The sequence below is a fragment of the Pseudomonas fluorescens NCIMB 11764 genome, from assembly GCF_000293885.2.
In the GTDB taxonomy this organism is placed as follows: Bacteria; Pseudomonadota; Gammaproteobacteria; order Pseudomonadales; family Pseudomonadaceae; genus Aquipseudomonas; species Aquipseudomonas fluorescens_B.
On sequence record NZ_CP010945.1, the window covers coordinates 2,860,789 to 3,322,161 of the forward strand.

The following is a 461,373-nucleotide window of genomic DNA, read 5'->3' on the forward strand; positions in this document are numbered from 1 at the left end:
GTCCTGGCAATCAGATAACGCAACTGCACAGAGACATGTCACATGAAGCAACCGCTCCTCGATTTCGATCTCAAACGCGTTTCTCGCCAGCACTACATAACTGGCAAGGCCGCAATCAATTTCCCTCACCCAGGGTGTATCACCGGTGGGTGGCACTTCCTGTCGTACTTTGACCGAGAGGCAGGGGTCGCCAAAGTATCGCTTGCAGGGATTCACTACCCAGATACCGACGCCTTTTTTGGTGACACGGGCATCACTGATGTTACCGAGCAGTTGAGGAAGCGCGGCTGGCCCGTAGAGGATAAAAGGCTCTTTATGGCTGATCACTATAGAGCCGCAACTGACATGATCGTTAAATGGGCGTTGAGCGATTCAACACATTGCAATGTAGAAGTCGCGGAATGGTTTCCTTCCCCTGAGGCAAGGAATCGGTTGCTTAAGGTGCTTGATCTTGGCAAGCCCCAGCTTTCTGAACTGCACAGGCTGCAAAAAGTGGACGCTTGGCTAAGCTCGCAATAGGTGATGACGTCCGGGTGGTCAGGAAGACAGCCGTGTAATACATGCTGAATGAGAGCAATGGATATGCGCAAGAAGTCCCCGTCATGGTTTGTCCCGCTCCTGATTCTTTTTGCCGTCCTGTGGGCAATGGGGAAGAAAGACACGCCTCCAGCCCCGGTACAGCCACACGCTCTTAGCTCGCCGAATACGCAAGCGTCGATTTCCCCGGCCTCACCGCCAACCCCGGCTCCTGCTTCCGCAACTGAGCACTTTGTGAGTGCTGATAATCTCAATGTCAGGGATCAACCAGGTGGAAAGGTCATCTCCAAACTGAGGCGCGGGGAAAAGGTTCAGGTCTTCGAGACGAGGAATGAATGGGCGCGTATCAGCATTGATGGTCAATCTTCGAAATGGCTTTCGTCCAAGAGTCTATGCAGTGGGCCTGGCTGCTACGTTGTTCCGAAGCCCAGACCGTCGGCCCAGCTTCCACTACCCGCTCGCCAACAGACTCCAGCTTACGGTTCCTCGTGCCCCTGTTCCTCTGGAAACGTGTGTATAGGGCCTAGGGGTGGTCGATACTGCATTACCTCTGGCGGTAACAAACGGTACGGCGTTTGAGCGATTATCTGATGGCGTCTTGCGGGGGATTACACTCTCGTAGGCGCTTTAGCCGGTAAACGAGCCGATCTCTTGACGAGGTTTCGTTGCAGATGGATATGTATTGGCTATGAATCCGTAACCACCTGACTCAACAACCATGTGGTTCAACTTCATTTTTGATTTTCCAGCTCAGGGCTAAACATGCACACCATACGGAAAGTGGTAATTCAGAATTTCAAAAAATTCAAAACGCTCACGCTCGATTTTGAGTCTGGGAAGAATGTGCTGATTGGCAACAATGAGGCAGGAAAAAGCAGCATTTTGCTCGCGCTAGACCTCGCGCTCGGCGGGAGTCGCAACCGCATTGAAGCTCTGGGTGCAGAAACACTGCTCAACAAGGATTCGGTGAACACCTTCCTCGCAGGGGAGAAGACCCTAGAAAAACTACCTGAGCTGATAGTCGACGTTTTCCTAGAGGAAGGTGACGACGAAGGCCTGTATGGAACCAACAACTCCCACCAGCGCCAGACTGACGGCGTGCGCATGATCCTTGCGGTGATGGCCGAGTATGGCGAAGCGGTGCAAGCCATCTTGGCTGATGATCAACCGAACTTCCCGTTCGAATATTACGCGGTGCGGTTTGAAACGTTCGCCTGCAGGCCTTATGCAGCTTTCAACCGACCCATCAAACACATGATGCTAGACGGTTCACGTATTGATGGCGACCACGCATCTCGTGAATACACCCGAGCTGTGTACGCTTTCAACGCCCCCGTTGAAGACCGCTATAAGCTTGAAAACCTGTATCGCCAAGGCAAGCAGGCTTTTACAGGACAACATCTCGCAGCCCTCAACGCTGACCTACCCGCGTATCAGTTTGACGTACGGAGTAGCGTCCGGTCGAACCTGGAAACTGACCTAATCATCACGGAAGACAATATTCCGCTTGAGAACCACGGCAAAGGAAGGCAGTGCTTCATCAAGACTGAATTTGCGCTGAGCAAGCACAAGCAAGGCGGCTTGGATGTAATGCTCTTGGAGGAGCCTGAGAACCACCTCAGCCATTCCTCCATGAAAGCACTTGTCGCCAAGCTAGCGGAGAACGAGAGCACCCAGCTTTTCATTGCAACCCACAGCAGCCATATCTGCTCAAGGCTTGATCTTCGGCATGCCCTTTTGATCGGCCCGAATGCAGCTGCTGGCTCACTTAAAGCCCTATCACCTGACACCGCAGAATTCTTCATGAAGGCCCCGGATAACAACGTCCTGGAGTTCGCGCTCTCGAAGAAGGTGATATTGGTTGAAGGTGATGCTGAATTCATCCTGGTGGAAGAGTTCTATAAGCAATGTACAAATGGGCGCCTACCGCATGTCGATGACGTCCACATAATCTCTATTGGGGGCACCAGCTTCAAAAGGTACATGGAACTCGCTAACCTGCTCGGAATTCGAGTCGCAGCCATACGAGACAATGACAAGGATTATCAGAAAAACTGCGTAGAAAACTACGTCGACTTCGCTTCGGATAATGCCAAAGTCTTTGCCGACAAAGACAATGCCCGTTCAACCTTCGAAATAGGGTTGCACAACGACAACGAGGAAACCTGCAAGACCGTCTTCGGCCCAGGACGAAAAACCCTCTCCCCCTTGGAATACATGCTGGCAAACAAGGCAGAAGCCGCGTTTGAGCTGCTCAAGGGAAAGCCAGGCGAGCTCACCGTTCCTGCCTACATCGCGGAGGCAATCCAATGGATAAACGAGTGATGTTCGCTGTGGCAGGTTCAGGGAAGACCACCTTGCTAGTGAAGCGTCTGAGCCTAGAAAAGCGCGCACTGATAATCACCTACACGGAGAACAACTATCGCCATTTGCGCGATAGCATCATCAAACGGTTTGGCCATGTGCCGAAAAACATCAACCTGCTGAGTTATTTCACGTTCCTTTATAGCTTCTGCTATCGCCCTCTGCTGCAAGTGCATATGCAGACGCGGGGAATCAGCTTTCGAGCTCCGCACGCCCGTACGCTAAAGCTCAAACGGGACAATATGGCGTATTACGCTACTACAAGCGGCAGCGTTTACCACAATCGCCTCGCAAAGCTCCTAGAGACCGTTAATGCAATTCCTGACGTGATGGCGCGAATGGAGCGCTTTTACGATGAGTTTTATGTCGACGAAGTTCAAGACCTAGCAGGTCATGATTTCAACCTGCTAATGGCATTAGCGAAAGCCAAGGTTGAAATGCTATTTGTAGGTGACTTCTATCAGCATACGTTCGACACCAGTCGTGATGGAAACGTGAACAGCTCGCTACACGCTGACATTGGGAAATACGAAAAGCTTTTTCAAAAGGCGGGTGTGACTGTCGACAAGGAGACACTGAGTCGAAGCTGGAGGTGTGGCGTCACCGTATGTGATTTCATACGTGCACATCTGCAGATTGATATGCAGTCACAGCACACGTATGAAACCGAAATCATTCCTCTGGCCAATCAAGTCGATGCTAACGCCGTGCACGCCGATGGCAACGTGGTGAAGCTGTTCTACCAGGAACATTATAAATACGGGTGTCTGTCTAACAACTGGGGTGCCAGTAAAGGTCTGGATCACTACAACGATGTATGCGTTGTGCTGGGTACTACTCACTGGAAGGTCTACGAAAAATCCTCGCTTGCCGATCTCCCTCCACAGACAAAAAACAAACTCTATGTTGCCTTCTCACGGACACGCGGGAGGTTGTATCTGGCGCCCGAAAAACTTTTCAAACGATTTAAAACAGATTAGGTCGGAGCCATAGGCGGTGATCTCTGGCCTAAGATCTTGCCCGGCAAGCATGATCAGCATGAAGGGTAACTGCCTGGCATCACACCTAGCGTGATCAGTCGCCAGGCTTTCCCTGCTCCATCTCCCCAATCCAGCTATATGTGCCGTTTAGCCAAACGAAGACGCTGTTGAGCACCTCGCGCAAGTGCCGGATGTTGATGTGCGTAACGTCTGGGAGATGGTCTTTACCACTATTGGTCGTCGCATACCGAAACGCCATCGAGTCTGGGTCAACGTTGTCCAACTGGCGAATGAACTCGTGAACAGCAGTAGCATTGGCGTCAGAGCGCTCTAGACCGATGCCCTTGAGCAGATGACGCAACTCCGACCACAGAGGCATCAACGGATGCTTGTCGTAGTTCTTGGGCTCTTTGCCTGTCAGAGCGCGAGCACTCTTTAGCATCAGCTTGAACTGCAGCTCCAAGGAGTGGCGGTATAGAAAAAGCAAAGGGTAAATGCCGCTATCCAATGGCACCTGACGATTCGCCATCGCCTCCACAAGTCCGTCAGCGGCATCTTTGTATGCAAAAGCATAGAGATCGACACGAAAGTGAGACCAGTTCAGCATCGCGTTGTACTGCCAATCTTCACCCTGGATAAACAGCTGCTGGCCGGAGAAGTCTGCCGGCCACTGGATGGCCTCAAGCTCCGGGTCGAGCATCGGTGGCGATTCCTCATCCATATCGTCTTCTCACGTTGGCCAGTCCATGGTTCAGAACTTTACGAGTCTGGGTGGACTACCGGCAACCTGTAAGTGGTTTTCTAGCGTGGACTACTGTGCGAGAAAGCGTGATCCAAGGCTGAGGTCACATTGTCCTTTTTGCTGGATACTGACATCGAAAAATGGCTCTGATCCATGCTGGGCAGGGTTTGGTGCCTAATTGAGTCTCAACCGCCAACGTACCACAGCCGGTTAACTGTGCTCTTGGGCAGTTCTAATTGCCGGCAAACCTCCGCTTGAGAAAGGCCTGCCGCCTTGAGATCGCGCACCGCTTTGAGTCTTTCTGCGGCAGCGATCCTCTGGGGCGTAGTGAGCTTTTGGGGTTCGGCAGGTAGCTGCTCATCAAGAACACCGAGCTGCATGAGTTCTTTCATTGTGTCATTCAGAACTGAGCGCGCGGTCTTGCCCTCATCGGCTGCGGCCACCAGTGTGAGAAAGGAGAGTGGCATTAGGCCTAGCGCTTTAGCTAAATCGGCACTGAGATCGACGGTAGCCGATGTCGTCGATGCTTCCAAGCGGCTTATGTGTGCTTGATCAGTCTGTTGCTGGAGGTCTGCTTGCGACAACCCATGTCGAACCCTCAGCCACTGTAGCGTTGCCGCATATGCCTTCCGCAAAGACATCCAGCGCACCTCTCCACAAAAGGAGACGGTATGCCCCGTTTGATGAGTTCCACACAAATGTATATAGTCATTGCGATGGGACGAAAGATGCGCAACCTTTGCGATCTGTGCGTGCGCAGAGCCCTATTTCCTTTGTCGCCAATAGGATCATCAATTTATGACTAATTCTTCTGAGCACGAGCTGCTGCGGGAGGGGGAAATCTCCTCTGCTGGCACGTCGCTGTCTCATGCAGAAGTGGAAGTATTGGTCGCGGGGCGCTTCGGTCGTAAGCCTTTTTGCACCGTCGAGGACTGGGTCATCTTCCACGTCGACGAATCCCCAGAGTCGCTCGCGAAAGTACGAGCTACTGGTCTGGAGCCGATGTTCATGTATGCCCACTGCGTCATCCATGACGGTCATGGCCGGTTTCCGCCAGGGGGCTGGGTGCGCTCGACCCTGTGTAAATCGTTCGACGGTGTTTGCCTGTTCGAGACGCGAAACACGGTGTACGTGCTCGTGGGAAAAGGGCGCGAGATGACTGCCTCGCTGAAGACAATATTTGGCTTATGTTAATCGCAGGCGCACTTCGCGGGCCTGCTCAACACGAGATACACGATGTTCAGGATTAGCATGCAAGACCAGGCCGGCCCGGTGGGTATGTTCGGGGACGGTCTCGCTCACTTCCACGCCATGTCGCGATCCTTGGTTACTCATTGGTATCACGTCAGTCTCAAGCGCCGGCATGAGGGACGGTTCGTAGCTTATGAAGAGATGCTGAACGATGAGCCTCGCTTGGTGGAGCTGCTGGTCTCCCAAGACGAGAGCATGGTCATTCAAGATGTCCAGGTCGTTACCCCGGCATGGATGAACAAAGGGTCAGGCTGGAAGATGGAAAAGCTGAAATCGCTTTCCATGGGGTTCAACCAAGCAGAAGTGCCGATCTGTGTTCTGCACGTCGAGAGTGGTGATGTGTACGTCAATACCCATCAGCGCGACCTCGATGTCGATGCCTTGGTTGGGGTCAGGGAGCTATATCGGCGCAGCGCTGCAACCACCGGCGTAGCCTCAGCGTCGGAGGCTCTGTAGCTATGGACGACATCAATACCGTCGCAGTCGATTTACACGAAAAGCGCTACTCGGACTTCGACCTTCTTCGCATCGCCAAAGCAGTGAATCAAGACTACGACGGGCTGGTCACGGCCTACCTGGTGAATGTCCATATTCATGCGTGCAGTGCTGTTGGTGTGGTGTTCGGTCACATTTGCCCTGGGCCGTACCAACGATTTGCAGATGGTCGGCTGATTCGGACATCCGACATTCAGTCCGTAACGAAGGAAGGCAGTTTTTGGGTGATCAATACGGTCAACTCGAAGTACGTCATTGCGACGTTCAGGCGGGACGTCGGACGGCGTAGCTTGCGTGAGTTCATGCGCATAGCGGGAGACAGGTATCTGCCAACGCCGGATCGCCTCCAGTAGCTCTGAGGTCGTTGTTTTGGGCTTGCCCCGCCTCGGGGATGGCTGTCGTTTACCAATCCCGCTGTTGCGGGACTTGGCCCCTTCGGGCTTCCATCCTCAAGTCTCCAGCCCTGCTTGGGCCTAGGCGCTCCGCTTGCCATTTCGGACGCCAGCACATGGTGCCTGCTCGATTCCCTAACCGTTGGCCATTGAATCCGGTCTCCGAGGTTTTGACCGCTTCCTCGGGAGCAGATAGTTATCGGACACTTTCAGCGATATCGTATGCTCGGTTCCCTATGCTTAGCCAAGGACGTGTGGCATGCCGAAGATCAAACCACTGGATATGAAGCTAATCGACCTTCTTTTCGAGATGGAAGGGGGTTACGTGTTGGACTTCTCAGACCGCACCATGTCCCAGTTCTTCCTCGGAGAGCTGGAGATCGATATTGATGATCCGCTGTTCGCTGCGGATGGCACATCCAAAGCTAGGCGCCTGCGGAGCTTCCTCACGCTTGCCGATACACCGACTTGCGTGCGAGCGCTCAAAGCACTCTGGCAATATCGTCAGGCTGCGCTGGCCAACCAACGCAAAGATGAACCTGTGGTTAACGCCGAGGGGCGCTTCCTGACTTTGATTCAAGGCTTGGAGTCCGGCTCATCTGCCGACGTCATCAATGGCGATCCGTTCGCAGCTGTGCGTCAGGTAAATGTTGATCAGGCGGCTCAGTTGAAGAGGGCCCTGTTGGACATTCATAAGCTCGCTCCTCAAGCACGAGGCTACGCATTCGAGACGTTCCTCCAGCAGCTGTTTGAGGCATCCAACCTCCAACCTCGCGCACCATTTCGGAATACGGGGGAACAGATAGATGGAAGCTTCCAATGCCGAGGTGACATCTACCTTGTTGAGGCGAAGTGGGTAGTGAACCCTGTTGGTGCAGGGGAGCTGCACATCTTTCAAGGCAAGATCAGCCAGAAGGCAGCTTGGACACGAGGTGTTTTTATCAGTTACTACGGATTCACTGACGTTGGGCTGGAGGCATTCGGGCGCGGCAAGAGCTTGATATGCATTTCGGGAAAAGATATCAACGATGCTTTAGACAAGCACATACCATTTGCGGATGTAATCGACCGCAAAGTGCGGGCGGCTGCTGAGACAGGTTCAGTATTCGTACCTTTGGATAAATTGTTCTAAGCCCATGCGGCAACGCTAAATTTCATCAGAGGCTCCAATGTACCTAACCATCATGAAGCCCGAAGTGCTTCAGGACGTTGCATCGCTCGGTCGTGGTCTTTGGATTGTAGAAGGCCCTGATGGCCCAGCGCTCGTGGTCAAAGCGGGCAAAGAATTTATCCTCGCCGCACGTGAGAAGCGCGAGCTGAAGTTCTATCTTGCACCATACAAGTCTGATGAGGCGCAAGGCCTGACGCTGTTGACGGCCTGCTTTGATGATCCGATTAGTCCGCTGACTATTAAAACACCTCTGATGGGTAGCGATCCTTTTACAGAGGGCCTGAAAAGTCTTCCTGACCGTTTTAGCGTCTGTTTTTTTGATGAACACAATCGCGAACTTCTCAGCAGTACAGCGCACGCTAGCCTTGAAGGGCTCCGAAAGTATGCAAAGGGTGTCAATCCCTTGGGGAAGGAGCACTGGCATCTCATGATGGAGCAGGCAGATCACTGGTTCAGCTTTACGACTAGGGAAGACGACAGCCGAGCAGTAACGTTGACGCTCTTGGAGGATCTATTTCCAAGCGACTTCCTGATCACCGACCTCACTCGCCAAGGCTTCCAGGGTTCCAGAGGTTTCTCAAATACTCACCTTGAGCGACCGGAGCCAGGACACCTACAGGAGCTGGATATCATCTATCTGCTCCAGCGTGCTTACTCGGCGGAGCAAATCATCCATGGGCCAGTGAAAGTCTCCGATGGGGAAGAGCTGACCGATGCTGTTGTTTTGGGGACGGAGGTCACGCTTTTACTACAGGCCAAGGACAGCCCAAACACAGCTGAAATGATGGGGACAAAGCTTGAACGAAAGCGTAAGAAGGCCCTGAGTCAGTTGAAAGGAGGCCTATCGCAGCTACGTGGCGCAGTTTCAACTATCGAGCGTGAGGGAAATCCCGCGCTGCGGCTTGTTGATGGTACTTCCCTCAAAATCGATCTTGCAGCACGCCCCCTTGTAGGAGTCGTGGTGGTAAAAGAGCTGTTTAGCGACACCTATGAAGAGTACGGGGCCATGATCTTGGATTTCATGGATGATGTAGGTGTTCGTGTGTTGGCATTTGATTACAACGAGTTCGAGGTTATGACCAGGCACTGTCCCTCAGAGGAGGCACTCCTTTCGGCATTCTGGCAAATTTCCGAGTGCGCGGTTGAACAGAGGATCTATCCCAGACTTCGCTTCACTGAGCTTCCCCCACGCTGATTCACCACCATTTCCACTCAATGAAGGGTACCCCCGACAATCCCCTAGACTGAACTAGAGGTTTAAACGTCACTTCACCGTCGTATAGGTTAGCGATCCGCAACAGTACCCTGGCATCACTGAGCAAACATGCCGGCAATAATCCTGGCGTCGAGCAAGGCGTGGTGAGGCAGCTCTTCACCCTCGCTAGTCGGAGAAAGCGTCGTCGCATCGGTAGGAAAATTGCGAACGATTCTGGGCCATCGTCCGTCCTCATATACCAGGTCGCAAAAAAGCTCCCAATCGTACTGAGGGGCATCAGTGACGATCTCGACCTCCTTTTTGAACGACGTCAGAAACCTGAGCAGCGATATCCTGGCTTCAACAATAGGCAATGCGTAGCTCCCACCCCACAGCTGCGGAAGCACGATTTCCTTTACGAAATCACTGCAGTCTTCTTCTTTCCAAGCATCGAGCAATTCCACGTAGAATTCGCGCCCATCGTCAGCCACCAGTGCGAGTGATATCAGCTTCGCAGCCGCTGAGAGCTTGGTAAACTCACAATCAAGAAAGACCCTCACCTTGTTAGAACTCCGTAATGACTAGGGCTCGCTTGGATATGGCGCAGGAAGGTCAGCTATGGGAAATGGCTCTCGAGCATCTTGGCTCAGACGGACTCCTCCAAGCGGTCATAGAAATGTGGAGCCGCGCCGCCCCTCCACCCAGACCATTGGTCGAACACCTGTCCACCAATGAGGTGAGTCAGGACGTCTTGAGCATACTGAAAATTGCCCAGCAGCGGGTAGGTGCCATCGTGCCAGGTCGAACGCCTGATGCAGGCACAGTCACGCTTTACGCTCGTCACGCTAGCAACTTAGTTGATGGGCTCATTACACTGCTGCCAAAGGTGAAGCTTTCGCAAGCCTTACGAGGCTCTTGTCTTGAAATCGAACTGGGGATTTGACGTCCGCACAGGCTCCACGAATACCAGTCAGCAACAATCCTATTAAAACTTGCCCAGCGAAATGCGTCCTTTTGAGATGTTCTATGAGCTCTGATTTAACTGAAGAAGAAATGCGTCATGCCCTTTTCGGCACACCTCAGCCAGAGGAGCAAGTTTCTACGCCGCTAGTGCCGGAGCCCGTGGAAGAAGTTGTGCTCGCCAAACCGCTGGTCGCTCCAGCAGCGAAGAAGAAAGTGGCAAAAGCATTTACGCCTAGGCTGAGGGTCACGTTACGTGTTGGAAACGAGTTTGAAGGAAAAATGGTCGAGTTGTTTCACGAGGCCGACACGTTGAGCTCGTTGCTTGCTGAGCAGGAGGCTGTAAAGGCTGCTAGGAAAAAGTACAAGTACGTGGAAGTGGTATCGGTTAAATCCATGTAAACGCGCCAAATGACCTAGTCGTGCAAAGGGTCGGCCCGTACTTGGATCATTGATTAAACATCTTGCCTAGCCAAAAGGGCCTTCAGATCGCTTGCATGCAGCTGCTCTTGATGCCTCTTGATGCCATTGGCGCTGATGCTATAGGATCAGAACAGGAGATGGCATTCCTCCTTTAACCGCCTTAGTGCTGATGATGCCTACGTGAACCCTGGACAGGGTGCGTAGGTGTGTCCCCCTGTCCTCCAATTCAGGACAGGCTATGATCTTACCCTTCGAGTTTCCCTTTTCCTTCAGCGCGAGCCGCTTGCCAATTAGTCCACTCAGATCTGATGAGGAGGACTCTCCGTGCTGAAGTCATTAATGGTCATCGCCGTTGGCGCTTCACTTGGAGCCTGGTTGCGCTGGATATTGGGCATGAAACTGAATGCTCTGTTTCCTACGATTCCTCCAGGTACTGTGGTCGCGAACATGGTTGGGGGCTACATCATCGGCCTGGCCATCGCCTTCTTGGCCGCTTCCCCTACCCTCAGTCCAGAGTGGCGTCTCCTGATCATCACGGGTTTCTGTGGTGGGCTTACTACCTTCTCTACATTTTCAGCCGAAACGGTTGCCTTGATTCAGGAGGGCAGACTGGTCTGGGCGCTTGGCTCAATTTCGTTGCACGTTGCAGGCTCGTTAGCGATGACCGCTGCCGGGCTTCTGTCCTACCAAATGATTGGTACTCGCTGAGGAGATAGAAATGAAAGGCTATATGGTCGTTTTCTTCACCCAACAAAACCGTCGTTATCAGGGAAAGATGCTAGGTGAATGGATCGTCGACGTGGCTAAAGAAATGGGGTTGCGGGGCGCCACGCTCTGCACCGGAATCGAAGGGTTTGGGCACACAGGAAAACTGCATTCATCGCACTTTTTTGAGCTGGCGGATCAACCCACGGAAATTCGCTTGGCAATCACGGAAGATGAGGCCGAACGATTGTTCAAACGACTGGACTCTGAGGAAATATCGGTATTTTTCACGAAGACGCCAATCGAGATGGGCACTCTTGGACAAACGCCTTCCAGTTCAGCCCCTTCGACAACTTCGGAGCTATGAACATGAGCTACACGGACATTCCGGCTGGTAACGCGATCCCCGATGACTTCTTCACCGTTATCGAGATTCCTGCAAACCACTCGCCGATTAAGTACGAGGTGGACAAGCCAAGTGGGCAGACCTTTGTCGACCGCTTCCTCAGCACGCCGATGTTCTACCCGGCCAACTACGGGTTTATTCCGAACACGCTGAGCGACGATGGTGATCCGCTGGACGTCCTGGTGGTTTGCCCTTATCCCGTCTCACCTGGCGTTGTCATCCGCAGTCGCCCGGTTGGCGTGATGTACATGACTGACGAAGCCGGAGCGGATGCCAAGGTGATCGCAGTGCCTCACGAGAAACTTAGTTCAATGTACACCGACGTGAAAGAGTGCTCAGACCTCCCTGCCTTACTCCTCGCACAGATCCAGCACTTCTTCGAAAACTACAAAGCATTGGAGCCGGGTAAGTGGGTGAAGATGGTGCGTTGGGGGAGCGCGGATGAGGCGCGGGAAGAGATTCGCAAGTCGGTAGCGGCGTATATCCCCAAATAGGCTTACTCCAGATTCAAATGCCACTGTCGTAGGATCGCGCTGAGGTGCGTGCATTTATGCTGGGCCTCAGTTGCTTCAATCATCAAATATCCGAGGAGCCACACGCCTGTAAAGAAGGATCGATGCTCGCTCGCCTAGTGAGGCTATGTGCTTGGAGCGCGCCCCTGCGGTTCATGAGCGAGCCCGTGCCGGGGAACACACTGAAGGCTGATTAAGGCCCGGTGTAAATCGTTACAGGCTATGTGCCCTGCCGCGCTGGTAAACCTCGGATGTTAAAATAATCGCTTTGGATCAAAGCGCAAGGACACTGATGACTCATAGTAGAGTTCCCGCAGAAACCCCTAGAGCAGCCGCGATTCTGGCTCGCTTCCTATCGTCGGAATCCGCTGGCGGTCTTGTACTGATGGGCGCAGCACTCGCGGCCCTAATCGTGGCGAACTCGCCTCTCTCGCAAGGTTATTTTGCCGCCTTGCACAGTGTCTGGTTGGGCATGTCTGTGGAGCATTGGGTCAATGATGGCCTCATGGCCATCTTCTTCCTGATGGTCGGCCTAGAGATCAAAAGAGAGGTTCTGGCAGGTGGGCTTTCCACTTGGGGCCAGCGCGCCCTGCCGGGGTTTGGTGCTTTAGGTGGCATGGTTGTGCCTGCGCTGATCTACATCGCAATCAACTGGGGTAATTCTGAGACTTTGAAGGGGTGGGCTATCCCAGCCGCTACCGACATCGCATTCGCCTTGGGTGTCTTGTCGTTGCTGGGGAAGCGAGTCCCTACGTCGCTGAAGGTCTTCCTCGCCGCCTTGGCGATCATTGACGACCTGGGTGCTGTAGTCATCATTGCCTTTTTCTACACCTCTGGTCTTTCCATGCCGATGTTGCTGGCATCGCTCGCAACCCTGGCCATTCTGATCGCAATGAATCGATTGGGCGTCAGACGATTGTTCCCGTATCTGCTGGTAGGTGGTGTGCTGTGGTTCTTCGTGCTGCAATCGGGAGTGCACGCCACCCTTGCGGGTGTCGCTGTAGCGCTGTGCGTTCCAATGGGTAAGCCTGAAGAGGAAGCCCGGTCTCCACTGCTGTTCCTAGAAGAAAAGCTGCATATGTGGGTAGCGTTCGCTGTGGTGCCGATTTTTGGCTTCGCCAATGCGGGTGTTTCATTGGCCGGTATCTCGATGGAAAACCTAGTCGATCCGGTTCCGCTGGGTGTTGCGCTCGGCTTGTTGGTGGGCAAGCAGATTGGCATTTTCCTATTGGCTGCTCTGGCCATTCGTATGGGCTTGGCCAAACTGCCGGAAGGTAGCAATTGGGCACAGCTTTACGGCGTTGCGCTCTTGTGTGGCATCGGCTTCACCATGAGCCTGTTCATCGGAAACCTGGCGTTTGCTGGATCAGCTCACCTGATCGATGAGGTAAAAGTCGGCGTGTTGATTGGTTCGACCCTGGCTGCAATCGGTGGAGTCCTGATTTTGCGACGCAGCGCTGCGCCCGCCATTGTCGCCGCCACGGTTTCTAAATAAGCGTAAGCGAGCCGGCCACGGAGTTTCTCCCTGACAGAAATCCTGTGGCCGGAACATCGTCTCGCGAAGCGAGGTCATCGTGTTTTACGCCACAAGTTGCTGAGATATCCCCTCAAAGGCTGATTGGCGGCATCAACTCGGACGCGACTTTTTTCAGCATGAACGTTTCGCGCTGAATTGACTGCCCCATCGATAACTCCTGACGCTGCATCACGGCTTCGTTGTGCGATATGGCCTCATGCAGGCTGACCCAGACAGGCCGCATTCCATTAGCGATTTCGTGGCTTTCCATTCTGACGGGCTCTAGCTGGGGCGCTACTTCGCATAGATAAAAATGCGACGTCATGTGCATCAGGTCATATTGTGGCTTCCAGTAGGGCCGGTACTCCTCGATATAACCGTAGTGCTGGAGCACCTGTATTTCACGGGCACCAGTCTCTTCCTCAAGCTCACGCTTCAGGCCTGCGACAATGTCTTCGTCACCATCAAGGCCGCCTCCAGGAAAGCTGAAATCGTTATAGCGCTCCGTGAACAGCAACAGGATCTGTTCATCCCGCATCACGATGCCGCGTGCTGCGTGTCGACGGAATACTCTGCCCTGTTTGGATTTCAGCTCGGGGTGAACAATTTCAGTTATGAGTTGCATGTGGTCTCGTTACGGCAAGATCAGTTAGTCATCGTCCAGGGTGGCCACGGTATTTCCGCAGCTCTGGAAATACTGTGGCCAGTGGAACTGGCTCAGCGAAGCAGCAATACGGGTAAAGTGGATGTTCGCAGCATCGTCGTGGTCGTGCTGCCCACCAGAAACTGCCTGATGCGTGAGTGCCCGTACGCCCCCATGACCAAGAGGTCAATGCTGTGCTCTGTCTGATACGCATGCAGCACCGACTCTACTTCGCCTGGGCGGATCTCGGCATGCACCAGCGAGCCAGAAGAGGCAAGTGTGGTTCGTGCTTTCTCCAGCTCATTCTGGTTTTCTTTAGAGTCCGTACCAACCATGACGATATGAATTGGCAGGCCTTCGCACAGCGGGCTCGAAGTAAGCATCTGTACGGTCTTGTGGCCTGTAGCGCTGCCGTCAAATGCCACCATGATCGTTTCAGGTTTCCTGAAATGGCTGGTTGTAATCAGGATGGGGCGGTGGATAGTTCGGACTACCGCTTCAATCTGGCTGCCAAGACTTTGGGCAGTGCGAGTGCTGTCCTCACCGACTCTTCCAATCACCAGTAATCGAATATCGTCTTGGAGATCGCTCACGCTCTCGACGAGATGGCCATGGCGCTGCTTCATATCAGGTGGCATGGCGCCAGAGTGGACTGTTCGCTCGCGAGCTTTTTCAAGCATGTGCTGCCCATGCTCCAAGGCCAGTTTTGCACGCTGCGCATCCAGCGTGGCCAACTCTTCCAGTAGATGTTCTCTGCTACCGAGACCGATATTTCCGCTCAGGTCTGCTGATGCAGGGTATTTCTCCTCATCCAATACATGCAGCAAGGTAAGGGGCGCGCTAAGTTTTTGCGACGCCCATGCTGAGTAGTCGCAGACCGCCAGCGAGGATTGTGAGTTATCAATGCAGGCCATTACGTGGGTCATTGTCGTTCTCCTTAGTGGCTCATGAGCTTGTCGATGGCGCCGGGTTTGTCATGCACGCCGAAGCGATCAACGATTGTTGCGCTGGCTTCATTGAGACCGAGCACTTCAATCTCTGCGCCCTCGCGGCGGAATTTAATAACCACCTTATCCAGCGCTGCGACAGCAGTGATATCCCAGAAATGCGCCTGTGTGAGATCGATGGTGACTTTGTTGAGAGCTTCCTTGAAGTCAAAGACTTCAGTGAACTTGTCCGCAGAGCTAAAGAACACCTGGCCCACGACGTGGTAAGTCCGATGAGATTCCGTCTCTTCCAGAGTGCTCTTGATATCCAGGTAGTGCCCAACCTTATTGGCAAAGAACAGCGAAGCCAGCAACACACCTACCAGTACGCCATAGGCTAGGTTGTGAGTGGCCACGACGACCACGACGGTCGCCACCATCACGAGGTTGGTCGACAGCGGATGCTCTTTCAGATTACGCAAGGAATCCCAGCTAAAGGTGCCGATGGACACCATGATCATCACAGCCACGAGTGCCGCCATAGGGATTTTGGAGAGCCATTCGCCAAGAAATACCACCATCAACAGCAGGAAAACGCCGGCACACAATGTCGAGAGACGGGTGCGGCCACCAGATTTCACGTTGATGATCGACTGGCCGATCATGGCGCAACCTGCCATGCCGCCAAGCATGCCGGCAGCGATGTTGGCCACACCCTGGCCTTTGCACTCGCGGTTTTTGTTGCTGGTGGTATCGGTAAGGTCGTCGACGATGGTCGCGGTCATCATTGACTCGAGTAGACCCACTACGGCCAAGGCAGCCGAGTACGGGAAAATGATGCGCAGGGTTTCAAAGTTCAGCGGCACTTCGGGCCAAAGGAAAATCGGCAACGTATCCGGCAGTTGGCCCATGTCACCGACGGTGCGGATATCCAAACCGAGGTAAATGGCGACGGCAGTCAGCGTCAGGATGCACACCAACGGTGACGGAATCAGCTTGCCGATCTTCGGTACGTATGGGAACAGGTAGATGATCCCGAGGCCCGCTGCCGTCATGGCGTAGACGTGCCAGGTGACATTCGTAAGTTCCGGCAACTGCGCCATGAAAATCAGGATCGCCAATGCGTTTACGAAACCGGTGACTACCGACCGTGAAACGAACCGCATCAACGAGCCAAGCTTCAGGTAGCCGGCAAGGATTTGAAGTACGCCACATAGAAGGGTCGCGGCCAGCAAATACTGAAGTCCGTGTTCTTTAACCAACGTAACCATGAGCAGTGCCATGGCGCCGGTAGCCGCCGAGATCATTCCGGGGCGCCCACCGACAAAGGCGATGACAGCACAAATACAGAATGAGGCGTAGAGACCGACTTTGGGGTCTACACCGGCGATGATGGAAAAGGCAATTGCTTCAGGGATAAGCGCGAGTGCGACCACTAACCCCGCGAGCACGTCGCCACGGACATTGGAAAACCACGTTTGTCTAAGTTTTTGCAGCATAGAAAATATCCAAGGCAAAGCATCGCGCACGCCAAGGGAACGGCGAGCGAATCGATACAAATTCAAATTTTGAGGATTTTTTGCTGTGTGCTTAAGGTGAAAAACCAGGCGTACAGCAGTGCGCGCCCGCGAGCGAAGCTAGCGGAAGAAAGGTGTTGCGAGGGGGCGTAGCGCTAAGGCGGCGTAGGCTGCCAGTAGATCGTTTGGAGTACAGTCATGCGAGTGTTCCTGTAGCTCAAGGGTATGCAGAGCTGGCACTATACCTCAAATCCCTTTTCAATTGCGACCGGATGTCAAGCTCTAAGTGGATTTCATAGCGTACATGATGCTGACGGTTTACTGCGGGCAGTAGATCCCTACCAGCCCACTCTTGATCAACATCTGTGGTGCTAAACATGCTTTCGGTAGCACCGCCAGAACGCCATATTGAATATGGTGATCGGAAAAGTAGTGTCTACGTTTTGAATTAAGGCGACTTCAATGGTCTCGAAGATTCGTACGGCGGCGGTAGCAGATGCTGAAGCCATCCAGCGCATTTACGCCCCCATCGTTTCAACAACGGCGATCTCGTTTGAAGAGATTCCGCCAAGCGTTGAGGAAATCGCTCAGCGAATAGCGACGACACTTCAGACATATCCCTACCTGGTGGCCGAAGAAGGTGGGGAGATCAAGGGCTACGCCTATGCCAGCCAGCACCGCGCACGTCCGGCATACCGATGGGCCGTTGACGTAACGGTGTACATAGCCGAATCGGCTCGCCGTCAGGGTATTGGCCGTGAACTCTATGAGAACTTGCTTCCGATCCTTGAAAAACAGTGCTTTCGCGCAGCTTATGCCGGAATCGCACAGCCCAATGAAGGCAGTGTGGGGCTGCACGAGTCGCTGGGATTCGTCCATATCGGCACATATCCGGAGGTTGGCTTCAAGCTTGGGAAATGGCACGACGTCGGCTACTGGCGGCTCGGACTGTGCCAGGAAACCCCTCCGTTAGAGCCTGTTCTTTTCCAGGAGCTTGAAGTCTCATCACAGTAGGCGCAATCGATTTGCGTTGCGAGCCATCAGGCTCCGCCTTTGAGATAGCTTTGGACTTTGTTGACTACACCCCAAGCGGTGCGGGTTACTCCGATCAACGTAGCGGAGGCAAGCCCCGTCCAACCGCCGTAGCCCTCCATCCACAGATGGGGTGAATCAACACTCCGGTTTTCATTCACAGCGACTTTGCTGCCATCGCCGATGATACTCAGGTTGCTCGGGTGGTCGACCGCCGGAGGAAATCCAGTACACCAGATGACGACATCGATCTTCGTCTAGGTTCCCGATGGCCACACAACACCCATTGAAATGAAATGCGTGAATGGCCGTATCGCGTTCAGCACACGGTGTTCGCGAGCTTCCTTTACGGTGCACGATACAATGCCGGGCAGCTCCCCACTGTGGCCTGAGGAGCCTCTAGCCCCTCTAAGCGCTGAGCCACTCTTCAACCTTGTCACGGGTCGGGATGCCCCCTGAGTGAACAACCTTTCCATCAATCACAACACTCGGTGTGGACATGACCCCGTAGCCGACGATCTGTTGCATGTCTTCGATTTTTTCCAGCTTTACGGGGATGCCTTTCGCACTCGCCACTTGTTCGATGATGGCGACTGTCGATTTGCATTTTGCGCAACCGGTGCCCAGAACCTTGATGTCTTTCATAAAACCTCGGTAGGTGGATTACAAAGCGAAGTTGAAGACGTAACCAACGATGAGAATGCCGACGGCGACGACCCCAATGAAGGTAGCTATCAGGCGAACTTTAAGCACCTTGCGCAAAATCACCATCTCCGGAAGAGATAGAGCGATGACACTCATCATGAAGGCCAGCACAGTGCCCAGTGCCGCGCCTTTTGCGAGTAGTGCCTGCACAATGGGGATGATGCCCGCCGCATTGGTATACATGGGGATGCCGATAAGAACCGCGAGCGGAACCGACCACCAGGCTTCCTTGCCCATGAAACTGGCCATGAAATCCTCTGGCACATACCCGTGAATGCCCGCGCCAATGGCAATACCGGCGAGGATGTAAGGCCAGACTTTTCCGACGATTTCACGCACGCTGCCAAACCCGGCACTTATCCGCTCATACAGGGGCATGCGTGTGTCCCCGGCAGTTGCCTGGATCCTGGGCATGTCACGAACCCAATCTTCCAGATAGGCCTCCATTTTCAGGCGGCCAATGACCCAGCCAGCCACAATCGCAATAAACAACCCTAGGCTGAGATACAGCAACGCAACTTTCCAGCCGAATAAGCCAAGCAGCAGTGTCAGCGCGACCTCATTCACCATGGGCGCAGAAATGAGGAAGGAGAACGTCACCCCTAGGGGCACGCCAGCTTGAACAAAACCTATAAAAAGAGGAACCGCTGAGCACGAGCAAAATGGGGTAAACACACCGAGCGAAGCCGCCATGACATTGGCCGTGCCCTCGCTTCGCCCTGCCAATATTGCGCGGGTGCGTTCAGGCGTGAAATGGGAGTTGAGCATGCCCATCAGGAACACGATGCCCGTCAACAGCATCAACACTTTGGGCGTGTCGTAGAAAAAAAACTGTAAGGCGCCTCCAAGGTGGCTATTCCGATCAACTGGAAGCGCTGCGACCAAAGCCTCTGAAACAGGAATAAGGGCTTCGTACAATCCGAACCAGGCAAGCGCTGCTGCCGCTAAAAACAGGCGGGGATTTCGCGCAGGCCAGCGCACGATCATGTCGTTCATGTCCTCTACTCCTGAGGCTTAGGCGCGCTAGGCCATGGATGGATCGCCAAGACAGGTCGCGATCTCATTGACGGTGCTGCGTGCGGTGCGTGTGACACCAATCAGCGTCGCGGAAGCCGAGCCTGTCCATTCGCCATAGCCCACCAGCCATAGTCTTGGCTCGTGGATCGAATGAGTGCCTTCGACCTCGACACGGCCTTCGATGTTGATCACTCCCAGCGGCTCCAAGTGCTGAAGTGCGGGCCTGAATCCGGTACACCAGATGACAACATCCACGGCAGTTTCAGATCCGTCGGCCCAAATAACGCCTTCACGAGTGAAACTTTCAAATGGGCGTACAGATTTTAAAGCTTCGCGTTCACGTGCTTCTACAACGGGCGGTACCATGACAATGTCGCCCAACCCGCCGATGGGCTGGTCAATGACGCGCCCCTCCTGTTGAGCTTTCAAGCGCTGAGTAGCCCGTTCGAACAGCACCCGTCCATCCACTTCATCAGGCAAAAACACAGGTTCAGCAGGCGTTACCCAAGTAGTCTCAGCGACTTTGGAGACTTCCGCCAAAATCTGCGCTCCTGAATTACCACCCCCCAACACCAGAACCTTCTTGCCAGCAAATGCATGCGCTTCAACATAGTGCGCGGAGTGAAGCTGACGACCGGCGAATAGCTCGGCATTAGGATAGTGAGGGATATACGGATTGCTCCAAGTACCGGTAGCGCTGATTACAATCTTGGCATCCCAATACTTGGCGTCAGAGCGTACTCGTAAGCCTGACTCTATACGCTCTACAGAAATAGCCCGAACCGGGCGTTCAACCGGGAATTGGTAGCGCTGCTCATATTGACTGAGATAGTCGATCACATGATTTCGTGTTGGGTAGCCTTCCTGCGCTGGAGGCATCATCCAGCCAGGTATCGAACTCCAGGTGGAGGGGGAGAATAAACGCAGCGAGTTCCAGCCATGCCGCCAGGCACCACCGGGCCCTTCCTCGGCGTCGAGGATGACAAACGACAGTTGAGTTCGGCGCAGAAAATACGCCACTGCCAAAGCTGACTGCCCCCCGCCAATGATGACTACGTCTAGTTTGTCGCGGGCCGAATGAGTCATGGGGGGAAACCTTAAGTCGATGCTGAACTGTCGCCAGTATAGAGACCCAAGAACGAATCCAGTCTGATCTCGATCATCTGTTGAACATGCTAAAGCTGCCGTTGGTCAGCCGGCAATTAGGCCTCATGCAAACAGTGAGCGCGGATTGGCCACCGCCAATGACCACTACATCAAATTTCGAGTTTTGATTCACCAGCATCCCTCCAGGCCCATCCGCTTCACATCGGCTTAAACCCTGCGGCCATTCTCATCAATGACGACTTGTCCGTCTTCTTTGACGAAGCTGCCGCGCTGCTCTTGCGGCAGAAGGTCGAGGACTGCCTCTGAAGGACGACACAAGCGTGTACCCAAAGGCGTCACGACGATGGGGCGATTGATCAGGATAGGGTGAGCCATCATGGCATCGATGAGCTGTTCGTTCGTCAGCGATGCATCGCCCAATCCCAGCTCTTCGTACGGAGTGCCTTTGATACGCAAAAGAGTGCGCACCTCAATACCCATATCCTTGATCACCCTGACAAGCGTGGTGCGGTCAGGTGGGGTCTGTAGGTACTCGATAACAGTCGGCTCTTCTCCGCTGTTGCGGATCAGCTCCAAGGTGTTGCGAGAGGTGCCACATTGCGGGTTGTGATAGATCGTGATCTGGCTCATACAGTTTCCTCGCACTGACGTTAGATGGAGCGCTGGTTGACGCGCTTGGAAAGCTCTTCGGCGGACTCTTTGCGCTCGGAGTACCGATCAACCAAATAATCCTGGCGATCCCGCAACAGCAGCGTGAACTTCATCAGCTCTTCCATCACGTCCACCAGTCGGTCGTAGTACGAGGACGGTTTCATACGGCCTGCCTCGTCGAACTCGGTGAACGCCTTGGCCACCGAAGATTGATTTGGAATGGTGAACATGCGCATCCACCGCCCCAATACCCGTAGTTGGTTGACCACGTTGAAAGATTGCGAGCCGCCACAGACCTGCATTACTGCAAGGGTCTTTCCTTGCGTAGGTCGAACAGCACCAATCGCAAGCGGAACCCAGTCGATCTGGGCCTTGAAAACTGCGCTCATGGAGCCGTGCCGTTCAGGCGAACACCACACCTGTCCTTCAGACCATTGCATGAGTTCGCGCAATTCCGCGACTTTGGGATGCGTATCCGGAGCATCGTCCGGCAGCGGCAAACCCGAGGGGTCGAAGATTTTGGTTTCGGCGCCAAACTCCTCCAGCAAGCGGGCTGCTTCCTGAGTCACCAACCGGCTGAAAGAGCGCTCTCGCGTCGATCCATACAGAAGCAAGATTCGAGGTTTATGGAGTGACGGTGTACGCGGCTCCAGTTGCTCCAACGACGGAATGTCGATCAGGTCGGCGTGTACGTTCGGCAATGTGTCTTGCATGTAAACTCCTACGGCGGCGCCAGGTTGGGCACCGCCTCGGTTGATCTTTAAAGCGAACCGATGCGATTCAGTTCAGCTTTCAACTGTTCAGCGCTGATGGTCTTCAGTGGCAGCGCAAGAAATGCGCTCACGCGCTCGTGAATTTTGGCGAGTGTGGTTTCGAACGCTGCAGTGATCTCGGCTTCCGACCCGCTAGCGTCAGACGGGTCGGCCAGACCCCAATGCGCCTTCAAAGCTGGCCCAAAGAAGATTGGGCATGCCTCACCCGCTGCCCGGTCACAGACAGTGATCACGATGTCTGGAGGCGAGCCTTCAAAAGCATCCGAAGCCTTGCTGCTCAAGCCCGCAGTGGAGATACCCGCCGCCTCCAGCGTTTGCAATGCCCGTTGATTCACTCGGCCACTGGGAAAGCTTCCTGAGCTGACGGCTTCTACACCCTCGGGCGCCAAGTGGTTGAAAAGCGCCTCGGACAGAATGCTGCGGCAGCTGTTGTGGGTGCACATGAACAAGACTTTCATCAGACGATTCCTTGATTCAGAAACTGAGGCGCAGTGCCAGGGCGGACAAGGTGGCGACGAGGATGGGCACGGTCAGCACGATCCCGGTCTTGAAGTAATAACCCCAACTGATCGTTATGTTTTTCCGGGCCAGCACGTGCAGCCACAACAGAGTTGCCAAGCTCCCAATTGGGGTGATCTTCGGGCCCAGGTCGCAGCCGATGATGTTGGCGTAAATCATCGCTTGCTGGACTACACCATCGACTTCGGCGGCATGAATGGATAAGGCGCCTACCAGAACGGTGGGCATGTTGTTCATGATCGAAGACAGCAACGCTGTTAGCAGCCCTGTACCCAGGGACGCGCCCCAAACACCATAACCGGCGAACACGTTCAGGATCTGCGCGATGTGGTCGGTCAGGCCGGCGTTCTTCAGGCCATAAACAACTAGGTACATACCCAAAGAAAAAATCACCACCTGCCATGGCGCCTCTTTGAGTACCTTGCTTGTGTTGATGGCGTGACCACGAGCCGCGATGACATAGAGAATGAATGCACAGACCGCTGCAATGGCGCTGATTGGCACCCCCAATGGCTCAATGACGAAGAAGCCGACCAGCAGTAGTGCCAGCACCCACCAACCGGCTACAAAAGTGGCCCGGTCGTGGATTGCCTCGTCCGGATTATCCAGTTGGTTGAGGTCATAGGTCTTTGGTAAATCTTTGCGGAAAAACCACAGCAGCATGGCTAACGTCGCCGCCACGCTGACGATGTTTACCGGCACCATGATCGAAGCATATTCGTTGAAGCCGATATCGAAGTAGTCGGCAGAAACGATGTTGACCAGGTTGGAAACCACCAGCGGTAAGCTCGCCGTATCGGCGATAAAACCGGCTGCCATAACGAATGCCAACGTAGCAGCAGGAGAAAAACGCAACGCCAGCAACATCGCGATCACAATGGGTGTGAGGATCAATGCTGCTCCGTCATTGGCGAACAGAGCCGACACCGCTGCGCCCAGCAGGACGATAAATGCGAACAGCTTGCGGGTGCTCCCGCCCCCCCATCGGGCCACATGCAGCGCAGCCCATTTGAAAAAGCCTGCCTCATCAAGCAACAGACTAATAATAATGACCGCGATGAACGTTCCGGTAGCGTTCCAGACTATGCGCCAAACCTCTGGTATGTCGGCAAGGGTAACGACACCTGCCAGCAACGCCACGATGGCACCGAACATCGCACTCCAGCCCACCCCAAGCCCCTTGGGCTGCCAGATGACAAGGACGATGGTGGCGATAAAGATCAATACGGCAATCAGCATTTCATTAATCCGGTTGGGCGTGAATCAGCTACACACGGCTTGGTTGATCGGACGGTCGTTCATGCCGCAGAGGCGCTTAGCCTCGGTTTCCAGCCATTGCTGATTGGCGTCTACCACTTCCTTCAAAACTGCAGTCACCCACGTGGGCAAATCAGGATTCAGTCGGTAGTACACCCATTGGCCTTGGCGACGATCCAACAACAAACCGGCAGAGCGCAGCAGCGCCAAATGACGAGAAATCTTCGGCTGACTTAGGTCGAGTGCTGCCGTTAGCTCGCAAACACACAGCTCACCTTCACTCACGACAAGCAGCGAAATTTTTGCTCGGGTGTCATCCGCCAGGCACTTGAATAAGGTGGTGGGGTTCATGGGTTCTGTCACAGATCCTCCAGGTGTTTGGTCTTGACCAAAACGAAGAGCTTGATGCGCTCGTGGATGTCGTGGAGCGTGTGGCGAAATACGCCAGGATCATCGCTGGTTACTGGGTCAGGAAAATCCCAGGCAATGACTTCACCTGCATTGGGCATTGGTAGGCACTCGCTTGCGGATTTATCACAAAGAGTGATTACGTAATCGAATCGATCAGCTTGAAACTCGCTGAGGGACTTGCTGCGCAGGCCCGTTGCATCGACTCCAACTGCCTCCAATGCCTGAGTCGTGCGCGGATCAACCTCAGACGGTTCAGATCCTGCGCTGAAGGCCTCGAAGCGCGGGTCGGTGTGCCGCAGCAAAGCCTCTGCAAGCAGGGAGCGGGCTGAGTTGGCAACGCACACGAAAACCACTTTGATAGCAGGGCTCATGGTGGAACTCGATGCATATGGAAAATCGAATATACGATTTAGCGAATATTCGGTAAAGCGAATATGATGTCTGCTGTTTGGCATGTGCCCTAACGTTCCATGCGTGTCGGCATAACGGAGATGAGAGGATGGAGGGGAAGATGATGATCCAGGCAAAGGAAATAGCCGGAGGACAGTGGCAGCGCTTTCGCGATGCGCTGAAATCTGCTGACCTTCCAGCAGACGATATTGATCTTCCAGGCCGAACCTTTTTTGAGTTCACACTGGACAGTGAGACGGTCGCATGGGGAGGATTCGAAACGCATGGTACGGACGGGTTGTTGCGTTCTCTGGTCGTAGTGTCGACATTCAGATCGAAGGGGGTCGGTGTCGCGGTGCTTCGGGTCATTGAAGCGAAAGCCGCCGAGCAGGGAATCGCTCGATTTCATTTGCTGACAACAACTGCATCAGGCTTTTTTGAACAGCAGGGCTATGCAGTAAATCAACGAGATTCTGCGCCGCCTCTGATTTCTCAGACGGAGCAGTTCAGGGGGCTTTGCCCTGGCTCGGCTTGCTACATGTGCAAGGCATTATCTGCGAATGCACGAAAGTAGCTGATCACCTTTGTGATGGCTTTTAGCCTCGATGCCAGCTAGATTTAGAGCTTTCTACGATCAAGGATGGATATGAAAAAGCTCATCGCAGTAATGGGGATCTGTGTCGCACTTGGCGGTTGCGCTACGTCCCACTACACCGCAGGACGAGACTTTCCGTCGGCCAGTGTAGCGAGCATCACCAAAGGCAAAACGACGACTACTGAGTTGAAGTCCCTGTTTGGTGAGCCCTACGCCAAGAGTGCTGTCAGCGAGACTGACGAAAAGTGGATCTACACCTACACCAATGGCTCAGCTCATGCCCAGAGCTACGTGGTCACCATGAAGGTGACGACTACGGGCACTCAGAAGACTCTCGACGTCTTGATCCGAAATGACGTGGTCATCAACTACACGTTCAGCGAAGGCCCCGCTCCAGGCAGTACCACTGCGACGAACTAAGTTCGCCACCTTGCCATTGCGACCCACCGCGCTCAGTACGTTGTTGATGGAGCAAGCTCTTGGACAGAACATATGCTTTCGTGGATGAGTCCGGGAATTCCGATCTTGATACGTCAAAGGGAGGAAGCTCGGGATTCTTCATCGTGTGCTCCATTCTGGTGGCAGAGAAAGATCTGGAAGCGGCTTATGCCCAAGCTGAAGCACTCCGCACGCAGCATTTTCAAACAGGCGAGATCAAATCTAGCAATCTGAAGCCCAAAGATTCAGATCGCCGTGCCCGAATCCTCAACGAGCTAGCTGAGCTGCCATTCAAGCTCTATTTCACCGTCGTTGATAAGTCTCGAATTCACAAAGACGGCGGCCTCCGTATCAAGACCTCGTTCATAAAATACGTGAACGGGTTGCTCTATGAACGTTTGTTCCGTGCATACCCTGACCTCCAGATGATCGTTGACGAGCATGGTGGCCAGGAATTTCAGGAGAGCCTCAAAAGCTACGTTGCAGAACGATTCGTGGACGACCTATTTGGCGATAAGGATGCGTTCCAGACGATGGCCAGTAAGGACAACGTTTTGGTTCAGGTTGCAGATTTCTTCGCTGGATCAGTCGCTCAGATCTACGAAGAAAAAGCATCGGAAGAAGCAGTTCTCGCCTACAAAAAGATCCTACGCAGCCTGACTCTTGGAATGCTTGAGTGGCCATCCAAGTACCAGTCTCTTCTGCCACCGCCGACGGATGAATCTGGGTATGCTGACTACCAGGTACACCAAGAGGCTCTCCGCCAAGCTGACCGTTTTAGTGAGCGGGCTGGTGAACACCCTGATGAGGATGAGCGCCTGCAGCTAAGCATCTTGAGGTTCTTGAGATTCCAAAGTGAATTCGTCACCAAAGACTACATGCCAACCGCAGAAATAGTCGCCCACCTAAAAGATAGCGGTTTCGGAGATATCAACGACCAGAGAATCCGCTCCAGCGGCATCGCCAAGCTTCGCGATTCGAACGTGATCATCACAAGCGCTGCCAAGGGCTACAAGATTCCTCAGACACGGGCTGATATCAACGAGTTTCTCGAAAGGGCGGCGGGCATTGTTATTCCTCTACTGGAACGGGTCAAAAAGGCTCGAGAGGTGTATCGGCTGAGTAGTCGAGGAGAATATGACATCGTGACGGCAGCCAACCTGGCTGAGCTTGCCAAGCTGCTCACTGCGCTCGAGGCGTTTGCAGATGACTGAACTCAGTCATGGCAACGAACCTCAGCAGGCTGCATTGATCCAGGACGAAATCCTAGAGACCTTGAAAGAAGCCAAGGTGCTTGCGCGTAGATTCTATCGCTTGACCGGCAAGCCGCTGGGCGTGACAGGCGAGGTCGCAGAGTACGAAGCTGCTACTAGACTCGGCCTGTTACTACATCCTGAAAGGCAGGCAGGTTACGACGCTACAGAGACGCTGGAAGATGGCGTCGCGAGAATCCAGATAAAGGGGCGATGTATCCTGAACCCGCAAAAGATTACGGGGCGTATGGGTGCAATTGATCTACGACAGCCCTTCGATACTGTGCTACTGGTGCTGCTTGATTCTGAGTTCAACGCATTTGCGATGTACGAAGCGACTCGTGCCAAGGTAGAGGTAGCACTGACCTTGCCTGGGTCGAAAGCCAGAAATGAACGGGGAGCGCTGGCGATTAGGCAATTCATGTCGATAGCTGCGTTGCGCTGGGCTCGTCATGAGGCCAGCGAATCAGAGAATCTACTTCCCTCCTAGAGTCGAGCGCTAGTAGTACGTTGCTCTGAGATACATATTTAATGTCCCCAATAAGGCACATTAACCATCATTTTTGGGCTTAATGGCCCTATTTGGGTACATTACGGTAAGCGGCGGATGCAGCCCACAACGACGATAGCTCTATTGCAGTTGCGGCCAAATGATCGTCTGATAATTGCAGCAAGCCTCCGTGTGTACCAATCGAGAGCAGGACGTCGCATTGCTTAGTGGATGCGAGACCTGAGCGTCATTCGTGCTCAGGTCGCACCTCACCGAACCAAACGACACCAGACCGAAGCATTACTGCAAGGTATGGGATTAGATAGCCCGCATCCAATCTAGGGTGCTTCGGAAAACTGGATACTCTTGATCAATTATCTCCGGTTGCCAGCTCCGGATATTGTCTTCCTGAGCGATTATGGCTGCCTCTCCCTTCTCATCAATTCTCAATGCGTCCTCAATGCAGCCCATTGGCCAGACCCAGGTTGCAAAAACTTTCATTGCCTCATGAGCAGTATTAGCGAGCGCTTGGCCGTCTGCAGTTCTGGCAAAAGCAGCCCAACAGTCAGCTGCTGAGCTACCTCTGGAATTCTGTGGCAGTCCGTTTCCACCGATGAGGAACCCTTGAGTTTGGCCGACCACTTGAAGCACAGATCTGACGTTATCCATCTCCTCGCATTCCTTCGGTAGCCATGGCCCCCTAGCGTGAGTGAATGCGAAATCTAAGTCAGCGATCACACCGCATTTGATACCCATTGCTGTCAGGACAGAAAAACCTTTGGGAATCGAAGTACAGCTACCGAGAGCAACAAAGCAGATCCGTTCGAGCTCAGGCCTGACCCCGTAGAGCTTTTCGTAGATGAGCGGGAGTAGCCTCTGATCGGTTTTGCCCTCGCAGAGAATTACCTTTTCAGCGAAATATATCTCAGCGATGTTTCCGAGCTCAAAAAGGGTTCGAGATTGGGCTTGTGCCTCTGCCATAGCTTGCGCAACTGCCGCGCCCATCGGAATGCGAACCTCGGAGCTATTCTCCCGAGATCTGCGCACTATCACCGTCTCAGGCGCATTATCCCTGCTCACCATCAAGGGCGAATGGGTCGTGAACACGACTTGGTAGCCAGATTTCGAAAGCACATGTAGTGCTTCCCTAAGGCCTCTGACGCCTTGAGGGTGGAGGAAAATCTCAGGTTCATCGATCAGTAGGAGGCGACGTGCAAGGTCTTGATCGCGTGTTTTACGGATATCGGCCAAAAGCCGGATTAGGGCCATCTGGATTGCACGCTGCGCACCACTACCTAAGGTGTCGAAACGTCTGGTTTGACCGGATATCTCGTCGGTCACGTTCAGATCACCGCTCTTGAAAAACTCCTTAACGTCGATTGACGGTACGTCCAGGTTCAATAGCAAACCAGGGAAGAAGCTTGAGAGGGCATTAGTGGCGCTGGTATCGAACTCAGTCAGTAGAGGGGATCGGTTCTCACCGTCGGCTCCCAATATATTCCTGACCGCTGTGAGTGCATCCTGTACCTCTTGATGAGCAGTGAGGATGGGGGCCATGATTTCATCCAGCAGCCCACGAATTGTGCTCCCAGCTTTGCCTTTGCCCAAGTCTTCCTGGACATCGTCCATGGCGCGGATGTGCAGCGCTTCGGGTAACAATGCCGAAATGGCTTGAGGCAGGCCCGTGGGATAGGAGCGCCATGAAGTAGGGAGACCTTGCTCATCAAGACCAGCATTTTCCCAGACTTCCGTGGTCGGTTTAGTCGAGCCTGATGCGGAAATCCTTATCCAAAGGTCACCGTTGATGCAGTAGGGGGTAATCGCGGCTTGATGTTTTGCTTCAGGGATTTGTGCAATCAGCTCTTCTGTAATCCCTGACACGCAGGCGCTGATGATGATTGGCTGACTGGGGTCATTAGAGTCTGTTTTCGCAAATGCCTTTGGTGCTAAAACCAATCTGATCGCGTCGAGGATGGTGGATTTCCCCGCGTTGTTCTGACCGACCAGTGGGGTGAAATCACCCAGAGGCAAAAACACTTGCTTACACGAGCGGAAGTTCTTGATGTGTATTTTGCTCAAGGAGTGCATGGCCGGAATTCCCTATCTACGGTGGGCATGGAGCCTCAGCGTAGCTGGAAAGTGGCGATGCGCACTGTCCTCCACGAGCACCGTGGTTCTTGTCGACATGCGCAGCTTGTTTTGTAGTGGCTGGATAAGGCAGAGAGCGTTGTGAATGGCCAGCGTTTGCGCCGGCCATGACCTGGTCAACCTCAGAATTCGTGCTCAATATCGTCGAAGAAGTTCGGGCCAAGCTCGTACTCCAGAGAACCGAATCGCGCTAGGAGGTCTGCTCTCACTTTACCCTCGGCTACGGGTTCAAAATTGATCCGGTAACTGTATACGAGGCCCTCATCCGATTCGTTGGCCGTGACCTCTGAGTCGGCCAGAAGCTCTGCGTCGTCGAGAGAAATCTCCAGCTCATTCGCCAGGGCCTGGGCCATGGTTTTGCGGTTGCCGCGTTCAGCCTCTTCGACTTGGGCCCAGTGCTCCCATTCAGATCTACGGTCGCGATCAGCATCAGACTCACTGCTGGAGATGACCACGCCTTCGTCAGCAAGTAGCCATATACCATCACGGCGTAGCAATTCGACCGAGGCTTTGAGATAGAACGCTGCACCGTGATACATCCTCTCCTGATCTTGCTGCCCCTGGTAGGTCAGGGAAACTTCCAAAGTAAGCTTCCCGGTTGCGTCGCTGTAGTCAGAGGTTTCCACTTCAAGAGCTTCAATAGTGAATCCACTCGCATTGGTATCCGCAATCGCACCGGAGAGCTGATCCTCCAACTCTAGATCCAGGTCGGCGTAGACATCATCCTCATGGATCGCTTGGGAAAAGTCTTTGATCCCAAAAACGGCCAACATCAGACGCGGATCCTTGGGGTTCCGTTGGGCGACGACAGAAAACTCATGGTAATCAGCGAAGCCCGCTTTTTGGACATGGGTTTCTTGAGCAACAGAAAGCTTCAGGCCCTGATCACGAGCAAGCTGTTTAGCTTGGGATTTGAAGATGTTTAGCGGGGAAAAATCAGACATGGCAAAGGTTCCTAAATCAACGACGCTTAGGTGTCCGATTGCCTGTTCACCGGGCAGCGTCTGGTTAGGGACATGCCGATGTAAAACTGAAGGGTGTCACAGATGGGCTATTGCTTCGCGAAACAGGCGCCAGGCGACCATCACCGCCTATTGGGATCATAGGTCAACGAGCCCAACTCGACAACTCGAAAGATGCTAAATTTCCTAGGTGGCGTTAATACGAGCGACACTTAAATTTTGACGCTTTATATAGTCAAAAATACGACTTAGACGAAAAACAACTCTTGCAAAAAATAACAGTTGTCGCCGGTTTGTTTATTCTGATAAATACTGCATCTGTTGGGTGCTACCACCCAAGTGCTCTTTAAATATGACTGAAATTTGGGCTTGCGGTTTTTGACCGGGAAACTGGTCGCCTTGGTGTTCGCCTTGGCTTTCTTCTCCGCGCAGGTTGGTGCTGCCCATCGCTCCTCAGTGCTTAGCGCCTAGGGCAATCCCAAAGGTGATCCAAGGGTTTGTCTCTGATCGTTTGATGCGTTGAGGCGAAATGTGATGCGGCGGTAATGCGGCGGACGGCTTATCAAGGGACTTGATAAGCAGAACTGTGGTTTGTAGTGGCATCTTCAGCGTTCCTTTCGGCCCGGAATGCTTGGCGGCGGGGCAATTTCGCCTGTCGTTGGGAACATCAGTCATGGTTAATTTAAAGAACCTAGCGCGCCGCAAGGCGCGTCAGTCTATGCACAACAGTGAAGATGCTCGTGTCATCGAGACAGCTCCATCTCAAGAACCTAAAGCGGGTCGGATTGCGTGGGTAAAGGCGAAGGCAGTAACCCTGCTCAAGTGGATCGCACGTATTCGTCTATGCATCTGGTTATGGGAAAAGGCTGTTGAGGGCTGGGATTTTGTCGAGACAGTGGTGATTCCATTTATTGAGAACCTCCCATGACACAACAAACCACATCATTCGAATTCAGAGGGGCCGGTTCTTCGGGGCCGGCCCATCAACGGAAGCTTGGACATGGATGCTCCGTTCTATCCTCATAGCCCTATCCACAGCATCAGCGCCTTAGCACGTGCTCTCGGAGAGCCAGTCGAGAGGCTAATCGCACTTACTCATCGTAGCTCTCGCCTTTATCGATATGTCCCGCAAACAAAAAAAGACGGCATAACACCCAGACATACCTATGATGCTCATGAGCCTCTGAAGACGATCCAGCGCAAGATCGTGGATCGGATCCTCAGCAAGGTTGCGTTCCCTGGATACCTGCACGGCGGTATCAGAGATCCCAAGCTACCCCGCAGCATTTACTCGAACGCTCGGGTTCATACCGGCGCCAAGACAGTCATTCTTCAGGACATCGCTGATTTCTTCCCCTCAATTACAAACGAGCACATTCATCGCTTGTTCGTGGGTCTCTTCCGCTTCTCCGCAGATGTAGCCACTCTGCTTGCGGATCTAGTTACTCGTGAGGGCCAGGTTCCACAAGGGGCGAGTACAAGTAGCTACTTGGCCAACCTAGTGTTTTGGGATATCGAGCCGGCGCTCGTCACTCGCTTTAAAGCTCAGGGACTGGCGTATTCGCGCTTCGCAGATGACATTACTGTATCTAGCAAAACTCGTATTGATCAAGCTACCACCACCCAAGTTATTGCCTCTGTCACATGGATGCTCGGACAAAAAGGCTGCCTGCAGAAGCGAAGCAAGCTGCATGTTCGTAAGCGTGGGCAAGCATTGATTACTGGAGAGAAAGCCGAGGCCGTCACTGTGACCGGATTGGTGGTTAACGGGCCGATACCGGCGCTTCCCAAAAAAGCCCGGCTGGCTATCCGTTCTGCCGTAAAACAGCTGGAGGATCGCGTCAGAGGTAATTCAGGTCATCTATCCGCTGAGGATGATAAGGAAGTGCGTCGAGTGATGGGGCGCATAGGCAGGTTGATCGCTTGTGGGCATCCAGAGGGGCAGCGTCTAAAGGCTCGTATTCGAGTGTTGCTGACTCGGCCACCGCTCCTGGAGCGATATGCAGGCACCGAGTCTCAGCGACAGATGGTTAGGGAAGTCTCCGCAGATCTGAGCTTAATTCCGGCCAGCAAATTGCAAATTGAGCTGCCGGTGGATCTGCCGTGGGAAGCGGGCTAGCAAAAGCCGCGCAGCCAGGATGAGAGTGAAGGATTGGAAGTGGCTGCTGTACGCCTAGTCACTGGTCTGCTGCCGCCTGCTGCACACTATCTCTGAGTCCTCAAGCGCTTGAAGGGCAGGCATCTTCCAACAATTGCAAGGATAGCGCTGTGGCGGCTCGATTCGATTTCCCCAGGTAGCGCTTGAGGGCTTGCTTGATTTTGACGGTGGTAAAGCCGGGACGGATCTTGGCTTTGAGTGCTCCGGGGGAGTAACTTCAAGTACCTTGCCCCATTATTCTTTCTCTTTAGAATCAGTCAGAGGCCTAACATGGGGCCTTATCGGTACGACTTTGCCTTTTCGTAGTTCTTGGTTGGCGTCATCCCAAGCAATTATTAACATGAGTTCCCGTGCTAACGCTGCCTCATATTTAGATTTGTAATCATCAGCAACTGCTTTTGCCTTGCTGGCTTTGATTTTGGCATGCTGAACTTGTGAGGCGCCCGGTTTTACCAGCTTTTTTTGTTGCTCGGCTCGGGTTAAAATCTCTTCGATTAGTGGCTTATATACGTCTCGGCTCTTCTTAATGCTTCCTGGGCTTTTGCCAGCCTCAATAGCTACAGCGTTCAAGGTGATTTTAGTATCCTTGTCTACAATGTCGGGTGAGCCGTCGATAATGCGATTGAGGGCGTCGTAATAAGGCTTAAGGGTGGTCGTAAAGTTTTCTGTAGTAGACATGCTCGCTCCATACTTAACAAAAAAATTATTTTGATTTGGCTATAAGCCTGTCGCGAAGCTCAGTAAAATCTTTAAAATTTTGCATTTCAGCTTTGTACTCCATGCTGTCGGAGTCAAGCTCTGAAATATCAAACTTCATGATTTCTAATGTGGCATCTAGGACAGATTGTTTCCCGATTAGGTGGCGGCATCCAGGGCACGTGAAAAAATTACCATGAGCACGCTTATCACAGGGCACGGGCGAGGCGCAACCACCTAGTGGGATCTCGGTGTAGGCCGCTAGGCCTTTAGCTGCTAGTTGCACCGTCTCAGCTACGGCGCGATCTACCCAAACGGAACTTGAGCGCTGGCCTGAGATATCCATACCTTTGAGGCCTAGCAGTTTTTCTGAGGTTCTTAGTGCTTCACGAATATACATGGCACCGTCAGCTTCGGATTTTGCCCTCCTGAGCTCGGCTGCGAGCTCAGGATTGATAAGGTTGAAGTGGTAATTCTGAGCGGAGCATCCCCTAGTATAGTAGAGGCTCATCACCTTGGTCAGATGTCCCAATAACCTCTTTAACGAAGGTAAAGTGATGAGTCCTGTTTGCGCGCAAAATACTGCCATGGTGCGACGAAATTGATGAGAAGATATTATCCAAGGAGCTCCTATCTTGTATTTCGGATCGCTACGCCAGTTTCTCAGGGGGTCGACTGCTTCAAGTTCTTGAATGTCAGCCTCTGTAATGAGTATAGGGTCTAACCCAGCCTCCACTCCCATTCTTTTTACCAAGTAGTCCTTCGACGGTTTGGTATTTGCAACAGGGTGTACTGCTGCCGAAATTAAAAGGTGGTTATTGGGGGTTTTGAAATGCGGTGAGAGAAATCGGTTGATTTTGGTAAGAGTGTCGACCGGTTTTAGGATTGCATCTGTGGTAATCCATTTTGTCGGCTTCGATGTGCTATAGAGTTTTGTCGTGATGCCGGCGACGTAGAGTGCATCATTATTCCATCCCTTAACGCGTTCTAAGCAATCGGTGGTTAATCCTTTAACTTCGTGGTCGCGCATCAAGGTGTATAGGTGGATCAGGCTCTTGGCGCAGTGCGATACTTTAGTAATAAAGCCAAGAACGTTAATGATCGCCTTCCATTGATATTTTTCGCACAAGGTATCAAGATTGTATTCTTGAACAGCTTTCTTGAAATTGGTTGGATTATCTATATGCAGCGCTAAGTGTTCCGCCGTCGCTAGTTTTGAGGCTCTCGTATTTGGATTGGTGTGGATTTTATTGGATTTCCCATAGTACGGGTTTTCCGCTGCGCGATCTAACAAGGCGAATAAATTTTGGTGATGTTCTAAGAAATCATCTATGTGAGCGTGATATTGGCGATATTTGAATAGAAGGATCCTGCTGGGGATGATAGGGAATTGTTTGCCCTCAGTTCTAATGGCTTTTGCTGCTTTTTGCATGTATGGAAATATTGTTCCATTCAATGGGAATCCGCGTTCAAGGCTGTCAATGCTGTTCAAAGTTCGGACAAGCGCAACCAGCGCTTTATTCATGCTAGGAGTCAGTTCCTCTTGAAAATTTTTGAAAAGGTCAAACTCTTCGAAAATGCTTTCCAGCTTAAGATTGTGTAATACGCAATGGTCATTGATTTTAGCGAGCAGTTGATGCGTTGAGTGCATGGTGCTCAATCGTAGTGGTCGACCACTTTTCAGATTTTTTGAAAACATCTTGATAATGAAAAGCTTTTTGCAAGTCTCAACGTTATGGTTTTTGTGATCGCAAACGTTATAGAATGGCAGGAAGTTAAAATAGATATTGTCGCCCACATGGAAAGCAAAGGCGGGAAGAATCCACTCGTCGGATGATAGTCGTGACAGGATTTCACCGTTTTGCGTGCGGGAAACCACCGTGTTCGAATCGAGTCTAGCAAAGGACATTCCATAGAATACATCTGTGCCCAGAAAGCTGAGATCGGTAGGGAAAACAGAAAAACTATTAGAGTGGGCTCGACCCGAATTTTGAGTGTTGTCTGTCATTTGATCACCTTGAGTCGAAGTAAACGCCCGTAGAGGGACTCCCAGTAGGGAGACAGTTTGTATTCTAGCTCAACTTCATCCTGCACGCGTTCTATCAAAGGCTTCATGTCTGGCCTTAATTCTAAGAGCTCTGCCAGGATAGAGTCGATTTTTTCAATGGCTTTGCCATGTACCGCATTAAATTGCTTTATGTCCTCGCATGAAGACAATCTTTCTCTGGTTACGTATCGCATGCTGAGCAATTTGCGTACAGAGTCTTCATCAGCGTGCAATCGAAACTCATCGCAGAAAACACACCCAACAAAGTTTCGACAATCAGGCTGATAGTTCTCCGGCGTTTCCTCTACCTCAGAAGGAGGCTCCCCGGAACATCCTCCCCCTGGGGTAGGGAGTTTAAGTTCGCGCTCCAGAATGGTGATGACATAGCTTAATGTGGTGGATATCTCGTCTATTGCTTGCTTCTCTTCCGCTTGTGCATAATGTTTCAAAATGGTGTCACTGCTGTTCTGCATTACTGCAGAAACGGTGCTGATAGTATAGTTTTGGGATAGAAGGTAGACGGACTTGTACTTTCTCAAGCCTTGGAAGTTTAGCCCCTGATGTAAAGGGTCAAGGAAGCTGCGTACCTGAGAGTTAAAGCTGTGAATGGTGTTAGCTTTGATAGGGCGATTCGCCGTGTTGTTTTTCTTGTAATTTATAAATAAGTAGGTGGAAGTCTTCTTGCGACATAGAAAACCACGTAGCTTAAGAAATTTCGTAAATTGCTTATGAAATGTCTTTTTGATCTCAAACTGCTGCTCCATGTCGCCAGCCCGATACTTGATTACAACGAAGCCTGCATGCTCGCTAGGGGATGTTTCATAGCTTTCAGACCATAGAAGCCTTCTCAGCTGAGATTCGTTCATACCTGCGTTCGCAACAAACATGGAGATAAATGCATCTTGCGCCAGCCCAGCTAGCCACAGACGCTTGTGGTGATAAGCATCAGCATTTGCGTGTCGAAGAAGTTCTAGCGCCTGCTCCCGCTGGGGGATCAGCTGATGACGCGACTGGTTTGCTTTGACCATACACTGTTCGAGAGAGTTGACTTTCCCAGATCTGTAATCCCAAATGACGCTTTGGCCCACCTTCCAAGTTGATTCAATAATTGCCGGCGTCGTGATTGCATACTCGGCAGGTAACAGAAGTGCTTCGGTCTCCATGTATGGAATTCGATGGGGAAAAGGTTTTCCTTGAAGGACGAAATCGGAAAGACCGTCAAATAAGTATTGGCAGACCACTAAGTGTTCCGCCATGGCTTGCTCTGATGGTGTTTTCGTAGGATTTGAGGAGGAAACGGTAGCAGAGATGATTGGCAGGTCGTTTCGAAAATTGATGGTGGCTTCTGGATAAAAAAGCGAAGCGGTTTTCAATACTTGTGATTGGAGTCGATTCGCCGTGTATTCAGAGATTCCGTTTTCACGGCTCATTTCAATTGTCAAATGATAAGTGTAGCCATCAAGTGCACGCTTGTAAAAACTCGCACCCTCAAGAAAATCATTGTGTCCATTGCCATCAGTCCAATCACAAAACGCCACCAGTTCCACAGCATTTGTATAAAGAGTATAGGGACTGCCGCCAAGATAATATGCTGCGGCATACTCGAGACACCAATGTTGGATGTAAGGTTTGCGATGAGGCGCAATAGAATCAGCCTGGAGTGGCTTGGGTATTTTTCGGCTATCAAAATTTCGCTCGGTATAACAGAGCGCGCCGAGATCAATTCTACGATCATCGGTACATCGGAGTATGAGCCCTTCGATAGGTCGGGTCGTAACAACGGTGCGGAATTGGTCAAACGTGTGCTCGTGAAGTTTAATCTCGTAGGGGTGACGCTCTTGATTTATCATGCTTAGATATCTCCCTTCGGACGATAGCTTCCAGGTGTGCCTCAACCTCGGACTGAGCTTGAGCAAGGATCGGATGATCCTGTCTATACTTGATGTATCCTATTGTTACGTTCACGTCTTCATGATTCAGCCTGTTTTTTAGTTTGTCCAAGAGTTCTAATTGATTCATTTCGCCCTTGTCCCTCTTTTGCATATAGTCTTCGAGTAGGTTCATGCCGAAGGTGGCTCGTAGGTCGTGAAACTGGTATTTGAATGAAGTGTTGTTTTTCATGAGTTGCTCCTGAATTACCTTCGCGAATTGACGGATTGCCGATCCCTTTTCAGCGCTGAAGTCAAACAGCGATTGATCGATTTCAGCAACGTAGTATGGTTTGCCCGTCCTTGTGAGGAATACGTATTGGTCATCTTTGTTGGTTATTGGTGATTTTGCTGCTCGCTCTGTATGTCGTTGAGAGTGTATATAGGTGTTTAGCATGTGGTGAACCCATGCGGGCATTTCGACAACCTGGTTTTTACCACCTTTGGCTTCGGTCATTTGTCCGTCTCCTATAGTTATAGGGTGTAATGAGTATTTGAAAGGATCGTTGTCCGCTCCTATGCCACTAATTATGCAGTTGTGTCGAAGCGTCAGGATTGACTGAATTCTCATTCCGGTTGTAAGTCCCACGATGTGGGTGAGTAGCATTTCTGTATTCCCGAGTTGGATTAAGGCGTCGAGAAGGGACTGTTGGTTTTCGCGAGTAATAGGAAAGAGCTTTCCCCCATCACGAATGAAGCGGCCAGTCGATATGGATTCTTTGTTTTTGAAAGGCAAGTCAGTCGCCATCACTTCTTTCACCTGGATGACTCCATATACGTCTGTGTAACGACGGCGCTTAATTGTCGAAATCCACATTTCGGCTTCGGGCTTAAAGTTCCGGCACATTACTTTCCATGTGTAGAAACCAATCATGTTACCGATTTTGCGATTCGCTGTTTTCCGCTTAATTTGGCCCCGAGCGATCTCAAGTTTCAGCTCAGATTTGTAGTAATACGTTGGCCGTTCTGACTGGGGGCCCCGAAAGATGTCATAAGTTCTTTCACCGTCTGTCAGTTTGTTCATCATGTCTGAGAGGTCGCCGGCGGCATTCGAAGCGGTGGAATCTTTGATTCCCTTTACAGACCAGCACCAGAATAAGTAGAGGCAGCCTTCAAGCCAAAGACTCCCATCTGGTTGGACAATTACGTAGAGTCGTGGAGCGGACTGCGGCTGGAGGTGCATAGGCCTTATCGAATAGCCCTTGCGGTCGCCTGTGGTATTAGCTGGAAGCGCAAGCCATTCAGTTGAATCCTGGTCACTACAGGGCTCCCAAAGACGGACATTCTTCAGGATAACCTTGTGATAGTTGCCTTGGGAAACTCCGGCTGATTCAGTCATGGACAAGGCTCGATGAGGATGTCCGTCCATTTAAGGTCAGCTCACGGGATCCGTCAAATCGCAGGAGCTCACGCGTGGTTCTGCACCTTGACCGTGTGCAGCGTGATGTCCACCACATCGCCATCGGCGCCGACTTGCGGCATCTCGATCCAGTCGCCGACCCGCAGCATGTCGTTGCTGGTCAGCTGCACGCTGGCGACGAACGACAACAGGGTGTCCTTGTAGACCAACAGAATGACCGCCGACATGGCGCCCAGGCCCGACAGTAGCAACAGCGGCGAGCGGTCGATCAGCGTGGCGACGATGATGATCGCCCCGAACACGTACAAGACCATCTTCGCCAGTTGCACGTAGCCCTTGATCGAGCGGGTTCGGGCATGCTCCGTGCGCGCATAGATGTCCAGCAACGCGTTGAGCAGGGCGCTGATGGCCAGCACCAGGAACAGAATGGTGAAGGCCAGCGCCACGTTGCCGAGGAAGATCAGGCTGGTTTTGCTCAGTTCCGGCACCAGGTGCAGGCCGAATTGGATCACCAGCGACGGCGTCATCTGCGCCAGGCGATGAAACACCTTGTTCTGCCGAAAGTCATTGACCCAGTGCAACGCCGGTTGACGGCCCAGCATTTTGGTCGCATGAAGAATGAGATAGCGCGCCACTCGTCCGAGGGCCAGTGCCACCAGCAGCAACAAAAGCAGCCCGAGGCTGGAATGCAGGAGAGGATGCTGGTCGAGAGCACCCCAAAGGTCTTGGACGTTGAGCCAGAGCTGTTTGATATCCATGGGTAAAACCGTTCTTCTATAGGACGCGTCGGGGCGATTAGAGCATTTAAGACGCTTTGGATGACGTTTGAGGACAAAAGAGGCAACAAAAAAGCCACTGTTTACGGTCGTTTGCATAAAGAAACTCGGCCTCGGCGCTCGAAACCGTTACCCTATGCAGCTGTTTTTTTGTATTTCTTCGAGGTAGCACCCGTGTTTTCCCAATTCGCCCTGCACGAACGCCTGCTCAAAGCCGTGGCCGAGCTTAAATTTGTCGAGCCAACGCCTGTGCAAGCAGCGGCTATTCCGCTGGCGCTCCAAGGGCGTGACCTGCGGGTGACAGCGCAAACCGGCAGCGGCAAGACCGCCGCCTTCGTCTTGCCGATCCTCAACCGTCTGATCGGCCCGGCGAAAATCCGCGTCAGCATCAAGACCCTGATCCTGCTGCCCACCCGCGAGCTGGCCCAGCAGACCATCAAGGAAGTCGAGCGTTTCGCTCAGTTCACGTTCATCAAGTCCGGTCTGATCACCGGCGGTGAAGACTTCAAGGTTCAGGCCGCCATGCTGCGCAAGGTGCCGGATATCCTGATCGGTACGCCGGGCCGGATGATCGAGCAACTGAACGCCGGCAACCTCGACTTGAAAGAAGTCGAAGTGCTGGTGCTCGACGAAGCCGACCGCATGCTCGACATGGGGTTTGCCGAAGACGTGCAGCGTCTGGTGGAAGAGTGCACCAATCGCCAGCAGACCATGCTGTTCTCCGCCACCACGGGCGGTTCGGGCCTGCGCGAGATGGTCGCCAAGGTCCTGAACAACCCGGAACACCTGCAGCTGAACAACGTCAGCGATCTGAACGCGACCACCCGTCAGCAGATCATCACCGCTGACCACAACCAGCACAAAGAGCAGATCGTGAACTGGCTGCTGGCCAACGAGACCTATCAGAAGGCCATCGTGTTCACCAACACCCGTGCCATGGCCGACCGCATCTACGGCCGCCTGGTGGCCCAGGAATATAAAGCGTTCGTCCTGCACGGCGACAAGGACCAGAAAGACCGCAAGCAGGCGATCGATCGCCTGAAACAGGGCGGTGTGAAAATCCTGGTTGCCACCGACGTTGCCGCCCGTGGCCTCGACGTTGACGGCCTCGACCTGGTGATCAACTTCGACATGCCGCGCAGTGGCGACGAATACGTTCACCGTATCGGTCGCACCGGTCGTGCCGGCAACGATGGCCTGGCCATCTCGCTGATCTGCCATGGCGACTGGAACCTGATGTCGAGCATCGAGCGCTACCTCAAGCAGAGCTTCGAGCGCCGCACCATCAAGGAAGTCAAAGGCACCTACGGCGGGCCGAAAAAGGTCAAGGCCTCGGGCAAAGCCGTTGGCGTGAAGAAGAAAAAGGTCGACGCCAAGGGCGAGAAGAAGAAAACCGGCGCCAAGGCACCGACCAAGCGCAAAATTGCCAACCGCCCGAAGACCGACGCCCTGTCGCTGGTCAGCAAGGACGGCATGGCCCCGCTGAAGCGCCGCAAGCCGGAAGCGCCGGCTGCTGAATAAGGCGCGGTAGCGATCCAGTAAAAACCCGGACATTGTCCGGGTTTTTTTTCGTCCAAAGATCGCAGGCTTCGCCAGCTCCTGCATGAAGCGTGTGCGACCTGGTATTCCGAGTGCACCTGAATCCTCGGAGCTGTCGCGCGAAGCGAGGCTACGATCTTCTCTTCAACCCTCGGCTTTTTTCTCCGCCGATCCCAACTCCTTCAAACGCTGATCGATCAACTGACACTTGTCCGGTAGATCGGCGCTGGCCGTATCCAGATCCATCTTCTGCAACTCATCGTTGATCTCTTTGGCTTTCTTCGGATTCTGCTCCGTGAGCCTGGCGACTTCCTTGGCCAGCTGTTCACGTTTGGCGGTGGCTTCCTCCGGCGTGCAGGCCCAGGCGGGGAGGGCGCAAGCGAGGGTGGCGGCGAGGGTGAGTTTCAGCAGGGTTTTCATGGGGGTGGGCCTCGGTTCCGGTTAAGGCGGGTTATCCGGTTGAGGGTTGAGGTCAGGGGAAAGTTCAGCACGCTGGCATCTTTTGTTCACGCAGCTGGCTGATAGCGAATCCGTCAATTGACCGAAAAAGGACGCCAATCTAGTAGACTGGTATCATTGTGCTATCACTCGCAAATCAGGGATTGACCATGCTGTTCAGGGCCGTCACGGCAAGCCTTCTACTGGCATTGACCGGTTGCACCAACGTCAACGTCGAGCCAGTTGCTCCTCAATACAAAATCTCTCAGCTCTGCATCGAAGAGAACCCGAAAGTGGTGGTGGGCGATTTCGTCGATGGCCTGCAAACGCTTTTGCGCAAGCACAACATCGAAAGTCGCTTGTACGCCGCCCCCATTCCGAGCAGTTGCGAATACCGTCTGACCTACACCGCCATCCGTTCCTGGGACTTTTCCCCGTACTTGTCCGATGCCAGTGTCCGGCTCTTCAAGGGCGATCAACAAATCGGCTTTGGTCAATACCATCTGACCGGTGAGGGCGGCTTCGATCCGTCGAAAGTCGCGCCGGTCGAGGAAAAAATGGGGCCGGTGATCAACCAGTTACTGGGGCAAAACAAATGAGCGCAGCCATGAAAAGTATCCCGGTTCTATTGCTCATGCTGTTGTTGACCGGATGCGGTCATACCAGCTCCAGCCAGCCGTATTTCGAGCCGCCGGCGCCACCGCAGGGCAAAGCGCTGGTTTACATGATGCGGACCCAGGTCATTCAAGGCAGTTTTTATGACAGCGTGTTCAGCATCAATGACAGCGCCGTGGTGGGGCTCAATGACAAAAACTATTCCTGGGTTCTGGTGAGCCCGGGCTTGCATAAGGTCTCAGCCGGACCGCGCCCGCATCCCCGAAACGTGTACTTGAACCTGCAGGTCGAGCCGGGCAAGGAATACTTCGTTGAATACACGCAAGAGTACGCGGCCGAGATGGTCCGGGTGCGGGACGCCAAGGAAGGGAAAGCCATGGTGAAGGGGTATTCGTATATTCCGGCGAAGTAGTCGCACGCGGTAAATGAGTGATCCATCGCCAATCAAAACGTTTGATTGGCATGCCTGAGTTAGCGCTTTTCAGCACGTGTCTGCACATACGCAAAAGGGCGACCAACAGGTTGCCCTTTTTATTTGCTCACAGCATTTGCTTGCAAACAATGCGCTCTATCCCCCATGGCAGCAGCTCGAAGAAGCCTTGTCTTCATAGCGATCGTGATGCCTTACCCATTCCATGATTTCTTCTTCATTGCGCCCCTTGGGCGTGAGGTCGAGGTAATTGTAGGCTCCCACCAACATGTCCAATCCTCGGGCATAGGTGGAGTAGGTGTGGAAAATATCGCCAGCTTCGTTGCGATAAAACACGCTCAGGCCGGGGAGTTCTTCCTCGGCACCGTCGGATTTTTCGTAGTTGTAGGTTGCCTTGCCGGCAGCGACATCTTCTGCTCGGGCCGAGACGCCAAAGTCGTAGTTGAAATCGCTGCCTGCTGACGACACCCAATCGAACTTCCAGCCCATGCGCCGTTTGAATGCCTGGAATTCGGCGAATGGCGCGTGGGAAACGGCCACTACGGCCACGTCGTGATGGGCGAGGTGCTGGTTTGCGCCGTCGATGTGGTCGGACAGGAAGGAGCAACCGGGACAACCTTCGTCCCAGCCGTCGGCGAACATGAAGTGGTAAATGACCAACTGGCTGCGACCGCCGAACAGATTGGCCATTTTCAGTTCGCCGTTGGGGCCCTGGAAGCGATAGTCCTGGTCAATTTTCACCCAGGGCAGGGCGCGACGTTCGGCGCTGAGTTTGTCCCGTTCTTTGGTGAAGGCTTTTTCGTGGGCCAAGTGTTGTTTGCGGGCCACGAGCCATTCTTCTCGCGACACGATTTGATGGTTCTGAACGTTCATCGGGTTTTCTCCTGCGCAATGCTGGGAGGTGACTGACACAAGCTTGTCGTTTGACCTGTGCCGATTTCGACATACCGCCGGTCAGCGCCGTTCAAAACCTACGCTGAACGGCTGCGCGTGCTGCCGGTCACAACCTATGAAGGCCATCACATTCACGGGCTTTGGAGGTTGGACAGGATGACGACTTATAACTGGGATTTGATTGAACGCTTGCTGCACGAAGTGCAAAACGCGGCCCCCAGCTTCACGCCGCGGCCCTATGCAGAAGAGTACGCGGCAGAAAAAGGTGCGGAGGGCGAGCAGACTGAAAACCTGGATCACCTGAAAGCGGTGGCCGGTGAATATGAAAAGTTGCTGCTGGAGCGGGGTTATATCGAACCTCGGCCTGAAGAGCAGGGTGGGACCGGTTCGAACTACATGCTGACGCCACGGGGTTCGAGTTTATTGAGCCTGATCGACAGCAGCATTCCTGGCAATGATCATCCACGGCAGGTCCTGGATGAGCAGGAAGATGCGCTCGATGCAGTGACGTTTGATGAGGTGGCGTCCAAGGCGCAGATCGCCTGATTGCGTGGTGAAAGCAAAAGATCGCAGCCTTCGGCAGCTCCTGCCTGTATACACAGAACTCTGTAGGAGCTGCCGAAGGCTGCGATCTTTTGATTCTTAGCTCTGTTTCGCGGCCTTGAGGCACTTCAAATCATTGAAGTCCTTGCGAACCCCTTCGATTTTCTTCAACAACCGCTCACGCTGGGTCGGCTTGCTCTCGGCCATCAAATCCGCGAACAGGCTTAGCGCCTGTGCTTCTGTGTTGGCGTAAGCCTTGCGGTAATCGGCCGTCCATAAACTCTCGCGATTCACCAGAAGTGTCTCGATTCGCTGTGGGAATTCCGGGCTCTGACGTTGTGCCACTGCGGCACTGAACTGCTTCTGCCAATGGGCGCGGTTGGCGATCCATTGCGTGTTCTGGTCACCCAAGGCATTCGACCAGGCGACGACACGTTGTCGCTGGGTTGGACTGAGCGGGCCGAGCCAGTCTTTCAAGCGTTTTTCCATGCGCTCGCCGCGCTCCTTGATCTGCTGATCGAGGGACGGTTTCAGGTAATCCTGCTGGCGTTTGCGCTGGTCCTTGGCAAAGGCGTCGTTCATCTCCGCGACTTGCTTGTCATCCAGCCCCTGCAACAACTCGATGGCCGACGGGGTGATTTCCCGTGCGGTCTGGGCGATGGCTTGTTTGGCTTCCTGGGTGCGGGTTTGCAGTGCGGTGTCGGTCACCTGATTGGTCTCAACCATCACCTGCAAACGGTCGAGCCAGTCGAGGTAACCCGGCAGTTGCGTGGTGCAGTGCCAGCTCAGGTGCTCTTTCAGGCGCTCGTTGAACCAGCCTTTTTGCTCGCCGTTCATGTCCAGGTAATCGCTGAGGGTCCACGGAATGATCACGTCGAGGTTGCGATAGGCCAGGCCCACGCGGCTGCAGGCGCCGAGGGCGAGACTGAGGGTGAGTGCGACGGCAATACACTTTAACCAGCGCGACATGGGCGAGTCCTTGCGAAAGCGTAGGTTCTCATGTGAACGCAGGATGAGCCCGCCAGTTCAGCCGATCAATAGAACGCGTGTTCGGCTTTGAGGGTGACGAGTCCGTCGCACTGACTGTTGTGCCCGGAGTAGGCGGAGCAATCGCTGCCGCTGAGGCTTGAGTCGCTGTAGATCAGGTCCAGGTCGATGCCCATGAACGGCCGGGACAGCGTCAACGACCAGTCGGTGAAACTGCCTACATACCCGCCGTCCACCGACACCGGAGTATTGAGCTGGTGGGTGGTGTATTTCATGCTGATCCCGACGCCGAATGGCTGATTGCCGCCCAGGTCGGCGAACACGGTGCTGTTCTGTTTGTCCGGGTCGTTGCTGAAGGCTGCGCCGAAACGGCTGCCCAGCAGGGTCAGGCCGCCGAAGAGTTCCTGGGTGTCGAGGGTGTCCACCTTCGGATAGCTGTAGCGGATCATGCCGACTTCGTATCCGAGGGTTTGGTCGAAGGGTTGTTTAAAACCCATGTAGGAATCGACTTCGAGGTTGTTCCCCTGGCTCAATCCCATGCTCGGTGACCATTGGCCGAAGTAGAAGCCGCTGTCATGGCTCAGGTCGAGGCCGCCGTGAAAGGAGCCGATGGTCGAGGGTTTGACCAGCCCCTGGGCCATGCTGCGACTGGGGGTGGTGCCCAGCTTGAGATCGAAGTCCCCCAGTTCACGCTGGAAGATTTGCGCGTTGGCGACCGAAGATGACAGCAGGCCGCTGAGCAAAAACAGAAAGGGTTTGAGCATGCGTCACTCCATGACAGCGAGGAGCAGAAACGAAAAACTGCTGAAACGCTTAATCCAGACGTGTGCAAGCATACCGGCGAATGCTCGGCATCGATGGCCGTTCGTCGATTTTTGAAATATTGATGTATGTATCGGGGGTGTTGCGAGAGGGTTCCAGTCCAAGCGCTTCGAAGCTCAAAGCGCTTACGGACCAGGTGACGCGAGGATCTGTAACGGTGTTACTTTTTGCCGAGCGTGATCTGCTTGGACGGGCCGAACGTCTGGCCGCTGACGCCTTTGGCAATTTGCTGGATCTCGCCACCGGACTTGAGGAACGCAGCAATCTGGTTGTTGATCGATTCGCTGGTTTCAACGGCTGGAGCTGGCTTTGCTTTGCTGTTGGATGCTTTTACACGCATGGCGGCCATTAACCTGTAGAAAATTAACTTGGCCACGCATCGTACAGGAAATACTTGACAATTGCTTGGTAAATATCCCCCTGAAATACACATCACAAAAGCAGCATACGTCGCAAGTTATTATTCGAAATACCCCCGTAACCTGCTGTTTTGAATAAGAACATCAGTGCGTATAAATGGATTTTTGCCTGGCTGGAAGGGGCGAAAATCCGCTGATCGGCCTGACGAATGGCCGGACGCGACCGACAAATCCCTGGAAAATTAAGACCTTCACAGGATTTTTCTCGAGCCTCTTGGCCGGGCGTCGAACGCCGCGTGCAAAAACGGGTAGAATGCCGCCCACGCAATGAGGGTATTGGACATGGCTTTAGTCGGGCGTTACAACAGTTTGCAAGTGGTTAAACACACTAACTTCGGTTTATATCTGGACGGTGGCGCGGATGGCGAAATCCTTCTGCCTAATCGTTATATTCCCAAAGATATTCCCAGCGAAGATGAAGACTGGCTCAACGTTTTTATTTATCTGGACAGCGATGACAAACTTATCGCAACTACCGAAAAGCCGAAAGTTCAAGTCGGTGAATTCGCCAGTTTGAAAGTCGTTGAAGTCAACAGCATCGGTGTTTTCCTGGATTGGGGTTTGCCGAAGGATCTGTTGCTGCCGTATTCCGAAGAAAAGCGTCAGATGACTGCTGGCGAGTACGTCGTGGTGCACGTCTACCTCGACAAGCACACCCGTCGCATCACTGCGACCGCGCGTCTGGACCGTTATCTGGACAAGACCCCGGCCCATTACACACCCGGCCAGGAAGTTGATCTGCTGGTTGCCGAAGCCACCGACATGGGCTTCAAGGCAATCATCAACAACAAGCATTGGGGCCTGATCCACAAGAACGAAATCTTCAAGTTCATGCGCGCCGGCAAGGAAGAGAAGGGCTTCATCAAAGAAGTCCGGGCCGACGGCAAGATCAGCCTGAGCCTGCAACCGGTGGGTGAAGAAGCGGCCACTAGCCTCAACTCGAAGATCCTCGCCAAGTTGCGTGAAAACAACGGCACGCTGCCGGTGAGCGACAAGAGTGACCCGACAGTGATCACCAGCATGTTTGGCGTCAGCAAGGGCAACTTCAAAAAAGCCATTGGTGCGCTGTACAAGAATGGCCAGATCGTTATTCACGCCGATCGCATTGAACTGAGCTGATCCCACGCCGGCCTTTGCTTTAACTGTCGAGTCATTGCCATGGATTGTGTTGACGAGGTGATCCAGTGAGCGCCACTCGGCGTAGCGCCGATGCGTTTGCCCTGCAAGTGATGATGGGGTTGTGCCTGATCTGGGGCGTGCAGCAGGTGATGATCAAGTGGGCGGCGCCTGACATCGCGCCGGTCATGCAGGCTGCGGGGCGGTCGGGTATTTCTGCGTTGCTTGTAGGATTGCTGATCTGTTGGAAGGGCGGCTGGGATCAGGTAGGCAAGACGTGGCGCGGTGGACTGCTGGCCGGCGCGCTGTTTGGACTGGAGTTCTTCTTCATTTCCGAAGGCCTGCAATTGACCACGGCCGCGCACATGTCGGTGTTCCTTTACACGGCGCCGATCTTCACCGCGCTGGGCGTGCACTGGCTGTTGCCGAGCGAACGCTTGAGGCCCGTCCAGTGGTTGGGCATTTTTCTTGCCTTTATCGGGATTGCCATCGCGTTTGCCGGTGGCGTGTCGTGGGACAATCTCGATCGCCGCATGTTGATGGGCGATGCGCTTGGCGTATTGGCCGGCGCCGCTTGGGGCGCAACCACCGTCGTGGTGCGCGCTTCGCGCTTGTCGGAAGCACCGGTGACGCTCACGTTGTTCTACCAACTGATTGTCGGTTTCGTCGGTTTGCTGCTGATCGCGATGCTCAGTGGCCAGGTCACCCACGTCAGCCTGACCACCGTGGCGGTGGCCAGTGTGCTGTTCCAGGGACTGGTGGTGTCGTTCTTCAGCTACCTGACCTGGTTCTGGTTGCTGCGTCGCTATCTGGCGGCGAACCTGGCGGTGTTTTCGTTCATGACGCCGTTGTTCGGCGTCACGTTCGGCGTGGTATTGCTGGGCGAAGCGCTGAGCCTCAACTTCGTCATCGGTGCCGTGCTGGTGCTGCTCGGCATCACGTTTGTCAGCGCTGAACAGTGGGTGCGCCGTCGTTTGCGCAAAGCCCTCGGCCAGCGCTGACCGGACGGAGCAACAGACCACCAGCGATAAGCAGACCGCTGCCCGCCACGATCAGCGCCGGCTGCAAACCGCCGCTGAAATGGCTGCTCAATGCGGCCAGCAACGGTCCGGCAAGTTGACCCACGGCGAAACACGCGGTCAGCAGTCCTGCGTTGCGCTGGGTGGCGTGGGGCGCCAGTTCCCGCGAGCGTTGCATCACCAGTTGCATGCAGGCCAGGAACGGCGTGCCACACAGCAATACACCCAGCGCCAGGCCTGACCCGCTGCCCAACAGACACGCGAACACACCAGCGGCTTGCAGCCACAACGTAGCCATCAGCCAATGACGGGTGGCGTTCGGGTTGTGCCGACGAAGACTCACCAGCACCACACCGATGGCCGACGCCAGACCAAAGCAGGGCCAGAACAGATCGGCTTGCCACTGGCCATGGAACTGCGCGTTGGCCATCTGCGAGAGGAAAGTGGCCGGAATGATGTAGCCCAGACCGTACAAGCAGTAGATCCCCCCCAAACGGCCGATCCCCTGGTCGCCCGAACCGGCAGCGCTGGCGGCGACTGCCACGGAGGCGGACGGTTGCGGCAGGAAAGGCAAAATCCCCAACAGCATCACCAGTGCGACGCCGGCGTATACCAGCCACAAGGTTGCAGAGGTCTGACCCAACAGATTCGAGCCCAACGCCAACAATCCTGTGAGAAAGATCCCCAGACCCGGTCCGGCAAATACCACTGCGCCAAGCCGAGGTCGACCGGCTGCCGCGGCCAGTGGCTGGCTCAATGCGGTGATCATCACCAGCACCCAGGCGCTGGCCACGCCCGTGCCGAAACGCAGCAGCAGATGCGACCAGAAGCCATTGGCCCAGAACGAGGCGAGGGTGAGTAATACGCACAACCACAACCCGCCCAGCAACCGCTGCCGGACTTGCTCGGGACGTCGGCAGAACATTGCGTCCACGGCGCCGACGAAGTACCCAAGGTAGTTGGCTGCGGCAATCAGACCAGCGGCCGTGAGGTCGACCTGACCTTCGCTGAGCAGGTGTGGCAATTGCGGGGTGAGGGCGAATCGCCCGATGCCCATGGCCATCATGAGCGCGATAAAACTGGCGAGTAAGCGAATCAGCGGGGACATAGTCTGAGTTCCGGCAGGGGATCAATGACCGTCAGGCTAGGACTGATTGACTTTCTTTAAAAATGAATAATAGTGAGTAACTTGTTCTGATTTGGAGAATGTCGTGGAATTCAGCCAACTGCGGATCTTCCAGGCGGTGGCGGAAGAGGGCTCGATTACCCGTGCTGCCGAACGACTGCATAGGGTGCCGTCGAATCTGTCGACCCGCCTTAAACAGCTTGAGGAGCAGCTCGGCGTAGAACTTTTCTTGCGCGAGCGTCAGCGTTTGCAGTTGTCTCCTGCGGGAAAAGTGTTGCTGGACTACACCGCGAAGCTGTTCAACCTGCGCAACGAAGCGCAAGCGGCGGTGCAGGGCGGGCAACCGGCGGGCGATTTCGTGCTGGGTACGATGTACAGCACCGCGGCCATTTACCTTCCACAACTGTTGGCCCGGTATCACCGCACTTACCCGGCGGTGAACCTGCAAGTCCAGTCCGGGCCCAGCGGAGAGCTGCTGGAGGGCTTGCTCACCGGTCGTCTCGATGCGGCGCTGGTGGATGGCCCGCTGGAGTTGGCCGGGCTCGATGGCGTGCCCTTTCGCGAAGAGCGCCTGGTGCTGATCAGCGAAGCCGATCATCCGCCGGTACGCAGCGCGCTGGATGTGCAGGGGCGCTCGGTGTTTACCTTTCGCCAGGGCTGTTCTTACCGGACGCGTCTGGAAGCCTGGTTCGCCCATGATCACGCGGCCATGGGGCGGGCGATGGAAATCGAGTCCTACCCCGGAATGCTCGCCTGCGTGATTGCCGGTTCGGGGGTGGCGCTGATGTCGGAGTCGATGCTGGCCAGCCTGCCGGGTCGTGAAAGTGTGGCGGTGCACCCGTTGGCCGAGCCCTTCGCCACGGCGACGACCTGGCTGATGTGGCGCAAAGGCATGGTCGGGGCCAATCTTAATGCGTGGATCGAGCAGCAACAGGCGGTCTATCCGACGGAGGTAACGCCGGCCCGAGCAATTGCCTGAACGAATGGTCAGGTATTTGGATCAATTCAGTAACAGATCATTGTGGATTTTGCCGAGCATTAGGTAGGACTTAGGACTATTATCAGTGCGAAGGGGCTACAGAATTTCAGCCGCTCGGCACTACCCTGAAGGGGGCACCATGAAAGAGAAAATCCAAAACTGGCTGCATGACCTGGGTGTCGCACTCGGTTTAATCGAACCGCCTCTGCAACCTGTGCCTATTCGCACCGACGACGAACAGCGTCGCCGCCAGCCGCGCCGCCGGTAACGAAGGGCCGAAGGGCTGTTGTGGCGAGGGGATTTATCCCCGTTGGGCTGCGGAGCAGCCCTAAGACCGTTCAACCGGGTTATATCTGGCGGACCATCTCAGGCGGATTACGACTGCTTCGCAGCCGAACGGGGATAAATCCCCTCGCCACAATCTTGTTTGCCAATTGGGGCGCGTTTGCGAACCCGACTCAATCCCGCGCGATCTCCATCAAAAACCGACTCAAATCGTTCGCCGTCCTGGCGGTCGTGAGCATCCGGTCTTCCTCCGCCGTAAACGCCGTCAACCCAAACTCATCTTCCAGATGGAAGATAAGGTCTTCGATGTCCGCTTTATCCAACCCTAATTCCATCAGGCTGGCGTGATCGTCGACGTCATCCTGGCGCTCCAGCAGGCGGCTGATGAAACAATGCACAGCGGCACGTACGTCGGCTCTATTCATGAGGGTTCTTCGAGGGCGTTGGAATTGTTGTTCCTGCGCTTGAGTACAGCAGGCTTCAGGCGTGTGAGCGCTGCCACTCGTCAATCATGTTGCGCAAATGCTCCCCGGAAAAACTCCCGAAATGTCCGCCATGCACGGTGCGGATCGGCAACTCGCTCAAGCGTTGCAGGCTGCGCGCGTAGTCATCGAGGTCGGAGTGGTAGGCGTCCTCGATCAGCGGCCCGTCGTAGATAATGTCGCCACTGAACAGTGTCTCGGTTGCCGCCTCATACAGGCTGATGCCACCCGGTGAATGCCCGGGTGTGTGCAGCACCTGCAACACGCGATTGCCCAGATCCAGTACATCCCCATCCTCAATCATCCCCGTGGCCGGTGCGGCTTTCACCCGGTATTCGGCGTAGCACAGCGGGCAATCGGGATGAGCCTCGAACATGTCGTCGCCGACGAAGGCCCGGCTCAAATCGTTTTCGCCGTCAGGTGCCTCAAGGATATCGGCCTCGGCGGGATGCACCAGGCGTTCGGCAAATTCGTGATGGCCGGCGATGTGGTCGAAATGGCAATGACTGGCCACGGCCACCAGCGGCCGTTCGGTAATCCACGGCAATTGCTCGCGCAGGCTCACCAGCCCGGAGCCGCTGTCCAGCAGCAGGTCCTTGTCGCGGCCCTGAATGTGCCAGAGGTTGCAGCGGTAGAAAGGACGGATGTAAGGCTCGTGGATCAGGCGGATGCTGTCGCTGAGCTGTTTGACCTCGAACCACTGATCGCGAGAAACAATCTTCATCAAAGGTTTTCTCCAGGCGAAAAAAACGGGTGTGGCAACCGACGCCACACCCGTCGAAGAAAGCATCAAGTCGTTATGTTCAGCTTAGGCGGCGCTGGCCGCCACTGCCGGGCGACGGGACAGCAAGCTGACCAGCACGAAGCTCACCAGACTCACGCCGAGGCTGTAGTAGATCGGGGTGTTGGCGTCCATGCCATCCTTGATCATGAACAACAGCGCGGTGGCGAAGCCCATGCCCATGCTGGCGATCGCGCCAGCGGTGGTTGCGCGTTTCCAGAAGATTGCACCCATCAGCGGAATCAGCATGCCGCCCACCAACAGGTTGTAGGCCAGGGTCAATGCGCTGATTACATCGTTGACTACCAAAGCGATGCCGAGTACCGCAATGCCGGTCAGCAGGGTAAACAGGCGGTTAACGTTCATGTTGGATTGTTTGCCACCACGCAGTTTCGGCAGCAGGTCTTCGGTCAGGGTGGTGGATGCGGCAAGCAGGCCGGCGCTGGCGGTGGACATCATGGCAGCCAGGGCTGCAGCGATCACCAAGCCACGGATGCCGTCCGGCAGCGAGACTTTGACGATAGCGGCAAAAGCGTTGTTGACGTTGTCCAGATCCGGGATCAGTACGTGAGCGGCCATGCCGATCAGTGCACAGACCAGACCGTAGATGATGCAGTAGATGCCCGCGGAGGTACCGGCATACTTCGCAACTTTTTCGCTTCGTGCGGTGAACACCCGTTGCCAGATGTCCTGGCCGATCAGGATGCCGAAGAAGTAAATCATGAAGTAGGTGATGATGGTGTCCCAGCCGATGCTGGTGAAGCTGAAGCTGGCCGCCGGCAATTGTGCAACCAGTTGATCCCAGCCACCCACTCGGTACAAGCAGATGGGCAGCAACAGGAACATCAGGCCGACGGTCTGGATACCGAACTGGACGATGTCGGTCAGTGTCAGCGACCACATGCCGCCGATGGTCGAGTAGATCACCACCACACCACCGCCGAGAATCACCGACAACCAGAACGGAAGGCCGAACAACACTTGCAGTACGGTGCCGATTGCCAGGATCGAGGTCACACCGATCATCAGCGCATAGGCCAGCATGATGCTCGCGCTTGCGGTACGAGCCATCGGGTTATAGCGCTTTTCCAGCACTTGGGTAACGGTGAATACCTTCAGCTTCAGCAGCGGCTTGGCGAGGAACAGATTCAGCGCCACGATCCCGCAGCCCAGTGCGGCGCAGAGCCAGAAACCGGAGATGCCATGAACATAACCCAGACGCACGGTGCCCACGGTGGATGCGCCGCCCAGAACGGTGGCAGCCATGGTGCCCATGTACAGGGTCGGGCCGAGGTTGCGACCGGCGACCAAGTAGTCTTCGTTGGTCTTGGCCTTGCGCATGCCGAAGTAGCCGAGTACCAGCATCGCGGCGGCGTATATGAGAACGACGAATAAATCCAATGCCATGATGGCGTGTCTCCGATTGTCTTTTTTATGGTGAGGCGAAAATCAATGTGGCAATCAGGCCGCTTTTTGTGGCGAGGGAGCTTGCTCCCTCGCCACAGAGGTTCCGTTGATCACCGTTTGTGTCGAATCAGGCGGCTTGTCGCATCGCCGGTTTACCGAGCGAATCCGTGCCCTTGCTGCGTGGATCATTCGGCCCGAACACCGCAGCCGGTTCCGGGAACAGGCTCAGCAGCGCCAGGTACACCACCGAGGCCAGGCCAAGGGTCACCGGCAGGCTGATGTCGATGCCACCCGCCAGGTTGCCGAGTACACCCACGAACTGCCCTGGCAGGTTCACAAAGCACAGACCGACCAAGGCACTCGGGATCCAGGCACCCAGCCCACGCCAGTTCCAGCCATGGGTGAACCAGTAACGACCGCCTTTCTCGCCGCGGGTGAACACTTGCAGGTCATCCGGGCAATAGAAGCCGCGACGCACCAGCAGACCGATGATCAGGATCACCATCCATGGGGTGGTGCAGGTGATGATCAGCACGGCGAAGGTCGACACGCTCTGCACCAGGTTCGCCGCAAAGCGTCCGATGAAGATGAAGGCAATCGACATCACACCGATCAACAGGGTGGCCTTGACTCGCGACAGCACCCGCGGGAACACGCTGGACATGTCCAGCCCGGTGCCATACAGCGAGGTGGTGCCCGTGGACATGCCGCCGATCACCGCGATCAGGCACACCGGCAGGAAGAACCAGCTCGGTGAGACGGCCAGCAGGCCACCGACGTAGTTGTTCGCCGCGATGTAGTCCGGCGCCTTGATCGCGACGATGGTCGCGGTGGCGAGGCCGAACAGGAAGGGGATGAACGTTGCGATCTGCGAGATCACCACGGCAGCCATGATCCGGCGCTTGGAGGTGTCACGCGGGATGTAGCGCGACCAGTCACCGAGGAACGCGCCGAAGGAAATCGGGTTGCTCATCGCCACCAGCGCGGCGCCGATAAAGGCGGCCCAGAAGCCCGGTTGACCCATGCTCACGGTGCCGGCGTAATTCGCATCGAAAGGACCGGCGAACGCGAAGAGCCCCAACAGGAACAACAGGCTGGCGCTCCATACCGCGATCTTGTTGACCCACAACAGGAAGCGGAAACCGTAGATGCACACCGTCAGCACCAGGATCGCGAACAGACCGTAGGCCAGGCCCAGGGTCAGGTCGGTTTCCGGCAGGCCGATCAGGCGTTTGGCACCACCGATCAGCGCATCACCCGAACTCCACACCGAGAGCGAGAAGAAGGCGATGGCGGTCAGCAGCGACAGAAACGACCCGACGATCCGCCCGTGCACGCCGAAGTGTGCACCGGAAGACACGGCATTGTTGGTGCCGTTGATCGGGCCGAACAGGCCCATGGGCGCGAGGATCAGCGAACCCAGCAACACGCCCAGCACAATCGCGCAGACGCCCGCCTGAAAGGACAGGCCGAACAGCACCGGGAAACTGCCGAGCACGGCGGTGGCAAAGGTGTTGGAACCGCCGAAGATCATCCGGAACAAGTCCGTCGGGCCTGCGGTGCGTTCAGTGTCCGGGATCTGTTCGACCCCGTAGGTTTCAATATGCGTAAGGCTTTGGTCGTTGTTGTTGTTATTCATGATCTGCTCCGATCATAAAGGCGCGCTCATCGTGTGTGAGCGTCACCTGTTTGGCTAAGGGATTGGCAACCCTTCCGGCATCGCGGACAAATGTTCGTGGCAGGCCAGCCATAGGCCTTGTTGTTCTTGGCCAGACGCTTGTTTCTTGAAAACAATCGTCTCGCGCTCCTGGCTGAAGTGTTGCTCCCCTTGCATGCGCAGCTCGGTGGCCACGTCATGGATGAAAATCGCCACGTCACCCTGCAGGCTGACGAAGGCGTTGCTCGAGGTGCACGACAGCACCTCGAAGCCATCCTCCGAACGCCAGGTGTCCCACAACGCCTGATAGGCATCGCGCGACAGCAGCGGCTGCTCGAGGGTGTAGAAGACGAAGCTGGCATCGGCGCTGAACGCGCCGAAGTAGGCTTCGCGATCGTTACGGGCAAAGGCGGACACCAGATCGGCGGCGGCCTTCAAAACCTGATCACGTTCGTTCATGACCGATCCTCAGCGGTGGACCACGCCAGGCAGTACGCAGAGCATTTCGTACAGCAGGTTGGCGGCCAGCAGCGAGGTGTTGCCGGTGGTGTCATAAGCGGGCGAGACTTCTACCAGATCGCAACCGACCAGGTCGAGGCCTTGGCAGCCGCGAACGATCTCGATCGCCTGAATGGTCGTCAGACCACCGATTTCCGGGGTGCCGGTCCCCGGTGCCCAGGCCGGGTCGATGCCATCGATGTCGAAACTCAGGTACACCGGCCCGCCGCCGACTTTCTCGCGCACTTCGGCCATCAATGGTGCCAGGGATTTGTGCCAGCACTCTTCGGCCTGAACCACACGGAAACCCTGGTTACGGCTCCAGTTGAAGTCGTCAGCGGTGTAGCCCTGCGCACGCAGACCGATTTGCACGACGCGGTCCGGGTCCAGAAGACCTTCTTCGACGGCGCGACGGAAGGTGGTGCCATGGGCGATCTTCTCGCCAAACATGTGATCGTTCACATCGGCGTGGGCGTCGATGTGCACCAGGCCGACCTTGCCATGCTTCTTGTGGATGGCACGCAGGATCGGCAGGGTGATCGTGTGGTCGCCGCCCAGGGTCAGGGGGATTACATCGTGTTCGAGGATTTTGTGGTAGGACTCTTCGATGATCCGTACGGCATCCAGCAGGTTGAAGGTGTTGATGGCCACGTCGCCGATGTCGGCAACCGACAGTGAATCGAACGGCGCTGCGCCGGTCGCCATGTTGTACGGGCGGATCATCACGGATTCGGCGCGGATGTCACGCGGTCCGAAACGGGTGCCGGGACGCAGGGAAGTACCGATGTCCAGCGGCACGCCTACGAAGGCAGCGTCCAGACCGGCAGCGGTCGGTACATGGGGGAGTCGGAGCATGGTGGCGATGCCGCCGAAGCGCGGCATTTCGTTGCCGCCCAGTGGTTGGTGAAGAATCTTGTCCACGGGTAAGGCCTCATCGTCGTTGTTTTATTTATGTCGGTTGCGCAGAACCGGGGAGGTTCGGGCACCGCTAGGGACCGATTCTGCGAAATGCAGTGGCCGGGAAGAATCGCTACGGGCAAATACTTAGTTCAGATTTTTCTAAACTAATGGTTGGCACGACGATAGACTTGCGGCCATGTGCCGCACACCTGTGGCGAGGGGATTTATCCCCGTTGGGTGGCGAAGCCGCCCCAAACCCTGCAAACCGGAGCTTCAGATATACCGCAAACACTGGGTTTACGACTGCTGCGCAGCCGAACGGGGATAAATCCCCTCGCCACAGGATTGACATTCGATTGGTGTTTGGAGTGCCCCCCATGGCCAACGCTTTACCCGACCTGAAACTGTTACGCATCTTCGTCAGCGTGGTCCGTCATCAGGGGTTCGCCAACGCGCAGCAAGAGCTCAACCTCTCGACCTCGGCGATCAGCACCTACATGAGCCAGCTCGAAGCGGCCCTTGGCCTGGTGCTGTGCCATCGCGGTCGGGGCGGTTTCAGCCTGACCAGCAAAGGCGAATTGTTCCACCAGGAAACCCTGCGCCTGCTCGGCGAACTCGAAGGTTTCGAGCAATACGCGGCGGCGCTGAAGGGTGAACTGCGCGGCACGCTGAACCTCGGCGTCATCGACTCCACCGTCAGCGACAAGGCCTTGCCTTTCGCCGAGGCCATCGGCGCCTACAGTCAGGAACACCCGGCGGTGCATTTGCACCTTTCGGTGATGAGCCCGTACGAACTGCAACTCGGTGTGCAGGACAACCGTCTCGACCTCGCCATCGGCGCGTTTTCCACGCGCATGAGCGGGCTGGTCTACATGCCGCTGTACCGCGAACAACACTGGTTGTACTGCAGCAGCCGCCATCCGCTGTTCACCGAGCGACGCATCCCCGAGCAAGTCATCACCCAGCAACGCATGGTGGGGCGCGGTTACTGGAGCCAGGCCGAACTGGCGCGCCATGGCTTCAAGCACAGCGCCGCGACCGTGGAAAGCATGGAGGCGCAACTGATCCTGGTGCTGTCCGGCGCCTACATCGGTTATCTGCCGGAGCATTACGCCCAGGCCTGGGCAGACAAGGGGGACTTGCGCGTGTTGCTGCCGGCGACCTTCGGCTACCAGGCGCCGTTCTCGATGATCGTGCGCCGGGGGCGCAGTCGCGAACCGTTGATCCAGACCTTCCGCGATTTGCTCAAAGCACAGCTCAATCAGGTTTGAAACCATGTCCAGAATCCAGTGTGCCCGCTGCCTGCGTCCGCAAACCCATTGCCTGTGCCCCCTGATCCCGAGCCTCGACAGCCGCACTCGGGTGTTGTTGCTGCAACATCCGAGCGAAGTGAACCATGCGCTGAACACCGCGCGGTTGGCGGCATTGGGGTTGAAGAATGCCGAGTTGATGGTGGGTGAGGTGTTCGACGATTTGCCGGCACTGTTGAATCAGCCGGGCTATCAGGCGCGGCTGTTGTTTCCTGGCGAGGAGGCTCAACCGCTGCAGGCGTACGCGGTAAACGATCAGCCGCTGTTGCTGGTCGTACCGGACGGCACTTGGCGCAAGGCGCGTAAAATGCTGCACCTCAATCCGCTGTTGGCGGCGTTGCCCCGAGTGACCCTGGTGGAGGGCGGCGTGTCGCGGTATCGCTTGCGCAAGGCGCCGGGACCAGGGGCGCTGTCGACGGTGGAGGCGATTGTTCAGGCGTTGCAGGTGCTGGAAGCGCCTGTCAGTTTCGAGCCGTTGTTGAAACCGTTCGAGGCGCTGATCGAGGGACAGATTGCGGCGATGGGGGAGGAAATCTTCCAGCGTAATCATGGCGACAGATAAGTCGTGTCTGTACCGGCCCCATCGCTAGCAGGCTAGTTCCCACACTGGATCTGTGGCGTTCACAAGTTCCCTGTGGGAGCTGGCCTGCCAGCGATAGCCATTGCACAGCCAATGAAGATTCCCGCCGGACCTATCGCTCCCGCATCGCCTCGGTCCGGGCTTTAAGCACCGGTTTCAGCAGGTAATCCAGCACACTTTTCTCACCGGTGATGATGTCCACAGTGGCCACCATCCCCGGAATGATCAGCAGCGGTTTCACATCCCCACCCAAGTGATTTTTATCGGTGCGCACCTGAATCAGATAAAAGCTGTTGCCCTTGTCATCCGTAATCGTGTCCGCACCAATCAACTCCAGCTTCGCGCTCAACCCGCCGTAAATCGTGTAGTCGTACGCACTGAACTTGACCATCGCTTTCTGCCCCGGATGCAGGAACGCCACGTCCTGCGGGCGCACCTTGGCCTCGATCAGCAGGTTTTCCTCGATGGGCACGATTTCCACCATGTCGCTGCCCGGCTGGACCACGCCGCCGATGGTGTTGACCTTCAGCACCTTGATAATCCCGTGCACCGGCGACACCACCGTCGTGCGGCTCACTCGGTCATCAATGGCAATGCTCGACGCGGTGATTTTCGACAGATCGGTACGTTTCTCATTGAGCTCTTTCGCCGCGTCCGAACGGAAGGATTGTTCCGATTCGTCGATCTTGCTTTTGATCTCGTTGATCGCCGATTCCGCACGGGGAATCGCCAGCGTCGTGGCATTCAGTGAGCCGCGAATCTCCACCGCGCTGCGTTTGAGCCGCAGGATTTCCACGGGCGAAACCGCCCCGGTACCCACCAGCGGCGCGGACATGTTCATCTCTTGTTGCAGCAGCGCCAGGCTGGAACTGAATTGACTCTGTTTCGAGCGAAACTCCGCCAGTTCCTGGGTTTTCTGCCGCAGTTGTTCGGTCAGCGTGCGCTGTTCGCTGGCCAGGCGACGTTGCCGTTGTTCGTACAGCGAGCGCTCGTCCTCGGCCACTTGCGGGGCCTTGGCGATCACCTCCGGCGACAACTTGAACGGCCGCCCCTCGGCCTCGGCGGACAGGCGTTCGACCTGCGCGGTCAACGCGTAACGATCGGCCTCGCTTTCACCCTTGTTCGACAGAAACCGTGTGTCATCCAGGCGCAGCAGCGTGTCGCCCTTGTTCACCATTTGTCCTTCGCGCACAAAGATCTCGGTGACGATGCCGCCTTCCAGGTTCTGGATCACCTGCACCTTGCTCGACGGAATGGCCTTGCCTTCACCCATGGTGACTTCCTGCAACACCGCGAACCTGGCCCAGACCACGGCGCTGATGATCAGCGCGGCGGCGAGCCATACGGTGATCCGCGACCAGCGCGGGGAATCCTGCAACGAGGCGCCGGCGGTTTCCGGCATGAACTCGCTTTCGGCACTTTTGCTGAAGCTGTCGAAGTAGCCGCGTGAACCCTGTGAAGATGCCATAAGCGGACTCCTAGACGGCCGCAGAGCCGACACGGCCCTTGCGCAGTGCATCGATGACCGCTTCTTTCGGACCGTCGGCGACGATCCGCCCGTTGTCCAGTACCACCAGCCGGTCCACCAGGCTGAGCATCGAGGTGCGGTGGGTCACCAGCAGCAAGGTTTTGCCCTGGACCCAACCGTGAAGTTTTTGCCGAAGGACATCTTCGCTGCTGTTGTCCATGGCGCTGGTAGGTTCGTCGAGCAGCATGATTGGCGGGTCGAGCAACAAGGCGCGTGCCAGCAACACCGCCTGACGCTGACCGCCGGAGAGCAATTGCCCGCGTTCGCCGACAGGCCGGTCAAAGCCTTGTGGATGTTGCCGCGCGAGTTCGGTCACGCCGGTCAGTTCGGCCACTTCCAGCATCCGCGAGTCGCTGATGTAACGCGCGCCGAGGGTCAGGTTGTCGCGCAGGCTGCCGGCCAGCAGCGGCAGGTCGTGGGCCACGTAACCAATCTGTTGGCGAAGGTCGGCGACGTCCAGTTGCCGCAGGTCCAGGCCATCGAGCAGCAACTGGCCTTCCTCCGGTTCGTAGAAACCCATGATCAGACGCCCCAAGGTGCTTTTGCCCGAGCCGCTGCGCCCGATGATGCCGACCCGTTCACCGGGTTTCAGGCTGAAACTGATGTTGGCCAGCGCTGGGGCGTTCTGGCCGTTGTAGTGAAAGGTCACGCCGCTGACGTCGAGTGCGCCTTGCAGTTGCGTGCGTTCCAGCGGCCGCTGTTTCGCGTCGCGTTCTTGCGGAAGCGACATCAGCGCATCGGTGCTTTTCATGGTCAGTTGCGCTTGCTGATAGCGGGTGATCAGCCCGGCGATCTGCCCCAGCGGTGCGAGCACGCGACTGCCCAGCATGTAGGTCGCCACCAGTGCGCCGACGCTGAGGTTGCCGGCGATGATGCTGTAGACCCCGGCGACGATGGTCGCCATGCCGGAGAACTGCTGGATGAACAGCGTGCCGTTGGTGGCCAGCGCCGAGAGGTTGCGCGCATGACTGTCGAGGCGGGTGAGGGCGCCGTGGGTGCTTTCCCATTTGTGCTGGCGCTCGCTTTCGGCGCTGCAGGCCTTGAGGGTTTCCAGGCCGCCGAGGGTTTCGATCAGCAGGGCCTGGCGTTCGGCGCCGAGTGCCAGGCTTTTTTGCACGGTGTCGCGCAGGCGCACCTGAATCACCATGGCGAACAGAATGGTGATCGGGAATGCCAGCAACGGAATGACCACCAGCCAGCCACCGAGCAGGCCGATCACCACCAGCATCAGTACGGCGAAAGGCAGGTCGATCAGGCTGGTCAGCGTGACGGCGGTGAGGAATTCGCGCAGGCCCTGGAAGTCATGGATGCTTTGGGCAAAACCGCCGATGGTCGCCGGGCGCGCTTTCATCGACATGCCAGTGATGCGTTCGAACAGCGTTGCGGACAGGATCACGTCGGTTTTCTTCCCGGCGGTGTCCAGCAAGTGTGCGCGAACCACCCGCAGCGCCAGCTCGAAACCGGTGCCGATCAGCAAACCGATGGACAGCACCCACAAGGTTGAAGTCGCCTGGTTCGGTACCACCCGGTCGTACGTCTGCATCACGAACAGCGGCACCATCAGCCCCAGCAGGTTGATCAGGAAACTCGCGAGGATTGCATCGCTGTACAGCCATTTCGACAGCTTCAAGGTGTCGCGGAACCACGCCTCCACCCGTGGCACCAGCGGCGAACGCAAGTCTTCGAGTTCATGCCGTGGCCGGGCGAACAAGGCCTGGCCGCTGTAGTTTTCGGCCAGTTCTTCACGGCTGACCCACTGCTCGCCACCGTCGGCTTCGCTCGGCAGAATCAGCAAGCGGCCGTCATCGCCGAAGCGACGCAGGATGGCGGTGCGGCCGTTGTTGAGGATCAGCATCACAGGCAGGTTGAGCGCGGAAATGTCTTCCAGGTCACGGCGCAACAGCCGCGCCTGCAAACTGGCCCGGGCCGCTGCGCGCGGCAGCAGGTCCAGGCTCAAGCGTTGGTGTGCCATTGGCAGCCCGGCACTCAGGCTGGCACGACTGACCGTCGCGCCATGAAGTTTGCAGAGGATCAGCAGACCGTCCAGAAGCGGGTCATCGAAGCTCAGCCGCGGATCGACACCGGTGTTGCCGGGTTCCATGCTGGTCACATTGATCGCTCCATTGCACTACCGCAATTCAGGCAGACGGGCTTCGTTCTTCACTTCGGTCCGGGCGATCGCATCGGCGGGCAGCACCACCCGTTGTTTGCTCAGCAACTGGCCCATGTTCGCCAGCACGCGGTACATCGAGTACTCCTCGGTGTAGCGCACTTCGGTGTAGCGGCGATTGGCGTTGTACAGCTCGTTTTCGCTGTCGAGCACGTCCAGCAGGGTCCGTTGGCCGAGGCCGAACTGGTCCTGGTAGGCCGCACGAACGCGGGTGGTGGTTTCCGCGTATTCGCGGGCGGTCGGGGTTTGTTTCCGGGCGTTGAGCATGGCGTTCCACGCCAGGTGGATGTTCTCGTTGAGCTGGCGCAGGGCGTTGTTGCGGATGTCCATGGCCTGATTGATCTTGTGTGCGTCGGAAGCCAGCCTTGCCTTGTCGCTGCCGCCACGGAACAGGTTGTAGTTCATCACGACGCCGACGCGCCATTCGTTGTCGTGGCCTTCTTCGCCGGCGATGTTGTTGTTTGCCCCCACCGCGGCTTCAGCGTCGAAGCGTGGGTAGAACGGCGACTTGGCGACTTCGTACTGGCTCTCGGCCGATTGCACATCCGCCTGGGCCGATTTCAGGTACGGGTTGTTGTCGACCATGCTCTGTTGGGCATCCTGGATCGTGGCCGGCAATTCGCCCTTGATCGACGGCAGTGTTTCCAGTTCATCGGGCATGCGCCCTGTCACGGCATAGAAATTCGCTTCGGCATCGGCCAGATCGACTTCGGCAGTATCGAGGTTGTTCTCCGCGAGTGCCCGGCGAGCCACGGATTGATCGGAGTCGGCGTTGCTGCCGATACCGCGCTGGGTGCGCAGGCCGATCTGGTCGTTGACCCGCAGGTGCGCCTGCAGGTTGTTCTTGGCCAGGGTCACCAGTTCGCGGCGCTTGAGCACTTCGAGATAGACCTCGATGGTGCGCAGGGCCAGGTCCTGCGCGGTGCCCTGAGCGTAATAGGCCCGGGAGTTGACCACGCCTTTGGTGCGCTCGACTTCGTTGGATGTGTTGAAACCATCGAAGAGCATCTGCCGCAAGCGCAGTTCCGATTGGGTGTAGTTCAGAATCTCGGTGTGGTGATTGCCGAAGGCGCGGGTGTTGGTGTTGTCGCTGTACCCGCGCCCGTAGCCGGCATTCAGGTCAACAGAGGGATAAAAACCGCCCTTGGCGACTTTCACGTCCTCATCCGCCGACAGGCGGCTGTCTACACGTGAGGCGAGTTCCGGGTGGGTGGCGATGGTGCTCTGGATCGCCTCGGTCAACGACATGGCTTGAGCCTGAGAAGTGCAGGCCATGGCCAATAGAATCGCACTGCAAACGGGGGTCAATCGGCGCATGGATACATCTCCCTGAAGTCCCAATGGTGCTTATCAGTCGCCAAATATTTGACGGCATTTATGGGTGAAACCGTTTCATACTTGTAACATCAGAGCTAAGAACATTCTCAAAAGAACCTTAGAAGTTTTTCTCATAACTGTTATGTCAAAAAAAACTTATGCGCTCTGAAAAATCCAGCACATTGTTCAATCCGAAAGCCCTTGATTTACGAGCCTTAGGGAGCTTCTTGAGGGCTGGGAAAAGTTCAATCCACTTATCGATGTGGGGCGAAGAAGTGCTGGAGGGGAGGGATGCGCTACGGTTTTTTGGGTGACGGTTTTTTGTCACTCGTTGGTTCAAAACCGTTACGCATTGCCCGTAGGTAAGGTTGTTTCGCAACAGCATTCCGATGTAATTGATTGCATTGGGTTTTATGCCGAATCGAGACACTTCGCCCATGGGCGACACGCTTGGCGAGAAGTCGCCAGGGCAGCGGCTTGTTCAGGCAAGCCGCCGCCCGGTAGACGTTCCGCCGGCCACCCGCTCACGCCATGAGCACGTTCTTCGCAATCAACAGGATGCCGACAGCGGTTGGCAGCGGAGGAAATGCACATGGCAACGCTCATCGGTATCGTCACTAAGGTCATTGGTCAGGTGTTCGCGCAAGCGAGCGACGGCACCCGACGTGCCTTGATCGAGGGGGACAGGCTGTACGCCGGCGATCAACTGGTCACCGGTGCCGAAGGCGCGGTGGCGGTGCATCTGCAAAATGGCCAGGAACTGACCCTCGGGCGTGGCAGCAGCCTGCAAATGAATTCGCAGCTGCTCGCGCATCAGGTGCCCCATGTGGAAACAGCCGAAGCGGCGACGCCGACGCAGGCGCAACTGTCCGACGTCGAACGAGTGCAAAAAGCCATCGCGGCGGGTGATGACCCGACCCAGACAGCGGAAGCCACGGCCGCGGGGCCGGGTGAACAGGGCGCACCTGGTGGTGCCGCGGGCGGTGGTCACAGTTTTGTATTGCTGGAAGAAGTGGCCGGGCGGGTCGATCCGACTGTCGGTTTCCCTACCGCCGGCTTCAACGGTATTCCTGAATTTCCCTTGGAACGTCTGGCCGGTGATCCGGATAACGGCGGTAACGCGGCTGCAGCGCCGATTGGTGCCGATGCCCCGGATGTTCCGAATGATCCTGAAACGCCAGACCATCCCGTCACCCTCAACGGCCTCGACGTGGCGGGCGGCGAACTGACCGTCTACGAAAAAAACCTCACCTACGGCACCGATCCCGATAACCCCGCCCTGACCCAGACCGGCACCTTCACCGTCAATGCGCCGGATGGCCTGCAAACCCTGACCGTCGGCGGTATCGCCATCGTCACCGCAGGCGTCGCAGCGGGCTTCCCGCAATCGGCCGAGACCAACACCGGTGCGCTGTTCACCGTCACCGGTTACAACCCGGCCACTGGCGTGGTGAGCTACAGCTACACCCTGAATTACGACAGCGATCACCCGAACGCTGGCGGTGCCAACAGCATTTCCGAGAACTTTGACGTTGTTGCCACCGATACGGACGGCAGCACCGCGACCGGCCAGATCAACGTCAACATCGTCGATGACACGCCGGACGCCAACCCAGACGCGACGTCGGTGACCGAAGGCGGCGTCGTCAGCGGCAACGTGTTGTGGAACGATGTCGCCGGCGCCGATGGCCCCTTGCTTGGCGGTGGCGTGGTCGGCGTGCGCGCCGGCTCGGACACTTCGACGCCGGTGAATGGCGGGCTCAACACCCAGATCAACGGTACTTACGGCTACCTGACCCTGGACGCCCAGGGCAACGCCGAGTACCACAGCTACCCGAACTCCGTGAACGGCCCGGGCGCGACCGACGTGTTCACTTACACCCTGCGTGATAACGACGGTGATGAAAGCACCACGACCCTCACCATCGACGTCAACAACAGCTGTATCAACAACCCGGTCACCCTCAACGGCCTCGACGTGGCGGGCGGCGAACTGACCGTCTACGAGAAAAACCTCACCTACGGCACTGACCCGGATGCCCCGACCCTGACCCAGACCGGCACCTTCACCGTCAATGCGCCGGATGGCCTGCAAACCTTGACCGTGGGCGGTATCGCCATCGTCACCGCAGGTGTCGCCGCGGGCTTTCCGCAATCGGCCGAGACCAACACCGGTGCGCTGTTCACCGTCACCGGTTACAACCCGGCCACTGGCGTGGTGAGCTACAGCTACACCCTGAATTACGACAGCGATCACCCGAACGCTGGCGGTGCCAACAGCATCTCCGAGCACTTTGACGTTGTTGCCACCGATACGGACGGCAGCACCGCGACCGGCCAGATCAACGTCAACATCGTCGATGACACGCCGGACGCCAACCCAGACGCGACGTCGGTGACCGAAGGCGGCGTCGTCAGCGGCAACGTGTTGTGGAACGACGTCGCCGGCGCCGATGGCCCCCTGCTCGGCGGTGGCGTGGTCGGCGTGCGCGCCGGCTCGGACACTTCGACGCCGGTGAACGGCGGGCTCAACACCCAGATCAACGGCACTTACGGCTACCTGACCCTGGACGCCCAGGGCAACGCCGAGTACCACAGCTACCCGAACTCCGTGAACGGCCCGGGCGCGACCGACGTGTTCACTTACACCCTGCGTGATAACGACGGTGATGAAAGCACCACGACCCTCACCATCGACGTCAACAACAGCTGTATCAACAACCCGGTCACCCTCAACGGTCTCGACGTGGCGGGCGGCGAACTGACCGTCTACGAAAAAAACCTCACCTACGGCACCGATCCCGATAACCCCGCCCTGACTCAAACCGGCACCTTCACCGTCAATGCGCCGGATGGCCTGCAAACCCTGACCGTCGGCGGTATCGCCATCGTCACCGCAGGCGTCGCCGCGGGCTTCCCGCAATCGGCCGAGACCAACACCGGTGCGCTGTTCACCATCACCGGTTACAACCCGGCCACTGGCGTGGTGAGCTACAGCTACACCCTCAATTACGACAGCGATCACCCGAACGCTGGCGGTGCCAACAGCATCTCCGAGCACTTTGACGTTGTTGCCACCGATACGGACGGCAGCACCGCGACCGGCCAGATCAACGTCAACATCGTCGATGACACGCCGGACGCCAACCCAGACGCGACCTCGGTAACCGAAGGCGGCGTCGTCAGCGGCAACGTGCTGTGGAACGACGTCGCCGGCGCCGATGGCCCCTTGCTCGGCGGTGGCGTGGTCGGCGTGCGCGCCGGCTCGGACACTTCGACCCCGGTGAACGGCGGGCTCAACACCCAGATCAACGGTACTTACGGCTACCTGACCCTGGACGCCCAAGGCAACGCCGAGTACCACAGCTACCCGAACTCCGTGAACGGCCCGGGCGCGACCGACGTGTTCACTTACACCCTGCGCGACAACGACGGTGACGAAAGCACCACGACCCTCACCATCGACGTCAACAACAGCTGTATCAACAACCCGGTCACCCTCAACGGCCTCGACGTGGCGGGCGGCGAACTGACCGTCTACGAAAAAAACCTCACCTACGGCACTGACCCGGATGCCCCGGCCCTGACCCAGACCGGCACCTTCACCGTCAACGCCCCGGACGGCCTGCAAACCCTGACCGTGGGCGGTATCGCCATCGTCACCGCTGGCGTCGCCGCGGGCTTCCCGCAATCGGCCGAGACCAACACCGGTGCGCTGTTCACCGTCACCGGTTACAACCCGGCCACCGGCGTGGTGACTTACAGCTACACCCTGAACTACGACAGTGACCACCCGAATGCTGGCGGTGCCAACAGCATTTCCGAGCATTTCGACGTGGTGGCCAAGGATGTCAACGGCAGCACCGCGACCGGGCAACTCGACGTCAACATCGTCGATGACACGCCGAACGCCAACCCTGACGCCACTTCAGTGACCGAAGGCGGCGTCGTCAGCGGCAACGTGCTGTGGAACGATGTCGCCGGCGCCGATGGCCCCTTGCTCGGCGGTGGCGTGGTCGGCGTGCGCGCCGGCTCGGACACTTCGACGCCGGTGAACGGCGGGCTCAACACCCAGATCAACGGCACTTACGGCTACCTGACCCTGGACGCCCAGGGCAACGCCGAGTACCACAGCTATCCGAACTCCGTGAACGGCCCGGGCGCGACCGACGTGTTCACTTACACCCTGCGTGATAACGACGGCGACGAAAGCACCACGACCCTCACCATCGACGTCAACAACAGTTGCATCAAAGCGTCCAGCGATAATGACGTAACCGTCATCACCAACGTGCTGTCGGGCAGCGTCGCGGTGCCGGGCGAAGCGTTGCTGGCCAACGAGACCGATTCGAAGGGCGATTCACTCACCGCATCACCGACGACGTTCAACACCGGCTGGATCGCCAAAGGTGCGGACTTCACCGGCAGCCACCAGAACTACAGCTTCACCGGCGGCAATGCGCAGTCCGTCAGCATCGCCCGCAGTGCCTTCGTCGCCAACACCGCCGCCATGACCGCGGTGCTGGTGGTCAGCGGCGCGTTGGGCGAAGTCAAACACAACACCCTCAACGACGAGGACCGCATCACCGTCACCCTCAAACAGGGTGAAACCCTTAACCTCGACCACAATCTGGCGGCCGGTCACGTCGCCATGGAGTACTCGGTCAACGGTGGTGCGTTCATTGCCATCGGCGATGGCCAGACCATCACCGCCGCAACGGACGGCACCTACCAGATCCACATCACCAACATCGACAACGACGGGCCGGGCCACAGCGGCAAGGGCGCGGAAAACTACCAGCTGACTCTGACTGTCGACTACTCCGGCGCCCACAACACCACCCCGGACTACCACGGCACCTACACCGTCAACGACCACCACGGCGGCAGCGACAGCGCCGGCGTGACCATCACCTACCAGGACGGTCACACGCTCGCCGGTACGGCGGGCGATGACGTGCTGGTGGCGGGCACCGGCGACAACGTGATCAACGCCGGCGACGGCAATGATGTGCTCACCGCCGGTGCTGGCAACAACGAACTGCACGGCGACGCCGGCAATGACTTGCTCTACAGCGGCGCGGGCAACGACCTGCTCGACGGCGGCACCGGCCTCGACACCGCGAGCTACCTCCACGCCACCGCCGGGGTCAAGGTCGACCTGAGCCTGCTCGGCGCGCAAAACACACTGGGCGCGGGCACCGACACCCTGACCGCGATTGAAAACCTCACCGGTTCCAACTTCGACGACACACTCACCGGCGACAACCACAACAACATCATCACCGGCGGCCTCGGCAACGATGTGCTCAACGGGGGCGGCGGCGACGACTTGCTCATCGGCGGGCTCGGCAACAACACCCTCACCGGTGGTGCCGGCGCGGACACCTTCCAGTGGCTCAAAGATAACAGCGGTCACGACGTGGTCACCGACTTCACCCCGGGCACCGACAAACTCGACCTGTCGCAACTGCTGCAAGGCGAGAACGGCACCGCAGCGTCACTGGATGACTACCTGCATTTCAAAGTCACCGGCAGCGGCGATTCACTGGTCACCAGCATCGACGTCAGCGGCATGGCCGGCGCCGCGCCGAACCAGACCATCGACCTGGCTGGTGTGGACCTGGCCAGCCATTACGGCGTGTCGCCGGGGGCGGGCGGGGTGATTGCCGGCGGGGCAGATACGGCGACCATCATCAACGGCATGTTGAATGATCACTCGTTGAAGGTGGATACCGTGTGACCTGAAACCTTAAACAACAAAACCCGCCATCCCTGCGTAAGGGATGGCGGGTTTTTTGTTGGGCGCAGTTTATGAAAGTGTCCGACCAGTGGTAGCAAAACCTGTGATTTCTGACAGTAGTCAGTCTTGCGTGGCTGCCTTTAAATCAAGACATCGAGATGGGTGAAGCATTCATGGCAATGCGATAACTGAACGTCAGGGCGATAAAGCTCAACATCAAGGAGTATTGAAATGTCCAAAAAAGAAAGCTTTCCTGTTAACGCCAGAAAAAGAAGAGCGCAGTATCTGGCCTATCGACAGACTTTACGTGTTATTGATATGGAGGCCCCCACACCTGGCACGGCCAACCCTTTTTTGGATGCTTTGGAAGTAGATGGGCCAAAGTTTCTTCCTTATAGTTTTTTTAATAAGCCGTTGGTGTTTATGCACCCGGTATTTGATGGGCAAGATAGCGGCAATCCACCGAATTTTATTAGTTCGATGCTGACGGTTGATGGTTCCCCGGATACAACATCCAAATTTGAAGAAACCACACCTCTTGATCCCCTTCCTCCTCGTCCCATGACCCTCAGCCTGGCGACTAAAGACACACCCGGTTTGCGTAAAATCAGTTTGGTCTTTGAGTTTCAGGGTAACCCTGCGAACGTAGAGGCATTCGAATACATGGTCGATACCGCTGCGCCCTTGCTCGACAAGTCAGTAGAACCACCGCAAACCGCGATAGATTACGGTTTGGATCCGGATGACTTTGCTGGAGACAAGACTGTTAAATTGAAGTATGCGCCTTGGTCGAATCAACGACTTGGGGATAAGATTGTTTGCTATATCGGTCGCGATAAAAACACTAAGCAGGAAATTGATTCTAAAACAATAACTGCGACTAACTTGAATCAACCGCTGGAATTCGATTTGACGGCTGCGCACGTCGCTAATTTCGATGGAAGGTATATTGTTTTTTGTGAGGCGATGAGTTACCCGGGCGTTCCGTCCTCGCCCTCTGCAGAAACAGTATTGTATGTGTTCAGAGATCTTAAGCCTGTTGTAGCGGAACCCCTGAACGTTCCCCAAATACCAGACCCGACGCTCGATGCGATTGGTGTTCAGGAGTTGATAGACGGATTGGGTGCAGGCCTCAAACTTCCGATTCCAAACTTTAATAGTTCATTAGATAAAATTATATATACCATCGATGGCGTAGATCAACCGGAGAAGCCTATACCCGCAAGTGAGTTCTTGCATGATCTTGATAATCACGCTCTTATTGAAAAAGGGCATTTCAGAAACGATCTGAAACTGGGCTACAGAATTAAACGGGGCATCTTTTTCTATCCGGCAACACCTATCGTCACCAATTATTTGCTGGATACCCGAAAACCATGTGCACCATTCGACCCTGATAATCCGAGGCCACCGGACACGTCCATGCTTCTCCCATGGATTAAGGGGCCGGTCTCCGATGATAATAATAAACTGACAGCAGCAGATAAACAAAATGGTGGGGTCGTCAAAGGGTTTTTACCTCATCATCGTCTTTTCAAGGTTGGAGATTCAGCTCAGTTTTACATCGGTGGTGTCGAGGTTCCGTCGCCGGGCGGACTCTATAAGATCGATGGAAATGAAGACCCGACAAAACCCATCGAGTTTTCAATGGACTGGGCCTTTCTTGCAACGGTGGGGGAAAGTCAAACCACGCAACTTCAGGTTGAAGTAACACATGACTTGAATAATAACGAAGCGATTTCAGCAGTGGATTATGCGGATGTCAGTACTCAGCCAATCGTCTTGGCTGCCGCCGGATTCAGACACATGCATGCCAACCCGGCAATAGGTTTGAACTGTAGTTCTTTGAGAAAACTGCCCAATGGTGAAGTAGTGTTGGTTATTCGGATTCCGGCGGATACACGGCTGGCTGATAACGAAGTTACAGTGAAGTACGAAGGGTACTCTGGAAGCACGCCTGTAGATCCTATTCCCGGGTCTGAGTGGGAGGATACTCCATATGCTCCTAGTCCAGAAGAAGCGGCTGCCGGGTATGATAGGTATATGCCTTATGATTATATGCTGCAGACACTCAATGGTTATGGTCGAGTGAGCTATGAGGTCACTATCAATAAGGAATATGTTGCGAAAGATGGCGATGTTGTTCGGGTCAGTGCATTTAACGGCTCGGATACATGCGATGTGACAACGCCTGATCCTGTATAGGTCGAGTGCCAACAGGCCGAAGAATGTGTTCTGAGTCCAACTGTATATCCGGTGTCGAGGCGCCGGATATACAGAGTTGTTGATTTTAGTTTTTTCCGTCGGTTTTTTCTCACGCTTTCAGAGATTAATCCTACATTTATTTGTAGGAAGTCTCTGTATCGTCCGCAGCCCTCAACGTTCTCCGCCTCTTTGCAGGAGACAAGAAGACGAAAGGACAGGTCCATGAGCTTCGACAACCCAATTTCACATAAACCTGCAAGCGCAGTTACGTTCAAAGTGCTGGCACTGTTGCCGGCTTTTTTTTTGATCAACACATCGGCGATGGCGGCAATCATTGTTGGCGCCGGCGAGAACAGGACCATCGATCCGACTGACCCCGTCAGCGACTATTTGGTGCAAGATGGCGGCGTACTCAATGCAGGGGCAGTAACGACCCAAAGCTTGACCATCCAGACCGGATCGACCTTGAATATCGACGGTGCTACCGTCAATGGCAATCCCGGCTTCTATGGGATTCAGGTGTCTGATAGCCAGGCCACCATTAATCGGGCCACCGTGACGGCGGACACCCGTGCTTTATGGGTTGCTCGACCACCGTCATCGACGCAGGGCTCGACGGTCGAGGCTACCGATAGCCGGTTCCTGGGCGGTGAGACCGGCGCACTCGTCACCGGTCTGAGTACATTGACGCTAACCAACAGCGAACTGCGCGGCACCAATGCCGGCAGCGTCGGCCTGGACAGTCGAGGCGGTGATGTACGCGCATTGGCAGGAACGCTTATCAGCGGTGACAGCGCAGGCGTACGGATGACCAATGACGCCAATGGCCAGGGCACCAATACTTTGTTGCTGGACAACTCCACCGTAGAAGGCCGCAGCGGGCCGGCGATCCTGGTGGAAGGCGGCGTTCAAGGCGCGACGATTCAAGTGCAGAACAACAGTGTTCTGCGGGCGGCTGATGGCACTCTGTTGAAAGTACAAGGCGCTTCCACTGCGGCAATGAATGTCGTCGGCAGTGCGTTGGAAGGCAACGTGCAAGTGTTGCAGAACAGCACAGTGGACCTCTCGTTCAACGGCGCCTCGATGGTGGGGGACATCCTGCGTGAAAACGGCTCCACCGCCAATGTCACCCTGAACAATGGCTCATCGTTCACCGGGCGCTTGAACAACAGCAACCTGACGCTCAACCAGTCGAGCCTGACCATGGTCGACAATGACAGCATCGACAACTTGTCGATGAACGACGGTATCGTCAATTTCGGTGCACCTGGCGCGCAGCGTGCGAATCGTCAACTTGAGGTCGGGACGCTTGCCGGCAACGGCATCATTGCCATGCAGGGCAACTTCCAGACCGGTGAAAGCGACTTGCTGAAAGCCGATACGGCGACCGGCAGCTACGAATTGGCCGTCAATGCTTCGGGCAAGGACGCGACGTCTCCTCAACAATTGACGCTGGTGCAAATTGCCAACAACACCGCAGCTTTCTCGTTGCTGGGAGGTCGGGTCGATGTCGGGACATTTGAATACGATCTGGAAGAAAGAACCAACGCCACCGGCGGCACCGAGTATTACCTGAACCCTACCACCCGGCTCACGTCCGGTGCGCAATCGGTGGCAGCCTTGTTTCAAACAGCGCTTACCATTTCGTACGGCGAGTTGAAGTCGCTGGAATACCGCATGAGCGAGTTGCAGGCGGACGACAAGCGCCATGGCCTGTGGGTACGGTCATATGGCAACAAATGGAACGTTGACGATGGTTCGTCGGGTGTGGGTTATCGTCAACAGCAGCAGGGTTTCACCCTGGGTGCCGACACCCGGTTGGGTGACAGTCCCTGGAAGGTCGGTATGCTGGCGGGTTACAGCAAATCCGATGTGGACCTCAATGGTGGCACCTCGGCCGAGGTCAACAGCTACTACTTCGGCCCCTATTTTGGCTGGCTGAATCGCGACACCGGCTACTACGTTGATGGCGCCCTGAAGTTCAACCATTTCCGTAATGAGTCCAAGGTCCGCATGAGCGATGGCAAACGTGCCGAGGGCGATTACAGCAACTCGGCAGTGAGTGCGATCGTAGAAGGTGGCCGCAATATTGATCTCGGGGATGGCTGGTTCGCCCAACCTTCTGCCCAGGTATCCGCGGCCGTCATCCAGGGCAAGAACTATCGTCTGGACAACGACATGGAGGCCGAAGGTGACCGCACACATTCGTTGCGCAGCAAGCTGGGCGTCATGGCCGGTCGAAGCATCGACCTGGGTAATACTCAGATGCGTCCATACGGGCGGGTAGCGGTGGTTCATGAATTTGCATCGAACGACAACAACGTGCGGGTCAACGGAAACACGATCAATACCAACCTTGCGGGCACCGGTTTTGAAGCCGGTGTCGGGTTGACAGCTTCGTGGTCCGAGAATTTGCGTTTTGATGTCGGTGTCGATTACGCCAAGGGTAAAAATATCGAACAGCCAGTGGCCGTCACCTTTGGTGTGAACTATCAGTTTTAAAGGTGAGGGACGAAAAAACCGCTATAAGCGGTTTTTTTTCGTTCTGCCTGCTGCGTTTTTTAGCTTTTGGAAGGGGCTCGTGCAACGACAGTCCATTTATTGGATTCAGCCATTTCATCTTCCGTCAGGGCACTGATTTCATAGGTGCTCCCGACTGTCAGATCATTTTGGAAAAAGGCCCATCTGCCCTCACCGTTGGTGGTCTCTGATTTTTGTTGGGTAACGCCGTTGAGCTTGATCTTGACCGCGCTGTTCGGCGTGAAGTCGCCCCTGGCAATAAACCAGTTCTCGTTTATGTTTCCGCCATCAGAAATTACGTTTCCGTCGACATCATATATACGGGTGTTTGTCGGTGCTGCGGTGGCCGCTTCCACGGTAACCGTGTACGGCCCAGCCGTGCCTCCACCGGTGTATTTTGCGGTGACGGTGAAGGCGTAGGTGTCGTTGGTCAGCAGGCCTGTAGGGTGTTTGTAGCGACCGGTTGTTGCATCCACGGTCGCTTCACCCAACGTTACGCCGTCTTTGAAGACTTCAACCTTCGCCCCCTTTTCACCTTCGCCTTCCACAAACAGCTCGGTATCGCTTGTCGTGGAATTATCCGGAATCACGGTCCCGGCCGCGTTGGTGATCTTGTCGAGGGTTACCGGCTCGATACCTTCCTCTATCACGGTGAACTTGAAAGGGGTCGACACGTTGTTGTTGGAACCCTTGATCGTGATGCTGTAGGAACCGGGTTTCAGGTCTTTCAGTTCGACCGTGTATTGTCCGCAGGCATTGGCTAATCCCGTTTCAAGTGGAGTATCGCCGTTAAACGCTTGAGCATTTTGATTCGGGATCGAATTGCCGTTGATGATGACTTCTGTAGCGCTGATGATGTCATCTTCGGCAATCGGGTTCCCGTCGCTGAGTACTTCGTTGATGATCGGCGTCGCGGTAGCCGCCGTAAATCTTTTGGGCAGTGACGAAGGGTTGGGACTCCATTGGCCTACGGCGCGTACGCTGTAGCAATCGAAGTTCTTCAAGTCGAGCAGCGGGCTTTCAAAATTGCCAAGATCGTCGGTGTCTGCTTCGCCCAGTTTTTCCAGCAGGTTCATGATCGAAACTTTGTTTCTCGGTTCAGCGTTGATGCCGGAAACTTTGATGGCCGTTTCGTAAGTAGTCCTGTTAACGACGGAAACGCCATTACGATCGACGATCGTGCGGACTTCTAATAAGAGATTTTCTTCAACCAGCTCGTTGGACGTCTGCGATGGATTGTTCGAGGGAAAATCGGTCATGATCATGACTCCGGTTGGTCAAGGGGACGGAGTGATTTAAGGCCTCGAGCAGTTGAGTTGGCTACTGTCAGAAATAACAGGTTTGATGGGGTTTCCGATGAGCGGAGGGGGCGATGATGGAAGTTGAAAGAGGACTTATCCGCTATTAATAGCGAAGAGAGTTTCAGGATTTACGCAACGTCTTCTGCCGAACGATGTAGATCGTCACCAGCACCGCACTGGTCAGCATAAAACCGCGCGCCCACGGCAGGGGCACCAGGTAACACGACAACAGAATGCTCACCCACATAAGGCCAATCGCGTAGACCTTGCCCTTGAGCGGAATGCCGTTGCCGTCGAGGTAGTCGCGAATCCACGGGCCCAGCCGCGGATGCTCCACCAGCCAGCTATAAAAGCGCGGTGAACTGCGAGCGAAGCACGCGGCCGCCAGTAGCAGGAAAGGCGTGGTGGGCAACACCGGCAGGAAAATCCCGATCACCCCCAGCGCTACGCTCAGCCAGCCGATGGCCAGCAGCCCGTAACGCAACATCAGGGAGCGGTGGCCTATGGGGTTGTCCATAGGCAGAACCTTAGTGGTGACGTGGCTTGAGGATCGCCGGTTTTTCGTCTGGCGCGTTGCACAGCAGGTACAGCGCGGTCAGGGCTTCCGGGATCTGCACGATCATGTCGTCCATCAGGTTGGCGTCTTTGGCGATGTCTTCGAACTCAGGCTGTTCGTCGAACAGGCCGGAACCGACCATGATCGGCAGCAGCATTTCGCTGACTTCGTCTTCGGCGGTTTCGAACCAGGCGGCTTCGCGCAGGAACACGCCTTCCATGAAGCCGATGCACCAGCCGCGCAGGTCGGAGTCATCCGGCTCGTCGCCAAGGTCGAGGTCGCATGGCAGCTCGAACTCTTCATCGGATGCCAGTTGGCGAGCGATGTGGGCCTTGAGGGCCAGCAGGGTGGATTCGATCGCTTCACGCTCGGTGTCGTCGGCGTAATGCGGCTCTTCGGCGAAGAGGGCATCGATCCATTCGCGGTCGGGAACGCTTTCGGAACAGATCGACAAGGCGGTGAGGTAGCCGTGGGCGGCCACGTAGTCCAGCGCCTCGTCATGCAGTTCATCAGCGTCGAGGAAGACTTGCAGGCGGGTTAGTTGCTCAGCGAAGGACATTAAAGGGCTACCTTGGGAATTAAACAGATGCGGGAATTCTAGGCCTTCTTGAGCACTCAGGCCAGCCGCGCGGGATATTTGCAACGCTGGGACCTCACAAACACCGCAATCCCTGTGGGAGCGAGCCTGCTCGCGATGAGGTCGGTACATCCAATACATTTATCGCCTGACATGCCGCCATCGCGAGCAGGCTCGCTCCCACAGGGATTGCGGTGTTTGTCCTTATGTGTCTTCTCAGCGGCGCCCTTTGCAAGCGAGGCCTCGGGTATACTCCCGCGTTTTGTGATGCCCTGCTGGCGTCGCGGCTGAAATGTGAAGCGTCATGCAATGTGCACTTACGATTTGTCAGTGCAGTCTTGCGGATCCTGACCCAGCCTTGCAGGGATGTTTCGGTGATTTTTGGAGTTTTTATGCTCGAACAGGCTCAACGCGTCCTCAAGGACATCTTCGGCTACGACAGTTTCCGTGGCCGTCAGGGTGCGATCATTGAGCGCGTGGCCAGTGGCGGCGACGCCCTGGTACTGATGCCTACCGGTGGCGGCAAATCCCTGTGCTTCCAGGTGCCGGCGCTGTTGCGCGAAGGCCTGGCGGTGGTGGTGTCGCCGCTGATCGCGCTGATGGACGACCAGGTGGCGACCCTCGAGGAACTGGGCGTCGCCGCCGCTGCGTTGAACTCCACGCTGAGCGCCGAGCAACAACGCGACCTCGCCGCGCGGATCAAACGCGGTGAAGTGAAAATGCTTTATCTGGCGCCTGAGCGTCTGGTCCAGCCGCGCATGCTGGCCTTCCTGCAAAGCCTTGAAATCGCCTTGTTCGCCATCGACGAAGCGCATTGCGTGTCGCAATGGGGTCACGACTTCCGCCGCGAATACCTGCAACTGGGTCAGTTGGCGGAGTTGTTCCCCAACGTCCCGCGCATCGCCCTCACCGCGACTGCCGACAAGCGCACCCGGGAAGAGATCGTCGATCGCCTGCATCTGCAGAATGCCGAACGCTTCCTCTCCAGTTTCGACCGTCCGAACATTTTCTATCGCATCGTGCCCAAGGAACAGCCGCGCAAGCAGTTGTTGGCGTTCCTCGCCGAACGACGCAGCGATGCCGGCATCGTCTATTGCCTGTCGCGCAAAAAAGTCGACGAAGTGGCGGTGTTCCTCAGCGAGCAAGGCTTCCCGGCCCTGCCGTATCACGCCGGTCTGGCCAACGAAACCCGTGCCCACCACCAGAAGCGCTTCCTCAACGAGGAAGGCCTGATCATGGTCGCCACCGTGGCATTCGGCATGGGCATCGACAAGCCCAACGTGCGTTTCGTCGCGCACCTCGATCTGCCGAAATCCCTTGAGGCGTACTACCAGGAAACCGGGCGCGGCGGCCGTGACGGTCTGCCGGCGGATGCGTGGATGGCCTACGGCCTGCAAGACGTGGTGATGCTCAAGCAGATGCTGCAGAACTCCGAAGGTGACGAGCGTCACAAGCGTCTGGAGCAGCACAAGCTCGACGCGATGCTCTCCCTCTGCGAAGAAACCCGCTGCCGGCGTCAAACCTTGCTGGCCTACTTCGACGAAGACATGCCCGAGCCGTGTGGCCACTGCGACAACTGCGTCGACGGCGTACAGACCTGGGACGCCACCGAGCCGGCCCGTCAGGCGCTCTCGGCGATTTACCGCACCGGTCAGCGTTATGGCGTCGGCCATCTGGTGGATGTGTTGTTGGGCAAGGACAACGAAAAAGTCCGCAGCTTTGGCCATCAGCATCTGTCGGTATACGGTGTCGGCAAGGCGATGGGCGAGAGTGAGTGGCGTTCCCTGTTCCGGCAGCTGGTGGCCCGTGGTCTGGCCGATATCGATCTCGAAGGCTACGGCGGCCTGCGCCTCAGTGACACCTGCCGGCCTCTGCTCAAAGGCGAAGTGACGCTGGAATTGCGCCGCGACCTCAAGCCGCAAACCACGGCGAAAAGCAGCAAGAGCCAGGCGAGCCAACTGGTCCGTGGCGAAGAGCGCGAACAGTGGGAAGCCTTGCGTGCCTTGCGTCGCAAGCTCGCCGAAGAGCACGGTGTGCCGCCTTATGTCATCTTCCCCGATTCGACGTTGCTGGAAATGCTCCGCAGCCAACCGACTTCGCTGTCGGAAATGGCCACGGTCAGCGGCGTCGGTGCACGCAAACTCGAACGGTATGGCGAGGCCTTCCTCGAAGTGCTCGGTGGCCAGGTCGAGGCACCGAAAGTGGTGGCCGACGTGCGCCACGAACTGATCACCCTCGCTCGGGCCGGCATGACGCCGCTGCAAATTGCCGGTCAATTGCAGTGCTCGGAAAAGAATGTCTACACCATGCTCGCCGAAGCCATTGGCAAGCAGCAGTTGTCGCTGGAACAGGCGCTGGACCTGCCCGAAGACTTGATGGGCGAAGTCCAGGATGCGTTTCTCGACGGCGAGGGCGAGTTGCCGCCGGTGGCGGAGATTGCCGCGCTGTTCGCCGGTCGCGTGCCGGAAGGTGTTTTGTACTGTGTTCGAGCCGCGCTGCAATCGGAATTCGAGATCTGAATTTCAAATCCCGGACAGGGTTGTATTGATGTAACGATTCAGTACATAGCAAGCCTTGCCTCTGGGCAAGGGTCATGCTTAGCTGACTAATAATTAGTTTTTCTCTTATTTCAGTCTAACCATGAGTGTTTTATGCCGTTAACCGATCAACACCGCTTTGGCATGCAACTGGCCCAGATGTCGCGCGGCTGGCGTGCCGAACTGGACCGCCGTCTGGCCGGTCTGGGTTTGTCCCAGGCGCGCTGGCTGGTGTTGCTGCATCTGGCGCGTTTCGAAGAGGCACCGACCCAGCGCGAACTGGCGCAAAGCGTCGGCGTCGAAGGGCCGACCCTGGCGCGATTGCTCGACAGTCTGGAGAGTCAGGGCCTTGTCCAGCGTCAGGCCGTGGTGGAAGACCGCCGGGCGAAAAAAATCCTCCTCTGTGCCCCGGCCCGTCCCCTGATCGAACAAATTGAAACCATTGCCACTCAACTGCGTCACGAGCTGTTTGAAGGCGTCGACGAGGCGGATTTGAAGGTCTGCATGCGCGTTCACGGGCACATCCTGGCCAACCTGGAAAAATCTTGAGGCAGAACCGGGTGTAAGGTTTTTGAGATACCCCGTTCGGCAGACTATAAAGAACTACTAGGCAATATCGTGTTCGTACCGGATGTGCGAACACGCACCGGTTGGTTCTGGTTATCTAAGGGATGCTCATGCTCGAGAGTTGGCACGTTGTAATGCGCTGGTGCGCCAGGCTGGTTCTGGCGGGTGGGGCCGTGACTTACTCTGCATTCGCCCCTGCTTTGGGCCTGGGAGAAATCACCGTGCATTCGGCGCTGAATCAACCGCTGCGTGCCGACATCGATCTGGTGGATGCTGCCGGTCTGGAGGAGGGCGATCTGTCCGTCAGTCTGGCGACCGCGGACGAATTCAGTCGCGCCGGTGTCGAGCGGGTGTTCTTTCTCAATGACCTGAAGTTCACGCCCATCCTGCGGGGCAACCGCAGTCTGATCCGGGTGAGCTCCAATAAAGTCGTCAACGAACCTTTCCTGAATTTCCTCGTGCAGCTCAATCAGCCCAATGGGCGTGTGCTGCGCGAGTACACGGTGCTGATCGATCCGCCGGGCACGCCGGGGATCGTGCCGGTGACTGACGAACCGGTCGCCAACTCCCCGAACTCTCCATACCCGAGCGTCAAACCGGCCGTTGCACCGCCCGCCGCGGCCAAAAAAACGGCCCCTAAAGTTGAACAGCCCGCCGCGCCCGTCATTGATCCCGTCGCCGAGCAATTGGCCGCCAGCGTGCTACAAAACCAGCAACTGCAAAAAAACGTCGATGAACTGAATGCAAGACTTCAGGTCCAGGACGAACAGATCACCGGTCAGAAAAAACAGATAACCGAGCTGCAAACGCAATTGGCGGAGGCCCAGGCGCCCCCGGTTACGCCTGAGGTTATCGCGCCAGCCCCGGTCGCGTTGCAAGCGCCCGAGACCTCCAACTGGCCAATGATCATCGGATTGTTGGCGTTGGTGTCATTGCTGTTGCTGGGCTGGTTCGTTCGTCGCCAACGACAGCAGGTTCCCGTCCAGGCCGAGGATCCTCCCGTTTTGCCGTCGCGACACGAGCCGGTACTCGATCAATCCGTGGAGCCGTCAGCGAAGCCCGCCCCACTGACATCTGCGCACGAACATCATGATGAAACGCCGTCAGGGGATGTACTGGAAGGCGTCGGCATCTACCTGGCCTATGGTCGTTTTTCCGAAGCGGCTGGCTTGTTGCGCGATGCTTTGGCGAAGGAACCACAGCGCACGGATCTGGCCGTGCAGTTGCTGGAAGTCCTCGGCAAGCAAGGTGACGGGCCCGCCTATGACGTCCAGGAAAACAGCCTGCGAGAGGCCGGGTTCGATGCTCAGCAACTTCAGGACATTCGTGCCCGCTACCCGAAACTGGCCAATGCGGTGCCAGTGGCTGCAGCGACAGCCATCACAACACCGGTGAAATCCGAAGAATCGCCAGGCGACGAGTTCCAGCTGAATCTGGATGACCTGTCGATGGATTCCAACTGGGACCTGGTCAGTCCGTTTGAAAACACTAAACCCGCGTACAAACGACCCGAGGTTGCCGAACCTGCGTTCACCTCGAACCTGCACGTGATGCCCGATGTGTTCGAGATGCCTGAAGAGCCGACATTGGACGAGCCTGAGTTGGAGTGGGTCGCGGAACCTGACTCACAGTCTCTGGACGACGATTTTCTCAACGAGTTCAAGGATGCCGACCCGTCATTCGAGCTTGAAGCGCTGAGCCTGGAACCCGCCGTGCCGGACAACGCAGGCAAACTGGAACAGGCTCAGAACTGTATCGATGACGGCGATCTGAACAGTGCCATCGAGCTGCTGAACGAATTGCTCAAGGACGGCGATGAGCCGCTTAAACAAACCGCTCGGACATTGTTGGCCGGTATTCGCTGAACCACTATCATGGCGACGCCCTCTGGTTCAGGAGTTCCCTCGTCATGACCGCGCACAAACCGGAAATCGTCATCACCTACTGCACGCAATGCCAATGGCTGTTGCGTGCCGCGTGGCTGGCGCAAGAGCTGCTCAGTACCTTTGGCGATGACTTGGGCAAGGTGTCGCTGGTGCCTGGCACCGGTGGTGTGTTTCACGTTTTCTGTAACGACGTGCAGATCTGGGAGCGCAAGGCGGACGGCGGTTTTCCGGAGGCCAAGGTGCTGAAGCAACGGGTCCGCGATCAGATCGATCCGGACCGCGACCTCGGGCACAACGACCGCACTCAGTGAGACGCGGCTTCGGCAGTGACCGTTTTCTTGCTTGAACCGCCGGAGAGCCTGCTGGTCACCACAATCGCAACGATGATCAAGGCGCCGCCGATCAGCATGCGCAGCGTCGGGTTTTCATTGAACAGCAGCCACGCCATGGTGATGCCGTACACCGGCTCCAGCGCAAACACCACGGCGGCGGTGCGCGCCTTGATCACCGCGAGGCTGGCGACGAACAGGCTGTGAGCGACGCCGGTGCAGAAAACCCCGAGCAGGCCGATCCACAGCCAGTCAATGGCACGGACTTCGCTCAACTGAGGCGCCGCCACTGGCAGCAAACACAACGCGACCACCACGTTCTGGCACAGCGCCGCCTGTACCGGCGGAATTCTTGCGGAGCTGGCCCGGTTGGTCAGGGACAGTAGCGCGAACAGTAAACCGGAGCCCATCGCCCACAACAGGCCGGTGGTGGCGCCGCTGGCAAGATCGAAATCAGGCGTGACCAGCACCAGCCCGACACTCACCAGCACCACCAGCAGGATTTCATTGGCGCGAATCCGCTCGCGGAAAACAAGCCCTTCCAGGATCACGGTAAATGCCGGAAAACTGGCGAAACCCAAGGTCGCGATCGCCACACCTGCGACCTTCACCGCGATAAAAAAACTCACCCAGTGCCCGGCCAGCAGCAAACCGCTGAGCAGCAGGCGGCGCCAGTCCACGGCTTGCAGTTTCTGCCAGCGCGTCTGGCTGGCGAACCGCGCGAAAACGGCCAGGGCGAGCACGGCAAAGGCAGCGCGACCGAAGACGATGACGGCGGGGGAGGCGGCGGCGAGTTTGCCGAACACACCGGTCAGGCCAAACATCAGAGCGCCGATATGCAAAGCGCCGAGGGCGGTACGGGGAGTCATTGCGATCCTTGACAGTGAACCAAACGGAGTACATTGAACCGCGTGAGAACAGTTATGTCTGTCGTCAGGCTCGCATTATTTGTCGCCAGCCTCGCGCCGCAATTTGCCGGGGGAAGCCCCAAACTCTCGCAACACTGCCGCTGAAAACGCACTTTGCGAGCTGTAGCCAACCCGGCTGGCAATCTCGCCGATGGGCAATGCCGAATCCCGCAACAGACTCACGGCCATGTGCAAACGACGACTGCGAATGTAGTCCATCGGCGTCTGCCCGCATTCAGCGACAAACCGCGCATGCAGCCTAGCGCTGGACAACCCGGCGATGCGCGCCAGATCAGCGACTTGCAGCGGGTAGGCCGCGTACTGATCGATGTGCGCGTTCAACGCGGCGTAGGGCAGGCGCCGCCCGCCCGTCACGTGTGGCCTGGCATGGTTGAGGCTGGCCAGCAACAGCACCGCGCCTTGTTGCGCGATCAGCGGGTCGCTGACCTGACTGCCCGCCAGCCAGTTCACCAATTGATTTTGCCCGGCATCCAGGGGCAGGCGCCCGGCGTTGTCGAGCAAACGGCGGCTGGCATCGGCGTGCTCGCCAAGCGACTGAGCCACCCATTGATCACTGGGCACGTCCAGCACCAGGCAGCGGCTGCCATTGGCGCTGCCACAGGCATGATGGAAACCGGACGGAACCACCACGAAACTCTGCTGAACCACCTGGCTGCCATGCCCGTCGACCTCGAAATCCAGCGCGCCCGAGAGCCCGAACACCAGTTGCGCGTGGTCGTGACTGTGGACGATCAGGTCGTGAGTGTATTGGCGCAGCGTGAGGATCGGTCTCATCGCAGGTCTCCCGGGTAAGGCCGTCAGTCTACACCGAGGCCGTCCATGCGCGCTGTCACAGGACTGACTTGTCATTGTCATGGGCAATTAACCGGGCCGGCGCAAGCTTGCAAAAACAATCGCAGAGGGTTGCCCATGACCAGCGCCGAGCTCGCCAAACCCAGTCGTAAGCAACGTGTGCGGACCTTATGGATTTCCGATGTGCACCTGGGCACCCGGGATTGCCAGGCCGAGCACTTGTCGCAGTTTCTCAAGGGCTACCACGCGGACAAGATCTACCTGGTCGGCGACATTATCGATGGCTGGAAACTGCGCAGTGGCATGTACTGGCCGCAAGCGCACACCAACGTGATCCGTCGCCTGTTGACCATGAGCAAGCGCGGCACCGAGGTGATCTACGTCACCGGCAACCACGACGAATTCCTGCGCCGTTACTCGAAGCTGATTCTGGGCAACATTCAATTGGTGGATGAAGCGGTGCACGTGACTGCCGATGGCCGTCATTTGCTGGTGATCCATGGTGACCAGTTTGACGTGATCACCCGTTATCACCGCTGGCTGGCCTTTCTCGGCGACTCGGCCTACGAATTCACCCTGACCCTCAACCGTTGGCTCAACCACTGGCGTGCGCGTTATGGCTACGGTTACTGGTCGCTGTCGGCGTACCTCAAGCACAAGGTGAAAACCGCCGTCAGCTTCATCAGCGACTTCGAAGAAGCCATCGCCCACGAATGCGTCAAACGCGAATTGCACGGGGTGGTGTGCGGGCACATTCACCATGCCGAAATCCGCAAGGTCGGCGAAGTGGACTACCTCAATTGCGGGGACTGGGTGGAATCGTGCACGGCGCTGATCGAGCATTGGGATGGTTCGATCGAGTTGTTCCGGTTGGCGGATGCCCAGGCGCGGGAGGCAGAATTGAAGACTAGCAAGGCCGCGGAGCCCGCGTAAAAAATCAAAACATCGCAGCCTTCGGCAGCTCCAACATGGAAATGTGGCCCTCTGTAGGAGCTGCCGAAGGCTGCGATCTTTGATCTTAGGCCGGCATATGCTCTTCCATCGCCGCCTTGTAAATTGAATGTTTGGGCTGGGCAAACAACCGCTCCATCATCGGCTCGAAGAAACTCAGCGGCAGCGTGTCGTAATCCGGATCAAACGCCGCCGCATCGTACTTCGCGCAGAATTCGATGGTCGCCTGATACTGCGGATGTCCGCTGAACTGCTCGCGCAGATGTCGATCCATGCCCAAGTGATGGAAGAAGTAGTAGCCCTGGAAGATCCCGTGTTTCTCCACCATCCACAGATTCTCGGCGCTGACGAAGGGCTTGAGGATCGCCGCTGCGATGTCTGGATGGTTGTAGGAGCCCAAGGTGTCGCCGATGTCGTGAAGCAGGGCGCACACCACGTACTCTTCGTCGCGGCCATCGCGCCAGGCACGGCTGGCGGTTTGCAGCGAATGGGTCAGACGATCCACCGGGAAGCCGCCAAAATCACCCTCAAGCAGTTTCAGGTGCGCCACAATCCGTGTCGGCAATTGTCTCGCATAGGCACTGAAGTCGGCGGCGATGATCGCCCAGTCCTCCTGCGTACCGTCCTGCATGTGGGTGAAACGGGCATTGGCATTCATCGGCTATCCTCTTGTTCTTGTCGAAAGGGATTTTTCCAGTGTAGGACCTGTGACCATCAGCACACTGACTGCGCAGGACGCATTGCTGGCCAATCGGGCCTAGAACGGCACGCGGCCCAGAATCATGTCGCGGTACATGACGAAGTCGCCAAGCAGGCTGTAAAGCGGATGTTGAAAAGTCGCAGGACGGTTCTTTTCAAAGAAGAAATGCCCGACCCAGGCGAAGCTGTAGCCGGCCAGCGGAACGGCCAGCAACAACAGCCAGGCGCCTTTGCCGATGGTCAGGGCCAGAATGAAAATAACCAGTGTCGTGCCGATGAAGTGCAATCGTCGGCAGGTACTGTTGCTGTGTTCACTCAGGTAATACGGGTAAAACTCGGCGAAGCTATTGAAACGTTTGAAGTTTTCCACGACTGCGATCTCTGTGGTTATTGTTCTGATTGCAAGTTGTTCTGCGGGTAGCTTATTTGAGTCTAGAGTGATCATTGGCATCAGCCAGTGACAATGGGCGCCACTTTAGTATCCTTCGGAAATTGGCCGTAGCATGCGGCTCACCATGTAAGTAAACGCCATGAGCGAAAGAACGACTTCTGCAAGCTGGGCGATGGGGATTGTCAAAGCACTGGAAATGGACGGCCTGGATTGCCGGGTTCTGTTCAAACAGCTGGGGCTCGACTACGCGTCACTGGACGATCCGGATGCACGCTTCCCGCAAGATTCCATGACACGACTGTGGCAGCGCGCCGTCGAGCTGTCCGGCAACCCGGCGATCGGCCTGAACATGGGCAAGGTGGTACGACCGGCCTCCTTCCATGTGGCCGGTTATGCCTTGATGTCCAGTCAGACCCTGGCCGAAGGCTTTCAACGGCTGGTGCGTTATCAGCGGATCATCGCCGAAAGTGCCGACCTGAGTTTCCGTCTGCTGGACGAGGGTTATGCGCTGATTCTGACGGTCCACGGCGACCACCTGCCACCGACCCGACAAAGTGCCGAAGCCTCGCTGGCCTGCGCGCTCGCATTGTGCGGCTGGCTGACCGGGCGCACCCTGCAACCGCGCAAGGTGCTGGTGCAGGGCGAACAGCCCGCCGATCTTGAACCTTATAAACAAGCCTTCCATGCGCCGTTGGTGTTCAACGCGCCCTATGACGCGCTGATCTTCGAACGCGCCGACATGGAAGCACCGTTGCCGACCGCCAACGAGGCCATGGCGCTGCTGCATGACCGCTTTGCCGGCGAATACCTGGCGCGGTTTTCCGAAAGCCGCGTGACCCACAAGGCGCGGCAGGTGTTGTGCCGCTTGCTGCCCCAGGGCGAACCCAAGCGCGATACCGTGGCGCAAACGCTGCACCTGTCACAACGGACGTTACAGCGGCGCTTGCAGGAAGAGGGCACGAGTTTTCAGACGTTGCTCGATGACACCCGGCGCGAACTGGCCGAGCAATACCTCGCGCAGCCCACCATGACCCTGCTGGAAATTGCCTACCTGTTGGGGTTCGCCGATCCGAGCAACTTCTTCCGCGCCTTCCGACGCTGGTTCGACGCCACGCCCGGCGAGTACCGGGTGCGGCTGATGGAAGCGCCGAATCGGGTCAGTGACGCCAGAACGCCGGAATACACAGAACGAACACCGTGATGATCTCGAGTCGGCCGAGCAGCATGCCGAACGAGAGAATCCATTTGGCGGCATCCGGCAGCGTGGCGAAGTTGCCCGCCGGGCCGATGGTCTCGCCGAGACCCGGCCCGACGCCCGACACGGTACTGGCCGCGCCGGTCAGGGCGGTCATCCAGTCGACGCCGAGCAGCGACAGCAGCAAGGCGATCACGCAGATGGTGATGGCGAAGAAGAACGAGAACGTCAGGATCGAACGCACGATCTCTTCGTCGAGCCGGTGGCCGTTGTACTTCTGCTTGATCACCGCGCGGGGGTGAATCAGCTGGTTAAGGTTGGCCTTGAGCAGTATGTAGGCAACCTGGAAGCGGAAGATCTTGATCCCGCCCGCAGTCGATCCCGAGCAACCGCCGACAAACCCCAGATAGAAGAACAGCATCAGCGAGAAATTGCCCCAGAGGCTGTAGTCCCCTAATGCAAATCCTGTCGTCGTCACCACCGATGTAACGTTCAGCGCCACATGCCGCAGCGCGTCCAGCCAATGCAGCTGGGTGGTCCACCAGTACCAGGTGCCGAGCACCAGCCACGTCACCAGTAACATGCCGAGCAAGCCTTGAACCTGCTGATCCTTGATGAGGGCCCGGCGGTTACCGCGCAAGGTGGCCACGTACAGCGTGAACGGCAGACTGCCGAGAATCATGATGACGACCGCCACCCAGTGCACCGCCGGTTGCGTCCACTTGGCCAGGGACTGGTCGGAGGTGGAGAAACCGCCGGTGGAAATTGCCGACATCGCGTGGTTGATCGCGTCGAACGGGCTCATTCCCGCCCACCAGAACGCCAGGCTGCCGAAAATGGTGATGCCGACGTAGGCCGCTACGATCAACCGCGCCACCATGTGCGAACGGGGCATGACTTTTTCGGAGCGGTCCGACGACTCGGTCTGAAACAGGCGCATGCCACCAATGCGCAGCAATGGCAGAATCGCGACCGCCATGCCGATGAAGCCGATGCCACCGATCCAGTGCAGCAATGAGCGCCACATCAGGATGCCGGGGGACATGTCATCCAGATGATTGAGCACCGTTGACCCGGTGGCGGTAATGCCGGACATGCTTTCGAAGAACGAGTCGGTGTAGCTGATGTGCTGGGTCAACAGGAACGGCAGTGCGGCGAAGATGCACACCACCAGCCAGCTGCTGACGGTCAGCAGGTACATGTCTCGCGGACGCAGGTGCACGTGCTCGGGACGACCGGGAATGACCAGCGCGAGGCCGGCGACAAAGGTGATCATGCTGGCCCAGAGGAACGACGGCAGGTCGCCGGTGCGCTCGAAAATCACCAGGGTGGCCATGGGCACGACCATGGCGATCGCCAGCGTGATCAGGAAGAGGCCGATGATGAAACCAATGAGACGTAAGGTCGGCAACGCCATGAAGTCCGCTCGGGCTGAAAGTAGGAAGGGCGCCATTCTACCCGTGGGGCAGGGCATGTAAACCGGCATCCCCGAGGCACTTGCAGCTAGAATAGCCAGACATTTTTTTCAGGAGGTGGCCGATGCAGGCTCTCGACGCTTTGCTCAACCGTGTTTCCGTTCCACGACTGGTCGACCCGGCCCCCAGCGCCGAGCAGCGCGAAGTGCTGTTTGGTGCCGCGATGCGTGCACCTGACCACGGCCATTTGCAGCCTTGGCGCTTCCTGACAGTCGAAGGCGCAGCGCGTGAGCAGATGGGCGAGTTGCTGGCCGAAGCTGCAAAACTGCAGGACGGCGATGTGTCCGAAGCTGCGCTGGACAAGGCGCGCAACGGCCCGCTGCGCGCACCGCTGGTGATCGTGGTGATCGCGCGGGTGCAGGATCACGTCAAATACCCGAAGTCCGAGCAACTGCTGGCGGCTGGCTGCGCAGCGCACGGGATTTTGCTGGCGGCGTATGCGCAAGGGATTGGCGCGGTGTGGCGCACCGGTGATCTGGCGTATTCGGCGCATGTGGCCCAAGGGTTGGGATTGGCGGAAGGGGAAGAGGTGATTGCGTTTCTTTACCTGGGCACGCCGCAGAAAGAACCGCGCGTTGCGGAAAAAGCAGACCTCACCGAGTTCGTCAGCGCCTGGCCCGGCAAGGCCTGACACCACCGATCAAATGTGGGAGTGGGCTTACTCCCACAGGGGATCAGGGTTGGACGATGATTCCCGGCACCAACGGCAATTCCAGGCTGGCGATGAATCCGCCATCCGGATGATTGGCCAGCACCAGACTTCCGCCATGCCGCTCCGCCGCTCGGCGCGCAATGGCCAACCCCAGACCGTGCCCTGCCGCCGTCTGCCCCGGAGCTCGATAAAACGGCTCACCCAACTGGCTCAAATGCTCGGCATCCACGCCGGGCCCGTGGTCGCGCACACTCACTACAATCCGCTCACCTTGCCGCACCGCCTGCATCTCGATCGGTCGCCCCACCGGGTTGAAGCGCTGAGCGTTGCGTAGCAGGTTGTCCACGGCGCGCTCGATCATCGTCGGCCAGCCTTTGAGGTTCAATTGCGGTTCGGCGTCGAGGCGAACGGTCTGTTCCGGCGAACCCAATTGCGCATCCTTTTGCAGCGTATTGAGCAGCGCATTCAGATCGACATCTTCAGCACTGGCGTTATCGGCATCGACCCGCGCCAGCACCAGAATCTCACTGATCAGCGCTTCGAGCCGGTCGCACTCGCGGGTCAGGCGCGGCGAGAGTTTTTCGCGCTCCTCGGGGCTGGCCCGTTCCGCCAGTGCCAGTGCAATGCGCAGCCGGGCGAGGGGCGAACGCAATTCGTGGGACACATCACGCAGCAGTTGCCGCTGACTGCTGATCAGGCTTTGCAGGCGTGCGCCCATGCGGTTGAAGTCGTTGGCCAGCACGCCGAACTCGTCGCGACGGTTGGCCAGTTTCACCAGGCTGTTTTGCTGGTACGTGGTTTGCCCCAGATCATGCACCGCGCCCCGCAGGCGGCTAAGCGGGCGGGTGATGGACAGGGTCACGAACAGGCTGAACAGGGTCAGCACCACCAGCGCGATACCCAGCGCACTCAGTGGCCAGAGCAGGCTTTCGCGGTGCCATGCGTCCAGCTCGGGGTGCGGAATGCGGTAGATCAGCAGGTAGGTATCGCCGGTTTTGGCGCTGGTGTATTCATCGGTCAGACGGCGCCAGGGCAGGCGCCGGTCATCGTTGTTCTGTCGCGCTTCGAAGGCCGCCGCGCGACGAGGGAAGGTGCCGCGAACGACTGGATCACCGCTCTCGTTAAGCACCTGAACGTCGATGTGATACTGGCGTTTGCGCTGTTCCAGAATGTCTTGGGCGGCTTCTTCGCCTTGTGCTTCGTAGGTTTGCGTCCACTGCTCGGCCAGAGTGTTCAGGCCCGGGTGGCGGCTGAGAATCCACGCATCCTGGTTGAGCATGTGCCCGAGCAGAATGGAAAGCCCTGCCACCAGAGCGATAGCCAGCCAGAAGCTGGCCAGGATACGCCAGAACAATGAACGCACAGAAAGTCCTCGAACAAACACAATCCCATGTGGGAGAGAGCCACAGAGGCTCGCTTCTACATTGAATTGAGGGGGCAGACCCAACGGGGTTCAGCCGTTGGGTCCAGGGTTAGCGCATTATTGCGCTTTTTGCGGTTGTTGCGCTTTCCACGCCTTGAACTCGGCCCATTCGGCGCGGCGCTCGGCCTGTTTTTTCTGGATCTCGTCGAATTGCTTCTGTTGATCCGGTTTCAGCAGGGCGCGCACATCGGCCTCGGCTTTCTTGTGGTTGGCGGCCATCTCGTCCTTCATGGCTTTCTGGTCGGCTGGCGAGAGTTTTTCCAGGTACTTGTCGACCACTTGCTTACGCTCGTGCATCTGCTCGCCCATGATCTTGCGGATCTGCTCGCGCTGTTCGCGGCTCAGGTCCAGTTGGCTGTACGGGCCTTTGCCGTGCATGCCGTGCATCTGGCCGCCGTGGCGCGAGCCGTCCATCGGACCACCCATCGGGCCGGCACCTTCAGGCATGGCCATGGCAACGGTCGGCAGGGCGGCGGCGAACATCAGAGCGATAAGAGTCTTGCGCATGGTGAATCTCCTTGTCTCGTTCCCGGTACGTTCCGGATGAGTTCAGATTACGGAGATCAAGGTCAGCGGCGGTCAGCGGAGCGTAAAGCTTGGGTAAAGACGATTTCTCGCCGACCTGACAAATTTAGCTGGCAGTGGCCTGTGGCGAGGGAGCTTGCTCCCGCTGGACTGCGCAGCAGGCCTTCTTTTGAGGCCGCTTCGCAGCCCAGCGGGAGCAAGCTCCCTCGCCACAGGTTGCTGTTGTCCGGTTTACAGACTGTAGTAATAACCACGGCTGCGCAGGGCGACGATACGCGGGCGGCCGTCGGGGTGGGGGCCGATCTTTTTGCGCAGGTTGCTGACGTGCATGTCCAGGCTGCGGTCGTACAGGGTCAGTTTGCGGCCGAGGGCGATTTGCGCCAGTTCCTGTTTGTCCAGCGGCTCGCCGGGTTGCTTGAGCAAGGCTTCGAGCAGACGGCTTTCGGACACCGTGAGGGTGAATTCCTGTTCATCGATGCTGACCACGCCGCGCACCGGGCTGAAACACAGATCGCCCAGTTCGAGCTGGCTGGACACCGCCGTCGGATGACTGCGGCGCAATACTGCGCGCAGGCGGGCGGTCAGCTCTCGCGGGTCGCACGGCTTGGCCAGGTAATCGTCGGCGCCCAGTTCCAGGCCGAGGATGCGATCCAGCGGCTCGCCGCGGGCCGATAGCATCAGCACCGGCAAATCCGGGTGATCGCTGCGCAATTGCTTGAGCAATTCCAGACCGCTGCCGTCCGGCAGCATGACGTCCAGCACCACGGCGGCCGGGGAGGTTTCGGCCAGCGCGCGACGGGCGCTCTGGCCGTCGTGGCACGCACGGACCTGGAAGCCTTCCTGGCTCAGCCAACTGACCAGCAGCTCGCACAGCTCCTGATCATCATCAATTAATAACAGCTCGCTCATGACTCACTCAATTTAGCCATTGTCGACGTTTTCGACTTGCACCACTGGCGAAGATACCGCAGAGCAGGGCCAATAGCGCTACTCCCGCGCCGATCACGAACCATTGCTGCTGGTCTGTGAGAAAACGCGGCAGCGGACTGCTGGCCTGGGCCTCCTTGAGTTGCAGCTTCAGACGCTGGTTCTCCTGGCGCAACCGGCTCAGTTGAGCGCTTTCGCGTTCGGCATCGGCATTTTGCAGTTGTTTGCTCAGTTCTTCTCGTTGCTGTTCGCTCACCTTCAAGCGCTGCTGCAACTCGGTGATCTGGCTGCCGGCGCTCAAGGACAGCGGCGTTGCGCTTTCTTCACCGTGGGCAGGTGCCACGATCGACAACGTGACCAACATCAGACACAACGGACCTTTGCGCATCGGAGCTCCTGATTCCAATCGATTATTGGGCAGGTTGTCGGCAGGCAAACGAGAATAATGAGCGATTGAGAGCGCGATGAACCGACAAGGTTCATCGCGCGGGAGGAATTTACGGCAGGACTTGCTTGAACGGCTTGACCGAAACGTTGGCGTAGACGCCTGCGGCGATGTACGGATCGGCGTCGGCCCAGGCCTGGGCGGCGCTCAGGGAATCGAATTCGGCGACAATCAGGCTGCCGGTGAAACCCGCAGCGCCCGGATCATTGCTGTCGACCGCCGGATGCGGGCCGGCCAATACGATACGACCTTCGCCCTTGAGCACTTGCAGGCGCTCAAGGTGTGCAGGCCGTGCGGCCAGGCGGGCTTCCAGGGAGTTGGCGACGTCTGTGGCAATGATTGCGTAAAGCATGTCAGTCCTCGGTTTTTGGCGTGGTGGTATCGGCGTCGTGCAGGTGGCGGGACAGGTAAATACCCTGGGCGACCAGGAACAGCAACGTCATGCCCAGGCTGCCGAAGACCTTGAAGTCGACCCAGTAGTCCTGGAACGTGAACGCGACGAACAGGTTGGCGGCACCGCAAAACAGGAAGAACGCGATCCAGGCGATGTTCAGGCGCGTCCAGACCAGGTCCGGCAGGGTCAGCGCGTGGCCCATGATGCGTTTGATCAGCAACTGGTCACCGATGAAGTGGCTGCCGATGAACGCCAGCGCAAACAGCCAGTTGACCACCGGCGCTTTCCATTTCAGGAAGGTTTCGCTGTGGAACGCCAGGGTCAGGCTGCCGAAGACCAGGCAGGCGATGAGGGTCAGCCACTGGCTCTTTTCCAGCTTGCGCTGCTTGATGAAGAGTGTGCCGTAGACGACCAGGGAGCTGATGATCAGCATCGCGGTGGCGCTGTAGATGCCTCCGACAGTCAGTTGATGACCGCCAATGTCAACGACCCGTGGGTCGATCTTGAAAACAATGAAAAACAGCAGGAGCGGGATGAAATCGATGAATTGTTTCACAGTGGCAGCCAGAAGCAGGATGTGGCGGCATAATAACAAACATATGGGCGCGCGATAGCGTCAGCTGATTTGAGGTAACACATCCCCGTGAATGTCGATTTGCACTGCCATAGCACCGCCTCCGATGGCGCTCTCGCGCCTGCTGTCCTGGTGGCGCGTGCGTACGAAAAAGGCGTGCGAGTCCTGGCCTTGACCGATCACGACACCCTCGAAGGCCTCGACGAGGCCCGCAACGCGGCGACGGCGCTGGGGATGCAACTGGTCAACGGCGTCGAATTATCCTGCACCTGGGGTGGCGCGACCATTCATGTGTTGGGTTACGGATTTGATGTGAATGCACCGCCGTTGGTCGAAGCCATCGCCAAATTGCACGATGGCCGTTGGCTACGGTCCGAAGAAATAAGCCGCAAGCTGGCATTGAAGGGTATGCCGGGTGCGCTGGAAGGCGCCCGGGCGATCCAGCAGGAACTGGGCGACAGCGGTAACGCGCCGGCCCGTCCGCACTTCGCCGACTGGATGGTGCGCGAAGGTTTCGTCAAGGATCGCGCCGAAGCGTTCCGCAAATGGCTGGGCGCCGGCAAGCTGGGGGACGTCAAGCAACACTGGCCGACCCTGGAAGAGACGGTCGAAACCCTGCGTGCGGCCAAAGCCTGGGTGAGCCTGGCGCACCCGTGGCACTACGATTTCACTCGCAGCAAGCGCCGCCGCCTGATTGCCGACTATATTCAAGCAGGCGGCCATGCGATCGAAGTGGTCAATGGCCATCAGCCCGCGGAGCAGGTGGGCAGTCTGGCGATTCTTGCTCGTGAGTTCGGTCTGCTGGTCAGCGCCGGCAGTGATTTTCATGGCCCTGGAGGCTGGTCCGAGATCGGTGAATACCGCCCGCTCCCGGAGGATCTGCCACCACTGTGGTGTCGATTCAAACATGACCCAATTATTGCCGCCGTCTGAACAGGTAGAGAATGTGAGTCAATTTTTCCAGATTCATCCGGAAAACCCGCAAGCGCGCCTGATCAAACAGGCTGTCGAGATCATCCGCAACGGCGGGGTGGTGATTTATCCCACTGACTCGTCCTACGCCATTGGTTGCCAGATCGGCGACAAGAATGCCGTGGAGCGCGTTCGCCGGTTGCGTCAACTGGATGAGAAGCACAACTTCGCACTGATTTGCAGCGACCTGTCGCAACTGGGGCTGTTTGCCAAGATCGACACCGGCACCTTCCGCCTGCTCAAGGCACATTTGCCAGGGCCCTATACCTTCATTCTCAATGCCACCCGCGAAGTCCCGCGGCTGTTGTTGCACCCGAAAAAACGCACCATCGGCCTGCGCGTGCCCAGCCACCCGATTGCCCTGGCGCTGCTGGAAGAACTCGGCGAGCCGCTGATGAGCGTGACGCTGATCATGCCCGGCGACACCGACCCGCTGACCGATCCGTATGAAATGCGCCAGTTGCTCGAGCATCAGGTCGACCTGATCATCGACGGCGGTTTCGGCGGCATCAAGGCGTCCACCGTGATCAACCTCGCCGACGGCGAGCCGGAAGTGATCCGCGTGGGTTGCGGCGATCCGACGCCGTTCATGGCCGAGGCGTAGATGTCTGCAGTAGAACCCGTTGTCGACAGTCAGGCCGGTGCCCAGCAAGAGCTGCCCTTCGCCATGGTCTATGGCCAGGCGGTCATGGAAATGCCGCTGGACCTGTACATTCCACCGGATGCACTCGAGGTCTTTCTCGAAGCCTTCGAAGGCCCCCTCGACCTGCTGCTGTACCTGATCCGCAAACAGAACATCAACATCCTCGACATTCCGGTGGCGGAAATCACCCGCCAGTACATGGGTTATGTGGAGTTGATGCAGTCGGTGCGCCTGGAACTGGCCGCCGAGTACCTGGTCATGGCCGCGATGCTGGCCGAGATCAAGTCGCGGATGCTGTTGCCGCGAGCCGAAACCATCGAAGACGAAGAAGACGACCCGCGCGCCGAATTGATCCGTCGTTTGCAGGAGTACGAACGTTTCAAGGCCGCCGCCGAAGGTATCGATGGCTTGAGCCGCGTTGGTCGTGACGTGGTGGTGCCCAAGCTGGATGCCCCGGAAGCCCGGGCGCGCAAGCTGTTGCCGGACGTGAGCCTGGAAGAATTGCTGATGTCCATGGCCGAGGTCCTGCGCCGTGGCGACATGTTTGAAAGTCACCAGGTCAGCCGCGAGGCGCTGTCCACTCGCGAGCGCATGAGCGACGTGCTGGAACGGCTCAAGGGCGGCGGTTTCGTGCCGTTTGTCGAGCTGTTCACGGCCGAAGAAGGGCGCCTGGGTGTCGTGGTGACCTTTATGGCGATCCTCGAACTGGTCAAGGAATCTTTGGTCGAGCTGGTGCAGAATGAGCCGTTCGCGGCGATCCACGTGCGAGCCCGAGCCGAATAACGAGTTGAATCATGAACCTGACTGAACCCCGCGAGCTGGCGCCACTGCTTGAAGCCTTTCTGTTGGCCTCGGGAAAACCGCAATCGCTTGAACGCCTGTTCGAACTCTTCGAAGAGGGCGAGCGCCCCGAGCCGCCAGTCTTCAAGAAAGCCCTGACGATTCTCGCCAAGTCCTGCGACGGTCGTGCCTTCGAGCTGAAGGAAGTCGCCTCCGGTTATCGCCTGCAGATCCGCGAAAAGTTCTCGCCGTGGGTAGGACGTTTGTGGGAAGAGCGCCCGCAACGTTATTCCCGTGCCATGCTCGAAACCATGGCACTGATCGCCTATCGCCAGCCGATCACCCGGGGCGAGATCGAAGACGTGCGCGGTGTGGCGGTCAACAGTCACATCGTCAAGACGTTGCTGGAGCGGGAGTGGATTCGCATCGTCGGTTACCGGGATGTGCCGGGAAAACCTGCGATGTTCGCCACCACCAAGGCTTTTCTCGATCACTTCAACCTGAAGAATCTTGACGATTTGCCGCCACTCGCCGAACTGCGCGAGCTGGAGCCAGACCCGGTGCTCGATTTCGACGACGCGCCGGTGCCGGCCGGGTTGCAGGAACTGGCGGATGCCAGCGCTGAGCCGGAGGAGCCCAAGGAAGAAACCAGTTTCCATACGCTGTTGCTGGAACTGGACACCATGGAGGAGGGGTTGAAGACCGACTTCGATGACATTCTGCGTGATAGCGCGGTGACCGGGACCGAAGAGGTTCTGGAGTTGCCGGCACCGGAGATTGAAGCTGAACTTCCGGTTGAGCCAGAAGCCACAGTTGAAGAAGAGCTTGAGGATGACGTGCTTGGCGTCGCCGAGGCGCGCGAGAAACTCCTGGCGGCTGTCGCTGCCCTTGAACAGGCGAAACCCGAGCCCGAGTTGAGCGACGAAGAAGCCGAAGCCAAGGCTCTCGCCGAAGCCATCGAAGCCGAACGCCGCGAGTTCGAAGACTGATCCAAATCCCACAGGGATTGGTGTCGAATGGAGTGATTGATGAGCTCAACCAAAGACCCCTGCATCAGCGTCTGCAAATTCACCGACGATATCTGCCTCGGCTGTGGCCGCAGCAAGCGCGAGATCAAGGCCTGGAAGAAGCTCGACAAGACCGACAAGCGCACAGTCCTCGCTGAAGCTTCGTTGCGCTTGATCAAACTCGGCGCCACCGGTCGGCGGAAATCCAGGTAACTGGCCATTCATCAGCTAGTCTCTGATGCGCAAACGCTCCCATGAGCGTATGATTCGCGACCCTTCGGCGATCCCTTCGCCCGAGTACAAGCTTTCAACTCTTCAGGACCCTCACTTCAGAGCCGCCTGAACAGACCACACCGGGAGGTGCCCAGATGAGTATCAACGACCAGAAAGACGACCAGGAAATCGGCCCAGCAGGCGAAAAACTGCAAAAAGTCCTCGCCCGTATCGGCGTCGGCTCGCGCCGTGACGTAGAAGCCTGGATCAGCCACGGCCGCATCAAGGTCAACGGCAAAGACGCCACCCTTGGCCTGCGCGTCGACCTGCATGACGCCATCACCATCGATGGCAAGGTGATCAAGCGCGAAGAAGCCGCCGAGTCGGTACGCCGCGTGATCATGTACAACAAACCCGACGGTGAAATCTGCACCCGTGACGACCCTGAAGGCCGTCCGACCGTGTTCGACAAGATGCCGCGTCCGAAAGAAGGCCGCTGGATCAACATCGGTCGCCTGGACATCAACACTACCGGTCTGCTGATGTTCACCACCGACGGTGAGCTGGCTAACCGCCTGATGCACCCGTCCTACGAAATGGACCGTGAATATGCGGTACGTGTACGTGGCGAAGTCGATGACGAGATGATCGAGCGCCTGAAGGCAGGCGTGGTCCTCGAAGACGGCCCGGCCAAGTTCACCGACATCAAGCAGGCGCCCGGTGGCGAAGGTTTCAACCATTGGTATCACTGCGTGGTAATGGAAGGGCGTAACCGTGAGGTTCGTCGCCTGTGGGAATCCCAGGGCCTGGTGGTCAGCCGCCTGAAACGCGTGCGTTTCGGTCCGGTGTTCCTCAACTCGGACCTGCCGATGGGCCGCTGGCGCGAAATGAGCCAGTACGAAGTCGACATTCTGAGTGCTGAAGTGGGCCTGACCCCAGTGGCCATGCCGCAGATGAACGCCAAGAGCAAAGACAAGCTCGAACGTATGCAGCGTAAATCGTCCCGTCCGGTCGGCAAGACCGAGCGCGTGCGTACACTGCGTCCAGCGACCGGCGCTCCGGCAGCGGGTCCGCGTCCTGCACGTGAGCCGCAGATCGAAGGCGAGCGTCCGTCGCGCAAGCCGGTTGCTCCGCGTGCCGATGGCGAGCGCGGTCCACGCACGCCACGTCCGGCCAACGGTCGCACCGAGCGTGGCGAAGGCCGCGGTGCGCCAAGCGGTGGTCGCAGTGATCGCGGTGCTCCAGCCGGTCGCGGTACGCCAGTGGCCGATCGTCCGTCCGACACCAAGCGCCCGGCCAAACCGGCGCCGAAGAAACGCCCGGGCATCGTCCTGGTCGACAAGGATGCACCATCGGGCAAACGCCGCGGTGCGCCAGCCGGTTCCGGCCAGCGTCCAGGCTTTGGTCGTCGCAAGCCTGAGTAAGCGGTAAGCGATACATGAAAAACGCCAACCTCAGGGTTGGCGTTTTTTTTGGTCTGGCAATAACCGGTCTTCAAAGTGCAGGTAACCTGTGGCGAGGGAGCTTGCTCCCGCTGAGTCGCTCAGCGGCTCCAGGCTCCCTCGCCACAGGGGGGGTTAGAACACAAACCGTCCATCAAACAGCGGCTCATCATCCAGCGCCAACACGCCATTGGAGAAGATCAGATCCAAATGATGGCTACCCTTCGCTCCACCCCCCAACCCCAGATGCAACCCGCAATGGCGTTCCTCAAATCCGGCATTGCGCGCATACAACGCCTTGATCCCTTCATTGGTGCCGATCCCCAGCTCCTCGATCCGCCGATTCGACGGATTGGCGTCCAGGTACTTGTTGAAATCGTGTTCCAGTCCCGGCACTTCAGTCGCAATTCTGCCGATGGTCGAGTTCTCGATCCATAACTCCAGCGGTGACGCCAATACTCCATATTTGCGCGCAAACGGAATAGTACTGAGAAATGTACCCATGAACTTAACCCGGCCATTAATGGCTTCGCTGTGGGTGGCAATTTCACCGGGTGCCAGATCAAAGTTGCCGACACCATTGATGTCAGTCCACTTCTTGATACTGCTCAATGGTGTTTCAAACCAGGAGCCGTGGTCATCCTTGAAACTTAATGTTGTTGCGTGGGACATGCGCTGGATCAAATGGCTGTTCAGTCCGGCAATGCGCTGCGGGGTGACACTGAACGTGTCGTAGAAGTAATCACCGTAATCCTTGAACAGCAGCGACTTCCTCCAGTTCTCGGCCATCACGCCTTGCAGGGCGCGGACAAAATCCGGGCCGTCGGGGCGTGGATTCGGCAGGGTGGAGGAGTCGTAGAAAAAAATGTACAGATCGCTGTCGATAATGGCCTGGGCCAGTAAATCCGCGGGTTCGAGATCCAGTCGCAGCGAGCTGAAGCGAAATGGCTGGCTGTCGGATGCCTGTTCGGCAATGGCGCCGGTCAGTGCTGCGTAATCAGCGGTGTGGCCCAGCAAGACCTTCGCCGGATTGAGGCCGGCAAGGGCCGGGTGATGTTCGAGGTAGTAAAGGAAATGCGAAATGGCGCGTGGCTTATCCATGTAGTCCTCCCTGACAAACCGAGCGAAAGTGGCAGGCACAACCGGCCGGACCGTGCCTGCCGGGATGACTTACAGAGGCCACATCGCCGTGCCGAACGGAACTACCGCGTCGGCTTGCATCATTTCAACGGCGGCTTCATGGGTCGGTGCTTCAAACCAATCGTCCAGTTGCAGTTCAGTTTCCAGGTCTTTTTCCATTGCTTGCATGGTGAATCTCCTAGATGACTTTTGAGTAAGAACAACTTGCCAGTCGAGGCGGCTCGGCAAGTCGCTGAAAACCTAGTTCACTGGTTTTTGAAACGCAAAAAAATAATTAAATAAGATTTAATTGAACTTTTTGTTCTGTTTTTTAAATAGAAATTTTTTAATAGAAAACAAAAAACTAAGCAGGCTTTTTCCTTAGGAAGCTTCCTATCGTCAATTTGCAGTCGTCCTACAGTTATGTCTGATTTGGCAAAGTTTCGTTACGGCATGTAAAGGAATGCTGACGAAATTGCGCGCTGAATCCCATGGATTCGCGTCTTCGGGATAGGTGTAAGGAAAACCTGCCGCCAGCACGCCGATTGATCCCCGCAAAAGGCTCTGGCGCGCTTGTTTCAGCGGCGCTGGAAGGGTGAGATGCGCGCCATGCCTGTCGTGCAGGTGCATAACAAGAAGGAGGCGCAATGTACGCCGTGACTGATCTCCATCTCTTCCCGTGGGACGGTTTTTCCATCGTTCACGCCCATGACCCGCAAAGGTCTGACTCATTTTTTGCAGCCGCCCGAGACCCTCGAGGCGGACACAGGCAATCCCGGCAACCGACACGCTGATCCAGCGGGTCTGGCAGCAGGGGGTTGGCGGTGTACAATGCGCCGCGTTTTACCTGTGACCTCCTGCGCAGCTGCGCAAACCTCAAGGCTATCCGCCTTGTTCACTCCGCCACGTCACGAGCGTGTCGGGTTCGATTTCGTCACAGATAAAAACAAACAGGTGACGCATGACCGTTGTAAATACGCTGAACTCCTGGTGCCTGCGCTGGGGTTTGATCGGCGCTGCTTAAAGTTGCAACCGAGCAGCAACGTCTACTGAACATCATCAAACCTTGCGTGAGACCCTTTTCATGAGTGGACAAAACTCGCATTCAGGCGAGCTGAAACGCGGCCTGAAGAATCGTCATATTCAACTGATCGCCCTCGGTGGCGCGATTGGTACCGGCCTGTTCCTCGGCTCGGCCGGTGTACTCAAATCCGCTGGCCCGTCGATGATCCTCGGCTACGCCATCTGCGGCTTCATTGCCTTCATGATCATGCGCCAGCTCGGCGAAATGATCGTCGAAGAGCCGGTGGCCGGTTCCTTCAGCCATTTTGCGCACAAATACTGGGGTGGTTTCGCCGGTTTCCTGTCGGGCTGGAACTGCTGGATTCTGTACATTCTGGTGGGCATGTCAGAGCTGACTGCGGTCGGCAAGTACATTCACTACTGGGCACCGGAGATCCCGACCTGGGTTTCGGCTGCCGGATTCTTCGTCCTGATCAACCTGATCAACCTGGCCAACGTCAAAGTCTTTGGTGAGGCGGAGTTCTGGTTCGCGATCATCAAGGTGGTGGCGATCGTCGGCATGATTGCCCTGGGCAGCTACTTGCTGGTCAGCGGTCACGGCGGTCCGGAAGCCTCGGTGACCAACCTGTGGTCCCACGGCGGTTTCTTCCCGAACGGCGTCAGCGGTCTGGTGATGGCCATGGCGATCATCATGTTCAGCTTCGGCGGCCTGGAAATGCTCGGTTTCACCGCAGCGGAAGCCGACAAGCCGAAAACCGTGATTCCGAAAGCGATTAACCAGGTGATCTACCGGATCCTGATTTTCTACATCGGTGCGCTGGTCATTCTGCTGTCGCTGACGCCTTGGGACAGTCTGCTGGCGACCCTGAACGCGTCCGGTGATTCCTATAGCGGCAGCCCGTTCGTGCAAGTGTTCTCGATGCTCGGCAGCAACACCGCGGCGCACATCCTCAACTTTGTGGTCCTGACTGCGGCGCTGTCGGTGTACAACAGCGGCACCTATTGCAACAGCCGCATGTTGCTGGGCATGGCCGAGCAAGGCGATGCGCCGAAAGCCCTGGCGAAAATCGACAAGCGCGGCGTGCCGGTGCGTTCGATCCTTGCCTCGGCTGCCGTGACGCTGATTGCAGTGCTGCTGAACTACCTGATCCCGCAAAATGCGCTGGAGCTGTTGATGTCGCTGGTGGTGGCCACGTTGGTCATCAACTGGGCGATGATCAGCTATTCGCACTTCAAGTTCCGCCAGCACATGAACAGGACCAGGCAAACGCCGCTGTTCAAGGCCCTGTGGTACCCGTACGGGAACTACATCTGCCTGGCGTTCGTGGTGTTCATCCTCGGCGTGATGCTGTTGATCCCGGGCATTCAGATCTCGGTGTATGCGATTCCGGTGTGGGTTGCGTTCATGTGGGTTTGCTACGGCATCAAGAACAAGCGCAGTGCCCAGCATGCGTTGCAGGCTGCAGTGAAATAGCGCAGCGCGCAGAAACGACAAACCCGGCCATGTGCCGGGTTTGTCTTTTTCGGCCTACACAAAGCCCTGTGGGAGCGCGTTCTTGCCATTCATTCGCGGTATCCTGAAAGACCTCAACCCGGACGCTTTTCCATGCTGGTGATTTCCAACAACGTGCATCTGCCGGATGCCGAGATCGAATTGACAGCCATTCGCGCCCAGGGCGCCGGTGGGCAGAACGTCAACAAGGTCTCCAGCGCTGTGCACTTGCGCTTCGACATCCCGGCCTCGTCCTTGCCCGAGTTCTACAAGGAACGGCTGCTGGCGCTGCGGGACAGTCGCATCACCAGCGAAGGGGTGTTGATCATCAAGGCTCAGCAATACCGGACGCAGGAAGCCAATCGCGCCGATGCGCTGGAGCGGCTGATCGAGTTGATCCTCAGCGCCACCAAGGTCGAAAAGAAACGTCGTCCGACCAAACCGACCCTGGGCTCGAAAAAGCGTCGGCTCGAATCCAAGACCAAGCGCGGCAGTATCAAGGCCGGGCGCGGCAAGGTCGATTTCTAGCGCGCTGCTCTTTCTTCGCGGTGCTTTTCATTAAGGAGCTTGGGGGCTTGCCGGTACAAGTAAACACTCAGGGCCAAACCGCTCAGGGCGGCGAGTGCGGCGAAAAGGAAGATCGAGGCAAAGCCGAAACCTGCCGCAATCGCACCCGCCAACGGCCCGGTAATCCCCAGTGACAAATCGATGAACAGCGAATACGCCCCGACCGCCGCACCACGGCTCGACGCTGGCACCAGATTGACCGCTTCCACCCCGAGTGCGGGGAACACCAGCGAAAAACCAAAGCCACTCAGCGCCGCACCCGCCAGTGCCCAATGCGCATCCGGCGCCAGCCACAGGAGCAACAGCCCCAGGGTTTCCACCGACAGGCAGGCAATCGCCACGCGAAACCCGCCGAGACGGTTGATCAGGTTGCCGAACAGCAGTCGCGCGCCGATGAAACTGGCGCCGAACAGGCTCAGGCACAGCACCGCGTTGTCCCAGTGTTGCGTGGCGTAATACAGGGTGATGAACGTTGCGATGGTGCCGAAACCGATGGAACCCAGCGCCAGACCGCAACCATGCGGCAGCACGCGCCCCAGCACATGCATGAACGGCAGGCGCTCACCAACCACAATGGGGGCTGCGGTCTTCGGCCAGGCCAGCGCCAGGCCCAGGACGGCCAGCAACATGATGCTGACGCCCATGCTCCACAAACCCAACTGGCTCACCAACAACACCCCCAGCGGTGCACCGACGGCCAACGCGCCATAACTGGCGATGCCGTTCCAGGAGATGACTTTAGCCGTGTGCGCTGCACCGACCCGGCCGATGCCCCAGCCAATCGAACCGGAACCCACCAGGCTTTCCGCGCTGCCAAGCACCAGACGACCGATCAGCAGGCTGATCAGACTCAACACCGGCAGGCTTTGGGTCCAGGCTGAAACCAGCATGAACACACCACTCAAACCGCAACCGGCCAGGCCATACATCACCGCCAGTTTACTGCCCTTGTTATCGATGATTTTCCCGGCGTAAGGACGGCTGAGCAGAGTGGCCAGATATTGCACGCTGATCACCAGCCCCGCGACCACCGCGCCGAAGCCGAGTTCGCTGTGGACGTAGCCCGGCAACACAGCCAGGGGAATGCCGATATTGAGGTAGCCGATAAAGGTAAAGAGGACGATGGAAACAACTTGCAGCGTGACCGCCAGGGGGCGCTGTTTTTCAGACATGGGTAAAGGTCCACGGGGAAAGCAGGATAGATAGGCTGCTTATGATAGCGGCGCGAGCGGCCGCGAGGCGTGGAAAAGTAAAACTATTTGCCGGATGGGGTGTTTCAGGGCTTGGCGGGAGCGACCAGTTGCGTGGTGACCAAGGCGGCCAGGGCATTTTCTTCGCTGCCGAATCGGGCGAGCAACGCCGCTTGTTTCTCGGGGGAAAGGCGATTCCAGATCTCGATCATCTTCTCGGCGGTGCCGATCAGGACGCTGGCCTGGGTCTCACTGAAGTCATCGGTCATGGTTGTGCAACTCAAGGGTTCAGGCGGTGTGGAAAGCGCATGTTAGCGCTTTCCACACGGTCTGGCATTGCGAGTGTTTCAGTCTTCGCTGTCGGCCTGGCGGCGTTCAGTGGCTTCTTTCGGCTCGGGCTGTTGGGCACCGGCTTGCTGCGGGGTTGTCTGCTCAGTTTCGTGCAGGCTTGGGAAGGGGAGATTAGGGATCTCGTGCATGTTTCGCGCTCCTCGCAAAGTCTGTTGATAGATCTGGTAGATCCGCGCTTTTAAAAAGCCTGGGCAGGATACAGCAGCAGAAATGACAAATAGACTTTTATATCCATTTGTTGCGACGGGTGGGATTGTCTAGACAGGTGTGGACCAGATTCGCGAAACCAATGTGGCGAGGGCGCTTGCCCCCGCTCGAACGCGCAGCGGTCGCAAGGAATGCAAACGCGGTTCATCGGTAAAAACTCATTGCCTGCATGGGGCCGCTTCGCAGCCCAGCGGGAGCAAGCTCCCTCGCCACAGGGGAGCCGGCCATTGTTTCACATTACTTGCAGACGTCGGCGATAGCCTCAGCCAGCAGATCCAGACGCGTCGCATCAATCCCCGCCACGTTCGCCCGGCCGGTACCGACCATGTAAACGCTGTGATGATCGCGCAGCTGTTTAACCTGATCCGGCGACAGGCCGGTGTAGGAAAACATCCCGCGTTGCACACCAATATGCGCAAAACGCTCACGCAAACCATGCGGCTTCAGCGCTTCAACCAGACCGCTGCGCAGTTGCGCGATACGCAAGCGCATGGCTTCCACTTCATCGGCCCACAGGCTTTTCAGCTCCGGATCGCCAAGAATCATCGCCACTACGGCAGCGCCATGATCCGGCGGCGTCGACCACAGGTTGCGGGCGATGTTGGCCAGTTGGCTGCGAATATCCACCAGTTTTTCAGCGGTTTTCGCGCAAACTATCAGCGCCCCCGTGCGATCCCGGTACAGCCCGAAGTTCTTCGAGCAGGAACTGGTGATCAGTACTTCCGGCAACTCGGCAGCAAACAAACGGGTCGACCACGCATCCTGTTCCAGTCCATCGCCGAAGCCCTGGTAGGCGAAGTCGATCAGCGGCACCAGATCACGATCGCGCAGCACGTCCAGCACCCGGCGCCAGTCGTCATGGGACAGATCGAACCCGGTCGGGTTGTGGCAGCAGGCGTGCAACAAAACCACATCGCCTTTCGGCGCTTCATTGAGCACCGCCAGCATCGCTTCAACATCGAGGCGGTTATCGCTGCCGACATAAGGGTAATGATTAACCTTGACCCCGGCCGTGGCGAAAATGGTTTCGTGAATCGGCCAGGTCGGGTTGCTCAGCCACACGCCGCGCCCCGGCAGGCACTGGGCGATGAAATCCGCGCTCAAGCGCAACGCGCCGGTGCCCCCCGGCGTCTGGGTAACGCCGGCCCGTTGTTCGGCGATCAGTGCAGAGTCAGCGCCGAGCACCAACTCATTGATGACATTGCCGAATGCCGGTTCGCCGTGACCGCCGATGTAAGTCTTGGTGGTCTGGCGATCCACCAGGCGCTGCTCGGCGAGCTTCACGGCCTGGGGAATCGGCGTCAGGCCGAAGGCGTCCTTGTAGACGCCCACGCCAAGGTCGAATTTGCGCGGGTTCGGGTCCTGCGCATAGGCCTCCATCAGGCCGAGAATCGGGTCGCCGGGTACTCGACCTATGGCGTCGAAATGCATTATTTGCGGCCCTCGGCGTCCTTGGCCACTTCGTCAGTGCGCGCGGCCATGATGAAATCGTTGCGGTGCAGGCCCTTGATGGAGTGGCTCCACCAGGTCACGGTGACTTTGCCCCACTCGGTCAGCAGGCCCGGGTGGTGACCTTCGGCCTCGGAGATTTCCCCGACCGCGTTGGTGAACGCCAGGGCGTGCTTGAAGTTCTTGAACAGGAAAACCTTTTCCAGCTGCATGATGCTGTCGCGAACTTCGATGTTCCAGTCAGGGATCTGCTTGATCAATACCGGCAGTTCTTCGTCGCTGACCTGGGGGGCGTCGGCGCGGCAGGCTTCGCAATGGGCTTGGTTCAATGTGGACATGGTGTGTTCCTGAAATCGAATGATTGGAAATCGGCCGTCAGTGTCACCACGCTAAACCAAAGCGTGGGTTCCTGACAGGCTCACTTGATTCTAAAAGCTACGGATCACGCGGCTTTTGGTTTGGGCGGAAATTTCGGGGCGTGCAAGCCCAGCTGCATGCCTTGCTTGACCATGCCCATGATGTCTTCGTGGGCAAGATCGAATAGGCGCTTGAGGTTCGGCAGGACAAAGTACAGCGGTTGCAGGATGTCGATGCGATACGGCGTACGCATGCATTCCAGTGGATCGAACGGCTGATGCTCAGGTTCGTCCGACAGGCAGTAAACGGTTTCTTTCGGCGAGGAGAGAATGCCGCCGCCATAGATGCGTTGGCCTTGCGGGGTATCGACCAGGCCGAACTCGATGGTCATCCAGTACAGACGCGCCAGGTAAACGCGTTCTTCCTTGGACGCCTGCAGGCCGAGTTTGCCGTAGGTGTGGGTGAATTCGGCGAACCAGGGGTTGGTCAGCAGCGGACAATGACCAAAAATCTCGTGGAAAATGTCCGGCTCTTGCAGGTAATCCAGCTCCTCACGGGTACGAATAAACGTCGCCACCGGGAACTGCTTGTTCGCCAGCAATTCGAAAAAGGTCTGGAACGGAATCAGTGCGGGAACCCGGGCAACTTGCCAGCCGGTGGTTTCGCCAAGGACCTTGTTGATCTCACCGAGTTGCGGAATGCGGTCGTGGGGCAGACCGAGTTTTTCGATACCGTCCAGGTATTCCTGGCACGCACGCCCTTCGATCACTTTCAGTTGGCGAGTGATCAGCGTGTTCCACACCGCGTGTTCTTCGGCGGGGTAGTCGATAAAACCTTGCGCATCGGGCTCGCGAGCCACGTATTGCGTCTGCTTCATGCTGCTCTCCTGCTAGGGGATTTCGTTCTTGTTATGTCCTGCCATGGACCTAGAAATACCCCAGGAATTTCGATGTGGCAGCCCATGAACGCCATAGCGCGTAGGAAAATTCGTCGAATTTCGTAAAGTTTTCGTTACGGAAAGGCCGGTATGGCGCAGCGCTTGAGATTTTCGGGTTTGAAAAGGCTCACAGGTGTCACATAATCTTGACGACTAAGTTGGCCCCTGCGCAGAAAAATTCCCGCAATGGGCCTCGATCACTCACGTTTCGGGCCTTTATATGCGTATCAAAGTCCACTGCCAGAACCGCATCGGCATCCTGCGCGACATTCTCAACCTGCTGGTCGAGTACGGGATCAACGTCGCTCGCGGCGAGGTCGGTGGCGAACATGGCAACGCGATCTACTTGCATTGCCCGAACCTGATCAACATTCAGTTCCAGGCGCTTCGTCCGAAATTCGAGTCGATTGCCGGTGTCTTTGGCGTCAAGCGCGTAGGACTGATGCCCAGCGAGCGTCGGCATATGGAACTCAATGCGTTGCTCGGCGCCCTGGAGTTTCCGGTGCTATCGATCGACATGGGCGGTTCGATCGTCGCAGCCAACCGTGCAGCGGCGCAGTTGCTCGGGGTGAGGGTGGATGAGGTGCCGGGGATTCCGTTATCGCGGTACGCCGAGGATTTCGATTTGCCGGAGCTGGTGCGCGCCAACAAATCGCGGATCAATGGGCTGCGGGTCAAGGTCAAGGGCGATGTATTTCTGGCCGACATCGCGCCGCTGCAATCGGAACATGACGACAGCGAAGCCATGGCCGGCGCGGTGTTGACGCTGCATCGTGCCGACCGGGTAGGGGAGCGCATCTACAACGTGCGCAAACAGGAACTGCGCGGGTTCGACAGTATTTTCCAGAGTTCAAAAGTGATGGCCGCCGTGGTTCGCGAAGCACGACGCATGGCGCCACTGGACGCGCCGCTATTGATAGAAGGCGAAACCGGCACCGGTAAAGAATTGCTGGCGCGGGCCTGTCACCTGGCCAGTCCACGGGGACAGTCGCCGTTGATGGCGCTCAACTGCGCCGGTCTGCCGGAGTCGATGGCCGAGACCGAGTTGTTCGGCTACGGTCCCGGTGCATTCGAAGGGGCGCGGGCCGAAGGCAAGCTGGGGTTGCTGGAGCTGACGGCGGGGGGAACGCTGTTTCTCGATGGCGTGGGGGAAATGAGCCCGCGCTTGCAGGTGAAATTGCTGCGCTTCCTGCAGGACGGTTGCTTCCGCCGCGTAGGCAGTGATGAAGAGGTTTATCTGGATGTGCGAGTGATCTGCGCGACTCAGGTCGATCTGTCGGAGTTGTGCGCGCGAGGCGAGTTTCGCCAGGATTTGTATCACCGCTTGAACGTACTGTCGCTGCACATCCCGCCGCTGCGCGAATGCCTGGATGGTTTGACGCCGCTGGTGGAGCATTTCCTTGATCAAGCCAGTCGGCAAATCGGTTGCCCGCTGCCGAAACTGGCGCCGGCGGCCATGGACCGGCTCAGTCATTATCATTGGCCGGGCAATGTCCGGCAGTTGGAAAACGTGTTGTTCCAGGCGGTTTCGTTGTGCGAAGGCGGGACGGTCAAGGCTGAACATATTCGACTGCCAGACTATGGCGTGCGTCAGCCGCTTGGCGATTTTTCACTCGAAGGCGGACTGGATGCAATTGTCGGGCGCTTCGAAAAAGCGGTGCTGGAGCGTTTGTATTCCGAGCATCCGAGCAGTCGCCAGCTGGGCAAGCGGTTGGGGGTTTCGCATACCACCATTGCCAACAAGTTGCGTGAGTATGAGGTGGGTAAAGAGCCTGGCGCCTGAGCAGAGACCGTCAGCTCTTTGTGGCGAGGGAGCTTGCTCCCGCTGGGCTGCGCAGCAGCCCCAAAAGAACGGCCGAGGTCTGACAGGCAGATAGTGCCGAGGGTTTTGCGGCCGCCGCGCGCCCGAGCCGGAGCAAGCTCCCTCGCCACAGGGGTGAGTGCATCAGAAAGGCCGACCCTTGCCACTTACCGGCATAACACCGCCGGTTTTTCGTCTTCGACACAATCCCCCATTCCCCTCTGACCCCCTCAAGTCCTTTGTTTGCCGGGCCCCGCGCCGCCAGAAAAAAGTTGGTCTGCAAATTGCTTATGGCTCAGCAGTACAGCGGTGGGCGGCAAACGTCCGGCATGCAGAGGAAAGAGTGTGGACAAGTACCTTTATGTGGCAATGACCGGCGCCAGCCAGAATGCACTGGCGCAGAAGGCTCATGCGAACAACCTGGCGAACATCTCCACCAACGGTTTCCAGAAAGACCTGGAGCAGGCGCGTTCGATGCCGGTGTTCGGTGACAGCTTTCCGGCGCGAGCATTTGCCATGTCCGAACGTCCGGCCACCGACTTCTCTGCGGGCGCCCTGGTGGAAACCGGTCGCGACCTCGACGTCGCGGTGCAGGGCAATGGCTGGATCGCCGTGCAGAACCCGGACGGCGGCGAAAGCTACGTGCGCACCGGCAGCCTGAACGTTGACGCCCTCGGCGTATTGCGCGCCGGCAACGGCATGCCGGTGTTGGGCAACGGCGGACCGATTTCCGTGCCGCCCGAGCAGCAGATCGAAGTCGGCGAGGACGGCACCGTCAGCATTCGCGCGATGGGTGAAGGCCCTCGCGTGATGGCCGAAGTCGACCGCATCAAGCTGGTCAATCCGGATTTCAAGAACATGACCAAGGGCCTGGACGGTTCGATCCACACCAAGGACGGCCAGCCGGCGCAAGCCGATGCCAACGTCAAACTGGTGTCCGGGTTCCTGGAGTCGAGCAACGTCAATGCCGTGGAAGAGATGACGTCTGTTCTGGCCCTGGCCAAGCAATTCGAATTGCACATCAAGATGATGAACACCGCCAAAGACGACGACCAGGCCATGGCTCGGGTCTTGCAGATCAGCTAATTATCAGAACGTCGCGCCGTAAAACAGGCGCACGAGGAGAATCGAATGCTTCCGGCTCTATGGGTTGCCAAAACAGGTCTGTCTGCCCAGGACACCAACCTGACCACCATTTCCAACAACCTGGCCAACGTGTCGACCACGGGCTTCAAACGTGACCGTGCCGAGTTCCAGGACTTGCTGTACCAGATCAAACGCCAGCCAGGCGCCCAGTCGACCCAGGACAGCGAACTGCCGTCGGGCCTGCAATTGGGTACCGGTGTGCGCATCGTCGGCACCCAGAAAAACTTCAACGCCGGTAGCCTGCAAACCACCGAGCAGCCGTTGGACATGGCCATCGACGGTCGCGGTTTCTTCCAGATCCTGCAGCCGGACGGCACCACTTCCTACACCCGTGACGGCACCTTCCACCTCGATTCCAACGGCCAGATCGTCAATGCCAGCGGTTTCGCCCTGGAGCCGGCCATTGTCATTCCGAACGACGCACAGACCTTCACGGTCGGTCGCGACGGCACCGTGTCCATCACCATTGCCGGTAACCCGGCGTCCCAGGTGATCGGCAACCTGCAGACCGCCGATTTCATCAACCCGGCCGGCCTGCAAGCGGTGGGTAACAACCTGTTCCTGGAAACCGCCGCCAGTGGCGCGCCGCAAGTCGGTACGCCAGGCCTGGCAGGTTTCGGCACCACGCTGCAGAACACCCTGGAAACGTCCAACGTCAGCACGGTTGAAGAGATGGTCAACATGATCACCACTCAGCGCGCCTACGAGATGAACTCCAAGGTGATCTCCACCGCCGACCAGATGCTCTCGTTCGTAACGCAGAATCTGTAATCAAGTCTATGAGGCGACCCTGAGGTCGCCTGCAACACCGTGAGGTAGGGTCATGAATCGCTTTGTATCTGTTCTGGCACTGAGTGGAGTCGCCGCGCTGGCGGGTTGCGTCGGTCCGACGCCCAAGCCCAATGACCCTTACTACGCCCCGGTGTTGCCGCGTACGCCGTTGCCGGCTGCCGCGAATAACGGCTCGATCTACCAGGCCGGTTTTGAACAGAACCTGTACAGCGACCGCAAGGCGTTCCGGGTCGGTGACATCATCACCATCACCCTGAACGAGAAGACCCAGGCCAGTAAGAACGCCAACTCGCAAATCGGCAAGAACAGCAAGGCCAGCATCGGTCTGTCCTCGCTGTTCGGCGCGATACCGAACACGAATAACCCGCTCAGCGACGGTGATCTGACGCTGGACGCCGGCTACAGCGGCGACCGCGCGACCAAGGGCGACAGCAAGGCCGGGCAGGGCAACAGCCTGACCGGTTCGATCACCGTGACGGTCGCCGACGTCTTGCCCAACGGCATCATTGCCGTGCGCGGCGAGAAGTGGATGACCCTCAATACGGGTGATGAGCTGGTACGGATTGCCGGCCTGGTCCGGGCCGACGACATTGCCACCGACAACACGGTTTCGTCGACCCGCATTGCCGATGCACGCATCACCTACTCGGGCACCGGTTCGTTTGCCGATGCGAGTCAGCCAGGCTGGTTCGACCGTTTCTTCCTCAGCCCGCTGTTCCCTTTCTAGGTGGCTACGTTGAATTTCAGAAGTCTCATCGTTGCGGCCCTGATGTTGTCGGCAGCCTTCAACGCTCAAGCCGAGCGGCTGAAGGACATCGCCAGTATTTCCGGCGTACGTTCCAACCAATTGATCGGCTACGGCCTGGTGGTCGGGCTTAACGGCACCGGTGACCAGACGACGCAAACCCCGTTCACCCTGCAGACCTTCAACAACATGCTCTCGCAGTTCGGCATCAAGGTGCCGCCGGGTTCGGGCAACGTGCAGCTGAAAAACGTCGCGGCGGTATCGATCAGTGCCGACTTGCCGGCCTTCGCCAAACCCGGTCAGCAGGTAGACATCACTGTTGCTTCCATTGGTAACTCCAAGAGCCTGCGGGGCGGCACCTTGCTGTTGACGCCGCTCAAGGGTATCGATGGCAACGTGTACGCGATCGCCCAGGGCAACCTGGTGGTCGGCGGTTTTGATGCTGAAGGTCGCGACGGGTCGAAGATCACCGTCAACGTTCCGTCGGCCGGTCGCATCCCCGGTGGTGCATCGGTGGAGCGTTCAGTGCCGAGCGGTTTCAACCAGGGCAACAGCCTGACCCTGAACCTCAACCGTTCCGACTTCACCACCGCCAAGCGCATCGTCGACAAGATCAACGACATGCTCGGCCCTGGCGTCGCACAGGCCATCGATGGCGGTTCGATTCGCGTCACGGCGCCACTGGATCCGAGTCAGCGGGTCGACTACCTGTCGATCCTCGAAAACCTCGAAGTCGATCCAGGCCAGGCGGTGGCGAAAGTCATCATCAACTCGCGTACTGGCACCATCGTGATCGGTCAGAACGTCAAGGTGTCCCCGGCCGCCGTCACCCACGGCAGCCTCACCGTGACCATTACCGAAGACCCGATCGTCAGCCAGCCCGGTCCTTTGTCCAATGGGCAAACGGCGGTCGTGCCGCGCTCGCGGGTCAATGCACAACAGGAAGCCAAGCCAATGTTCAAGTTCGGCCCGGGCACCACCCTCGACGAGATCGTACGTGCGGTGAACCAGGTCGGCGCGGCACCGGGTGACTTGATGGCCATCCTCGAAGCTCTGAAACAGGCCGGCGCATTGCAAGCCGACCTGATCGTGATCTGAGGACGGCGACCATGGATATGCGCAAGGGTGGTCTGGGTGTCAGCAGCAACGATTCGGGTTCCTATTCGGACCTGAACAGGCTGAACCAGCTCAAGGTCGGTGACAAGAACAGTGACGGGAACATGCGCAAGGTGGCGCAGGAATTCGAGTCGCTGTTCCTCGGTGAAATGCTCAAGTCCATGCGCAAGGCTACCGACAGCCTGGGTGAGGACAATCCGCTCAACACCCCGGCCGCCAAGCAATACCAGGAAATGTATGACCAGCAGTTGGCCGTTTCCATGTCTCGCGAGGGTGGTGGTATCGGCCTGGCGGACGTGCTGATGCGCCAGATGTCGAAGAACAAACCGATGGCGCCGGGCGAAGCAGCTGCCGCATCGGCGGCCAAGCAGGCGGCCGCGAAAGCCGCCGCAGAAACGCCGATTGCCGCCGGCACGGTTGCCACCAACGGACCGTTGTCGCGCCTCAATGGCGAGCGTCCGTTGTGGGCGTCGCGCTCGGTCCATGCACCGCAGGCAGCAGGCGACGGCACGCACCGCAATGACATGGCGCTGATCAATCAGCGACGTCTGGCGTTGCCGCCGAAACTGGCTGACCGTCTGCTGGCAGGCCTGGTGCCTTCGGCCACGACTACGGCCACGACTGTCAACAAGGCGCCATTGCCGGAGCGCACCACGCTTACCGGTTCAGGGCCGTTGTACAACGGTGATTGGCTGGCGAATGCCCAGGCCGCATCGAACGGCGGGCTGCAGATTCATGGTCGTGCCATGGCGCAAATCCCCCTGGCGCCAGCGAAGAAAGCCTTCAGCTCCGCCGACGAATTCGTCAACACCATGCTGCCGATGGCCAAGGAAGCCGCCGAGCGCATCGGGGTCGATCCGCGTTACCTCGTGGCCCAGGCGGCGCTGGAAACCGGTTGGGGCAAGTCGGTCATGCGCGCACAGGATGGCAGCAGCAGCCACAACCTGTTCGGCATCAAGGCCAGCAGCAACTGGCAGGGCAATTCGGCGCGCGCGATCACCAGCGAATTCAGAAATGGCGCGATGGTCAAGGAGACGGCCGAGTTCCGTTCCTACGACTCTTACAAGGACAGCTTCCATGACCTTGTGACTTTGCTGCAGACCAACAATCGCTATCAAGATGTCGTGAAGTCGGCCGATAACCCAGAACAGTTTGTACGCGAGTTGCAAAAGGCCGGTTATGCAACCGACCCGGACTACGCGAGCAAGATTTCGCAGATAGCCAAGCAGATGACGAGTTACCAGAACTACGCTGCGGCGGGCGTTTCCACCACGCCTTTATAGGCACAAGGATTAAGGTCGAACCATGAGTTTGCTCAATATCGGGATGTCGGGTCTGGCCGCTGGCCAATCCTCGTTGATGACCACCGGCAACAACATTGCCAACGTCGACACCGCCGGGTACTCGCGCCAGCAAACAGTGCAGGGCACCAAAGCCTCTCAGCATTTCGGTAACGTCTACATCGGCACCGGCACGACGCTGGCCGATGTGCGCCGCGTATACAACAGCTACCTCGATGCGCAGTTGCAGACCACCACTTCGCTCAACAGCGATTCGGCCGCCTACCTGAATCAGGTCACGCCGCTGGACAAGTTGCTCTCCGACACCAGCACCGGCCTGAACGGCGCACTGACCAAGTTTTTCGCCTCGGTGCAGAACGTCAACGCCAAGCCGGGTGACGATGCGTCCCGCCAGTTGCTGCTCAGCGATGCCCAGGCCTTGAGCAACCGTTTCAACTCGGTCTCCACACAGCTCAACGAACAGAATGCCAACATCAACGGCAACCTGACGAGCATGGCGGATCAGGTCAACAAGCTGGCCGCCACCGTGGCCCAGTTGAACCAGAAGATCTCCGAGATTTCCAGCTCCGGCGGCATGCCGAACGACCTGCTGGATGCGCGTAACGAAACCGTGCGACAACTGTCGACCTTCACCGGTGCGCAAGTGGTGGAGCGTGAAGGCAGCCTCGACATTTACCTGGGCAGCGGTCAGCCGCTGGTCATAGGCAACACGTCCAGCAAACTCGAGACGGTGCCAAGCAAGGAAGACCCGGGCCGTCTGGCGCTGCAGCTCAATCGCGGCTCGAGCACCATCGACATCACGTCGATCATGACCGGCGGTGAAATCGGCGGTCTGCTGCGTTATCGCAGCACGGTGCTGGACCCGGCCATGAACGAACTGGGGCGTGTAGCGCTGGTCGTCGCCGATCAGATGAACAGCCTTCAGGCTCAGGGCATCGACAAGAACGGTGCCTTCGGTTCGAACCTGTTTACCAACATCAATTCGGCCAAGCTGGTCTCTGAACGCAGCATCGCCGCCACCAGCAACGTGGGCGCCGGCAACTTCGATGTGAGCATCAAGGACACTGGCAAGCTGACCATTAACGATTACAAGGTCACGTTCACCACCGCGACCGACTACACCGTTCAACGCCTGCCGGACAACACGCCCATGGGCACCTTCAGCACGGCACCGCCGGCAACGGCACCGGTCATCGACGGGTTTGAGTTGAAGTTCAACGCGGCGTCTGCCACGGCAGGCGACACCTTCAAGATCACTCCGACCCGCGATGCGGCGGCGAACATCAAGACCGAGATGACCGACTCCAAGCGTCTGGCCATCGCGGCACCCCTGGGCGCGGCTATTGCAGCGAGCGGCAGTGGTAGCGGCACCCTGTCGATTCCGGCCAGCGGTCAACCGACCCTGACCACCAAGTTCGACATCTACGACGCGGCGACCACAACCGCGATGCAGAACGGCCTGAAAAACTCCACGCCGACCAAGGTCGTGTTTGGTGCGGTGTCCGCCGATGGCACCAGCCAGGCCTACCAGTTCCTGGATGCCAAGGGTGGGGTGATCAGTGCCGGCACCATCAAGCCCGGTGAGACCAACACCCTGAACCTGAGCATTCCGCTCACGGATGCCACGGGTACGCCGATCCCGCCTGCGCCGGCCACTCAGTACACCGCGGCTTTCAACATGACCATCGCCGGTGCCCCAAGCAATGGCGCGGCGATCAACGTCTCGCTCAGCCAACCGGGCAGTCTGGACAACCGTAACGGCACCGCACTGGCCAATTTGCAGACCGCGCAGACCGTGGACACCGGCTCGGCCAGCAAAGGTATTTCCCTGAACGATGCCTACGGCAAACTGGTCGAGGGCGTGGGTTCCAAGGCGGCACAGGGCAAGCTCGACAGCGCGGCGACCGGCGCCATCCTGGCCAATGCCAAGGGCGCGCGCGACTCGCTCTCGGGTGTCGATCTCGATGAGGAAACCGGCAACCTGGTCAAGTATCAGCAGTACTACACCGCGTCCTCGCAGATCATCAAGGCTGCGCAGGAAATCTTCAGCACACTGATCAACAGTCTTTAAGGAGTCGTAGCCCATGCGCATTTCTACCGCCCAGTTTTACGAGTCCTCTGCTGCGAACTATCAGAAGAACTTCGCCAACGTGGTCAAGAGCAGCGAAGAGGCGAGCAGCCTGGTTCGCGTCAACACGGCCGCCGATGATCCGGTCGGCGCGTCGCGTCTGCTGCAATTGGGTCAGCAGGCTTCGATGCTTGATCAGTACGCCGCCAACACCAACACCCTCAAGGCCACTCTTGGCACGACCGAAGCGGTAATGACCAGCATCAACAACGTGCTGACCCGCGCCAAGGAACTGGCCGTCAGTGCCGGCAACGCCGGTTACACCGATGCCGATCGTCAGTCCACCGCAGCAGAGTTGGGGCAGATTGAAGAGCAGTTGCTGAGTCTGATGAACACCAAGGACGAGAACGGCAAATACATCTTCGCTGGCTCCAAGGGTGATGTCGCACCTTTCTCGCGCAACAACGACGGGACTTACAGCTACAACGGCGACCAGGTGACCCTGGACCTGGCAATCGGCGACACAATGTCGATGGCCACCAACAGCACCGGTTGGGACACGTTCCAGAAGGCGCTCAATACCAGCCGCACCGAGACCACCGTGACGGCGGTCGGCGTGAACGGCAACAAAGCGGCGCTGAGCAACGGTCAGGTGTCGTCGGACTTCTCTTACAGCAACATATTCCGTAGCGGCGAGCCGTATGTGGTGGAGATTGTCGCCCCCGGCAACCAGTTGAAAATCACCGACTCGGGCGGCATCGACAGGACCTCGGAAGCCAGCCAGGGCGGCGCGTTCGACCCCGCCAGCAAGGCTGGGCAGGCCGTGAACTTTCGCGGCGTGGAGCTGACCCTGAACATCAATCTGGCTGCCGGCGATGTCGCGGCTACTGATTTGCCAGGCCACACCTTCACACTGGCGGCCAAACCCGACACGTTTACCCCGTCCCGCAGTCCAGGCAACTTGACGGGGGCGCAGGTGACGGCCAGCAGTATCACCAACGCAGCCAGTTATCACGCCAGTTTTCCGGAAGGTTCGGCGATCGTGAAGTTCACCAGCGCCACTGCGTTTGATTTGTACGCCGCGCCATTGACGGCTGACAGCAAGCCAGTGTCCAGCGGTACCATGGTGGGTAACGTCGCAACCGCATCGGGTGTGAGCTTCACCATGACCGCTGCACCGAATGCGCCGGGTGCGGGCGATCAATTCAGCGTGGCGGTTAATACACACGAAACCCAGAATATTCTGGACACCGTGAACCAGCTGAAAACGGCATTGAATACCCCAACTAACGGCAACGCGTTGGCGGTCCAGAAGCTTCAGGCGTCATTGGCGTCGGGTCTGGGTAACCTGGCCAGCGGCACCGACCAGTTGTCCAGCGCGCTGAGTTCGGTTGGTGGTCGCGGTTCGGCCCTGGCTACCCAAAGCGACACCAACCAAAGTCTTACCCTGGCCAACGCCCAGACTCAATCATCGATTCGCGATTCCGATCCCGCCGAAGTGATGACCCGTCTGACCTTGCAACAAACCATGTTGCAAGCCTCGCAACTTGCATTCAGCAAGATTGCTCAGCTGGGCTTGTTCAACAAGGTCTGAGTCTGTGTCTGCCGAGCTGCCAGCCGTCTATTGTTAAGCAGTTCCGGGGCCTCTGCCTGAATGGGTGGAGGCCCACCGCTCGAGAGTTTCCCGTCGTGAATAAACGTCCCCTCGTCAGTATCGTCATCCCTGCCTTTAACCCGCGCTTTTTCAGTCAGGCGCTGGAGAGTGCGCTCGCCCAGACTTACGAACGGATCGAGATCGTCATCTGCGATGACTCCTCCAGCGACGAGATCCGCGACATCGTCGACAGCTTCACCGAGCCGGCGCACCCGATTCGTTATCTGCGCAATCCTCAGCGTCTGGGGCTGCAGAAAAACCTGCTGCGTTGCGTGCAGGAGGCTCTGGGCGAGTTCATCAAAGTGCTGTGTGACGACGACCGTCTATTTGCACCGAGTGTTGCCTTGCAGGCTCAGGTTCTGATCGACCATGCTGATGTCAATGTAGTGTTTGCCCTGCGGATGCTCAGCGATGCCGGAAATTTCCTTCTGCCGTCGCGGGTCGATAACTGCCGCTTCTCGCCGAATGATGCGTTGTTCAAGGGCGACGATATGTTGGCGATCTTCGAAAGTACGCCGATAAATTTTCTAGGTAACTTCAGTTCGACCCTGATGCGTCGCGCCGATGTGTTGGCGTTGTTGCCGGCGCTGATCCAGGAAGGTACCGGTTTCGTCGCGATGCTCGATTTCGCCCTATTCGTGTGTCTGATGCGTCGCGGCAATCTGGTGTCGCTCGGCACTGTGCTGAGCACCGAACGGCGCTATCCGGAGCGCCTGAGCAAAACCCCGGAGATGCTCAAGGCCGCTGCGGTGGAGTGGAGCTGGCTGGCGCAAATGCTCGCGGTACGCAGTGGCGAATCGGCACCGGCGTCGGGCTGGGTCCGTTACATCGATCTGGCCAATGTCACGGACCAACCCCACGCCTGGCAAGAGCTGTGCGTGACGCGAATTCTCGGTAACCGCAACACGGTGGTCAGTGGCCGAGTGGGCGGAGAGAGTGAGAGTTACGAAGATTTTTATCGCGAATGGCTGGCGATCCGGCGGTTCTCGCAGGTCGAGCAACGCCTGATGCCACAGCGCATCGATAGTTGGTCGTCGCGTCCGCGAATCGTGCCGATCATTCTCGACAGAGACGCTGACGCGGCGGCGTTGGACATTACGTTGCAGAGCCTGCGAGCCCAGCTCTATGCGCCGCAGGCGATGGTGGTGCTGTCTGATGCTGATTGTGAGGCAGATGAGCGTATTCTTCAGTTGCCGCTACAGGCAGACTGGGCGCAACAGCTCAATGCCTTGGTGCCACAACTGGAGGGGGCTCACTGGTTTTACTTGCTGCGGGCAGGTGACACCTTGCGCGAGTCGGCGTTGTTGATTCTGGCTGAGCGTATCGCCGGATCGCCGGGCATTCTGTGTGCCTACAGCGATGAAGGTGCATTGACTGATGGCGAGTCGATCGACCCGGTGTTCAAGCCGGATTTCAACCTTGACCTGATGCGCGCCTATCCCTATGTCGGCCGAGCCTTGGCGTTTGAGCGCCAGCGTTTTGTTGCCTCGGGTGGATTTGATCCGGTGCACGGCGAGTTAGCTCCCCATGACCTGATGTGGCGTTTGGTGGAAGAGGTCGGGCCACAGGCCATCGAGCATATCGCCGAGATTCAGGTAGAGTCGAGCCTTGCCTTTTCCGATTGGCTGTCGCTGCCCGAGGTGATCGAGCGCAACGCCGGTATGGTCGGGGCTCATCTGGATCGTATCGGCGCGCCATACCGGATACGTCACGAAGCGCTGCCACTGATCAATCGCATCGACTATCTGCACGCCGCGCGGCCGTTGGTATCGATCATTATCCAGGCCGGTAGCTCGCTGTACGCATTGCAGCGTTGTACCGAAGGCCTGATTGAGCGAACTGCTTACGCTCAGTACGAAATCCTGATTGTCGACTGCGGTAATCATGAGCCGGCGATGATCGAGTGGCTGGCGGTGATGGCGCAGCTTGGTGCCGCCATGTTGCGGATACTGCGTTACGCTGGCAACGCCAACGAAGCGGCCATTCGTAATTTCGCAGCGAGTCAGGCCCGGGGCGATTATCTGGTGCTGCTCGATGCGCAAGCCATCATTTGCGATAGCGACTGGCTGGACGAATTGCTCAACCATGCTCAGCGTCCCGAAGTGGGCGTGGTGGGAGCCCGTCTGCTAAGTCCCGAGGGCGCCATCGTCAGTGCGGGGTTGATCCTGGGACTGGCCGGGCCTGTCGGTTCGCCATTTGCTGGGGAGGCCTTGAATGGCCGTGGCTACATGCAGCGTTTACAGGTTACCCAGAACTGGAGTGCGGTGAGCGGCCAGTGCCTGATGGTGCGCAAGCAAGTCTTTGAGGAGCTCGGGCAGCTGGACGAGGCAACGTTCAGCCTCAGCTTGAGCGATGTCGATTTGTGTTTGCGGGCGAGCAAACACGGCTACCTGGTGGTCTGGACGCCGTATGCCAGTGTGGTCTTGGCGCCTGAGGCAAGTGCGTCACTGGTGTCTTCGCCGATTGCCCTGCGTGAGCGTGAGGAAGAGGCGTTCTACCAAAGATGGTTGCCGCAGATTGCCAAGGATCCGGCTTACAGTCCCGCGCTGAGTCTTGGGTTTTCCAGTTTCAGCCTGGAGTCGTCGTTGCGCGACAACTGGAACCCTTTTTGCACCCGCGCGTTGCCGCTGATTCTCGGATTGCCGGTCAACAGCACTGCGGTCGGGCATTATCGAGTCACTGGGCCATTGAAGGAGCTCGAGGCGGCGGGACGAGTGATTTCCCGCTTCGCCTATGAATCACCATCGACGGTGGAGATCGAGCGGTTATCCCCGGACTCCATCATCTTGCAATGTCGCTACAGTGAAGGTGCTGTGAGTGACATTTTGCGCATGAAGAAGTACTCCAGTGCACTTCGGATTTTCGAACTGGACGACTACGTTGTCAGCGCGCCGAAGAAAAACACCCACGCCCGCAACAAGCCAGTCAACACTGAACAGATGCTACGCGAAGCCATCGCACTGTGTGATCGTGTGGTGGTGACTACCCAGCCGCTGGCCGATGCGTTGTCGAGCATGCACAGCGACATTCGCGTAGTACCGAACATGCTGTCCCCGGACCCGTGGGCGTCACTGACCAGCCGCCGCCGAACCTCCGGCAAGCCGCGCGTTGGCTGGGGTGGCGGCACCAGCCACAGCGGTGATCTGGAGATCATTGCCGACGTAGTGCGAGAGCTGGCGAACGAAGTCGAGTGGGTGTTCTTCGGCATGTGCCCTGAAGGGTTGCTGCCGTATGTCCATGAATTTCACTCTGCCATCAGCTTGCAGAACTACCCGTTCAAACTGGCGAGCCTGAACCTCGACCTGGCACTGGCGCCTCTGGAGTTCCACATCTTCAACGACTGCAAAAGTAATCTGCGGTTGCTGGAGTACGGTGCTTGCGGTTATCCGGTGATCTGCACCGACACCGAGGCCTATCGCGGCCACTTGCCGTGCACCAAGGTCTACAGCAACAACACGGACGAGTGGCTACAAGCAATTCGCATGCACTTGGCCGATCCGGATGCGAGTTACCGCATGGGCGATGAACTGCGTGAAGCGGTACACCGTGATTTCATGCTGCGTGGTGACAATCTTCAACATTGGCTGTGGGGCTGGTTGCCTGACTGATTCCGTCGCTGACAATCAACCTTCAAAAAAACGTCCGAACGCAACCCGTGTTCGGACTTTTTTTTGTCCTGCGTAATTGGCTCACTTCCTGCAAGTCACCCGTATATCGCCATAAAACCTTCACCCCAAGGCGTGAATGGCCAATGGCTGCAGGCAAATGATGTGCATCTGACGGTTCGCCTACCCCAGCGGGGCGGGCCGCGCGAAGAGCAAGAGGATAGCGATGAAGGCAGTAATTCTGGCAGGTGGTCTCGGCACGCGCATCAGTGAGGAATCGCACCTCAAACCCAAGCCGATGATTGAAATCGGCGGCAAGCCAATTCTCTGGCACATCATGAAGCAGTACTCCGCTCACGGGATCCATGATTTCGTGATTTGCCTGGGCTACAAGGGCTACGCGATCAAGGACTTCTTCGCCAACTACTTCCTGCATACCTCCGACGTCACCTTCGACATGTGCAACAACCGCATGGACGTTCACCAGAACTACAGCGAGCCATGGCGTGTCACGCTCATCGACACCGGTGAAGACACCATGACCGGCGGCCGTTTGCGCCGTGCCGGCCGCTACCTGGAAAACGAAGAGGCGTTCTGTTTCACCTATGGCGATGGCGTTTCCGATCTGAATATCGGAGCGCTGGTGGATTTCCACCTGACCCACGGCAAGCTCGCCACTGTGACGGCGGTGCAGCCACCCGGCCGGTATGGCGCGCTGAATCGCGACGGTGACAGCGTCCTTGGTTTCACCGAGAAGCCACGTGGCGATGGCGGCTGGATCAATGGCGGCTTCTTTGTCCTGTCGCCGAAGGTGTTGCCGTTGATCGAGGGCGACGAGACTTCGTGGGAATCCGGTCCGCTGGATGGCTTGGCCGAGCGCGGTGAACTCATGGCGTACCAGCACGACGGTTTCTGGCAGCCGATGGACACCTTGCGGGACAAGAATCATCTCGAAGCCTTGTGGCAGAGCGGGGAGGCCCCATGGAAGCAATGGGACTGAGTCCGGAATTCTGGCGCGGCAAGCGGGTTCTGCTGACGGGCCACACCGGTTTCAAAGGCAGTTGGTTGACCCTTTGGCTGCAAAGCCTGGGTGCTGAGGTCAGCGGATTTTCCCTGGACCCGTCGACCGAGCCGAGCCTGTTCGAGCTGGCGCGTGTTCACGAGGGCATCAATGATCAGCGCGGCGACCTGCGTGACCTGGGCGCGTTGCTGGAATTGATTGCTGAAACCCAACCGGAAATCGTCCTGCACCTGGCGGCTCAACCGTTGGTGCGCGAAGGCTATCGCGATCCGCTGGGGACATATTCCAGCAACGTCATGGGCACCCTCAATCTGCTTGAAGCCATCCGTCAGGTCGGTGGCGTGCGCGCCTGCGTGCTGGTCACCACCGATAAGGTTTACGCCAACCAGGAATGGTTATGGCCGTACCGCGAAAACGAAGCCCTCGGTGGCCACGATCCTTACAGCAGCAGCAAGGCTTGCTGCGAACTGTTGGCGCAGTCCTACGCCGCGTCGTTCTTCCCGGCACAACGTTATGCCGAACACGGCCTGGCACTGGCCACGGCACGGGCCGGCAATGTGCTGGGCGGTGGAGACTTTGCGCCGGAACGTTTGATACCCGATGTGCTCAAGGCCTGGTCGGCAGATGAACCGGTGACCCTGCGTTACCCGCAGGCGGTCCGCCCGTGGCAACACGCGTTGGAGCCGCTGGCCGGTTACCTGCAACTGGCTGCCAGTCTTTACGACAAAGGCCCCGAATTCGCCGGTGCGTGGAACTTCGGCCCGAGCGAAGCGGACATGTGCAGCGTCGGCGAAGTGGTCGAACTGCTCGCCAACCGTTGGCCTCAAGCGCGCGGATTGCGCATCGAACCGAGTGACTTGCATGAGGCTGGCCTGTTGCGCCTGGACAGCAGCCGCGCCCGTCAACTGTTAGCCTGGCAACCGCGCTGGTCGTTGCAACAGTGCCTGACTCAGACCCTCGATTGGCATCTGGCCTGGCAAAACGGCGACGACATGCGTGCCGTCACGTTGGGCCAGTTGAACCTGTACCGAGGCGCGCTGTGAGCGAATTCCTGTTGAAAGCGCTGCCGCTGAATGGCTTGTTCAGCGTGCAGCACAAGCGCTTCGAAGACGATCGCGGGCACTTCGCGCGACTGTTCTGCGAGGGCAGCCTGAGTGCCTTCGGCCAGAAGTTTCATATCCGCCAGATCAATCACTCCTGCACCCGTGAGCGGGGCAGTGTGCGTGGCTTGCATTATCAGAACGCCAACGCACCGGAAGCCAAGCTGATCACCTGCCTGCGTGGTGAAGTCTGGGATGTGGCGGTGGACCTGCGTCCCGACTCCGAGACGTTCCTGCACTGGCACGCCGAACACCTTCGGGCCGGCGACGGTCGCAGCCTGCTGATTCCGGCCGGGTTCGCCCATGGCTTCCAGACCCTGACCGACGACGCCGAATTGCTCTACTTGCACAGCGCGGATTACACGCCTGCGCACGAAGGGGGGTTGCGTGTGAACGATCCACGGCTGGCGATTGCCTGGCCGTTGCCTGTCAATAATCTGTCGGCCAGGGACGCCAGCCATCCCTTGCTCGATGAACGCTTCGCTGGAGTGCGTCTATGAACTGCCGTGGTTGCGGTACTCCGTTGGCCTTGCCGCTGATCGACCTCGGCACCTCGCCGCCGTCGAATGCCTACGTCCGTGCCGACCAGCTGGAACAAGCCGAACAATGGGTGCCGCTGAAAGTTGCAGTGTGTCAGCAGTGCTGGCTGGTGCAGACCGAGGATTACACCAGTGCCGACAGCCTGTTCGACGCCGAGTACGCCTATTTCAGTTCTTTTTCCAGCACCTGGCTGGCCCATGCCGAGCGCTACGTTGCCGACATGGTCGAGCGTTTCGACCTGACCGCCGACAGCCGTGTGGTGGAGATCGCCGCCAACGACGGTTACCTCTTGCAGTATGTCGCGGGGCGCGGCATTCCTTGTCTGGGTGTCGAGCCGACGCGCAGCACCGCACAGGCCGCCCGGGAAAAAGGCCTGCAGATTCGCGAGTTGTTCTTCGGCCGTGAAACCGCTTCGCAGCTGAAGAGCGAAGGCTGGGCAGCGGACCTGATGGCGGCCAACAATGTGCTGGCCCATGTGCCGGACATCAACGATTTTCTCGGCGGCTTTGCGACCCTGCTCAAGCCGACCGGCGTGGCGACGTTCGAGTTTCCGCAATTGCTGACGCTGATGGCCGGGCAGCAATTCGACACCCTGTATCACGAACATTATTCCTACCTGTCCCTGACCGCCGTGCAGACGTTGTGCGAGCGCAATGGCCTGGAAGTGTTCGACGTCAGTCAGCTGTCGACCCATGGCGGTTCGTTGCGGGTATTCGTGCAGCGTGCCGACGGGATCCGCCGCGAAGTGCAGCCAGCAGTCGCGCAACAATTGCAGACCGAACTCGCTGCCGGCGTGAAAACCCCGGAGTACTACGCCACCCTCGCGCCCGCCGCCGAGGACATCAAGCACCAACTGCTGCGCTTCCTGTTGCAGGCCAAAGCCGAGGGCAAGCGTGTGGTCGGTTACGGCGCCGCCGCCAAGGGCAACACGTTACTCAACTATGCCGGGGTCAAACCCGATCTGTTGGCCTGGGTCGCGGACGCCAATCCGCACAAGCAGGGCAAGTTCTTGCCTGGCAGCCGGATTCCGGTGGTGTCGCCCGAGCGTATCGCCCTCGAACGACCCGACTACATCCTGGTTCTGCCCTGGAACCTGTTGCCTGAAATCACCCAGCAATTCGCCTCGGTCAAAGCGTGGGGCGCACAGTTTGTCGTTGCCGTTCCGGAGTTGAGTATTCAATGAGCAGAATTCATTACACCAAACCGAGCATCGGCGAACTGGAAGCCCGGTATGCCCTCGATGCCGTGCAGAACGGTTGGGGCGCGCGTTGCTACGAATACCTGACGCGTTTCGAGCACGGGTTTGCCGAGCACCTCGGGGCGACCTATGCCATCGCGACCTCCAGTTGCACCGGCGCGCTGCACATGGGCATGGCGGCGCTGGGCATCGGTGCGGGTGACGAAGTGATCCTGGGCAACACCAACTGGATCGCTTCGGCGGCACCGATTACCTATCTGGGCGCTACGCCGGTATTTGTCGATGTGCTGGCGGACAGCTGGTGCCTGGACCCGGAGCTCGTCAGGCAAGCCATCACCCCGAAGACCAAAGCCATTCTCGCGGTCCATCTCTACGGCAATCTGTGCGACATGGATGCCTTGCTGGCGATCGGTCGTGAACACGGGATCCCGGTCATCGAAGATGCCGCCGAAGCCATTGGCTCGCAGTGGCGCGGCAAGGCGGCCGGCTCGATGGGGGCGTTCGGTGCGTTTTCCTTTCACGGCACCAAAACCATGACCACCGGGGAGGGCGGGATATTCGTCACCTCGGACAAAGCCTTGTACGAGCGTGTCCTGACCTTGTCCAACCACGGTCGCGTCGCAGGCAGCACCAAACAATTCTGGCCCGAGCTCATTGGCTTCAAATACAAGATGAGCAACCTGCAGGCCGCCGTAGGCTGCGCCCAGGTCGAGCGGATCGAGGAACTGATCGAACGCAAGCGGACGATTTTCGCCAATTACGCCCGCGCGCTGGCATCGCTGCCAGGTGTTTCGCTGAACCCCGAACCTGCGCACGCCCGTAACGGTTACTGGATGCCGACCGTGGTGTTCGATGCCGAGACCGGGATTCATCGCGACGAAATGATCGCTGCGTTCCAGGCCGCCGATATCGACGCCCGGGTGTTCTTCTGGCCGCTGTCGTCGTTGCCCATGTTCAGCGAGCACGAGGTCGATACGCCGGTGGCGTTTGCCTTGCCGGAGCGCGCGTTCAACCTGCCGAGCTATCACGACATGACCGACACCGATCAGGCTCGGGTGGTGGATGTTGTGCGCGGCTTGCTCGCCCAAAGGCAATCGCTGTGAAGATGTACTTGCTGGGCGCGGCCAACCCGGAAGCGGTGCGCATGCTGCACGCGGTAAAACGCAGCATGCCGAACGTCGACTTCGCGTTTCTGGACAATGATCCGAACAAACACGGCACACCGTTTTTTGGTGTGCCGGTCATTGGCGGTTCGGCGCTGGTCAGTGAACTCAAAGGGCCGGACGCACGTTTCGTCAACCTGATCACCGGCAGCACGCGACTGCGCTACGAGACCACCCGCGAGCTGGTCGAGGCCGGTGCCACCCTGGGTCAGTTCATCCACCCCGGCATCGACCTGACCATGATCCGCATGGGGCAGGGCAGTTACCTGCAGGAAGGCGTGATCATGCAAGCCGAAGTGACGCTGGGTGACAACACCAGCATCAGCGCCGGCAGTGTGGTGGGGCATGAAGGGCAAATCGGCCACTCGGTGTTCATGGCGCCAGGCGTGTGCATCGCCGGTTGCGTGGAAATCGGCGACGGCACGTTTATCGGCACCAACGCCACCATTCTTCCGCGCTTGCGCATCGGCCGCTGGGTCACCATCGGTGCCGGTGCTGTCGTGACCAAGGATATTCCGGATTTTTCAGTCGTGGCGGGCAACCCCGCCAGGATTATCAAGACCAACGCGGTGCCTTACCCCGACGGCAGGGTCTTCAAGTAACCCGTTTTCCCATTTTTCTGGAGCGTTTCAATGAATCCCCATGAGCAGTTTCGCGAAGAAGTAAAAGGCAACATCGAAGGCCTGCAACAGGACAAGGCGCTGCAAGCCGAGTCGCTGGGCTGGGTCGGCACCACGGCCAAACACAAGTACACCTACAACTTCAGCTGGATGGGCCGGCCGATCATTCAGTTTCCTCAGGACATGGTCGCCATGCAGGAAATCATCTGGAACCTGCGTCCTGACGTGATCGTTGAAACCGGTATCGCCCACGGCGGTTCCCTGGTTTTTTATGCGTCGATCCTGGAACTGATGGGCCATGGTGAAGTGCTGGGTGTCGACATCGACATTCGCCAGCACAACCGCGAAGCGATCGAAGCTCACCCGATGAGCAAGCGCATCCAGATGATTCAGGGCTCAAGCATCGACACCGCCATCGTCGACCAGGTGCGCGAGCGGATCCAGGGCAAGAAAGTGCTGGTGGTCCTGGACTCCAATCACACCCACGAACACGTTCTCGAAGAGCTGCGTCTGTATGCACCGATGGTTTCGGTGGGCAGCTATTGCGTGGTCATGGACACCGTGGTCGAAGACATGCCGGAAGATGCGTTCCCGGATCGTCCATGGGGCAAGGGTGACAACCCGAAAACCGCAGTCTGGGCCTACCTCGAAGAAAACCGCGACTTCGAGATCGACCAGGCGATTCACAGCAAGCTGCTGATCACCGTCGCACCGGATGGCTACCTGCGCCGAGTGCGTTAAGCGACACCTTTATTCAAGCGTTCATCAGGCAATAGTTTTATGGTGGGGAAGGATATGCAAGGCATTTACGGTTCTGAAAACACGTTGCCCTTGAGTGAACTGTTTACTCTGGTGCTACTTACACACAATCGTCCGGCGTTTTTGCGCAGGGCATTGCAGTTCTACAGCACGCTGCCTTGCAGAATTCTGGTACTTGATTCGTCTGCCGTTGCCTTGGACGGCGCGGCGACGATTGCGGAAACCATCGACTATCGGCATTTGCCGCAGTTCGGCTATTGGGGTATCCAGTCGAAGCTGGTATTTGGTGTCGAAGAAATCACCACGCCGTACATGGTGTTTGCGGCCGACGATGACTTCCTGATTCATGACGCGTTGATTGCATCGGTCGAGTTTTTGGATGCTAATCCCGATTATGGCATGTGCCATGGTTACGGGATGATGTACGTGGCCCGTGCCACCGAAGTGAATTACTACCGCCGCGACCAAAGAGTGCAAGAGGATTACAACTCGCCGCAGCCTGAAGTTCGGGTCATGGACTTCATGGGCCAGTTCCTGCCACCTTTCTATGCGGTGACCCGCACTGACCTGCTGCAACAGTGGTACAGGCAGCTGCCTCCCGACACCAGTTTCGAGTGGCAGGAAATAGGCCACGCGTTCTACCTGCTGGCGTGTGCCAAGGCGCGGATTCTGCCAATTCCGTTCGCTGTACGTGAGGCGAACTATGGCGGTTCGGCCCATAACTCCAACGTGTTGACCGTACTGACGTACAAAGATGCGAAAACCGTCGCCGACCGTGAGCAGTTTGCGCAATTCCTGGCTTCGATCCCGACGCAGTTCAGCGACAGGGATCCGGCGCAGATCAAACAGATTGCCCTGGACAGTTTTACCGCCATGGCCGACTGCCTGATAGAAGGTCGCTCGCTCAAAGGCACCATGATCGTCCGTTCGGTTTGGGTCGAGGCCGGGCGCGAGCCGATTCGTTCGTTCGGCCCCGAGCAGTTTGTCGAAATGCCGTTCTACAATAAAACGATGTTCGACCTGCTGACCGAATTCGAGTTTCTGTTGCACTCCATGCCGGCCGGCCGTCTGCAATTGCAGGAACTCGAAGGCATCCTGCTCAAGCAACACGAGCTGATGCGAATTCAGCCTAACGACAACGACCGCACCATTCGTGCTCGCCTGTGGGAGGCATTGAGTCTTAATCGGTTCAACCGGTCGGTGGTCAAGCGCTTGATCGAGTCACTCGAAGACACCGAGGAACAGGACGAGAGGCTCAAGCTTCAAGCATGGGCCAAGCGTCTGGACTCGGTCCCGGGACAGGATGACCGCACGTTGCTGCAAAGCATGCCGTCCGGTCGTTTGCTTGACTGGCTCGATGCTCGCAATCCTGATGCCGCGCAGCTTTCAGATATCACCGAGTATCTGGGCAAGCACAACGGCGGCCCTCGGTTCGCCATTTTGCTGCTGGACCTGGACGCCGACATGTTCAAGTTGCAGGCCACGCTCGACAGCCTGGTCAACGGGCATTGCAAGGCGTTCAACGTGGTGGTGTTCACCACTGGCGAGCTGCTGGCCACTACCAGCGTCCGCAACACCGTGCATTTCGTCAAAGTCAGCGCAACCCATTACGTTGACCGGATCAATCAGATCGTCGCGCAATCTACGGCCGACTGGCTACTGCTGGCTGAGGCCGGAGATCAGTTCACCCCCAGCGGGTTGTTGCGTGCCAGCCTCGAGCTAATGGGCGTCGAAGGCGTGCGCGCGGTGGCCATGGACGAAATTCAGCGTCAGGCCGACGGCACGTTGGTGGATGTATTCCGTCCTGGAGTCAATCTTGATCTGCTGCAAACCGTGCCGTCGCTGATGGCGCGGCATTGGTTGATCCAGCGTGATGTATTGGCCCAGGCCAAAGGTTTCTCGACCGAGTACACCCAAGCCCTGGAGTTTGACCTGTTGCTGCGTCTGATCGAAGATGGTGGTCTCGGTGGGCTGGCGCACCTGGCCGAACCCTTGCTGATCTGCAACGCGCTGGCCACTGAAGAAAATGTTCAAGAACGTCAGGTTTTGACTCGTCACCTGGCCAAGCGTGGGTATCGTGGTCAAGTCAGTTCGATGCTGCCGCAGACCTGGCAGATCGACTATCAGCACGCTGAACGACCGATGGTATCGATCGTCCTCCAGAGCCAGGACAATCTGGAACACTTGCAACGTGCATTGGTCAGCGTACTGCAACGCACCCGCTACCAACGCCACGAAGTGCTGATTGTCGACAACCACAGCCAATCGCCCGGACTGGCCGAATGGCTGAGCAGTCTGGAAGGCAAAGGCGAGCGGATTCGGGTACTGCGCATCGGTCAGCGCCTGAGCGGTTCAGCGTTGTATAACGTTGCCAGCGCCGAGGCCAAGGGTGAGTATCTGGTTCTCCTGTCGGCTGAAGCCCAGGTGTTCAATGCCAATTGGCTCGACGCCATGCTCAACCAGGCCCAGCGTCCGGAAGTCGGCATCGTTGGCGCCAAACTGATGGACATTCATGGTGTCACCACCCAGGCCGGGTTCGTGCTCGGTTTGAATGGCGATATCGGCTCGGTCTTTGTCGGTGAACGCAAGGACGCCAAGGGCTACCTCAATGGCCATCAAGTGGAGCAGAACTATTCGGCGGTTTCCGGTGCTTGTCTGATGATTCGCAAGGCGCTATATGAGGCGGTTGGCGGGCTGGATGAAGAGCATTTCGACGAAGCTTTTGGCGATATCGATTTGTGCCTGAAAGTCGCCGATGCCGGTTTTCTCACCGTCTGGACGCCACAAGCGCAGCTTTTGCACCCGGGCCTATTGCCTGAGGCGCCACAGGCCCGTGCGGCCCTGCGTGACAAATGGCAGGCCCGTTTCGAACAGGATTCGGCCTACAACCAGAACCTGGCCTTGACCGGCAAGGGCTTTACCCTCGGTAACGCTTGCGGTGTGAACTGGGCACAGTTGCTTGCATAAGCCAGGCTGACACGGGGAAGAGCTCCAGGCATGTTCAGCGGTAAATCGATTTTCATCCGTCGGGTGCTTGGGCAATACCAGCCCAGGCGTGTGTTGATGTTTTCCCGCGATGAGCTCAAGCAGTACGAAATGCACAGGCGTTCAACGCGCCGTACATGCGTTACTTCATCGGTGATGCGCGCGACGCCGACCGTTTGCGTCAGGCCATGCGCGGTATCGATTACGTGGTGCATGCATCGGCCCTGAAACAAGTGCCGGCGTTGGCGGTACCAGTTGGGACGGGCATGGGGCTGCCGACGAGCTGCTTGCGATCTCGAATAATCAGTAGGTCAACGGCGAACTGATGGCGACCTCGGGTGCTTCACGTGTTTCTGGGCAAGGATCGCCCATGACCAGTTTCAAGATGGGCAATCGCTCGCTCGGCGCCGATGCGCCGCCGTTCATGATTGCCGAGATGAGCGGTAACCATAATCAGTCGCTGGAAGTGGCACTACCGATCGCAAGTCCTTGGTGTACCGCCGTTCGCTGCATGTCACCCAGGACATGGCCACCGGAGAGCCTTTCACCGTCGCCAATCTGCGGGCCATCCGTTCAGGTATGGGGCTTGCTCCCAAACGCGCTGAATCCCCTCTGGGTCGCCGCGCCGCCAGGGCATCCAGGCGCGGAACGTCGCTGGATTGGTCATTGGTCGAATAACCTCTTGTGAGGCTGATTCGGCAAAATAGCGTGACCTGCGAGTCATAACGCGCATCTTCACTGTATTGTATTAATCGGGAAGGTGGCGCCTGGTGTCTGTTTGGCCCAGTGATAGCCCTTTATTCTTCCTGTTGTCGCCACCTCGGGGCGACGTTTTTCTCTGTTTGTCGGCGCCCCTCGAATCATTACGAGCGGTGGTATTGGGCTGTTTATTATTGGGAAGCCGTAATGATTGGCATAAAAAGCATTGCGAGCTACGTTCCTGTAGCCGGCGTGGACAATTACGCACAAGGTGCAAAATTCGAAAAGGATGAAGAATTCATCCTGGGCAAAATCGGTTCGGCCTTCTTGCCACGCAAAGACGCCGGGCAGGAAACTTCGGACCTGTGTGTCGAAGCAGTCAACGCGCTGTTCGCCAACAATCCCGACTTGAAGCGTGAATCCATCGACGTATTGATCGTCGTCACTCAGAACGGTGACGAAGAAGGCCTGCCACACACTGCGGCCATCGTTCAGGACAAACTGGGCCTGCCGACCACTGTGGCCGCGTTCGATATTTCCCTGGGCTGCTCCGGCTACGTCTATGGCATCTATGCAATCAAGGGCTTCATGGAGGCGACAGGCCTGAAGAATGGCCTGCTGATCACCGCCGATCCTTACTCGAAGATCGTCGACCCGGAAGACCGCAACACCACCATGCTCTTTGGCGATGCAGCCACCGCGACCTGGATGGGCGAAGACGCACCTTGGCAGTTGGGCAAGGCTAAGTTCGGCACCGACGGTTCCGGCGCGCCGCACCTGAAGGTTTCCGACGGCGTGTTTTTCATGAACGGCCGTCAGGTCTTCAACTTCGCGTTGCTCAAGGTTCCGGCGCATTTGCATGAGCTGCTCACAGACTCGGGCCTGACGGCTGACGATATCGATGCCTTCTGCATTCACCAGGGCAGTGCGGCGATTGTCGATGCCGTGGCACGACGTTTCGAAGGTGAGCCCGAGAAGTTCATCAAGGACATGGTCGAGACCGGCAACACCGTGTCGTCGAGCATTCCGTTGCTGCTGGAAAAACACGTCTTGGATTCCGCCTGGAAGCGCGTTGCGCTGAGTGGTTTCGGGGTAGGGTTGTCTTGGGGGTCGGCGATTATCTATCGCCCTTGAATCTCGGCTCTTTAGTCAAAGAAAGCCAGGCAAAAAAATAGCGTTCAAGGTTACTCCTTGAACGCTATTTTTTTGCCCGAATGAAAATCCATGAGCAAGTTCTGCGAGCGCTATGCCGAAGTCATACAGCGGCGCTGGCCGAGTTGTTCGGTTCCTGTGGCGGGCAGGAAGTATTCGTCATTGCCACGGGCCCTAGTCTTGAGTTGCTCTTCGATCGCTTGCGGGCGATTCGCGAGCAGGCGGCGCGACCGGTGTTCATTTGTGTCGCTACCGCCTATCGGCCGCTATTCAATCATGGCATTCGCCCCGACGTAGTGGCCAGCATCGACCAGCGCCTCTCGGTCCGGCATCTGCCGCCTGAAGGCACATACGCGATAACGCTGGCGTACATGCCTATGGTCGATCCGCTGATGTTCGGGGCCTGCAGGGGCGGAGTTATACCGGCTATTCCGCCAGCCCGATTTATCAACAGCTGCTTCAGCAATGGCTCAGGGGCGAACTTTATGTGGGCGGTAGCGTGATTCACCCAACGGTGGACCTTGCGGTGAAGATGGGCGCAGCGCAGATCATCCTGTTCGTGGCCGACTTTGCCTTTCCTCGCCACTCCGTCGCCGGCATTTCCATGACGTCATTTTTTTCGCCGCTTGAGTGTGGCCAAGCCCTTTGTTTACGGGGGGTGGCAACGTGATGGCAAATATTTTTGAAAATCCCCTAAAGCAAGTTGTATTCCCGACGATAACTATTACGAAGGTTCTCTAGGCCATACCCGGCGGTTGCCAGGGCCGGAAGCCGCAGTACCCAACCAACGAGGAATTCGTCATGGCTTTAACAGTAAACACTAACGTTACATCGTTGAACGTACAGAAAAACCTGAACAAGGCTTCTGATGCTCTGTCGACTTCGATGACTCGCCTGTCTTCCGGCTTGAAAATCAACAGTGCTAAAGACGACGCCGCCGGCCTGCAAATCGCTACCCGTATGACCTCGCAGATCCGTGGTCAGACCATGGCGATCAAAAACGCCAACGACGGTATCTCGATCGCTCAGACCGCTGAAGGCGCGATGCAAGAATCGACCAACATTCTGCAGCGTATGCGTGAACTGGCCGTTCAAGCACGAAACGATTCCAACGGTACCGACGACCGTGCAGCTCTGAACAAAGAGTTCGCAACCATGTCGGACGAACTGACGCGTATTGCCAAGTCGACCAACCTGAACGGCAAAAACCTGATCGACGGCACCGCTGGCACCATGACCTTCCAGGTTGGTTCCAACACTGGTGCAACCAACCAGATCACCATCACTCTGGCCAGCGGCTTCGACGCTGCTACCCTGAGCGTAGGTTCTGGCACCGTCGCGATCACCGGTACCGACAGCACCACTGCAGAAGCCAGCACCAAGGCTGCAATCGACGCAATCGACGCGGCACTGAAAACTATCAACACCAGCCGTGCTGACCTTGGTGCTGCGCAAAACCGTCTGACCAGCACCATCTCCAACCTGCAGAACATCAACGAAAACGCCAGTGCTGCACTGGGTCGCGTACAAGATACCGACTTCGCTGCTGAAACTGCACAGCTGACCAAGCAACAAACTCTGCAACAAGCTTCTACCGCAGTTCTGGCTCAGGCCAACCAACTGCCATCCGCTGTACTGAAACTGCTTCAGTAATAGCTGGTTGAGTTTTGGCGGGGGAGTGCGCATGTCGCGCTCTCTCGCTTTTTTACTTTAAGAGGTGATGGACATGGATATGAGCGTCAAGCTGAACTTGTCTTATCCTGCGGCCAAGCAGACGACTGTTGCCGATAAGCCGGCGCAGAAACCTCTAGCGGAAACTGCGCCAGTGGTTGCCGTCAAGGAAGAAAGTAAAGGCACCCAAACCGAGCAGGAAAAACTGAAGATGGCCGTTCAGGAAATCGAAAAGTTTGTTCAGTCGGTCAAGCGCAACCTGGAGTTCTCGATTGATGAGCCTTCAGGCAAAGTTGTGGTAAAAGTGATTGCCAGTGACTCCGGTGAGGTGATCCGTCAGATCCCCAACGAAGAAGTTCTGAAACTGGCCAATAGTTTGAATGATGCAAGCAGTCTGTTGTTCAGCGCTAAAGTCTGACTGCTGGCACGAATTTTGTTGTTTTGTTCTTTTGGGCGTTGTAGTGGTCAAAAGGCCGGCGACACACTGAAGGGAGTTTCACATGGCAAGTCCAATTCTACCAGGCACGGGTTTAGGCTCCGGCATTAATACCGGTGATATCGTCAAAGCCTTGGTGAACGCTGACAAAGCGGCCAAGCAAGGTCAGATCGACCGTGGGACTGCGACCAACACCGCAAGCATCTCCGGTATAGGGTCCTTGAAGTCCTTGATGGCTGCGTTTACCAAATCCATGACTGATTTGGGTAGCAAAACCAGCCCGCAGTTTCCGGGTTTTGCCGCGACTTCCTCCGATGTGAAAATCGTCACGGCCACCGCCAGTAACTCGGCCGTGGGTGGCAACTACTCCATCAATGTCACGAATCTCGCCACCTCTTCCAAAGTGACCAGTAAGGCTTTTGTCGGTGGTACGACCAGCGCTATCACAGATGGCACGATGACCATTAAGCAGGGCGCTGCGACATTCAATCTTGATATAAAACCCGGCGCTACACTGCAATCGGTTCGAGATTCGATCAACGCCGATGCCTCGCTCAAGGGCGCCGGTATCAGCGCCAACATCGTGACTGACTCTTTCGGGGCGCGTCTGGTGTTGGGTTCGAGCACGACAGGAGCCAACTCGGATATTTCCGTCACTGGCATCCCTGAGCTGGCCATCGATGGCGCGAACGTCGTAGGTACTACTGCTTCTCCAATGACTGCCGCTTCTGCTGGTTCTATCGGAGCCTTGGCTGTTGATGCAAATTTCACCGTCGATGGTATGGCGCTGACCAGCAAGAGCAATACCGTGGATAAGGCGGTCTCCGGGTTGACGTTCAACCTGTTGGCAGCGGGGTCTTCGACTGTGACGGTGGCTACCAATACCGATGGTTTGAAGGCGTCCATCCAGAAGTTCGTTGATGCCTACAACGCCATTGCCAACAGTGTCACGGCGCTCACCAAGCCTTCGCTTGATGCTAATGGTAAACCGACCGTTTCGGCGGCACTGACAGGTGACGCGCTGCCGCGTTCGATCCTGTCGGCCATTCGCGGTCCGCTGTCTGAAACGGGTGCGGGTGACAAGCTCACCGTACTGGCGCAGCTGGGGATTACCACTAACCAAAAGACCGGTGCCCTCGATTTTGATAGCACTAAATTCTCTGCTGCGATGAACGACAAAAAGCTGGGCGGTGAAGTCCAGGAGTTGTTCACAGGCAGTAACGGTCTGCTGGAGCGAATGAGCAAGGCTGTGGAGCCTTTTACAGAGACCGGCGGGATTCTGGATCAGCGCACCACCAGTCTGAACAAGACCAAGACCAAGTTGGCAAGCGACCAGGATGCCCTTGACCGTCGAATCGAGACCCTGACCGCGGTATTGACCAAAAAGTACAACGACATGGATACCCTCGTCGGCAAGCTGAAAGCGACAGCCAGCAATATCACTTCGATGTTCGAAGCCATGACCGCGCAGCAGAAGAACTCGTAACATTCGCAGTGCCAAAAGCCCGGCAGCGTATTCACGCTCCGGGCTTTTTGTTTTTGAATCTAAAGTTTTTTGACGCGTCGTCGATACACTGGTTATACGAACCACAGATTTTTTGATGAGGTACAACATGAATCCAATGTTAGCCCTTCGCCAATACCAGAAGATTGGCGCCCAGGCGCAGACTTCCGAAGCCAGCCCGCATCGTCTGGTGCAGATGCTGATGGAAGGCGGCCTGGATCGTATCGCCCAGGCCAAAGGCGCGATGGAGCGTAAGGACATTCCGAACAAAGGGGTTCTTATCGGTAAGGCCATCGGTATCATCGGCGGTCTGCGTGAAGGTCTTGACCTGGAAAACCAGGCCGAATCTGTAGGTGAACTGGATAACCTCTACACCTACATGATGAAGCGTCTGACCGAAGCCAACATCAAGACCGATCCAAAGATTCTCGACGAAGTCGCCGATCTGCTTCGCACCGTCAAGGACGGCTGGGACGCTATCGCCGCGCCGGGTCCGCAGTTTTAAGGAGATCACCATGAGTCTTGTTTTGCAGCGAATCGAAGAAACCCGTGAAGGCCTGGTCGGTGCCCTGGCCGAGCGAAACTGGGAAGCCATTGGTGAATTGGACCTGGCTTGCCGTTCCTGCATGGAAGACGTCTTGAGTGAAGCTTCGGTGGACGAGGCCGCGTTGCGCGACAACCTTGAAGAGTTGCTGGGGGTCTATAAACAGCTTCTTGAGGCGGCGACGGGAGAGAGGCAGGCAATAGTCGATGAGATGTCGCAGATCCATCAAGCACAGAACGCAGCAAAGGTTTACCATCTGTTTGGTTAATTAATCCTAAGTTAATCCATGCCGTGTGCGCCATAAATTTGACTGTGCACGGTTTTTTGACTTAACTAGTGGCTGGTTGCAGATTTCAGGCGTCTACAGGCATAACGTGTCTGCAAGCGTCTAGCTTGCCCCCTCATTTCGGGCATTGAGTTGACTAGGGAAGTTGCTATTGCATGTGGCGTGAAACCAAAATTCTGCTGATTGATGACGATAGCGTCCGCCGCCGCGATTTGGCGGTGATTTTAAATTTTCTTGGCGAAGAAAATTTACCCTGCGGTAGCCATGACTGGCAGCAGGCTGTCGGCTCTTTGTCATCAAGTCGTGAAGTGATCTGTGTCCTCATCGGGACGGTCAATGCTCCTGGCGCACTTCCGGGCTTGTTAAAGACACTCTCTACCTGGGATGAGTTCCTTCCGGTTTTGTTAATGGGCGATAATTCTTCCGTTGACCTGCCCGAAGACCAGCGTCGGCGAGTGCTTTCGACCCTCGAAATGCCGCCCAGCTACAGCAAACTGCTCGACTCGCTGCACCGCGCCCAGGTCTATCGCGAGATGTATGACCAGGCTCGTGAGCGCGGGCGCCACCGTGAACCCAATCTTTTCCGCAGTCTTGTCGGCACCAGTCGGGCGATTCAACACGTCCGCCAGATGATGCAGCAAGTCGCCGACACCGACGCCAGCGTGTTGATCCTCGGCGAGTCCGGGACTGGCAAGGAAGTGGTCGCGCGCAACCTGCACTACCACTCCAAGCGTCGTGATGCGCCGTTTGTGCCGGTCAATTGCGGGGCGATCCCGGCCGAGTTGCTGGAAAGCGAACTGTTCGGTCACGAGAAGGGTGCCTTCACCGGGGCAATCACCAGCCGCGCCGGTCGTTTTGAGCTGGCCAACGGTGGCACGCTGTTCCTCGATGAAATCGGCGACATGCCGCTGCCGATGCAGGTCAAGTTGCTGCGCGTATTGCAGGAGCGCACTTTCGAGCGCGTGGGTAGCAACAAGACCCAGAGCGTCGATGTGCGCATCATTGCGGCGACCCACAAGAATCTCGAAAGCATGATCGAGATCGGCACCTTCCGCGAAGATCTCTACTATCGCCTGAACGTGTTCCCGATCGAGATGGCGCCGCTGCGTGAGCGCGTCGAAGACATTCCGTTGCTGATGAACGAACTGATCTCGCGCATGGAGCACGAGAAGCGTGGCTCGATCCGTTTCAACTCCGCCGCGATTATGTCGCTGTGCCGGCACGGCTGGCCGGGCAACGTCCGCGAGCTGGCGAACCTGGTGGAGCGCATGGCGATCATGCACCCGTACGGGGTCATCGGCGTCGTCGAGCTGCCGAAAAAATTCCGCTACGTCGATGATGAAGACGAGCAACTTGTCGACAGCCTGCGCAGCGATCTGGAAGAGCGGGTGGCCATCAACGGTCATACGCCGGACTTTACCGCCAATGCCATGCTGCCGCCGGAAGGCCTGGACCTGAAAGACTATCTCGGTGGTCTGGAGCAAGGCCTGATCCAGCAGGCGCTGGATGATGCCAATGGCATCGTGGCGCGCGCCGCCGAGCGACTGCGGATTCGCCGCACCACGCTGGTGGAAAAGATGCGCAAGTACGGCATGAGTCGTCGCGACGGTGATGAACAGGCGGATGATTGACGCCTGTTTTTCAAGTCGTTCATTTGTAGGCAGTTTTTTTTAGGCACGGGTATTGCTACATCCCTCGCAACGTTCCGTTTAACTGACGGTCAGCCACGCGAGAGAGCACGATGCCCCACGCCGCCCAGATGTCTCCTGTCCCTGACGCTTCGGGGCACCCGTCGTCCGTAGAGCAGGCAAGCCGGCTTGGCCTTGAGCAGGCGTTCGCGCTGTTCAATCAGATGTCGAGCCAGTTGACCGACTCCTACAGCATGCTCGAGGCACGGGTCACCGAGCTCAAGGGCGAGTTGGCGGTGGTCAGCGCTCAGCGCATGCAGGAGCTGGCAGAAAAAGAACGCCTGGCCAACCGCCTGCAAAACCTCCTCGATCTATTGCCTGGCGGCGTCATCGTCATTGACGCCCAAGGCATCGTGCGCGAAGCCAACCCTGCTGCCTGTGAATTGCTGGGGCTGCCCCTCGAAGGCGAGCTGTGGCGTCATGTCATTGCCCGTTGCTTTGCGCCGCGTGAAGACGATGGTCATGAAATCTCGCTCAAGGACGGTCGGCGCCTGTCGATCGCCACTCGCTCGCTGGATGCCGAGCCCGGCCAATTGGTGCTGCTCAACGACCTGACCGAAACCCGTCACCTGCAAGATCAACTGGCCCGCCACGAACGCCTGTCGTCACTCGGCCGCATGGTCGCGTCGCTGGCTCATCAAATCCGCACGCCCTTGTCCGCCGCGTTGCTCTACGCCAGTCATTTGACCGAGCAAGAGCTGCCGGTGGCCACGCAGCAACGTTTCGCCGGCCGCCTGAAAGAGCGCCTGCATGAGCTGGAGCATCAAGTGCGCGACATGTTGGTGTTCGCGCGCGGCGAACTGCCGCTGACTGACCGTGTCACGCCGAAGATGCTCATGCAGTCCTTGCAATCGGCCGCATTGACCCACGTGCAGGACCTGCCGATTCGCTGGCAGTGCGATAGCCATGCGGGAGAATTGCTGTGCAATCGCGACACCCTGGTCGGAGCGATCCTGAACCTGATCGAGAACGCCATCCAGGCCAGTGCCGGCGACGTCCGTTTGAAAGTTCATCTCTACAGTCGTGACAACACCCTGCGAGTCTCGGTCAGCGACAGCGGCAGCGGTATCGATGCGAAAGTGCTGGCGCGTCTCGGCGAGCCGTTCTTTACCACCAAAACCACCGGAACGGGCCTCGGTCTGACCGTGGTCAAGGCCGTGGCGCGTGCTCACCAGGGAGAATTGCAGCTGCGCTCGCGGCTGGGACGCGGCACTTGCGCGCAGGTGATTCTGCCGCTTTTTTTTGATGAAAAGCGTAGCGCTCAGGGAGCGGAGTGAAGGACATGGCAATCAAGGTTTTACTGGTCGAGGATGACCGCGCGTTACGCGAGGCGCTGGCGGATACGCTGTTGCTCGCGGGGCACGACTACAAGGCTGTCGGTTCGGCGGAGGAGGCGCTCGAGGCAGTCGGCGCCGAGACGTTCAATCTGGTGCTCAGCGACGTCAACATGCCGGGCATGGATGGTCATCAGTTGCTCGGTTTGCTGCGGGCTCGTCAGCCGCAATTGCCCGTCTTGCTGATGACGGCTCATGGCGCCGTGGAGCGCGCGGTCGATGCAATGCGTCAGGGCGCGGTGGATTATCTGGTCAAGCCGTTCGAGCCCAAGGCGCTGCTGGATCTGGTGGCGCGTCATGCGCTGGGCAGCCTCGGCGCTCCCGACAGCGAAGGGCCCGTTGCGTATGAGCCGGCCAGTGCGCAATTACTCGAATTGGCGGCGCGAGTGGCGCGCAGCGATTCCACCGTATTGATCTCCGGCGAGTCCGGGACCGGTAAGGAAGTGCTGGCGCGCTACATCCATCAGCACTCGCATCGCGCCAGTCAGCCATTCATTGCGATCAACTGCGCGGCGATTCCCGACAACATGCTTGAAGCGACGCTGTTCGGTCACGAGAAGGGCTCGTTCACCGGCGCCATCGCGGCGCAGGCCGGCAAGTTCGAGCAGGCCGACGGCGGCACCATCCTGTTGGATGAAATTTCCGAAATGCCTCTCGGCCTTCAGGCCAAGTTGCTGCGTGTGCTGCAGGAGCGCGAAGTCGAGCGAGTGGGGGCACGCAAGCCCATTGCACTGGACATTCGTGTTGTCGCGACCACCAACCGTGACCTGGCGGGTGAAGTGGCGGCAGGGCGTTTTCGTGAAGACCTCTACTATCGCCTGTCGGTATTTCCCCTGGCCTGGCGTCCATTGCGCGAGCGCACCGCCGATATCCTGCCGCTGGCCGAGCGCCTGCTGGCCAAACACGTCAATAAAATGAAGCATGCCGCGGCGAGACTGTCGCCCGAGGCTCAGGCGTGCCTGATCGGCTATCCATGGCCGGGCAACGTACGAGAGCTGGACAATGCGATTCAGCGTGCCTTGATTCTGCAGCAGGGCGGTTTGATCCAGCCTCAGGATTTCTGTCTCGCTGGGCCGGTTGCCTGTGCGCCGTTACCGACATTGGCGTCGGTGCCGGTGCGGTCGATGGAGGTCGAGGCCGAATCGGCTGGGGCGCTGGGGGACGATCTGCGTCGTCGCGAATTCCAGATGATCATCGACACCCTGCGCTCTGAGCGTGGGCGCCGCAAAGAAGCGGCCGAGCGTCTGGGAATCAGTCCGCGGACGCTGCGCTACAAGCTGGCGCAAATGCGCGATGCCGGAATGGATGTGGAAGCTTATTTGTTCGCCACCTGATTCGCAGGCAAGGCAAAGCCTGGAAGGCTTTTGTTCAGGGCGGCCACGGAGCTGGCACCCTTGTTGCTAACACCTCACTACCCGCCGAGTGAGTGTCAAAAAATTGCGGGTCGCCAATGAGAGTAGACCATGAGCCAAGGTATTGAATTTAATCGATTGATGCTGGATATGCGTTCCATGCAAATGGATGCCATGTCTGCGCCTAAATCGACTGCCGCCGTCCCTGAACTGAGTGGCAGCAGCTTTTCCGACATGCTCGGTCAGGCCGTCAACAAAGTGAACGATACACAGCAGGCGTCCAGCCAGTTGGCCAATGCCTTCGAAATCGGCAAAAGCGGCGTGGACCTTACCGATGTGATGATTTCCTCGCAGAAGGCCAGCGTGTCTTTCCAGGCGTTGACCCAAGTGCGTAACAAGCTGGTTCAGGCTTACCAAGACATCATGCAGATGCCGGTTTAAGGACGAGATTGAGTCATGGCAGAAGCAGTCGCCGATAATGTTCCGGCCAAGGCCACTCCGATAGACGGCAAACCACCGCTGTTCGGCTTGTCCTTCCTGGAAAACCTCTCCGAGATGACCATGTTGCGTCAGGTGGGCCTGTTGGTCGGCCTGGCTGCGAGCGTGGCGATTGGCTTCGCCGTGGTGTTGTGGTCCCAGCAGCCGGACTACCGGCCTCTGTACGGCAGCCTTGCCGGTATGGACGCCAAGCAAGTCATGGATACTCTGGCGTCCGCTGACATTCCCTACACCGTAGAACCGAATTCCGGTGCCTTGCTGGTCAAGGCCGATGACTTGTCCCGTGCGCGACTCAAGCTCGCGGGCGCTGGTGTCACTCCCAGCGACGGCAACATCGGTTTCGAGATCCTCGACAAGGACCAGGGCCTCGGTACCAGCCAGTTCATGGAAGCGACCCGTTATCGTCGCGGCCTCGAGGGCGAACTGGCCCGGACCATTTCCAGCCTGAACAACGTCAAGGGTGCCCGCGTGCACCTGGCGATTCCGAAGAGTTCGGTGTTCGTTCGCGACGAGCGCAAACCAAGTGCTTCGGTTCTGGTTGAGCTGTATTCCGGCCGCTCACTGGAGCCGGGTCAGGTGCTGGCGATCATCAACCTGGTCGCGACCAGCGTGCCTGAACTCAGCAAGTCGCAGATCACCGTCGTCGATCAGAAGGGCAACCTGCTTTCGGATCAGGCGGAGAATTCCGAACTGACCATGGCCGGCAAGCAATTCGATTACAGCCGTCGCATGGAAAGCATGCTCACCCAGCGCGTGCACAACATCCTGCAACCGGTGCTGGGCAACGACCGCTATAAAGCCGAAGTCTCCGCCGACGTGGACTTCAGCGCCGTCGAGTCGACCTCCGAGCAGTTCAATCCGGACCAGCCGGCGCTGCGCAGCGAGCAGTCGGTCAACGAGCAACGTACCGCCAGCAATGGCCCGCAAGGTGTACCGGGGGCGCTGAGCAACCAGCCGCCATCACCTGCTTCGGCGCCGCAAACCACCGGTGGCGCCACCGCGCAGGCCGGCATGGTGCAGCCAGGCCAGCCACTGCTGGACGCCAATGGTCAGCAGATCATGGACCCGGCCACCGGCCAGCCGATGCTGGCGCCGTACCCGGCGGACAAGCGTCAACAATCCACCAAGAACTTTGAACTCGACCGTTCCATCAGCCACACCAAGCAACAACAAGGGCGTTTGAACCGCCTGTCGGTGTCGGTGGTGGTGGACGATCAGGTCAAGATCAACGCAGCCAACGGTGAAACCACCCGCGCACCGTGGAGCGCCGATGAGCTCGCACGCTTCACCCGTCTGGTGCAGGACGCCGTCGGCTTCGACGCCAGTCGTGGCGACAGCGTCAGTGTGATCAATATGCCGTTCTCCGCCGAGCGCGGTGAAGTGATTGCCGATATTCCGTTCTACTCCCAGCCATGGTTTTGGGACATCGTCAAACAAGTGCTGGGTGTATTGTTCATCCTGATACTGGTGTTCGGTGTGCTGCGTCCGGTGCTCAACAACATCACCAATGGCGGCAAAGGCAAGCAACTGGGCCTGGGCAGCGACGTAGAGCTCGGTGGCATGGGCGGCCTGGACGGCGAACTGGCCAACGACCGCGTCAGCCTCGGTGGCCCGACCAGCATCCTGCTGCCGAGCCCGAGCGAAGGCTATGATGCACAGTTGAACGCAATCAAGAGTCTGGTGGCAGAAGACCCGGGTCGTGTGGCCCAGGTCGTGAAAGAGTGGATTAACGCAGATGAGTGATAACCGAGCCGCTGTCGCCAAACTGTCCCGGGTTGATAAAGCCGCGATTCTGCTGCTGTCCCTGGGGTCTACCGATGCCGCGCAAGTGCTGCGTCACATGGGGCCCAAAGAGGTCCAGCGTGTGGGTGTGGCCATGGCGCAGATGGGGAACGTGCACCGCGAGCAAGTCGAACAGGTGATGAGCGAGTTCGTCGACATCGTCGGCGACCAGACCAGCCTGGGCGTCGGCTCCGACGACTACGTGCGTAAAATGCTGACCCAGGCCCTGGGCGAAGACAAGGCCAACGGCCTGATCGACCGGATCCTGCTGGGCGGCAACACCAGTGGGCTCGACAGCCTGAAGTGGATGGAGCCGCGCGCCGTCGCCGACGTGATCCGTTACGAGCACCCACAGATCCAGGCGATCGTCGTGGCGTATCTCGACCCGGACCAGGCCGGCGAAGTGCTGGGCAACTTCGACCACAAGGTACGACTGGACATCATTCTGCGGGTTTCCTCGCTGAACACCGTGCAGCCAGCGGCCCTGAAAGAACTCAACCAGATTCTCGAGAAGCAGTTCTCCGGCAACTCGAATGCCTCGCGCACCACCCTGGGTGGCATCAAGCGTGCGGCCGACATCATGAACTTCCTCGACAGCTCGATCGAAGGCCAGTTGATGGACTCGATCCGCGAAGTCGACGAAGACCTGTCCGGTCAGATCGAAGACCTCATGTTCGTGTTCAACAACCTGTCCGATGTCGATGACCGCGGAATTCAGGCGTTGCTGCGTGAAGTGTCCTCCGATGTGCTGGTTCTTGCCCTCAAGGGCTCGGACGAAGGCGTCAAGGAAAAGATCTTCAAGAACATGTCCAAACGGGCGGCCGAACTGTTGCGCGACGACCTCGAGGCCAAAGGCCCGGTGCGCGTCAGCGACGTGGAAACTGCGCAGAAAGAAATCCTCACCATTGCTCGCCGTATGGCCGAAGCCGGAGAAATCGTTCTCGGCGGGAAGGGCGGCGAAGAGATGATCTAAGGTCACTATGTCGTCCAAACATGATGAGTCCCAGACCGACCTGATCCGTGCCAAGGACGTCGGTGGTTTCGATGTCTGGTCGCTGCCCAGTTTCGACCCGCATGTCCCGGAGCCCGAGCCTGAACCTGAGCCCGAGCCGCCGGAAATGGAAGAAGTGCCGCTGGAAGAAGTCCAGCCACTGACCCTCGAAGAACTCGAAAGCATCCGTCAGGAGGCCTACAACGAAGGCTTCGCGACGGGCGAGAAAGAAGGATTTCACAGCACCACGCTCAAGGTTCGTCAGGAAGCCGAGGCCGTGCTGGCGCCGAAAGTCGCAGCACTTGAACAACTGATGGCCAACCTGTTCGAGCCTATCGCCGAGCAGGACACGCAAATCGAAAAATCCTTGGTCGACCTCGTGCAGCACATCACCAAACAGGTGATTCAGCGCGAACTGGCCATCGATTCGACGCAGATCGAACACGTCATGCGCGACGCCCTCAAGCTGTTGCCGCTGGGCGTGGGCAATGTGCGGCTGTACATCAATCCGCAGGATTTCGAACAGGTCAAAGCCCTGCGCGAGCGCCATGAAGAAACCTGGCGCATCGTCGAGGACGAAGCGTTGTTGCCTGGCGGTTGCCGGGTCGAGACTGAGCACAGTCGCATCGACGCCACGGTCGAAACCCGGATCGCCAGGGTCATGGACAAGCTGTTCGATCAGTTGCACGAACAGGCCTTGCACCCGGCCGCGCCGGATCTGAGCCTGGAGCTGCCGATCGACGACAAGCCTGCCGTCGAAGTCGAACCGGAAGAACCCGATGCGCCTTGACCGCACCAGCTTCGCCAAGCGCCTGGGCGGTTACACTGAGGCCACGGAGCTGGCCGGCGCGCCGATCCTTGAAGGCCGTTTGCTGCGCATGGTCGGCTTGACCCTCGAAGCCGAAGGTTTGCGCGCGGCCATGGGCAGTCGCTGCATGGTGATCAACGACGACAGTTACCATCCGGTGCAGGTCGAAGCTGAAGTCATGGGGTTCTCCGGCAGCAAAGTCTTCCTGATGCCGGTCGGCAGCGTTGCCGGCATCGCGCCCGGCGCCCGTGTGGTGCCTATGGCTGACACCGGTCGCTTGCCAATGGGCATGAGCATGCTCGGGCGGGTGCTGGATGGCGCCGGTCGTGCGCTGGACGGCAAGGGCGGGATGAAGGCTGAAGACTGGGTGCCGATGGACGGCCCGACCATCAACCCGCTCAAGCGTCACCCGATCAGCGAGCCGCTGGACGTAGGCATTCGCTCAATCAATGGTTTGTTGACGGTCGGGCGTGGGCAGCGGCTCGGGCTGTTCGCCGGTACCGGCGTCGGCAAAAGTGTGCTGCTGGGCATGATGACCCGCTTCACCGAGGCCGACATTATCGTCGTCGGGCTGATCGGTGAGCGGGGTCGCGAAGTTAAAGAATTCATCGAGCACATCCTCGGTGAAGAAGGCCTCAAGCGTTCGGTGGTCGTGGCGTCTCCGGCGGATGATGCGCCCCTGATGCGCCTGCGCGCCGCGATGTATTGCACGCGGATTGCCGAATATTTCCGTGACAAGGGCAAGAACGTCCTGTTGCTCATGGACTCCCTGACCCGTTTCGCCCAGGCCCAGCGGGAAATCGCCCTGGCCATCGGCGAACCGCCCGCAACCAAGGGTTACCCGCCATCGGTGTTCGCCAAATTGCCGAAACTGGTGGAGCGGGCCGGTAACGCGGAGAAGGGTGGCGGTTCGATCACGGCGTTCTACACCGTGCTGTCTGAAGGTGATGACCAGCAGGATCCGATCGCCGACGCGGCGCGGGGTGTACTCGACGGGCACATCGTCCTGTCCCGGCGTCTGGCCGAGGAGGGGCATTACCCGGCCATCGATATCGAAGCGTCCATCAGCCGGGTCATGCCGTCGGTGGTGTCGCCGGAACACATGGCCCGCGCCCAGTATTTCAAACAATTATGGTCGCGCTATCAACAGAGTCGCGACCTGATCAGCGTGGGCGCCTACGTCGCCGGCGGAGACCGGGAAACCGACCTGGCGATTTCCCTGCAGCCGCAGCTGGTCAAATACCTGCGTCAAGGACTTAACGACAACATCAGCCTGGGCGAAAGCGAATCCTACCTCGGTTCGATCTTCGCGCCCGCGGCTGGCGGCTAATCGATCATGGCCCAGAGTCGGGCAGGGCGGCTGGCGCCGGTGGTCGAAATGGCCGAGAAGGCCGAGAAAACCGCCGTACAGCGTTTGGGCCATTTTCAGGGGCAGGTTCGCCTGGCTGAAAGCAAGCTCGCCGACCTTGAGGCCTTTCGTCTCGACTACCAGGAACAGTGGATCATTCGCGGCAGCAGCGGCGTTTCGGGCCAATGGTTGCTGGGCTATCAGGGCTTTCTTGCGCAACTGGGCGTCGCCATCGATCAGCAGCGGCAAAGCCTGGCGTGGCATCAGAATAATTTGAACAAGGCGCGGGACACCTGGCAGCAGGCGTTTGCCCGGGTCGAAGGCTTGCGCAAGCTGGTTCAGCGCTACGCGGATGAGGCGCGGCAGCTGGAAGACAAGCGCGAGCAGAAACTGCTGGATGAGTTGTCCCAGCGGTTACCGCGGCAGGATCCGTATTGAATCAGTGAGACCGCGTTAGCGTTCTTCGCGCGGCTTGCCCGCGAAGGGGGCCTTCAATATTCCACAACTTTCCAGCCTTGCCCCTATCCCCGCCAAGTGCTAAACCTTGTACACGTACGTTCGCCAATGACAAGGAAGCCGTTCAATGTCAGTCGTTACAGAAGTATCTCCGGATGGACAAAAGCTGACGATATCGGTCAAGGGACGATTCGATTTCGCCAAGCATCAGGAATTTCGTGAATCTTACGAAAACCTTCAGCCAAAACCCGAGTCCTTTGAAGTGAACCTGAAGGACGCCACCTACCTCGACAGTTCAGCGCTTGGCATGTTGTTGCTGCTGCGTGATCACGCCGGTGGCGAGCACGCCGAGATCAGGCTGACCCACGCCAACGCCGATGTGCGCAAGATTCTCGCCATCTCCAACTTCGAACAGATCTTCGACGTGGCGTGAAGGCCATGCAGCCGTTGTTCGAACCGCTGACGATCCTGATCGCTGAAGACAGCGCGGCTGACCGCATGCTGCTGTCGAGCATTGTCCGCCGCCAGGGCCATGAAGTGCTGACGGCCGCCAATGGCGCCGAAGCGGTCGAAGCGTTTCGCCAACAACGCCCGCAACTGGTGTTGATGGACGCCATGATGCCGGTGATGGACGGTTTTGAGGCTGCGCGGCAGATCAAGGCGCTTGCCGGGGAAACCCTGGTGCCGATCATCTTCCTGACCTCGCTGACCGAAAGCGAGGCGCTGGCCCGCTGTCTTGAGGCCGGCGGCGACGACTTTCTGGCAAAGCCCTACAACCAAGTGATCCTCGCCGCCAAAATCAAGGCGATGGACCGTTTGCGGCGGTTGCAGGCCACTGTGCTGAAGCAGCGTGATCAGATTGCCAGGCATCACGACTATCTGCTCAACGAGCAGCGTGTGGCCAAGGCCGTCTTTGATAAGGTCGCCCATTCCGGCTGCCTGAATGCCCCCAATATCCGTTACCTGCAATCGCCCTATGCGCTGTTCAACGGCGACCTGTTGCTGGCGGCATTCACCCCGGCCGGCGACATGCATGTGCTGCTCGGCGATTTCACCGGCCATGGCTTGCCAGCCGCCGTCGGGGCCATGCCGCTGGCTGAAGTCTTCTACGGCATGACCGCCAAGGGCTACGGCCTGTCGGAAACGTTGCGCGAGATGAACGCCAAGCTCAAGCGCATCCTGCCGGTGGACATGTTCTGTTGCGCAACATTGCTGTGCCTGAGTTTCCAGCGGCGTTCGGTGGAAGTCTGGAACGGTGGGATGCCGGACGGTTATCTGCACAGCATCGCCAGCGGTGAGCGCACGCCGCTGAAGGCCCGGCATTTGCCGCTTGGCGTGCTGAGTCCGCAGACCTTCGATGACCGCACCGAAGTGTTTCCGATGGCTGTCGGCGATCGGGTCTTCCTGTTGTCCGATGGCGTCATCGACACCTGCGACGCCAATGAGCAGCTGTTTGGCGTCGAGCGATTGCAACAGGTGTTTGCGGCCAACCGTCAGCCCGACCGGCTTTTCGAAGAGATCGAGCAGGCGTTGCGGGATTTTCGCGGTGAGGCCCGCGACGATGTCAGCATGGTCGAAGTCAGCCTGCTCGAAGCCGCGCAGCTGATTCCACCCGCCCTGGTCTATTCCGACAGTGGTCAGTCCTGCCCGCTGGACTGGTCGGTGAGTTTCGAGTTCCGTGCCGCGACCCTGAAGCGCTTCAATCCGCTGCCGTATCTTTTGCAATTGCTGTTGGAGGTCCATGGTTTGCGCGCGCAGAGCGGGGCGCTCTACAGTGTGCTGGCGGAGCTGTATTCCAATGCGCTGGAGCACGGCGTGCTGGGTCTGGATTCGAGCCTCAAGCGCGACGCTTCGGGTTTTACCCTCTATTATCAGCAGCGCAATGCACGTCTGGATGAGCTGCAGGACGGCTATGTGCGGGTGCATTTGCAGGTCGCACCAAAGGATGACGGCGGTTGCCTGGCGATTCGGGTCGAAGACAGTGGCAAGGGTTTTGATGTCGAGCGAGTGATGGCGCGCCCCGTTGATGGCATCCGTCTGTCGGGACGTGGTATCAGTCTTATCCGCCAGTTGGGCCGCAACGCCAGCTGGTCCGACGAAGGTCGAAGTGCCCGCGTGGAATTTTTCTGGGAGGCTCTGGCATAATCCGCGCATTCTTGATCAAGGAGTGAGCAAGTGGCTGACACACATCTGGACCGCGACGTACTGAGTGCGTTGCAAGCTGTCATGGAGGAGGAGTATCCGACGTTGCTGGATACTTTTCTCGCCGATTCCGAAGAACGGTTGAGTCTGTTGCACGAGGCTGGGGCGGATGCCAAGTCGCTGGAAGAGGCCGCACACAGTTTCAAGGGCAGTTGCAGCAACATGGGTGCCCTGCGCCTCGCCGAGCTCTGCAATGAGCTCGAGCAGCGAAGCAAGAAGAGGTCTTTGGAAGGCATCGAGAAACTGGTCGGAGAAATCGACGGCGAGTTCGCTATTATCCGTCCCCTCTACGAAGCAGAGCGCCAGCGCTCTCTCACTGACAATGCGACCGTCCGGCGCTTTTAGCGCCGCTTGAGCAAAACTGGCTCAACCCTTGCACGTATCACCGCAACTGTACCTACGATCCCAGTGCAGCGGAGACCGTTCATGCCCGTTACCCCCAATATTCTTCTCCAGGCCGCCGCGCAGGCCAAGACTCAAGCCGCCTCCGCCAATACACCGGCGCTGTCCGCTGAGCCCGGGGACAAGGCGTCCAGCTTCGCTCAGGTTTACGCCACTCAGGCCCAGAACAAACCCTCTGCGGCCTCTGATGGATCGGCGAAGCCGGTGCGCGATAAAACCCCGGACAGCCCCGTAAAAACGGACGTCGGCAACGACAAGTCTGCCGCTCCGGAACCGACGGTTGCCGATAGCGGCAAATCCTTGCCCGCCGATAAACCGGCGCCGAGCGACGACAAGGCCGCCAACGAGGATGTCGCCGATACGCCAGTGGTCGACGCTGCACCGGCCGATCCAGCGCTTGATCCTTCATTGCTGCCAGCGTTGCAACCCGTTGTGGCGGCGCCAGTTGCGGAGTCGGCACCTGTTGTCGCCACTGAGCAACCCAAAGTGGAAATACCTGTCACGCCAACGGTGACGACGGTGCAGACGCCTGTGGCAGCGGCGGATAGCGATTTCGATCCCGAGGCCGACCCTCTCGATGCTCTCCCCGCTGTGCGCATGGCCATGGAGCAGGGCGGTCATATTTCGGCTGCCAGCCAGGCACAGCCCAAGGCAGCGCCGACGCCGGCCCAGACCCAGGCCGATGGCGAGCCTACCTCGGCGCAGAACTTTGCCGCCGGTATGGCTGGCATGCTCGATGTGCAGGCTGACAAGGACAGTACCAGCCAGGGGGGCGAAAAAGCTTTCAGTGGGTTGATCGATGATGGCCTCAAGGATTTGAAGTCTGCCACCAGCGATACCCGCGTCGATGATTTCGCCAATCGTCTGGCTGCACTGACCCAGGCTGCCACGCCGAAAACCGCCAATGCCATACCGGTGAATCAGCCGATTGCCATGCATCAGAGCGGCTGGACCGAAGAAGTGGTGAACCGGGTCATGTACCTGTCCAGTGCCAACCTCAAGGCGGCCGATATCCAGTTGCAGCCTGCCGAACTGGGTCGCCTCGATATTCGGGTGAACATGGTGCCGGACCAGCAGACCCAGGTGACCTTCATGAGTGCGCACCCAAGCGTTCGCGAAGCGCTGGATGGCCAGATGCATCGCTTGCGAGACATGTTCGCGCAACAGGGCATGGGTCAGGTAGACGTCAACGTCTCCGACCAGTCTCGTGGCTCTCAGCAAGGTCAGGACCAGGCGCAACAAAGCCAGAGCGGACGCACCAACGCCAGCGGCGGTCGTCTCGACGGCATGGATGAAGAGCTCGCGCCGACCGTTGCCGAAGTGGCGGCCAGTGCGACCAGCGTCATCGGCTCCAGCGCGGTCGACTACTACGCCTGATAAAGCGCGGTGCCTCTCAAAAGATCGCAGCCTTCGGCAGCTCCTGCAGGGTATATACCTTCAAAATGTTGGAGCTGCCGAAGGCTGCGATCTTTTGATTTTGGCTGCTGGCTGCCGCAGTCCACATACCCTCCGACACTTCTGGCATAACACTTGCTCTTGCCTTGCCGTGCGACTGTGAAAACCCGAATAGTGACGGATTATTGGCATGGCGAAGAGCGAAGCAGCAGTAAAAGACCCCGCAACCAAAGGCAAATTCAAGCTGATCATTGTGATCGTGGTGGCCCTGCTGCTGGCGATCGGCTTGTCCGTGGGGGCGACCTGGTTCTTCATGCACAGCGCCCAGAGCAAGCCTGCCGCCGCGGCTGAAGTCGCCCCGGTCGGCAAGCAGCCAGCGGTTTTCGAACCCATGGCGCCGGCCTTCGTTGCCAACTACAACCAGAACGGCCGTCAGCGTTACATGCAGGTGAGCATCACCATGCAGGGGCGCAACCAGGCCGATCTGGAAGCGCTGAAAGTCCACATGCCGGTGATCCGCAATAACCTGGTCATGCTGTTCTCCGGACAGGATTTCGCGACGCTGGCGTCGCCGGTCGGTCAGGAAATGTTGCGTCAGAAGGCGACCGCCAGCGTCCAGGAAGTGGCGCAGAAAGAGCTCGGCAAAGTGGTCATCGAACAGTTGCTTTTCACTAATTTCGTACTGCAGTAGGAACACGACATGGCCGTGCAGGACCTGCTGTCCCAGGATGAAATCGATGCGCTGTTGCATGGCGTCGATGACGGTCTGGTACAGACCGATACCGCTGCCGAGCCCGGCAGCGTCAAAAGCTACGACCTGACCAGTCAGGACCGCATCGTCCGTGGACGCATGCCGACCCTGGAAATGATCAACGAGCGTTTCGCCCGCTACACCCGCATCAGCATGTTCAACATGCTGCGCCGCTCGGCGGACGTTGCCGTCGGTGGTGTGCAGGTGATGAAGTTCGGCGAATACGTGCACTCGCTGTACGTGCCGACCAGCCTCAACCTGGTCAAGATCAAACCACTGCGCGGCACCGCACTGTTCATCCTTGACGCCAAGCTGGTGTTCAAGCTGGTGGACAACTTCTTCGGCGGTGACGGACGTCACGCGAAGATCGAGGGACGTGAGTTCACCCCCACCGAACTGCGGGTGGTGCGCATGGTGCTGGAGCAGGCCTTCGTCGATTTGAAGGAAGCCTGGCAGGCGATCATGGAAGTGAACTTCGAGTACATCAACTCGGAAGTGAACCCGGCCATGGCCAACATCGTCGGCCCAAGCGAAGCCATTGTGGTGTCGACCTTCCACATCGAGCTCGATGGCGGGGGCGGTGACCTGCACGTGACCATGCCGTACTCGATGATCGAGCCGGTGCGCGAAATGCTCGACGCCGGCTTCCAGTCGGACCTCGACGATCAGGACGAGCGCTGGGTCAATGCCCTGCGCCAGGACGTGCTGGACGTTGACGTGCCGATCGGGGCCACGGTTGCCCGTCGCCAGTTGCGCCTGCGCGACATTCTGCACATGCAGCCGGGGGACATCATCCCGGTCGAGATGCCGGAAGAAATGATCATGCGCGCCAATGGCGTGCCTGCGTTCAAGGTCAAGATGGGCTCGCACAAAGGCAACCTCGCGTTGCAAGTGATCGAGCCGATCGAGCGCCGTTAAGCGGCGCTGCTCCCATTCGCTATTAACTGACGGCACCCCGTTCAAGGGGTGCCCGCCGAGGACACATGATGGCTAACGACATGAATACCCAGGACGACCAGGCGCTGGCCGATGAATGGGCTGCGGCCCTGGAAGAAACCGGCGACGCCGGGCAGGACGATATCGATGCCTTGCTGGCCGCCGACGCCGCCAGTTCGCCGTCCAACCGTCTGCCGATGGAAGAGTTCGGCAGCGTGCCGAAAAACAACGATCCGGTCACGCTGGATGGTCCGAACCTGGATGTGATCCTCGACATCCCGGTGTCGATTTCCATGGAAGTGGGCAGCACCGACATCAACATCCGCAACCTGCTGCAGCTCAACCAGGGTTCGGTGATCGAGCTTGATCGCCTGGCCGGTGAGCCGCTGGATGTGCTGGTCAACGGCACGCTCATCGCTCACGGTGAAGTGGTGGTGGTCAACGAGAAGTTCGGCATCCGCCTGACCGACGTGATCAGCCCAAGCGAACGAATCAAGAAGCTGCGCTGAGTGAAAAAGGTTCTGGGGGTAGTGCTGGCCTTGCCGTTCAGTGTCCTGGCGGCCGAGCCCGTGGCGACTGTTGCCGCGGCACCTGCTGTCAGCAGTGGTGTGGCGGGACAATTGACGCAGCTGGTGCTTGGTTTGCTGCTGGTGCTGGGGTTGATCTTCTTCCTCGCCTGGCTGTTGCGCCGGGTCCAGCAGGCCGGGCCGGCCGGCAAGGGGCAGGTGATCGAACTGATCGGCTCCCGCGCCCTGGGCCCGCGTGACCGTTTGATGCTGGTGCAGGTTGGCAACGAGCAGATTCTGCTCGGCTTGAGCCCCGGCACCATCACTGCCTTGCATGTGCTCAAGGAGCCGGTGCAGGTGCCGGTTACCGAGAAAGCGACCCCGGAGTTTGCCCAGCGCCTGATGGAGCTGTTGGGCAAGGATCAGAAGGATAAGAAGTAATGGGTGCGCTACGCATCATCTTGACGCTGGCCCTGATGCTGGCCGCGCCGCTGGCCTTCGCCGCCGATCCGTTGTCGATCCCGGCGATCACCCTGGGCACCAATGCCCAGGGCGCCCAGGAATACTCGGTCAGCCTGCAGATCCTGCTGATCATGACCGCGCTGAGTTTCATTCCGGCGTTCGTCATGCTGATGACCAGTTTCACCCGGATCATCATCGTCTTCTCGATCCTGCGTCAGGCTCTGGGTCTGCAGCAGACGCCGTCGAACCAGATTCTCACCGGCATGGCGTTGTTCCTGACGCTGTTCATCATGGCGCCGGTGTTCGACCGGGTTAACCAGGATGCCTTGCAGCCCTATCTGGCGGAAAAACTCACCGCGCAAGATGCCGTGGCCAAGGCCCAGGTGCCGATCAAGGACTTCATGCTGGCCCAGACGCGCAGTAGCGATCTTGAGCTGTTCATGCGTCTGTCCAAGCGCACCGACATCGCTACGCCGGATCAGGCGCCACTGACCATCCTGGTGCCGGCCTTCGTCACTTCCGAATTGAAAACCGCGTTCCAGATCGGGTTCATGATCTTCATTCCCTTCCTGATCATCGACCTGGTCGTGGCCAGTGTGCTGATGGCGATGGGTATGATGATGCTCTCGCCACTGATCATTTCCCTGCCGTTCAAGATCATGCTGTTCGTGCTGGTGGATGGTTGGGCATTGATCATCGGTACGTTGGCCAGCAGCTTCGGCGGTGTCTCTCCATGACGCCGGAAGTTGCGGTAGACATCTTTCGTGAAGCGCTCTGGCTGACCACCATGATGGTTGCCGTGCTGGTGATTCCGAGTTTGCTGGTGGGTCTGTTGGTGGCCATGTTCCAGGCTGCCACTCAGATCAACGAACAGACCCTGAGCTTCCTGCCGCGCCTGCTGGTGATGCTGGTCACGCTGATCGTCGCCGGCCCGTGGCTGGTGCAGACCTTCATGGAATACATTCTGCAGTTGTACGGCAATATTCCTCGGGTCATCGGCTAAGCCATGTCACTGCTGCAGCTGACCGACACCCAGATCAGTACCTGGGTCGCTTCGTTCATATTGCCGTTGTTTCGCATCGGCGCCGTCCTGATGACCATGCCGATTTTTGGCACGACCCTGGTGCCGACCCGTGTGCGATTGTATTTCGCGCTGGCAATCACAGTGGTTGTCGTGCCAGGCCTGCCACCGATGCCGCAGGTTCATGCGCTGGATCTGAGCGCACTGCTGCTGATCGCCGAACAGATCATAATCGGCGCATTGATGGGGCTCTCGCTCCAGCTGTTTTTTCAGGCGTTTGTCGTCGCCGGGCAGATCATTTCGATTCAGATGGGCATGGGGTTCGCCTCGATGGTCGACCCCACCAACGGTGTGTCGGCGGCAGTCATCGGGCAGTTCCTGACGATGCTCGTGACCCTGCTGTTTCTCGGCATGAATGGGCATCTGGTGGTGTTCGAAGTGCTGACGGAGAGTTTCACCACGATGCCCGTCGGCAGCGCCATGCTGATCAATCACTTCTGGGAACTGGCCAACAAGCTGGGTTGGGTGCTGGGGGCAGCGATGCTGCTGGTCATGCCGGCGATCACGGCGTTGTTGGTGGTTAACATTGCCTTCGGCGTGATGACTCGGGCGGCGCCGCAGTTGAACATTTTCTCCATCGGTTTTCCCCTGACCCTGGTGCTGGGTCTGGTGATTTTCTGGGTCGGTCTCGGCGACATTCTCAATCAGTATCAGCCCTTGGCCACCGAGGCCCTGCAGCTGTTACGTGACATGGCACAGGCGCGCTAGCCATGGCCGAGAGCGAGAGCGGTCAGGACAAAACAGAAGACCCCACGGAGAAGCGCAAAAAGGACTCCCGGGACAAGGGTGAGATCGCCCGCTCCAAAGAGCTCAATACCCTGGCAACCATGATGGCCGGTGCCGGGGGATTGTTGATCTATGGCGGCGGTCTGGCTCTGGATCTGCTGGAAATCATGCGCCTGAACTTTTCCCTGCCGCGGGAGGTGTTGCTGGATCCCGGGCAGATGGGGGAGTACCTGCTGCATTCAGGAAAGATTGCCCTTCTGGCGGTCCAGCCGATATTGCTGTTGCTGCTGCTGGCGGCTTTTCTGGGGCCGATTTCCCTGGGTGGCTGGCTGTTTGCCGGCAAGAGCCTTGCACCCAAATTCAGCCGGATGAACCCGGCGGCGGGGCTCAAGCGGATGTTCTCCAGTACGGCCGTGATCGAGCTGCTCAAGGCGCTGGCTAAATTTCTGCTGATCCTGTTTGTGGCTTTGTCCGTCCTGCGCTCGGACATCGATGACTTGCTGCGTATTGCCCATGAGCCGCTGGAACAGGCAATCATTCATAGCGTTCAGCTGGTGGGTTGGAGTACGTTGTGGATGGCGTGTGGGCTGATTCTGATCGCGGCGGTGGATGTTCCGGTGCAGCTTTACCAGAGCCACAAGAAACTGCTGATGACCAAGCAGGAAGTGCGCGATGAGCACAAGGATCAGGAGGGGAAGCCGGAGGTCAAGCAGCGGATTCGCCAGTTGCAGCGCGAGATGTCCCAGCGGCGGATGATGGCCGCGATTCCCGAGGCCGACGTGGTCATTACCAACCCGACGCACTACGCCGTGGCCCTCAAGTACGATGCGGAAAAAGGTGCTGCACCGGTACTGCTGGCCAAGGGTAGTGACTTCCTGGCGTTGAAAATCCGCGAGATCGCCGTGGCCAATGAGGTGTTGCTGCTGGAATCGCCGGCCCTGGCGCGTTCGATCTACTACTCCACGGAGCTGGAGCAGGAAATTCCAGGTGGGTTGTATCTGGCGGTCGCCCAGGTATTGGCCTACGTCTATCAGATCCGCCAGCACCGCGCTGGCAAGGGCAAGCGTCCTGAACCGCTCAAGGATGACTTGCCGATTCCGCCGGATCTGCGGCGCGATTCCTGATTACCTGCACTGACAGTGATGGCCCCATCGCGGGCAAGCCACGCTCCCACAGGTTCTGTGTTCAACCCCGGTCTCTGTGGGAGTCGGGCTTGCCCGCGATGAGGCCGGTCCAGGCATCACCCATTCCGGTCAATAAACCCCTCTGTTCCAACCCTCGGCAAAAGTTGGAAGGCTTCTTGCAGTAGCCGCTCTGCGCCTGCTTCGGGCGTCAAAAGTTTGCTTTAAAGGAACGGGGAAAACCGGTGGATCGCTCTCAGTTTATCAACAATGCCCGCACAAACGTCGCCGACCTGAGTCGGGGCAATCTGGGCGTGCCGTTGTTGCTGCTGGTCATGCTGGCCATGATGATGCTGCCGGTGCCGCCGTTCCTGCTGGACGTGTTCTTCACGTTCAACATTGCGCTGTCGATTGTCGTGTTGCTGGTCTGTGTCTACGCTCTGCGGCCGCTGGATTTCGCGGTGTTCCCGACCATTCTGCTGGTGGCAACGCTGTTGCGGCTGGCGCTGAACGTGGCCTCCACGCGGGTGGTGATGCTCCACGGTCAGGACGGTCATGCCGCCGCGGGCAAGGTGATCCAGGCGTTCGGTGAGGTGGTGATCGGCGGTAACTACGTGGTTGGTATCGTGGTCTTCGCGATTTTGATGATCATCAACTTCGTCGTGGTGACCAAGGGTGCCGGGCGGATTTCCGAGGTGAGCGCGCGTTTCACCCTCGATGCGATGCCCGGCAAACAAATGGCGATCGACGCCGATTTGAACGCCGGTCTGATCGATCAAAACCAGGCCAAACTGCGTCGGATGGAAGTGGCCCAGGAAGCCGAGTTCTACGGTTCCATGGACGGTGCCAGCAAGTTCGTGCGCGGTGATGCCATTGCCGGTTTGCTGATTCTGTTCATCAACCTGATCGGCGGTATGGCCGTCGGTATTTTCCAGCACGGCATGACCTTCGGTGATGCTGGCAAGGTTTACGCGCTGTTGACCATCGGTGACGGTTTGGTGGCGCAATTGCCATCACTGTTGTTATCGACAGCCGCCGCGATCATGGTGACCCGTGCTTCCGGTTCGGAAGACATGGGCAAGCAGATCAATCGCCAGATGTTCGCCTCGCCCAAGGCGCTGGCCGTGGCGGCGGGTTTGATGGCGGTCATGGGCCTGGTGCCCGGCATGCCGCACTTCTCTTTTCTGAGCATGGCGGCCCTCGCGGCCGGCGGCGCGTACCTGTTCTGGAAGAAGCAGAACACCGTCAAGGTTCAGGCCTTGCAAGAGGTCAAGCGTCAGCAGGAGCTGCTGCCATCGCCGGCCCGCGCTCAGGAAACCAAAGAGCTTGGCTGGGACGATGTGACGCCGATCGACATGATTGGCCTGGAAGTCGGCTATCGCCTGATCCCGCTGGTGGACCGCAATCAGGGGGGGCAGTTGCTGGCGCGTATCAAAGGCGTGCGCAAGAAGCTGTCCCAGGACCTGGGTTTCCTGATGCCGACTGTGCATATCCGTGACAACCTCGACCTCGCGCCAAGTGCCTATCGACTGACCCTGATGGGGGTGATCCTGGCCGAAGCGGAGATCTATCCGGATCGGGAACTGGCGATCAACCCGGGCCAGGTCTACGGTTCGCTCAACGGCATCACCGCCAAAGATCCGGCTTTCGGGCTGGAGGCGGTCTGGATCGAAGTCAGTCAGCGTGCGCAGGCACAATCCCTCGGTTACACCGTGGTAGATGCCAGTACGGTAGTGGCAACCCACTTGAACCAGATTTTGTACAAGCACTCCAGTGAGCTGATCGGCCACGAAGAAGTGCAACAACTCATGCAATTGCTGGCCAAAAGCTCGCCTAAACTGGCCGAGGAGCTGGTGCCGGGCGTGGTGTCGTTGTCGCAGCTGCTCAAGGTGCTCCAGGCGTTGCTGGCCGAACAGGTGCCCGTACGGGACATTCGCAGCATCGCCGAGGCGATCGCGAACAATGCGGCCAAGAGTCAAGATACTGCCGCGCTGGTGGCTGCCGTACGCGTCGGCGTATCCCGTGCAATCGTCCAAAGCATTGTGGGGACTGAGTCGGAGCTGCCAGTTATCACTCTTGAGCCAAGGTTGGAACAAATATTGCTCAATAGTCTTCAGAAGGCAGGACAAGGCTCGGAAGAGGGCGTTCTGCTGGAGCCAAGCATGGCTGAAAAACTGCAACGCTCGTTGATCGAAGCGGCGCAGCGTCAGGAAATGCAAGGTCAGCCGGTGATTCTGCTGGTGGCCGGTCCGGTTCGCGCGATGCTGTCGCGATTTGGCCGGTTGGCAGTCCCGGGTTTGCATGTGTTGGCTTACCAGGAAATCCCTGACAACAAGCAAGTGACCATCGTTGCGACAGTAGGGCCCAACGGCTGAGGTAGTGGTTTATGCAAGTTAAGCGTTTTTTCGCCGCCGATATGCGTCAGGCCATGAAACTGGTTCGTGATGAGCTGGGCGCTGATGCCGCCATCATTGGCAACCGCCGGATCGCCGGTGGTGTCGAGTTGACGGCTGCCCTTGATTACAAACTGTCGGCGCTGGCTCCGCGTGTTCCGAACATGGAACTCGAGGACGAGCTGCGCAAGACCCAGTCGCGGATCGTGACCGCCCAGGCCGAACTGAGCCTGCGTAGCGAGGGCGAGAGCGACAAGTCCACCAATCGCCAGTTGTTCGCCGGCCTGCCACTCACCGCCGCCGAACCGCTGATCGAACCGACCTACACTGAACCCCGCCGTGCAGCCCCGGCCCCTGCGCCAGCCTCCGGCGGTGTCGATCCGCGGGCTTTCGATTCGATGCGTTTCGAACTCAACAGCCTGCGCGAACTGATGGAAGTACAACTTGGCTCCCTGGCCTGGAATCAGCTGCAAGGCAGCCGTCCGGCCCAGGCCAACCTGTGGCGTCGCCTGCAGCGCATCGGTTTGTCCGGTCCGTTGTCCCGCGATCTGCTGGAACTGATCACCGGCATTGACGAACCTCGTCAGGCCTGGCGCATGTTGCTGGCGCACCTGGCACGGATGATTGCCACGCCGGAAGTCGAGCCACTGGAAGAGGGCGGCGTGATTGCCATGGTTGGCCCTGCCGGCATGGGCAAGACCACCACGCTGGCCAAGCTCGCGGCCCGTTACGTGCTCAAGTACGGCGCGCAGAACATCGCGCTGGTGAGCATGGACAGCTACCGTATCGGCGCTCAGGAACAACTGAAGACTTTGGGTCGGATCCTCAACGTGTCGGTCACCCACATCGACCCGGGCCAGTCCCTGGTGCAGGCGCTGGACCCGTTGCTGCGCAAACGTGTAGTGCTGATCGATACCGCGGGTCTTCAGGCCAGCGATCCGGCACTGCGCATGCAGCTCGAAAGCCTGGCCGGTCGTGGCATCAAATCAAAAAATTATCTGGTTCTGGCAACCACCAGCCAGAAACAGGTTCTAACCGCCGCTTATCACAGTTACAAGCGCTGCGGGCTGGCTGGCTGCATCCTGACTAAACTGGATGAAACAGCAAGCCTGGGTGAGGTGTTGAGCCTGGCAATCAGTCATGAGTTGCCGGTGGCTTACCTGACCGATGGACCGCGGATTCCGGATGATTTGCATCTGCCGCGTCGTCATCAGCTGGTGAGCCGCGCCGTCAGCGTGCAAATGCAGGAAGAACCCAGCGAAGAAGCCATGGCTGACATGTTCGCTGATATTTACCACAGTCCGACCAAGCAGGTTGGCTGAGGTATTAATGAACAGTTTTTGTACCTACATCGATGGTCTGCCATGCATTGTTCCGTTTGTGAACGCGCAGCCAGTAATGTGGCCTCCGTCTATGCAAGACAAGGTAAAGAAATAACATGGGCAGCATGCATCCCGTACAGGTGATCGCGGTGACCGGCGGCAAAGGTGGCGTCGGGAAGACTAACGTGTCAGTGAACTTGTCCCTGGCTCTAGCTGAGCTCGGCCGGCGCGTCATGCTGCTGGACGCCGATCTGGGGCTGGCGAACGTTGACGTCCTGCTGGGACTGACACCCAAACGTACCCTGGCCGACGTAATCGAAGGCCGCTGTGAGCTGCGCGACGTGTTGTTGCAGGGGCCCGGCGGTATCCGCATCGTCCCGGCGGCGTCCGGCACGCAGAGCATGGTGCATCTGAGCCCGGCGCAACATGCCGGCCTGATCCAGGCGTTCAGCGATATCGGCGACAACCTCGACGTCCTGGTGATAGACACCGCTGCAGGTATTGGTGACTCGGTAGTCAGTTTCGTTCGCGCCGCGCAGGAAGTCTTGCTGGTGGTCTGCGACGAGCCGACCTCGATCACCGACGCCTACGCGCTGATCAAGCTGCTGAACCGCGACTACGGCATGAACCGCTTCCGCGTCCTGGCCAACATGGCCCAGAGCCCGCAGGAAGGTCGCAACCTGTTCGCCAAGTTGACCAAGGTCACGGATCGCTTCCTTGACGTCGCCTTACAATACGTCGGTGCGGTGCCGTACGACGAAAGCGTGCGCAAGGCCGTTCAGAAGCAGCGCGCGGTTTATGAAGCTTTCCCGCGTTCCAAGTGCTCCCTGGCCTTCAAGGCCATCGCACAAAAGGTCGATACCTGGCCGCTGCCTGCCAACCCGCGCGGACACCTGGAGTTTTTCGTCGAGCGCCTCGTGCAACAAACGGCAGGACCCGTGCTATGACAGCCAGCGGTTACAACCTTTACAAGAAATCGGCACGTGACGCGCAGTACGAGCTGATCGAGCGTTACGCGCCACTGGTCAAACGCATTGCCTATCACTTGCTGGCGCGATTGCCGGCCAGTGTCCAGGTCGAAGACCTGATCCAGGCCGGCATGATTGGCCTGCTTGAAGTGTCGACCAAATACGACGCCAGCAAAGGCGCGAGTTTCGAGACGTACGCGGGCATTCGAATCCGCGGCGCGATGCTCGATGAAGTCCGCAAGGGGGACTGGGCGCCACGCTCGGTCCACCGCAATACCCGCATGGTCAGCGACGCAATTCGCTCGATTGAAGCTAAAACCGGCCGTGACGCTAAAGATCACGAAGTTGCGGCCGAACTCCAATTGAGTCTCGACGATTACTACGGGATTTTGAACGACACCCTGGGCAGCCGGTTATTCAGTTTCGACGATCTTTTGCAGGACGGCGAACACGAAGGGCTGCACGAGGATGGCGCGAGTGCTCATCTCGAGCCGTCACGCGATCTGGAAGATGAACGCTTCCAGGCGGCGCTGGCGGACGCGATTGCCAATTTGCCGGAGCGTGAGCGACTGGTGTTGGCGCTGTACTACGACGAAGAGTTGAATCTCAAGGAAATCGGTGAGGTCCTGGGGGTCAGCGAATCTCGGGTCAGCCAGTTACACAGCCAGTGCGCGGCCCGTTTGCGGGGGCGTTTGGGGGAGTGGCGAGCGCGCTGAAGGCAGTGTGGGGACACTGCGAACGTGGCTGGTGTGGTGTTGAACTGCGCCGGTCTCGATCTGTTGTGCTCCAGACAGTCATTGAGTGCTTTGCCGGATTGATTGAAATGGCGTGTCCAGGTGCTGGGCGCGTTTAAGACTGCTTGGAGGTCGAATTGGACAAGAACATGAAAATCCTCATCGTTGATGACTTCTCAACGATGCGGCGGATCATAAAAAACCTGTTGCGTGACCTTGGGTTCACCAACACGGTGGAGGCCGACGATGGCACTACTGCCATTCCGGTTCTCAACAGCGGGAGCATCGACTTTCTGGTAACGGACTGGAACATGCCTGGCATGACCGGCATCGATCTGCTGCGCCACGTACGCGCCGATGAAAAGCTCAAGCACCTGCCGGTGCTGATGGTGACCGCTGAAGCCAAGCGCGAGCAGATCATCGAAGCGGCCCAGGCCGGTGTTAACGGCTATGTGGTCAAACCCTTCACGGCCCAGGCGTTAAAAGAAAAAATCGAGAAGATTTTCGAACGCATCGGTTGAGAAACTGCGCCACGGGGGAGCTATGGACCACAACGAATCTTCACAGGGCGATTTTGAATCGACCCTGAAAAAACACGCGGTCGAATTGGTCGAAAGCCTTGAAAAAGGCAGGTTCGGCGACGCTGTGCAACTGATCCATGAGCTCAATCAGACCCGTGACCGCGGCCTGTATCAGGAAGTGGGCAAGCTCACCCGCGAGCTGCACAGCGCGATCGTCAATTTCCAGATTGACCCGCACATGCCGCAAGCCGAGGAAGTGTCGCAGATCACGGATGCCACTGAGCGCTTGGGCTACGTGGTGAAGCTGACCGAGGCTGCAGCCAACCGCACCATGGATCTGGTCGAAAACTCCACACCGCTGGTCAACAGCCTGAGCGATGAAGCTCAGGCGCTGAGCACGGATTGGGGGCGGTTCATGCGTCGCGAAGTCGGGGCCGAGGAGTTCCGCGAACTGGCTCGGCGTGTCGACGGTTTCCTGACACGCAGCAGCGCGGACAATCGCGCAGTGTCGAGCAACCTCAACGACATTCTGCTCGCTCAGGATTACCAGGACCTCACAGGTCAAGTGATCAAGCGCGTGACCCAATTGGTCACCGAAGTTGAAAGCAACCTGCTCAAGCTCGTGCTTATGGCCAGTCAGGTGGACCGCTTTGCGGGCATCGAACATGACCGTGAAGCGATGCTTGCTGAAAAAGATCCGCAAAAACATCTCTCTCAGGGTGAAGGTCCGCAGATTCATGCCGATAAAAGAGAAGACGTTGTGTCCGGTCAGGACGATGTGGACGATTTGCTATCCAGCCTGGGATTTTAGAAATTTAGAATTTTAGGTTTTTTAGGTTTTTAGACCTGTTAGGAGCACCCCCTTAATGAGCTTCGGCGCCGATGAAGAGATCCTTCAGGATTTCCTGGTTGAGGCCGGCGAGATTCTAGAGCAACTGTCCGAACAGCTGGTCGAGCTTGAAAGCCGACCGGATGATGCGGACTTGCTCAATGCAATTTTTCGCGGTTTTCACACTGTAAAAGGGGGCGCCGGCTTCCTCCAGCTCAACGAGCTGGTGGAGTGCTGTCACATCGCCGAGAACGTGTTCGACATCCTGCGCAAGGGTGAACGTCGCGTCGACTCGGAATTGATGGACGTGGTACTCGAAGCGCTGGACGCGGTGAACAGCATGTTCAGCGAAGTCCGCGAACGCAGCCCGATCACGGCCGCCACGCCTGAATTGCTCGCGGCCCTGGCCCGTCTGGCCGAGCCGCAAACCGCCGATGAAGCCGCACCTGTGGCTCAAGTGGTGGAAGAACCGGCTGCCGAAGCCGAATCAGGCGACATCACCGATAACGAATTCGAACAATTGCTGGACTCGCTGAACGCCGTCAAGGCTCAGGCCGAGGCGCCGGTGGCGGCTGCGCAGCCTGCCGCGGACGCAGCAGCCAGCGACGAAATCACCGATGCAGAATTCGAGTCGTTGCTCGATCAATTGCACGGCAAGGGCCAGTTCGCCGTCGACGCGGTGGCGGCACCTGCAGCCCCCGCCGCACCGGCTGCCCCGAAAGCGGCAGGCGACAGTTCCGACATCACCGACGACGAGTTCGAAGCACTGCTCGATCAACTGCACGGCAAGGGCAGCTTTGCCGTCGACGCGCTGGAGTCGGCCATTGCTTCGGCCCCGGCCGCCGCGGTGCCTACCGCTAAAGCGGCCGGCAGCGATCTGATCTCGGACCACGAGTTCGAATCGCTGCTCGACGAATTGCACGGTAAAGGCAAGTTCACCGAAGTCGGTACCGGTTCTGCCGCTTCTTCGGTAGCCGCGCCTGTCGCCAAAGCCCCGGCACCTGTCGCCAAGGCGCCCGAGCCAAAAGCCGAAGCGTCGAAGCCTGCTGCCGCTGCTGCACCGGCCCCAGCCCGTGCGCCGTCCGCGCCGCCGGCGGAAAAACCGGCCAGCGAAGCCGAGACCACCGTACGGGTCGACACCGCGCGCCTCGACGAAATCATGAACATGGTGGGCGAGTTGGTACTGGTGCGTAACCGCCTGGTTCGCCTGGGTGCCAACAGCGCCGATGAAGCCATGTCCAAAGCCGTGTCGAACCTCGACGTGGTCACGGCTGACTTGCAAACCGCGGTCATGAAGACCCGGATGCAACCGATCAAGAAAGTCTTCGGGCGCTTCCCGCGTCTGGTTCGCGACCTGGCTCGCCAGCTCAAGAAAGAGATCAACCTGGAGCTGGTCGGCGAAGAAACCGACCTCGACAAGAACCTTGTCGAGGCACTGGCCGACCCGCTGGTCCACTTGGTGCGCAACTCGGTCGACCACGGTATCGAAGAGCCGGCTGACCGCGAAGCGATGGGCAAGCCGCGTAGCGGCAAAGTGATCCTGTCCGCTGAACAGGAAGGCGACCACATCCTGCTGTCCATCTCCGATGACGGCAAGGGCATGGACGCCGACGTGTTGCGCGGCATCGCGGTGAAGAAAGGCTTGATGGACAAGGATGCGGCGGACCGCCTGAGCGAGTCCGACTGCTTCAACCTGATCTTCGCGCCGGGTTTCTCGACCAAGACCGAGATCTCCGACGTGTCGGGCCGTGGCGTGGGCATGGACGTGGTGAAAACCAAGATCGCCCAGCTCAACGGCACCATCAACATCTACTCGACCAAGGGCAAAGGCTCGAAGATCGTCATCAAGGTGCCGTTGACCCTGGCGATCATGCCAACGCTGATGGTCATGCTCGGCAACCAGGCGTTTGCGTTCCCGCTGGTGAACGTCAACGAGATCTTCCACCTCGACCTGTCGCGCACCAACGTGGTGGACGGCCAGGAAGTGGTGATCGTGCGGGACAAGGCGTTGCCACTGTTCTACCTCAAGCGCTGGCTGGTCAGCTCCGCCGCTCACGAAGAGCAGCGCGAAGGCCATGTGGTGATCCTTTCGGTGGGCACCCAGCGGATCGGCTTCGTCGTCGATCAACTGGTCGGCCAGGAAGAAGTGGTCATCAAGCCATTGGGCAAAATGCTCCAGGGAACTCCGGGCATGTCCGGCGCCACCATCACCGGTGACGGCCGCATTGCGCTGATTCTCGATGTTCCGAGCATGCTCAAGCGTTACGCCGCACGGCGTATTTGATTCTGGGGGAGCGGGGCGACTGAGCCTCGCCCCCGCCTAACGGAGTGTTTATGGTAGTCAAGGTCCTGGTGGTGGACGATTCGGGGTTTTTCCGCCGCCGCGTCTCGGAAATTCTTTCAGCGGATTCGAATATCCAGGTTGTCGGCACGGCAACCAACGGAAAAGAGGCGATCGATCAGGCGCTGGCCCTCAAGCCGGACGTGATCACCATGGACTACGAGATGCCGATGATGGATGGCATCACGGCAGTGCGGCACATCATGCAGCGCTGCCCGACACCGGTATTGATGTTCTCCTCGCTGACGCATGAAGGCGCCCGGGTCACCCTGGATGCGCTGGACGCCGGCGCGGTGGATTTCCTGCCGAAGAATTTCGAAGACATCTCGCGCAATCCCGAGAAGGTCAAGCAACTGCTGTGCGAGAAGATTCTCAGCATTTCGCGCAGTAACCGTCGTGTCAGCGCTTACAGCGCGCCGGCACCAGCCCCGGTCGCCGCGCCAGCCCCGACCCCAGCGCCCTCCAGCGTCGGCAGTTATGGCAGCAACGCGCCGGCACGCCCGGCACCGATCCCGGCCCGTGCACCTGCGCACGCACCGTCGTCGCCCGCGCCGAAACGCAAAGCCTACAAGCTGGTTGCCATCGGCACGTCCACCGGCGGCCCGGTTGCCCTGCAGCGTGTATTGACGCAATTGCCGGCCAACTTCCCGGCCCCGATCGTGTTGATCCAGCATATGCCGGCGGCGTTCACCAAGGCCTTCGCCGAACGCCTGGACAAGCTCTGCCGCATCAGCGTCAAGGAAGCCGAGGATGGCGACATCCTGCGTCCGGGCCTGGCGCTGCTGGCACCGGGTGGCAAGCAAATGATGATCGATGGCCGTGGCGCGGTGAAAATCCTGCCGGGCGACGAACGTCTGAACTACAAGCCGTGCGTGGACATCACCTTTGGGTCTGCCGCCAAGTCCTACGGTGACAAAGTTCTGGCGGTCGTACTGACCGGCATGGGCGCCGACGGTCGTGAAGGTGCGCGTCTGCTCAAGCAGGGCGGCAGCTCGATCTGGGCTCAGGATGAAGCCAGCTGCGTGATCTACGGCATGCCGATGGCCATCGTCAAAGCCGAACTCGCCGATGCGGTGTACGGCCTCGATGACATAGGCAAGCACCTGGTCGAGGCGTGTATCTGATGGATGTACTCAGCCTTATCGGGATCATCATGGCGTTCGTCGCCATCATCGGTGGCAACTACCTTGAAGGCGGTCACCTCGGCGCGCTGGCTAACGGCCCGGCGGCGTTGATCGTGCTCGGCGGGACCGTCGGCGCGGCGCTGCTGCAATCGCCGATGAGCGCCTTCAAGCGCGCCATGCAGATTCTCGGTTGGATCCTGTTCCCACCGCGCGTGGACCTCGCCGGCGGCGTCGATCGCGTGGTGAACTGGAGCCTGACCGCCCGCAAGGAAGGTCTGCTCGGTCTGGAAGGGGTGGCCGACGCCGAACCCGACGCTTACTCGCGCAAAGGCCTGCAACTGCTGGTGGACGGCGCCGAGCCGGAAGCGATTCGCAGCATTCTGGAAGTGGATTTCTACACCCAGGAAAGCCGTGATATCGAAGCCGCCAAAGTCTTCGAAAGCATGGGCGGCTACGCGCCGACCATCGGCATCATCGGTGCGGTGATGGGCCTGATTCACGTGATGGGCAACCTGGCCGATCCGTCGCAGCTGGGCAGCGGCATTGCCGTGGCGTTCGTCGCCACGATCTACGGCGTGGCCAGTGCCAACCTGGTGCTGCTGCCGATTGCCGCCAAACTCAAATCCGTTGCATTGCGCCAATCGCGTTATCGCGAAATGTTGCTGGAAGGCATTCTGTCGATCGCCGAAGGTGAAAACCCTCGCTCTATCGAGTTGAAGCTTCAAGGCTTCATGGATTGATGGGGGTAATGGACTATGGCTCGTCGCCGGCAACCTGAAGAACATGTAAACCATGAGCGCTGGCTGGTTTCCTACGCCGACTTCATTACGTTGCTGTTCGCCTTTTTCGTGGTGATGTACTCGATCTCTTCGATCAACGAAGGCAAGTACAAGATCATTTCGGAAGCGTTGATCGGCGTGTTCACCGATTCGGATCGCGCGCTCAAGCCGATCCCCATCGGTGAAGAAAGACCGAAAACCGTGACCCCGGCCAAGCCGTTGGTCAAGGACAGCGAGCAAGTCGACGCCGGCATTGCCGGGGCCAGTGATCCGCTGAAAAGCATTGCCGATGACATCAGCGCCGCGTTCGGCGACTTGATCAGCTCCAATCAGATGACCGTGCGCGGTAACGAGCTGTGGGTCGAGATCGAACTCAATTCCAGCCTGTTGTTCGGCAGCGGCGACGCCATGCCCAGCGACATGGCGTTCAACATCATCGATAAAGTCGCCGCGATCCTGAAACCGTTCGACAACCCGATTCACGTCGAAGGGTTCACCGACGATCAACCGATCCGCACCGCGCAGTACCCGACCAACTGGGAACTTTCCTCGGCGCGTTCGGCGAGCATCGTGCGCATGCTGGCGATGCAGGGTGTGAATCCGGGTCGGCTGGCGTCGGTGGGTTATGGCGAATTCCAGCCGGTGGCCAACAACGCCACGGCGGAAGGCAGGGCGCGCAACCGTCGCGTGGTGCTGGTCGTGTCACGAAATCTCGATGTACGCCGCAGCCTCACCGGCACCGGAACCGCCCATGCGCAACCGGATGCCGCGTTGAAGCGCGCTGGCACACAAACTGCACCTGCACCGGTCAAGTCGCCGGGACGAGAGAACGCCGTCAATTCTCCGTCACCCGCATTAATACGTTGAGCTATTTCCCGGTCTAGTCGACCGGGAGGAACAATCCGAATGAGAGTCTGGGCCGTTGCCAATCAAAAGGGTGGTGTTGGTAAAACCACTTCCTCTATCGCTTTAGCCGGGTTGCTGGCCGAGGCGGGCAAGCGCGTGGTCGTGGTCGATCTCGACCCCCACGGCTCGATGACCAGCTACTTCGGTTACGACCCCGACAGCCTGGAGCACAGCAGCTACGACCTGTTCCTGCACAAGGGCAGCGTGCCGCAAGGCTTGCCCGGTCAGTTGCTGTTGCCCACCAGTCACGCGAGTATTTCCCTGTTGCCGTCGAGCACTGCGCTGGCGACGCTTGAGCGTCAGTCGCCGGGCCAGAGTGGTTTGGGCCTGGTGATTGCCAAGAGCCTGGCGCAACTGTGGCAGGACTTCGATTACGCCGTGATCGACAGTCCGCCGTTGCTCGGCGTGCTGATGGTCAATGCCTTGGCGGCCAGTCAGCAATTGGTGATTCCGGTGCAGACCGAGCACCTGGCCGTCAAAGGCCTGGAGCGCATGGTCAACACCCTGGCGATGATCAACCGCTCACGTAAACAGCCGCTGGCATTCAGCATCGTTCCGACCCTGTTTGATCGGCGCACGCAAGCCTCGCTCGGGACCTTGCGGGTATTGCGCGACAAATATCCCGAAGAAATCTGGCAAGGCTACATTCCGGTGGACACGCGTTTGCGTGACGCCAGCCGCGCCGGTGTGACGCCTTCGCAATTCGACGGCAAGAGCCGCGGCGTTTTGGCCTATCGCGCACTGCTCAAGCACATGCTGACGCAGCAATCCGTTGCGCAGGTGGCGTGAGATGAATCGCCCGGTAAAAATCACGTCCCGTCCGCAACTTGCGCTCCAGTCCTATCTGGACAGCTTGCTGATGGACGCGACCGAGGAGTTGTCGCCGGAAATCGAAGCGATTCCCGAGGTGGTCGAGGTTGAAGCGGCGCTGGACGAGTTCCAGGCTGCGGTGCTTGAAGAGCAGGCTCGTGATGCGCAAAAACCGGCTGAGAAACCGACAGCCGTTGCCGCTCCGGTCGCAGCACCTGTGGTGAAAGCCCCGGTGGCACTGATCGAGGCGCCGGCGCCGGTTCTGGCCCCTGTCTCGACCATCGCGCCGCTGCTGCAAGCCCTGGTGCCACCGATCGTCGAAGTCCATCTGCCACCGAGCAACACGCCGCCACCGGTGGAAACCGACGGTCGTCCTGCCTGGGCCGCCGAGCCGTTCGAATGCCTGTTGTTCGATGTCGCCGGGTTGACCCTGGCGGTGCCGCTGGTGTGCCTGGGCTCGATTTACTCCCTGGCTGGTCAGGAGCTGACGCCGCTGTTCGGTCAGCCTGAATGGTTCCTCGGGATCCTGCCGAGCCAGGCGGGCAACCTGAAAGTGCTCGATACCGCCCGTTGGGTCATGCCCGACCGCTATCGCGATGACTTCCGTCAGGGCCTGCAATACGTTATTTCGGTTCAGGGCTACGAGTGGGGGCTGGCGGTGCATCAGGTCAGCCGCTCGTTGCGCCTGGACCCGAACGAAATCAAGTGGCGCAGTCACCGTGGTCAACGGCCATGGCTGGCGGGCACGGTGATTGAACACATGTGTGCGTTGCTTGACGTATCCGAACTGGCCGAGCTGATCGCCAGCGGTGGGGCAAAGCACATGAGCGGCAGCAAGCCGAACCACAAACCGACATAACAACACGCGGGGCAAGTGACTTGCCATCGCACCGAACACACACCGCTAGGGCGGTTTTTCGAGGGGTCAGGGTATGAATGATAAGGCGTCGTCTGCAAAAGGTTCCGAAGATCCGATCCTGCAATGGGTAACCTTCAAGCTGGACAATGAAACCTACGGCATCAACGTGATGCGCGTTCAGGAAGTCCTGCGTTACACCGAAATCGCCCCGGTCCCGGGTGCCCCGAGCTATGTGCTGGGCATCATCAACCTGCGCGGTAATGTGGTCACCGTGATCGACACCCGTCAGCGCTTCGGCCTGATGAATGCCGAGATCAGCGACAACACCCGGATCGTCATCATCGAAGCCGACAAGCAAGTGGTCGGCATCATGGTCGACAGCGTGGCCGAAGTGGTTTACTTGCGTCAGTCGGAAATCGAAACCGCGCCGAATGTGGGTAACGAAGAGTCCGCCAAGTTCATTCAAGGCGTGTGCAACAAGAACAACGAATTGCTGATCCTGGTCGAGCTGGACAAGATGATGAGCGAAGAAGAATGGTCGGAACTGGAGAGTATCTGATTGATTCTCGAGGTTGCGGTCATTGTCCTGTTCCTTTTCTGGGCAGGCACGCTGGCGATGTTTCTGGCGTACATTCGGGGCCAGCGGCAGATCGCTGCGCAACAGGCCCAGGGCGATGCGCTGCGTGATCAGCGCATCAAGGACCTGGCCAAGCGCGTTGACGACTATCAGAGCGGCAATGTGCGCATGGGTGAAGACCTGCACGAGCTGCGCGCCGTCGTCGGGCCGTTGCCGGACAAGCTGGCCCAGCTTGAGCAGCGCGACCCGTCGAGCCTGTCGTTCGCCCAGGCAGCACGCCTGGTCGGAATGGGCGCGAGCGTCGATGAACTGACTCAGTCCTGCGGGTTGACCCAGGCTGAGGCGGAGTTGATGAGCAAGTTGCACAAGAACTGACAGATCAAAAGATCGCAGCCTCGTCGAGTGCAACGAGGCTGCGATCTTTTGCATTCAACACACATCAATAATCATCCCCGCGCTCGGTGATGTCTTTCTCGACCATCAACGCACTCGGATCATGCCCCTGCGGGAACTTGCCCTTCAGATTCCATGCAAACGCAATGATCTCGGCAATCGTCCGATACAACTCCTCCGGAATACTGTCCCCCAGCTCCATCCTGGCCAGCAATTTCACCAGCTCGGCGTTCTCGTAAATCGGCACTTCATAATCGCGTGCAATCCTCAGGATTTCTTCCGCCAGCTCTTCGTCGCCCTTGGCCGTGAGGGTCGGTGCGTGGGTGCCGTCGTATTTGAGGGCGATGGCCTGGCGTGGCGTATCGGAATTTCTCATGCGGTTTCGTCGACCCAGCGTTGTTCGAGACGGGTTTGCGGCCCTTGGGGTGGTGTGCCGTGGTGGCAATCGAGATCGCCGACGTTCAGGCCGGCCGCCAGCAAGCGTTCGCGCAGGCTGGCCAGATTGCTCTCGATCAGGCTGGCGGTGTAGGGCCGCTCGGCCCACAGCTGGCTGGACAGGCTGCCGCCAATCAGCTGTGCCTGAATCTGCAGAGGGCCCAGCGGCTCCATGTCGAAGGCCAGGTCCACGCGCCACAACTGCTGCTTGGGCTCGCGTTCGTCACGGCGCTCATTGGGTTGATCTTTTTCGGGGGCTTCCTCGCGCTGGAACTTGAGCTGCAGCGGGACGATGTCCTGCATATTGCGCATCGGAATTTCCAGCTGCCAGGTGCTCATCAGCCGACCGTCGTTCGTCACGCCGGTCTGCTCCAGGCTAGACAGTTGATGGCTTTGCAGGCGTGAGACTGCCGCGGCGGCCAACCGCAGCAAGTGCTCCAGATCATCTTCGCCTTCCAGGCTTTGCAGGAAACGCTCGGGCAAGGGGAAACCGGTCGGCTGCGGTTTGGCGCTGACCTGACCGAGCATGCCGAGGGCGCTGCGCACGAAGCTCGGCATCGTCTGGGCCAGGGTATTGGCAGCAATGATCGCGTTGAGGTTGGTATTGGCCGGCAGCCCCTGGCTCAGTTGCGCGATCAGCTTGAGCAGGTCGCCTTTCATGTCTGGCGCCAGTGTCGGATTTTGCCCGGTGAGCAGTTTCGCCTCGAGAAACAGGCCGCTACTGGCCAGTGCCAGGGCCAGGCCTTTGGGCGTGCTCAGTTGCTGAACGTCCGGCAGACCGGCGAGCAGCTTGTCCACGGCGGCTCGCAGATCGCTGGAGGTCTGATTCGTGGCGGGCAGGTTTTGCAAGAGTTTGAGTAATCCGTCCAGCGAGCCCTGGCGGCTTTGCTGGCTGACCAGTTGCTGGGTGACTGCCAATTGTTCCTGCCGATTGCTCAGCGGGACGAATTTCAGGGTCTGGGTGTCTTGCACCAGCGCGCTCAACAACGTGCCGATGCGCAACGGCGTCGGGCTGTCGATGCTCAGGGTATTGCCGCTCAGTGACGTGTTGAGCAGGCTCACCAGCGAACGAAACACCGTCGGCTGCCCCGGCACTTGCGGCATTACCTGGGAAGTCAGCACTTTGCCTTGCAGCAAGGTGCCCACCGGCAGTTGTGCCGTGTCGAGGCGGGTGAGGGTGGCAACGCTGGAGGCGATGGCCTGTTGCACGGTGATGGCAAGGTTGCTCGCCGATGGCTGGGTGATCGCCAGGTTCGTGCCCTGAGGCAGCGGCTGACTGCTGGTGGCCTGAACCGTGGTCTGACGGCCGCTTTCGAGGGTGACCTTGAGCAACAGTTGAAAGGTCTGATCCGCCTGCTTGAGCGACAGCACTTCGGCCTTGGCGGATTGCCCGGCGGTGATCAGGCCCTCCATCGGCGTCAGCAGCTTCAGCAAATCGCCACTCACCACCTGCGGACGTGACGTCGCGGGCGTGGTCGGTGGTAGCGGGAGGATGTTCATTTCGCCTGTCATACGCGGTCACAACCTGAGGAAATTGCCCTCTTTAGAGTAGGGCATGGCATGTATAATGCCGCCCGTCTTTCGGAGAGTGGCGAAAACATTGCAATTGTTTGACGCAGCTCTCTAGAACAGGCCGCCAATGCATCTATGCTGCATCTCTTTAGCGGCCGCTCCGCCGCCGACTTGAACCGCAAAAGGCCCGTGATCTCTTGACCAGTCCTGTCCTGCAAACCGTTGCCCTCGCCTGTGAGCGAGACCTTCGGCTGCTCTTCGAAAATCTCGAATTGAGACTGGCCAGTGGCGAAATGTTGCAAATCAGCGGCCCCAACGGCAGTGGCAAAACCAGCCTTTTACGTCTGCTGTCTGGCCTGATGCAACCGACCACCGGTCAAGTACTGCTCAACGGCCAACCGTTGAACGAACAACGCAGTGAACTGGCGCGCAACCTGCTGTGGATCGGTCACGCCGCCGGCATCAAGGATTTGCTGACCCCGGAAGAAAACCTCAGCTGGCTCTGCGCCCTGCATCGACCGGCCTCCCATGAAGCCATCTGGGCCGCGCTTGCCGCAGTCGGACTGCGCGGTTTCGAAGATGTTCCCTGTCACACCCTGTCCGCCGGCCAGCAACGCCGTGTGGCGTTGGCGCGTCTGTACCTGGACAGTCCGCTGCTGTGGATCCTCGACGAGCCGTTCACCGCGCTCGACAAGCAAGGCGTTGCGCAACTCGAAGAGCACCTGGCCGCGCACTGTGAGCGTGGCGGTATGGTCGTGCTGACCACTCACCACACGCTGACCCGGATGCCGGTCGGCTATCGCGACATTGATCTGGGGAACTGGGCCGTATGAGTGTTTTCGGCCTGTTGGTCGCCCGTGAGGCTCGCTTGTTGTTCCGCCGTCCGGCGGAGTTGGCCAATCCGCTCGTATTCTTCGCCATCGTGGTTGCTCTGTTCCCGTTGGCGGTCGGTCCCGAGTCTCAATTGTTGCAAACCTTGTCTCCGGGACTGGTCTGGGTCGCGGCCCTTTTATCGGTTTTGCTCTCGCTGGACGGGCTTTTCCGCAGTGATTTCGAAGACGGTTCCCTTGAACAGTGGGTCCTTTCGCCGCACCCCCTGCCTCTTCTGGTTTTGGCCAAGGTACTGGCACACTGGGCATTCTCTGGTCTGGCACTGGTTTTGCTCGCTCCACTGCTGGCGTTGATGCTCGGTTTGCCAACCGCCTGTCTGCCGGTGTTGCTGCTTTCCCTGTTGCTCGGTACACCGGTGCTCAGCCTGCTCGGTGCGGTGGGCGCCGCCCTGACGGTGGGGTTGAAGCGTGGCGGCCTGTTGCTGGCGCTGCTGATTCTGCCGTTGTACATCCCGGTGTTGATTCTTGGCAGTGGCGCCTTGCAGGCGGCCTTGCAGGGAATGCCGGCGACCGGTTATCTCCTGTGGCTTGGTAGCCTGACCGCCTTGGCGATAACCCTTACACCTTTTGCAATAGCTGCTGGCCTGAAGATCAGCGTCGGCGAATAATAATGAGGTCTGATCATTTTTTGATCGCTTTCTTGTAAGAAAGGCAGACCCTTCGCTACTCGTGATGGCGAGTAGCACCCGTGATGGAAACAGTAATGAACTGGACCTGGTTTCATAAGCTCGGCTCACCCAAATGGTTTTACGGCATCAGCGGCAAACTGTTGCCATGGCTGAGCGTCGCGGCGTTGCTGCTGATCGGCGTCGGTGTCGTTTGGGGGCTGGCCTTCGCGCCGCCTGACTACCAGCAAGGCAACAGCTTTCGCATCATCTATATCCACGTTCCGGCCGCCATGCTGGCGCAGTCCATCTACGTGATGCTGGCGGTCTGCGGGATCGTCGGGCTGGTGTGGAAGATGAAACTGGCTGACGTCGCCCTGCAATGCGCGGCCCCCATCGGCGCGTGGATGACCGCCGTGGCGTTGGTCACCGGCGCGATCTGGGGCAAGCCGACCTGGGGCTCGTGGTGGGTCTGGGATGCGCGACTTACGTCCATGCTTATTCTGCTGTTCCTGTACTTCGGTCTCATTGCGCTGGGCAACGCCATCAGCAATCGTGACAGCGCGGCCAAGGCCTGCGCGGTGCTGGCGATTGTCGGCGTGATCAACATCCCGATCATCAAGTACTCGGTGGAATGGTGGAACACCCTGCACCAGGGCGCGACCTTCACCCTCACCGAAAAACCGGCAATGCCGGCCGAGATGTGGCTGCCACTGCTGCTGACGGCGCTGGGTTTCTACTGTTTCTTCGGCGCGGTACTGCTGCTGCGCATGCGCCTTGAAGTGCTCAAGCGCGAAGCCCGCGCCAGTTGGGTCAAGGCAGAAGTACAGAACAGTCTGGAGGCCGCTCGATGAGTTTTGCTTCATTCGGCGACTTTCTCGCCATGGGCCATCATGGCCTGTATGTCTGGTCAGCCTATGGCATCTGCCTGGTGGTGCTGGCCCTCAACGTGGCGGCGCCGGTTCTGGCCCGCAAGCGGTATCTGCAACAAGAGGCGCGTCGACTGCGCCGGGAGAACGGCAAGTGAATCCGCTGCGCAAAAAGCGTCTTATCATCATTCTCGCGATCCTGGTCGGTGTCGGCGCTGCTGTCGGCCTGGCCCTGAGCGCCCTGCAGCAGAACATCAACCTGTTTTACACACCGACGCAAATCGCCAATGGCGAAGCGCCGCAAGACACGCGCATTCGTGCCGGCGGGATGGTCGAAAAAGGTTCGCTGCAACGTTCCGGCGATTCGCTGGACGTGAAGTTCATCGTGACTGACTTCAACAAGTCCGTAACCATCAGCTACCGCGGCATCCTCCCGGACCTGTTCCGCGAAGGGCAGGGCATCGTCGCCCTGGGCAAGCTCAACGCCGACGGCGTGGTGGTGGCTGACGAAGTGCTGGCCAAGCACGACGAGAAATACATGCCGCCGGAAGTGACCAAGGCCCTGAAAGACAGCGGCCAGTCGGCACCCATTCCAGCAAAAGAGGGCTAATTGATGACATCCGGAATCTTTATCCCTGAATTGGGCCACCTGGCGATGATTCTGGCGCTGTGTTTCGCGCTGGTTCAAGCCGTGGTGCCGTTGCTGGGAGCCTGGCGCGGCGACCGCTTGTGGATGAGCCTGGCTCAGCCGGCCGCCTGGGGCCAGTTTGCCTTTCTGTTGTTCGCCTTCGGTTGCCTGACCTACGCATTCATGGCTGACGACTTCTCCGTTGCCTACGTCGCCAGCAACTCCAACAGCGCATTGCCGTGGTACTACAAGTTCAGCGCCGTGTGGGGCGCGCACGAAGGTTCGTTGCTGCTGTGGGCGTTGATTCTCGGTGGCTGGACCTTCGCGGTGTCGGTATTCTCCCGGCAGTTGCCGCAAGTGATGCTGGCCCGCGTGCTGGCGGTGATGGGCATGATCAGCACCGGTTTCCTGCTGTTCCTGATCCTCACCTCCAACCCGTTCGCCCGCATCCTCCCGCAAATTCCAGCGGACGGTCGCGACCTCAATCCGTTGCTGCAAGACATCGGCCTGATCGTCCACCCGCCGATGCTCTACATGGGTTATGTCGGGTTCTCCGTAGCGTTTGCGTTCGCCATCGCCGCGCTGCTGGGCGGCCGTCTTGATGCGGCGTGGGCGCGCTGGTCGCGTCCATGGACCATCGTCGCCTGGGCCTTCCTCGGCATCGGCATCACCCTCGGTTCGTGGTGGGCTTATTACGAACTCGGCTGGGGCGGCTGGTGGTTCTGGGACCCGGTGGAAAACGCCTCGTTCATGCCATGGCTGGTGGGTACCGCGTTGATTCACTCGTTGGCGGTCACGGAAAAGCGTGGCGTGTTCAAGAGCTGGACCGTGCTGTTGGCCATCGCCGCCTTCTCGCTGAGCTTGCTGGGAACCTTCCTCGTGCGTTCCGGCGTGTTGACCTCGGTTCACGCCTTTGCCTCCGACCCGGAGCGCGGCGTGTTCATCCTGATCTTCCTGCTGTTTGTGGTCGGCGGTTCGCTGACGCTGTTTGCCCTGCGCGCGCCGGTGGTGAAAAGCCATGTCGGCTTCAACCTCTGGTCCCGGGAAACCCTGTTGCTGGGCAACAACCTGGTGCTGGTGGTGGCGGCTTCGATGATCCTGCTCGGCACCTTGTATCCGCTGATCCTCGATGCCATGACCGGCGCCAAGCTGTCGGTCGGCCCGCCGTACTTCAACGCACTGTTCATTCCGTTGATGGCGTTGCTGATGGTGGTGATGGCGGTCGGCATGTTGGTGCGCTGGAAAGACACCCCGGTCAAATGGCTGATGAGCATGCTGACCCCGGTGCTGCTCGGCAGTGCCGCACTGGCGGTGGTGGCTGGCGTCGCTTACGGCGATTTCAACTGGGCGGTGATCGCGACCTTCATGCTCGCGGCCTGGGTGTTGCTGGCCGGCGTGCGCGACATCTTCGACAAGACGCGGCACAAAGGCTTGATCAAAGGCCTGCCGACCCTGACCCGCAGCTACTGGGGCATGCAAATTGCGCATTTGGGCATCGCCGTGTGCGCACTCGGTGTCGTGCTGTCGAGCCAGAACAGTGCTGAACGCGACCTGCGCCTGGCGCCGGGCGAATCCATGGACCTGGGCGGTTACCAGTTCGTGTTCGAAGGTGCCAAACACTTCGAAGGCCCGAACTTCACCTCCGACAAAGGCACCGTGCGGGTGATCCGCGACGGCAAGGAAATCAGCGTGCTGCACCCGGAAAAACGCCTGTACACCGTGCAGAACTCGGTGATGACCGAAGCCGGGATCGACGCCGGTTTCACCCGTGACCTCTACGTCGCACTCGGCGAACCGCTGGGCGATGGCGCCTGGGCCGTGCGCGTGCACGTCAAACCGTTCGTGCGCTGGATCTGGTTCGGCGGTTTGCTCACCGGGCTCGGCGGGTTGTTGGCGGCGATGGACCGGCGTTATCGGGTCAAGGTAAAAAGCCGCGTGCGCGAAGCACTGGGCATGTCGGGAGCGACTGCATGAGACGTTGGTTGATGCTGTTGCCACTGGTGATTTTTCTGGTGGTGGCTGTGTTCCTTTATCGCGGTCTGTACCTGGACCCGGCCGAGCTGCCTTCGGCAATGATCGGCAAGCCGTTCCCTGAGTTTTCCCTGCCAGCGGTGCAGGGCGACAAGACCCTGACCAAGGCTGACATCGTGGGCAAACCGGCGCTGGTCAACGTCTGGGGCACCTGGTGCATTTCCTGCCGGGTCGAGCACCCGGTGTTGAACAAACTGGCCGAGAAGGGCGTGGTGATCTACGGCATCAACTACAAGGACGTCAACGCGGACGCCTTGAAGTGGCTGAAGGAATTCCACAACCCGTATCAACTGGACATCCGCGACGACGAGGGCACGCTGGGCCTGAACCTTGGCGTGTATGGCGCTCCGGAAACCTTCTTCATCGATGCCAAGGGCATCATCCGCGACAAGTTCGTCGGTGTGATCGAAGAACAGGTCTGGCGCGAAAAACTGGCGGCCAAGTATCAGGCGCTGGTCGACGAGGCCAAACCATGAAGCGCTGGATAGCTGCTGTTGTGCTGGGGCTGAGCATGGCTGGCGTGGCACACGCGGCCATCGACACCTATGAGTTTGCCAAAGAAGGCGACCGCGAGCGTTTTCGCGAGCTGACCAAAGAGCTGCGTTGCCCCAAGTGCCAGAATCAGGACATTGCCGATTCCAATGCACCGATCGCCGCTGACCTGCGCAAAGAGATTTTCCGCATGTTGGGCGAAGGCAAAGACAATCAGCAGATCATCGACTTCATGGTCGATCGCTACGGTGATTTCGTCCGCTACAAACCCGCTCTGAACGCCAAGACTGCCTTGCTCTGGTTCGGCCCGGCCGGCCTGTTGCTGGGTGGTTTTGTGATCATCGCCGTGATCGTCCGCCGTCGTCGCGTGCAACGCGCCGACAGCCCGGACGCGCTTTCTGCCGAGGAGCGCGAGCGCCTCGACCACTTGTTGGATAAAACCAAGAATGATTGATTTCTGGCTCGCTGCAGGTCTGCTGCTTCTGGTTGCCCTGAGTTTTCTGTTGATCCCCGTTCTGCGCGGCCGTCGCGCTCAGCTGGAAGAAGATCGTACGGCCCTGAACGTCGCGCTGTATCAGGAGCGCGTGGCCGAGTTGCAAACCGAGCAGGAAGAGGGTGTGCTCAACGCGTCGCAACTGGAAACCGGTCGCGCCGAAGCTGCCCGAGAGTTGCTCGCCGACACTGAAGGCGTCGAGGCACCGCGCGTGGCGCGCCTGGGCAAACCGTTGCCCTTGCTGGCGGCGATTCTGGTGCCGGTACTGGGGCTTGGGCTGTATCTGCATTTCGGGGCGAGCGACAAGGTCGAGCTGACTCGCGAATTCTCTCAGGCACCGCAGTCGATGGAAGAGATGACCCGTCGCCTGGAGCGCGCCGTCGCGGCTCAACCGGATTCGGCAGAAGGCCTGTACTTCCTCGGTCGGACCTACATGGCACAGGATCGTCCTGGCGATGCGGCGAAGATCTTCGAACGCACGGTGAACCTGGCCGGTCGTCAGCCGGAATTGCTCGGGCAATGGGCGCAGGCTCAATACTTCGCCGACGGCAAGAAGTGGTCAGACAAGGTTCAGGCCCTCACCGACGAAGCCTTGAAAGCCGATCCTAAGGAAGTCACCAGCCTGGGTCTGCTCGGCATTGCCGCGTTTGAAAGCGCGCGTTATCAGGATGCCATCGACTACTGGAATCGTCTGCTGGCGCAACTGCCGCCGGACGACAACTCCCGGGCGGCGCTGCAAGGCGGTATTGCCCGCGCCACTGAAAAACTCGAGGCCAGCGGTGGCAAGGTTGCCCGGGCGCCTGCGGTCAAGTCGGCACTGATCAAAGTCAGCGTCGATCTGGCGCCAGCGCTCAAGGCCAAGGTTCAACCGGGTGACAGCGTGTTCATCTTCGCTCGCGCCACCAATGGCCCGCCGGCGCCACTGGCCGCCAAGCGCCTGACCGTGGCTGACTTGCCGGCGACTGTCGAATTGGGCGATGCCGACGCAATGATGCCGCAGTTGAAACTGTCGAACTTCCCTGAAGTCCAACTGGTTGCGCGCATCTCTCGTGCCGGCCAACCGACTGCCGGCGAATGGATCGGTCGCAGCCAGCCGCTGGCCAGCAGCACCACCGCGCCACAAAAACTGACCATCGACAGTCCGGACAAATAACAGGAAAACGCAACCATGACCGCTATCGCTCGTATCACCCTGCTCAGTCTGGTCCTGGGGTTAAGCGCGTGCGCGGTCCAGCGGCCGGAGCCGACGTCGCTGCCGCCGATTCCGCCCTCGCAACCCAAGCCCACTCCGTCTACCTCGCCCGCCCCGAGCAAGCCGAGCGTTCCGGCCAAACCTGCCAAGCCACTGCCACGCACTTCCGCCAGCTTCGCGCCGCCGCCGGGTGGCAACAGCCATTGGGATCCCAAGCTTGGTGTTTATGTGCTGGATGACCAGACCAATACCTTCTACCGCCAGCGCACGTATTATCGCTTCGACAATGGCTGGAGCCGGTCGATCAGCCCGAACGGGCCTTGGGAAGAGACGGATATCCATGGCGTGCCGGGTGGGTTGGGACGGCAATTCGGGCAGTAACGCAAAGGCGACCCTTCGGGGGTCGCCTTTTTTGTGGGCGTTGTGGTCCAGCAGGCGACAAGCGAAGAGGATGTTTTGATGTCCGGCAGGTTGATCTATCTCATCGGGCCTTCAGGTTCGGGCAAGGACAGCCTGCTGGATGCCGCTCGAACGCGCTTGGCCGAACGCGGCTGTCGTATCGTGCGGCGGGTCATTACGCGCTCCGCGGAAGCGGTCGGGGAGGCGGCGCTGGGCGTCAGCCTGCAGCAGTTCGCCGAGATGCGGGACCAGGGTGCATTTGCCCTCAGCTGGCAGGCTCATGGCCTGGCTTATGGCATCCCGCGGGAAATCGACGAGTGGCTGGCGGCGGGGGACGACGTGATGGTCAACGGTTCGCGTGCGCATTTGCCGCAAACCCGTGAACGTTATCCAGACGTGTGGGTGCTGTTGCTGACTGTGAACCAGGCGGTGTTGCGTCAGCGCCTGTTGGCGCGCGGACGTGAGTCGGAGGCCGAGATCGATCAGCGGCTGGCGCGTAATGCCCATTTCAGTGAGCGCCTGTTGGCGGAGGAACCGAGCGTGCACGTGCTCGACAACTCCGGATCGCTGGAGCATACCGTCGAGAGCCTGCTGACCTGCATCGGCAAGCCCGACCTATGCATTTGACCTTGTAGGGCATTGATCAGAGCATGGCCTTTCTGATTGAAAGTGACGATGACGCTCGCGTTACAGCGAATGCCTGCCGCCAGCACATGGCGATCGTCCATATCGGGCAACGTTAATCCTTCTATCAAATCTTCGTGACCCGTCACGCACGCCTTAACGCTTGTGCCTGCTCGGCGAGAAGCTTCATTGCTTGCTCGCTGGCAATGTTGCGCCGGGTTTTATAGTCCATCAAATCGGCAAAGTGCACACGTCGGTGCTTGCCGGTTTTGGGGTAGGCATCCTCCACAAACGCTCTATCTTGGCGGCAATCACACTTCGTAAAACAACCGAACGTCGTGATCAGGATTTTTGTGCTTGAGTAAAGATAACTCTAGAGTTACTTTTGTCTGGGCCGGAGCAAGGAGGCTGGGGGTGCAAAGCAGGTTATTGATCAAGGAGCTGGAGGAGGCGGGCTGGACGCTGGATCGGATTACCGGCAGCCATCATCTCTTCACCCATCGATACAACCCGTACACGATTCCCGTCCCTCACCCGAAAAAGGATTTACCGACCGGGACGGTTAAAAGCATCAGGAGGCGAGCCGGGCTTTACTGCCCGCCAGCCAGTTACGCAGGAGATCCATAATGCAATATCCAATCTGTATCGAGTGGGGCGACGAGACCACCGCCATCGGTATTCAGATCCCCGATATTCCGGGTGCCGCAACGGCCGGGGATACGTTTGAAGATGCCTATAACGCGGCGATCGAGATTGCCCATATCCTGCTTCAGGAAATAGCCGCTGACGGGGAATCGATTCCGATGCCGACTTCGGCAGCCGTCCATCGTGGCAACCCGGACTTTGCCGACATGGGATGGGGAATGCTGGAGCTGGACATCGCGCCGTATATGGGCAAGACCGAGAAGGTCAATGTCACGTTGCCCGGCTATGTGATCCAGCGGATTGACCGGTATGTGCGCGAGCACAATGTCAAAAGCCGTTCTTCCTTTCTGGCAGATGCGGCGATGGAGAAGCTGGTTCGGCACTGAATCGTGCCAGTGCCATCGATATCGCGAGCAGGTTCGCTCCCACAGGTTGGTGCAAACCCTTTGAGCGAACCTGCTCGCGAAAAGCCTTACGCCGTTGCCAGGGAAGGTTCTTTGGAAACACTCAAGAACCGCAACAATGCCAACAACGGAAACGCGCTGCCCACGATCACGATCCACAACCAGCCGCCGTGCTCATACACTGCACTGGCGACCGAGGAGCCGAAGGCGCCGCCGATGAAAATGCTGGTCATGTACAGCGCATTCAGGCGGCTGCGGCTTTTGGCGTCGAGGGCGTAGACCGCGCGTTGGCCCAGGACCATGTTCATTTGCACACAGAAGTCGAGCACCACGCCGGTGACGGCAAGGCCGATGACGCTGTAGGCCGGATGGATGAACGCCGGCAGGAAGCTCAGGCTGGCGAACAGCAGGGCCAGCAACGAAGCGATGCGGGTGTGGCCTGCGTCAGCCAGTCGACCGGCGATCGGCGCGGCGATCGCACCGATGGCTCCCACCAAAGCGAAGATCGCGATCTGGGTTTGCGACAGGCCGTGATTGCGTGCCAGTTCCAGCGGCACCGCTGTCCAGAACAGGCTGAACGTGGCGAACATGCAACCCTGGTAGAACGCACGCTGACGCAGTACCGGTTGCTGGCGCAACAGCGTCCACAGCGAGCCCAGCAATTGGCCATAAGAGGCGCTGTGATCGGGCTGGCGCTTGGGAATCGTCACCGCCAGCACGATGCTGATCGCCGCCATCAACACGGCTGCGATCACGAACATCGCGCGCCAGCCGAAGTGATCAGCCACAACGCTGGATACCGGCCGCGCCAACAGAATCCCCAGCAGCAAACCGCCCATGATTCCGCCGACCACCCGGCCACGGGTCTCCTCGGGCGCCAGGTGCGCGGCCAGTGGAATCAGGATCTGCACCGACACCGAGCTGAAACCCACCAGCAACGAGATCAACAGAAACACGTTGGGTTGATCGGTAAACGCAGCGCCCAACAGACTGGCAATCGCCACCACCGTGGTGATGATCATCAACCGACGGTTTTCCAGCAGATCGCCCAGCGGCACCAGGAAGAACAGGCCCAGCGCGTAACCAATCTGGGTCAGCGAAACGATCAGGCTCGCCATGGTGCTGGTCAGGCCAATGTCCGGCGCGATCAGGCCGATGATCGGCTGGGCGTAGTAAATGTTGGCCACAATGGCGCCACAGCAAAAGGCGAACAGCAGCACCATGCCTTTGGTCATTGTCGTGGCGCCGTGAGGTGCCTGGTTCGCTGGGTTCATAACGTATCTCGCTGAGCAAAATGGAATGCGCGCAGGCTAAGCGGCTGGCCGGAACGGCGGAAGTGGGATTGGAGTGATAGCAATCATTCCATTGCGGAATGAGAGGCGCCGGTGTGTACCGTTGCCGATGAACCCTGCGCCAGAATTTTGAAGTCTGATGATACATTCACTTACATCTTGTTCGATAGCGTGCTTATGTTCTCTTCACGATTAATAACCGGAAGGCACTTTCATGAACGCGATGTTCCGTCACCTGATTTGCGGCGCTTTGATCGGGTTGTTTATGGCAAATCTCGCGCAGGCGGCCGACGCGCCGGGCATGCGCATCGGCTTGCGCGGCGAGATCACCGGAGTGACTCCAGAGGTGCTGAAAGTCCACGTCAACAGCGGCGAAAACGTAGTCATCAATTTGACCAGGGACACCAAGGTCCGCGCTGTAACCCTGGCGAATATCGAAGACATCAAACCGGGCAGCTACATAGGGTCCGCGGCCATTGCGCAGGAAGACGGTTCGCTCAAAGCCCTGGAAGTCCATGTCTTCCCACCGGAGCTGGCCGGCAGCGGCGACGGCCATCGGCCTTTCGATCTGGTCAAGGGCAGCAGCATGACCAATGGCAGCGTCGGCGATCTGGTGGTGAGCAATGGTCGTGTGCTGACCGTCAACTACAAAGGTGGTCAGCAGAAGATTCTGGTGCCGGAGGATGTGCCGATTGTGAACCTGTTGCCAGGGGACCGCAGCTTGCTGAAAGTGGGTGTGAAGATCGTGACGTTCGTGACACAGAGTGCCGACGGGACGCTGACGGCGCAGTCGATTTCGGCCGGCAAGGATGGCGTCACACCGCCGATGTAGCTGCTTGGGGCAGAACCTGTTAGAGCGAGCCTGTGTGGCGAGGGAGCTTGCTCCCGCAGGGTCGCGATGCGGCCCCAAAAACTTTGCGACTGCTTCGCAGCCGAGCTGGAGCAAGCTCCCTCGCCACACAAGGCTCGCTTGCACACTGATTCGTGGCGAAAAACGCCCACAAAAAAGGCGACCTTCTCGGGTCGCCTTTTTCATTGGCTCAGGAATTACTGGCCGTTGTAAATCTGATCAAAAATTCCGCCATCATTGAAGTGAGTCTTCTGCACGGTGCGCCAGTCGCCAAAGGTCTTCTCCACCGACAGGAAATCCACCTTCGGGAAGCGATCGTTGTACTTGGCCAGTACCGCCGGATCACGTGGACGCAGGTAGTTGGCGGCGGCAATTTCCTGACCTTCCGGCGACCACAGGTACTTCAGGTATTCCTCGGCTGCAGCGCGGGTGCCTTTCTTCTCGACCACTTTGTCGACCACAGACACCGGCGGTTCGGCCTCGGCGGAGACGGTTGGGTAGATGACTTCGAACTGGTCGCGGCCAAACTCGCGGGCAATCATTTCCGCTTCGTTTTCGAAGGTCACGAGCACGTCGCCGATCTGGTTGGTCATGAAGGTGGTGGTGGCGGCACGGCCACCGGTATCGAGCACGGGCGCTTGTTTGAACAGTTTGCCGACGAAGGCTTTGGCCTTGTTCTCGTCACCGCCGTTTTTGAGCACATAACCCCAGGCCGACAGATAGGTGTAGCGGCCGTTGCCCGAGGTTTTCGGGTTCGGCACGATCACTTGCACACCGTCCTTGAGCAGGTCAGGCCAGTCTTTCAGCGCTTTCGGGTTGCCTTTGCGAACGATGAACACCGTTGCCGAAGTGAACGGCGCGCTGTTGTTCGGCAGGCGTGTGACCCAGTTGTCCGGGACCAGTTTGCCGTTGTCCGCGAGTGCGTTGATGTCGGTGGCCATGTTCATGGTGATGACGTCAGCCGGCAGGCCGTCGATCACGGAGCGCGCCTGTTTGCTGGAACCGCCGAAGGACATCTGCAGGGTGATGTTTTCGTTGTGCTCGGCTTGCCAGTGTTTCTGGAAGGCAGCGTTGTAGTCCTTGTAGAAATCGCGCATCACGTCATAGGAAACGTTGAGCAGAGTCGGTGCAGCCTGAGCCACGCTGGCCAATGCCAGGCCAGCGGCCAGAAGTGAGGCGCCAAAGAGTTTTTTCACTGCGCTTTCCTTGTTCTAATTTAAAAATGAGGCGATTTGCCAGCGACTATAACTGCGCTTGCATAGTCCTTTAAAGATTAAAAAGTACTTTGCTTATTCCTGTTTCTCAAACAGAGCATTGCCGCACCGCGAGCAAAATGCAGCGCCATGCTCATGGCTGTTTTTCTTGCACACCGGGCAGTCGTGTTGCAACTGTTCGCCGCGCATGGCGTTTGCCAGCTCCGCGGTGAAAATCCCCGTCGGCACCGCGATGATCGAGTAACCGGTGATCATCACCAGCGAGGAAATTACCTGGCCCAGCGGCGTCTTGGGCACGATGTCGCCAAAGCCTACGGTGGTCAGCGTCACGATTGCCCAGTAGATACCTTTCGGAATGCTGGTAAAGCCGTGCTCCGGACCTTCGATCACGTACATCAGCGTGCCGAACACTGTTACCAGTGTGCAGACGCTGACCAGAAACACCACGATCTTCTGCTTGCTGCCGCGCAGCGCCGACATCAGGTAATTGGCTTGTTTCAGATAAGGGCTGAGCTTGAGCACGCGGAAAATCCGCAGCATCCGAATGATCCGGATAATCAGCAAATACTGCGCATCGGCGTAATACAGCGCGAGGATGCCCGGCACGATCGCCAGCAAATCCACCAGTCCGTAAAAGCTGAACGCGTAACGCAATGGCTTCGGCGAACAGTAGAGCCGCAGGCCATATTCGATGGCGAAGATGACGGTGAAGCCCCACTCGATGTACGCCAGCACGTTGGCGTAGTTCTGGTGGATCGTGTCGATGCTGTCGAGCATCACGATGATGATGCTGGCAAGGATGATCAACAGCAGGATGCCGTCGAAGCGCCGTCCGGCCTTGGTGTCGCTCTGGAAAACCATGACGTAAAGGTCTTCACGCCAGTTTTTGCTGCTGTCCATGGAAAACGCCTGAATCGAGAATCAGCGCAGCCTAGGGTGATTCTCCCCGGTAGCGCAAGGCGCACTGTCGACGGCGGCCTGACGCAGCACGCGAATGCCTGCGCGGATCAGCCAGCACGCGAGGATGAATGGCGCGGTCAGCGTGGCCAGACCGAGCGCGGCGAAGCCCGGTGTGAGCAATACGGCAAGGGTAATGCCCAGCAGTGGCAACCAGGGCCGGTGGCGTTGTCCGCTGAAGGCGAGGGCGGCGAGCACGGCGTTGTAACCCCCGAGCCCCAGCAGCGCGGTTGACGTTTCGTGATGAAGCAAGGCGAACCCGAGTCCGACAACGGAGCCCAGCAAAGCCCACATAAACGCGCGACGGTCGGCGAGCAGCAAGCCCGCGGCAATCAGTGCCCCCGCCAGCGGATGACCGAGAAACATCACCTGACCAAGTCCCTTCAGCGCAGCGGCGAACAAGTTGAACGTGTTCATTTCGATCAGTGGCGCGGGGTGTTGTGGCGCGGCAAACGACAGCAGCAACCAGCTCATGCCGACGAAGGGCGCGGTGTAGGCCGGCAGGCAATGATGGTCGCGGGCGCGTTTCAACCATTGCTGGGTGAGCATGGCACTCAGTCCGCCAGCGGCAATGATCAGCGGCGGCAACAGGGCGGACCAGGGGAAATACAGGCTCAGCAGCAAGCCGAGGAGGACACCGTTGTAGCTGAACAGTCCGGCCTGACGATCGGCCTTGGCGTAATTGCGACGTTGCGCGGTGAGCAAACCGGCGAGGCCGCCCAGCAGGGCACCACCCAGCAGGGCCGGTGCGGTAAAAAGAATCGCCAACAGACACAGCAGACCGCACAGCGGATGGCGCTGGAGGAAAATCTGACTGAAGCCGTTGAGCAGGGCAGTCGCCCAATCGGGGCAGTGGGTGTTGAAGTGGTGGGCAGGCATGATGAAGTCTGGGGCAGTGGGAAAAACCAAGGTCTTGCATAAACGTTGTGGCGAGGGAGCTTGCTCCCGCTGGGCCGCGAAGCGACCCCGATTCGGCGAATGCGGTTTTTCTGTTGGAACCGTCATGCCAAAGCGACGACTGCTTCGCAGTCGAGCGGGAGCAAGCTCCCTCGCCACAGAGCTCGTTCTTTAAATCAACGTCTCTATACGCAACGAGTTAGTCGACCCCGGCTGCCCAAACGGCACCCCCGCCGTGATCAATAACGTATCCCCGCGCTGCGCCATACCCTGCGCCTGCGCGATCTCCAGCGCCGTCGAACACACTTCATCCACCTGCCGCAGCCGATCATTCACCACGGAGTGCACGCCCCACGCGACCGTCAAGCGGCGAGCTGTCTGCAGGTTCGGCGTCAGGTTCAGAATCGGCACGGTCGGCCGTTCCCGCGCCGCACGCAGGCTCGACGCCCCCGACTCGCTGTAATTGACCAGCACCGCCACCGGCAGCACGTTGCTGATACGGCGGATCGCGCAGCTGATCGCATCGGAAACGGTCGCCTCAGCCTTCGGCCGGCTGACGTCCAGTTGCGTTTGATAGTCCGGGCCGTTTTCCACCTGGCGGATGATCTTGCTCATCATCTGCACGGCTTCCATCGGGTACTCCCCGGACGCGGTTTCCGCCGACAGCATCACCGCATCCGCACCTTCGGCCACGGCGTTGGCCACGTCGGTGACTTCAGCGCGGGTGGGCGCCGGGGAGAAGCGCATCGACTCGAGCATCTGTGTCGCCACCACCACCGGTTTACCGAGTTCGCGGCAAATGCCGATGATGTTTTTCTGAATCTGCGGCACGCTTTCGGCCGGCACTTCGACGCCGAGGTCGCCACGGGCAACCATGATCGCGTCGCTCAGTTCAGCGATTTCCCGCAGCTGAGTGACTGCCGACGGTTTCTCGATCTTGGCCATCAAAAACGCTTTGTCACCGATCAGCTCACGCGCTTCGCGAATGTCTTCCGGGCGCTGTACGAACGACAGCGCGACCCAGTCCACACCCAGCTCCAGGCCGAAACTCAAGTCTCGACGATCCTTGGCCGTCAGCGGGCTCAGTTCCAGAACTGCCTGCGGCACGTTCACGCCTTTGCGGTCCGACAACTCACCGCCATTGAGCACCGTGGTGTCGATGGCATCGGCGTACTTGGTGACCACGCGCAGACGCAGTTTGCCGTCGTCCAGCAGCAGGTCCATGCCCGGCTCCAGTGCGGCGATGATCTCCGGGTGCGGCAGGTTGACCCGGCGTTGGTCGCCCGGCGTCGGGTCCAGATCCAGGCGCAGCGCCTGGCCACGATGCAGTTGCACCTTGCCTTCGGCGAACTTGCCGACCCGCAGTTTCGGGCCTTGCAGGTCCATCAGAATGCCCAACGGGTAATTCAGCTGACGCTCGACTTCACGTATCCATTGATAGCGCTGGGCGTGGTCGGCGTGATCGCCGTGGCTGAAGTTCAGGCGGAAGATGTTGACTCCGGCCTGCACCAGCTCGCGGATGTCTTCGAGGCCATCGGTGGCCGGGCCGAGGGTGGCGAGGATTTTGACCTTTTTATCAGGCGTCATGTTTAGGGCTCTCGAGAATCAGAATGGCGCGGAAATCGTTGACGTTGGTGCGGGTCGGCTCGGTAACGATCAGTGCGTCCAGCGCCGCGAAATAGCCGTAGCCATTGTTGTTGTCGAGTTCATCGCTGGCGCTCAAACCGAGGGCGGCGGCGCGGGCGTAGCTGTCCGGGGTCATGATCGCGCCGGCATTGTCTTCGGAGCCGTCGATGCCATCGGTGTCACCGGCCAGCGCGTAGACGCCGGGCAGGCCTTTGAGGCTGTCGGTCAGGCTGAGCAGGAATTCGGCGTTACGTCCGCCTCGGCCATTGCCGCGCACGGTGACCGTGGTTTCGCCGCCCGAGAGGATCACGCACGGCGCCGGCAATGGCTGGCCATGCAAGACCACTTGCCGCGCAATGCCAGCGTGCATCTTGGCGACTTCGCGGGACTCGCCTTCGAGGTCGCCGAGGATCAGCGGGCTGAAACCGGCCTGACGCGCTTTCACGGCGGCCGCTTCAAGCGATTGCTGTGGACGGGCGATCAATTGGAAATGACTGCGCGCGAGGCTCGGATCGCCGGGTTTGACCGTCTCCGAGTCGGGGCTTTGCAGCCAGTTGCGGACCGAGGCCGGGACCTCGATGCCGTAGCGCTTGAGAATCGCCAGTGCTTCGGCGGAGGTGCTTGGGTCGGCCACGGTAGGGCCGGAGGCGATGACCGTGGCGAGGTCGCCGGGCACATCGGAAATGGCATAGGTATAAACAGTGGCCGGCCAGCAGGCCTTGCCGAGGCGACCGCCCTTGATCGCCGAGAGGTGTTTGCGTACGCAGTTCATCTCGCCGATGGTCGCGCCGGATTTGAGCAGGGCTTTGTTGATCGATTGCTTGTCGGCGAGGCTGATGCCGGCGGCGGGAAGTGCGAGCAGTGCAGAGCCACCGCCCGAAAGCAGGAAGATCACGCGGTCGTCTTCCGTCAGGTTGCTGACCAGTTCAAAGACGCGCCTGGCGACCGCTTGACCGGCGGCATCCGGCACCGGGTGCGCGGCTTCGACCACTTCGATTTTTTCGCATGGGGCGCCGTGGCCGTAACGCGTCACCACCAGACCGGACACTTCACCCTGCCAGCAGCGCTCGACCACCTGGGCCATGGCGGCGGCGGCTTTGCCGGCACCGATCACGATCACTCGACCCGTGCGATCGGCGGGCAAATGGGCTTCGAGTACTTGCTGCGGATGGGCCGCGTCGATGGCTGTGGCAAACAGCTCGCGCAGGAATTGTTGCGGATCGACCGACATGGCGGGCTCCCGGAATTCTTGTTATTGGAAGAGCAACTCGGGTTCCTGTGGGAGCTAGCCTGCTAGCGATTCAGGCGCTGAGGTCTTTTAGACACACCGCGTCGATTTCATCGCTGGCAGGCCAGCTCCCACAGGTTTCAGGGCAGGGCTTACTGCTTATCGCGAATCGAGAAATTCGCCATGTGCTCCAGGCCCTTGATCAGTGCCGAGTGATCCCAGTTGCTGCCACCGATGGCCGCGCAGGTGCTGAACACTTGCTGGGCGTTCGCGGTGTTCGGCAGGTTGATGTTCAGCTCCCTGGCGCCTTGCAGGGCCAGGTTCAGGTCCTTCTGGTGCAGGCTGATGCGGAAGCCCGGGTCGAAGGTGCCTTTGATCATGCGTTCGCCGTGCACTTCGAGGATCTTCGATGAAGCGAAACCGCCCATCAGCGCTTCACGTACCTTGGCGGGATCGGCACCGTTTTTCGAGGCGAACAACAGGGCTTCGGCGACGGCCTGGATGTTCAGCGCGACGATGATCTGGTTCGCCACTTTCGCGGTTTGGCCATCGCCATTGCCACCGACCAGGGTGATGTTCTTGCCCATGGCCTGGAACAGCGGCAGTGCGCGTTCGAAGGCGTCGGCATCGCCGCCGACCATGATGCTCAGGGTCGCAGCCTTGGCGCCGACTTCACCGCCGGAAACCGGTGCGTCGAGGTACTGCGCGCCTTTTTCGTTGATTTTGGTCGCGAAGGCTTTGGTGGCGGTGGGCGAGATCGAGCTCATGTCGATCACGATTTTGCCTTTGCCGACACCGGCCGCTACGCCGTCGGCGCGGAACAGTACGTCATCGACCTGCGGAGTATCCGGCACCATGACGATGATGAATTCGGCTTCTTGCGCGACTTCTTTCGGGTTGGCCAAAGCGACGGCGCCACCGGCAACCAGGTCGGCAGGCGCGGCGTCGTGGTGCGCCGACAGGAACAGGCTGTGACCGGCTTTTTGCAGGTTCAACGCCATTGGGTGGCCCATGATGCCGGTGCCGATAAATCCGATTTTAGCCATGAGAAATTCCTCTTGTTTTTGTCTTGCCAAATAATGTGTGCAGCACACCCTGTGGCGAGGGAGCTTGCTCGCGCCGGGCCGCGCAGCGGCCCCAAAACCAACCGCTGTGGTGTATCAGGCAGAAGCGGCATTCAGGTTTTGCGCCTGCTTCGCAGCCGAGCGGGAGCAAGCTCCCTCGCCACAGTGGTTCTGCGTCAGCTTCAAATCGCGTTATGGGTTTTCAGCCAGCCCAGACCCGCTTCGGTGGTGGTCAGCGGCTTGTATTCACAGCCAACCCAACCCTGATAACCAATGCGGTCCAGGTGTTCGAACAGGAAGCGGTAGTTGATTTCACCGGTGCCCGGTTCGTTGCGTCCAGGGTTGTCGGCCAGCTGGATGTGGTTGATCTCGCCCAGGTGCGCGGCCATGGTGCGGGCCAGGTCACCCTCCATGATTTGCATGTGATAGATGTCGTATTGCAGGAACAGGTTGGCACTGCCGACCTGTTCGCGAATCGACAGGGCTTGCGCCGTGTTGTTCAGATAAAAACCCGGGATGTCGCGGGTGTTGATCGCTTCCATCACCAGTTTGATACCCGCCGCCTGCAGCTTGTCGGCCGCGTACTTGAGGTTGGCGACAAAGGTTTTTTCCACGGTGGCATCGTCGATGCCCTGTGGACGAATACCGGCCAGGCAGTTCACCTGGGTGTTGCCCAGCACTTGTGCGTAAGCGATGGCCAGATCGACACCGGCGCGGAACTCTTCGACCCGGTCCGGCAGGCAGGCAATGCCGCGCTCGCCCTTGGCCCAGTCACCGGCCGGCAGGTTGAACAGCACCTGGGTCAGGCCATTGGCGTCGAGCTTGGCCTTGATGTCGGCGGAGCTGAAGTCGTAGGGGAACAGGTATTCGACACCACTGAAGCCGGCCTTGGCGGCCGCTTCAAAACGGGCGAGGAAATCCTGTTCGGTGAACAGCATGGACAGGTTGGCTGCGAAACGCGGCATGGTGGTCTCCCGTATGTGTGGGGTGGTCGTTCCCGGATCCTTGTGGGAGCGACCCTACAAGTTAATCGAGCAACGAAATCGCCGTCGGCGCATCGTTGCCGACCAGCGCCAGGTCTTCGAATTCGTTGACGGCGTTGATCTCGGTGCCCATGGAAATGTTGGTCACGCGCTCCAGAATAATCTCGACGATCACCGGCACCTTGAACTCTTCGATCAGTTCCTGAGCCTTGCGCAGGGCAGGCTGGATCTGACCCGGTTCGAACACACGCAGCGCCTTGCAACCGAGGCCTTCGGCGACCGCGACGTGATCGACGCCGTAACCGTTGAGTTCCGGAGCGTTCAGGTTATCGAAGGACAGCTGCACGCAGTAGTCCATGTCAAAACCGCGCTGGGCCTGACGAATCAGCCCCAGGTACGAGTTGTTTACCACAACATGGATGTACGGCAGTTTGAACTGCGCGCCCACGGCCAGCTCTTCGATCATGAACTGGAAATCATAGTCGCCCGACAGTGCCACGACCTTGCGGGTCGGATCGGCCTTGACCACGCCCAGCGCTGCCGGAATGGTCCAGCCTAGCGGGCCGGCCTGACCGCAGTTGATCCAGTGACGCGGCTTGTAGACGTGCAGGAACTGCGCGCCGGCAATCTGCGACAGACCGATGGTGCTGACGTAGCAGGTGTCTTTGCCGAACACCTGGTTCATCTCTTCGTACACGCGCTGCGGCTTGACCGGCACGTTGTCGAAGTGGGTCTTGCGCTGCAGGCTGGCTTTGCGCTGCTGGCAGTCTTGCAGCCAGGCGCTGCGGTTTTTCAGTTTGCCGGCGGCCTGCCATTCGCGAGCGACTTCGATGAACACGGTCAGCGCGGCAGCGGCGTCGGACACGATGCCCAGGTCCGGGGTGAACACGCGGCCGATCTGAGTGCCTTCGATGTCGACGTGAATGAACTTGCGGCCTTCGGTGTACACGTCGACCGAACCGGTGTGACGGTTGGCCCAACGGTTACCGATGCCGAGTACGACGTCGGATTTCAGCATCGTGGCGTTGCCGTAACGGTGCGAGGTCTGCAAGCCAACCATGCCGACCATCAGCGGGTGATCGTCCGGAATGGTGCCCCAGCCCATCAGGGTCGGAATCACCGGAATACCGGTCAGCTCTGCGAATTCCACCAGCAATTCGCTGGCGTCGGCATTGATGATGCCGCCACCGGCCACCAGCAACGGACGTTCGGCCTGATCAAGGAGGGCCAAGGCTTTTTCCACCTGAACGCGGGTCGCGCTCGGCTTGGCCAATGGCAGCGGCTGGTAGGCATCGATGTCGAATTCGATTTCGGCCATCTGCACGTCGAACGGCAGATCGATCAGCACCGGACCCGGGCGGCCGGAGCGCATTTCGAAGAACGCCTTCTGGAACGCGTAAGGCACCTGGCCCGGCTCCAGAACGGTGGTTGCCCACTTGGTCACTGGCTTGACGATGCTGGTGATGTCGACGGCCTGGAAGTCTTCCTTGTGCATCCGGGCGCGGGGTGCTTGCCCCGTGATGCACAGGATCGGGATCGAGTCGGCCGAGGCGCTGTAGAGCCCGGTGACCATGTCCGTACCGGCCGGGCCGGAGGTGCCGATGCACACGCCGATGTTGCCGGCCTTGGTGCGAGTGTAGCCCTCGGCCATGTGCGAGGCGCCTTCAACGTGGCGAGCGAGGACGTGATCGATGCCACCGACCTTCTGCAAGGCGTTGTACAGCGGGTTGATCGCGGCGCCCGGGATGCCAAAAGCGGTATCAACCCCTTCGCGGCGCATCACCAGAACGGCGGCTTCGATTGCTCTCATTTTGCTCATGGTTTTGTGCCTCTTACGTTTTGTAATTGTATACAAGTGGCTTTGCGCAGAGTGTATTCACGGCGGACGGCGCAGGTCAATCCATTTTCTCAAGCGACTGTTTCATTCGTCGGAAGCCTGTTCTGCTGTGGCTTTTCGTCGCATGGGGCGCTTTTCGAGAATTATTGTATACAAAAAAATAACTCATTGTGTTCTATTTGTTGCATCGGTCTGCAGCACAAACGCGCAGTCCATTCGCTTTCCCTATAACAAAATGAGGACGGCACCATGAGCGCTTTAACCTTGAAAATGGCAGTCAACCTGACCAGTCAGGCCATCTCCGCCGCGCGTGCGATTTCGGCGGCCCCGTTGACCATTGCCGTGCTGGATGCCGGCGGGCATCTGCTTTCGCTTCAACGCGAAGACGGCGCCAGCCTGCTGCGACCGCACATCGCCATCGGCAAAGCCTGGGGCGCGATCGCACTGGGCAAAGGCTCTCGCCTGCTGGCACTGGACGCCCAGCAACGCCCGGCGTTTATTGCGGCTTTGAACAGTCTGGGGCAGGGCAGTGTGGTGCCGGCACCGGGAGGGGTGTTGATTCGGGATCAGGACGGGAATGTGCTGGGAGCGGTGGGGATCAGCGGGGATCTGTCGGATGTCGACGAACAGTGTGCGATCAATGCGATCGAGGCGTTGGGGTTGCGGGCGGATGCGGGGGTGAGTGCTTAATCTTTATTGATTGATCTATCGCCATCGCCGGCAGGCTGGCTCCCACAGGGGAATATCTGAGCATCAGAGATCACTGTGGGAGCTAGCGTGCAAGCGATAAAGTCACCGCAATCTTAATGATCCGGCTCACATCCTTTAAGCACCAACCGAATAATCGTCCGCGCCGCGGCTTCATAATCCTCTTCATCCAGCTTGGCCTTGCCGGTAATCGCGGTGATCTGCCAGTCAAAGTCGGCGTAGGTCTGGGTCGCGGCCCAGATGCTGAACATCAGGTGGTTGGGGTCGATGGGGGAGATCTGGCCGCGGTCGATCCAGGTCTGGATGCAATCGATGTTGTGCTTGGCCTGGCTGTTCAGTTGTTCGACCAGGTCGGCGCTCAGGTGCGGGGCGCCGTGCATGATTTCGCTGGCGAACACCTTGGAGGCGAAGGGCAGGTCGCGGGAGATGCGGATTTTCGAGCGAATGTAGCCGCTCAGCACTTCACTGGGCACGCCGTCGGCGTTGAACGGCGTCGAGGCCTGCAGGATGGGCTCGATGATGCTTTCCAGGACCTCGCGGTAGAGGTTTTCCTTGGATTTGAAGTAGTAGTAGACGTTGGGCTTGGGCAATCCCGCCTTGGCTGCGATGTCACTGGTTTTGGTCGCAGCGAAGCCCTTGTCGGCAAATTCTTCACTGGCGGCACGCAGGATCAGTTCTTTGTTGCGCTCGCGGATAGTGCTCATAAACCAGGTGGTTCCTTGCCTGTTCTGGCGGTTGCGCATGGTAGCACCGGCCTCGCGCGACGCTCAAGAATGCCCCGTGTGGTGCTCGGCCACGCTATGCTGCGCAGTATTCATTCAAGAAGGACACCTGATTCATGGCAGGAAGCAGTTTACTGTTGCTGATCGACGACATTGCCGCCGTACTCGACGACGTGGCGTTGATGACCAAAATGGCCGCCAAGAAAACCGCCGGCGTGCTCGGTGACGACCTGGCGCTCAACGCCCAGCAGGTCAGTGGTGTACGCGCCGAGCGGGAAATCCCGGTGGTCTGGGCGGTTGCCAAGGGCTCCTTTCTCAACAAACTGATCCTGGTGCCCTCGGCGTTGGCGATCAGTGCGTTCATTCCCTGGCTGGTCACGCCGTTGCTGATGGTCGGCGGCGCCTACCTGTGTTTCGAAGGTTTCGAGAAGCTCGCGCACAAGTTCCTGCACAGCAAGGCTGAAGATCAGGCAGAGCATGCGGAATTGGTCGAAGCCGTGGCCGATCCGGCGGTCGATCTGGTGGCGTTCGAAAAGGACAAGATCAAGGGCGCCATCCGCACCGACTTCATTCTTTCAGCGGAAATCATCGCCATCACCCTCGGCACCGTGGCGGATGCGTCGCTGACCCAGCAAGTCATCGTGCTCTCAGGCATCGCCATCGTCATGACCATCGGCGTCTATGGTCTGGTGGCCGGCATCGTCAAGCTCGATGATCTCGGCCTGTGGCTGACCCAGAAGCCCGGCCAGATGGCTAAAAGCATCGGCGGCGGGATTTTGCGTGCGGCGCCCTACATGATGAAAAGCCTGTCGGTGATCGGCACAGCGGCGATGTTTCTGGTGGGCGGCGGGATTCTCACCCACGGCGTACCGGTGGTTCATCACTGGATCGAAAGCGTCAGCGCGGGGGCGGGCGGTGCCGGGTTTATCGTGCCGACATTGTTGAACGCGGTGGCGGGGATTGTGGCGGGTGCGGTGGTGTTGGCGGGTGTGATGGTTGTCAGCAAGATCTGGAAAACAGTGAAAGGCTAACGCCTGACACAGTTGATTTGTGGTGTTTGAAGTACCGCGCATGAAAAAGGCCATTCGACTCGCATCGAATGGCCTTTTTTGTTGCTGCCGGATTACTCGGCGATCTGCAGCTTGCGCGACTCGGTGTACACGTAGCGCACCTTCTCATACTCGAACGGCGAGTTCAGCTGGCCATAGCGGAAGCTGGTCTGGTGGCGCTTGTCGATGCTGCGCAGGATCCACACTTCAGGGTGGTTGGAGCTGACTTCGGCGACGTTCAGGAAGTTGATCGCGTTTTCGGCGGTGAAGTCCACGGCCAGGCCGCCGGTGTCGCGGATGTTGGAAGGGCCGAGGATCGGCAGCACGAAGTAGGCGCCGCCCGGTACGCCGTAGAAGCCGAGCGTCTGGCCGAAATCTTCGCTCTGGCGCGGCAGGCCCATGGCGGTGGCCGGGTCCCACAGGCCGGCAATACCGATGGTGGTATTGAGCAGCAGGCGCGCGGTGGTTTCCATCGAACGCTTGCCCTTGAACTGCAGCAGGCTGTTCATCAGGTTCGGCACGTCGCCGAGGTTGTTGAAGAAGTTGCTGACGCCGGTGCGCAGGAAACCAGGCGTGATGTAGCGATAACCGTCGACCACCGGCAGGAACACCCATTGGTCGAAGCGGTAGTTGAAGTGATACACCCGGCGGTTCCACTCTTCCAGCGGGTCGTACACGTTCAGTGCGTTGAGGGTGGAGCGCTCGAACTCGCGCTGGTCCAGGCCCGGGTTGAATTTCAGTTTGCTCAACGGCTCCTTGAAACCGTCATTGTCGATGACAACTGGCGCGTTGGCTTTGCTGTTGTCGGCATTGGCGACGCCTGCACAGAGTAACGCTGCGATAAGCAGGAGGTATTTAGCCACGGAAGAACTCCAGCATGGCGTCGCTGTTGACGCGGTAGTTAAGGTTGCCGCAATGGCCGCCCAGTGGATAAACGGTCAAGCGATCGCCGAAGGTCTTGCGCAGGAAACCGAGGTCGCCAGGGCCGAGAATCACATCGTCGGCGTTATGCATGACCGCGATTTTCGGGCTGTCGTGCAGGTAATCCTTCAAGGCATACAGGCTGACCTGGTCGATCAGTTGCAGCAGGCTGCCGCCGTCGGTGCGCGCGCGCCACATCGGGATCACTTGTTCGGTGATGTAGCAGTCGAAGTCGCACTGCAGCGCACGCTTGAGGTACGGAGTGAGCGTCGTGCCTTCTGTGATAGGCGTTTTCGGCGGCGTGATCAGGCCGCGACGGTTGATCAGGTCCGAGGTAAAGGCGATGTCGGCGGCCGAGAAGCGGAACGACGTGCCGATGAGCATGGCCATCTGTTCGTTGGTCAGGTGTTGCTTGGACTGCTGGAAGTCATAGAGCAGGGCATCGTTGAGGTCGATGTAGCCTTTTTGCTGGAAGTAGCGGGTCAGTTTGTTCAGTACCAGTTCATAGAACGTCGTGCTGTTGTTGATGCCCTTGACCTCTGTCTGGACGAGTCTGTCCAGGTTGGTGATCGAGGTGTAGAGGTTGACCGGCGGGTTGAGCAGCAAGACTTTCTTGAAATTGAAGCTGCGGCGGGTTTCGTCCAGATGCGCGACGAATGCGGCGTCCAGGGCACCCAGGCTGTAACCGGTCAGGTAGTAATCGGTGACGGCCACTTTCGGGTTTTGTGCCCGCACGGCCTGCATCACCCGGTACATGTCTTCGGCGTCATCCTTGGTGATACCGGGTGTGGCAAAGCGTGACGCAGCGCTCATGAAGTCGAAACTGGTGGGCGACGACAGCTGTACTACGTGGTAACCGGCTTTGTAGTAGAGCTTTTTCAGGTATTCGTTGAGGCTGCTGTCATAGCGCGCGCCAGTGCCGGCGATCAGGAAGATCAGTGGGGCCGCTTTATCCTGGGTGGCGATGCGATAGGTCAGTTTCTTCACCGGCCAGAAGTTGTCCGGCAGTTCGAACTCACGCTCCGGGCGCAACGTGACGCTGCGGGTTTCCTGGTCGATGTCATCGTCAAGCGGCAACTCCGGACGCAGGTCCGGCGGCGTCGTGGCGATAGTCGCCTCGAACGGGTTGGTCAAAGGGTAGCCATAACTGGCAGCGTCGATATCGACCGCCAGTGCGGACGCACTCAAAATAAGGCCGCCAAACAGGGCGGCGAAGCGCAAGGAACGGAGCATGACTAGATCCCTTAGAGAGAATGGTGCCGGATGAAGTTCGCAGGCTATGACCACAGGGGTTGCGTCAAAGTGCCATGCATCGGCACCAATCAGGCCTAATTTCGGAGTAATGGTAGGTGGACGATACACTTTGCAGCGATTGACTGCCCAGTTAACTGTTGTTAACGCTTGCGTCAGGCTGTCGTCGGATTAAGCTGGCCGCCGTTTTCGCTTATTGGAGTGCCTCATGTCCCGCCGTTTGCCCGTGATTCTGCTGCTTGTCTTGCTGCCTTTATGGCTGGCCGCCAGTTATGGCGCGCGTTATGGCTTCATGGAGGATGCGCAGTGGGTCGGTCTCTGCGTCGACGACGCGAGCCGCTGGGAATGCGTGGTCCGTTCGAACCTGGGCTTGATGATTCATTTCCAGGTATTGGGCTGGACCGCCCTGGCGGCAGCGGTAATCGGCTTTGTGTTGCCGGGCCGGGCAGGGTGGTGGTTGGCGATACTGGCGCTGGTGTTCGGGTTTCCGGCGCTGGCGTTGTACAACACGACGATGGCTGTGTTTGCTGTGGTGATTGCTGCTTTGCGACTGGTCCGGACGCCTCGCGCCTGATCGTCAGCCCTCGCGGGCAAGTCGCGCTCCCACAGGATCTTTGTCGTACACAAAATCTGTATTCGCTGAAGAACCTGTGGGCGCGTGGCTTGCCCGCGTCAGGGCCGGTAGCAGCACTGAAAGATCAGCCCTTGCGCACCCGCAAACTGCGCCACAACGCCGCCACCATCAACACGCTCACCAATGCCCAGCCCCAGGCCTGCTGGTTTTGCAAACCTTCGCGATACAACTGCGGCGCAATGCCGGCACCGACGATGAAGGTCAGCAGGGCAATCTCTCGACGTGGCACGCTCACCGGACGGCACAGGTAAACCAGCGCCGGCAGGATGAACGCGACACTCGGGAAGCTGCGATAACGCGGATCCAGCACCAGCTCCAGCATCATCACCGCCGCCGCAAAACCTGCCACTGCCAGCAACCAGCCCGCCCTACGTTCCAGCGCAGCGAAGGCTTGCCCACGCCAACCCGTGCGAGCGCTCAATGTCAGCGCTGCATGCGCCAGCACCAGCAGGTTCAAACCGGTCAGCAAGGCGACCCACAACCATTCACTGGTAAATCGCGTGGTAACCCGCGCCAAATCGCCCCATGCACCAATCGAACAGGCTGCCAGCGCGCCCAGAAGCGGCAGAACCAAGGCCGCGCGGGTGCTGCGTACGCGTCCGCCCAGGATCAGTGTGCCGAGGAAGATCACGCCACCCACCACCAGCCACTGCGACCAGTACGGCACGTTCGACACTGGCCCCGCCAGCACGCCCTTGTCCTGACGATCGGCATCGAACAGCCCCCAGTAACCACCGACCGCCCCTTCACTGGCGCGTTTCCAGGGTTGGTCGAAGGCTTCGATCAGGTTGTAGTGCCAGCCTTCTTGCTCGGCCATGATCACAAAGTTGCGAATGAACTTGGCCTCGTTGACTCGGCTTGGGAGGGCGGTTTCGCGCTGACGGCCTTCGCTTGGCCAGCCGGTTTCGCCGATCATCACGTCTTTGGGTGCGAATTTGTTGCCGAACACCTGACGCACTTCGCGAACATGCTGCAGCGCGGCGTCGATGTTCGAAGGCTCATCCTCCCAGTAGGGCAGCAGGTGGATGGTCAGGAAGTCCACTGCGGGGGCGATTTCCGGGTGTTTGAGCCAGAACTCCCAGACGTCGGCATAAGTGACAGGCTGCTTGACCTGACTTTTGACCTTGCCGATCAGCCTGGCCAGCTGAGCGCCGGTGATTTCCTTGCGCAATAGAGTCTCGTTGCCGACGATCACCGACGTCACCACGTCCTGGTTGGCGTTGGCGGAGGCAATCAGCAGGTCGACTTCTTTCTCGGTGTCCACCGGATTGCTGTTGACCCAGGCGCCGATCATCAGCTTCAGGCCATGCTTTCGCGCCAGATCGGGTAGGGCCTCGAGGCCGGTCATGGAATAGGTGCGGATGCATTCGAAGCGGGTGGCCAGCAAAGCGAGGTCGGCGTCCATGCGCTCGGGGCGCAACTTGAACGGCTGATCGAACGGCGATTGGTCTTTGTCGAATGGGGTGTAGGAGGCGCATTGCAGCTTGTGCGTTGCGCTGGCCACGTCCGGCAGACTCACCGGTTTGCCGAGTCCGTACCAAAAACCGCCAAGGGCAAAAAGCCCCAGCAGGCAGGCGAATAAATATGCAAAAAAAGGAAAGCGTGATGTCGCGGGCATGGTCAGGCCGTCTGGGAGCAAAGCCGCGCATGTTACCTGCAATTGCCCCGCGCTTGGTGGCCTGCATGATTTTGACATGCAAAGTTCGGGCGGATCGGCGGGAGCGCTGAAGGTGGTCGTGATTAATGGCGTTCTGATGTCGTTTCTCGATGCCTTGAGGTCGCTGACAGCACAGGTTCCGGTTGGCGTCAGGTTGATTATCGAGGCGTCAGTTCCCTTGTTGATAAATCGCGCTGATGATCGAACGAGTTTGCGGTGGGCGTGATGGGGGCGCTGTGCACCATAACAATACGTTGACGCGACTCGGCATCCGTCGAGCGCAGCACTTTCGGGGAAGTAACGATGAAGATGCGACGACTTTTAGGCGCAGGTGCCGCTCTGGTACTTGCGATTGGCTCCACATTCGCCAATGCCGAGAGCAAGACCCTGAGCATCGGTTACGTTGATGGCTGGTCCGACAGCGTAGCGACCACCCATGTGGCCGCCGAAGTGATCAAGCAGAAGCTGGGTTATGACGTGAAGCTGCAGGCCGTCGCGACCGGGATCATGTGGCAGGGCGTGGCGACAGGCAAACTCGACGCCATGCTGTCGGCCTGGTTGCCGGTGACTCACGGTGATTACTGGGCCAAGAACAAAGACCAGGTCGTCGATTACGGCCCGAACTTCAAGGACGCGAAAATCGGTCTGATCGTGCCGGAGTACGTCAAGGCCAAGTCGCTTGAAGATCTGAAAACAGACGATAGCTTCAAGAAACGCATCGTCGGCATCGACGCCGGTTCGGGCGTGATGCTCAAGACCGAGCAGGCCATCAAGGACTACGACCTGACTGGCTATCAACTCAAGGCCAGTTCCGGCGCCGGCATGATTGCCGAGCTGACCCGCGCCGAGAAGAAAAACGAATCCATTGCCGTGACCGGTTGGGTACCGCACTGGATGTTCGCCAAGTGGAAACTGCGCTTCCTCGAAGACCCGAAAGGCGTGTATGGCGCGGCTGAAACCGTGAACAGCATCGGCAGCAAAGAGCTGGCAACCAAAGCACCGGAAGTGGCCAAGTTCCTGAAAAACTTCCAATGGTCTTCGAAAGACGAAATCGGCGAAGTCATGCTGGCCATTCAAGAAGGCGCCAAGCCTGAAGCGGCCGCGAAGGATTGGGTCGCCAAGCACCCGGAGCGCGTTGCAGACTGGATCAAATAATCTGAGCTGACGCGTTGGGTCAGCACCTCTGAAGGCCCCTTGGCACAAATGCCTGGGGGCCTTTTATTTTCTGCATGCTGGAAAATGGCGATTCTGTCATGTCGTTCTAATACTAAGGTCGTCTGGAACCTGCCCCGCAGCCGCATAGAGTGGATACCGTTCCACCAATAATCTGTGCTGCGAGGATAAAAACAATGAACGACAGCATTTACCTCTCGATTCAAAACAGCCCGCGCTTCAAGGAGCTGGTTAGTAAGCGAGAAAGGTTCGCCTGGATTCTTTCGGCGATCATGCTTGGGCTTTACTCCGGATTCATCCTTTTGATCGCTTACGGGCCGCATATTCTGGGCGCGAAGATCAGCCCTGAGTCATCGATAACCTGGGGCATACCGATCGGTGTCGGGCTGATTCTTTCGGCCTTCATCCTCACCGCGATCTACGTTCGACGCGCCAATGGCGAATTCGACGACCTGAACAATGCGATTCTCAAGGAGGCTCAGCAATGATCCGGCGTCTAATGGCTCTTTTGAGCATCGCAGCGTTCGCACCTGGCGCCTGGGCGGCTGAAGCCCTGACCGGTGCAGTGACCAAACAACCGCTGAACGTCGCCGCGATCCTGATGTTCGTGGCGTTTGTCGGCGCGACTTTGTATATCACCTACTGGGCTTCGAAGAAAAACAACTCGGCGGCCGACTACTATGCGGCCGGCGGCAAAATCACCGGTTTCCAGAACGGCCTGGCGATCGCCGGCGACTACATGTCCGCGGCGTCCTTCCTGGGTATTTCCGCCCTGGTGTTCACCTCCGGATACGACGGCCTGATCTACTCGATCGGCTTCCTGGTGGGCTGGCCGATCATTCTGTTCCTGATCGCCGAGCGCCTGCGTAACCTGGGTAAATACACTTTTGCCGACGTGGCGTCCTACCGCCTTGGGCAAACCCAGATTCGCTCGCTGTCCGCTTGCGGTTCGCTGGTGGTGGTGGCGTTCTACCTGATCGCGCAAATGGTCGGTGCCGGCAAGCTGATCCAGCTGCTGTTCGGTCTCGACTACCACGTTGCGGTGATCCTGGTCGGTATCCTGATGTGCATGTACGTGCTGTTCGGCGGCATGCTGGCGACCACTTGGGTGCAGATCATCAAGGCTGTGCTGTTGCTGTCCGGTGCCTCGTTCATGGCGCTGATGGTAATGAAGCACGTCAACTTCGACTTCAGTGCCCTGTTCTCCGAGGCGATCAAGGTTCACCCTAAAGGTGAGGCGATCATGAGCCCGGGCGGTCTGGTGAAAGATCCGGTCTCCGCGTTCTCCCTTGGTCTGGCGCTGATGTTCGGTACCGCTGGCCTGCCACACATCCTGATGCGCTTCTTCACCGTGAGTGATGCGAAAGAAGCTCGCAAGAGCGTGCTGTATGCAACCGGCTTCATTGGTTACTTCTACATCCTGACCTTCATCATCGGCTTCGGCGCGATCCTGCTGGTCAGCACCAACCCGGCTTTCAAAGATGCGGCTGGCGCGCTGTTGGGCGGCAACAACATGGCAGCGGTGCACCTGGCCAATGCGGTCGGTGGCAGTATTTTCCTGGGCTTCATCTCGGCGGTAGCGTTCGCGACCATTCTGGCAGTGGTTGCCGGTCTGACCCTGGCCGGTGCTTCGGCGGTGTCCCATGACCTGTATGCCAGCGTGATCAAGAAAGGCAAGGCGAACGAGAAGGACGAGATTCGTGTCTCGAAAATCACCACCATCGCACTGGCGGTGCTGGCGATCGGTCTGGGTATTCTGTTCGAAAGCCAGAACATCGCGTTCATGGTGGGCCTGGCGTTCTCCATCGCGGCGAGCTGCAACTTCCCGGTGCTGCTGCTTTCCATGTACTGGAAGAAGCTGACCACCCGCGGTGCGATGATCGGTGGCTGGCTGGGTCTGGTCAGTGCGGTAGGCTTGATGGTCCTCGGGCCAACCATCTGGGTGCAGATCCTGCATCACGAGAAGGCGATCTTCCCGTATGAATACCCGGCGTTGTTCTCGATGATCATTGCGTTTGTGGGGATCTGGTTCTTCTCGATCACTGACAAGTCGACGGCGGCTGACAATGAGCGGGCGTTGTTCTTCCCGCAGTTTGTTCGTTCGCAGACGGGTCTGGGGGCGAGTGGGGCGGTTTCGCACTAAGGTTTCGAGAGTGTTTGTGTAAGTTGGGTTGAACAGAAATGCCCCGGTCGAGAGATCGGGGCATTTTTCTGTGGGCGGTTATCGGACCCTTTGGGGCGATGGTCCCGACCGGTTTTTTGAATATGTGCATATCCGTGTTTGGTGTAACGGCGCCTGCTAGTTTCGAGCTGACCTGACGGTTAGTTCGGTCAGGTGATCGCAGGTGAACACCAATGCCATGCCCAACGAAATTCCCACTGTGTGCGAGCCTGCTCGCGATGCCGGACTTCCATTCAACATTGATGTTGACTGGGACGACGCTATCGCGAGCAGGCTCGCTCCCACAGGGATTCATTGCAAATCGAGAGTGTGTGCACAGTCGCTTGTCACCCCGGTCGGCCCGAAGGCCGTCGAGGTTTTGATTTTGATCTAAGGCGCCCCGTTAAACCACGCTGGCCGAACGCAGGTATTGCGCAGCGGCTAAACCGGCAAGGATGCCGGTTTAGCCGCGCCGGGCCAGGGATGGCCCATCGCGGCGACCCGCGGAGCAATGCCTGTGTTCGGGCACGCCGAGCTCAAGCGAGGTGCCGAGTGGTGGGGCAAGAGCGCTTGGTTACTTGGCGCTTTTCCAAGTAACCCGCTGTAAAAGCGGAACCAATAGGCGCCGTTACCGCAGGAATGGATATGCACATCCACATCCACACATTCAAAGCGCACAAACAAAAACGGCCTCTATATAAGAGGCCGTTCTCGGTACAACTTTAAGACGTTATCGCAAGACAAGTCTTATTTGCGGTCTTCCAGCTTGGTGATATCACGCGACTCGTAGCCGGTGTACAGCTGGCGCGGACGGCCAATCTTGTACGGGCTGGAGAGCATTTCTTTCCAGTGGGAGATCCAGCCGACAGTCCGCGCCAGAGCGAAGATTACCGTGAACATGCTGGTTGGAATGCCGATCGCCTTGAGGATGATCCCCGAGTAGAAGTCGACGTTCGGGTACAGCGAGCGCTCGATGAAATACGGATCGGTCAGGGCGATCTCTTCCAGGCGCATGGCCAGTTCGAGTTGCGGATCGTTGTTGATGCCCAGTTCCTTCAGCACTTCGTCGCAGGTCTGCTTCATCACGGTGGCGCGTGGGTCGCGGTTCTTGTAAACCCGGTGACCGAAGCCCATCAGCTTGAACGGATCGTTCTTGTCCTTGGCCTTGGCGATGTACTTGTCGATGTTCGAGACATCGCCAATTTCATCGAGCATGGTCAGAACAGCTTCGTTCGCGCCGCCGTGGGCAGGGCCCCACAGTGCAGCGATGCCGGCAGCGATACAGGCGAACGGGTTGGCACCCGAAGAGCCGGCCAGGCGTACGGTGGAAGTCGATGCGTTTTGCTCGTGGTCGGCATGGAGGATGAAGATCCGGTCCATGGCCTTGGCGAGTACCGGGCTGATCGGTTTGATCTCGCACGGGGTGTTGAACATCATGTGCAGGAAGTTTTCCGCGTACGTCAGGTCGTTGCGCGGGTACATCATGGGTTGGCCCATGGAGTACTTGTAAACCATCGCTGCCAGGGTCGGCATCTTGGCAACCAGGCGGATCGCGGAGATTTCGCGATGCTGCGGGTTATTGATGTCCAGGGAGTCGTGGTAGAAGGCCGAGAGGGCGCCGACTACGCCGCACATGACAGCCATCGGGTGGGCGTCGCGACGGAAGCCGTTGAAGAACGTCTTCAACTGCTCGTGAACCATGGTGTGGTTCTTCACGGTGCTGACGAACTGGGCCTTCTGTTCTGCGGTCGGCAATTCACCGTTGAGCAGCAGATAGCAGGTTTCCAGGTAGTCCGACTTTTCAGCCAGCTGTTCGATCGGGTAGCCGCGGTGCAGCAGAATGCCGTTGTCGCCGTCGATATAGGTGATCTTCGACTCGCAGGAAGCGGTCGACATGAAACCAGGGTCAAAGGTGAAACGGCCCGTGGCCGTCAGGCCCCGAACATCGATAACATCGGGACCAACGGTGCCGGTTAAAATGGGCAGCTCGACGGGGGCTGCGCCCTCGATGATCAACTGCGCTTTTTTGTCAGCCATGTGGCCTCCTATTTATGCTTGAAATCATCAGACAGACCCCCCACACAGGGCCCGCACCACTATAGTGAGATAAATTCGAATGTCAATTTGCCTAAAGTCTTGCTCCAGAAGGCTTTAACCGGACTTTTTCCTCGAAATTGACTGCCATTTACGCCTTTTATGCAACTTGTGCAATGCGCTATTAGGGGAAGGGGAACGCGTTGTCATTAGTAGCCTAACTGTCTATACTCGGCCTCCGACCGCCAGGGGCTTTTGGGCCTGCTTTATTGGGGGTCGCACTCCCTGGGTGGTGGGTACCTGACCAGTGCACTCCCCAACAACTTTGCCCTGATTGTTAGGGGCTCTTCAGTGTGAAAAAAAGCCGTGAATAGCCAACGACCTGTAAACCTAGACCTAAGGACCATCAAACTCCCAGTCACTGCTTACACGTCCATTCTTCACCGAATCTCCGGTGTCATCCTCTTTGTCAGCCTGGCCATCATGCTTTATGCATTGGACAAGTCGCTCGACTCGGAAGAAGGCTTCGGTCAGGTGAAAGCGTGTCTGACCAGTCCGCTAGCCAAGCTAGTGATTTGGGGCATCCTGTCCGCCTTGCTGTATCACCTGGTTGCCGGTGTGCGCCATTTGATCATGGACATGGGCATCGGTGAGACGCTTGAAGGCGGCAAACTGGGCTCGAAAATCGTTATCGCCGTTTCCGTGGTGGTAATCGTTCTGGCAGGAGTTTGGATATGGTAACTAACGTCACGAACCTGTCGCGTTCGGGCCTCTATGACTGGATGGCACAACGTGTGTCTGCGGTCGTTCTCGCGGCTTACTTCATTTTCCTGATCGGATACGTGGTTGCCCATCCCGGCATCGGCTACGCCCAATGGCATGAACTGTTCGCAAACAACTGGATGCGTATTTTCAGTCTCCTGGCCCTCGTTGCCCTCGGCGCTCACGCCTGGGTCGGCATGTGGACCATCGCGACCGACTACTTGACGCCAATGGCGTTCGGCAAGTCCGCGACTGCGATACGTTTCCTCTTCCAGGCAGTATGCGGCGTTGCGATGTTCGCCTACTTCGTCTGGGGTGTGCAGATTCTTTGGGGTATCTGATTCATGTCTACTACTGTTAATACGCTTTCGTTCGACGCCATCATCATTGGCGGCGGCGGTGCCGGCATGCGCGCTGCGCTGCAGCTGGCACAGGGCGGTCACAAGACTGCCGTTGTCACCAAGGTTTTCCCGACTCGTTCGCACACTGTTTCAGCCCAGGGTGGCATCACCTGCGCCATCGCGTCCGCCGATCCAAACGATGACTGGCGCTGGCACATGTACGATACCGTCAAGGGTTCCGACTACATCGGTGACCAGGACGCTATCGAATACATGTGTTCCGTAGGCCCGGAAGCAGTCTTCGAGCTCGAGCACATGGGCTTGCCGTTCTCCCGTACCGAACAGGGTCGCATCTACCAGCGTCCGTTCGGCGGTCAGTCGAAAGACTTCGGTAAAGGTGGCCAGGCTGCCCGTACCTGTGCCGCTGCCGACCGTACCGGTCACGCATTGCTGCACACCCTGTATCAGGCCAACCTGAAGGCCGGCACCGTATTCCTCAACGAATATTACGGCGTCGATCTGGTGAAGAATGAAGATGGTGCCTTTGTCGGCATGATCGTCATCTGCATCGAAACCGGTGAAACCTCCTACGTTCGCGCAAACGCCACTGTACTGGCGACTGGTGGTGCGGGCCGTATCTACTCGTCCACCACCAATGCCCTGATCAACACCGGTGACGGCGTCGGCATGGCTCTGCGTGCTGGCGTGCCGGTACAAGACATTGAAATGTGGCAGTTCCACCCGACCGGCATCGCCGGCGCCGGTGTACTGGTAACAGAAGGCTGCCGCGGTGAAGGCGGCTACCTGATCAACAAGCACGGCGAGCGTTTCATGGAGCGTTATGCTCCGAACGCCAAAGACCTCGCCGGTCGTGACGTTGTTGCTCGCTCGATGGTTAAAGAAATCATCGCTGGCAACGGTTGCGGTCCCGATGGCGACCACGTAATGCTGAAACTCGATCACCTCGGTGAAGAAGTTCTGCACAGCCGTCTGCCAGGCATCATGGAACTGTCCAAGACCTTCGCTCACGTCGATCCTGCCGTTGCGCCGATCCCGGTCGTTCCAACCTGCCACTATATGATGGGCGGCGTTGCCACCAACATTCATGGTCAGGCAATCACTCAGGACGCTGACGGCGTTGATCAGATCATTCCTGGTCTGTTCGCGGTAGGTGAAGTGGCGTGCGTATCGGTTCACGGTGCCAACCGTCTGGGCGGCAACTCGCTGCTCGACCTCGTGGTGTTCGGCCGTGCCGCTGGCCTGTTCCTGGAGCAGACCCTGAAAGAAGGCGTTGATTACGCCCGTCCACGCCAGTCCGACATCGACGCTGCCCTGGCGCGTCTCGATGGCCTGAACTCGCGTACCGAAGGCGAAGACGTCGCCACTCTGCGTAAAGAGCTGCAAAGCTGCATGCAGAACTACTTCGGTGTATTCCGTACCGGTGAATACATGCAGAAGGGCATCGCTCAACTGGCTGATCTGCGTGGCCGTATCGCCAACGTCAAGATCAACGACAAGAGCCAGGCGTTCAACACTGCGCGTATCGAAGCGCTGGAACTGCAGAACCTGCTGGAAGTTGCTGAAGCCACCGCCATCGCTGCAGAGATCCGCAAAGAGTCCCGCGGTGCTCACGCCCGTGAAGACTACGAAGATCGCGATGACGAAAACTGGCTGTGCCACACCCTGTACTTCCCGGGTGACAAGCGCGTGACCAAGCGTGCTGTGAACTTCTCGCCGAAGACTGTTCCGACTTTTGAACCTAAGATTCGGACTTATTAAGGGTGGCCGCCATGTTGCAAGTCAGTGTTTATCGCTACAACCCTGATCAGGACGCTGCGCCGTTCATGCAGGAATTCCAGGTCGATACCGGTGGTAAAGACCTGATGGTGCTGGACGTGCTGGCCCTGATCAAAGAGCAGGACGAAGGTTTCTCCTATCGTCGCTCTTGCCGTGAAGGCGTTTGCGGTTCCGACGGCATGAACATCAACGGCAAAAACGGTCTGGCGTGCGTCACGCCGCTGTCTTCTGTCGTAAAAGGTAACAAGCTGATCGTTCGTCCGCTGCCAGGTTTGCCGGTTATCCGTGACCTGGTCGTCGATATGAGCATCTTCTACAAGCAATACGAGAAGGTTAAGCCATACCTGCAGAACGACACGCCGGCTCCGGCCATCGAGCGTCTGCAAACTCCGGAAGAGCGTGAAAAGCTCGACGGTCTGTACGAGTGCATCCTGTGCGCTTGCTGCTCGACCTCTTGCCCGTCCTTCTGGTGGAACCCGGACAAGTTCCTGGGTCCAGCTGCTCTGCTGCAAGCGTATCGCTTCCTGGCAGACAGCCGCGACACCAAGACTGCCGAGCGTCTGGCTTCGCTGGATGACCCGTTCAGCGTATTCCGCTGCCGCGGGATCATGAACTGCGTCAACGTCTGTCCGAAAGGCCTGAACCCGACTAAGGCCATCGGTCACGTGCGTAACATGCTGCTGCAAAGCGGCGTGTGATTCAGCTGTAACTGCAGGACCGCTGTACCCGTAGATGCTACGGCGCAGGCTTCAACCGGCGCCGTAGTTTTAACCTGGGCAGCAGCTTACAAGGCTGCGGCTCTTATTTTGAAGAAATGAGACAAGCAGGGGCATCCGGGCTGGTACCCGGACTATCAGCGTGATCCTAAGTGGCTTGTTTTGGTCGCTGCATTCGGACTTCTGCAAGTTTGCTCGGTGTCGACGCCGGTGGTGTTCCCCTAACCGAGGGTGACCAAGCATGCAAGAAAGCGTGATGCAGCGCATGTGGAACAGTGCCCACCTTTCAGGTGGAAACGCTGCCTATGTGGAAGAGCTTTATGAGCTCTACCTGCACGACCCTAACGCTGTGCCAGAAGAGTGGCGCACCTACTTTCAGAAGTTGCCTACTGACGGCAACTCTGCCACCGATGTTTCGCACTCCACAATTCGCGATCATTTCGTCTTGCTGGCAAAGAACCAGCGCCGCGCACAACCGGTTTCCGCCGGCAGCGTGAGCAGTGAGCACGAGAAGAAGCAAGTTGAAGTGCTGCGATTGATCCAGGCCTACCGTATGCGTGGCCACCAGGCAGCCCAGCTTGACCCGCTGGGGCTGTGGCAGCGTCCTGCACCTGCAGACCTGTCGATCAATCATTACGGCTTGACCAATGCCGATCTTGATACGACCTTCCGTGCCGGCGACCTGTTCATCGGCAAAGAGGAGGCGAGCCTACGCGAAATTCACGAAGCGTTGCAGCAGACATATTGCCGCACCATCGGCGCTGAATTCACGCACATCACCGATTCCGAGCAGCGCCAGTGGTTCCAGCAGCGTCTGGAAAGCGTGCGTGGTCGTCCGACGTACTCCGCCGACATCAAGAGCCACCTGCTCGAGCGCGTGACTGCCGGTGAAGGTCTGGAAAAATACCTGGGCACCAAATACCCGGGCACCAAGCGTTTCGGTCTGGAAGGCGGCGAGAGCCTGATTCCAATGCTCGACGAGCTGATCCAGCGTTCCGGTTCCTACGGCACCAAGGAAATCGTTATCGGCATGGCCCACCGTGGCCGTCTGAACGTGCTGGTCAACACCTTCGGCAAGAACCCGCGCGAGCTGTTCGACGAGTTCGAAGGCAAGAAGAAGGTTGAACTGGGTTCCGGTGACGTTAAATACCACCAGGGCTTCTCGTCCAACGTCATGACCACCGGTGGTGAAGTTCACCTGGCCATGGCGTTCAACCCGTCCCACCTGGAAATCGTATCTCCAGTGGTCGAGGGGTCCGTTCGCGCCCGTCAGGATCGTCGTAACGACCCTACCGGCGAGAAGGTTCTGCCGATTTCCATCCACGGTGACGCGGCGTTCGCCGGTCAGGGCGTGGTCATGGAAACCTTCCAGATGTCGCAGACCCGTGGTTTCAAGACCGGCGGCACCGTGCACATCGTGATCAACAACCAGGTCGGTTTCACCATCAGCAACCCGCTGGACTCGCGTTCCACCGAGTACGCGACCGACGTTGCGAAGATGATCCAGGCGCCGATCCTCCATGTGAATGGTGATGATCCGGAAGCCGTATTGTTCGTGACCCAGCTGGCCATCGACTACCGCATGCAGTTCACGCGTGACGTGGTGATCGACCTGGTCTGCTACCGTCGTCGCGGCCACAACGAGGCCGACGAGCCAAGCGGCACCCAACCTCTGATGTATCAGCAGATCACCAAACAGCGCACCACCCGTGAGCTGTATGCCGATCGCCTGACTCAGAGCGGTGTGCTGGACGTTGAGCGTGTTCAGGCGAAAGTCGATGAATACCGCAACGCGCTGGACAACGGTCTGCATGTAGTAAAAAGCCTGGTCAAAGAGCCGAACAAAGAGTTGTTCGTGGACTGGCGACCGTATCTGGGCCACGCCTGGACTGCACGTCACGACACGCGTTTCGATCTGAAAACCTTGCAGGAACTGTCTGCCAAGCTGCTGGAAATTCCGGAAGGCTTCGTGGTTCAGCGCCAGGTCTCGAAGATCTACGAAGACCGTCAGAAAATGCAAGCCGGCGGCCTGCCGATCAACTGGGGTTACGCCGAAACCATGGCGTACGCGACCCTGGCGTTCGAAGGTCACCCGATTCGCATGACGGGTCAGGACATCGGTCGCGGTACGTTCTCGCACCGTCACGCTGTCTTGCACAACCAGAAAGACGCGGGCACCTACATCCCGCTGCAAAACCTGTACAACGGCCAGCCACGTTTTGACCTGTACGATTCGTTCCTGTCCGAAGAAGCCGTGTTGGCGTTCGAATACGGTTACTCGACCACCACGCCTGAGGCGCTGGTGATCTGGGAAGCCCAGTTCGGCGACTTCGCCAACGGTGCCCAGGTGGTTATCGACCAGTTCATCACCAGTGGCGAGCACAAGTGGGGCCGTCTCTGCGGTCTGACCATGCTGCTGCCGCACGGTTATGAAGGTCAGGGTCCGGAGCACTCTTCGGCTCGTCTGGAGCGTTACCTGCAGCTGTGCGCCGAGCACAACATTCAGGTTGCCGTACCGACTACGCCGGCTCAGATCTACCACTTGCTGCGCCGTCAGGTGATTCGCCCGCTGCGCAAGCCGTTGATCGTCCTGACTCCGAAGTCGCTGCTGCGCCACAAACTGGCCATCTCGACGCTGGAAGATCTGGCGGAAGGTTCGTTCCAGACCGTTATCCCGGAAATCGATGCCCTGGACCCGAAAAAGGTCGAGCGCGTTGTTCTGTGTAGCGGCAAGGTCTACTACGACCTGCTGGAAAAACGCCGTGCCGAAGGTCGTGATGACATCGCCATCGTGCGTATCGAGCAACTGTACCCATTCCCTGAGGACGACTTGAAAGAAGTCCTGGCTCCTTACACCAACGTCAAAAATGCCGTCTGGTGCCAGGAAGAGCCGATGAACCAGGGTGCGTGGTACTGCAGCCAACACCACATGCGTCGTAGCATCAGCAATCTCAACAAGTCTCTCGTACTTGAGTACGCGGGCCGTGAGGCTTCTGCTGCACCTGCATGCGGTTACGCATCGATGCACGCTGAGCAGCAGGAAAAACTGCTGCAAGACGCCTTTACTGTTTAACGCCTCGCGCACCTGAAACCGAATTTAAGGACTCACAGATAATGGCTATCGAAATCAAAGCCCCCACTTTCCCGGAATCGGTTGCCGACGGCACCGTTGCCACCTGGCACAAACAACCGGGCGACGCTGTAAAGCGTGACGACCTGATCGTCGACATCGAAACCGACAAGGTTGTGCTGGAAGTGTTGGCCACCGCTGATGGCGTGCTGGGCGCTATCGTCAAGAACGAAGGCGACACCGTTCTGTCCGACGAAGTCCTGGGCTCCATCGAAGCGGGCGGCGCTGCTGCCGCTGCTCCGGCTGCCGCTGCTGCTCCGGCCGCTGCACAGGCTGCTGCTCCTGCCGCCGAAGGCGAAGACGATCCTGTTGCTGCACCGGCTGCTCGCAAGCTGGCTGAAGAAAACGGCATCAACATCGCTTCCGTTGCCGGCACTGGCAAAGGCGGTCGTGTGACCAAGGAAGACGTGGTGGCCGCTGTTGCTGCCAAGAAAGCCGCTCCGGCTGCCGCACCTGCCAAGGCTGCCGCTCCGGCTGCCGCTGCTCCTGTGTTCGCCGCTGGCGACCGCATCGAGAAGCGCGTACCGATGACCCGCGTTCGCGCTACCGTGGCCAAGCGTCTGGTAGAAGCTCAGTCGAACATGGCGATGCTGACCACCTTCAACGAAGTCGACATGACCGAAGTCATGGCCCTGCGTTCGAAGTACAAGGACCTGTTCGAGAAGTCCCACAACGGCGTACGCCTGGGCTTCATGTCGTTCTTCGTGAAAGCGGCCACCGAAGCGCTGAAACGCTTCCCTGCTGTCAACGCGTCGATCGACGGTGCCGACATCGTTTACCACGGCTACGCCGACGTCGGTGTGGCTGTTTCCAGCGACCGCGGTCTGGTTGTACCGGTTCTGCGTAACGCCGAACTGATGAGCCTGGCTGAAATCGAAGGCGGCATCGCTACCTTCGGCAAGAAGGCTCGCGACGGCAAACTGTCGATGGATGAAATGACCGGCGGTACGTTCACCATCACCAACGGTGGTACCTTCGGTTCGATGATGTCGACTCCGATCGTCAACCCGCCACAAGCGGCCATCCTGGGCATGCACAACATTCTGCAGCGCCCTATGGCGATCAACGGTCAGGTCGTTATCCGTCCGATGATGTACCTGGCTCTGTCCTACGATCACCGTCTGATCGATGGCAAAGAAGCTGTGACCTTCCTGGTTACCATCAAGAACCTGCTGGAAGACCCGGCTCGTTTGCTGCTGGATATCTGATTTCGTTGCATGGGGCCGCTGCAGGATGGCGGCCCACCTGTAATGACCAGCTTCGTCCCACGACGGTCCCCAAAAGGGGCCGTCCGGTTTGATTCGAGAAGGAATGACACATGACTCAGAAATTCGACGTGGTAGTGATTGGCGCGGGCCCTGGCGGCTACGTGGCTGCCATCAAAGCAGCGCAACTGGGCCTCACCACTGCCTGCATCGAGAAATACACCGACAAGGAAGGCAAACTGGCCCTCGGCGGTACTTGCCTGAACGTCGGCTGCATTCCATCCAAGGCGCTGCTGGACAGCTCCTGGAAGTTCCACGAAGCCCAAGACGGTTTCGCGATCCACGGCATCAACCACGCTGGCGTGACCATGGACGTGCCAGCAATGGTCGGCCGTAAAGCCAACATCGTCAAAGGCCTGACCTCCGGCGTTGCCACCCTGTTCAAGGCTAACGGCGTTACTTCGATCCAGGGCCACGGCAAACTGCTGGCTGGCAAGAAAGTCGAAGTCACCAAGCCTGACGGTTCGGTAGAAATCATTGAAGCCGAGAACGTGATCCTGGCTCCAGGTTCGCGTCCGATCGACATTCCACCGGCTCCGGTCGACCAGAATGTGATCGTCGACTCCACCGGCGCTCTGGAATTTCAATCGGTTCCAAAACGTCTGGGCGTGATTGGCGCTGGCGTGATCGGTCTGGAACTGGGTTCGGTCTGGTCCCGTCTGGGCGCGGAAGTGACTGTTCTTGAAGCGCTGGACACCTTCCTGATGGCCGCTGACGCAGCCGTTTCCAAGGAAGCGCTGAAAACCCTGACCAAACAGGGCCTGGACATCAAGCTGGGCGCTCGCGTCACCGGTTCGAAAGTGAACGGCGACGAAGTCGTTGTGAACTACACCGATGCCAATGGCGAACAGAACATCACTTTCGACAAGCTGATCGTAGCCGTTGGTCGCCGTCCGGTCACCACGGATCTGCTGGCCGCCGATTGCGGCGTGACCCTCGACGAGCGCGGTTTCGTGCACGTTGACGATCACTGCGCCACCACCGTACCGGGCGTTTACGCCATCGGTGACGTGGTGCGCGGCATGATGCTGGCTCACAAAGCTTCGGAAGAGGGCATCATGGTCGTCGAGCGCATCAAGGGCCACAAAGCCCAGATGAACTATGACTTGATCCCTTCGGTTATTTATACTCACCCGGAAATCGCATGGGTCGGCAAAACCGAGCAGGCCTTGAAGGCTGAAGGCGTTGAAGTTAACGTTGGCACCTTCCCGTTCGCAGCCAGTGGCCGTGCCATGGCAGCCAACGATACCGGCGGTTTCGTGAAAGTCATTGCCGATGCCAAGACTGACCGCGTATTGGGCGTCCACGTGATTGGCCCGAGCGCTGCAGAACTGGTTCAGCAGGGCGCGATCGGTATGGAATTCGGCACCAGCGCTGAAGACCTGGGCATGATGGTTTTCTCCCATCCGACCCTGTCTGAAGCCTTGCACGAAGCAGCTCTGGCAGTGAATGGCGGCGCCATTCACATCGCCAACCGCAAGAAGCGTTAAGACAATAAGAAACCACGGCGGTATGGCCCGTCGTGAGCCTTGCATGCAAGTCTCACCGCGGAATATCCGCTGGACGCAGTCTTGCGTAGCTGCACCGGTTGTCCGGAAAGGCTACGCAAGCAGCAGTCACAGGTGGTGCGGCACTTGAACAAGTGCAGCACCGAATGCGCAGTACCTAACGAAGACGGTAATAAGCATGAATCTTCACGAGTATCAGGGTAAGCAGCTGTTCGCTGAGTACGGCCTGCCAGTTTCCACCGGTTATGCGGTAGATACCCCGGAAGCAGCAGCAGAAGCTTGCGACAAAATCGGCGGCACCGAGTGGGTTGTCAAAGCTCAGGTCCACGCTGGTGGTCGCGGTAAAGCGGGCGGCGTAAAGCTGGTTCGCAGCAAAGAAGACGCCAAGGCATTCGCACAGCAGTGGCTGGGCAAGCGTCTGGTGACTTACCAGACTGATGCCAATGGTCAGCCAGTCACCAAGATCCTGGTTGAATCGTGCACTGATATCGCTAAAGAGCTGTACCTGGGCGCTGTCGTTGACCGTTCGAGCCGTCGCATCGTGTTCATGGCTTCCACCGAAGGTGGCGTGGACATCGAGAAAATCGCTCACGACACTCCAGAAAAAATTCTGAAGGCCACTATCGATCCACTGGTTGGCGCTCAGCCATTCCAGGGTCGCGAGCTGGCATTCCAGCTGGGTCTGGAAGGCAAGCAGGTTGCTCAGTTCGCCAAGATCTTCGTAGGTCTGGCCAAGCTGTTCAAGGATCACGACCTGGCTCTGCTGGAAGTGAACCCGCTGGTGATCAAGGCTGACGGCGATCTGCATTGCCTCGACGCCAAGATCAACATCGACGCCAACGCCATGTACCGTCAGCCTAAGCTGAAGACTTTCCACGATCCGTCGCAAGACGATCCGCGCGAAGCGCACGCTGCCAAGTTCGAACTGAACTACGTAGCACTGGAAGGCAACATCGGTTGCATGGTCAACGGTGCTGGCCTGGCCATGGGTACCATGGACATCGTCAACCTGCATGGCGGCAAACCAGCCAACTTCCTCGACGTGGGCGGCGGTGCTACCAAAGAACGCGTTACCGAAGCGTTCAAGATCATCCTGTCCGACACTAACGTCGCTGCAGTACTGGTCAACATCTTCGGCGGCATCGTTCGTTGCGACATGATTGCCGAAGGCATCATCGGCGCTGTGAAAGAAGTCGGCGTGAAAATCCCGGTTGTTGTTCGCCTTGAAGGCAACAACGCTGAGCTGGGCGCTAAAGTACTGGCAGAAAGCGGTTTGAACATCATCGCTGCTACCAGCCTGACCGACGCTGCTCAACAAGTCGTTAAAGCTGCGGAGGGCAAATAATGAGCGTCCTGATCAATAAAGACACCAAAGTTATCTGCCAGGGTATTACCGGTTCGCAAGGTAGTTTCCACACCCAGCAAGCCATCGAATACGGCACCAAGATGGTTGGCGGCGTAACTCCTGGTAAAGGCGGCACCGAGCACCTGGGTCTGCCAGTGTTCAACACCGTGAAAGACGCTGTAGCTGCCACTGGCGCCACCGCCAGCGTGATCTACGTTCCAGCTCCTTTCTGCAAGGACTCCATCCTGGAAGCGGCATTCGGCGGCATCAAGCTGATCGTTTGCATCACCGAAGGCATTCCTACCCTGGACATGCTGGATGCCAAGGTCAAGTGCGACGAGCTGGGCGTAGTCCTGATCGGTCCTAACTGCCCAGGCGTGATCACTCCAGGCGAATGCAAGATCGGCATCATGCCAGGTCACATTCACTTGCCAGGCAAGGTCGGTATCGTTTCCCGTTCCGGCACCCTGACCTACGAAGCTGTGAAGCAGACCACTGACGCCGGTTTCGGTCAGTCGACTTGCGTCGGCATCGGCGGTGACCCGATCCCGGGTTCGAACTTCATCGACATCCTGAAGCTGTTCCAGGAAGACCCGAAGACCGAAGCGATCGTGATGATCGGCGAGATCGGCGGTTCGGCTGAAGAAGAAGCGGCTGCCTACATCAAGGCAAACGTGACCAAGCCGGTTGTTTCCTACATCGCTGGTGTGACTGCCCCTGCGGGCAAGCGCATGGGCCATGCTGGCGCAATCATCTCTGGCGGCAAAGGCACTGCAGACGAGAAGTTTGCTGCCCTGGAAGACGCAGGCGTTAAAACCGTGCGTTCGCTGGCAGACATCGGCAAGGCTTTGTCCGAGCTGACCGGTTGGGCGATCAAGTAAGCCTCGCGCTTAGCTGACGCTTCACCAAACAAAGGCCACCTTCAGGTGGCCTTTGTCGTTTCCGTGATTCCATATATCCACAGGCCACAGTGCTTTTTGTGGCGAGGGCGCTTGCTCCCGCTGGGCTGCGAAGCGGCCCCCAAATCACGCAACCGAGGCATGTCGGGTGCGCCGCATTTCATGGTTTTACGGCTGCTGCGCAGCCGAGCGGGAACAAGCGCCCTCGCCCAGGGTTCTGTGCAGGTAAATTAGATATGTAAACGCGACACGGAAGTGTCGCAGATCGGAATGTTCGCCCTCTAACAGTGCGTTTTTAGCTCAAGTTCGTTAGGCTAGCCGCCATTTTGCGTCCGCGACCCACAAGGTTGCTTCGCGCTAAAGGGTCAGTCCTATGCGGACCGACAGCATTTCCCTCACCCATAAAGGGAAATCCCTCTCTAAATTCCGATTCAGTAGTGTGGTATTTCCTTAATGAAAGTGTTGAAAGGCCAGGACATCCTGGCACTTGGTTTTATGACGTTTGCCCTGTTCGTCGGGGCTGGCAACATCATCTTCCCGCCTATCGTCGGTTTGCAGTCCGGGCCTCATGTCTGGATGGCGGCGCTGGGCTTTCTGATCACCGCGGTCGGTCTGCCGGTGATTACCGTCGTGGCCCTGGCCAAGGTCGGCGGCGCCATGGATGCCTTGAGCAGTCCCATCGGCAAAGTCGCTGGCGGCTTGCTGGCCGCTGCATGCTACCTCGCGGTTGGTCCGCTGTTCGCGACGCCGCGCACTGCGACCGTATCGTTCGAAGTGGGCCTGGCGCCGCTGACCGGCGAAAGCCCGCTGGCGCTGTTCCTCTATAGCTCGGTGTACTTCCTGCTGGTGTTCTTCATCTCGCTCTACCCGGGCCGCTTGCTGGATACCGTTGGACGGTTTCTCGCACCGCTGAAGATCATCGCCCTGGCGGTTCTCGGCATTGCCGCGTTTGCTTTGCCTGCCGGTGATATCGGCGTGGCGACGCCTGAGTATGTCGCAGCACCGTTCTCCCAGGGCTTCATCAATGGTTACCTGACCATGGATACCCTCGGTGCGCTGGTGTTCGGCATTGTCATCGTCAACGCCATCCGCTCCCGCGGCGTCGAATCGCCGGTGTTGATCACCCGCTACGCGATCATTGCCGGGCTGATCGCCGGCGTCGGTCTGGCGCTGGTTTATGTCAGCCTGTTCCGTCTCGGTTCGGGCAGCCATGAAGTGGCTGCCGGCGCGACCAACGGCGCGGCGGTATTGCACGCTTACGTTCAACACACTTTTGGTTCGTTGGGCAGCGGTTTCCTTGCGGTGCTGATCTCGCTGGCCTGCCTGGTCACGGCGGTCGGTCTGACCTGCGCCTGCGCCGAATACTTCAGCCGTGTGCTGCCGCTGTCCTACAAAACATTGGTCATTATCCTGGCCGTGTTTTCCCTGTTTGTGTCCAATCTGGGCCTCACCAAGCTGATCGCGTTCTCGATCCCGGTACTCACCGCGATCTACCCGCCGTGCATCGCGCTGGTCGCCCTGAGCTTCTGCAAGGACTTCTGGCATGAACAGGGGCGCATCGTCGGTCCGGTGATGCTGGTGTCGTTCATCTTCGGTCTGATCGACGCGCTCAAGGGCGCGGGTCTGGCGGACTGGATGCCGACGCAACTGGCTCACTTGCCGCTGAGCGAGCAAGGCCTGGCGTGGCTGGTGCCATCGGTCATGACGCTGGTGGTTGCAGTGGTATGCGACCGCCTGCTGGGTAAACGCGAAGAAGCCTTGGCTTAAGTCGCTTCATGCCCGCCACAAGCGGGTCTTGAGCTATAACAGAAATGCCCCGTATCAATCGATACGGGGCATTTTTTATGCGCGTGATGCAGTGCCTTTTTTTGTGAGCTAACGTCGAAACACTGCAAATCCCCTGCGGGAACCTCCGCAAACACATCACAAGGACCTGCATGTCGTTCATCCACGCCAACCTGATCCACATTCTCGCCGCCGCCTGGTTTGTCATCTGTTGGGGCGGCTATACCCGCTATGCGACATGGAAGGGCCGCGACACCGCGTGCCTGGCCAGTGTGCTGCACCTGTACCGCGAAGACTGGATGCGCCGCATGCTGCTGCGCGACAACCGTATCGCCGACGCCAGCGTGGTCGGCAACCTGGAACGCAACGCTTCGTTCTTCGCCTCGAGCACGCTGATTATCCTGGCTGGCATTCTCACCGTGCTGGGCGCGTCGGAACGGGCCGTGTCGTTGCTGGCGGATATCCCGATGGTGCAGCAGGCCTCCCAGGGGATGTCCGAGATCAAGTTGCTGTGCCTGGCGCTGGTGTTTGTGTATGCGTTCTTTACGTTCAGCTGGTGCATGCGCCAATACAACTTCGCGGCCATTCTGATCGGTTCGGCACCCATGGTCGGCGAGCGCCATGTCTCGGAGCAGGAGCGTAAAGCGTTTGCGGCCCGGGCGGCGCGTGTCATCTCGATGGCCGCCAACCAGTTCAACTTCGGCCTGCGCTCCTATTACTTCGGCATGACCATGCTGGCCTGGTTCGTCAGCCCCTGGTTGTTCATGTTGATGAGTGCCGGCGTAGTGCTGGTGCTCTATCGCCGGGAGTTTCATTCCGACGTTCTCGACGTGATGGTCTATACCCCTACAGAGGCGCCCTTGCCTGAAGCGAACAAAGAGGCTGCTTGATGAGTATTCCGTTCTGGTGTGTGTTGATCAGCGCCTTGCTGATTTACGTGGCCCGCATGCCGGTGGCCAAGGCCATGAAAGATCAGGGTGGTTACAACAATCACCTGCCTCGCCAGCAGCAGGCCCAACTCACCGGCTTCGGTGCCCGCGCGGTAGCGGCCCATCAGAACTGCTTCGAAGCCTTCATATTGTTCGCGGTGGGGGTGTTGATGGCGCACACCACGCAGACGGCGGGATGGCTGATTGACTCGCTGGCAATCATCTTTGTGATCACGCGAGTCATTTACTTACTGTGCTATTGGGGCGATCTCGCCTGGCAACGAAGTCTGGTGTGGGTTGTCGGGCTAGTGTGTTCGTTGCTACTGATGATTAGTCCGACTTTTAGAACTATTTTGCTCTAGCAGGGCAAATGACAGGCAAAAGAAAACCCGCACTTGGCGGGTCTTCTTTATCACGCTAAAAACTGATTTAGTTTTTAGGTGCTTCTTTCACAGCGGCTTCGTTCGATTCAGCCTGAGCTTTGGCGGCTTCGGCGTTTTCTTTCGCTGCGTCGTTCACTTTATCCTGAGCTTTGTTCATGTCTTGCTGAGCCTGCTCAGCATGTTCGTTGGCTTCTTGAGCTTTGTCCTCGGATTTTTTATCGCAGGCTGCGAGACCGAGGGAAGCGGTCAACATCAAGGCAATAGCTAAAGTCTTACGCATGGGGTGTTTCTCCTTATGGAAAATATCTACTTGGCCTTTCGAGCACAGCCAACAGGGTTAAGTTCCTCAATTCGTTCAGATATATAAGATAATTCCCACGGGAACTTTTACCGAATCCGCCTAGTGCGGTGTCGGAATACTAAGAAGAGTTTTTATCAAATGGCCGAAAACCCCGTTTTTGAGCGTGCGACGCGATTTTTATCGGCATTGCGACACTGTCAGGTACTCGGGCTGCGAGTTCACAGCGTCAGCAGTGGCGGGCTTACCGTGATTCTGCCGTACAGCCCGCAAATCATCGGTAACCCGCAAACCGGCGTGATCCACGGCGGTGCGCTGACGACCTTGATGGACACCGCGTGTGGCATGTCCACCCTTTGCGTGTTGCCCGAGTTCGAAGTCTGCCCGACCCTCGATCTGCGCATCGACTACATGCACGCGGCCGAGCCGCACAAGGATGTGTATGGCTTTGCCCAGTGCTATCGGGTCACCACGGACGTGATCTTCGCCCGTGGTTTTGCCTATCAGGATGATCCCGAACAGCCTATCGCCCATGTGGTGGGCACGTTCATGCGCATGGGCAAGGGCGTCAAAGGCACCAAAGGCTTCGGTGGCGCCATCGCCGGAGGGGCGAAATGATCGACAACTTCAAGGAACAACTGCAACAGGCCCATGAGCAGGGCGACTACGCCGCGCTGCTACACCTGATTCCCTACGCCAAACTGATCGGTGTCGAATGCTCGCGGGTCGGGGATGACCTGCTGTTTCGCCTCCCGGCGAACAAGGACAACATTGGTAACCCTTTGCTGCCGGCAATTCATGGTGGTGTGATTGCCGGGTTCATGGAGCTGTCCGCCGCGCTGCACCTGCTGATTCTCACCGGTTCGCCGGGCGTGCCGAAGATCATCGACTTTTCCCTCGACTACCTGCGCACGGGGCAGTTTCGCGACACCTGGGCCAGATGCCAGGTGTGTCGTCAGGGCCGACGTGTCGCAAACGTGGCGGTAACCGCCTGGCAAAGCACCGAAGCCGAGCCAATTGCCACCGCCCGTGCCCACTTCAAAATCGATGAGCCCTTGAAATCCTGATCCGAGCCCCCAACTTTGATGACAACCCGCCGCCGACCCTGAAGGTCGCGGCCACTGCCATCTGATTGGAGTTTGATGACCATGAGTGTGGAAACTCAAAAGGAAACCCTGGGCTTCCAGACCGAGGTGAAGCAACTGCTGCACCTCATGATCCATTCGCTGTATTCCAACAAGGAAATCTTCCTTCGCGAATTGATCTCGAACGCCTCTGACGCTGTCGACAAATTACGTTTCGAAGCCCTGTCCAAGCCTGAGTTGCTGGAAGGTGGCGCCGAACTGAAAATCCGTGTGAGCTTCGACAAGGACGCTAAAACCGTCACCCTCGAAGACAACGGTATCGGCATGAGCCGTGAAGATGCGATCACCCACCTGGGCACGATTGCCAAATCCGGCACCGCCGATTTCATGAAACACCTGTCTGGCGATCAGAAAAAAGATTCGCACCTGATCGGTCAATTTGGCGTGGGTTTCTACTCCGCATTCATCGTCGCCGACAAAGTTGACGTGTTCAGCCGTCGTGCCGGTGCTGCCGCCAGCGAAGGCGTGCACTGGTCGTCGAAGGGCGAAGGCGATTTTGAAGTGGCCACCGTCGAGAAAGCCGAGCGCGGCACTCGCATCGTGCTGCACCTGAAGTCCGGTGAAGACGAGTTCGCCGATGGCTGGCGCCTGCGCAACATCATCAAGAAGTACTCCGACCACATCGCTTTGCCGATCGAGTTGCCGAAAGAAGTGGCCGCCGCCGAGGGTGAAGAGAAGCCAGCCGTTGAGTGGGAAACCGTCAACCGCGCCAGCGCCCTGTGGACCCGTCCTCGCACCGAGATCAAGGACGAGGAATATCAGGAGTTCTACAAGCACATCGCTCATGACTTCGAAAACCCGCTGAGCTGGAGCCACAACAAGGTCGAAGGCAAGCTCGAGTACAGCTCGCTGCTTTATGTTCCGACCCGTGCTCCGTTCGACCTGTACCAGCGTGAAGCGCCGAAAGGCCTGAAGCTGTATGTGCAGCGTGTGTTCGTGATGGATCAAGCCGAGTCGTTCCTGCCGCTGTACCTGCGCTTCATCAAAGGCGTGGTCGATTCCAATGACCTGTCGCTGAACGTGTCGCGGGAAATCCTGCAGAAAGACCCGATCATCGATTCCATGAAGTCGGCGCTGACCAAGCGTGTTCTGGACATGCTGGAAAAACTGGCGAAAAACGAGCCTGAGCAATACAAGGGCTTCTGGAAAAATTTCGGTCAGGTCATGAAAGAAGGCCCGGCAGAAGACTTCGCCAACAAAGAGAAAATCGCCGGCTTGCTGCGTTTCGCGTCCACTCAGGGTGAAGAAGGGGAGCAGGTCGTGGGTCTGGCCGAGTACCTGGCTCGCGCCAAGGAAGGTCAGGACAAGATTTACTACCTGACTGGCGAAACTTACGCGCAAGTCAAAAACAGCCCGCACCTGGAAGTCTTCCGCAAGAAAGGCATCGAAGTGCTGCTGTTGACCGATCGTATTGACGAGTGGCTGATGAGCTACCTCAGCGATTTCGACGGCAAGAGCTTCGTTGACGTGGCGCGCGGTGACCTGGACCTGGGCAACCTGGACTCGGAAGAGGACAAGAAGGCCGCGGAAGAAGTCGCCAAGTCCAAAGAGGGTCTGGTCGAGCGTCTGAAAACTGCACTGGGTGATTCGGTTGCTGAAGTGCGGGTTTCCCACCGTCTGACCGACTCTCCGGCGATTCTGGCTATCGGCGAACAGGACCTGGGCCTGCAGATGCGCCAGATCCTCGAAGCCAGTGGTCAGAAGGTTCCGGATTCGAAGCCGATCTTCGAGTTCAACCCGGCCCACCCGCTGATCGAGAAACTCGACAACGAGCAGAGCGACGAGCGCTTCGGCGACCTGTCGCACATTCTCTTCGATCAGGCGGCCCTGGCGGCCGGCGACAGCTTGAAAGACCCGGCCGCGTATGTGCGCCGCCTCAACAAGCTGCTGGTTGAACTGTCGGTTTAACGGCGTTGTACAAAAAAACCCGCTTCGGCGGGTTTTTTTATCCCTGGGCTTTAGCGGGCGGGGGGCAGTTCGATCCGCTCAACTTCCCCGGGCACCGTCGGCCAATCCCCGGCTGCCCAGCGCCGACGGGCTTCATCGATAGCCGCCGGATCGCTTGCCACAAAATTCCAGTTGATCCTTCGTGGCCCATCCAGCGGCGCACCACCCAACAGCACCGCATGACAGTCGCTCTCGGCGAACAACGTCATCTCTTCTCCCGCAGGCAGCACCACCAGCGCATGGGGTTCTATCAGCTCGCCATCGAGCTGTAATTCGCCGCTCAACACGTACAGCGCCCGTTCTTCATGCTCGGTGGGAATCAGCAGCGTGGTCGCTGTCTGCAGGTTCAGTTCCGCGTACAGCGTAGGAGAAAGCACCGGCACCGGCGATTCCAGGCAGAAGCCTGCCCCGGCGATCATCCGGATCTTCACCCCGAGGTTGTCGCTGACCGGCAGTGTGGCCGCCGGATGGTGGCTGTAGTGTCCCGGTCCCTGCTCATGTTCCTTTGGCGATGCCAGCCAGATCTGCAAGCCGTGCATCGTGAATCCGCTGTCCTTCAATGCCTGGGGCGTGCGCTCGACGTGGGCAATCGCGCTGCCGGCGGTCATCCAGCTGACGTCTCCGGCCTCTACCACCTGATCGGAACCGAGGCTGTCCTTGTGCTGGATTTTTCCTTCGAACAAGTAGGTGAGGGTCGATAGACCAATGTGCGGATGCTGACGGATGTTCATGCCTTTGCCCGCCGGATAACGGGTTTCGAGCATATGGTCGAAAAACACAAAAGGCCCGACGCTGCGGCATTTGGCTGACGGTAGCGGACGAAGAATCGGCTGGCCTTCAACATCTTCGGCGCGGGGGCGGATCACGAGGAGAGTGTTCATGGTGCATTCCAGGCTGAGCGGGTGACGCGTGGAGCATAACCCGCTTGCCCGGCCCTTGCCGCTATTGGCTGAACGCGCCTTCGGACAGATGGGTTTCGATGCTGACTTCAGTAGTGGTCATCAGCTTGTGCACAGGGCAACGGTCAGCCACGCGGTGCAGTTCGTCACGTTGCGCGTCGGTGAGCACACCTTTGAGGGTCAGTTTGACGTGCAAGACATATTTGCCTTTCTGTTCTTCGCTGTTGTCGCGTTTGACCTCGACACCAACACCCGTCAGCGGAATGTCTTTTTTCTTCGCATACAGCTTCAGGGTCAGGGCCTTGCACGCGCCGAGCGCTGCGTCGAAGTAATCATGTGGCTCGGGTGCCGAGCCTTCACCGCCGGCGGAAGTCGGCACATCGGCAAAGAGTTCGTGGTCATCGATTTGTACGCTGTGACGATAACCTTCGGCGGAAACGGTATTGACGGTGACTGTCATGGGAAACCTCGGCAGTAGGAAAAGTCATTCGATCAAAAAAGACCTTGAAGGTATAGAGCATTCCTCCTGATACGCGTTCCACTTTCTTGTTTGAAGCAATTGCAATTCCCTGTGGCGAGGGAGCTCGCTCCCGCAGGACTGTGTAGCCGTCCCTTTTTTTGGGGTCGCTTCGCAACCCAGCGGGAGCAAGCTCCCTCGCCACAGGTTACTTTGCGTCAGGCGAAAAAAAGCCCCGCATTAGCGAGGCTTCTTGTGTCGATCCGGATCAGCTGCCTTTGACAGCCTTGCCGTTGACCTTGCCGTCGAGGAGCATGATGTTGTACTCCTTGCCGTCGGTTTCGACCTGTTGCAGGCGGACCAGCAGGTAATCCCAGTCCTTGGCGAACCACAGCACGGTGATGCGCTTGCTTTGTGTCGGATCGCGCACGCGCTCGACCTTGATCGCGTCGATCTGGCCAGCCTTGGTGTCGACTTTTTCCGAACCCAGCACGCGGAAGTCATAGGTATCGACTTCACCATCATCGACCACCTGATAGCTCATGCTTTTCTTGCCAGCGGCCACGTCGTGTTGCAGGGCCAGCTGATAGGTGGATTTGTCGACCATGCCGCGGTTGAGCGGAATGTTGACGGCGTCACCACGATCGGTGCCGGTGACCTTTTTGGTGGTCCAGTCGAAATCCAGGTCGGCCTTTTTGGCTTTACCCAGGCCCCCGCGTTCAAAGTGGTAGGACTGTGGCAGCAGGGTGTCCTTGTCCAGGGTCAGGGTGCTTTCTTCGGTCAGGCTGGCGATCATCATCGAGGCCTTGAAGCTGAGCTTCCAGACGCCGTTGGCTTCCTTGGTCAGGCTGCGCTCGGCAGTGCCGCTCATTGGAAGCTGCTTCCAGTCGGCGGTGTAGCTGGCGGAGAAGGGTTGAAGTTCTGTGGCCTGCGCGAAAGGCAGGGCAAGCAGAGCGCAAGCGAAGAGCAGGGCGCGACGCATAAAATCTCCTAGGTTCGAATCAAGTGGCCGCTGGCCGCGAGTAACTTGCCATCCAGTAAAGCACCTTGTTCACCGAGAGATAAACGACCTTCGGCAAACCAGCGTACGGCCATCGGGTAGATCAGGTGTTCCTGGGTGTGAACTCGCTGCGCCAGACTCTGCGGCGAATCATGCAACTCTACCGGTATTACTGCCTGTACGACCAGTGGTCCGCCATCGAGTTCCTCGGTGACAAAGTGCACGGAACAGCCGTGTTCAGTGTCGCCGGCCTCCAGCGCGCGCTGATGAGTGTGTAACCCTTTGTATTTGGGTAGCAGCGAGGGATGGATGTTGAGCAGGCGTCCCGCGTAGTGGCGCACGAAGTCAGCGCTGAGGATGCGCATGAAACCGGCCAGGACCACGAGTTTGGGATTGAAGGCGTCGATCAGTTCGATCAGCGCGGCATCGAAGGCTTCGCGGCCTTCGAACGCCTTGTGATCCAGTGAGCGGGTGTCGATGCCCGCATCCCTGGCACGTTGCAGGCCGTAGGCGTCGGCGCGGTTGGAAATCACCGCGGCGATGCGGACCGGGCTGTCGCCGGTCCGCGTGCTGTCGATCAGGGCCTGCAAGTTACTGCCGGTGCCGGACAACAGCACCACCACATCACAGGTCTGAGACATCAATGAGCCTTGAGGTTCTTCAGTTCAACCTGGGCCGCGCCTTCGGCAGCGGTGGCGATCTGGCCGATGACCCAAGGCTGCTCGCCCGCTTCACGCAGTACGTTCAGCGCGGTTTCAACGTGCTCTTGAGCCACGCAGATCACCATGCCAACGCCGCAGTTCAGCACGCGGTGCATTTCGTTTTCGTCGACGTTGCCTTTCTCTTGCAGCCAGTCGAACACGGCAGGGCGAGTCCAGCTTGCAACGTCAACCACCGCTTGAGCGCCTTTTGGCAGCACGCGCGGGATGTTGTCCAGCAGGCCGCCGCCCGTGATGTGGGCCATGGCTTTGACGGCGCCGGTGTCCTTGATCAGCTTCAACAGCGGCTTCACGTAGATGCGGGTCGGGGCCATCAGCAGGTCGGTCAGCGGCTTGCCGTCGAGCTGGATGTTTTCGATGTCGGCACCGGACACTTCGATGATCTTGCGGATCAGCGAGTAGCCGTTGGAGTGCGGGCCGGAAGACGGCAGGGCGAGCAGGGCATCGCCGGCAGCGACTTTCGAACCGTCGATGATTTCGGATTTTTCCACGACGCCGACGCAGAAGCCGGCCAGGTCGTAGTCTTCGCCTTCGTACATGCCCGGCATTTCAGCGGTTTCGCCGCCCACCAGGGAGCAACCGGACAGTTCGCAGCCTGCGCCGATACCGGTCACGACCTGGGTCGCGGTTTCAACGTTGAGTTTGCCGGTGGCGTAGTAGTCGAGGAAGAACAGCGGCTCGGCGCCGCAGACCACCAGGTCATTCACGCACATGGCCACCAGGTCGATGCCGATGCTGTCGTGCTTGTTCAGGTTCAGCGCCAGACGCAGCTTGGTGCCGACGCCGTCAGTGCCGGAAACCAGCACAGGCTGCTTGTAGCCGGCCGGGATTTCGCAGAGGGCGCCGAAACCGCCCAGGCCGCCCATGACTTCCGGGCGCGCAGTGCGCTTGGCGACGCTCTTGATGCGTTCGACCAATGCTTCACCGGCGTCGATGTCTACACCGGCGTCCTTGTAGCTCAGGGAGGGTTGCTTGCTCATGATCCAGGCCTTTAGGGGGGATTCAGGGGTAACGACCGAGTCCAGTGGGACCGCCGAAACAAACGAAGGGCATGTGCCTTGCGCGAATTTCAGGGTGCCCGGCTGTTGCCGGTCTGCGAAGGCGCGCGATTTTATCAGGCTTGAGGGGCAGCGGCCATCCTCAGGCCGACAGCAGGGGCATATCGATACAAAAAAACCACGATTGCCCGTGTTGGTCGCCTCCCGCTTGGCTGTATAAGGTATCGCGATTAACCGTCTATCGTTATGGCAGTGCGAAAAACTTAACCGGGACGCGTGAATGTTTTACGTCGGGCGATGGTCACAGCCTTGCTCGATTGTCTTCATGCGGTCAGTTCCAGCCGCCCTTGTCGTCAGGAATCTTCCATGCGTTTTTTCAGATCATTGTTTGTGGGCTGTTTGTCTCTGGCCAGCCTGGCGAGTCATGCCGAAACCGTCAAAAGCCTTTATCAGGTGCGCGAGCCTGTCACCAGTCAGGCGCCAGAAGAGCGTGATCAAGCCACCCAGCGCGCGCTCGACACGCTGGTGTTGCGCCTGACCGGCGATCCCAAGGCCGGGCAAAGTCCGGGGTTGGCGGCCATTCGCAAGGACCCGCAGCAGATCATCAGCCAGTACGGTTTCGAAGCCGGTCCGCCGGAAGTGCTGAAGGTGGATTTCGACCCGGCCAGCACCGAGCAGGCGTTGCGCCGTGCCGGGCTGTCGCTGTGGGGCGCGAACCGGCCATCGATCCTGACGTGGTGGCTGAACGACTCAACCGAAGGTTCGAGCCTGGTGGGTGATGGCCAGGCCAGTGCGGCGCCACTGCGTCGCGCGGCACAACACCGTGGTCTGCCGCTGCGCCTGCCACTGGCGGACCTGAGCGAGCAACTGGTCGCCACCGCGCCGAATCTTGAAGGCACCGATGCGACGCCGTTGCGCGGCGCATCGGATCGCTACAATGCTGACGCCTTGCTGGCCGTGCATGCCCGTGAAGAGGGTGGTCAGTGGCAGGCCAAATGGCATTTGTGGCTGGGCGATCAGAAGGAAGCGGGCAGCGTGCAGGGCGCGGATCAGGCCGCGGTCGCCGATGCGGTACTGCTCGCGGTCAGTCAGCGCCTGGCGCCCCGCTTTGTGGTCAAGCCCGGCAGTTCGGGCGAGCAGTTGCTGGAAGTGCAGGGCATGAACCTGGAGCGTTACGCGACACTTGGGCGTTTGCTGGAGCCGTTTGGCGCGCGCCTGCAGAGTGTTGACGCTGACCGGGCTCTCTACCGGGTCAATGGCAGCGCCGAACAGTTGCGGTCGCAGTTGTCGCTGGCGAAGTTGCAAGAGGTTCCGGCGGGTGAGGCCCCGGCACCGAGCGTGCCTGTTCAGCCGGTGGCCCAGGGTTCGGCGCCTGCTGTCGCGCCACCGCCCGCACCGGTGCCGCAGTTGCGTTTCCGTTGGTAAGGTTTTCTTTCTTTATATAGATGCATATGGAGTGGTACATGGCCGATACGCGGCGTTGGTTCTGGTTGGGTGGGGTGGTTCTGCTCTGCGCGTTTATCTGGCTGTTGCATCCGATTCTCACGCCGTTTCTGGTGGCGCTGCTGTTGGCCTATTTGTTCGACCCGCTGGTGGATCGGCTGGAAAAGGCCGGTCTGTCCCGGACCTGGGGCGTAGTGGCGGTGTTCGCGCTGTTCACCTTGATCTTCACCACCTTGTTGCTGGTGCTGGTGCCGATGCTCGCCAAGCAGTTGTTTCGCTTGTATGAACTGGCGCCGCAGATGCTCGACTGGTTGCAGCACACCGCATTGCCATGGGCGCAATCGAAGTTCGGGTTGTCGGATGGTTTCTGGAAGTTCGACAAGCTCAAGGCGGCGATCAGCGAACACATGGGCCAGACCACCGACATCGTCGGCGTGGTGCTGAGTCAGGCGACTGCATCGGGCCTTGCATTGATCGGATGGCTGGCCAATCTGGTGCTGATCCCGGTGGTGAGCTTTTATCTGTTGCGGGACTGGGACCTGATGATGGCCAAGATCCGCAGCCTGTTGCCTCGTGACCGGGAGGAGCGCGTGGTGATCCTGGCGGGCGAATGCCATGAAGTGCTCGGCGCGTTCGTGCGCGGGCAATTGCTGGTGATGGTGGCGCTGGGCGTGATCTATTCGGCGGGCCTGATGCTGGTAGGGCTCGAGCTGGGGCTGCTGATCGGGATGATCGCCGGCCTGGCGGCGATTGTGCCGTACATGGGGTTTGTCATCGGGATAGGTGCGGCGCTGATTGCCGGCCTGTTCCAGTTCGGTGGCGACTTGTACCCCATGGTTGGCATCGTCGCGGTGTTCATGGTTGGCCAGGCGCTGGAGGGCATGGTGCTCACACCGTTGCTGGTGGGCGACCGGATCGGTCTGCACCCGGTGGCGGTTATCTTTGCGATCCTGGCCGGTGGTGAGCTGTTCGGTTTTACCGGCGTGCTGCTGGCGCTCCCGGTGGCGGCGGTGATTATGGTTCTTGTGCGCCATGTGCATGATTTGTATAAAGATTCGGATATCTACGGTGGCGTCGACGAACCTGAGCTCTAGAGGTCTTCGATGACGCGTCGCGGGCAGCCTGGTTCAGTGCCAGGCTGGCCTCTGTCCCATGGGCGGCTGTCACATGCGCCGCCAAAGAAACGCTCATGAAACCAGTGCGATAACGCAAACCTTTGATTTTGCTTATGGTCTGTCGCATTGTGCGGTCAGCTTCACGGGTATAAACTTCGCAAACTTTACACAGAGGCCACTAACGGTTCCTTTGGAACTGTTCAGTCAGCATGAAACCGATTCAGCTGCCCCTAGGTGTGCGTCTGCGTGATGACGCTACCTTTATCAATTACTACCCAGGCGCCAATGCCGCTGCACTCGGCTATGTCGAGCGGCTGTGCGAAGCCGACGCCGGCTGGACCGAAAGCCTGATTTATCTCTGGGGCAAGCACGGGGTAGGGCGCACGCATTTGTTGCAGGCGGCCTGCTTGCGCTTCGAACAGATGGGTGAGACGGCGGTGTATCTGCCACTGGCCGAGTTGATGGATCGCGGCATCGAAATTCTCGACAACCTCGAACAGTACGAACTGGTCTGCCTGGATGATCTGCAGGCGGTGGCCGGCAAGGCGGACTGGGAAGAGGCGTTGTTCCATCTGTTCAATCGCCTGCGTGACAGCGGTCGGCGCCTGCTGATTGCCGCATCGACGTCACCGCGTGAACTGCCGGTGAAGCTGGCGGACCTGAAATCCCGACTCACGCTGGCGCTGATCTTCCAGATGCGACCGCTGTCCGACGAAGACAAATTGCGCGCCCTGCAACTGCGTGCGTCCCGTCGCGGATTGCACCTGACCGACGAAGTCGGACATTTTATCTTGACCCGTGGCACTCGCAGCATGAGTGCGCTGTTCGAGCTGCTTGAGCGTCTCGATCAGGCCTCCCTTCAAGCTCAGCGCAAGCTGACCATTCCGTTTCTCAAAGAGACGCTGGGCTGGTAAAGCCCAAGTCCTACAAGGCTTTTGGCATATTTCAGGCGCCAAAAAGTTCGCGTTCCTACAGGGTGTAGGCCGCGCAAGCGTCTAAATGGGGCTTAAGCGCTTAGATGGAAACGCGAAACCGGAAAGTCACATAAAGTTCGATTGAATTTGCAAATGAGGATGATAGCGGGCATAGTCTCGGCTTCTTTACAACTATCAGCCACGGTCGTGCCCATGCTAAATCGCTTTGCACCCCTCGTGCCTCTCGCACTCGTCACCCTGTTGTTCGGTTGCGCTGCCCACTCTCCAGTGTCGGAGCAAGCGCCTCAACAGCAGGTAAAAAATTCAGTTACTGCGCAATCCTCTTCCGTTCTTTTCCAGGAAGAGCTGGCCACCGATAAAGAGCTGGCTGACTTCGCCGACGGCAAGTCGTACCAGCTTCCGGTGCTCGCCGACAGCATCCTTGAGCGTGGCATGTCCCTGATCGGTACCCGTTACCGTTTCGGCGGCACCTCCGAGGCGGGTTTTGATTGCAGCGGTTTCATCGGTTACCTGTTCCGGGAAGAGGCCGGCATGAACCTGCCGCGCTCAACTCGCGAAATGATCAACGTGGACGCGCCGCTGGTTGCTCGCAGTGCGCTCAAGCCGGGCGATCTGCTGTTCTTCGCCACCAATGGCCGCCGCGGTCGTGTCAGTCACGCCGGGATCTACCTCGGTGACAACCAGTTCATCCACTCCAGCAGCCGCAAAAGCGGTGGGGTCCGGGTCGATAGCCTGGGCGACAGCTACTGGAGCAAGACCTTCATCGAAGCCAAGCGCGCACTCGCGATGGCCCCGACCGTGGTCACGGCACGCAAGTAATGCTTGATCCTGTCGCCACGTCAGTGGCGACAAAAAGCCTCTCTGCAACAGAGTAGGCGGATAGTTTGTAAGGCGAACTTAAAGTCTTACTTGAAGTTTGCCGCATAGCCGCTAGAATCCTGATCTATTATTGATGGCAAACCGCCTGCGTCCTGCGCAGGCGGTTTTCTTTTCTGCCCTGTCGGCAGAAAAAAGCCGCAGCCAGATCAGGATGTTCTGCTTATGACGATGTCGGCCCGCCTCGCACTCATGTTCTTCGCAGCGCTGCTCAGCGCCTGCGCCAGCCGTACACCGCCACCTGCGCCGGTGGTTCGTGCGCCGATTGTTTTCGGGTCACCCCAACCCTTTTCCCCTGAGGCCGAAGACGTGCTGTTTCGCGCGTTGGGTCTGGTGGGCACGCCTTATCGCTGGGGCGGCAACACGCCGGATTCCGGGTTCGATTGCAGCGGCCTGATCGGTTATGTCTACCGTGACGTCACCGGCATCTCGCTGCCGCGCACCACCCGCGAGATGATCAGCATGCAAGCGGCCAGTGTCGGCAAGGAAGGCCTGCAAACCGGCGACCTGATTTTCTTCGCCACCAATGGCGGCTCTCAGGTCAGCCACGCCGGGATCTACGTCGGTGAAGGCCGCTTCGTCCATGCGCCAGCCACGGGCGGCACGGTCAAACTCGACAGCTTGTCCAAAGCTTATTGGCAGAAAGCCTACCTCAGCGCCAAGCGTGTCCTGCAACCTGAGCATCTGGCGCGTAACCCTTGATTCGCAGAGGTCGTCATGACCGCTCGCACGCTCAATCTCGATGATTCCCTGTATCAATACCTGCTCGACGTTTCCCTGAGGGAAACGCCGCTGCTCAAGCGTTTGCGCGATGAAACCCAGGCCCTGCCGATGGCGCGCTGGCAGGTGGCGCCGGAGCAGGGGCAATTCCTCGCATTGCTGGTGAAACTCACCGGCGCCAGGCGCCTGCTGGAAGTCGGCACCTTCACCGGTTACAGCGCGTTGTGCATGGCGGCGGCGTTGCCGGATGGCGGTTCACTGATCTGCTGTGACATGCCTGGTGACTACAACGCCACGGCGCGCCGTTACTGGCAGGAAGCAGGGCTCGCCGAACGAATTGACCTGCGCCTGGCGCCTGCGCTGGAAACCCTGGCTCAGTTGGATCAGCCCGGACAATTCGATTTGATGTTCATTGATGCCGACAAGGCCAACTATCCGGCCTACCTGGAGCACGCGCTGCGACTGCTGCGCGTTGGAGGCCTGGCAGTGTTCGATAACACCCTGTGGAGCGGGCGGGTGCTGGAGCAGAATCCCGAGAGCGAAGACACCCGAGCCATCCAGGCGCTTAATCTCGCCTTGAAGGATGATTCTCGTGTGGATCTGTCGCTGTTGCCGTTGGGCGATGGATTGACGCTTTGCCGCAAGCGCTAAACGCGGTCCCCTGTGGGAGCGAGCCTGCTCGCGATAGCGGTGCGCCAGGTACATCAATGTCGGATGTGCTGACCCCATCGCTAGCAGGCTTGCTCCCACAGGTCTTGAGTGTGGCAGCTACTTCGCCGCAGAAACCCGCCACACTTTGTTCCCCACATCATCCGCCACCAGCAAGCTACCCTGCTGATCGATCACCACACCCACCGGCCGACCCATGGCTTTCTCTTCGTCATTGAGGAAGCCCGTGAGTACATCAATCGGTTGCCCAATCGGCTTGCCGGCACTGAACGGTACGAAAATCACTTTGTAGCCACTGTGCGGTTTACGGTTCCACGAACCGTGCTGCCCAATGAATGCGCCTTCCTTGAATTGCGCTGGCAGCGAGTTGCCTTCAGCGAACGTCAGGCCCAGCGATGCGGTGTGCGGGCCGACCGCGTAGTCCGGCGCGATGGCCTTGGCGACCAGGTCCGGATTTTGCGGTTCGACGCGAATGTCGACGTGCTGGCCGTAATAGCTGTAAGGCCAGCCGTAGAATCCGCCGTCCTTCACTGAAGTGATGTAGTCCGGCACCAGGTCGCTGCCGATTTCATCCCGCTCGTTGACGGCCGTCCACAGTGCGCCGGTCTGCGGCTCCCAGGCCAGGCCATTTGGATTGCGAATCCCCGAGGCGAAGATCCGGTGATTGCCGGTGGCGCGATCCACTTCCCAGATCGCCGCGCGACCTTCTTCCTGGTCCATGCCGTTTTCGGCGACATTGCTGTTGGAACCCACCGTGACGTACAGCTTGCTGCCGTCCTTGCTGGCAATGACGTTTTTGGTCCAGTGGTGATTCAGTGTGCCGCCCGGCAGATCAACCACTTTGATCGGCTGCGACTTGATGGCCGTGTCGCCATTCTCATAGTGGAAGCGCAGCAAGCGATCCGTGTCGGCGACATACAGGTCATTGCCAACCAAGGTCATGCCGAAGGGCGAATTGAGGTTTTCCAGAAACACCGTACGGGTTTCGGCGATGCCGTCATGGTCCTTGTCCCGTAACAGCGTAATGCGGTTCGGGCTCGGTACACCGGCACCGGCGCGGCCCATGACTTTCTTCATGACCCAGCCTTTAACGCCTTTGCCATCGTCGGGTTTGGGCGGCGCGTTGGTTTCGGCGACGAGCACGTCACCGTTCGGCAGCACGTACAGCCAGCGCGGATGATCGAGATCTTCGGCGAACGCCGCCACCTGGGTGCCCGCTGCGGTGGTGGGTTTCGCACCGTCCGGCCAGCCGATTGCCGGGGCGATGTTCACCGTCGGGATCAGGGTTTTGTTCGGTTCTGGCAATTTGGGTGACGGGCCGGTGCCGTCGGAGACTTGCAGGCTGGAGGTTTCACCGCAGGCGGCGAGCCCTCCGGCCAGGGCGATGACGAGAACGAACGGGGGCTTGTGCATGCTGATCTTCCCTATAAATGCAGTGACCTGATCAATAGAGAAGCGCACACCCGCGATGGTTCAACCGGTCAGCCGCGGGCTTCCTTGAACAGCACGGCGATGCCAGGGTGATAGTTGCCCGCTTCATTACGCAACTTGCGGTAGGCGTAGGGGAAATACCAGGCGACGGCGCAGGAGTGTTCCTTTTGCAGATCGTCGACCATGTCCTGGAGTTCTTCCGGGGTGGCGCCATGCTGGGCTTTTTGCGGTGCAACGAACAGGCAGCCGAGTTTCAGGTCACTGGCGTAGCTGATTCGCCTGGCGTCGCTGGTGATATCGGCCAGCGCCTGTGTCAGGTTCAGGTTGTTGACCCGTGGCCAACGCTGCGTGGCTTGAAGGTAGGCGCGTTCTTCGCTGGTGGCGATGAACAGGTCGGCGCGGGCGTTGCGTTCGCCTTCCTCGTTCTGTTTGCGGGTCGGTGTCTGTTGCAGCGTGACCATTTCCGCCGCCCATGCGGCGGCGGAGAGCAAGCCGAGGTTGGCTTTTTCGTCGTACCAGTAAGGCGTGTCGTTATCGCCGCGCACGGCGTTGTAACGGTCGATACAGTCAAACCAGCGCTCCAGCACCGGGCGCAGGAATTCCAGCTTCGGATTGCTGATGATCATGCCTTGCATGTGGCTCACCCTTGTTATTGTGTTGTCAGGTTGTGGCGCTTTGATATCACTGCTGAGAGTGTGGCACAAGATTGGCGTCAGTTAATTGATCAACGGCAGTTAATCGCCCGACGGCGTCCCGGCTTTAATTGACGCTCCACCCCCAACCCTCTAACCTTCGCGGCTTGTTTCAGGTGCTCTGTGGCCTCGGTCGACAGAGTGAAACAGGGAAGCCGGTGAGTGCATTCGTTCCATTCATGAACAATCACGATCCCGGCGCTGCCCCCGCAACGGTAAATGAGTGAAGACTGAGCATTGTTGCCACTGTGTCGATATCGGCATGGGAAGGCGCGCAGTCAGGCGGAGTGCCGCTCATGAGCCCGGAGACCGGCCTGATCCATCCAGCGGCATCACGGTGGGCGATGCCAGGCTTCTTGCCGTCTATTCTTGTGCCTGCCCGCCGTTATCCAGCCTCAACGGAGAGCTCCCCATGACTGATACTCCCGATCGTGACGAACGCCATCTGGCGCGCATGCTGCGCAAAAAAGCCGTGATCGACGAACGCATCGCCAACTCGCCGAATGAATGCGGCCTGCTGCTGGTGCTGACCGGCAACGGCAAAGGCAAAAGCAGCTCGGCGTTCGGCATGCTCGCCCGCTCCCTGGGCCATGGCATGCAATGCGGCGTGGTGCAGTTCATCAAGGGCCGCAACAGCACGGGCGAAGAACTGTTTTTCCGGCGCTTTCCCGAGCAGGTGCGTTTTCATGTGATGGGCGAGGGCTTTACCTGGGAAACCCAGGACCGCCAACGCGACATCGCCGCCGCCGAAGCCGCCTGGGCAGTGTCCCGTGAACTGCTTCAGGATCCGTCGATCGGCCTGGTGGTGCTGGATGAACTGAACATTGCCCTCAAGCACGGTTACCTCGATCTCGATCAGGTGCTCAGCGACTTGCAGGCGCGGCCGCCGATGCAGCACGTGGTGGTCACCGGTCGCGGCGCCAAGCCGGAAATGATTGAACTGGCCGACACCGTTACAGAAATGGGCGTCATCAAGCACGCCTTCCAGGCCGGCATCAAAGCGCAAAAAGGCGTCGAATTGTGAGTCAACCACGTCATTGCCCGGCGGTCTTGATTGCCGCGCCGGCTTCCGGTCAGGGCAAGACCACCGTCACCGCCGCGCTGGCCCGTTTGCATCGCAATCAGGGGCGCAAGGTGCGCGTGTTCAAATGCGGTCCGGACTTTCTCGACCCGATGATTCTCGAGCGCGCCAGCGGTGCGCCGGTCTACCAACTGGACATGTGGATGGTCGGCGAGCAGGAAAGTCGTCGACTGTTGTGGGAAGCCGCCGGTGAAGCCGATCTGATCCTGATCGAAGGCGTCATGGGGCTGTTTGACGGCACGCCGTCCAGCGCTGACCTGGCGCGGCATTTCGGTGTGCCGGTGCTCGGGGTGATCGACGGGACGGCGATGGCGCAGACCTTTGGTGCGCTGGCGTTGGGGTTGGCGAAGTATCAGCCGGACCTGCCGTTCGCTGGCGTGCTGGCCAACCGGGTGGGCACCTTGCGCCATGCGCAGTTGCTTGAAGGCAGCCTGACTGAAGGCTTGCGCTGGTACGGCGCATTGTCCCGGGAGACCGGGATTGAATTGCCGAGTCGGCACCTCGGTCTGGTTCAGGCCAGCGAGTTGAACGATCTCGACCTGCGTCTCGATGCGGCGGCCGAATCACTGGCCGCCAGCTGTGACGTTACGCTGCCGCCACCTGTGGAGTTCGCCGCTCCAGAAGTGATTGCCGCCGAACCGTTGCTGGCCGGTGTACGGATTGCCGTGGCCCGTGATGAAGCCTTCGCTTTCACCTACGGCGCGAGCCTGGATTTGCTGCGAGCCATGGGCGCCGAATTGTCATTCTTCTCGCCGATCCGCGACACGCAATTGCCGGAGGCTGACAGTCTCTATCTGCCGGGCGGTTACCCGGAATTGCACCATGTCGCGCTGGCACAGAACACCTCCATGCTTGGCGCCATTCGCGCTCACCATGCGGCGGGCAAACCGTTGCTGGCCGAGTGTGGCGGCATGCTGTATCTGCTCGATTCGCTGACCGATGTCGAAGGTACTCGCGCAGAACTGGTGGGGTTGCTGGCCGGTGATGCGGTGATGCAGAAACGGCTGGCGGCGCTGGCGTTGCAGGCGGTGGAATTGCCCGAAGGTTCGCTGCGCGGCCACACCTATCATCATTCGTTGACCAGCACCGAACTTGAGCCGATTGCCCGTGGCCTCAGTCCTAACGGCGGGCGCGGAGCGGAGGCGGTTTATCGGCAGGGGCGGATGACGGCTTCCTATGTGCATTTCTATTTCCCGTCCAATCCGAACGCTGTAGCTGCGCTGTTTGCGCCTGACCGTGAAGCTGCCATCGCTGGCAGGCCAGCTCCCACAGTTGACCGTGTATTACCTGAAGAAACGCAGATCCCTGTGGGAGCTGGCCTGCCAGCGATGAGGCCATGACCGACAACGCATTCAGTGAAGCCGAACGGCAGGCGGTGTATCGCGCGATAGCCGAACGCCGCGACATGCGCCACTTCAGCGGCGGCACCGTCGAACCTGAGTTGCTCCGGCGACTGCTCGAAGCCGCGCATCAGGCCCCAAGCGTCGGCCTGATGCAGCCCTGGCGATTCATCCGCATCAGCGATCGCGCCCTGCGCGGCAAGATCCAAGTGCTGGTGGAAGAAGAACGCATCCGCACCGCCGAAGCCCTCGGCGAACGCACCGACGAATTCATGAAGCTGAAAGTCGAAGGCATCAACGACTGCGCGGAAGTGTTGGTCGCCGCGCTGATGGACGACCGCGAACGCCACATTTTCGGCCGCCGCACCTTGCCCGAAATGGACATGGCCTCGTTGTCCTGCGCGATCCAGAACCTGTGGCTGGCCTCCCGCGCCGAAGGGCTGGGCATGGGCTGGGTCTCTTTATTCGAACCGCAAGCCCTGGCCGACCTGCTGGGTTTGCCCGCCGGGGCCAAACCTTTGGCGATTCTTTGCCTCGGGCCGGTCAAGGAATTCTATCCGGCGCCGATGCTGGTACTCGAAGGCTGGGCGCAGGCGCGTCCGCTAAGCGAATTGCTGTATGAGAATTATTGGGGAGTGAGTCAATGAGTGTGGCGTTGTTGAGTGTCGCCGCAGTGGCGCTGGATGCGCTGCTGGGTGAACCCAAACGCTGGCATCCGCTGGTGGCGTTCGGCCGTTTTGCCGACCGCATCGAACAACGTTTCAATGGTGAAGGACGCGGCTGGCGCAGCCACGGCGTTACCGCCTGGGTGATCGCGGTCGTGCCGCTGACCTTGCTCGCCACGGCTTTTTCCTGGGCGCCTTATGTCGGCTGGATCGTCGAGATTCTCGCGCTCTATTGCGCCCTCGGCCTGCGTAGCCTCGGTGAACACGTCACGCCGGTGGCCACGGCGCTGCGCAGTGATGATCTGGAGGAAGCGCGCGCGCGTGTCGGTTACCTGGTCAGCCGCCAGACCAGTGAGCTGGATAAAACCGAGGTCGCCCGCGCCGCCACCGAATCCGTCCTGGAGAACGGCAGCGACGCGGTGTTTGCCGCGCTGTTCTGGTTTGCAGTGGCCGGCGCGCCCGGCGTGGTGCTCTACCGATTGAGCAATACGCTGGATGCGATGTGGGGTTATCGCACCGAGCGCTTCGAACGTTTTGGCTGGGCCGCGGCGAAGATCGACGACGTGCTCAACTACATTCCTGCGCGACTGGTGGCGTTGACCTACGCGCTGCTGGGCAAAACCCGACTCGCCCTGAAATGCTGGCGCACCCAGGGTCCGACATGGGACAGTCCGAACGCCGGCCCGGTGATGGCCGCGGGTGCTGGTTCGCTGGGCGTCGAGTTGGGCGGGGCGGCGATTTATCACGGTGAACTGCATCAGCGTCCGCAACTGGGCGAGGGCGCGCCGGCGGACGCCGACTCCATCGACCGAGGCTGGCAATTGGTCCAGCGCGGGGTATGGTTATGGCTGCTGATTCTCTGCGTGGGGGCTGAATTCTATGCTTGAGCATGGTGGACGGTTGCGCAAGGCGGCGCTCGAATACGGCATCGCCGAAGCTGATTGGCTTGATCTGTCCAGCGGCCTCGCGCCCTGGCCGTTTCCGGTCCCCGACATTCCGTTGCGCGCCTGGGCGCGATTGCCGGAAACCGATGACGGACTGGAACAAGCCGCCTGCGATTACTACGGTGCCGCGCAGGTGCTGCCAGTGGCCGGTTCGCAAATGGCGATCCAGTTGCTGCCGCGTTTGCGCCGGGTCGGCAAGGTCGGCGTGCTGTCGCCGTGTTACGCCGAGCACGCCGAAGCCTGGCGCCGCAGCGGTTACATCGTGCGTGAAGTGCTGGAGCAAGAGGTCGACTTTTTCCTCGACAGTCTCGATGTGCTGGTGGTGGTCAACCCGAACAACCCGACGGGCCTGAGCCTGACCCCGAGCCGTCTGCTCGACTGGCATTCCAGACTGGCCCAGCGCGGTGGCTGGCTGGTGGTGGACGAAGCGTTCATGGACAACACGCCACAGCTGAGCCTGGCGCCGTGCGCCCATCAGGTCGGCTTGATCGTGTTGCGCTCCTTCGGCAAGTTTTTTGGCCTGGCCGGTGTCCGGCTGGGGTTCGTGCTGGCGGAGCGCAAGCTGCTCAAGCTGCTCGCCGAACAAGTCGGGCCCTGGGCCGTCAGCGGACCGACTCGCGTGTTGGGGCAAGCCTGTCTGCAGGATACCGAAGGCCACGCCAGACAGCGTGTGCGCACCGAAGCGGCCAGCGAGCGTTTGGCTGCACTGTTGGAAAAGCACGGTTTCAAACCTCAGGGTGGTTGTGCCCTGTTTCAGTGGCTGACCACCGAACACGCCGAAGCACTCCATGAATTCATGGCCCGCCACGGCATTCTGCTGCGGTTGTTCACCCACAACAGCAGCCTGCGGTTCGGCCTGCCCGGTGAAGAAGCCGACTGGGCCCGACTTGATCAAGCGTTCGACGCCTACGCCAGGGAAACCCGATGACAACGTTGATGGTGCAGGGCACGACTTCGGACGCCGGTAAAAGCACACTGGTGACGGCGCTGTGTCGCTGGGTCACGCGGCAGGGCGTATGCGTCGTGCCGTTCAAGCCGCAGAACATGGCGCTCAACAGTGCCGTGACCGCCGACGGTGGCGAGATCGGACGTGCACAAGCGGTGCAGGCTCAGGCCGCTTATCTCGACCCGCACACCGACATGAACCCGGTGCTGCTCAAACCCAACAGCGACACTGGCGCCCAAGTGATCATTCACGGGCGCGCTGTCACGACGATGAACGCGGTTGCGTATCACGACTACAAAGCCATCGCCATGCAAGCGGTGCTCGCGTCCCATGAGCGGCTGAGCGCGGCGTATCCGGTGGTGATGGTCGAAGGCGCAGGCTCGCCGGCCGAGATCAATTTGCGGGCCGGCGACATCGCCAACATGGGGTTCGCCGAGGCGGTGGATTGCCCGGTGCTGCTGATCGCCGACATCAATCGCGGCGGCGTTTTCGCACATCTGGTGGGCACGCTGGAATTGCTTTCTCCCACCGAGCAGGCGCGGATCAAAGGCTTCATCATCAACCGTTTTCGCGGCGACATTGCCTTGCTGCAACCCGGTCTCGACTGGCTGGAAGCGCGCACCGGCAAACCGGTGATCGGCGTGCTGCCGTACGTGATGGACCTGCACCTGGAGGCCGAGGACGGCATCGATCAGCGCCAGACCGACAAGGCCGACCAGGTGCTGAAGGTCGTTGTGCCGGTGTTGCCGCGCATCAGCAACCACACCGATTTCGATCCGCTGCGCCTGCACCCGCAAGTGGACCTGCAATTCATCGGCCCCGGCCAGGCGATTCCACCCGCTGACCTGATCGTTCTTCCCGGCTCGAAAAGCGTGCGCAGCGACCTCGCGTATTTGCGCGCCAATGGCTGGGACACCGCCATCGCCCGGCATTTGCGCTATGGCGGAAAGGTGTTGGGGATTTGCGGCGGCCTGCAGATGCTCGGCGAGCAGGTGCACGACCCGTTGGGCCTCGAAGGTGCGCCGGGCTCCAGTGCCGGTCTGGGTTTGTTGGCGTTCGAAACGCAGCTCGAAGAAGAGAAGCAACTGCGCAATGTGCGCGGGCGCCTGACGCTGGAGAACGCTGAAGTCAGCGGTTATGAAATTCATGCTGGCGTGACCACCGGACCCGCGTTGGAAAATGCCGCCGTGCAGTTGGACGATGGTCGTTGCGACGGCGCGCAAAGTGGCGACGGGCAGATTTTCGGCACCTACCTGCATGGCCTGTTCGAATCGCCTGCGGCGTGCAGTGCGCTGTTGCGTTGGGCGGGTTTGCAGGAGGTGCAGGACGTGGATTACCACGGCTTGCGCGAGCGGGATATCGAACGTCTGGCGGATCTGGTGGAGAAGCATCTGGATACCCGGCTACTTCGTGAGCTCTGCGGGATTTGATGAGGCCGGCACAGTCACCGAAGATTGAAAGGAATGAACCATGCTGCAACTGATCCTCGGCGGTGCCCGCTCCGGCAAAAGTCGCCTGGCCGAGAAACTCGCGTCCGACAGCCACCTGAGCGTGACCTACATCGCCACCAGCCAACCCCTGGACGGGGAAATGAACGAACGGGTCGCCCATCACCGTGCACGCCGTCCGGCCGAGTGGGCTCTGATCGAAGAGCCCGTTGAACTCGCCCGCGTCCTGCGCGAATCCGCCCGCGCCGATCGTTGCCTGCTGGTGGATTGCCTGACCCTGTGGATGACCAATCTGCTGATGCTCGACGACGCCGAGCGACTGACCGCCGAGCGCGAAGCCTTGCTGGACTGCCTGGCCGAATTGCCGGGTGAAATCATTTTTGTCAGCAACGAGACCGGAATGGGTGTCGTGCCGCTGGGCGAATTGACTCGCCGCTATGTCGATGAAGCCGGTTGGCTGCATCAAGCCTTGGCCGAGCGCTGTCAGCGAGTCGTCCTGACCGTCGCCGGCCTGCCCCTGACCTTGAAAGGAACTGCGTTATGACTCAAACCTGGTGGCTGAACCCGTGCAAGCCGGTTGACGCTCAAGCCGTCGAACAGGCTCAGGCACGGCAACAGCAGCTGACCAAGCCCGCCGGCTCTCTTGGGCGGCTCGAGTCGGTAGCGGTGCAATTGGCCGGGTTGCAGGGGCAGGTCAAACCGAGCCTGGATCAGTTGTGGATTGCGATTTTTGCCGGTGACCATGGCGTGGTCGCCGAAGGCGTGTCGGCGTTTCCCCAGGAAGTCACCGGGCAGATGCTGCACAACTTCGTCAGCGGTGGCGCGGCGATCAGTGTGCTGGCGCGCCAGCTCGGCGCTTCCCTCGAAGTGGTCGACCTCGGGACCGTGACGCCATCGTTGAATCTGCCGGGCGTGCGGCACTTGAACATCGGCGCAGGCACCGCGAATTTTGTTGAAGGTCCCGCCATGACTCAAGCGCAGGGCTCGCTCGCCTTGCAGGCCGGTCGTGACAGTGTGCAGCGTGCCAGCGCCGCCGGTACGCAGTTGTTCATCGGTGGCGAAATGGGCATCGGCAATACCACGGCGGCCAGCGCGTTGGCTTGTGCGTTGCTGGATTGCCCGGTGCTGCACTTGACCGGGCCGGGCACCGGCCTGAGCGCGGCGGGTGTCAGCCTCAAGGCCCAGGTCATCGAACGCGCTTTGGCTTTGCACCGCGCTCAGCGTGACGACGCGCTGCAAACCCTGTTCAGCCTCGGCGGTTTCGAAATTGGAGCGTTGGTCGGCGCGTACCTGGCGTGTGCCCAGGAAGGCATCGCAGTGCTGGTCGACGGGTTCATTTGCAGCGTTGCCGCGTTGGTGGCGGTGCGCCTGAATCCTGACTGCCGCCCGTGGCTGTTGTTCGGTCATCGCGGCGCCGAGCCGGGTCATCGTCATGTGCTGGAAACCTTGAACGCCGAACCGTTGCTCGATCTCGGCCTGCGTCTGGGTGAAGGCAGCGGCGCTGCGTTGGCCGTGCCGCTGCTGCGCCTGGCGTGCGACCTTCACGGACAAATGGCGACGTTCGCCGAAGCGGCCGTGGCGGATCGTCCGGCATGACTTTGCGCCTTGATCTGTTGCGCCACGGCGAAACCGAACTCGGTGGCGGCCTGCGCGGCAGCCTCGACGACGCGTTGACCGACACAGGTTGGGCGCAGATGCGCGCGGCGGTGGTCGAGCAGGGGCCTTGGGATCGTCTGGTCAGTTCGCCGTTGCAACGTTGTGCGCGGTTCGCGCAAGAGCTCGGGGCGCAACTGGGCTTGCCCGTGCAGCTGGATAAGGATCTGCAGGAACTGCATTTCGGTGCGTGGGAAGGGCAGAGCGCGTTGGCGTTGATGCAAACCGATGCCGAAGCGCTGGGCCTGTTCTGGGCTGACCCTTATTCGTTTACGCCACCTCAAGGGGAGCGGGTCGAGGATTTTTCGACGCGGGTATTGGCGGCTGTCGCCCGGTTGCATGCGGCGTATGCGGGCGAACGTGTTTTGCTGATCAGCCATGGCGGCGTCATGCGTTTGTTGCTGGCGCAGGCGCGGGGCTTGCCACGTGAGCAGTTGCTGAACGTTGAAGTCGGCCATGGTGCGCTGTTTTCTCTGAGCATCGAGACTGGCGTCATCCTCAAGGAAGCGATCTGATCATGTTGCCGTTCTGGATCGCCCTGCAATTTTTGAGCAGTCTGCCGATTCGTCTGCCGGGCATGCCGGCGCCCGAGGAGTTGGGGCGCTCCCTGCTGTTTTATCCGTTGGTGGGGCTGCTGTTTGGCGCGATCTTGTGGGCGCTGAATTGGCTGTTGCTCGGCACGCCTTTGATACTGCACGCAGCGCTGTTGCTGACGGTTTGGGTGTTGCTCAGCGGAGCGTTGCACCTCGACGGTCTGGCCGATAGCGCCGACGCCTGGCTCGGTGGATTCGGCGACCGTGAACGCACGCTGACGATCATGAAAGACCCGCGCAGCGGTCCAATCGCGGTGGTGACGCTGGTGCTGGTGTTGCTGCTCAAGTTCGCTGCGCTGCTGGCATTGATCGAGCAACAACACAGCGTTTTCCTGATCGTCGTTCCGTTGATTGGCCGTGCCGCGTTGCTGGGGTTGTTCCTGACCACGCCCTATGTGCGGGCCGGTGGTTTGGGGCAGGCACTGGCCGATCATCTTCCGCGATTGGCGGGCAAGTGGGTGCTGGCGGTCAGTGCGTTGGCGTGTGTGCTGATTGCAGGTCTCGGCGGTGTTTTGGCGTTGGTAATCGCTTTACTGGTCTTCTTTTGGTTGCGACAGGTGATGCTGCGGCGACTGGCCGGGACCACGGGCGATACGGCCGGTGCATTGCTAGAGTTGCTGGAAATGACGGTGATCGTAGGGCTTGCATTAGTTTTGTAGGATCGCCGCACCGCTTGCTCCTACGGGTAACATGTTTTAAAAATTTGCTTTCATTTAACCGCGGGTATATACACGCACCATGCTCGAATCCCAATGTTTATGCATCAACCTGCGTCGCGCCGCCCGTGGCGTCAGCAGGCATTACGACGGCGCTCTCGACGGCTTCGGAATCAACGTTGCCCAGTATTCTTTGCTGTGCAATCTGCAGCGTCTGAATGAACCGAGTATTTCCGTCCTGGCGGAGGCCATGGGCCTGGACCGCAGTACCCTCGGTCGTAATCTGCGAGTGCTGGAGGGCGAAGGCCTGGTCAGGCTGGTCGAGGGCGAAGACATGCGCAATCGCATCGTCAAGCTGACCGAGGCTGGCGCTGAGCGTTTGACCGCGGCGTTGCCAGCCTGGGAGGCGGCGCAGCAGCGACTGGTTGATCGACTGGGTGCCGAAAAACGCGAAATTTTGCTGAAGTTGCTGGACGAACTGGCGTGACGCCGGTTTTTCCGATCTTAAGCGGGTATATACCCGCTACCGGAGAATAAGAATGACATCGATGTGGCGTACTTGCGGTTGGGTTTTAGTGGGGAGTGCGCTGATCCTTGCGTTGTCTCTGGGCGTGCGACACGGCTTCGGGTTGTTCCTGGCGCCGATGAGTGCCGAATTTGGCTGGGGGCGTGAGACGTTTGCCTTTGCCATCGCCCTGCAAAACCTGATCTGGGGGCTGGCGCAGCCCTTCACCGGTGCGCTGGCCGACCGCTTCGGCGCGGCGAAAGTGGTGCTGATCGGCGGCGTGCTCTACGCGATGGGCCTGCTGTTCATGGGGTTGTCCGATTCGGCGGTCACCCTGTCGTTGAGCGCGGGCCTGTTGATCGGTATCGGGCTGTCGGGCACCTCATTTTCGGTGATCCTGGGCGTGGTTGGCCGCGTGGTACCCCCAGAGAAACGTAGCATGGGCATGGGCATCGCCAGCGCAGCCGGCTCTTTTGGCCAGTTCGCGATGGTGCCTGGCACGCTGGGTTTGATCGGTTGGCTCGGCTGGTCGGCGGCATTGCTGGCGCTGGGCCTGCTGGTCGCGCTGATCGTGCCGCTGGTGAGTATGCTCAAGGACAAGCCGTTGCCAGTTTTCGGTCATGAACAGACCCTCTCCGAAGCCTTGCGTGAAGCCTGTTCCCATTCGGGCTTCTGGCTGCTGTCGTTCGGCTTTTTTGTCTGCGGTTTCCAGGTCGTGTTCATCGGCGTGCACTTGCCGGCGTATCTGGTGGATCAGCATTTGCCCGCCACGGTCGGCACGACGGTGCTGGCGCTGATCGGCTTGTTTAACATCTTCGGTACTTACACGGCGGGCTGGCTCGGCGGGCGGATGTCCAAGCCGCGTTTGCTCACCGGCCTGTATTTACTGCGGGCCGTGGTCATTGTCCTGTTTCTGTGGGCGCCGGTGACGACGACCACGGCGTATCTGTTTGGCATGGCCATGGGCTTCCTGTGGCTGTCGACGGTGCCATTGACCAACGGCACCGTGGCGACCTTGTTTGGCGTGCGAAATCTGTCCATGCTCGGTGGGATTGTTTTCCTGTTCCACCAGCTCGGATCATTCCTGGGTGGCTGGTTGGGCGGGGTGGTGTATGACCGGACCGGGAGCTATGACTTGATCTGGCAGGTAGCGATTCTCTTGAGTCTGTTGGCGGCTGCCCTGAACTGGCCGGTGCGTGAGCGGCCGGTGGCGCGCCTGCAAACCCGGATGAGTGCGACATGAACAGCCTCTGGCCGCGGATCGCCGTGGCAACGGGCGGCGTGTTACTGCTGGCGTTGGCGTGGTGGGGTTGGCATCAGGGCGGGCTGGCGTTGATGCAATTGGGTATGGGCGCTTGCTAGCACGAGGTGAGGGCGAGTAAGTTCGTTTCAGGCGACTTTTCAAGGAGGTATGGACATGCTGATGCGCTGGCTGGCCGTTCCCGCGTTACTGGTGGCGTTTACCGGATTGTCACAAGCCACCGAGTGCCCGGAGCTGTTGCAAGGCTCGTTGCCCAAGCTGCGCGCCAAGGAATCCATCGACCTGTGTCAGCGCTTTGCCGGTAAACCGCTGGTGGTGGTCAATACCGCCAGCTTTTGCGGTTTCGCCCCCCAGTTCAAAAGCCTTGAGGCGCTGAACCAGCGTTACAAGGGCCAGGGCCTGGAGGTAATCGGTGTGCCTTCCAACGACTTCAAGCAGGAGTCCAAGGACGGCGAAGAGACCGCCAAGGTGTGCTACGTCAATTACGGTGTGACCTTCACCATGACCGAACCGCAGAAAGTCCGCGGTGACGACGCGACCCACCTGTTCCGGGTGCTCGCTGCGCAGAGTGATGCGCCGAAGTGGAACTTCTACAAATACGTGGTCGATCGCAAGGGCAAAGTGATCGCCAATTTTTCCAGCCTGACCAAGCCTGATGACCCCGAGTTTATCGAGGCGGTGGAGAAAGCACTGGCCTCGCAGCCCTGATCGATACCCACTAAAAAGCCCCGCCTCTGTACAAGAGCGCGGGGCTTTTTTGATTCAAGCGGCGAGCGGTTCAGGCTCGCCGTGAGTCATCAGAAGCGGTAGGTTGCACCCACACCGAAACCGTTTGCCGAGTTTTCATACTTGGCGGTGTAGTTCTGGTTGCGAGCGTTGGTCTCGTTGATCTTGACCGACTCTTCGACCAGGTACGAATACGCGACGTCGATGGTCAGGTCGTCGGTCGGGCTCCAGCCGGCGCCCAGGCTGAAAATCTTGCGATCGCCAGTCGGAATGCGTGGGGAACGGTTCTCGTTGTTGGTCGGCGCCTGATCGACGGAGAAACCGGTACGCAGGACCCATTGCTTGTTCACTTGATACGAAGCACCGATGGCGTGAGCCCAGGTGTCATGCCAGTTCTGTTCTTCGGTGATGGTGCCAAACTGAGGGCGCAGGGCCGCTGGAACGCCTTCGTTCTCGACGGAGATCTCTTTCAGGCGGCTCCAGCGAGTCCAGGTGCTACCGGCGTAGAGCGTCCATTGGTCGTCCAGCTTATGAGTCAACGAGAAGTCGACCGATTCAGGCGTGGTGATGTCCAGCGACGCGTCGTACTTCTGGCTCGGGTTCTGACCCTGCAGCGCGAAGAGTTGGTAGTTGACCTTGGTGTTGCCCTCGAGCTTGTATTTCACTTTCGAGTGATAGGTCAGGCCGACGCGAGTGCTATCGGTGGCTTGAACCAGGATACCGAAGTTGTAGCCAAGCGCAGTGTCGTTACCTTCGATCTTGACCTTGCCGTCTGGACGGGCCTGCGTTGCCGACAGGTTCGATTCCAGAGTGCCGTCAATACGGTTGATGGTCGGACCGAAACCGATCGACACCTTGTCGTTGAAGGCATAGCTGACGGTTGGCTGTAGGGTGACGATTTTGACTTCGCTCTTGCTACCGAAGTAACGACCGGCAAAGTTGTTCTCATAGTCGGTCACCAGGCCGAACGGTGCGTATACACCGAGACCGAATGCCCAATGATCGTCGATAGGCTTGACGTAGTAACCCATAGGCACGCCCATGAAAGGGACCATGTCACCTTTGTTGGAGCCACCATTAGGGCGGGAACTGGCATCACTGATGTCTGTGTGTGCGTCGATAAATGCAACGCCACCGGTTACTTGTTCGCGCTTGAGGCGAGACATACCGGCAGGGTTGCCAAACACGGTGGAAGCGTCGTCGGCAGAAGAAGATCGCCCGGCAAAACCTGTCCCCATTCCGCTGATGCTTTGCTCATTGAGGGCGAAGCCACTTGCGAAGATTTGGGTGGAGGCCACGGCAACGGCAAGGCTAAGGGTGGTTTTGAGCATTACTTTTTTCATTATTAGAACTCTTGGTGATCACCGGGCCGAAAATTACCAACATTTTCGTCCCAGCGCCATAGGCTGTATGCCTTGATTTAGAGCGGTTTTGTAGGACAATCCGACCAAATCGCGGCGTGTTGCGCGATCTTCGGAAAAGGGGGGGATTAGCAGGCAACCTGATTCAGTGGTGAAACACAGGTTTGCCAGGCATAGGTGAAGTCTCTCAGGCGTCCTTGAGGCTGGAAGGTCTGGCGCCAGATGCGGGCCATTCCCAGCAGGTCGTCTGCTTCGGGAAGCGGAGTGTTCTGTTCTTCGACCAGCAGCCAGGCGATGGCGGTGGCATAACGCAGGTTGACGGTCAGTTCGAGGTGCGGGCCGCTCAGGAAAGCATGCTGGCTGGCCAGGCCGCGGACCAGGCTGGCGCGCTCCGGATCAAGTGCCAGGTAATGGTCCCAGAGTGCCTGGTGGCGGGGTTCGGCGATTCGGTACAGGCCGTGTCCACGGCGATCGTGCAGGGCGGAGCCCAAGGCTGACTGACTGGCGGCGATGCCCAGCAGCAGGGATTCGGCGGTTGCGCTATGGCGCCCAAGGTAGATCAATGTCGGACGTATCACATAGCGGCACAGTTCGCTGGCAGCGATACCCATAAAACCCTCGAACATGAAGTGGTCGGCGAGTCCTGAAGGTAGCGTTGGCAGCGGGTGGATCGAATCAGGCTCGCCGGAAGCGGCTCAGGCCGCTTGAGTTGAAGTGTAGTGTCATATTCGCGCTGTAAAGGACTGTTTTTAAAATATTTCCGGCAGCCAGTTATAACCGTTATATCGGTTAGTGCTTACGCGGCGGGCGCGAAAACAGAAATATCGGGCAATAAAAAGCCCCGCTTTTCAGCGAGGCTTCTGAGGTTTTCAGCCTTTGCGGCGTATCAGGCAACCAGTGCCTGACGGGTACGCTCGATCACAGCCTGCAGCGGCTCGGCGCTGGAGTATTGATCGGGGTACAGGCGTTCGCTGTGACGAGCGATGCCGTGTTCGTTGACCAGTGTGAAGCTGAAGCAGCCTTTGCGAGCGGCCATGATCAGGCAGTTCATTGGGGCAAAAGCGTTGGTTAGGGTGCGGATAGCATCCTGGGTGTGGATTTGAGTAGTCATTTAATGGGTGTTCCTACAAGCGACACGGATAAGAACCGTGCAAAGTTAAAACGTTCCAGTGACGACGACCACCATTGGTCGAACGAAGAACCCGACTGGAACAAAGCAGCCAGTTTGAAGCGCTGATTAAATTGGCGCGCTTGGGCTGGCAGGTAGGTACTTAGGAGGGCAGGCAACACATCAAGGGCAAAGGTTCTGGGCCCGGGGTGAAGATCCTGATCAATTTGCAGGCTGGTTCGGTCAGAGTAAATGAGCTTCGCAACACCCTTTGTTTTCGATTCAAAGGCAGTGTTGACGCAAGTTTTACCTGGAAACCATCGAGGTGGTCGATCCCGCTTGTTCGATTGATGCTTCCTGTTGGAAGGCATATCGGGGGGATTTGTTCGACCAGAATTGACTTTCAGCTTGGTACTAACGCCGCGGATAGTAACGGATTGAATTGCAGAAAGGAAGTGTGTTAGCCAAAAACATCTTCTGGTATCACCTCGCAGGTGTTAATTGGCAGCCATGATCGCCTTGTAATGGCTCAAAATCCGACGGTCGGTCTGCGACGTTCATCGGGTCAAAGTAAGCCTGAACCAAGGGTTTGGCAGGGTTTATCCCCAGACCGGCTAACAAAATGCGCCGAAAAAGCGCATCGATATAACTGTCTCGGAGGCACTTGTGCACATAAGTTGCGCGAGTTGTCACCCCACTGTCATCTTGCCCTCCAGCGCAGTGGGTGCCTGCAACCAAAATTTAAGTCAATGAAAAACATCGCTTTTTTTTACTGGTGAAAAAATCGTCAGTTTGACTGCGAGCCCCATTCCACAGGGCTTTGCGAGAGTTCAAGGGCGGTTGTCCACTGAGTTATCCACAGCTTCTGTGGATTGTCCCGAGCGCTTGCTCTAGCACGGGCGTGCCGGGTTTTTTAGGCTTTACCTGTAAGAAAAAAAGAGTAGAGTGGCGCGCCTTCCGATCTGCCCCACAGTGCTTTATGAAGTTTCGCTCAGTACCCGTTTCTGTAACCTCTACACCTCCCCGTGTTACCCCGCCCAAGCGCTTTTCGATGCGTGTGGCCGAGTGGCTGCTCGACAGCCCGCGCCTGGGTGAAAACAGCAACGTCAAACACTTCGCCGGGCGATTGCTCAAGCAACCGGCCCGAGAAGGCGTAGTGGCCGCGCAAAGCCGTCTCGGCCAGTTGATGTGCCGCGAATGCGGGAATGCCCGGGATCGCCGAATCGGCCAGGACCTTTTGCGTCAGGCCGCGCGGGCAGGGGATCGACGCGCCCAACAGGAACTGGGTCTGATCGAAGACTGAGCTGTCCAAGACCTGACACCTTGGTTAACCTTCAAGCTTTATCGAATGGGCAGGAATGGCGATGGCGATGGACTTGACCAGCATATTGCTCGGGCTGGCGGGGGCTGCACTGCCGTTGTTGGCATTGGCCTGGCAACTTCAGCGCCGGGCGAGCGCCTCGCAGTCGGATGTCGCCCTGCTGGAAGAACGCCTGGCCATGACCCAACTGGCCCAGGATGGACTGAACGCCCAGCTCGAAGCCTGTCGCGACGAGATTGCCGATCTGGGGCAGGCCAACGCCGCCAAACAGGCAGACCTTGCCGCGATGCGCCGTGAAGTCGAACTGTTGCAGATCGAACGCGATGACGCCCGCGATGCGTCCCACGCCTGGAATATCGAACGCGCCGGCAAAGAGGCTGAGTTGCGACGTCTGGACGCCCAGGCCGCCTCCCTCAACGCCGAGCTGCGCGAGCAACAGGAAAGCCATCAGCAGCGTCTCAACGACCTGCAAGGCTCGCGAGACGAATTGCGTGCCCAGTTCGCCGAACTGGCCGGCAAGATCTTCGACGAGCGCGAGCAGCGTTTCGCCGAAACCAGTCAGCAGCGTCTGGGCCAGTTGCTCGATCCTTTGAAGGAGCGCATCCAGTCGTTTGAAAAGCGGGTCGAGGAAAGTTATCAGGCCGAGGCGCGCGAGCGCTTCTCGCTGGCCAAGGAGCTGGAGCGCCTGCAACAGCTGAACCTGCGCCTGAGCGATGAAGCCACCAACCTGACCCGCGCCTTGAAAGGGCAGAAAACCCAGGGCAACTGGGGCGAGCTGATTCTTGAGCGGGTGCTTGAACACGCCGGCCTCGAGAAGGGCCGCGAGTATCAGACCCAAGTCAATCTCAAAGGTCCGGACGGTGAGCGGTTCCAGCCAGACGTGATCATTTATCTGCCGGGCGACAAGCAGGTGGTTGTCGACTCCAAGGTCAGCCTGACGGCTTATCAGCAATACGTGGCGGCGGAAGACGATGCCATCGGCCAGATCGCCATCAAGCAGCATGTGCTGTCGCTACGCACTCACGTCAAAGGCCTGGCCGGCAAGGATTACAAGCGGCTCGACGGTTTGCACAGCCTGGATTTCGTCTTGCTGTTCGTCCCCATCGAAGCGGCATTTTCCGCAGCGTTGCAGGCGGAGCCGAGCCTGTTCCAGGAGGCTTTCGACCGTAACATCGTGATCGTCAGTCCGACCACGTTGCTGGCCACCCTGCGTGTCATCGACAGCCTGTGGAAGCAGGAGCGCCAGAGTCAGAACGCCCGGGAAATCGCCGAACGGGCAGGTTGGCTGTACGACAAGTTCGTGCTGTTCATTCAGGACCTGGATGAAGTCGGCAATCGCTTGCAGCAACTGGACAAGGCCTACAGTTCTGCACGTAACAAGCTGACTGAAGGCCGTGGCAATCTGGTCAGCCGCAGTGAGCAGCTCAAGTTGCTGGGCGCGCGAGCGAGTAAAAGCCTGCCGGCGGACCTGCTGGAGCGGGCAATGACCGATGTGGACGGGTTGGCAGAGTTGCCCGAGTAAAATCAAAAAGATCGCAGCCTTCGGCAGCTCCTGCAGATGTACACAAAACCCTGCAGGAGCTGCCGAAGGCTGCGATCTTTTGGGCTTACAACGGCAAATGCCGACTCAACAACGCCCGCAACGCTGCCGGTTTCACCGGTTTGGCCAGGTAGTCCAGCCCCGCTGCATGCACCTGGGCCACGGTTTCCGGATGCCCATCGGCGCTGATCACCACGCCTGGCACCGGCTCGCCCAGGCGGGTTCGCAACCAGGCCATCAAGTCGGTCCCGGTCTCGCCATCGTCCAGGTGATAATCCACCAGCACCAGTTGCGGATGCATGCCATTGCCCAGCAGGGCCGCACATTCGTCGCGGTTGCGCGCTGTCCAGACCTGACAACCCCAGCGGGTCAGCAGGCTGTTCATGCCAACCAGGATGCTGTCTTCGTTGTCGATGCACAGCACCTGCGCGCCGCTCAGGAGTTTGCCGTTGAGCTCGGTGACGTTGGCCGGCGCCGCGATTTGCGCCTTGGCTAACGGAACGGTGACGCTGAATACACTGCCGCGCCCCGGCCAGGAACGCACTTGCAAGGTGTGGCCCAGAACGCGACACAACCCGTCTGCAATCGCCAGGCCCAGGCCCAGACCTTTCTCGGCACGGGTCTGGTGGCTGTCCAGGCGTTTGAATTCTTCGAAAATCACTTTCAGTTTGTCTTGTGCAATCCCCGGCCCACGGTCCCAGACCTCCAGGCACAGTTCGCCCTTGTGCCGACGAACCCCCAGCAGCACGGGCCCCTTGGCGTAGCGAAAGGCGTTGGTCAGAAAGTTCTGCAAGATCCGACGTAACAGTTTGATGTCGCTGTTGACCCGCAGCGTGCTGCCGCGAACGCGGAATTTGAGCCCTTGGTCCCGGGCCAGCGCCTTGAATTCTGCGCCGAGCGTGTCGAACAGTTCATTGAGCACAAACGGCTTCGGATCCGGGTTGATCTTGCCGTTTTCCAGGCGGGAAATGTCCAGCAGATCGCTGATCAGGTCTTCGGCCGAGCGCAATGACGAATCCAGGTGATGGACCAGTTTCTGCGCTTCGCTGGACAAACTGTCTTCCTGATGGGACAGCGCTGCAGAAAACAGTCGCGCGGCGTTCAGCGGTTGCATCAGGTCGTGGCTGACCGCCGTGAGGAACCGGGTTTTCGACTGGTTGGCCGACTCGGCGGTGCCCTTGGCTTCGGTCAGCGCCACGTTGAGTTGCGACAGCTCGTGGGTGCGCTCGGTGACCCGCCGCTCCAGGCCTTCGTTGGCTTCGGTCAGCGCCTGCTCGGCTTCGCGGAACGCGGTGATGTCGGTAAAACTCATGACGAAACCGCCGCCCGGCATCGGGTTGCCGATCAGCTCGATCACACGACCATTGGGGAACAGTCGTTCAGAGGTGTGGGCGCGGCCCTGGCGCATCCAGTGCAAACGGCGGGCGACGTGCACTTCGGCTTCGCCCGGACCGCACAGACCGCGTTCGGCGTTGTAGCGAATGATGTCGGCAATCGGCCGGCCAACGCTGATCAAGCCGTCCGGGTAGTTGAACAGCTCCAGGTAACGCCGGTTCCACGCCACCAGTCGCAACGACTGGTCGACCACGCTGATGCCTTGTGTGATGTTCTCGATCGCGCCTTGCAGCAGTGCGCGATTGAACTGCAGCACTTCCGAGGCTTCGTCGGCGATTCGCACGACATCCTCGAGTTGCATTTCCCGACCTTCGATAGCGGCTTTTACTACGGCGCGGGTCGAGGAGGCGCCGAGCACACCGGCCAGCAAGCGCTCGGTGTGGGCGATCCATTCACCGTCGGCGTTCTGGTTCGGGTTGAAGCCTTTGCCCTGTCGGTAAGCGAAACGGATAAAACTCTGACGGGCGCGTTCTTCACCGACAAACCGTGCGGCCAGATGCAGCAGATCGTCGATTTGCACCGCCAGCATCGAGCGGGCGCTGGGGCGGGCACTGATCTCCTGGCCGATGAAACGGCCAGCCTGCCAGTGTTCCGAAACCCGTGTGCGCGACAGCACCGATACCCAGGCGAACAAGGTGAAGTTGGCGGCCAGTGACAGCACCACGCCCTGGGTCAGTGGGGTGAGCGGCAGGTTTAGCGGGTTGCTGTGCAACCAGGCCAGGCCGGGGAAACTGCTCAACGATAAACCGAGGCTGTGGGCGGCAATCGGCAGGACCAGCGTGTAGAACCACAGGAATGTCCCGGCGGCGAGGCCGGCGAATACGCCGCGGCGGTTGGCCTGTTTCCAGTACAGTGCGCCGAGCATGGCCGGTGCCAGTTGGGTCACGGCGGCGAAGGCGATCTGGCCGATGGTCGCCAGGCTCGCGGTGGAGCCCAAAAGGCGATAGCTGACGTAGGCCAGCAGCAGAATCACCACGATGCTGACGCGGCGCACCGAGAGCATCCACTGGCGGAATACTTCGAACGGCCGCTCGGCGTTATTGCGGCGCAGCAACCACGGCAACAGCATGTCGTTGGACACCATGGTCGACAGCGCCACGCTGGCCACAATCACCATGCCGGTTGCCGCCGAGGCACCGCCGATAAAGGCCAGCATCGCCAGCGCGGGGTGGGCTTGCGCCAATGGCAGGCTGATGACAAACGAATCCGGCAACACCGAGCTGGGCAGCAGCATCTGACCGGCCAGGGCGATCGGGACAACGAACAAGGCCGCCAACGCCAGGTACGCCGGGAAGACCCACTTGGCCAGGCGCAAATCCTGTGGGTCGATGTTTTCCACCACCGTCACGTGAAACTGCCGGGGCAGGCAGATGATCGCCATCATCGCCACACCGGTTTGCACCACCATCGATGGCCAGTTGATGGTTTCCTTCCAATACGCTTCAAGGCGCGGTGCGAGCATCGCCTGATCGAACAGGTCGTCGAAGCCGTCGTACAGGCCGTAGGTCACGAACGCGCCGACCGCGAGAAACGCGAACAGCTTGACCAGCGATTCGAAGGCAATCGCCAGCACCATGCCCCGGTGGTGTTCGGTGGCGTCGAGGTTGCGGGTACCGAACACGATGGTAAACAGCGCGAGCACCAGCGATACAATCAACGCCGTGTCCTGGGCGCGAGTGCCCATGGCGTCGGCGCCGGCACCGATCAGCAGGTTCACCCCGAGCACGATGCCTTTGAGCTGCAACGCAATGTAGGGCAAAACGCCGACCAGGCAGATCAACGCCACGACAATCGCCAGCGACTGGGATTTGCCGTAACGGGCGGCGATGAAGTCGGCAATGGAGGTGATGTTCTCCTGCTTGCTGATCATCACCATTTTTTGCAGGACCCACGGTGCGCAGACCAGTAGCAGGATCGGCCCGAGGTAGATCGGCAGGAACGACCAGAGTTGTTCGGCGGCCTGGCCGACGGCGCCGAAGAACGTCCAGCTGGTGCAATAGACCGCCAGCGACAAGCTGTACACCCAGGCGCGCACCCGCGGCGGTAACGGCGTACTGCGACGGTCACCGTAGAAGGCGATGGCGAACATGATGGCCATATAGGCCAGGGCAACGGCGGCGATCAGCCCGCTGGACAGCGACATGGGAACTCCAGACAAAAGATACCGGGACTCCCGCCCGGACAGACAGTCTCGCACGACCGTCTGCGTTAGTCAGTGTCGACCAAGGTCGTGGCGTGGTGGGGTGTCGCAGGCGGTGTGTCAGATGTATCCAAGGTGTTTTTTCAGGCCCCTTCTCGAGCAATCCCGCTCTCACATTCGACTGCATGCTTATAGGAGAACTCGGTTAAATGTGTGGGTCTTGCTCGCGAAGAAGCCCTCACTGACTCAACGCAATCTCGATCAACTGATGCAGCTCCTCAACCTCCAGCGGTGCCGCCGAAAACAGAATGCGAAACACCGAAGGCGCCGCCACCAGATTGATCAGTCGATCAACATTCGGTTTCGGTTGATCAGGATAGCGATCCAGAATCGTCTGCAACTGCCCGCCAATGAGCGCTGTGCAAAAGCCCGGCGTCAGGCTCGATTGCACATCGCGCAGCATGTTGCGTCCAGGTTCGGAGCTCATTTCGTCCAGATACTGCTCCGCCCACGCTCGCACGTCTCCCCGCAAGCTGCCGGTGTTGGCCGGTTCGCTATCGGGCTGCATGCGCGCCAGGGCGACATCCGCCAGCAATGTCGACAAATCGCCCCAGCGTCGATAAATGGTCGACGGCGTAACCCCTGCGCGCGCAGCAATTTGCGGGACGGTCACGGTGGAACGGTCCTGCTCTTCAAGAAGTGCGCGGACCGCCGAGTGAATCGACTCTTGCACCCGGGCGCTGCGTCCGCCAGGGCGTAAACCTTCTTTAATAGCCATGCATCGGACCTTAACACTAAGAATTTGCTTTAAGCGCTGGCGAATAGCACACTCCGCAAAAGCAAAAAATTAGCTTTTGCGGAGTGTGCGCATGTCGAATTCAGCTTCCAACCGTTCAAGCCTGTGGTTTCTGGCGATCACTTTACTGAGTTTTCTCGCCGCTTCCACGGCACCGACGCCGTTGTATCACTTGTATCAGGAGCAAATGCAATTCTCGGCAACGACCTTGACCGTGATTTTTGGTGTGTACGCCATCAGTTTGCTGGTGGCGCTGCTGACCGTCGGTTCGCTTTCGGATCATCTGGGGCGCAAGCCGGTCATTTTCACGGCTGTCCTGCTGAACCTGTTGGCGATGCTGCTGTTTATCAATGCTGACAGCGTAGTTTGGTTGATCAGTGCGCGGGTCCTTCAGGGGTTTGCCGCCGGGATGGCCACTGCCGTATTGAGTGCCGCGCTGCTCGACATCGATCGCCATCAGGGGCCGCTGGTCAACAGCGTTGCACCGCTGCTCGGCATGGCGATTGGCGGTATGGGCTGCGGCTTGCTGGCCGAGTTTGCGCCGCTGCCGTTGCAGTTGACCTATTGGGTGCTGCTCGCGCTGTTTGTGATGCAGGCGCTGTACGTCTGGCGCCTGCCGGAAAGCGTCAGTCCGCAGCCGGGGGCATGGGCCTCGTTGCGCCCAACCCTGCATGTACCGACCCAGGCACGCGCCACTTTGTGGCGGGTGTTGCCGCTGAATCTCTCGACCTGGGCGCTCGGCGGTTTTTTTGCCTCGCTTGCCCCCTCGCTGTTGCGCACCGCTACCGGTTCAACCTCGAATCTGATGGGTGGGGCGGCAGTAGCGGCATTGACACTGACTGGCGCTCTGATGATTTTCATCCTGCGTAACCAGCCCGCCGCCAAGGCTCTGAAGTTGGGGGGCACCTTCCTGCCAGCAGGTGTCGTGTTGCTTTTACTGGGCGTGCACAGCGCCAGCTTGCCTTTGTTTTTCCTTGGCACACTGGTGGCCGGTTGCGGATTCGGTGCCGGATTCCTCGGCTCGGTGCGCAGTCTGGTACCACTGGCGCTGCCCCATGAACGGGCAGGGTTGATGTCAGCATTTTATGTGCTCAGTTACCTGGCGTTCTGTTTGCCATCGTTGCTGACGGGGAGCCTGACGCGGACGTTTGGCCTGGTGACCACCACCGACGGTTATGGCGCGGTGCTGATCATCCTGTCTGTCGGTGCCTTATTGGCGTTGCAGCGTGAGCAGCCCATCAAAGTCTGTAGCGCCGATGTTTAATGATCGCTAGCCTTGGCACTGCCATTCATTTCCACGGACCGACCATGAAAATCATCCGCAGCCAATCCTTCACCGCTGACCGTGCCTGGGGCGCGCTCGACATCGCGAACATGAATGGCATCACCACCCGTTTGCACTGGACCGACCAGCCCTACAAATGGCACATCAATGACGGTCAGGAAGTGTTCGTCGTGCTCGATGGCCAGGTGCAGATGCACTACCGCGAAGCAGGTCTGGAGAAAGAGGTGATGTTGAATGTAGGAGATATCTTTTACGCCGCTGTAGGCACCGAGCATGTGGCGCATCCGCTGGGTGTGGCGAGGGTATTGGTGATCGAATCGGAAGGCAGTGTCTGATGCTATATCTGCTAAATAGATAACAGTTAGAGATATTACCCGTTATATCGATATTCGATTCGGATCTACCATGGATTCCACCTCAACCGAGGAGAGGAATTCGACATGACATGCTTTGAAACCGCCAAGCCCGGCCTTAAACCGTTCAGTCATTTGCAGCATCCGCGCGAGGTGATCCGCCAATTCACTCCGAACTGGTTCGCCGCGACCATGGGCACCGGCGTTCTGGCGCTGGCGCTGGCGCAGTTGCCGGCCGGGAGCGCGGGGTTACAAGCGGTTGCCGAAGCCCTCTGGCTGTTCAATATCTTTCTGTTCGCTGTGTTCACGGTACTGTACGCGGCACGCTGGGTGCTGTTCTTCGACGAAGCACGACGGATTTTCGGCCACTCCACGGTATCAATGTTTTTCGGCACGATTCCCATGGGACTGGCGACGATCATCAACGGTTTTCTGGTGTTCGGCCTGCCGCGCTGGGGCGAGGGCGTGATTCATGTTGCCGAAGCGCTGTGGTGGCTGGACGTGGCGATGTCGCTGGCCTGCGGGGTGCTGATCCCCTACATGATGTTTACCCGCCAGGAACACAGCATCGATCAGATGACTGCCGTCTGGCTATTGCCGGTGGTGGCTGCGGAAGTAGCGGCGGCCAGCGGCGGCTTGCTGGCGCCGCATCTGGCCGACGCTCATTCACAACTGATGGTGCTGGTCACCAGCTACGTGCTCTGGGCATTTTCCCTGCCGGTGGCGTTCAGCATTCTGACGATCCTGTTGCTGCGCATGGCGCTGCACAAACTGCCCCACGAAAACATGGCCGCTTCGAGCTGGCTGGCGCTTGGCCCGATTGGCACCGGGGCGCTGGGGATGTTGCTGCTGGGGGGCGACGCACCGGCGATCTTTGCCGCCAACGGTTTACCGGGAATCGGTGAGATCGCCGCCGGGCTGGGGCTGGTGGCCGGGATCACCTTGTGGGGCTTTGGTCTGTGGTGGATGCTGATCGCGTTGTTGATCACCGGCCGTTACCTGCGCGCCGGCATACCCTTCAACCTCGGCTGGTGGGGGTTCACCTTTCCGCTGGGCGTCTATTCTCTGGCAACGTTGAAACTGGCCAGTACCTTGAACCTGACGTTTTTCAGTGCCTTTGGCTGTGTGCTGGTGGCGATGCTGGCCGTGATGTGGCTGATCGTCGCCAAACGCACCGTGCAGGGCGCATGGCGGGGCGAGTTGTTTGTCTCGCCGTGCATTGCAGGATTAAACAAATAACCGGCAAAGATTAGGTAAGGTGTGGCCTGGATCGACGATCGACATTCCAACAATGGTATCCACGCCACTCTCTACCCAAATTCAGGAACACGGAAGATGAGTCACCCCTCACAGTTCAGCCTGCTTCGCACTCGGCGCTTCCTGCCGTTTTTCGTGACCCAGTCCCTCGGGGCGTTCAACGACAACGTCTTCAAGCAGTCGTTGATCCTCGCCATTCTGTACAAGTTGACTATCGAGGGTGATCGTTCGATCTGGGTCAATCTGTGTGCGCTGCTGTTTATCCTGCCGTTCTTTCTGTTTTCGGCGCTGGCCGGTCAGTTCGGCGAGAAGTTCGCCAAGGACGCGCTGATTCGCCTGATCAAGCTCGGGGAGATCGCGATCATGGCGGTCGGTGCAGTCGGATTTGTCTTCGATCACCTGTCGCTGATGCTGTTGGCGCTGTTTGCCATGGGGACGCACTCGGCGCTGTTCGGGCCGGTGAAATACTCGATCCTGCCTCAGGCCTTGCGTGAAGAAGAACTGGTGGGCGGCAACGGGCTGGTGGAAATGGGCACCTTCCTGGCCATCCTCGCCGGGACCATCGGCGCCGGGATCATGATGTCGTCCGCGCATTACGCACCCATCGTGTCCACGGCGATCATCGGCATTGCAGTGCTGGGTTATCTGGCCAGTCGCAGCATTCCCCGGGCAGCGGCCTCATCGCCGGAAATGCGCCTGAACTGGAATATCTTCAGTCAATCCTGGGCCACCTTGAAACTGGGCCTGGGGCAAACCCCGGCGGTATCGCGCTCGATTGTCGGTAACTCATGGTTCTGGTTTGTCGGGGCGATTTACCTGACGCAAATCCCGGCGTATGCCAAGGAGTGGATGCACGGTGACGAAACCGTGGTGACGCTGATTCTTACCGTGTTCTCGGTGGGTATCGCACTCGGCTCGCTGCTATGCGAAAAACTGTCCGGACGCAAAGTCGAGATCGGGCTGGTGCCGTTCGGATCGTTCGGTCTGACCGTGTTCGGATTGTTGCTGTGGTGGCATTCCGGCTCAATTCCCGACAGCGTCAACGGCCATGGCTGGATCGAAATCCTCGGCTTTGGTCACACCTGGCTGGTGTTGATCGACATTCTCGGCCTCGGGGTTTTCGGCGGTTTCTACATTGTGCCGCTGTACGCGCTGATTCAGTCACGCACCCCGGAGAACGAGCGGGCGCGAGTGATCGCTGCCAACAACATTCTCAACGCGCTGTTCATGGTGGTCTCGGCGATTGTTTCGATCGTGTTGCTGAGCCTGGCCAAGTTGTCGATCCCGCATCTGTTCCTGGTGGTGTCGCTGCTGAACATCGGCGTCAACGCCTACATCTTCAAAATCGTCCCCGAATTCAGCATGCGCTTCATGATCTGGCTGCTCAGCCACTCCATGTACCGCGTAGAGCATCGCAATCTGGAGGCGATTCCGGATGAGGGCGCGGCGCTGCTGGTGTGCAATCACGTGTCCTTTGTCGACGCGTTGCTGATTGGCGGCGCGGTGCGTCGGCCGATTCGCTTTGTGATGTACTACAAGATCTACAACCTGCCGGTGCTGAACTTCATCTTTCGCACGGCCGGGACCATTCCTATCGCGGGACGTCAGGAAGACATTCAGATTTACGAAAGGGCCTTCACGCGCATCGCCCAATACCTGAAGGACGGTGAGCTGGTGTGCATCTTCCCTGAAGGCAAACTGACTACCGACGGCGAGATCAGCGAATTCAAGGGCGGGCTGACGCGGATTCTCGAAGAGACGCCGGTGCCAGTGATTCCGTTGGCATTGCAGGGGCTGTGGGGGAGTTTCTTCAGTCGCGATCCCGACAAAGGCGTGTTCCGTCGGTTGTGGTCGCGGGTGACCCTGGTGGCGGGGCCGGCGGTGGCGGTCGAGGCGGCAGAGCCTGCCAGGTTGCAAGGGATGGTCGGGGAACTGCGTGGCGCTGTGCGCTGATTCCTTTCAATGCGGGCCGCTACGGTTGCGAGCCCGCCGGCGAATCTTCAGCCCGCCATCGCCAATCGGTTGCGTCCTTCACGCTTGGCCACATACAGCGCGCTGTCGGCCCGACGCAGCAGGCTTTCGACTGACTCGCCGGGCAGCAGGGTCGCACAGCCGAGGCTGACGGTCAGCTCGATCAGCTTGCCATCGGCCAGATAATCCTTGGCCTGGGCGGCAAACCGCAGCCGCTCGCCGACCATGGCCGCCGCCTCGCGGCCGGTGTTGGACAGCAGAATCAGGAACTCTTCGCCGCCAAAGCGAAACACCATGTCGACGTTGCGCAACTGGCCTTTGATCGAGGCTGCAACGGCTTTGAGCACATCATCGCCGGCACTGTGGCCGTGGGTATCGTTGATCTGTTTGAAGTGGTCGATGTCCAGCATCAGCAGCGACAAAGGTTGCAGATGCCGACGCGACATGTCGATTTCCCGTTGCAGCGTCTGGTCCATGGCAATGCGATTGCCGGTGTCCGTGAGGGGGTCGCGCAAGGCGCTTTGGGTGGCGGCGCGGTAGAGCAGGGCATTACGCATCGGGTACAGCAATGCGGACAGCAGCGACTCGAGGTTGCCCTGCTCCTGCTCGCTGAAGCGCTGATTTCTGCGGAAAACCAGTTCGCCCAGGTGCTCGCCTTCATGGCTGAGGGTGTAACTGATCGAGTGGTGACCGCGCAGACCGAGCTCCAGGCGCAAGTCGCTGGCTTTGTGCTGGTAGCTCAAGGCGTCGAGCGGCACGAGTCGGTGAATTTCACGGTAGAAGAGCCCGAGAATGCGTTGTGGCTCAAGCGTGGTTTGCAGTTGCAGGCTCAGTTGCTGGCGCACTTGCGCAAGACTGACCGGCCGCTTCAGAAGCAGGGGCTGTTGACCAAAGCCCAGGCGTTGCAATTTGGCGCTATCGAAGTCAATTGCGTTGGTCTGGGAAGGTGATTTCATATGGCGTGCGCCCCTAAGCAGTAAGGCTGTCTTACAGGCTGGGTGAGAGCGGCTTTGGGCTGCGCGTCGTACTGGTCCATCAGTCCCGTAGGACATTTGGCGCAAGTCTAATCTGCTTTGTCGAAGATTAGTAACCTATCGACGCGAGCGTCGGCCCGTCTGCTTTCACACGGCGTGTCTGAGCAGATATAGAGCGAAACTCGTGCCATTCGTTTCATTCGGATTAAATTGCTTGTTAATCAATAGCCTGTGTCGTTTTTCGGCGGTTTTTGCCGAACTGGATGGCATTTATTTGACTGGCATGACCTTCAGTTATGTCGCTTGTTGAGTGCCATGACAAAAATTCGCCACGGCACAAAAGCGACGCACGGCGTTACTGGGCGTTGAACGCCTGGCCGTTGATGCCGGTGCTGTCCGGACCCATCAGGTAGAGATAGACCGGCATGATCTCCTCGGGCGTCGGGTTGTTCAGCGGGTTTTCGCCGGGGTAAGCCTGGGCGCGCATGCTGGTGCGGGTGGCGCCGGGGTTGATGCTGTTCGAGCGCACCGGGGCCACGGTGTCGACTTCGTCGGCCAGGGTTTGCATCAGGCCTTCGGTGGCAAACTTGGAGACGCCGTATGCACCCCAATACGCACGGCCCTTGCGGCCGACGCTGCTGGAAGTGAACACCACCGAAGCATCCTGCGACAGTTTGAGCAGCGGCAACAACGTGCTGGTGAGCATGAACATGGCGTTGACGTTGACTTGCATGACGCGCATGAAGTTTTCGCCGGAGAGCTGTTCGATCGGGGTGCGCGGACCAATGATCGATGCGTTGTGCAGCAAGCCGTCGAGGTGGCCGAACTCGGTTTCGATCATCGCCGCCAGCTCATCGTATTGATGGGGCAGGGCGGTTTCGAGGTTGAACGGGATCACGGCCGGTTGTGGATGGCCGGCGGCCTCGATTTCGTCATAGACCTGAGTCAGGTTGGCTTCGGTCTTGCCCAGCAACAGTACGGTGGCGCCGTGGGCGGCATAGGTTTTCGCAGCGGCAGCGCCGATGCCGCGACCAGCGCCGGTGACCAGAATGACCCGGTCCTTGAGCAATTCAGGGCGGGCGGAATAATCAAACATAAAAACCTCGTCAAAATCGTGCATCGAACCAGTGGCGAGCGGGCTTGCCGTGGCGAGGGGATTTATCCCCGTTCGGCTGCGGAGCAGCCGCAATTAACGGTTTGGGGCCGCTTCGCGACCCAACGGGGATAAATCCCCTCACCACAATGTTTCCGGCAAACCATCGGTTTAGCAGCTACAAAGCGCGCTATCCAAAACCTTGCGCAACTCCAGCGGATGATCGACCACCACATCCGCCCCCCAATGCCGCGGGTTATCGTCCGGATGAATGTAGCCATAGGTCACGGCGGCCGTTCGGGTGCCGGCATCGCGGCCGGACTCGATATCACGCAGGTCATCACCCACGAACAGCACGCTGGCCGGATCGAGGTCGAGCATCTTGCACGCGAGGATCAACGGCTCCGGGTCCGGCTTGCTGTTCTTCACGTGATCCGGGCAGATCAGCAGCGCCGAACGCTCGGCCAGCCCCAGTTGCTGCATGATCGGCTCGGCAAACCGCAGTGGCTTGTTGGTGACCACGCCCCAGATCAGGTTGGCTTTTTCGATGTCGGCCAGTACTTCCACCATGCCGTCGAACAGCTTGCTGTGAACCGCACAGCCCGCGAGATAACGCTCGAGGAACTCCAGGCGAAGTGCTTCGAAGCCCGGAGATTCCGGGTCCATCGAGAAGGTCACGGCAACCATCGCCCTGGCGCCGCCGGAGATCTCGTCGCGGATGTGCTTGTCATTCATCGGCGGCAGGCCGCGGTCGGCACGCATCGCCTGACAGATCGCAATGAAGTCCGGCGCGGTGTCGAGCAGGGTGCCGTCCATGTCGAAAAGAACTGCTCTGATACGCATCTGCTTACTCCTCGCGCAGGGTCTGGATCATGTAGTTGACGTCCACGTCGGAGGCCAGTTTGTAGTGCTTGGTCAGCGGGTTGTAGGTCAGGCCGATGATGTCCTTGACGGTCAGGCCGGCCATGCGGCTCCAGGCACCGAGCTCGGAAGGGCGGATGAATTTCTTGAAGTCGTGGGTGCCGCGCGGCAGCAGCTTCATGATGTATTCGGCACCGACGATGGCGAACAGATACGCCTTCGGGTTGCGGTTGATGGTGGAGAAGAACACCTGGCCACCCGGCTTGACCATTTTGAAGCAGGCGCGGATCACCGACGACGGGTCCGGTACGTGCTCGAGCATTTCCAGGCAAGTGACCACGTCGAACTGCTCCGGCATCTCTTCGGCCAGGGCTTCGGCGGTGATCTGCCGGTATTCGATGCTCACGCCGGATTCCAGCTGATGCAGCTGAGCAACGGCCAGCGGCGCCTCGCCCATGTCGATGCCCATCACGGTCGCGCCGCGTTGAGCCATGGCCTCGCTGAGGATGCCGCCGCCGCAACCGACGTCGAGAACCTTCTTGCCGGCCAGGTTGACGCGTTCGTCAATCCAGTTGACCCGCAGCGGATTGATGTCATGCAGCGGTTTGAACTCGCTTTCGCGGTCCCACCAGCGATGGGCCAGGGCTTCGAATTTGGCGATTTCGGCGTAGTCGACGTTACTCATGGTTCATCCTCTAAAACTTGAAAAATCCTGTTGCCCCGGCGGTTCGCCCCGGGGTGCTTACGATTCGGTGTGGCCGTTGATGCGCCGGCCCCAGGCCTTGGCGGTGGCGCAAAGCTGTTCTTCATCGAGACGGGTCAGGCGACGGTCGTCGAGCAGTTGCTTGCCACCCACCCAAAGGTGTTTCACGCAGTCGCGACCGGTGGCATATATAAGCTGCGAAACCGGGTCGTAGACCGGTTGCTGCGCCAGGCCGGAAAGGTCGAACGCGACCAGGTCCGCGGCTTTGCCGATTTCCAGCGAGCCGACCTCCGCCTCGATGCCCAGGGCGCGTGCGCCGTTCAGGGTGGCCATGCGCAGGGCGCGATGGGCGTCCAGCGCGGTGGCCGAGCCGGCGACGGCTTTGGCGAGCAATGCGGCGGTGCGGGTTTCGCCAAGCAGGTCGAGGTCATTATTGCTGGCCGAGCCATCGGTGCCGACGGCCACATTGACGCCAGCCTGCCACAACCGCTCCACCTGGCAGAAACCGCTGGCCAGCTTCAGGTTCGACTCTGGGCAATGAATCACATGGGTGTTGCTTTCTACCAGCATCACCAGGTCTTCATCGCTGATCTGAGTCATGTGAACCGCCTGGAAGCGTGGCCCCAACAGGCCCAGGCGCGCGAGTCGGGCCAACGGGCGTTCGCCGCGCTGCTCGACCGATTGCTGCACTTCGAAGGCGGTTTCGTGGACGTGCATGTGAATCGACGCGTCCAGCTCTTCGGCGATCACCCGGATTTTCTCCAGGTTTTCGTCGCCCACGGTGTAAGGCGCGTGGGGGCCGAAGGTGACTTTGATGCGCTCGTGGTGCCTGAGATCGTTGAACAGTTCAACGCCCTGACGAATGGCTTCGTCCGCCGTGCTGGCGCCCGGGATCGGGAAATCGAGGATCGGAATCGCGATTTGTGCGCGAATGCCGCTGTTATGCACGCGTTCGCTGGCAACCTTCGGGAAGAAATACATGTCAGAGAAACAGGTGATGCCACCTTTGATCTGTTCGGCGATGGCAAGGTCGGTGCCATCGCGTACAAAGGCTTCATCGACCCACTTGGTCTCGGCGGGCCAGATGTGGTTTTCCAGCCAGGTCATCAGCGGCAGATCGTCTGCCAGGCCGCGGAACAGCGTCATCGCCGCATGCCCGTGAGCATTGATCAGGCCGGGGCTGAGCAACATGTCCGGCAGTTCGCGGATTTCGGTGGCGTCAAGCTTCAGCGCAGCCGCGCGCGGGCCGATAAAGACAATGCGCCCGTCGCGAATGCCCAGGCCATGCTCTTTGAGGACAACGCCAGCGGGTTCGACGGGTACCAGCCAGGTCGGCAGCAATAACAGGTCGAGCGCAGCGGCAGTGTTCGGCATCGAGGGTCGGTTCCAGTGCTTTTGTAAAGGATGGCGAAGTATACCCGAGCGTCTTCGCGGGGGGATCGCTATAATCGGCGGCTTTGTTACTGAGTACGGGGTGTGGGATGCGCGATCGACTGTTGGCTGCGGAGAAGGTGAAGGCCATCGATTGGCGTGATGGCGCCCTGTACCTGCTGGATCAGCGTATTTTGCCATTTGAGGAAACCTGGATTGCCTACACCAGCGCTGCTGGCGTGGCCGAAGCCATTCGTTCGATGGTGGTGCGTGGTGCTCCGGCGATTGGCATCAGTGCTGCGTATGCCATGGTGCTGGCAGCCCGTGCCCGAATTGCAGAAGGCGGTGACTGGCAGGCTGCGTGGGAAGAGGATTACGCGTTGCTGGCCGATTCCCGGCCAACGGCGGTGAATCTGTTCTGGGCCTTGAGTCGCATGCGTGACCGCCTGGATCGTCTCAAGGAAGATGCAGACCCACTGGCGGCGCTGGAAGCGGAGGCCATTGCCATTCACGAAAGTGATCGCGAAGCCAACCTGACCATGGCGCAACTGGGTGTGGACCTGATCCGCAAGCATCAGGGCAACGCGCAGGCGATCCTGACCCACTGCAACACCGGCGCGTTGGCCACCGGCGGCTTCGGCACCGCGCTGGGGGTGATTCGCGGGGCGTTCATCGAGGGCATGGTCGAGCGCGTCTACGCCGACGAAACCCGTCCGTGGCTGCAGGGTTCGCGTCTGACGGCGTGGGAGTTGGCCAACGAAGGCATTCCCGTGACCTTGAATGCCGACTCTGCCGCTGCCCATATCATGAAGACCAAAGGCATTACCTGGGTCATCGTCGGCGCCGACCGGATCACCGCCAATGGCGACGTGGCCAACAAGATCGGTACTTATCAACTGGCGGTGAACGCCATGCACCACGGCGTGCGCTTCATGGTGGTGGCGCCGAGTTCGACCATCGACATGAACCTGGCCAGTGGCGACGACATTCCGATTGAAGAGCGTGACGGCCGCGAGTTGCTGGAAGTGGGCGGCAAGCGAGTCGGGGCGGATGTCGATGCGTTCAACCCGGTGTTCGACGTGACCCCGGCGGATTTGATCGACGCGATCGTCACCGAGAAAGGCATCGTCGAGCGTCCGGATACGGCGAAGATGGCGCAGTTGATGTGCCGCAAGCGACTGCATTGAGGGCGTTCGGCGTCTTGTGAATCGCCATCGCCGGAAGGCTGGCTCCCACAGGTTTTGTGATCGACACCGATCCTGTGGGAGCCAGCCTGCTGGCGATGAGGCGCGCAATGCCAATAAACATCCGTAATTCGGTCGCGAATTCTGCATTCGGAGTGGCTCTGAGCCTCTCTCGTCGCCGTTAAGCCTGCCACCAGTCAACTAACTACACTCCATGCGCGTCTGGGGGATAGGTGCGTGGCGGCTCTTGTGATAACATCCGGCGGTTTCCAAGGTAGCCCGATGTGGCTGCCTTTACTGCGCAGATCCATGGCATAACTCGTTGATTTGTCGTAAGTCGGTGCACTGGCAGTCAGCCTGCATCGGCGAGCTTCGTTCGTCCCATATGGATGTGACGAAGTTTCACCAGAAAAAGGAATCAGGCTTCTCATGGGCGAACTGGCCAAAGAAATCCTCCCGGTCAATATCGAAGACGAGCTGAAGCAGTCCTACCTCGACTACGCGATGAGCGTGATTGTCGGGCGGGCACTGCCGGATGCGCGCGATGGCTTGAAGCCCGTGCACCGGCGTGTGCTGTTCGCGATGAGCGAGCTGGGCAACGACTTCAACAAGCCGTACAAGAAATCTGCCCGTGTTGTCGGTGACGTGATCGGTAAGTATCACCCTCACGGTGATACCGCGGTTTACGACACCATCGTTCGGATGGCGCAGCCATTCTCGCTGCGCTACCTGCTGGTAGACGGCCAGGGCAACTTCGGTTCGGTGGACGGCGACAACGCCGCGGCCATGCGATACACCGAAGTGCGCATGACCAAGCTGGCGCACGAACTGCTGGCCGACCTGCATAAAGAAACCGTGGACTGGGTGCCGAACTACGACGGCACCGAAATGATCCCGGCGGTCATGCCGACCCGTATTCCCAACCTGCTGGTCAACGGCTCCAGCGGTATCGCCGTGGGCATGGCGACCAACATTCCTCCGCACAACCTCGGTGAAGTCATCGACGGTTGCCTGGCCCTCATCGACAACCCCGAGTTGACCATCGATGAGCTGATGCAATACATCCCCGGCCCGGACTTCCCGACTGCCGCGATCATCAACGGTCGCGCCGGCATCATCGAAGCCTACCGCACCGGTCGCGGTCGCATTTACATGCGCGCCCGCTCGATCATCGAAGACATCGACAAGGTCGGTGGCCGTCAGCAGATCGTCATCACCGAACTCCCTTACCAACTGAACAAGGCCCGTCTGATCGAGAAGATCGCCGAGCTGGTAAAAGAGAAGAAGCTGGAAGGCATCACCGAATTGCGCGACGAGTCCGACAAGGACGGTATGCGCGTCGTGATCGAGCTGCGTCGTGGCGAAGTGCCTGAGGTGATCCTCAACAACCTCTACGCCCAGACCCAGCTGCAAGCGGTGTTCGGTATCAACATCGTGGCGCTGATCGACGGCCGTCCGCGGATCCTGAACCTCAAGGACCTGCTGGAAGCCTTCGTTCGCCACCGTCGCGAAGTCGTTACCCGTCGTACCGTGTTCGAGCTGCGTAAAGCCCGCGAACGTGGTCACATTCTGGAAGGTCAAGCGGTTGCCCTGTCGAACATCGACCCGGTCATTGCCCTGATCAAGGCCTCGCCAACCCCGTCGGAAGCCAAGGAAGCGCTGATCAGCACGCCTTGGGAATCCTCCGCCGTGGTCGCGATGGTCGAGCGTGCCGGTGCCGATTCGTGCCGTCCGGAAAACCTCGATCCGCAATACGGTCTGCGCGAAGGCAAGTACTTCCTGTCGCCGGAACAGGCGCAAGCCATTCTGGAACTGCGACTGCACCGCCTGACCGGTCTGGAACACGAAAAACTGCTGGCCGAGTATCAAGAGATCCTCAACCAGATCGGCGAGCTGATCCGCATCCTCAACAGCGCCACGCGCCTGATGGAAGTGATCCGCGAAGAGCTGGAAGTGATCCGTGCCGAATACGGCGACGTGCGACGCACCGAAATTCTCGATGCCCGTCTCGACCTGACCCTGGGTGACATGATCCCGGAAGAAGAGCGCGTCGTGACCATTTCCCATGGTGGCTACGCCAAGACCCAGCCATTGGCTGCGTACCAGGCCCAGCGTCGTGGCGGTAAAGGCAAATCGGCTACCGGCGTCAAGGATGAGGACTACATCGCTCACCTGCTGGTCGCCAACAGCCACACCACGCTGTTGCTGTTCTCCAGCAAAGGCAAGGTGTACTGGCTGAAAACCTACGAAATCCCGGAAGCGTCCCGCGCAGCCCGTGGTCGTCCGCTGGTCAACCTGCTGCCGCTGGACAGTGATGAATACATCACCACCATGCTGCCGGTCGAGGAATACACCGAAGGTCACTTCATCTTCATGGCCACCGCCAAAGGCACCGTGAAGAAGACCCCGCTGGAATCCTTCAGCCGCCAACGCAGCGTCGGTCTGATCGCGCTGGAACTGGATGAAGGTGACGTACTGATCTCTGCCGCCATTACCGATGGCGATCGTGAAGTCATGTTGTTCTCCGACGGTGGCAAGGTCACTCGCTTCAAGGAAACCGACGTCCGCGCCATGGGCCGTACCGCTCGCGGTGTCCGCGGCATGCGTCTGCCGGAAGGCCAGAAGCTGATTTCCATGCTGATTCCGGAAGAAGGCAGCCAGATCCTTACCGCCTCGGCCCGTGGTTTCGGCAAGCGCACGGCGATCACCGAGTTCCCTGAGTACAAGCGTGGCGGTCAGGGCGTTATCGCCATGGTCAGCAACGACCGTAACGGCCGTCTGGTCGGCGCGGTTCAGGTGCTCGACGGCGAGGAGATCATGCTGATTTCCGACCAGGGTACGTTGGTTCGCACCCGTGTCGACGAAGTCTCCAGCCTGGGTCGTAACACCCAGGGCGTGACCCTGATCAAGCTGGCCAGCGATGAAACGCTGGTAGGGCTGGAACGGGTTCAGGAGCCGTCGGAAGTCGAAGGCGAAGAGCTGGAAGGCGAAGAGGGCGAAGAAGGTGCAGTGTTCGACGGTGAAGTCGTGATCGACGACGCTGCCGAAGACCAGCAACTCGACGCCGCTGCCGACGAAGAACCGCAAGAGTAAGCGGACAAACAGGGGGCGGATGAAAATTCGCCCCCTTGTTGTTTGTCCTCCAGGAACTGTGGAATTGATTTTAATGTAGGAGCTGTCGAGCGAAGCGAGGCTGCGATCTCTTGATCTGGCTCTTGCTTTCACTTGGCTCTAAAAGATCGCAGCCTCGCTCTGCTCGACAGCTCCTACAGATTTATTGCGTGACTACCACCAAATCAGAGCGAGATTGGATGTGAGCAAGAGAGCCTATAACTTCTGTGCCGGTCCTGCGGCACTTCCCGAAGCTGTCCTGCAGCGCGCCCAGGGTGAACTCCTTGATTGGCACGGCAAGGGCCTCTCGGTCATGGAAATGAGCCATCGCAGTGATGAGTTCGTGTCCATTGCGACCAAGGCCGAGCAGGATCTGCGGGATCTGCTGAATATCCCCTCGAACTATAAAGTGCTGTTCCTGCAAGGTGGTGCCAGCCAGCAATTCGCTCAGATTCCTCTGAACCTGTTGCCGGAAGGTCGCACCGCCGACTATATCGATACCGGTATCTGGTCGCAGAAAGCCATCGAAGAAGCTTCGCGCTACGGTCACGTCAACGTCGCCGCCACCGCCAAGCCTTACGACTATTTCGCTATCCCTGGTCAGAACGAATGGAAGCTGTCGAAAGACGCGGCCTACGTTCACTACGCACCGAACGAAACCATTGGCGGCCTGGAATTCAACTGGGTCCCGGAAACCGGTGACGTTCCGCTGGTCGCCGACATGTCCTCGGACATCCTCTCGCGTCCGATCGATGTTTCGCGCTTCGGCATGATCTACGCCGGCGCCCAGAAAAACATCGGCCCGAGCGGCATCGTCGTCAACATCGTTCGTGAAGACCTGCTGGGTCATGCCCGTTCCCTGTGCCCGACGATGCTCAACTACAAGGTCGCGGCCGATAACGGCTCGATGTACAACACCCCGCCAACCCTGGCCTGGTACTTGTCCGGCCTGGTGTTCGAGTGGCTGAAAGAGCAGGGTGGTGTCGAAGCCATCGGCAAGCTCAACGAAGTGAAACAGCGCACGCTGTACGACTTCATCGATGCCAGCGGCCTCTACAGCAACCCGATCAACAAGTCCGACCGCTCGTGGATGAACGTGCCGTTCCGTCTGGCTGACGATCGTCTCGACAAGCCATTCCTGGCCGGTGCCGACGAGCGTGGGCTGTTGAACCTCAAGGGGCACCGTTCTGTGGGCGGCATGCGCGCCTCCATCTATAACGCCGTCGACATCGTTGCGGTTAACGCACTGGTTTCGTACATGGCAGAGTTCGAGAAGGAACATGGCTAATGTCTGAGCAAGAACTCAAGGCACTGCGCCTGCGCATTGATGCCCTGGACGAAAAAGTCCTGGAGCTGATCAGTGAGCGCGCACGCTGCGCCCAGGAAGTTGCGCGAGTAAAGATGGCCTCGCTGGCCGAAGGCGAAGTGCCGGTGTTCTATCGTCCTGAGCGCGAAGCTCAGGTGCTCAAGCGCGTGATGGAGCGTAATCAGGGGCCGCTGGGCAATGAAGAGATGGCGCGGTTGTTCCGCGAAATCATGTCCTCGTGCCTGGCCCTCGAACAGCCGCTGAAAGTGGCTTACCTCGGCCCTGAGGGCACCTTCACCCAGGCCGCGGCCCTGAAACACTTCGGTCACGCGGTCATCAGCAAGCCCATGGCGGCGATCGACGAAGTGTTCCGCGAAGTGGCGGCCGGTGCGGTGAACTTTGGCGTGGTCCCGGTGGAAAACTCCACCGAGGGCGCGGTCAACCACACCCTCGACAGCTTCCTCGAACACGACATGGTCATCTGTGGTGAAGTCGAGTTGCGGATTCACCACCACTTGCTGGTCGGTGAAAACACCAAGACCGACAGCATCAGCCGTATCTATTCCCATGCCCAGTCGCTGGCCCAGTGCCGCAAGTGGCTGGACGCACACTACCCGAATGTCGAGCGCGTGGCGGTGTCGAGCAACGCCGAAGCCGCGAAGCGGGTCAAGGGTGAGTGGAACTCGGCGGCCATTGCCGGCGACATGGCCGCAGGCCTGTACGGGCTGACCCGTCTGGCCGAGAAAATCGAGGATCGCCCGGACAACTCCACGCGATTCCTGATGATCGGCAGCCAGGAAGTGCCGCCGACGGGCGACGACAAGACCTCGATCATCGTCTCCATGAGCAACAAGCCAGGCGCGCTTCACGAGTTGCTGGTGCCGTTCCACGACAATGGCATCGACCTGACGCGAATCGAGACACGTCCTTCGCGCAGCGGTAAATGGACCTACGTGTTCTTTATCGACTTCGTCGGCCACCATCGCGATCCGCTGGTGAAAGGTGTGCTGGAAAAAATCAGTCAGGAAGCAGTGGCACTTAAAGTGTTGGGTTCCTACCCGAAAGCCGTTCTCTAAGGGGTAGCAAATGAGTGGCAACTTCCTCGCTCTGGCACAGCCAGGCGTGCAACAACTTTCGCCTTACGTTCCGGGCAAACCTGTGGATGAACTGGCGCGCGAGCTGAATATCGATCCGGCCAGCATCGTCAAACTGGCGAGCAACGAAAACCCGTTGGGTGCCAGTCCGAAGGCGCTGGCTGCGATTCGTGAAGAGCTGGCCGAACTGACTCGTTACCCGGACGGCAACGGTTTTGCGCTCAAGACCCTGCTGGCCGACCAATGCCGCGTCGAGCTGAATCAGGTGACGCTGGGCAATGGCTCCAACGACATCCTGGAGCTGGTCGCTCGCGCCTATCTGGCACCAGGTCTGAACGCGGTGTTCAGTGAACATGCGTTTGCGGTCTATCCGATCGTCACGCAAGCTGTCGGTGCTACGGCCAAAGTGATTCCGGCCAAAGACTGGGGTCATGATCTGTCGGCCATGCTGGCTGCAATCGATGCCGATACCCGCGTGGTCTTCATCGCTAACCCGAACAACCCGACCGGGACCTGGTTTGGCGCCGAAGCGCTGGACGAGTTCCTGCAGGACGTACCGGAACACGTGCTGGTGGTGCTGGACGAGGCCTACATCGAATACGCCGAAGGCAGCGACTTGCCGGATGGTCTCGACTACCTGGCGGCCTACCCGAATCTGTTGGTCTCGCGCACCTTCTCCAAGGCTTACGGCCTGGCGGCGCTGCGCGTCGGTTATGGCTTGTCCACCGCGGTGGTTGCCGATGTGCTGAACCGTGTGCGCCAGCCGTTCAACGTCAACAGCCTGGCCCTGGCCGCTGCTTGCGCTGCACTGCAAGATACCGACTACCTGGCAGAAAGCCGTCGCCTGAACGAAACCGGCATGCAGCAGCTTGAAGCGGGTTTCCGTGAGCTGGGGCTGAGCTGGATTCCATCCAAGGGCAACTTCATCTGTGTTGACCTGGGTCGTGTGGCGGCCCCGGTTTTCCAGGGGTTGTTGCGCGAAGGCGTGATCGTGCGTCCGGTGGCCAACTACGGCATGCCGAACCACTTGCGCATCACCATCGGCCTGCCGGCGGAAAACAGCCGCTTCCTTGAGGCGCTGACCAAGGTCCTGGCTCGTGGTTGATGTCACTGCTCTGCAATCTGCTGAACCTATGATCGGTCGCCTGGTGGTGGTCGGTCTGGGACTGATTGGCGGTTCGTTCGCCAAGGGTTTGCGTGAAAGCGGCCTGTGCCGCGAAGTCGTCGGTGTCGATCTCGATCCGCAGTCGCGCAAGCTTGCGGTTGAATTGGGCGTGGTCGATCGCTGCGAAGAAGACCTGGCGGTCGCTTGTCAGGGCGCAGATGTGATTCAGCTGGCCGTACCGATCCTTGCCATGGAGAAGATGCTCGGCCGCCTGGCCGGCATGGACCTGGGGCAAGCGATTCTGACCGACGTCGGCAGCGCCAAAGGCAATGTCGTGCGTGCCGCGACCGAGGCGTTTGGCGGCATGCCGGCGCGTTTCGTGCCGGGCCATCCGATTGCCGGTTCCGAGCAGAGCGGGGTGGAAGCCTCCAATGCCGAGCTGTTCCGTCGCCATAAAGTGATTCTGACACCGCTGGATCAAACCGATCCGGCGGCACTGGCAGTGGTTGACCGTTTGTGGCGCGAACTGGGCGCCGATGTCGAGCACATGCAGGTCGAGCGCCACGATGAAGTGCTGGCGGCGACCAGTCACTTGCCGCACTTGCTGGCGTTCGGTTTGGTCGATTCGCTGGCCAAGCGCAATGAAAACCTTGAGATCTTCCGGTACGCTGCCGGCGGTTTCCGCGATTTCACAAGAATCGCAGGAAGCGACCCGGTCATGTGGCACGACATCTTCCTCGCCAACCGCGAAGCTGTCCTGCGCACACTCGATACATTTCGCAGCGACCTCGACGCCTTGCGCGACGCGGTCGATGCAGGGGATGGGCACCAATTGTTGGGCGTATTCACTCGCGCCCGGGTTGCCCGCGAACATTTCAGTAAAATCCTGGCCCGCCGGGCTTATGTGGACGCTATGAACTCCAACGACCTGATTTTCCTGGCACAACCTGGTGGCCGCCTGACTGGGCGGATTCGTGTACCGGGCGATAAATCGATTTCCCACCGTTCGATCATGCTCGGCTCCCTCGCCGAAGGCGTCACCGAAGTCGAAGGCTTCCTCGAGGGCGAAGACGCCCTGGCGACCTTGCAGGCCTTCCGCGACATGGGTGTCGTGATCGAAGGTCCGCACCACGGGCGCGTGACCATCCACGGCGTCGGCCTGCATGGCCTGAAGCCTGCGCCGGGCCCTATCTATCTGGGCAACTCCGGCACCTCGATGCGCCTGCTGTCCGGCCTGTTGGCTGCGCAGAACTTCGACAGCACCCTGACCGGTGACGCCTCGCTGTCCAAGCGTCCAATGAATCGCGTGGCCAACCCGCTGCGTGAAATGGGCGCCGTGATCGAGACCGCTGCAGAAGGTCGTCCGCCGATGATCATTCGTGGTGGCAACAAGCTCAAAGGCCTGACCTACACCATGCCGATGGCCAGCGCCCAGGTTAAATCCTGCCTGCTGCTGGCGGGGCTGTACGCCGAAGGCAAGACCACCGTCACCGAGCCTGCGCCAACCCGCGACCACACCGAGCGCATGCTGCGCGGCTTCGGCTATCCGGTCACCGTCAACGGTGCGACCGCGTCGGTCGAGTCCGGCCACAAGCTGACCGCCACCCACATTGAAGTGCCGGGCGATATTTCGTCGTCTGCGTTCTTCCTGGTGGCCGCTTCGATCGCCGAAGGCTCGGAGCTGGTGCTCGAGCACGTCGGCATCAACCCGACCCGTACCGGCGTGATCGACATCCTGCGCCTGATGGGCGCTGACATCACCCTGGAAAACCAGCGTGAAGTCGGCGGTGAGCCGGTAGCGGACCTGCGCGTTCGTGCGGCTAAACTCAAAGGTATCGAGATTCCCGAAGCGCTGGTGCCATTGGCCATCGACGAGTTCCCGGTGCTGTTCGTGGCGGCGGCATGTGCCGAAGGGCGCACCATCCTGCGCGGTGCGGAAGAGCTGCGAGTCAAAGAGTCGGACCGGATCCAGGTCATGGCTGATGGCTTGCTGGCGCTGGGCGTCAAATGCGAACCGACTCCGGACGGCATCATCATTGACGGCGGCCAGATCGGCGGCGGTGAAGTGCACGGTCACGGCGATCACCGGATTGCCATGGCCTTCAGCGTTGCTTCCCTGCGCGCCACTGCGCCGATCCGCATCCATGATTGCGCCAACGTCGCGACCTCGTTCCCGAACTTCCTGGCGCTGTGCGCACAGGTCGGTATCCGTGTTGCACAAGAGGCTCAGTCGTGAAAATCATTGCACCGGTCATCACCATTGATGGGCCAAGCGGCTCCGGCAAGGGCACTGTAGCCGGGATCCTGGCCAAGCGTCTGGGCTGGAATCTGCTGGATTCCGGTGCGCTTTATCGTTTGTTGGCGTTTGCCGCGCATAACCACGGCGTCGACCTTACCAACGAAGAGCTGCTGAAAAAGCTGGCCGCTCATCTGGATGTGCAGTTCATCGCGGCGACCGACGGTCAGTTGCAGCGCATCATTCTTGAGGGGGATGAAGTCAGCGACGTCATCCGCACCGAAAGCATTGGTTCCGGCGCTTCCCAGGTCGCGGCGTTGCCAGCCGTGCGCGAGGCGCTGCTGCAGCGCCAGCGCGCTTTCCAGGAAGCACCGGGCCTGGTGGCTGATGGTCGCGACATGGGCACCGTGGTTTTCCCCGATGCGCCGCTGAAGATATTCCTCACCGCCAGTGCCGAGGAACGTGCGCGCCGTCGATACTTGCAGTTGAAGGGCAAAGTCGATGGTGTTAGTCTGTCGAGTCTGCTAGATGAGATACGTGCACGCGATGAGCGTGACACCCAGCGAGCGGTAGCCCCGCTCAAGCCGGCGGCTGACGCCATACAGCTGGATTCCACGGAATTATCCATCGATCAGGTGCTGGAACGCATCATGAGTGAGATCGCCATTCGCGATATCGCCGGGTGACCAAGAAGCTTCGCAGGGGACCAGTCATAGTCCTGCGGTGCTTCTTTTAAATGAAACTAACCCACATCGTCTGGGATGTGGAGATGGGCGTATTCTTCGCCCTCATCAACAGGAATTAAAATGAGCGAAAGCTTTGCGGAACTCTTTGAAGAAAGCCTAAAAACCCTGAACCTTCAGGCAGGCTCCATCATCACCGGTGTTATCGTTGATATCGATTACCAAGCTCGCTGGGTAACCGTTCACGCTGGCCTGAAGTCTGAAGCACTCATCCCGCTTGAGCAGTTCTACAACGACGCTGGCGAACTGAACATCAACGTCGGTGACGAAGTTCACGTTGCTCTGGACTCGGTTGAAGACGGCTTTGGCGAAACCAAGCTGTCCCGTGAAAAAGCCAAGCGCGCTGAATGCTGGATTGTTCTGGAAGCAGCCTTCGCAGCCGAAGAAGTGGTCAAGGGCGTTATCAACGGTAAGGTTAAAGGCGGCTTCACTGTCGACGTTAACGGCATCCGTGCGTTCCTGCCAGGTTCTCTGGTTGACGTCCGTCCTGTGCGCGACACCACGCACCTGGAAGGCAAAGAGCTGGAATTCAAGGTCATCAAGCTGGACCAGAAGCGCAACAACGTTGTCGTTTCCCGTCGTAGCGTCCTGGAAGCCGAGAACTCCGCCGAGCGCGAAGCTCTGCTGGAATCCTTGCAGGAAGGCCAACAAGTCAAAGGTATCGTCAAGAACCTCACCGATTACGGCGCATTCGTCGATCTGGGTGGCGTCGATGGCCTGCTGCACATTACCGACATGGCTTGGAAGCGTATCAAGCATCCTTCCGAAATCGTCAACGTTGGCGACGAGATCGATGTCAAGGTTCTGAAGTACGATCGCGAACGCAATCGTGTTTCCCTGGGCCTGAAGCAGCTGGGCGAAGATCCATGGGTTGCTATCAAAGCCCGTTACCCAGAAAGCACTCGCGTCACCGCTCGTGTAACCAACCTGACCGACTACGGCTGCTTCGCTGAGCTGGAAGAAGGCGTTGAAGGTCTGGTACACGTTTCCGAAATGGACTGGACCAACAAGAACATCCACCCTTCGAAAGTCGTACAAGTCGGCGACGAAGTGGAAGTTATGGTTCTGGACATCGACGAAGAGCGTCGTCGTATCTCCCTCGGCATCAAACAGTGCAAATCCAACCCATGGGAAGATTTCTCTGGCCAGTTCAACAAGGGCGATAAAATCTCCGGCACCATCAAGTCGATCACCGATTTCGGTATCTTCATTGGTCTGGACGGCGGCATCGACGGTCTGGTTCACCTGTCCGACATCTCCTGGAACGAAGTGGGCGAAGAAGCCGTTCGCCGCTTCAAGAAGGGCGACGAGCTGGACACCGTTATCCTGTCGGTTGACCCAGAGCGCGAGCGCATCTCCCTGGGTATCAAGCAACTGGAAAGCGATCCGTTCTCCGAGTACGTTCAAGAGAACGACAAAGGCGCAATCGTTAAAGGCATCGTGAAAGAAGTTGACGCTAAAGGCGCCATCATCACTCTGGCCGACGATATCGAAGCGACTCTGAAAGCCTCCGAAATCAGCCGTGACCGCGTTGAAGATGCGCGCAACGTTCTGAAAGAAGGCCAGGAAGTAGAAGCCAAGATCATCAGCGTTGACCGCAAGAGCCGTGTAATCCAGCTCTCCATCAAGTCGAAAGACGATGCTGAAGAGAAAGAAGCCATCCAAAGCTTGAAAGACAAGCCTTCGGATAGCATCGCTGCTGGTCCTACCACTCTGGGCGACCTGTTGCGTGCACAAATGGAAAAACAGAACTAAGTTCTGTCAGACCATAGAAAAAGGGCGACTTCGGTCGCCCTTTTTTGTGCCTGCGATTTGATGCAGCCAGGGATCGTCCGGTACAGAGTGTTCGCCCATGAAACCAACAGTCCCGCGAAGCTGTCTCTTTCTTTAATCGGATCAATCGCTTATTTGCAGCTAGTCTTTAGCAAAAAGCGAACGGCAGTCGGGCAGGGCGCCCGGCATAAGGAAAGGAATGAACAAGCTCATTGTCGCAATAGCATTAATGACATTGGCGGGTTGTACCACTACTGCCAGGACCCATGCGGTGCGCGGTGTCAGCGGTATTGAGGTCGATTGTTCAGGATTGGGGTCAGGGTGGGAAAAGTGTCACAAGCGCGCTGCCAAGGAGTGCAAGGGAGCCGGTTACAAGGTGGTCACGCGATCCGATGATGCCAAAGAGGAAGATGAGTATCCTTTCGGCTTCAATCCCGCGGGTTACCTGACACGCACCATGCTGGTTATCTGCCGATGAGCGGGGCCGGGGCATGATCAATGTTCGCGCTGAATACCGCTGAAGATATGTAAGATCTCGGGCTGTTCAAATTCTTCCGGGCATGCTAAAACCTTTGAAGCGCTTTTCCTAGCTGCTTGAAAAAGAAGGGAAAAATATGACGAAGTCGGAGTTGATCGAACGAATTGTCACCCATCAAGGGCTGCTCTCATCAAAGGATGTGGAGCTGGCTATCAAGACTATGCTTGAACAAATGTCCCAATGCCTGGCCACTGGGGATCGGATTGAGATCCGGGGTTTTGGCAGCTTCTCCCTGCATTACCGCGCGCCGCGTGTGGGGCGCAATCCGAAGACTGGTCAGTCGGTGAGTCTTGACGGGAAATTTGTTCCGCATTTCAAGCCGGGGAAGGAGTTGCGGGATCGGGTGAATGAGGATGAGGAGCAAGAGCTCTAATCGCCATTGGAGGAGTGCTCGATGAGAAGCATCAAGCGTTTTATCTTTTTTATCATCACCCTGTTGATCGTATCGGCAACATTAATGTTCATCTTAGAAAATCAACGGCCTATGGTGTTGATGTTTCTTGGCTGGTCGACACCTGAGTTGTCGGTGGCTGTGCTTGTAATCTTGGCGCTCTTGGTGGGGATGGTTGTCGGGCCGGCGGTAGCTTCTATTGCCCTAATGCGTAAAAAGTCGAAATCGTCTCGATTATCCTGACCTCAATCTACTTCGTTGCCGGTAAGCATTTGGATAAAGATTCAGCAATCTTTTCAGCGGAACAGAGCGCTCCGCAGATTGAGTAGCGAAATCATGGGATTTGGTGGGTTATTTTGTGGTTTTTGAAGATATCCTCCATCATGAAAGGTGCTCGCGGGTCACATAGTCTTATTCTGCGTTTACTTACGATAGAGACCTAGTTAATTGTGGTCGGCGCTCCGGCACTGGACTAGGGATGGCGGCTTTCGCAAGCGATTGGAATTTCCTGCAGGCGCCGTTGCCGTTGGCCGACAGCCCGCTATAGGCGTTCACACCTGAGATCTACGGACGGATAACTGTGCGGCATTGGTCGATCAGTCATTGCGCGCGGGGGGGGAGGGGGGCGTTCCGTCAGGCAATCCCACTATTCCAAAATCAAGCGTGAAATCGGGCATTTCACCAGAATGACAGGGGCGGGTACGGAACTAGCGAGAGGTGAATCGCATTTCGATTTATTTTGGGGGGCGGAGGATGGCTATATAGGAGCAGTCACGCTTTTGCTGGTCTCGGCCTCAGGCTTCCTTCTGTCGCTGGGCAAAGCTCTTTCAGCGCATGATTTTTTTCAAATTTGGGGCCTATTTGAGTTAAGATCAGCAGTCCGGATGCCAGTATCTTGCTTGCTGCGGGCAGCGTTTCGGTATCCGACGCTCGCCGTCTGCTCTGTATGCACGTTAAGATGGATTTTGATAGTGTGGATAGCGTCTTGAAAATTGCAATTGTTACTCAATACTTTTACCCTGAAAACTTCGTCATTAATGACATCGTTAGAGAGCTTGGCCGCGAGGGCCATACTGTAGAGGTTTTTACAGGAAAACCTAACTACCCAGTTGGTAAAGTATTCGAGGGGTTTACCGAAAAAGGCTATGAGCAGCGGCTATTTGATGATCAAATCATTGTTCATCATGCTCCTTTGCGTCCACGGAAAACAGGTGGAGCTAAGAATCTTTTATTAAATTACGCTTCTTTTGTTGTTAATGGCTTGTGGCACTTTTCCAAGCTGGCGAGGCGTCGACGTTTCGATATTATTTTTGTTTACGCCCCTTCGCCGATAACAGCAGTAATTCCAGGGATCTGGATGAAGTTTTTGTTTCGAGCACCTCTTTTTTTGTGGGTCCAGGATTTGTGGCCTGAAAGCTTGCGAGCAACGGGTTTTATTACTAATACAACCATATTGAAATTTATCGGTCTGTTCGTGAGATTTTCGTATTTTTTTGTTGATAAATTACTTGTCCAGTCCGAGGCGTTCGTCGTTCCAGTCCGCAAGTATGCGAATGCCAGTAAAATTGTGTACTACCCAAACTCCTATTGCTCTAACGAACGAGTTGCTAACATTGCGCCGCTTTTACCTGAACTAGTGAGTGTTCTGAAGCAATATTTTTGCGTCGTGTTTGCGGGGAACCTTGGCAACGCTCAGTCCCTTGATACGATTGTAGACGCTGCGGTGCTTTTGAGCGATCAGCCGGATGTCAGGATAGTTGTCGTTGGAACCGGTAGTCTCGCGAATTGGCTGTTTGAAGAAACGGAGCGCCGTGGACTTACCAATATATTTCTTGCCGGCGCTTATCCTAAAGCCTCCATGCCTCAACTTTTTGACCTGGCCTCAGCATTGTTGGTGACATTGAAAAAGGACGAGATCTTTTCATACACAGTTCCGAGTAAAATTCAGGCTTATCTTGCTGCGGGAAGGCCTATTGTTGCGGCTTTGGACGGTGAAGGGGCACGTGTAGTCAACGCTGCGCGAGCGGGACTTACCGGCCCCGCAGAGGATGCGACACAACTCGCTGCGCGAATAAATGAGCTTAGAAGCATGTCTGCAGCTGAGCGTAGTGCGCTTGGCCAGAATGGATATACCTATTATCTGGAAAATTTTGAGTTGCGCCGCCAAACCGGCACACTAGTCGCTCTGTTTAGAAATGAGCTTGGTGCTGATAAGGAAATTTGAGATGAAAATTCTGGTTCTGGGTGTCACAGGCATGCTGGGCAGTGAGGTATTTAACTATCTCTCAGACTCATCGACGCATGAAGTGTTCGGGACGCTACGTCGAGCCTCTGATATGAAGTATTTTGACAGCGACCGTCATGTTCGTTTGATCTCTAGGATTGATGTGCTCGATCATGACTCACTTGTGAATACGTTCGCCCAAGTGCAGCCAGATGTCGTGATCAACTGTATTGGTTTGATCAAGCAACTAGCCCAGGCGGAGGATCCGCTGACGGCTTTGCCTATCAACGCGATGCTGCCCCACCGCCTTGCCAATCTGTGCGAGGTTGCGGGCGCCCGGCTGATTCATATCAGCACCGACTGCGTCTTTCTCGGGAATAAGGGGCTATATCAGGAAAGCGATCGTTCCGATTGCGATGACCTCTATGGCAAGTCGAAATATATTGGTGAAGTTCACGACAGAGCCAACACCATTACGCTCAGGACATCAATTATTGGCCACGCACTTTCGAGTGACGCATCGCTCGTCGACTGGTTTCTGGCGCAAAAGGGCTCAGTGAAAGGATTTACCCAGGCAATATTTTCCGGCGTTCCTACGGCTGAGTTGGCACGTATCATTCTAGAGTTCGTGCTCCCCGATAGTACGCTCCACGGGCTCTATCACGTGTCTGCTGACCCTATTGATAAGTTCACATTATTAAGCAAAGTATCGAAAGTTTATAACAAGGATGTCGATATAGTCCCGGATGCTCAATTGAGCATTGATCGATCCCTCGATTCATCCCGATTTCGCAGTGCCACAGGATATACCCCTCGTCCATGGGATGAGTTGCTTAATTTTATGCGTTCTCGCCATTAATTTATTCGGTGCTGGAGTGACAAAGTGTTTGATAATAAAGTATTGATGATCACCGGCGGCACCGGTTCGTTCGGTAACACCGTACTGAAGCGATTCCTAAATACCAATGTGAAAGAAATTCGCGTTTTCAGTCGCGATGAAAAAAAACAGGAAGACATGCGCATTGCCCTGGCCGATGATAAGGTCAAGTTTTATATCGGCGACGTGCGCGATTACCAAGGAGTTTCCGAAGCGATGGTTGGCGTGGATTACATTTTCCATGCCGCAGCATTGAAGCAGGTTCCTTCCTGCGAGTTTTATCCTATGGAGGCGGTGAAAACCAACGTTCTCGGTACTGAGAACGTATTGAATGCGGCTATCGCCAATGGCGTTAAACGCGTGGTGGTACTAAGTACCGACAAAGCTGTATACCCAATTAACGCCATGGGTATATCCAAAGCGATGGCGGAGAAACTTGTTGTAGCCAAATCCCGCATGATTCCTTCTACCGGTCCGGTAATCTGCTCGACGCGCTATGGCAACGTAATGGCTTCGCGTGGTTCCGTCATTCCACTTTTCGTCAAGCAGCTCAAGGAAGGTAAAGATCTGACTGTTACCGATCCTAATATGACTCGTTTTCTTATGTCACTCGAGGATTCGGTTGACTTGGTACTCCATGCATTTGAGCATGCGCAGCAGGGAGATATTTTTGTTCAGAAAGCGCCTGCCTCAACAGTTGCAGAACTCGCAGAGGCACTGAAACAGTTGTTCGCTCGTGACAATGCGGTGAAAGTCATCGGTACTCGCCACGGCGAGAAGCTCTATGAATCACTTATCTCCCGAGAGGAAATGGCCAAAGCCGTTGACATGGGACGTTATTATCGTATTCCGGCAGATAATCGCGATCTTAACTACAAAAAATATTTTGTAGAAGGCGAGCAACATATCTCGGAATTAGACGACTACACCTCGCACAATACGGAAAGGTTGGACATAGCCAAAATCAAGGCCTTGTTGCTTAAACTCGAGTACATTCAGGAAGAGCTCAATGCTTAAAGTTATGACATTAGTGGGAACTCGTCCTGAATTGATCAAGATGAGCCGCCTGATTGCTGAGCTTGATAAGCAAACGAATCATATACTTGTGCATTCGGGACAAAACTACGATTACGAGCTTAATCAGGTCTTTTTTGATGATCTCGATATTCGTAAACCTGACCATTTTCTCGGGGCTGTTGGCGATACTGCAGCACAAACCATTGCCGAGATAATTTCTAAGGCTGATAAAATTTTTGAATTGGAAGCGCCAGATGCGCTTCTGCTCTACGGCGACACCAATACCTGCTTAGCTGTTATCGCTGCTAAACGTCGCAAGATTCCTGTATTCCATATGGAAGCGGGTAACCGATGCTTCGATCAACGCGTACCAGAAGAACTCAACCGCAAAGTGTTAGATCATCTGAGTGACATCAATCTCGTGCTGACCGAGCATGCTCGACGCTATCTGCTGGATGAGGGGATACGCCCTGAGACGATCATCAAGACCGGCTCGCATATGGAAGAGGTTCTTGACCACTACAAGGAAAAGATTAGTGCATCTACAGTATTGGAGCGCGAGGGATTAGAGCAAGATAAATATTTCATCGTCAGCGCCCATCGCGAGGAGAATGTCGATACACCCGAGAACCTTCGAGATTTGTTAGCTTCGCTGAAGGCATTGGCTGCTACTTACGGTTTTCCTATTATTGTCTCGACACACCCTCGCACACGTAAACGCCTTGAGGCACTGGGGGAGTCACTGGAACACCCATTAATTCGATTCGTAAAACCTTTCGGGCTGTTGGATTACATAAAATTGCAAACAGGAGCCTTCTGCGTTCTGTCAGACAGCGGCACCATCACAGAAGAAGCCTCTCTCCTTAATTTGCCGGCAGTGACTATACGTAACGCGCATGAGAGGCCAGAGGGGATGGACGAGGGCACCTTGATCATGTGTGGATTGAAAGCTGAGCGGGTACTTGACGCTGTTCGGATTGTGACCAGTCAACACGATCGCTCTGTCCGAACTTTTCCAGTTGTGGGCGATTACTTGGGTGGACCTGTTTCAAAACAAATTGTCAGGATCGTCCATAGTTATACCGACTACATTAATCGAACTGTTTGGTCTAAAAACTAAAAGGATTAAAGATGCGGCTTTTGGTGACGGGTGGCAGTGGATTTATTGGCAGCAGGTTGATAGATGTGCTTGCTGCCGAAAATAAATACGAGATAGTGGCTGTCAACCGAAGATCGGGGCTGCATTTTCCTGTCGTTGTACAGTCTAGAATTGTACAGGGATTGTCGCAAACGACTGAATGGTCGGATACTCTGAAAGGCGTGGATGTTGTAATTCATACTGCTGCTCGAGCACATGTTATGAGCGATTATTCGGCAGATCCTCTTGCCGAATTTAGAAGGATCAATGTCGAGGGTACCATTCGCCTTGCTAGTCATGCAGTAGAGGCTGGTGTTAAACGCTTCATTTTTTTAAGCTCTATCAAAGTCAATGGTGAGAGCACCGTTTTAAGTGCGCCATACCATGCAGATTCCAAGCCAGCGCCCGCAGATCCCTACGCCATTTCCAAGATGGAGGCCGAACAGGGGCTGCGCGTAATTGCGCAAGAAACTGGTATGGAAGTTGTCATCATTCGACCAACTCTCGTCTACGGTCCAGGTGTTAAAGCCAATTTTTTGAGTATGATGCGTTGGTTGATCAGTGGTATTCCTCTGCCATTTGGAGCAATCCACAACCGTCGTAGTCTCGTCGCCCTCGATAATCTGGTCGACTTGATCGTGACGTGCATTGACCATCCAGCCGCAGCCAATGAGACTTTTTTGGTCAGCGACGGTGAGGACCTTTCGACAACAGAGTTACTGCATCGAATGGGGACTGCGTTAGGCGTTTCTGCACGTTTGTTGCCAGTACCGGCATGGCTGCTCATGGCGGGTGCAACTGTCCTTGGCCGTAAATCTCTGTCCCAACGGCTTTGCGGCTCTTTGCAGGTTGATATTACCAAGACGCGAGAACGACTTGAGTGGGAGCCGCCAGTCAGCGTAGCCCATGCTCTTGATGGTACTGCACGACACTTTCTGAAGCATCGCAATTAGTTTTTTCTGTCGAGTACCTTATCCTCCGCATACTGATTTTTACGAAAAATCAATTACTCACGGTTCGCTAACGTCGTCAGGCGTCGAGTTCCGTTTTTATTTCAGGAAATGAATCATAGATGGCGCTTAGTTGGTTATTTGCTGTGGTAGCGGTCACGTCGCTTTTATTGACATGGGTACTACGTCGCTACGCACTGGCGCGCAGTCTGATGGATATTCCCAACAGTCGAAGCTCTCACTCCGTGCCTACTCCCAGAGGGGGAGGGGTAGCGATTGTATTGAGCTTCCTGGTTGCGCTGCCTGTTCTGGCGGTCAATGACTGGGTTGCCTGGTCGTTGACCTGGGCATTGCTGGGCGCTGGTGGACTGATCGCGATCGTGGGCTTTCTTGATGACCACGGGCACATTGCCGCTCGCTGGCGTTTGCTGGCTCATTTTCTGGGGGCTGGTTGGGTGCTTACCTGGTTAGGTGGAGTTCCGCCGCTCAATTTGTTGGGATGGCAGTTCGACCTTGGCTGGCTGGGTCATGTACTCGCGGCGTTTTATCTCGTATGGATGCTTAATCTCTACAACTTTATGGATGGAATCGACGGTATTGCCAGCGTTGAGGCAGTCTGTATCTGTTTCGGGGCTTGTCTGATCTACTGGCTTACCGGCCATCAAGAACTGGCCGTAGTACCTCTGCTTTTGGCCGTCTCCGTACTTGGCTTTCTGTACTGGAATTTCCCTCCAGCACGCATTTTCATGGGCGATGCAGGCAGTGGGTTTCTTGGGATCGTGCTGGGTGGGCTTTCGCTGCATGCCGCGTGGAGTGCCCCGAGTCTGCTTTGGGTATGGCTGATCTTGTCAGGTGTGTTCATCGTTGATGCCACCTTTACTCTCATCCGTCGCTTATTACGCGGTGATAAAATCTACGAAGCACATCGTAGTCATGCCTATCAATACGCATCGCGCAAGGTGGGCCGGCATCTTCCGGTGACACTCGCCATCACGGGCATCAACTTGTTTTGGCTGCTGCCTATTGCTATTTGGGTCGGTTTATTGGGACTCGATGGTAGTATGGGGCTGGTGCTGGCCTATGTGCCTTTGGTCTTTCTCGCGATCAAATACCATGCGGGTGAGCTGGAAAAAAACGGATAATGCGCCCAGCCTCGGCTGCTGCTTGGGATGCGTTTCGTCGTAGATCAATTTGAACACACACCTCGTTTGTAATGATGGTGCTATGGACTGAGGTACTGAAAGGGGCTATGGATAAAATACGAGCATGTTTGGTGGGCCTTCCGCGCCGACACAAGCGCTTTCTGCAAGTGGTCACTGACGTCTTGTTGATTTGGTTTGCACTTTGGATGGCATTTGTTGTGCGGCTAGGGTTCGACGATCTGAACAATCCCTTTGTTGTTCATTTATGGCTATTTCTCAGTGCCCCCGCCATTGCCATCCCACTGTTTATCCGCTTTGGAATGTACCGTGCAGTCATGCGTTACTTTGGCAATGACGCGTTGATCGCGATTATCAAGGCTGTCAGCCTTTCGGCGCTGGTATTGGCGTTGGTCGTTTATGTCTACAGTAACCATCAGACAGTTGTCCCACGTTCTATCGTCTTCAACTACTGGTGGTTGAGCCTGGTCATGATTGGCGGCCTGCGCCTGGGTATGCGTCAGTATTTTCTGGGTGACTGGTTCGCTGCCGCACAACATGTACCCTTCACCAATCGAGAAGATGGTCTGCCTAAGGTTGCTATTTATGGCGCCGGGGCTGCTGGCAACCAGTTGGTGGCGGCGCTCCGTGTCGGGCGATTGATGCGTCCGGTTGCCTTTATCGATGACGATAGCAGCATTGCTGACCGGGTCATATCGGGTCTGCATGTTTACAAGCCAAAAAATATCCAGCGCATGATCGAGGAAACAGGAGCTGGTGAGGTGCTTTTGGCTATTCCTTCATCCACTCGTGGCCGTCGCCGGGAAGTACTGGGCTACCTGGAGAAATTTCCGCTCCACGTTCGGAGCGTTCCCGGCTTTATGGACCTGGCAAGTGGCCGGGTCAAGGTCGATGACATTCAAGAGGTGGACATCGCTGACCTGTTAGGTCGTGATTCGGTGCCTGCTCAGGATGATCTGCTATCGCGTTGCATCAAAGGGCAGGTCGTTTTGGTAACTGGGGCGGGTGGTTCCATCGGTTCTGAACTGTGCAGGCAGATACTTTCTTCAGCCCCCACGACTCTGCTTTTATTCGACCATAGTGAATTCAATCTTTATAGCATTCTGTCCGAGCTTGAACAGCGAATCGTCAAAGAGTCCCGATCGGTCAAGTTGCTGCCAATTCTAGGGTCAGTACGGAATCACGAAAAACTGTTGGACGTGATGAAAACCTGGAGTGTGGATACCGTCTACCATGCGGCAGCTTACAAACATGTACCTATGGTTGAACACAACATAGCGGAAGGCGTGTTGAATAATGTCATCGGCACATTGAACACTGCCCAGGCAGCTTTGCAAGCAGGGGTCGCAAATTTTGTCCTGATCTCTACGGACAAGGCTGTTCGCCCGACCAATATCATGGGCAGTACCAAACGACTCGCAGAACTGACCTTACAAGCGCTCAGCAAGGAAATCGCCCCGGTCCTGTTCAATGACCCTTCGAATGTATCGAGGGTCAATAAAACCCGGTTCACCATGGTTCGATTCGGTAATGTGCTGGGCTCGTCCGGCTCTGTCATTCCGCTGTTCCACAAACAGATTAAGTCGGGTGGGCCATTAACAGTCACTCATCCGAAGATCACTCGTTATTTCATGACTATTCCTGAGGCAGCTCAGCTGGTCATTCAGGCTGGATCAATGGGGCTGGGGGGCGACGTGTTTGTGCTGGACATGGGAGAGCCAGTCAAAATTGTCGAACTGGCAGAGAAGATGATCCATTTGTCCGGTCTGAGCGTGCGTTCTGATAAAAATCCTCATGGCGATATCTCTATTGAATTCACGGGACTTCGTCCGGGTGAGAAACTCTATGAGGAACTGCTGATTGGCGAGAATGTGGTCGCGACCAAGCATCCAATGATCATGAGTGCCAGTGAGGATCATCTTCCTTGGGAGGTTCTCAAGGGACAACTCGCTGAGTTACTGTCGGCGGTAGGCGAAGATGACTACGTGCGAGTTCGTCAGCTGCTACGTGACACCGTTAGCGGATACGCGCCCGATGGCGAAATCGTGGATTGGATTTATCAGCAGCAACGCAGACGGCGAGAGCCCTGACTTTCGCGTAAAGGCGCTCTAATGGGTATTGGTGCGCCGCTCAGATCTACAGGTGTTATTGCTCTTGTCAGTCAGCGTGTTTTCCGATGCGAAATCTTGTTATAAAAAAAGAATTTTGAAACAGGAATAGGGTAAGAATTCCGATAGAACATAGTAGTAAATGAATAACTAGGCCTGGAGTATTTATTCCTAGTTGTGCGATGGCAGTGGAAACGATACTGCCCCACAGAGCTGCCAAAAAGGGGTTCTTCAGAATTTTATAAATAAGAATTTCGCTTGTTATCACAAAGAGTGTTACGAAAATCATGCCGCCTACTAGAATCCATAGGCTGTTAGATAAGTAAAAAAAAGAGATCGGGCCTGGCAGGCTGGCAAATGAAAACTTTCTCATATCCATAAATCTATAATGCGATAAAGCTATATCCTGAAAAATGGACGCCTTCCCTATTTCTGCTTTTTCTGTTGCTAGCTTAAATAAAAGGGACGGGCTTTTCTCAGGATAGGCTGAAGATGCCATTAACCCTTCAAGGCCAATCCAGCGATCCACAGAAAAAGCTGCAAGTTTCATAATGCTTTTTTTGAGATTTATTCCTGTCTCTGTCAGATAGGTACCCGCGTCTGTTGTGTATTCTTTTCCGTCTATTAAAGATTTTTTCTCCATTTGCCAAGGCATAGTCATTGCAACACCTGAGTACTCGGAATCACGGATAGAATTAATAAGCGGGTAGCAAGACAAAAAAACGATAGTGGTAAAAGATAATAATGTTGCTGTCCATTTTAATCCAAGGGGAGGTATGAGCTTTCTATTTAAAAATACTGAGAAGTATAGGGGGGTTATATGAAATATAAACAGACCTCGGCTTAATAATGAGATGGAGGAAATTGCTGCTTCGAGCAATATGATGTAAATCACATTGGAGTTTGCTTTTTTTGAGAGGAACTCCCACCATAATAGCGTGGCGCCAGTCATGGCAAAGCCAGTAGATATTAGCCAGGAAAATATGGCGTTGAGAGGCCAGATTATGGTTTTAGGTACCAGACCTATTTGTTGGAAAGAAAAATATATATTGGTAACCGAAAATGCAATCATGGATACAGCAAGCACAAACCATAGTGAAGTCTTGTAATATTTGTACCACCATGGTGGAGGAGCCGGCTCTTCAACTGTCAGTGTTGATCTACTGCTGAAGCACACGCTAAAAAATATACGCGCGATTATAATTCCCGTCGCTCCGATGCTCGCAATAAATAGAACACTATCCCATTCCTCACTCGTTCCCTTAAAAAGACCAGTGGGTTCGATGAACGGATAGTTAAACAACAAATGCACTACGGTTTTCAACCAAAACCCTAGCCACACCATTATTGCTAAAAAGACGTACCCGTAAGTGATTTTCCAGAAAGTACCGGAAATCAGTAAAACTAGATAAGCAAAGGAATAAAAGCTGTAGATCACTACTGAGCCGGGGTAAATTCTAGCTCCAGAAAGGAATAAAAATATCCACATTATAAATAACGAGAAATATAAACTGTTGTTAAAGTAGCTACTTTTTCTGCATTTCGTGGTTGATGGTTCCATGTCTGTGCCAAGAGGAAAAGAAGCGGAGTCAAAACGTTAATGGCGTATTTTTTTGTCCTGATTGAAAGAAGTTAAACGCCAATATCGCTCGGGCGACGTAGCTGCTTTCACAGCGTAGCTGCTTAATTGGCGGTGGGAATATTATTAGGGCTAAAATATGCAAAAAGAATCAAAATAGTAATGTCGTTTTGATGGCGATATGGAGCTTAGGTGGCTTGATGATCTGAACAACCAATTTTTTCCTCTGATGGCGAAAGGCCGGATTGCACATAGCTCCGATGGGGTTTATCGGCGAATAGACTTATTTTGCCTGGCATCCTGAATGTTCAACTCCTGCCTGTACACCAGCGCGCTGTCCCAACGGTTTTAGTATTGCCGTCATAGCCATCGAGCAAGCGCAACGGCACCTCTTGCGCAGGGTGGTGAATTAGTCAAAAAAGGATGGTGGTCCGCCAGGTGGGCCGCCGGTCTGCGCCTACAATAAGGATAGGTAGCTTAACCCCAGCAACACACTGTTTCGGCTTTGGCGCCGCGCCGCATCCTGAGGTGCTGACTCCAGAAAGAAATCGAGAGTGAGCACCGCATTAGATAGACACCCTGATATGGGGGAGCATGGAGCTGATACGTGGTTAGCGGGTGTACTGAAAGCCAGGCTCCCTTTAACCTCGCTCCATAGGCGTTAGTGCATCACCTATTAGGCAGTTTCCAAGGCAGATGGCTATCGTCCCCGGTTGCCCGCCAACGCGAGGAAAAGCTCACGATTCTTATTTACCGATTCAGGATCGCAAAGATTTGCCTTGGCGTATTCAAGTATATGACGACGCTTCTCCTGTCGATGTTGGACTGACGAGTTTGATAACAAATTCATCTTCTCAGCGAAGGACTCGGGAGCGTCCAACGGCAATACCCACCCCAGATCATTTTCTTCAAGAGCGCGCCAAGGTGTGCGATCACTCAATAGAACCGGTGTGCCCATACTGATTGACTCTGCGATGACATGGCCATAGTTTTCCCCGCGCGTAGGAAATAGGAACAAGTCATATCTAGAAAATGTATTTTTTACATCCTCAGGTAGTACTTTGCCACAGTAGTTGAATTTAACGTTTTCTGGCAGTTGACCAAGCAACTGTTCGCAATAAGACCAATAGGCCTCGTCTTCTTTAGGTCCATATATGTCAAATTGGAGTTCGAACTTTACGAACATCAACGCCCGAATTGCAAAGTCAAGATTTTTCATAGGGGATATTCTTGACAGGAATATCACGCGTAACGGCGCTCCATCCGTAAGCTCAGGCGCTGATAAATCGGAAGATGCATGAATGTGGCTGGGCAGATCTGGGGCAATTTTTATCGAGGTTATATTGACACCCAGTGCGCGTTGGATGTCGTCTTGCTCATATTCGCTGGATGCCTGAAACAGCACGTTTTTTGTCAGGCGCAGCAACCGGCTTGCAATGAGATAGCAAGTTTTTTTGAATTTTTTCAGGGTGAGCGCTGCAACAGCGAATTCTCCCCGTGGTGCTAGTACAAATGGCTTTCTTTTCGCCTTTCCGAACAATCGATGTAACAGCGGGTAGATTGTGAATACGGGGTCAAAGAAACTATTCAGGTAAACAATGTCGTGGGGCGTGCTTTTTATCAAATCACCTACCGCCGCGAAGTTCGCATCTTCGGCGGGAAGGTAATAAACGTATGCGCTTCCAACCTTTTGCCATATGCCTCGCTGGATAGCCGGATAGGGGGTTGAGTCACCCAAGTCACGATCACGGGTGACAATCCAGAACTCGAGTTCCTGATCAAGATGCGACACCATGTTCTCAATGGTTCTAACCGGACCACCTCCTTTGTATCCGGGCAGGTAGTAAACGGAAAATGTAAGTATCTTTACTTTGTTCAATGGGCACCCATCTATGTCTTACGTTTTCCGGAAAATAATGTGGCTGCGAAAAAAGAGTGTTGGATTAAATACAGGGTTAAAAATCCTATAGAGCAGAGGAAAAAGAAAAATATAAGTCCGAGGATGTTTATACCCATTTGTGCGACCGAAGTTGCCAGTATACTTCCCCATAGTGCAGCCAATAATGGATTTGGCAAAAATCTATAGACTAGAAGTTCGCTGGCTAACACTAATAATGTTAATGCTCCCATGCCTATAATCACGAGCCATAAACTATTTGAGAAATAGAAAAAAGAAATCGGACCGGGCAGGCTTGCAAATATAAATTTGCTCAAATCCATAAATCTGTAATGCGATAATGCAATATCCTGAAATATAGATGCTTTACCTATAACAGCTTTTTCTGTCGCTGCGGAAACAAGAAGAGAAATGCTTTTGTCCGGGTATGCTGATGTAGCCATTAACCCTTCCAGACCAATCCAGCGGTCTACGGAAAACATTGCAAATTTCGTGAATCCTTTCGCCAACATGGATTCTCCCTCTGCCCATGACTCGGTTTTATTCCAAGGCATGGTTAAAGGAACTCCTGAATAATGGTAGTCACGTATCGAATTTATGAGAGGGTAGCATATTAGAAATATTAGGAAGAAAGACACTAGCAATAAGCTAGTCCATCTGATGCTCGCACCGTTTAAACGTTTTCGATTTAATAATAAGGCGAAAAATAATGGTACGATATGGAATATATATAATCCTCTGCTGAGAAGCGAGATTGATGCTGCAATTCCTTCAAATAGCAGGAAATAAACGGTGTTTATATTGTTGTTTCTTGAAGAGAACTCCCACCATAATAGCGTAGTGACTGCCATGGCAAAACCGGTAGACAGCAGCCAGTAAAACAGAGCGTTGAGAGGCCATATTATTGTTTTAGGGACCAATCCGATTTGTTGGAACGAATAACATATATTTAGTGCTGCAACAATAATAATGCATGAAGCCAGCGCGCACCACAGATAAAATTTATAGCGATCGTACCAGTTTGGAGGTGAAAGAGGCGTCTCGTCCGTCATCGTTGACTGCATACCGAAGAAATAGCCGTGTACAACTCGGGCAGTAATAACTCCCAGTGCTCCCAGGCTCGCCACAATCAGTACATGATCCCATTCCTGTCCAGTGCCGTTGAACAGTCCAGTCGGCTCGACAAAAGGATAATCAAGAATCAGGTGAACTACTGTTTTTAACCAGAAACCAAGCCAAAGTATTATCGCTAAAAAAGTGTACCCGTACGTTATTTTTATAAAAATACCAGATATCAATAAGGCAAGATAAATTAAAGAAAAAAAGCTGTAGATATACCAAGAGCCTTGATATAAAAAGGCTCCGAAAAAAAACAGAACGGACCAGCAAGAAAAAAACAAAAAGAGTGCTATTTTTTTTAGTTGCGGGTTAAGTGTTGTGGTTCTGCTTAATGCGTCCATTTGTTGATACCAAAAGTAAAAAATTAGGGATGAACCCCATTATTTGTGAGTGTCGAATCGGGAGCAATCCAATGCAATTTTTACCGAGCCTGTAAAAAAATTAACGTCGCTCTGATGCCAATGAAAAACTTGCTTTCCGGTCTGATTCTGAATAAGCGTAACCCTCCGAGCATTATTTTGGTTTTCAGCCGGGGAGGGGATGAAAACTCACTACTCAGTCTGGTCCATCTCGAAACGATGTCAGGGCAATCTGCTGCGACTCTAAAGTATATTTTCAGAGCGTGGCTGAGAACTACCTCGCGAGCCTCCCCCTGGCAATGCAGAAGCACCTCGGTCAACGCCGATTCGATTTCGTCAATATCGGTCTTAACCGAAACTGCTCGGGTATTCAATACAGAATCGATACACGATTTGTCTTTTTCCCATAAGCCAAAAATATGATCCCAATATATTTTTCTGATGCCTTGAGACAGTTGCATCTGTCTGTTCGATGCGGCTGTGGATATCTGCGATCCATGCACTCGATATTGCAGTAGAACTTCTGGAACATTTGCCATTTTCCACCCCGCAATGGCCGCCCGAACCCAGAGGTCGTAATCTTCGGCTTTGTCCCAACGGTGTTCATAGCGTAGCTCTTTTACCAGCGCGGCGCGCATCATGACGGCAGGGTGCGCAAAAGGAGATCCGAACAGCAATGCCATTCTGATTGCATTGTCGGATTCCGGTAGCTTGACGGTTCGCTTGTCTGCAGCGCCGAAACGTTTCACCCAGCTCCCGACCATATCAGCCCCGGAGGATTTCAAGTAGGCCAACTGCTTTTCGAATCGGTGTGGGAGCGCGATGTCGTCTTGATCCATTCGTGCAATCCACTCGCCAGTCGCAACGGTAAGAGCCTCGTTGAGCGTATTGGCCAACCCCTTGTTCGCACGAGTGACAACTTTGACGCGAGAATCTTTTTTTTCGTACTGTTGAAGGACAGATAAAGAACTGTCTGTGGAGCCATCATCAATCGCTATCACCTCAAAGTCGGTAACCGTTTGATTGAGGATGGAGTCAAGCGCTTCCGAAAGATATGCACCGGCGTTGTAAATAGGCAAAACCACCGAAATGAGCGGAGTGCTAATGAAGGCGTTAGAAGTCACGCTTGTTGCTCCAGAGCCAGTCCCGCGTTGCAGATAACCCGTCCTTGAAACTTACCAAAGGGTGCCATCCAGTATCTTTTTTAAGTTTTGACGCGTCGAGCACGTTGGCTTTTACATCGAATGCGCGTTCAGGGAGGTGTTCAGTACTAACACTGCAACCAATATCGTTCATCAACGGAGTAATCGCATTAATCACGTCAAGGTTGCTCAGGCCGATTGATGACCCAAGGTTGTATGTTTCGGAGAGCTTTCCGTATTTCAACGCATGAACAATACCGGAAGCGACGTCGCTAGTATTAAGGTAATCCCGGATTGAGCCCGTTTCTCCAAAAACCTTGATCGGGATATTTTTCATCGAAGAGGCTATTGCGGTTGCGATGAACCCCTGCCCGATAAACGGGCGCTGGCCCACGCCATAGGCATTGGCTGGGCGAACGCAAATGAACTGTAGCCCATGCGTCTTTGCGTAAAGATACGCGTAGCATTCCAGTGTGAGCTTGGTAACACCATAAGGCGATATCGGTTTGGTCGGATGTGTTTCGTCTATGGGTAATGACAATGCTTCGCCATAAACTGTGCCACCTGATGAGATCAGCACCAGTTTCCGATTCCGCAGCGCGACCTCAGTAAATAGTTGTACCGTCGCAGGCAGGTTCTGCTGCAAGTCAGCAAGGGGGTTCTCAAATGATGTGTTTGGCACTGTTGCGTAGGCGAGCTGAATCACCTCTTCATGAGTGTCCAGCAGCGTGCAAATCAGCTCTTGCTGCGCAAAATCTCCGGTTACATATTTTGCTTCATCTGGAAGGGGAAACCGCGGTTTCGGGCTTCGCCCCAGGACAGTGACACGCCTGCCGGTTGCGATTAGCTGAGGTACCAGAAATGCTCCAATGTATCCGCCTCCTCCGATGACCAGCGTGGCGATTTTTGAGTGGGTCTGGACATTCATAGCGTTACCCATGCAGGCGGGAACAAATCGTTCACATTTGTATTATTAATGAACCATTGTTTTGGTGCGACAACGATTTTATCCGCGTTCGAATTGAGCCATGCGCCCCACCAGCTGAACGAGCTGTTTGCGATAATATTATGCTGGCACATACTCATGAGGCGCATATCGTTATAGCTTTCACTGCCCTTGTTATGGTTCACATAGCAATGCGGAAAGCCTATGTTCAGATTATTTTTTACCCAGTCGATATCATCAGAAAAAACAAAGAATGTGGGAGCATCCACACGTTTCGACAGGAGCTGGATAGCTGCTTGATAATATTCGACTGTGCAAGCTGCATAGACCGAGTTATTAACATAGTCTCCCCGTCTCACATGCAGGCTGATTGCATTGGTGTTTAGTATTTGATCAGCGGTTGCAATATTTTGTGGGCTCATGTTGAGCTTGAAAGTGAAGTCTTTTCGAATCTCTTCCGCTGCGTCTTGGAAGTAACGTTCACTCTGCCAGTAGCCCATCAAGTAACAGTCGGCTGGGGCTTTTTGAATGCCATTCCAGTAATGAAAAGAGGGTTCTATGATCAAACTGGCTTTGCGCAGAAAGGCCAGCTTGGGGCGATGCAAAAAGTTTCGAATCCGCGGGAAAGCTTGCCAACTGAGAACATGGTTAATATCTTTATCGCGGGCAATACACATTTCACCGGCAAATAGTTTACTCAGTTCAAATCCCTGATGCAGGGTGTATGACTCGAAGGACGACGTATCGAGCAGGAGTGGTTCTTTTTTTGCGGAGGAGAGGGCCCGAGCAGCGGCATATTGAAACATTTGATTGCCCAAGCCGCCAATGAGGTGTGCGATAACCATCTTAACTGTTCCTTAGTTGCACATTGAGCAGTCTGACAGTGGCAGGGTTTTTCCATAGCATAAGGAAGAGAAACACTGCGACTAAAATTGACAGAACCAAAAGATAAGAGATGGCCGTTGAAAATCCAGATGCTGGAGGCAAATACATGACAAGAGCTGCCATGCCGATCATCAAAATCAAAGCACTCGAGCAGCGCAAGCTGTCGAGTTTGAATTTTACTTGTTTGTACATGTTTATCGACATAGCAGTAAGCATTGTTACTGCGCCTGAAATCAAGGCAACTCCGGCGTAGCTGATGTCTGCCTTGTACTCACCGGCAGAAATAATCAACAGCAAAATCACTGTGGCACCTATTGCGTAAGGGACAGCCAATGAGGTGGTTTTTCTTTTGATGTGAGCGGCGTTACTCAGAACATTACCCAGTGCTCGGCACAGTTCAACGACGGCGCCCACAGCCATAAATTCCCATGCATTGCTGTACTCGGGGGCAACCAGTATTTTAAGCAGGTAGGGCGCTGCTAGAATGGTAAGTCCTGCCAGAAGTAAATAGACGGGCACCAGCGTATTCAATAGGTCAGAAACGGCCAGTTGGACTTCGGTGTTATTCGAGTGCTCGCTCGCTCGACGGAAGAAAAAGGGATACAAAAACTGAATGGCAAGTGACTCTGCCAAAGCCCAAATTTGCCCCGCCAATTGCAGCCCCACGGCAAAAAAACCGAGTTGGGCTAGCCCCCAATAATGCTCAATTGCGAAACGATAGCCGCTGACTTGTACCCACATCAGGCCGGCAGCCAACGCCAATGGCAAGCAGTATGCAAGGATTGTCTTTTTGTCGAGCAACGGTAAACGCGGTTTACTGTAGATGGGCAAAGGTATGCGGGACTTGAAGTAATACCGAGCGCCCACCGCCCCGACCAGCATTCCCAAGGCCTGACCCGCGAACCAGGCAATCGCTGAGCTCCACAGTGTAACAAACAGCATCGAAGCAATCAGGCCGGTTATCGACGAGGCTACGGACCAACCAACAGAGGAGGCACGAAAGCCAAGCATATTCAACATTGGGATCAACGTGGCATTCCATGTGCCGGCTGCAACCATTACAAAGACAACGCCCATGGTGGAAATGGCGCTAATAGTTGATACCGAAGGTGTTACGCCTAAAGCAACAATCGACCCTAACGCAGAGGCGGCGATGATATAGCCACGGTATGATTTGAGCCTACGAATCAAGGTGCCATCATCCCACCAGGCATGTGTATGCAGGTTTATATGTTGGCCGACAGGATTTATGAGGAAAAGGCCGCAAAGCATTTGAACGGTTACCAGGATCGCGAGCTCCCCATACTTCTCGGGAGGGAGAAAGGATGTCACTGCACGGATAGAGGCCAACGCAATCAGGCTTGTTGCGAGGCGCCCAATGCTAATGACAAGAAAATCGCGCTTAAACGCCAAGATCTTCAACTATCGTTTTAACGATAGTCTCCGCGAAAAAATGCGCCTCAAACGGTTGTGCGGCCTCGCTACTCAAAAAATCGGAAATGCGCTGTTGATAACCCACAAACTCGGCGTCGGTCATCGCACGCATAAAATGATACAGGTCCGACATATCGTTAAATTGACGACGATCTATGAAGCAATCTTCCGGGATGTGTTCGGTTACGTTGCTAGCCCCCCAGTAAATGGGGATGCAACCGGCGAAAAAACAGTCGAATATTTTTTCTGTTATATAGCCAGGTAAGTCACGTACATTTTCGTAGCATATAGAGAAACGCGTCTTCTCCAAAACATTGCGCTTACTATCAACTTTGCCACGATAGCTAGGGAATGGGTGAAGCTTTATAAAACGCCCAATACCTTTCCATAATCGGCGCTCAAGTGCTCCTCTGATCCCGCTTCTTGCAGCTGGGATATTCCAGTCAACGCCATACAAAAGAAAGTCTTCGGGAGCATTCTTTTCAAACCATCGTATTGCTGCAACTCTTTCTATGTATAAGTCGCGAGTATCCGAAATAGTGAGTGCCCGGTTGCTGGAGATAAGGCAGCAAAAATTTTCTCTTGCAAAAAAGCCGTCCGGCGCTTTGATCTCGATATTGTTTGGGAAATTAATCTTTATATATTTGTCGCCGTCAACCAAATCGTCATTCCATGTGAAGATTTTTTTGTAGCGCTCCCAGTTTTGAGGCGACCCGTTTTCCACACGGATTTGTGGCGTTTCCAACATCAACAAATAGGAAGGAGCCGAGGAGTAGGGCGAATGAACGTCCATATCTAGACTAAATACTATTTCAGTAGCGCTGGATATATCCGGCGTATTGAGCTCAATGCCATTTTTCAGTAAAGAATTACGTAGCAGGTGAAACGGATAAAGACAGTTATCTCGATTTGAGGGATGGTTCAAATCAAATATTGAGTTGTCTTTAAAACCAAGTCCTGAAAACGTTGCAAATACTCTTTCCATTAAAGAGGAACGCCTTTGATTTTCCAGTTTTCCCAAACAAATTCGTAGTTCCAAGTCTCAATGTGTGTTTGTTGGAGTGAGCGTCTTAGTGTGTTTCTTTTTTCAGTGGCGTTATCAATGAAGTTGTGAAACTGGACTTGGAGATTGTCAATGTTTTTTATGAGGCCAGAATCGATGAGGGCGGGGAGTACATCGAACTCCCCGCCTTCAATATTTATTTTCATCAAATCTATTCTTGTAATACCTAGGGTGTTAATGCACGGAACTATAGAGCGTATTTCAACGCGCTCTGTATTCCCCTTGGCGTGAGGCGACTCAAAACTGGAGGCGTTGTCGGCCAGACCTATATCTAGCCACCCATCTACGGATGCAAGTCCATAATTGAAGCAAGTGATTTTCGGGTTTCCGGAAAAACGATTGACGCACTTATTATAGAACTCCGGAACGGGTTCGAATATATAAACCGCACAGCCATATTTGGCGTGAATATCGGCTGCGAAATCGCCATGGTAGCCGCCCAGGTCAAAAACCACACTATCAGCGGATAGAGGGTAGTCTAGTCGCAAGGTCTGGTCTCCCTTGTCTTTGAACCAGCGATCTACCTCTAAGAGAAAAGGTTCTCTTTTAATATAGCGGTTATTCAAGTAAACAATTTTGTTTTTGATTTTTTTGACGAGAATCATCATGAAGTCCGTTATTTGATTTCGGCTAGGGCAGCAAACGCTTCCGGAATGGCAAAGTGATGATTGCCCACAAAGAGACCAAATTGATCAATGTGCTCCGCATTTTTCAACGTGCCATGAACTTCCGAGTCGAAATACTTGACCACTTCGTTTTTGGCAAAGTTGCCAGCCACAATCGGTCGACATTCGAACCCTAGTTCGTTCAACTTGAAAACCAACTCTTTTCGCGTCAACTTGCTTCCTGGACGTATGACCAGGCTGAAACCAAACCAGCTGGAGTTCCCGATTTCATGCTGAATAATAATGTCCGGGTGATTGCTCATCGCTGCTTGTAGAAGCGCGCCATTTTTGCGTCGTTCTTCTACCATTTTTGGAAGGCGTTTGACTTGTTCTACACCAAGAGCTCCTTCCAGCTCCAGAGGGCGAACGTTGTATCCAGGCAGAACAAAACGGAACGACTCTTCGAATGGGTCGTCGCTTTTTTCACTGCAGACCAGATTTTGTTTGGGCAGGTTGCGCGTCCACCCATGGGCGCGTAGCGAAAGCAGAATCTGATATAGCTCTTCGTCGTCGGTGACGATCAATCCACCTTCCATGGTCGAAATATGATGGCTGAAGAAGGAACTGAAGCTGCCCATTACACCAAAGGTTCCCGCCTGCTTGCCATTGTATGTGGCACCCATGGATTCGCAGTTGTCTTCAATCAAGACAATATTACGATCACCAATAATTTCTTGGATACGACCGAAATCGTTAGGGTTACCCAAGAGGTTAACGGCCATGATGGCCCGGGTTTTATCAGTGACGGCGAGTTCAAGTTGCTCAAGGTCGTAGTTGAGCGTTTGAAGGTCGATATCGACAAACTTGATCTTTAGACCGTATTGGTAAAGCGGATAGTAGGTTGTGCTCCAAGAAACTGCAGGTACGATGATTTCATCGCCACGCTTCAGCTTCAACGAAGAATTCTGAGTGTAGAACAGTGCAGCAACAATCAATAAGTTTGCGGAAGAACCGGAGTTCACCATTACGCAATGTTTACTACCGACGTACTGCGCAAAGTCCCGCTCAAATGCTTTAACCTGCTCGCCCATGGTGAACATGCCGGTGGCGATCACACGCTGCATGGCGTCAAGTTCTTCTTTCTCCCAAGAAGAGGCTGCCAGCGGAAATTTAATACTCATTGCTGATGCTCCAGATAATAGCTGTAGGTCTTTTCGACGCCTTCTTGCAGGGTGTGGCGCGGGCTCCATCCCCATAGTGTCTGACGCTCGATGCTCACTAATTTGCGCGCCATTCCGACGGGTCTTTCGAGGTTGTGCTCAAACCGTCCGTCATACCCCATCACTGCGGCTACAGCTTGATAATACTCGTTGATAGAGAAGTCGTGGCCTAACCCAATATTCAGATAGGGTGGCATCGAATCGAACTCTTTTATTGCTTGTACGATAGCGTCGGCCAGGTCGCCGCCATACATGAACTCACGCCTGGCGTTGCCATCGCCCCAAATCTCCACCGACTGCTCGCCATTCTTTTTCGCTAGGTGGATCTTGTGAATGATCGCCGGTAAAAGATGTGAGTGAATGGGGTCGAATTTGTCAAAGCGGCCGTAGATGTTACATGGAATCAATGTCTTGTATTGAAAGCGGGCGTCTTCGCGCATGATGTATTCGCACAGGCGTGCGGTCGCAACCTTGGCTAAAGCGTAACCTTCGTTTGTCGGTTCCAGTTCGCCTTTGAGTACCATGTCTTCGCTCAATGGCTCGGAATGATTGCGCGGGTACATACAGGAGCTGCCAAGGTTAATCAGGCGTGTTATGCCTGCCTTGTAGGCTGCCCACACGATATTGCGGCCCATATCCAGATTGTCCAGCAAGAAACTTACAGGTTCCTTGATGTTGGCCTGGATACCACCCACTTTACCCGCGGCATGAATCACCAGATCGGGTTTGTGCTGCTCGAGATAAGCCTGAACCGCGTTGAAGTCACGCAGATCCAGTTCGTTGCTGCGCGGTGCCAGCACTTCAAAGTTGCTGATCTCTGGATGGTCGAGCACGTTGCGCCCGACCATTCCACCACCCCCCGTCAACAATATTCGCATTTTGCTCATCTAATGGCTTGCCAAGTAATGTTATTCATTGCCACTGAAAGTGGTGTAGCCGTGCTTGCGAGTCAATTCATCGCGCTCGGCGGTTTTCAAGTCTTCACGGACCATTTCGCTAACGAGTTCAGCAAAGGTGATTTTCGGTGTCCAGCCGAGCTTGGTTTTTGCTTTGGAGGCGTCACCCAACAAGGTTTCAACTTCGGTTGGGCGGAAGTAGCGAGGGTCGACCGCTACAATGCATTTACCGGTGTCGTCGAAGCCTTTTTCTTCTTCATCTTTGCCCTGCCAGGTAATTTTGATACCCAGTTCCTGAGCGGCGGCATTGACGAAGTCGCGCACGCTGTACTGCACGCCTGTTGCTATCACGAAGTCTTCAGGCTTTTCCTGTTGAAGCATGAGCCATTGCATCTCGACGTAGTCTTTGGCATGGCCCCAGTCGCGCAACGAGTCCATATTGCCAAGATACAGGCAGTCTTGCAGACCCAGCTTGATGCGCGCGAGCGCACGCGTAATTTTACGTGTCACAAATGTTTCACCACGAATAGGGCTTTCGTGGTTAAACAAAATGCCGTTGCAGGCGTAGATGCCATAGGCTTCACGGTAATTAACGGTGATCCAGTACGCATACAGCTTGGCTACGGCATAAGGGCTACGCGGATAGAACGGCGTGGTTTCTTTTTGCGGGGTTTCTTGAACTAAACCGTACAGTTCCGAAGTTGACGCTTGATAGAAACGGGTTTTTTTCTCCAGACCCAGAATTCGAATAGCTTCGAGAATACGCAAGGCACCCAGAGCATCGGAGTTTGCAGTGTATTCCGGCTCCTCAAATGAAACAGCGACATGGCTTTGCGCGGCCAGGTTGTAGATTTCATCCGGCTGCACTTTTTGAATTATTCGGGTCAGACTGGAAGAGTCAGTCATGTCGCCATGATGCAAGAAGAATGGCAGGCCTTCATCGTGGACGTCATGGAACAAATGATCAATGCGAGCGGTATTGAATGACGAGCTGCGGCGTTTTATGCCATGCACTTCGTAGCCTTTGCTCAGCAATAGTTCAGCAAGATAGGCGCCATCTTGTCCGGTAACGCCAGTTATAAGTGCTTTCTTAGTCATTTGCTCTTCCATAATTATCTTCAAATCTAACTATATCGTTTTCGCCTAAATAACTACCTGATTGAACTTCTATGATCTCGAGTTCAACCATTCCAGGGTTTTTCAGGCGATGGAGTTCCCCGATGGGGATGTAAGTGGATTGGTTTTCCGTTAAAAGGAATGTTTCGATGCCTCGCGTCACCTCAGCCGTGCCCTTCACCACAATCCAGTGTTCGGCCCGGTGATGATGTTTTTGCAAGGATAAGGATGCTCCCGGTTTCACACCGATTCGCTTGACCTGGAAACGATCTCCCATATCGATGCTGTCGTACCAGCCCCAAGGGCGTGAAACCTTCCGGTGGGAAATGGCCTGACTGCACTTTTCCTTTTCAAGTTGCACAACGATGTCTTTGACCTGCTCAACATGATCCTTGTGTGTAATCAGGACTGCATCCAGCGTATCAATGATCAGCAGATTCTCTGTGCCGAGGGCGACAACCGGTCGATGGGGGGCGTGAATAAAGGTGTTGCTCGATCGGCTGACAGTGCCTTGTCCGTGGATTCTGTTGCCGGCGTCATCGGCCTCTGTCAACTCGGCCAAAGCGTTCCAGCTACCCACGTCGCTCCATTGGCCATTGAAAGGGACCACCACCACATTGTCGTGACGTTCCATGACGGCGTAATCAATGCTTTGTGAGCGGCAAGTTGCGAAAATAGTGGCATCTGGTCGAATAAAGTTAGTGTCTTTTGAGAATGCCTCGGATTCGGCGACTTCAAGAGACGCTCGACAAGCCGCCAGAATATCGGAAGCATGCTTTTCAAGTGCGGCGATCAATACAGTGGCTTTACACAGGAAAATGCCTGCATTCCACAGTACATTTCCGGCCAGCAACATGTTTTGAGCGGTGGCTGAATCCGGTTTCTCTACGAATCGGTCGACGCAACGGCCTCCGTTTTCTTGAGCGGCGCCTTGCTGAATGTATCCATAAGCGGTGGATGGATAGCTCGGCACAATGCCAAAGGTAACAATGGCTCCCGCTTTGGCTTGTTCAATACCACTCCAGACCGTTTTCGCAAAACTGTCAATGTCAGGTATGTGGTGATCCGCGGGACAGAAGAGGAGGAGGTCACGTCCCTCTTTTTCACAGTTCAGCGCTGCCAGCGCCATAGCCGCTGCAGTATTGCGAGCGCAAGGCTCTAAAATTATGCCCCCTGTCACTTGTGCGGACTGAAGGCTGTCAGAGACCAGAAAACGGTGTTCTTCGGAGGCGACCATCAACGCATGGTCTGCCAAACAAGAGACTCGCTCCAATGTCAGTTGTAACAGGCTTTTTTCACCAATCAGGGGCACAAACTGCTTCGGAAAACTCTTGCGTGACAACGGCCACAGCCGAGATCCAGAGCCGCCACAGAGAACAACAGGTGTGATTAAATTGAATGTCATCAGTGATCTACTTGAACAAAAAGCCTATAAAGCCAAATACTGGCACTGTCTACTTGAAATCCGACGCACTTGAAAATAAAAAGCTTCTGATAATAGATAGGCATAGATGATTTTTTCGGCTCCTCACACCTTGCCTTCATGCCTCCTGGCTATCCATCAAGAGAGATAGGGACAAGTACTTTTCACTGTTGCGCCGAGTGCTCGGACGTCGGTTGATGCCATCGCGATACATTATTATCAACGTACTCCGATCCTGGATCGAAGCGCTATCATGGTAACGACGAGGTTTCAATACTCGGATGTTTTTCGTCTGATTCTGATTAAGGCTTCGTGCCATTATGGTTAACGTTGCAGCGTACCTCACTTCGTACGGCCGGTAAATTTTACCTCATGCTGAGGACTGTGAGGCATTTTTTTGGGGCATTAAGGCTTGCACTGCGCTGGCAGCTTCTTTCACGCAGGGTTGGTCCTGGGCAAGCACCGGATGCGGGTGTTGATCCTGTAAATTAGCCCCATTACACATGCTGTAACTCGCTCGCTTTTGACAGGATCCACACATCGCCTAAGTTTGGAAGGCAGCTTCGGAAAGCTGCTTTCTCAATCGATGTCATGGAGCGTCATTTATGCGTACTGGCTATTTCTACTCTCTGGTTTTTGCCGTGCTCACCAGCGCCTCGATCGCGGCGGTTGCTGCGCCGACGGTGAAACCTGAGGCAGGTAATGCACCTTTGGTGATGGATATTTCCCCCAAAGCCGGGTCTGGCAAAGTCGATCTGAACCAAGCTGATGCGCCAACCCTGCAGCGCGAGCTGTCCGGAGTAGGGGAGGCCAAAGCCAACGCGATTGTTGCGTATCGTGAGAGTAATGGGCCGTTTGCGTCATTGGACGAGTTGCTTGAGGTGAAGGGGATTGGCAAAGCGATTCTGGATAAGAATCGCGATAAGCTTGAGGTTAACTAAGCTTGTAAGTCAGTGACAGGGCCGGTCATTGACCGGCCTTTTTTAGTTGTGCACCAGGCAAGGCGCGTTATGGAACTCGATTTTGAGAGGTTCTTTGATCGGGTTAATAACGACATCCTGATGGCTTTGTCTGGCGCGCCAAATTGAAGACAAGCGGGTGTTCAAGCTGATCCATCGTTACCTCGAGGCGGCAACGATGTCAGGCTGTATCGCCAGCCGACGGTAGGAAGGGGCATCGCAAGGCTGCCTGCTCTCGCCGCTGTCGAACATCCTGTTTAACGCACTTGACCGTGACCTAGAACGACGGGGGCATCGTTTTGTACGATGCCGACGACGCCAACGTCTATGTGCGCAGCCCTCTTGTTGGCGAACGAGTGACGAGAAGTATTGCGCGCTTCCTGCGTCAGCGACTGAAACTGACGCTGAAGTGGGACAAGAGCCGAGTAGCCGGGTCTTATATTTGTGATTGCTTGGGTTACGGTAAGAGCTGTATCAGCAGCCGAAGCTGAGAGCGGCGACGATGAGTCTGGATCGCTTGAACGACCGAATCAGAGACCAGCTGCACTGAGTGCGGGGTTGCAAGATGACAACCGTCATTGCGCGAATAAACCCTGTACTGCGTGGCTGGGCAGGCTACTTCAAGCTGAGTCAGAGCAAGCGGTTGCTTGGGGAGGCAGATGGTAAGGGGGCGTCGAAAGCTGCGTTGCGCCGTATGGCGTCAATGGAAGCCGCCCTCAACGTGGACGTGCAACTTGATGTGCTTGGACTCCGCGATTCACGTTCCTACAAATCAGCCTTCAGTGGTCGCGGCCCATGGTGGTGTTGGGGGGAATCTCATACGAATCAGGCGTTGCCGAAGACGCTATGGGCTCAATTTGGACTAGTCTCAGTACTGTTTCGGTACTGGATACGATAAGCCGGCTTAAACGTATAGCTTGAGCCGCCCTATACGGATCCGAACCTACGGTGGTATGTGAGAGGACGGCGGATGTGAATCCACCTCCTACTCGATTGAGTGATTACCCTATTGCTACCGCTCATCGGTCAACTTCAACATCCAATGGTGAATGCCGATACTCAGTACAATGCCCCTACCATTGGGGATTTGCATTTGTTGTTAATGGCAGGTTTACGAGATGAAAGAGATCTATTTACTGATCGAGCATGGTATTGATCAAGGTGAGGTATACGTTCTTGGTTGGTTCGATGACAAAAAGGTAGCCAATGAGGTGGCAGAGGAGAAAGAGTGGGAGGCGTATCGTGCCAGTTTGAAAGCAGAGTACGTATGGTCGAGCCAGAAACCGATTGCGCCAGATGAAACCAAATATCGCCGTTTCTGGATTAAAGAAGTGTCCAGATTTGATCACGTGCCCGTGGTGAGGTCTGCTGCGGTTCACTGATTTCTAAGTGATATTTCTCCCCCCCAGCCTACGATAACCTGCCTACGTGCTGACAATATTGTAGAGCGTCGTCTATGGCTGGTAAGCGGCGACAATCTTGTCGCCCTGCCACGTATCCCGCACTCGCCGCAAATCAGACTCCGTCAAGGGAGGGAGAAAATTACGGCTATCATACCTTGCTTAGATTATGCCTATAATAAAAGCCTGTCCCATCAAAGCGCTCTGAACCCGCGGCGCGCATCTTCCCTCAAGCATTCAGGAGCACTGTCATGAATTCTCCCCAGACCCAAGGCACAGCCCTAGTCACCGGTGCTTCCTCCGGTATCGGTGCCATCTACGCTGAGCGGTTGGCGGCGCGTGGTTTTGATTTGTTATTGGTCGCTCGTGATCAGGAGCGTCTGGAGGCGGCGGCGAGCAAGCTACGCGCCGAGCATGGTGTTCAGGTCGAGGTGCTCAAGGCGGACCTGACGCAAAAGGATGATGTGCTCAAGCTCGAGCAGCGCCTTCGCAGCGATTCGAGTATCAGCCTTTTGCTGAACAATGCCGGTGTCGCGGCGGATGGTTTGCTGGCCAACTCCGATCTGGACCAGCTGGAGCGCCTGATTCAACTGAACGTTACGACAGTCACGCGTCTGGCCTCAGCGGCTGCCGCCAGTTTCGCCAAGGCGGGCCGGGGCACAATCATCAACATCGCCTCGGTGGTCGCTCTGTTCCCCGAGCGTTTCAACGCCACTTACAGCGCCAGCAAGGCTTATGTGTTAAGTCTGACGCAGTCGTTGAACGCCGAGCTGGATGGCACGGGGGTCAAGGTGCAGGCCGTATTGCCTGGCGTGACGCGCACCGAAATCTGGGAGCGCTCCGGTATCGACGCGAGCCAGATCCCGGATGACATGGTCATGGACGCAGGGGATATGGTCGACGCGGCTCTAGCGGGTCTGGACCAGGGCGAGTTGATCACCATTCCGTCGTTGCCGGATGCCAGCGAGTGGCACGCCTTTGTTGCGGCGCGACACGTGATGGCGCCAAACCTTTCCAAAAGCAAAGCCGCTGCGCGTTACAAATAAAGCGCCAGCATTGGCATGAGGATATTGCGGTATGAGTGATCGTCGAGTGGTTGTAACGGGCATGGGGCTGGTGTCGCCGCTGGGTAGTGGTGTCGAAGCGGTGTGGGCACGCCTGTTGTCCGGACGTTCCGGTTTGCGCAATTTACCGGACGACGTCGTGGCCGATCTGCCGGCCAAGGTCGGCGGTGCAGTGCCGACGCTGGCCGATGATGCCGAGGCCGGTTTTGACCCGGACCGGGCCACCCCACCCAAAGAACAGAAGAAGATGGACCGGTTCATATTGTTCGCCATGGAAGCGGCGCGTCAGGCGATCGAACAAGCCGGTTGGCAGGCGCAAACCGCCGATGCTCAGGAGCGCACGGCTACCATCATCGGTTCGGGCGTCGGCGGTTTCGGTGCAATTGCCGATGCGGTGCGCACCACGGACAGCCGTGGCCCGCGGCGTTTGTCGCCATTCACCATTCCTTCTTTCCTGGTCAACCTGGCCGCGGGCCATGTGTCGATCCAGCATGGTTTCAAAGGTCCGCTGGGTGCTCCGGTAACGGCGTGTGCGGCCGGGGTTCAGGCGATTGGTGATGCGGCGCGGCTGATTCGTTGTGGCGAAGCGGATATTGCGGTGTGTGGTGGCGCGGAAGCGGCGATCGATCGGGTCAGCCTCGCCGGGTTCGCCGCTGCCCGGGCCTTGTCCAGCGGTTTCAACGACACCCCGGAACGTGCTTCGCGCCCGTTCGACCGTGATCGAGATGGCTTCGTCATGGGCGAGGGCGCAGGTATTCTGGTGATCGAATCCTTGGAGCATGCCCTGGCTCGTGGCGCGCAACCGTTGGCGGAACTGGTCGGTTACGGCACCAGTGCCGATGCCTATCACCTGACTGCGGGCCCCGAAGATGGCAGTGGTGCGCGGCGGGCGATGTCGTTGGCGTTGGCTCAGGCGGGTATTTCTGCGGACCAGGTACAGCATCTCAACGCTCACGCCACCTCGACACCGGTAGGGGATTTGGGGGAACTGGCGGCGATCAAGTCGTTGTTCGGCTCAGACAACAAGATCGCGGTCACGTCGACCAAGTCGGCCACCGGCCATTTGCTCGGCGCGGCGGGCGGGATCGAGGCGATCTTCACGCTGTTGGCGATTCGGGACCAGATCGCGCCGGCCACGCTCAATTTTGATAACCCGGACCCGGCCGCGCAAGGTGTGGATATCGTCCACGGCAAGGCGCGGCCGATGGCGATCGAATATGCGCTGTCCAACGGTTTCGGCTTTGGCGGGGTCAATGCCAGCGTATTGTTCAAACGCTGGCAGGGTTAATCCCGGGGTTGTTTGAGAAATGTGCGTGTGATGTCGAGAACCCGCTGAGCCAGTTCGGGGCTCTCGACACTGCGTGACAGTAGCAACGCCCCGACCAGCGCGGACATGATAAAGATGCTCTGGTCGGCGGCGTCCTCGCCTTCAAGCGTCCCCTGTATTTGTTCGAGCCTCGCATTGAGCACCACGTCCGAGGTCGGGCTTGGCTGTCCACGCAAACCGAGTTCCGATGACATCGTTGGCAGCGGACACCCTTCATCGGGTGAAGTCTGGTGCCATTCGGACAGATAGGTGTCGATGAACGCCTCCAGCGGATGCTCCTGGGCGAACAGCTGGGCGCAGGTGACGTCACATTGCTCGCCAGCCGCCTGCAGGGCTTTTTCTACCAGTTCATCCTTGGATTTGAAATGCGAGTAGAAGCCACCGTGAGTCAGGCCCAGCGCTTTCATCAGAGGTTGCAGGCCGGTCGCGCCAATACCGTCGCGGCGAAACCGCGCTGAGGCTTCCTTGATGATGCGTTGATGGGTCTGGGCTTTATGGTCCTGCGAGTAACGCATCTTGAATCTCCGCAACAATGCGCCATCTTAACCAATGAAAATGGGATGGTGACTGTACTTCTACTTCTAAAAAGCATGCAGATGCGTCCAACTCTGTCACAGCGCATTGAATAATCTGGCACGGATAGTGATTACTCATTCGCTGACGATTGTTGAACAATCAAGAGGCGATGAGCATGAACAGCGGACTGTCCCTGGCCGATCACATCACATTGGAATTGCGTGCCGACATCATTGGCGGACGTTTGCTGCCTGGCATGGCGCTGGTGGAAAACGACCTGGTCTCGGCCTACAACGCTTCCCGCAACACCATTCGCGAAGCCTTGCATCGTTTGGGACAGGAAGGTCTGACCCGTTATGTGCGCAACAAAGGCGTGATGGTGCGCAAGCTGGGGGCTGCGGATGTGCGGGACCTGTTCAACGTGCGGCGCACCCTCGAATTGCAAGCCATCAGCGCGAGTCAGCCGCTGCGCGATTATCAGTCCGACCGGATGCTGGAGGCGCTGGAAGCCACCGAACTGGCCCGTGAACGCGAGGACTGGCGCGCCGTCGGCACCCACAGCCTGGCGTTTCATCAACATATCGTCGGATTGCTGCGCAGTCCGTTGTTCGATGAGTTCTTCACCAATGTCGTTGCGCAATTGCGCCTGGTGTTTTGCACCGCGCCCGATGAATCGAGGTTCCAGGCGCCCTGGCTGGCGCGCGACCGGCAGATCCATGAGCTGCTCGCCGAAGGCGACAAGCGCGCTGCCGGAGATGCCATGAGCCTCTATCTCGACGACTCCGAACAGCTCCTGTTGCAAATGCTTGCTCCAAACTCCCATCACTGATCGAGGATTCGTGCCATGTACAAAGACTATCCGGCGGCTTATCAGGTGAGCAAAGGCTCGGCGTTGCAGGTGGACAAAGCCTTTTACGAGAAGATCCGGGATTCGAAGGAGGGGCGCACGCTGATCGAGCAGTTTGAAGTGCCGATCCGCACCGGTCGCGCCTGGAACGTCCCGGCCGGGCACGTGTTTCGCGTGACGACGCCGGTCGGTCCGCAAGTAGGTGATTTCAACGTCTGGAATTCCAATGATCCGCGTGAACGCTTGTGGGCGGCGCGAACCCGCCAGTTGCAGGGCGCGCACGTCAGCACCCATGACCGGCTCTGGTCGAACCTGCCTTTTTTACGGCCGCTGGTGACGATCACCGATGACAGCCTGGCCGGTTACGGCATCGACGAACATGGTGGTCGCCTGCACGACTTGCTCGGCACTCGCTGCGATCCCTACGTGAACAAAATGCTCACCGGCGAAGACTTCCATCACCACTGCCACTCGAACCTGACCCGCGCGGTGTTGCCCCATGGCCTGACCGAATTCGACGTGCATGACGTGTTGAACATTTTCCAGTGCACGGGCCTCAACCACGACGACATGTATTTCATGAAAGCCTGTCCGGCGCAGAAGGGCGATTACCTGGAGTTTTTTGCCGAGATCGATCTGCTGTGTGCGCTGTCGACCTGTCCGGGCGGCGATCTGTCGCTGGCGATGTGGGGGCCGGATGCGCAGGACCCGCTCAGCGTGTGTCGCCCGCTTGGAGTAGAGATCTACAAGTTAGAGAATTCGTTGCTGGAAGGCTGGAGCCAACCGGAGCGGGCGGCCTATAAAGGGCTGCATGGCTTGCACATCGCCAAGGCCGATTGGGAAAAGTAACAGCGCTGTTGTGGCGAGGGAGCTTGCTCCCGCTCGACCGCGCAGCGGGCGCAAAAAAAAGTGCGAGGGACATCGAGGGCCGCTACGCGACCCAACGGGAGCAAGCTCCCTCGCCACAGTTATATGTCAGCGGTCCTGCGCATCCTTGGCATCCGCTTGCGCATTACGTTCAGCGACTCGCTTGCGTTGCTCGTCGGTGAGTTCGACTTTGTTGGCGGTGTCGCGCAGCATCATCAAACCACCCACAATCGAGCCGATTGCAACGACCAGAATCAACCAGGCATACCAGGGCATAGGGCTCTCCTTGAGGGCAGGCCGATTGGCGGGTTTTGCCAACCGGTCGTGCATACCACTTTGAGCGATTCATTTTCGCAGTGGTTCCATTCTATGCCTGATCTGCCCGCAACACCTGCTGCGATTCAGAGCCCGGTCAGCATCGCATCCGCCGGCGCATCCGCCCGCAGCTGTGCCGTCAGCATGAAGTACACGAAACCCGCCGCCATGAAGCCGAGGAAGATCGCCCCGATCAGCGTGTTGAACCAGGCCATCGCCACCAGGCACACCACCGCCAGCACCAACGCAATGAACGGCACCAACGGGTAGCACGGCGCGCGGAATGTGCGCTCCAGGTTCGGTTCGGTTTTACGCAGTTTGAACAGGCTGAGCATGCTCATGATGTACATCACGATCGCGCCGAACACCGCCATGGTGATCATCGCCGCCGTCAGCGTCATGCCGCCCAGGTTGATCAAGCCGTCGCTGTAGATCGCGGCGATGCCGATGACACCGCCGGCGATGATGGCCCGGTGTGGCGTCTGGAAGCGCGAGAGTTTGGCCAGCGACGACGGCAGATAACCCGCACGGGCGAGGGCGAAGAACTGCCGCGAGTAGCCGAGGATGATCCCGTGGAAACTCGCGACCAGGCCGAACAGGCCGATCCACACCAGCATGTGCAACCAGCCGGAGCTTTCGCCGACCACGGTTTTCATCGCTTGCGGCAACGGATCGTTGATGTTCGACAGGGTGCGCCAGTCGCCGACGCCGCCGGCAAAGAACATCACGCCCATGGCCAACAACACCAGGGTCAAAATGCCGCTGATGTACGCCTTGGGAATCGTGCGTTTCGGGTCCTTGGCTTCTTCGGCGGCCATGGCCGCGCCTTCGATGGCGAGGAAAAACCAGATGGCAAACGGAATCGCCGCAAACATCCCGGCAATCGCCGGTGCGCCGAACACATCGGAACCGGCCCAGCCATTCAGCGCGAAGTTGCTGAAGCTGAACGCCGGCGCCACCACGCCCATGAACACCAGCAACTCGGCGACTGCCAGGACGCAGACCACCAGCTCGAACGTCGCTGCCAGTTTCACGCCGAGGATGTTCAGGCCCATGAAAACAATGTACGCGCCGACTGCCGCGTGCTTCGGATCAAGTGCCGGGAATTGCACGTTCAGATATGCGCCGATCGCCAGGGCAATGGCCGGTGGGGCGAAGACGAATTCGATCAGCGTCGCCAGCCCGGCGATCAAACCGCCTTTCTCGCCAAAGGCGCGGCGGCTGTAGGCAAAGGGACCGCCTGCGTGGGGAATGGCGGTGGTCAGTTCGGTGAAACTGAAGATGAAGCAGGTGTACATGGTGGCGACCATGAAGGAGGTCACCAGAAATCCCAGTGTCCCGGCTACGCCCCAGCCGTAACTCCAGCCGAAATACTCACCGGAAATCACCAGTCCGACCGCAATGCCCCACAGGTGCAGCGTGCCCAGCGTGGGTTTGAGTTGTGTGTTCATCGTTTGCTCCCTGAACGGTTTGGAAAGCTCGGGGAGGGCGTGTGCAGTGGGCGTGCCAGTGTTGTGATGGCAGTCGTAAAGCGTAAAAAGGTGTCGTATCGGGGATGTTTGCTCATGGATGCACGCATCTTTGTGCGCCAGTTGAGGGCAGGGTTGCCAGTTCTGCCGTCATCGCGAGCAGGCTCGCTGCGACATTGGACTGCGGTGGCCCAAACAACATCAAACCCCTGTGGGAGCTAGCCTGCTAGCGATGGAGCTCGCCCAAACACCGCTGTAACAACGCCATAAACCCACTCTTTACGCTTTCTTTATGCACAGCCAACACCCTCGATCTCGCTCCTTTACAGCCTTCGTTCCGACAATGACTCCACACGCGGCAATACGCCGTAACACGGAGAACTTCCATGAGCGTTCTGGACGGGGTGTCATTGCTGTTGGCAGTGGGGCTGTTCATTTATCTGTTGGTTGCGCTGTTGCGCGCGGACCGGAACTAGGAGCGGCTATGCACAGTTATGACTATTGGCTGATCCTGGCCTTCTTCGCCGTGGTGCTGATTCCGGCACCGTTTCTCGGGCGGTTCTACTACAAGGTCATGGAGGGGCAGCGCACCTGGCTGACACCGATCCTGGGACCGGTGGAGCGGGGCTGTTATCGGGTGGCCGGCGTTGATCCGCAGGCCGAACAGAGCTGGCAGAAATACACCCTGGCCTTGCTCGCCTTCAACCTTGCGGGCTTCTTGCTGTTGTTCGCGATTCTGTTGTTCCAGGACCACTTGCCGCTCAACCCGCAAAACCTGCCGGGTCAGGAGTGGACGCTGGCGTTCAACACCGCCGTCAGTTTCATGACCAACACCAACTGGCAGGCCTACAGCGGCGAAGCCTCGCTGAGCTACCTGAGTCAGATGGCCGGCCTTACCGTGCAGAACTTCGTCAGCGCCGCCACCGGGCTCGCTGTGCTGGTTGCGCTGTGCCGCGGTATTGGTCGCAAATCGACCAAGACCCTCGGCAACTTCTGGGTCGACATGACCCGCGCCACCCTCTACGGCCTGCTGCCGCTGTGCCTGCTGCTGGCGCTGTATCTGGTCTGGCAGGGTGTGCCGCAAACCTTCGCGCAGTACGTGAACGCAGTGACGATGCAAGGCGTCGATCAGGTGATTCCGCTCGGCCCGGCCGCCAGCCAGATTGCGATCAAGCAACTGGGGACCAACGGCGGTGGCTTCTTCGGCGTCAACTCGGCGCACCCGTTCGAGAACCCGACGGCGTGGAGCAACCTGTTCGAAGTGTCCTCAATCATCCTGATACCCGTCGCTCTGGTGTTCACCTTCGGCCATTACGTGAAGGACCTGCGTCAGAGCCGGGCGATCATCGCCTGCATGCTGGCGCTGTTCCTGATCGGCGGCGCCACCTCGCTGTGGGCTGAATACCAGCCGAACCCTTCCCTGAACAACGTCGCCGTCGAACAGACCGCGCCGCTGGAAGGCAAGGAAGCACGCTTCGGCACTACCGCCACGGTGCTGTGGTCGGTGACCACCACCGCCGCGTCCAACGGTTCGGTCAACGGTATGCACGACAGCCTTAATCCGCTGAGCGGCATGGTCGCGATGGTCAACATGATGGTCGGCGAAGTGATCTTCGGCGGCGTCGGCGCCGGGCTCTACGGCATGTTGCTCAACGTGTTGATCGCAGTGTTCCTCGCCGGCCTGATGATCGGCCGTACTCCGGAATACCTCGGCAAGAAATTGCAGGCCAAGGAAGTGCAACTGCTGGTGGTGACCTTGCTGGTGATGCCGGTCGGTGTGCTGGTGCTCAGTGCGATTGCCGCCAGCCTGCCAGGTCCGGTGGCGTCGGTAACCAACCCCGGACCCCACGGTTTCAGCCAGTTGCTCTACGCCTATACCTCGGCCAGTGCCAACAATGGTTCGGCGTTCGGCGGTTTCGGCGCCAACACACCGTTCCACAACCTGATGCTCGGTCTTGGCATGTTGATCGGTCGCTTCGGTTACATCCTCCCGGTACTGGCCTTGGCCGGCAGCCTGGCGATGAAGAAAACCGCACCGATTGGCCAGAACAGCTTCCCGACCCACGGTCCGCTGTTCGTGACCCTGTTGACCGTGACCATTTTGCTGGTGGGCGGCCTGACCTTTCTGCCGACCCTGGCGTTGGGCCCAATCGCTGAACATCTGAGCATGGGCTTCTAAGGAGTCAATGATGAATATGCCCGCAACCAAACCCGCTGCCGTGAAGGCGCCGGAACAACCGAAAACCGCGATCTCGGCCCTCTGGCGCCCGGCGCTGGTGCAAGCCTTTGTCAAGCTCGACCCACGGCAATTGCAGCGTGCGCCGGTGATGCTGGTGGTCGAACTGACCGCCGTGCTGACCACCGTTTTGTGCTTTATTCCCGACAGCGCCGTGCCCACTTTCGTCGCCGCGCAAATCGCGCTGTGGCTGTGGTTCACCGTGCTCTTCGCCAACTTTGCCGAAGCCCTGGCCGAAGGTCGCGGCAAGGCCCGCGCCGACAGCCTCAAGGCTGGCAGCGAAGGCTTGAGCGCACGCCGCAAAACCAGCAACGGCGCCTTTCAGGTAGTGCCGGCCACCAGCCTGCGCAAGGGTGATGTGGTGCGCGTCGAAGCCGGGGAAATGATCCCCGGTGACGGCGAAGTCATCGAAGGCATCGCGGCGGTCAACGAAGCGGCGATCACTGGTGAATCCGCGCCGGTGATCCGTGAATCCGGCGGCGACCGTTCCGCCGTCACCGGCAACACTCGCCTGGTGTCTGACTGGCTGCTGGTGCGCATCACCGCCAACCCTGGCGAGTCGACACTGGACCGCATGATCGCGCTGGTCGAAGGCGCCAAACGCCAGAAAACCCCGAACGAAGTGGCGCTCGACATCCTGTTGATCGGCCTGACCCTGATCTTCCTGCTCGTGGTCGTCACCCTGCAACCGTTCGCCCACTTCGCCAACGGCAGCCTGCCGCTGGTGTTCCTGGTGGCGTTATTGGTCACGCTGATTCCGACCACCATCGGCGGTTTGCTCTCGGCCATCGGTATCGCCGGTATGGACCGTCTGGTGCGCCTGAACGTGATCGCCAAATCCGGCCGCGCCGTGGAAGCGGCGGGGGACGTGCATGTCCTGCTGCTGGACAAGACCGGCACCATCACCTTCGGTAACCGTCGTTGCACCGCGGTGTATGCCGCGCCAGGTGTGAACGCCAGGGAACTGGCCGAGGGCGCGCTGTTCGCCTCGCTGGCCGATGACACGGCGGAAGGTAAATCCATCGTCGAGTACTTGCGGGGCCTGCATCCGCAGCCTGAGCCGAGCACCGAGCTGTTGACCGCCGTACCGTTCAGTGCTGAAACGCGCCTGTCCGGCGTTGACTATCAGGGCCGCGTGTATCGCAAAGGCGCAGTGGATTCGTTGCTGGCGTTCGTCGGCCTGAAACGCGCTGATCTCGCCCCGGCCCTGTCCCGTGAAATCGACAAGATTGCCCAGAGCGGCGGTACGCCGTTGCTGGTCTGCGTCGACGGTAAGTTGCTCGGTGCGATTCACCTCAAGGACGTGGTCAAGCCCGGCATCCGCGAACGTTTTGCCGAGCTGCGCAAATTGGGGATTCGCACCGTCATGGTGACCGGCGACAACCCGCTGACCGCAGCAGCCATTGCGGCTGAAGCGGGCGTCGACGACGTACTGGCCGAAGCCACGCCGGAGAAAAAACTGGCGCGTATTCGTCACGAGCAGAACGACGGGCGCCTGGTCGCGATGTGCGGCGACGGTGCCAACGACGCCCCGGCCCTGGCCCAGGCAGACGTCGGCATGGCGATGAACGATGGTACGCAAGCCGCACGCGAGGCGGCGAACATGGTTGACCTCGACAGCGATCCGACCAAGTTGCTGGATGTGGTGCAGATCGGCAAGGAATTGTTGGTGACCCGTGGTGCGCTGACGACCTTTTCCATCGCCAACGACGTGGCCAAATACTTTGCGATCCTGCCGGCGCTGTTCGCCTCGATCTACCCGCAATTGGGCGTGCTGAACGTCATGCATCTGAGCAGTCCGCAGAGCGCGATTCTGTCGGCCATTGTGTTCAACGCCTTGATCATCGTGGTGTTGATTCCACTGGCGCTGCGCGGTGTGCGGGTGCAGGCGGCGAGTGCGGCGGCGTTGCTGCGTCGCAATCTGCTGATCTATGGACTGGGCGGGATTCTGGTGCCGTTCGTGGGCATCAAGGCGATCGACATGCTGTTGACGGCGTTGCATCTGGTTTGATGGTTAGTGTTGGCCTTTGTGGCGAGGGAGCTTGCTCCCGCTCGACTGCGCAGCAGTCGTAAAACCAGCCGATGCGGTGTACCTGAATAAACACTGTGTCCAGGTGGGGCTGCTTCGCAGTCCAGCGGGAGCAAGCTCCCTCGCCACAGGGTGATGTGCATGTTTTTAATGAATTCGAGGATTTTGAAATGTCCACAATGATACGTCCGGCCCTGAGCCTGCTGGTCTTGATGACCCTGATCACCGGCGTCGCTTACCCCTTGGTGGTCACCGGTGTCGCCCAGGTCGCGTTCCCGGATCAAGCCAACGGCAGCCTCGTACACGACGCCGATGGCAAGGTCCGCGGCTCCTCGCTGATTGCCCAGGATTTCACCGGTGATGCCTGGTTCCATCCACGTCCATCCGCCGGTGCTTTCGCCACGGTATCGAGCAGCGCCAGTAACCTCTCGCCAAGTAACCCGGCCTTGGCCACTCGGGTGATCGACGATGCCAACAAACAGCGAGTGCCAGGGCAGGGGCCGGTGCCGTTGGCGCTGGTGACCACTTCTGGCAGTGGCCTCGATCCACACTTGCCTCCGGCCGCAATTGCCTATCAACTGGCGCGAGTTGCGGCGGCGCGGAACCTGCCGGTGGCGACGCTCCAGAACCTGTTGGATGCGCACATCGAGCAGCCGCTGGTGGGGCCGCCGGTAGTGAATGTGCTGGCATTGAACATGGCGTTGGAAAAACTGTAGATCGGTGGTGGCGCCAATCGCCAGCAGGCTAGCTCCCACAGGGAGTGCTGAATTCTTGTGGGAGCCAGCCTGCTGGCGATGACGGCAGAACAATCACCTCATCAACCTCTGAAAAAAAGAGATATCAAAGCATGAGTGACTCTGGCCGCGCCGACGCGCTGTTAGCAGACCTGCCCCGTGACGGTCGTGGCCGGCTCAAGGTTTTCCTCGGTGCCGCGCCTGGTGTCGGCAAGACCTACGCCATGCTGCAAGCCGCCCATACCCAACTTCGCCAAGGCGTGAAGCTTATTGCCGGCGTCGTCGAAACCCATGGCCGCGCCGAGACCGAGGCGCTGCTGGGCGGCTTGCCGCAGCAACCCTTGGTGCGCTCGGAATACCGGGGCGTGACCCTCGAAGAAATGGACCTCGACGGCTTGCTTGCCGCCAAGCCGAAACTGGTGCTGGTGGACGAGCTGGCCCACACCAATGCACCGGGCAGTCGTCACGCCAAACGCTGGCAAGATATTCAGGAACTGCTCGCCGCCGGCATTGACGTGTACACCACGGTCAACGTTCAGCACCTGGAGAGCCTCAATGATCAGGTGCGCGGGATCACCGGCGTGCAAGTCCGCGAAACCCTGCCGGACTGGGTGCTGCAAGAAGCCTACGAATTGCTGTTGATCGACTTGCCGCCACGGGAGCTGCTTGAGCGTCTGCGTGACGGCAAGGTCTATGTGCCGGAGCAGGCGCGGGCGGCCATCGATGCGTACTTTTCCCAGACCAACCTCACTGCCCTGCGTGAGCTGGCGATGCAAACCGCTGCGGCTCAGGTCGATAACGACCTGGCCCAGGGGTATCGTCAGCTTGGCCAGGCAGCACCGACGGTGCGCGGTCGTTTGCTGGTCGGTGTCGATGGCGATGCCCAGGCCGAGCGTCTGGTGCGTCACGCCAGCCGTGTCGCCCAGCGTCGGCATCTGCCGTGGAGCCTGGTGCATGTGGACAACGGCAGCGTGCGTGATGAGCAATCACGCCTGCGTCTGCAAAGTGCCCAGCAACTGGCCGAACGCCTCGGCGGTGAAGTGGTGTTGCTGCGGGCCGGTGAGGTGGCGAAAACCCTGATTCAGCACGCCACTGAACGACGTGCCAGCCTGGTCCTGGTCGGCCAGTCCCGGCAGCGATTGCGCCGTAGGCTGTTCGGTGGCGGCCTGGCGGCGCGTTTATTGCGCCATGCACGGGGGCTCGAAATCAACGTCATCGACAGCGATCACGAACAGGATCCGCCACGACAACGCCCGGTACAGTCGCTGGTGTGGTTCGACTATGCGCTGGCGCTGGTCGCGACCGTGCTCGCCACTGCCCTGGCCTGGGCAGTGGCGAGTGTCTTGCCGCTGCCCAATATTTCGCTGGTGTTCCTTGCCGCCGTGTTGCTGGTGGCGGTGCGCAGCAGCCTCGGCCCGGCGCTGGCCTGTGCTGCACTGTCCTTCCTGACGTACGACTTCCTGTTCATTCCACCGAATTTTTCCTTCAGCATCCAGCGTGAAGAAGACGTGCTGACCTTGCTGTTCTTCCTGTTGATGGCAGCGCTCACCGGCAACCTCGCGGCGCGCCAGCGGCGGCAATTGCAGGCCTTGCGCGACACCCAGGAGGAAACCACCGAACTGCTCGACCTGTCACGCAAACTGACGGCGGCCACTGACCGTCAGGCCGTGGTCAATGCCGCTGCCCAGCACCTCGAGGGCTGGAGCGATCTGCAATTGTGCCTGCTCAATCGCGATGGCCAGAGCGGCTGGAAAGTCGAAACCGGCGGCCCGCTGGAGTTTTCCGAAGCCGAGCGCGCGGCCGCCGACTGGGCCTGGCAACACGATCAACCGGCGGGCGCGGGCACCGGCACGTTGCCGTTCGGGCGTTGGTGGTGGTGGCCGCTGTCGGTGGAAGACGGGCCGCTGGCATTGCTCGGCGTCTGTGCCAAAGAAGGGCAGACCTTGAGCGGTCAGCGTCGACGGTTATTGACCGCGTTGAGTCAGCCGCTGGCCCAGGCCCTGGCTCGCGCGCAATTGGCCGAAGACCTGGAAGCGGCGCGGCTGCACGGCGAAACCGAGCAACTGCGCAGTGCCTTGCTGGCGTCGGTGTCCCACGATCTGCGCACGCCGTTGACGTCCATGCGCGGCAGCATCGACAGCCTGTTGGCGCTCGGCGAGGCGATCCCGCTGGAGGATCGTCGCGAACTGCTCGAAGGCACCCGGGATGAAGCCGAGCGCCTCGATCGCTACATTCAAAACCTGCTGGACATGACCCGCCTGGGCCACGGCGCATTGAAGCTGGCACGGGATTGGGTGTCGCCGGCCGACATTGTCGGCAGCGCCCTCAATCGCCTGCGTGCGGTGCTGGCACCGCTGCAGGTCAGCACCCAAGTGCCGGCCGAATTGCCGCTGCTGTACGTGCATGCCGCGCTGATCGAGCAGGCACTGGTCAACGTACTGGAAAACGCCGCGCGTTTTTCGCCACCTCACGGCCGTCTGCAATTACTCGCCGGCGCCGATGACAGCGAGCTGTTCTTCTCGGTCAGCGATGAAGGCCCGGGCATTCCGGAGGAGGAGCGGGCGAAGATTTTCGACATGTTCTACACCGCCGCGCGTGGAGATCGAGGCGGGCAGGGCACGGGGCTTGGACTGGCGATCTGTCAGGGCATGGTGGGCGCCCATGGCGGGCGAATCAGCGTCGGCGACGGTATCGAAGGGCGTGGCACGTGCATCACTCTTCACTTGCCTTTGCAGGAACAACCCGACGTTGACAGTGAGGGCTGACAGTGAAGCCTGATACCCTTTGGATTTCTCCATGCCACGATCAGAAACCATGAGCCAGACCGCGACCATTTTGGTCATCGACGACGAACCGCAGATCCGTAAATTCCTGCGCATCAGCCTCGCTTCCCAAGGCTATAAAGTGCTGGAGGCCGGCACCGGCACGGAAGGCCTGGCACAGGCCGCATTAAACAAACCGGACCTCCTCGTGCTCGACCTCGGTCTACCGGACATGGACGGCCAGCAAGTGCTGCGCGAGTTTCGTGAATGGTCGACAGTGCCGGTGCTGGTCCTGTCGGTGCGTGCCAGCGAGGGGCAGAAGGTGGAAGCGCTGGATGGCGGTGCGAATGACTACGTGACCAAGCCGTTCGGTATTCAGGAGTTTCTGGCGCGGGTGCGTGCCTTGTTGCGTCAGGCGCCGGTGGGTGAGGCGCAGCAAGCGGCGCTGGCGTTCGGCCCGTTGACCGTGGACCTGGCCTATCGCCGGGTGCTGCTCGACGGCGTCGAAGTGGCGTTGACCCGCAAGGAATACGCGGTGCTGGCGCAACTGGCGCGGCACCCGGGGCGGGTGATCACCCAGCAGCAATTGCTCAAGGACATCTGGGGGCCGACCCATACCGAGGACAGTCATTACTTGCGGATTGTAGTCGGGCATTTGCGGCAGAAGCTGGCGGATGACCCGACGCAGCCGCGGTTTATCGTGACAGAGGCGGGGGTTGGGTATCGGCTTTTGAGTGAAGGTGGTCTTTAGGGTTTTGTGTTGCTTGATCCGGCCCGATCGCGAGCAGGCTCGCTCCCACAGTGGATTTAGGTGATCCACAAATTTTGTGTCTACCAAAGATCAATTGTGGGAGCGAGCCTGCTCGCGATGGGGCCCTCACATTCACTCGAGAAATATCAGGAATCCCGCTCACTCTCGTATCTATCCAACGTATCCCGCGCAATCTCGCGCCCCAGCGCGATCAATTCCGGCGCCTTGTAGAACTCGAAAAACCGGCACACCCGCTTCGGCACGTTGATCAGGATATCCGGTGGATAACCGGCAATCTTGTACTGCGCCAACGACGTCTGCATCACTTCGAAACTCTGGTTGATCAAATCCAGCAAGGACGCCGGCCCCACGTTGTCGATGATGAACGAGCCGGTGGCTGACTTCGGCGCGCCATCGCGTTCCGGAGCGGCCGCCGGTTGCTGGGCTTCGGGTTCGGCGGATTCGATCCAGGGGTTGATCTCGGCCGCTTCTGCGATCAATGCCTCCTTTTCCAGCAGCAGCAACTTTTCCGCTTGTTTGCGACGGAATGGCAACTTCGAGCCGACCGAGCTCATCAGGCTGTCGAACCGGGTCTTGAACGCGGCCGGGCGCTGGATCACCGGCAGTTGATAGTGGCGCTGGTTGGTGGAGTTGAGGTTGACCGCGATGATCAGGTCGCAATGGCTCGACACCACCGGCACGATCGGCAACGGGTTGAGGATACCGCCGTCCACCAGCATGCGATTGCCCTGCATTACCGGCGTGAACAGGCTCGGAATGGCCGCCGAGGCGCGCATCGCCTGGTGCAGGCAACCTTCCTGGAACCAGATTTCCTGCTGGTTGGTCAGGTCGGTGGCCACCGCCGTGTAGGGGATGCGCAAGTCTTCGATATTGATCTCGCCAACGATCTTGCGGATCTGCCCGAAGACCTTCTCCCCGCGAATCGCACCCAGTCGAAAACTGACATCCACCAGGCGCAGCACGTCGAGGTAATCCAGGCTCTCGATCCAGTTGCGGTATTCATCCAGTTTGCCGGCGGCATAAATCCCGCCAACCACGGCGCCCATCGAACAACCGGCGATGCAGGCGATGTCGTATCCACGCCGCTCGATCTCTTCAATGACACCGATATGGGCATAGCCCCGGGCTCCACCGGAACCCAGCACCAATGCGACACGCTTTTTCATGAATCGCCCTCGTCTGACAAGGTTCAACAATGCACCCAACGAGGGGCGTGCTTCAATCGCTAAGGTCGTTCAGCAGGGTGAACGCGTCGTTTTTTCGACACTCCATGGCGGCAGATGGTTATTCTCGCGAGCGCTATAGTTTCCGCAGCGGGCCAAGGCACTTTTCACGCGCCGGACCGTCTTACCTGCACGACTGTTTACCTATCTTTGAGGTGTGAGTGATGAAAGCCTGGATCTGTGTGCCTTTGATTGCGCTGGCGCTCGCCGGTTGTGCCGGCAAGACTGCGTACCGTGACAGCTGCGGTAGCGGGATCGATGCCGCGTGGCGTGAGCTGGACCTGGCCAAGGCCGAAGGTTTCGCCGGCACCGTCAGTTACTCCAAGGCCCTGTCGTTGCTGACCGGCGCCAAGACCCAGCAGCAATTCGAAGCGTTCGAAGGCTGCACCAAGAAAGCCGAGAAGGCGCGCTTTTATATTCGTGAATCACGCGCCGGGCGTTGAGGCATGATGTAGGCATCAGTAATTCGATTCAGGGAGCAAACGATGTCTGCCTTGGTTGATCGGTTAGTGGCCCATGTTCTGGGCCTGGAAGTCCGCCTGCTGTCGTGTCAGGCACGTTTGAATGCCCGCACCGATCCGGAAGCGTTGCATGATCTGCGCACTACGGTTCGCCGTTTGCGCAGTCTGCTGCGGCCGTTGCGCGGCTTGCCTGGGGTCGAGCAGCTGGAAGTGGCGGCGTCCCGGGTCGGTGACCTGACCACGCCGTTGCGCGATCGCGAAGTACTGGCGGCGTATTTGCTCGAGCACGATCAACCCGAGGCAGCGCAACGTCGCATGGCGCAGATGGCCGTGGCCTATCCGGCGGTCGCGGCAAGCACCGAGCTGGCGCAGTTGCTGATGATTTTCGACGCCTTCCCGCGTTTTCTGCGGGCATCCCAGCGACAGGGGTTGCTCAAGGGACTGCGCAAACGCATCGAAAAGCGCCTGGGCAAGCAGTGGAAAAAACTCGATGAGGCTTTGCACGACCCTGCCCATGATCGCCATCGACTGCGCTTGTTGATCAAGCGTGTACGGTATGGCATCGAGGCCTACCCTGAACTGGACCGTTTGCCGAAATCGGCCTTGCCGAGGCTCAAGTCGGCTCAGGCGGCCTTGGGGGATTGGCACGATTGCTGGCAATGGCTGGCCCGGGCCGAACACGAAGCGGATCTGCAACCTTGTGTGGCCGTGTGGAAAACCACCATGGCCAAGGCCGAAGGCCGTGCCGACATTGTTCTCGACAAACTCAGCGCCGCCTGTTTCAAATCCTGAAGCCACCACGGCCCAGCAGGAGCCGCCGAAGGCTGCGATCTTTTGATCTTTTGCGTCGTCATTCACGCCAAAATCAAAGGATCGCAGCCTTCGGCCGCTCCGACAAAGAGTGTGTACATCGGCTCATCTGTCAGTGCTTTTGGCCAGAATAAGCGCTGTGCCATCCTCGCTGGCTGGTTAACATCGCTTCATTCCATTTCTGCCCTTGAGGTTTTCATGCGCTTTTCCGATCTGCTCGACGCCGTCCGCAGCCAGCCGCTGGAGCTGTCTATTCCGGCCGAATGGGCGCAGGGGCGTGCCAGCTTCGGCGGTCTGGTCGCGGCTTTGCAATACGAAGCCATGCGCGCACGGGTGCCGGTGGATCGTCCCGTGCGCTCGCTGGCGATCACCTTTGTCGGGCCCGTCGAACCCGAAGTGCCGGTCAGTTTTGAAGTCGATGTCCTGCGCGAAGGCAAGGCGGTCAGCCAGGTGCTGGGCCGGGCGATGCAGAAGGGACAAGTGGTGACGTTGATCCAAGGCAGCTTTGGCGCCTCGCGGCCGTCCGAAGTGGCCGTAGCCGCCACGCCGGCTCCCGACATGAAGCACTGGGACGACTGCCAGGAGCTGCCGTATGTCAAAGGCATGACTCCGGAATTCATGCGCCATCTGGCGATGCGCTGGAGTGTTGGCGGCCTGCCGTTCACGGGCAATAAATCCCGCGAGATGGGCGGCTGGGTGCGCTTGCGTGGTGATGTGAAGGAAGAGGCGGTCACTGAGGCGCATATCCTGGCGTTGGTGGACGCCTGGCCGCCGGCGTTGTTGCCGCACCTGAATAAAGTCGCGATGGGCAGCACGCTGACCTGGACCATCGAATTCGTCCAGCCGTTGCTCGAGCTCAGCACCCTGGACTGGTGCAAATACCTCGTAGAAATCGAACATGCCGCTGACGGCTATGGTCATGCGGCCGCGAAGCTGTGGAGCGCGGACGGTCAGCTGATCGCCATGAGTCGCCAGACCGTGACGATTTTTGCCTGATCAGTGACGACGGTGGCGCTCACGCCAGGCGCGCCACCAACCGCCGCTGAGGAAAAAGCGCGGAAAGGTCAGGAACTGCTCGACCAGCAGGCGCGACACCGCATCTTTGCGATCACTGAACGGCTCGGAGGCCTGCGCCTCCAGGCTGTGACCGTGGCGTTGCAGGCCCAATGCAGCGAGCAGGCCGATGATGCCAATCGCGAAGTTTGCAAAGCTCAGGCTGAACACCCCGCACACCAGCAGCAGAAACGCCACGATGAACAGCGGCACGGCAATCAGGTGCAACACCAGATTGGCCGGGTGCTGGTGGTTGTCCGGGTACGCGCGCCATTGCCAGGCGGGAAGGTTGGGGTGACGTTTGCCCATGATGCTGATCCTCGATCCATGTTGAACACATGATTGAAGAATAGGCGTGGCATGGGCGGGCGGCGAATCAAGGATGGCTATCGCAGTGATAGGTGCCATGGTCAGAATTGATGTTGATTGAGCCGGCGATGGGGCCCTTACAGCTTGAGCAGCCCTATGGCCTTGCTCAACTCCCCGGCCAACGCCGCCAACTCATGACTGGTCGTCGCCGAATCCACCGTCTGCTGCACCGTGTTCTCGGTCACATCGCGAATACTCACCACCGCCCGGTTCATCTCTTCCGCCACCTGGCTCTGCTGTTCGGCCGCCACCGCGATCTGCGTGTTGCTTTCACGCATCTGCGCCACGGCGCTGGTGATTTCCACCAACGCGGCGCCGGCCTCTTGAGCCTGTTGCACGCAGTCGTCGGCCTTGAACGAGCTTTCCTGCATGAAATCCACCGCATCCCGGGTTCCGGCCTGCAACGCCGAGACCATCAGGGTGATTTCGTCAGTCGAGGCCTGTACACGTTTGGCGAGGTTGCGCACTTCATCGGCGACCACCGCAAAGCCACGTCCCATTTCCCCGGCCCGGGCCGCTTCAATCGCCGCGTTCAGCGCCAGCAGGTTGGTTTGCTCGGCGATGCTGTGGATCACATTGACCACGCCGTTGATCTTCTGACTGTCCTCGGCCAGACGCTGAATCATCTCGGCCGTTTGCTGTACGCCAGTGGACAACCCGGCAATCGACTTCTGCACGCGACTGACCACTTCCTGACCGCTGCCGGCCAAGGTGTCGGCGGTTTGCGAGAGGTCGCGGGTGGCGCCGGCGTGCTGGGCGATGTGATAGACGGTGGCGGTCATTTCGTTGATCGCCGTGGCGGCCTGGTCGGTTTCGCTTTGCTGACCGAGCATGCCGTGACGGACCTCGTTCATGCTCGATGCCAGGCGCGCCGCGCCGACATCCAGTTGCCGGGCGGTGCTGGCGACAGTGGTGACCACCCGTTGATAACCGGCCTGCATGGCGTTGAACGCGCCGGCCATCTGCCCGACCTCGTCGGTGCAGGCCAGCGGCACACGGGCAGACAGATCGCCGGTTTTTTCAACGTGGAGCATCACGTCTTTCAAAGTGTTGAGCTGGCTGAGCAAAAAACGGATCAACAGTTGCGACGCTCCGAGCATCGCCAGCATCAGGATGAACACCGCCACCGCGTAATTGGCGAAACGCTCGCCAAACACCTGGGTCAGGCTCGCGCCATGAGCGATCACTGCCACCTGCTGACCATCGGCGCGCGTGAACACTTCCGCGCCCATCAGCGGGTTGTCGCCAAACAGCGGCATCGAGTTGATCTTGACCCAGCCGTTGGCATCCGCCAATTCCAGCACGGGTTGCTCGTTCAGCAACGGCGCCTGCCCGCGGCTGAACGTCAGCAGGTTATCGGCCTTGGGCAGCGCCTGCCCGGCAGGCCAGGCGTTGAGCAATCGCGCCTGCGCTTGAGCAGACGCTTGAGCAGCCTGACTGCGGGCCTGCTGTTCGAGTTGTACGGCGTACAGCACCAACAACAGGGTGGTGACGAAGGCGACAGCGTTGACCGCCCAGAATTTATATTTCAGCGAGATGTTGCTAAGCCAGGCACCCATGGAGGTCTTCTCTGATAGCGGAAACAGCATTGGCAAGGTGCCAGCATTGTGCCGCTACCCGAGTCGGCGGATCTTGATGTGCATCAACATTCCCGACCGTGTTCCCGCGCAGGAATTGCGGGGCGTAATGCGCTATCCTTCGCGCCTTCAAAATTCCCTCGCTACAGGATTCCGCCCCCATGAAAGCCGCACTCGTCGAACTCATCAGCAAAATCAGCTCCGGGTGCATGAGCGAAGACGAAATCCTCAAGGTCGCTGACGAAGCGGCCCAGGCCTATGCCGATCCAGAGGCTTTTCTGACGGCCAATCCGGACATCAACTACGACGACACCTTCCCGATTCCGTTGGGCGAATGGGTGGTCGTCGGCAGCCTGCCGGAAACCGTGCTGTTCCAGGCTGACACCTATATGGACTTGTTCGCGCAGATCGTCGCGTCGTTCGGCCCGGGCGTGGATTTCAACATCAAACCCAAGCAACTGGCCAAGACCGAAGCGCTGACCGCGCTCAATCGCATCCAGGTACAGATGGGCAGCATGAACAAGGAAAACGGCGGCTACACGCTGATGAACTTCAGCCAGTTGCTGGACGACGAACTGCAAGTGGTGCTGGTCTACGGCAACGACGTGCCGCGTGTGCTCGAGTTGTGCGCCGAGGTCGGCATCGCGGCCGCACCTTCCCTGGAAGCCCTGAAAGTGGCGATCCACGTTTGAATAAAACGGAACCCTGACAACGGCCGGCTATCCTAAGAGTGCACATCACTCTTAGGGAGCGACACCATGGGTTCCACGTTCAACGGCCTGGTTGGCCTGATCATTCTTGCCCTGGACATCTGGGCAATCATCAACGTGCTGAAAAGTGGCGCCGACACCGGGATGAAAATCGTCTGGGTCCTGCTGATCCTGCTGTTGCCGGTCCTGGGCCTGATCATCTGGGCCATCGCCGGGCCGCGGGGCAACGTGCGAATCTGACCCCTAAACACCGCCAAACCTGTGGGAGCTGGCCTGCCAGCGATGGCATCACTGCGGAGTCTCTGATAGACCGCAGCGATACTATCGCTGGCAGGCCAGCGCCCACAGGTTCGGCGTCGAGCCGTCAACTGACGTTCGACCTGTCATCTTCCGCGACGTAGAATGCGCGCCTTTCCCGGGCAATCGAGCTGATCGATTGGCCTTCATGGGCGGGTAACCGTCCGTTGCCACCGCATTCATCGGAGCACTTCCCATGAGCAACACTCCAACCAGCGATTACCTGGAAACCCTCTACGAAGGCTACGGCCAGCGTTTTCGCATGGAAAAACTGCTGCACGAAGTGCGCACCGAACACCAGCACCTGGTGATTTTCGAAAACCCGCGCATGGGCCGGGTCATGGCGCTGGACGGCGTGATCCAGACCACCGAAGCCGACGAATTCATCTACCACGAAATGCTCACCCACGTGCCGATCCTGGCGCACGGCAGCGCCAAACGCGTGCTGATTATCGGTGGCGGCGACGGCGGCATGCTGCGTGAAGTGGCCAAGCACGGTGGCGTCGAGCACATCACCATGGTCGAGATCGACGGCACCGTGGTCGACATGTGCAAGGAATTCCTGCCGAACCACTCCAAGGGTGCGTTCGATGATCCACGTCTGAACCTGGTGATCGACGACGGTATGCGCTTCGTCGCCACCACCACCGAAAAGTTTGACGTGATCATCTCTGACTCCACTGACCCGATCGGTCCGGGCGAAGTGCTGTTCTCGGAAAACTTCTACCAGGCCTGCCGTCGCTGCCTGAACGAGGGCGGTATCCTGGTGACCCAGAACGGCACGCCGTTCATGCAGATCGAAGAAGTCAAAACCACCGCCGGCCGCCTGCGCAGCCTTTTCCCGGACTGGCACTTCTATCAGGCCGCCGTGCCGACCTACATCGGTGGCTCGATGACATTTGCCTGGGGCGCGACCAATACCGCCTATCGCAAATTGTCCCGCGAAACCCTGCAACAGCGCTTCGCCGGCAGCGGCATCATCACCCGCTACTATAATCCGGAGATCCACATTGGCGCGTTTGCCTTGCCGCAATACGTACTGCAAGCCGTGAACAAGCCAAGCAACGACTAACGTTATTCACATCCCCTGTGGAAGCCGACCAACTCCCACAGGGTCAGTGTGTTTTTATGTGGGTGTGCCGTAATCCGTTTGAACGATCAGTCAGGCCAAAAGTCCAGATAGATGTACGCCCATTTGCGGGTTTGTTCGAGGAGGCACTGATGCAAAAGTGGAAAATCACTTTCGTGGATGATCACGGCGAAACAGTCGATGAAGTCTTTGAGTGCGACAAATGCCCGGACAACGAGCATGCCGCCAAACTCATCAAGGCCCGTCTCCTTCCTGTCGCTGCCGAACTGGATCTGAACGATCTGGAAGGGCGCACTGCTGATGCGAGCGTCAAGAATCTCAAGTCCCAGAACAGCATACAAATCCTCGACATTACTCCCGTCTGAAACACTCTCTGGCACACTCGTGAAACACCAGGCCTTGGCAGCGGCGCTTACTTGAGGCTACTCTGCAATCGAGATCAGCGATTGGATCGCTAAGGTCTGGTCTTGTCAGCTACATGCTTGTTTCCCTTCGGCAACGTGGTTGCCGCAATGCTTGCACCATTCGGTTGCAGGCGTCGGGAGTACGGAAAGTCTATCCATCGGTTTGAGGAGGACGTTTCATGAGCACAGCCTATCAAGAAGACATCAGCAGCTCGGTGCTGCGCCGCATGAAAGAAGGCGGTTTCGACTTTTCACGATTCCATCCCATTGAGTTCTACGCCATTTTCCCGGACGAGGAGCGGGCACGCAGGGCGGCAGGGCATTATTCCGGCGAATCCATGAATGCACAGATCAGCGTACGCGATGACGGCGCATGGGCCCTGGAACTGAGTAAAGTGATGTCCGCCACCTATGACGGCATCGGTGACTTTGAGCAGGATTTCGAGGCGGTGGTCGAGCCTTTGGGCGGCATCATCGAAGGATGGGGCGTCAAGCAGGAGGTACGAGGGCTACTCGCATAACACTATGAACAGCGACAACATCCACTAACGGCTGACCTTCGGGTTGGCCGTTTTCGTTTGTGCGTCTGAACATCAAAAGATCGCAAGCCTTCGGCAGCTCCTGCATAGGAATGCGTAGGAGCTGCCGAAGGCTGCGATCTTTTGACGTATTTTTGATTCATGACATTTCAACAAAGCAAAAAAAAGCCGCCTGAACAGGCGGCTAAAAGGGAAGTTCGGTGAGCATTACCAGCGAATGCGCCAATTATCCACAGCCACTGCCGGGCAGTGAAATCAACTCTGACTATGCTGGTGATAGGCGAAAGCATTGCTTCGCAATGAAGCGGGGGCGATCAGGTTGGGGCAATTACCGCACAGGAATGGTGCGGTCGCTGCGCGACGAATATCCAACCGATTGATATCAAAGCGTTTATGCCGATGGCACGGGCCTTGCGAAGGTCTGTATGTCCGGGTGACAAGGAGTACGGCATGATCCGCACCTATTTTGATGAGATGTACGATGCCGGCGGCCAGGTCCGCCCGCATTATCGGGAGTTTGCCCGTTGGCTGGCCGAGACGCCTGACGAACTTCTCGCCCAACGGCGACGCGAGGCCGATCTGTTGTTTCATCGCGCCGGGATTACTTTCACGCTCTACGGGGACGAGCAGGGCACAGAGCGCCTGATTCCCTTCGACACCATTCCGCGCAGCATCCCCGCCAGCGAATGGCGGATTGTCGAACGTGGCTGCATCCAGCGGGTCAAGGCGTTGAACATGTTCCTCGCCGACCTCTATCACGAACAGCGCATCATCAAGGCCGGCATCATTCCGGCCGAGCAAGTGCTGGCCAACGAGCAATACCAGTTGGCGATGCAAGGCCTGGATTTGCACCGGGATATCTACTCGCACATCTCCGGTGTCGATCTGGTGCGCGATGGCGACGGCACGTACTACGTGCTCGAAGACAACCTTCGTACACCGAGCGGCGTGAGCTACATGCTCGAAGACCGCAAGATGATGATGCGGCTGTTCCCAGAGTTGTTCTCGGCCCAGCGCATCGCCCCCATCGATCATTACCCGAACCTGCTGCTCGACACCCTGAAAAGCTCCAGCCCGATCGATAACCCGAGCGTGGTGGTCCTGACGCCGGGTCGCTTCAACAGTGCGTTTTTCGAGCATGCATTTTTGGCGCGAGAAATGGGCGTCGAACTGGTGGAAGGCGCGGACCTGTTCGTGCGTGACGACAAGGTGTTCATGCGCACCACGGACGGGCCGAAAGCGGTCGATGTGATCTACCGACGCCTCGACGATGCGTTCCTCGATCCGCTGGCGTTCAACCCGGATTCGATGCTCGGTGTGCCGGGGCTGCTGTCGTCCTACCGCTCGGGCAATGTGGTGCTGGCGAATGCCATCGGCACCGGGGTGGCGGACGACAAATCGGTGTATCCGTTCGTGACGGACATGATCCGTTTCTATCTGGATGAAGAGCCGATCCTGAAGAACGTGCCGACGTTCCAATGCCGCAATCCTTCTGAACTGTCCCACGTGCTGGCCAATCTTCCGGATCTGGTGGTCAAGGAAACCCAGGGCTCCGGCGGTTACGGAATGCTGGTGGGGCCGGCGGCGACAGCGGCGGAAATCGAGTCGTTCCGCGCCCGCATCAAGGCCAAGCCACACGCGTACATCGCGCAACCGACGTTGTCCCTGTCGACTTGTCCGACCTTTGTCGAAAACGGCATCGCGCCACGCCACATCGACCTGCGTCCGTTTGTTTTGTCTGGCCGCGAAACCCGGGTCGTGCCCGGCGGTTTGACCCGAGTCGCCCTGCGTGAAGGCTCCCTGGTGGTGAATTCCTCCCAGGGCGGCGGAACCAAGGACACCTGGGTGGTCGAGGATTGAAGGAAGCCTGCCATGTTAAGTAGAACTGCCTCGGATTTGTATTGGATGTCGCGTTACCTGGAGCGGGCGGAAAACCTCGCACGGATGCTCGACATCAGTTATTCGCTGTCGCTGATGCCGCAGGATGGTCGCGGTGATGGTCTGCATGAGCTCGCGATGCCGCTGCTGATTACCGGCACCCTGGACGATTACCTCGAACGCCACGGCGAGTTGCATGCCGAACGGCTGCTGCACTTTTTCGCCCTGGACGCGGCCAATCCGGCGAGCATTTACAGTTGCCTCGGTTCGGCACGGGCCAGTGCCCATGCCGTGCGGGGGCGAATCACCGCCGACATGTGGGAAAACATCAACGCCACCTGGCTGGAAATTCGCGGGATCGCCGAGCAAGGCTTGAGCCGCTACGGAATGAGCCGTTTCTGTGAGTGGATCAAGGAACGTTCGCACCTGTTTCGCGGCGCGTCCTACGGCACCATCATGCGTAACGATGCGTTCCGTTTCATTCGACTGGGCACATTTATCGAGCGCGCCGACAACACCTTGCGCCTGCTCGATGCTCGCTACGAAATGGCTGGCGATCAGGCCGAAGCGGTCAGCGACGGCACGGCCCACGCTTATTACCAGTGGAGTGCCTTGTTGCGGGCGTTGTCGTCGTTCGAGGCCTATACCGAAATCTACCGCGATGCGCCCGGTGCCCGGCATGTGGCCGAACTGCTGCTATTGCGTGCTGATGTGCCACGTTCGCTACGGGCCTGCACCGAAGAAATCGACCAGATCCTCGCCCAGCTGTCCGGCGCCAACGGCCGTCCCGCGCAACGCCTGGCCGCCGAGATGGACGCGCGCCTGCGCTACACCGGCATCACCGAAATTCTCGACGAAGGCCTGCACGCCTGGTTGACCGAGTTCATCCCGCTGGTGCGCCAGTTGGGTAACGCCATACACAGTTCCTACCTGGAGGCGGCATGAGACTTTCCATTAGCCACGAGACCACCTATCACTATGAAGATCAGGTGCGGGCGAGCATCCAGTACCTGCGACTGACCCCTCACGACAGCGAGCGCCAGCACGTGCTCAGCTGGCAACTCGACCTGCCGCGCCCGGTGCGTGCGCAACTCGATCCGTTCGGCAACATTCTGCACGTGCTGACCATGGACGAGCCGCATGAAGCGATCATCATCGGCGCCCGTGGCCAGGTCGACATCGACGAACTGCGTGAGGCCGAGCACGAGAGCCAGTCGGCGCTGCCGTTTTTACGTTTCACACGCCTGACAGAAGCTGACGAAGCCCTGCGCGCTTTCGCGGAAAAGGAATGCAAGCAACGCCGGGATCGCACAGCGTTGATCGACTTGATGCATGGGCTGAACCAGCACATGACCTACACGCCAGGCTCCACCGAAGTGGATACCAGCGCGGCCCAGGCCTTTGCCGGGCGTTCTGGCGTGTGTCAGGACCACACCCACGCGTTCCTCGCCTGTGCTCGCAGCCTGGGCATTCCGTCGCGTTATGTATCGGGATATTTGTACAGCGAGAACTGCGAGCACCTGGCCAGTCACGCGTGGGCGGAAGCCTGGCTGGACGACGCGTGGTACAGCTTTGACGTGACCAATGAACTGGCGCGGCCGGAGCGCCATTTGAAGCTGGCGGTGGGCCTTGATTACCTGGATGCCTGTCCGGTGCGCGGGATGCGTCGCGGCGGCGGGTGTGAGCAGATGCATGCGAAGGTGTTTGTGTCGCCGACGCCGATGCCTGTGATCTCGGTCCAACAACAGTAATCACGAATTATCGGGGAGAAGGCGCTTTTGTGGCGAGGGAGCTTGCTCCCGCTCGACTGCGCAGCAGTCGTAAATTCGATCAATGCGGTTTGCATGACGGATCGCGTCGCCTGGTTTGAGGGCCGCTTCGCGGCCCAGCGGGAGCAAGCTCCCTCGCCACAGGTCTATCTGCTACTTATTGGCTGTGATGTGCTTGCGTCCAGCCATATGCTTCAAATACCCCACCAACATCTCCAGATCGCTGTCGGGCAACACCTGCGCCGAAAACCCCGGCATCTTCGCCTGCGGCCACTGCCGCAAGCTCTGCGGATCGCGGATATACCGCTTCAAAAAGTCCGCGCCAAAATATTCGGTCGGGTTAAACGGAATATTAAGATCCGGTCCGAACTGCGCATCCCCGGCGCCATTGAGACGATGACACGCCAGGCAGTTCTTCTGAAACAGTGCAAACCCCAGATTCACCGGATGATCCGCCTTTAATGCCGGATCCGGCAACAGGGCAGGGAAGCGCTCTGCCACCGGCGCCATGCGCTTGATGCTCGCCACTTGAAAGGGCCATTGTTCGGGACTGATGTTGCCCGCCTGCGGGTTGGTCCAGACCAGATAAAACGGCCCCGCACCTGGCTTGCCTTCGGACAGTGGCGGCCACGGCTTGGCCGGGTCTTCAATCGCCAGCCAGGCCCGCGCGCCCTTGGCATTGAGCAACGGCGCGGCTGCCAGTTCAGCGGCAAAACCATCCAGTGCCACCGCTTGCAAGTGATCGTCAGGCGTGATGCCGGTCAACAACGTCGCCAGGGGCACGGCGCGATAGCTCATGTCCCGTTTATAGGAAACGTCGTTGGTAATCGTGAGGGTCTGCACCTGAGGATGCTTGAGCAATTCCTCGGTTTGCCAGGTGCGACTGTTCGCGCCCAGCTCCAGGTTCAGCTGTGCGGCATAAAGGGGCGAGCCGAACAGCAAGGCCCCGAGCAGAATGAGCGTTTTCAAATGATCGCCGTCCATGTCGTGGAAGTGCCGCAAAGGTTGGCACACCCACGTTGGCCCGGGTAGCGAGCCAGTCACATTTTTGATGAGGCGATAAAAAACCTTGGCGCCGTATTTTAATAACCGACTAGCCGATCACCTTGGTCAGGTTCGGCAAAATCAACAACAGCGTAGTGGCGAAAAGAATGAGCCCGGCTTGACGTACTTTCGAATGTTTGAACATGGCTTGACCGCCTTTTTTGTTATTTCCTGATGCCTGCCTGCATATCTCCATGACGGCAGCGCGTTGCACTTCCTGTAGAGCGAGCGCCTCGGCAAAACCCGACGACAACTTCGCATATGTTCACCTTAGGGCCCGCGTCACTCGTGGTTTAGATCCCTTTCGTATGGAGCGCGCACAAATTGCTTTAAAAAAGGCATGAGGCCTATTGCCAGCTTCTTTGCCGCCCTTTTGCTAGACAGCTCGGTGTCCTGAAACGGTTATCCGGTAACACACTACCGTCCGTCTGAGCGTGTCCGTCAACGTCTGTGAGCATTGCGGTCATTGAATCGGCGGTGGCTCGGCATAAGGTGAAGGCTCAGTATTTTCACCGTCAGGTTCGAGGACGTCATGACCCAAGCTTTGATTTTCGACGCGTTACGCACGCCCCGTGGCAAAGGCAAGGCCGATGGTGCCTTGCACAGCGTCAAACCGGTGAACCTGGTGGCCGGGTTGCTCAGGGCGCTGCAGCAGCGCACGTCGCTGGACACCAGCCAGGTCGATGACGTGGTGCTGGGCTGCGTGACGCCGGTCGGCGATCAAGGCGCCGACATCGCCAAAACCGTGACACAAGTGGCCGATTGGGACGTCAGCGTGGCAGGTGTGCAGATCAACCGCTTCTGCGCGTCGGGGCTCGAGGCGGTGAATCTCGGGGCGATGAAAGTGCGTTCCGGCTTTGAAGAACTGGTGGTGGTCGGTGGCGTCGAGTCGATGTCCAGGGTGCCGATGGGCAGCGACGGCGGCGCCTGGGCGCTGGACCCGGAAACCAATCTGCACAGCCATTTCACACCGCAAGGCGTGGGCGCCGACCTGATCGCCACCCTTGAAGGCTTCAGCCGTCAGGACGTCGATGCCTACGCGCTGCATTCCCAGCAAAAAGCCGCGCGGGCGCGGGCCGATGGATCGTTCAGTAAATCGCTGGTGCCGGTACGGGACCAGAACGGCATTCTCCTGCTCGATCACGATGAATTCATCCGCGCCGACTCCACGCTTGAAGGCCTGGGCAAGCTCAAGCCGAGCTTCGAGATGATGGGGCAAATGGGCTTCGATGCCACGGCGTTGCGGGTCTACAGCCACGTCGAGCGAATCAACCATGTGCACACGCCGGGCAACAGTTCCGGGATCGTCGATGGCGCGGCGCTGATGTTGATCGGCTCCGAAGCCAAGGGGCGCGCGCTGGGCTTGCAGCCACGGGCGCGGATCGTCGCCACGGCGGTTACCAGCACCGACCCGACCATCATGCTCACCGGCCCGGCGCCGGCCACGCGCAAGGCGCTGGCCAAGGCCGGGCTGCGGGTCGAAGACATCGACCTGTTCGAGGTCAACGAGGCGTTTGCCTCTGTCGTACTGAAATTCATCAAGGACATGACCATCGACCCGGACAAGGTCAACGTCAACGGCGGCTCCATCGCCATGGGCCATCCCCTCGGCGCGACCGGTTGCGCAATCCTCGGCACGCTGCTCGATGAGCTGGAAACCCGCCGCCTGCGCTATGGCCTGGCGACGTTGTGTGTCGGCGGCGGCATGGGCATTGCCACCATCATCGAACGCCTCTGAGCCCCCGATTTTCAGGAAAACAAGAGCCATGAACGAAGCAATCCGTTACGAAAAAGGGCAGGACCAGATCGTCGTCCTGACCATCGACATGCCGGGCCAGAGCGCCAACACCATGAACGCGGTCTACCGTGAGGCCATGGCTGCCTGCGTCGCCCGTTTGGTGGCTGAAAAAGACAGCATCGCCGGCGTCATCATCACCTCGGCCAAGAAAACGTTTTTCGCCGGTGGCGACCTGAATGAACTGATCAAGGTCGGCAAGCCTGAAGCCAAAGCGTTCTATGACATGGTGCTGACGCTGAAGGGCCAGTTACGCACCCTGGAAACCCTGGGTAAACCTGTCGTCGCCGCGATCAACGGCGCGGCGCTGGGCGGTGGCTGGGAAATCTGCCTGGCATGCCATCACCGCGTGGCACTGGACAATTCATCGGTGCAGCTCGGTTTGCCGGAAGTCACCCTCGGCCTGTTGCCGGGCGGCGGCGGGGTGGTGCGCATGGTGCGCATGCTCGGTCTGGAAAAAGCCTTGCCGTATCTGCTTGAAGGCAAGAAGGTCCGCCCACAGCAAGCCTTGCAGGCGGGTCTTATCGATGAACTGGCATCGGATGGCGAAGAGCTGCTGGCCAAGGCTCGAGCCTGGATCATCGCCAACCCAGTGGCTGTGCAGCGCTGGGACGTGAAGGGCTATCAGATACCGGGCGGTACGCCATCGAATCCTAAAGTCGCGCAGATGCTGGCGATAGCGCCGTCGATCCTGCGCACTAAAACCCAGGGCTGCCTGCCCGCGCCGGAGAAAATTCTTTGCGCGGCGGTTGAGGGCGCGCAGGTGGATTTCGATACCGCGCACCTGATCGAAACCCGTTATTTCACAGAGCTGACCACCGGCCAGGTCTCGAAGAACCTGATCGGCACCTTCTGGTTCCAGCTCAACGAGATCAATGCGGGCGGCTCGCGGCCTCACGGGTTTACACCTTATGTGACACGTCGAGTGGGCGTTTTGGGCGCCGGGATGATGGGCGCCGGGATTGCTTTTGTCAGCGCATCGGCGGGCATCGACGTGGTGCTCAAGGACATCAACCTCGCGGCAGCGGAGAAGGGCAAGGCACATTCGGCGGCATTGCTGGACAAGAAAGTTGCCCGCGGCCAGTTGAGCGCCGAGCAGCGCGATGCAGTGCTGGCGCGAATTAAAACCACCGAAAAGGATGCCGATCTGGCCGGCTGCGATCTGATCATTGAAGCCGTTTTCGAAGATCGCGAACTGAAAGCCAAAGTCTCTTCCGCCGCGCAACTTATCGTTGGCCCTGACGCAGTGATTGCTTCCAACACGTCGACCTTGCCTATCAGCGGTCTCGCCACCGCCGTACCGGACCAGAGCAAGTTCATCGGCCTGCATTTCTTCAGCCCCGTGGAAAAAATGCCCTTGGTGGAAATCATCAAAGGCGCCCACACCAGTGACGAAACCCTGGCCCGAGGGTTCGATTTCGTACTGCAAATCAAGAAAACGCCGATTGTGGTCAACGACAGTCGTGGCTTTTTCACTTCTCGAGTGTTCGGCACCTTCACCAACGAAGGCATTGCCATGCTTGGCGAAGGCGTGAGCGCAGCGATGATCGAGACCGAAGCCCGCAAGGCTGGCATGCCGATCGGGCCTCTGGCGATCTCCGACGAAGTTTCCCTCAGTCTCATGAGCCATATCCGCCAGCAAACCGCCAAAGACCTGCAAGCAGAAGGGAAACCGCTGATTGAGCATCCCGCGTTTGCCGTGATTGACTTGCTGCTCAACGAATACAAGCGTCCAGGCAAAGCCGCGGGCGGTGGTTTCTACGAGTACCCGGCCGGTGGCCAGAAGCATTTGTGGCCGGAGTTGAAAACCCGCTTCGAGAAAGTCGACGGACAGATTTCGCCAAAGGATGTGCGCGATCGCCTGCTGTTCGTGCAGGCCCTCGAAACCGTGCGCTGCGTGGAAGAGGGCGTACTGACATCGACGGCGGACGCCAATGTCGGGTCGATCTTCGGTATCGGTTTTGCGGCCTGGACTGGTGGCGCGCTGCAGTTCATCAACCAGTACGGTGTGAAAGACTTCGTCGCCCGCGCGCAATACCTCGCCGAACAGTACGGCGAACGGTTCGCACCACCGGCGTTGCTGCTGCAAAAAGCCGCCAGCGGGGAGGCGTTTTAAGGGACCGATGACGCACTCCGGGGCTTGCCTTGTCACCCTGTTTCGAGGCAGGCTCTGGGGTGTGCATTATTCCCATCACGTGTCAGGTATTTTTTATGTCGTTACGCATCTGCATTCTGGAAACCGACATCCTGCGTCCGGAACTGGTCGATCAATATCAGGGTTACGGGCAGATGTTCCAGCGTCTGTTTTCGCAGCAGCCTATCGCGGCCGAGTTCACCGTCTATAACGTGATGCAGGGCGAATACCCAAGCGATGATGAGGTTTTTGACGCCTATCTCGTCACCGGCAGCAAGGCCGATTCCTTCGGCACCGACCCGTGGATCGAAACCCTCCGCACTTACCTGCTGACCCGTTACGAACGCGGCGACAAACTGCTGGGGGTGTGCTTCGGCCATCAGTTGCTGGCGTTGCTGCTGGGCGGCAAGAGCGAGCGCGCGACCCAGGGCTGGGGCGTCGGCACGCACAGCTACAAACTGGCGGCCAAGGCGCCGTGGATGAGCCCGCTGCGCGAAGAGCTGACGTTGTTGATCAGTCACCAGGACCAGGTGACGTCGCTACCGGAAAACGCCACGGTCATCGCTTCCAGCGATTTCTGCCCGTTTGCCGCTTACCACATCAACGATCAAGTGCTGTGCTTCCAGGGGCATCCGGAGTTCATTCACGATTACTCGCGGGCGTTGCTGGATATTCGCCAGGAAGTGCTGGGCGAGCAGATTTATTCGAAAGGCATGGCAAGCCTTGAGCATGAGCATCACGGCACCACCGTTGCGGAGTGGATGATGCGGTTTGTGGCGCATAAGCCAGAGGCGCAGTCGGTTTAGCAGGCTGGCACAACACTTGTGGCGAGGGAGCTTGCTCCCGCTGGACTGCGTAGCAGCCCCATCCTTTGGGGCCCCTTCGCTGCCCAGCGGGAGCAATGGGTTGTCAAAGCCACCCTGACTTCTTGAAACTCCCCCACAAACTCACGCACCCCACCGCTATAAACCCCAACACCGCGAAATACCCGTAATGCCAGGTCAGCTCCGGCATGTTCTGGAAGTTCATCCCGTAGATCCCGGCCACCGCCGTCGGGAATGCCAGAATCGCCGCCCACGCCGCAAACTTGCGCTGCACCACGCTTTGCCGTGAGGCCTCCAGCAACACCCCGACTTCAATCGTCTGGCTGGCGATATCCGCCAGGGTTGTCAGGTCTTCCATCTGCCGTGTCACATGAATCTGCACATCACGAAAATACGGGCGCATGTTCTTGTCGATAAACGGAAAATTCAGTTTCTGCAGTTCCTCGCCGATCTCCACCATCGGCGCCGCATAACGACGCAGGCGCAATACGTCTCGGCGCAGGCCATGAAGCTTCTGGATGTCATGTTCATTCAGCGCGCTGCACAGCACGTTCCGCTCGAGCTCATCGATCTCGGCATGGATTGCTTCGCCTACCGGCTGGTAGTTTTCAATCACAAAGTCGAGGATGGCATAGAGTACGAAATCTTCCCCGTGCTCCAGCAACAGTGGACGCGCCTCACAACGCTGTCGGACAAGGGCGTAGGACGCCGAGTGACCGTTCCGGGCGGTGATGATGTAACCATTGCCGGCAAAGATATGAGTCTCGATGAACTCCAGTTTGCCTTCGTTGCGAATCGGCGAATACGTGACGATAAACAGGGCATCACCGAAGGTTTCCAGCTTCGGTCGACTGTGTTTTTCCAGGGCGTCTTCGATGGCAAGTTCGTGCAGGTTGAACTGGCGTTGCAGGTTCGTCAGCTCTTGGGCATTTGGTTCTTCAAGGCCGATCCAGACAAAGTGGCCGGGCTTGGCGGCCCAGGCCGCGCCTTCGTCGAGGGTAATATTGGAGACTTTCTTTCCAGCGCTGTAAACCGCAGCAGCAACAACTCTACCCATGATTCAGGTTCACTTCTTATTTGGCAGGTGGCAGTAGCAGGCATTGATCAGCTTAGCCTTGTCTGCTGCTTGAGAGTCAGTGAAATCTGCAGAGTTCGAAGCTCGCAGGCAAAAGAAAACCCGCACAGGGCGGGTTTCGTTTCACGCGGCTTGCAGTTGCCGATCCATCGAGGCAATGCAATCGCGCATCTGCTCGCGGCACTGTGCGATCAGCAGGGGCATGTCGTCCAGGCTCAGTCCGGCGGTTGGAATCGCCGGCAGTGAACGGATCAGAATTTTCCCACTGCGCCAGCGGTTCAATCGCATGTGCTTGACGTAACTGCTGACACACACCGGGACGATCGGCACACCCGCCGCGATCGCCATCTGGAAAGCACCTTTCTTGAAGGGCAGCAGTTCTTCACCGAGGTTGCGCGTGCCTTCCGGGAATACCCAGATCGAGGTGTCTTCATGCTGCAAGGTGTGCGTCGTGGTCAACATGGACTGGCGCGCCTTGTGCGCATTGCCACGGTCGATCAACACATTGCCGGCCAGCCAGAACAACTGGCCGAACAACGGCACCCACTTCAGGCTCTTCTTGCCGATGCACACGGTGCGGCGGGGCACCACATTGCCGAACACAAACAGATCGTAGTTGGACTGGTGGTTAGCGATGATCACGCAGCTGTCAGGTTTGTCCATCAACGGACCGACCTCGGCCTTCACCCGCAAACGCAAAATACACATCGCCGGCCACGCATACAGACGTGCGCACAAACGGCTGTTGTCAGGATTGAACGGCCGACACAGACCCAGAATCACCCCGAGTACACCGGCCAGGATAAAGTGCAAGCCCATCAATAACATACGAAGCACGAACAGCATTTTCAGGCCCCACCGGGACAAAAGGTGGCGCAGTGTACGGATGTGCACTGTTTTCGGCAATTGCCGCTAAAAGGTAGGAGATGGCCGATGTTTGAGCGCATGTTTCCGACTTATTGGTCAGACGTGTTCTAGAGTGGTTGTAGGCTTTTCAACAGAGCTCGTATGAAAAAGCCCGACACGACGGTCGGGCTTTTCGGTGTAGCACGCTTGGGCTTAACCCATATGTTCCTGATCCAGGATGATTGCGTTATCCAGCGTATCCAGCAGTGCCTTGCGCACCTTCAGCTTGGTGTTCTTGTGTGCGTTCATGTTGATCTTCTTCAGTTGACGCGCCGCCGCCAGTGCAGCGCCCTGCAACTCTTCAGCCGATACCACCACGTCAAGGAAGCCTGCAACCACGGCACCCTGCGGATTGAACATCTCGCCATTGATGACCGAACGGTTGAATGCCGCTTTGCCCAAGCGATCACGGGCGATCTCGATACCGGCGTGGTGCATGGTCATGCCAATCTGCACTTCGTTCAGACCAATGCTGAACGGGCCGTCGACACCGATGCGGTAATCCGCCGACAACAACAGGAACGCACCCTTGGCCACGGCATGACCCGGGCATGCAACGATCACCGGGAACGGGTGCGACAGCAGGCGACGGGCCAGGGTTGAACCGGCCGTCACCAGCGCCACGGCTTCTTTAGGGCCGGCTGTCATCACCTTCAAGTCATAACCACCGGACAGAATCCCCGGCGTACCGGTAATGATCACCACTGCACGATCAGCCACCGCCTGATCCAGCGCAGCATTAAACGCAGCAATCACGTCCGGGGAGATAGCATTGACCTTGCCGTTGCTCAAAGTCAGGGTCGCGATGCCGTCTTCGAGGTGGTAGGAAATCAACTCACTCATGACGCTATTCCTTGTATGAAAGTTGAGGCAGACGTTACCCACCGCCGCAGGCCAGGTAAAGCGCCGTGACTGACCCGCCAGTCACACTTTCCCCTCCGGGCAAGCCCAACCCGCCACGCCCGCCATGCCTCGCCTTCTATATAGATAAGAGGGTGCGAAGCCGGAGATTGGCGGGTTTGCCTTGCCCAGAGACCCGCAGAACGTCTAAATCGCTAACCGCATGAAAATTCTGCAAAAAAAGTTTGCCATCAGAAAAGCTTTCGACTACATTAGCGCGCCTCGACAGACAGAACATGTCTGACGAGATACGGTGAAGTGTCCGAGTGGCTTAAGGAGCACGCCTGGAAAGTGTGTATACAAGAAATTGTATCGAGAGTTCGAATCTCTCCTTCACCGCCAAATTTGTAAAACACAAACCCCTGATTTTCCTAGAGAAAGTCGGGGGTTTGTGGTTTCTGGCGTCTGAAAAATGTCCCAAGGGACTTTTATGGGGCTCAAGGGGCATCCTGGGCTGAGCTTGTCACACTGGGCAACAAGGGGACGGAGGCCAGAATATGTCCCGCCCACCACTGCTTAATGTGGCTAATGGCAAGGCGAATACGGCAGCGCGTTCGCCTATTTTACGGTGGACTCCATCGGCACTCCGTTTGCCGGCGGTGGCTTGAATACCGGTCTGCGGGACCTGGCGCGGTTTGGCGAGATGCTACGCAATGACGGTCGGGTCAATGGCCAACAGATCGCGCCCAAAGCCGTGGTCGATCCCTCGGCCAAGAGGGTGATTGTTCGGTACGCTTCCCATCCCGTTGCCGGCGTTTGATGCGCTGGCTCAACATTTATCCCGGTTGCCTTGAGTGCCAGGGCCATGAAAAAGGAAAACCTATGATCACCACCACAACCCACGCCATCGAAGGCCGACAGATCACCGCCTACCTGGACATTGTCAGCGCCGAGTCGGTGCAGGGCGTCAACGTTATTCGGGACATGTTCGCCGGGATGCGCGACTTCTTCGGCGGGCGCTCTCAGACATTGGAGCGTGCGTTGAAAGAAGCGCGGATTCAGGCGACCGATGAGATCAAGGAACGGGCGCGGGCGATTCAGGCCGATGCCGTGGTGGGGCTCGATTTCGAGATCAGCATGCCGGCCGGGAAGGGCGGGATGGTGGTGGTTTTCGTCACCGGGACGGCGGTTAAACTGAGGTGAGTCCGGTACGAATTGTTGTGTTGGTTTTGTAGGAAGCGGTGTAGCCCATTCGTCGGGCATCGGTGATATGAATTACAAGTCCGGTAATGACCGACTAGTCTCAAAAGCTTGGTGGTCGATATGTTTCAGGCAAATAGGGCTTGCCGGTGTCGATCCCGCATTTTGAGAGGGGTGAAAAGATGGCTGATCCGTATATCGAAGACGACGGGGCTGAATTTCCGATCAACAATTGCGTGCAGTGTGGCCAGACAGACTATGAGTCGGGCTTTGGTGACGACAAGGTCAAGCTCGGCAAGATGAAAACCATGGTGCGCCAGGGACCGAAGGCGAAATTTCTACCCAAGGTAGCGACGCCGGTCAGGAAGTAGCTTCCATGAATAGACCCCGCATCGAGCGGGGTTTTTTATGTGCGCCCAGCATGGGCGCAATCTTGTGGGTGAAAGTCCCGCCGTAAGCTGACCACAGCGAACGAAGTGAAGCGCAACTGCATGAGGGCGACCGAGTGTGGGGAGGAAGCGTGAATCGAAACCGCGAGCCGATGTACAAGAACCGGATACAAGGCGAAGCCGACCAGGGCGAGCGGGCATAAAACCGCGAAGCTCTTGTGGTCAAGGGTCAGGCAGCGTAAATCCGGCGGTTGTGCGGTGAAGGATTGCGTTCTTACCTGGGGAGATCTCGCCTTGTGCCTGAAAGGGCGACGGCGCGAGTCGGAGCGAGAAGTCAGCAGAGGCCGTAGTAGTCTTTTTTTTTGACGAAGGGCCGAACGAGAGAAAGCGTCATAGGCCATGTTGATGCGAAAGACCGGAAGTCAGATGCCTGCCAAACGCGGGGCGGACGGAGATAACGAGCGGTGAAACCGTGAGAAATCCTGTCAGCGACGAGGTCAATCGCCCGCAAAATGAACCCGATAACGCAGGACAAGGGCTGCTGGAACGGGCCTTTGCGAGAGAAAACCTGAAACGGGCGTGGAAACGGGTCAAGGCCAACAAAGGTGCAGCGGGAGTCGACGGTCTGGATATTGATCAGACGGCCGAGTACCTGCTGACCCAATGGGCGGGGATTCGTGAACAGCTTCTTTCAGGAGTCTACCGGCCCAGTCCGGTACGGCGTGTGGTCATTCCCAAACCTGACGGCGGTCAACGCGAGTTGGGTATCCCAACGGTCACCGACCGTTTGATCCAACAAGCGTTGCTGCAAGCCTTGCAGCCATTACTCGATCCGACCTTCAGTGAACACAGCTACGGCTTCCGTCCGGGACGCTGTGCGCAGGACGCCGTTTTAGCGGCTCAGCGCTATGCCTCTTCAGGACGTAAAGTGGTGGTGGATGTTGATCTGGAGAAGTTCTTCGACCGGGTCGATCACGACATCTTGATGGATCGTTTGCGCAAACGGATTACGGATCAGGCGGTTATCCGGCTGATTCGCGCCTATCTGGATGCGGGAACGCTGATCAATGGCGTGGTCGAGAAAAGCCGCTGCGGGGCGCCGCAAGGCGGCCCACTGTCGCCGTTGTTGGCGAACGTGCTGCTGGACGAAGTGGATCGGGAGCTTGAACGCCGAGGCCATTGTTTCGTGCGCTATGCCGACGATGCGAACGTGTATGTGCGCAGTCAGAAGGCGGGGCAGCGGGTAATGGCCCTGCTGAGGCGGCTGTACGAAAAGCTGCACTTGAGCGTCAACGAGAGCAAGAGTGCAGTGACGAGCGCGTTTGGTCGCAAGTTTCTGGGCTATGAGTTGTGGTCAGCCCGAAGTGAAGTCAAGCGCGCGGTCTCTTATAAGGCGCAGAAACAGTTCAAGCAGCGTATCCGCTGGCTTACCCGGCGCTCCTGCGGGCGTAGCTTGCAACAGGTCGCAGATAATCTTCGGCCTTATCTTTTGGGCTGGAAAGCCTACTTCACGTTGTCGCAAACACCGGCAGTCTGGCGCAAGCTGGACGAATGGATACGACATCGACTGAGAGCGATCCAGCTCAGGCAGTGGAAGCGTGGCCCTACGATCTATCGAGAGCTGCGGACACTGGGGGCGAGCCAGCAGGTGGCGCAGAGGGTGGCCAGTAACTCTCATCGCTGGTGGCGTAATAGCCGTTTTGAGTTGAATCGTGTGCTGAATATTGCGTGGTTCGACAGGCTGGGATTGGCGCGCCTCTCATAACCTCAATCTCTCGAACCGCCCGGTGCGGACCCGCATGCCGGGTGGTGTGGCAGGGGAGCGGCCTATGAAGGCCGTCCCCTATGCCGATGCCTGAATGATTTTTGTCGAGGCTTGTTTTTTTTGGTCCGGCCTTTTCACAAAGTTTTCACAAGGTCCTACGTAATCTCAACTCATCCGTTAGAAAGCAACACCTGGCCCGTCTCCCCAGCGGGCTTTTTTTTGCCTGTCATAAAACCTTTTCCATAAACGTTGTCCAACCGTCGCCAATGGCGAGGTCGGGATCGTGCGTCTGGACTTTCTCGCCGCTAAAGCATTCAATCTCGACCCTTTTTGATTTCCCCCTATTTTTGAGGTTCTTGTCATGCGTTTAACACTGCCCGCCCTGGTTCTGGGGCTTTTGGTTGCTCAAGGTGCAATGGCTGCTGGCGACGGCACGGCCGCGCTGGGTGGCGGTCTGGGTGGCGCGCTGGGTAACGTCGTCGGTCAAAGCATGGGCGGCAGCACCGGCGCAGCGATTGGTGCCGGTGTTGCGGGCGCAGCCGGCAGTGCCGTGGCAGCACGCAAAGGCAGCCGTACCAAGGCGGCGATCGGCGGCGGTGTGGGTGCAGCTGGTGGTTCGGTGATCGGCAACAGCCTGGGCGGCAAGACCGGTTCCACCATCGGTGCTGGTTTGGGCGGTGCGTTGGGCGGTGGCGTTGGCAGCAATCTGGCCAAGGGTCACAAGCGTCACTGATCCTGAGTGATCAGTTCAAAAGCCCGGCTTTGATGCCGGGCTTTTTGTATCTGGCTGTTTCTTCTTCGCAGCTAGCGCATCTTTGGCGGTCCAAACGTCATCGCTGACCGGATTCAGTGGGGCAGGTGCTAGACTCCGCCGATCCGCAGCGCGTTCTTTTCCCCCGATGCGGAATTAGAGGTTCATATCATGCGTTTGACATTGTCCACGTTGGTTCTGGGACTTTTGGTCGCTCAAGGTGCGATGGCTGCCGGTGATGGCACCGCGGCTGTTGGCGGTGGTATTGGCGGTGCACTGGGTAACGTGGTCGGCCAGCAAATGGGCGGCAGCACAGGTGCAGCGATTGGCGCAGGTGTGGGTGGCGCGGCGGGCAGTGCGGTTGGCGCGCCTAAAGGCAGTCGCACCGCAGCGGCCGTTGGTGGTGGTTTGGGCTCGGCGGGTGGCTCGGTGATTGGTAACAGCCTCGGTGGCTCGACCGGTTCCACTATCGGCGCAGGCCTGGGCGGTGCAGCGGGTGGCGCGGTGGGCAATAACCTGGGCACCGACAGCGGCAGTTCCCATTCCGGAAACGGGCACAAAAACAAACACAAGAATAAACACAGGAATAAACATCGCTGACCCGATAGCGAATGACAGTAGAAACCCGGCCTGGCGCCGGGTTTTTTCGTTTGCGCGAGAAGTACTCCGGAACGTTTGCTCCCAGTCTGCCTCGAACTTCATACACACCTGAATATCGAGAGGTATGCCATGACGCCTGAAACCGAAGGCAAGGAAGAAAAAGGTCCGAGCGGACTACCGTTTATCAATGATCCGGGTAATGAAGATCCGGGGTCGCTGATGGATGATGCAACGGTGCCGCTCAACGATGCCGATGAGGCGGGTGACATGGGCCAGACAGAGTTTGAAGACGAGGATGACGACGAAGACGAACAATGATCAGTCGCTGCGATCGGGGCGACCGATCGTCCCCCTGATCGAACTGCGTTCGTCACGCTGTCATCAAAATGTCAGGACCTGTTTTTCAGGCCCCTTGAGAGGTGACTTATGAACGCTGGCCCGAAAGACACCGATGACGATACCCCGGAGTACCCACTGCCTTCGCCGACCGATTCGCTGAGTCGCGATCAGCGGCCGCCGGATGATGACGAGGCGGGGGTGGAGCAGGTGCCTGATAGTGATGTAAAGCGAACTGATACTGATGTTGAAGCGTTGCCGGATGATCCGGATGTTGCAGGGGGAGATGGAGCTCACGAACCGAGTTAGATTATATTTTGTGGTCTTTCACCGCGTCGTCTTTAAGCTCGGCTGACTTTTTTTGTTTTCCAATAAAATCATTCCTCCATAAATCAAAGAAAGCTATTTGTTCGGAAATATCCTTGACGATGTTTTCGTCTTCATAATCGAAGGTGCGGACAATATCTTCGAATGATGCTGATTGCCCCAAAGTCATCTCATAGGCTACTGACCCATTGCTCATCTGAGAGCACATTCGCGATGGGAATACATTAAGTTTTGATCCTTTGCAAAGAAACTTTATTTCAGGAAATTCCTTGCGGATTTGTGCGAGGCAAAAAAATTGGTCGTGGTCGCTGTATGTTTTTCTGAATCCGTTTTCTCTTATAAAGGTTAAAGAGTCTAGATGCGCTTCAATTATTGCATTTTCAATTTTTGTGCCTGTTTTAAGTTTTATTTTATGTCTGAGCATCTGCGTTCTCGTTGTAATGTGGCGGCTGTGGAGTTTAAGTAATAAATGTTTCCAGGGTGGCGGGTTTTTATGGCGTTTCAGAATTGCCTTTAGATTCCTGGCCGCGTATGGTCAATGAAATTCCAAGTGACTCCAGCCAACGTTTGTAAAAAGTTCTTTGCTCTTCGATATTATTGGTGAGGTTTTCGTCTTCGTAATCAAAAATTCTTACCAGGTCCTCTTCCTCACTAGGGATCCCTAGTTTCAGTTCGTATGCAACAAGTCCGGTGGACATTTGCGAAGACATGCGAGAGGGATGAACATTCAGTTTGGCGCCTTTGCATAGAAATTTTATTTCAGGGTGGTCAGCTCTTAATAAACCGAAGCACGCATACATGTCATAGTCGCTGTAAGTTTTGGTTAGGCCATTTTTCATTATAAAAGTTAGTTCAAGCTTTCTCCTGTTGCATTGAATTGTGGCTGTTTCAATGGTTCCGTTATTGTCTATTGATATTTCTAGGTCTTTCATGGTCATTTCCTGAAAGGGTTGGGTATTGAATAGCCTTTATAGCTACCATCCTCATAAACGGGCGTAGCACCGACGATGTCATCGTTTTTTATGCCTCCCGGGACAGCTATTTCTACTTCGCGTCGATGAGGGGACATTAATCCAAGTTCTTTGTTTACATCGAGCCCACTTATATTTTTTAGTACATAAACATAACCGTCGGCAATCCAGTGGCCCGTGGCAAATTTTTTCGCTTGTTTTTCCTCTGTCGAAGTACTAACAAAGTAGCTTGGAGGGTTTTTGTTATCTACTGCGTGCAGGTACAGGTCTTCGCTGTCTCCCCATGGCTCAAATCCCCCCTCAAAAATTTCCCACGGTTCTCGCTCGTCACCTCGGTACAAATAATAGTTATCCTTTTTGATATTTGGAGTTTTGGGCTCCCCCTGATCAACCGTAACCCTGTCCACCAGGTCCTTGTCACCAGATGAAGTCCGCTTACACCCGTCCCCTCCCGGACACTCACTCAACCCCAACGGATCAACCCACCCCGTCGGACTCCGCGTGTACTGGTACTGATTCAATCCCCCGGCCAGCTTGCTCGGATCCGGCGTCAGGTACCGTCCAACATCCGGTTGGTAATACCGATGGCGGTTGTAGTGCAGGCCGCTCTCGGCATCAAAGTACTGCCCCTGAAACCGCAAGGGCTGGTCGAGGATCTGGTGGGTGTCGCGGTTAAGGCGGGTGAGGCGGCCATAGGCGTTGTATTGGGCTGCCCAGACGATTTCGCCGCTGTAATCCGTCAGTTCCTGCGGTGTACCGAGGTGGTCGAGTTGGTAATAGAACGGGCATGCCTTTAGCGGGCCCTTGCCATCAAGCATGGCCAACGGACGGAAAGTGCCCGGTTCGTAAACGTAACTGCGGTAGTGCTCGCGGCTGCTTTCGGCGACGAGGTGGTCGCCTTGCCAGAAGAATTCTGTGGTTTTGCCGTCGACGGTTTTGCCGATGCGGCGGCCGAAGGCGTCGTAGCGGTAGCTGGCGCAGCGGCCATCCGGGGTGGTGACGCCGATCAGCCGGTGCTGGCAGTCGTAGCGGTATTCGGTGACCAGTTTTTGCCCGGTGCCGCGGCGTTCGCGGATCAGGTTGCCGAAGGCGTCGTAGTCGTAGTGCCGGTCGCCCTGCCTCAGCAGGCGATTGCCGTTGACGGTGGTCGGGCCGGGGCGGTCCTGCATCAGCAGGTTGCCGGCCGGGTCGTGGGCGAAGCTTTCCGGTGGCTGGTCGCGAGAGTGGCGGACGCGGGTCAGTCGGTTGAGAGGATCGTAGTGGTAACTGCGCTGGCCGTGGCGGCTGTCGGCGAGGCTGTCGAGATTGCCGTTGAGGCTGTAGGCATAATCGCGGCGGTACAGCGGTTGCTGGTGTTGGCTGACGGCATGCGCCTTCAGACGGCCTTGATCGTCGTAGGAGAATTCGCTTAGCAGTAGGCCTTGCTGGCGCTGCTGTTCGCGACCGAAGGTGGATTGGTGGGTGGTGAGCCGCGTGCCGTTGAGATCGATGGCGGTCAGCGCGCCGCCCTTGGCGTGGCGATAATCGAGTTTGCTGCCGTCCGGCAGACGCATCCGTTTGAGCTGGCCGCAGGCGTCGTAGCCATAACGCAGGGTGCCCCAGCCCTGGTGTTCGGTGATCAGCCGATCCTGTTGGTCGTACTCGAATTCCAACGGGTGATCGTGACCGTCGTCAACGCTGACCAGCCGTCCCAGGCTGTCGTAGCAATATCGAATCTTGATGCCGTCGGGCAGGGTCTTGACCAGCAAGCGGCCGGCCGAGTCTCGTTCATAAGCGGTGACGAGTTGCGAGCCATCGTCGCCAGCCTCGGTTTTCTCCAGCAGATGACCGTTGAGGTCGTAGGCATACGCGGTGCGACGGCCGTCGAATCCGGTTTCCTGTCGGATCAAGCCATTGGGCGTGTAGTCCAGCCGATATTTTTCGCCTGACTCGTTTTCGATCTCGGTGAGTAACAGCTGTGCGTTGTCGTAGCGATAACGCAGCTGAGTTCCGTCGGGATTGATCCGGCGGCTGACCAGGTGCAAATCGTCGGCGTATTCGTAACGCGTGACGCGGCCCAGTTCGTCGCGCTCGGCGGTTATCTTGCCGTAGGCGTTGTAGCTGAAGGCGCGGACGGTGCCCGTGGGAAGCGTCGTAAGAACCAGCCTGCCCACGGCGTCCCATTGATAGCGGGTGACCGCACCGTGTTCGTCCTGACGAGTCGTCTGCCGGCCCAACGCATCGTAGGAAAACCGCCGCTGACCACCGCCCGGCAAGGTTTCTTCGACCCGTTGCCCCAAGGTATTCCAGACGAAGAGATGACGGCTGTTGTCCGGGTAACGGATCGACAGCAACTGACCTTTTTCGTCGTAGTGATAGTGGGTCGTCTCACCGTCAGGATCGGTCGCCTCGGTGATGTCACCCTGAGTGTTGCGCTGGTACTTCCACACCGCTTTGCCGCGATACCGCGCGTGCAGGAAACCGTTGCGGTACTCGTAGGACGTGGGCTCGTCCTCCGATGGAATCAGCGCAATCAGCCGTCCGACATCGTCGTAACGGTACTCAGTGACCGCGCCCTGCGGATCCTGCTCGGCAACCAGACGGCCCTTATCGTCATAGGCCTTTAGCGCTTCGCCACCTTCCAGCCCGACCCGGCGTACCAGGCGTGCGCGGTCGTCGTGTTGATAAACCTCTTCACTGCCATCACTGTTGCGGACCGTGACACTGCCCGCGTCATCCCAGACATACCGCGTGTCCATTTGCGAAAACGACGCCCAGTGTCGGACGCATCGCACAGCCTTGCCGGACCCTTCCCACTCCCAGAAGAAACTCGCGCCACCGGCCAGTTGCCGCTGCAAAATGACCTGCTGGCCGTCGTAGTCGTAGCGTTCGCTTTCACCGAGGGCATTGGTGGCTTCGATCAAGCGATGACAGGCGTCGTAGCGATAGGCAACCAGTGTCTGCTCGGTACGCCAGGCGTCCTCCAGCGTGGCGGCTGGGTGAAAGCTCTGATACTCGACGGCGACGAGGTGTCGGCGCTCATAGCGCAATCGCAGTGAGCGCCCTGCGCCGTTGTCGAGGCGCGTGATTCTGTCGGATCTGTCGCGCTGCACCGTCAGCCGGTTGCCATAAGCGTCGCTGATCGCCGTCAGTCGTCCTGTCCGGAAGTGGTAAAAGCGCGTTGCTTCGCCGGCCAGTGCGAGGACCAGTTCTTCCGGCTCACCCCCCAGATAAATGGCCGCCCGCGACAGGCTGTTGTGGATGGCCGGTCGTTCGCTGTTCGGCAGCGGGAAAGTGATGCAGCGGTTTTCGTGGTCGATCCAACTGACGTTGTCGCCATCGATTTCCAACCGGTGCGCCAGGGAGTGACTCCAGCCAAATCCGAGCCCGCCGTCGATTTCGACGGCACTGGTGCGATACACGCGGGTGAACTCGAACGGCAACAGACCATCCAGCGAGCCATCGATCAGCGTCAGCAGTTCTTCGCCGGTGACCATCGACACCGGGCAGCCGTTGGTCGCGGTGTTGTCCGCTGAATCGACACTGTCGCCGTTTGGGTTTTTCGCCGGGGCGGAGGCATCATCGCGATGTTCCTGCCGGGTCAGGCGGGTCCTGGTTTGGGACTTGTTGCGGGCAATGGCGAGTGGATTGTTGACCTGCACAACCGCTGATTGACGGTCGGTAATGCGCATTGGAACCGCTGGCGCAGGTTTGAGCGGCGCATCCCGGGCATTGACGATCAAAGGTTTAAGCGCACCTGCGTGACGGGTAAGGTCAGCGCCCGCCGTGAGCCCGGCCAGGCGCGAACTTGCCGCCGCCAGCCATTGTCGGGCTCGCTCGGACTTGATCTTGCCCAGTACTTTGGCGCTCATGCCGACGTGCAGTCCGGCAGGCCCCGTGAGGCGCACCAGCAGGAAACCGATCAGTATCTCTGTACGAATTTCCGCCACCACCTCGGCGACGTACTGCGGTGGCAACAGGCGCAACCAACTGGTGAAGGCCGCGAGGTGAATGAACATCAACGGCTCATCGCTTAACACCAGCAGCACGTTGGCGATGGCTTCGGTCGATGCGTTCAACAGCGTTTCGAGCTCAACCTCGCTCAGGTACTCCAGGAGTTTTTCGCTGTTGGCTTGCAGGTCTGCCATCAGGGCAAATACCTGCTTCACGTCATCCCACAAACCGTGCAGCGATTTCTCGAAGCCACGCCAATCGGCCCGCTGCAGCAGGCCATAGCGTTCAGTGAAACCTGCCTCGGTAAAACCCGCCCACAGCGGTTGAAACTCGGTTGTCCATTCGTTGCGCAACCAACCTTCAAGTTCGTCGATCACGCTTTGATAAGAGGCGTAAAGCGCTTTGACGTGTTCGGTGGATACGTCGGGAAAGAACGTGATGCGGTAACGCTGGCCACGCCAGCATTCAGGGATTTCGAGAATGCCGCTGGGGCCAATGACTTTGTGAATCGGCTCGCCAAACGTCGGTACGCCGTTGTCCTCGGCCAGCAGGGGTTCGAGCATCACCGGCGTATCGCCGATCGGCACGAAACGCGCAGCTTCAAACAGGTGCACCAGGGTCAACGGACCGCTGGCCGGGCACGTGGCGAGTGTCGAACTGACAGGCGCGGTGGAGTCCTTCGGTGCACTCAAGCGAACGTCGTTGCCGACCTTGAACACCTGCTCGACGTCCAGCGCCCAACCGGTCCAGAAGTTTTCCGCCCAGGCCTCGTAGTCGTTGAGGCAGAGGCGAAAATCCCCGAGCAACGCTTCGACGTCCGGTTGCCCCGGGTTCATGGCGGCGACCACGAGCAATCCGATGGCGTTGTTCAAGGCCAGGACCTTGTCGGGGTTGAACATTCGCAGTCCCTCGCGCGGATCAATTTTGATCGCGAGACTTTGCGGGGGATCAACGGGGAAAGAAGTCGGGAAAGGAGGCGTTTGGTGTAGGGCAAATCGCTAAATCATCGGCAGCACTTCCGAACCGGTGCTGGACCGTCGGGAGATTGCCCGTTGCTCTATGTCGGCCGCGCTCGTTATGCTGCTGAACCCTTTAATCAAATCCGCGATTCAGCCGTACTGGAGTCGGTCGGGATGTCATTAAAAACGGATCAGATGCGATGAATGCACCGCTGAAAGAGTTCGGCCCGATCAAAGCCGTGATTTTCGATATGGACGGCTTGCTCCTGGACACCGAGGGCATTTACACCGAGGTTACGTCGATCATTGCCGGGCGCTATGGCCGGACCTTCGACTGGAGCGTCAAGCAGAACATCATTGGCCGCGGCGCGGGCGATCTGGCGCGTTATGTGGTCGAGGCGCTGGAGCTGCCGATCACCGCCGAGGAGTTCCTGGTGATCCGCGAGCCGCTGATGCGCGAGCGTTTTCCTACAGCGTTGGCGATGCCTGGTGCAGAGGAGCTGGTTCGGCATTTGAAGGCCAACAACATTCCAATTGCGGTGGGCACCAGTTCTTCGCGTCAGTCGTTCGGCCAGAAAACCACGTTGCACCGCGACTGGTTTGCGCTGTTCGACTTCATTGTGACGGCCGATGACCCGGAGGTTGGCGCAGCCAAACCGGCGCCGGATATCTTCCTCACGGCAGCACGACGCCTGGGCGTTGCGCCTGAAGATTGCCTGGTGTTCGAGGATTCGCCGTTCGGTGTCACGGCGGCGAAAGCGGCGGGGATGACGGCGATTGCGATTCCCGATGCGGCGATGGCTGACGAAAAATACGCACACGCGGATGGCATTCTTCGTACGTTGAAAGCGTTCACGCCAGGTGCTTGCGGTTTGCCCGCGCTTGAGTGGGCTTAACGCGACAGGCAGCAAGACACAGGCAACTGTGGGAGCGAGCAAGCTCGATCCCACAGTTTGTGTGTTGACTGATCCGTATCAGGCACCGAAACCGCCGTCGATAGTCAGGCTGGCACCGGTGATGTAACCGGCTTCCGGCCCCACAAGGTAAGCGACGAAGCTGGCGATCTCTTCCGCTTTACCGTAACGACCCACCGCCATCAACGGGATCAGGCTTTCGGCGAAGTCGCCGCTGGCCGGGTTCATATCTGTATCGACCGGGCCCGGTTGCACGTTGTTGATGGTGATTCCACGCGGGCCGAGGTCGCGGGCCAGGCCCTTGGTCAAGCCGACCAGTGCCGATTTGCTCATGGCATAAGGGCCGCCACCGGCGAAGGGCATGCGGTCGGCGTTGGTGCTGCCGATGTTGATGATGCGACCGCCTTCGGTCATGTGTTTTGCGGCAGCCTGGGTGGCGATGAACACGCTGCGGACGTTGATCGCCAGCGTCTGGTCGAAGTCTTCGAGTTTGAAATCTTCCAGCGGGGCCACGGCCAGCACGCCAGCGTTGTTGACCAGGATGTCCAGGCGTCCGAAGGCTTTGACGGTGGCGCTCACGGCGTTGCGAATGGCCTCGGCGTCGGCACTGTCAGCCTTGATGGCCAGCGCTTTGCCGCCGCTGCCGGTGATGCTGTGTTGCAGTTCTTCGGCCTTGGCCGTGGAGCTGACGTAGGTGAAGGCAACGGTCGCGCCTTCAGCGGCCAGGCGTTTGACGATGGCTGCGCCGATGCCGCGGGACCCGCCTTGAATCAAAGCCACTTTGCCGCTGAGGTTCTGAGTAGTCATGTCGATCTCCAAAATCCCGAGGCGAGATGTCTCGGTTGATGGAGCCTAGTATCGATTCCCGATTACACGCTGAGTAGCCGGTAATTGCGATAGTCTGTGTAAACCAAAAGTTTATAGTGGCGCCTATGGAAACCTTCAGCAGTATCGAATGCTTCGTGCGCAGTGCGGAAGTCGGCAGCTTTGCCGAAGCTGCGCGGCGACTGAGCCTGACACCCGCAGCGGTGGGCAAGAGTGTGGCAAAACTTGAGGCGCACCTCGGCGTGCGGCTGTTTCAGCGCAGCACCCGCAGCCTGACGTTGACCGAGGCCGGTCAGTTGTTTCTCGGCGAAGTCAGTTCCAGTCTGCTCACCATCCAGAATGCGGTGGCAAACCTCGCCAGCGCCGAAGGACGCCCGGCCGGTACGCTGAAAGTCAGTATGGGCACGATGTTCGGTCGTTTGTATGTCGTGCCTCTGTTGGGCGAGTTTCTGCGGCGGTTTCCGGCAATCAACCCGGATTGGCATTTCGATAACCGACAGGTCGACCTGATCGCTCAGGGATTCGATGCCGCGATCGGTGGGGGATTTGAGCTGCCGCAAGGCGTTGTGGCGCGCAAGCTGACGCCAGCCCATCGGGTATTGGTGGCTTCAGCCGACTATCTGGCGGAGCGCGAGGCGATCGTCGAGCCCGATGATCTCAAGCATCACGATGGCATCCTCATTCGGTCGCCGCAGACGGGGCGCGTGCGTTCCTGGCAGTTGACCAGTCGCACTCGGCAACACAGTCCCCTGACACTCAAGGCGCGGATGACCATGAGCGATTCGGAAGCGGCCTGTGCGACCGCGGCTCAGGGGTTGGGCATTGCGCTGGTGAGCATGCCGTTTGCCGCGGGGTATCTGGAGGCCGGAACGTTGCTGCGGGTGTTGCCCGATTGGTATGTCGACGATGGCAATATTTCTATCTATTACGCTGAGCACAAATTGTTGCCGGGCAAGACTCGGGCGTTTGTGGATTTCATTATTGAGCAGTTTGCGGAGCAGGGATTGGGGGCGCGGTTCAGTGCGGTTTGAGCCTGGCTTTGGACAGCGATGCTGCCATCGCGGGCAAATAGGGGATTTGTGAACGGCATAGATCCCTGTGGGAGCGTGGCTTGCCCGCGATGAACGATAACGCGGTCTACCGGCCAAACCGCCCCGGCCACCCAACGATGTTCTTCGGCCGCGGCGCGGCATACGTCCGCACTTTCGACGTCGACAACCCCAACCGCACCAGCGATTCGGCAATGGTCACCGCCGCCGTCACACCATCCACCACCGGAACCCCGGTGCGCCGGCGTATCTGTTCATCCAGCCCGGCCATCCCGCCGCAGCCGAGGCAGATCACCTCGGCCTTGTCTTCAACCACCGCCCGCTCAGCCTGACGAACAATCGCTTCCAGTGCCCGCTGCGGATCGGCTTCCAGCTCCAGCACCGCCAGACCACTGGCTCGCACCGAGGCACAGCGGTCCCAGAGCCCGGACAGTTTCAGGCGGTCTTCGATCAGCGGCACCGTCCGGTCCAGCGTAGTGACGACCGAATAGGCATGACCGAGGAACATCGCCGTGCTCGCCGCCGCATCGGTGATGTCCACTACCGGCACGTTGAGCAATTCTTGCAAGCCTTCGCGACCGTGCTCGCCATAACCGGCCTGGATCACCGCATCGAAAGGCTGGTCGTAGGACATCACCCGGTCCATTACAGCGATGGCCGCCAGGTAGCTTTCGAAATTGCCTTCGATGGAGTCGGCGCCGAAATGTGGCGTCAGGCCGATGATTTCGGTGCCTGGCGCGGCCACGGCTTGCGCCGAACGCGCAATGGCCTGGGTGATGGATTCAGTGGTGTTGACGTTGACCACGAGAATTCGCATGGGAAGTCCTTATAGCGGGTGGTTCTGCGGCCCGACGATGCCGGGCCGTCATGGGGTTAATGGCTGACGTTGTCGACCGCGATGGCTTCACCGCTGACGTCGGCGTAGTGGGGCTGCCGCTTGGCGATAAGCAGGTAGAGCATCCCGGCAATAACGGCGCCGATCAGCCAGGAGAAGGGTGATACGAGGTGGAAACCCGGCACCAGCGCCAGGATGATGGCGATCAGCGCTGCAGGAATGAACGCCGCCACCGCACGTAAATTGACGCCACGGCTGTAATAATAAGCGCCGGCGGGATCCTCGCTGTACAACTGCGGCACGTTGACCTGACCTTTTCGTACAAGCCAGTAGTCGACCATGATCACGCCATACAACGGGCCGAGCAGGGCGCCGAGACCGGACAGGAAATACACGATCACCAACGGGCTGTTGTAGAGGTTCCACGGCAGGATCAGTACCGCAATGGTCGCGCTGATCAGCCCGGCGCGACGGAAGGTCAGGTATTTCGGCGCCAGGTTACTGAGCACGAAGGCCGGGGCGACGAAGTTGGCCATGATGTTCACCGCCACGGTGACGATCAGGAACGCCAGGCACCCGAGCACCAGAAAGAAGGTGTTGGGAATCGACGCGATGATTTCCGTCGGACTTTCGATGATCCGGCCGTTGATCTGAAATTGCGCACCGCACAGCAGGACGGTGATGCCGGCGAACACCAGAATATTCACCGGCAGGCCCCAGAAATTTCCGACCTTGATCGTCTTGCGGCACGGCGATGAACGGGCGAAGTCGCAGAAGTTGAGAATCAGCGTGCCGTAGATCGCCAGCCACAACGCGCCGCCAGCGAAGATATTGCGCCACATCTCGCCGCCGGTCAGCGGCTCGCGGATCGACCAGGCGATGGTCGCGTCGGCCTGAAAGTACATCCAGGCGGCGAGGGCCGCGACGGTCAGCAGAATGACCGGCCCGGCAAACGCTTCGTAGCGCCGCACCATTTCCATGCCGTAGGCGAGGATCGCCAGTTGCACCAGCCAGATGGCGACAAAACACACCCAGCCCAGGCTCGACAAGCCAAGGATCGAATCGTGATCGTAATCGGCGAAGCCCGGATGCACCGCTGTCAGCAGCACGCGAAACACAACCGAGGCGAGGTATGTCTGAATGCCGAACCAGGCGATGGCGATCACGGCGCGGATCAGTGCAGGAATTTGCGCCCCGTGGATACCGAAACTGATCCGGCTGATGACCGGAAACGGCACCCCGGTTTTCTGGCCCATGTAGCCGGACAAGTTCATGAAGCAATACACCAACGCTGCGCCGATCCCAAGCGACAGCAGAATCTGCCAGCCGCCCAGGCCCAGCGCATACAAGCCGATGGCGAAGGAGTAGTTGGCGATGTTGTGAACGTCGTTGGTCCACAGCGCGAAAATGCTGTATCGGCCCCAGCGCCGGCCTTCGGCTTTGGTCGGCGCCAGGTCTTTGTTGTGCAGTCGCGGGCTGAGCACCACAGGTTCTTGAAAGGTCTGATCGTGAGCGGTGGGTGGAAAGGAGGGCAGATCCAGCGCGATGTTGTTGTTGGAGAGGCTAGTACGCATTCCGGCAGGCTCCGAGCTTGGCGTCGCGATGACTGTGCATGAGCGTTGGCTCGACAAATCTTCGTCGCGGGCGACAAGCATCATTGGTTACGGGGCATCTGCAGCCTGTACGGGATAGGGCGCTTCAGGCTTGCGGATCTTGAGTGTGTGTATGTTTTGAGTTGATTGTATACAAAACATGTATGCACTTAAGCCAGATCCATGCCAGCCACAGGTCTATCATTTTTGCTGCTAATTTCGTTTTGTTATCGATATGAAATAAGTGGTTGAAATCAAGGCGATAAAAATTGACCGGATGAACAGGTATTTATTTTTCGGAGGGATTCGCTAGGGAGGCCTAGGAAGGAATTCAGGCAGGGCGGATGTAACAATTTGGGTCGAAGAAACAAAAAGTGCACACATAAATGGCACCTATGGTGACATTCGTGTGTACACATTTGTAGGCGGAACACTAACCCTGTGGGAGCGAGCCTGCTCGCGATTACGGACTGACATTCAACATTATTGTCGACTGTTACACCGTTATCGCGAGCAGGCTCGCTCCCACAAGGGATTGCACAGGGTAGGGGATTACACCTTCGACTTGCTGATAATGTTACCGGCGTGCAACCCGCATTCTTTCTGCGTCGCCTCTTCCCACCACCAACGACCTTCACGCTCGTGCTGGTTCGGCAGCACCGGACGGGTGCACGGCTCGCAGCCGATGCTGATGAAACCGCGCTCATGCAGGCTGTTGTAAGGCAGTTCAAGCATGCGGATGTAACCCCAGATCTCCTCGCTGGTCATCTGCGCCAGCGGATTGAATTTGTACAGGGTACGTTCCGGGGTGGAGAAGGCAGTGTCGATTTCCAGCACCGCGACGGCGCTGCGGGTGCCGGGGCTCTGGTCCCGACGCTGGCCGGTGGCCCAGGCGGTCACGCCGGACAATTTGCGGCGCAGCGGCTCGATCTTGCGGATGCCGCAGCACTCCCCATGGCCGTCCTTGTAGAAGCTGAACAGGCCTTTTTCCTTCACGAACGGTTCAAGTTTCGCGTAGTCCGGGGACACCAGTTCGATGTCGATCTTGTAGTGCTCGCGCACTTGATCGATGAAGCGGTAAGTCTCGGGGTGCAGACGGCCGGTATCGAGGCTGAACACTTTGACGTTCTTGTTCAGCTTCCAGGCCATGTCTACCAGCACCACGTCTTCGGCGCCGCTGAAAGATATCCACAGGTCATCGCCGAACTCGGCAAACGCGAGTTTGAGGATGTCCTGGGCGGATTTGTTGGCATAGGTCGTGGCGAGTTCCACGACATCGAACGATGGGCTCATCAGGGCGGCTTCCTACAGGTCGGTGGCGCTGGGCGCTCTATATGGGCCTGATGGTAACAAAATCCTGCGGTGGCTGGCGCGCCCTCTGCGTTGCGCACGCCCGCCCGAGTCGCTAGAGTTCGGCAGTCCTTTTGCTCGCTCGACTCAATAATCAATACAAATGGGGTGTCTTGTGGAAATTGCCTGTCTGGATCTGGAAGGTGTGCTGGTCCCGGAAATCTGGATCGCGTTCGCCGAAAAAACCGGGATCGAATCCCTCAGGGCCACCACCCGGGACATTCCCGACTACGACGTGCTGATGAAGCAGCGCCTGCGGATCCTCGACGAGCATGGCCTGAAACTCGCCGATATCCAGGAAGTGATCGCCACGCTCAAGCCGCTGGACGGCGCTGTCGAGTTCGTCAACTGGCTGCGCGAGCGCTTTCAGGTGACGATCCTGTCGGATACGTTCTATGAGTTTTCCCAGCCGCTGATGCGTCAGTTGGGCTTCCCGACCTTGCTCTGTCATCGTCTGATTACCGACGACGCCGGGCGAGTGACGAGCTATCAGCTGCGTCAGAAAGATCCGAAACGTCAGTCGGTTCTGGCGTTCAAGAGCCTTTATTACCGAGTGATTGCAGCGGGGGATTCGTACAACGACACCACGATGTTGGGCGAGGCGGATGCGGGGATTCTGTTCCATGCGCCGGATAACGTGATTCGCGAGTTTCCGCAATTCCCGGCGGTGCACACCTTTGAGGATTTGAAGCAGGAGTTCATCAAGGCTTCGAATCGGGCGTTGAGTTTGTAGTCGCAACCCTGTGGCAGCTTGCTCCCGCTCGGCTGAAGACCAGCCGTAAAACCGGCGAATGCGTTCTGACTGAAGGTGTGCGGCGTCTGGTTTTGGGGGCGCTTCGCACCTCAGCGGGAGCAAGCTCCCTCGCCACAAGCTAAAGGTTTTGCAGGGTGTCGAGCAGTACTTTCACCTTGGTGATCGATTCCTGATACTCGGCCTGCCACTCCGAATCCGCCACGATCCCGCCGCCGCCCCAGCAACACACCTGCCCGTCCTTCACCAGCAAGCTGCGAATCGCGATGGAGCTGTCCATCTCGCCGCGCACGTCCAGATACAGCAATGAACCGCAATACAACCCGCGTCGGGTCGGCTCCAGCTCATCGATGATCTGCATCGCGCGAATCTTCGGCGCTCCGGTAATCGAGCCGCCCGGGAAGCTGCCGGCGATCAGGTCCAGGGCATCACGGTCATCCGCCAGTTCACCGGTCACGCTGCTCACCAGGTGATGCACATTCGGATAGCTTTCCAGACTGAACAACTCAGGCACCCGCACCGAGCCGATACGGCAAGTGCGGCCCAGATCGTTGCGCAACAGATCCACGATCATCAGGTTTTCCGCGCGGTCCTTGGGGCTGGCCAACAATTCGGCGGCGTTCGCCGCATCTTCGGCGGCAGTCAGGCCACGGGGACGTGTGCCTTTGATCGGGCGCGTTTCAACGTGGCGTTCGCTGACTTTGACGAAGCGCTCAGGCGACAGGCTCAGCACCGCGCCACCGGCGGGCAGGCTCTGGAAGCCGGAGAAGGGCGTCGGGCACGCCGCGCGCAACGCGCAGTAAGCGGCCCATGGATCGCCTTCGCACTCGGCGCGAAAACGCTGGGCGAAGTTGACCTGGTAGCAATCGCCAGCCTGGATGTACTGCTGAATACGCTCTAGTGCCTGGCGATATTGATCAGCGCTCAGATCGGCCTGCATCGGCGCTTTCAGTTGAAATGCCTCGACCGCTGCGACCGCAGGTTGAGTGAACAGCGTAATCAGACGCTGACGTTCGCTGTCGATCAGTGACGGGTGGAACACCAACTGACTGGTCATCCGTTGATGGTCGCTGATCAGCGCCCAGTCGTAGAGTCCGAAACGCGCATCGGGCAATTGAAGATCGTCCCGCGCCTGACTGGGCAGGTGTTCCAGATGCCGACCGAAGTCATAGCTCAGATAGCCCATCAAGCCGCCAGCGAAGGGCAGATCAAACGGAACTGCCGCTTCGCCGAGTCGTGTCAGGTTTGTGCGCAGACGCTGAAGGAAATCGCTGCCACTTTCGTCGGGCAACACCGTCAGTTGCTCGAGCGGCCAGGCGCTGAGCAGGTCATAACGCCCGCGATCGGCCGTTGGCCGGCCACTGTCGAGCAGCACGGCACCAGGAGCATGACGGATCGCCGCGAAGTACTCGGCGGGGTTGGCGCGATAGGGCAGCGGGTGTACGGAACAGGTCAGCATGGGCGGGGCAGATCAGCCATCGAGGCGGGGTGGCGATTGTAGTCCCCTCGGGGAATTGCTCCTAGAGGGGATGTCGCGAAGTGACCGATTGGCAGCGGCTGGCACTAGGCCTGTGGCGAGGGGATTTATCCCCGTTGGACTGCGCAGCAGGCCTGATTTTGGGGCCGCTGCGCAGTCCGACGGGGATAAATCCCCTCGCCACAAGGTCAGCCTTCGACGGCCGGAATATGCCCGAACATCTCCTGAACAAACTCGACCCGCTCCTGCACCGTCTCGGTCATCCCGCGAGCCTTCAGCTCTTCCAGTCGCGCCTCGACCGCATGGGTGCGCAACGTCAGCCCGCAATCATTGGCAATCTGGATGTTCAGCCCCGGCCGGGCATTCAGCTCAAGAATCAGCGGTCCCTTTTCCTGGTCCAGCACCATGTCGACACCGATGTAACCCAGCCCGCACAGCTCGTAACAGCCGGCGGCGAGTTTCATGAAACCGTCCCAGTAGGGCAGTTGCACTCCGTCCACCGCGTTGGTGGTGTCCGGGTGTTTGGTGATGATGTTGTTCAGCCAGGTGCCGCGCAGGGTCAGGCCGGTGGCGAGGTCGACACCGACGCCGATGGCGCCCTGGTGCAGGTTGGCCTTGCCTCCGGACTGGCGCGTCGGCAGGCGCAACATCGCCATCACCGGGTAGCCCATCAGCACGATGATGCGGATATCCGGCACGCCTTCATAACTGATGCTTTTGAAAATCTGATCGGGTGTCACGCGGTATTCGATCAGCGCACGATCCCGGTGACCGCCCAGCGAATAGAGGCCCGTCAGGATGCTGGAGATATGGTGCTCGATTTCCTCATGGCTGATGATCTTGCCGGACACTGTGCGATAACGCCCCTCGAAACGGTCGGCAACCACAATGATGCCGTCGCCACCCGCGCCCTGGGCCGGTTTGATCACGAAGTCGTTGCGTCCGCCGATGATCTTGTCGAGGTTGTCGATCTCTTTCTCGGTGGAGATCACGCCATACAGTTCCGGCACATGAATGCCGGCGGCGATCGCCCGTTCCTTGGTGATGATCTTGTCATCGACGATCGGGTACAGGCTGCGCTTGTTGTACTTGAGCACGTAGTCTGCGTTTCGCCGGTTGATCCCCATGATGCCCCGGGCTTCAAGGGCCTTCCAGGTCTTCCAGAAGCCGAACATCAGACGTCAGCCTTCTTCAGGAACGCCTTGAAACGCACCAGTTCAGTCAGGCGATAACCACGATAGCGTCCCATCGCCAGCATGAAGCCCACCAGAATCAACAGGACCGCCGGGAAGGTGAACACGAAGTAGGTCAGCTCTGGAACGCTCATGATCAGGTGTGCCAGGGTGGCGGCAAACAAGGTGCCGATCGCGACTTTCATCGCATGCCCGGAACCGCGTTCTTCCCAGGTAATCGACAGGCGTTCGATGGTCATGGTCAGAATCACCATCGGGAACAGCGCCACGGACAACCCGCGCTCCAGGCCGAGCTTATGGCTGAACAGGCTGATCGCTGCGATCAGCACCACCACAAACGTCAGCACCACCGACAGCCTTGGCAACATCTGCAGTTTCAGGTGCTCAAGGTACGAGCGCAGCGAGAGCCCCAGCGCGGTGATGATGGTAAACAGCACGATACCGAAGCCGAGCTGGGTTTCGCGGAAGGCGAGGGCGATCAGCACCGGGGTAAAGGTGCCGAGGGTCTGCAAGCCGATCAGGTTGCGCAGGATCAGGATCACCAGCACGCCGATCGGGATCATCACCATGATCATGAAGGTCTGCTGGGTTTGCAGCGGCAGGCCGTACAACGAGTATTCGAGGAAGTTGGCGTCGGTGTTTTCGTCGGTCAGCTTGGCCAGGCGAATGGCGTTCATTTCGCTGTTGTTCATGCTGAACGTGACGGTGGCTTTCTTGCCGCCATCGACAGTGATCAGGTTTTCATCGCCGGTCCACCACAGCAGGCGGTCGGTCGGCAGGCCTTGCTCGCCGGTTTCCGGGTTGAAGTACAGCCAGTCGGTGCCGTTGAAGCTGCGCAGCCAGAGTTCAGGTGTTTGCGGTTGGTCGGCGACCAGACGGATGGTGTGGACCTTTTCCACCGGCACGTGGGCGATGGACAGCACCAGTTCAACGATTTTGGCCTTGTGCCCACTGGACGGATCACCCCCCAGCAACAGTTTCACGTTGTCGTCATTGACGTTGTTGACCCGCTTGATCGCCTCGCCAATGAAGGTTTCGACGTCGGCCGAGTGCTGGCGAATCGGCGCGAGCAGGGCTTCGGCGGCGATTTTTTCCGGGCCTTCGACGGCGATGCTGTCGCGGAAGGTCGGGCCTTTGATCTTGGATTTTTCACCGGTGTAGCGCTTGGTCAGCACCAGGCGGTAATAAAGCGTCTGGTTGCCCTTGGCCCGGCGCGCCGACCAGGTGACCTTGCGGTTGCCGTCGACACGGTTTACGGCCACGCCATAATTATTGGAGATGAAGCTTTCATTCAGGCTGACGTAATCGCGGCTCAGAGGCGGCACGAACATCTGGATCTTGACCGGGTCCTTGGCACTGGCGACGAACTCGACCTTGGCGTCGATGTTCCACAAGTCGTCGGTGGCGTCTTCGGTCACGGGAATGCCGAGCACGAAAATCTGATAGGCCGTAACTGAAATGCCCAGCACCACCAGGATGGCGATCAGCATTTTCAGATGGAGGGTAAGAGAGCGCATTGGAATTACTCTGCGGTATGAGCGTCGGTGGCGCAGGCGGGTTTGCCAGCAGCGTATTTAAGGCTGGGGTCGACCAGCGCATCAAAGCGCTTGAGCGCTTCGGAGCCGATCAGGAGCGGATATTGGAAGGCACTTCGGTCGGTCAAGTTCACTTCGATGCTGCGTAAAGCCGAACCCATGCAGATATCCAGCTCGATCACCGGACGGGCGGTGTATTTCTTGCCTTCGTCCGGATCGTAGTCGCCGGCGCGGCGCTTGATCTTGCTGACGCGGGCCAGTGGCCGTTCGATCGGGTGCGAGTGCGCCGCGTCGATCGCCAGATAGAAGCGCACCCAGGATTCGCCGTTGCGCTTGAAGCGTTTGATGTCGCGGGCGCTCAGGGAGGCGGTTTTCGCCCCGGTGTCGAGTTTGGCCGCGACTTCCAGGTTGATGCCGTCCAGCGAGGCGTACTCGTTGAGGCCGTACACGGTTTTTTCCCCCGCCGCGGCGACACCGGGCAGGCAGAGCATATAAAGGAAGGTGGGGAAGGGCTTGAGTCTCATAAATCCTGGTGCGCAGCGGTCCGTGTTTCGATTCAAGGCCCTGGCATCGCTGCGCAAGCTCCCTCGTATGCCTATCAGCTATTTATGACAGGCCGTGCAGATGTCACAAACAAATGCGGGCGGCATTCTAGCACGGTGGTTTCATGGCGCCAGCGCCGGGAGGCGGCTATAAACAGAGATGCTGCTTCGTTATGGGGCGGCCGGTTATTAGACGATTGTCGACAATATCCATTTATCCTTTGACTGCCAGACCTATATTCGCTAGTTTTTGCCGCATCAGCTTTCAAGGTGTCGACAATATGCTGGATCAACTCGATCCCCCGATCATTGCTCAGGACGATTCGGAAACACTTTCCGAGAACGTCTTTCGACGCATTCAGGCGGCCATCGTCAAGGGCGAGATCGCCCCGGGCAGCAAAATCTCCGAGCCGGAACTGGCGCGCACCTATGGCATCAGTCGCGGTCCGCTGCGCGAAGCGATCCACCGTCTGGAAGGCCAGCGCCTGCTGGTTCGCGTGCCGCACGTCGGGGCGCGAGTGGTTTCCCTGAGTCACGCCGAGCTGCTGGAACTCTACGAAATCCGCGAATCCCTCGAAGGCATGGCCTGCCGTCTCGCGGCGGAACGCATGACCGTCGAAGAAATCGACGAACTGCGCCACGTCCTTGAAACCCACGAGCGCGATGCGGCGTTTCAGGCCGGTGTCGGTTATTACCAGCAGGAAGGCGATTTCGACTTCCACTACCGAATCATCCAGGGCAGCGGCAACCGCACCCTGACGCAGATGCTCTGCGGCGAGCTTTATCAACTGGTGCGCATGTACCGCATCCAGTTTTCCACCACGCCCAATCGCCCGCGCCAGGCCTTTGCCGAGCACCACCGGATTCTCGACGCCATCGCCGACCGTGACGGTGAACTGGCCGAGTTGTTGATGCGCCGTCACATCGGCGCCTCCAAACGCAATATCGCCCGTCATTACCAGGACGGCGCCACTAAGACAGCCACTGAACGAGGTGAGTCATGAGTTCCAACAAGAGCACTCCAGGCCAGCGTTTCCGCGATGCGGTCGCCAGCGAACATCCGCTGCAAGTGGTCGGCGCGATCAACGCCAACCATGCGCTGCTGGCCAAGCGCGCCGGTTTCAAGGCGATTTACCTGTCGGGTGGCGGGGTGGCTGCCGGCTCACTCGGCGTGCCGGACCTGGGCATCACCAGCCTGGACGACGTGCTGACCGACGTGCGCCGCATCACTGACGTCTGCGACCTGCCGCTGCTGGTGGACGTGGACACCGGTTTCGGCTCCTCGGCGTTCAACGTCGCGCGCACCGTCAAGTCGATGATCAAGTTCGGCGCGGCGGCGATTCATATCGAAGACCAGGTCGGCGCCAAGCGCTGCGGTCACCGTCCTAACAAAGAAATCGTGTCGCTGCAGGAAATGGTCGACCGCATCAAAGCGGCGGTTGATGCGCGCACCGATGACAGCTTCGTGATCATGGCCCGCACCGACGCCCTGGCGGTGGAAGGTCTGGAGTCCGCACTGGATCGCGCTGCGGCGTGCATCGAGGCTGGCGCCGACATGATCTTCCCGGAAGCGATCACCGAACTGGAGATGTACAAGCTGTTCGCCAGCCGCGTGAAAGCGCCGATCCTGGCCAACATCACCGAGTTCGGCGCGACGCCGCTGTACACCACCGAGCAACTTGCAGGAGCGGATGTGTCGCTGGTGCTGTACCCGCTGTCGGCCTTCCGCGCCATGAACAAGGCCGCGGAAAATGTCTACACCGCGATTCGCCGCGACGGCACGCAACAGAACGTGATCGACACCATGCAGACGCGCATGGAGCTTTACGATCGCATCGACTACCACACCTTCGAGCAGAAGCTCGATGCGTTGTTTGCCGCGAAGAAGTAAAGATCCAAAGATCGCAGCCTCGTTTCACCCGGCAGCTCCTACGGGGATGTTGCCGGACGCAGTCGATGTAGGAGCTGCGGAAGGCTGCGATCTTTTTGGCAACACCCAAATTTGCCGATTCCCTAACAAATTCAAGAAAACTGGAGACAGCAATGGCCGAAGCAAAAGTACTCAGTGGCGCCGGGCTCCGTGGCCAGGTTGCCGGGCAAACCGCACTGTCCACCGTGGGCCAGTCGGGCGCAGGCCTGACCTACCGCGGCTACGACGTTCGCGAACTGGCGGCTGACGCCCAGTTCGAAGAAGTGGCCTACCTGCTGCTGTACGGCGAACTGCCGACCCAGGCGCAACTGGACGCCTACATCAACAAACTGGGCAAGTTGCGCGACCTGCCGCAAGCGCTCAAGGAAGTGCTGGAGCGCATCCCCGCGGATGCCCACCCGATGGACGTGATGCGCACCGGTTGCTCGTTCCTGGGCAATATCGAACCGGAGATGGATTTCTCCGAGCAGCACGACAAAACCGACCGCCTGCTGGCCGCGTTTCCGGCGATCATGTGTTACTGGTATCGCTTCAGCCACGACGGCAAACGCATCAACTGCGTGAGCGACGAACAATCCATTGGCGGCCACTTCCTGCACCTGCTGCACGGCAAGAAGCCAAGCGACCTGCACGTCAAAGTGATGAACGTTTCGCTGATCCTGTACGCGGAACATGAGTTCAACGCTTCGACCTTCACCGCTCGGGTGTGTGCATCGACCCTGTCCGACCTGTTCTCCTGCATCACCGCGGCCATCGGTTCCCTGCGCGGCCCGCTGCACGGCGGCGCGAACGAGGCGGCGATGGAAATGATCGAACGTTTCTCGTCGCCGGAAGAGGCGGTCGAGGGCACCCTCGGCATGCTGGCGCGCAAGGACAAGATCATGGGCTTCGGCCACGCGATCTATAAGGACAACGATCCGCGTAACGAGGTGATCAAGGGCTGGTCGAAAAAACTCGCTGACGAAGTGGGCGACACCGTGTTGTTTCCAGTGTCCGAAGCCATCGACGCAACCATGTGGGAACAGAAGAGACTGTTCCCGAACGCTGACTTCTACCATGCGTCGACGTACCACTTCATGGGTATTCCGACCAAGTTGTTCACGCCGATTTTCGTTTGCTCGCGCCTGACCGGCTGGGCGGCGCATGTGTTCGAACAGCGAGCCAACAACCGCATCATCCGCCCGAGCGCCGAGTATGTCGGCGTCGAACAGCGCAAGTTCGTGCCAATCGAACAACGCTGAATGGTGAAGGCCTGCACCGGGATCTGAACGCTACGCAGATCCCTGTGGGAGCGAGCCTGCTCGCGAAGACGGACTGACATTCAACATCGATGTCGGCTGATACACCGCTTTCGCGAGCAGGCTCGCTCCCACAGTGGATTGTGTGCATTTCAGGTGCTGTGCCAGGCCCCACCTTTTGAAACTACCGTGACCGAGTCCTGACGATGAACACTGAATTCCGTAAACCGCTGCCCGGCAGCCATTTGGATTACTTCGACGTCCGTGCGGCGGTCGAAGCCATCCAGCCCGGCGCCTACGACACCCTGCCGTACACCTCCCGCGTGCTGGCGGAAAACCTGGTGCGTCGCTGCGACCCGGCCACGCTCACCGAATCCCTGAAGCAATTCATCGAGCGCAAACGCGACCTCGACTTCCCATGGTTCCCGGCCCGCGTGGTGTGCCACGACATTCTCGGCCAGACCGCGCTGGTCGACCTCGCCGGCCTGCGTGACGCCATCGCCCTGCAAGGTGGCGACCCGGCGCAAGTGAACCCGGTGGTGCCGACACAATTGATCGTCGACCACTCCCTGGCCGTCGAGCGCGGTGGTTTCGATCCGGACGCGTTCGAGAAGAACCGCGCCATCGAAGACCGTCGCAACGAAGACCGTTTCCACTTCATCAACTGGACCAAGAAAGCGTTCAAGAACGTTGACGTGATTCCGCCCGGCAACGGGATCATGCACCAGATCAACCTGGAGAAAATGTCTCCGGTGATCCAGGTGCGCGATGGCGTGGCGTTCCCTGATACCTGCGTCGGCACCGACAGTCACACCCCGCACGTCGATGCCCTGGGTGTGATCGCCATTGGCGTCGGTGGCCTGGAAGCCGAGAGCGTGATGCTTGGCCGCGCATCGTGGATGCGTCTGCCGGAAAGCGTCGGCGTCGAACTGACCGGCAAACTGCAACCGGGCATCACCGCCACCGACATGGTGCTGGCGCTGACCGAGTTCCTGCGCAAGCAAAAAGTCGTCGGCGCGTGGCTGGAGTTCTTCGGCGAAGGCGCCTCCGCGCTGACCCTCGGCGACCGCGCAACCATTTCCAACATGGCTCCGGAATACGGCGCCACCGCGGCGATGTTCTACATCGACCAGCAAACCATCGACTACCTCAAGCTCACCGGCCGTGAAGACGAGCAAGTACAGTTGGTCGAGAACTACGCCAAGACCACCGGCCTGTGGGCCGACAGCCTGAAGGGTGCGCAATACGAGCGCGGTTTGACCTTCAACCTGTCCTCGGTGGTGCGCAACATGGCCGGCCCGAGCAACCCGCACGCTCGCGTTGCTACGTCTGACCTGGCCGCGCAAGGCATCTCCGGGAAATGGGACGACGTACCTGGCCAGATGCCGGACGGCGCGGTGATCATCGCCGCCATCACCAGTTGCACCAACACCAGCAACCCGCGCAACGTGATTGCCGCCGGCCTGCTGGCGCGCAATGCCAACAAGCTCGGGTTGACCCGCAAGCCGTGGGTCAAGTCGTCCCTGGCACCGGGTTCGAAAACCGTGGCGTTGTACCTCGATGAAGCGGGCCTGACGGACGAACTGGAACAACTCGGTTTCGGCGTCGTGGCCTTTGCTTGCACCACCTGCAACGGCATGTCCGGCGCGCTGGACCCGGTGATCCAGCAAGAGATCATCGACCGCGACCTGTACGCCACCGCCGTGCTCTCGGGCAACCGCAACTTCGACGGGCGGATTCACCCTTACGCCAAGAATGCATTCCTCGCTTCGCCGCCCTTGGTGGTGGCGTACGCCATCGCCGGCACCATCCGTTTCGACATCGAAAAAGATGTGCTGGGCCTGGACGCAAACGGCAAGGAAATCCGCCTGAAGGACATCTGGCCGAGCGACGAAGAGATCGACGCGGTGGTGAAAGCCTCGGTCAAACCTGAGCAGTTCCGTCAGGTTTACATCCCGATGTTCGCCATCCACGAAGACACCGGTCCTAAGGTCACGCCGCTGTACGCCTGGCGCGAGATGAGCACCTACATCCGCCGTCCGCCGTACTGGGAAGGTGCGCTGGCCGGTGCGCGCCCGCTCAAGGGCATGCGCCCGCTGGCGGTGCTGCCGGACAACATCACCACCGATCACCTGTCGCCGTCGAACGCGATCATGCTCGACAGCGCCGCCGGCGAATACCTGGCGAAAATGGGCCTGCCGGAAGAGGATTTCAACTCCTACGCCACGCACCGCGGTGACCACCTGACCGCGCAACGCGCCACCTTCGCCAACCCGAAACTGTTCAACGAAATGGTCCAGGAAAACGGCAAGGTCAAGCAGGGGTCGCTGGCCCGCGTGGAACCGGAAGGCAAGGTCATGCGCATGTGGGAAGCCATCGAAACCTACATGGAACGCAAGCAGCCGCTGATCATCATCGCCGGCGCCGATTACGGTCAGGGTTCGTCCCGCGACTGGGCGGCCAAAGGCGTGCGTCTGGCGGGTGTGGAAGCGATTGCCGCCGAAGGGTTCGAGCGTATTCACCGCACCAACCTGGTGGGCATGGGCGTGTTGCCGCTGGAGTTCAAGCCGGGCACCAACCGCCACACGCTCGCCATCGACGGCAGCGAAACCTACGACGTGATCGGCGAACGCACACCGCGCGCCGAGCTGACGCTGGTGATCAATCGCAAGAACGGTGAGCGCGTCGAAGTGCCGGTGACCTGCCGCCTCGACACTGCTGAAGAAGTGTCGATCTATGAGGCCGGCGGCGTGCTGCAACGCTTCGCGCAGGACTTCCTCGAAGAATCGGCGGTTGCCGTCTAAATCAAGCTGTGCGGACGCGGGACTTCAAGTCCCGTGTCTGTCTTGAAGGAGCACCCATGGCTCACGCACCCCAGATCAAAATCGCCGCCACCTACATGCGCGGCGGCACCAGCAAAGGCGTATTTTTCAGCCTGAAAGACCTGCCCGAAGCGGCACAGATTCCCGGCCCGGCGCGCGACGCCCTGTTGCTGCGGGTGATCGGCAGCCCCGACCCGTACGACAAGCAAATCGATGGCATGGGCGGCGCGACTTCCAGCACCAGTAAAACCGTAATCCTGTCGAAAAGCCTCAAGGCCGATCACGACGTCGATTACCTGTTCGGTCAGGTCTCCATCGACAAGCCATTCGTGGACTGGAGCGGCAACTGCGGCAACCTGTCGGCGGCGGTCGGTTCGTTCGCCATCAGCAACGGCCTGGTGGACGCCAGCCGCATTCCGCACAACGGTGTGGCGGTGGTGCGCGTGTGGCAGGCCAACATCGGCAAGACCATCATCGCCCACGTACCGATCACCAATGGTGAGGTGCAGGAAACCGGTGATTTCGAACTCGACGGCGTGACCTTTCCGGCAGCCGAAGTGCAGGTCGAATTCATGGACCCGGCGGCGGAAGAGGAGGGCGGTGGCGGTTCGATGTTTCCTACCGGGAATCTGGTGGACGACCTCGAAGTGCCCGGCGTCGGGACGTTCAAGGCAACCATGATCAATGCGGGTATCCCGACTATTTTCGTCAATGCCGAAGACATCGGTTACACCGGCACCGAGTTGCAGGGCGCTATCAACGGTGATCCGAAAGCACTGGCGATGTTCGAGACCATTCGTGCTTACGGTGCGCTGCGCATGGGGCTGATTTCCAATCTGGATGAAGCCGCGAAGCGCCAGCACACGCCCAAGGTTGCCTTTGTGGCCAAGCCTGCGGATTACGTCGCGTCCAGCGGTAAAGCGATTGCGGCAGGTGATGTCGATCTATTGGTGCGCGCATTGTCCATGGGCAAGTTGCACCACGCGATGATGGGCACTGCGGCGGTCGCTATCGGCACTGCCGCCGCCATTTCCGGCACGCTGGTAAACCTCGCAGCGGGCGGCATCGAGCGCAATGCCGTGCGTTTCGGCCATCCGTCGGGCACCTTGCGCGTCGGTGCCGAGGCCAGCCTGGTGGACGGTGAATGGACAGTGAACAAAGCTATCATGAGCCGCAGTGCGCGGGTGTTGATGGAAGGGTTTGTTCGCGTGCCGGGAGATTCTTTCTGAACCCGACACGGAACCAGAGATAAACACAAAACCCTGTGGGGGCGAGCCTGCTCGCGATGGCGGACTGACATCCAGCATTGATGTCGACGGATACACCGCAATCGCGAGCAGGCTCGCTCCCACAGTGGACTGCATTTCAATCATAAGAATTTTTCATTAACTGAGATTGCCCTGAACCGAGGTCCCATCAACGAACCACTTCACGAGTGAATCGAACATGAGCACCAACGTCGACCAAAACAACCGCCCCGACTACGACACGGTCCTGCAGGACATTGCCGATTACGTCCTCAACTTCAAGATCGAGTCCAGGGAAGCTCTGGACACTGCCCGCAACTGCCTGATCGACACCCTCGGCTGCGGCTTGCTGGCGCTGCGTTTCCCCGAATGCACCAAACACCTCGGGCCGATCGTCGAAGGCACCGTCGTCCCGTTCGGCGCCCGCGTACCCGGCACCAGCTATCGTCTCGACCCGGTCAAAGCGGCGTGGGACATCGGCTGCATCGTGCGCTGGCTCGACTACAACGATACCTGGCTCGCCGCCGAATGGGGCCATCCGTCCGATAACCTCGGCGGCATTCTCGCGGTGGCCGATCACCTGTCGCAAAAGCGCCTGGCCAATGGCGACGCGCCGCTGACCGTTCGCGCCGTCCTTGAAGCCATGATCATGGCCCATGAGATTCAGGGTGTGATCGCGCTGGAAAACTCCTTCAACCGTGTAGGCCTTGATCACGTCATCCTGGTGAAAGTCGCTTCGACCGCCGTTACTGCCAAACTGATGGGCGCCAATCGCGAGCAGTTGCTGTCCGCGCTGTCCCATGCCTTTGCCGACGGGCAAGCGTTGCGCACCTATCGGCATGCGCCGAATGCCGGTTCACGCAAATCCTGGGCGGCGGGCGATGCGACCAGTCGAGGTGTGCGTCTGGCGGACATCGCGATGCGTGGCGAGATGGGCATTCCCGGGGTGCTGACCGCCAGGCAGTGGGGCTTCTACGACGTGTCGTTCAGCCACACCAACAACGACCTGGCGCTCAAGCCCGAAGACAGGCGTGCCTTCCGTTTCACCCGCTCCTATGGCAGCTACGTGATGGAAAACGTGCTGTTCAAAATCAGCTTCCCGGCCGAATTTCACGCGCAAACCGCTTGCGAAGCGGCTGTGACGTTGCATCCGCAAGTCAGGAATCGCTTGCACGAGATCGACAGAATCGTCATCACCACCCACGAGTCGGCGATCCGCATTATTTCCAAGGTCGGCCCGCTGGCCAATGCGGCGGACCGCGACCACTGCATCCAGTACATGACCGCCGTGCCGCTGGCCTTCGGCAATCTGGTGGCCGAGCAGTACGAAGATGACTTCCATGCGGCGCATCCGATCATCGATGTGCTGCGCGAAAAAATGGTCATCGTCGAAGACCCGCAATACACCCGCGAATACCTGGAGGCGGACAAACGCTCGATCGCCAATGCGATACAGGTGTTTTTCAAGGACGGGTCCAGCACCGGGAAGGTGGTGGTTGAATACCCGATCGGTCATCGTCGGCGCCGTGCGGAAGGTATTCCGCTGCTGGAAGACAAGTTCAGGGCGAACCTGCTGACACGATTCACGGGGCAGCGTAGCGAGGAGATTTTTGCGTTGTGCAAGGATCAGGAGCGGCTTGAGGCGACGCCGGTCAACCGGTTTGTGGATTTGTTTGTTATCTAGAGGACCGCGTTATCGTTCAAACGCTAGCAGGCTGCTCCCACAGTTGATTTGTGTTCACCGCAGATCAACTGTGGGAGCCAGCCTGCTAGCGATGAGGCCAGAACAGGCAACAGAGAATTACTTGAACCGCCGCTCCACGCCTTTCTCCACCAGAATCTTCGCCGAAATCTCTTCAACGGAAAAATGCGTGGAATTGATGTGTGCAATGTTCTCGCGACGGAACAGATTCTCCACCTCGCGCACTTCGAACTCGCACTGCGCGTAGCTCGAATAGCGGCTGTTGGGCTTGCGCTCGTTGCGGATCGCGGTGAGGCGGTCCGGGTCGATGGTCAGGCCGAACAGTTTGTGCTGGTGGGCGCGCAGGGCGTTTGGCAGGGTCAGGCGTTCCATGTCGTCTTCGGTCAGCGGGTAGTTGGCCGCGCGGATGCCGAATTGCATGGCCATGTACAGGCACGTCGGTGTCTTACCACAACGCGACACCCCCACTAGGATCAGGTCGGCCTTGTCGTAATAATGCGTGCGCGCGCCGTCGTCGTTGTCGAGGGCGAAGTTCACCGCCTCGATGCGCTCCATGTAGTTGGAGTTGCCGCCGATCGAGTGAGACTTGCCGACGGTATAGGAAGAATGCTCGGTCAGTTCCTGTTCAAGCGGTGCCAGGAAGGTCGAGAAAATGTCGATCATGAAACCATTGGACGTCGCGAGGATCTCACGAATGTCCTGATTGACGATGGTGTCGAAGATAATCGGCCGAAAGCCGTCGGTTTCGGCGGCTTTGTTGATTTGTTGTACCATGGCCCGCGCTTTATCCACGTTGTCGATGTACGGCCGCGTGAATTTGCTGAAGGTAATGTTTTCGAACTGCGCCAGGAGGCTTTGACCCAGGGTTTCGGCTGTGATGCCGGTGCCATCGGAGATAAAGAAAGCAGATCGTTTCATTTGCACCTTGGGCCTTAAGCTAGTAACGAATCTTGGATATGATAGGCGCGATTTGCCGGCCGCCCTTGGCCCGCATTCTCACTTATTTTCCAGGTCCAGGCCATACAGCTGGCAAATGCTCCCTCGGAGCGCCGGCTTCTGAGCTTTTCCAACACAGTTAGTGGAGAGATCACCTTGGTAGAGTACGTAGTTTCCCTCGATAAGCTCGGCGTCCATGATGTGGAGCACGTAGGGGGCAAGAACGCATCCCTGGGCGAGATGATCAGTAACCTTGCAGGTGCCGGTGTATCGGTGCCCGGTGGCTTCGCCACGACAGCTCAGGCTTATCGTGATTTTCTGGAACTGAGCGGCCTGAACGATCAGATCCACGCCGCCCTCGACGCTCTGGACGTCGATGATGTCAACGCCCTGGCCAAGACCGGCGCCCAGATCCGTCAATGGATCATGGAAGCCGAATTCCCCGAGAAGCTCAACGCCGAGATCCGCACCGCATTCGCCACGCTGTCGGCCGGCAACCCTGACATGGCCGTGGCCGTGCGCTCTTCCGCTACTGCCGAAGACCTGCCGGACGCTTCCTTCGCCGGTCAGCAGGAAACTTTCCTGAACATCCGTGGTGTCGAAAACGTCATTCGCGCCGCCAAAGAGGTGTTCGCTTCGCTGTTCAACGACCGTGCCATTTCCTACCGCGTGCACCAGGGCTTCGATCACAAGCTGGTGGCTCTGTCGGCTGGCGTGCAGCGCATGGTCCGCTCCGAAACCGGCACCGCCGGCGTGATGTTCACCCTCGATACCGAATCGGGCTTCCGTGACGTGGTGTTCATCACCGGCGCCTACGGCCTGGGTGAAACCGTCGTACAAGGCGCGGTGAACCCGGACGAATTCTACGTCCACAAACAAACCCTCGAGGCCGGTCGTCCGGCGATCCTGCGCCGTAACCTGGGCAGCAAAGCGATCAAGATGATCTACGGCGAAGTCGCCACGGCCGGCAAGTCGGTCAAGACCATCGACGTCGACAAGGCCGATCGCGCACGTTTCTGCCTCAGCGACGCCGAAGTCAGCGAGCTGGCCAAACAAGCGATGATCATCGAGAAGCACTACAAGTGCCCGATGGACATCGAATGGGCCAAAGACGGTGACGACGGCAAGCTCTACATCGTTCAGGCCCGTCCTGAAACCGTGAAGAGCCGCACCCAGGCCAACGTCATGGAACGTTACCTGTTGAAAGAAACCGGCACCGTGCTGGTTGAAGGTCGCGCCATCGGCCAGCGCATCGGCGCCGGCAAGGTTCGCATCATCAAGGACGTGTCCGAGATGGACAAAGTCCAGCCGGGCGACGTTCTCGTTTCCGACATGACCGACCCGGACTGGGAACCGGTCATGAAGCGCGCCAGCGCCATCGTCACCAACCGTGGCGGCCGTACCTGCCACGCGGCGATCATCGCTCGCGAGCTGGGCATCCCGGCCGTGGTCGGTTGCGGCAACGCCACCCAGCTGTTGAAAGACGGCCAGGGCGTCACCGTTTCCTGCGCTGAAGGCGACACCGGCTACATCTTCGAAGGCGAACTGGGCTTCGATATCAAGAAAAACTCCGTCGATGCCATGCCTGATCTGCCATTCAAGATCATGATGAACGTCGGCAACCCGGACCGCGCCTTCGACTTCGCGCAACTGCCGAACGCCGGTGTGGGCCTGGCCCGCCTTGAGTTCATCATCAACCGCATGATCGGTGTGCACCCCAAAGCGCTGTTGAACTACGACGGCCTGCCGCAGGACATCAAGGACAGCGTCGACAAGCGCATCGCCGGTTACGACGATCCGGTCGGCTTCTACGTCGACAAACTGGTTGAAGGCATCAGCACCCTGGCCGCTGCGTTCACCCCGAAAAAGGTCATCGTGCGTCTGTCGGACTTCAAGTCCAACGAATACGCCAACCTGATCGGCGGCAAGCTCTACGAGCCGGAAGAAGAAAACCCGATGCTGGGCTTCCGTGGTGCTTCGCGTTACATCAGCGAATCGTTCCGCGACTGCTTCGAGCTCGAATGCCGCGCCCTCAAGCGTGTGCGCAACGAGATGGGCCTGACCAACGTTGAAATCATGGTGCCGTTCGTCCGTACCCTGGGCGAAGCGAGCCAGGTCATCGACCTGCTGGCAGAAAACGGCCTGGCCCGCGGCGAGAACGGTCTGCGCATCATCATGATGTGCGAACTGCCATCCAACGCGATCCTCGCCGACGAGTTCCTCGAATTCTTCGACGGCTTCTCCATCGGCTCCAACGACCTGACTCAGCTGACGCTGGGCCTGGACCGTGACTCCGGGATCATCGCTCACCTGTTCGACGAGCGTAATCCGGCGGTCAAGAAGCTGCTGGCGAACGCCATTGCCGCGTGCAACAAGGCCGGCAAGTACATCGGCATTTGCGGTCAGGGCCCCTCGGACCACCCTGATCTGGCCAAATGGCTGATGGAACAGGGTATCGAAAGCGTTTCGTTGAACCCCGATTCCGTACTGGAAACCTGGTTCTTCCTGGCGGAAGGTCAGGCTTCGGCCTGATTCGTGAATGAAGCCTCGGTCGAGTGGCCGGGGCTTTAAGATTCAAGTAGGGCGGGCTCCTCTGGATGCCGCCCTTTTTTGTGCAAGAGCATTATGCAAAGCAGCAGCAACCTATTTCCTGTCGCCCTGATCAGCGCCGAGCGGCGCGGCGATCTGAGCGAAGACGTTTATCGTTTGAAACCCGGCAACAGTCCCGATGGTACTGTGGAGTTGGCCGTGACCCGATTGGGCATGGCGGATGAGCCCGCGCACGGGGGCGTGCCGGTGATTCTGTTGCACGGCAGTTTTTCCAATCGACGGTTCTGGTTTTCTCCCAAGGGGCTGGGACTCGGGGCTTACCTGACACGCCTGGGATTCGATGTATGGATTCCGGAAATGCGCGGCCATGGCCTGTCCCAGCGCAACCAGAACTACCGCAAAAACCGCGTCGCCGATTACGCTCGTTACGATCTGCCAGCCATCGGCGCGTTCGTGCGTGAGCAGAGTGGCCAGGTCCCGCACTGGATCGGCCACTCGCTGGGCGGGATAACCCTGGCGGCGGCGCTGGGTGGCGAGTACATCGGTGAACCGGTGGTGGCCTCTGCGGCGTTCTTCGGCACACAAGTCAGTCGCACCTACTGGCCGTTGAAGATCCCGCCGGTTGAGTGGAGCGGGCGCTTCATTCTCAAGCGTTTCGCCCAGCTGTCCGGGTCACGGCTCAAGCGCGGCCCGGAGGACGAGCCGATTGGCCTGGCCCTGGAAAGCATGCGCTGGTACGGTCTGTTCGGACGTTTTGGCGATGCCGACAAGGACTGGTGGGCCGGATTGGCCGATGTCCGCTTGCCCGTGTTGGCGGTGAGTGCGGCGGGCGACCATCAGGATCCCGCGTGGGCCTGTCGCAAGTTGTTTGACCAGGTGGGCTCCGAGCACAAGCAGTTCATCAACCTCGGTCGCGAACAGGGCTTTGGCGACAACTTCGGCCACGTGGAAATGCTCGTCAGCAAAGCGGCGCAGACTGAGGTCTGGCCGTTGGTGGCGCGCTGGTTGGCCGATCAGCACACGCCGTTGTCGGGAGACAAGCCGGATTTGGCCGCGGCAGTCTGAGCCCGATGCTCTATCAAGGGCATTTCGCTCTGATCGGCTTGCGGCTAAGATATGACGCATTGAGCTTTTCCGGTCACTTTGCGACATCCTCGATTGTCTTCCTCTTTACAGGAGTTTCTCGATGAACCATTACATCACGCCTGACCTGTGCGACGCCTATCCTGAACTGGTGCAAGTGCTGGAGCCGATGTTCAGCAATTTCGGCGGCCGCGATTCCTTCGGTGGCGAAATCGTGACCATCAAGTGCTTCGAAGACAACTCGCGCGTCAAGGAGCAGGTCGAGCTCAAGGGCGATGGCAAGGTGCTGGTGGTCGATGGTGGCGGCTCCCTGCGTCATGCGTTGCTGGGTGACATGCTGGCCGAGAAAGCCGCGAACAACGGTTGGGAAGGGCTGGTGATCTACGGTTGCATCCGCGACGTCGATATCATCGCGCAGACCGACCTGGGCGTTCAGGCCCTCGCCAGCCACCCGAGGAAATCCGACCGGCGCGGGCTCGGCGACCTCAACGTGGTGGTGACCTTTGCCGGTGTGACGTTCCGTCCAGGCGAGTACATCTATGCGGACAACAACGGCGTGATCATCTCGCCAAGTCCGCTGAAGATGCCTGAATAAACGTTGAGCCAGGCAAAGGGGTGAGGATGTTCGAGGAAGACAACGCGCAGTGGGGGCTGGTGCATGCCCTGGTGCTGGATGGTAAAGGCGGTGCGCGTTCGATAGCCCGGACTGAACTCGATGATTTGCAGCTGCAGGCGCACGAAAGCCTGTGGCTGCACTGGGATCGCAGTCACCCGCAAACCCAGACCTGGCTGCGCAAATCCAGCGGCCTGAGTGAATTCAGCTGTGATCTGTTGCTGGAAGAAAACACCCGTCCGCGTCTCTTACAGCTTTCCGACAGCGAACTGCTGCTATTTTTACGCGGCGTCAATCTGAATCCGGGTGCGGAACCGGAAGACATGGTGTCGGTGCGGATTTTTGCTTCGGCACAGCGGGTGATTTCCCTGCGTCTGCGCCCGTTGCGCGCCACTGATGAATTGCTGGTGCAGCTCGCCGAAGGCAAAGGACCGAAAACTGCCTCCGAACTCATCCTTTATATGGCTCAGTACCTCACCAACAAGGTGCAGGATCTGGTCGGCTGCCTCTCGGAAGTGGTCGATGAGGAAGAAGAGAAGCTGGATACCGACGAACGGTATACACCCGAACATGACTCCATTTTGCAGATCCGTCGGAGGGCGGCTGCGCTGAAACGTTTCCTGGCACCGCAGCGGGATATTTTCGGACAGCTGACGCGGATAAAACTACCCTGGTTTGTCGAAGATGACGGCGATTACTGGAACGAATTGAACAACAGCCTGACCCGCTATCTTGAGGAGCTGGAGTTGACCCGGGAGCGCGTGGGGCTGGTCCTGGAGGCCGAAGACCGGCGATTGAGCGTGCGCATGAACCGCACGATGTACCGCTTCGGGATCATCACCGGGATCTTTTTGCCGATGAGTTTCCTGACCGGTCTTTTGGGAATCAACGTGGGGGGAATTCCGTTCTCTGCCAGCCCCTACGGCTTCCTGATTGCCTGCCTGATGATGGTTTCGGTGGCACTGGGGCAGTGGTGGTTATTCCGACGTTTGCGCTGGGTCTGATGATGAGCCATGTGACCCGTGCAAATCTGGCCGCGTCTTTCACAGACATCACGAGAGGTGCGTATGCACGATCCGTTTGAACAGTCTTTGCGCGACATGCTGAACGCCTCGCCGTCCACTCGGGACGACGATGCGTGTCTGGGCCGTGTCCTGAAAACCGCCAATCGCCAGGTCGGCGCCGGTGATCTTTTCAGCCTGCTGGGCCGCTGGTTGCCCGCGCTGATGATCGCCCTGAATAACGGATCGGCGCACGTTTCGCCGGTTTCCCGTCACCGTAAACCTACCGTTCGCACTGCTGATAAGGCTGATTGAATATGGAACTTGATCTCTGGACTCAGAGCCTCGTCACTGCAATGACTGCGTTATGGACCAAGGTTGCGAATTTCATTCCGAACCTGTTCGGCGCACTGGTCGTGCTGCTGTTGGGTTTCGTCGTTGCGAAACTTTTGGATACTTTGCTGTCGAAGTTGCTCGCCAAGCTCGGTCTCGATCGCTTGATGGGCGGCACCGGTCTGACAAAATTGCTGTCCCGGGCCGGCCTTCAAGTACCGATTTCGACGCTGATCGGTAAAATCGTATACTGGTTCGTTCTGCTGATTTTTCTGGTTTCGGCCGCAGAATCCCTTGGACTTGAGCGAGTTTCAGCTACGCTGGACATGCTTGCTCTGTATTTGCCGAAAGTTTTCGGCGCTGCGCTGGTGCTGCTGGTGGGAGTTTTACTGGCTCAACTGGCCAATGGGCTGGTGCGTGGCGCGGCAGAAGGCGTAGGGCTGGATTACGCTGCAGGGTTGGGGCGAATTGCCCAAGGCCTGGTCATTATCATCAGTATTTCGGTCGCGATCAGCCAGTTGGAGGTCAAGACTGACCTGCTGAACCATGTGATCGTGATCGTATTGATAACCGTTGGTCTGGCGGTTGCGCTGGCCATGGGGTTGGGAAGCCGGGAAATTGCCGGCCAGATTCTTGCGGGAATCTATGTGCGTGAGTTGTATCAGGTTGGGCAACAAGTGCGTGTTGGCGAGGTCGAAGGTCAGATCGAAGAGATCGGCACGGTTAAAACCACATTGCTGACCGATGAGGGTGAGCTAGTCTCTCTCTCCAATCGGATCCTCCTGGAGCAGCATGTGAGTAGCCGCTAACCCGGCAAACCCTGCTAATGTATGCCGCCGCAAAATGCCCTGAAGGGCTGCGGCGGACATTGACCTGACTGTCGGCCCGACTTGTTTTGAATAAAGCTCAATCGCTCTCCACGCGCTACGACCCCCGCGAGCTCTCTGATGAGGAGTTGGTCGCGCGCTCGCATACCGAGCTGTTTCACGTAACGCGCGCCTATGAAGAATTGATGCGGCGTTACCAACGAACATTATTTAACGTCTGTGCACGATATCTTGGGAACGATCGCGATGCAGACGATGTCTGTCAGGAAGTGATGTTGAAGGTGCTGTATGGACTGAAGAACTTCGAGGGGAAATCGAAGTTCAAGACATGGCTATATAGCATCACGTACAACGAGTGCATCACGCAGTATCGGAAAGAACGGCGAAAGCGTCGCTTGATGGACGCTTTGAGTCTGGACCCCCTCGAGGAAGCGTCTGAAGAAAAGGCGCCGAAACCCGAGGAGAAGGGCGGACTTGATCGCTGGCTGGTGTATGTGAACCCGATTGACCGTGAAATTCTGGTGCTACGATTTGTCGCAGAGCTGGAGTTTCAGGAGATCGCAGACATCATGCACATGGGTTTGAGTGCAACAAAAATGCGTTACAAACGCGCTCTAGACAAATTGCGTGAGAAATTTGCAGGCATTGCTGAAACTTAGTTCGGCGCAAATATCTCTTACGTGTAGGCAAGTTCTGATAGACTTGCCGCCGAGTTGTCCCCCGGTTTGCGGGACTGCTTCACAATCACCAGATGGGGATTTAACGGATGAAACTGAAAAACACCTTGGGCTTGGCCATTGGTTCTCTTATTGCAGCCACTTCGTTCGGCGCACTGGCACAAGGCCAAGGCGCAGTTGAAATCGAAGGCTTTGCAAAGAAAGAGTACTACGACAGCCAGCGCGATTTCAAAAACGACGGCAACCTGTTCGGTGGCTCGGTTGGTTACTTCCTGACCGACGACGTTGAACTGCGTCTGGGCTACGACGAAGTGCACAACGTACGTAGCGAGTCGGGCAAGAACATCAAGGGCTCCAACACCGCCCTGGACGCTCTGTACCACTTCAACAACCCAGGCGACATGCTGCGTCCGTACGTATCTGCTGGTTTCTCCGATCAGAGCATCGGCCAGAACGATCGCGGTGGTCGTAACGGCTCCACTTTCGCCAACGTTGGCGGCGGTGCCAAGCTGTACTTCACTGACAACTTCTACGCCCGTGCCGGCGTTGAAGCTCAGTACAACATCGACCAAGGTGACACCGAGTGGGCTCCAAGCGTCGGTATCGGTGTGAACTTCGGTGGCGGCTCCAAGCCTGCAGCCGCTCCAGTTCCAGCACCAGCTGAAGTCTGCTCCGACAGCGACAACGACGGCGTTTGCGACAACGTTGACAAGTGCCCGGACACCCCAGCCAACGTAACTGTTGACGCTGATGGCTGCCCAGCAGTTGCTGAAGTTGTTCGTGTAGAGCTGGACGTTAAGTTCGATTTCGACAAATCTGTTGTTAAAACCAACAGCTACGGCGACATCAAGAACCTGGCTGACTTCATGAAGCAGTACCCATCCACCACCACTACTGTTGAAGGTCACACTGACTCCGTCGGTCCTGACGCTTACAACCAGAAACTGTCCGAGCGTCGTGCAAACGCCGTTAAGCAAGTTCTGACCAACCAGTACGGTGTTGAATCGTCCCGCGTTCAGTCTGTTGGCTACGGCGAATCCCGCCCAGTTGCTGACAACAAAACTGAAGCTGGTCGCGCTGTAAACCGTCGCGTAGAAGCGCAGGTTGAAGCTCAAGCTAAGTAATTAGCCCGCAGCTCTGAGAAAAGCCCGGCTTAGGCCGGGCTTTTCTTTGCCTGCGATTTGGGTTCCAGCATTGGATCTGCGGCGTGGCGAAAAGATCGCAGCCTGCAGCAGCTCCTACAAGGATGTACGCAGGGCCAATGTAGGAGCTGCCGCAGGCTGCGATCTTTTGATCTGCTCGTCAGCCGCCACCGCGCCAATCACCAGAATGGCCGGGCTTTTCAGCTCAAAGGCGTAGGCATCTTCTTCCATCGCCATCAGATCGCTGCGGCATTCCCGCTGGTGTGGCAGGGACGCGTTTTCAATCATCGCCACCGGTGTATCTGCCGCCATCCCGCCAATCAGCAACTGCTCGCGAATTTCACTCAGCTTCGCCACGCCCATATAAACCACCAATGTCGTGCCGCCTTGGGCGAGGGCTTGCCAGTTCAGGCTGCTGCCATCCTGGGTGTGGGCCGTCACCAGCGTCACGCCGCGCGCAACGCCCCGTAGCGTCAACGGAATATCGCATTGCGTTGCACCGGCGAGTCCGGCGGTGATGCCATTGACCAGCTCGACATCGACCCCGCGCTCGCGCAGCCACTGGGCCTCTTCACCGCCGCGACCAAAAATGCACGGATCGCCGCCCTTGAGCCGCACCACGCATTTGCCCTGACGGGCATAACGCAGCATCAATCGATGAATGAACGCCTGAGGCGTGGAGCGACAGCCACCGCGTTTGCCCACGGCAATGATTCGCGCCCGTGGACAATGCTCCAGCACCGCTTCGTTCACCAGATCGTCGATCAACACCACATCGGCTTCGCTCAACGCTCGAACAGCCTTGAGGGTCAGCAATTCCGGGTCGCCAGGACCTGCACCCACCAGCCAGACTTTTGCGTTCATAGTGTTTTCCTCACGAGATGACGGCGATCGGCTGCGCAGTGGCGGCCAACAAACGCTTTATTTCCGGGACGCAGGAGCCGCATTGCGTGCCGCACCCCAATTCTTGTTTCAAACCTTGCAAGTCCAGGCCTCGACGGATGCCGGCGCAGACCGCGTTCTGGCTGACGTTTTTGCAGTTGCACAGGGTTCTGGTGCCGGCGGCCGGCGCGCTGGCGTTACCAGGCGGCGCGCTCAGCGGTGCAAGCAGCCAGCGCCGCAGTTGCTGGTCGACGCGACCTTCGTGCCAGAGATCCTGCAGCCAGTGCTGGGCGAGGGTTTCGCCAGCGAGACGAATCGAGGTAATTCGGCCGTTCTCGATCCGCACCCGTTTACCGATGGAGCGCCGAGGGTCGTCGTAGGCCAGTACCGGCCCCTCGTTGAGCCTCAGGCAGTGGTCGATATCACGCAGTAATTGCGGGTCTGGCGCTGTGGCGCTGGAAGCGCGTATGAGCAGCGCGGGGCGTTCACGGCCAACAAGGCTGAGGCTGGCGTAGGAAAACGCCTCGCAGAGTGGTCGTAGCGTCTCAAAATGCTGTTGGATATCGCCCTCGACCAAGGCGAAAAGGTTCCAGGGCAGGTTTACCGGGTCAATTCTTACTCCGGTGTGTTTGAGTTCCGGTTGTTTCGACAATGGATCAAACGCCGGTTGGGTGATCGAATTGACACCACCCTTCAGGAAGCGGTCGCCCCAATGCATGGGCAGGAAGGCCTGGCCAGGACGCACACTGTCGTCACTGCCGACGGCAACAATGAGTGCGCCGCGACGGCTTTTCAGGCTGACCAGCTCACCGGGTTGCAGTCCATGGCGGTGCAGGTCATCCGGGTGCAGGCTCAACACGGCTTCACTGACATGACCGAACAACTGCGCGGCCGTACCGGTGCGGCTCATGCCGTGCCATTGATCGCGCAGGCGGCCGGTGATCAGGGTCAGCGGGAATTCCCCATCACGTTGTTCCCGGGCGGCAAGATACGGATCGGCGATGAACCGGGCGCGTCCGCTGGCGGTCGGGAAAATCCCGTCCACGTACAATCGGGCCGTACCTTCACTGGCGTTTGCAGGAAATGGCCATTGCTGCGGCCCGAGACGGTCGATCAGCTCATGGCTGATGCCGGACAAGTCCAGATCACGGCCGCGAGTCAATTGCTTGTACTCATCGAAGATCTGCGCCGGGGTCTCGAACGCAAACAGACTGGCTTGCTCGGGACGCAGATGTTTTTCCAGGCGCTGTGCGAAATCCACCGTGATCGCCCAGTCAGAACGCGCTTCACCGGGGGCGACAATCGCACGGCGGACATGGGAAATCCGCCGTTCGGAATTGGTGACCGTCCCTTCCTTTTCGCCCCAGCTGGCGGCAGGCAACAGTAGGTCGGCGAACGCGGCGGTTTCGGTGGTGCGAAAGGCTTCCTGCAACACCACGAACGGGCAGGCTTCCAGCGCTGCGCGCACGGCGGTCTGGTCCGGCATCGATTGCGCGGGGTTGGTGCAGGCAATCCACAGGGCTTTGACGGTTCCGCTACGAACCTGCTCAAACAGCTCGATCGCGCTGAGCCCGGTGCGTTCAGGCAATTGGTCAACGCCCCAGTAGGCGGCCACTTCCGCGCGGTGCTCGGCATTGGCCGCTTCGCGATGGCCGGGCAGCAAGTTCGACAAACTGCCAGTTTCCCGTCCCCCCATGGCATTCGGCTGGCCGGTCAGGGAGAAAGGTCCTGCACCCGGACGGCCAATCTGCCCGGTGGCGAGGTGAAGGTTGATCAGCGCGCTGTTTTTCGCGCTTCCGGCGGTGGACTGGTTCAAGCCCATGCACCACAACGACAGGAAACTCGGCGAGGTACCCACCCACTCGGCACATTGTTGCAGTTGTTCAACGCTGATCCCGCACAGCTGCGAAACCATTGGTGGCGTGTAATCGCGAACCAGGTCTTTCAGTTCGGCCAGCCCTTCGGTGTGGGCCTTGATGAAATCGCGGTCGATCCAGCCTTCCCACAGCAACAGGTACAAGATCCCATGGAACAACGCGACATCGGTGCCCGGAAGAATCGCCAGATGCAGGTCAGCCAAGTCGCAGGTGTCGGTGCGACGCGGGTCGATGACGATGACTTTCATCTGTGGCCGGCGGGATTTTGCCTCTTCGAGGCGCCGAAACAGTACCGGGTGGGCGTAGGCCATGTTGCTGCCGACGATCATCACGCAGTCGCTGGATTCCAGGTCTTCGTAGCTGCATGGCGGTGCATCGGCACCGAGGCTGCGCTTGTAGCCGACCACTGCCGAGGACATGCACAACCGCGAATTGCTGTCGATGTTGTTGGTACCGACCAGCGCTCGCGCCAGTTTGTTGAAACTGTAGTAATCCTCGGTCAGCAGTTGCCCGGAAATGTAAAACGCCACGCTGTCCGGGCCGTGTTCGGCGATGGTTTTGGCGAAGACGCTGGCAGCGTGATCAAGGGCCGTGTCCCAATCGGTGCGGCTGCGGGCCAGGCCCTTGCCGAGGCGCAGTTCCGGATACAGCGCTCGGGCCGCGAGGTCACCGGTCAGGTGCAGGGTCGAACCCTTGCTGCACAGTTTGCCGAAGTTGGCCGGGTGGGCCGGATCGCCGTTGACGCCGAGGATGCGCTCGCCGTCATGCTCGATCAGCACGCCGCAGCCGACTCCGCAATAGCAGCAGGTGGAGGCGGTGATCTGGCGGTTCATCAACTGGCTTCCTTCAAGGTTTCACCAAACATCAGGTGATCGCGGCGCTCGCCGATGTCCTGGTTCTCACGAATCTGCCGGAAGTACCAACCGCCATCTGCCGTATCGCCGTACAGGCAGGCACCGACCAGCACGTCATCCTTGATGACCAGCTTCTTGTAAATCCCGCTGATGGGGTCGGAGAGGGTGATGGTTTCGGTGCCTTCGCCGCCCATGAAGTCGCCGGCGGAAAACAGGTCGATGCCGGTGACTTTCAATTTGGTCGAGGTCACCGAGCCTTTGTAGGTGGCAAACCCCAGCCGGGCGAGATGGTTGGCGCAGACCCTGGCCTGTTCGAACAGCGGCGCGACCAGGCCATAGGCGATGCCACGGTGGCTGGCGCATTCGCCGATGGCATAGACCCGCGGATCGTAGGTTTGCATCGTGTCGCTGACCAGAATCCCGCGATTGCAGGGGAGGCCGGACTTTTCCGCCAGTTCGCTCGCAGGGCGAATGCCGGCGGCCATCACCACCAGGTCGGCGGGAATGATGTCGCCATTGTGGAACTCGACCGAGCCGACCCGGCCATTGCCGGCATCGTGCAGGGCCCGGGTTTGCTCGCGAAGGCGAAACTTCAGGCCACGAGCCTCAAGCGCGGTTTGCAGCATTTGGCCGCTGACGTTGTCCAGTTGCCGCTCCAGCAACCACTCACCGTTGTGCACCACGGTGACGTGCATGCCGCGCAGCATCAGGCCGTTGGCCGCTTCCAGACCCAACAGGCCGCCGCCGATGACCACGGCGTGCTCGTGGGTTTTGGCGGTGTTGATCATGGCCTGGGTATCGGCGATGTCGCGGTAGCCGATCACGCCATGCAAAGTGTTGCCGGGGATCGGCAGGATAAACGGAGTCGAACCGGTGGCGATCAGCAGGCGGTCGTACTCGGCCTCGGTGCCGTCGTCGGCGATGACCCGGCGTTTGACCCGGTCGATCTCCACCACTTTGCGGTTGAGCAGCAACTTGATGTTGTTGTCGAGGTACCAGTCCAGGTCGTTGAGCACAATCTCTTCGAAGGTTTGTTCGCCGGCCAGTACGGGCGACAGCATAATGCGGTTGTAGTTGGTATGCGGTTCGGCGCCGAAGACGGTGATGTCGTACAGCTCGTTGCTCAGCTTGAGCAACTCTTCCAGGGTCCGAACCCCGGCCATGCCATTGCCGATCATCACCAGTTTTAGTTTTTTCATCAGGTTCTCCGGGTGCTCGGAACACATTTCGCGCAAACAAAAAAAGGCGTCCCGCTAGTTGCCTAGCGAGGACGCCTTTGTCCTGGTCCCGTTACTTCGGGAAGCGCATCCTTCGTCGTTGAAGGCTGGGCTTTATGTAAGTTGAAAGAGGTAATGCAGTGGTTGTGCCAAGTTATTCAAGGAAGGGATTTACGGGGCTGCGGGAGGGCATTTGAGGAACCGATTCAAATTTTTGCACTGATTAGAGGCGGCTTGCCCGGTACTGGAGCATGCGAACCTGTGGCGAGGGAGCTCGCTCCCGCTCCCTCGCCACATAGGATCTGTTCGAATCAGGATGAATGGAGAACCAGAAACAACAGCACCAGATTTACCAGCAACGACCCCAGCGCCAACGTCCGCCAGACTTTCACCGGCTCGCGTTCCAGCAAAGGCCTTGGCCGCACACTCAAACTGCGCCGCTCGCCCTGTTCCAGTACCAGCAACCATTCTTCCGCCGTTTCATATCGCTCATCCGGGTTCGCCGCCACCGCGCGCTCCAGACTTTGCGCGATCCACTCGGACAGGTCGGGCCGGTAGCGACTGGCACTGACCGGTGCACCGAACCGCGGCCGCTGGAACGCTTCGATTTCGCCGTAGGGATAATGCCCGGTGAGCAGGAAATACAAAGTCACGCCGACCGCATACAAATCCTGTTGCGCCGACGGCGGATCGCCGCGGAAGGCTTCCGGCGCGATATAACTGGGCGTTCCAGGCAGGGTCGAGGCCTGGTCTTCAGACAGACCGGGGCAGTAGGCGAGGCCGAAGTCCAGCAGGCGCAGCTCGCCGTCGTCCCCCAGCAGCAGGTTTTCCGGTTTGATGTCGCGATGGAGAATCTGCCGGCGATGCAGCATGCCGACTGCCCGCAGCAAACGTTCCGCCAGGTCCTGCCATTGAGCCATGGGCAACATTGCGTTTCGCGCGCTCAGTTGTGCCAGGGTAGACCCGGAATATTCACGCATCACGTAGTACAAATGCTGACGCTGATGGGCGGCATGGACTTCAGGAAAATGCCGGCCGGCCACACGCTTGAGAAACCACTCTTCCGACAGCAATGCCTGCCCGGCCAGGTGATCGTCGCGCAGTGCCGCGGGCAAGGTTTTCAGCAGCCAGGGTTGTTGCTGAGCGTCGCGTACCCGGTAAAGCAGGGACTGCTGGCTCTGCCCGAGTATCGTTTCTACCTGCCACCCCTCAAAGGACTGGCCCGGTTTCAGCGCCGGCGGCAGTGGCCATTGCTGCAGATGAATCAGCGCGTCGCCGATACTCGTTTCACCGAGTGCGTCGACCCGCACCAGCAAAGCGCTGGCATTGTCCTGACTGCCCGCAAGATGCGCGGCACTCACCAGGGTGTGTGCCGCGCTGCGCAGATCCGGTTGATCGCGCAGGATCGCCGCAATCGCGGTGTCACCCAGCACGGCCCAGATGCCATCGCTGAGCAGCACGAAACTCTCATCCTGGCGCAACTCGCCATCGAGAAAATCCAGCACCAGATGCTGATCGAGGCCCAGCGCCCGTTTGAGCACATGCTGCATGCCCGGTTGGTCCCAGACGTGGTCTTCGCTGATCCGTTGCAAGTGATCGGCGTGCCAGCGATAAACCCTGCAGTCACCCACGTGCGCCAGGGTAAATCGCCTGCCGCGCATGACCAGGGCACTGACGGTCGTGAGCAGCGGTTGCCCACCGCCATTGGCCTGCAGCCAGCGATTCTGTGCCAGTAGCAGGCGGTCCAGTGCCTGGGCGACGCCCCAGGTTTCCGGGGTGGCGTAATAGTCCAGCGCCAGCGCCTGCAAGGTCGAACGGGCGGCGAGCCCGCCATCGGCGCACTGGCTGACGCCGTCGGCGATGGCGAACAGGTAGCCCTTGCTCGCCGCCAGCGCCGGCGCGGGAGTGACCAGGCGCAGGGCGTCCTGATTCTCCTCGCGCGGCCCCATGGCGCTGGCTTCGGCGAAACTCAGTTGCAGGCTCATTCAGCCCTCACACCCGCGCGGCGGTGACGGCCGCGGAGCCCCAGGTGGTTCTCCAGCGACGTTTCACACCGTGCAGGCCGAACCAGGCGAGGACGCCAAGACTGGCGAACAACCACAGGGCCAGTTGATAGCTGCCGGTGCTTTGCTTGATCGCACCCATGCCCGCCGCGAGAGCGAAACCGCCGATGCCACCGGCCATGCCGATCAAACCGGTCATCACGCCGATCTCACGACGAAAGCGTTGTGGGACCAATTGGAAAACAGCGCCGTTACCCGCACCCAGACCGAGCATGGTGCACACAAAAAGTGCCAGTGCCGTGTAGGAACTCGGCAAGTTGAAACCCACCGCCGCAATGCAGATCGCCGCCACCGTGTACATCGCCAGCAACGTGCGAATCCCGCCGAAACGGTCCGCCAGCGCACCACCCAAGGGACGCATCAGACTGCCGCCAAACACGCAGGCCGCCGTGTAGTAACCGGCGGTGACCGGGCTCAGGCCATATTGGTCGTTGAAGTAGCCGGGCAGGGCGCTGGCCAGGCCGATGAAGCCGCCGAAGGTCACGCTGTAGAAAAACATGAACCACCAGCTGTCACGGTCACCCAGGGCCTTGAAGTAGTCGGACATCGACTTGGCTTTCGGCCGTTCAGGGGCATTTTTGGCCAGCCAGGCGAAGACGATAATGGTCAGGATCAGCGGAATCAGGGCGAAGCCGAACACGTTGCTCCAGCCAAACGCTGCGGCCAGCACCGGAGCGATCAGCGCAGCGAGCACAGTGCCCGAGTTACCGGCCCCGGCGATGCCCATGGCCTTGCCTTGATGCTGCGGCGGATACCACTGCGACGCCAGCGGCAAGGCCACGGCGAAGGACGCACCGGCCATGCCGAGGAACAGGCCCAGCAACAGCGCTTGTTCATAACTGTGGATGCCCAGTTTCCAGGCGCCGAACAGGGCGCAGATGACGATCACCTGGCCGATCAGCCCGGCGGTTTTCGGCGACAGGCGATCGGCGAGCATGCCCATGATGAAGCGCAATACGGCGCCCGCCAGAATCGGCGTGGCAACCACCATGCCGCGTTGTTGGGTGGTCAGGTGCAGGTCGGCGGCAATTTGCACCGCCAATGGGCCGAGCAGGTACCAGACCATGAAACTCAGGTCGAAATAGAGGAAGGCCGCGAACAATGTCGGGGTATGGCCGGATTTCCAGAAGCTTGAATTCATCGCGCACCTCAGCTGTGAGTCGTCTCGAGAAGGAGTCATGAGCTTGCAGGTGGGGCGCCGCAACGGCCGCACCACCGGCCCCGGGCTGTGGGGCCAAAACAAAAAAACGCCGCCACCGGATTCGCCTTGGGCAAATGAGGTGAGCGACGTCTTTGTCGTAGGTGGGGCAACCGCCGTTGGTTACCTGTAGCGGTTACCTAGCGAGATCTGTGCCACATCATGAATTGTGGCGAGGCTGCGATCTTTGCTTTGTCAGCCCAGCAACTCACTCATGGCAATAATCTGCTCCGCCACCTGAATCAGCTTCTGCTGCCGGCTCATGGCCTGGCGGCGCATGAGGGTGTAGGCCTCTTCCTCGTTGCAGTCTTTCATCTTCATCAACAATCCCTTGGCCAGCTCGATGCGCTTGCGCTCGGCCAGTTGCAGGTCGCGGGCGTGCAGCTGGGCGCGCAAGGCCTGGTCGCTTTCGAAGCGCGCCATGGCCACGTCGAGAATCGGCTGCAAGCGTTGTGCGTGAATGCCTTCGACAATGTAGGCGCTGACCCCGGACTTGATCGCCTGGCGCATCACATCGGGGTCATGTTCGTCGGTAAACATCACGATCGGCCGCGGCTGGTCGCGGGATACCAGCACCACTTGCTCCATCACATCGCGGCCCGGTGACTCGGTATCGATCAGGATGACGTCCGGACGCACCGTTTCGACGCGCGCGGGCAGGTCGATGGTCAGGCCGGATTCGTCGATCACCTCGAACCCGGCTTCGGTCAGGGCCGCTTTCAGCCGGCCGACTTTCTTCGCGGTGTCGTTGATCAGCAGGATACGCAACATGTTCGCAGTCTCCTGTCAGCGGCTGGCGAGTAGGGGCGAGCTGTCGCTCATGGCGTGCAGCTTGAAGCTGCGGGCATAACCGGCAGGGTCGCAACCGTCCCAGCGTTTGCCGTCGATCAACTGGCTGCTGCGCATTTCCTCGCCCGACGAGGCAACACCGACGGCGGCCGCGGCCTCTCGATACAAGTCTAGTTGCTGGACCTGACGGGCCACCGCGAGGTAGTCCGGGTCGTCGCGCAACAAGCCCCAGCGGCGGAACTGGGTCATGAACCACATGCCATCGGACAGGTACGGCAGGTTGACCGCGCCACCGCCATGGAAGCGCAATGCGTGCGGATCTTGCCAGTGATTGCCGAGGCCGTCGTTGTATTCGCCGAGCAGGCGCGGTTCGATGCAATCGAGCGGTGCATCGAGGTAATCCGGAGCGCTTAACAGCTGCGCGGTGCTGCGGCGATTCTCGACGCTGTCTTCGATGAAACGGCTGGCTTCCAGAATGGCCATCACCAGTGCCCGGGCGGTATTGGGGTATTGCTCGACAAACGCACGGGTGCAACCGAGGACTTTTTCCGGATGGTCGGGCCAGATCGACTGGGTCGTCGCCATCGTGAAGCCGAGCTGCTGTTTCACCGCGCTGGCGGCCCAGGGCTCCCCGACGCAGAACCCGTCGATACGGCCCGCTTGCAGGTGCGCGACCATCTGCGGTGGCGGCACCACCACGTTGTCGACGTCGTGCAACGGATGAATGCCCTGGCTTGCCAGCCAGTAGTGCAGCCACATGGCGTGGGTGCCGGTCGGGAATGTCTGGGCGAAGGTGAGTTTTGGGCGAGTTTGGTGCACGTGACGGTCCAGTGCTTCAGGACCGGTCACGCCGAGCGCCTGCAAGCCATGGGAAAGGTTGATGCTCTGGCCGTTCTGATTCAGGCCCATCAACACCGCCATGTCGGTGGCCGCGACGCCACCGATGCCCAGGTGCACGGCGTATATCAGGCCGTAAAGACTGTGGGCGGCGTCGAGTTCGCCGCTGACCAGTTTGTCTCGCAGGTTGGCCCAGGAGGACTGGCGCTTGAGGTTCAAGGTCAGTCCATAGGGCTGGGCAAAACCCTGGGTGGCGGCGACCACCACCGAGGCGCAGTCGCTCAGGGCCATGAAACCGAGGTTGATGTCGGTCTTTTCCGGGGCGTCGCTGCCGTTGACCCAGGCCAACGGGCCGGCTGATGGTTCGTTCATCGCGTCTTCACCTTGCAAAAAAAAGCGTCGTCCCGGGTCCTCGCATGAGCAAGGCCGGGTGACGACGCCATTGTCCTGGCACTCATCCCGCCGTTGGCATGAGTGCTGATACCTCAATGGGTGCAAGGCATATGCCAGCCCGGGGTTCATCAGTTTTCCATCAGGACTTGCCGCGCCATGTCTTTCATCCTGCCGACCCTTCATCGTCAGGCTGCAAAGGAGGTTGGCGTGCAAACCGAATCATTTCATGCCCCCACATTCCCAGAGGTTCGTTCCGGCGAGCGGGTGTTGCATCTGCGTGTCAGCGAGTCGACCGACCTGCTGGGTTCGGCGCAGTGCCACCGGTTGCCCGGTGGTTGGGAGGGGCTGATCGCGGTCAGCGAGGCGCTGCAAATGCGCGGTGGCTGTGTGCAGGTGCTGCCGCTGTCCGAAACACGGCTGGTGAAACTGCAGGTCTTTTTCGATCTCAGTGACACGTTGACGGAGCAACGGCCGGGCCATGCGCCGTGGGCGCTGTTGCCGGTCACGTACGAGACCGTTCGGTCGGAGCGCGCGCTGGAGCGCTGGTACATCGGGCAGGCCATGAGCGCAAGTCCGGCCTACCACGCTTTCGCCAGCGTGCTACGTCATACCGAGAGCTACGGGCTTGTGCGATTCCTGCTGGAGCAGGGCACCCGCAGTGAAAAACTGAGCGACCTGGCGCAACGCTATGGCGTTTCCGTATCGCACTTTCGTCGATTGTGCCGACAGGCGCTGGGCAGTGCGGCAAAGCCTGCATTGCGCGGCTGGCGCACGGCCCAGGCGCTGTTGAACATGAGTCTGCGGGACTGCTCGCTAACGGATGTCGCGCTGGAATTCGGCTTTGCCTCTTCTTCGCATTTCTCCAAGGAAATCCGCGAACTGGTGGGCTTCACGCCCAGCAGTCTTGCCGATATCACCTACCTTCCAGGCAAGTGAGCCGATGAACCGCCGATCGTTCTCCTTATCCCTTTTGCCCGTCTGTCTGGCCACGGTGTTGCTGCTCGCACCCTTTGCCGCACAGGCCTCTGTCTATAATTTCGAGGCCCGCGAACAAAGCGCGCGCACTTTTTTCAGCGAGCTGTCCGGCCCGCTGGGCAAGCCGGTCATCGTCAGCAAGGCCGCTGCGGCCAAGCGGATTTCCGGTACGTTCGACCTGCTCACGCCGCAACGCACCTTTGAGCGAGTCAGCGCGCAAATGGGCCTGATCTGGTACAGCGATGGTCAGGCGATTTATCTGTATGACGCCCCGGAACTCAAAAGCGCGATGGTGTCGCTGCAAACCCTGACCGTGGCGAAGCTGCAGGCGTTCCTGGAACGCTCCGGGTTGCACGATCGCCGTTATCCGTTGCGCCACGATGGCCTGCGTACGTTCCATGTCTCCGGCCCGCCGATGTATGTCGATCTGGTCACGCAAGCGGCCGGCCTGATGGATAACCAGCGCTCGGAACTGTTGCTGGGCAAGCAGCAGATCGGCGTCATCCAGGTGCGAAACACCTTTGTGAGCGACCGCAAATACGAGTTGCGTGATGACAAGGTGACGATTCCCGGGCTGGCCACCGTGATTGAGGCCTTGCTGCGCGGCGAACGCAACGGCGTCGAGCCCGCGGTGGCGCACGTCCCGGCACAGCGACCGCAGGGCTTGATGCCGGCGTTTCCTTTGGAAGGCCTGGCGAGCTCCCCTTCGGATCAGGACCCGTCCGCGCCGCGAATCCTCGCGCGCGACACGTCTGCCGGGAACATTCGGGTCGTGGCCTATCCCGACACCAACAGCCTGTTGGTCAAGGGGTTGCCGGAGCAGGTGCGTTTTATCGAGAACCTGGTCAGTGCGCTGGACACGCCCAAACGCCACGTGGAGTTGTCGTTGTGGATCATTGATCTGCACAAGGATGAGCTCAATCAGTTGGGCGTCAATTGGCAAGGCGTCGTGAATTCGGGCGGAAAATTCAGCGCGTCGCTCAACGCCGGCTCGGCGACCACGCTCGATGGTGCTTCGTTCGTCACCCAGGTCATGGCGCTGGAGCGCACGAGCCGGGCGAATGTGGTGTCGCGACCGGTGATCCTGACCCAGGAAAATGTGCCGGCGATTTTCGACAATAACCGCACCTTTTATGCGCCGCTGGTGGGCGAGCGCAGTGTTGATCTGCAGCACGTGACCTACGGCACGCTGGTGAGCGTATTGCCGCGTTTCGCCCAGGCGGACGAGATTGAAATGTCGCTCAATATCGAAGACGGCAACGAAATCGAGAACCCGGGCCAGGGTGAGCGGCCCAGCGCTCTGCCGACAGTCGGCCGCACCCGCATCAGTACGGTGGCGAGGGTGCCGCCGGGCAAGAGCCTGCTGGTGGGCGGTTTCACCCGCGATGACCACGGCGAACAGATTGGCCGGATACCGGTGCTGGGGTCGATTCCGTGGATAGGCCGGCTGTTCAGTTATCGGCAGAGTCGCTCGGCCAATACCGTGCGGGTCTTCCTGATTCAACCCAAGGAAATTCGCGACACGCTGGAGCCGAACGCCGTTGAACCGGCTCCACAGTTGCTGACCCCGGAACAGCACGAACGTTTGCGCCGTTCCTATTTTCGGGCGGCAATAAAATGATCCTGCCAGCGATTTCCAGCGGTGGGCGCGCGGCCCAGGCGCGGCTGAATGCCGAGAAGGCCGCCGAGCATCCGCAGCCACAGGCGACGGCGGAGACTGATCTCGACGACAGCGGCACGGCGGGCGTCCTGCAGCGTTTCGTGCAGATCAGCGATGAAATGTCGGCGGCATTGGCGCAGTTTCGTGGCCGCCGGCAGTTCGAACTGAAGTCCGACACCTTGACCGACAACTTCGAAAGGGTCCTGGACGACGACACCGTGCCCAAGGTTCGGCAGATTCTCAGCCTGGCACGGCTCGGCGACAAACCCATCAGCTGGTTGCTGCAAATGGCGCGGAAGCTGTTTGCCGATGACAGCGATCTGGCGTTGGTGCTGCGAGAACTGTTGCGTCGTAAAAAACTCGAGAAAAGCACCCGTCAGCGGCTCGAAACCCTTTTGCAGACGGTGGTCGCCCAGGCGTCTCCCAAGCGCATGAACGCCGGCATCAACGCCGCGCTCAAGGCCAGGATGTTCGGCGCGAGCATGGCTGTGCGCGCCGCGCTGTTGCGCGAAACGTACCGGGATTTTCTCGAGTCCGATGAAGGGCCGGTCAGCTGTTATCAGGACTGGATTGCGCTGTACGGCCCACTGCAACGCACGAATGTACTGGCCTTCATCGAAGCGGCGCTGCTCACCGATATCAGCGCCCAGGACCCGAGTTGCTCGCGCGCAGAGTTTGGCCAACTGCTGGCCCGGCTGAATGACCTCAAGCGCCTGCGTTCAGCCGATGGTCTGTTCATCGGCGGCCTGCTGGGCGATGAACTGATCTGCCGGCACAACCCCGATGAATCCGACTGGCTGGTGTTCCTGTTCGGCCTATTGACCTGGCCCGATGAGCTCGACCAGTTGTTGCTCGGCGTGCTCGGTGAGCGCGTGCTGCTGAGCCTGCACCGTGAGCGCTCGACGCTGCTGCAGACGGTGCGCCGGTTCAGCCTGCAGTTGCCGTTGCAACTGTTTGCCGATGAAGAGGCGCCGCTGCGCCTGGCGCGACAGTTTTCGCTGCTGGCCGACGTTGCCTACACCCACGAATGCATTGAACAGCGTCGTCTCGGCGGTTGCTCATGACTTTTTTCCGGAACTGACCTGCCATGTTCAATGTGTTTTTGCGCAACGTCAGCGCTCGCCCGGAGCTGCTGATCCTGACTCTCATGGTGATGATCATCGCCATGCTGATCATTCCGCTGCCGACGGTGCTGGTGGATTTTCTCATCGGCCTGAACATCGTCATTTCGCTGCTGGTGTTCATGGGCTCGTTCTACATCGAACGCATCCTCAGCTTCTCGACGTTCCCGGCGTTGCTGTTACTGACCACCCTGTTTCGCCTGGCACTGTCGATCAGCACCAGCCGCTTGATCCTGAGCCAGGCCGATGCGGGCGAGATCATCGCGTCCTTCGGCGAGTTCGTGATCGGCGAAAGCCTTGTTGTGGGCTTCGTGATCTTTTCGATTGTCACCATTGTGCAGTTCATCGTGATCACCAAAGGCTCGGAGCGGGTCGCCGAAGTCGCGGCGCGCTTCTCGCTGGACGGCATGCCGGGCAAGCAAATGAGCATCGACGGCGACCTCAAGGCAGGCGCCATCACGGCCGAGGAAGCCAAGGAAAAACGCAGCGTGCTGGAGCGTGAAAGCCAGCTGTATGGCTCCTTCGACGGCGCGATGAAATTCATCAAGGGCGATGCGATCGCCGGCATCATCATTATTTTCGTCAACTTCATCGGCGGCATGGCCATCGGTGTCGGGCAAATGGGCATGGACATGTCCACGGCCCTGTCGACCTACACCTTGCTGACCATCGGCGATGGCCTGGTCGCACAGATTCCGGCGCTGCTGATCGCCATCGGCGCCGGCTTCATCGTGACCCGCGTCAACGGCGACGACAGCAACCTGGGGCGCAACATGCTGGCCCAGATGCTCGGCAATCCGTTCGTGATGGGCGTCACCGCGCTGCTGGCGGTGGGTGTCGGTCTGCTCCCCGGTTTCCCGCTGATGACGTTTCTGCCGATTGCCGCGGTGCTGGCGCTGGTGGTGTTCATCCGGCATCGAAAGGCTTCCAGGGGCACTGTTGACGGTGAGAGCCGTGTTGCAGCCACCGAGCAGGACGTGCTGCAAACCGGGTCGGGATTGCTCGATGACGTCGATAACATCGCCACAGAGACCATCGCCTTGATGTTGCTGGTGCCCACGTCGCAACTGGCTGCGCTGAACAAAGCCCGTTGGGCGGCGCGCTTTCGCAGCCAGTTTTTCGTCGACTACGGCTTGCGGATACCCGAACCGCAGTTCCGCGCGAGCGAGGCGTTGCCGGCTCATCAAGTGGCGGTGCTGATCAATGAAGTGCGTGCCGAGCAATTCGATATCCATTTCGATCACTGGCGTCTGCTCGACTATTCGCCGGACCTCGAGCCCCTGGGTTTTGCCCTGGTGCGCGGCAACGACAGCAATCGCCTGGGCGGTGTCTGGGTCAACGCCGTCGACAAGGAGCGAGTGCAACAGTTGGGCTATCAACTGCGCCCGGCAGACGAGGAATGCTACCGCTGCCTGGTCACGTTGCTGGCGCGCAATATCCAGGAGTTTTTCGGCGTGCAGGAAACCAAGCAACTGCTCGACGAAATGGAAGCGAAATATCCCGACCTGCTCAAGGAAGTCTATCGCCATGTCACGGTGCAGAAGATCGCCGAGGTCCTGCAACGCCTGATCGGTGAGCGCATTTCCGTGCGCAACATGAAGCTGATCCTGGAGTCGCTGGCCCACTGGGCGTCACGGGAAAAGGATGTGCTGGCGCTGGTCGAACACGTTCGCGGAGCGATGGCGCGCTACATCAGCAACAAATTCGCCCACGGCAATGACTTGCGCGTCCTGCTGCTATCGGCGGAATTCGAAGAGGTGGTACGCCGGGGCATCCGGCAAACCTCGGGCGGCAGTTTCATCAACCTGGAGCCGGCCGAGTCGGAAGAGCTGATGGACCGCCTGAGCGTCGGCCTGGACAGCCTGCACATCGCGCACAAGGACATGGTGCTGCTGTGTTCGGTCGATGTGCGGCGCTACATCAAGAAACTGATCGAGGGGCGTTTCCGGGAGCTGGACGTGATGTCGTTCGGCGAAATCTCCGAGACCATCTCGGTCAATGTCATCAAGACCCTCTGAGGAAACCCTGTAAATGAGACCGATCGATATTGCTGACCTGCTGCGTGAAGCACTGCGACACAGCGGCTGCATGGACAGCCAGATAGGGCACTTCGACAGCCACAGCACCATTGAAATGCAGATGAAAAACCTGCCCGATGTCAGCGTGGCCGTGGTGGAAGGCGATGTGTGGATCTGGGCCGCCGTCGCGCAGGCGACCCCCGGCGTCATGAACCATTGCGCCTTCGAATTGATGCAGTTCTTGCTGGAAGGCAATGCTTTTTCTCGCACCGGCCAACTGCACCTGTGCGAAGTCCAGGGGCAGCTCGAACTGCGCTTGATGGCCAATGACCACGCCCTGGGGGACGCCGAGCGTTTCGCGCAGGCCCTGGATGCTTTTGTGCAGTCGATTGAAACACTGTGCGAACTGTTGCGCCGATGAGCATCCGGCTGGAACGGCAGGCCGCCCATCCCTTGCGTTTGAGCGGTCCTTTGATCGAAGCGGCGCTGGACGATGTGGTGGTCGGCGAGGTCTGCGAAGTGCGTCGTCATTGGCGTTCGCCGCTCGTGGCGGCCCGGGCGCAAGTCATCGGCTTCAAACCCGGCGCCGTACTGCTCAGTTTGCTCGGCGACGCCAAAGGATTGTCCAGGCAGTCGATGATTGTCCCGACGGGTTCGACATTGCGCCTGAGTTGCAGCGATGCCTTGCTGGGCAGCGTGGTCGATCCCCAGGGCAATATCGTCGAGCGACTGGCACCGTCGACAGCCTTCGAGCAGCAGGATTATCCGGTGGATGCCGACCCGCCGTCGTACCACCAGCGTCGGCCGGTAGCAGAACCGCTGAGCACCGGAGTCCGCGTTATCGATGGCTTGTTGACCTGCGGTGTCGGTCAGCGCATCGGTATTTTTGCCGCGGCCGGGTCCGGCAAAACAACCTTGATCAATATGCTGATCAGCCACACCGATGCGGACGTTTTCGTCATTGGCCTGATCGGCGAACGCGGGCGTGAAGTGACCGAGTTCATTGAACATCTGCGCCAATCCACGAAGCGATCACGTTGCGTGGTGGTGTTTGCCACATCGGATTTTTCCTCGGTGGACCGCTGCAATTCAGCGTTGCAGGCGACAGCCATCGCCGAGTATTTCCGCGATCAGGGCCAGCGTGTGGTGCTGTTGCTGGACTCGTTGACCCGTTACGCCCGTGCTCGCCGCGACCTGGCCCTGGCCGCGGGTGAAGCGCCGGCCCGGCGCGGCTATCCGGCGTCGGTGTTCGATGCGCTGCCACGTTTGCTGGAGCGGCCCGGCGTGACGGCTTCCGGGAGTATTACCGCCTGGTACACGGTCCTGCTCGAGAGTGACGATGAGCCGGACCCGATCGCCGAAGAGATTCGCTCCATTCTCGACGGCCACATTTACCTCAGTCGTGCCCTGGCGGCCAAAGGTCATTACCCGGCGATCGATGTCTTGCGCAGTGTCAGCCGCGTGGCGACGCAAGTCACCAGTGCGCAGGTGCAGCAACTGGCGGCGTCGACCCGTGAAACCCTGACGCGCCTGGAGCAGTTGCAGATTTTCCTCGACATGGGCGAATACACCCAGGGCGCCGATGCCGCCAACGACCAGGCCTTGCAGCGTCGCGAAGCCTTGACTCACTGGCTGCGTCAGCCGACGGACGAATGTTGCGAGCCTGACGAAACCCTGCGGAGCCTCAATGAACTCATTGCCTGACCGGCGCCGCCTGTTGGTGTTCAGCCAGTTCCGTCAGCAACGCGGTGAACAGGCCGTGCTGCGCACCCAACAACAGTTGCAGCCGCTGCGGGGGGAACTCGCCGGTTTCGAGGGGCAAGAGGCCTCGCTGCAAAACCTGCTGGCCAGCCATCGCGCCACCGATTGCGTTCTGGATCATGGGCAGTTGCTGGCGTTGCTGCGAACCCAGGCGGTCATCCGGCGGCAGATTGATCTGGTACGCCTTGAGCGCGACCGCGTGGACGGGCAGTGCAGGCAGATCGAGCTGTCGTTGCAAGCGCAACGCGAGCAACTGCGTGGCCTGCAGCGTAAACACGACACATACCAACGGTCGGTGCAGCAACTGGTGCGCGCGCAACGGCTGGAGCAGGTGCGCCGGGAAGAAAGGGAGACAGAAGAGATGACTGGAGTAAAGCGATGAAGGGGGTTTCTACGGTTTCACCGGGACCGGCGCCAACGCTGGAACCTGCTACCGAGGGTTCTGCAGATGAACTGCGCGACACACTTGTACCGGCGCAAGAAGATGAGCTGCCGCAAGGTGTGCAGGATTTGCTTGCAACGCTGATTGTGCGTCATCGGCCTGTCATGGAGGCTGGCCGCAAAGGGGCCGGGCATTCGTTGATCTCCGCCCAGGGGGTCCCGGAGCTGATGTCTCATCCGCAACCGGTCCGGTTCTCCGGCCAGCCAGTCCAACCTTCGTTGAAACAACGAATGGAGGTTGTTGCCCCGGCCTTCGACAGGGTGGCCATGCCTGCGCAAGGGATTCCAGGGCGCATTGACGTGAACCCACATTCGTCGAGTACGGCTGAATCGCTGCCGGTCGAGCGGACAGCCACCGCCAGTACCCCGGCAACACTCGCCGCCGACGCGCCACCGCCCGAAGCACTGATGAACTTTCACACCGTGCGGCATGCACCTGCGGCCGCAGCGGTTTCCATCCCCTTGCCCCCGATGCCTATGCCCAAGCCAGCCCTCGACATAATGATCGAAACGCTGCCCGGTTCCAGCCGTGGCCTGCTGCAGGTGCCCTTCAACAAAGGCGCCGCCAGCGGGCAAGTGACGATTTCCCGATTGCCCGACGAGCCCACTCAGAACTTGCTGCTCAGCCCGAGCAACACCCTGGTCTTCGAACAACTCAAGGCACCTTTTGAACTGGCTCGGGATCCCGGCTGGCGGTTGACCGACGACGGTGGCGAGCAGCAGCACCAAGGCTCCCATCACTCGCCGGATGAAGAGCAGACGGAGCAGCAGGAATTTCCAGCATGAGAGCGCTGACGTTGCGCCGGGTCGACGCAACGGCGCACGCCCGTACGCAAGCAGTTCAACGCTGGTGCGATGCCGGTCATGGTGCCGGCGTGGGCAGACCGGACCGATTGCCCGGCTACTTGCGGTTTTGCGCTCGCAGCAAGGAAGGGGACTGGCATGGCCTGATCCTGGCCCGCGACTGGCTGGATCAAGCATTACCGCAGTTGCGCTCATTGCTGATCGTCGAGTGCCCGCCGGCGAGCATCGTCGAGTTGTTCCGGGCTGTGCCGCGACCGCTGCCCATGGTGGACGAGCTGTCTTATCAAGCGTTGGTCGATCTCGAACTGATCGACGCCCCGGCCGAACTGCCGGCGCACGATTTGCTTTGGCTCGACACGGCTCATGGGCGCGTGTGGTTGACGCAGTTGCCACCGACACAGGCGTCCCGTCGCTCGCCTGGACCGTGGTCATGGCTGGCTGATTTGCCGCTTCGCCTGCAACTGCTGCTGGGCTTCAGCCACCTGCGTCCAGTGCGGCTGGGGCAGGGCGACGTCCTGCGCATCACCCACCGGACAGACCAATGCCTGTTGGCCGATCAACGCATCGGTGTGTTCACGTTCACTGAAGAGGGATTACACATGCAATCGACGGTTGCCGATTCAAATCAACAGACGGATGGCCCAGCCGATGCGGACATCGAACTGGGTGCTTTGCCGGTGCGCCTGGAATTCCTGCTCGCCGCTCATGAGATCGACCTGGGGACGTTGTCACAGATCATCGATGGCCAGCTCATTCCGCTGGCGGCCGATGCCGCCCGGCACATCGAGGTTCGCGCCAATGGCAAGCGCGTGGCCCGTGGGGAACTGGTGCAGCTGGACGATCAGTTGGGTGTGGAGTTGCTCGAAGTCTATCGAACGACTTATCGGAACAGCGGCGATGAATGATGTCTCGCTGATTGCGCTGCTGGCGTTCGCTTCACTGCTGCCGTTCCTGGTGGCCGCCGGTACCTGTTACATCAAGTTTTCCATCGTGTTTGTCATCGTGCGCAACGCGCTGGGATTGCAGCAGGTGCCGTCGAACATGGCCCTCAATGCGATCGCCTTGATGCTGGCGATTTTCGTGATGACGCCGGTCATGAAGCAGGGTTACGGCTACTACAAGGAAGAAGCGGTGGCCTTCACCGACATCGAGTCGGTGGTGAACTTTGCCGAGAACGGTCTGGGTGGCTACAAGGATTACCTGCGCAAATACACTGACCCCGAACTGGCCCTGTTCTTCGAGCGTGCACAAGCGGTCCAGAGTAGTGATGCCGAGGTGGAGCTGCCCGCTGATGAACAACTCACACCTTCACTGTTTTCGCTGTTGCCGGCCTATGCGCTGAGTGAAATCAAAAGCGCATTCAAGATCGGTTTTTATCTCTATCTGCCGTTTGTGATCGTCGATCTGGTGATCTCCAGCATCCTCCTGGCGCTGGGCATGATGATGATGAGTCCGGTGATCATTTCGGTGCCGATCAAACTGGTGTTGTTTGTCGCGCTGGATGGCTGGGCGTTGCTGTCGACCGGTCTGGTCAAGCAATACCTGACGTTGCTGACATAGGGGAATAGACATGAACGATCTGGTCTATGCCGGCAATAAAACCCTGTACCTGATTCTGTTGATGGTGGCCTGGCCGATCATTGTCGCCACGGTGGTCGGCCTGGTGGTGGGGTTGATTCAGACCGTGACCCAGTTGCAGGAGCAGACACTGCCGTTCGGATTCAAGTTGATGGCGGTGGCGGCGTGTCTGTTTCTGCTCTCGGGCTGGTATGGCGAAACCCTGCTCGATTTCAGCCGTGAAGTCATCCGTCTGGCATTGGGTTAGACCGATGTCGGTGACGCTGTTTTTCGATCTGTACGCGCTGTTCGCGGCGGCGGTCCTGGGGGTTGCACGGCTGGCGCCGATTTTTTTCATGTTGCCGTTTCTCAACAGCGGCGTGCTGACCGGGGCACCGCGCCAGGCTGTCATCGTGCTGGTGGCGTTGGGGTTCTGGACCTCTGTCGGCGAGCCGCTGCCGCGCCTCGACGGGTTGGCATTCTTAGGTTTGTTGCTGCGCGAGGCCGGCATTGGCGTACTGCTGGGCTGCCTGCTGTGCTGGCCGTTCTGGGTGTTGCACGCCATGGGTAACCTGATCGATAACCAGCGCGGGGCAATGCTCAGCAGTACGGTGGACCCGGCCAACGGCGTCGATACGTCGGAGCTGGCGAATTTTCTCCAGTTATTCGCCGCCGCGGTTTATCTCGAAGGTGGCGGCATGCTGTTGATGCTCGAAACCGTCGGCCACAGTTATCGCATTTGTACGCCGGCAAACGGCTGTGAGATGCACCTGCCAGCCGTGCTGAGTCTGCTGGATGCGCTGGTGAGCAAAACCCTGGTGATCAGCGCGCCGGTGGTGGCGACGCTGCTGGTCAGCGAAGCGCTCCTTGGATTGCTCTCGCGTTATGCACCGCAAATGAATGCATTCTCGGTGTCGCTGACGGTCAAGAGCCTGGTGGCGCTGGTGGTGCTGATGCTGTACTTCGGCGTGCACTTGCCCGACGAAGTCCTGCGCATGGGGAGCAAGTCCCAGGCGCTGGAGCACTATCTGGCTGGCGACGGGGAGGGTGGCGATGTCGTCCAGCGCCTCGAAGACTGAGAAGCCCACCCCGAAGAAACTGCGGGATGCGTCGCGCAAGGGGCAGACGTTCAAGGCCAAGGATCTGGTCGTCACCTGCCTGACCCTGTGCGGCATCACCTACATGGTGTTCAACAGCTCGTTGCTTGAGGTCATGGAAGTCTACCGGCGCATCATCGCCAGCGACTTTGATGCCGACCTGCAAAAGTACTCGGCGATGTTGGTGGTGGTCGGGCTCAAGGCACTGCTGCCGCTGCTGCTGGTGTGTGTCTTGACCAGCGCGTTGCCGGCGTTGCTGCAAAGCGGTTTTGCCCTGGCCAGCGAAGCCTTGAAGCTGAATCTCGGGGCGCTGAACCCGATCAATGGCTTCAAAAAACTGTTCAGCCTGCGCACGGTCAAGGACACGGTCAAAGCGCTGTTGTACCTGGGCAGCTTTGCCCTGGCGCTGTGGATTGTCTGGGTCACCCAGCGGCAATTGCTGTTTGCCCAATTGTTTGCCCAGGCCCCGGAGCTGTTCGCGATCTGGGGGCACTTGCTGCTGGTGCTGGTGTTGGCGTTTCTGGGCTGCGTGCTGTTGATCGTGGTGCTCGATGCGCTCAGCGAGTACTGGCTGTTCATGAAAGACCAGATGATGGACAAGGACTCGGTCAAGCGCGAACACAAGGAGCAGGACGGCAATCCCGAAATCAAGGGTCGCCGGCGTGACCTGCACCGGGAGTTGCTGTCGGAGCAGGTCAAGTCCGATGTGCGCAGCTCGCGGATGATCATCGCCAACCCCACCCACATTGCCATCGGCGTGTATTTCCGTCCGGAAATCACCGTGCTGCCGTTCATCTCCCTGATGGAAACCAACCAGCGCGCCCTGGCCGTTCGAGCGTATGCCAAAGAGGTCGGGGTACCAGTGATCAACGACATCGCCCTGGCCCGGCGGATCTTCAAGACCCACCAGCGCTACAGCTTCCTCCAGGTGCAGGAAGTCGAGGAAGTCCTGCGCCTGTTGATCTGGCTCGAGCAGGTGGAGCAGGCCTGATCCACCCTTTCTTTATCCATCCCATCGTTGGCATGAGCGCAATTTGGCAGCGGGTCTGCCAGCGCTTTGGCTCAATGCGTTCGTCAGCGGCGCTGACGTTTTTTCAGGAGTGTGGCCGATGAGTCGCAACAACCAACAAGACGAGCAAATCGCTCTGGAAATCGTGGATGCCGTGCTCGCGGGGGCGCCGTTAAAGGACGTGCAGGGTCTCAGCGACGAGCACATGGACGGTCTTTATGCCTTTGCTTACCAGTTTTATGAGCAAGGCCGGCTGGACGATGCCGAGAAGTTCTTTCACTTCCTGTGCATCTACGACTTTTACAACAGCCAGTACTGGATGGGATTGGCGGCGGTGTACCAGCTCAAGCAAAACCATCAGAAAGCAATCGACCTGTACGCCATCGCCTTCGCCCAGGGCAAGAACGATTACCGACCGATGTTCTACAGCGGTCAGTGCCAGCTTGCCCTGGGCAAGATCGGCAAGGCCAGGTTGTGTTTCGGGTACGTACTGGAGCAGGCCACGGAAGAGGACCTGCGCAAACAGGCACAGGTGTATCTCGACACCTTGGCTCACATTGAAATGGACTGTTCGGAGGACTGAACATGAGTGAAATCAGAAGTACATTCAACCCGGCTTATGCCGGAGGGCTCAGCCGTACCGAAGCCTTTGAGATCTACGGCAAAGCCGCCAGCCAGGCAGCCAGAACGGTGGATTTTCAGAAGGCTGGCCAGGACGCGCTGGCCGGTTTGATGTCGGTGAATTACGACGGCGAGCACGGTAAATCCACAGCCACCCCGGGGCGTCCACAGTTGCATCTGCCACTGGCCCGCACGAGTGGCAAAGAGTCGGAAGGCGATTTGTTCACGCTGCTGATGGCGATGATCAGCGAGCTGATTGGCGAGGTCGACGTCAACAAGCTGAAAAACCGTTTGGCGATGTTGCAGAGCATGGCCGGTGCCAAGCAACAGGGTCATGAAAAACTGGCGTCTGATTATGCTGAGGCCGTCGCGGCTCTGGAAGCCGCCGAGGGCGCAGTTGGCGGCAGTCAGGAACAGCTCGAGAAATTGCGCGAGCGGGTTCAGCAACTCCAGGGCTTGCTGGACGAAAGCGAGGCGCGTCTGGCGAAGCTGGACCCCGAATCACCCGAGTATGCGAGTGAGTTGGCGCGTCGCGACCAGCTCAAAGGCGAGTTGGCGACTCATACCCAGACCTTTGAAAAAGCCACCGATGCCCATCTGAAATTGATCGAAACCGCCAACGCCGCCGCAAAAGTCCTCGCGATCGTGACCGCAAAAGTCCTCGAGGCAGGCGTCGGCGGACCTCAGGTTAAACAATCGGATGAAAAGGCGCTGAGCAGCAGCGCACTGGCCCTGCTGAACCGCTTGAAGATCATCGAGTTGCTCGGCGAGTCGGCGCAGAACAAGGAGGAGCTCAATCAGGAGCTGTTTCTGGAATTGCAGGCCAAGTTGCAGGAGAAAATGCAACTCGAGTCGGAAAAGTACCTGGAAGAAGTGCGTAAGGCCGAAGCGTTGCAGAGGACCATGGGCTGCATCGGCAAGATCGTTGGCGCCTTGGTGGCCATCGCCACCATCGCCGCCGGCGTTCTGACCGTCAACCCTGTCCTTATCGCGGTAGGTGTGATCGGGGCCGCGGTCATGATTGCCGACGAGGTGGTCAAGGAACTCACGGGCGTGTCGTTCATGGCCGAGGCGATGAAGCCGCTGATGACGGTGATGCAGGAAGCCATCCAGTTCTTTACCGACCTCTACACCAAAGCGCTCGTGGCGTTTGGTGTCGATTCCGAAACGGCGAAGGAAATCGCGCAAATCGCCGGCATGATCGCGGGCATCGCCGCCACCATTGCTGCCATCGCATTGGCCGCCATCGTCGGGGTTCAGGTAGTCGGGCCGATGATCGGCGCAGTCGCTTCGAGACTGGCATCCGTGGTGGCGCAGGCCGCTCCCGCAGCAGTGCAGGCAATGAAGCAGGTGGCTTCCTCGGTCGGCAACACGCTGACTCAGATGCTGACCCAAATACGCAGTTTAGTTACCAAAGGCGCAGATGCCGTATCCCTGGCCCGTTACACCTCCAATCTCGAAATCGCTCAAGCCCTCACCGAGTTTGGCGGCGTGGCAGCCCAGGGCGTGCTGGGAGTCCGAAGCGGCGTGCATCAGGCCCAGGCGGCCGAACACCTGGCGGACGTGAAGGTGCGCATGGCAATCAGCGAAGAAATTACCTCCTACCTCACTCGGCTGGTCGAAGACTACGGCAAGGCGATGCAAGACCGGACCCGGCATATCGAACATGTTTTTGCCGATATGCAACGCAGTCACTCCGTCAGCCTGCAAATGGTCAGACACGTCTGAACCCACTCATAAAAGGTATTTGTCATGACCACGATCAACAACACCGGGGTGGTGTTTTCACGCCCAATAATTAGCCAGCAAGATGCGCTTCTTACTCAGAAAAGACCCGACGCGCTCAAAGAGCTTTCCCTTAGTAATGCGCTCACTGACAAGCAGATTCTTAATGACTCTTTGACCCGGACTCCTTTAACGGTGGAGCTCCAGAGCGCTATTGACGCCTACCAGATCGGGGAATCCGACTGGCAGGATTTTGCCGCAACCGCACTGATGCTCAACGATGAGGTCCGCGAAGATTTGGTGTTTGACCCAGGTGCCTGGGAGAAACACGCCAACGTGCTGGTCGCCGCGATCATCGCGTTGAACATCGCGCGGGTCGCCAATGCCCAACTGCGCGGGCATTTCAGTGTGATGGCCGCTGATGCCGCCAAGTCCCAGGGCGCCGCCATCATGGAATCCGGCAAGGCCGCCATGTACAGCGCCATTACGGCAGCAGTCGTCTCCGGTGCCATCGCCGGGTTTGCCATGGCCAAGACCTTTCAGGGGCAAGGGCTCAAGCATACGGATATCGACCTGCATAAGCGCAGTTCCCTGGACGCCGGCAACATCGAACGTGACCTTAAACATGATCGCAGTCGCGGTGACTGGAACCCGGAAACGACCTACAAGATCAAGGTGTTCGATGACTTCGGCCGGACGAAATCGGTGGATTTCAAACCTCAGGGTTCGACCCTGACACCCAAGGAGCAGGCATGGTTCGACGGTGAAATTCTCAAGGCGCAAAAGGTTGGCCAGACGTCGGACTGGCTCAGCCAGATGGGCAGCAAAGGCATTGAGAAGAAACTTGATATCGGCCGCGCGCTAAACGCCATTTCGATGGGCATGAGTCAGATGGTCTCCAGCATGGTTCGCATGGCCGAGCATGCGGCGCGGGAGAAAGAGGTATTGCAACAAAGTGCGCAAAACACGCAGAAGAGCTTGAGCGATGAAATTGGGCAGAAAGACTCGGCGGATGCGGCGCTGTTGCAAAAGCTCATGGATATCGTGATGCAGCTGTTTCAATCGCGGATTGAAGTCATTGGCAAAATGGCCTGAGTAGGGACGAAAATATGAGAATTTCCGATTTCACACCGCCAGCGGCTAATCTGTCGGTCGATTTCAATGTTGTGACCAACGCACCTTTACCAACTGAAATGCCCCTCGAGGCTCAGGCCGCTTTTTCCCTCGCGCAATTGCTGGAGCGTTCGGCAAAGGTATTGAATCGCAATCTTGAAAATATGCTCAAGTGCCAACCGGCCGCCAAAAAAATGGTTGAGAACCTGTTGGCTGGCGGAGCGGCGCAAACCCTCATCGCGGAGTTTGGCGAGCGGGTTCAAACGAAAGACCTTCGCTGGCAAATGTGGGCACAGTATTTACCCCAATATGGTGCGGTGATGACGCATTGCCGGGAAACCCTGCCGATGGAACAGCGTCAGCGCCTTGATGCTGCGCAGGAAACTATCTTGCTCGGCCTGGGAGCAGGACAACCGCTGCCAACGCAAATCGACGAGAAGTTCAGTCAGAGTGTCAGTTCGTCTGATGATTTCTTCGACAAACTGCTCGAATTGATCGACCTGATCAAGAACGGCTACCTGGCCGGTTATGAACATATCATCAAGGCTTACTCGGACTTCTTTGCCGATTTCAACAAAGACATTACCGCAATGATGAAGGAGTGGATTGAAGGCACGAATGACGGGAAGGAAGTCGAAATAAACGCGGGCGCGATCAGGATCGCTTTGCAGAAGCTGATTGAAAAGTACTCACCTCCGAATCCGACGGCAGTATTGTTCCCGGCCCCAGGCATGGGCGGTGCTACAAAGGAGGAAGCAGAAAAATGGCTTAAAGCGTTAGGCTTGCCGGCCTCCTGCCTCCACCAGAACAATGACGGTACGTACAGCGTGGTCATGGACCTTAGCCCGTTGATCACCATGAGGGACAGTCTGCCACCTGACGTTTACGAGATTATTTGGGACACCGCCAAATTCCAGGCCTGGCAAACCGGCTTCAATGCCCAGGAAGAACGCATGAAAAACATGCTGCAATCCTTCACCCAGAAGTACTCCAACGCCAACTCCTATCATGACAACTTCAACAAGACGTTGTCTGCTCATCTTAGTCAGTATGCGGACATGCTTAAGGCGATGTTGAATTTCTGATCTAAGAAGTTTTTACGAAATACGTGGTTTTAAATGTTTATAACAGACGCGGTTTCGAACCTGTCAGGTCGGAGCTGTGTCTGTTGTTCTGTGGTTTCGATTGATAGCGGTGATCAGGATGCGGAGTAGTGATCTTGAAATTGAATGTCAGGTAATAAAAACCTTGTCGGATTATCTTTCGGTGGGCCACGGGGCAATCAAAACCAGTTCGCGGTTGGTGGAGGATTTGTATTTCGATTCCATGAGTATTATCGAGGTTGTCATGATGCTTAATGAAACATTTGGCGTCGAATTACCTGCCGTCGCGGTGTCCGAATGGAACACGGTCGCGGATATTCGAAATTCGGTGATACGTGTAAGGGGCGTATGATGCCGGGTGGTGCGGGCTTCTTATTTTTAAGTTTGACAGGCGTTTAAATGATTAATGGTGTTGGCGGAAGTTCTCACGTTCTAGCGGTGTCTAATATGCATTTGGCTGGCGCTGTTTTGCATGAGGTATTGCCATCGTATGAAAGACTGGATGTTCGAAGTGAATATTTTCTGGGTGATTTTTTAAGTCTTCACGGTGCACAGATCGGTAGGGATAGCGATGTTAGAGAAATGATGACCTATCATTCAGATAATAGTGATTGGTCCATTACTCCAGCGTGTAAAGAACAGTTGATGAGTGCGCTGATGGACCTTGTGCCTGAAGGCGGCAGTCAGGTGCATAATCGTGTTTTTCTTGATGCGATACGCGATTGGTATCAGGGTTTGGATAGTGCAAGTAAAGTCGATAATTACACAGCGGCTAAAGATCACTTGGGATCACAATAGCAAGGTCGTTTCACTTGTTCAAAGCGAAATGTCTCGGCAGATTATCTGGTCAGGATGAGGGTAATCCACTTTCAGATGGTAAGGGCTTCGATTGTGCAATGTACCAGCACTCGCTGCATCATTTCCCCAGTGCGGAAATTCAGCAGGAAAGTCTGGCACGAATTTCCGAACTTCTAAATGATGGAGGCGTACTGACAATAACAGAACATAACAGCGTTTTAGGCGGGCATGAGCTTGACTTGATGCATATGGTGCTGCAAGTGTATGTGGAACTTCATCAGAATCCGGATATTTCAAGCTCGGAGTTGGAGGCTGTATTCAATGAGTTTGTTGAAAAAGAAACGCCCGCTAATTTTTCTCCCAAACAAGACTTGTCGATATGGCGCAAAAAGTCGGGCTGACGCCGAGCAGCGTAACTGCGGTGGGAGAAAAGGCTGACCGAACTTACTCGATGACTTTCGTTAAAGACGGAGGGCTGCGCCTGGATCGCGATCGTTCATTCGAAGCGCTTGTTGATCCGGATTCATTAAAGGCCGGTATGAAAAAGTTTGAGACATCTTCTATGTTTAGTGGGAGTCGATCTTTGGATGGGATGTTTTAACCTGTAGTCAGTGGCTGTGTGTAAACCGAGCTGATTGAATGTGTTATGGCGAATGCCTGGTTTGGAGCCAAGGCTTTTCAATCTGCAGTGCTCACGGCACTGCAGATTTTTTGTGTGGCAAGGCTGTTTTGTGACTTTGAGTGGTGCGATTTTCCAAAGACTTTTATTGTAGAAATGGGCCTACATGCTTAGTCGTATATTCCTCTTTTGTCTGTGGCGTTTTCCTACGGAATTGTCTCTACCAACTTTCTATAGTCGCGCAGCTTTCATCTTCAAGCCGGTTCAATAACGGCTTGATCGCGCTTCAGTACCTTTCTATAGAGAAGTCTCCGAGTATGGACAGTGCCACTGATCAATCGCCATTCAGGTCGTTCGTTTTCGACCGTTGGCTACTGCAAAGCGATGGAACGCTGATGCGAGACGGACATGGAGTTCACGTCCCCCCCAAAGAGCTGAACGTACTGCGCCTGCTGCTCGGTTCGGCCGGCACAGTGATCAGCAAGGATTATTTGCTCGACATGGTATGGCCCGATGCCGATGCCGCCGAGGAATCGTTGACTCGCTGCATTTATGCCTTGCGCAAGCTGCTCAAGGAGAACAAGGATTTCATTGCGACGGTGTACGGCCAGGGTTACCGATTCACTTGTCCGGCTGTCGAACTCGACGGGCCGAGCCAGGCGAGAACGTCAGCACCCTCGCTGGCCGTTTTGCCTTTTCGCCATCTGCACGAGTCAGCCGCACTGGATTTGCAGGACGCAATGACCCGCCAGTTGTCCATGGCATTCGGCGATGCGCTGCACGTCATCCCCTCAGGTTTGATGGCTGCTTATGGCCAGTCGACCGACGCCCGTTATCTGGTCGAGCGTTTGAAGCCTGACTTTTACCTCAGCGGTCGTTGCACGCTCCGGGATGACCCGTCGCAATGGTCAATCGAGTTGATCCGTAGCAGCGATCATGTGCTGCTTCATGGACAAAGCGTGGGCGGAGGGGACCTGGGGGAGGGGCTCGGTGCATTGACCTGTCTTGTTGCCCAGCGCCTACCGGGACTGCGTCCTTCTGAAAGGGGCTGTGCTTCCTATCCGGCCCTGGTCGCCTATCTCAATGGTTTGTGCAATGTAGAGCGGCACACGCCACAAAGCCTGCGCGATGCGCTGGTGCAGTTTCGATACAGCCTGCAACTGGATGACCGTTATGCCCCTGTCTGGCGTGGCGTGGCCGATGTCTGGCTGGGCCAGGCGATGCTCGGGTTATGTGAGCAGGGGCATGCACTGGATGAAGCTCATCTGGCAATTTCCAGGGCGTTGCCGCTGGACCCGGGGAGTACGCAAACCATCGCGCGGCTAGCCCTGCTGACCAGCCTTCGCGGATGCGAGGAGGCTGCGCAGGTGCTTTTTCAGTGCTGCCTGTCGAGCGCCGATCAGGCTGATGTTCATTACTTTCACGCCTGGCATCACTGGTATTGGCAGCGCCATGATCTGGCGATTCAAAGCATCGACAAGTGTCTGCGCCACGACGCGAACTGCATGCGGGCGCAGATTTTGCGGGTACGTATCGCCCTTGTCGGTGATCCCCAGGAAGCCGTGATGATGCATCGCGCAATGCAAGGCAACCGGCAAGCCGCGTCGTTTGACAGCGGCAGGCGGTTGGCATGATCCGCTGGGGCACTGGCGGCCTTCTGATGCTGATGTCTCTGGGTGCGGTTCCGGCGTATGCCTATTGTTGGGTCTCGGCGGGGCAGCAACATGCCATCGAGCCCGAGCTGCTTCAGGCCATTGCCGACGTCGAGTCGGGACAAATGGCGGACGCGATGAATTACAACAAGAATGGCACCCGCGATATCGGGCTGATGCAAATCAACAGCAGTCATCTGCACCGACTGAGCGCACAGGGCATTACCGAGCAGCGTCTGTTGGATGAGCCTTGTCTGTCGGTCGAAGTCGGGGCGTCGGTGCTGGCCGGTTTTGTATCACTTTATGGCTACAACTGGACGGCCGTGGGGGCCTATAACGCCGGCAATGCTCCGGGTCGGCAGGCGGCCCGTCTGCGTTATGCGCGCAAGGTCTGGCAACGCTACCAGACCTTGATGCCAAACACGCTTGCGCAGCCGCAGGACCTACTGGAGAAAACCCCGCGGCGTTAGCCCGGTCCATTCGGGTGGGATTCTGATCCCGCCCGGGGCCGTTCGGCAGAATTCGATCAGGAACTTCCCGGGCAGCGCTTCTAGGATGGGTTTTCATTCACTGCCTGGAACGTGATCGGTGACAGAACTGTCAGCCCCCCCTCTACAGCCCTGTGTTCTGCGGATCCTCAACGGCCCGCTTCAGGGGTGCGAATTCCCGCTTGGTGAGCCTCGAACGCTGTTCATTGTCGCACCGCTCGATTTGTTGGGCCGAGAAGCTCATTCAATCAGCGTTCCCGAGGATGCCATCTTCATTCCCTTGGACGCGGGCGGCTGCAATTTCGAGGTGCTGCTGGCAGACGGCGGGCAGGGCGGTGTGACCTTGCGACTGCTCAACGAGCACGGAGAAACCCGGCAGTGCGAATTCCAGCATCTGGAGCAGATCGGTGACTTGCAGGTGGCCTTGCGCGGTGAAGACCAAGGCTGGGCACCTGAACTCCTCGGCAAACAGCCCCTTTCTTTGACCGAAACGACTGCCCGCCACTGGCCGCAGCCAACCCTCGTCAAATGGGGCGGCGCAGGGTTGGCCCTCGTGCTGCTGATCACTTCGTTAGGCTTTTGGTCAGTGCCCGAGCCGGCGCCCGAAACCGATGTTCGCAGCCTGATCGGCGGCGCCAGTGCCGAGGTCGACGTGGTGCAGGGGCGGGACAAAACGGTTTACGTGTTTGTCGCTTCCGAGCGGGACGCCGGTTGGAGCCGGCAGGTGTTGATGCGCAACAACGGGGTGTCCGGCAAGGTGTTGGTGATCGATCAGGAGCGCCGTCGGCTGGAGAAACTGCTGGTCGACCACGACCCGCAACTGGCCTGGCATTCCCTCGACCTCAAGGACCCCGCGGTGCCGCGGCTGCTGCTCAGTGCCCAGCGCAATCTGCTCACGCCGCAAATGCAGGCGCAACTGCTCGACGTCTTGCTCAAGGCCGCGCCCTACGCTCGGGAAGTGACGGTTCAGGTCCAGGACGACAACCTGCTGGCAGACTTGGCCGAACAAGGGTTGCGTCGCCTTTCTCTGGCGTTCGACCGCGTCGGGCACGACGACAGTGTCACGTTCGCCATCGAAGGCGATTTGCAGGATTCCGAGTTGGCTGCGGCTCGCCAATACGTCGACGGCTTTTATCGGCAGTGGGGTGATCGCTACGTGAACTTCGCTGTCGCGCTCAAGGATGACTCGCTCAAGGGCAAGTCGTTTCAAACCGGCCCTCAGGGCTACATCAAGATGACGTCGTCGTCTTGGCATTTTCCCAAGTAAATCTAGAAGGTGACACATGTCTGGTATCGATTTCCCAATCGACTTTCACGATGATTTTCTCGGACGTCAGGCCGAAGCGTTCGAAAACGGTGCAGCAGGGCTCAAGACTGCTTTGGACAAGGCACTGGAGGATCTCAAGCTGGATGCGTCAGATCCCGGGAAGCTGGCGGCTTACCAGACCGCATTCTCCTCCTACACCGTATTCCGAAACGCCCAGACCAACACGATCAAGGGCTTCAAGGACATCGACATGGCGATCATCCAGGCCGCTCGCTGATTCCATTCCTTTTGACTGGCCATCGTTGTTCGGTGGCCATTTTCATGAGTGCACTGCATGTCTATTCAAAGCATTTCCCGTTCGTTCATTGAGCCCACGGCCGTTACTGAACTGCGCAGCCTGCAGGAAGGCCCGATCGTTTCCCTTGAAAATCGACTGATCGACGCGTTCGCCGGTGCAGCGGTCAACAGCGGCCAGGACGTGTCGTCGATCAATCAACTGATGCAGCGCCCTGATATCACCAGCCCCGAAGTATTGGCGCAGCTGCAGGAGCAAATGGGGCAATACAACGTCGACATCAATTTGCTCAACGTGTTGGTCCGTAAGGCCGTGAGCACCGCCGAAACGTTGTTGCGCGCGTCATGAGGGCGGGTGCGTTGCTGATGTTCCTGTGTCTGGCGTTGGTCGGCTGCCGGCAGCCGAGTCTGCTGGAAGGGCTCGATCAACAGCAGGCCAACGAAGTGCTTTCGGTCCTGCAACGCAACAACATCGCGGCGACGAAAGTCGACGCCGGCAAAACCGGGTACGCGGTGAAAATCAACCCGGTCGATTTCTCCGCCGCTGTCGATTTGCTCAACCTCTATTCGCTGCCGTCCAGGCCACGACTGCAAGTGGCGGAGATGTTTCCCAGCGATTCGCTGGTCGCTTCCCCCAGGGCTGAAAAGGCACGGCTTTACTCGGCGCTGGAACAGCGAATCGAACAGTCCCTGGGTCTGCTCGAAGGTGTGGTGTCGGCGCGGGTCCATGTCAGTTATGACCTGGATGCCGGTGAAGGCGGACGCAAGGCCGGGCCCATTCACCTGGCGGCCGTGGCCATTCATGAGCGAGACATCGAGCCACAGTTGCTGATTACCGACATCAAGCGCTTTCTCAAAAACAGTTTTGCCGCCGTCGAGTACGCAAACATCTCGGTGGTGTTGTCACAGCGCTCGCCCACGCAGCACGTCGCGCCGTCGATGTCAGCAACGCAAAGTGATTCGCGCCCGTTCTGGCTGCTGGCGTCGTTGGCGGCGGTGCTGTTGGCAGGTTGCGCAGGGTTAGGTTATCGACTGTTGAAAGGGGCGCCGCGTGACATCGTGCGCTGAACGCCTGCGGCGGATTCTTGCGGCGCCGCTGGATTATGTGCACCCGCAGCGGTTGAACATACCGATGGGGTTTGACAGCCCCGATGCTCGGCGCGTGCTCAACCGGATGCTTCTGGAAGGGCTTGGCGAGCAAGGACCATGGCCCCCGATGCCGCTGACGGCCGTCGCACAGCAGTGGATCCGGCAGTGGCGACAATTGCCTTACATCGCGTGCCTGATGGGTGCCTGGCGACTGTGTCCACAGCTCGCGCGAGGCGGTGCATTGCAGCAGTTGCCGATGCCGTTACGTCAATTCGCCAATTGCAGACCGGGGCCTCGCGCCAGCGTGCCGCTTGAGTCGTCATCGGAACCGTTGAAGCAGGTTGAAGCGGCGGGCTTCAACGCGCTGTCGGGTTTGTCCGGGTTCCTGCCGCCGCTGCTGCTCGAGCGGCTGGCGTTGCAATTCTCTCCACACGTGGTCGGCCTGCACACCCAGTGGCCGGCAACAGAAGCCGATCCGGCTCTTTTCTTTCTGGCGGTGCAGCATGCTCGACTCCATCCGAATCCTGACTGATGTGCCGGCATCGAGTGATGCCCACGTGGCTCGCGCAGACCTCGACGCGGCGCGCCAGCGGCGCTCATTACAGCAACAGGCGCAACGCCGGGCCCGTGAATGCGTCGAGCAGGCTCAATCTGAAGCCCAGGCCATTCGTGCCCAGGCGTTTCAGGAGGGTTATGCAAATGGCATTCTGCGCGCCGCCGAAAACCTGGCGAACGGTTTGCTCGAGTCGCAGACGCTCGGGCTGCAGTTGCGCAAGGATCTGGCTCAGGCCGCGCGTCAGTTACTGCAAGAATTGCTGACGCGCGTTGAATGGCTGGATGAAATGCTCGAGCGCTGGCTGACGGAGCGGTCCGACACCGGGGCGCCGCTGCAGGTGGTGCTGCCTGCGCGCTGCAAACCTCAAGGTCAGGCGCTGCGGCTGCGCTTGCAAGGACTTTGGCCTGGCGCACTGGTGCTCGACTATCAACCCGAGGAGCGTTACGTGTTCCGTCTGTCCGATCAATTGCTTGAGTTTGATATCGAATCGGTCTGCCAACGACTGGAGCCACAGTTGTTGGCCCGACTGGGAAATCTGCCCGAGTCGGTGCGATGTCTCGATCAGGCCTCGATGATGCGTTTGGGTGAGCTGTGTTCAGGTTTCGGTACGAATTCTGTCGGAGGTGTGGAATGAAGATTGAAACGGTGATGAACACTCATCGGCTTGAGCAGATGTCTGCGGTCGTGCCGCTTGACTCACGCCTGTTGCAGGCGTCCGGCATAGCGCCCGATGTCAACGGCAGCAAGCGACCCGGCCCGGACCCCGAATTCGATGAGTTGTATCAGCGGCTATTGGCAATGGAGGGGCAGGGGGAAAAGGCCATCTACGAGTTCCTGCGTTCGCTGCGTGGCACGGACGGAGTCACACCGGCGTATCCAAGTGCGAAGGCGTTGATGGCTGTGACGCTGCAATTATTGGTTCGCTTGAAAGACGACGGGTTGGAAAAAACACAGCTCTATAAGGAGATCAAAGGCGCCAACGGTATGGCCTTCAGCATGAATGTGTTTGTCATGAGCTACACACGCGATGTGTTCCAGCCGATGGGCGACGATGCATGGGAAAAGAGCGAGTGGTGAGGAAGGGAAAACAACCCGCATAACAATAAAAGAGAGGATACAAGGATGACATTGATTGCTGGCTCGGCAGTAAGGGGTACTGCATTACCAGACTTAACTCTCACATCGGCAGGTAATCCGACGCCGCGTAACGAGTCGGTGGCGCTTGATCCATCAACACTCGTTGCATCGTCGCGTTTTTCAGCACTCGCATTGGGGACGCCCAGGCAAGTGGCTGCTGGCATGCAGCGGGTGAATCGTGAAGTGACCCTTCAGATGGAGGAATGCTACAGGCCATTGGGTGAGACAGAACGGATTGTGGTTGGGCGGGTCAACGCATTCATTGAGCGTGGGCATCTGCCCGAGGAACTTGTCGATGAGTCACTGTTTGCACGGGTAATTGAGTTGAATGCTGCAGATACCGGGCAAACCCATGAAAGTCGAATGCAAACCGTGCTTCAGGCGGGCATGGAGTGGCTGGACGCGGTCAAGGGGCCCGGACTCAATCTACTCAATGTCGCTGGGCGTACAGGATTGATCGTTGCGTTGACGGTGGTGCTGCGCCAGGTCGTTGCCTACCACGTCGAACAATCTCTGCGCGAAGGCGATTCACCTGAGGCCGGCCGAGCGTGGGCAATGGTCGCAATGACAATGATCGGCCCGGCGCTGACCTTGATCGGAGCGATTCGAAATGAGTGTGACGGTACGGCGAATCTATCGTCGCGCCTGGGGCGTGTGTGCATGGCCAGCATCACGATGGGTGCCCTGATTGCGGCGCACCTCACAGGCGCGTCTGACAAGTTGCTTCCGGCGGTCGTCGGCGGGTCGATTTATACAGTGGCCAGAGGCTTGGCCAATGTTTTCATTCCATTACAGGACAATGCCGGCTCCGCCAACGCGGCAACCACCGGCGTAGCGACCGCAGCTTATGGCGCGGCGCAGTTTTTTCTGGCAGAACTGGGGCAGCTGGCACCGCTGAGTGGTGCGGCCCGAGCCACGGCAGAGCTTGGTTACAGTCTGGGCGCGGATGCTATCCAGGGCGTGCTCAATGGCTTCGGCATTGTTGTGGACGACGTCATTTCCATTCTTTGCAAAAGTTCGCACGTGTTATCTCCAGACCCTGGGTGGGACTCGGTGTTTTCCGATCCGGAAGCTTTGCGGCAAATGGTCCTGGAGGTCCGAGCGGAGGTCCGGCGACCGACCCGGACGCAGTTGGCGGATGCGCTGCTTGATATCGGGGCGTTACGTCTTTCGGCGGGGCACGCCATCGCTTTGGTCATGGGCGCGGTAGCGTCGTTGCTGAGCAGTTCCAGGGTCGATGACGGTGACCAGGGCCATATCATGAGCGGCTGTCTCGCTCTGATGGCGATGATTATTTACTTTCCGCTGGTCTTTGGCAGTGCCAAACGCACCGATAACACCTACACACTGCAGGAGACGGTGGTTCCTTGAGCCCGGGCAAAGAGATCGCCTGTGCCGGTCAACCCCGGCTATAATCGCCGCCACTTTTCATTGCCCAGAGTCAAACCCGCCCATGTACACCCTGGCCCGTCAGCTGTTGTTCAAACTTTCCCCGGAAACCTCCCACGATCTGTCCCTGGACCTGATCGGCGCGGGCGGGCGTTTGGGCCTCAACGGCTTGCTGTGCAAGGCTCCGGCGAAGATGCCGGTGACGGTCATGGGGCTGGACTTCCCGAACCCGGTAGGCCTGGCGGCGGGCCTGGACAAGAACGGCGCGGCCATTGATGGTTTTGCGCAACTGGGTTTCGGTTTTGTCGAAATCGGCACCATCACCCCGCGTCCGCAGCCGGGCAACCCGAAACCACGGATTTTCCGCCTGCCGGAAGCCGAGGCGATCATCAACCGCATGGGCTTCAATAACCTCGGCGTCGATCACCTGCTGGCCCGCGTGGCAGCGGCCAAGTACAAGGGTGTGCTGGGCATCAACATCGGCAAGAATTTCGATACGCCGGTCGAACGCGCGGTTGACGATTACCTGATCTGCCTGGACAAGGTCTACGCCCACGCCAGCTACGTGACGGTCAACGTCAGCTCGCCGAACACGCCAGGCCTGCGCAGCCTGCAATTCGGAGACTCGCTCAAGCAGTTGCTGGCTGACCTGGCGACCCGTCGTGCGGAGCTGGCTTTGCGCCACGGCAAGCACGTACCGCTGGCCATCAAGATCGCACCGGACATGACCGACGAAGAAACCGCTCAAGTCGCGCAAGCGCTGATCGAAACCGGGATGGATGCGGTGATTGCCACCAACACCACCCTGAGCCGCGTCGGTGTTGAAGGCATGGAGCACGGTGACGAGGCGGGCGGCTTGTCCGGCGCACCGGTTCGCGACAAGAGCACCCACACCGTAAAAGTGCTGGCCGCAGAATTGGCCGGTCGCTTGCCGATCATCGCTGTGGGTGGCATCACCGAAGGCAAGCATGCAGCCGAGAAAATCGCGGCGGGTGCGAGCCTTGTTCAGATCTACTCTGGATTCATCTACAAAGGCCCGGCGCTGATTCGTGAATCCGTCGACGCCATCGCGGCGCTGCGCTGAAGGGCTCTTGTGGCGAGGGGATTTATCTGTGGCGAGGGAGCTTGCTCTCGCTCGGCTGCGAAGCAGTCGTAAACCCTGCAACCGCATTTTACCTGACATTCCGGATTGACCCGTTCCGGGGCCGCTTCGCAGCCCAGCGGGAGCAAGCTCCCTCGCCACAAAAGCAGATTTCGGATTCCAGGTAATTTGCAGGCATAAAAAAGGGCTCCTCGAAGGAGCCCCTGGGCCGGAGCCCGCCGCCCGGATGGGGCGTGCGTGGTAAGTCGTTCAGTAATCAGGTTGTCGTGTCGGAGTGTGTGCCCTGTGTTAGCCGACGGCGTGAAGTTCGTTGAGTCTGTGGATTCCCGCAGTGCCGGTCATACCGTCCCAGTTGTCGCCGCGTCCTTCTCGCCAGCCGTTAATCCAGGCTTGGCGTACCGACGGTAGAGTAAATGGGCAAAGCTCACGGGATTTGCCACCAACGCCATATTGATATCCGCGCAAAAATGCTCTTTCCAACGGATCACGCTTAAGTCTTCTCATAGGGTGTTGCCCTCACTTGTTGACTGTATTTATCGCGTTGACCTCAATCGAGGTCTGGCAGAAATGTCTGCCGTTGGGGGGCTCGCTGCCGGCGTGGCGAGCCAGGGTGTTGACGTCCGTTGTGGCGCCAACCTGTGTTGAGTTCTAACCAATGCGTCACATCGAGGGAATGATCATTTTGTCATAAGGACGTAACCATAAAGATGCTATGGCCATAAGTAACACGATGTTTGCCCCGTATTTATTGGTCAAAGCCCTGTATGATCGGCCCTCCGCAAGATGATGGGGTTAATCCTTTAGTGAGAATGGCTCGTGTTGCGTCGAGGCATTATTCGACGAAGGGTCAACTTATGACATTTTGTTGCTTCAACTTTTTTATCTGCCCGTGCATCTAAGCTCTTCTAACCCGAGCAGCACGGGTGGGACGGCACACCTTCGTGCCACGCGGGCGCTCTTTTAGAAAAGCGCCTGATTGAAAACCGGGCCGGCAATGCGTTGCCGGTCCACTTAGCCAAAGGCTCTGGAATTACCATGTCCGATCGTTTCGAACTCTTCCTCACTTGCCCCAAAGGCCTTGAAGGCCTGCTGATCGAGGAAGCCGTCGGGCTTGGCCTTGAAGAAGCGCGTGAGCACACCTCTGCCGTGCGCGGCATGGCGACCATGGAAACCGCTTATCGCCTGTGCCTGTGGTCGCGTCTGGCGAACCGGGTACTGCTGGTGCTCAAGCGTTTCCCGATGAAAGATGCCGAGGACCTGTACCACGGCGTGCTCGATATCGAGTGGCAAGACCACATGCTCAACGACGGCACCCTGGCCGTCGAGTTCAGCGGCCATGGCTCGGGTATCGACAACACCCACTTCGGCGCCTTGAAAGTCAAAGACGCCATCGTCGACAAACTGCGCACCCCGCAGGGCGACCGCCCGTCCATCGACAAACTCAACCCGGACCTGCGCATTCACCTGCGTCTGGACCGTGGCGAAGCCATTCTCTCCCTCGACCTCTCCGGCCACAGCCTGCACCAGCGCGGCTATCGCTTGCAGCAGGGCGCGGCGCCGCTGAAGGAAAACCTCGCGGCGGCCATCCTGATCCGTTCCGGCTGGCCACGTATTGCGGCCGAGGGCGGCGCACTGGCTGACCCGATGTGCGGTGTTGGTACGTTCCTCGTCGAAGCGGCGATGATCGCTGCCGACATGGCGCCGAACCTGCGTCGTGAGCAGTGGGGTTTTACTGCCTGGCTCGGTCACGTACCGGCGCTGTGGAAAAAGCTGCACGAAGAAGCCACCGAGCGCGCCGCGGCCGGCCTGGCCAGGCCACCGCTGTGGATTCGCGGTTACGAAGCCGATCCCCGCCTGATTCAGCCGGGCCGCAACAACGTCGAACGCGCCGGCCTGAGTGAGTGGATCAAGATCTACCAGGGCGAAGTCGGCACCTTCGAACCACGTCCGGACCAGAACCAGAAAGGCCTGGTGATCTGCAACCCGCCGTATGGCGAGCGTCTGGGCGACGAGGCGAGCTTGCTCTACCTCTACCAGAACCTTGGCGAGCGCCTGCGTCAGGCCTGCCTGAACTGGGAAGCGGCGGTGTTCACCGGCGCCCCGGATCTCGGCAGGCGCATGGGCATCCGCAGCCACAAACAGTATTCGTTCTGGAACGGCGCGTTGCCGTGCAAGCTGTTGCTGATCAAGGTCACCCCGGACCAGTTCGTCACCGGTGAACGTCGCACCCCGGAACAGCGTCAAGTCGAGCGCGAACAAGCTGAAGTCGAAGTCGCCGACAACGATGTGGCGCCGGGCAAGTACGAGAAGTACAACAAGAACGGCAACCCGATCAAACCGGCCCCGGTAGTCGTCGAGCAGCCGCGCTTGAGCGAAGGCGGGCAGATGTTTGCCAATCGCCTGCAAAAAAATCTCAAGGCGCTGGGCAAGTGGGTCAAGCGTGAAGGCATCGACTGCTACCGCGTCTACGATGCCGACATGCCGGAATATTCGATGGCCATCGATCTGTACCAGGATTGGGTCCACGTCCAGGAATACGCCGCGCCGAAATCCATCGACCCGGAAAAAGCCTCGGCCCGCATGTTCGACGCCCTGGCAGCCATTCCGCAGGCGTTGAACATCGACAAGAGCCGCGTGGTGGTCAAGCGTCGCGAACGTCAGAGCGGCACCAAGCAATACGAGCGTCAGGCCGCGCAGGGCAAGTTCGTCGAGGTCAACGAAGGTGGCGTGAAGCTGCTGGTCAACCTCACCGACTACCTCGACACCGGGCTGTTCCTCGACCACCGGCCAATGCGCATGCGCATTCAGAAAGAGGCAGCCGGCAAGCGCTTCCTCAACCTGTATTGCTACACAGCGACCGCCAGCGTCCACGCGGCCAAAGGCGGCGCGCGCAGCACCACCAGCGTCGACTTGTCGAAAACCTACCTTGACTGGGCGCGTCGCAACCTGTCGCTGAACGGTTTCTCCGACAAGAACCGTCTGGAGCAGAGCGACGTGATGGTCTGGCTCGACGCCTGCCGTGACGAGTTCGACCTGATCTTCATCGACCCGCCAACCTTCTCCAACTCCAAGCGCATGGAAGGGATTTTCGACGTGCAGCGTGACCAGGTGCAACTGATCGACCTGGCGATGGCACGACTGGCGCCGGGGGGCGTGTTGTACTTCTCCAACAACTTCCGCAAGTTCGCCCTTGAGGAAAATCTCACCGAGCGTTACGCGGTCGAGGAAATCACGGCGCAGACCATTGATCCGGATTTTGCCCGCAATGTGAAGATCCACCGGGCCTGGAAAATCATGGCACGTTGACGCTTTCCGGCATTGGATCCACAGAGCCTTGATTTTTAAAGGCTCTTGGCTTCTTTCAGTGCTGGTCAAATTGATGGCTAATAGCTATAACTCAAGGCATGGCCAATGGGCTTTTCCGGCACCTGGCGTTTTGAGTTGCCTCTATGTCGCTGCACGCCGTGCGCCCCAAGATCCTGGGTTTTATCAGTGAAGATGTTTCGGCCTGGCTGGTCGCGCTGCTGGTATTGATCATCGGCGGAGTGCTTACGGGGCTGTTGGCCTGGTCGACCCTGAACCTGTTTCACCAGCAATTGCGGCAACGTTTCCAACTGATGGCCAGTGAACGTTACAGCCGTATCGAAGAGCGTTTTGAAGATCAGGAGCAGCGCCTCGACGGCCTGCGCCGGTTCTTCGCCAATTCCGATGACGTCGACCGCGAGGAATTCAACGGTTACACCCAACCTCTGCTGCACCGAACCCAGGCGTATTCGTTTGCGCGGCGGGTCAGCGGTGCCGAGCGCGCGGAATTCGAGCGCCAGGTGCGCGAGGAAGGTTTATCCGATTTCAGCATTCGTGAGCTCAACGCCGAAGGCCAGCTGCAACTGGCGGCCGAACGGGATGAATACGTGGTGGTGGTATATAGCCAGACGCAAAGCCGGCTCGGCTCGCCGTTGGGTTACGACTTGCTCGCGCAACCCCTGCGCCGCTCCACCCTGGAACGGGCCGACCAGAATACCCGGATGGCGGTGTCGCAGCCGCTGCACCTGGTCAGTATCGAGCCGGCGTATGCCCGGGGCGTGCTGCTGGTCGCGCCGGTCATCTCCCGCGACAGTCCGGGGTCCAAACCCTACGGTTACGTGATGGCGGTGATCAGCATGCGTCAGTTGCTGGCCGACGGGCTGCCGGAGGCGGGACACGATTACCTGTCGGTGCGCATCCTCGACCTGTCCACCGAGGATCAACACGAAGTGCTCTATGAATCCCCCAACGGACCTGCCGTCAGTGAGTTGGCCGCGACCCGATTGCTGGGGCTTGCCGATCACGATTATCAAGTCGATATCCAGCCAAGCGAAGCGTTCCTGCAAGCCAACCATTCTTCGGTCACCAGCGTGGTGGTGTTGGGTGGTTTGCTCAGCCTGATGCTCAGCGCGCTGCTTTATGTGCTGGTCAGCCAGCGCCAGCGGGCGTTGAGCATGGTGGAACAGCGGACCGAGGAGCTGCGCGCTCGTGAGCAGGAACTGCGCGGCACCCATGGTCAGCTGCGCGGCGTGCTGAATGCCGCGACTCAGGTGGCGATCATCGCCACCGACCTGCGCGGCGTCATCAGCACGTTCAACGCCGGAGCGGAGCAGATGCTCGGCTACTCCAGCATGGACGTGGTGGGCCACATGACCCTGGAAAACCTGCACCTGCCCCGGGAATTGGCGGCGCGCTCGGCGGAATTGAGCGCGCGCTACGGCAAGCCGATTCCGACCTGCCAGGCCATGTTGGTCGAGGGCGGCGAGGAGGGCGGTCACGAAGCGCGGGAGTGGACCCTGGTTCGCGGCGACGGCAGCCATTTGACGGTGAACATGCTGGCGACCCCGGTGCTCGACGAGCAAGGGCTGTGGGTCGGGCACCTGGCAATCTGTATCGACGTCACCGAGCGCAAGCGGGTGCATGAGGCGCTCGCCGCACGGGATTTGCTATTGAAAAAACTCAGCGCCCATGTGCCCGGCGGGATCTACCAGTTCAAGATGGAATTCGACGGACGCTTCAGTGTGATCTACGCCAGTGATGGCATTCGCGAGATTTACGAACTCGAACCGGACGTGTTGCTGCTCAACGCTGAAGCGATTTTCACCCGGATCCATCCCCAGGACACCACCCGGGTTCGCGCCTCCATCCGGGCCTCGGCAGACACGCTCAGCCCGTGGCGCGAAGAATACCGTGTGCTGCTGCCGGTGCGTGGCCTGCGCTGGGTCCGGGGTGAAGCGACTCCGGAAGAGCTGCCCGGCGGTGGCGTGCTCTGGCATGGCTACATTTCGGACATCTCCGACCTGAAACGGGTGGAAGAAGAGCTGCGGGCGCTGTCGATTACCGACTCGCTGACCGGGATCCACAACCGCCGCTACTTCCAGGAGCGCCTGACCTCCGAAATGGCCCGGGTCGAGCGCGGTGGCGGCGAATTGTCGGTGATCATGCTCGACATCGACCACTTCAAACGCATCAATGACCAGCACGGACATGCAGTGGGCGATCGGGTGTTGCAGGCCGTTTGCGAGCGTATCGGCCATCGGCTGCGTCGCACCGACGTGTTCTGTCGCCTGGGCGGCGAGGAGTTCATGGTGCTCTGCCCGGATATCGACGGCGAGCAGGCGTATGGGTTGGCGCTGGAGTTGTGGCAAGGATTGCGCAGCTCGCCGATCGAGGACGTCGGGATCGTTACCGCGAGTTTCGGGATCGCCAGCTGGCGCGTCGACGAGGGCGCGGATGCGTTGCTGCTGCGGGCAGACTCGGGGGTGTATGCGGCGAAGCAGGCGGGACGGGATCGGGTTCAGGGCGAGATGAATTAACCCCGGCCGTACACACTCCCCCCTGTGGGAGCTAGCCTGCTAGCGATAGCGGTGTGTAAGTCAATACATATGTCGACTGACACACCGCTATCGCTAGCAGGCTAGCCCACATTGGATTTTCGGTGTTTACAACACCGAAGCCGTATCAGGCAGTTTCGGCTGGCGATACAAGTCCAGCAGCACCTGGTCCAGCACCGACGACGCACCAAACGGTGCCTTGTCGTTGAGGATCGCCACCACCGCCCAGGTATTGCCGTTGACGTCGCGGCTGTAGCCTGAGATCGCACGCACAGTGTTCAGGGTGCCGGTCTTGACGTGGGCTTCACCGCGCATCGCCGTCGTCTTCAGGCGTTTGCGCATGGTGCCGTCGGTGCCGGCAATCGGCATCGAGCTGATGAACTCGGCAGCGTACGGGCTGCGCCATGCGGCTTGCAGCATCGCGGCCATTTCACGCGCACTGACACGTTCTGCGCGGGAGAGGCCGGAACCGTTCTCCATCACCAGGTGCGGCGCGGTGATGCCTTTCTTCGCCAGCCACTGACGGACTACGCGTTGGGCCGCCTTGGCGTCGTCGCCGTCGGCGTCGGTGCGGAATTTCTGCCCCAGGCTCAGGAACAACTGCTGAGCCATGGTGTTGTTACTGTATTTGTTGATGTCACGGATGATTTCCGCCAGGTCCGGGGAGAAGGCGCGAGCCAGTACCTTGGCATCTTTTGGCGTGGGTGCCAGAACGTCCTTGCCCTGAATGCTGCCACCCAGTTCTTTCCAGATTGCCCGGACCGCGCCAGCGGTATAAGTCGAGTGGTCGAGCAGCGACAGGTAAGTCTGGGAACTGCAGCCCTCGCCCAGTTGACCGCCGACGGTCACGTTCACGGTGCCATCGGCCTGGGTCACCGGGTTGTAACGCACGCCACCGGTGCATTGCTTGGAGTTGACGGCCTTGACCTGGTTTTCGATGCGGATGCTGGAGATCGGCGGCTCGACCGAAATCAGCACCCGACCGTTGTCGTTGCGCGCCACGAAGCGCAGGGCCTTGAGGTTGACCAGCAGCGAGTCGGGTTTGACCAGGAACGGCTTGTTCTCGTCATTGCCGTCATCGTTGAACTCGGGCAATTGCGGTTGCACGAAGAAGCCACGATCCAGCACCAGGTCGCCGGTGACTTGGGTCACACCGTTGGCGCGCAGGTCGCGCATCAGCAGCCAGAGTTTTTCCATGTTCAGTTTCGGGTCGCCGCCACCCTTGAGGTAGAGGTTGCCGTTGAGAATGCCGCCGCTGAGCGTGCCGTCGGTGTAGAACTCGGTTTTCCACTGGTGGTTCGGGCCGAGCATTTCCAGCGCGGCGTACGTGGTGACGAGTTTCATGGTGGAGGCCGGGTTGACCGAGACGTCAGCATTGAAAATGGTCGGCGTGCCTGGACCGTTGAGCGGGATCATCACCAGTGACAGGGCGTTGTCCTGCAGCTTGCTGGCCTTCAGGGCTTTTTCGACGTTGGGCGACAGGCCGGTGTTGATGGAGGCGGCGGAAACGGGGAGGGCCAGGGGGAGAAGTAGACTGGCCAGCAACAATGGACGCAAAGATTTGATCATGTGAAATAAAACCCTACAGCCGAGGGGAAAAAAGACGAGGGCATGAAGATAAATTCCCTCAGTGGTCATGAAAGTGTCGACATTATGCCCCAAGGTGTAGCGGCTTGTGCCGTGCCCCGGCCACCTTATCCGCTATTTTTTACCGGCGGTAACGTGTCGAGCCCAGAGAATCGGGCAAATGGCGGCTTAAACTGCTAAAGTGCCGCCCGTTATTACTTATGAGGATTGTTCCAATGGCGACTAACCGTTCCCAGCGTCTGCGCAAAAAACTGTGCGTCGATGAATTTCAAGAGCTGGGTTTCGAACTGAACCTGGATTTCAAAGAAGATTTGGCTGATGAAGCCATTGATGCTTTCCTCGACGCGTTCCTGAAAGAAGCCATGGAAGCCAACGGTCTGGGCTATGTTGGCGGCGACGACTTCGGTCTGGTTTGCCTGCAGAAGCGTGGCTCGGTGTCCGAAGAGCAGCGTGCTGCTGTTGAAGCCTGGCTCAAAGGCCGCAGCGAACTGACTGAAGCCACCGTCAGCCCGCTGATCGACGTCTGGTACCCGGAAAAGCCGATCAATCCGGTAGCTTGATGTCATGAAAAACGGCGACCCGCGGGTCGCCGTTTTTTTATGTGAAAATCTTTTGCTCTTTCAGGCTTTACGCCCATTCAGAATCACCAGCGTCAACACCCCCGCCACAATCCCCCAGAATGCCGAACCGATGGAAAACAGCGTCAGCCCCGACGCCGTGACCATAAAGGTGATCAACGCCGCTTCACGTTCCTTCACTTCGGCCATGGCAATGCTCAAGCCATTGATGATCGAACCGAACAGCGCCAGCGCCGCAATCGACAGCACCAGTTCTTTTGGCAACGCCGCGAACAACGCCGCCAGCGTCGCGCCGAAGACCCCGGCGATCCCGTAGAAAATCCCGCACCAGACCGCCGCCGTATAACGCTTGTTGCGATCCTCGTGGGCATGCGGGCCGGTGCAGATCGCCGCGCTGATGGCGGCCAGGTTGATCCCGTGGGAGCCGAACGGCGCCAGCAGCAACGAGGCGATGCCCGTCGTGGTGATCAGCGGCGAGGCCGGTACCGTGTAGCCGTCGGCGCGCAGCACGGCGATGCCCGGCATGTTCTGCGAGGTCATCGCCACGACGAACAGCGGGATGCCGATGCTGATGGTCGCGGCCAGGGAAAAGTGCGGCGTGGTCCAGACCGGTGTCGCCACTTCCAGGTGAAACGCACTGAAATCCAGCAGCCCCATGAACCCTGACAGCGCCGTACCGATGAGCAATGCAGCGAGTACGGCGTAGCGCGGCGACAGACGCTTGACCACCAGGTACGTGAAGAACATTCCCAATACCAGTGCAGTGCGATGCTGGGCTGCGACGAAAATTTCGCTGCCGATCTTGAACAGAATCCCCGCCAGCAACGCCGCGGCCAATGACGCCGGAATCTTCTTCACCAGGCGTTCGAAGCTACCGGTCAAGCCACAAACTGTCACCAGCACCGCGCAGGTGATGTAGGCGCCAATGGCTTCGCCGTAGCTCACACCGCCCAGGCTGGTGATCAGCAACGCCGCGCCGGGTGTCGACCAGGCGATGGTGATCGGCGTGCGATAACGCAGGGACAGGCCGATCGAGCACACCGCCATGCCAATGGAGATCGCCCAGATCCACGAAGAAATCTGCCCACTGGTCAGGCCTGCCGCTTGCCCGGCCTGGAACATCAGCACCAGGGAACTGGTGTAGCCGGTCATCATCGCGATAAATCCTGCAACGATGGCGGAAGGGGACGTATCCGCCAACGGGCGGAGCTGCGTGTGCGTGGCGTCGTTCATGACAGCGGTGTTCCTTCATGCGTACGAAAATATCCACAGCAACGCAAGAAATCTTGCAGGAGCCGGTTTTTGGCTACTGCAGGAGATCGCGCTGCGGATTCTGCGGATAAGCCTAAACTCAAACGTAAGCAATCGTTGCAATACAGCAAAGGCGACAAACAGCCGTACAGTCGTGTTGCCACCATCCATTGTGTACAATCGCGGTGTTTTTTACGCGATACTTGCCAGCGACCCACTGTGCCGTATTACAGTCACGGTCAATTCGCCGCAGTTCTCCCGACTCGAGTGCCCATGAACGAACAGTTGCAACCCCTCAAGAAACAACCGCGAGCAGGCAAAGCCGGCCGCAGCGGGACCCAGGACGATATTGTCTACGCGCATATCTTCGAGGCCATCCTCGAACAGCGCCTGGCGCCCGGCACCAAGTTGAGCGAAGAAGCGCTGGGGGAAATTTTCGGGGTCAGTCGCACCATCATTCGCCGCGCGCTGTCGCGTCTGGCCCATGAAGGCGTCGTGCTGCTGCGGCCGAACCGTGGCGCCGTGGTTGCCAGCCCGAGTGTAGAAGAAGCGCGGCAGGTGTTCCTCGCCCGGCGTCTGGTCGAGCGGGCGATCACTGAACTGGCGGTACAACACGCCACCGCCGAGCAGATCGCCGAATTGCGCCAAATGGTCAACGACGAACGCGACAGCTTCTCCCGTGGCGATCGCGGTGCCGGCATTCGTCTGTCGGGCGAATTTCACCTGAAACTGGCCGAAGCGGCGAAGAACGCTCCGCTGATCAGCTTCCAGCGCAGCCTGGTGTCCCAGACTTCATTGATCATCGCCCAGTATGAAAGTGGCAACCGCTCGCACTGTTCCTACGACGAGCACACCCAACTGATCGACGCCATCGAAGCGCGCAACGGTGAGTTGGCGGTGAACCTGATGATGCATCACATGGATCACATCGACAGCAAACTCAACCTCGACGAGGAAAGTGCGTCGGATGATTTGCATGCGGTGTTCTCTCATTTGTTGCAGACCAAGAAGCCAGGGCGTTCGCCAGCGAAAATCTGATGGACCGGGGTGCCCCAATCGCTGGCAGGCCAGCTCCCACAGGTTGTTGGATGTACGGTAGATACTGTGGACACCACAAATCACTGTGGGAGCTGGCCTGCCAGCGATAGCAATCCGACCGGCAACAAAAATCCCCCAGGGCTGAACACCACTGGGGGATTTTTTATGCCTGAAAGAATTAGCGCTGATGCACCTGATTCCCCGCCGCATACGTCTGCAGAACCGTCCGGTCGTCCCCCAGCGTCATCAGCACAAACAACGTCTCGGCAATGTTATTGGCCTGCTTCAAGCGATAGCTCAGCAACGGCGTCGCGTTGTAATCCAGCACCAGGAAGTCCGCATCGGTACCCGGCAGCAACGTGCCGATCCTGTCTTCCAGACGCAACGCACGTGCACCGCCGAGGGTCGCCAGGTACAGCGATTTGAACGGGCTCAGTCGCGCACCTTGCAGCTGCATGACTTTGTACGCCTCGTTCAATGTTTGCAGCAGCGAGAAACTGGTGCCGCCACCCACGTCCGTGCCCAAACCGACGTTCAGCTTGTGCTTCTCGGCCATCGGCAAATTGAACAGGCCGCTGCCGAGGAAGAAGTTCGAGGTCGGGCAGAACGCAATCGCCGAGCCGGTTTCTGCCAGGCGCGCACATTCGTCGTCGCACAGGTGTACGCCGTGGGCGAACACCGAGCGCTCGCCCAGCAACTGGTAGTGATCGTAGACGTCGAGGTAACCCTTGCGCTCCGGGAACAATTCCTTGACCCACTCGATTTCCTTGAGGTTTTCGCTGATGTGGGTCTGCATGTACAGGTCCGGATATTCGCTCAGCAACTGGCCGGCGAGGGTCAGTTGTTCCGGGGTGCTGGTCGGGGCGAAACGCGGGGTGACGGCGTAGTGCAAGCGACCCTTGCCGTGCCAGCGCTTGATCAGCGCCTTGCTTTCGACGTAGCTGGATTCGGCAGTGTCGGTCAGGTAGTCCGGCGCGTTGCGGTCCATCATCACTTTGCCGGCGATCATCCGCAGGTCCAGCTGTTCGGCGGCCTCGAAGAACGAGTTCACCGATTGCGGGTGCACGCTGCCGAACACCAGCGCGGTGGTGGTGCCGTTGCGCAGCAGTTCCTTGATGAAAATGCCCGCGACTTCGTCGGCGTGAGCCTTGTCGGCGAACTGGCTTTCACACGGGAAGGTGTAGGTGTTGAGCCAGTCCAGCAACTGCTCGCCGTAGGCGCCGACCATGCCGGTTTGCGGCAGGTGAATGTGGGTGTCGATGAAGCCGGGGGTGATCAGCGCATCCTGATAATGAGTGATCTCGATATCGGCGGGCAGGGTTGGCAGCAGTTCGCTGGCGTGGCCGAGCGCGCTGATCTGGCCGTTATCGACCACCAGCAAGCCGTCTTCGAAATACTCGTAGGAGGCTTCGATGCCAACGATGGCGGGGTCGGCGATGCTGTGCAGGATGGCGGCGCGGTAGGCTTTGCGAGTCAGAGGCATGAGCTTTCTCAGTGGGAGGCTTGGCTGCGGCGTGAAGCAGGCAGCAGTTTGGCAATCGATGATCCGGCGCTGGCGGTCTGCTGGCCGAAACTGGCGTTATAGGTGGCGATGATTTCGCCGGCGATGGAGATGGCGATTTCCACAGGCAATTTGCCTTTGACTTCGCCAATGCCCATCGGGCAGCGCATGCGTTGCAGCACGCTGCTGTCAAAACCACGGTCGCGCAGGCGATGTTCGAACTTCACCCGTTTGGTCTTCGAGCCGATCAGGCCGAAGTAGGCGAAGTCGTTGCGCTTGAGGATCGCGGCGGTGAGTTCGAGGTCGAGCTGGTGATTGTGGGTCATGACGATGCAGTAGCTGCCGGCGGGCAGGTCGTCGATTTCATCCACCGGCTCTTCGGTGACGATCTTGCGAACGCCGTGGGGGATCTGTTCGGGGAATTCGTCTTCCCGCGAATCGATCCAGCGTACCCGGCAGGGCAGGCTGGCGAGCAGCGGCACCAGCGCCCGGCCGACATGGCCGGCGCCGAACACGGCGATCTGCGCCTGCACCTGGCCCATCGGTTCGAACAGCAACACGGTCACGCCGCCACAGCACTGGCCCAGGCTGGCGCCGAGGCTGAAGCGTTCCAGGTGCGTGTCCTGTTTGCCGCTGGCCAGCATGTCGCGACCGATCTGCATGGCCTTGTATTCCAGATGCCCGCCACCGATGGTGTCGAAGGTCTGGGTGGCACTGATGACCATCTTCGAACCGGCATTGCGCGGCGTCGAGCCGAGCTCTTCGATGATGGTCACCAACACGCAGGGTTCACCCCGGTTTTGCAGGTCGGCGAGGGCGTCGATCCAGTTGTACATATTCACCTCGACATCTGTGTGGTCTGTTCGGGCCTCATCGCCAGCGGGCTAGCTCCCACAGGGGAATGCATTCCAAATGTGGGAGCTGGCCTGCCAGCGATTGGCCGCGCCTCGGTCCTTAGAGCGGAGCCAGCTCGGTTTCAGTTTCAACGGCCTTCGCCGCCTTCAACTGCCGCATCTGCTCACACCCCCACAACACCCGCTCCGGCGTCGCCGGTGCATCGATTTTCGGTTGATGCTTGTAGTCGCCCAGGCTCGCCACCGCATCCTTGATCGCACACCACGATGCAATGCCGAGCATGAACGGCGGCTCACCCACTGCCTTGGAATGGAACACCGTGTCTTCCGGGTTCTTGCGGTTCTCCACCAGCTTCACCCGCAGGTCCAGCGGCATGTCCGCCACCGCCGGGATCTTGTAGCTCGCCGGGCCGTTGGTCATCAGCTTGCCCTTGGCATTCCAGACCAGCTCTTCCATGGTCAGCCAGCCCATGCCCTGGATAAAGCCGCCCTCGACCTGGCCAATGTCGATCGCCGGGTTCAGCGAGGCGCCGACGTCGTGGAGGATGTCGGTGCGCAGCATCTTGTACTCGCCGGTCAGGGTGTCGATGATCACTTCGCAGCACGCCGCGCCGAAGGCGTAGTAATAGAACGGCCGACCACGCGCCTGACTGCGGTCGTAGAAGATTTTCGGGGTCTTGTAGAACCCGGTGCTCGACAGCGAAACCTGCGCGAAATACGCCTGCTGGATCAGCGCTTCGAAGGTCAGGATGTGATCGCGAACCCGCACGTGGCCGTTGTGGAATTCCACGTCTTCTTCACTGACCTTGTACTGTCGCGCAGCAAATTCCACGAGGCGTTTCTTGATGATTTCAGCCGCGTTCTGTGCGGCTTTACCGTTCAGGTCGGCGCCGCTGGAGGCTGCGGTCGGCGAAGTGTTCGGCACTTTGTCGGTGTTGGTTGCGGTGATCTGCACGCGGTTCATTTCCACCTGGAACACTTCGGCCACGACCTGCGCGACTTTGGTGTTCAGGCCCTGGCCCATCTCCGTGCCGCCATGGTTGAGGTGGATGCTGCCGTCGGTGTAGACATGGACCAGCGCACCGGCCTGATTGAGGAAACTGGCGGTGAAGGAAATACCGAATTTAACCGGCGTCAGCGCCAGGCCTTTTTTCAGGATCGGGCTGTTGGCGTTGTAGCGCCGAATCGCTTCGCGGCGCTCGGCGTACTGGCTGCTTTCTTCCAGTTCGGCGGTCATTTCCTCGAGCATGTTGTGCTCGACGGTCTGGTAGTAATGGGTGACGTTGCGCTCGGTCTTGCCATAGTAGTTGGCCTTGCGCACCGCCAGCGGATCGAGGCCCAGATGGCGGGCGATCGCGTCCATCACTTCCTCGATGGCGACCATCCCTTGCGGGCCGCCGAAACCCCGGTAAGCGGTGTTCGACGCGGTGTTGGTCTTGCAGCGGTGACCGTTGATGGTCGCATCGCCCAGGTAATACGAATTGTCGGCGTGGAACATTGCGCGGTCGACAATCGACGCCGACAAGTCCGGCGAACAACCGCAGTTGCCTGCCAGTTCCAGGGCGATGCCGTGGAGGCGGCCGGTGCTGTCGAAGCCGACGTCGTACTCGACGTAGAACGGGTGACGCTTGCCGGTCATCAGCATGTCTTCGACCCGCGGCAGGCGCATCTTGGTCGGTTGGCCGGTGAGGTGCGCGATCACCGCGCACAGGCACGCCGGGCTCGCGGCCTGGGTTTCCTTGCCACCGAAGCCTCCGCCCATGCGGCGCATGTCGACGACGATCTTGTTCATCGAAACGTCCAGAACCTCGGCCACCAGTTTCTGCACTTCGGTCGGGTTCTGGGTCGAGCAGTAGACGATCATCCCGCCATCTTCAGTGGGCATCACCGAAGAAATCTGGGTTTCGAGGTAGAAGTGTTCCTGGCCGCCGATGTGCAGCGTGCCTTGAATACGATGTTCGGCGGTGGCCAGGGCACCGGCCGAATCACCCCGCTGATGCGTGTGGCTGTCGAGCACGAAGTGGCGTTTGCGCAGGGCTTCGACCACGTCCAGCACCGGTTCCAGATCTTCGTATTCGATGATCGCGGCCATCGCCGCTTTGCGCGCGGTTTCCAGGTCTTTCGCCGCAACGGCGAGCACGGGTTGACCGACGAACTGCACGTCATCGATGGCCAGCAATGGGTCGCCCGGCAGCAATGGGCCGATGTCTTTCAGGCCTGGCACGTCTTCATGGGTGATGGCGATGCGCACGCCTTCGAAGGCGTAGCAAGGCCGGGTGTCGATGCTGATGATTTTCGCGTGGGCGCGGTCCGAGAGGCGGGCGTAAACGTGCAGCTGGTTAGGAAATTCCAGTCGATCGTCAATGTACTGCGCTTCACCGGATACATGCTTGGCGGCACTGTCGTGCTTGACGCTGCGACCGACACCGGTGGTCAGGTCCTTGGCGAACAGTTCAGCCAGTTCGGCCTGGGTCTTCTCTACGGCGTGATGGTTAGACATAAGCGGTCACCCGAGTCTCGATGTGCGGCGTTTGCAGTTCGATGAAGTATTTGCGCAGCAGGTTCTGCGCGCTGAGCAGGCGGTATTCCTTGCTGGCGCGGAAGTCCGAGAGCGGCGTGAAATCTTCGGCTAGCGCAGCGCAAGCGCGTTCGACGGTGGCGTTGTTGAACGGTGAACCGAGCAACACGGCTTCGCAGTGGGCGGCGCGTTTCGGGATGGCGGCCATACCGCCAAACGCCACGCGGGCATCAGCAATCACACCGTTCTCAAGGCGCAGGTTGAAGGCGGCGCAGACGGCGGAAATGTCATCGTCCAGACGCTTGGAAACCTTGTAGGCACGGAACAGCTGTTCGGCACTGGCACGCGGGATGATGATCTTCTCGATGAACTCGCTTTCCTGGCGCGCGGTGACGCGGTAATCGATGAAGTAATCTTCCAGCGCCAGGGTGCGGCGGGCCTCGCCTTTGCACAGGACGATTTGCGCGCCGAGGGCGATCAGCAGGGGCGGCGAGTCACCGATGGGCGAGGCGTTGCCGATGTTGCCGCCGAGGGTGCCCTGGTTGCGAATCTGCAGGGAAGCGAAGCGCTGCAGCAATTCGCCGAAGTCCGGGTACTCGGCTTTCAAGGCTTCGTAGCAATCGGAGAGGGCGGTCGCAGCGCCGATTTCCAGGCGATCGTCAAAGCGTTCGATGCGCTTCATTTCGGCGACGTTGCCGACGTAGATCATCACCGGCAGGGTGCGGTGGAACTGGGTGACTTCCAGTGCCAGGTCCGTACCGCCGGCCAGCAGCCGGGCTTGTGGATAAGCGTCGTAGAGGTCAGCCAGATCGGCGACGGTCAGCGGCACCAGGCAGCGCTTGTCGCCACTGTTGAGTTCGCCGATATCGGTGGGGGCGATGGCTTTCAGGCGGGCGATGGTATCGGCTTCGCGAGCATCAAACTGGTCAGGTTGCTTGCCGCAGCAGGACTGCTCGGCCGCTTCCAGGATCGGCCGATAGCCGGTGCAGCGGCAGAGGTTGCCGGCCAGCGCTTCGTGCGCTTTATGCGCGTCCGGCTGATCGCTGTTCTTTTGCAGCGCGAACAGCGACATCACGAAGCCGGGGGTGCAGAAACCGCACTGCGAGCCGTGGCACTCGACCATGGCCTTCTGCACGCTGTGCAGTTCGCCTTGGTGCTTGAGGTCTTCGACGCTGATGAGTTGTTTGCCGTGCAACGACGAAACGAACGTCAGGCACGAGTTGAGGCTGCGATAGCGAATGTGTTCGCGGCCATCGTCATCCGTTTGCAGCTCGCCGACCACCACGGTGCAGGCGCCACAGTCGCCGCTGGCGCAGCCTTCTTTGGTGCCGGGTTTGCCCACATGGTCGCGCAGATAGTTGAGCACGGTCAGGTTCGGGTCCAGGGCGTGCTCGCTACGGAGTTCCTGGTTTAGTAAAAACTGGATCACGGAAGGCCTCGCAGACTCATTATTGTTGTTAACCGACTTGGACCGAATTTATCAGGTCTGACTTTCGGGTCAATGATTTTCTGACTTAAAGGTCAGGAAATAGCATTTTGTCGATCAACAACCTGTTCCTTCATTATTGACCCTCACGGGATTGCCTGCTTTTTTGCGGGATTCGTGCCAAAAACCGCCGAGTGGGCACTCCGCCATGACCCTTCATCTGCGCTACACTGCGCCGCTTGTGCAGATCGAAGAGTTTGAAGGGACAACCATGACGTTCAAGGCGCCGGACAGCCTCGCCGAGCAAATTGCTCACCACCTCGCCGAACGCATCATTCGTGGCGAAATGAAGCCCGGGGAGCGCATCCAGGAACAGAAGGTCACGCAGGCCCTCAATGTCAGCCGCGGCTCGGTCCGTGAAGCCTTGCTGATCCTCGAGCGCCGCCACCTGATCGCGATCCTGCCGCGACGCGGCGCACATGTGACCGAACTCACCGCGCACAAGGTGCGGAGCCTGTGCGCGCTGATGGGCGAGATGTACATCCTGCTCGCCAATGCCGTGGCCACGGGGTGGAAAGTCCAGGCCGACCTGGCGCCGTTCGTGCAGATCCAGCAGCGCCTGACCGCAAGCTACGAGCGCCAGGACATTCACACCTTCGTCGACGACAGTTTCAATGTGATGCGCGCCACGTACGGGTTTGCCAACAACCCGTACTTGCAGGAAACCGTCGAGAATCTGCAGCCGGCCATGAGCCGTGCGTATTTCCTCGCCCTGGAGCAGCGCAAGGCCTCGATGAGCGAGTATCTGGAACTGTTCGAACGCTTGCTGGCGGCCGTGATCGCCCGTGACGATGCGCTGATCCGGACCGTGCTGACGGCGTATTGCCAGCGCAGTTGCGATCTGGTGATCTCTGCCCTGACGGACGCTTAAGCGTGCGGCTCAAGTGCATCAAGCTGGCGGGGTTCAAATCCTTCGTCGATCCGACCACGGTGAACTTCCCCAGTAACATGGCGGCGGTGGTCGGGCCCAATGGTTGCGGCAAATCGAACATCATCGACGCCGTACGCTGGGTGATGGGCGAGAGCTCGGCCAAGAACCTGCGTGGCGAATCGATGACCGACGTCATCTTCAACGGTTCGACCAGCCGTAAACCGGTGAGCCAGGCCAGCATCGAACTGGTGTTCGATAACTCCGACGGCACCTTGCTCGGCGAGTACGCCGCCTATGCGGAAATCTCCATTCGCCGCAAAGTCACCCGCGACAGCCAGACCACGTATTACCTCAACGGCACCAAGTGCCGTCGCCGCGATATCACCGATATCTTTCTCGGTACCGGCCTGGGCCCGCGCAGCTACTCGATCATCGAGCAGGGGATGATCTCCAAACTGATCGAGTCCAAGCCCGAAGACCTGCGCAACTTTATTGAAGAAGCGGCGGGCATCTCCAAGTACAAGGAGCGCCGGCGCGAGACCGAAAACCGCATTCGGCGCACCCACGAAAACCTGGAGCGCCTCACGGACTTGCGCGAAGAGCTCACGCGTCAGCTCGAACGCCTGCACCGCCAGGCCGAGGCGGCCAAGAAGTATCAGGAATACAAGGGCGAGGAGCGTCAGCTCAAGGCGCAACTGTCAGCATTGCGCTGGCAGGCGTTGAACGAACAGGTCGGACAGCGCGAAGCGATCATCGGCACCCAGGAAGTCACGTTCGAAGCGCTGGTTGCCGAGCAGCGCAACGCCGACGCGAGCATCGAACGCTTGCGTGACGGGCACCATGACCTGTCCGAGCGCTTCAATCTGGTGCAGGGGCGTTTCTATTCGGTCGGCGGCGACATCGCCCGGGTCGAGCAGAGCATCCAGCACGGCCAGCAACGTTTGCGTCAGTTGCAGGACGATTTGAAAGAAGCCGAGCGCGCGCGTCTGGAAACCGAATCGCATCTGGGCCACGACCGCACGTTGCTGCTGACCCTCGGCGAAGAGCTGGACATGCTCACGCCGGAGCAGGAAGTCACCAGCGCTGCCGCTGAAGAGGCCGCCGCCGCGCTGGAAGAATCCGAAACCACCATGCACGGTTGGCAGGAACAGTGGGATACGTTCAACCTGACCGCCGCCGAACCGCGTCGCCAATCTGAAGTCCAGCAATCGCGCATCCAGCAGCTGGAAACCAGCATGGAACGCCTGGCGGATCGTCAGAAGCGTCTCGGCGAAGAGCGCGCGTTGCTCTCGGCGGACCCGGAAGACCTGGCGATCATGGAACTCAGCGAGCAACTCGCCGCGAGTGAAGCGACGCTGGAAGACTTGCAGGCCAGTGAAGAGGCCCAGGTCGAGCGCCTTGAGCAACTGCGTCAGGAATTGCAGCAAGCGCTGTCGGCCCAGCAACAGGCGCAGGGCGATTTGCAGCGCCTCAACGGCCGTCTCGCCTCGCTTGAAGCCTTGCAGCAAGCCGCGCTCGATCCGGGCACCGGCACTGCTGAATGGCTGCGCGAACAACATTTGGCTGATCGCCCGCGACTGGCCGAAGGCCTCAAGGTTGAAGCCGGTTGGGAGCTGGCGGTGGAAACCGTGCTCGGTGCCGATCTGCAAGCCGTGCTGGTGGACGATTTCGGTGATTTCGATCTGGCCGGTTTTGCCCAGGGCGATTTGCGTTTGCTCAGCCCCGCCAGTGATGGCGTGCGCGTGCCCGGCAGCCTGCTCGACAAGGTCGAGGCGCAGGTCGATCTGTCGCCCTGGCTGGGGCAGGTCAAACCGGTTGAAAGCCTCGAACAGGCCTTGGCCCTGCGTGGTCAGTTGAGCGCCGGCCAGAGCCTGATCAGTCGCGACGGTTATTGGGTCGGGCGCCACTTTCTGCGTGTGCGCCGGGCCAGCGAAGCGGAAAGCGGCGTGCTCGCCCGTGGTCAGGAAATCCAGCACCTGACTGTTGAGCGTGAAGAGCGTGAAGCCACGGTCGAAACTCTGGAAACCCAACTGCAAAATCTGCGGGCGCAACAGCGTCAGCAGGAAAACGGCCGCGAGCATTTGCGCCGTCTGCTGCAAGACGAAGCGCGTCAGCAAGGCGAATTGAAAGCTCAGTTGTCCGCGGGCAAGGCCAAGGTCGAGCAACTGACCTTGCGCCGTACCCGGCTCGATGAAGAACTCACCGAGCTGGCCGAACAGCGCGCTCTGGAGCACGAAAACATCGGCGAAGCGCGCCTGCAATTGCAGGAGGCCCTCGATGCCATGGCGCTGGACACCGAGCAGCGCGAATTGCTGTTGGCCCAGCGCGACAGCCTGCGCGAGCGGCTGGACCGCGTGCGCCAGGAGGCCCGTCAGCACAAGGATCACGCGCATCAACTGGCGGTGCGTCTGGGATCGCTCAAGGCGCAACACGACTCGACGCGTCAGGCGCTGGAACGGCTGGAGATGCAGTCCGAGCGCCTGACTGAAAAACGCGAACAGCTGAGCCTCAATCTGGAGGAGGGCGAGGCGCCGCTGGAAGAGCTGCGCTTGAAGCTCGAAGAGTTGCTCGACAAGCGCATGACCGTCGACGAAGAACTCAAGACCGCACAAATTGCCCTTGAAGACGCCGACCGTGAACTGCGTGACGCCGAGAAGCGCCGCAACCAGGCCGAGCAGCAATCGCAGTTGATTCGTGGCCAGATGGAAACGCAGCGCATGGAATGGCAAGCCCTGACCGTGCGCCGCAAGACCCTGGAAGATCAATTGCTGGAAGACGGCTACGACCTGCACGGCGTGCTCGCCACGCTGACGACCGAAGCCAGCGAAAAGGACGCCGAAGAGGAGCTCGAGCGCATTGCCGCGCGCATTCAGCGCCTCGGCGCGATCAACCTCGCGGCCATCGACGAATATCAGCAACAATCAGAGCGTAAACGTTATCTGGATGCGCAGAACGACGATCTGGTCGAAGCGCTGGATACCCTGGAGAACGTGATTCGCAAGATCGACAAGGAAACCCGCAACCGCTTCAAAGATACCTTTGATCAGATCAATGGCGGTTTACAGGCGCTTTTCCCAAAAGTTTTCGGTGGAGGACGCGCGTATTTGGAACTGACGGGCGAAGATCTACTCGATACAGGGGTGACGATCATGGCGCAGCCGCCCGGAAAGAAGAACAGCACCATCCATTTGCTCTCCGGCGGCGAAAAAGCCCTGACCGCACTGGCCCTGGTTTTTGCGATCTTCAAATTGAATCCGGCGCCGTTCTGCATGCTTGATGAAGTGGATGCGCCGCTGGATGACGCTAACGTTGGACGCTACGCACGGCTGGTGAAAGAGATGTCGCAGACGGTGCAGTTCATCTACATCACCCACAACAAGATCGCCATGGAAATGGCCGATCAATTGATGGGGGTGACGATGCACGAACCGGGATGCTCGCGTCTGGTGGCAGTGGATGTCGAGGAGGCGATGGCGATGGTGGATGCCTGAACCCGCGCTTGAAGGGCGAGTATTTTTAGTCTGTAGGGCTTTTCTGATCGCTTCTACTAGCTGGCCAATCGACATATTCGCGCAAGCCATTGTGACAGACGGTGTAAAGTTGCCTTGGGTCGTGCTAGTTTAATGTCAATTTTTCGTATACGTGGGCAAAACGCCTGTCAGAACATAGAGTTGGCGCCACGTTTTAAAGCGGTTTGCGAGTTGTAAACCCCTTATTTTTCAGCATTTTTTATAGAGGCACGGGATTACATGGAAATCGGTCTGCGCGAGTGGCTGATCGTCATCGGCATTATTGTCATTGCCGGTATTCTTTTCGATGGCTGGCGTCGCATGCGCGGCGGCAAGGGAAAACTGAAATTCCGTCTGGACCGGAGCCTGTCCAATTTGCCGGACGAGGACACCAGCGCCGAGCTGTTGGGCCCGCCCCGCGTCCTGGATACGCACAAGGAACCGCAACTGGACGAGCACGACCTGCCGTCGGTGAGCATGCCTGCCCGTGAACCGCGGGAATCGGGTTCCAAGCGCGGCAAGCGTGGCCATGGCGAACCGTCGCAAGGCGACATGAACCTCAGCCTGGATCTGGATGGCGGCCCGAGCTTCAGCAGCCGTGACGACGATTTCCCGGATGACACCAAGGCCTCGCCGTCAGTCAGTGACAAGGAACAACCGCAAGCCGAAGAAGTGCTGGTCATCAGCGTGATCTGCCGCGACGCTGCCGGCTTCAAGGGCCCGGCGCTGTTGCAGAACATTCTGGAAAGCGGTCTGCGCTTCGGCGAGATGGACATTTTCCACCGCCACGAAAGCATGGCCGGCAATGGCGAGGTCCTGTTCTCGATGGCCAATGCGGTCAAGCCGGGCATCTTCGATCTGGACGACATCGACCACTTCAGCACCCCGGCCGTGAGTTTCTTCCTCGGCTTGCCAGGCCCGCGTCATCCGAAGCAGGCCTTCGACGTGATGGTGGCTGCGGCGCGCAAACTGTCCCAGGAACTGAACGGCGAACTGAAAGACGACCAGCGCAGCGTCCTGACCGCACAGACGATCGAGCATTACCGTCAGCGCATCGTTGAATTCGAACGTCGCGCCCTGACCCAGAAACGCTAAGGTCAAAAGATCGCAGCCTCGTTTCACTCGACAGCTCCTACAGAAAATCGCAATACCTGTAGGAGCTGTCGAGTGAAACGAGGCTGCGATCTCCTGATCTTGATGAAATGAGATTGAGCAGCCTCGGCTGCTCTTTTGCTTTATGAGAGAACACCCATGACCGCCGCCAAAACCCGCATTCTAGAGCTGCGCGCTGAGCTGGATCAGCACAACTATCGCTACCACGTGATGGACGAGCCGAGCATTCCGGACGTCGAATACGACCGGTTGTTCCATGAGCTGAAGGCCCTTGAAGCGGCCAACCCCGACCTCGTCACCAGCGACTCGCCGACCCAGCGCGTCGGCAGCGCGGCGCTGTCGGCGTTCACTCAGGTGCGCCACGAAGTGCCGATGCTCAGCCTCGGCAACGCCTTCGAAGAAACCGACATGCGCGAGTTCGATCGTCGGGTGACCGAAGGCCTCGATCTGCCGGCTGGCGACCTGTTCGGTGGCGGTGCGGTGGAATACAGCTGCGAACCGAAACTCGATGGCCTGGCGGTCAGCCTGCTTTATCAGGACGGTGTGCTGGTGCGTGGCGCCACCCGCGGTGACGGCACCACCGGCGAAGACATCAGCGTCAATGTGCGCACCGTGCGCAACATCCCGCTCAAACTGCAAGGCAGCGGCTGGCCGGCGACCCTCGAAGTGCGCGGCGAAGTGTTCATGTCCAAAGCGGGTTTCGAACGGCTCAACGCAACGCAACTGGAAGTCGGCGGCAAGACCTTCGCCAACCCGCGCAACGCGGCGGCGGGCAGTTTGCGCCAGCTGGATTCGAAGATCACTGCCAACCGCCCGCTGGAGTTCTGTTGCTATGGCATCGGCCAGGTTTCGGCGGACATTGCCGACACGCACATCGGCAATCTGAAACAGCTTCAGGCGTGGGGCTTGCCCATCAGTCGCGAGTTGAAACTGGCGCACGGTATCGATGAGTGCCTGGATTACTACCGCGACATCGGTGAACGCCGCAACGGGCTGGCCTATGAAATCGACGGCGTGGTGTTCAAGGTCAACAGCATCGCCTCCCAGCGTGAGCTGGGTTTCCGCGCTCGCGAGCCGCGCTGGGCGATTGCCCACAAATTTCCGGCCATGGAAGAGCTCACCGAGTTGCTCGACGTCGAGTTCCAGGTCGGTCGTACTGGTGCGGTAACGCCCGTGGCGCGCTTGAAACCGGTCAAGGTGGCGGGTGTCACCGTGGCCAACGCGACGCTGCACAACATGGACGAAGTCGCGCGTCTGGGCCTGATGATCGGCGACACCGTGATCATCCGCCGTGCGGGCGATGTGATTCCGCAAGTGGTGCAAGTGGTCGTGGAGCGCCGTCCGGATGATGCGCGTCCGGTGCAGATTCCGCAGGAGTGCCCGGTGTGTGGGTCCCATGTCGAACGCACGCAGCTGGTCAAACGCAGCAAGGGGCGCGAGACCGTCAGTGAAGGCGCGGTGTATCGCTGTGTCGGGCGACTGGCCTGCGGTGCGCAGCTCAAGCAGGCAATCATTCACTTTGTTTCGCGTCGTGCGATGGACATTGAAGGGCTTGGCGATAAAAGCGTCGAGCAACTGGTCGATGAAGGCCTGGTGAGTTCTCCGGCCGATCTGTATGCCTTGAAGTTTGACGACATTGTCGATCTGGAAGGGTTTGCGGAGCTGTCGAGCAAGAAGCTGCTAAGCGCTATCGAAGACAGCAAGAAACCCAGCCTTGCGCGGTTTATCTACGCCCTCGGTATTCCCGATGTCGGTGAAGAGACGGCCAAGGTTCTGGCGCGCTCTCTCGGCTCGCTGGAGCGGGTTCAGCAAGCATTGCCGCACGTGCTCACGTACTTGCCGGATGTCGGCCTGGAAGTGGCTCACGAGATCCATAGCTTCTTTGAAGATGCGCATAACCAGCAGGTTATTGCGAAGTTGCTCAAGCATGGCCTGCAGATTCAGGATCAGGGCGAGCTGGGGGCCGAATTTTCCGCCAGCACGACGCTGGGCGGTTTCCTCGACAAGCTGAACATTCCGTCGGTCGGACCGGGCGGGGCGCAGAAACTGGCGGACAGATTCGGTTCGCTGGAAGGCGTGTTCGGCGCTGACTGGCTGGACATGCGTCAGACGCTGCCGGAGAAACAGGCCAATTCGGTCCGCGAGTTTTTTGCGGTTGCGGACAATCGGCAGATCGCTGAAGCCGCCGAAAAGCAGTTGCGTGATTTTGGCATGCACTGGCAGAGCGAGAAGAAAGTCGTCGAAGGACTGCCGCTGGCCGGGCAGACCTGGGTGCTGACCGGTTCGCTGGAATTGATGAGCCGTGACGTCGCCAAGGACAAACTCGAAAGCCTCGGCGCCAAGGTGGCCGGCTCGGTATCGGCCAAGACCCATTGCGTGGTGGCGGGGCCCGGGGCCGGCTCCAAGTTGGCCAAGGCCAATGAGCTGGGGTTGAAGGTGCTCGATGAAGAAGCGTTTGTCGATTTCCTGAAAACACACGGCATCCCGGTCTGACACAAAACCTGTGGCGAGGGGATTTATCCCCGTTCGGCGACGCAGTCGTCGCAAAACCGGTGCCCGCAATCTGTCTGTGATAATGCAATTGCCGGATTTGGGGCTGCTGTGCAGCCCAACGGGGATAAATCCCCTCGCCACAAAAGCAATGCACACCAGTGTGTTTATCGTGGGAACGATCTTCGCGCGGCAATGATCTAGTCTTGGCAAGCCCCAGGGAGAGATCGCCATGCACCGCTTCTTCGAACAGCTCAGCTCGCGCATTGCCGCCCCCTTCATCGGCGAGCGTTCGCGCAACAGCAAGGTCTGGCATTGCCGCTGTGGGCAGTCGCTGTTCTTTCGCAACAGCCAGTGCCTGGCCTGTTCAGCGGCATTGGGCTATCAGCCTGAACACAGTCGCTTGTCGTCGCTGCAACCCGGCTTGCACGCGGACACCTGGATTCTCGATGCCGATCCAGACGCCGGTGTGTTCCGCCGCTGCGCCAATCTCGATTCCCCTGCCGCGTGCAACTGGCTGTTGCCCGCCAACGACCATGATGCGTTATGTATCGCCTGTAGCCTGAATCGCACCATTCCTGATTTATCGATTCCTGAAAATCACGAACGCTGGCGCAAAGTCGAAACCGCCAAGCGTCGGCTGGTCGCGCAGTTGGTCAGCCTGGGGTTGCAGGTCATCCCCAAAACCGTGGACGAAGAGACCGGACTGGCCTTCGATTTCATGGGTGTCGATCTCGAAGGCAAACCGCCGACCACCGGTCATGCCAACGGCCTGATCACCCTTGATATCAAGGAAGCCGACGACGCCCACCGCGAGCAGGTCCGGGTGCAAATGCACGAACCCTATCGCACGCTGCTCGGGCACTTTCGTCATGAAGTCGGGCACTATTACTGGGATCGGCTGATCGCCAGCGGCCAGTGGCTGGAACCGTTTCGCAACCTGTTTGGTGATGAGCGCGCGAGTTACGCCGATGCCCTTGATCGCCATTACCAGCAAGGCGCGCCGCTCGACTGGCAGCAACAGTTCGTCAGCGCCTACGCCACCATGCATCCATGGGAAGACTGGGCAGAAACCTGGGCGCATTACCTGCACATGATGGACGCGGTGGACACGGCCCTGGGTTTCGGCATGAGCGCGCGGGACATGGATTTCGACTACCAGCCGTTCCCGCTCGACACGCTCTACGATCCGCAACATCCTGGCGGCGCGGCGTTCCTGTCCTTCGTCAATGCCTGGATCGAACTGGCCGGGATGCTCAACGAACTGTCGCGCAGCATGGGCCAGCCGGATTTCTATCCATTCGTCCTGCCGCTGGCGGTAATCGCCAAGTTGCACTTCATTCACCTGGTGATCCAGCAGGAGGGTGGCAGGGCGGATGAGGTGTTGGCGCAATAGGATTTTCAGGCGTACCGCATGTCCTTGAAGCCGTTCATATTTTTAATCCACTCGAACGGTTGTAACTTCGTCTCAGACAGGTACAATGGCGCGGTTCGCCGTCAGGTGAGCGTCGTTATGGTGACCCCATCGGTCCCCCCGCAACGATTACCCGTGAACCTGGTCAGATCCGGAAGGAAGCAGCCACAGCGGGAACATTGTGTGCCGGGGTGTGGCTGGTGGGGTTGCCTCCATAACGCCTCGCGAGCCTTCTCTCGCGTTATCCATCAAAAAAACCGTCTTGTCGCTCTGCCATGGATTTCATCCAGGGCGGATTTTCGTCGTTTGCGTTTTTGAAAAGCGGACGCAAAAAAAGGAGGCCGACCTGTCGAATCACGACAAGTCGGCCTCCTTTTTTCATTTCTGCCACTAAGGCTTGGACAAGGCCTGGTCAACCGCTGCAATCAGCTTTCCCAGATCCTTCGGGGTGGCCTTGTGTATGACTGCGAACAGGTACGCCCGCTGTTCGTCTTCGTCGCCCATATCTGCGAAAAAGGCTTTCAGCTTCACGTCCAGCACGTCGGCAAGCAGGAACAGAGCTTCCACGCTGGGAGTGTAGGTGCCGGTTTCGAAGCGGCTGATGGTTTTGGGGTCAAAACCGGTTTTTTCGCCGAGTTCAGCCTGAGTAAGCCCCGCGACCTTGCGGTAACGCCGGATGGCTGGACCCAAACTTGAAATTTGCATCGCTCAATTCCCATTTAGAATCAAGAACTTAACGATAGATTTTTGCATTAGACAACTGCATGATCCATCACCTTGCTTTGCAAAATGTGATGCATTTCGTAGAATCGCCGATCCAAAGGGGTATTCGGTGATCTGTTTTCGGAAGTTCGGCTGATATGGATGAGCCCGCATTGCGCTCCTGCGAGCGGTATGCGGAGCCGTGATGCGATCCTGAGGCCTTGCAAAATGTTACCGAAATCGTTGTTCCTGCCCTTTATCAGGGTCTTTGAGCCTAGTTGATCTTCGGCTGCCAATGGGCCATCAATCGCTGTAAATGGAGTGATCACGTGGCTCTGCGCAGGACGATTCAAAACATCTCTTCCGGGCATTGTGCGCTGGTCGAGCGGTACCACCGCTAGCGACAGTGAGCCTGACTCATGGATGAGAAATACCGCAGGGCCGTGGATGCCGCCGCCATTTTTTCCGAGACGGACCTGACCGGCCGGATTACCTACGTCAACGATCAGTTTTGCGCCGTATCCGGCTATAGCCGCGACGAACTGCTCGGGCAGAACCATCGCCTGCTCAACTCCGGTCTGCACTCCGCTGATTTTTTTGCCGGGATGTGGCGCACCATCGCGTTGGGCAATGTCTGGAAGGGCGAGATCTGCAATCGCGCCAAGGATGGCCGTCTGTATTGGGTTGAAAGCACGCTGGTGCCGGTGCTGGATGACGCCACCGGGCGGATTCACCGTTACCTGGCGATTCGCTTCGACATCAGCGAAAAACGCCAACTGTTGCATTCCTTGCAATGGCGAGTCGGCCATGACGTGCTGACCGGTCTGCCCAACCGCGCGTTTCTCTCGGATCTGCTGGATCAGGCGCTGGCTTTCTCCCGCGAGGAAAACATTCCGCTGGCGGTGTGCATGCTCGACCTCGACGGCTTCAAGGCGGTCAACGACGGCTACGGGCACGCCAGTGGCGATTTGCTGCTGGTGGAGGTGGCCAAGCGTTTGCGCGACATCGTTCGCAGCGAGGATGTAGTGGCGCGGCTCGCCGGTGACGAGTTCGTGCTGGTGTTGCGTTATGTGCGTGATGTGCCGGAGCTGCGTGCGGCGCTGAACCGCGTGCTGGGGGCGATTTCCGCACCGTACGCGCTGCAGGGCAAGGTCTTGAATGTCTATGCCAGCATCGGCGTCACCCTGTTTCCCCACGACAATGAAGATGCCGAAACCTTGCTGCGTCATGCCGATCAGGCCATGTACGTGGCCAAGCAGAGCGGGCGCAATCGCTTCCATTTGTTCGATGTGTTCCGGGATCAAGAGGTCAAGGCCACTCACCAGACCGTCGAACGGGTACGCCAGGCGCTGGCCGCCGGTGAGCTGCGCCTGTATTTCCAGCCCAAGGTCAATATGCGTCATGGTGTTGTCGTTGGCTTCGAGGCGCTGTTGCGCTGGGAGCACCCGCAAAACGGTACGGTGCCGGCCCGGGAGTTTCTGCCGCTGGTGGAGGAAACGGACCTGATCATCGATATTGGTGAATGGGTGATGGATCAGGTGTTGCTGCAGCTGGATCGCTGGCAGCAAGCGGGGCAGAGCTGGCCGATCAGCGTCCACATTGCCGCCCGGCATTTTCAGCGGGCCGATTTCGTCGATCGCCTCAGCCAGGTGCTCGCCCGGCATGCCCGGGTCGCGCCGCAGATGCTCGACCTGGAAATCGTCGAGTCGGTGGCCATCGAAAACATCCAGCATGTCAGCGCTTGTTTGCAGGCCTGTCAGGCCCTCGGGGTGCAGTTTTCATTGGGTGACTTTGGCACCGGGTATTCATCGCTGAGCTACCTCAAGCGCTTGCGCACCCAGACCATCAAGATCGACAAGTCGTTCATCCGCGACATTCTGCATGATCACGATGACCTGGCCCTGACCACGGCGGTCATTGGCCTGGCCCGGGCGTTTGGCCGGCAGGTGATCGCCGAGGGGCTGGAAAGCATTGAGCATGGTGAGCGGCTGTTGCAACTGGGGTGCGAGGTTGCCCAGGGCTATTTCATCGCCCGGCCGATGCCGGCAGCGGAGGTGCCGGAGTGGGTCGAAGGGTTTGTTGCGCCGCAGCAATGGCGGGGGGCTTGATCAAATCTCCCGACTTCGTTTGTCAGGCATGTGGGAGCGAGCGGTTTCAGGGTTTACCAACATAAAGCCGGATGATGTCATCGATTTCCCCGGACATTTTCATCCTCAGCAGGGTGCGCAGGATTCGCTGCACCGGCACTTTCGGATCGTTGCGCACGTAGCAACCGACACTCTGCTCCTGCAGCACCGCCACGCCTTGCAGTTGCCGCTCAGGCAGCAAGCGTTGATTGAACCAGTCCAGCGTCCACTGGTTACTCACGGCATAGCGATAGCGTCCGGCCAGAAGCTTTTCCAGCACTTGTTCCTGGTTGCGCGCGTCTTCGCGAAGCAGGTGGCTGGCGTCGAACAGCGGTTGCAGGGTCGGGTAGCTGTAACCGAGCACCGTACCGATGGTTTGTCGCGGCAAGTTTGCCGGAGTCACCGCGATCTGCGGTTGTCGCCGGCTGATCAGCACGTCGGGCTGGGTCCAGAGTGGAATGCTCCAGAGGTAGTTCCCTGACTGATTCGGCAGCCACGATTGCGCGGCATAGCAGCGGACATCGACCTCGCCGTGTTCCATTGCGCCTTGCACCCGCGCTCGGGGCAGTACGTGAAATTCGGCCGGAACGCCGACCTGGGTGGCGAGGCTGACCATCACGTCATGCAGGATGCCCTGGGTCGGCTGGCCGCGCTCCAGTTGCACCATCGGCATCGCCCAGCTATCAGGCACCACGAAGCGCAACGGCGTTTCGGCAGCCGCGACGTTCAGACTCATCAACAGCAGTGCCCCCAAGGCCAGCCGCATAAACGCTCCGGTACTGATGAAACCCGAGCCGATAAAAGCCCCAAAGTGCATCTTAGCCAGATTAGACGAGCGCGCCGGATGCAATTTTGGCCTTGCTCCGCTAGCATTAGCCGCTTGTGTTCCTTCGTGGCGACGGTTTTCGATGAGTTATCAGGTTCTTGCACGTAAATGGCGTCCGCGCTCGTTCCGCGAAATGGTCGGCCAGACCCATGTGCTCAAGGCTCTGATCAATGCCTTGGACAGCCAGCGGCTGCACCACGCCTACCTGTTTACCGGGACGCGCGGGGTCGGCAAGACCACCATCGCGCGGATCATCGCCAAATGCCTGAACTGTGAAACAGGTATCACTTCGACGCCCTGTGGCGAGTGCTCGGTGTGCCGTGAGATCGATGAAGGCCGCTTCGTCGACCTGATCGAGATCGACGCCGCGAGCCGGACCAAGGTCGAGGACACCCGTGAGCTGCTCGATAACGTGCAGTACGCCCCTAGCCGCGGGCGCTTCAAGGTCTACCTGATCGACGAAGTGCACATGCTTTCCAGCCATTCCTTCAATGCGCTGCTGAAAACCCTTGAAGAGCCGCCGCCCTACGTCAAATTCATTCTGGCGACGACTGACCCGCAGAAACTTCCTGCAACCATTCTTTCGCGGTGTCTGCAGTTCTCCCTGAAAAACATGACCCCGGAACGTGTGGTCGAGCATTTGACCCACGTGCTGGGCGTCGAGAACGTGCCGTTCGAAGACGACGCGCTGTGGCTGCTGGGCCGCGCCGCCGATGGCTCGATGCGCGACGCCATGAGCCTCACCGATCAGGCGATCGCCTTCGGTGAAGGCAAAGTCATGGCCGCCGACGTGCGGGCAATGCTCGGCACGCTTGATCACGGCCAGGTGTATGACGTTTTGCATGCGCTGATCGAAGGCGACGCCAAGGCGTTGCTCGAAGCCGTGCGTCATCTGGCCGAACAAGGCCCCGACTGGAATGGCGTGCTCTCGGAAATTCTTAACGTATTGCACCGTGTCGCCATCGCCCAGGCCTTGCCTGAAGGCGTCGACAACGGCCACGGCGACCGCGACCGAGTGTTGGCGCTGGCCCAGGCCTTGCCGGCCGAAGACGTGCAGTTCTACTACCAGATGGGCCTGATCGGCCGCCGCGACTTGCCGCTGGCGCCGGATCCGCGTGGTGGGTTTGAAATGGTCCTGCTGCGAATGCTGGCGTTCCGGCCCGCAGACACCGAAGACGCACCGAGGCAACCGCTAAAGCCAGTGGGGATCAGCCAGGCCACAGTTGATTCCGCAAACTCAGTGGCTGCCGCGCCGGTTGTTGCGGCGGTAGTCGCTGCGGCAGTTGCACCCGTCGCTGCGGCAGTTGCTCCAGCTCCAGCTCCCGCTCCCGCGCCGGTCGCGCCCGTTGTCGTGCCTGACCCGGTTATCGTGCCCGAGCCCGTCGCGGTTGAAGCCGTCGTCGATCTGCCATGGAACGACCCGGTGGAGCCCGAAGTCGTTCAGCAGCCAGCCGTCGAGCCGGTGCTGGAAACAGCCGGCGAACAACCCGAATTGGCCCCGATGCCGTTGCCGACGCCTGACAGCGTTGTGCCGGACGCGCCGGAGTGGGCCGCTGCGCCTATCCCCGAGCCGTCCGTGGCCGACGTCGACGCCGCTACCCCGGGCATCGACTCCGACGACGAGCCGCCGCTGGACGAGGATTACATCGAGCCGGACATGGATTCGGCTTACAGCTACCTCGATGAACTGGCGAGTGAACATACTGCCGAACCAGCACCGGAGCCCGAGCCTGAGCCAGCCGCCATGCCTGCTACCGGCCTGGCCCTGCAATGGCTGGAGCTGTTCCCGAAACTGCCGATTTCCGGCATGACCGGCAGCATCGCCGCCAACTGCACGCTGATCTCCGTGGAGGGCGACCATTGGCTGATGCACCTGGATCCGGCCCACAGCGCCTTGTTCAACGCGACGCAGCAGCGTCGTCTCAACGATGCGTTGAACCAGTTTCACGGGCGCACGCTGACCCTGAGCATGGAGCTGATCAAGCCCGAGCAGGAAACCCCGGCCCAGGCTGCGTCCCGGCGCCGCGCCAACCGCCAGCGCGAGGCCGAGGAGTCGATTCACGGTGATCCGTTCATCCAGCAAATGATGCAGCAGTTCGGTGCGGTGGTCCGTAACGATACTATTGAACCTGTCGAAGCCCTGGCCAGTCAGGGCTAATAACTGAAGGCGTCCGGCCGCAAGGGCCGGGGCGCTGTTTTTATCCAAGTACTTTTGAGGTGATTCCCATGATGAAAGGTGGCATGGCCGGCCTGATGAAGCAGGCGCAGCAGATGCAGGAAAAAATGGCCAAGATGCAGGAAGAACTGGCCAACGCCGAAGTCACCGGTAAAGCCGGTGGCGATATGGTCACTGTGGTGATGACCGGTCGTCACGACGTCAAGCGCGTGACCATCGATCCAAGCCTGGTCGAAGGCCTGAGCGAAGATGACAAGGAAATGCTGGAGGCCGTGTTCGCCGCCGCTGTCAACGACGCCGTGCGCAAGATCGAAGCCAACAGCCAGGACAAAATGTCCGGTATGACCGCTGGCATGCAATTGCCACCGGGCATGAAACTGCCATTCTGATTCGCCAGGGCGCGTAGGATGAGCTAAAAAATGCCAGGCATTGCGCCTGGCATTTTTGTTTCTGCCTGATTTTGTAAATCCCTGTGGCGAGGGAGCTTGCTCCTCGCGGACCGGTCCGCGCTCGGGCGCAGCAGTCCCTTTTTTGAGGTCGCTTCGCGACCTGGCGGGAGCAAGCTCCCTCGCCACAATGAAAAGCAGAAACATCGAACGCGACACCGCCACAAAGGTCTGCTCCCCTATACCGCCGAATTCATCGATCAAAGGAGACGCTCACATGCCTGAAGCATTGACCCTCAACCAACGTATCGTTCTGGCCTCGCGCCCGGTGGGTGCACCGACGCCAGAGAATTTCCGCCTGGAACGGGAAGCGCTGCCGGACCTGGCCGACGGTCAGGTATTGCTCAAGACCCTGTTTCTGTCACTGGACCCCTACATGCGAGGGCGCATGAGTGACGCTCCGTCCTACGCGGCGCCGGTGGAAATCGACGAGGTGATGACCGGCGGGGCTGTCAGCCGGGTCGAGCGTTCGCTGAATCCCAAGTTTCACGAAGGTGATCTGGTCGTTGGCGCTACCGGGTGGCAGAGCCACAGCATCAGCGACGGCCGCAACATCATTCCGGTGCCGTCCGGGCTGCCGAGCCCATCGATGGCGCTGGGTGTGCTCGGCATGCCGGGCATGACCGCGTACATGGGGTTGATGGACATCGGCCAGCCCAAATCCGGCGAAACCCTGGTGGTCGCTGCGGCGTCCGGTGCCGTGGGTTCGGTGGTCGGCCAGGTGGCGAAGATCAAGGGCCTGCGTGTGGTCGGTGTGGCGGGTGGCGCGGACAAGTGCCGTTATGTGGTGGATGAGTTGGGCTTCGATGCCTGCATCGATCACAAGAGCCCCGACTTCGCCAATGACCTGGCGCTGGCGTGTCCCCAGGGCGTCGACATCTATTACGAGAACGTCGGTGGCAAGGTATTCGACGCGGTGGTGCCGTTGCTCAACCCCAAGGCTCGCATTCCGCTCTGTGGTTTGATCGCGTCGTACAACGCCCACGAAGCCCCGACCGGCCCGGATCGCCTGCCGCAATTGCAGCGCACGTTGTTGACCAAGCGTGTGCGCATCCAGGGGTTCATCGTCTTTGATGACTACGGTGATCGCCAGCCGGAGTTTGTCAGCGCCATGGCGCCGTGGGTGCGCGACGGCAAGGTAAAATTCCGTGAAGACGTGGTCGATGGTCTTGAGAACGCACCCGAGGCGTTCATCGGTCTGCTGGAAGGACGCAACTTCGGCAAACTGGTGGTGCGGGTCGCGCAGGACTGAATAATTGACGCTCATACGAGGCGCGGGTATAAACCGCGTCTCGTTGTTTTGTCGGACGTTTCCCCATGAGCTTCAGCCCTTTGATTCGCCAACTGATCGATGCCCTGCGAATTTTGCCAGGTGTCGGTCAGAAAACTGCCCAGCGCATGGCATTGCAACTGCTCGAACGTGATCGCAGCGGTGGCTCGCGCCTGGCGTCGGCGTTGAGCCAGGCCATGGAAGGCGTGGGGCACTGCCGTTTGTGCCGCACGCTGACCGAAGACGACCTGTGCCCGCAATGCGCCGATACCCGTCGCGACGACACCTTGCTGTGCGTGGTGGAAGGTCCGATGGACGTCTACGCGGTGGAGCAGACCGGTTTCCGGGGGCGCTACTTTGTCCTCAAGGGCCATCTGTCACCGCTTGACGGGCTCGGGCCGGAAGCCATCGGGATTCCGCAGTTGCTGGCACGTATAGAAGAGGCGGGCACGTTTACCGAAGTCATCCTGGCGACCAACCCGACGGTCGAAGGTGAAGCCACGGCGCACTACATCGCCCAGTTGCTCAACAATAAAGGCCTGATCGCCTCGCGCATTGCCCACGGCGTGCCGTTGGGTGGCGAACTGGAGCTGGTGGATGGCGGGACGTTGGCGCATTCGTTTGCCGGGCGTAAGCCGATAGCGCTGTAACCACATCAAAGTCAAAAGATCGCAGCCTTTGGCAGCGCCTGCAGAATTTTGTGTGCACCCTGTAGGCGCTGCCGAGGGCTGCGATCTTTTTCATGCTCCACCCATCTCCCTATTGAAAACCAAGCAAGCGCTCGGTTAACTTCGCTGGACCCCTCAGTGGAGTTCGCCGATGCCTGCCTTTCAGGAATACTTCGACCCCAGCCACCAATTGGTCCGTGACAGCGTCAGACGTTTCGTCGAGCGTGAGATTCTTCCAGACATCGACCAGTGGGAAGAGGCCGAGAGCTTTCCCCGCGAGCTTTACCTCAAGGCCGGTGCGGCAGGGATTCTGGGGATCGGTTACCCCGAAGCCCTGGGGGGCAGCCACGAAGGTGATCTGTTCGCCAAAATCGCCGCCAGCGAAGAGTTGATGCGCTGCGGCTCCGGTGGATTGGTCGCCGGGTTAGGCTCGCTGGACATCGGCTTGCCGCCGATCCTCAAATGGGCCAGGCCCGAGGTCCGGGATCGCGTCGTGCCGCCCGTGCTGGCCGGCGAAAAGATCAGCGCACTGGCTGTCACCGAGCCCAGCGGCGGCTCCGATGTGGCCAACCTGCAAACCCGCGCCGTGCGTGACGGTGACTGCTATCGGGTCAGCGGCAGCAAAACCTTTATCACCAGTGGCGTGCGCGCGGATTACTACACCGTCGCGGTGCGCACCGGCGAACCGGGTTTCGGCGGTATCAGCCTGCTGTTGATCGAGAAGGGCACACCGGGTTTCACCGTCGGCCGCCAATTGAAGAAAATGGGCTGGTGGGCGTCTGACACGGCCGAGCTGTTCTTCGACGATTGCCGCGTACCTGCAGGCAATCTGATCGGCGCCGAAAACATGGGCTTCGCCTGCATCATGGGCAACTTCCAGAGTGAACGCCTGGCTTTGGCGCTGATGGCCAACATGACCGCGCAGCTGGCGCTGGAGGAAAGCCTGAAGTGGGCGCGTCAGCGCGAAGCGTTCGGCAAACCCATCGGCAAATTTCAGGTGCTCAAGCATCGCCTTGCGGAAATGGCGACGGCGCTGGAAGTGTCACGGGAATTCACCTACCGGCAGGCGGCGAAAATGGCTGCCGGGCAGAGCGTGATCAAGGAAATTTCCATGGCCAAGAATTTTGCGACGGACACGGCGGATCGGATTACCACGGATGCGGTGCAAATTCTCGGTGGCCTGGGCTATATGCGCGAGAGTCTGGTGGAGCGGCTGTACCGCGATAATCGGATTCTTTCGATTGGCGGCGGGACGCGGGAAGTGATGAACGAGATCATCAGCAAGCAGATGGGGTTGTAGTTGGCGGTGTGGCGGCTGGCCTCATCGCGGGCTTGCCCGCGATGGGCGTCATTCCAGACTCGGCTTACTGATCGCTCAACGCAAACTGCGTCAGGCAGAAAGCAGGAATCCCCATGTCTTCCAGTCGCTGCGACCCACCCAGCTCCGGCAAATCAATGATCGCCGCCGCTTCATGCACCCGCGCACCCATACGCCGAATCAGGTTGGCCGCCGCAATCAGCGTGCCGCCGGTGGCGATCAAATCATCGAACATCACCATCGAATCGCCTTCGCAAAGACTGTCGGCGTGCACTTCAAGGAAGGCTTCGCCGTACTCGGTCGCATAGCCCTCGGCCAGCACGTCGGCCGGCAGTTTGCCTTGTTTGCGGAACAACACCAGCGGCTTGTTCAACTGATAGGCCAGCACCGAACCGATCAGGAAACCACGGGCATCCATGGCACCGATGTGGGTGAAGTCAGCCTCGACGTAACGGTGGGCAAAGCTGTCCATCACCAGGCGCAGGGCCGTGGGCGACTGGAACAGCGGGGTAATGTCGCGAAAGATGACACCCGGTTTCGGGAAGTCGATCACAGGGCGGATCAGGGATTTTATGTCGAAGGAGTCGAAGACCATCGTCGAGTTGTCCTGGCAGGCTGCAAACGTCGCAGTATACCGGCGGCTGAACCGTTTCGCTCAGCCGCCATCGTCGCAATCAACCTTCGATCGAGCCACCGGCCAGGGCGCAGAGCTGGATCGGGTCAAGGATATGGATTTCCTTGCCTTCGGCGGCGATCAGTTCGTTTTGCTGGAAGCGCGTGAACACCCGTGACACGGTTTCCACCGCCAGGCCCAGGTAGTTCCCGATTTCGTTGCGCGACATGCTCAGGCGGAACTGATTGGCCGAGAATCCGCGAGCGCGGAAGCGTGCCGACAGGTTCACCAGGAACGTGGCAATGCGCTCGTCGGCGGTTTTTTTCGACAGCAGTAACATCATTTGTTGATCGTCGCGGATTTCGCGGCTCATCACGCGCATCAGCTGACGGCGCAACTGCGGCAGTTGCAGCGCCAGTTCGTCGAGGCGTTCGAACGGAATTTCACAGACCGAGGTGGTTTCCAGTGCTTGCGCCGAGACCGGATGTTTTTCCGTGTCCATGCCCGACAGCCCGACCAGTTCGCTCGGCAAATGGAAGCCGGTGAGCTGTTCTTCACCGCCATCGCTGAGGCCGAACGTTTTCAGGGCGCCAGAGCGTACTGCATACACGGAATCGAAAACGTCGCCCTGACGGAACAGGAATTCGCCCTTTTTCAACGGGCGACCACGTTTAACGATCTCGTCCAGCGCATCCATGTCTTCCAGATTCAGAGAAAGTGGCAGGCAGAGGGGAGCCAGGCTGCAATCCTTGCAATGGGCCTGGTTATGAGCACGCAGCTTTACTGGCTCGGACATTTTCTTAAATCCTTGTGGGAAAACACACATAAGACGTAAGGGTAACTCACGGGAAGACAATCAGGCCAGCGCTGTGCCGTTTTGTCACAGCGCGGTGAGGGGCGATGAAGCGTTAGATCACTCGCGAAAACCGTTGGCGGTTCTGTTCCTCCAGGTAGGCATCGAACACCATGCACACCGAACGCACCAGCAATCGTCCGGCGGGCAGTACGTTGATGCGGTCATTGTTCAATTCGATCAGCCCGTCTGCGGCCATGCCTTGCAACTGTGGCCACAGCTTGCCGAAGTAACCGCGAAAGTCGATGTTGAAGGCCTGCTCGATCTCGGTGAATTCCACGTTGAAACGGCAAATCAACTGTTGGATCACCGCCCGCCGGACACGGTCGTCGGCGTTGCACAGCAGGCCGCGGTTGGTCGCCAGTTGCGTGGAGGCCAAGGCGTTCTGGTACTGGTTGAGGTCGTTGCTGTTCTGGCAGTACAGGTCGCCGATCTGACTGATGGCCGAGACGCCCAGCCCGATCAAATCGCAATGACCGTGGGTGGTGTAGCCCTGGAAATTGCGTTGCAGGGTCGATTCTTCCTGGGCAATCGCCAGCTCATCGTCGGGCAGGGCGAAGTGGTCCATGCCGATATAGCGATAGCCGGCGGCGGTCAGTTGTTCGATGGTGCGCTGGAGCATCTCCAGTTTCTGCGCCGGCGTCGGTAGCTCGTCACTGTTGATTCGCCGTTGCGGCATGAAGCGCTCCGGCAAGTGCGCATAGTTGAACA

General features: G+C 58.4%; 431 protein-coding genes, 1 tRNA gene, 1 other RNA gene, 9 pseudogenes and 2 riboswitches (1 of these 444 only partly in view). Of the genes and pseudogenes, 291 read left to right on the forward strand and 151 right to left on the reverse strand.

Going from position 1 to position 461,373, the window contains the following annotated elements:
• Positions 1-42: 42 nt before the first annotated feature.
• From B723_RS13110 to B723_RS13120, 4 genes are all read left to right on the forward strand, one after another.
• Complete coding sequence (locus B723_RS13110) at positions 43-519, forward strand: hypothetical protein (protein WP_017337045.1); 477 nt, start codon at positions 43-45, stop codon at positions 517-519.
• A 126-nt stretch (positions 520-645) separates the two neighbouring features.
• A complete protein-coding gene (locus tag B723_RS32190; RefSeq protein ID WP_080995179.1) occupies positions 646-1,116 on the forward strand; it encodes an SH3 domain-containing protein in 471 nt (156 codons plus the stop codon).
• A gap of 183 nt (positions 1,117-1,299) precedes the next feature.
• Positions 1,300-2,862 carry an ATP-dependent nuclease gene (locus tag B723_RS13115; protein ID WP_017337046.1) on the forward strand — a complete coding sequence of 521 codons (1,563 nt, stop codon included), beginning with the start codon at positions 1,300-1,302 and terminating at the stop codon, positions 2,860-2,862.
• Positions 2,847-3,881 carry an AAA family ATPase gene (locus tag B723_RS13120; protein WP_031318513.1) on the forward strand — a complete coding sequence of 345 codons (1,035 nt, stop codon included), beginning with the start codon at positions 2,847-2,849 and terminating at the stop codon, positions 3,879-3,881. Before B723_RS13115 ends, B723_RS13120 begins: the two co-directional genes overlap by 16 nt.
• A gap of 94 nt (positions 3,882-3,975) precedes the next feature.
• Here the strand turns inward: B723_RS13120 and B723_RS13125 are convergent, their stop codons facing one another.
• Together B723_RS13125 and B723_RS13130 are read right to left on the reverse strand one after the other, a co-directional pair.
• Positions 3,976-4,602, reverse strand: a complete 627-nt coding sequence (locus tag B723_RS13125; RefSeq protein WP_131672254.1) for a hypothetical protein — start codon at positions 4,600-4,602, stop codon at positions 3,976-3,978.
• A gap of 206 nt (positions 4,603-4,808) precedes the next feature.
• Positions 4,809-5,264 (reverse strand): helix-turn-helix domain-containing protein, encoded by a 456-nt coding sequence (locus B723_RS13130; RefSeq protein ID WP_017337049.1) that lies wholly within the window; start codon positions 5,262-5,264, stop codon positions 4,809-4,811.
• A gap of 157 nt (positions 5,265-5,421) precedes the next feature.
• Between B723_RS13130 and B723_RS13135 the strand changes: the two genes are divergently transcribed.
• The 5 genes from B723_RS13135 (at position 5,422) to B723_RS33635 (ending at position 9,127) form a co-directional block, all read left to right on the forward strand.
• The gene (locus B723_RS13135; RefSeq protein ID WP_017337050.1) at positions 5,422-5,817 is read left to right on the forward strand and encodes a DUF6957 family protein; all 396 of its coding nucleotides are present in this window, start codon (positions 5,422-5,424) and stop codon (positions 5,815-5,817) included.
• A gap of 42 nt (positions 5,818-5,859) precedes the next feature.
• The gene (locus B723_RS13140; protein ID WP_017337051.1) at positions 5,860-6,330 is read left to right on the forward strand and encodes a hypothetical protein; all 471 of its coding nucleotides are present in this window, start codon (positions 5,860-5,862) and stop codon (positions 6,328-6,330) included.
• A 2-nt stretch (positions 6,331-6,332) separates the two neighbouring features.
• Positions 6,333-6,722 (forward strand): hypothetical protein, encoded by a 390-nt coding sequence (locus B723_RS13145; protein ID WP_017337052.1) that lies wholly within the window; start codon positions 6,333-6,335, stop codon positions 6,720-6,722.
• A gap of 298 nt (positions 6,723-7,020) precedes the next feature.
• Positions 7,021-7,893 (forward strand): restriction endonuclease, encoded by an 873-nt coding sequence (locus B723_RS13150; RefSeq protein ID WP_017337053.1) that lies wholly within the window; start codon positions 7,021-7,023, stop codon positions 7,891-7,893.
• Between the two features lie 37 nt (positions 7,894-7,930).
• Complete coding sequence (locus B723_RS33635) at positions 7,931-9,127, forward strand: hypothetical protein (protein WP_238588319.1); 1,197 nt, start codon at positions 7,931-7,933, stop codon at positions 9,125-9,127.
• A gap of 116 nt (positions 9,128-9,243) precedes the next feature.
• Here B723_RS33635 and B723_RS13165 read toward each other — a convergent pair whose 3' ends face one another.
• Positions 9,244-9,687 carry a 3'-5' exoribonuclease gene (locus B723_RS13165; RefSeq protein ID WP_017337056.1) on the reverse strand — a complete coding sequence of 148 codons (444 nt, stop codon included), beginning with the start codon at positions 9,685-9,687 and terminating at the stop codon, positions 9,244-9,246.
• Positions 9,688-10,153: 466 nt separating this feature from the next.
• Between B723_RS13165 and B723_RS13175 the strand changes: the two genes are divergently transcribed.
• The 5 genes from B723_RS13175 to nhaA all read left to right on the forward strand — a co-directional run bounded on the left by B723_RS13175 (position 10,154) and on the right by nhaA (position 13,628).
• Complete coding sequence (locus B723_RS13175) at positions 10,154-10,489, forward strand: hypothetical protein (protein ID WP_017337058.1); 336 nt, start codon at positions 10,154-10,156, stop codon at positions 10,487-10,489.
• A 145-nt stretch (positions 10,490-10,634) separates the two neighbouring features.
• Positions 10,635-10,696, forward strand: a riboswitch (Fluoride riboswitch).
• A 138-nt stretch (positions 10,697-10,834) separates the two neighbouring features.
• Positions 10,835-11,218, forward strand: coding sequence for a fluoride efflux transporter CrcB (crcB, locus tag B723_RS13180; protein WP_017337059.1), 384 nt, complete (start codon positions 10,835-10,837; stop codon positions 11,216-11,218).
• A gap of 10 nt (positions 11,219-11,228) precedes the next feature.
• Positions 11,229-11,582, forward strand: coding sequence for a DUF190 domain-containing protein (locus tag B723_RS13185; protein WP_017337060.1), 354 nt, complete (start codon positions 11,229-11,231; stop codon positions 11,580-11,582).
• Between the two features lie 2 nt (positions 11,583-11,584).
• Positions 11,585-12,115: an inorganic diphosphatase gene (gene ppa, locus B723_RS13190; protein ID WP_017337061.1), complete on the forward strand. Its 531-nt coding sequence runs from the start codon at positions 11,585-11,587 to the stop codon at positions 12,113-12,115.
• 310 nt (positions 12,116-12,425) lie between these two features.
• Complete coding sequence (gene nhaA / locus B723_RS13195; protein WP_017337062.1) at positions 12,426-13,628, forward strand: Na+/H+ antiporter NhaA; 1,203 nt, start codon at positions 12,426-12,428, stop codon at positions 13,626-13,628.
• Positions 13,629-13,740: 112 nt separating this feature from the next.
• Here the strand turns inward: nhaA and B723_RS13200 are convergent, their stop codons facing one another.
• From B723_RS13200 to B723_RS13210, 3 genes are all read right to left on the reverse strand, one after another.
• Complete coding sequence (locus tag B723_RS13200; protein WP_017337063.1) at positions 13,741-14,274, reverse strand: NUDIX hydrolase; 534 nt, start codon at positions 14,272-14,274, stop codon at positions 13,741-13,743.
• Between the two features lie 92 nt (positions 14,275-14,366).
• Entirely contained in the window at positions 14,367-15,218 is an 852-nt protein-coding gene (locus B723_RS13205; RefSeq protein WP_017337064.1) for a universal stress protein, read from the reverse strand.
• A gap of 11 nt (positions 15,219-15,229) precedes the next feature.
• The gene (locus B723_RS13210; RefSeq protein ID WP_017337065.1) at positions 15,230-16,717 is read right to left on the reverse strand and encodes a SulP family inorganic anion transporter; all 1,488 of its coding nucleotides are present in this window, start codon (positions 16,715-16,717) and stop codon (positions 15,230-15,232) included.
• A 480-nt stretch (positions 16,718-17,197) separates the two neighbouring features.
• Between B723_RS13210 and B723_RS13215 the strand changes: the two genes are divergently transcribed.
• Positions 17,198-17,749: an arsinothricin resistance N-acetyltransferase ArsN1 family B gene (locus B723_RS13215; RefSeq protein WP_017337066.1), complete on the forward strand. Its 552-nt coding sequence runs from the start codon at positions 17,198-17,200 to the stop codon at positions 17,747-17,749.
• Positions 17,750-18,175: 426 nt separating this feature from the next.
• On the opposite strand, the gene B723_RS13220 is transcribed toward B723_RS13215, so the two are convergent.
• The 9 genes from B723_RS13220 to B723_RS13260 form a co-directional block, all read right to left on the reverse strand.
• Positions 18,176-18,412 (reverse strand): thioredoxin family protein, encoded by a 237-nt coding sequence (locus B723_RS13220; protein ID WP_017337067.1) that lies wholly within the window; start codon positions 18,410-18,412, stop codon positions 18,176-18,178.
• 18 nt (positions 18,413-18,430) lie between these two features.
• Positions 18,431-19,468: a permease gene (locus B723_RS13225; RefSeq protein WP_017337068.1), complete on the reverse strand. Its 1,038-nt coding sequence runs from the start codon at positions 19,466-19,468 to the stop codon at positions 18,431-18,433.
• 27 nt (positions 19,469-19,495) lie between these two features.
• Positions 19,496-20,575: an ArsO family NAD(P)H-dependent flavin-containing monooxygenase gene (locus B723_RS13230; protein ID WP_017337069.1), complete on the reverse strand. Its 1,080-nt coding sequence runs from the start codon at positions 20,573-20,575 to the stop codon at positions 19,496-19,498.
• Positions 20,576-20,803: 228 nt separating this feature from the next.
• Entirely contained in the window at positions 20,804-21,226 is a 423-nt protein-coding gene (gene arsC, locus B723_RS13235; protein ID WP_017337070.1) for an arsenate reductase (glutaredoxin), read from the reverse strand.
• Positions 21,227-21,246: 20 nt separating this feature from the next.
• The gene (gene arsH / locus B723_RS13240; RefSeq protein WP_017337071.1) at positions 21,247-21,960 is read right to left on the reverse strand and encodes an arsenical resistance protein ArsH; all 714 of its coding nucleotides are present in this window, start codon (positions 21,958-21,960) and stop codon (positions 21,247-21,249) included.
• A gap of 47 nt (positions 21,961-22,007) precedes the next feature.
• Complete coding sequence (locus B723_RS13245) at positions 22,008-22,478, reverse strand: arsenate reductase ArsC (RefSeq protein ID WP_003395039.1); 471 nt, start codon at positions 22,476-22,478, stop codon at positions 22,008-22,010.
• 16 nt (positions 22,479-22,494) lie between these two features.
• Positions 22,495-23,778 carry an arsenic transporter gene (locus B723_RS13250; protein ID WP_017337072.1) on the reverse strand — a complete coding sequence of 428 codons (1,284 nt, stop codon included), beginning with the start codon at positions 23,776-23,778 and terminating at the stop codon, positions 22,495-22,497.
• A 24-nt stretch (positions 23,779-23,802) separates the two neighbouring features.
• Positions 23,803-24,147, reverse strand: coding sequence for a metalloregulator ArsR/SmtB family transcription factor (locus B723_RS13255; protein ID WP_007247283.1), 345 nt, complete (start codon positions 24,145-24,147; stop codon positions 23,803-23,805).
• A gap of 8 nt (positions 24,148-24,155) precedes the next feature.
• A complete protein-coding gene (locus tag B723_RS13260) occupies positions 24,156-24,578 on the reverse strand; it encodes an arsenate reductase ArsC (protein WP_017337073.1) in 423 nt (140 codons plus the stop codon).
• Positions 24,579-24,718: 140 nt separating this feature from the next.
• On the opposite strand from B723_RS13260, the gene arsN2 reads away from it, so the two are divergent.
• The 4 genes from arsN2 (at position 24,719) to B723_RS13280 (ending at position 27,373) form a co-directional block, all read left to right on the forward strand.
• Entirely contained in the window at positions 24,719-25,171 is a 453-nt protein-coding gene (gene arsN2 / locus B723_RS13265) for an arsenic resistance N-acetyltransferase ArsN2 (RefSeq protein WP_238588320.1), read from the forward strand.
• A 72-nt stretch (positions 25,172-25,243) separates the two neighbouring features.
• Entirely contained in the window at positions 25,244-25,612 is a 369-nt protein-coding gene (locus B723_RS13270; protein WP_017337075.1) for a hypothetical protein, read from the forward strand.
• A 59-nt stretch (positions 25,613-25,671) separates the two neighbouring features.
• On the forward strand, positions 25,672-26,844 hold the full coding sequence (locus B723_RS13275) for a DUF3800 domain-containing protein (protein ID WP_017337076.1): 1,173 nt from the start codon (positions 25,672-25,674) through the stop codon (positions 26,842-26,844).
• Positions 26,837-27,373, forward strand: a complete 537-nt coding sequence (locus B723_RS13280) for a hypothetical protein (protein ID WP_017337077.1) — start codon at positions 26,837-26,839, stop codon at positions 27,371-27,373. Before B723_RS13275 ends, B723_RS13280 begins: the two co-directional genes overlap by 8 nt.
• A 318-nt stretch (positions 27,374-27,691) precedes the next feature.
• Here the strand turns inward: B723_RS13280 and B723_RS13285 are convergent, their stop codons facing one another.
• The 3 genes from B723_RS13285 to B723_RS33450 all read right to left on the reverse strand — a co-directional run bounded on the left by B723_RS13285 (position 27,692) and on the right by B723_RS33450 (position 30,930).
• Positions 27,692-29,461, reverse strand: a complete 1,770-nt coding sequence (locus B723_RS13285) for an ATP-dependent nuclease (RefSeq protein ID WP_017337078.1) — start codon at positions 29,459-29,461, stop codon at positions 27,692-27,694.
• A 182-nt stretch (positions 29,462-29,643) separates the two neighbouring features.
• Positions 29,644-30,465 carry a hypothetical protein gene (locus tag B723_RS13290; RefSeq protein ID WP_017337079.1) on the reverse strand — a complete coding sequence of 274 codons (822 nt, stop codon included), beginning with the start codon at positions 30,463-30,465 and terminating at the stop codon, positions 29,644-29,646.
• 315 nt (positions 30,466-30,780) lie between these two features.
• Positions 30,781-30,930, reverse strand: coding sequence for a hypothetical protein (locus tag B723_RS33450; RefSeq protein ID WP_017337080.1), 150 nt, complete (start codon positions 30,928-30,930; stop codon positions 30,781-30,783).
• Positions 30,931-31,156: 226 nt separating this feature from the next.
• Between B723_RS33450 and B723_RS13295 the strand changes: the two genes are divergently transcribed.
• Both B723_RS13295 and B723_RS13300 read left to right on the forward strand, forming a co-directional pair.
• A complete protein-coding gene (locus B723_RS13295; RefSeq protein WP_017337081.1) occupies positions 31,157-31,411 on the forward strand; it encodes a hypothetical protein in 255 nt (84 codons plus the stop codon).
• 72 nt (positions 31,412-31,483) lie between these two features.
• Entirely contained in the window at positions 31,484-32,602 is a 1,119-nt protein-coding gene (locus B723_RS13300; RefSeq protein WP_017337082.1) for a reverse transcriptase family protein, read from the forward strand.
• Positions 32,603-32,875: 273 nt separating this feature from the next.
• Here the strand turns inward: B723_RS13300 and B723_RS13305 are convergent, their stop codons facing one another.
• From B723_RS13305 to B723_RS13325, 5 genes and pseudogenes are all read right to left on the reverse strand, one after another.
• Positions 32,876-33,319, reverse strand: a complete 444-nt coding sequence (locus tag B723_RS13305) for a hypothetical protein (RefSeq protein ID WP_017337083.1) — start codon at positions 33,317-33,319, stop codon at positions 32,876-32,878.
• Positions 33,320-33,344: 25 nt separating this feature from the next.
• Positions 33,345-35,345: a hypothetical protein gene (locus B723_RS13310; protein ID WP_017337084.1), complete on the reverse strand. Its 2,001-nt coding sequence runs from the start codon at positions 35,343-35,345 to the stop codon at positions 33,345-33,347.
• Positions 35,342-37,234, reverse strand: a complete 1,893-nt coding sequence (locus B723_RS13315; RefSeq protein ID WP_031318517.1) for a hypothetical protein — start codon at positions 37,232-37,234, stop codon at positions 35,342-35,344. The genes B723_RS13310 and B723_RS13315 overlap by 4 nt, the downstream gene beginning before the upstream one ends.
• Positions 37,200-38,651, reverse strand: a complete 1,452-nt coding sequence (locus tag B723_RS13320) for a site-specific integrase (protein WP_017337087.1) — start codon at positions 38,649-38,651, stop codon at positions 37,200-37,202. Before B723_RS13320 ends, B723_RS13315 begins: the two co-directional genes overlap by 35 nt.
• Before the next feature lie 77 nt (positions 38,652-38,728).
• Positions 38,729-39,430: pseudogene (locus B723_RS13325) on the reverse strand (mechanosensitive ion channel domain-containing protein); the annotation flags it as partial.
• A 192-nt stretch (positions 39,431-39,622) separates the two neighbouring features.
• On the opposite strand from B723_RS13325, the gene B723_RS13330 reads away from it, so the two are divergent.
• Positions 39,623-40,969, forward strand: a complete 1,347-nt coding sequence (locus B723_RS13330; protein ID WP_031318521.1) for a DEAD/DEAH box helicase — start codon at positions 39,623-39,625, stop codon at positions 40,967-40,969.
• A 162-nt stretch (positions 40,970-41,131) separates the two neighbouring features.
• Here the strand turns inward: B723_RS13330 and B723_RS13335 are convergent, their stop codons facing one another.
• Complete coding sequence (locus B723_RS13335; protein WP_017337090.1) at positions 41,132-41,407, reverse strand: hypothetical protein; 276 nt, start codon at positions 41,405-41,407, stop codon at positions 41,132-41,134.
• Between the two features lie 188 nt (positions 41,408-41,595).
• Here B723_RS13335 and B723_RS13340 point away from each other — a divergent pair, with 188 nt between their 5' ends.
• Entirely contained in the window at positions 41,596-42,024 is a 429-nt protein-coding gene (locus B723_RS13340) for an Sbal_3080 family lipoprotein (RefSeq protein WP_017337091.1), read from the forward strand.
• Between the two features lie 8 nt (positions 42,025-42,032).
• A complete protein-coding gene (locus tag B723_RS13345) occupies positions 42,033-42,452 on the forward strand; it encodes a DUF2846 domain-containing protein (protein WP_017337092.1) in 420 nt (139 codons plus the stop codon).
• A gap of 156 nt (positions 42,453-42,608) precedes the next feature.
• Here the strand turns inward: B723_RS13345 and B723_RS13350 are convergent, their stop codons facing one another.
• On the reverse strand, positions 42,609-43,343 hold the full coding sequence (locus B723_RS13350) for a DUF899 domain-containing protein (protein WP_017337093.1): 735 nt from the start codon (positions 43,341-43,343) through the stop codon (positions 42,609-42,611).
• A gap of 177 nt (positions 43,344-43,520) precedes the next feature.
• Here B723_RS13350 and B723_RS13355 point away from each other — a divergent pair, with 177 nt between their 5' ends.
• Positions 43,521-43,910, forward strand: coding sequence for a hypothetical protein (locus B723_RS13355; protein ID WP_017337094.1), 390 nt, complete (start codon positions 43,521-43,523; stop codon positions 43,908-43,910).
• Positions 43,911-44,006: 96 nt separating this feature from the next.
• Here the strand turns inward: B723_RS13355 and B723_RS13360 are convergent, their stop codons facing one another.
• The 3 genes from B723_RS13360 to B723_RS13370 all read right to left on the reverse strand — a co-directional run bounded on the left by B723_RS13360 (position 44,007) and on the right by B723_RS13370 (position 46,065).
• Entirely contained in the window at positions 44,007-44,876 is an 870-nt protein-coding gene (locus B723_RS13360) for a DUF6279 family lipoprotein (RefSeq protein ID WP_017337095.1), read from the reverse strand.
• 65 nt (positions 44,877-44,941) lie between these two features.
• The gene (locus B723_RS13365) at positions 44,942-45,658 is read right to left on the reverse strand and encodes a TorF family putative porin (protein WP_017337096.1); all 717 of its coding nucleotides are present in this window, start codon (positions 45,656-45,658) and stop codon (positions 44,942-44,944) included.
• Between the two features lie 218 nt (positions 45,659-45,876).
• Positions 45,877-46,065: a hypothetical protein gene (locus tag B723_RS13370; RefSeq protein WP_017337097.1), complete on the reverse strand. Its 189-nt coding sequence runs from the start codon at positions 46,063-46,065 to the stop codon at positions 45,877-45,879.
• A gap of 352 nt (positions 46,066-46,417) precedes the next feature.
• On the opposite strand from B723_RS13370, the gene B723_RS13375 reads away from it, so the two are divergent.
• Both B723_RS13375 and B723_RS13380 read left to right on the forward strand, forming a co-directional pair.
• Positions 46,418-47,254 carry a CvfB family protein gene (locus B723_RS13375; RefSeq protein ID WP_017337098.1) on the forward strand — a complete coding sequence of 279 codons (837 nt, stop codon included), beginning with the start codon at positions 46,418-46,420 and terminating at the stop codon, positions 47,252-47,254.
• A gap of 65 nt (positions 47,255-47,319) precedes the next feature.
• Positions 47,320-48,252, forward strand: coding sequence for a DMT family transporter (locus tag B723_RS13380; RefSeq protein ID WP_017337099.1), 933 nt, complete (start codon positions 47,320-47,322; stop codon positions 48,250-48,252).
• On the opposite strand, the gene B723_RS13385 is transcribed toward B723_RS13380, so the two are convergent.
• The gene (locus tag B723_RS13385; RefSeq protein WP_017337100.1) at positions 48,197-49,378 is read right to left on the reverse strand and encodes an MFS transporter; all 1,182 of its coding nucleotides are present in this window, start codon (positions 49,376-49,378) and stop codon (positions 48,197-48,199) included. The two genes, B723_RS13380 and B723_RS13385, sit on opposite strands and share 56 nt — an antisense overlap.
• 103 nt (positions 49,379-49,481) lie before the next feature.
• Here B723_RS13385 and ptrR point away from each other — a divergent pair, with 103 nt between their 5' ends.
• Both ptrR and B723_RS33910 read left to right on the forward strand, forming a co-directional pair.
• Positions 49,482-50,375, forward strand: coding sequence for a putrescine utilization regulator PtrR (ptrR, locus tag B723_RS13390; protein ID WP_017337101.1), 894 nt, complete (start codon positions 49,482-49,484; stop codon positions 50,373-50,375).
• Positions 50,376-50,514: 139 nt separating this feature from the next.
• On the forward strand, positions 50,515-50,643 hold the full coding sequence (locus B723_RS33910; protein WP_003184145.1) for a PA1414 family protein: 129 nt from the start codon (positions 50,515-50,517) through the stop codon (positions 50,641-50,643).
• 190 nt (positions 50,644-50,833) lie between these two features.
• Here the strand turns inward: B723_RS33910 and B723_RS13395 are convergent, their stop codons facing one another.
• From B723_RS13395 to speB, 6 genes are all read right to left on the reverse strand, one after another.
• Entirely contained in the window at positions 50,834-51,085 is a 252-nt protein-coding gene (locus B723_RS13395; protein ID WP_017337102.1) for a phosphopantetheine-binding protein, read from the reverse strand.
• Positions 51,086-51,140: 55 nt separating this feature from the next.
• Positions 51,141-51,866, reverse strand: a complete 726-nt coding sequence (locus B723_RS13400) for an MBL fold metallo-hydrolase (protein WP_017337103.1) — start codon at positions 51,864-51,866, stop codon at positions 51,141-51,143.
• A gap of 84 nt (positions 51,867-51,950) precedes the next feature.
• Positions 51,951-53,330, reverse strand: coding sequence for a sodium:solute symporter (locus B723_RS13405; RefSeq protein ID WP_017337104.1), 1,380 nt, complete (start codon positions 53,328-53,330; stop codon positions 51,951-51,953).
• A gap of 127 nt (positions 53,331-53,457) precedes the next feature.
• Complete coding sequence (locus B723_RS13410) at positions 53,458-54,969, reverse strand: purine-cytosine permease family protein (RefSeq protein ID WP_017337105.1); 1,512 nt, start codon at positions 54,967-54,969, stop codon at positions 53,458-53,460.
• A 54-nt stretch (positions 54,970-55,023) separates the two neighbouring features.
• Complete coding sequence (locus B723_RS13415) at positions 55,024-55,446, reverse strand: YybH family protein (RefSeq protein WP_017337106.1); 423 nt, start codon at positions 55,444-55,446, stop codon at positions 55,024-55,026.
• Positions 55,447-55,455: 9 nt separating this feature from the next.
• A complete protein-coding gene (gene speB / locus B723_RS13420; protein WP_017337107.1) occupies positions 55,456-56,406 on the reverse strand; it encodes an agmatinase in 951 nt (316 codons plus the stop codon).
• A gap of 356 nt (positions 56,407-56,762) precedes the next feature.
• Here speB and B723_RS13425 point away from each other — a divergent pair, with 356 nt between their 5' ends.
• Entirely contained in the window at positions 56,763-57,656 is an 894-nt protein-coding gene (locus B723_RS13425) for a LysR family transcriptional regulator (protein WP_017337108.1), read from the forward strand.
• A 4-nt stretch (positions 57,657-57,660) separates the two neighbouring features.
• Positions 57,661-58,257 carry a tRNA-uridine aminocarboxypropyltransferase gene (locus B723_RS13430; RefSeq protein ID WP_017337109.1) on the forward strand — a complete coding sequence of 199 codons (597 nt, stop codon included), beginning with the start codon at positions 57,661-57,663 and terminating at the stop codon, positions 58,255-58,257.
• 130 nt (positions 58,258-58,387) lie between these two features.
• On the opposite strand, the gene B723_RS13435 is transcribed toward B723_RS13430, so the two are convergent.
• Genes B723_RS13435 through B723_RS13445 form a run of 3 tightly spaced genes read right to left on the reverse strand, consistent with a single transcriptional unit; the run spans position 58,388 to position 63,290 of the window.
• Entirely contained in the window at positions 58,388-59,743 is a 1,356-nt protein-coding gene (locus B723_RS13435; RefSeq protein WP_017337110.1) for an HlyD family type I secretion periplasmic adaptor subunit, read from the reverse strand.
• A 10-nt stretch (positions 59,744-59,753) separates the two neighbouring features.
• Entirely contained in the window at positions 59,754-61,913 is a 2,160-nt protein-coding gene (locus B723_RS13440; protein WP_017337111.1) for a type I secretion system permease/ATPase, read from the reverse strand.
• An 18-nt stretch (positions 61,914-61,931) separates the two neighbouring features.
• Entirely contained in the window at positions 61,932-63,290 is a 1,359-nt protein-coding gene (locus tag B723_RS13445; RefSeq protein ID WP_017337112.1) for a TolC family outer membrane protein, read from the reverse strand.
• Positions 63,291-63,882: 592 nt separating this feature from the next.
• Here B723_RS13445 and B723_RS13450 point away from each other — a divergent pair.
• From B723_RS13450 to B723_RS13460, 3 genes are all read left to right on the forward strand, one after another.
• The gene (locus B723_RS13450; RefSeq protein WP_052909690.1) at positions 63,883-69,033 is read left to right on the forward strand and encodes a retention module-containing protein; all 5,151 of its coding nucleotides are present in this window, start codon (positions 63,883-63,885) and stop codon (positions 69,031-69,033) included.
• Positions 69,034-69,264: 231 nt separating this feature from the next.
• Positions 69,265-71,238, forward strand: coding sequence for a hypothetical protein (locus tag B723_RS13455; RefSeq protein ID WP_017337116.1), 1,974 nt, complete (start codon positions 69,265-69,267; stop codon positions 71,236-71,238).
• A 222-nt stretch (positions 71,239-71,460) separates the two neighbouring features.
• The gene (locus B723_RS13460) at positions 71,461-73,740 is read left to right on the forward strand and encodes an autotransporter outer membrane beta-barrel domain-containing protein (RefSeq protein ID WP_017337117.1); all 2,280 of its coding nucleotides are present in this window, start codon (positions 71,461-71,463) and stop codon (positions 73,738-73,740) included.
• A gap of 59 nt (positions 73,741-73,799) precedes the next feature.
• Here the strand turns inward: B723_RS13460 and B723_RS13465 are convergent, their stop codons facing one another.
• The 3 genes from B723_RS13465 to B723_RS13475 all read right to left on the reverse strand — a co-directional run bounded on the left by B723_RS13465 (position 73,800) and on the right by B723_RS13475 (position 76,174).
• Complete coding sequence (locus tag B723_RS13465; protein WP_017337118.1) at positions 73,800-75,017, reverse strand: hypothetical protein; 1,218 nt, start codon at positions 75,015-75,017, stop codon at positions 73,800-73,802.
• 163 nt (positions 75,018-75,180) lie between these two features.
• Complete coding sequence (locus B723_RS13470) at positions 75,181-75,576, reverse strand: YbaN family protein (protein WP_017337119.1); 396 nt, start codon at positions 75,574-75,576, stop codon at positions 75,181-75,183.
• 10 nt (positions 75,577-75,586) lie between these two features.
• Positions 75,587-76,174 (reverse strand): YecA family protein, encoded by a 588-nt coding sequence (locus B723_RS13475; protein ID WP_017337120.1) that lies wholly within the window; start codon positions 76,172-76,174, stop codon positions 75,587-75,589.
• 410 nt (positions 76,175-76,584) lie between these two features.
• Between B723_RS13475 and recQ the strand changes: the two genes are divergently transcribed.
• The 4 genes from recQ (at position 76,585) to B723_RS13495 (ending at position 81,493) form a co-directional block, all read left to right on the forward strand.
• Positions 76,585-78,711, forward strand: a complete 2,127-nt coding sequence (recQ, locus tag B723_RS13480) for a DNA helicase RecQ (protein ID WP_017337121.1) — start codon at positions 76,585-76,587, stop codon at positions 78,709-78,711.
• A gap of 132 nt (positions 78,712-78,843) precedes the next feature.
• A complete protein-coding gene (locus B723_RS13485) occupies positions 78,844-79,278 on the forward strand; it encodes a MarR family transcriptional regulator (RefSeq protein WP_017337122.1) in 435 nt (144 codons plus the stop codon).
• A gap of 128 nt (positions 79,279-79,406) precedes the next feature.
• Entirely contained in the window at positions 79,407-81,161 is a 1,755-nt protein-coding gene (locus B723_RS13490; RefSeq protein ID WP_017337123.1) for a FimV/HubP family polar landmark protein, read from the forward strand.
• A gap of 44 nt (positions 81,162-81,205) precedes the next feature.
• Complete coding sequence (locus tag B723_RS13495; protein WP_017337124.1) at positions 81,206-81,493, forward strand: SelT/SelW/SelH family protein; 288 nt, start codon at positions 81,206-81,208, stop codon at positions 81,491-81,493.
• On the opposite strand, the gene B723_RS13500 is transcribed toward B723_RS13495, so the two are convergent.
• On the reverse strand, positions 81,487-82,380 hold the full coding sequence (locus B723_RS13500) for a DMT family transporter (protein ID WP_017337125.1): 894 nt from the start codon (positions 82,378-82,380) through the stop codon (positions 81,487-81,489). The two genes, B723_RS13495 and B723_RS13500, sit on opposite strands and share 7 nt — an antisense overlap.
• 75 nt (positions 82,381-82,455) lie before the next feature.
• The gene (locus B723_RS13505; RefSeq protein WP_017337126.1) at positions 82,456-83,214 is read right to left on the reverse strand and encodes a helix-turn-helix transcriptional regulator; all 759 of its coding nucleotides are present in this window, start codon (positions 83,212-83,214) and stop codon (positions 82,456-82,458) included.
• Positions 83,215-83,349: 135 nt separating this feature from the next.
• Between B723_RS13505 and B723_RS13510 the strand changes: the two genes are divergently transcribed.
• Positions 83,350-84,165, forward strand: coding sequence for a UDP-2,3-diacylglucosamine diphosphatase (locus B723_RS13510; protein ID WP_017337127.1), 816 nt, complete (start codon positions 83,350-83,352; stop codon positions 84,163-84,165).
• A gap of 85 nt (positions 84,166-84,250) precedes the next feature.
• Here the strand turns inward: B723_RS13510 and B723_RS13515 are convergent, their stop codons facing one another.
• Together B723_RS13515 and B723_RS13520 are read right to left on the reverse strand one after the other, a co-directional pair.
• Positions 84,251-84,841, reverse strand: a complete 591-nt coding sequence (locus B723_RS13515; RefSeq protein ID WP_017337128.1) for an HD domain-containing protein — start codon at positions 84,839-84,841, stop codon at positions 84,251-84,253.
• A 99-nt stretch (positions 84,842-84,940) separates the two neighbouring features.
• On the reverse strand, positions 84,941-85,252 hold the full coding sequence (locus B723_RS13520; RefSeq protein ID WP_017337129.1) for a DUF962 domain-containing protein: 312 nt from the start codon (positions 85,250-85,252) through the stop codon (positions 84,941-84,943).
• Positions 85,253-85,412: 160 nt separating this feature from the next.
• Here B723_RS13520 and B723_RS13525 point away from each other — a divergent pair, with 160 nt between their 5' ends.
• The gene (locus B723_RS13525; protein WP_017337130.1) at positions 85,413-86,474 is read left to right on the forward strand and encodes an AraC family transcriptional regulator; all 1,062 of its coding nucleotides are present in this window, start codon (positions 85,413-85,415) and stop codon (positions 86,472-86,474) included.
• Here B723_RS13525 and B723_RS13530 read toward each other — a convergent pair.
• Entirely contained in the window at positions 86,431-87,885 is a 1,455-nt protein-coding gene (locus tag B723_RS13530) for a TrkH family potassium uptake protein (RefSeq protein WP_017337131.1), read from the reverse strand. The genes B723_RS13525 and B723_RS13530 overlap by 44 nt on opposite strands.
• 122 nt (positions 87,886-88,007) lie before the next feature.
• Here B723_RS13530 and B723_RS13535 point away from each other — a divergent pair, with 122 nt between their 5' ends.
• Complete coding sequence (locus B723_RS13535) at positions 88,008-88,574, forward strand: NAD(P)H nitroreductase (RefSeq protein ID WP_017337132.1); 567 nt, start codon at positions 88,008-88,010, stop codon at positions 88,572-88,574.
• A gap of 43 nt (positions 88,575-88,617) precedes the next feature.
• Here the strand turns inward: B723_RS13535 and B723_RS13540 are convergent, their stop codons facing one another.
• The 6 genes from B723_RS13540 to B723_RS13565 form a co-directional block, all read right to left on the reverse strand.
• Entirely contained in the window at positions 88,618-89,958 is a 1,341-nt protein-coding gene (locus B723_RS13540; protein ID WP_017337133.1) for a sensor histidine kinase, read from the reverse strand.
• A gap of 117 nt (positions 89,959-90,075) precedes the next feature.
• Positions 90,076-90,525 (reverse strand): LTXXQ domain-containing protein, encoded by a 450-nt coding sequence (locus B723_RS13545; RefSeq protein WP_017337134.1) that lies wholly within the window; start codon positions 90,523-90,525, stop codon positions 90,076-90,078.
• 249 nt (positions 90,526-90,774) lie between these two features.
• Positions 90,775-91,452, reverse strand: coding sequence for a response regulator transcription factor (locus tag B723_RS13550; protein WP_017337135.1), 678 nt, complete (start codon positions 91,450-91,452; stop codon positions 90,775-90,777).
• A 7-nt stretch (positions 91,453-91,459) separates the two neighbouring features.
• Positions 91,460-91,858, reverse strand: coding sequence for a translation initiation factor 2 (locus B723_RS13555; RefSeq protein WP_017337136.1), 399 nt, complete (start codon positions 91,856-91,858; stop codon positions 91,460-91,462).
• Positions 91,859-91,967: 109 nt separating this feature from the next.
• Positions 91,968-92,267, reverse strand: a complete 300-nt coding sequence (locus B723_RS13560; protein ID WP_008156126.1) for a YciI family protein — start codon at positions 92,265-92,267, stop codon at positions 91,968-91,970.
• A 1-nt stretch (position 92,268) separates the two neighbouring features.
• The gene (locus B723_RS13565) at positions 92,269-92,865 is read right to left on the reverse strand and encodes a septation protein A (protein ID WP_017337137.1); all 597 of its coding nucleotides are present in this window, start codon (positions 92,863-92,865) and stop codon (positions 92,269-92,271) included.
• 87 nt (positions 92,866-92,952) lie between these two features.
• Between B723_RS13565 and B723_RS13570 the strand changes: the two genes are divergently transcribed.
• The 6 genes from B723_RS13570 (at position 92,953) to rluB (ending at position 97,922) form a co-directional block, all read left to right on the forward strand.
• Positions 92,953-93,816: a PHP domain-containing protein gene (locus tag B723_RS13570; RefSeq protein WP_017337138.1), complete on the forward strand. Its 864-nt coding sequence runs from the start codon at positions 92,953-92,955 to the stop codon at positions 93,814-93,816.
• A 13-nt stretch (positions 93,817-93,829) separates the two neighbouring features.
• Positions 93,830-94,459 carry an L-threonylcarbamoyladenylate synthase gene (locus B723_RS13575; RefSeq protein WP_031318536.1) on the forward strand — a complete coding sequence of 210 codons (630 nt, stop codon included), beginning with the start codon at positions 93,830-93,832 and terminating at the stop codon, positions 94,457-94,459.
• Positions 94,460-95,281 carry a segregation and condensation protein A gene (locus tag B723_RS13580; RefSeq protein ID WP_017337140.1) on the forward strand — a complete coding sequence of 274 codons (822 nt, stop codon included), beginning with the start codon at positions 94,460-94,462 and terminating at the stop codon, positions 95,279-95,281. It begins immediately after the preceding gene.
• An 11-nt stretch (positions 95,282-95,292) separates the two neighbouring features.
• Positions 95,293-96,267: an SMC-Scp complex subunit ScpB gene (gene scpB, locus B723_RS13585; RefSeq protein ID WP_017337141.1), complete on the forward strand. Its 975-nt coding sequence runs from the start codon at positions 95,293-95,295 to the stop codon at positions 96,265-96,267.
• A 39-nt stretch (positions 96,268-96,306) separates the two neighbouring features.
• Positions 96,307-96,498 carry a DUF1289 domain-containing protein gene (locus B723_RS13590; RefSeq protein WP_017337142.1) on the forward strand — a complete coding sequence of 64 codons (192 nt, stop codon included), beginning with the start codon at positions 96,307-96,309 and terminating at the stop codon, positions 96,496-96,498.
• 155 nt (positions 96,499-96,653) lie between these two features.
• A complete protein-coding gene (rluB, locus tag B723_RS13595) occupies positions 96,654-97,922 on the forward strand; it encodes a 23S rRNA pseudouridine(2605) synthase RluB (protein ID WP_017337143.1) in 1,269 nt (422 codons plus the stop codon).
• Positions 97,923-98,075: 153 nt separating this feature from the next.
• Here the strand turns inward: rluB and B723_RS13600 are convergent, their stop codons facing one another.
• Both B723_RS13600 and B723_RS33455 read right to left on the reverse strand, forming a co-directional pair.
• Positions 98,076-99,041, reverse strand: a complete 966-nt coding sequence (locus tag B723_RS13600) for a hypothetical protein (protein ID WP_017337144.1) — start codon at positions 99,039-99,041, stop codon at positions 98,076-98,078.
• A gap of 69 nt (positions 99,042-99,110) precedes the next feature.
• Positions 99,111-99,248, reverse strand: coding sequence for a hypothetical protein (locus B723_RS33455; protein ID WP_017337145.1), 138 nt, complete (start codon positions 99,246-99,248; stop codon positions 99,111-99,113).
• Positions 99,249-100,143: 895 nt separating this feature from the next.
• Here B723_RS33455 and B723_RS13610 point away from each other — a divergent pair.
• Both B723_RS13610 and arfB read left to right on the forward strand, forming a co-directional pair.
• Entirely contained in the window at positions 100,144-101,556 is a 1,413-nt protein-coding gene (locus B723_RS13610) for an amino acid permease (RefSeq protein ID WP_017337146.1), read from the forward strand.
• A 132-nt stretch (positions 101,557-101,688) separates the two neighbouring features.
• Positions 101,689-102,102 carry an alternative ribosome rescue aminoacyl-tRNA hydrolase ArfB gene (gene arfB, locus B723_RS13615; RefSeq protein WP_017337147.1) on the forward strand — a complete coding sequence of 138 codons (414 nt, stop codon included), beginning with the start codon at positions 101,689-101,691 and terminating at the stop codon, positions 102,100-102,102.
• On the opposite strand, the gene B723_RS13620 is transcribed toward arfB, so the two are convergent.
• From B723_RS13620 to phhA, 6 genes are all read right to left on the reverse strand, one after another.
• Complete coding sequence (locus tag B723_RS13620; RefSeq protein ID WP_017337148.1) at positions 102,099-103,313, reverse strand: MFS transporter; 1,215 nt, start codon at positions 103,311-103,313, stop codon at positions 102,099-102,101. The two genes, arfB and B723_RS13620, sit on opposite strands and share 4 nt — an antisense overlap.
• A 104-nt stretch (positions 103,314-103,417) precedes the next feature.
• Complete coding sequence (locus tag B723_RS13625) at positions 103,418-103,600, reverse strand: hypothetical protein (RefSeq protein ID WP_008030471.1); 183 nt, start codon at positions 103,598-103,600, stop codon at positions 103,418-103,420.
• A 78-nt stretch (positions 103,601-103,678) separates the two neighbouring features.
• Positions 103,679-103,810: a hypothetical protein gene (locus B723_RS33915; RefSeq protein WP_017337149.1), complete on the reverse strand. Its 132-nt coding sequence runs from the start codon at positions 103,808-103,810 to the stop codon at positions 103,679-103,681.
• Between the two features lie 316 nt (positions 103,811-104,126).
• On the reverse strand, positions 104,127-105,320 hold the full coding sequence (locus tag B723_RS13630) for an amino acid aminotransferase (RefSeq protein WP_017337150.1): 1,194 nt from the start codon (positions 105,318-105,320) through the stop codon (positions 104,127-104,129).
• Positions 105,320-105,676 (reverse strand): 4a-hydroxytetrahydrobiopterin dehydratase, encoded by a 357-nt coding sequence (locus B723_RS13635; RefSeq protein ID WP_017337151.1) that lies wholly within the window; start codon positions 105,674-105,676, stop codon positions 105,320-105,322. The genes B723_RS13630 and B723_RS13635 overlap by 1 nt, the downstream gene beginning before the upstream one ends.
• A 104-nt stretch (positions 105,677-105,780) precedes the next feature.
• Positions 105,781-106,572 (reverse strand): phenylalanine 4-monooxygenase, encoded by a 792-nt coding sequence (gene phhA, locus B723_RS13640; RefSeq protein ID WP_017337152.1) that lies wholly within the window; start codon positions 106,570-106,572, stop codon positions 105,781-105,783.
• A 280-nt stretch (positions 106,573-106,852) separates the two neighbouring features.
• Between phhA and B723_RS13645 the strand changes: the two genes are divergently transcribed.
• From B723_RS13645 to B723_RS13825, 39 genes and pseudogenes are all read left to right on the forward strand, one after another.
• Positions 106,853-108,415 carry a sigma-54-dependent phenylalanine hydroxylase transcriptional regulator PhhR gene (locus B723_RS13645; RefSeq protein WP_017337153.1) on the forward strand — a complete coding sequence of 521 codons (1,563 nt, stop codon included), beginning with the start codon at positions 106,853-106,855 and terminating at the stop codon, positions 108,413-108,415.
• A gap of 363 nt (positions 108,416-108,778) precedes the next feature.
• Positions 108,779-109,519 carry a flagellar basal body rod protein FlgF gene (locus B723_RS13650; RefSeq protein ID WP_017337154.1) on the forward strand — a complete coding sequence of 247 codons (741 nt, stop codon included), beginning with the start codon at positions 108,779-108,781 and terminating at the stop codon, positions 109,517-109,519.
• A 45-nt stretch (positions 109,520-109,564) separates the two neighbouring features.
• On the forward strand, positions 109,565-110,350 hold the full coding sequence (flgG, locus tag B723_RS13655; RefSeq protein WP_017337155.1) for a flagellar basal-body rod protein FlgG: 786 nt from the start codon (positions 109,565-109,567) through the stop codon (positions 110,348-110,350).
• Between the two features lie 52 nt (positions 110,351-110,402).
• Positions 110,403-111,098, forward strand: a complete 696-nt coding sequence (flgH, locus tag B723_RS13660; protein WP_017337156.1) for a flagellar basal body L-ring protein FlgH — start codon at positions 110,403-110,405, stop codon at positions 111,096-111,098.
• 42 nt (positions 111,099-111,140) lie between these two features.
• Positions 111,141-112,214: a flagellar basal body P-ring protein FlgI gene (locus B723_RS13665; protein WP_162491078.1), complete on the forward strand. Its 1,074-nt coding sequence runs from the start codon at positions 111,141-111,143 to the stop codon at positions 112,212-112,214.
• Positions 112,215-112,225: 11 nt separating this feature from the next.
• Positions 112,226-113,515, forward strand: coding sequence for a flagellar assembly peptidoglycan hydrolase FlgJ (gene flgJ / locus B723_RS13670; protein ID WP_017337158.1), 1,290 nt, complete (start codon positions 112,226-112,228; stop codon positions 113,513-113,515).
• A gap of 22 nt (positions 113,516-113,537) precedes the next feature.
• Entirely contained in the window at positions 113,538-115,604 is a 2,067-nt protein-coding gene (gene flgK / locus B723_RS13675) for a flagellar hook-associated protein FlgK (protein ID WP_017337159.1), read from the forward strand.
• A gap of 13 nt (positions 115,605-115,617) precedes the next feature.
• Positions 115,618-117,195: a flagellar hook-associated protein 3 gene (locus tag B723_RS13680; RefSeq protein ID WP_017337160.1), complete on the forward strand. Its 1,578-nt coding sequence runs from the start codon at positions 115,618-115,620 to the stop codon at positions 117,193-117,195.
• A gap of 95 nt (positions 117,196-117,290) precedes the next feature.
• On the forward strand, positions 117,291-120,863 hold the full coding sequence (locus B723_RS13685) for a glycosyltransferase (RefSeq protein WP_017337161.1): 3,573 nt from the start codon (positions 117,291-117,293) through the stop codon (positions 120,861-120,863).
• Positions 120,864-121,086: 223 nt separating this feature from the next.
• Positions 121,087-121,860 (forward strand): glucose-1-phosphate cytidylyltransferase, encoded by a 774-nt coding sequence (gene rfbF, locus B723_RS13690; protein WP_017337162.1) that lies wholly within the window; start codon positions 121,087-121,089, stop codon positions 121,858-121,860.
• Entirely contained in the window at positions 121,842-122,924 is a 1,083-nt protein-coding gene (rfbG, locus tag B723_RS13695; RefSeq protein ID WP_017337163.1) for a CDP-glucose 4,6-dehydratase, read from the forward strand. Before rfbF ends, rfbG begins: the two co-directional genes overlap by 19 nt.
• On the forward strand, positions 122,921-123,481 hold the full coding sequence (locus tag B723_RS13700) for a dTDP-4-dehydrorhamnose 3,5-epimerase family protein (protein WP_017337164.1): 561 nt from the start codon (positions 122,921-122,923) through the stop codon (positions 123,479-123,481). Before rfbG ends, B723_RS13700 begins: the two co-directional genes overlap by 4 nt.
• On the forward strand, positions 123,478-124,704 hold the full coding sequence (locus B723_RS13705; RefSeq protein WP_017337165.1) for a class I SAM-dependent methyltransferase: 1,227 nt from the start codon (positions 123,478-123,480) through the stop codon (positions 124,702-124,704). Before B723_RS13700 ends, B723_RS13705 begins: the two co-directional genes overlap by 4 nt.
• On the forward strand, positions 124,701-125,822 hold the full coding sequence (locus B723_RS13710; protein ID WP_017337166.1) for a DegT/DnrJ/EryC1/StrS family aminotransferase: 1,122 nt from the start codon (positions 124,701-124,703) through the stop codon (positions 125,820-125,822). Before B723_RS13705 ends, B723_RS13710 begins: the two co-directional genes overlap by 4 nt.
• A complete protein-coding gene (locus B723_RS13715) occupies positions 125,819-126,484 on the forward strand; it encodes an acetyltransferase (protein ID WP_017337167.1) in 666 nt (221 codons plus the stop codon). The genes B723_RS13710 and B723_RS13715 overlap by 4 nt, the downstream gene beginning before the upstream one ends.
• A 30-nt stretch (positions 126,485-126,514) precedes the next feature.
• On the forward strand, positions 126,515-127,243 hold the full coding sequence (locus tag B723_RS13720; RefSeq protein WP_017337168.1) for a cephalosporin hydroxylase family protein: 729 nt from the start codon (positions 126,515-126,517) through the stop codon (positions 127,241-127,243).
• A gap of 54 nt (positions 127,244-127,297) precedes the next feature.
• On the forward strand, positions 127,298-130,228 hold the full coding sequence (locus B723_RS13725) for a TIGR00180 family glycosyltransferase (RefSeq protein ID WP_017337169.1): 2,931 nt from the start codon (positions 127,298-127,300) through the stop codon (positions 130,226-130,228).
• Positions 130,229-130,258: 30 nt separating this feature from the next.
• Positions 130,259-130,548, forward strand: a pseudogene (locus tag B723_RS32200) (polysaccharide biosynthesis protein); the annotation flags it as partial.
• Positions 130,549-130,723: 175 nt separating this feature from the next.
• Positions 130,724-130,924: pseudogene (locus tag B723_RS32205) on the forward strand (SAF domain-containing protein); the annotation flags it as partial.
• 228 nt (positions 130,925-131,152) lie between these two features.
• Complete coding sequence (locus B723_RS13730) at positions 131,153-132,079, forward strand: ketoacyl-ACP synthase III (RefSeq protein WP_017337171.1); 927 nt, start codon at positions 131,153-131,155, stop codon at positions 132,077-132,079.
• A gap of 134 nt (positions 132,080-132,213) precedes the next feature.
• Positions 132,214-132,677, forward strand: a pseudogene (locus B723_RS13735) (6-hydroxymethylpterin diphosphokinase MptE-like protein); the annotation flags it as partial.
• A 221-nt stretch (positions 132,678-132,898) separates the two neighbouring features.
• A complete protein-coding gene (locus tag B723_RS13740) occupies positions 132,899-133,750 on the forward strand; it encodes a flagellin domain-containing protein (RefSeq protein ID WP_017337172.1) in 852 nt (283 codons plus the stop codon).
• 73 nt (positions 133,751-133,823) lie between these two features.
• The gene (locus tag B723_RS13745) at positions 133,824-134,186 is read left to right on the forward strand and encodes a flagellar protein FlaG (protein WP_017337173.1); all 363 of its coding nucleotides are present in this window, start codon (positions 133,824-133,826) and stop codon (positions 134,184-134,186) included.
• Between the two features lie 82 nt (positions 134,187-134,268).
• Positions 134,269-135,690: a flagellar filament capping protein FliD gene (fliD, locus tag B723_RS13750; RefSeq protein ID WP_017337174.1), complete on the forward strand. Its 1,422-nt coding sequence runs from the start codon at positions 134,269-134,271 to the stop codon at positions 135,688-135,690.
• A 127-nt stretch (positions 135,691-135,817) separates the two neighbouring features.
• Positions 135,818-136,213 carry a flagellar export chaperone FliS gene (fliS, locus tag B723_RS13755; protein ID WP_017337175.1) on the forward strand — a complete coding sequence of 132 codons (396 nt, stop codon included), beginning with the start codon at positions 135,818-135,820 and terminating at the stop codon, positions 136,211-136,213.
• Positions 136,214-136,223: 10 nt separating this feature from the next.
• Positions 136,224-136,520: a hypothetical protein gene (locus tag B723_RS13760; protein ID WP_017337176.1), complete on the forward strand. Its 297-nt coding sequence runs from the start codon at positions 136,224-136,226 to the stop codon at positions 136,518-136,520.
• Between the two features lie 173 nt (positions 136,521-136,693).
• Positions 136,694-138,169: a sigma-54 dependent transcriptional regulator gene (locus tag B723_RS13765; protein ID WP_008044600.1), complete on the forward strand. Its 1,476-nt coding sequence runs from the start codon at positions 136,694-136,696 to the stop codon at positions 138,167-138,169.
• 128 nt (positions 138,170-138,297) lie between these two features.
• Entirely contained in the window at positions 138,298-139,503 is a 1,206-nt protein-coding gene (locus tag B723_RS13770) for a sensor histidine kinase (RefSeq protein WP_162491079.1), read from the forward strand.
• A gap of 5 nt (positions 139,504-139,508) precedes the next feature.
• Complete coding sequence (locus B723_RS13775) at positions 139,509-140,894, forward strand: sigma-54-dependent transcriptional regulator (protein WP_017337178.1); 1,386 nt, start codon at positions 139,509-139,511, stop codon at positions 140,892-140,894.
• 129 nt (positions 140,895-141,023) lie between these two features.
• Positions 141,024-141,353 carry a flagellar hook-basal body complex protein FliE gene (fliE, locus tag B723_RS13780; RefSeq protein ID WP_017337179.1) on the forward strand — a complete coding sequence of 110 codons (330 nt, stop codon included), beginning with the start codon at positions 141,024-141,026 and terminating at the stop codon, positions 141,351-141,353.
• A gap of 15 nt (positions 141,354-141,368) precedes the next feature.
• Positions 141,369-143,153, forward strand: a complete 1,785-nt coding sequence (gene fliF, locus B723_RS13785) for a flagellar basal-body MS-ring/collar protein FliF (RefSeq protein WP_017337180.1) — start codon at positions 141,369-141,371, stop codon at positions 143,151-143,153.
• Complete coding sequence (gene fliG / locus B723_RS13790) at positions 143,146-144,165, forward strand: flagellar motor switch protein FliG (RefSeq protein WP_003184041.1); 1,020 nt, start codon at positions 143,146-143,148, stop codon at positions 144,163-144,165. Before fliF ends, fliG begins: the two co-directional genes overlap by 8 nt.
• 7 nt (positions 144,166-144,172) lie before the next feature.
• On the forward strand, positions 144,173-144,973 hold the full coding sequence (gene fliH / locus B723_RS13795) for a flagellar assembly protein FliH (RefSeq protein WP_017337181.1): 801 nt from the start codon (positions 144,173-144,175) through the stop codon (positions 144,971-144,973).
• A complete protein-coding gene (gene fliI / locus B723_RS13800) occupies positions 144,963-146,321 on the forward strand; it encodes a flagellar protein export ATPase FliI (RefSeq protein ID WP_017337182.1) in 1,359 nt (452 codons plus the stop codon). Before fliH ends, fliI begins: the two co-directional genes overlap by 11 nt.
• A gap of 6 nt (positions 146,322-146,327) precedes the next feature.
• The gene (gene fliJ / locus B723_RS13805; protein WP_017337183.1) at positions 146,328-146,777 is read left to right on the forward strand and encodes a flagellar export protein FliJ; all 450 of its coding nucleotides are present in this window, start codon (positions 146,328-146,330) and stop codon (positions 146,775-146,777) included.
• 145 nt (positions 146,778-146,922) lie between these two features.
• Entirely contained in the window at positions 146,923-147,228 is a 306-nt protein-coding gene (locus B723_RS13810) for an STAS domain-containing protein (protein ID WP_017337184.1), read from the forward strand.
• Positions 147,229-147,233: 5 nt separating this feature from the next.
• Complete coding sequence (locus tag B723_RS13815) at positions 147,234-148,940, forward strand: fused response regulator/phosphatase (protein WP_017337185.1); 1,707 nt, start codon at positions 147,234-147,236, stop codon at positions 148,938-148,940.
• Positions 148,941-148,970: 30 nt separating this feature from the next.
• Positions 148,971-149,342, forward strand: coding sequence for an Hpt domain-containing protein (locus B723_RS13820; RefSeq protein WP_017337186.1), 372 nt, complete (start codon positions 148,971-148,973; stop codon positions 149,340-149,342).
• 81 nt (positions 149,343-149,423) lie between these two features.
• A complete protein-coding gene (locus B723_RS13825) occupies positions 149,424-150,776 on the forward strand; it encodes a flagellar hook-length control protein FliK (protein ID WP_017337187.1) in 1,353 nt (450 codons plus the stop codon).
• 16 nt (positions 150,777-150,792) lie between these two features.
• Here B723_RS13825 and B723_RS33920 read toward each other — a convergent pair whose 3' ends face one another.
• Positions 150,793-150,924 (reverse strand): hypothetical protein, encoded by a 132-nt coding sequence (locus tag B723_RS33920; RefSeq protein WP_017337188.1) that lies wholly within the window; start codon positions 150,922-150,924, stop codon positions 150,793-150,795.
• 60 nt (positions 150,925-150,984) lie between these two features.
• Between B723_RS33920 and fliL the strand changes: the two genes are divergently transcribed.
• The 22 genes from fliL (at position 150,985) to B723_RS13935 (ending at position 170,915) form a co-directional block, all read left to right on the forward strand.
• Complete coding sequence (fliL, locus tag B723_RS13830) at positions 150,985-151,485, forward strand: flagellar basal body-associated protein FliL (RefSeq protein WP_017337189.1); 501 nt, start codon at positions 150,985-150,987, stop codon at positions 151,483-151,485.
• 9 nt (positions 151,486-151,494) lie between these two features.
• Positions 151,495-152,463 (forward strand): flagellar motor switch protein FliM, encoded by a 969-nt coding sequence (gene fliM, locus B723_RS13835; protein ID WP_008024584.1) that lies wholly within the window; start codon positions 151,495-151,497, stop codon positions 152,461-152,463.
• Positions 152,464-152,531: 68 nt separating this feature from the next.
• Complete coding sequence (fliN, locus tag B723_RS13840) at positions 152,532-152,990, forward strand: flagellar motor switch protein FliN (protein WP_008151080.1); 459 nt, start codon at positions 152,532-152,534, stop codon at positions 152,988-152,990.
• Positions 152,991-153,428 (forward strand): flagellar biosynthetic protein FliO, encoded by a 438-nt coding sequence (fliO, locus tag B723_RS13845; RefSeq protein WP_017337190.1) that lies wholly within the window; start codon positions 152,991-152,993, stop codon positions 153,426-153,428.
• A complete protein-coding gene (fliP, locus tag B723_RS13850; protein WP_008039813.1) occupies positions 153,428-154,186 on the forward strand; it encodes a flagellar type III secretion system pore protein FliP in 759 nt (252 codons plus the stop codon). Before fliO ends, fliP begins: the two co-directional genes overlap by 1 nt.
• Positions 154,183-154,452 (forward strand): flagellar biosynthesis protein FliQ, encoded by a 270-nt coding sequence (gene fliQ / locus B723_RS13855; protein WP_008024593.1) that lies wholly within the window; start codon positions 154,183-154,185, stop codon positions 154,450-154,452. The genes fliP and fliQ overlap by 4 nt, the downstream gene beginning before the upstream one ends.
• A 3-nt stretch (positions 154,453-154,455) precedes the next feature.
• The gene (gene fliR / locus B723_RS13860) at positions 154,456-155,238 is read left to right on the forward strand and encodes a flagellar biosynthetic protein FliR (RefSeq protein WP_017337191.1); all 783 of its coding nucleotides are present in this window, start codon (positions 154,456-154,458) and stop codon (positions 155,236-155,238) included.
• A 2-nt stretch (positions 155,239-155,240) separates the two neighbouring features.
• Positions 155,241-156,380 (forward strand): flagellar biosynthesis protein FlhB, encoded by a 1,140-nt coding sequence (gene flhB, locus B723_RS13865; RefSeq protein WP_017337192.1) that lies wholly within the window; start codon positions 155,241-155,243, stop codon positions 156,378-156,380.
• Positions 156,381-156,622: 242 nt separating this feature from the next.
• Entirely contained in the window at positions 156,623-158,752 is a 2,130-nt protein-coding gene (flhA, locus tag B723_RS13870) for a flagellar biosynthesis protein FlhA (RefSeq protein WP_017337193.1), read from the forward strand.
• Between the two features lie 11 nt (positions 158,753-158,763).
• Entirely contained in the window at positions 158,764-160,092 is a 1,329-nt protein-coding gene (gene flhF / locus B723_RS13875) for a flagellar biosynthesis protein FlhF (RefSeq protein WP_017337194.1), read from the forward strand.
• Between the two features lie 116 nt (positions 160,093-160,208).
• Complete coding sequence (gene fleN / locus B723_RS13880) at positions 160,209-161,039, forward strand: flagellar synthesis regulator FleN (protein ID WP_008001746.1); 831 nt, start codon at positions 160,209-160,211, stop codon at positions 161,037-161,039.
• Positions 161,036-161,776, forward strand: coding sequence for an RNA polymerase sigma factor FliA (gene fliA, locus B723_RS13885; RefSeq protein WP_007894214.1), 741 nt, complete (start codon positions 161,036-161,038; stop codon positions 161,774-161,776). The genes fleN and fliA overlap by 4 nt, the downstream gene beginning before the upstream one ends.
• Before the next feature lie 167 nt (positions 161,777-161,943).
• Entirely contained in the window at positions 161,944-162,315 is a 372-nt protein-coding gene (locus B723_RS13890) for a chemotaxis response regulator CheY (protein ID WP_003183998.1), read from the forward strand.
• 22 nt (positions 162,316-162,337) lie between these two features.
• Positions 162,338-163,126, forward strand: a complete 789-nt coding sequence (locus tag B723_RS13895; RefSeq protein ID WP_017337195.1) for a protein phosphatase CheZ — start codon at positions 162,338-162,340, stop codon at positions 163,124-163,126.
• A gap of 55 nt (positions 163,127-163,181) precedes the next feature.
• Complete coding sequence (locus B723_RS13900) at positions 163,182-165,428, forward strand: chemotaxis protein CheA (RefSeq protein ID WP_017337196.1); 2,247 nt, start codon at positions 163,182-163,184, stop codon at positions 165,426-165,428.
• A gap of 50 nt (positions 165,429-165,478) precedes the next feature.
• Positions 165,479-166,609, forward strand: coding sequence for a protein-glutamate methylesterase/protein-glutamine glutaminase (locus B723_RS13905; protein ID WP_017337197.1), 1,131 nt, complete (start codon positions 165,479-165,481; stop codon positions 166,607-166,609).
• A complete protein-coding gene (locus B723_RS13910) occupies positions 166,609-167,349 on the forward strand; it encodes a flagellar motor protein (RefSeq protein WP_017337198.1) in 741 nt (246 codons plus the stop codon). Before B723_RS13905 ends, B723_RS13910 begins: the two co-directional genes overlap by 1 nt.
• A 15-nt stretch (positions 167,350-167,364) precedes the next feature.
• The gene (motD, locus tag B723_RS13915; RefSeq protein ID WP_017337199.1) at positions 167,365-168,255 is read left to right on the forward strand and encodes a flagellar motor protein MotD; all 891 of its coding nucleotides are present in this window, start codon (positions 167,365-167,367) and stop codon (positions 168,253-168,255) included.
• A gap of 39 nt (positions 168,256-168,294) precedes the next feature.
• Positions 168,295-169,083 (forward strand): ParA family protein, encoded by a 789-nt coding sequence (locus B723_RS13920; RefSeq protein WP_017337200.1) that lies wholly within the window; start codon positions 168,295-168,297, stop codon positions 169,081-169,083.
• 1 nt (position 169,084) lies between these two features.
• Positions 169,085-169,963: a CheW domain-containing protein gene (locus B723_RS13925; RefSeq protein WP_017337201.1), complete on the forward strand. Its 879-nt coding sequence runs from the start codon at positions 169,085-169,087 to the stop codon at positions 169,961-169,963.
• Positions 169,964-170,036: 73 nt separating this feature from the next.
• Complete coding sequence (locus B723_RS13930; RefSeq protein WP_008024622.1) at positions 170,037-170,522, forward strand: chemotaxis protein CheW; 486 nt, start codon at positions 170,037-170,039, stop codon at positions 170,520-170,522.
• Entirely contained in the window at positions 170,523-170,915 is a 393-nt protein-coding gene (locus B723_RS13935; RefSeq protein ID WP_017337202.1) for a DUF2802 domain-containing protein, read from the forward strand.
• 64 nt (positions 170,916-170,979) lie between these two features.
• Here the strand turns inward: B723_RS13935 and B723_RS13940 are convergent, their stop codons facing one another.
• Positions 170,980-171,309: an EscU/YscU/HrcU family type III secretion system export apparatus switch protein gene (locus B723_RS13940; protein WP_017337203.1), complete on the reverse strand. Its 330-nt coding sequence runs from the start codon at positions 171,307-171,309 to the stop codon at positions 170,980-170,982.
• On the reverse strand, positions 171,306-172,880 hold the full coding sequence (locus B723_RS13945; RefSeq protein WP_017337204.1) for a flagellar hook-length control protein FliK: 1,575 nt from the start codon (positions 172,878-172,880) through the stop codon (positions 171,306-171,308). The genes B723_RS13940 and B723_RS13945 overlap by 4 nt, the downstream gene beginning before the upstream one ends.
• A 197-nt stretch (positions 172,881-173,077) precedes the next feature.
• On the opposite strand from B723_RS13945, the gene ccmA reads away from it, so the two are divergent.
• From ccmA to phnN, 11 genes are all read left to right on the forward strand, one after another.
• Complete coding sequence (gene ccmA, locus B723_RS13950; RefSeq protein WP_017337205.1) at positions 173,078-173,713, forward strand: cytochrome c biogenesis heme-transporting ATPase CcmA; 636 nt, start codon at positions 173,078-173,080, stop codon at positions 173,711-173,713.
• Positions 173,710-174,378: a heme exporter protein CcmB gene (ccmB, locus tag B723_RS13955; RefSeq protein ID WP_017337206.1), complete on the forward strand. Its 669-nt coding sequence runs from the start codon at positions 173,710-173,712 to the stop codon at positions 174,376-174,378. The genes ccmA and ccmB overlap by 4 nt, the downstream gene beginning before the upstream one ends.
• A gap of 95 nt (positions 174,379-174,473) precedes the next feature.
• Complete coding sequence (locus B723_RS13960; RefSeq protein WP_017337207.1) at positions 174,474-175,229, forward strand: heme ABC transporter permease; 756 nt, start codon at positions 174,474-174,476, stop codon at positions 175,227-175,229.
• Positions 175,226-175,402 (forward strand): heme exporter protein CcmD, encoded by a 177-nt coding sequence (gene ccmD, locus B723_RS13965; protein ID WP_017337208.1) that lies wholly within the window; start codon positions 175,226-175,228, stop codon positions 175,400-175,402. Before B723_RS13960 ends, ccmD begins: the two co-directional genes overlap by 4 nt.
• Positions 175,399-175,854, forward strand: coding sequence for a cytochrome c maturation protein CcmE (ccmE, locus tag B723_RS13970; RefSeq protein ID WP_017337209.1), 456 nt, complete (start codon positions 175,399-175,401; stop codon positions 175,852-175,854). The genes ccmD and ccmE overlap by 4 nt, the downstream gene beginning before the upstream one ends.
• 3 nt (positions 175,855-175,857) lie before the next feature.
• On the forward strand, positions 175,858-177,846 hold the full coding sequence (locus B723_RS13975; RefSeq protein WP_052909691.1) for a heme lyase CcmF/NrfE family subunit: 1,989 nt from the start codon (positions 175,858-175,860) through the stop codon (positions 177,844-177,846).
• The gene (locus B723_RS13980) at positions 177,843-178,379 is read left to right on the forward strand and encodes a DsbE family thiol:disulfide interchange protein (RefSeq protein ID WP_052909692.1); all 537 of its coding nucleotides are present in this window, start codon (positions 177,843-177,845) and stop codon (positions 178,377-178,379) included. The genes B723_RS13975 and B723_RS13980 overlap by 4 nt, the downstream gene beginning before the upstream one ends.
• Positions 178,376-178,849 carry a cytochrome c-type biogenesis protein gene (locus tag B723_RS13985; RefSeq protein ID WP_017337212.1) on the forward strand — a complete coding sequence of 158 codons (474 nt, stop codon included), beginning with the start codon at positions 178,376-178,378 and terminating at the stop codon, positions 178,847-178,849. Before B723_RS13980 ends, B723_RS13985 begins: the two co-directional genes overlap by 4 nt.
• Entirely contained in the window at positions 178,842-180,041 is a 1,200-nt protein-coding gene (ccmI, locus tag B723_RS13990; protein ID WP_017337213.1) for a c-type cytochrome biogenesis protein CcmI, read from the forward strand. The genes B723_RS13985 and ccmI overlap by 8 nt, the downstream gene beginning before the upstream one ends.
• Positions 180,042-180,056: 15 nt before the next feature.
• On the forward strand, positions 180,057-180,461 hold the full coding sequence (locus B723_RS13995; protein ID WP_017337214.1) for a hypothetical protein: 405 nt from the start codon (positions 180,057-180,059) through the stop codon (positions 180,459-180,461).
• Positions 180,462-180,539: 78 nt separating this feature from the next.
• A complete protein-coding gene (phnN, locus tag B723_RS14000; RefSeq protein WP_017337215.1) occupies positions 180,540-181,106 on the forward strand; it encodes a phosphonate metabolism protein/1,5-bisphosphokinase (PRPP-forming) PhnN in 567 nt (188 codons plus the stop codon).
• A gap of 29 nt (positions 181,107-181,135) precedes the next feature.
• Here the strand turns inward: phnN and B723_RS33640 are convergent.
• Both B723_RS33640 and B723_RS32215 read right to left on the reverse strand, forming a co-directional pair.
• Positions 181,136-181,231 (reverse strand): annotated as a pseudogene (locus B723_RS33640) (PIN domain-containing protein); the annotation flags it as partial.
• 17 nt (positions 181,232-181,248) lie between these two features.
• Positions 181,249-181,389: pseudogene (locus tag B723_RS32215) on the reverse strand (DNA-binding protein); the annotation flags it as partial.
• Positions 181,390-181,517: 128 nt separating this feature from the next.
• Between B723_RS32215 and B723_RS14005 the strand changes: the two are divergent.
• Both B723_RS14005 and B723_RS14010 read left to right on the forward strand, forming a co-directional pair.
• Positions 181,518-181,730, forward strand: coding sequence for a type II toxin-antitoxin system HicA family toxin (locus B723_RS14005; protein WP_017337217.1), 213 nt, complete (start codon positions 181,518-181,520; stop codon positions 181,728-181,730).
• Positions 181,730-182,134, forward strand: coding sequence for a type II toxin-antitoxin system HicB family antitoxin (locus tag B723_RS14010; protein ID WP_017337218.1), 405 nt, complete (start codon positions 181,730-181,732; stop codon positions 182,132-182,134). The genes B723_RS14005 and B723_RS14010 overlap by 1 nt, the downstream gene beginning before the upstream one ends.
• Positions 182,135-182,220: 86 nt before the next feature.
• On the opposite strand, the gene B723_RS14015 is transcribed toward B723_RS14010, so the two are convergent.
• Positions 182,221-183,426, reverse strand: coding sequence for an MFS transporter (locus B723_RS14015; RefSeq protein WP_031318544.1), 1,206 nt, complete (start codon positions 183,424-183,426; stop codon positions 182,221-182,223).
• A gap of 232 nt (positions 183,427-183,658) precedes the next feature.
• Between B723_RS14015 and B723_RS14020 the strand changes: the two genes are divergently transcribed.
• The gene (locus B723_RS14020) at positions 183,659-184,276 is read left to right on the forward strand and encodes a hypothetical protein (RefSeq protein WP_017337220.1); all 618 of its coding nucleotides are present in this window, start codon (positions 183,659-183,661) and stop codon (positions 184,274-184,276) included.
• Positions 184,277-184,491: 215 nt separating this feature from the next.
• Here B723_RS14020 and B723_RS14025 read toward each other — a convergent pair whose 3' ends face one another.
• The 8 genes from B723_RS14025 to gcl form a co-directional block, all read right to left on the reverse strand.
• The gene (locus tag B723_RS14025) at positions 184,492-185,490 is read right to left on the reverse strand and encodes a sulfate ABC transporter substrate-binding protein (protein ID WP_017337221.1); all 999 of its coding nucleotides are present in this window, start codon (positions 185,488-185,490) and stop codon (positions 184,492-184,494) included.
• Positions 185,491-185,583: 93 nt separating this feature from the next.
• Complete coding sequence (locus tag B723_RS14030) at positions 185,584-186,408, reverse strand: ion transporter (RefSeq protein WP_017337222.1); 825 nt, start codon at positions 186,406-186,408, stop codon at positions 185,584-185,586.
• Between the two features lie 21 nt (positions 186,409-186,429).
• A complete protein-coding gene (locus B723_RS14035) occupies positions 186,430-187,344 on the reverse strand; it encodes an urea transporter (RefSeq protein ID WP_017337223.1) in 915 nt (304 codons plus the stop codon).
• 189 nt (positions 187,345-187,533) lie between these two features.
• Positions 187,534-188,949: a pyruvate kinase gene (pyk, locus tag B723_RS14040; protein WP_017337224.1), complete on the reverse strand. Its 1,416-nt coding sequence runs from the start codon at positions 188,947-188,949 to the stop codon at positions 187,534-187,536.
• Positions 188,939-190,219 carry a glycerate kinase type-2 family protein gene (locus B723_RS14045; protein ID WP_017337225.1) on the reverse strand — a complete coding sequence of 427 codons (1,281 nt, stop codon included), beginning with the start codon at positions 190,217-190,219 and terminating at the stop codon, positions 188,939-188,941. The genes pyk and B723_RS14045 overlap by 11 nt, the downstream gene beginning before the upstream one ends.
• Before the next feature lie 149 nt (positions 190,220-190,368).
• Complete coding sequence (locus B723_RS14050) at positions 190,369-191,262, reverse strand: 2-hydroxy-3-oxopropionate reductase (RefSeq protein ID WP_017337226.1); 894 nt, start codon at positions 191,260-191,262, stop codon at positions 190,369-190,371.
• Positions 191,263-191,462: 200 nt separating this feature from the next.
• Entirely contained in the window at positions 191,463-192,245 is a 783-nt protein-coding gene (hyi, locus tag B723_RS14055) for a hydroxypyruvate isomerase (protein WP_017337227.1), read from the reverse strand.
• Between the two features lie 61 nt (positions 192,246-192,306).
• Positions 192,307-194,082 (reverse strand): glyoxylate carboligase, encoded by a 1,776-nt coding sequence (gene gcl, locus B723_RS14060; RefSeq protein WP_017337228.1) that lies wholly within the window; start codon positions 194,080-194,082, stop codon positions 192,307-192,309.
• Positions 194,083-194,349: 267 nt separating this feature from the next.
• Between gcl and B723_RS14065 the strand changes: the two genes are divergently transcribed.
• Complete coding sequence (locus B723_RS14065; protein ID WP_017337229.1) at positions 194,350-194,790, forward strand: GlcG/HbpS family heme-binding protein; 441 nt, start codon at positions 194,350-194,352, stop codon at positions 194,788-194,790.
• A gap of 113 nt (positions 194,791-194,903) precedes the next feature.
• Here B723_RS14065 and B723_RS14070 read toward each other — a convergent pair whose 3' ends face one another.
• The gene (locus B723_RS14070; RefSeq protein ID WP_017337230.1) at positions 194,904-195,512 is read right to left on the reverse strand and encodes a TetR/AcrR family transcriptional regulator; all 609 of its coding nucleotides are present in this window, start codon (positions 195,510-195,512) and stop codon (positions 194,904-194,906) included.
• Positions 195,513-195,646: 134 nt separating this feature from the next.
• On the opposite strand from B723_RS14070, the gene B723_RS14075 reads away from it, so the two are divergent.
• Complete coding sequence (locus tag B723_RS14075) at positions 195,647-196,561, forward strand: DUF808 domain-containing protein (RefSeq protein ID WP_017337231.1); 915 nt, start codon at positions 195,647-195,649, stop codon at positions 196,559-196,561.
• A 92-nt stretch (positions 196,562-196,653) separates the two neighbouring features.
• On the opposite strand, the gene B723_RS14080 is transcribed toward B723_RS14075, so the two are convergent.
• Both B723_RS14080 and B723_RS14085 read right to left on the reverse strand, forming a co-directional pair.
• A complete protein-coding gene (locus tag B723_RS14080; protein WP_017337232.1) occupies positions 196,654-197,442 on the reverse strand; it encodes an MlaA family lipoprotein in 789 nt (262 codons plus the stop codon).
• Positions 197,435-198,733, reverse strand: a complete 1,299-nt coding sequence (locus B723_RS14085) for a serine protein kinase PrkA (RefSeq protein WP_017337233.1) — start codon at positions 198,731-198,733, stop codon at positions 197,435-197,437. Before B723_RS14085 ends, B723_RS14080 begins: the two co-directional genes overlap by 8 nt.
• A 226-nt stretch (positions 198,734-198,959) precedes the next feature.
• Between B723_RS14085 and B723_RS14090 the strand changes: the two genes are divergently transcribed.
• A complete protein-coding gene (locus B723_RS14090; protein WP_017337234.1) occupies positions 198,960-199,325 on the forward strand; it encodes a hypothetical protein in 366 nt (121 codons plus the stop codon).
• A 124-nt stretch (positions 199,326-199,449) separates the two neighbouring features.
• Here B723_RS14090 and B723_RS14095 read toward each other — a convergent pair whose 3' ends face one another.
• Positions 199,450-201,045 carry a beta-1,6-glucan synthase gene (locus tag B723_RS14095; protein ID WP_017337235.1) on the reverse strand — a complete coding sequence of 532 codons (1,596 nt, stop codon included), beginning with the start codon at positions 201,043-201,045 and terminating at the stop codon, positions 199,450-199,452.
• A gap of 300 nt (positions 201,046-201,345) precedes the next feature.
• On the opposite strand from B723_RS14095, the gene B723_RS14105 reads away from it, so the two are divergent.
• The 4 genes from B723_RS14105 (at position 201,346) to B723_RS33350 (ending at position 204,770) form a co-directional block, all read left to right on the forward strand.
• Complete coding sequence (locus B723_RS14105) at positions 201,346-202,197, forward strand: glycine betaine ABC transporter substrate-binding protein (protein ID WP_017337237.1); 852 nt, start codon at positions 201,346-201,348, stop codon at positions 202,195-202,197.
• 194 nt (positions 202,198-202,391) lie between these two features.
• Positions 202,392-202,703: a DUF485 domain-containing protein gene (locus B723_RS14110; RefSeq protein WP_017337238.1), complete on the forward strand. Its 312-nt coding sequence runs from the start codon at positions 202,392-202,394 to the stop codon at positions 202,701-202,703.
• Entirely contained in the window at positions 202,700-204,358 is a 1,659-nt protein-coding gene (locus B723_RS14115) for a cation acetate symporter (protein ID WP_017337239.1), read from the forward strand. The genes B723_RS14110 and B723_RS14115 overlap by 4 nt, the downstream gene beginning before the upstream one ends.
• A gap of 202 nt (positions 204,359-204,560) precedes the next feature.
• On the forward strand, positions 204,561-204,770 hold the full coding sequence (locus tag B723_RS33350; protein ID WP_017337240.1) for a hypothetical protein: 210 nt from the start codon (positions 204,561-204,563) through the stop codon (positions 204,768-204,770).
• Between the two features lie 353 nt (positions 204,771-205,123).
• On the opposite strand, the gene gltA is transcribed toward B723_RS33350, so the two are convergent.
• Positions 205,124-206,413 (reverse strand): citrate synthase, encoded by a 1,290-nt coding sequence (gene gltA, locus B723_RS14125; protein ID WP_017337241.1) that lies wholly within the window; start codon positions 206,411-206,413, stop codon positions 205,124-205,126.
• A gap of 363 nt (positions 206,414-206,776) precedes the next feature.
• Between gltA and sdhC the strand changes: the two genes are divergently transcribed.
• The 12 genes from sdhC to B723_RS14185 all read left to right on the forward strand — a co-directional run bounded on the left by sdhC (position 206,777) and on the right by B723_RS14185 (position 221,249).
• Complete coding sequence (sdhC, locus tag B723_RS14130; protein WP_017337242.1) at positions 206,777-207,151, forward strand: succinate dehydrogenase, cytochrome b556 subunit; 375 nt, start codon at positions 206,777-206,779, stop codon at positions 207,149-207,151.
• A complete protein-coding gene (gene sdhD, locus B723_RS14135; protein ID WP_017337243.1) occupies positions 207,145-207,513 on the forward strand; it encodes a succinate dehydrogenase, hydrophobic membrane anchor protein in 369 nt (122 codons plus the stop codon). Before sdhC ends, sdhD begins: the two co-directional genes overlap by 7 nt.
• 3 nt (positions 207,514-207,516) lie before the next feature.
• The gene (gene sdhA / locus B723_RS14140; protein WP_008032662.1) at positions 207,517-209,292 is read left to right on the forward strand and encodes a succinate dehydrogenase flavoprotein subunit; all 1,776 of its coding nucleotides are present in this window, start codon (positions 207,517-207,519) and stop codon (positions 209,290-209,292) included.
• An 11-nt stretch (positions 209,293-209,303) separates the two neighbouring features.
• Positions 209,304-210,008, forward strand: a complete 705-nt coding sequence (locus tag B723_RS14145) for a succinate dehydrogenase iron-sulfur subunit (RefSeq protein WP_010456852.1) — start codon at positions 209,304-209,306, stop codon at positions 210,006-210,008.
• Between the two features lie 259 nt (positions 210,009-210,267).
• The gene (locus B723_RS14150) at positions 210,268-213,099 is read left to right on the forward strand and encodes a 2-oxoglutarate dehydrogenase E1 component (protein WP_017337244.1); all 2,832 of its coding nucleotides are present in this window, start codon (positions 210,268-210,270) and stop codon (positions 213,097-213,099) included.
• A 41-nt stretch (positions 213,100-213,140) separates the two neighbouring features.
• Positions 213,141-214,364, forward strand: a complete 1,224-nt coding sequence (odhB, locus tag B723_RS14155; RefSeq protein WP_017337245.1) for a 2-oxoglutarate dehydrogenase complex dihydrolipoyllysine-residue succinyltransferase — start codon at positions 213,141-213,143, stop codon at positions 214,362-214,364.
• A 110-nt stretch (positions 214,365-214,474) separates the two neighbouring features.
• Positions 214,475-215,911, forward strand: coding sequence for a dihydrolipoyl dehydrogenase (gene lpdA / locus B723_RS14160; protein WP_017337246.1), 1,437 nt, complete (start codon positions 214,475-214,477; stop codon positions 215,909-215,911).
• Between the two features lie 196 nt (positions 215,912-216,107).
• The gene (gene sucC / locus B723_RS14165) at positions 216,108-217,274 is read left to right on the forward strand and encodes an ADP-forming succinate--CoA ligase subunit beta (protein ID WP_007898980.1); all 1,167 of its coding nucleotides are present in this window, start codon (positions 216,108-216,110) and stop codon (positions 217,272-217,274) included.
• Positions 217,274-218,155 (forward strand): succinate--CoA ligase subunit alpha, encoded by an 882-nt coding sequence (gene sucD / locus B723_RS14170; protein ID WP_007898976.1) that lies wholly within the window; start codon positions 217,274-217,276, stop codon positions 218,153-218,155. The genes sucC and sucD overlap by 1 nt, the downstream gene beginning before the upstream one ends.
• Positions 218,156-218,626: 471 nt before the next feature.
• Entirely contained in the window at positions 218,627-219,940 is a 1,314-nt protein-coding gene (brnQ, locus tag B723_RS14175; RefSeq protein ID WP_017337247.1) for a branched-chain amino acid transport system II carrier protein, read from the forward strand.
• A 170-nt stretch (positions 219,941-220,110) separates the two neighbouring features.
• Positions 220,111-220,848, forward strand: a complete 738-nt coding sequence (locus B723_RS14180; protein WP_017337248.1) for a DUF599 domain-containing protein — start codon at positions 220,111-220,113, stop codon at positions 220,846-220,848.
• On the forward strand, positions 220,848-221,249 hold the full coding sequence (locus tag B723_RS14185) for an MAPEG family protein (RefSeq protein WP_017337249.1): 402 nt from the start codon (positions 220,848-220,850) through the stop codon (positions 221,247-221,249). Before B723_RS14180 ends, B723_RS14185 begins: the two co-directional genes overlap by 1 nt.
• A gap of 67 nt (positions 221,250-221,316) precedes the next feature.
• On the opposite strand, the gene B723_RS14190 is transcribed toward B723_RS14185, so the two are convergent.
• Positions 221,317-221,550 (reverse strand): hypothetical protein, encoded by a 234-nt coding sequence (locus B723_RS14190; protein ID WP_017337250.1) that lies wholly within the window; start codon positions 221,548-221,550, stop codon positions 221,317-221,319.
• A 159-nt stretch (positions 221,551-221,709) separates the two neighbouring features.
• Here B723_RS14190 and B723_RS14195 point away from each other — a divergent pair, with 159 nt between their 5' ends.
• From B723_RS14195 to htpG, 3 genes are all read left to right on the forward strand, one after another.
• The gene (locus tag B723_RS14195) at positions 221,710-222,186 is read left to right on the forward strand and encodes a PaaI family thioesterase (protein ID WP_017337251.1); all 477 of its coding nucleotides are present in this window, start codon (positions 221,710-221,712) and stop codon (positions 222,184-222,186) included.
• Complete coding sequence (locus tag B723_RS14200; protein ID WP_017337252.1) at positions 222,183-222,635, forward strand: PaaI family thioesterase; 453 nt, start codon at positions 222,183-222,185, stop codon at positions 222,633-222,635. Before B723_RS14195 ends, B723_RS14200 begins: the two co-directional genes overlap by 4 nt.
• Positions 222,636-222,716: 81 nt before the next feature.
• On the forward strand, positions 222,717-224,621 hold the full coding sequence (gene htpG / locus B723_RS14205; RefSeq protein ID WP_031318553.1) for a molecular chaperone HtpG: 1,905 nt from the start codon (positions 222,717-222,719) through the stop codon (positions 224,619-224,621).
• A 50-nt stretch (positions 224,622-224,671) separates the two neighbouring features.
• Here htpG and B723_RS14210 read toward each other — a convergent pair whose 3' ends face one another.
• The 5 genes from B723_RS14210 to purM all read right to left on the reverse strand — a co-directional run bounded on the left by B723_RS14210 (position 224,672) and on the right by purM (position 228,715).
• On the reverse strand, positions 224,672-225,541 hold the full coding sequence (locus tag B723_RS14210; protein ID WP_017337254.1) for a pirin family protein: 870 nt from the start codon (positions 225,539-225,541) through the stop codon (positions 224,672-224,674).
• 61 nt (positions 225,542-225,602) lie between these two features.
• Positions 225,603-226,019: an OsmC family protein gene (locus B723_RS14215; RefSeq protein ID WP_017337255.1), complete on the reverse strand. Its 417-nt coding sequence runs from the start codon at positions 226,017-226,019 to the stop codon at positions 225,603-225,605.
• A 265-nt stretch (positions 226,020-226,284) separates the two neighbouring features.
• The gene (locus B723_RS14220; RefSeq protein ID WP_017337256.1) at positions 226,285-226,998 is read right to left on the reverse strand and encodes a DUF3108 domain-containing protein; all 714 of its coding nucleotides are present in this window, start codon (positions 226,996-226,998) and stop codon (positions 226,285-226,287) included.
• 8 nt (positions 226,999-227,006) lie between these two features.
• The gene (gene purN / locus B723_RS14225) at positions 227,007-227,657 is read right to left on the reverse strand and encodes a phosphoribosylglycinamide formyltransferase (RefSeq protein WP_017337257.1); all 651 of its coding nucleotides are present in this window, start codon (positions 227,655-227,657) and stop codon (positions 227,007-227,009) included.
• On the reverse strand, positions 227,657-228,715 hold the full coding sequence (gene purM / locus B723_RS14230) for a phosphoribosylformylglycinamidine cyclo-ligase (RefSeq protein ID WP_010456810.1): 1,059 nt from the start codon (positions 228,713-228,715) through the stop codon (positions 227,657-227,659). Before purM ends, purN begins: the two co-directional genes overlap by 1 nt.
• A gap of 384 nt (positions 228,716-229,099) precedes the next feature.
• On the opposite strand from purM, the gene B723_RS14235 reads away from it, so the two are divergent.
• From B723_RS14235 to B723_RS14260, 6 genes are all read left to right on the forward strand, one after another.
• Complete coding sequence (locus B723_RS14235; RefSeq protein ID WP_017337258.1) at positions 229,100-230,158, forward strand: DUF2066 domain-containing protein; 1,059 nt, start codon at positions 229,100-229,102, stop codon at positions 230,156-230,158.
• Positions 230,159-230,196: 38 nt separating this feature from the next.
• On the forward strand, positions 230,197-231,270 hold the full coding sequence (locus tag B723_RS14240; RefSeq protein WP_017337259.1) for an AI-2E family transporter: 1,074 nt from the start codon (positions 230,197-230,199) through the stop codon (positions 231,268-231,270).
• 230 nt (positions 231,271-231,500) lie between these two features.
• A complete protein-coding gene (gene hda / locus B723_RS14245; protein ID WP_017337260.1) occupies positions 231,501-232,205 on the forward strand; it encodes a DnaA regulatory inactivator Hda in 705 nt (234 codons plus the stop codon).
• 213 nt (positions 232,206-232,418) lie between these two features.
• The gene (locus tag B723_RS14250) at positions 232,419-233,045 is read left to right on the forward strand and encodes a C40 family peptidase (RefSeq protein WP_017337261.1); all 627 of its coding nucleotides are present in this window, start codon (positions 232,419-232,421) and stop codon (positions 233,043-233,045) included.
• 222 nt (positions 233,046-233,267) lie between these two features.
• Positions 233,268-233,804, forward strand: coding sequence for a C40 family peptidase (locus tag B723_RS14255; RefSeq protein WP_017337262.1), 537 nt, complete (start codon positions 233,268-233,270; stop codon positions 233,802-233,804).
• A 15-nt stretch (positions 233,805-233,819) separates the two neighbouring features.
• Positions 233,820-234,473 (forward strand): O-methyltransferase, encoded by a 654-nt coding sequence (locus B723_RS14260; RefSeq protein WP_017337263.1) that lies wholly within the window; start codon positions 233,820-233,822, stop codon positions 234,471-234,473.
• Positions 234,474-234,590: 117 nt separating this feature from the next.
• On the opposite strand, the gene B723_RS14265 is transcribed toward B723_RS14260, so the two are convergent.
• Complete coding sequence (locus B723_RS14265) at positions 234,591-235,904, reverse strand: PQQ-dependent sugar dehydrogenase (protein ID WP_017337264.1); 1,314 nt, start codon at positions 235,902-235,904, stop codon at positions 234,591-234,593.
• Positions 235,905-235,972: 68 nt separating this feature from the next.
• Entirely contained in the window at positions 235,973-236,557 is a 585-nt protein-coding gene (locus B723_RS14270; protein WP_017337265.1) for a hypothetical protein, read from the reverse strand.
• 154 nt (positions 236,558-236,711) lie between these two features.
• A riboswitch (cobalamin riboswitch) is annotated at positions 236,712-236,946 on the forward strand.
• A gap of 80 nt (positions 236,947-237,026) precedes the next feature.
• Between B723_RS14270 and cobO the strand changes: the two genes are divergently transcribed.
• The 14 genes from cobO (at position 237,027) to B723_RS14335 (ending at position 248,414) form a co-directional block, all read left to right on the forward strand.
• Positions 237,027-237,638, forward strand: coding sequence for a cob(I)yrinic acid a,c-diamide adenosyltransferase (cobO, locus tag B723_RS14275; RefSeq protein WP_017337266.1), 612 nt, complete (start codon positions 237,027-237,029; stop codon positions 237,636-237,638).
• On the forward strand, positions 237,635-239,035 hold the full coding sequence (locus tag B723_RS14280) for a cobyrinate a,c-diamide synthase (protein WP_017337267.1): 1,401 nt from the start codon (positions 237,635-237,637) through the stop codon (positions 239,033-239,035). Before cobO ends, B723_RS14280 begins: the two co-directional genes overlap by 4 nt.
• The gene (bluB, locus tag B723_RS14285) at positions 239,032-239,682 is read left to right on the forward strand and encodes a 5,6-dimethylbenzimidazole synthase (protein ID WP_017337268.1); all 651 of its coding nucleotides are present in this window, start codon (positions 239,032-239,034) and stop codon (positions 239,680-239,682) included. Before B723_RS14280 ends, bluB begins: the two co-directional genes overlap by 4 nt.
• Complete coding sequence (gene cbiB, locus B723_RS14290; protein WP_017337269.1) at positions 239,679-240,587, forward strand: adenosylcobinamide-phosphate synthase CbiB; 909 nt, start codon at positions 239,679-239,681, stop codon at positions 240,585-240,587. Before bluB ends, cbiB begins: the two co-directional genes overlap by 4 nt.
• The gene (gene cobD, locus B723_RS14295; protein WP_017337270.1) at positions 240,580-241,572 is read left to right on the forward strand and encodes a threonine-phosphate decarboxylase CobD; all 993 of its coding nucleotides are present in this window, start codon (positions 240,580-240,582) and stop codon (positions 241,570-241,572) included. Before cbiB ends, cobD begins: the two co-directional genes overlap by 8 nt.
• On the forward strand, positions 241,569-243,020 hold the full coding sequence (locus tag B723_RS14300; RefSeq protein WP_017337271.1) for a cobyric acid synthase: 1,452 nt from the start codon (positions 241,569-241,571) through the stop codon (positions 243,018-243,020). Before cobD ends, B723_RS14300 begins: the two co-directional genes overlap by 4 nt.
• 40 nt (positions 243,021-243,060) lie before the next feature.
• The gene (gene cobU, locus B723_RS14305) at positions 243,061-243,582 is read left to right on the forward strand and encodes a bifunctional adenosylcobinamide kinase/adenosylcobinamide-phosphate guanylyltransferase (RefSeq protein WP_017337272.1); all 522 of its coding nucleotides are present in this window, start codon (positions 243,061-243,063) and stop codon (positions 243,580-243,582) included.
• The gene (gene cobT / locus B723_RS14310) at positions 243,579-244,634 is read left to right on the forward strand and encodes a nicotinate-nucleotide--dimethylbenzimidazole phosphoribosyltransferase (RefSeq protein WP_017337273.1); all 1,056 of its coding nucleotides are present in this window, start codon (positions 243,579-243,581) and stop codon (positions 244,632-244,634) included. The genes cobU and cobT overlap by 4 nt, the downstream gene beginning before the upstream one ends.
• Positions 244,631-245,206 (forward strand): alpha-ribazole phosphatase family protein, encoded by a 576-nt coding sequence (gene cobC, locus B723_RS14315; RefSeq protein ID WP_017337274.1) that lies wholly within the window; start codon positions 244,631-244,633, stop codon positions 245,204-245,206. The genes cobT and cobC overlap by 4 nt, the downstream gene beginning before the upstream one ends.
• A 2-nt stretch (positions 245,207-245,208) precedes the next feature.
• The gene (locus B723_RS14320) at positions 245,209-245,943 is read left to right on the forward strand and encodes an adenosylcobinamide-GDP ribazoletransferase (RefSeq protein ID WP_017337275.1); all 735 of its coding nucleotides are present in this window, start codon (positions 245,209-245,211) and stop codon (positions 245,941-245,943) included.
• Positions 245,944-246,022: 79 nt separating this feature from the next.
• Positions 246,023-246,427, forward strand: a complete 405-nt coding sequence (locus tag B723_RS14325) for a MarR family winged helix-turn-helix transcriptional regulator (RefSeq protein WP_017337276.1) — start codon at positions 246,023-246,025, stop codon at positions 246,425-246,427.
• Positions 246,428-246,479: 52 nt separating this feature from the next.
• Positions 246,480-247,688, forward strand: a complete 1,209-nt coding sequence (locus B723_RS14330) for an MFS transporter (RefSeq protein ID WP_017337277.1) — start codon at positions 246,480-246,482, stop codon at positions 247,686-247,688.
• Complete coding sequence (locus B723_RS33925) at positions 247,685-247,807, forward strand: hypothetical protein (RefSeq protein WP_017337278.1); 123 nt, start codon at positions 247,685-247,687, stop codon at positions 247,805-247,807. Before B723_RS14330 ends, B723_RS33925 begins: the two co-directional genes overlap by 4 nt.
• A gap of 55 nt (positions 247,808-247,862) precedes the next feature.
• Positions 247,863-248,414 (forward strand): glutathione peroxidase, encoded by a 552-nt coding sequence (locus B723_RS14335; RefSeq protein ID WP_017337279.1) that lies wholly within the window; start codon positions 247,863-247,865, stop codon positions 248,412-248,414.
• Between the two features lie 89 nt (positions 248,415-248,503).
• Here B723_RS14335 and B723_RS14340 read toward each other — a convergent pair whose 3' ends face one another.
• From B723_RS14340 to B723_RS14350, 3 genes are all read right to left on the reverse strand, one after another.
• On the reverse strand, positions 248,504-249,775 hold the full coding sequence (locus B723_RS14340; protein WP_017337280.1) for an OmpP1/FadL family transporter: 1,272 nt from the start codon (positions 249,773-249,775) through the stop codon (positions 248,504-248,506).
• 146 nt (positions 249,776-249,921) lie between these two features.
• The gene (locus B723_RS14345) at positions 249,922-250,404 is read right to left on the reverse strand and encodes a hypothetical protein (RefSeq protein ID WP_008033583.1); all 483 of its coding nucleotides are present in this window, start codon (positions 250,402-250,404) and stop codon (positions 249,922-249,924) included.
• A gap of 275 nt (positions 250,405-250,679) precedes the next feature.
• Positions 250,680-250,904 carry a hypothetical protein gene (locus B723_RS14350; RefSeq protein ID WP_008031832.1) on the reverse strand — a complete coding sequence of 75 codons (225 nt, stop codon included), beginning with the start codon at positions 250,902-250,904 and terminating at the stop codon, positions 250,680-250,682.
• 976 nt (positions 250,905-251,880) lie between these two features.
• On the opposite strand from B723_RS14350, the gene B723_RS14355 reads away from it, so the two are divergent.
• Positions 251,881-252,204, forward strand: coding sequence for a sel1 repeat family protein (locus tag B723_RS14355; RefSeq protein ID WP_017337282.1), 324 nt, complete (start codon positions 251,881-251,883; stop codon positions 252,202-252,204).
• A gap of 175 nt (positions 252,205-252,379) precedes the next feature.
• Positions 252,380-253,744: a DNA recombination protein RmuC gene (rmuC, locus tag B723_RS14360; protein ID WP_193393023.1), complete on the forward strand. Its 1,365-nt coding sequence runs from the start codon at positions 252,380-252,382 to the stop codon at positions 253,742-253,744.
• A gap of 85 nt (positions 253,745-253,829) precedes the next feature.
• Here the strand turns inward: rmuC and B723_RS14365 are convergent, their stop codons facing one another.
• Both B723_RS14365 and B723_RS14370 read right to left on the reverse strand, forming a co-directional pair.
• Positions 253,830-257,300, reverse strand: a complete 3,471-nt coding sequence (locus B723_RS14365) for a hybrid sensor histidine kinase/response regulator (protein WP_017337284.1) — start codon at positions 257,298-257,300, stop codon at positions 253,830-253,832.
• A gap of 235 nt (positions 257,301-257,535) precedes the next feature.
• Positions 257,536-258,075 (reverse strand): TetR/AcrR family transcriptional regulator, encoded by a 540-nt coding sequence (locus B723_RS14370; protein ID WP_017337285.1) that lies wholly within the window; start codon positions 258,073-258,075, stop codon positions 257,536-257,538.
• A gap of 91 nt (positions 258,076-258,166) precedes the next feature.
• Here B723_RS14370 and B723_RS14375 point away from each other — a divergent pair, with 91 nt between their 5' ends.
• The 4 genes from B723_RS14375 (at position 258,167) to B723_RS14390 (ending at position 262,941) form a co-directional block, all read left to right on the forward strand.
• A complete protein-coding gene (locus tag B723_RS14375) occupies positions 258,167-259,357 on the forward strand; it encodes an MFS transporter (RefSeq protein WP_017337286.1) in 1,191 nt (396 codons plus the stop codon).
• A gap of 44 nt (positions 259,358-259,401) precedes the next feature.
• Complete coding sequence (locus tag B723_RS14380; protein WP_017337287.1) at positions 259,402-259,713, forward strand: cupin; 312 nt, start codon at positions 259,402-259,404, stop codon at positions 259,711-259,713.
• A gap of 105 nt (positions 259,714-259,818) precedes the next feature.
• Positions 259,819-260,970 carry a TDT family transporter gene (locus B723_RS14385; RefSeq protein WP_017337288.1) on the forward strand — a complete coding sequence of 384 codons (1,152 nt, stop codon included), beginning with the start codon at positions 259,819-259,821 and terminating at the stop codon, positions 260,968-260,970.
• 96 nt (positions 260,971-261,066) lie between these two features.
• Positions 261,067-262,941: an MFS transporter gene (locus B723_RS14390; RefSeq protein WP_017337289.1), complete on the forward strand. Its 1,875-nt coding sequence runs from the start codon at positions 261,067-261,069 to the stop codon at positions 262,939-262,941.
• A 47-nt stretch (positions 262,942-262,988) separates the two neighbouring features.
• On the opposite strand, the gene B723_RS14395 is transcribed toward B723_RS14390, so the two are convergent.
• From B723_RS14395 to B723_RS14415, 5 genes are all read right to left on the reverse strand, one after another.
• Entirely contained in the window at positions 262,989-263,915 is a 927-nt protein-coding gene (locus tag B723_RS14395; protein ID WP_017337290.1) for a GGDEF domain-containing protein, read from the reverse strand.
• A gap of 373 nt (positions 263,916-264,288) precedes the next feature.
• A complete protein-coding gene (locus tag B723_RS14400) occupies positions 264,289-265,029 on the reverse strand; it encodes a YciK family oxidoreductase (protein ID WP_008031809.1) in 741 nt (246 codons plus the stop codon).
• Between the two features lie 168 nt (positions 265,030-265,197).
• Positions 265,198-265,869, reverse strand: a complete 672-nt coding sequence (gene mupP, locus B723_RS14405; RefSeq protein WP_017337291.1) for an N-acetylmuramic acid 6-phosphate phosphatase MupP — start codon at positions 265,867-265,869, stop codon at positions 265,198-265,200.
• Between the two features lie 4 nt (positions 265,870-265,873).
• Positions 265,874-266,572, reverse strand: coding sequence for a bifunctional 2-polyprenyl-6-hydroxyphenol methylase/3-demethylubiquinol 3-O-methyltransferase UbiG (ubiG, locus tag B723_RS14410; RefSeq protein WP_017337292.1), 699 nt, complete (start codon positions 266,570-266,572; stop codon positions 265,874-265,876).
• Between the two features lie 57 nt (positions 266,573-266,629).
• Positions 266,630-267,964, reverse strand: coding sequence for a TRZ/ATZ family hydrolase (locus B723_RS14415; RefSeq protein WP_017337293.1), 1,335 nt, complete (start codon positions 267,962-267,964; stop codon positions 266,630-266,632).
• 107 nt (positions 267,965-268,071) lie between these two features.
• Between B723_RS14415 and mtnA the strand changes: the two genes are divergently transcribed.
• The 18 genes from mtnA to B723_RS14505 all read left to right on the forward strand — a co-directional run bounded on the left by mtnA (position 268,072) and on the right by B723_RS14505 (position 290,898).
• A complete protein-coding gene (gene mtnA / locus B723_RS14420) occupies positions 268,072-269,148 on the forward strand; it encodes an S-methyl-5-thioribose-1-phosphate isomerase (protein ID WP_017337294.1) in 1,077 nt (358 codons plus the stop codon).
• Between the two features lie 426 nt (positions 269,149-269,574).
• On the forward strand, positions 269,575-272,238 hold the full coding sequence (gene gyrA / locus B723_RS14425) for a DNA gyrase subunit A (protein ID WP_017337295.1): 2,664 nt from the start codon (positions 269,575-269,577) through the stop codon (positions 272,236-272,238).
• A gap of 220 nt (positions 272,239-272,458) precedes the next feature.
• Positions 272,459-273,544: a 3-phosphoserine/phosphohydroxythreonine transaminase gene (serC, locus tag B723_RS14430; protein ID WP_017337296.1), complete on the forward strand. Its 1,086-nt coding sequence runs from the start codon at positions 272,459-272,461 to the stop codon at positions 273,542-273,544.
• Positions 273,544-274,638, forward strand: coding sequence for a prephenate dehydratase (pheA, locus tag B723_RS14435; protein ID WP_017337297.1), 1,095 nt, complete (start codon positions 273,544-273,546; stop codon positions 274,636-274,638). Before serC ends, pheA begins: the two co-directional genes overlap by 1 nt.
• A gap of 10 nt (positions 274,639-274,648) precedes the next feature.
• The gene (hisC, locus tag B723_RS14440; protein ID WP_017337298.1) at positions 274,649-275,761 is read left to right on the forward strand and encodes a histidinol-phosphate transaminase; all 1,113 of its coding nucleotides are present in this window, start codon (positions 274,649-274,651) and stop codon (positions 275,759-275,761) included.
• A gap of 28 nt (positions 275,762-275,789) precedes the next feature.
• Complete coding sequence (locus B723_RS14445) at positions 275,790-277,997, forward strand: bifunctional prephenate dehydrogenase/3-phosphoshikimate 1-carboxyvinyltransferase (protein ID WP_017337299.1); 2,208 nt, start codon at positions 275,790-275,792, stop codon at positions 277,995-277,997.
• Entirely contained in the window at positions 277,994-278,683 is a 690-nt protein-coding gene (cmk, locus tag B723_RS14450; RefSeq protein WP_017337300.1) for a (d)CMP kinase, read from the forward strand. The genes B723_RS14445 and cmk overlap by 4 nt, the downstream gene beginning before the upstream one ends.
• A 120-nt stretch (positions 278,684-278,803) precedes the next feature.
• A complete protein-coding gene (gene rpsA / locus B723_RS14455; RefSeq protein WP_007899744.1) occupies positions 278,804-280,495 on the forward strand; it encodes a 30S ribosomal protein S1 in 1,692 nt (563 codons plus the stop codon).
• Positions 280,496-280,712: 217 nt separating this feature from the next.
• Positions 280,713-280,991 carry a hypothetical protein gene (locus B723_RS14460; RefSeq protein WP_017337301.1) on the forward strand — a complete coding sequence of 93 codons (279 nt, stop codon included), beginning with the start codon at positions 280,713-280,715 and terminating at the stop codon, positions 280,989-280,991.
• A gap of 136 nt (positions 280,992-281,127) precedes the next feature.
• Positions 281,128-281,424: an integration host factor subunit beta gene (ihfB, locus tag B723_RS14465; protein WP_017337302.1), complete on the forward strand. Its 297-nt coding sequence runs from the start codon at positions 281,128-281,130 to the stop codon at positions 281,422-281,424.
• 21 nt (positions 281,425-281,445) lie between these two features.
• Positions 281,446-281,685, forward strand: a complete 240-nt coding sequence (locus B723_RS14470) for a lipopolysaccharide assembly protein LapA domain-containing protein (RefSeq protein ID WP_017337303.1) — start codon at positions 281,446-281,448, stop codon at positions 281,683-281,685.
• A gap of 742 nt (positions 281,686-282,427) precedes the next feature.
• Positions 282,428-283,666, forward strand: coding sequence for a glycosyltransferase family 4 protein (locus tag B723_RS14475; protein ID WP_031318562.1), 1,239 nt, complete (start codon positions 282,428-282,430; stop codon positions 283,664-283,666).
• 1 nt (position 283,667) lies between these two features.
• Positions 283,668-284,525: a dTDP-4-dehydrorhamnose reductase family protein gene (locus B723_RS14480; protein WP_017337305.1), complete on the forward strand. Its 858-nt coding sequence runs from the start codon at positions 283,668-283,670 to the stop codon at positions 284,523-284,525.
• 24 nt (positions 284,526-284,549) lie between these two features.
• Positions 284,550-285,560, forward strand: a complete 1,011-nt coding sequence (locus B723_RS14485) for a polysaccharide biosynthesis protein (RefSeq protein WP_017337306.1) — start codon at positions 284,550-284,552, stop codon at positions 285,558-285,560.
• On the forward strand, positions 285,553-286,680 hold the full coding sequence (gene wecB, locus B723_RS14490; RefSeq protein WP_017337307.1) for a non-hydrolyzing UDP-N-acetylglucosamine 2-epimerase: 1,128 nt from the start codon (positions 285,553-285,555) through the stop codon (positions 286,678-286,680). Before B723_RS14485 ends, wecB begins: the two co-directional genes overlap by 8 nt.
• A gap of 11 nt (positions 286,681-286,691) precedes the next feature.
• Positions 286,692-287,651, forward strand: a complete 960-nt coding sequence (locus tag B723_RS14495; protein WP_017337308.1) for a UDP-glucose 4-epimerase family protein — start codon at positions 286,692-286,694, stop codon at positions 287,649-287,651.
• 119 nt (positions 287,652-287,770) lie between these two features.
• On the forward strand, positions 287,771-288,790 hold the full coding sequence (locus tag B723_RS14500) for an MraY family glycosyltransferase (RefSeq protein ID WP_017337309.1): 1,020 nt from the start codon (positions 287,771-287,773) through the stop codon (positions 288,788-288,790).
• A gap of 107 nt (positions 288,791-288,897) precedes the next feature.
• Positions 288,898-290,898: a polysaccharide biosynthesis protein gene (locus B723_RS14505; protein WP_031318564.1), complete on the forward strand. Its 2,001-nt coding sequence runs from the start codon at positions 288,898-288,900 to the stop codon at positions 290,896-290,898.
• Between the two features lie 67 nt (positions 290,899-290,965).
• Here B723_RS14505 and B723_RS14510 read toward each other — a convergent pair whose 3' ends face one another.
• The 13 genes from B723_RS14510 to B723_RS14570 form a co-directional block, all read right to left on the reverse strand.
• A complete protein-coding gene (locus B723_RS14510) occupies positions 290,966-292,477 on the reverse strand; it encodes a hypothetical protein (protein WP_144425228.1) in 1,512 nt (503 codons plus the stop codon).
• Between the two features lie 718 nt (positions 292,478-293,195).
• The gene (locus tag B723_RS14515; protein ID WP_031318566.1) at positions 293,196-294,374 is read right to left on the reverse strand and encodes a glycosyltransferase family 4 protein; all 1,179 of its coding nucleotides are present in this window, start codon (positions 294,372-294,374) and stop codon (positions 293,196-293,198) included.
• A gap of 11 nt (positions 294,375-294,385) precedes the next feature.
• Positions 294,386-295,852, reverse strand: a complete 1,467-nt coding sequence (locus B723_RS32960) for a hypothetical protein (protein WP_144425229.1) — start codon at positions 295,850-295,852, stop codon at positions 294,386-294,388.
• An 80-nt stretch (positions 295,853-295,932) separates the two neighbouring features.
• Positions 295,933-296,994: a glycosyltransferase family 2 protein gene (locus B723_RS14525; protein WP_017337314.1), complete on the reverse strand. Its 1,062-nt coding sequence runs from the start codon at positions 296,992-296,994 to the stop codon at positions 295,933-295,935.
• Positions 296,984-297,940 (reverse strand): NAD-dependent epimerase/dehydratase family protein, encoded by a 957-nt coding sequence (locus tag B723_RS14530; RefSeq protein WP_017337315.1) that lies wholly within the window; start codon positions 297,938-297,940, stop codon positions 296,984-296,986. Before B723_RS14530 ends, B723_RS14525 begins: the two co-directional genes overlap by 11 nt.
• Positions 297,937-298,803, reverse strand: a complete 867-nt coding sequence (locus B723_RS14535; protein ID WP_017337316.1) for an alpha-1,2-fucosyltransferase — start codon at positions 298,801-298,803, stop codon at positions 297,937-297,939. Before B723_RS14535 ends, B723_RS14530 begins: the two co-directional genes overlap by 4 nt.
• A gap of 1 nt (position 298,804) precedes the next feature.
• Positions 298,805-300,256 carry a lipopolysaccharide biosynthesis protein gene (locus B723_RS14540; protein ID WP_017337317.1) on the reverse strand — a complete coding sequence of 484 codons (1,452 nt, stop codon included), beginning with the start codon at positions 300,254-300,256 and terminating at the stop codon, positions 298,805-298,807.
• Positions 300,246-301,262: a glycosyltransferase family 10 domain-containing protein gene (locus tag B723_RS14545; RefSeq protein WP_033037217.1), complete on the reverse strand. Its 1,017-nt coding sequence runs from the start codon at positions 301,260-301,262 to the stop codon at positions 300,246-300,248. Before B723_RS14545 ends, B723_RS14540 begins: the two co-directional genes overlap by 11 nt.
• Positions 301,262-301,948, reverse strand: a complete 687-nt coding sequence (locus B723_RS14550; RefSeq protein ID WP_033037218.1) for an FkbM family methyltransferase — start codon at positions 301,946-301,948, stop codon at positions 301,262-301,264. The genes B723_RS14545 and B723_RS14550 overlap by 1 nt, the downstream gene beginning before the upstream one ends.
• A gap of 8 nt (positions 301,949-301,956) precedes the next feature.
• Positions 301,957-303,126 carry a DegT/DnrJ/EryC1/StrS family aminotransferase gene (locus tag B723_RS14555; RefSeq protein ID WP_017337320.1) on the reverse strand — a complete coding sequence of 390 codons (1,170 nt, stop codon included), beginning with the start codon at positions 303,124-303,126 and terminating at the stop codon, positions 301,957-301,959.
• Positions 303,123-304,052 (reverse strand): NAD-dependent epimerase/dehydratase family protein, encoded by a 930-nt coding sequence (locus B723_RS14560; protein WP_031318574.1) that lies wholly within the window; start codon positions 304,050-304,052, stop codon positions 303,123-303,125. The genes B723_RS14555 and B723_RS14560 overlap by 4 nt, the downstream gene beginning before the upstream one ends.
• 21 nt (positions 304,053-304,073) lie before the next feature.
• On the reverse strand, positions 304,074-305,159 hold the full coding sequence (gene gmd / locus B723_RS14565; RefSeq protein WP_017337322.1) for a GDP-mannose 4,6-dehydratase: 1,086 nt from the start codon (positions 305,157-305,159) through the stop codon (positions 304,074-304,076).
• Positions 305,152-306,582, reverse strand: coding sequence for a mannose-1-phosphate guanylyltransferase/mannose-6-phosphate isomerase (locus B723_RS14570; RefSeq protein ID WP_017337323.1), 1,431 nt, complete (start codon positions 306,580-306,582; stop codon positions 305,152-305,154). The genes gmd and B723_RS14570 overlap by 8 nt, the downstream gene beginning before the upstream one ends.
• A 623-nt stretch (positions 306,583-307,205) precedes the next feature.
• Here B723_RS14570 and B723_RS14575 point away from each other — a divergent pair.
• The 5 genes and pseudogenes from B723_RS14575 to fabF all read left to right on the forward strand — a co-directional run bounded on the left by B723_RS14575 (position 307,206) and on the right by fabF (position 311,311).
• On the forward strand, positions 307,206-307,541 hold the full coding sequence (locus B723_RS14575) for a ComEA family DNA-binding protein (protein ID WP_017337325.1): 336 nt from the start codon (positions 307,206-307,208) through the stop codon (positions 307,539-307,541).
• A 60-nt stretch (positions 307,542-307,601) separates the two neighbouring features.
• Positions 307,602-308,457: pseudogene (locus tag B723_RS32230) on the forward strand (group II intron maturase-specific domain-containing protein); the annotation flags it as partial.
• A 220-nt stretch (positions 308,458-308,677) separates the two neighbouring features.
• Positions 308,678-308,941: a hypothetical protein gene (locus tag B723_RS14580; RefSeq protein WP_017337326.1), complete on the forward strand. Its 264-nt coding sequence runs from the start codon at positions 308,678-308,680 to the stop codon at positions 308,939-308,941.
• A gap of 269 nt (positions 308,942-309,210) precedes the next feature.
• Positions 309,211-310,005, forward strand: a complete 795-nt coding sequence (locus tag B723_RS14585; protein ID WP_017337327.1) for an SDR family NAD(P)-dependent oxidoreductase — start codon at positions 309,211-309,213, stop codon at positions 310,003-310,005.
• 31 nt (positions 310,006-310,036) lie between these two features.
• The gene (gene fabF, locus B723_RS14590) at positions 310,037-311,311 is read left to right on the forward strand and encodes a beta-ketoacyl-ACP synthase II (protein ID WP_017337328.1); all 1,275 of its coding nucleotides are present in this window, start codon (positions 310,037-310,039) and stop codon (positions 311,309-311,311) included.
• Here the strand turns inward: fabF and B723_RS14595 are convergent.
• Positions 311,308-311,865 (reverse strand): TetR/AcrR family transcriptional regulator, encoded by a 558-nt coding sequence (locus tag B723_RS14595; RefSeq protein ID WP_017337329.1) that lies wholly within the window; start codon positions 311,863-311,865, stop codon positions 311,308-311,310. The two genes, fabF and B723_RS14595, sit on opposite strands and share 4 nt — an antisense overlap.
• Positions 311,866-312,041: 176 nt before the next feature.
• On the opposite strand from B723_RS14595, the gene B723_RS14600 reads away from it, so the two are divergent.
• Together B723_RS14600 and B723_RS14605 are read left to right on the forward strand one after the other, a co-directional pair.
• Entirely contained in the window at positions 312,042-312,695 is a 654-nt protein-coding gene (locus B723_RS14600) for a GntR family transcriptional regulator (RefSeq protein ID WP_017337330.1), read from the forward strand.
• Positions 312,696-312,710: 15 nt separating this feature from the next.
• Entirely contained in the window at positions 312,711-313,562 is an 852-nt protein-coding gene (locus tag B723_RS14605; protein ID WP_017337331.1) for an urea carboxylase-associated family protein, read from the forward strand.
• A 126-nt stretch (positions 313,563-313,688) separates the two neighbouring features.
• Here B723_RS14605 and B723_RS32235 read toward each other — a convergent pair whose 3' ends face one another.
• Both B723_RS32235 and eat read right to left on the reverse strand, forming a co-directional pair.
• A complete protein-coding gene (locus B723_RS32235) occupies positions 313,689-313,856 on the reverse strand; it encodes a DUF2897 family protein (RefSeq protein ID WP_017337332.1) in 168 nt (55 codons plus the stop codon).
• Between the two features lie 125 nt (positions 313,857-313,981).
• Positions 313,982-315,346: an ethanolamine permease gene (gene eat, locus B723_RS14610; protein ID WP_017337333.1), complete on the reverse strand. Its 1,365-nt coding sequence runs from the start codon at positions 315,344-315,346 to the stop codon at positions 313,982-313,984.
• 404 nt (positions 315,347-315,750) lie between these two features.
• On the opposite strand from eat, the gene kdpF reads away from it, so the two are divergent.
• The 6 genes from kdpF to B723_RS14635 all read left to right on the forward strand — a co-directional run bounded on the left by kdpF (position 315,751) and on the right by B723_RS14635 (position 323,876).
• Positions 315,751-315,840, forward strand: coding sequence for a K(+)-transporting ATPase subunit F (gene kdpF, locus B723_RS32240; protein WP_007899818.1), 90 nt, complete (start codon positions 315,751-315,753; stop codon positions 315,838-315,840).
• A gap of 8 nt (positions 315,841-315,848) precedes the next feature.
• Positions 315,849-317,543 carry a potassium-transporting ATPase subunit KdpA gene (kdpA, locus tag B723_RS14615; RefSeq protein WP_017337334.1) on the forward strand — a complete coding sequence of 565 codons (1,695 nt, stop codon included), beginning with the start codon at positions 315,849-315,851 and terminating at the stop codon, positions 317,541-317,543.
• Positions 317,544-317,553: 10 nt separating this feature from the next.
• Complete coding sequence (gene kdpB / locus B723_RS14620; protein ID WP_017337335.1) at positions 317,554-319,611, forward strand: potassium-transporting ATPase subunit KdpB; 2,058 nt, start codon at positions 317,554-317,556, stop codon at positions 319,609-319,611.
• A 188-nt stretch (positions 319,612-319,799) separates the two neighbouring features.
• Positions 319,800-320,345: a potassium-transporting ATPase subunit KdpC gene (kdpC, locus tag B723_RS14625; RefSeq protein WP_017337336.1), complete on the forward strand. Its 546-nt coding sequence runs from the start codon at positions 319,800-319,802 to the stop codon at positions 320,343-320,345.
• A gap of 131 nt (positions 320,346-320,476) precedes the next feature.
• Positions 320,477-323,128 (forward strand): sensor histidine kinase, encoded by a 2,652-nt coding sequence (locus B723_RS14630; RefSeq protein ID WP_017337337.1) that lies wholly within the window; start codon positions 320,477-320,479, stop codon positions 323,126-323,128.
• Positions 323,129-323,177: 49 nt separating this feature from the next.
• Complete coding sequence (locus tag B723_RS14635; protein WP_017337338.1) at positions 323,178-323,876, forward strand: response regulator; 699 nt, start codon at positions 323,178-323,180, stop codon at positions 323,874-323,876.
• A gap of 146 nt (positions 323,877-324,022) precedes the next feature.
• Here the strand turns inward: B723_RS14635 and B723_RS14640 are convergent, their stop codons facing one another.
• Positions 324,023-325,063, reverse strand: a complete 1,041-nt coding sequence (locus tag B723_RS14640) for a patatin-like phospholipase family protein (RefSeq protein ID WP_017337339.1) — start codon at positions 325,061-325,063, stop codon at positions 324,023-324,025.
• Between the two features lie 221 nt (positions 325,064-325,284).
• Between B723_RS14640 and B723_RS14645 the strand changes: the two genes are divergently transcribed.
• The 3 genes from B723_RS14645 to B723_RS14655 all read left to right on the forward strand — a co-directional run bounded on the left by B723_RS14645 (position 325,285) and on the right by B723_RS14655 (position 327,387).
• Complete coding sequence (locus B723_RS14645; protein ID WP_017337340.1) at positions 325,285-325,563, forward strand: hypothetical protein; 279 nt, start codon at positions 325,285-325,287, stop codon at positions 325,561-325,563.
• A 42-nt stretch (positions 325,564-325,605) separates the two neighbouring features.
• Complete coding sequence (locus B723_RS14650) at positions 325,606-326,373, forward strand: CHAD domain-containing protein (protein WP_017337341.1); 768 nt, start codon at positions 325,606-325,608, stop codon at positions 326,371-326,373.
• 216 nt (positions 326,374-326,589) lie between these two features.
• Positions 326,590-327,387, forward strand: coding sequence for an acyl-CoA thioesterase (locus B723_RS14655; RefSeq protein WP_017337342.1), 798 nt, complete (start codon positions 326,590-326,592; stop codon positions 327,385-327,387).
• On the opposite strand, the gene B723_RS14660 is transcribed toward B723_RS14655, so the two are convergent.
• A complete protein-coding gene (locus tag B723_RS14660) occupies positions 327,388-327,753 on the reverse strand; it encodes an Mpo1-like protein (RefSeq protein ID WP_017337343.1) in 366 nt (121 codons plus the stop codon).
• Between the two features lie 137 nt (positions 327,754-327,890).
• Positions 327,891-329,372: a methyl-accepting chemotaxis protein gene (locus B723_RS14665; protein WP_017337344.1), complete on the reverse strand. Its 1,482-nt coding sequence runs from the start codon at positions 329,370-329,372 to the stop codon at positions 327,891-327,893.
• A 179-nt stretch (positions 329,373-329,551) separates the two neighbouring features.
• Here B723_RS14665 and B723_RS14670 point away from each other — a divergent pair, with 179 nt between their 5' ends.
• From B723_RS14670 to B723_RS14705, 8 genes are all read left to right on the forward strand, one after another.
• On the forward strand, positions 329,552-330,082 hold the full coding sequence (locus tag B723_RS14670; RefSeq protein WP_008042186.1) for a hypothetical protein: 531 nt from the start codon (positions 329,552-329,554) through the stop codon (positions 330,080-330,082).
• Positions 330,083-330,148: 66 nt separating this feature from the next.
• Positions 330,149-330,340 (forward strand): PLDc N-terminal domain-containing protein, encoded by a 192-nt coding sequence (locus tag B723_RS14675; protein ID WP_017337345.1) that lies wholly within the window; start codon positions 330,149-330,151, stop codon positions 330,338-330,340.
• Positions 330,341-330,593: 253 nt separating this feature from the next.
• Positions 330,594-331,469 carry a polyamine aminopropyltransferase gene (gene speE, locus B723_RS14680; protein WP_017337346.1) on the forward strand — a complete coding sequence of 292 codons (876 nt, stop codon included), beginning with the start codon at positions 330,594-330,596 and terminating at the stop codon, positions 331,467-331,469.
• A 149-nt stretch (positions 331,470-331,618) separates the two neighbouring features.
• On the forward strand, positions 331,619-331,852 hold the full coding sequence (locus tag B723_RS14685; RefSeq protein ID WP_017337347.1) for a hypothetical protein: 234 nt from the start codon (positions 331,619-331,621) through the stop codon (positions 331,850-331,852).
• Between the two features lie 218 nt (positions 331,853-332,070).
• Positions 332,071-332,412 carry a ribonuclease E inhibitor RraB gene (locus B723_RS14690; RefSeq protein ID WP_017337348.1) on the forward strand — a complete coding sequence of 114 codons (342 nt, stop codon included), beginning with the start codon at positions 332,071-332,073 and terminating at the stop codon, positions 332,410-332,412.
• Positions 332,413-332,880: 468 nt separating this feature from the next.
• Positions 332,881-334,290: a circularly permuted type 2 ATP-grasp protein gene (locus B723_RS14695; protein ID WP_017337349.1), complete on the forward strand. Its 1,410-nt coding sequence runs from the start codon at positions 332,881-332,883 to the stop codon at positions 334,288-334,290.
• A gap of 12 nt (positions 334,291-334,302) precedes the next feature.
• A complete protein-coding gene (locus B723_RS14700; protein ID WP_017337350.1) occupies positions 334,303-335,253 on the forward strand; it encodes an alpha-E domain-containing protein in 951 nt (316 codons plus the stop codon).
• Entirely contained in the window at positions 335,250-336,059 is an 810-nt protein-coding gene (locus B723_RS14705; protein ID WP_017337351.1) for a transglutaminase family protein, read from the forward strand. The genes B723_RS14700 and B723_RS14705 overlap by 4 nt, the downstream gene beginning before the upstream one ends.
• Positions 336,060-336,230: 171 nt before the next feature.
• Here B723_RS14705 and B723_RS14710 read toward each other — a convergent pair whose 3' ends face one another.
• Positions 336,231-337,061 (reverse strand): c-type cytochrome, encoded by an 831-nt coding sequence (locus tag B723_RS14710; protein WP_017337352.1) that lies wholly within the window; start codon positions 337,059-337,061, stop codon positions 336,231-336,233.
• 592 nt (positions 337,062-337,653) lie between these two features.
• Between B723_RS14710 and B723_RS14715 the strand changes: the two genes are divergently transcribed.
• The 3 genes from B723_RS14715 to B723_RS14725 all read left to right on the forward strand — a co-directional run bounded on the left by B723_RS14715 (position 337,654) and on the right by B723_RS14725 (position 341,856).
• Positions 337,654-338,859 carry an acetyl-CoA C-acetyltransferase gene (locus B723_RS14715; RefSeq protein WP_017337353.1) on the forward strand — a complete coding sequence of 402 codons (1,206 nt, stop codon included), beginning with the start codon at positions 337,654-337,656 and terminating at the stop codon, positions 338,857-338,859.
• Between the two features lie 28 nt (positions 338,860-338,887).
• On the forward strand, positions 338,888-341,032 hold the full coding sequence (locus B723_RS14720) for a 3-hydroxyacyl-CoA dehydrogenase NAD-binding domain-containing protein (protein WP_017337354.1): 2,145 nt from the start codon (positions 338,888-338,890) through the stop codon (positions 341,030-341,032).
• Between the two features lie 95 nt (positions 341,033-341,127).
• Positions 341,128-341,856 carry an amidotransferase gene (locus tag B723_RS14725; RefSeq protein WP_017337355.1) on the forward strand — a complete coding sequence of 243 codons (729 nt, stop codon included), beginning with the start codon at positions 341,128-341,130 and terminating at the stop codon, positions 341,854-341,856.
• 103 nt (positions 341,857-341,959) lie between these two features.
• On the opposite strand, the gene B723_RS14730 is transcribed toward B723_RS14725, so the two are convergent.
• The 3 genes from B723_RS14730 to B723_RS14740 form a co-directional block, all read right to left on the reverse strand.
• Positions 341,960-342,931, reverse strand: a complete 972-nt coding sequence (locus B723_RS14730) for a magnesium and cobalt transport protein CorA (RefSeq protein ID WP_017337356.1) — start codon at positions 342,929-342,931, stop codon at positions 341,960-341,962.
• Positions 342,932-343,072: 141 nt separating this feature from the next.
• Complete coding sequence (locus B723_RS14735) at positions 343,073-343,795, reverse strand: lysophospholipid acyltransferase family protein (protein ID WP_017337357.1); 723 nt, start codon at positions 343,793-343,795, stop codon at positions 343,073-343,075.
• Between the two features lie 213 nt (positions 343,796-344,008).
• Positions 344,009-344,698 (reverse strand): crotonase/enoyl-CoA hydratase family protein, encoded by a 690-nt coding sequence (locus B723_RS14740; protein ID WP_017337358.1) that lies wholly within the window; start codon positions 344,696-344,698, stop codon positions 344,009-344,011.
• Between the two features lie 309 nt (positions 344,699-345,007).
• Here B723_RS14740 and B723_RS14745 point away from each other — a divergent pair.
• The 9 genes and pseudogenes from B723_RS14745 (at position 345,008) to B723_RS33645 (ending at position 350,045) form a co-directional block, all read left to right on the forward strand.
• Positions 345,008-345,097: transfer RNA gene (locus B723_RS14745), tRNA-Ser, on the forward strand.
• Positions 345,098-345,308: 211 nt separating this feature from the next.
• Positions 345,309-345,509 (forward strand): annotated as a pseudogene (locus tag B723_RS14750) (6-aminohexanoate hydrolase); the annotation flags it as partial.
• Between the two features lie 68 nt (positions 345,510-345,577).
• Positions 345,578-345,898, forward strand: a complete 321-nt coding sequence (locus B723_RS14755) for a YbjQ family protein (protein WP_017337360.1) — start codon at positions 345,578-345,580, stop codon at positions 345,896-345,898.
• A 179-nt stretch (positions 345,899-346,077) separates the two neighbouring features.
• Positions 346,078-346,266 carry a hypothetical protein gene (locus tag B723_RS14760; protein ID WP_031318578.1) on the forward strand — a complete coding sequence of 63 codons (189 nt, stop codon included), beginning with the start codon at positions 346,078-346,080 and terminating at the stop codon, positions 346,264-346,266.
• Positions 346,267-346,756: 490 nt separating this feature from the next.
• Positions 346,757-348,049 (forward strand): group II intron reverse transcriptase/maturase, encoded by a 1,293-nt coding sequence (gene ltrA, locus B723_RS14765; RefSeq protein ID WP_017341082.1) that lies wholly within the window; start codon positions 346,757-346,759, stop codon positions 348,047-348,049.
• 361 nt (positions 348,050-348,410) lie between these two features.
• Entirely contained in the window at positions 348,411-348,782 is a 372-nt protein-coding gene (locus B723_RS14770; RefSeq protein WP_017337435.1) for a hypothetical protein, read from the forward strand.
• Between the two features lie 189 nt (positions 348,783-348,971).
• Positions 348,972-349,400 (forward strand): glycine zipper domain-containing protein, encoded by a 429-nt coding sequence (locus B723_RS14775; protein ID WP_017337436.1) that lies wholly within the window; start codon positions 348,972-348,974, stop codon positions 349,398-349,400.
• Between the two features lie 129 nt (positions 349,401-349,529).
• On the forward strand, positions 349,530-349,718 hold the full coding sequence (locus tag B723_RS14780; RefSeq protein ID WP_017337437.1) for a hypothetical protein: 189 nt from the start codon (positions 349,530-349,532) through the stop codon (positions 349,716-349,718).
• 108 nt (positions 349,719-349,826) lie between these two features.
• A complete protein-coding gene (locus B723_RS33645; RefSeq protein ID WP_017337438.1) occupies positions 349,827-350,045 on the forward strand; it encodes a hypothetical protein in 219 nt (72 codons plus the stop codon).
• 1 nt (position 350,046) lies between these two features.
• Here B723_RS33645 and B723_RS14790 read toward each other — a convergent pair whose 3' ends face one another.
• The 3 genes from B723_RS14790 to B723_RS14800 form a co-directional block, all read right to left on the reverse strand.
• The gene (locus B723_RS14790; protein ID WP_017337439.1) at positions 350,047-350,487 is read right to left on the reverse strand and encodes a hypothetical protein; all 441 of its coding nucleotides are present in this window, start codon (positions 350,485-350,487) and stop codon (positions 350,047-350,049) included.
• 67 nt (positions 350,488-350,554) lie between these two features.
• On the reverse strand, positions 350,555-350,995 hold the full coding sequence (locus tag B723_RS14795) for a hypothetical protein (RefSeq protein WP_017337440.1): 441 nt from the start codon (positions 350,993-350,995) through the stop codon (positions 350,555-350,557).
• 2 nt (positions 350,996-350,997) lie between these two features.
• Positions 350,998-355,866 carry an RHS repeat-associated core domain-containing protein gene (locus B723_RS14800; RefSeq protein ID WP_017337441.1) on the reverse strand — a complete coding sequence of 1,623 codons (4,869 nt, stop codon included), beginning with the start codon at positions 355,864-355,866 and terminating at the stop codon, positions 350,998-351,000.
• A gap of 260 nt (positions 355,867-356,126) precedes the next feature.
• Here B723_RS14800 and B723_RS14805 point away from each other — a divergent pair, with 260 nt between their 5' ends.
• Positions 356,127-356,822, forward strand: a complete 696-nt coding sequence (locus B723_RS14805; protein WP_017337442.1) for an HAD-IA family hydrolase — start codon at positions 356,127-356,129, stop codon at positions 356,820-356,822.
• A gap of 78 nt (positions 356,823-356,900) precedes the next feature.
• On the opposite strand, the gene B723_RS14810 is transcribed toward B723_RS14805, so the two are convergent.
• Complete coding sequence (locus B723_RS14810; protein WP_017337443.1) at positions 356,901-357,647, reverse strand: 3-oxoacyl-ACP reductase family protein; 747 nt, start codon at positions 357,645-357,647, stop codon at positions 356,901-356,903.
• A gap of 125 nt (positions 357,648-357,772) precedes the next feature.
• On the opposite strand from B723_RS14810, the gene B723_RS14815 reads away from it, so the two are divergent.
• Positions 357,773-358,696, forward strand: a complete 924-nt coding sequence (locus B723_RS14815) for a LysR family transcriptional regulator (RefSeq protein WP_031318602.1) — start codon at positions 357,773-357,775, stop codon at positions 358,694-358,696.
• Positions 358,697-358,802: 106 nt separating this feature from the next.
• Here B723_RS14815 and B723_RS14820 read toward each other — a convergent pair whose 3' ends face one another.
• The 3 genes from B723_RS14820 to B723_RS14830 form a co-directional block, all read right to left on the reverse strand.
• Positions 358,803-359,531 (reverse strand): aspartate/glutamate racemase family protein, encoded by a 729-nt coding sequence (locus B723_RS14820; protein ID WP_017337445.1) that lies wholly within the window; start codon positions 359,529-359,531, stop codon positions 358,803-358,805.
• A 56-nt stretch (positions 359,532-359,587) separates the two neighbouring features.
• Positions 359,588-361,123: an NCS1 family nucleobase:cation symporter-1 gene (locus B723_RS14825; protein WP_017337446.1), complete on the reverse strand. Its 1,536-nt coding sequence runs from the start codon at positions 361,121-361,123 to the stop codon at positions 359,588-359,590.
• A 570-nt stretch (positions 361,124-361,693) separates the two neighbouring features.
• On the reverse strand, positions 361,694-362,434 hold the full coding sequence (locus B723_RS14830; protein WP_017337447.1) for a phosphoadenylyl-sulfate reductase: 741 nt from the start codon (positions 362,432-362,434) through the stop codon (positions 361,694-361,696).
• Between the two features lie 172 nt (positions 362,435-362,606).
• Here B723_RS14830 and thrH point away from each other — a divergent pair, with 172 nt between their 5' ends.
• On the forward strand, positions 362,607-363,224 hold the full coding sequence (gene thrH / locus B723_RS14835) for a bifunctional phosphoserine phosphatase/homoserine phosphotransferase ThrH (protein WP_017337448.1): 618 nt from the start codon (positions 362,607-362,609) through the stop codon (positions 363,222-363,224).
• Positions 363,225-363,363: 139 nt separating this feature from the next.
• Here thrH and pabB read toward each other — a convergent pair whose 3' ends face one another.
• From pabB to B723_RS14855, 4 genes are all read right to left on the reverse strand, one after another.
• On the reverse strand, positions 363,364-364,701 hold the full coding sequence (gene pabB, locus B723_RS14840; protein WP_017337449.1) for an aminodeoxychorismate synthase component I: 1,338 nt from the start codon (positions 364,699-364,701) through the stop codon (positions 363,364-363,366).
• 206 nt (positions 364,702-364,907) lie between these two features.
• Positions 364,908-365,894, reverse strand: coding sequence for an alpha-L-glutamate ligase-like protein (locus tag B723_RS14845; RefSeq protein ID WP_017337450.1), 987 nt, complete (start codon positions 365,892-365,894; stop codon positions 364,908-364,910).
• Positions 365,894-367,429, reverse strand: a complete 1,536-nt coding sequence (locus B723_RS14850) for an inactive transglutaminase family protein (protein WP_017337451.1) — start codon at positions 367,427-367,429, stop codon at positions 365,894-365,896. Before B723_RS14850 ends, B723_RS14845 begins: the two co-directional genes overlap by 1 nt.
• Positions 367,430-367,434: 5 nt before the next feature.
• On the reverse strand, positions 367,435-367,971 hold the full coding sequence (locus B723_RS14855) for an ATP-dependent zinc protease family protein (protein WP_017337452.1): 537 nt from the start codon (positions 367,969-367,971) through the stop codon (positions 367,435-367,437).
• Between the two features lie 302 nt (positions 367,972-368,273).
• Here B723_RS14855 and B723_RS14860 point away from each other — a divergent pair, with 302 nt between their 5' ends.
• From B723_RS14860 to prpD, 6 genes are all read left to right on the forward strand, one after another.
• Entirely contained in the window at positions 368,274-368,993 is a 720-nt protein-coding gene (locus B723_RS14860; protein WP_193393024.1) for a GntR family transcriptional regulator, read from the forward strand.
• On the forward strand, positions 368,990-369,880 hold the full coding sequence (prpB, locus tag B723_RS14865) for a methylisocitrate lyase (RefSeq protein WP_017337454.1): 891 nt from the start codon (positions 368,990-368,992) through the stop codon (positions 369,878-369,880). The genes B723_RS14860 and prpB overlap by 4 nt, the downstream gene beginning before the upstream one ends.
• A gap of 152 nt (positions 369,881-370,032) precedes the next feature.
• Entirely contained in the window at positions 370,033-371,160 is a 1,128-nt protein-coding gene (gene prpC / locus B723_RS14870) for a bifunctional 2-methylcitrate synthase/citrate synthase (RefSeq protein ID WP_017337455.1), read from the forward strand.
• Positions 371,161-371,363: 203 nt separating this feature from the next.
• Positions 371,364-373,961, forward strand: a complete 2,598-nt coding sequence (gene acnD / locus B723_RS14875; RefSeq protein WP_017337456.1) for a Fe/S-dependent 2-methylisocitrate dehydratase AcnD — start codon at positions 371,364-371,366, stop codon at positions 373,959-373,961.
• Positions 373,962-374,017: 56 nt separating this feature from the next.
• Positions 374,018-375,208, forward strand: coding sequence for a 2-methylaconitate cis-trans isomerase PrpF (gene prpF, locus B723_RS14880; RefSeq protein WP_017337457.1), 1,191 nt, complete (start codon positions 374,018-374,020; stop codon positions 375,206-375,208).
• A 217-nt stretch (positions 375,209-375,425) separates the two neighbouring features.
• Entirely contained in the window at positions 375,426-376,910 is a 1,485-nt protein-coding gene (prpD, locus tag B723_RS14885) for a 2-methylcitrate dehydratase (protein WP_017337458.1), read from the forward strand.
• A 117-nt stretch (positions 376,911-377,027) separates the two neighbouring features.
• Here the strand turns inward: prpD and ppsR are convergent, their stop codons facing one another.
• Positions 377,028-377,846, reverse strand: a complete 819-nt coding sequence (gene ppsR / locus B723_RS14890) for a posphoenolpyruvate synthetase regulatory kinase/phosphorylase PpsR (protein ID WP_008027418.1) — start codon at positions 377,844-377,846, stop codon at positions 377,028-377,030.
• Between the two features lie 174 nt (positions 377,847-378,020).
• Between ppsR and ppsA the strand changes: the two genes are divergently transcribed.
• The 8 genes from ppsA to B723_RS14930 all read left to right on the forward strand — a co-directional run bounded on the left by ppsA (position 378,021) and on the right by B723_RS14930 (position 386,072).
• Positions 378,021-380,396, forward strand: coding sequence for a phosphoenolpyruvate synthase (gene ppsA / locus B723_RS14895; protein ID WP_017337459.1), 2,376 nt, complete (start codon positions 378,021-378,023; stop codon positions 380,394-380,396).
• A gap of 93 nt (positions 380,397-380,489) precedes the next feature.
• The gene (locus B723_RS14900) at positions 380,490-381,479 is read left to right on the forward strand and encodes an alpha/beta fold hydrolase (RefSeq protein ID WP_017337460.1); all 990 of its coding nucleotides are present in this window, start codon (positions 380,490-380,492) and stop codon (positions 381,477-381,479) included.
• Between the two features lie 121 nt (positions 381,480-381,600).
• Complete coding sequence (rraA, locus tag B723_RS14905; protein ID WP_017337461.1) at positions 381,601-382,092, forward strand: ribonuclease E activity regulator RraA; 492 nt, start codon at positions 381,601-381,603, stop codon at positions 382,090-382,092.
• Between the two features lie 26 nt (positions 382,093-382,118).
• The gene (locus B723_RS14910) at positions 382,119-383,114 is read left to right on the forward strand and encodes a zinc transporter ZntB (RefSeq protein ID WP_017337462.1); all 996 of its coding nucleotides are present in this window, start codon (positions 382,119-382,121) and stop codon (positions 383,112-383,114) included.
• 63 nt (positions 383,115-383,177) lie between these two features.
• On the forward strand, positions 383,178-383,426 hold the full coding sequence (locus B723_RS14915) for a hypothetical protein (protein ID WP_007944521.1): 249 nt from the start codon (positions 383,178-383,180) through the stop codon (positions 383,424-383,426).
• 2 nt (positions 383,427-383,428) lie between these two features.
• The gene (locus B723_RS14920; RefSeq protein ID WP_008027407.1) at positions 383,429-384,253 is read left to right on the forward strand and encodes a mechanosensitive ion channel family protein; all 825 of its coding nucleotides are present in this window, start codon (positions 383,429-383,431) and stop codon (positions 384,251-384,253) included.
• A gap of 86 nt (positions 384,254-384,339) precedes the next feature.
• Positions 384,340-384,930 (forward strand): RNA polymerase sigma factor SigX, encoded by a 591-nt coding sequence (gene sigX / locus B723_RS14925; RefSeq protein WP_017337463.1) that lies wholly within the window; start codon positions 384,340-384,342, stop codon positions 384,928-384,930.
• Positions 384,931-385,037: 107 nt separating this feature from the next.
• Positions 385,038-386,072 (forward strand): OmpA family protein, encoded by a 1,035-nt coding sequence (locus tag B723_RS14930; protein WP_017337464.1) that lies wholly within the window; start codon positions 385,038-385,040, stop codon positions 386,070-386,072.
• A 114-nt stretch (positions 386,073-386,186) separates the two neighbouring features.
• Here the strand turns inward: B723_RS14930 and cobA are convergent, their stop codons facing one another.
• From cobA to B723_RS14965, 7 genes and pseudogenes are all read right to left on the reverse strand, one after another.
• Positions 386,187-386,954, reverse strand: coding sequence for a uroporphyrinogen-III C-methyltransferase (gene cobA, locus B723_RS14935; RefSeq protein ID WP_017337465.1), 768 nt, complete (start codon positions 386,952-386,954; stop codon positions 386,187-386,189).
• A gap of 10 nt (positions 386,955-386,964) precedes the next feature.
• A complete protein-coding gene (locus tag B723_RS14940; RefSeq protein ID WP_017337466.1) occupies positions 386,965-389,682 on the reverse strand; it encodes a nitrate reductase in 2,718 nt (905 codons plus the stop codon).
• A 20-nt stretch (positions 389,683-389,702) separates the two neighbouring features.
• Positions 389,703-390,902: pseudogene (locus B723_RS14945) on the reverse strand (NAD(P)/FAD-dependent oxidoreductase); the annotation flags it as partial.
• A gap of 329 nt (positions 390,903-391,231) precedes the next feature.
• Complete coding sequence (locus B723_RS14950) at positions 391,232-392,905, reverse strand: bifunctional protein-serine/threonine kinase/phosphatase (RefSeq protein WP_017337468.1); 1,674 nt, start codon at positions 392,903-392,905, stop codon at positions 391,232-391,234.
• Between the two features lie 7 nt (positions 392,906-392,912).
• Positions 392,913-394,124 carry a nitrate/nitrite transporter gene (locus B723_RS14955; RefSeq protein ID WP_017337469.1) on the reverse strand — a complete coding sequence of 404 codons (1,212 nt, stop codon included), beginning with the start codon at positions 394,122-394,124 and terminating at the stop codon, positions 392,913-392,915.
• Positions 394,125-394,376: 252 nt separating this feature from the next.
• Positions 394,377-394,952: an ANTAR domain-containing response regulator gene (locus tag B723_RS14960; RefSeq protein WP_017337471.1), complete on the reverse strand. Its 576-nt coding sequence runs from the start codon at positions 394,950-394,952 to the stop codon at positions 394,377-394,379.
• 15 nt (positions 394,953-394,967) lie between these two features.
• Entirely contained in the window at positions 394,968-396,179 is a 1,212-nt protein-coding gene (locus B723_RS14965) for a CmpA/NrtA family ABC transporter substrate-binding protein (protein ID WP_017337472.1), read from the reverse strand.
• A 177-nt stretch (positions 396,180-396,356) separates the two neighbouring features.
• Here B723_RS14965 and B723_RS14970 point away from each other — a divergent pair, with 177 nt between their 5' ends.
• The 32 genes from B723_RS14970 (at position 396,357) to B723_RS15115 (ending at position 423,578) form a co-directional block, all read left to right on the forward strand.
• On the forward strand, positions 396,357-397,136 hold the full coding sequence (locus B723_RS14970) for a helix-turn-helix domain-containing protein (RefSeq protein ID WP_017337473.1): 780 nt from the start codon (positions 396,357-396,359) through the stop codon (positions 397,134-397,136).
• Positions 397,137-397,140: 4 nt separating this feature from the next.
• Positions 397,141-398,796: a type III secretion system outer membrane ring subunit SctC gene (gene sctC / locus B723_RS14975; RefSeq protein ID WP_017337474.1), complete on the forward strand. Its 1,656-nt coding sequence runs from the start codon at positions 397,141-397,143 to the stop codon at positions 398,794-398,796.
• Positions 398,793-399,899 carry a type III secretion system gatekeeper subunit SctW gene (gene sctW / locus B723_RS14980; RefSeq protein WP_017337475.1) on the forward strand — a complete coding sequence of 369 codons (1,107 nt, stop codon included), beginning with the start codon at positions 398,793-398,795 and terminating at the stop codon, positions 399,897-399,899. Before sctC ends, sctW begins: the two co-directional genes overlap by 4 nt.
• 23 nt (positions 399,900-399,922) lie before the next feature.
• A complete protein-coding gene (locus tag B723_RS14985; protein ID WP_017337476.1) occupies positions 399,923-401,974 on the forward strand; it encodes an EscV/YscV/HrcV family type III secretion system export apparatus protein in 2,052 nt (683 codons plus the stop codon).
• Positions 401,975-401,987: 13 nt separating this feature from the next.
• Positions 401,988-402,395, forward strand: coding sequence for a hypothetical protein (locus tag B723_RS14990; RefSeq protein ID WP_017337477.1), 408 nt, complete (start codon positions 401,988-401,990; stop codon positions 402,393-402,395).
• Positions 402,392-403,678 carry a type III secretion system ATPase SctN gene (gene sctN, locus B723_RS14995; protein ID WP_017337478.1) on the forward strand — a complete coding sequence of 429 codons (1,287 nt, stop codon included), beginning with the start codon at positions 402,392-402,394 and terminating at the stop codon, positions 403,676-403,678. The genes B723_RS14990 and sctN overlap by 4 nt, the downstream gene beginning before the upstream one ends.
• Positions 403,662-404,117: a type III secretion protein gene (locus B723_RS15000; RefSeq protein ID WP_017337479.1), complete on the forward strand. Its 456-nt coding sequence runs from the start codon at positions 403,662-403,664 to the stop codon at positions 404,115-404,117. The genes sctN and B723_RS15000 overlap by 17 nt, the downstream gene beginning before the upstream one ends.
• Positions 404,114-404,962 carry a hypothetical protein gene (locus tag B723_RS15005; RefSeq protein WP_017337480.1) on the forward strand — a complete coding sequence of 283 codons (849 nt, stop codon included), beginning with the start codon at positions 404,114-404,116 and terminating at the stop codon, positions 404,960-404,962. Before B723_RS15000 ends, B723_RS15005 begins: the two co-directional genes overlap by 4 nt.
• Positions 404,959-405,885 carry a FliM/FliN family flagellar motor switch protein gene (locus tag B723_RS15010; protein WP_017337481.1) on the forward strand — a complete coding sequence of 309 codons (927 nt, stop codon included), beginning with the start codon at positions 404,959-404,961 and terminating at the stop codon, positions 405,883-405,885. The genes B723_RS15005 and B723_RS15010 overlap by 4 nt, the downstream gene beginning before the upstream one ends.
• Complete coding sequence (locus B723_RS15015; RefSeq protein ID WP_017337482.1) at positions 405,878-406,540, forward strand: EscR/YscR/HrcR family type III secretion system export apparatus protein; 663 nt, start codon at positions 405,878-405,880, stop codon at positions 406,538-406,540. Before B723_RS15010 ends, B723_RS15015 begins: the two co-directional genes overlap by 8 nt.
• 10 nt (positions 406,541-406,550) lie before the next feature.
• Positions 406,551-406,805, forward strand: a complete 255-nt coding sequence (locus B723_RS15020; protein WP_017337483.1) for an EscS/YscS/HrcS family type III secretion system export apparatus protein — start codon at positions 406,551-406,553, stop codon at positions 406,803-406,805.
• Positions 406,806-406,809: 4 nt separating this feature from the next.
• A complete protein-coding gene (gene sctT / locus B723_RS15025) occupies positions 406,810-407,616 on the forward strand; it encodes a type III secretion system export apparatus subunit SctT (RefSeq protein WP_017337484.1) in 807 nt (268 codons plus the stop codon).
• A complete protein-coding gene (locus B723_RS15030; protein WP_017337485.1) occupies positions 407,591-408,625 on the forward strand; it encodes an EscU/YscU/HrcU family type III secretion system export apparatus switch protein in 1,035 nt (344 codons plus the stop codon). The genes sctT and B723_RS15030 overlap by 26 nt, the downstream gene beginning before the upstream one ends.
• A gap of 118 nt (positions 408,626-408,743) precedes the next feature.
• Complete coding sequence (gene sicA, locus B723_RS15035) at positions 408,744-409,226, forward strand: type III secretion system translocator chaperone SicA (protein ID WP_017337486.1); 483 nt, start codon at positions 408,744-408,746, stop codon at positions 409,224-409,226.
• Positions 409,227-409,228: 2 nt separating this feature from the next.
• On the forward strand, positions 409,229-410,992 hold the full coding sequence (gene sctE / locus B723_RS15040) for a type III secretion system translocon subunit SctE (RefSeq protein WP_017337487.1): 1,764 nt from the start codon (positions 409,229-409,231) through the stop codon (positions 410,990-410,992).
• 24 nt (positions 410,993-411,016) lie between these two features.
• A complete protein-coding gene (locus B723_RS15045) occupies positions 411,017-412,084 on the forward strand; it encodes a cell invasion protein (RefSeq protein WP_031318607.1) in 1,068 nt (355 codons plus the stop codon).
• A gap of 14 nt (positions 412,085-412,098) precedes the next feature.
• Positions 412,099-413,187, forward strand: coding sequence for an IpaD/SipD/SspD family type III secretion system needle tip protein (locus tag B723_RS15050; RefSeq protein ID WP_017337489.1), 1,089 nt, complete (start codon positions 412,099-412,101; stop codon positions 413,185-413,187).
• 76 nt (positions 413,188-413,263) lie between these two features.
• A complete protein-coding gene (locus B723_RS15055; protein WP_238588322.1) occupies positions 413,264-413,557 on the forward strand; it encodes an acyl carrier protein in 294 nt (97 codons plus the stop codon).
• Between the two features lie 47 nt (positions 413,558-413,604).
• Positions 413,605-414,003, forward strand: coding sequence for a hypothetical protein (locus B723_RS32970; RefSeq protein ID WP_144425231.1), 399 nt, complete (start codon positions 413,605-413,607; stop codon positions 414,001-414,003).
• Between the two features lie 14 nt (positions 414,004-414,017).
• A complete protein-coding gene (locus B723_RS15060) occupies positions 414,018-414,404 on the forward strand; it encodes a class I SAM-dependent methyltransferase (protein WP_144425232.1) in 387 nt (128 codons plus the stop codon).
• Positions 414,383-414,604 carry a hypothetical protein gene (locus B723_RS32975; RefSeq protein ID WP_144425233.1) on the forward strand — a complete coding sequence of 74 codons (222 nt, stop codon included), beginning with the start codon at positions 414,383-414,385 and terminating at the stop codon, positions 414,602-414,604. The genes B723_RS15060 and B723_RS32975 overlap by 22 nt, the downstream gene beginning before the upstream one ends.
• Positions 414,605-415,017: 413 nt before the next feature.
• The gene (locus tag B723_RS15065; protein ID WP_238588323.1) at positions 415,018-416,256 is read left to right on the forward strand and encodes a winged helix-turn-helix domain-containing protein; all 1,239 of its coding nucleotides are present in this window, start codon (positions 415,018-415,020) and stop codon (positions 416,254-416,256) included.
• A 26-nt stretch (positions 416,257-416,282) separates the two neighbouring features.
• Positions 416,283-416,744 carry a transglycosylase SLT domain-containing protein gene (locus B723_RS15070; RefSeq protein ID WP_144425234.1) on the forward strand — a complete coding sequence of 154 codons (462 nt, stop codon included), beginning with the start codon at positions 416,283-416,285 and terminating at the stop codon, positions 416,742-416,744.
• A 118-nt stretch (positions 416,745-416,862) separates the two neighbouring features.
• Positions 416,863-418,029 carry a PrgH/EprH family type III secretion apparatus protein gene (locus B723_RS15075; RefSeq protein ID WP_031318610.1) on the forward strand — a complete coding sequence of 389 codons (1,167 nt, stop codon included), beginning with the start codon at positions 416,863-416,865 and terminating at the stop codon, positions 418,027-418,029.
• Positions 418,030-418,045: 16 nt separating this feature from the next.
• Positions 418,046-418,306, forward strand: coding sequence for a type III secretion system needle filament subunit SctF (sctF, locus tag B723_RS15080; protein ID WP_017337497.1), 261 nt, complete (start codon positions 418,046-418,048; stop codon positions 418,304-418,306).
• A 57-nt stretch (positions 418,307-418,363) separates the two neighbouring features.
• A complete protein-coding gene (gene sctI, locus B723_RS15085; protein WP_017337498.1) occupies positions 418,364-418,672 on the forward strand; it encodes a type III secretion system inner rod subunit SctI in 309 nt (102 codons plus the stop codon).
• The gene (locus tag B723_RS15090; protein WP_017337499.1) at positions 418,669-419,391 is read left to right on the forward strand and encodes an EscJ/YscJ/HrcJ family type III secretion inner membrane ring protein; all 723 of its coding nucleotides are present in this window, start codon (positions 418,669-418,671) and stop codon (positions 419,389-419,391) included. The genes sctI and B723_RS15090 overlap by 4 nt, the downstream gene beginning before the upstream one ends.
• Positions 419,375-419,944 carry a secretion system protein gene (locus tag B723_RS15095; protein ID WP_031318611.1) on the forward strand — a complete coding sequence of 190 codons (570 nt, stop codon included), beginning with the start codon at positions 419,375-419,377 and terminating at the stop codon, positions 419,942-419,944. The genes B723_RS15090 and B723_RS15095 overlap by 17 nt, the downstream gene beginning before the upstream one ends.
• The gene (locus B723_RS15100) at positions 419,916-420,602 is read left to right on the forward strand and encodes a hypothetical protein (RefSeq protein ID WP_017337501.1); all 687 of its coding nucleotides are present in this window, start codon (positions 419,916-419,918) and stop codon (positions 420,600-420,602) included. Before B723_RS15095 ends, B723_RS15100 begins: the two co-directional genes overlap by 29 nt.
• Entirely contained in the window at positions 420,599-421,045 is a 447-nt protein-coding gene (locus B723_RS15105; RefSeq protein WP_017337502.1) for a hypothetical protein, read from the forward strand. Before B723_RS15100 ends, B723_RS15105 begins: the two co-directional genes overlap by 4 nt.
• A gap of 45 nt (positions 421,046-421,090) precedes the next feature.
• The gene (locus tag B723_RS15110) at positions 421,091-422,476 is read left to right on the forward strand and encodes a hypothetical protein (protein WP_238588324.1); all 1,386 of its coding nucleotides are present in this window, start codon (positions 421,091-421,093) and stop codon (positions 422,474-422,476) included.
• A gap of 82 nt (positions 422,477-422,558) precedes the next feature.
• Positions 422,559-423,578 carry a quinone-dependent dihydroorotate dehydrogenase gene (locus tag B723_RS15115; protein WP_017337504.1) on the forward strand — a complete coding sequence of 340 codons (1,020 nt, stop codon included), beginning with the start codon at positions 422,559-422,561 and terminating at the stop codon, positions 423,576-423,578.
• A gap of 306 nt (positions 423,579-423,884) precedes the next feature.
• On the opposite strand, the gene rmf is transcribed toward B723_RS15115, so the two are convergent.
• Positions 423,885-424,100 carry a ribosome modulation factor gene (gene rmf / locus B723_RS32250; protein WP_003223300.1) on the reverse strand — a complete coding sequence of 72 codons (216 nt, stop codon included), beginning with the start codon at positions 424,098-424,100 and terminating at the stop codon, positions 423,885-423,887.
• A gap of 531 nt (positions 424,101-424,631) precedes the next feature.
• Between rmf and rlmKL the strand changes: the two genes are divergently transcribed.
• Both rlmKL and B723_RS15125 read left to right on the forward strand, forming a co-directional pair.
• A complete protein-coding gene (gene rlmKL / locus B723_RS15120; RefSeq protein WP_017337505.1) occupies positions 424,632-426,902 on the forward strand; it encodes a bifunctional 23S rRNA (guanine(2069)-N(7))-methyltransferase RlmK/23S rRNA (guanine(2445)-N(2))-methyltransferase RlmL in 2,271 nt (756 codons plus the stop codon).
• A 143-nt stretch (positions 426,903-427,045) separates the two neighbouring features.
• A complete protein-coding gene (locus B723_RS15125; protein WP_017337506.1) occupies positions 427,046-429,436 on the forward strand; it encodes a sensor domain-containing diguanylate cyclase in 2,391 nt (796 codons plus the stop codon).
• A 126-nt stretch (positions 429,437-429,562) separates the two neighbouring features.
• Here B723_RS15125 and dacB read toward each other — a convergent pair whose 3' ends face one another.
• Entirely contained in the window at positions 429,563-431,023 is a 1,461-nt protein-coding gene (gene dacB / locus B723_RS15130) for a D-alanyl-D-alanine carboxypeptidase/D-alanyl-D-alanine endopeptidase (RefSeq protein WP_017337507.1), read from the reverse strand.
• A gap of 233 nt (positions 431,024-431,256) precedes the next feature.
• Between dacB and B723_RS15135 the strand changes: the two genes are divergently transcribed.
• Positions 431,257-431,601, forward strand: a complete 345-nt coding sequence (locus B723_RS15135; protein ID WP_007896965.1) for a YggL family protein — start codon at positions 431,257-431,259, stop codon at positions 431,599-431,601.
• A gap of 60 nt (positions 431,602-431,661) precedes the next feature.
• Here the strand turns inward: B723_RS15135 and B723_RS15140 are convergent, their stop codons facing one another.
• Positions 431,662-432,852 (reverse strand): benzoate/H(+) symporter BenE family transporter, encoded by a 1,191-nt coding sequence (locus B723_RS15140; RefSeq protein WP_017337508.1) that lies wholly within the window; start codon positions 432,850-432,852, stop codon positions 431,662-431,664.
• A 291-nt stretch (positions 432,853-433,143) separates the two neighbouring features.
• Here B723_RS15140 and B723_RS15145 point away from each other — a divergent pair, with 291 nt between their 5' ends.
• Positions 433,144-433,908 carry a GntR family transcriptional regulator gene (locus B723_RS15145; protein ID WP_008027375.1) on the forward strand — a complete coding sequence of 255 codons (765 nt, stop codon included), beginning with the start codon at positions 433,144-433,146 and terminating at the stop codon, positions 433,906-433,908.
• Between the two features lie 178 nt (positions 433,909-434,086).
• On the opposite strand, the gene guaD is transcribed toward B723_RS15145, so the two are convergent.
• The 4 genes from guaD to xdhA all read right to left on the reverse strand — a co-directional run bounded on the left by guaD (position 434,087) and on the right by xdhA (position 440,210).
• Positions 434,087-435,391 carry a guanine deaminase gene (guaD, locus tag B723_RS15150; protein ID WP_017337509.1) on the reverse strand — a complete coding sequence of 435 codons (1,305 nt, stop codon included), beginning with the start codon at positions 435,389-435,391 and terminating at the stop codon, positions 434,087-434,089.
• Positions 435,392-435,399: 8 nt separating this feature from the next.
• Positions 435,400-436,245 carry a xanthine dehydrogenase accessory protein XdhC gene (gene xdhC, locus B723_RS15155; RefSeq protein WP_017337510.1) on the reverse strand — a complete coding sequence of 282 codons (846 nt, stop codon included), beginning with the start codon at positions 436,243-436,245 and terminating at the stop codon, positions 435,400-435,402.
• 118 nt (positions 436,246-436,363) lie between these two features.
• Positions 436,364-438,763 (reverse strand): xanthine dehydrogenase molybdopterin binding subunit, encoded by a 2,400-nt coding sequence (gene xdhB, locus B723_RS15160; RefSeq protein ID WP_017337511.1) that lies wholly within the window; start codon positions 438,761-438,763, stop codon positions 436,364-436,366.
• Positions 438,756-440,210, reverse strand: coding sequence for a xanthine dehydrogenase small subunit (gene xdhA, locus B723_RS15165; RefSeq protein WP_017337512.1), 1,455 nt, complete (start codon positions 440,208-440,210; stop codon positions 438,756-438,758). The genes xdhB and xdhA overlap by 8 nt, the downstream gene beginning before the upstream one ends.
• A gap of 268 nt (positions 440,211-440,478) precedes the next feature.
• Here xdhA and B723_RS15170 point away from each other — a divergent pair, with 268 nt between their 5' ends.
• The 6 genes from B723_RS15170 (at position 440,479) to ffs (ending at position 449,870) form a co-directional block, all read left to right on the forward strand.
• Positions 440,479-441,138, forward strand: a complete 660-nt coding sequence (locus B723_RS15170; RefSeq protein ID WP_031318616.1) for a GntR family transcriptional regulator — start codon at positions 440,479-440,481, stop codon at positions 441,136-441,138.
• Positions 441,139-441,140: 2 nt separating this feature from the next.
• Entirely contained in the window at positions 441,141-444,629 is a 3,489-nt protein-coding gene (gene smc, locus B723_RS15175; protein WP_017337514.1) for a chromosome segregation protein SMC, read from the forward strand.
• Between the two features lie 258 nt (positions 444,630-444,887).
• Entirely contained in the window at positions 444,888-445,742 is an 855-nt protein-coding gene (zipA, locus tag B723_RS15180) for a cell division protein ZipA (protein ID WP_017337515.1), read from the forward strand.
• A gap of 156 nt (positions 445,743-445,898) precedes the next feature.
• Complete coding sequence (gene ligA, locus B723_RS15185) at positions 445,899-448,253, forward strand: NAD-dependent DNA ligase LigA (RefSeq protein ID WP_017337516.1); 2,355 nt, start codon at positions 445,899-445,901, stop codon at positions 448,251-448,253.
• Between the two features lie 229 nt (positions 448,254-448,482).
• A complete protein-coding gene (locus tag B723_RS15190) occupies positions 448,483-449,646 on the forward strand; it encodes a zinc-binding metallopeptidase family protein (protein WP_017337517.1) in 1,164 nt (387 codons plus the stop codon).
• Positions 449,647-449,773: 127 nt separating this feature from the next.
• Positions 449,774-449,870: signal recognition particle sRNA small type (gene ffs / locus B723_RS32255), an RNA gene on the forward strand.
• A gap of 184 nt (positions 449,871-450,054) precedes the next feature.
• On the opposite strand, the gene B723_RS15195 is transcribed toward ffs, so the two are convergent.
• On the reverse strand, positions 450,055-450,369 hold the full coding sequence (locus B723_RS15195) for a helix-turn-helix domain-containing protein (RefSeq protein ID WP_017337518.1): 315 nt from the start codon (positions 450,367-450,369) through the stop codon (positions 450,055-450,057).
• Between the two features lie 416 nt (positions 450,370-450,785).
• Between B723_RS15195 and B723_RS15200 the strand changes: the two genes are divergently transcribed.
• Complete coding sequence (locus B723_RS15200) at positions 450,786-452,474, forward strand: putative bifunctional diguanylate cyclase/phosphodiesterase (protein WP_017337519.1); 1,689 nt, start codon at positions 450,786-450,788, stop codon at positions 452,472-452,474.
• Positions 452,475-452,520: 46 nt separating this feature from the next.
• On the opposite strand, the gene B723_RS15205 is transcribed toward B723_RS15200, so the two are convergent.
• Positions 452,521-453,258, reverse strand: a complete 738-nt coding sequence (locus tag B723_RS15205; RefSeq protein WP_017337520.1) for a substrate-binding periplasmic protein — start codon at positions 453,256-453,258, stop codon at positions 452,521-452,523.
• Positions 453,259-453,400: 142 nt separating this feature from the next.
• On the opposite strand from B723_RS15205, the gene dnaX reads away from it, so the two are divergent.
• The 5 genes from dnaX to B723_RS15230 all read left to right on the forward strand — a co-directional run bounded on the left by dnaX (position 453,401) and on the right by B723_RS15230 (position 459,178).
• Positions 453,401-455,476: a DNA polymerase III subunit gamma/tau gene (gene dnaX / locus B723_RS15210; protein ID WP_017337521.1), complete on the forward strand. Its 2,076-nt coding sequence runs from the start codon at positions 453,401-453,403 to the stop codon at positions 455,474-455,476.
• Positions 455,477-455,544: 68 nt separating this feature from the next.
• Positions 455,545-455,883, forward strand: a complete 339-nt coding sequence (locus B723_RS15215) for a YbaB/EbfC family nucleoid-associated protein (RefSeq protein WP_008028561.1) — start codon at positions 455,545-455,547, stop codon at positions 455,881-455,883.
• A gap of 274 nt (positions 455,884-456,157) precedes the next feature.
• Complete coding sequence (locus tag B723_RS15220) at positions 456,158-457,192, forward strand: NADP-dependent oxidoreductase (protein ID WP_017337522.1); 1,035 nt, start codon at positions 456,158-456,160, stop codon at positions 457,190-457,192.
• Between the two features lie 65 nt (positions 457,193-457,257).
• Positions 457,258-457,860 carry a recombination mediator RecR gene (recR, locus tag B723_RS15225; protein WP_017337523.1) on the forward strand — a complete coding sequence of 201 codons (603 nt, stop codon included), beginning with the start codon at positions 457,258-457,260 and terminating at the stop codon, positions 457,858-457,860.
• 169 nt (positions 457,861-458,029) lie between these two features.
• Positions 458,030-459,178: an acyl-CoA dehydrogenase family protein gene (locus tag B723_RS15230; RefSeq protein WP_017337524.1), complete on the forward strand. Its 1,149-nt coding sequence runs from the start codon at positions 458,030-458,032 to the stop codon at positions 459,176-459,178.
• 64 nt (positions 459,179-459,242) lie between these two features.
• Here the strand turns inward: B723_RS15230 and B723_RS15235 are convergent, their stop codons facing one another.
• From B723_RS15235 to hemN, 3 genes are all read right to left on the reverse strand, one after another.
• Entirely contained in the window at positions 459,243-459,791 is a 549-nt protein-coding gene (locus B723_RS15235) for an adenine phosphoribosyltransferase (RefSeq protein WP_017337525.1), read from the reverse strand.
• Positions 459,792-459,870: 79 nt separating this feature from the next.
• A complete protein-coding gene (gene fnr / locus B723_RS15240; protein WP_017337526.1) occupies positions 459,871-460,605 on the reverse strand; it encodes a fumarate/nitrate reduction transcriptional regulator Fnr in 735 nt (244 codons plus the stop codon).
• Positions 460,606-460,717: 112 nt separating this feature from the next.
• Positions 460,718-461,373 carry the end of an oxygen-independent coproporphyrinogen III oxidase gene (gene hemN, locus B723_RS15245; protein WP_031318621.1) on the reverse strand. Its footprint extends 727 nt past the window's final position, so only the last 656 of its 1,383 coding nucleotides appear in the window; the start codon falls outside the window, past its right edge; it ends in the stop codon at positions 460,718-460,720.

Coding starts and splice junctions, on each gene's coding strand:
- B723_RS13110 (WP_017337045.1), top strand. CDS start 43: ATGAAGCAACCGCTCCTCGATTTCGATCTCAAACGCGTTTCTCGCCAG.
- B723_RS32190 (WP_080995179.1), top strand. CDS start 646: ATGGGGAAGAAAGACACGCCTCCAGCCCCGGTACAGCCACACGCTCTT.
- B723_RS13115 (WP_017337046.1), top strand. CDS start 1,300: ATGCACACCATACGGAAAGTGGTAATTCAGAATTTCAAAAAATTCAAA.
- B723_RS13120 (WP_031318513.1), top strand. CDS start 2,847: ATGGATAAACGAGTGATGTTCGCTGTGGCAGGTTCAGGGAAGACCACC.
- B723_RS13125 (WP_131672254.1), bottom strand. CDS start 4,602: ATGGATGAGGAATCGCCACCGATGCTCGACCCGGAGCTTGAGGCCATC.
- B723_RS13130 (WP_017337049.1), bottom strand. CDS start 5,264: ATGTCTTTGCGGAAGGCATATGCGGCAACGCTACAGTGGCTGAGGGTT.
- B723_RS13135 (WP_017337050.1), top strand. CDS start 5,422: ATGACTAATTCTTCTGAGCACGAGCTGCTGCGGGAGGGGGAAATCTCC.
- B723_RS13140 (WP_017337051.1), top strand. CDS start 5,860: ATGTTCAGGATTAGCATGCAAGACCAGGCCGGCCCGGTGGGTATGTTC.
- B723_RS13145 (WP_017337052.1), top strand. CDS start 6,333: ATGGACGACATCAATACCGTCGCAGTCGATTTACACGAAAAGCGCTAC.
- B723_RS13150 (WP_017337053.1), top strand. CDS start 7,021: ATGCCGAAGATCAAACCACTGGATATGAAGCTAATCGACCTTCTTTTC.
- B723_RS33635 (WP_238588319.1), top strand. CDS start 7,931: ATGTACCTAACCATCATGAAGCCCGAAGTGCTTCAGGACGTTGCATCG.
- B723_RS13175 (WP_017337058.1), top strand. CDS start 10,154: ATGAGCTCTGATTTAACTGAAGAAGAAATGCGTCATGCCCTTTTCGGC.
- B723_RS13185 (WP_017337060.1), top strand. CDS start 11,229: ATGAAAGGCTATATGGTCGTTTTCTTCACCCAACAAAACCGTCGTTAT.
- ppa (WP_017337061.1), top strand. CDS start 11,585: ATGAGCTACACGGACATTCCGGCTGGTAACGCGATCCCCGATGACTTC.
- nhaA (WP_017337062.1), top strand. CDS start 12,426: ATGACTCATAGTAGAGTTCCCGCAGAAACCCCTAGAGCAGCCGCGATT.
- B723_RS13200 (WP_017337063.1), bottom strand. CDS start 14,274: ATGCAACTCATAACTGAAATTGTTCACCCCGAGCTGAAATCCAAACAG.
- B723_RS13205 (WP_017337064.1), bottom strand. CDS start 15,218: ATGACCCACGTAATGGCCTGCATTGATAACTCACAATCCTCGCTGGCG.
- B723_RS13210 (WP_017337065.1), bottom strand. CDS start 16,717: ATGCTGCAAAAACTTAGACAAACGTGGTTTTCCAATGTCCGTGGCGAC.
- B723_RS13215 (WP_017337066.1), top strand. CDS start 17,198: ATGGTCTCGAAGATTCGTACGGCGGCGGTAGCAGATGCTGAAGCCATC.
- B723_RS13220 (WP_017337067.1), bottom strand. CDS start 18,412: ATGAAAGACATCAAGGTTCTGGGCACCGGTTGCGCAAAATGCAAATCG.
- B723_RS13225 (WP_017337068.1), bottom strand. CDS start 19,468: ATGAACGACATGATCGTGCGCTGGCCTGCGCGAAATCCCCGCCTGTTT.
- B723_RS13230 (WP_017337069.1), bottom strand. CDS start 20,575: ATGACTCATTCGGCCCGCGACAAACTAGACGTAGTCATCATTGGCGGG.
- arsC (WP_017337070.1), bottom strand. CDS start 21,226: ATGAGCCAGATCACGATCTATCACAACCCGCAATGTGGCACCTCTCGC.
- arsH (WP_017337071.1), bottom strand. CDS start 21,960: ATGCAAGACACATTGCCGAACGTACACGCCGACCTGATCGACATTCCG.
- B723_RS13245 (WP_003395039.1), bottom strand. CDS start 22,478: ATGAAAGTCTTGTTCATGTGCACCCACAACAGCTGCCGCAGCATTCTG.
- B723_RS13250 (WP_017337072.1), bottom strand. CDS start 23,778: ATGCTGATTGCCGTATTGATCTTTATCGCCACCATCGTCCTTGTCATC.
- B723_RS13255 (WP_007247283.1), bottom strand. CDS start 24,147: ATGAACCCCACCACCTTATTCAAGTGCCTGGCGGATGACACCCGAGCA.
- B723_RS13260 (WP_017337073.1), bottom strand. CDS start 24,578: ATGAGCCCTGCTATCAAAGTGGTTTTCGTGTGCGTTGCCAACTCAGCC.
- arsN2 (WP_238588320.1), top strand. CDS start 24,719: ATGATGATCCAGGCAAAGGAAATAGCCGGAGGACAGTGGCAGCGCTTT.
- B723_RS13270 (WP_017337075.1), top strand. CDS start 25,244: ATGAAAAAGCTCATCGCAGTAATGGGGATCTGTGTCGCACTTGGCGGT.
- B723_RS13280 (WP_017337077.1), top strand. CDS start 26,837: ATGACTGAACTCAGTCATGGCAACGAACCTCAGCAGGCTGCATTGATC.
- B723_RS13285 (WP_017337078.1), bottom strand. CDS start 29,461: ATGCACTCCTTGAGCAAAATACACATCAAGAACTTCCGCTCGTGTAAG.
- B723_RS13290 (WP_017337079.1), bottom strand. CDS start 30,465: ATGTCTGATTTTTCCCCGCTAAACATCTTCAAATCCCAAGCTAAACAG.
- B723_RS33450 (WP_017337080.1), bottom strand. CDS start 30,930: ATGGGCAGCACCAACCTGCGCGGAGAAGAAAGCCAAGGCGAACACCAA.
- B723_RS13295 (WP_017337081.1), top strand. CDS start 31,157: ATGGTTAATTTAAAGAACCTAGCGCGCCGCAAGGCGCGTCAGTCTATG.
- B723_RS13300 (WP_017337082.1), top strand. CDS start 31,484: ATGGATGCTCCGTTCTATCCTCATAGCCCTATCCACAGCATCAGCGCC.
- B723_RS13305 (WP_017337083.1), bottom strand. CDS start 33,319: ATGTCTACTACAGAAAACTTTACGACCACCCTTAAGCCTTATTACGAC.
- B723_RS13310 (WP_017337084.1), bottom strand. CDS start 35,345: ATGACAGACAACACTCAAAATTCGGGTCGAGCCCACTCTAATAGTTTT.
- B723_RS13315 (WP_031318517.1), bottom strand. CDS start 37,234: ATGATAAATCAAGAGCGTCACCCCTACGAGATTAAACTTCACGAGCAC.
- B723_RS13320 (WP_017337087.1), bottom strand. CDS start 38,651: ATGACTGAATCAGCCGGAGTTTCCCAAGGCAACTATCACAAGGTTATC.
- B723_RS13335 (WP_017337090.1), bottom strand. CDS start 41,407: ATGAAAACCCTGCTGAAACTCACCCTCGCCGCCACCCTCGCTTGCGCC.
- B723_RS13340 (WP_017337091.1), top strand. CDS start 41,596: ATGCTGTTCAGGGCCGTCACGGCAAGCCTTCTACTGGCATTGACCGGT.
- B723_RS13345 (WP_017337092.1), top strand. CDS start 42,033: ATGAAAAGTATCCCGGTTCTATTGCTCATGCTGTTGTTGACCGGATGC.
- B723_RS13350 (WP_017337093.1), bottom strand. CDS start 43,343: ATGAACGTTCAGAACCATCAAATCGTGTCGCGAGAAGAATGGCTCGTG.
- B723_RS13355 (WP_017337094.1), top strand. CDS start 43,521: ATGACGACTTATAACTGGGATTTGATTGAACGCTTGCTGCACGAAGTG.
- B723_RS13360 (WP_017337095.1), bottom strand. CDS start 44,876: ATGTCGCGCTGGTTAAAGTGTATTGCCGTCGCACTCACCCTCAGTCTC.
- B723_RS13365 (WP_017337096.1), bottom strand. CDS start 45,658: ATGCTCAAACCCTTTCTGTTTTTGCTCAGCGGCCTGCTGTCATCTTCG.
- B723_RS13370 (WP_017337097.1), bottom strand. CDS start 46,065: ATGGCCGCCATGCGTGTAAAAGCATCCAACAGCAAAGCAAAGCCAGCT.
- B723_RS13375 (WP_017337098.1), top strand. CDS start 46,418: ATGGCTTTAGTCGGGCGTTACAACAGTTTGCAAGTGGTTAAACACACT.
- B723_RS13385 (WP_017337100.1), bottom strand. CDS start 49,378: ATGTCCCCGCTGATTCGCTTACTCGCCAGTTTTATCGCGCTCATGATG.
- B723_RS33910 (WP_003184145.1), top strand. CDS start 50,515: ATGAAAGAGAAAATCCAAAACTGGCTGCATGACCTGGGTGTCGCACTC.
- B723_RS13395 (WP_017337102.1), bottom strand. CDS start 51,085: ATGAATAGAGCCGACGTACGTGCCGCTGTGCATTGTTTCATCAGCCGC.
- B723_RS13400 (WP_017337103.1), bottom strand. CDS start 51,866: ATGAAGATTGTTTCTCGCGATCAGTGGTTCGAGGTCAAACAGCTCAGC.
- B723_RS13405 (WP_017337104.1), bottom strand. CDS start 53,330: ATGGCATTGGATTTATTCGTCGTTCTCATATACGCCGCCGCGATGCTG.
- B723_RS13410 (WP_017337105.1), bottom strand. CDS start 54,969: ATGAATAACAACAACAACGACCAAAGCCTTACGCATATTGAAACCTAC.
- B723_RS13415 (WP_017337106.1), bottom strand. CDS start 55,446: ATGAACGAACGTGATCAGGTTTTGAAGGCCGCCGCCGATCTGGTGTCC.
- B723_RS13425 (WP_017337108.1), top strand. CDS start 56,763: ATGGCCAACGCTTTACCCGACCTGAAACTGTTACGCATCTTCGTCAGC.
- B723_RS13430 (WP_017337109.1), top strand. CDS start 57,661: ATGTCCAGAATCCAGTGTGCCCGCTGCCTGCGTCCGCAAACCCATTGC.
- B723_RS13435 (WP_017337110.1), bottom strand. CDS start 59,743: ATGGCATCTTCACAGGGTTCACGCGGCTACTTCGACAGCTTCAGCAAA.
- B723_RS13445 (WP_017337112.1), bottom strand. CDS start 63,290: ATGCGCCGATTGACCCCCGTTTGCAGTGCGATTCTATTGGCCATGGCC.
- B723_RS13450 (WP_052909690.1), top strand. CDS start 63,883: ATGGCAACGCTCATCGGTATCGTCACTAAGGTCATTGGTCAGGTGTTC.
- B723_RS13455 (WP_017337116.1), top strand. CDS start 69,265: ATGTCCAAAAAAGAAAGCTTTCCTGTTAACGCCAGAAAAAGAAGAGCG.
- B723_RS13460 (WP_017337117.1), top strand. CDS start 71,461: ATGAGCTTCGACAACCCAATTTCACATAAACCTGCAAGCGCAGTTACG.
- B723_RS13465 (WP_017337118.1), bottom strand. CDS start 75,017: ATGACCGATTTTCCCTCGAACAATCCATCGCAGACGTCCAACGAGCTG.
- B723_RS13470 (WP_017337119.1), bottom strand. CDS start 75,576: ATGGACAACCCCATAGGCCACCGCTCCCTGATGTTGCGTTACGGGCTG.
- B723_RS13475 (WP_017337120.1), bottom strand. CDS start 76,174: ATGTCCTTCGCTGAGCAACTAACCCGCCTGCAAGTCTTCCTCGACGCT.
- recQ (WP_017337121.1), top strand. CDS start 76,585: ATGCTCGAACAGGCTCAACGCGTCCTCAAGGACATCTTCGGCTACGAC.
- B723_RS13485 (WP_017337122.1), top strand. CDS start 78,844: ATGCCGTTAACCGATCAACACCGCTTTGGCATGCAACTGGCCCAGATG.
- B723_RS13490 (WP_017337123.1), top strand. CDS start 79,407: ATGCTCGAGAGTTGGCACGTTGTAATGCGCTGGTGCGCCAGGCTGGTT.
- B723_RS13495 (WP_017337124.1), top strand. CDS start 81,206: ATGACCGCGCACAAACCGGAAATCGTCATCACCTACTGCACGCAATGC.
- B723_RS13500 (WP_017337125.1), bottom strand. CDS start 82,380: ATGACTCCCCGTACCGCCCTCGGCGCTTTGCATATCGGCGCTCTGATG.
- B723_RS13505 (WP_017337126.1), bottom strand. CDS start 83,214: ATGAGACCGATCCTCACGCTGCGCCAATACACTCACGACCTGATCGTC.
- B723_RS13510 (WP_017337127.1), top strand. CDS start 83,350: ATGACCAGCGCCGAGCTCGCCAAACCCAGTCGTAAGCAACGTGTGCGG.
- B723_RS13515 (WP_017337128.1), bottom strand. CDS start 84,841: ATGAATGCCAATGCCCGTTTCACCCACATGCAGGACGGTACGCAGGAG.
- B723_RS13525 (WP_017337130.1), top strand. CDS start 85,413: ATGAGCGAAAGAACGACTTCTGCAAGCTGGGCGATGGGGATTGTCAAA.
- B723_RS13530 (WP_017337131.1), bottom strand. CDS start 87,885: ATGGCGTTGCCGACCTTACGTCTCATTGGTTTCATCATCGGCCTCTTC.
- B723_RS13535 (WP_017337132.1), top strand. CDS start 88,008: ATGCAGGCTCTCGACGCTTTGCTCAACCGTGTTTCCGTTCCACGACTG.
- B723_RS13545 (WP_017337134.1), bottom strand. CDS start 90,525: ATGCGCAAGACTCTTATCGCTCTGATGTTCGCCGCCGCCCTGCCGACC.
- B723_RS13550 (WP_017337135.1), bottom strand. CDS start 91,452: ATGAGCGAGCTGTTATTAATTGATGATGATCAGGAGCTGTGCGAGCTG.
- B723_RS13555 (WP_017337136.1), bottom strand. CDS start 91,858: ATGCGCAAAGGTCCGTTGTGTCTGATGTTGGTCACGTTGTCGATCGTG.
- B723_RS13560 (WP_008156126.1), bottom strand. CDS start 92,267: ATGCTTTACGCAATCATTGCCACAGACGTCGCCAACTCCCTGGAAGCC.
- B723_RS13580 (WP_017337140.1), top strand. CDS start 94,460: ATGTCTGCAGTAGAACCCGTTGTCGACAGTCAGGCCGGTGCCCAGCAA.
- scpB (WP_017337141.1), top strand. CDS start 95,293: ATGAACCTGACTGAACCCCGCGAGCTGGCGCCACTGCTTGAAGCCTTT.
- B723_RS13590 (WP_017337142.1), top strand. CDS start 96,307: ATGAGCTCAACCAAAGACCCCTGCATCAGCGTCTGCAAATTCACCGAC.
- rluB (WP_017337143.1), top strand. CDS start 96,654: ATGAGTATCAACGACCAGAAAGACGACCAGGAAATCGGCCCAGCAGGC.
- B723_RS13600 (WP_017337144.1), bottom strand. CDS start 99,041: ATGGATAAGCCACGCGCCATTTCGCATTTCCTTTACTACCTCGAACAT.
- B723_RS33455 (WP_017337145.1), bottom strand. CDS start 99,248: ATGCAAGCAATGGAAAAAGACCTGGAAACTGAACTGCAACTGGACGAT.
- B723_RS13610 (WP_017337146.1), top strand. CDS start 100,144: ATGAGTGGACAAAACTCGCATTCAGGCGAGCTGAAACGCGGCCTGAAG.
- arfB (WP_017337147.1), top strand. CDS start 101,689: ATGCTGGTGATTTCCAACAACGTGCATCTGCCGGATGCCGAGATCGAA.
- B723_RS13620 (WP_017337148.1), bottom strand. CDS start 103,313: ATGTCTGAAAAACAGCGCCCCCTGGCGGTCACGCTGCAAGTTGTTTCC.
- B723_RS13625 (WP_008030471.1), bottom strand. CDS start 103,600: ATGACCGATGACTTCAGTGAGACCCAGGCCAGCGTCCTGATCGGCACC.
- B723_RS33915 (WP_017337149.1), bottom strand. CDS start 103,810: ATGCACGAGATCCCTAATCTCCCCTTCCCAAGCCTGCACGAAACTGAG.
- B723_RS13630 (WP_017337150.1), bottom strand. CDS start 105,320: ATGCATTTCGACGCCATAGGTCGAGTACCCGGCGACCCGATTCTCGGC.
- B723_RS13635 (WP_017337151.1), bottom strand. CDS start 105,676: ATGTCCACATTGAACCAAGCCCATTGCGAAGCCTGCCGCGCCGACGCC.
- phhA (WP_017337152.1), bottom strand. CDS start 106,572: ATGAAGCAGACGCAATACGTGGCTCGCGAGCCCGATGCGCAAGGTTTT.
- B723_RS13645 (WP_017337153.1), top strand. CDS start 106,853: ATGCGTATCAAAGTCCACTGCCAGAACCGCATCGGCATCCTGCGCGAC.
- flgG (WP_017337155.1), top strand. CDS start 109,565: ATGCTTCCGGCTCTATGGGTTGCCAAAACAGGTCTGTCTGCCCAGGAC.
- flgH (WP_017337156.1), top strand. CDS start 110,403: ATGAATCGCTTTGTATCTGTTCTGGCACTGAGTGGAGTCGCCGCGCTG.
- B723_RS13665 (WP_162491078.1), top strand. CDS start 111,141: ATGTTGTCGGCAGCCTTCAACGCTCAAGCCGAGCGGCTGAAGGACATC.
- flgJ (WP_017337158.1), top strand. CDS start 112,226: ATGGATATGCGCAAGGGTGGTCTGGGTGTCAGCAGCAACGATTCGGGT.
- flgK (WP_017337159.1), top strand. CDS start 113,538: ATGAGTTTGCTCAATATCGGGATGTCGGGTCTGGCCGCTGGCCAATCC.
- B723_RS13680 (WP_017337160.1), top strand. CDS start 115,618: ATGCGCATTTCTACCGCCCAGTTTTACGAGTCCTCTGCTGCGAACTAT.
- rfbF (WP_017337162.1), top strand. CDS start 121,087: ATGAAGGCAGTAATTCTGGCAGGTGGTCTCGGCACGCGCATCAGTGAG.
- rfbG (WP_017337163.1), top strand. CDS start 121,842: ATGGAAGCAATGGGACTGAGTCCGGAATTCTGGCGCGGCAAGCGGGTT.
- B723_RS13705 (WP_017337165.1), top strand. CDS start 123,478: ATGAACTGCCGTGGTTGCGGTACTCCGTTGGCCTTGCCGCTGATCGAC.
- B723_RS13710 (WP_017337166.1), top strand. CDS start 124,701: ATGAGCAGAATTCATTACACCAAACCGAGCATCGGCGAACTGGAAGCC.
- B723_RS13720 (WP_017337168.1), top strand. CDS start 126,515: ATGAATCCCCATGAGCAGTTTCGCGAAGAAGTAAAAGGCAACATCGAA.
- B723_RS13725 (WP_017337169.1), top strand. CDS start 127,298: ATGCAAGGCATTTACGGTTCTGAAAACACGTTGCCCTTGAGTGAACTG.
- B723_RS13730 (WP_017337171.1), top strand. CDS start 131,153: ATGATTGGCATAAAAAGCATTGCGAGCTACGTTCCTGTAGCCGGCGTG.
- B723_RS13740 (WP_017337172.1), top strand. CDS start 132,899: ATGGCTTTAACAGTAAACACTAACGTTACATCGTTGAACGTACAGAAA.
- B723_RS13745 (WP_017337173.1), top strand. CDS start 133,824: ATGGATATGAGCGTCAAGCTGAACTTGTCTTATCCTGCGGCCAAGCAG.
- fliD (WP_017337174.1), top strand. CDS start 134,269: ATGGCAAGTCCAATTCTACCAGGCACGGGTTTAGGCTCCGGCATTAAT.
- fliS (WP_017337175.1), top strand. CDS start 135,818: ATGAATCCAATGTTAGCCCTTCGCCAATACCAGAAGATTGGCGCCCAG.
- B723_RS13760 (WP_017337176.1), top strand. CDS start 136,224: ATGAGTCTTGTTTTGCAGCGAATCGAAGAAACCCGTGAAGGCCTGGTC.
- B723_RS13765 (WP_008044600.1), top strand. CDS start 136,694: ATGTGGCGTGAAACCAAAATTCTGCTGATTGATGACGATAGCGTCCGC.
- B723_RS13770 (WP_162491079.1), top strand. CDS start 138,298: ATGTCTCCTGTCCCTGACGCTTCGGGGCACCCGTCGTCCGTAGAGCAG.
- B723_RS13775 (WP_017337178.1), top strand. CDS start 139,509: ATGGCAATCAAGGTTTTACTGGTCGAGGATGACCGCGCGTTACGCGAG.
- fliE (WP_017337179.1), top strand. CDS start 141,024: ATGAGCCAAGGTATTGAATTTAATCGATTGATGCTGGATATGCGTTCC.
- fliF (WP_017337180.1), top strand. CDS start 141,369: ATGGCAGAAGCAGTCGCCGATAATGTTCCGGCCAAGGCCACTCCGATA.
- fliG (WP_003184041.1), top strand. CDS start 143,146: ATGAGTGATAACCGAGCCGCTGTCGCCAAACTGTCCCGGGTTGATAAA.
- fliH (WP_017337181.1), top strand. CDS start 144,173: ATGTCGTCCAAACATGATGAGTCCCAGACCGACCTGATCCGTGCCAAG.
- fliI (WP_017337182.1), top strand. CDS start 144,963: ATGCGCCTTGACCGCACCAGCTTCGCCAAGCGCCTGGGCGGTTACACT.
- fliJ (WP_017337183.1), top strand. CDS start 146,328: ATGGCCCAGAGTCGGGCAGGGCGGCTGGCGCCGGTGGTCGAAATGGCC.
- B723_RS13810 (WP_017337184.1), top strand. CDS start 146,923: ATGTCAGTCGTTACAGAAGTATCTCCGGATGGACAAAAGCTGACGATA.
- B723_RS13815 (WP_017337185.1), top strand. CDS start 147,234: ATGCAGCCGTTGTTCGAACCGCTGACGATCCTGATCGCTGAAGACAGC.
- B723_RS13825 (WP_017337187.1), top strand. CDS start 149,424: ATGCCCGTTACCCCCAATATTCTTCTCCAGGCCGCCGCGCAGGCCAAG.
- B723_RS33920 (WP_017337188.1), bottom strand. CDS start 150,924: ATGCCAGAAGTGTCGGAGGGTATGTGGACTGCGGCAGCCAGCAGCCAA.
- fliL (WP_017337189.1), top strand. CDS start 150,985: ATGGCGAAGAGCGAAGCAGCAGTAAAAGACCCCGCAACCAAAGGCAAA.
- fliM (WP_008024584.1), top strand. CDS start 151,495: ATGGCCGTGCAGGACCTGCTGTCCCAGGATGAAATCGATGCGCTGTTG.
- fliN (WP_008151080.1), top strand. CDS start 152,532: ATGGCTAACGACATGAATACCCAGGACGACCAGGCGCTGGCCGATGAA.
- fliP (WP_008039813.1), top strand. CDS start 153,428: ATGGGTGCGCTACGCATCATCTTGACGCTGGCCCTGATGCTGGCCGCG.
- fliQ (WP_008024593.1), top strand. CDS start 154,183: ATGACGCCGGAAGTTGCGGTAGACATCTTTCGTGAAGCGCTCTGGCTG.
- fliR (WP_017337191.1), top strand. CDS start 154,456: ATGTCACTGCTGCAGCTGACCGACACCCAGATCAGTACCTGGGTCGCT.
- flhB (WP_017337192.1), top strand. CDS start 155,241: ATGGCCGAGAGCGAGAGCGGTCAGGACAAAACAGAAGACCCCACGGAG.
- flhF (WP_017337194.1), top strand. CDS start 158,764: ATGCAAGTTAAGCGTTTTTTCGCCGCCGATATGCGTCAGGCCATGAAA.
- fleN (WP_008001746.1), top strand. CDS start 160,209: ATGGGCAGCATGCATCCCGTACAGGTGATCGCGGTGACCGGCGGCAAA.
- fliA (WP_007894214.1), top strand. CDS start 161,036: ATGACAGCCAGCGGTTACAACCTTTACAAGAAATCGGCACGTGACGCG.
- B723_RS13890 (WP_003183998.1), top strand. CDS start 161,944: ATGAAAATCCTCATCGTTGATGACTTCTCAACGATGCGGCGGATCATA.
- B723_RS13895 (WP_017337195.1), top strand. CDS start 162,338: ATGGACCACAACGAATCTTCACAGGGCGATTTTGAATCGACCCTGAAA.
- B723_RS13900 (WP_017337196.1), top strand. CDS start 163,182: ATGAGCTTCGGCGCCGATGAAGAGATCCTTCAGGATTTCCTGGTTGAG.
- B723_RS13905 (WP_017337197.1), top strand. CDS start 165,479: ATGGTAGTCAAGGTCCTGGTGGTGGACGATTCGGGGTTTTTCCGCCGC.
- B723_RS13910 (WP_017337198.1), top strand. CDS start 166,609: ATGGATGTACTCAGCCTTATCGGGATCATCATGGCGTTCGTCGCCATC.
- motD (WP_017337199.1), top strand. CDS start 167,365: ATGGCTCGTCGCCGGCAACCTGAAGAACATGTAAACCATGAGCGCTGG.
- B723_RS13920 (WP_017337200.1), top strand. CDS start 168,295: ATGAGAGTCTGGGCCGTTGCCAATCAAAAGGGTGGTGTTGGTAAAACC.
- B723_RS13925 (WP_017337201.1), top strand. CDS start 169,085: ATGAATCGCCCGGTAAAAATCACGTCCCGTCCGCAACTTGCGCTCCAG.
- B723_RS13930 (WP_008024622.1), top strand. CDS start 170,037: ATGAATGATAAGGCGTCGTCTGCAAAAGGTTCCGAAGATCCGATCCTG.
- B723_RS13940 (WP_017337203.1), bottom strand. CDS start 171,309: ATGAGAAATTCCGATACGCCACGCCAGGCCATCGCCCTCAAATACGAC.
- B723_RS13945 (WP_017337204.1), bottom strand. CDS start 172,880: ATGACAGGCGAAATGAACATCCTCCCGCTACCACCGACCACGCCCGCG.
- ccmB (WP_017337206.1), top strand. CDS start 173,710: ATGAGTGTTTTCGGCCTGTTGGTCGCCCGTGAGGCTCGCTTGTTGTTC.
- B723_RS13960 (WP_017337207.1), top strand. CDS start 174,474: ATGAACTGGACCTGGTTTCATAAGCTCGGCTCACCCAAATGGTTTTAC.
- ccmD (WP_017337208.1), top strand. CDS start 175,226: ATGAGTTTTGCTTCATTCGGCGACTTTCTCGCCATGGGCCATCATGGC.
- B723_RS13975 (WP_052909691.1), top strand. CDS start 175,858: ATGACATCCGGAATCTTTATCCCTGAATTGGGCCACCTGGCGATGATT.
- B723_RS13980 (WP_052909692.1), top strand. CDS start 177,843: ATGAGACGTTGGTTGATGCTGTTGCCACTGGTGATTTTTCTGGTGGTG.
- B723_RS13985 (WP_017337212.1), top strand. CDS start 178,376: ATGAAGCGCTGGATAGCTGCTGTTGTGCTGGGGCTGAGCATGGCTGGC.
- ccmI (WP_017337213.1), top strand. CDS start 178,842: ATGATTGATTTCTGGCTCGCTGCAGGTCTGCTGCTTCTGGTTGCCCTG.
- B723_RS13995 (WP_017337214.1), top strand. CDS start 180,057: ATGACCGCTATCGCTCGTATCACCCTGCTCAGTCTGGTCCTGGGGTTA.
- phnN (WP_017337215.1), top strand. CDS start 180,540: ATGTCCGGCAGGTTGATCTATCTCATCGGGCCTTCAGGTTCGGGCAAG.
- B723_RS14010 (WP_017337218.1), top strand. CDS start 181,730: ATGCAATATCCAATCTGTATCGAGTGGGGCGACGAGACCACCGCCATC.
- B723_RS14015 (WP_031318544.1), bottom strand. CDS start 183,426: ATGAACCCAGCGAACCAGGCACCTCACGGCGCCACGACAATGACCAAA.
- B723_RS14020 (WP_017337220.1), top strand. CDS start 183,659: ATGAACGCGATGTTCCGTCACCTGATTTGCGGCGCTTTGATCGGGTTG.
- B723_RS14030 (WP_017337222.1), bottom strand. CDS start 186,408: ATGGACAGCAGCAAAAACTGGCGTGAAGACCTTTACGTCATGGTTTTC.
- B723_RS14035 (WP_017337223.1), bottom strand. CDS start 187,344: ATGCCTGCCCACCACTTCAACACCCACTGCCCCGATTGGGCGACTGCC.
- pyk (WP_017337224.1), bottom strand. CDS start 188,949: ATGACGCCTGATAAAAAGGTCAAAATCCTCGCCACCCTCGGCCCGGCC.
- B723_RS14045 (WP_017337225.1), bottom strand. CDS start 190,219: ATGTCGGTCGATCCGCAACAATTCCTGCGCGAGCTGTTTGCCACAGCC.
- B723_RS14050 (WP_017337226.1), bottom strand. CDS start 191,262: ATGGCTAAAATCGGATTTATCGGCACCGGCATCATGGGCCACCCAATG.
- hyi (WP_017337227.1), bottom strand. CDS start 192,245: ATGCCGCGTTTCGCAGCCAACCTGTCCATGCTGTTCACCGAACAGGAT.
- gcl (WP_017337228.1), bottom strand. CDS start 194,082: ATGAGCAAAATGAGAGCAATCGAAGCCGCCGTTCTGGTGATGCGCCGC.
- B723_RS14065 (WP_017337229.1), top strand. CDS start 194,350: ATGAGCGCTTTAACCTTGAAAATGGCAGTCAACCTGACCAGTCAGGCC.
- B723_RS14070 (WP_017337230.1), bottom strand. CDS start 195,512: ATGAGCACTATCCGCGAGCGCAACAAAGAACTGATCCTGCGTGCCGCC.
- B723_RS14075 (WP_017337231.1), top strand. CDS start 195,647: ATGGCAGGAAGCAGTTTACTGTTGCTGATCGACGACATTGCCGCCGTA.
- B723_RS14085 (WP_017337233.1), bottom strand. CDS start 198,733: ATGCTCCGTTCCTTGCGCTTCGCCGCCCTGTTTGGCGGCCTTATTTTG.
- B723_RS14090 (WP_017337234.1), top strand. CDS start 198,960: ATGTCCCGCCGTTTGCCCGTGATTCTGCTGCTTGTCTTGCTGCCTTTA.
- B723_RS14105 (WP_017337237.1), top strand. CDS start 201,346: ATGAAGATGCGACGACTTTTAGGCGCAGGTGCCGCTCTGGTACTTGCG.
- B723_RS14110 (WP_017337238.1), top strand. CDS start 202,392: ATGAACGACAGCATTTACCTCTCGATTCAAAACAGCCCGCGCTTCAAG.
- B723_RS14115 (WP_017337239.1), top strand. CDS start 202,700: ATGATCCGGCGTCTAATGGCTCTTTTGAGCATCGCAGCGTTCGCACCT.
- gltA (WP_017337241.1), bottom strand. CDS start 206,413: ATGGCTGACAAAAAAGCGCAGTTGATCATCGAGGGCGCAGCCCCCGTC.
- sdhD (WP_017337243.1), top strand. CDS start 207,145: ATGGTAACTAACGTCACGAACCTGTCGCGTTCGGGCCTCTATGACTGG.
- sdhA (WP_008032662.1), top strand. CDS start 207,517: ATGTCTACTACTGTTAATACGCTTTCGTTCGACGCCATCATCATTGGC.
- B723_RS14145 (WP_010456852.1), top strand. CDS start 209,304: ATGTTGCAAGTCAGTGTTTATCGCTACAACCCTGATCAGGACGCTGCG.
- B723_RS14150 (WP_017337244.1), top strand. CDS start 210,268: ATGCAAGAAAGCGTGATGCAGCGCATGTGGAACAGTGCCCACCTTTCA.
- odhB (WP_017337245.1), top strand. CDS start 213,141: ATGGCTATCGAAATCAAAGCCCCCACTTTCCCGGAATCGGTTGCCGAC.
- lpdA (WP_017337246.1), top strand. CDS start 214,475: ATGACTCAGAAATTCGACGTGGTAGTGATTGGCGCGGGCCCTGGCGGC.
- sucC (WP_007898980.1), top strand. CDS start 216,108: ATGAATCTTCACGAGTATCAGGGTAAGCAGCTGTTCGCTGAGTACGGC.
- sucD (WP_007898976.1), top strand. CDS start 217,274: ATGAGCGTCCTGATCAATAAAGACACCAAAGTTATCTGCCAGGGTATT.
- brnQ (WP_017337247.1), top strand. CDS start 218,627: ATGAAAGTGTTGAAAGGCCAGGACATCCTGGCACTTGGTTTTATGACG.
- B723_RS14180 (WP_017337248.1), top strand. CDS start 220,111: ATGTCGTTCATCCACGCCAACCTGATCCACATTCTCGCCGCCGCCTGG.
- B723_RS14185 (WP_017337249.1), top strand. CDS start 220,848: ATGAGTATTCCGTTCTGGTGTGTGTTGATCAGCGCCTTGCTGATTTAC.
- B723_RS14190 (WP_017337250.1), bottom strand. CDS start 221,550: ATGCGTAAGACTTTAGCTATTGCCTTGATGTTGACCGCTTCCCTCGGT.
- B723_RS14195 (WP_017337251.1), top strand. CDS start 221,710: ATGGCCGAAAACCCCGTTTTTGAGCGTGCGACGCGATTTTTATCGGCA.
- B723_RS14200 (WP_017337252.1), top strand. CDS start 222,183: ATGATCGACAACTTCAAGGAACAACTGCAACAGGCCCATGAGCAGGGC.
- htpG (WP_031318553.1), top strand. CDS start 222,717: ATGAGTGTGGAAACTCAAAAGGAAACCCTGGGCTTCCAGACCGAGGTG.
- B723_RS14210 (WP_017337254.1), bottom strand. CDS start 225,541: ATGAACACTCTCCTCGTGATCCGCCCCCGCGCCGAAGATGTTGAAGGC.
- B723_RS14215 (WP_017337255.1), bottom strand. CDS start 226,019: ATGACAGTCACCGTCAATACCGTTTCCGCCGAAGGTTATCGTCACAGC.
- B723_RS14220 (WP_017337256.1), bottom strand. CDS start 226,998: ATGCGTCGCGCCCTGCTCTTCGCTTGCGCTCTGCTTGCCCTGCCTTTC.
- purN (WP_017337257.1), bottom strand. CDS start 227,657: ATGTCTCAGACCTGTGATGTGGTGGTGCTGTTGTCCGGCACCGGCAGT.
- purM (WP_010456810.1), bottom strand. CDS start 228,715: ATGAGCAAGCAACCCTCCCTGAGCTACAAGGACGCCGGTGTAGACATC.
- B723_RS14235 (WP_017337258.1), top strand. CDS start 229,100: ATGCGTTTTTTCAGATCATTGTTTGTGGGCTGTTTGTCTCTGGCCAGC.
- B723_RS14240 (WP_017337259.1), top strand. CDS start 230,197: ATGGCCGATACGCGGCGTTGGTTCTGGTTGGGTGGGGTGGTTCTGCTC.
- hda (WP_017337260.1), top strand. CDS start 231,501: ATGAAACCGATTCAGCTGCCCCTAGGTGTGCGTCTGCGTGATGACGCT.
- B723_RS14250 (WP_017337261.1), top strand. CDS start 232,419: ATGCTAAATCGCTTTGCACCCCTCGTGCCTCTCGCACTCGTCACCCTG.
- B723_RS14255 (WP_017337262.1), top strand. CDS start 233,268: ATGACGATGTCGGCCCGCCTCGCACTCATGTTCTTCGCAGCGCTGCTC.
- B723_RS14260 (WP_017337263.1), top strand. CDS start 233,820: ATGACCGCTCGCACGCTCAATCTCGATGATTCCCTGTATCAATACCTG.
- B723_RS14265 (WP_017337264.1), bottom strand. CDS start 235,904: ATGCACAAGCCCCCGTTCGTTCTCGTCATCGCCCTGGCCGGAGGGCTC.
- B723_RS14270 (WP_017337265.1), bottom strand. CDS start 236,557: ATGCAAGGCATGATCATCAGCAATCCGAAGCTGGAATTCCTGCGCCCG.
- cobO (WP_017337266.1), top strand. CDS start 237,027: ATGACTGATACTCCCGATCGTGACGAACGCCATCTGGCGCGCATGCTG.
- bluB (WP_017337268.1), top strand. CDS start 239,032: ATGACCGACAACGCATTCAGTGAAGCCGAACGGCAGGCGGTGTATCGC.
- cbiB (WP_017337269.1), top strand. CDS start 239,679: ATGAGTGTGGCGTTGTTGAGTGTCGCCGCAGTGGCGCTGGATGCGCTG.
- cobD (WP_017337270.1), top strand. CDS start 240,580: ATGCTTGAGCATGGTGGACGGTTGCGCAAGGCGGCGCTCGAATACGGC.
- B723_RS14300 (WP_017337271.1), top strand. CDS start 241,569: ATGACAACGTTGATGGTGCAGGGCACGACTTCGGACGCCGGTAAAAGC.
- cobU (WP_017337272.1), top strand. CDS start 243,061: ATGCTGCAACTGATCCTCGGCGGTGCCCGCTCCGGCAAAAGTCGCCTG.
- cobT (WP_017337273.1), top strand. CDS start 243,579: ATGACTCAAACCTGGTGGCTGAACCCGTGCAAGCCGGTTGACGCTCAA.
- cobC (WP_017337274.1), top strand. CDS start 244,631: ATGACTTTGCGCCTTGATCTGTTGCGCCACGGCGAAACCGAACTCGGT.
- B723_RS14320 (WP_017337275.1), top strand. CDS start 245,209: ATGTTGCCGTTCTGGATCGCCCTGCAATTTTTGAGCAGTCTGCCGATT.
- B723_RS14325 (WP_017337276.1), top strand. CDS start 246,023: ATGCTCGAATCCCAATGTTTATGCATCAACCTGCGTCGCGCCGCCCGT.
- B723_RS14330 (WP_017337277.1), top strand. CDS start 246,480: ATGACATCGATGTGGCGTACTTGCGGTTGGGTTTTAGTGGGGAGTGCG.
- B723_RS33925 (WP_017337278.1), top strand. CDS start 247,685: ATGAACAGCCTCTGGCCGCGGATCGCCGTGGCAACGGGCGGCGTGTTA.
- B723_RS14335 (WP_017337279.1), top strand. CDS start 247,863: ATGCTGATGCGCTGGCTGGCCGTTCCCGCGTTACTGGTGGCGTTTACC.
- B723_RS14340 (WP_017337280.1), bottom strand. CDS start 249,775: ATGAAAAAAGTAATGCTCAAAACCACCCTTAGCCTTGCCGTTGCCGTG.
- B723_RS14345 (WP_008033583.1), bottom strand. CDS start 250,404: ATGGGTATCGCTGCCAGCGAACTGTGCCGCTATGTGATACGTCCGACA.
- B723_RS14350 (WP_008031832.1), bottom strand. CDS start 250,904: ATGACTACTCAAATCCACACCCAGGATGCTATCCGCACCCTAACCAAC.
- B723_RS14355 (WP_017337282.1), top strand. CDS start 251,881: ATGAAGTTTCGCTCAGTACCCGTTTCTGTAACCTCTACACCTCCCCGT.
- B723_RS14365 (WP_017337284.1), bottom strand. CDS start 257,300: ATGTCGCTGTCCAGCGGGCTGATCGCCGCCGTTGCCCTGGCCTATATG.
- B723_RS14370 (WP_017337285.1), bottom strand. CDS start 258,075: ATGGCTATTAAAGAAGGTTTACGCCCTGGCGGACGCAGCGCCCGGGTG.
- B723_RS14375 (WP_017337286.1), top strand. CDS start 258,167: ATGTCGAATTCAGCTTCCAACCGTTCAAGCCTGTGGTTTCTGGCGATC.
- B723_RS14380 (WP_017337287.1), top strand. CDS start 259,402: ATGAAAATCATCCGCAGCCAATCCTTCACCGCTGACCGTGCCTGGGGC.
- B723_RS14385 (WP_017337288.1), top strand. CDS start 259,819: ATGACATGCTTTGAAACCGCCAAGCCCGGCCTTAAACCGTTCAGTCAT.
- B723_RS14390 (WP_017337289.1), top strand. CDS start 261,067: ATGAGTCACCCCTCACAGTTCAGCCTGCTTCGCACTCGGCGCTTCCTG.
- B723_RS14395 (WP_017337290.1), bottom strand. CDS start 263,915: ATGAAATCACCTTCCCAGACCAACGCAATTGACTTCGATAGCGCCAAA.
- B723_RS14400 (WP_008031809.1), bottom strand. CDS start 265,029: ATGTTTGATTATTCCGCCCGCCCTGAATTGCTCAAGGACCGGGTCATT.
- mupP (WP_017337291.1), bottom strand. CDS start 265,869: ATGCGTATCAGAGCAGTTCTTTTCGACATGGACGGCACCCTGCTCGAC.
- ubiG (WP_017337292.1), bottom strand. CDS start 266,572: ATGAGTAACGTCGACTACGCCGAAATCGCCAAATTCGAAGCCCTGGCC.
- B723_RS14415 (WP_017337293.1), bottom strand. CDS start 267,964: ATGCCGAACACTGCCGCTGCGCTCGACCTGTTATTGCTGCCGACCTGG.
- mtnA (WP_017337294.1), top strand. CDS start 268,072: ATGCGCGATCGACTGTTGGCTGCGGAGAAGGTGAAGGCCATCGATTGG.
- gyrA (WP_017337295.1), top strand. CDS start 269,575: ATGGGCGAACTGGCCAAAGAAATCCTCCCGGTCAATATCGAAGACGAG.
- pheA (WP_017337297.1), top strand. CDS start 273,544: ATGTCTGAGCAAGAACTCAAGGCACTGCGCCTGCGCATTGATGCCCTG.
- hisC (WP_017337298.1), top strand. CDS start 274,649: ATGAGTGGCAACTTCCTCGCTCTGGCACAGCCAGGCGTGCAACAACTT.
- B723_RS14445 (WP_017337299.1), top strand. CDS start 275,790: ATGATCGGTCGCCTGGTGGTGGTCGGTCTGGGACTGATTGGCGGTTCG.
- rpsA (WP_007899744.1), top strand. CDS start 278,804: ATGAGCGAAAGCTTTGCGGAACTCTTTGAAGAAAGCCTAAAAACCCTG.
- B723_RS14460 (WP_017337301.1), top strand. CDS start 280,713: ATGAACAAGCTCATTGTCGCAATAGCATTAATGACATTGGCGGGTTGT.
- ihfB (WP_017337302.1), top strand. CDS start 281,128: ATGACGAAGTCGGAGTTGATCGAACGAATTGTCACCCATCAAGGGCTG.
- B723_RS14470 (WP_017337303.1), top strand. CDS start 281,446: ATGAGAAGCATCAAGCGTTTTATCTTTTTTATCATCACCCTGTTGATC.
- B723_RS14480 (WP_017337305.1), top strand. CDS start 283,668: ATGAAAATTCTGGTTCTGGGTGTCACAGGCATGCTGGGCAGTGAGGTA.
- wecB (WP_017337307.1), top strand. CDS start 285,553: ATGCTTAAAGTTATGACATTAGTGGGAACTCGTCCTGAATTGATCAAG.
- B723_RS14495 (WP_017337308.1), top strand. CDS start 286,692: ATGCGGCTTTTGGTGACGGGTGGCAGTGGATTTATTGGCAGCAGGTTG.
- B723_RS14500 (WP_017337309.1), top strand. CDS start 287,771: ATGGCGCTTAGTTGGTTATTTGCTGTGGTAGCGGTCACGTCGCTTTTA.
- B723_RS14505 (WP_031318564.1), top strand. CDS start 288,898: ATGGATAAAATACGAGCATGTTTGGTGGGCCTTCCGCGCCGACACAAG.
- B723_RS14510 (WP_144425228.1), bottom strand. CDS start 292,477: ATGGAACCATCAACCACGAAATGCAGAAAAAGTAGCTACTTTAACAAC.
- B723_RS32960 (WP_144425229.1), bottom strand. CDS start 295,852: ATGGACGCATTAAGCAGAACCACAACACTTAACCCGCAACTAAAAAAA.
- B723_RS14530 (WP_017337315.1), bottom strand. CDS start 297,940: ATGAATGTCCAGACCCACTCAAAAATCGCCACGCTGGTCATCGGAGGA.
- B723_RS14535 (WP_017337316.1), bottom strand. CDS start 298,803: ATGGTTATCGCACACCTCATTGGCGGCTTGGGCAATCAAATGTTTCAA.
- B723_RS14545 (WP_033037217.1), bottom strand. CDS start 301,262: ATGGAAAGAGTATTTGCAACGTTTTCAGGACTTGGTTTTAAAGACAAC.
- B723_RS14550 (WP_033037218.1), bottom strand. CDS start 301,948: ATGATGATTCTCGTCAAAAAAATCAAAAACAAAATTGTTTACTTGAAT.
- B723_RS14555 (WP_017337320.1), bottom strand. CDS start 303,126: ATGAGTATTAAATTTCCGCTGGCAGCCTCTTCTTGGGAGAAAGAAGAA.
- B723_RS14560 (WP_031318574.1), bottom strand. CDS start 304,052: ATGAGCAAAATGCGAATATTGTTGACGGGGGGTGGTGGAATGGTCGGG.
- gmd (WP_017337322.1), bottom strand. CDS start 305,159: ATGACTAAGAAAGCACTTATAACTGGCGTTACCGGACAAGATGGCGCC.
- B723_RS14570 (WP_017337323.1), bottom strand. CDS start 306,582: ATGACATTCAATTTAATCACACCTGTTGTTCTCTGTGGCGGCTCTGGA.
- B723_RS14575 (WP_017337325.1), top strand. CDS start 307,206: ATGCGTACTGGCTATTTCTACTCTCTGGTTTTTGCCGTGCTCACCAGC.
- B723_RS14580 (WP_017337326.1), top strand. CDS start 308,678: ATGAAAGAGATCTATTTACTGATCGAGCATGGTATTGATCAAGGTGAG.
- B723_RS14585 (WP_017337327.1), top strand. CDS start 309,211: ATGAATTCTCCCCAGACCCAAGGCACAGCCCTAGTCACCGGTGCTTCC.
- fabF (WP_017337328.1), top strand. CDS start 310,037: ATGAGTGATCGTCGAGTGGTTGTAACGGGCATGGGGCTGGTGTCGCCG.
- B723_RS14595 (WP_017337329.1), bottom strand. CDS start 311,865: ATGCGTTACTCGCAGGACCATAAAGCCCAGACCCATCAACGCATCATC.
- B723_RS14600 (WP_017337330.1), top strand. CDS start 312,042: ATGAACAGCGGACTGTCCCTGGCCGATCACATCACATTGGAATTGCGT.
- B723_RS14605 (WP_017337331.1), top strand. CDS start 312,711: ATGTACAAAGACTATCCGGCGGCTTATCAGGTGAGCAAAGGCTCGGCG.
- B723_RS32235 (WP_017337332.1), bottom strand. CDS start 313,856: ATGCCCTGGTATGCCTGGTTGATTCTGGTCGTTGCAATCGGCTCGATT.
- eat (WP_017337333.1), bottom strand. CDS start 315,346: ATGAACACACAACTCAAACCCACGCTGGGCACGCTGCACCTGTGGGGC.
- kdpF (WP_007899818.1), top strand. CDS start 315,751: ATGAGCGTTCTGGACGGGGTGTCATTGCTGTTGGCAGTGGGGCTGTTC.
- kdpA (WP_017337334.1), top strand. CDS start 315,849: ATGCACAGTTATGACTATTGGCTGATCCTGGCCTTCTTCGCCGTGGTG.
- kdpB (WP_017337335.1), top strand. CDS start 317,554: ATGAATATGCCCGCAACCAAACCCGCTGCCGTGAAGGCGCCGGAACAA.
- kdpC (WP_017337336.1), top strand. CDS start 319,800: ATGTCCACAATGATACGTCCGGCCCTGAGCCTGCTGGTCTTGATGACC.
- B723_RS14630 (WP_017337337.1), top strand. CDS start 320,477: ATGAGTGACTCTGGCCGCGCCGACGCGCTGTTAGCAGACCTGCCCCGT.
- B723_RS14635 (WP_017337338.1), top strand. CDS start 323,178: ATGAGCCAGACCGCGACCATTTTGGTCATCGACGACGAACCGCAGATC.
- B723_RS14640 (WP_017337339.1), bottom strand. CDS start 325,063: ATGAAAAAGCGTGTCGCATTGGTGCTGGGTTCCGGTGGAGCCCGGGGC.
- B723_RS14645 (WP_017337340.1), top strand. CDS start 325,285: ATGAAAGCCTGGATCTGTGTGCCTTTGATTGCGCTGGCGCTCGCCGGT.
- B723_RS14650 (WP_017337341.1), top strand. CDS start 325,606: ATGTCTGCCTTGGTTGATCGGTTAGTGGCCCATGTTCTGGGCCTGGAA.
- B723_RS14655 (WP_017337342.1), top strand. CDS start 326,590: ATGCGCTTTTCCGATCTGCTCGACGCCGTCCGCAGCCAGCCGCTGGAG.
- B723_RS14660 (WP_017337343.1), bottom strand. CDS start 327,753: ATGGGCAAACGTCACCCCAACCTTCCCGCCTGGCAATGGCGCGCGTAC.
- B723_RS14665 (WP_017337344.1), bottom strand. CDS start 329,372: ATGGGTGCCTGGCTTAGCAACATCTCGCTGAAATATAAATTCTGGGCG.
- B723_RS14670 (WP_008042186.1), top strand. CDS start 329,552: ATGAAAGCCGCACTCGTCGAACTCATCAGCAAAATCAGCTCCGGGTGC.
- B723_RS14675 (WP_017337345.1), top strand. CDS start 330,149: ATGGGTTCCACGTTCAACGGCCTGGTTGGCCTGATCATTCTTGCCCTG.
- speE (WP_017337346.1), top strand. CDS start 330,594: ATGAGCAACACTCCAACCAGCGATTACCTGGAAACCCTCTACGAAGGC.
- B723_RS14685 (WP_017337347.1), top strand. CDS start 331,619: ATGCAAAAGTGGAAAATCACTTTCGTGGATGATCACGGCGAAACAGTC.
- B723_RS14690 (WP_017337348.1), top strand. CDS start 332,071: ATGAGCACAGCCTATCAAGAAGACATCAGCAGCTCGGTGCTGCGCCGC.
- B723_RS14695 (WP_017337349.1), top strand. CDS start 332,881: ATGATCCGCACCTATTTTGATGAGATGTACGATGCCGGCGGCCAGGTC.
- B723_RS14700 (WP_017337350.1), top strand. CDS start 334,303: ATGTTAAGTAGAACTGCCTCGGATTTGTATTGGATGTCGCGTTACCTG.
- B723_RS14705 (WP_017337351.1), top strand. CDS start 335,250: ATGAGACTTTCCATTAGCCACGAGACCACCTATCACTATGAAGATCAG.
- B723_RS14710 (WP_017337352.1), bottom strand. CDS start 337,061: ATGGACGGCGATCATTTGAAAACGCTCATTCTGCTCGGGGCCTTGCTG.
- B723_RS14715 (WP_017337353.1), top strand. CDS start 337,654: ATGACCCAAGCTTTGATTTTCGACGCGTTACGCACGCCCCGTGGCAAA.
- B723_RS14720 (WP_017337354.1), top strand. CDS start 338,888: ATGAACGAAGCAATCCGTTACGAAAAAGGGCAGGACCAGATCGTCGTC.
- B723_RS14725 (WP_017337355.1), top strand. CDS start 341,128: ATGTCGTTACGCATCTGCATTCTGGAAACCGACATCCTGCGTCCGGAA.
- B723_RS14730 (WP_017337356.1), bottom strand. CDS start 342,931: ATGGGTAGAGTTGTTGCTGCTGCGGTTTACAGCGCTGGAAAGAAAGTC.
- B723_RS14735 (WP_017337357.1), bottom strand. CDS start 343,795: ATGCTGTTCGTGCTTCGTATGTTATTGATGGGCTTGCACTTTATCCTG.
- B723_RS14740 (WP_017337358.1), bottom strand. CDS start 344,698: ATGAGTGAGTTGATTTCCTACCACCTCGAAGACGGCATCGCGACCCTG.
- B723_RS14755 (WP_017337360.1), top strand. CDS start 345,578: ATGATCACCACCACAACCCACGCCATCGAAGGCCGACAGATCACCGCC.
- B723_RS14760 (WP_031318578.1), top strand. CDS start 346,078: ATGGCTGATCCGTATATCGAAGACGACGGGGCTGAATTTCCGATCAAC.
- B723_RS14770 (WP_017337435.1), top strand. CDS start 348,411: ATGCGTTTAACACTGCCCGCCCTGGTTCTGGGGCTTTTGGTTGCTCAA.
- B723_RS14775 (WP_017337436.1), top strand. CDS start 348,972: ATGCGTTTGACATTGTCCACGTTGGTTCTGGGACTTTTGGTCGCTCAA.
- B723_RS14780 (WP_017337437.1), top strand. CDS start 349,530: ATGACGCCTGAAACCGAAGGCAAGGAAGAAAAAGGTCCGAGCGGACTA.
- B723_RS33645 (WP_017337438.1), top strand. CDS start 349,827: ATGAACGCTGGCCCGAAAGACACCGATGACGATACCCCGGAGTACCCA.
- B723_RS14790 (WP_017337439.1), bottom strand. CDS start 350,487: ATGCTCAGACATAAAATAAAACTTAAAACAGGCACAAAAATTGAAAAT.
- B723_RS14795 (WP_017337440.1), bottom strand. CDS start 350,995: ATGAAAGACCTAGAAATATCAATAGACAATAACGGAACCATTGAAACA.
- B723_RS14800 (WP_017337441.1), bottom strand. CDS start 355,866: ATGTTCAACCCCGACAAGGTCCTGGCCTTGAACAACGCCATCGGATTG.
- B723_RS14805 (WP_017337442.1), top strand. CDS start 356,127: ATGAATGCACCGCTGAAAGAGTTCGGCCCGATCAAAGCCGTGATTTTC.
- B723_RS14810 (WP_017337443.1), bottom strand. CDS start 357,647: ATGACTACTCAGAACCTCAGCGGCAAAGTGGCTTTGATTCAAGGCGGG.
- B723_RS14815 (WP_031318602.1), top strand. CDS start 357,773: ATGGAAACCTTCAGCAGTATCGAATGCTTCGTGCGCAGTGCGGAAGTC.
- B723_RS14820 (WP_017337445.1), bottom strand. CDS start 359,531: ATGCGAATTCTCGTGGTCAACGTCAACACCACTGAATCCATCACCCAG.
- B723_RS14825 (WP_017337446.1), bottom strand. CDS start 361,123: ATGCGTACTAGCCTCTCCAACAACAACATCGCGCTGGATCTGCCCTCC.
- B723_RS14830 (WP_017337447.1), bottom strand. CDS start 362,434: ATGAGCCCATCGTTCGATGTCGTGGAACTCGCCACGACCTATGCCAAC.
- pabB (WP_017337449.1), bottom strand. CDS start 364,701: ATGCTGACCTGTTCCGTACACCCGCTGCCCTATCGCGCCAACCCCGCC.
- B723_RS14845 (WP_017337450.1), bottom strand. CDS start 365,894: ATGTTCGGCTTCTGGAAGACCTGGAAGGCCCTTGAAGCCCGGGGCATC.
- B723_RS14850 (WP_017337451.1), bottom strand. CDS start 367,429: ATGCGCTCTCTTACCCTCCATCTGAAAATGCTGATCGCCATCCTGGTG.
- B723_RS14855 (WP_017337452.1), bottom strand. CDS start 367,971: ATGAGACTCAAGCCCTTCCCCACCTTCCTTTATATGCTCTGCCTGCCC.
- prpB (WP_017337454.1), top strand. CDS start 368,990: ATGAGTTCCAACAAGAGCACTCCAGGCCAGCGTTTCCGCGATGCGGTC.
- prpC (WP_017337455.1), top strand. CDS start 370,033: ATGGCCGAAGCAAAAGTACTCAGTGGCGCCGGGCTCCGTGGCCAGGTT.
- acnD (WP_017337456.1), top strand. CDS start 371,364: ATGAACACTGAATTCCGTAAACCGCTGCCCGGCAGCCATTTGGATTAC.
- prpF (WP_017337457.1), top strand. CDS start 374,018: ATGGCTCACGCACCCCAGATCAAAATCGCCGCCACCTACATGCGCGGC.
- prpD (WP_017337458.1), top strand. CDS start 375,426: ATGAGCACCAACGTCGACCAAAACAACCGCCCCGACTACGACACGGTC.
- ppsR (WP_008027418.1), bottom strand. CDS start 377,846: ATGAAACGATCTGCTTTCTTTATCTCCGATGGCACCGGCATCACAGCC.
- B723_RS14900 (WP_017337460.1), top strand. CDS start 380,490: ATGCAAAGCAGCAGCAACCTATTTCCTGTCGCCCTGATCAGCGCCGAG.
- rraA (WP_017337461.1), top strand. CDS start 381,601: ATGAACCATTACATCACGCCTGACCTGTGCGACGCCTATCCTGAACTG.
- B723_RS14910 (WP_017337462.1), top strand. CDS start 382,119: ATGTTCGAGGAAGACAACGCGCAGTGGGGGCTGGTGCATGCCCTGGTG.
- B723_RS14915 (WP_007944521.1), top strand. CDS start 383,178: ATGCACGATCCGTTTGAACAGTCTTTGCGCGACATGCTGAACGCCTCG.
- B723_RS14920 (WP_008027407.1), top strand. CDS start 383,429: ATGGAACTTGATCTCTGGACTCAGAGCCTCGTCACTGCAATGACTGCG.
- B723_RS14930 (WP_017337464.1), top strand. CDS start 385,038: ATGAAACTGAAAAACACCTTGGGCTTGGCCATTGGTTCTCTTATTGCA.
- cobA (WP_017337465.1), bottom strand. CDS start 386,954: ATGAACGCAAAAGTCTGGCTGGTGGGTGCAGGTCCTGGCGACCCGGAA.
- B723_RS14940 (WP_017337466.1), bottom strand. CDS start 389,682: ATGAACCGCCAGATCACCGCCTCCACCTGCTGCTATTGCGGAGTCGGC.
- B723_RS14950 (WP_017337468.1), bottom strand. CDS start 392,905: ATGAGCCTGCAACTGAGTTTCGCCGAAGCCAGCGCCATGGGGCCGCGC.
- B723_RS14955 (WP_017337469.1), bottom strand. CDS start 394,124: ATGAATTCAAGCTTCTGGAAATCCGGCCATACCCCGACATTGTTCGCG.
- B723_RS14960 (WP_017337471.1), bottom strand. CDS start 394,952: ATGTTGCGTATCCTGCTGATCAACGACACCGCGAAGAAAGTCGGCCGG.
- B723_RS14965 (WP_017337472.1), bottom strand. CDS start 396,179: ATGAACGAACCATCAGCCGGCCCGTTGGCCTGGGTCAACGGCAGCGAC.
- B723_RS14970 (WP_017337473.1), top strand. CDS start 396,357: ATGTCTTTCATCCTGCCGACCCTTCATCGTCAGGCTGCAAAGGAGGTT.
- sctC (WP_017337474.1), top strand. CDS start 397,141: ATGAACCGCCGATCGTTCTCCTTATCCCTTTTGCCCGTCTGTCTGGCC.
- sctW (WP_017337475.1), top strand. CDS start 398,793: ATGATCCTGCCAGCGATTTCCAGCGGTGGGCGCGCGGCCCAGGCGCGG.
- B723_RS14985 (WP_017337476.1), top strand. CDS start 399,923: ATGTTCAATGTGTTTTTGCGCAACGTCAGCGCTCGCCCGGAGCTGCTG.
- B723_RS14990 (WP_017337477.1), top strand. CDS start 401,988: ATGAGACCGATCGATATTGCTGACCTGCTGCGTGAAGCACTGCGACAC.
- sctN (WP_017337478.1), top strand. CDS start 402,392: ATGAGCATCCGGCTGGAACGGCAGGCCGCCCATCCCTTGCGTTTGAGC.
- B723_RS15000 (WP_017337479.1), top strand. CDS start 403,662: ATGAACTCATTGCCTGACCGGCGCCGCCTGTTGGTGTTCAGCCAGTTC.
- B723_RS15005 (WP_017337480.1), top strand. CDS start 404,114: ATGAAGGGGGTTTCTACGGTTTCACCGGGACCGGCGCCAACGCTGGAA.
- B723_RS15010 (WP_017337481.1), top strand. CDS start 404,959: ATGAGAGCGCTGACGTTGCGCCGGGTCGACGCAACGGCGCACGCCCGT.
- B723_RS15015 (WP_017337482.1), top strand. CDS start 405,878: ATGAATGATGTCTCGCTGATTGCGCTGCTGGCGTTCGCTTCACTGCTG.
- B723_RS15020 (WP_017337483.1), top strand. CDS start 406,551: ATGAACGATCTGGTCTATGCCGGCAATAAAACCCTGTACCTGATTCTG.
- sctT (WP_017337484.1), top strand. CDS start 406,810: ATGTCGGTGACGCTGTTTTTCGATCTGTACGCGCTGTTCGCGGCGGCG.
- B723_RS15030 (WP_017337485.1), top strand. CDS start 407,591: ATGTCGTCCAGCGCCTCGAAGACTGAGAAGCCCACCCCGAAGAAACTG.
- sicA (WP_017337486.1), top strand. CDS start 408,744: ATGAGTCGCAACAACCAACAAGACGAGCAAATCGCTCTGGAAATCGTG.
- sctE (WP_017337487.1), top strand. CDS start 409,229: ATGAGTGAAATCAGAAGTACATTCAACCCGGCTTATGCCGGAGGGCTC.
- B723_RS15045 (WP_031318607.1), top strand. CDS start 411,017: ATGACCACGATCAACAACACCGGGGTGGTGTTTTCACGCCCAATAATT.
- B723_RS15050 (WP_017337489.1), top strand. CDS start 412,099: ATGAGAATTTCCGATTTCACACCGCCAGCGGCTAATCTGTCGGTCGAT.
- B723_RS32970 (WP_144425231.1), top strand. CDS start 413,605: ATGATTAATGGTGTTGGCGGAAGTTCTCACGTTCTAGCGGTGTCTAAT.
- B723_RS32975 (WP_144425233.1), top strand. CDS start 414,383: ATGGCGCAAAAAGTCGGGCTGACGCCGAGCAGCGTAACTGCGGTGGGA.
- B723_RS15065 (WP_238588323.1), top strand. CDS start 415,018: ATGCGAGACGGACATGGAGTTCACGTCCCCCCCAAAGAGCTGAACGTA.
- B723_RS15070 (WP_144425234.1), top strand. CDS start 416,283: ATGCTGATGTCTCTGGGTGCGGTTCCGGCGTATGCCTATTGTTGGGTC.
- sctF (WP_017337497.1), top strand. CDS start 418,046: ATGTCTGGTATCGATTTCCCAATCGACTTTCACGATGATTTTCTCGGA.
- sctI (WP_017337498.1), top strand. CDS start 418,364: ATGTCTATTCAAAGCATTTCCCGTTCGTTCATTGAGCCCACGGCCGTT.
- B723_RS15090 (WP_017337499.1), top strand. CDS start 418,669: ATGAGGGCGGGTGCGTTGCTGATGTTCCTGTGTCTGGCGTTGGTCGGC.
- B723_RS15100 (WP_017337501.1), top strand. CDS start 419,916: ATGCTCGACTCCATCCGAATCCTGACTGATGTGCCGGCATCGAGTGAT.
- B723_RS15105 (WP_017337502.1), top strand. CDS start 420,599: ATGAAGATTGAAACGGTGATGAACACTCATCGGCTTGAGCAGATGTCT.
- B723_RS15110 (WP_238588324.1), top strand. CDS start 421,091: ATGACATTGATTGCTGGCTCGGCAGTAAGGGGTACTGCATTACCAGAC.
- B723_RS15115 (WP_017337504.1), top strand. CDS start 422,559: ATGTACACCCTGGCCCGTCAGCTGTTGTTCAAACTTTCCCCGGAAACC.
- rmf (WP_003223300.1), bottom strand. CDS start 424,100: ATGAGAAGACTTAAGCGTGATCCGTTGGAAAGAGCATTTTTGCGCGGA.
- rlmKL (WP_017337505.1), top strand. CDS start 424,632: ATGTCCGATCGTTTCGAACTCTTCCTCACTTGCCCCAAAGGCCTTGAA.
- B723_RS15125 (WP_017337506.1), top strand. CDS start 427,046: ATGTCGCTGCACGCCGTGCGCCCCAAGATCCTGGGTTTTATCAGTGAA.
- dacB (WP_017337507.1), bottom strand. CDS start 431,023: ATGATCAAATCTTTGCGTCCATTGTTGCTGGCCAGTCTACTTCTCCCC.
- B723_RS15135 (WP_007896965.1), top strand. CDS start 431,257: ATGGCGACTAACCGTTCCCAGCGTCTGCGCAAAAAACTGTGCGTCGAT.
- B723_RS15140 (WP_017337508.1), bottom strand. CDS start 432,852: ATGAACGACGCCACGCACACGCAGCTCCGCCCGTTGGCGGATACGTCC.
- B723_RS15145 (WP_008027375.1), top strand. CDS start 433,144: ATGAACGAACAGTTGCAACCCCTCAAGAAACAACCGCGAGCAGGCAAA.
- guaD (WP_017337509.1), bottom strand. CDS start 435,391: ATGCCTCTGACTCGCAAAGCCTACCGCGCCGCCATCCTGCACAGCATC.
- xdhC (WP_017337510.1), bottom strand. CDS start 436,245: ATGTACAACTGGATCGACGCCCTCGCCGACCTGCAAAACCGGGGTGAA.
- xdhB (WP_017337511.1), bottom strand. CDS start 438,763: ATGTCTAACCATCACGCCGTAGAGAAGACCCAGGCCGAACTGGCTGAA.
- B723_RS15170 (WP_031318616.1), top strand. CDS start 440,479: ATGACGTTCAAGGCGCCGGACAGCCTCGCCGAGCAAATTGCTCACCAC.
- zipA (WP_017337515.1), top strand. CDS start 444,888: ATGGAAATCGGTCTGCGCGAGTGGCTGATCGTCATCGGCATTATTGTC.
- ligA (WP_017337516.1), top strand. CDS start 445,899: ATGACCGCCGCCAAAACCCGCATTCTAGAGCTGCGCGCTGAGCTGGAT.
- B723_RS15190 (WP_017337517.1), top strand. CDS start 448,483: ATGCACCGCTTCTTCGAACAGCTCAGCTCGCGCATTGCCGCCCCCTTC.
- B723_RS15195 (WP_017337518.1), bottom strand. CDS start 450,369: ATGCAAATTTCAAGTTTGGGTCCAGCCATCCGGCGTTACCGCAAGGTC.
- B723_RS15200 (WP_017337519.1), top strand. CDS start 450,786: ATGGATGAGAAATACCGCAGGGCCGTGGATGCCGCCGCCATTTTTTCC.
- B723_RS15205 (WP_017337520.1), bottom strand. CDS start 453,258: ATGCGGCTGGCCTTGGGGGCACTGCTGTTGATGAGTCTGAACGTCGCG.
- dnaX (WP_017337521.1), top strand. CDS start 453,401: ATGAGTTATCAGGTTCTTGCACGTAAATGGCGTCCGCGCTCGTTCCGC.
- B723_RS15215 (WP_008028561.1), top strand. CDS start 455,545: ATGATGAAAGGTGGCATGGCCGGCCTGATGAAGCAGGCGCAGCAGATG.
- B723_RS15220 (WP_017337522.1), top strand. CDS start 456,158: ATGCCTGAAGCATTGACCCTCAACCAACGTATCGTTCTGGCCTCGCGC.
- recR (WP_017337523.1), top strand. CDS start 457,258: ATGAGCTTCAGCCCTTTGATTCGCCAACTGATCGATGCCCTGCGAATT.
- B723_RS15230 (WP_017337524.1), top strand. CDS start 458,030: ATGCCTGCCTTTCAGGAATACTTCGACCCCAGCCACCAATTGGTCCGT.
- B723_RS15235 (WP_017337525.1), bottom strand. CDS start 459,791: ATGGTCTTCGACTCCTTCGACATAAAATCCCTGATCCGCCCTGTGATC.
- fnr (WP_017337526.1), bottom strand. CDS start 460,605: ATGTCCGAGCCAGTAAAGCTGCGTGCTCATAACCAGGCCCATTGCAAG.